This window comes from Mycobacterium shunyiense, from assembly GCF_058270075.1.
The window spans coordinates 441,440-890,063 of sequence record NZ_JBZDPU010000040.1; the positions used below are offsets into that span (position 1 = coordinate 441,440).

Genomic DNA, 448,624 nt, shown 5'->3' on the forward strand with positions numbered 1-448,624 from the left:
CGCCACGGCGTTACCCGTGATCAAGCCGGCTCAGTCGTCCCAGCCGTGCCCGTGCCCATGGCCATGGCCGCGGCCATGCCAGCCGTTGTCCCAGCCGTTCCAACGGCCCCAGCCGGGACCCTCGACACAAGCCTGCACGTAGCCATACGGACCGGTCGCGCAGATCTCAGGGCCTGCCGAAGCCGGAGCGGCTGCCGCCATCGCCACGCCAACCGGAATGGCCAGCGTGCCCAGCCCGATAGCCGCGACCTTCTTCAATTTCGAACGCATATTTCTCGCCTCCGGGTTTGTTAGCTGTGTACGAGCTCAAGACCCCCGTCTGTAGATAACATTAGTGCATCTCACGATGTTCCTGGGAATCGCCTGGCACCTCCTCGTGCAGCGGATTTGCTCACAAGAAACTCTTCCCGGTCAGGGCATTGAATTCATTTGCCAAGGAAAACGGGGCCCGCCGGCATCTCTTCGGAGTGTTGCCAGCCAGTGGCTGTGACACGCGTGTCGCGTGATGCGTTCGATGGTGTCTACGAGTTTTGCCGGCACAGGCGGTCTCCATTCCAGGACCGGATCGACGGGAGAGGATCGGTATGGGGGCGCTGGACGGCAGGACGGCTTTGATCACCGGGGGAGCGCGTGGGCAGGGGCGTGCGCATGCACTCACGCTCGCTCGCGAAGGCGCCGACATCGTGGTGTGCGACGTCGTCGCGACCTCCTCGATCGGCGCTGGTGAAATCGTTGGTGCACGAGGTGGCCGAATACGGCATCACGGTCAACGCGGTGCTGCCGTCCGGCGTGAACACCCCGATGATCCACAACCCGGCGACCTACAAGGTGATCCGACCGGAGCTGGAAAGCCCCGGCCTCGACGATGTCGAGGAGATGTTCACCCAGGGTTGGCCCCGCCCCGGTCTACTTGAGCCGCGAGAAGTCGCCCGATGCCGTGCTGTACCTGGTGTCCGATCGGGCTGGCTGCAGACCGGTGCGTCGATGATTCTTCCCAACGGGCCGAATTAGCCCGCGGCGCAATGTGATCTGATGCCGGCGGGGCCGCTCAGCCCCGCCGGCATCGGTGCCGGTCTCAGCAGCCGCAGCTGCAGGAGGCCTGGGCTTCGGCACTGGCCTCACCGGCATCCGCTGCCGCAGACCCGGGTCGCCAGTCGAACGGGAAGTGCTTGCTCGAGGCGCCGGTGCGCTCGTGCGACCACTCGAAGCCCACGGCGTGGTCTTCCTTGACCACACCCCAGGTGGCCACCTGGCCCGGGCCGACCTCGGCGCCCGGCGCATTGACGGTGGTCACCCGGCGGTTCGGGTCTGCTGTCGGGCCGGTCAGGGCCTCCACCTTCAGATCCACCTTGCCGGGGATCTCAGCGCGCCAATAGGCGAGATCCTCGGCGGCCTCGAAGTTGATCGGGGCGTATTCGATGCCTCGCATCTCGGAGATCAGGCTGGCGAACTCCGCCGGCCAACCGCCTTCCTTGCCGGTGAAGATCCGCTCGAGCGCGTCGCGCTGGGCGGCATCGCCCTTCTCGTCGATGTAGAACATCAACTTCATCGTCGCGTTCGGGTCGCCGATCCACATGTTGCCTGCGAACTCACCGAGGGCAATCACGCTGAGGCCCGCCAGGTCGGTGTCGCCGTAGTGTCCTTCGCGGACATGCCACACCAGGTTGAACAAGCAATCTCCGTGCGTGGGCTCCTGGGCGAAGCTGCACGGGCAAGGCAACTTGCAGCTGCACACGTCGAACCATTCTCCGCGCAAATGCCAATCGACCTGTGTCGACGAAGTGGTCATCGATTCCGCTCCTTCCGTTGAATACCCCCTGGGGGTATCTGACACGGTGAACGTAGCACCGGTGAAGACTGGAGCGCAAGTACCCCCTAGGGGTATCCTTTCGGCATGTTCACCAGGATGTGCATCGGTGTACTGGCGGTTGTTGCTACCGTGTCGCTGGCATCGTGCGGCGCAACGGCCGAGGCGCCGTCGGCCGCACCTGCCAGCACAGGGACGGCAGCCGTCACCCTCCACCGACTGGTCAGCCCCGACGAATTCGCCACTGCCATAGCCGAATCCGATCGGGTGACGATCAACGTGCACGTGCCCTTCGAAGGGGACATCGCCGGCACGGACCTGTCGATTCCGTTCGATCGGATCGTCGAGCAGGCTGACCGGCTGCCCGCCGATCGCCGGGCCCCGATCGCGATCTACTGCCGAACCGGCCCCATGAGCGCGACAGCCGCCGAGGCGCTGAGGTCGCTCGGCTACACCGACGTCGTCGAACTCCAGGGTGGAATGAAGGCCTGGCAGGCCAGCGGTCGACCGCTGGTAGGGACCTGAGCGTGAGCGGTTGACCTAGCGGTGCATCGGTCTGTGGACAGGGTCAGCAGACGGCGCAGGATCCACACCACCCGCGCCAGCGATGCGACGGCCGCGCCGATGATGATCGCCTGCAGCCACCACCAACCGGCATCGAGATTGGCGTCGGTCATCAACCCGACGATCGCCGCGACGAACAAGGCGAACAGGGTGGGCAGCGCCGAGATGAATGCGGTACCCACCCGGCGTTTCTCGTTGGCGGCTAAGAGCTTGTCCACGGTGGTCATCGGCGCTCGCAACAGGTTCACCAGGACGCCGACCACGATCACGGCCAGCGGCGAGCCCGCCCACTGATGACGAAGCCAGTTGTGCTGCAGCCTTTCCCGCAAGCTGAACTGCACGACCGGGCGCCTATTCGCGTTCATCGCCGGGGATCGCTGTGAAGGTGTCGGCATAGGGGCCCGGGTGTCTGGAACCTCGGCCACCGCCGAAAACAGGTACTCGCGGTTGCGAGTCAGCGACTGTGACAACAGCTCTCGCGCATAGGTGGTCGAGCGGTCCGGATCGTTCAAGCGGTCGGCATCGACCTGGGTCTTCTCCACGAACCTGTCTTCGAGTAGGTCGACCGATTGTGGGCTGCCGCTGATCAGCCGACGACGTGCGCGCTCTCGAACCCCGACAGTGCGCCCGACCCCCGCAGGGTGTCGACCAGTTCGCGGATCCTCCGGCGGATCGCATCCTTCTGTTTTCGGTGCCCCGATGCCGACCGCCATCTCGAGCTTGTGTTCCAGATAGTCGCTCTGGCCCTGACGTTACTGGCGGCCGCCGACAAGATCGGGGGACTCGCGAAGTATCACGACGACCCTGCCGACGGCCCGGGTGCCGCCGATCGGCGCTCGGAGCGAGATCGAGTCATCCCATGATCGCGGCGAACTCGACTCTGATCTGATCTGCCAGCTTCGCCCACGGAACAGTGACTGCCTTGAGTCCTCTGCCGAACTGGAACTCCGGGAAATGGATCTCGATCCCCGTAGTGGTAGGCCTCCAGGCCTTGAAGTTGACCTCGACGGGTGCGAACTGCCCTTGGCGTTTCCAGTCGCGGACATGTTCGGGCGGTGCCACGGCGGCGACTGCTTCGGCGACTCCGTCGCCGAGCCGGGCAAGGCCGGAGGTCTTGTCGACGAACAGGTTGTCCCACGTGATGGGGACACCGCTTCGGCTGTCACAGACAACGCTGGAGACCGACCGCATCGGCATGTTCGGTTCGTCTGTGTCGTACTCGCTGGTGAAGATTTCAGACACGGCGGCAGGGGAGAAGTACAACGTTCCGTTGGCATCGTAGGTCCACGGCCGCCGAGTCGATCCGTCCCACGTGGCCTGCTGGACCAGGCGGTTCGCTTCATTGTCGAGGTGATCATTGATGCTCGCGGCGACCGCGGCATCGCCGCCCTCGACGTGTTGATAGTGAACTGTCCAGGTGCCCAACCCATCTGGACTCCGCCCTGTGATCACCGTGGCCGAGGCCGAAAGGTTGTCGGCGCGAGCCGCAGGTACCGCCAGACCGGCGGTCACCGCCGTGAGGGCGACCGCGGCGAGGCTCAACAGGATCCTTGGACGGCGCACGAACAGCACGTCTGGCCTCGCTACTTGAGCTCGACGTTGCTGGCCAGCCAGCGACCGTCGAGCAGTTCCATCGTCATCGCCACTCGGCTACGGTCCATCCGGGGTTGAGGACTCGCGGTGTTGGTGATCCATTGGTCGACGAACAGCACCACGTCGACGCGGTCCTTGGCTGCGGACTTGACGGCAGAATCGATAACCGTGCCTTTGCTCATCGCCTTGTTGTCGATGAGAACCTGCCGGAGCTGACTGGCCGACTGGCTGTACATGTCTTTGAACTGACCGGTGGAACTGCTGACCACTTCGTTGAAATTCTCGTCGACCTTGTTGGTGTCGATGCTGGTCAATACCACCGCGAAGTGCTGGGCCGAAGACAGCGCCTCACGACCGGCGTTGTCGATGTCGCGCTGCTGTTTGAGCTGCCAACCGAAGAAGCCCAAAAGTCCGAGACCCGCGACGGCCAACAGAACGACAGCACCGCGGCCGAGATGGCGCACCCACCGTTTGCGCACAGGCTGATCGGCGTGCGGTTGCGGGCCGGCGCCGGTGAGATCGGGGTCCTCGGCCTCCGCTGTTTCGTCCGGCTCCGATTCGGCAGTGCTTTCGGTGGCGGCCCGGTCTTCTTCCGGGAGCACCTCGGCGACGTCGGTCGCAGGCGTGAACGTCTCGTCGGCGGGATCCTCGCCGGTATCGGGAGGACCGTCGGAATCGGCGATCCTGTCGAAGACGTCCTTGGAATTCCGTCCAAACAGCTTGGTCGCCATCTTCATCTCCTTCGATCGATCGGTATGGGCAGCCGTGGCGCTCAGCCGGGCGGCTTCGGTCCGGGCCAGCCGGGCGGTACCGGCCAGTCCGGCGGATCAGGTGGCAACTGAATCGGGAAGGGCGCGCCCCCGAACGGGGTGGGTATGAGGCTGTTGGCCGGCGGTGTCGGCATGGTTTGCGCGAGCGGGTCGTATTCCGGTGGCGGGCCGGCAGTGTCGTCATCCGGCGGTCTTGGCGCATTGCGAGCACCGCGGACCAGCACCGAGGGATCGGGGTTCTTGCAGTAGGTGTACAGGAACGGCTCGGGATAGTTCGGCAGGAACGGTGGTGGCCGCGGCAGATCGTAGTCGCAACCGTAGCGAGGGTAGATGTCCACGATGACCCACGCGCCGCCGTCGTGAACGACTTTGGTGATGGCCCCCAGGGCGGATCCCCCGCGCTGCGAGTTCACGATTTCGTTCAAGGCGGGCACGCGAGCAGAGGCGATCTGGGCGACGGTCGTGAGATTGCCGAGCAGTTGGACCATAGTGTCGGAGTTGTCGGCGATGACGCCGTCAACGGCGTTCAGCGGTGCACCACCTCGGTCCACCAGAGTGCGGAATCCTCCGTCCATCGTGTTCACACCGCGCAGGATTCGATCCAGGTTCTTCGATGTGATGTCCAGGCTCGGTGCGGCATCGGCCAGTGTGGTCAATACGGTTCGGCTGTTGCGAAGAACGCTCGTGGTCTGGGGCAGCACCGAACCGACAGTCGAAAGCAGGAAGGCCCCGCCGTCGAGTAGCGCGGCGAGTTTCTGCGGCCCCTGTTGTGTGACGCGCAGTTCATCGGTGATGGCGCGCAGCTTCTCGGGGTCCAGTTGGGCCAGCAGCCCATCGGCATCTCCGAGCAGATGTGCCAACGACACCGGTGTCGATGTGCGATCATCGGTGATGACGCTGCCGTCGACGAGGTCCGGCCCGCCCGCTTGTTCCGCCTGGAAATTGAGGTATTGCTCTCCGGCAGGCGACAGCGCTGAAACGTTGACTCTGCTTCCCTGTGGAATCCTTGTGCCACCGTCTATTTCGGCGGTGGCGATCACGCCGTTGTCGGTGAAGTTGACCGAGGTGACCTGGCCGACGGGCACGCCACGCAGGGTGACGTCCTGATTGGGCAGCAACCCGCCGGATTCACGCAGAAGCACCGTGACCGCGAACGACGACCTGGCCGGGTTGATGTCGAGCGACCCGACGAACACGTAGCCGCTTGCGATCACCAATGCCAGCACGAGACCCGCTACCGCCGCCGCGACGCGGTGACGAGACACCGCCCGTACGCTGTCCACGGTCAGCCGCGCCAACCGTTCCACTGGACTGGGTGTGCCTGCCATCAGCGGGGCTCGTGCTGGGGGCCGTAGATCTTGCTCAACAGCAGGTTCCATTCGTATCTGAGACTGCCGACCATGGCGTGCCAGTCGGTGCCGTCGGCGCCGTGGAACATCGGATCGCCCGGGTAGTTCATGTCTGGTAGCGCACCGAACGCGAGTTGACGGACATCGGCTACAGCGTGGATGTTCGAGCCGCTGGTCATTTTCGCCAACACCGGAATGACTCGAATCCAGGCATTCGCATTGACGTTGGGATCCACCACCACGTCGTTCAGCGCCACCGACAGCGCATTGAGGTCAGCGATCATGCTGCGCGTGTCTGTCCCTTGAAGGGACGGAAACCGGTTCAACTGGTTGGTGATCCGAGCGACCCCGTCGGTCAGGTCGGCCAAAGTCGCGGTGTTGTCTCGGATCACCGCAGTCGCAGGCACCGCGGCTTGGATCGTTTCGTCGATTGAGTGCTGCCGCGCGGTCACCGTCGCGGCCAGGTCCGAGGTATTGCGCATGGCTGTGTCGATCTCGGCCGACCGCGCGTTGAGCCGAGAGATCAGCGTGTTCGACTCATCCAGTAGTGCAGCGACTTTGGCGCCACGTCCACCGACCGCGTCACCGGTTCCGTTCACGACGGTCACCAACCGGCGGATGGCGCCGCCATTGACGAGCAAGGCGGCTGAACTGAGCGCATCTTCGATGGTCGCCGCCGAGGTGGTGGAGCGCAACCCGATAGTGTCACCGTCGCGCAACCGCTGGGCTTCTGCGGCCTGCGTGGGGTTGGGGCGGATCGCGACGAAGATGTCGCCGAGCGGTGTCGCAGAACGCAGCTCGACCCTGGAGTCGGAATACACCGGTGCGTCGGCGTTGATCCGCATGACAACCCGGGCGGTGAAGTCCTGTGCCCTGATGGATTCGACCTCGCCGATATCGGCACCATTGAGTTTGACCTTGGCCTTCGTGGGCAGGTTCATCGCGTTGTCGAACTCGGCGGTGACCGTGATCGCCTGGCCGACCTGGCCCGGCGCGGGCAGCGGCAGACTTTGGAGGCCGGCCCCGCAGCCCGCGAGGATCAAGGTCGATGAGAGTGCCGTCGCGGTCAGGCAGTGGCGGCGAAACATCGTGGTGGTCAGTGTCATTGCGGCACCCCTGCCATGTTCTGGAGCAACCCGGCCATGCTGTCCACAAATAGGCCTGCCCCGAATCCCGGTGCGGCATCGGCGATTGTGCCGGTGTTGCAGCCCAGATCCTTGATCCCGGCGAGGTTGCAGGCATCCTTGGCCATCTGGCCATTGAGGAAGAACTTGTCGATCATGGCGTGTATTCGTAGAGCACCGGCGTTCTGATCGACGGCGTTGTAGATGTTGGTGCCGAGCATCGGCAGGACATCGATGATCTCGGCCAGCTCGCGACGATAATCGTTGACCGCCCCCATGAGGCTTTGGAAGTCGGTGGCGGTGGTCTTCAGCCCGTCTCGGTTTTTCTCCAGCAGCGACGCGGCTTGCGCGAGTATGTCGTTGAGCTGGCTGCCGGCATTACCGCTGCCCAAGTTCTCGTCGGCCACGATGGTGCTCAGTTCGCGGATGTTCGTTCCGAATTCACGGATGGCGGTGTCGTTGTCTCTGGCGGCTTGCGTCAATGTCGCCAAGCTGGCGGCGATCGACTGGATGTTCTCCTTGGTGGCGGCGCCGTTGTCCGAGCCGACACGCAGGGCCGCAGATAGTTGGTCGAGTGCCGACTTGATGTCTTGGCCGCTGCCGGACGCGATCTTGGCGCCGATCCCGACGAGGTCGGCCATCGGCCCTTGTCCCTGCCCGTCGCCTTTCAGGGCCACAGAGAGCTTGTCGGCCATGGCCAGCGTACGGTCGAACTCCACTGGTGTCCTGGTCCGGGGCAAGCCGAGGACATCGCCGTCACCGAGCCGGGGGCCCGACTGGTAGGCCGGGGTGAGCTCGACGTGGCGATCGGTCAGGACCGAGGTCGAGATGGTGACCGCCTGAACGTCGGCAGGTACCGCGACATCGCGGTCGATCGCGAGTTTCACCTCGACAAAGGCATCTTTCGGAGTCACGCTGGTGACCTTCCCGATCGGCATGCCGAGTACCGCGACGGCGTTGCCGGGATACAGCCCCACCGCATCCTCGAACTGTGCGGTGACGGTAATCGGAGTTCGGTCTTTGTCGGGAAACAAGAGCACGGCGGCAGCGACGATGGCGCTGACCGCAGCGCCGACCGCGAGCAGTTTTGTGATGGTGCGCTTGGTCATCGGGGCAACCTCGCTGGATCAGGGGGCGGCCACCCAGGGAACGGATCAGGGGCCGGAGCACAGTTGGTGAAGTACTGAGCGAGGCTGAACTGCTTGGCGCGCTGACTGATCGCGCACATCCACGAGTCGACCAGGATCCCCGCAGGCAGATTGACGTCCAGCGCGGTTCCGCTGCCGCTGACGTTGGCCATGTTCCGGAACGCAACCGGGGCGGACTGCAGGAATGCGCGCAGCATGGCGTCGTTCTTGGCAGCCATGTCACCGAACTTCTGGAGATTGACGAGCATGGTGTCGATCGACGGCTGGTCGTTCAGAATGCTCTTGATCGTGTTGATCAACTCGGTTGCCGCGGCGAACATGCGGTGTACCGCTTCGCGGCGAGTCGCAATTTCACTCAACAGATCCCGGCCCTGCAGAACCAGGGCGCCCAGGTTGGCTTGTTGGTCGCGCACCATTGCGGTGACGCTGTCGACGTTGCGGAGCAGGGAACCGATCTGGTCACGACGCGTGGACACAATGTGGGCCAGGGACTGGATGTTGGCCAGTGCTTGAGGCAGCGCCTCGGGGACGCCGTCGAGGCCTTGGCTCAACGTCGACATGGCATCGGCCACGCGGTCGGCGTCTACTTGTTCGAATGTGGTGGTTGCGCCCGCGAGCGCTTCCTGCAAGTTGTACGGCACTGCTGTGTTCGCCAGGGAGATCGTGCGGTTCTCGATGTGGCCGGCACCAGCCGGCGACAGTTCGAGATAGCGGCGTCCCAGCAGTGTGGTGAGCTTGATCGCCACGTGCGTCTGTTCGCCCAGGCGCACATGGTCGTGCACCCGGAACGTGACCACGACATGATCGCCGGCCAATTCGATTCCGGTGACCTGACCGACGCCGATTCCGGCGATGGTGACCTGGTCGCCGGGGCTGATCTGTGCTGCTTGGGCGAACTCTGCACGGTATGTCGTCTGCCCCGCCGAGAGTTTGCCGATTCCGAAGACCGCGGCCACCGCCAGCGCAATCACGACGATGGTCGCGGTGCCGAGGCGAATCTTGTTGTATTCCTCGACAGGTCGTTTGAAGCGTTGGAGCATGGTGGCGGTCACTTACTGCAGATCGGTGAGTGTTGGACGATGTTTCCCGGCGACGCGAGCTTGACGACACCGGGAATGACTCGACCCAGGGACGCGAAGATCGTGGCGTTGACGTCGCAGATGAGACCGTCGACGTAAGCACCGCTCTGTGTTGCGCGGGCCAGTCCTTTCCAGATCAGGATCAGGTTGGCGGTGTACATCGAGAAGCGGTCCCGACCCGGGCCGGTCACGTGCGCGAGGAATCCCGGGTCCCGCTGGATGAGTTGTTGGAGGTCGGGGTAGATGGCATTGGCGATCTCCGCCAGTCGTCCCATGGCGGCGTTGATCGAGCCCGCCGAGGACACCAAGCCTTCACGTCTGCCGGCGAGTGTGCTGATGGCGTCGCGTGATTGACTGATGACGGTCTGTAGATTGCTGTTCTGCTTCGCCAGGACGGTGGTCACGTCGTTGAGGTTGTGGATGACGTCGCCGAGGACCGCGTCCGGTCCGGCAAGGGTTTGCGCGAGGGCCGAGGTTTGGGTGATCAAGGTCAGCGCTGAACCGGAATTGCCTTGTAGCGCTTCGACGATTCCGTTGGTCAGGTTGTCCACCTGTTGGGGGCTCAACAACGTGAACAGTGGTTCGAACCCGTTGAGCAGGTTGGAGATATCGAATGAGGGCCGGGTTTTCTCCACGGGAATCCGGCCCCCGTCGGGCAGTGGGGTGTGGTGTTGAGCGGTTCCCGGTGACAATCCGACGTAGCGCTGGCCGATGATGTTCTGGTAGGTGACTGTCGCGGTGGTGTCGTCGTAAAGCGTGTGGTCACTGGCTACTCGGAACGTCACTCGCGCCAGGGTGTCATCGAGGTCGATATGGTCCACCCGCCCGACCCGGACTCCGGCGATGCGTACGTCGTCGCCGGTCTTCAGGCCGGAAACATCGGTGAACATCGCCGAATAGCTGTTGGTGGCCCCCGTGATCTCGCGGCGCAGTGTCACGTAGACCAGCCAGGTTGCCACGGTCGCGGCGATCAGGAACAGGCTCAGCATGATCGATGATCTGCGGTATTGCATCACGGCCCTTCCTGAGCGGGTGCCAGGTGCACGGCAGACCCGCGAACCAGTGGCGCGAACAAGAGCTCGGTGGCGACATTTGTGTTGCCGCCCAACAGGTAGCCCAACTGATTCTTCTCCTGACGACTTCCGACCGGCCCGATGTTGCCGCCGATGATCGCCGCCTGGGGGACGGCGCCGGAGTCAGGAGGAGGGGCCTCCGCCTGCAGTGGCGGGGGCAGCGGCGGAGGAGGTGCCTGCGAACTGTCGGGCGGAACGGCGCCAGGGGGCTCGCCGGGTTGTGCCGGCCCGTCCGGGCGAGGCGCATCCGGGGGAAGTACCGAGCCGCGAGGCGGCGCGTAGTTGGGCCGATTCTCGTTCACGCCGGGGGGAAGCGGAAGCCCCACCGAACCCAACGCCGGAGTCAACGCCGGGGCCGTCGGCACTTCGGGGGCGGTGAAGCAGCTCGGGCCGAGCATGTCTCCGTATCGTGGGCAGTCGGCGCGGACGTAGGTTCGGCTGGGGGTGAGGGCGACCACCGCCTTTGCCTGGATCTGGTTGGTCTCCCAGTTCCACCCGCCGTCCACGAAGGTGGTGACCAGCTCTTGCGCGTTCATGAGGATGGAGTGGATGGTGCCGCCGTGATCGGCGAGGGTACCCAGGACGGGGGTCAACTTGGTGGTGATGTTGATCAGCCGGTCAGATTGATTGTCGAACGCGTCACCGACGTTGTGGATGGTTCCGCTTGCGGCAGAAAGGAAGTTGGTCAACTGCACTTGCTTTTCGGCCAGTGTGCGCATCGGTCGCACGGCGACGTCGAGAGAGTCGAGCAGTTCGGGGGCCGTCGTTCGCAAACCGGTTGTCGCCGCGGTGAGTGCCGAGATCGTGGACGGTCCCGGTTCGTCCGAAACAACGGTATTCAGCTGTGTCACAATCTCATTGAGATCGTGAGCGGCGGCCTGCAGGCGGTCACCGCGGCCGCTGGTGGCATCACCCAACGTGGTGAGCCAGCCGACACTGTTGTCGTTGGGTTCCCGGCCGATCGCGGCCAGCACCTGCCGGAATTTCTCCACCGTCGTCTGGAACAGCACGGTAGGCAGGGTTTGATCTTCGTGAATGACGGCGCCGCCACGCAATGGCCGAGATTTCGTCCCGTTGTCGACCAATTGCACCGACGACACGGCGAACACGTTGGACGGCACTACGCGTGCGGTGACCGTGTCCGGGATTCCGGAGGCATACTGCGGCTTCAGGTTCAGTCTGACGATGTTGGGATGCCCGGATTGTGCCGGGGTGACTCCCGAGACAAATCCGACGAGGACACCGCGGAACTTGACGTCCGACTTGGTCGGCAAGCCGTCGCCGACATTGACCAATTCCGCGCTCACCCTGACGAACGGATCAAGTGCGCCACGGGATTTCGCGATCAACAGCGATACCGTCGTCGCTGCGATTGCCACGAACACCATGCCCACCACGGCGAGTCTCGCGGTGGATGGGCCACGGCCTTCGGCGTCGAACGAGTTCGGCATTTAGCCCCCGAACCTCGCGCCGGCATCGACGCCCCACATCGCCATGGTCAGCAACGCGTTCAAGATGACGATCACGGTGATCGTCGCGCGCATCGCGTGACCGGCTGCCACCCCCACTCCTTCGGGGCCGCCTGAGGCGAAATACCCGTAATAGCACTGGGTAGCCGAGCCGACGAAGATGAACACGACCGCCTTGATCAGGGCGTAAACGACGTCGCGGCTGCTACTGAACAATTCGAAATAGTGTTGGTAGGTTCCGGGAGAAGTGCCGGCGATCACCGCCACCACACCGCGGGCGGACAGGTATGCGGTGGCCAGGCACACCATGAACAGCGGAATGCTGGCCGCCATGGCCGCCAGGACACGAGTGGTCACCAGATACGGAACAGGTCTGATCGCCAGTGCGTCCATGGCATCGATCTCTTCGGCGATGCGCATGGCGCCCAACTGTGCGGTGAACCGGCACCCGGCCTGGGTCGTGAAGGCCAGAGCGATCATGATCGGCACCAGTTCGCGAGTCGAACCCCAGGAAGACAGCAGACCGGTCGCCGGCCCGAGTCCGAGGAGATTCAAAGCGTTGTATCCCTCAACCGCCAGAAGTGCGCCGGCGGTGATGCCCAGGACCACGGCGACACCCACGGTGCCGCCGCCGACCACGATAGATCCGTTGCCCCAACTGATATCGGAGAGATTTCGGAAGAATTCGCGGCGGTACCGGCCGAGGGTCAGGGGGATCGCCAGCAGAATCTGGCCGAAGAAGTGCAGCATGTGCCCGGCCCGGGCCAGGGGGCGAATGACTGTGTCGGCAGCCTGCACTGCGGGGCCGACAAGCGGCGGGCGAAATGATGCGGCGACGGCCATGTCTAGAGGCTGGCTTTCGGGAACAGCAGGAGATAGAACTGGCTCATCGCAACGTTGACGATCATCAAGAGCAGGATCGCTTCGACAACCGCGGCGTTCACTGAGTTCGCCACGCCGGCCGGTCCACCAGAGGTGGCCAGTCCCTTGTGACAGCTGATGACTGCCACGATCGCTCCGAACACGATTGCCTTGCTCAGCGCCAGAACGAGGTCTCCCTCGGTGGCAAACGATGCGAACGTTGCCACAAATGAACCGGGCGTGCCGTTCTGCATGTAGATGTTGAACAGGTAGCCGACGAAGAAACCGGCGCAGGTGGCCAGACCGGTCAACGCGATACCGACGACGATCACCGCCGCGAACCGGGGCACGACCAGACGCTGGATGGCCGAGACCCCCATGACTTCCATCGCGGCGATCTCCTCACGCATGGTGCGGGATCCCAGATCGGCGCTGACTGCGGAGCCGACGGCGGCGGCGAGCAGTATCGCCGCCACCAGCGGGGCGCCCTGGCGGATCACCACGAGCCCGTTGGCCGCACCAGACAACGACTCAGCACCCACCTGTCCGGCAAGCACCCCGAACTGAATCGACAACGTGACACCGACCGGGATCGTCACCAGAAGGGTTGGCACCAGCGAAGTGCCGGCCATGAAAGCCGCTTGCCGGACGAACTCTTTGAACGGGAATCGACCGGCGAACACGTCGAGAATGAAGAACTGCAGCGTACGGACGCCCAGTGCGGTCTGCCCCCCGACCGTTTCGAGCGCTTGTAACGGGTGTGATCGGATATAACGGCGTACTCCCGCCCCGATCTCGCCGATCGCCGATCGCTCGCCCGGTTCGGTGAGCACGCCGGGTGAAGTCGTCATGACAGCCCATCTCGATCGGTGCCCAGCGGTACCCGGGCGCCGGGCCTCGCGGGAGGCCGCATGATCAACCGCGGGTTCGACGGCACCATCTGAAGTCTTTCCCCTCCCCGGAGTCGGATTCTCAGCTTCGTTAGCTCGCGATGGTGACGTCAACGCACCCTCGCCAAGTTGAAATGACGTCAGCGCCGGATGGAAGGTGCGTAGCTTCGTGAGGGATGGCGCCACCAGCAGTGATATTTGAGAAAAATCGCGGACGATCTCTCACGCTGCGAGAGTGAGATTGCACCCCGGTCGTCGCGGCCGCACCAGGTTCGGACAGGGGCCGTGACGCTCAACAGAGGACCGGGAGATTCGCTTGTCATCGCACCTCGAGGCGGAGGTGCTCCAATCGGCGGACGAGGATGCTGGGCAGCCAATCGCCGACGTCAACGGCGCCGATCCAGCTCGTGTGTTCGAGCAAGTGGCCCAACACGATCCGTGCCTCGAGCCGGGCGAGCGCGGCCCCGATGCAGAAGTGGGCACCCTTGCCGAAAGTGACGTGTCCCTTGGCGCCGGCGCGATCGAGCAGAAACTCGTTGGGCGCCTCGAACTGCGCTGGGTCACGATTGGCCGCGCCCCACAGCAAGAGGAGGTGCGAGTTGGCCGGAAGTGCCACCCCACCCAACGAGGTGTCCCGCCAGACGTGGCGGTAATGGCCTCGGAATGGTGGTTCGTAGCGAAGTGTCTCTTCGATGAAGGCCGACAACAAAAGGGGGTTGTCCCGGAGTTGCCGCTGAACGTCGGGCTGGTTCGCCAGCACCCAGACCGCGCTGCCTAACAACGAGGCCGTGGATTCGCCACCGGCGCTGAACAGAGTGAGCATGATGCCCAGTGCCACGATCTGGTCGAGTTCACCGGACGCGTAACGCTGAGCCATATCGGTGATCAGGCCGGGCTGGGGGTCGACGGCCGCCTTCTCGAAATACTCCATCACGTACCCGGACAGTTCGAGCACCGCCGCCCCGGCGGCCTCGATCTGTGTCGAGCTGACCACGCCGTCGAGCAATGTCGTTGTGGCGTAGCCCAATCGGATGAGGTTGTCTACGTCGACGTCGGGCAGTCCCAACAGTTCTGCCACCACCATCATCGGCAGCCGGTTGGCGATCGCACTCATCCACTCGATCTGGCCATCGCGCAGGTTTTCGTTCCACAGCCGGGCAGCGGTCTGGGTGGCGAATCGCTCGATGATCCGAACCCGCCGTGCCGACAGGTGCGGCAGCAGGATCTTGCGGTGCACGGCGTGCACCGGATCATCTGCGGTGGCCAGCGCGTGCATGGACCCGCCGGGCTCACCCATGGGAAAGGGTGTCACCGTCCCGTCGTCGTGGTAGACCATGGTCGCGGTGAGGTTGGAAGAGAAGTCCTCGACCCTGGTGACAGCCTCGACTACGGCGTCCCAACCGCACACCACGAAGAACGCGGAATCGCCCACGCGGTGCACGGGCGCTTCATCACGCATGCGGTCATAGACCGGATAGGGGTTCTGGATCGCCTCCGCGCCGAAGAAGCTGGCCGGGTTGTCGAGTACGGTCACCGGCTCAGGCTGTTCCGGGGCCACGCGGCCGGTCAAGGTGCCGATGCGAGGTTGATTACGGGACGGCGCCCGCGGTGCCGCCCTGATTCTCAGTACGGTCGTCTCACCAGGGATGTTTCAGCGAACGCGCCGCCATGGTCTCTCAGGCTGAGAACGGCGTCCTAACAATGCAATCGGACGGGCAGGTGGACCGGTCCACGCAGCGAGCTGTTGGTCGACCAGATCGTCGGGGCCGTGGCGGAGATCCGTGACACGCGATTGACCAGTTCCCGAAGGACCGCGACGGCTTCCATGCGCGCCAGCGGTGCACCCAGGCACATGTGGGCACCGTAACCAAACGCGACGTGCGCTCGCGGATTGCGATCAGCGCGGTACGTATCGGGGTCGTCGAAAGCCGACGGATCCCGGTTTGCAGCGCCGAACGACAACAACAGTCGCGCCCCCGACGGGATGGTGACCTCACCGACTCGGTACGGAGCGCGGGTGTACCGGTACAAGTTCTGGACCGGGCTGCCGTAGCGGAGCTGTTCCTCCACGGCCATCGGGATGAGATCGGGTTCAGCGCGGATCATGTCGTACTGGTCCGGGTAGCGTGCGAACGTATCGAAAAGTCCGCCGAGCAGGTTGGTGGTCGTTTCGTTGCCGGCTATCAACAGCAAGATCGCGATGTAGAAGAGCTGATCGTCGGTCAACGTACCGTCAGTGTTGTGCTCGAGAAGCCGCCCCAGAACCGTGTCAGATCCTTTGAGTTCGCCCGTCGCCAGGTGGTCGAGGAAGTAGCGACGCAAGGCCATCGCAGCCCGCAATGACTTGGCCGTATTGAGCACACCGGCCGGCGTGGGAGTGAAGTCGATGAGTTTGACACTGTCCTCCGACCAACGCCGGAAGTCGTCGATGTCGCGCTCGGGGACTCCGAGAATAGCTGCGATCAGGCGTAACGGCATCGGGATCGCCAGGCGTGCAACGACATCGCTGCCCGGTTCGGCAATCAGGGTGTCGACGAGTTCGGCGGCGAGATCGTTGATTGTCCTCTGCCAACTGTCGAGGGCCCGCTTGGTGAACGCCGGTTGCACCTGCTTGCGCAGTCGGTTGTGTTCTTCACCGTCGGTGACCACCACGAGGTCGGCAGCCATCCGGATCCGGGTCACCCCATGGCTGCTCGTGACCTGCTCGGTGTCACGCAATGCGGCGCGGACATCCTCTAGACGGTGCAGGATCCAGGTGGCGCGACGAGGGCTGTAGTGCACTCGGTCACTGCTGTGCAACTGTGCGTAGGCCTCGAACGGCTGTGCGGCAGTGGCGGGGTCGAGGGGGTCATAGTCGGTGTTGACCGCTCCAGCCCAGCCGCGGTAGCCCAGTCGTCGGGTGCGCACGGCGGCAGACAGGTTCATCTGGATGGCGGACGTCAGCGGTTTGAACATTGTCGTTGCGTCGCGTGTTGCGGGCGTCATGACACACGGGGACCTTCCTGAAGGGCGAACTGGCGGGGATGTACGGGGTGCAGTGCTCGAGGACGAGAGCCGATCACGACGATCGAAAGGCGTCGGCCAGACTGAGGCACTGTTTGGCGAAGAACGCTTGTGCGACAGCAGTTTTCGGGGCCACCTCATCGAATCCGTGAAACGCTCCGTTGACCACGACGAACTCGCAGGGCACGCCGGCGGCGCGCAGGTCTTCCGCGTATGCGGCGTTCTCGTCGCAGAACAGATCGAGTGACCCGACACCGATCCACGCTGGTGGCAGGCCACCAAGGTCTGGACGTCGTCCAGGTACGGCAATCGCTGGATCCGCATCGCCGAGGTAGGCCGTCCAGCTGAATCGGTTCGATGTGGTGTTCCAGAAGCGAAAGTGGTGCGCATTCGGATGGATCCGGTCGGACGTGCGGTCGTCGAGCATCGGATAGGCCAGCAACTGCCGCACCACGGCGACCCGATCGGAGTTGCGCAACCGGAACGCCAGGGCGGCCGCGAGGCCGGCGCCCGAACTCTGACCGCCGATCGCGATCCGTCCTGGATCAACCCCGGGTAACGCGAGGAGGTGGCTGAGCGCGTCATGGCAGTCCTGCAGCGCCGCCGGATACGGATGCTCGGGCGCGAGACGGTACTCGACGGAGGCCACGGTGATATCGAGTGCATCCGCGAACGCTCGACACAACCGGTCACCGAGGCTGGCGCGGCCCGCGACATATCCACCGCCGTGCATCCACAGCAGGGCCGGCCGCGCGCTGGACCTCTCGTCCCCTCGAAAAATGCGCACGTTCACCCCATCCCCGAGCGATACGACATCGATGCCCGTAACCCGGGACTTTCGCAGCGCCATCAGCCGGCGCACCGCCTTGAGAGCAGTGGCAGTCCCGGCATTGCCCCGCGGAGCGATCCGCGCCAGCGCCTTGAGCTCGGGATGAAAGTCGTCTCGGGCGCCTATCGCGGGTACCGCGCCGGCCCGGCTGAATTGCATGAACACAGGCTCGGTGTCGCGCGGTTCGACCGTCAATAGTGTGCCGCCAGGTTGCGAAGCGGGCTTGTCCGAAACAGGATCCCGGTTTCGCAGGACAGTGGCCGGAGCTGGCCCTAGCCTGAGAGAGAAAAGGAATCTTCTCTCAGGATGAGAGAGTGAATCGCCGGAATGTCGAGCTGTGGGGGCTACACGATGACGCGACAGGACTGGCTTGTCGGTACGGACCGTCGATCCGAAGCGGTGGAACGGATCTTCGCCGCGGCCGCCGAACTCGTTTCCCAACAGGGTTTCGAGGCGTTCACCATCGACGCGCTGTCGGCGAAGGTGCATTGCTCGCCTGCCACCATCTATCGGCACGCCGGCGGTAAGGCGGCGATCCTCGAAGGGGTGGTGCGGCGACTGTCGGCGCGCATCGTGCGACACGTGTCCGAGGCGATCGACGGATTGCAGGGTTCGGAACGGATCGTCACCGCCCTGATCGTCGCGCTCGACCATATCCGGTCCGAGCCGCTCGGCCCGTTGATGATGGGGGCGATCCGACCTGATCAGAACAACGGTTGGCTGACCGGATCGCCTCTGGTGGAAGAACTTGCCGAGCGCATGATCGGTCGATCCGATCCGCTGGCAGCCCAGTGGCTGATTCGCGTCACCCTGGCGCTGTGGTATTTCCCGGTCAAAGACCGAGAGTCCGAATACGAGATCGCCGCGCGCTTCGTAGGCCCGAGCTTCATCGTCGAAGGCGAGACCGCAGTCCGGCCGGAAAACGTTGCAGCCCAGTAGCCTTCAAGCGATTCATGCGGCGGCGAAGTAGAGGCCCAACAGGAGCCCGAAGAGGCCGACCAGCCATCCGTGGGTCGTCACCTTGAGCCACGTGGGCGCCCGCCGGACCTCCATGAAGTGCCAGATCACCAGCTGTGCTTTGAATGCGGCAATCAGTAGCACGATTGCGGTGACCGTGGCGCTGAGGTGGTGCGCCTGGCCACCGTCACGAGCGGTCAGCCACGATGCCACGGTCACCACCGTGAGCAGCGCCCAGACCAAGGTCAGTGGGTTGCGAAGATAGGCCGTCACACCGATCACCTCATCAAGTAGAGCAACGCGAAGAGAACGAGCCACAGCACATCGACCATGTGCCAATACGTCGCGCCGGTTTCCACGAAACCGATTCGGGGCGTTGCTGTCCCGCGCAGGGAGTGGATGACGAAGCTGAGTATCACCAGCCCGAGAAGCACGTGGCACAGGTGCATTCCCGTCATCACGAAGTAGTACATGAAGAACAGGTTTGTCCCCGGGGTCATGCCGGCCGTGATCTCCGGAATGTACTCGAACATCTTCAGCAATGGGAAGGCCGCACCGCAGGCCAGTCCCAGACAGAGCAGCCGGTAGGCGTCAGCGGTCTTCCCGGCGCGGGCCGCCGAAGTGCCCAGCGCGACGAAGAGCGAACTTGTCAGCAGTACAACGGTATTGACGATGCCGATATCGAGGTTCAGCTTTGATTGGCTTTGCAGGAATGTGCTGTGATCTTGGCCGCGGAAATACATGTAGGCCACGAAGTAGATGCCGAAGATGATCAGGTCGCCGATTACGAAGAACCACATGCTCGGATCGCCGGGCAGGCGCCCCCGGACCGCATTGTGCGGGTCGGCGGTTTGGGTGCCGAAATGCTCTGAGACTTCGGTCATCTACTCGCCTCCGGCAGAGCATCGGCCGTGACCTGTTGCGGGTCGATCAGCCAAGAGTTTTCGAGTTCGTCGTCGGGCTGGTTCTTGATCGCGCGGTAGATGCAGACGTAGACGATGAATTGCCATGGTACGAACAGCGCCATCCCGAACCAGAACGTCATGATTCCGTTCCAGGCGAACGGACCCGAACTGGCGATCCACACGGGTGCGGCGACCAGCTCTGACACGTACTGCCAAACGGTGTAGTAGCCCAGCCATTTCGGCAGGATGTGGTTCTCGTCCAGGATGATGGCCAGCCCGAAGGCCATCCACATGACGCAAAAGCAACCCAGCGAGCCGATGAATGCCAAGTAGCCGAAATCGTAGAGCATCGCCAGGACCGCCGGATCGTAGCCGGGGCGAAAAGCTCCGAGTCCGAAGCAGAACAACGGGAAGAGCATGCCGACGATCGTGCCGGTGGTCGCACCCATCATGAGGGTGTACCGAAATGCCGGGCTGACCGACATCCGCTTGATCTGGATGAGGTAACACGCATTGGATACAGGCCCCAGGCCGAACGTCAACGTCAGGATGGCGCACGCGATCAGCAAGTTGGGAGACTGCATGAATTCGACAATCTGCGATCGCGGGCTGCTCGGCGATCGTGGCGGCATCATCCCGCTCAACGGCACGAAGACCAGACCGAACAGGGTGAAGAAGATCGGGACCGACCAGAACGCGATCCACTGATCCAGCTTCTTGCTCTCGAGCCACGAGGAACGCCGGGGCCCGCACTGGGATGTCGTGGCCAACCTCTGGGTCATGCCAGGGCCTCGCGCTCTGCGCCTTGGCGCTGGACCACACCCAGCAGAACGATGAACATCACGACGACATACACGGCAAAAACGCTGAGCCGCAGGGTGAACGAGAGGGCACCGTTCCATGTGAGCGGCCCTGACTTGTGCAGGATCGCGAACGCGCTCGGCACCAGCAGAACAGCGGTCGCGATGTTGAAGTGCGCCACCCAGCGAGGAAAGATCGGTTCGGGCCGCGCATCCAGGTAAATACTGGTGGCCAGGCAGAGGTTCTGCACGATGATCGTGCCGACCGGCGCGACGAAGAAAAACCACGCCATGTCGTTGAGCAGACTGATCAGCTGAGGATCGCGTTCGGGTCGAAATGCCGCCATGGCCCAGCAGTAGTCGGCGAGGATGAAGGCTGTGAGACCCACTCCGACACAGATGATGTAGGCGTAGGTGAAGACACTGCTCGACGTGGCGGTCCGGGAGATCTGCACGGCCGTCACCGCGAAGAGCGGAACCAGCGAGCAGGCAATGAGATTGCACAGGACCGCAACGCCGAGTATCCCCGTGACATTCTCGGCGAAGAACGTCGCAACCTGTTCGGGTGTCAGTGTCGGCGACAACGGCGGGGAGAACACGGGAAACAACAGGAACGCCAGCACGAACAGCGCCGCCGCCGGCACTGTGGTCCACAGCAGGATCCGTTGACCCTTGGTGTTCATCGCTACAGATGTTGTTCTCGCCATGGTCCTGCCTGTCCGGATTGCTACACCTCGGTCGACCGATCGGCGACCTTTGTCGTCAGGTATGTCACGAGCTTGCGACTACACCGGTGTCCCTAGGTGTAGCACTCTCACTGACAGATGACAATGAAAATGCAGATTTGCGGTTCGGGTGCGTGATATGGATCCACCTTCAATACCCATGTGACCTGGGTAAATGTGTTCAGCTCGGCCTGAACTCCGTGCCTCACCGCTTGCCGCTTCGGCCCAGATCTCAATGACAATGATCAGTAAATGAGGTCTCGTACTGCACAATGGACGGGTGCGAGACAGTGCGACGCAGCGCGAGGCCCAGCGTCGGCAGACGCGTGCCCGGCTGCTCGACGCCGCCATCGTCGAGTTTCAGCGTGCCGGTACCAACGCGGCCGACATCAATGCGATCGTCAAGGCCGCCGGCGTCGCGCGCAGCACCTTCTATTTCCATTTTCCGACCAAGGAGCACGTGCTTCTTGAGTTGATCCGAAGGGATGAGGCGAGCCTCGCCGACGAACTGGGCCGGTTCCTCGACGCTCCCCATGACCTGGCTTCGGTGTTGAAGACGATCGTCAGCTTGGTGATGGCGCTCGAAAGTCGCTGGGGCTCAGCCCTGTTCCACGACGTCATCGGCCTGTACCTGTCACCCACCCGGCCTGAACGGGAACAGTGGACCAGCCACCCGATCTTCTTGCTGCTGGCCGCCGAAATCGAGCGTGCGCGTATCCGCGGGGAACTCTACGACGACGTCGACGCCCATCACAGCGCAGCGTTCTTCCTCTTGGGTGTCTATGCACTGCTCACCACCGTCGGGGAATCCCGGTCCGAACGCGACGTGGCACTGGAGAAGTTCGTGACCAGCACCCTACGTAGCTTGCAGCCAGGGCGGGCCTGATAGGGCTCTCGGTTGAATCGATAACCCCACCGCAACCCGGCGATGGCCGGTCGCACCCACCCAGCACAGCTCATCAGGCGCCCCGCAGTAAACACCAGCTGCGATAGACCCGATGCCACCGATTGGCCGTCGGCCAACTACCATGAGGCGTCCCTATGGGTTTTTCCGACGCCTATTTCGATAGGTCCCGGCCCCCGTAGCTCAGGGGATAGAGCACGGCTCTCCTAAAGCCGGTGTCGCAGGTTCGAATCCTGCCGGGGGCACTCAGTTCGTTGTATGACCTCGGGTGATGCTTGACGCTTCGTCTCCGGTTGATGGGTGACAGTGTTTCGGCTGATGCCTTACACCTACTTCGGTTGATCCTTGCCCCGGTGCGGGGGAGTTGGCCGTTTTTCCACTGAACCCGCGGGATCCGCGGGAGGGAACGGGGCGAGCAGGAACTCGTCGACGAATCTGGCGAAGGTGTCGTCGACGAAGGCGGGGTCGGGGGCGGTGAAGTACTCGATGATGAAGCCTTGGAAGGCTGCCAGTGCGATGCGTGAACGGGTTTCGGCGACGTGTGCGGGCATCCCCAGCGCCTGCAGGCGGGCCTTGGAGTTGCGGGTCAGCAAGGACAGGGTGTCCCAGGTGTATTCGCGATAGGGACTGTCGACCGCACACGCGGCGCCGAAGACCTGCAGCACCACACGCAGGCTCTGATGGCGTTCCCCGCGGGTGCACTCGTACCAGTCCTCGAAGCACCATGCGCGGTGCGCCGCGATCGACTCCGGGAGATCCAAGTCCTCGGTCCGGGGTATCGCCGCCCGCTGCTGCCGGTTCAGGACTTCGAGGATGAGTTGCTCTTTGCCGCCGAAGTAGTAGACGAGCATGCGAGCACTGGTTCCCATCTGGGAAGCGAGCTCACGCAGCGAGGTGTCGACGACCCCGGTGCGCGCCAAGATCGCGCCCGCGGTGGCCAGTAGTTCTTCGCGTTTGGCGTGGTCGAACGGCCGCGGCACACTTGACTGTAACAGTTGCTTCGGTTACTGATGATGCGGTGCGCGCAGACACGACGATCGGGGTGGCCCGATGAGCTTGGTGCGCGACACCACCTCCCTCGCCGGTGGTGCACCTGCTGAGGATGCGGTGACGCGATCGGGCCGGCCGATGCGAGCGACCCGTCTCGTGGCGGTCATCGCGGGCCTGGTGGGCTTTGTCGCCAGCGTGCTCATTCCCGTATTGCCGGTCGTGCAGACCACGGCGACGCTGACCTGGCCTCAGGACGGGCAGCTGAACAGTGTTACCGCGCCACTGATCTCGTTGACACCGGTGTCGTTGACGGCATCGGTGCCGTGCACGGTGATTCGCGCGATGCCGACCGCGGCCGAGCTGGTCCTGGGGACGGCCCCGGCAGCCGGCAAGGAGGCGATGCTCAACGGGCTGTTCGTCAGGGCCACCGCGCAGCGCGTCGACGTGATCGCACGCAATGTCGTCGTCCTCAGCGTGCCGCGCATCCGAATGACCGACCCGGCTTGTCAACGGCTGGACGTGTCCTCCTCGGTGGAGGGCACCTTCGCCACGGTCAGCGGCTTGACCGATCCCGACACCGGCACGACGCTGCGCGGCGGGTATCCCGACCCGAACCTTCGGCCCCAGATCGTCGGGGTGTTCACCGACCTGAGCGGTGCGGCGCCGTCGGGGCTGTCGGTATCGGCCACGATCGACACCCGCTTCACCAGCTCTCCGTCACCGCTGAAAACGGCGGCGATGCTCGCCGGAATTCTGGGCACTGTCGTGGGCCTGCTGGCCTTGTGGCGCCTTGACCGCCTCGACGGGCGGCGCGCGCACCGGCTCGTTCCGGCTCGCTGGCGCTACTTCAACGCGGTGGACGCGACGGTGATCGCGGTATCGCTGTTCTGGTTCGTCGCCGGCGCAGGTTCCTCCGATGACGGTTATCAGTTCGGCATGGCCAACACCGCCAGCCATGCCGGCTACATGGCGAACTATTTCCGCTGGTTCGGCAGTCCCGAGGACCCGTTCGGTTGGTACTACGAGCTGATCGCCGCCATGACCCATGTCAGCCACGCCAGCCTGTGGTTGCGACTGCCGGATCTGATCTGCGCGTTGGTGTGTTGGCTGCTGCTCTCCCGTGAGGTGTTGCCCCGACTCGGTCCGGCGGTGACAGGCAACCGCGCGGCGGCGTGGGCGGCAGCATTGGTGTTCATCGCGGCGTGGATGCCGTTCAACAACGGGCTGCGGCCTGAAGGGCAGATCGCCACCGGCGCCCTGATCACCTACGTGCTCGTCGAGCGCGCGATCATCACCCGCCGCGCCACCCCCGTAGGCCTGGCCATCGTGGTAGCCGCATTCACACTCGGCATCCAGCCCACAGGCATCATCGCTGTTGCCGTCCTGCTGGCGGGTGGGCGCCCGATCCTGCGCATCATCGTCGCCCGCGCGAAAACGGTTGGGATCTGGCCGGTCCTGTTGCCGCTGGCAGCGGCGGGGGTCGTGGTGCTGACCGTGATCTTCGCCGACCAGACCATCGCCGCGGTGCGTGAGGCCACTGCCGTACGCACGGCCATCGGACCCGCGCAGCCCTGGTATACCGAGAATCTGCGCTATTTCTATCTGGTCCTGCCGACCACCGACGCTGCCGTGTCGCGTCGTTTCGGAATCCTGATCACGATGGCGTGTCTGTTCCCGTCGATACTGATGTTGTTGCGACGCAAGCGGATTCCTGGGATCGCCACCGGCCCGGTGTGGCGGCTGATGGGCGTCATCTTCGCGACCCTGTTTCTGCTGACGTTCGCCCCGACGAAGTGGATTCACCATTTCGGGTTGTTCGCCGCCGTCGGCGCCGCCATGGCCGCAGTGGCCACCGTGCTGCTCGGACCGACAGTGCTGCGATCGGCGCGCAACCGGATGGCCTTCGTGGCGACCGTGTTCTTTGTTCTCGCTGTGTGTTTCGCGTCGACCAACGGCTACTGGTACGTCTCCAGCTACGGCGTGCCGTTCAACGACAGCAGTCCGCACTGGGGACCGGTCACCGCCAGCGCGGTCCTTTTCGCACTGTGCCTGCTGACCGCCGGCTATGCCGGTTGGCTGCACTTGGCTGCACCGGTGCGGCCCGAATCTCGGCTGACCCGGCTGGTGACGGCCGCACCCGTGCCGGTGGCGGCGGGGTTCATGGTGGTGGTGTCGGCCGGCTCGATGCTGACCGGAGCGATCAAGGAATACCCCAGCTACTCCAACGGGTGGGCCAATCTGCGCGAGCTGGCCGGTGGGTGCGGGCTGGCCGACGACGTGTTCGTCGAACCGGATCCCAACACCGGATTCTTGACCCCGGCAGCCGGACGCTACGGGCCCCTGGGTCCGCTGGGAGGCAGTGAAGCGATCGGCTTCACCGCCGACGGAGTGCCTGAACACACACTGGCTGAAGCGATCTGGCAGAGCCAATCCAAGTCCGGAACCGATGATGACTGGGAGACACCCACGACGTTGCCCTACGGTCTGGACCCTGCCCGGGTGCCGCTCGCGGGAAGTTTCACCGCCGGGCCTCAACAAGTCAGCACATTGACTTCGGCGTGGTATCAGCTTCCGCCCGCAGACCGGGAACATCCGCTCGTGGTGATCACCGCGGCCGGCACGATCACCGGCAACAGCGTGCTGTCCGGACACACCGCCGCCCAAACCGTCGCACTCGAATACGGCACTCCGGGACCCGACGGGGCACCCGTACCGGGTGGTCGGCTCACCCCGTACGACATCGGCCCGCAACCCGCCTGGCGCAACTTGCGCTTCCCCCGCACCGAGATCCCCACCGATGCCCGTTTCGTCCGGGTGATCGCCGAAGACCGTTCGCTCAATGTTGGTGACTGGGTGGCCGTCACGCCACCTCGCATGCCCGAATTACGTTCGGTGCAGGAGTATCTGGGCTCCACAGAGCCGGTGCTGCTGGACTGGGCCGTGGGATTGGTATTCCCCTGTCAGCAGCCCATGCTGCATGCGAACGGCGTCACTCAAGTTCCCAAATACCGGATCTCCCCGGACTATCCGGCCAAGATCGAGATGCCCGACACCTGGCAGAGCGGAGACAATGGCGGCCCGCTGGGCATCACCGATCTCCTGCTGCGTGCCCATGTCATGCCCACCTACCTGTCGCGGGACTGGGGACGCGACTGGGGTTCCCTGCGTCGGTTCGTTCCTGTCGTCGATGCTCCCGAGGCGCGCCTCGACCTCGGTTCCGCCACCCGCAGCGGTTTGTGGAACCCGGCCCCGATCCGCATCAGCCCGTAGCGAGCGCCAGGTGAGGCATCCAGGTGTGCTGCCAAGCCGCCTCATACGATCGAAGAATGGGGCGTCGGGTACAGCTCGCGGTGGTGTGCTGGGTCGTATTGATCGCAGGTGGATGCGCGCCGCAACCTGACGTGACCGCGACCGATGACGACAACGGTGGCCACGTCCAGCTCCGAACCGGGCAGCTCTTCGACATCGTGCTCGCAGACGACTACGACGTGACCGGCTGTCAGTGGCGCGAAGAGCGCAACACCGGCCCCGAGACGGTGGAGTTTCTCGGCGCTCGCTACGAGCCGGCCCGAAAGCCGCCCGCCGGCAACGGGAATGGCACCAACACCGAAAGGTACCGCGCGCAGCAGACCGGAACCGCGCGCATCAGCCTCGTCGAATCCGACAACGCCGGCAAGGTGTGCCGGCGTTACGCGCTGAACGTCACGGTGGGTCCGACGAGCATCACGGACAGCTTGGTCACCGCCACCAAGGCCGGTTTTCCCGTGGTGGCAGCCCTGGCGGTCGTGATGTTGACGCTCGGGTTGGTCGGCCGCCTGGTCTACCTGCTGTTCCGGCGCAGGCGCGAGTGACCGCGCCCGGCACCGGTGTTCAGCACATCGGGAATGACGAACACTTGGGCCCCTTGGTCTTCGGCTGTTCTGGCGCCTGACGTGGACCAGAATCAGATCGCGGAGCCTGGCGTTCCTGCGGTGCCTGCCGCTCGGGCTTCTGACGAGCGGGTGCCTCGCGTTGGGGCGGCGCCTCGCGGACAGGTACCTGCTGGACGGGCGCCTCCCGGGCGGGCGGTTGCCAGACCGGAGCCTCCCGTTCGGGAGCCTGATACCTGGGGGCCGGTTCTTCCTTGGGAGCCGGAGCAGGGGCCGGAGCCTGGGGCGCGGGCTCCTGCCACACCGGTGCCTCGCGAACAGGCGCCTGTGTCTTCGGGGCCGGTGCCTCGGACTCGGGAACCTTGACCTGATCACGTTGCGCCGGAGCCTCTTCCGGTGCATTCCGCTGCTGCGGAGGCTCCTGTTGGCGCGGTGCCTCCGCAGGTGTGGGCGCCTCCGCCGCCGGCACCTGCGGATCTGGAGCGGCCTCGCGCGGCGCCGGGGCCTCGCGGGGACGATCCGGCGCCGGGCTGGGTGGGCTGGCCGGTTCAGGCTGGTCCGGCGACGCTTCAGCCGGGTTCGGCCGGCCGGCCCGTGGCGGCGTGAGCGGCAGGCCCGAGGAAATATCTGGTTCGGTTTCCGGCGCAGGTGCGGTCTCTGGCTTTGGATCCGATTTGTCGATCGTCGGCGGGATGTAAGCGGGTGCCGGCGAAAGCTCGGGAGCTTTGAATGTGGGTGACACCTTCGACGGCGGCGCTGCCGGTGCGGGGGCCGCCAAGGCAGGCGGAGCGGTTGATTCCGGCGGTTCAGACGACGATCGGTGGTTTTCCTTGGGCATATCGGATCGTTGGCCGAGTCCCGACGGCAGCTGCCACCCGACAAAGGAATTGGTCCGCGGGGTGAGGTCCCTGGCGAAGTTGCGCGGGGACTTGTCCGCGAGGTCTTTCATCAGATGCCCGGAGGTACGGGTCGCCTTGTCGTTGGAGATGAACTGTGTCAGTGAGGCATTGAGGTTCACCACCGGGGCCGAGACGTGGATGTTGACCGTTGTGTTCACCCTGATCGCCGGTGGCGCCCAATCGCGGTTGCGCGGGTGGTGCCAGTCCCGGTTCATGTTCCAGTTCTGATACCGGTGCGGGTTGAATCCGTGGGCCCGGTCCCACTGCGCGCGGCGATACACCGGGTTGTAGATCCGGAACTTCCACTCGTAGTACTGCTGGTAGGGATGGTGATGGTCGTACCATCGCTGGTTGCGCGGGTCGCGTGGGCGGTCGCGGTGTTGACCCCATTCGTTGCGGCCATTGCGGTCCCAGCCGTGGCGGTCGTAGCCCGCCCAGTTGTAGCCGGCCCAGTTGTAGCCCCAGCGGTCGTATCCCCACCGGTCGTAGCCCCAACGGTCATATCCCCACCGGTCATAACCGATGAAGTCGTAACCGTATTGGTTGTAGCCACCGAGGTCGTAGTTGTACCAACCGCCCGGGTTGTAGCCGTAGAGCTGACCCCAGGATTGGTCGTAGTAGCCCAGGTTTCCGAGGTTGGGCGTCGACGGCGGATCGATGGGCTGCGGCCAATCGGCCATCGGGGAATCCGGAACACCGGGCGGCGCCGGGACGTAGTCGTCGGACGCGTCATATCCCCAGGTCGGTGCGGACGCGCTGGTCAGTGCCACAGCGTCCTGCTGCGGGTCGGCCGGGACGGCCGCCGGAGGCTCTGGAGGCGGGGCGGGCAACGGCGCGAGTCGAAGCACCGAATCGGGTGTGTACTGCAGAAGTTGTTGTGTCAGTTGAAGATAGAGATTCTGCAGACTGGTGCGCTCAGGTGACGGCGACAGGTAGTCAAGGTCCTGCTTGGCTTGATTGAGCGCGGTGCGGGCGTCGGTCAGCTGATCGGCGGTGGGTTGCTCCCCGCTGCCGAGAATGTCCTGAGCCTTCTTCAGGTCAGCTACGACAGCGGTCAGGGCGACGTCTTGGGCGTGTCCCGGAAATACCGTCCGCGTGACGCCCCACAGGGAACCACCGGGTGAGGTCTCGTACGCCGCGCCGAGTAGACCCGCCACGAGCACACCGGCCATGGCGGCGGCGACGGTGGCCTTGCCTCGGCGAGAACGGGGCACGAACCTTCGCCATCTCGGCACAGGCTCGGCATACTCCACAACATTCTCGGGGACCAGTCGGGGCCCGAGGATCGTCATGTCGAACTCCTCAACTACGGCCGATGGCCGTGATCGCGCCGCTCCCGACCGCGCGGATCCAGATGTCCCGGAGCTCACGTACTGCCCGGTACTTAATGCTTACCACAACTGCTAAGTGCAACTAAATTCTATTTATTCCCACCGCGGACGCCGGCGTCGCGCCGGAATTCTCATCAACGCATAGCTGTCGCACAGGGATTCACAGGAAGGCGGTATACCCGGCTATTGCTCGCCGGTCTCCACGACAGCCTTGATCCGCTCGAGAGTCTTGCGCATGTCGCGGATGTTCCGGCGTGTGCGGAGCTGTCCGCCGAGCATCGAGAACACGGTGGTGAAGGCTCCCGGCGTCATCCGGAAGGATTCGGTGACATCGGTCTCGGTTCCGGCCGGTTCCAGCCGGTAGTGCCAGTTGTTCACCGCTCGGTCGCCCACCAGGACGGCGAAGCCGAACTCCCGCCCGGGGTCGCAGGCCGTCACCTCGCACGTCGTCCAGTAGAGCGGGCCGATCTCGTTTCGTTTGACGTGTCCCCGGAACCGCGCCCCGAGGGCGGGGCCGGTGGCACCGCCGAGCCATTCGGCTTCCATCACCTCGGGCGAGAACTTCCCGGTGTTGCGTACGTCGGCGATGAGATTCCAGATGCGGTCCGCCGGCGCGGACATGCGTACGGTTGCTGAGCCTTCCATGGACATGGCGTCCGCCTCCTCGGGGCAGTGGCGTCAACGTAACACCGGCGCGGACGGGGACTACGGGTTTTCCGGGGTTCGTGGCCCCTGGCGGCCGTGTGATCGTCGAGAGGTGAGTGCTTCCCGAGACACCCTACGCATCGGTGCTCGCCCGGGTGTCGGCGATCTCGCGCATCTGGTCGACCAGCCGTCCTGCCACCTGGGCGGCGAGCCACAGCGCCATCTGGTCGTCGTCGGACAACCCCGCCAACAGTTCGGCGATGCGTTGCTTGCGCAGAACCGCCCGCTCTTCCCACAGGCGTTGGCCGCCCTCGCTGACCTTGACGAGGCAGGCCCGCCCGTCGTCGGGGTCGCTGCACCGCTCCAGCAGGCCTTGCTGTTCGAGGCGCTGGACCAGTTGGGTCATGCCCGACTGGCTCGCGCCCTCGGCCTCGGCGAGTGCGGTGACCCGCATCGGACCCTCGCGGTTGAGTCGGACGAGGACGAGCGTCGCGCTCGCGCTCAAGCCTTTGCGATCGGCGAGATGCCGCCACATGAGGTCGGCGCTCGCCACGAGCATCGACGAGACGGCTTCCACGTTGCTGCCGAACGGTGCGTTGCTCACGGCTCATTTATATCAGTCATGGGAAGTAATGGGCCGAAAGCGGTGCGACTGGATGCCGGTGACGCGGACGCCGGGGTGGGGCGGTCATCTGCGGTTGCGCACGGATCAGTGCGTGGTAAATCGCGTACATCGCCTTCGTTGCTTGGCTGCCAATCTGCTGTGAATGCCCGGCGGTCGCGAGCGAACAGCTTGAGAAGTGCATCCTGTATGCGATATATCTGTCGGTCATGATCGGGGAGCAGCCTGCGGACGGCCGCAGACGACGAAACCGAACGCTTCTGCAGAACGGATGGCTTCCGGTCGTCACGGTCATCGCGTTGGGCGTGGGAGCGTTGGGCGTCTGGAAGGTGCACCAGATGTCGGAACCCGGACCGGTGCCCACCGTCCTCGCCGCGCAGGCGCCCGAGCAGTTCACGCCCAAGCAGCTCACCTACGAGGTGTTCGGTTCCGTCGGTGACGGCGGGATGCTGAGCTATGTCGACATCGACGGGCATCCGCACAAGGTCGATGTCACGGAGCTGCCCTGGACGCACACCGAGACGTCGACCCTCACCGTGGTCTCCGGCAGCATCTCCGTGCAGGTCAATGGCGGCGAGGTTGGGTGCCGAATGTTGGTCAACGGCGTTGTGCGCGATGAACAATCGTCCACCCATGCCGAAGCCGACGTCACCTGCCGGGTCAAGTCCGCATGAGCACTCATCGGGCGAACCGCCCATTCGTCGCGCGGACCGTGCGGGTCCTGGCAGTGCCGATCATCGTGTTCTGGGCGCTGCTGGCCGTCACCACCAACACCTTCATCCCGCAGGTCGAGCACGTCGCCGAACAGCTGGCGGGCTCGATGATCCCGAGCTACGCGCCGTCACAGGTCGCGATGCTCCGGATCGGGGAGAAGTTTCAGGAATCCACCTCCACCAGCCTCACCATGCTGGTGTTCGAGGCCGACCGCCCCCTCGACGACGGTGATCACCGGTACTACGACGACCTGATGAACCGGCTGAAGCAGGATCCGGAGCACGTGCAGTACGTGATGGACCTGTGGGGCAAACCGATCACCGCGGCCGGGGCCCAAAGTGTCGACGGCAAGGCGACTTTCGTGCTGTTGCGGTTGGCCGGGAACATCGGCCAGCTCCAGGCGAACGAGTCGGTGAACGCGGTCAGGGACATCATCGCCGGCGACACCCCGCCGCCGGGGCTCAAGGTCTACGTGAGCGGTGCCGCCCCGCTGGCATCGGACACGCTGACCATCGCCAACTCGAGCCTCAACAACATCACGATCCTCACGATCATCCTGATCGTGATCATGCTGCTGGTGGTCTACCGGTCGTTGGCCAATGTGCTGGTGCCGCTGGTCAGCGTGCTGATCGAAATGCTTGTCGCCAAGGGCGTCATCGCGACGCTCGGACACTTCGGCGTCATCCCGCTGTCGTCGTTCGCGGTGAACATCGTGGTGGCACTGACATTGGGGGCGGGAACCGACTACGGCATCTTCCTGATGGGGCGGTATCAAGAGGCCCGCCAGGACGGCGAGAGCCGCGAAGACGCCTTCTACACCGCCTATCGCAGCGTCGCGCCGATCATCATCGGCTCCGGGCTGACGATCGCCGGTGCGTGCTACTGCCTGAGCCTGGCCCGGCTGGACTACTTCCACACGATGGGACCAGCAGTCGCCATCAGCATGCTGTTCACCATCGCCGCGGCGCTGACACTCGCACCGGCACTGCTCACGCTCGGCAGTCTGTTCGGATTGTTCGATCCCAAGCGCATGTCCAAGGGGCATCTGTACCGGCGGATCGCGACGAGCGTCGTGCGATGGCCCAAACCCGTCTTCGTCGCAAGCACCGCCGTCGTGATGATCGGTGCGGTTTTCGTGCCCACGTTCAAGGTCAGCTACGACGATCGTGCCTACCAACCTGCCGATGGCGCAGCCAATCTCGGCTTCGAGGCCTCCGATCGGCACTTCTCGCAGAGCAAGCTGTTCAGCGAGATGCTGATGGTCGAAAGTGACCACGACATGCGCAACTCGGCCGACTTCATCTCATTGGACCGGGTCGCCAAGAGCCTGATCCGGCTCCCCGGTGTCGCCATGGTGCAGAGCATCACCCGGCCATTGGGCCGGCCGCTTGAGCACGCCACGATTCCCTACCTGTTCACCACCCAGGGCAGTGGCAGCGGTCAGCAACTGCCATTTACCGAGCGGCAGAACGAGAACACCGACAAACAGGCCGAGATCCAGGCGCGTTCTGTCGAGGTGCTGCAGAAGGTGATCGGGCTGACCCAGCAGATGGCCGACGAACTGCATTCCACGGTGCTCACTTTGGAGAACCTCAAACAGGTCACCGACGACATGAACGCCGGGATCTCCAACCTCGACGATTTCCTGCGACCCTTGAAGAACTACTTCTATTGGGAGCCGCACTGTTTCGACATACCGGCGTGCTGGGCGATGCGCTCGCTGTTCGACTCGCTCGACGGGATCGACAGCCTCGACGCCCAGATCGCCGACGCCGTCACGTCGTTCGAGGCCATCGACCGGTTGCTGCCGCAGATGATCTCGCAGCTGGAGCGGATGATGGCTGACAGCCGGTCCCTGCTGGGAGTCATCACCAACAACTACGGTCCGGCGCATCTGCAGTCCACCCAGACCGACCAGACGTACTACGACCTGATCAACGTGGGCAACGACTTCGACCAATCCCGCAGCGACGACTTCTTCTACATCCCCAGGGAAGCGTTCGACAATGAGGACGTCAAGACCGGCATGCAATTGATGATGTCGCCGGACGGCAAGGCCGCCCGGTTCATCGTCACCCATGAGGGAAATGCCATGGGGCCGGAAGGGATCGACCACGTCGAACAGTTCCCCGACGCGATCAAGGCGGCGCTCAAAGAAACCTCTCTGGCGGGCTCCAAGATCTACATCGGCGGCGCGGGGTCGAACAACAAGGACATCAAGGCCTATGCAGCGTCCGATCTGCTCATCGTGGCGATCGCTGCGTTCGTGCTGATCTTCCTCATCATGCTGTATCTGACCCGGAGCCTGGTCGCGGCCATGGTCATTCCCGGCACGGTGGCGTTCTCGTACGCGGGCGCTTTCGGACTGTCGATCCTGGTGTGGCAGCACCTGATCGGTCTGCACCTGCACTGGCTGGTGTTGCCGCTGACCTTCATCATCCTGGTTGCGGTCGGCTCGGACTACAACCTGCTGCTGATCTCCCGGGTCAAGGAGGAGTCGGGTGCGGGGCTGAACACCGGGCTGATCCGCGCCCTGGGCAGCACCGGCGGCGTGGTGACCTCGGCCGGCCTGGTGTTCGCGTTCACCATGCTGGCCATGCTGATCAGCGATCTGCGCACCATCGGTCAGGTGGGCTCGACGGTGTGTATCGGCCTGCTGCTCGACACGCTCGTCGTGCGCTCGTTCGTGGTGCCGTGTCTGCTGCGTTTCCTCGGTCCGTGGTTCTGGTGGCCGACCTTCATCCGGCAGCGACCGCTACGACAGCGGCAACCAGTGCCGCAACGGCAGCGGGCGGAGGCCTGACATGACGACGTCGACTCTGTACGGCATCCTGTCGATCGTTTCCTTTGCGCTGATCTGGGTGTTCGCCGTCGTGGCCTTCGTCTTCACCCGGCGGATGAGAGGCCACTCCCACGTCACGTCGAAGCTCGCCGTCGGCACCCTGTCCGCCACGTTGCGCAAGGTTCGTAAACGCGAGGCGCTCTCGGACGAGGAACTGGCTCTCGCGCGACAGGTCCTCGCCGACCGTGGCAGCATCCTGGCGCTCGCGGTGCCCGCCACGCTGTTCTGCATCGGATGCTTCTGTGTCTTCGGCAGCCTCGAACAGCTGCACGGACGTACCCCGTCGGAGCGCACATTTCTCGGCGTCTTCCCGATGCTCACCTCGACCAACATGGCGATGCAGATCCTCAGAAGTGCGCGCCTGAAGCAGCGACTTCCGTGATCGAGCCGTCCGGTGCGCTCAGGCCTCGTGCTCCCGCCCGAGTGCGTCGAGCAGGCAGTTGACGGCCAGTTTGCCCAGCGCATCGGAGGCCAGCGGGCTGTCGCCGGTGAGCAGGCGGCGGTCTTGATGCACGGTGCCGGCCATGTCGTCGTTGACGATGGTCAGTCCCTGCTTGGCGAGGAGGTCGGCGACGAGCCACTGCAGGCGCCCCGGAAGATAGCCGATATCGATGTTGGGGCCTTCGTCGAGCGAGTCGGGGAACACGCACACCGAGTACCCGGCGAACGGTGACTGTGCTTTGTCGAGGCCGGCGGCCAGCAGCGCCGCCGGGCCGTGGCACAGGGTGATGATGAATCGGCCGTGGTCCAGGGCCCAGTTCAGTGTCTGCCCTACCGTTTCGCTGCCTGGTAACCCGACGACGGCGCCGTGCCCGCCGGGAATGAAGACCGCGAGATAATGGGAGGCCGGATGCAGATCCGCGGCCACTTCGGACAACTTGAGGGGCTGCTTGAGCTTGGGTTTGAGGGCCTCATAGGTCGATGCCACGGCCTGGTCCTCGTGGGGCATCGCCCACAGTTCCAGCTTGGCCGGATACCCGGTGATGGTCGCGACGTCGACGTCGAATCCGGTCTCCATCAGATGGTGCAGCGGCAGCAGCATCTCCACCGGATGGTTGCCGGTGGAGAACATCTTTCCGTTCTGGCACAACACATATCGTTCTTCGGCGGCGATCATGAGTATCTTCCACCGACCCTCGGTGTAGGCACCCGCATGTTCCACGCCGGCGAAATCGGTCTTGGCCGACGTGTATTGGCTCAGTGAGTAGGGCGACGGGAAGAACGCGTTGTCCTCGGCCCGGTCAGGTGTGGGCGCCCTGCTGAGGTCGTCGGTGGCTTGTGACATTTCGTTCACCACTTCCTTTTCCCGAACTCGTGCGGTGAGGTCAGTGATACCCGGCGCCCGCCCACCTCATGCGTGTCAGCGCAATGGCAGCTCGGCGAAGATCGGCGTGGTCGGGGCGGTCGAGCCTGCACCCGGTTCGACGGTGAAGGCCAAGGCCGATGCGTCGCCGAGGTCTGGCAGCACCGCAGTGGTCGACGGCGCGACAGCAGCGGAGTCCATGGTGCCGGCCGAGGTTGCCGCACCCTCGCGCAACAGCCACATCTGATAGACGGTGCCCGATTGCGGAGGCGTGACACCGTTCATCACCAGCACCCCGGCGTTGCGCTCGCGGGAGAACACCACGGTGGCGGTGCCGCCGGTGGGGATGTCTCCGGAGACGGTCCGGACGTCGGGGGCGGCGAAGATCTGCTCGGCGGTGGTCGGCTGGGGGCCCGGACGCAGGGCGATGCCGATACCGACGCCGGCCAGGGCGATGACGACGGCTGCCGCGGCCGCCAGGGCGGTGTTGCGCCAGCTTGCCGCAGGTCGTCGACGTAGCTCGGGCACCGAGACGCGGGCCAGCACCTGCTCGCGCACATGCGGTGGTGGTTCCAGAGCGGTGGCCCCTGCCAGTCGGGCCATGGTTTCCCGCACCTCCCGCACCTCGGTCGTGAACTGGGCCGCGACCTCGGGAGAAGCAGCAGCCAGCCGCTGTTCGATGTCGGCGCGCTCGCTGTCGGACACCGAGTGCAGCGCATACGGGGTCGCCAACTCGAGCAGTTCGGAGTCAAAGGGTTCGGTCATGCGGCCCCCAGGCAATTGCGCAGGCCGCGGAGGGCGTCGCGCATCCGGGATTTGATGGTGGCGAGGTTGGCCGCCAGCCGTTGCGAGACCTGGCTATAGGTCAGGCCGTCGTAGTAGGCGAGGTGGATGCACTCGCGTTGGGCATCGGTCAGCGCGGACAGGCATTCGGCCACCCGCCGCTGTTCGTCCTGGGTGATCACCGAGTCGGCGACGTGATCAGCAGGCGGCTCCACGCTGGTCGCGCCGTAGCGCGATTCGCGCTGGCTGGCGGCTTGTTCGGCCCGCACCCTGTCCACTGCCCGGCGGTGGGCGAGCGTCATCAGCCAGGCCATCGGGGATCCGGCCGCCGGGTCGTAGCTGTCTGCGGTGCGCCACACCTGGAGGTAGATGTCCTGGGTGGTTTCCTCGCTGTATCCCGGATCCCGCAGAACCCGCGTGACCAGGCCGAACACCCTCGACCGCGTATGGTCGTACAGCTCGGCGAAGGCGTCGACGTCGTGTCGGGCCACCCGCCGTAGCAGCGCGTCGAGTTCGGCGGTCACCCACAGCAGCCTAGCGACCGGGGTCTGCGCCGTCATGTTTATCCAGATCTCGGCGGGCGCGGTATGAAAAATGAAGTGCGCGAGCGGTATTCGTCGAAGCCTGGTCGGCCTGCCATATGTTTCTCGGCCAATCGGGCACCTGTCGCGTACACCAGGAAGTACGTCATCAGCGCCGGGGAGAGGACTGTCGTGAGCGACAGCCAGCCGCAGATGGTCACCAGCCACAGTCCCCACCACACGCAGCTGTCGCCGAAGTAGTTCGGATGGCGGGTCCAGGCCCACAATCCGCGGTCCATGATCACGCCCCGGTGGGCCGGATCGGATTTGAACCTGCGCAGTTGATGGTCGCCGACCGCCTCGAACGCCAGTCCGACGGCCCAGATCAGGACGCCGGCAATCAGGACCGGTCGTAGGGCGGCCGGGGTGGGTCCCAAGGTCGAGGACAGCTGCACCGGCAGTGAAACGAACCAGGTTGCCGCCCCCTGGATCACGAACACCTTGCGCAGCACGTGGCCGGCCGAATAGTCGCCGCCCAGCAGCTCCTGATAGCGCGGGTCTTCCCCCTTGCCTGCCGACTTGAGCACCATGTGCCAGGACAGTCGGCCTGCCCACAGCGTGATGAGCACCAACAGCAGGATGCGCCGGAAGAGGTCGCCGCTACCGAGCACGGCGCTGACGGCGGCGACCACGATGAACCCGATGCCCCAGGCCACGTCGACGACGTTGTACCGCCCGAGGTTTCGGCCGATGACGAACGTCGCCCCGTGTACGACGGCGAGGGCGGCCAGTGATACCGCGGTGACGATGAGCAGGTTCACCGGTGTCCTCCTGTCGGGGCGAATGTCCACTGGTACACGTCGAGATAGCCCGAGGCGAAACCCGCTTCGGAGTACGCCAGGTACAGCTCCCACATGCGGGCGAAGACCTCGTCGAAACCGAGTGCGGTCACCGCGTCACGGCGTGCGACGAAACGTTCCCGCCACAGTCGCAGGGTCTCGGCGTAGTGCGGCCGGAGTGACATCACGTCGACGGTGCGCAGCCGGGTGTGCCGTTCGGTGAGACCGATGATCGCTTCGGTCGACGGCAGCAGCCCGCCGGGGAAGATGTACTTCTGGATCCAGGTGTGCGTGCCGCGCGAGGCCAGCATGCGATCATGCGGCATGGTGATCGCCTGGATCGCCACGCGTCCTCCGGGAGTGACGAGCCGGTCCAGTGCGCGAAAATAGGTGGGCCAGAACTGATATCCCACCGCCTCGATCATCTCGACCGACACCACCGCGTCGTAGCAGCCCTCGACGTCGCGGTAGTCGAGCAGCTCGATACCGACCCGGTCCGACAGGCCCGCCGCCGCCACCCGTTGCCGGGCCAGCCGCTGTTGCTCGGCCGACAGGGTGACCGAGCGCACCTGGGCGCCGCGCTCGGCGGCACGGATGCAGAGTTCTCCCCAGCCGGTGCCGATCTCCAGTACTCGGCTGCCCGGTCCGACGCCCGCGGTGTCGAGTAGTCGGTCGATCTTGCGGTGCTGGGCGTCTGCCAGCCCGGCCGTCGTCCCCGGGAGTTGGGTGAACAGCGCGCTGGAGTACGTCATCGTCTCGTCGAGAAACTCCGAGAACAACTCGTTCGACAGGTCGTAGTGGGCGGAGATGTTGCGCCGGGACTGAGCAGGGTTGTTGTGGGCAGAGCGCGGAGGACGGGGCAGCGTCACAGTCCGGAACCGTTGTAGCGCAGCGGGAACCAGGTCTCCCATGGACCTGCCGAACTCGGTGAGCAACCCGACGAGATCGGTGGAGTGCCACTCACCGGCCATGTACGACTCGCCGAACCCGATCAGGCCGTGGCGGCCGATCCGGCGGGCCAGGGCCTCGGGATGTTCGATGACCATCGTGGGCAGGGTCGGATCGGCCGCGCCGATCACGGTCCCGCCGGGAAACGCCAGCCGGACCGGCAATGTCGCGGCGGCGCGGCGTAGCAGTTGATCGGCCACCGCGCCCGAGATCGCGGCGACCGGCCCGCGCGGTGGACGTGCCACGTCCGGCCAGCGGGTGGGATCGATGGCGGGGAACGCTCCGGTCCGCGTGTTCACAATGACCTTCCTCGGTTCTGGGACCTTCCTGGGTTCTGCGACCTTCCTGGGTTCTGGGTAACGAACTCGACGACCTCGCCGGTGGGGCGGGGAACCACCGGCACCCGGCGCAGCCACAACTTGATCCCTTCAACGCGGATGGCGAGGGCACCGGCCAGCGGTGCCACCGGTGCGCTCAGTTGCAGGCGCAGGATCTCCCACGTGGTCGCCGGCCTGCGGTCGCCACGGAGGGTGGCGACGAAGGCCGGATGTCCTTCGCGGTGCAGCGAAATCGTCACGTCGAGTTGCTCCCCGGGTTCTGGAGCCAGGACCCGGTAGTGGCCCTCGACGGCGTTGAACGGTGAGACGTACATGCGCTTGGACACGCGTGCGAGCTGTCCGGCCGGAAGCAGGTAGGCATGCCGCCCGCCGTAGGTGTTGTGGACTTCGGCGACCACGCAACGTACTGTGCCGGCGGCATCGTGGCACCAGTACAGGCTCAGGGGATTGAACACGTATCCGAGCACGCGGGCCTGTAGTAGAGCGGTCACCCTGCCGCCGTCGAGGTCCACGTCGCGCGACACGAGGAATGCGTCCACCCGTTGGCGCAGTGTGTCTTTCGGTTCACCAGCGAAATGGTCGTCGACCTCGAAGCGGGCGAAGGGTCGCAGCCACCGTGGCAGTCGCGGCATCCGGTCGAGATCGACGTACCAGCTGTATCCGCGGTAGCTGAAGCGATGGTGCACGGGAGCGCGGCGCACGTGGGTGATCCTGGTGCGGTACAGCGCGGGAGTCAGCATGCCAGCGGCTCCGCAACCGGCCCACCGGCCCAACGGGCGCCCAGTCGCTCCGCGGCCCGCAGTCCCGATGCGGCGCCGTCCTCATGGAAACCCCAGCCGTGGTACGCCCCGGCGAAGACGACACGGTCGTCGTCGAGCTCAGGCAGGAGTTGTTGTGCGGCCACGGATTCGGTGGTGTAGGCGGGATGTTCGTAGACCATCTCGGCGATGACCTTCGACGGGTCCACCCGATGAGCGCCGCCCAGGGTCACCAGATACCGCCGGGAGCCACCCAGCCTCATCAGCCTGGTGATGTCGTAGCTGACGGTGACTGCGTGGTCTTCGGGGTCGATCAGGTAGTTCCACGAAGCGCGGGCTCTCGGCAGGCGGGGCAGTATCGACTCGTCGGTGTGCAGTTGAGCCTGGTTGAGGCTGTAGGGGATGGCGCCGAGGATGAGCCGTTCGTGCTCGCTGGGGTGGTCGAGCATCAGCAGCGCCTGGCTCGGGTGAGTGGCGATGACGACGGCATCGAACCGCCGTGGCGACTGCCCGCCGACGGTGACCAGTACGCCCTCGGCGACTCGCCGTACGGATCGCACGCGCGCGCCGGTGATCGCCTCGGGCAGCCGGGACACGACGGCGTCGACGTAGTTGACCGACCCGCCGACCACCGTGCGCCACGTCGGGGAACCGAACACCGACAGCATCCCGTGGTGCTGCAGGAAGACGAACAGGTACCGCGCCGGGTAGCGCAGTGCCTCACCGGGCGGGCATGACCACACGGCGGCGACCAGCGGGGTCATGAAACGGTCGGTGAAGTACCGGGAGAACCCGTGCCGGTGCAGGAACTCCTCGACGGTTACTTCGTCACCGGTCGCCGTGCGTCGCAGCAATTGCGTTGCCAGCCGGTGAAATCGGGTGATCTCGCCCAGCATCAGCAGATAGCGCGGCCGGCCCACAATGGACCAGCTGGGGAACAATCCGGCCAGGCCGCGCGCCCCGGCGTACTCCAACCCGGTGCCGTCGTCGCGTACGGACATCGACATGTCGGTGTCCTGCGTACGGATCCCGAGTTCGTCGAACAACCGGCACAGAGTGGGATACGTGCGGTCGTTGTGCACCAGGAAGGCCGTGTCGAGCGCGACGGTGCGGCCGTCTTCGACGACGTGCTGGGTGTGGGCATGCCCGCCGAAGCGGGCATCGGCTTCCAGCAGGGTGACGCGGTCCCGTGCGGACAGGACATACGCGGCCGTGAGGCCGGCGACACCGCTGCCTATCACCGCGACGGCACGTCCGCGAGGATGAATGATTTCCACACCCGGTATTCGGAGCCGGTCCGGGCGCGGATGGGAAGAACTTCTACCGGAGTTCGGCGATCACCTTGCCGAACGCCTCTGCGTGAGCGATCTGCACGATGACGTAGGTGATCCCGTACTTCTCGCGCAGACCGCGAATGTGGTCGGCCATGGCACTGACCGAGCCGGACAGCACGCCGGGGTGGCGGAGAAGTTCTTCGTCACTGAGCCCCGGGAGGAAATGGCGGGGGACGTTGAGGATGGGCATCTCGCTGCCGGGCGCGGGCATGGCGGTGACCGCGATGTTGAGCTCCAGCTGGCCGAAGCGGTCACCGGCGGCGTTGCGCAGGAACGAGATTCGGTCAGCCAAGGGATCTCCACCGACCTGATCACCACCGGTGAGGCCGATGATGTCGGCGGTCTGGGCGGCCACCGTCAGCAGCCGATCGCCGTTGCCCGCGATGAGGATCGGTATATCGGAGGCGTGTTCTTTCAGGTACTCGGTGGTGTGGCGCAGATGATCGATGCGCTCGCGGGCGATGGGGAACGGCAGTTCGGCGGCCTCGAACTCCTCGCGCACGTAGCCGGCGCCGAGGCCGAGGTCGAACCTTCCGCCGGACAGATCCCGCAGCGCGGTGGCGTCGCGCGCCAGCAGCGCCGGCTTGTAGAACCCGGCATTGAGCACGAACGTTCCGACGCGCAGCGTGCTCGTCGCCGCGGCGATCGCGGTCAGGGTGGGGAACGGGGCAGGCGCGCCGAGATGGTCGGGGACGTTCAGCACGTCGAAGCCGAGGTCTTCGGCACGCCGGGCCTCGTCGGCAATCTGAGACTGGGACTCGGCGACGCGCAGGCTGACGCCGAAGCGGAAATCGTTGGGCATCACCCGATCTTAAGCACGGTCCGTGCAGGTTTGGAGGCGTCTGCGGCGGGCAATTCTGAGCCGTGACAAGTCACCCGACGGTGGGCGTGGAGGAAGAGTTCCTGCTCATCGACTCGCAGAGCGGCGAACCGATCGCCCGGAACAAGCAGGTCGCCGCCAGCGCCGCCGAGCACGGGGTCGACCTGCAACTGGAGCTGACCAGCTGCCAGGTCGAGACGACCACGGACGTGATGGCCACCAGCAGCGCGCTGCGCTCCGAGCTCGGCAGGCTGCGCCGGACTGCCGCCCAGGCCGCCGCGGCGAACGGTGCGCAGTTGCTGGCCGTCGCGCTACCGCCGACTGTGCCGCACAAGTTCCCGGTGACACCGACCGCGCGCTACCGAAGGATCGCCCACCGGTTCGGCATGATCGCTCACGAACAGGGCATCTGTGGCTGCCACGTCCATGTCGCGGTGCCGGACCGGGACGCGGCGATTCATGTCAGCAACTGGCTCCGGCCGTGGCTGCATGTGCTGTTGGCGCTGACCGCCAACTCGGCGATCTATCGAAACACCGACAGCGGCTATGCCAGCTTCCGCAGCGTGCTGTGGTCGCGGTGGCCGAGTTCGGGACCTCCGCCGCATTTCGATTCCGTCGCGCACTATGACGCCGCGGTCGCGATGCTGGAGCGGGCCGGCGCTGCGTTGGATGACGGCATGATCTATTGGGATGTCCGGCCGTCGGCGAATTTCCCGACCGTGGAGGTGCGGGTGTCCGATGTGCCTGCGACGGTGGCCGAGACGGTGTTGCTCGCCACGTTGATCCGTGCCGGGGCGATGACGGCGTTGCGCGGCTACGACGAAGGCGAATCAATTCCGTGCCTGGCGGACAGCCAGATCCGCGCGGCGCATTGGAAAGCCGCCCACGACGGCCTGGACGGAGACGGCATCGATCTGCTGGGAGATCAGTCGACGGTCCCGGTTCGGGATCTGCTCGGTCGATTCGTCGAGACGGTGCGGCCGGCCCTGGTGGCGCTGGGCGACCACGAGATGGTGCGAGGCGAACTCGCCCGCGTCGTGGCCGAAGGCAACGGCGCGATCCGGCAGCGTCGCGCCTGGCGGAAGCGAAATGAAATCACTGATGTGATCGGCGAATTGGCGGCCGCCGTGACCAGCGACTAGCTCGCCCAGCGGCGCAGGAAATCCACCCAGGGGTCGGGGAGCTCGTGGTGCACCGCGCCGGCCAGGATGCGTTCCAGATATCCCGGCCGCGGCGGTCCGGGTTCGACGCGGTGATCGATGTAGACCCAGGCGGGTTCGGGGCCGTCCGCCGTGTGCACGGTCAGGCGGTCGCGGCGATAGCGCACCGGCACCCCCTCGGCGCTGTCGAGCGCGGCGAGGTCATGGTCGGTGACCTGCCACAGGACACCGTGTACCTGTGCTGTGCCGAGCGGTGCGATGGTGGCCACGCCGCGCTGGTTGATCAGCCAGTTGTGGCCGTCCAGGTGGGCCGGGGCGGGATCGATCGCGCCCGGACAGCGCCGGGCCATCTGTGTCACGCACAGATTGGAGCCGTAGGCGAAGTACGGGTGAAGCATTCAGCCCTTCACGGTCAGATAGATCAGCACCACGTTGAGCACACTAATCAATCCCGCAACACCCCAGCCCAGCGCCGTGGTGAGGCGGTGGTTGACGTCCTCACCCATCAGATTCGCCCGACTGGTCAACCGCACCAGCGGGATGAGGGCCATCGGTATGCCGAAGGAGAGCACGACCTGCGAGAGGACCAGGGCCCGGCTGGGGTCCACGCCGATGGCCAGGATGACCAGCGCCGGGATCAGGGTGACCAACCGGCGCAGCAGCAACGGGTAGGAGCGACGCAGCAACCCCTGCATGATCATCGCGCCCGCGTACGCACCGACGGAGGTGGACGCCAGGCCCGAGGCCAGCAGCCCGATGGCGAACAGCAGCGCCACCGTCGGGCCCAGGGTGTCGCGGACCGCGGCATGGGCACCCTCGATGGAGTCGGTGTCGTCGCGTCCCTGCAGGTTGGTGGCTGCGACCAGCAGCATGGCCAGGTTCACCGCGCCGGCCAGCAGCATCGCCAGCCCGACGTCGTAGCGGGTTATCCGCAGCAGGCGTCGCCGTACGGCGCCCGGCTGGAGGTGACCGTGACGATCGCGGGCCAGGCCGGAGTGCAGGTAGACCGCGTGCGGCATCACCGTGGCACCGAGCATCGCGGTGGCCAGCAGCAGGCTTTCGGCGCCCTGGAACCGGGGAATCAGACCGGCGGCGACCTCAGCAGGTGGAGGAGTCTCGACGAACAGGCTGGTGAGAAATCCGATGGCGATGATCATCAGCAGTCCGGTGATCACCCGCTCGAAGACCCGTTGACCCTGTCGGTTCTGCACGCTCAGCAGCAGCAGCGACACCAGCCCGGTGATGATTCCGCCGAGGAGCAGCGGCAGGTCGAACAACAGGTGCAGCGCGATCGCCCCGCCGACCACCTCGGCGAGATCGGTTGCCACAGCCACCAATTCGGCCTGTATCCAGTAGGCAATCCGGGTCGGGGTGCGGCTGTTGTCGGCGACCACCTCGGGCAGCGAGCGTCCGGTGACCAGGCCCAACTTGGCCGAGAGGTACTGCACCAGGCCGGCCATCGCGTTGGCCACGACGATCACCCAGACCAGCAGGTAGCCGAACTGCGCACCCGCGCTGACATTGGCGGCGACGTTGCCCGGATCGACGTAGGCGATCGCAGCGACGAATGCCGGTCCGAGCAGCGACCAGCTCGGGATGGTGCGCGTCTTCGTGTCCTCTAGCAACGGCCTACCTTCTATCCGGGTATACGAATAGAAAAGTTAGGGTACCCGAAAATTCGCGCGATAGTCAGCGGCGGGGGTCGGGCATCGCCGTCACCAGCCGACGCCGAAGCCGCCGAACCCGAACACCGGGCCGTACCAGGGGCCGTAGTTGTTCAAGGCGGGCGGCGAGGTCACGATCGCGGTGCTGCCGTTGGTCTGGCATTGCGTGGTGTTGGGCGACGTGGTGGTGCATTTCGGTGCGGCCGAGCCCGCCGGGGCCGTGAGAATCGCCAAACCTGGCACCGCCAGCAACGCCACCAGACACCGCGAGATGTTGTTCATGACGAGCTCCGATCGATGGAGCAAGTCTACGTCCGAACGGCGCTGTCAGCGCTGGTCAGAGGACAAAAAAGTCGTCATCCCAGGGGAACATCCCGTATCCGGGCTGCGGCGGCGTCGAGTCGATCTGAACGTTGCCCTCGGACGCGCACTCAGTGGTCTGCCCACCCTCGACCGAACTGCCGCCGGTCACCTCGCACTGGGGCAGCAGGCGCGGCTCGCTGGGGGCGCTGGGTTCGGCCGAGGCCAGCGGGGCCAAGGCGATCGCCGCGGAAGCACCGCCAACCATGAGGCAACCGGTCAACGTGGTGAGGCGAATCTTCATGGCAACGGTCCTTCCAAGGTGGGTCTACCCGGCAGCGTACAGACCCTTACCCGTGATCAACGGCAGATCGAGAGTGGTTCGGATACCCGGCTTGGCGTCCACCACGGCCGGGATCGCGTTGACCACCCGGGCCGCCGTGGCAACCAGGCCCGCATGGTTGTGATCGCCGTTTGGGCTGCTCAGGCAGAGGTCCAGCGTGTAGGACGGTTCACCGGTCACCACGACCCGGTACGAGCCGCCCTCCTGCGCGGGCTGGGGCCAATCGGGGCACAAATCGTCGCGCAGCCGTGTCACATGCTCCAGCACCACGGCCGCCTTGCCGTCGCGCATACCGCGCACCTCGAAACGCAATGCGGCGGTGGTCCCCTCGGGGATCCGCCCGGCCGCGATGTCGAAGTCCTCCGGCGCCGGAACCCGCGTGTGCTCTTCGGTGACCGCGTCGAGTTCGATGCCGAGCCCCGCGGCCAGCTGCCGGACCACTGAACCCCAGGCCAGGGTCAGCACGCCTGGTTGCAGCAGCATCGGAGTCTCGTCGATCGGCTTGCCGAAGCCCATCACGTCGAACATCACCGCCGGGCTGTCGTACGTCGCGTAGTCGACGATCTCCATGCACCGGATCTGCTCGATCTGCTGACAGGTACCGGCAAGGGCAAGGGGCAGAAGGTCGTTGGCGAAACCGGGATCGATGCCGTTGACGAAGATGCTGGCCCCGCCGGCCTCGGCAGCGGTGGCGATGGGTTCGATCAACTCGGCCGGCAGCACCTCCCACGGGTACTGGAGAAAGACCGCGGAGCTGGCGACGACATTGACCCCGGCCGACAGGATGCGCCGGTAGTCCTCAAGGGCCTCGGGCAGCCGGTTGTCGGCAAGCGCGGTGTAGACCACGCATTCCGGCTTGTCGGCCAGGATCGCGTCGAGGTCGTCCGTGGCCAGGACGCCCGTCGAAACATCAAGGCCGGCAAGCTCTCCGGCGTCCTTACCGGCTTTGGCCGACGAGGACACCCACACCCCGGTGAGTTCATAGTCCGGGTTGGTGACGAGCTGGGCCAGGGCATGCTTGCCGACGTTGCCGGTGCCTATCGCCGCTACACGGATGGTCATTGCTCTCCTCAGAGGTCGGGGATGGGGAGGTCGAGATTGGGCATGTTCAGGCCGCCGTCGACCTCCAGAATCTTGCCGGTCAGATAGCCACCGGCGGGGGAGGACAGGTACACCGCGGCGGCGGCGATGTCGGCCGGATCGCCGAGCCGGCGGAGCGGGGTGGCCTGCTCCATCGGCCCGCGCAGCGCGTCGTTGGAGGCGACGATGTCGAGGGCCGAGGTGAGGATCGAACCGGGCGCGATGGCGTTGACGCGGATGCGGGGGCTCAGGTCCAGCGCGGACAGTCGGGTGTAGTGCGCCAGTGCGGCCTTCGCGGTGCCGTAGGCGGCGAACCCACGACCGGCCAGGCGCCCCACCGTGGAGGTGATGTTGATGATGCTGCCGCCGCCCGAGTGCTCGAGCATCAGCGGAACCGCCGCGCAGGTCAGCGCGTGCGCGGTCGACACGTTGAAGGTGAAGGCGTCGCGCAGGTCCTTGGTGGAGGTGTTCATCAAGGGTGCCGGCATGGTGCCGCCGACGTTGTTGACGACGATGTCTAGTTTCCCGAACACGTCCACCGCAGCGGCCGCGAGCTCGGCGGTGGCCTCGGGGTGGGCCAGGTCGGCCGCGACTACGTGGGCCCGCCGCCCGGTCGCGGCGATCTGGGCGGCAACCTCGTCGAGTTGGGTCTGCGTACGGGCCGCGATGACCACGTCCGCACCGGCTTCCGCGAATGCCAGGGCAGTGGCTGCGCCCAATCCGCGGCCGGCTCCGGTGACGATCGCAACCTTGTCGTCGAGTCGGAATCTGTCCAGAATCACGTGTACTCCAATCGCTTGCTCGGCGTCACGCTAGCAGGGGGAGCGGGCGCATGTGAGAGGTTTCTGAAACACGTTCTAGTTGTCCCGTGGTACCCGCCTTCGGGTCGCGCAGTGTGCGCAAAGCCCTCCGCGGTGGCGCTGCCGGGCGCACAATTGAGGGGTCAGCTCAAGGTGGGAGCCGCGATGACCCAGCAGCGATATGACTTCTTCGGCGACTTGTTCGCGCGGTACTTCAGCCCCGCGATCGATCGGTACCCATCCACGGCGGGCACCCTTGTCCACCGCCTACTGGCGTGTACCGACGACGTGCAGGACCGATTGGCCCAGGCGCGCCTCGCGGCCGCCGCGTGGGGTGAGGAGGAGATGGGCCACCCAGGCCACGTGCACGCGACGTCCGAGTTGTTCGTCTTCACCCAGTGCGGTCTGATGTACGGCGCGCGTTTCGCCGATGCTCGTCACGGCCTGTATTACCTGGCCACTCCGGACCCGATGTTCGACGCCTTCGTCGACCAGATCGAGCACACATCGCTGCGCCCGGGCGCGGTGGTCGCCGTCGATCGTCGCTGCAGCCACGATCTCGAATCGGCCCACCCCATGGATGCCGCGTTGCGCCGCATCCTCGATGAACACGAGGCCTTGCGCGTCGACGTCACTGTGTGATGCCGCTTCCGGCGGGTTGATGTTAACGCCGTGTTTCGGTGGTGTTCGGTGCGTATTAACCCGTATGTGTTCGGTATGAGTCTGTCGGACAAGGGATTTCGCCGATTTACGGTTTAGCACACCTCACCGAAACCGAAGGGCGGGCTGAACCCAGTGAAACGGAACTTGAAGGGCTTGTGTGTTGCCGGTGCCGCGCTGTGTGGACTGGGGACGGCGTTGGCCGCGCCGGCTGCGGCCGCGCCCACCGAGTCGACGGCGAGCCAAACCATCAGTGACCTCGAAAGTCAGGGCTACCGGGTGATCTTGAGCAAGGTCGGCACCAAAGCCATCGACGACTGCACGGTCAGCGCGGTGCGCCAGGGCCGCTCGGTCACCGGCCCGCAAGTGCCGGCCGGAGCGGCGAGCATCACGTCGTTCAACCCGGGACAGAATCTGCAGTACACGACGGTGTACGTGGATCTGGACTGCAGGCGCTGAGCTACTTCTTGGCGGCAGCCTTCTTGGCCGCTGTTTTCTTCGCCGGTGCCTTCTTGGCGGCAGCTTTCTTCGCGGGCGCCTTCTTGGCGGGTTCTTTCGCGGCGCTGCCCCTGGCCTTCACGCTGGCCTCGAGTTTGGCCAGCAGGTCGGACACATCCTCGGTCTCGTCGAGCTCGGTCGGCTGTTCCTCGACAGAAAATGCTTCTCCGCCTTCGAGTTTGGCCTGAACCAGTTCGTGTAGCTGTTCCTGATAGTCGTCGCGGAACTGGTCCGGCTTGAAGTCGTCGGTCATCGACTCCACGACCTGCCCGGCCATCTTCAACTCGGCCGGCTTGATCTCGACTTCCTTGTCCAGCACCGGGAAGTCGGGATCGCGGATCTCGTCGGGCCACAGCAGGGTGTGGATCATCATCACGTTGCGCTTGCTGAAGTCCTTGACCCGTAACGCCGCCAGCCGGGTCTTGTTGCGTAACGAGAAGTGCACGATGGCCACGCGTTCGGTCTCGGCGAGGGTCTTGGCCAACAGCACGTAGGACTTGGACGACTTGGAGTCGGGCTCCAGGAAATAGCTCTTGTCGTACATCAACGGGTCGAGTTGGTCGGCCGGGATGAACTCGACCACTTCGATCTCACGGCTGCGTTCTTCGGGCAGTGTGGCGATGTCCTCGTCGGTGATCACCACCATCTGCCCGTCGTCGGATTCGAACGCCTTGTTGATGTCGCGGAACTCGACGACCTCGCCACACACTTCGCAGACCCGCTTGTAGCGGATGCGCCCGTTGTCCTTGGCGTGGACCTGGTGGAACTTGATGTCGTGGTCCTCGGTCGCGCTGTAGACCTTGACCGGCACGTTCACCAGGCCGAAGGCGATCGAACCCTTCCAGATGGATCGCATTTGCCCAGTATGGCTTGATCCGGCGGTCTGTGCGAAGAACCGCCGGATCGGTGCGCCGTGTCAGATGCCCTTGACCAGGCGGCAGACCGACTCGGGCGGGTTGACATCGGCGCTCACCCACGCGGCCGGAACCGGATCGCCGGCCACCGTGCGCAGGGGCACCACACCGGCCCATCCGCCGGGCTGGGACGATTCCTCCACCTGCGCCGGCGGGGCGTCGCGCACCTTGACCGTCCAGCCGTCGGGCGTGATCGGCAGGGCGACTGCGAGCGTCGCGACGAGCTCCTTCTTCGTGCTGGCACGCACCTCCGAACTGCGGCCCGGGATCAGCGAATCGCTCAGCAGATCCAGCGCGTACGCCGCCTCCCGTGGGTCGATGACCGTCAGATTTCCGCGAACCACGGCCGACCGGTAGTTCGCGGTGGAATCGAAAAGGGTGTCCGCCACCACGATTCCGTCGAGAAGCGTGACGCAGAACGCGGCGGGTGCTCCGGCCGCGACATGCCGCAGCGCACCCGCGCCTGTCGAGCCGTGCAGGAGGATCCGGTCACCGTCGCGGGCGTAGAGCATGGGCACCACCCACGGCTGCCCGTCCAGCACTGTCGCGAGCGTGCCCACCGAGGCGGCGTCGAGGACCGAGTCCAGGTCGGGCCGGTCGGTGCGGGCGCGTTCGCGTTCTCTCCTGATCTGGTTCACGGAACGAATTCTGCGGGCATTGCGGCATGGCCAGAAGGTCCAGAACTGCTGAATCTATGCAGACCACTATTGTGGCTCGTATGGCGCGCCACGCTCCCGAGCTGCACTTGGCCTTGCAGCTCCCTGCCGACGAGTCCCCGCTGCGACAGCGCATCGCGGCGGCGGTCATCGAGCAGATCAGGCTGGGCCGGCTCGGGCCCGGCGACGCGCTGCCCTCGACCCGCAGTCTGGCCGCCGAACTCGCGGTGGCCCGCTCGTCGGTGGTCGACGCGTACGACGAGCTCGCCGCGGCCGGGTACACCACCGCCCAGCTCGGATCGGGTACACGGATCGCTGCCGGGGCAGATGTCGCAGCCCACGCCGGTGCGGCCTCCCATGTCACCGCAAGCGGTGTCGTGCCCGCGGTGCGGCGTGCCCCACGGGAACAGGCACCGATGTGGGACCTCATGCCCGGCCACCCTGACCCGGGCCTGATCTCGACCACCGACTGGCGCCGCGCCTGGCGGGCCGCCGCTGTTGCGCCCATATCGCCGGCGGCCGCGGGGCCGCACGGGCACGTCGAGCTGCGCCACGCCTTGGCGGGGCATCTGCGTCGCACCCGCGGAATCGTCGCCGACCCGAGCGAGCTGATCATCGTGCCCGGCGTGGCCTCGGCCTTGCGCACCGTCACCGCGGCAGCGGGGCTGGCCGGCCGCGATGTCGCGGTCGAGGAACCCGGTTATGACGAGGCGCGGCGGGTCTTCGAAATGTCCGGCGCCCGAACGCGTGCCGTGGCGGTCGACGGTGACGGTCTCGACCCGGCATCACTGCGCGATTCCGATGCGGCGGTGTATTGCACCCCGGCACACCAGTATCCGCTCGGGGCACGGCTACCGGTGCCGCGCCGCGCCCGGCTGGTGCAGTGGGCGGACCGGACCGGCAGCCTGCTCATCGAGGACGACTACGACGGGGAGTTCCGCTACGACGTATCCGCGTTGCCCGCGTTGCGGGGCATCGACGGCGGGCGCGATCGTGTGGCCTACATCGGGACGGCGTCGAAGGTTCTCACGCCCGCACTGCGGGTGGCCTGGCTGCTGCCACCGCCGAGGCTGCACGACGGTGTCGTCGACGCACTGGAAGCCAGCGGTGAATCCGTCTGTACCGTAACCGCTCTCGCATTGGCCCGGTTCATCGAGTCGGGTGCGCTGACTCGGCACCTCGCCAGGGCGGCGCGCACGTACTCGGCGCGGCGGTCGGCGCTAGTCAATGCGCTCCGACGGCGCTGCGCCGGCATCCGACTGGAGGGCGTCGAGGCGGGTTTGCACCTGGTGGTGCGGCTGCCCGACGAGGCCGACGACTTCACGGTCGCTGCGACGCTGCGTGACCGGGGTGTCGCCGTATCGCCGCTGTCAGGTTTCTTCCTGGGCTTCTCGCACGTTGCCGCCGCCCGCGGCCTGGTGTGCGGATACTCCCGTCTGCCCGAGACCCAGGCCGACGTCGTGGCCGAGATCATCGCGGCCGCGATCCGTCGGCCGTGAGCGCGCTCAGGACTGCGCTGCGGCGTCTCGCGCCGCTCGATCCGGCAGGTCGGCACCGGGCCGGGCCACCGTCAACGCCGCCGACAACGCAGCGGACCTCAGGACACCCTCGAGCGCCTCGGTGCTGATCCGGGACAGGTCGCGGCGGCGGTCCGCGCCGAGCAGCCCCAACGACCACACCGCGTCGAGCAGGCCGGTCATGAAGGCGTCGCCGGCCCCGACGGTGTCCACCACCTGTACCGATCGCGCCGGGACCGACACCGAACCGGCCCGGCACACGGCAAACGCGCCACGCTCGCCCGACGTCACCGTGACGATGGATGGGCCGACCTCGAGCCAGGCCCGCGCGATCTGCTCCGGGGAGTGCCGGGGGTCCAGCCAGCGCAGATCTTCCTCGGACGTCTTGACGATGTCGACGCGTTCGACCAGCCGGTCGATGCGCCCCCGCGCGATGTCGTCGTCGCGGATCACATCCGGGCGGACATTCGGATCGAAAGTGAGGGTCGCCGACATCCGATAGGCATCGAGCAGTGCGGCGGTGGCGCGGCACCCCGGTTCCAGCACAGTCGCGATCGAACCGGTGTGAACCAGCAGCGGGGTTGCCACCTCGGGAGTGCCCGCCAGTTGCCAGTCGATGTCGAACTGGTAGTGGGCCGATCCTGCGGCGCTCAGCGTGGCCATTGCCGTGGGTGTCCGGCTCGCGCCGGTGCTACCCGAAACAAGTTGTACCCCAGCGCTTTCCACGTACTCGACGATGCGTTTGCCGTGGTCGTCGGGGGCGATGTGGGTGAGGAAGTCGACGCCGCGGCCAAGCCGGCCGAGACCGACGGCAACATTGAGTGGGCTGCCGCCGACGTACTCTCCGACGACGCTGCCATCTCGTTCGACGATGTCGATCAGTGCCTCGCCGATGACCAGAGCCCGGCTCATGGCTCCATGGTAGGTGGGTTCGGCTACAGCCGTCCGGCGATGAACCCCGCCGCCTGGTCCGGGTACGGCGGAAGCTCGTATGCGCTGTGAGCCGCGCGGAGACGCCCACCCTGGACACAGATCGGATCGCCCGGGCTGCACAGGTCGATGGCCCGACCCGCGAATAGCCCGGTACCGGACAGCGGAGTGCCGAACCGGTTGCCGGGATTGCCGAACACCGCCACCGCGGCGACGCGGTCGGCGCTGTAGGGCGGCAACGCGGGAGCCGAGCCGATCATGCCGATCCGGTCACCGATCGGCGGTACACCCGCCAACATCGAGACGGCGGCTGCGCCCTGCGAGAAACCACCGAGCACCACCTGGGTGCCGGGACATTGGTCGGCAAGCCAGGCGATGTGTCCGGCGGCGTCGTTCGCTCCTTCTGCGGTGGTCAGGAAGTTGAGCCCGGCCGGATAGTTCACCCCGTACACGCCGAGGCTGCGCGGCGCGATCCTCGGCGCGAGTTGGTCGACGAGCGCCTGACCCACCCGACCGATGCCGGGTGCCTCACCGGTGCCGCGGGCGAAGACCACCTCGACATCCGAGCACGGGTCGGCCGATGCCGCGGGTACCGGGCTGATGAGGCCGGCCGTCGCAATCGATACAGCGATGGCCGACCGGAGGACTGCGGTGTTCAGCGACATCAGCCCATGTTCACATTTTGGCGGCACATCAGTTCGGTTCATCGCCGAACTGCTTCGAGACGCTGTCGCACAACTTCCAGGTCCCATCCTCTTTGAGGAAATACAGCGCTCCCTTCAGAGGTGGATCGGACCGGGTGAATTGGGCCTGTGCGACGTCCCCACGAACGGTCACGTCGGTGATGTCGATCGGCTTCTTCCGCGAAGGATCAGGCGACTGGGGGCCCAGTGGGTCCCAGGTATCGAGCTGCAGGAGCTCGTCAGCCTCCTCCGCGCACATCATGTCCAAAACCTTGCGCTGATCGTCGGTGTCGACCGCCTCGGCGAAACTGATTGCTCTGGAACGGATCTCCCGCTCCGTCGAATTCGGTCCGCCTGCGAGCGTGAAGTACGCCAACACCACTCCGGCGACGAGCAACGTGGCCACCACGGTCGAGACGATCCACCATCCGGTGCGGGACTTCTTGACCGGCGGTTGGGCAGCCGACACGTACGGCGGTTGTGGGTAAGGCGCACCGGGCGGTTGAGGTGGCGGCCATTGCGGCGGTTGAGGTGGCGGCCATTGGGGCGGCTGAAACGGCGGCCAGGGCGGGGGCTGTGGCGGAGGCGTCGTCATTGCTCGTCCCAGCGACGCATCAGGAGCTCGTCGAGTTCCGCGCCGAATTCGCCGGGCGGATCGAAATTGCCTTCATAGGCGAGGGTCACCTTCCCGGGGAGGCGGCTGTTCACGCAGTAATACAGCTGCCCCGAATCCTTCGTGAACCACATCATCTGCGAGGGTTGGGACTCGATCTCGTCAAAACTCTCGCTCGGAAACCAGTCATATCCTTCCAAGCTCTCCCAGGCATCCGGGCGCTTGATTCCATAAGACTCCCAATCCTGGGCGGTAAATCCCGGATGTACCTCGCGCAGAAACGTCTGTACGGCAGCGGGAAAGCAATCGAAGAATTCTGTCGTGGGCTGTCCGAGGACAGCCGGATCCCAGCCGAGCCACAGTGCTGGAAAGCCATCTCTGGCTTGTCCCGCCACGTAAATGAGGACGTTTTCGGCCAAGCCGTCTGATTGTCGGCGAAAGACCCTGACATCGGAGAGTTCGTCCTGAAATCGTCGGGCGAAGCCGGGAAGTAGGTCGATGAAATCCGAGCCCCACAAGGACAGGGCGCGACGACATCTGTCCGATGAGGTGTCGGCGGATGCGATCGGTCGCCATTTCTGCGGTATCGCCGCCAGTTCTGGTGATTCTGCCCCGACCGGGGTCCAGGTGGCATTCCCTCCGCCGACCTCGGCGAGGATATCGCCGACTGCATATTCTGCCACTGTGACCTCCTAAGGGCTCTGGCTCGCCAGGAGCGCATTTATCAGGTTCTGCATGTCGGTCATCTTTTGCGTTTGCAGCGCTATCTGTTCGTCCACCCAGGCGGAGTCGGCTTTCGGCAGGAGCCGGAGAGGACTGCCCGAACTCTTGCCCGAATTTGGGCCGGTACCCATCCATTGCAGATTTGCCGGAGTGGTCGCAACGATCATCATGTTGCGGGCATTCAGGTCTTTGAAGCCGGGCATCTGGATGAGGGCGGCCAGTGGAACAATGTGGTCGGCCGAAACCTTTGGTGTCTTGCCGTCTGCGTGGAACCCATATGTTTCGTTCGGGTACGCCCGATTTGTATCTGTTCCACCCGGTCGAGGCGTCCCATTGAGGGGCATGTCGCCGATCTGTTTTGCCGAGGGTGGGTTGTCTTTGCGGATTTCCTTGTGCAACCCGGAAAGTTCTTTGGGTACCAAGTGGCGCGCTCGATCCATGTCTTTGACTCCGGGCAGGGGGCCCGGGTTCCATCCGGATCGCGCGACACCTTGTCGTTGGTTTTCGACCTCGCGTATCTTCGCCGGGCTGGGTGATGCGAACGCCGGGCCGCCCGGATTCCCATCGTTTATCAGGCGGACGGCCTCGACGCATCCGCGATCGCGTTGCTGAAGCACCGCCCGCTCGGCGTTCAGTGCCTCGGCTTCAGCGTTGTAAGCGTCGACGGCTGCGTGGTCGTAAAGATTGGGCTTGAAACTGTTGTGCTGACTTCTGCGCTGATCATGGCTGGCTTCGGCAGCGACGAGATCCGGACAGACATCCATCTTCGTCGTAGTGGCGTGCGCCGCCGGTGCTGCGATCAGGGCGTTCGCGAAGACCAGGATCGTGAGGATCAGGGCTACAACGGAACTGCGTCGATTCATCTCGGCCTTCCCCCAAGGTCGCATTCGCGCCCGAACATCACGTTCCGTACGGCACGTCGATCGGGATCATTGTATGACCGTTGATACCGGGTGGTGGCCGCGAAACAGGTGACCTCTGAAGGATGACTGATAGGCATTTGCTACTGGATATCCGCGTATAGGTTGGGAACATGGAGCGCTATGAACGGGTTCGGCTGACGAACCCAGACAAGGTGCTCTATCCCGCCACCGGCACCACCAAAGCCGAGGTGTTCGACTATTACCTCAGCATCGCCGAGGTGATGCTTCCCCACATGGCCGGCCGCCCGGTGACCCGAAAGCGTTGGCCGAACGGGGTGGCAGCGGCGTCGTTCTTCGAAAAGCAGCTGGCGTCTTCGGCACCGAGCTGGCTGGAGCGCGGCAGCATCGCGCACAAGTCGGGTACCACCACCTACCCGATCATCAACACCCGCGAGGGGCTGGCCTGGATCGCCCAGCAGGCCTCGCTGGAAGTGCATGTGCCGCAATGGCGGTTCTCCGCCGACGGGAGCCAGGGACCGGCCACGCGCATCGTGTTCGACCTTGATCCGGGCGAAGGCGTCACCATGCCGCAGCTGTGCGACGTGGCCCAGGCGGTGCGCGAACTCATGGGTGATATCGGGCTGACGACGTATCCGCTGACCAGCGGCAGCAAGGGTCTGCACCTGTATGTGCCTCTGGCCGAGCCGATCAGCTCCCGTGGTGCCTCGGTCCTGGCCAAGCGGGTGGCCCAACAACTCGAGCAGTCGATGCCGAAGCTGGTCACCGCCACCATGACCCGCAGTGTGCGGGCGCAGAAGATATTCCTGGACTGGAGCCAGAACAACGGGGCCAAGACCACGATCGCTCCGTACTCGCTGCGCGGGCGTGAGCACCCGACCGTCGCCGCGCCTCGCACTTGGGACGAGATCGGCGACCCGGATCTGCGCCACCTGCGATTCGATGAGGTGTTGCAACGGGTTTCCGATGACGGTGACCTGCTGGCCGGGCTCGACGAGGATGCACCCCGGATCGACAAACTCACCACCTACCGCAGCATGCGCGATGCGGGTAAGACGCCCGAGCCGGTGCCGGCGGGATCGCCCACGACCGGCAACAACGACGCCTTCGTCATCCAGGAACACCATGCAAGGCGGTTGCACTACGACTTCCGCCTGGAGCGAGACGGGGTGCTGGTCAGCTGGGCGGTGCCCAAGAACCTGCCCGAGACCACGTCGGTGAATCACCTTGCCGTCCATACCGAAGACCATCCGATGGAATACCTGACGTTTCACGGCGAGATTCCCAAAGGCGAGTATGGCGGCGGCAAGGTTATCGTCTGGGACACCGGTACGTACGAGACGGAGAAGTTCCGCGATCATTCCCCCGACGGCCCGGATCAAGGCGGGGAAGTGATCGTCACGTTGCACGGCGAGAAGATCCAGGGCCGGTACGCGCTGATCCAGACCGAGGGCAAGAACTGGCTGGCGCACCGGATGAAGGACCAGAAGTCGGCCATGCCCGAACCGAAGGACTTCGCGCCGATGCTGGCCACCGAGGGTTCGGTCGCCAAACTCAAGGCCGGCCAGTGGGCATTCGAGGGCAAATGGGACGGCTACCGGCTGCTGGTGGACGCCGATCACGGTCGCCTGCAACTGCGTTCCCGTCGCGGACGTGACGTCACCGGCGAGTACCCGCAATTGGAAGCGCTGGCCGCCGATCTCGCCGACCACCACGTGGTGCTCGACGGCGAGGTGGTGGCGCTTGACGACTCCGGGGTGCCCAGCTTCGGCGAGATGCAGAACCGGGCCCGCTCCACCCGCGTCGAGTTCTGGGCCTTCGACGTCCTGTGGCTCGACGGCCGGTCCCTGCTGCGCGCCAAGTATTCCGACCGTCGAAAGGTGTTGGAGGCGTTGGCTGCCGGCGGCGGCCTGATCGTGCCCGAGCCGCTGCCCGGCGACGGTCCCGAGGCCATGGAACATGCCCGTGAGCACCGGTTCGAAGGTGTGGTGGCCAAGAAGCGGGACTCCACCTATCAGCCGGGCCGTCGGTCGGCCTCCTGGATCAAGGACAAGATCTGGAACACCCAGGAGGTGGTGATCGGTGGTTGGCGCCAGGGGGAGGGGGGCCGCAGCAGCGGGATCGGGGCGCTGCTGCTCGGCGTCCCCGGCCCCGACGGCCTGCAGTTCGCGGGCCGCGTCGGCACCGGGTTCACCGAGAAGGAACTGAGCAAGCTGAAAGGCATGCTGGCCCCGCTGCACACCGACGAGTCGCCGTTCGACAAACCGCTGCCGAAGCTCGATGCCAGAGGAGTGACGTTCGTGCGGCCCGACCTGGTCGGCGAGGTGCGTTACAGCGAGCGCACCAGCGACCGCCGGCTGCGCCAGCCCAGCTGGCGTGGGCTGCGGCCCGACAAGACGCCGGACGAGGTGGTCTGGGAATGATGTGGCGACTCTCTTCGCGTCATCGAGCCAGCGATTCAAACGCATCGGCGGTTGTGCGATCGGCGGGAAAGAGCAACTCGATGGCCAATTCGGAAATCGTGACCTCGAACGGCATGTCGAAGGTGCCGAACATGCCGAAGAACGACCACTCGCCGCCGTCGGGTGCCCGGACTCTGACTGGGCCGAGATTCTGCGCGAAGTCGGATTCACTTGCCGCACTGTGGTCTTCGTCCGGCATATACGTCTCGAACTCCTCCAGCAGCTGCACGAGCTGTCGGTCGGCGGTGACGGCGAGCTGGCGCTGAATGCGATCGCGAAAGTAGGCCATGACGTCGCGGGCATTGATGATCTGCGGAACCAACTCCAGTGCGACGCGGAGGACGTTGACCGGCGGGTTCAGCAGGGCAGGGTCGATGGTCGCGATGAGTGGCTGTATGGCGGCGTTTGCGGCGACGAGGTTCCAATTGCGGTCGAAGACGACTGCCGGATACGGCTCATGACTTTTCAGGATCCGCTCCAACGCCTCGCGGATCGGGGCGAGTTCAGGTGCGCCGAACGCATGCTCGGGAAATGCCGGAGCGTGCCCCGCGGCAAGCAGCAGCTGGTTGCGTTCGCGGAACGGTAGTTCGAGCCGTTCTCCAAGCCGCAGCAGCATGTCTCGCCCGGGTTTGGAGCGGCCGGTCTCGACGAAGCTCAGATGACGCGCCGACACGCCCGCGTCGAGTGCCAGCTCCAGCTGGGTCAGCCGACGCCGTTGCCGCCATTCCCGCAGCAGCGGCCCGACCTGAGGAGTGAGGCTGGTGATCGCCATTCGCACCGACTGTAGCCGGATGAGGTGCGCTGCTCCATTACCTCCAGGTAATCGACAGCACGACCTCTGACCTCGACGATCACTGGAATGACTGTTGGGAGGACGAAATGACCAATTTGCTCCGACGGCTGGTCTGCGGCGCTGCCGGCGCCTTGATGGTCGTCGCATTGTTGTTGCCGTGGACCCAGGTTCAGGACGCCGATCGCATTGCGTGGGGGTTGTGGAAGCTCACTTTTCCGCTCTGCGTGGCCTTGGCCGCGTGCGCGTTGACCACCGCGATCACCGGCGGACGGATCGGCCTGAACAGGCCGGATGTCTCGATCATCGGCGCGACTGACGGTCTTGGGGTTATCACCACACTGACGTTGGCCTGGCTGCTGTTTGGTGACTTCCCGGCTCACGCCGGCCGGCAGCCGGCTCTCGTCCTGGCGTTGGTGTCGGCGGCCGCAGCCGCCTTGGCCGCCGCTGACTACGGCCCGCTGCGGGGAGCGCCTCTGTTTCCGCGAATGGTCGAGGAGCGCGGCAGTGATCACCGCTCCAGCAGACCTTCTGTATCTCGTCGATGACGGCGTACCTGCATCTCCGTCAGCTGTGTGGGGAGTCAGTGAACCAGATCGCCCGAACCGTCGAGCGCTTCCCGAAGTCCCCGGGTCGCGAGCTCGTCGGCCAACTCGTTGTCGGCGATCCCTGAGTGCCCCTTCACCCAGAACCACTCGACCTGGTGCTGGGCGCACGCGGCCTGCAGTCGCTGCCAGAGGTCGACGTTCTTCACCGGCTGCTTGGCTGCGGTCAGCCAGCCATTCCGTTGCCAGCCGAGCACCCACTTGGTGATGCCGTTGCGGACATAGGTGCTGTCGGTGTGCAGATGCACCACCACGGGCCTCGTCAGCGCCTCGAGCGCCATGATGGGAGCCATCAGCTCCATCCGGTTGTTGCTGGTGGTTCCGGGCTCCCCGCCGTACATTTCGCGAACGTGCTCGCGGTGGCGCAGCACTGCACCCCAGCCGCCGGGGCCCGGGTTCGGCCGGCACCCGCCGTCGGTGTGGACGACAACGACGTTGTCACTCATCTGTCCGGCGTCGGTCATGCGCTGAGGATAGGTAACCGCGTCGGGCGACCGGCGCCCCGACACACGTCAAGCCGGCAGAGTCGTCGAGATCACCGCCGTGTGCACGGATATGTCGAGGTCGCGGTGCCGCAGCGTGGCGATCCGGCGTCCGGGCTGGACTGCGTCCTTGACGGGCCCGATGCGGTCGCCGAAGAACGCCGCCGTCGCGTCGATGTCGGCCACGGTGTACGTGATTCCCCACAACGTCGAGGGTCCGTCAGACGCGGTCTCCGGTGAACCGACGACCTCCAGGATCACCTCGCCGAGTCGGAAGAAGACCTGGCGCATGGGCCGCCCGCCGAGCTCGGTGTCCCGCTCGCGGCGCGGTTGTTCGCCGATGGCGGCCATCGAGGCGACCGTCCGGCCCAGGTCGGGGGACAGCAACACGATGTGGTCGATCGCGGCGACACCGTTCGCGTGAGTGGCGGAATCAGCGGTGGCGGTCATCGACCGCGCCGTCGGGATGCCGTCGAGGTCTTCGAAGGTGCCGTCGGCCGGGAGGCCGCGCAACGACCACCCGACAATGCCGGCGCCGCGGTCACGCCCGACCAGTCGGATGCGCACCCCGCCGACCCGGCAGACCGGGCCTGCGTCTCCGCCGGGATCGACACGGAATCCCGCCTGCGTCCAGGCATCCGGCGAGTCAGCGACTTCGAGTTCGTCGACGGTGACGGTCATGGACGTCGAATCTATCCGGCGTGCGGTTACTTGCGTGGCGGGCGTAGGGCTTTCATCGCCAGGCGCATGACGGGCTCCGGTAGGTGGTCCTTCGCAGAAAGTGCGGCGCCGGCCGCTCGGGTCCGCAGCGGTGTGCCGCGGCCGAACCACCGGTTCAACGGCCCGCCGGACGGCTCCAGGTCGACGTGCAGTGGCGGCTTGCCGTCGGCGGCGCCGAGAGCGTGCGCGATGACGATGCGCTGGATCTCGCTGGTGCCCTCGAAGATCGTGTACAGCTTGGCATCCCGGTACCACTTCTCGACGGGATGATCCGTGACGTAGCCCCAGCCGCCCATCGTCTGGATGGCCTGCTCGGTGGTGCGGACTGCCACCTCGCTGGCGGCCAGCTTCGACATCGAGCCCTCGCCGCGGTCGAACCGCACCCCGGTCGCGGCCATCCAGGACGCCCGCCACGTGAGCAACCGGGCGGCATCGATCCGGGTGGCCAGGTCGGCGAGTGGAAACGCGATGCCCTGGTTGTCGATGATGGGAGCGCCGAAGGCGACCCGGCGGTTCGCATATTCGGTGACGTATTCCAGTGCGGCCCTGGCGATTCCGAGGGCCTGTGCAGCCACCATCGGCCGGGTCTGTTCGAAGGTCCCCAGGGTGGCCGACCCGGAATTCTGACCGCCTGCGACGACTTCGCGGGCTCGGGCCAACTTGTGCTCGAGTTTGTCCTGACCGCCGAGCAGGTGGTCGGCAGGAACTCGGACACCGTCGAACTTGAGCTCCGCGGTGTGTGAGGCCCGGCAGCCGAGCTTGTCGAGTTTGCGCACCGTTTCCAGCCCCGGCGTGCCGCCCTCCACGATGAACAACGCTTGCCCCTTGTGGCCGAGCTCTTTGTCGACGACTGCGTTGACCACGTGCACATTGGCGATGCCGCCGTTGCCGATCCACATCTTGTGGCCGTTGATGATCCAGTCCGCGTCTGGTCCGGATCCGCTACGGACGGCGTAGGTGCGCAGGTTGCGCACATCGCTGCCGCCCTCGGGTTCGGAGATCGCCAAGGCTGCCAGCTTGAGGTCCCCTGGGGTGCCGAAGCACTCGGGAGCCCACCGCAACATCTGCTCCGGCGAGGCGGCCTGGCCGATGGCCGACAATGCCAGGGCCGGCATGACGATGGCCAACCCGATCCCTGCGCAGCCCCAGAACAGCTCCTCCATGAACATCGGCAGGGACAGTCCGGTCGGGTCGCCGATCAGGTCGCGATAGAACAGTGGGCTGTAGAAGCCCTGAGCCGCCGCTTCTTCCAGCACCGGCCATGGAAACTCCTGCCGACGGTCGTAGTCCGCGGCGACCGGACGTACCACCTGTTCGGCGAATTCGTGGGTGCGTCGAGCCAGGTCATGCTGCGCCGCGGTGGGGGTGATGTCGAATGCCACGCGGGTGGGATACCCCGCTGTGGATGCCGTCGAACTCGTAGACCTCAGTCGGACGGCTGGCCGGCGTCGGCTATCCGCCGCCGGGCCTCGGCCGGCGAGATGCGCAACCGCCTGGCCAGCACGGCGGCCGGATCGAACCGCGGTGGCGACGCGGTGTTGGTGGCGACCATCCGCCCGAGGAGCCGTTGTTGAGCGGTGGCCAGCCGTTTCTCACCGGCGTCGAGCCGACTCAAGACCTCGTGCAGCTCTGCGCGGGTCAGGGCATGCACCGACAGCGCGTCGATCTCTTTGCAGGCGGCATTCAGATGTTCGAGGGCATCGCCGACGATCGTCCGCTCGATGTCCCTCTCGGAAACCAGTATCGAACTCATGTTCGGTACCGTACGCCGGCACACCGACAAGTCCGGCGGGCGCTCGGACCCGGCCCAAAACAATCGGCCGCACAACACTGTGCGGCCGACTGCGGATATGGAATTATCACCGGATTGATTAATTCCGGTTTGGCGTCACAACAAATGCATGCCCGGTTTTATTCCCGACTCAGCAGGCGACGTCGACGTATGCCGTCTTTGAAATTACGGTGGTATTGATCGAGCTTCCGCCCCTTGAGTCGTTGGTGGCGATGGTCTGCCCCTGGCGCACGCCGAGCACGGTGCAGTTGGCCAGTGGTGCCGCGCCGGTGCGGTTGACGATGACGTGATAGCCGCTGGTCTGGAGGCTTTTCACGGTCTGTTCGGCCGACTGTGCGGTCGGGGCGGCGGCGGCGACGCCCCCTAGGAATGCTCCCGCGGCCAGCGCGCCCGCGGCTAATGTGGCGATGGTATATGACTTCATTTCCCAACCCTCCGTTGCAGGCCGCACCGGAAGTCCCACTACTACCGGTTGCTGCCTAATACGTCTAATTGGGAATTGGGTTCGAAAATTCCAGAATTCTCAGCTGGATATTGGATATTTCTCAGGATCGGGGCGGGATGCTCGACCGGGTCGCTGTGTCGGATCTCCGACTGCGAAGAACTGCTCAGGTGGGCCCGACCTGTGCCATCGTTGAAGGATGAGTAGTGACGGGTACAGCGTCGACGACGACGACCAGTTGACTCAGGAGGACACCCTGATCGACCGGGGTGTGGACGATCTGCTCGACGAGGGTTACTCCCCGCCGGACCGTTGGCGGGAACCGCGTGACCACGAGACTCTTGATGAGCTGCTGGCCGAGGAAGAGCCCGATCCCGCGATGCAACTAGACGATTCCGAGGTTCCCGACGAGCAGGCCGGCGACGACGAGGTCGGGGATCGGCGGTCCGGCCGGCTGGTCGCCCCTGATGCCGGCTTCGGCGAGGACGACGAGGCGGAGTTGCTCGGGACTGAGGTCGGCATCGATGGTGGCGCGGCCTCTGCCGAAGAAGCCGCGGTTCACATCATCCCGCCGTCATCATCGGGTAGCGGTCCGTTGTTGTAACGCCACCGACACGGTGAACACCAGCAGGCCGCCGACGGCCAGCGCCGCGCCTGCGGCCGCGGGAGCGGTGTAACCGAAACCGGCCGCGATCACCAGGCCGCCCACCCACGCGCCAGTGGCATTGCCGACGTTCAGCGCGGAGTGGTTGAGTGCGGCGGCCAGTGCCTGCGCATCGTGGGCGACGTCCATCAGCCGGGTCTGCAGGGCGGGGCCGACGGCGGAGCCGGCCACCCCGACACCGAACAACAGCGGCAACGCCGTCCACGGGCTGTGCGACCCGAGCGAGAACGCGGCCAGCAATACCGCCAGTGAGCCCAGCGCCAGGTACAGCGCACGGACCACCGAGATGTCGGCCAGTCGGCCGCCGATCAGGTTTCCGACCACCATGCCGAGGCCGAACACCATGAGCGCCACGGGAACCAGCGACCGCGGCAGTCCGGTCACGTCGGTCATCGTGGTGCTGATGTAGGTGTAGACCGCGAACATGCCGCCGAAGCCGATCATTCCGACGAGCACCGCCAGCCACACCTGCGGTCGGCGCAGCGCTCCGAGTTCGGTCAGCGGACTGGTGACGTGCATGGCCCGGAGCTGCTCGGGCAGCCAAGCCCACTGGGCGGCCAGCGTGACCAGCCCGACTCCGACCACCAGACCGAACGCGCTGCGCCAGCCCAGGGCCTGGCCGAGCCAGGAGGCCAAGGGCACGCCCAGCACCGTCGCGACGGTCAGCCCGCACAGCACATAGGCCACGGCCTTGGCCCGGTTCTGCGGACCCATCAGATGCGCGGCGGCCAGCGCGGCGATCCCGAAGAACGCGCCGTGCGGCAGACCGGTCACGAACCGGGCGGTGACCAAGGTCGCGTACGTCGGGGCCAGCATGCTGGCCACGTTGCCGAGGGTGAAGACGGCCATCAGGGTGAGCAGCAGCGCCTTGCGCGGCCACCGTGCGGTGAGCGCGGCGATGACGGGCGCGCCGACGACCACGCCCAACGCGTAGGCGGAGATGACGTGGCCCGCGGTGGGCTCGGTGATGCCGAAGCCCGTCGCGATATCGGGTAGGAGGCCCATCGCGACGAATTCGGTGGTGCCGATCCCGAAGCCGCCGAGGGCCAGGGCGAACACTGCGAGCATGCGCACCGTGGGGTCGGGAGCGACGATGGAGCGCGCACGTTCGAGAGAGGTCGTCATTCGCAGGCTTTCCGAGTCTTCTGAGTTTTTTCCGGTGGTGGCCGGACTGAGCTCTCGGACAGCGTTGGCGAGAACGGCGGGTGCAACGCTAACGGCGCGCCCGCTGTTCCCTCAACCTGTTCTCTCGACCCGCGTCAAAAATCTTGACGATCGCCCAAACAACATCCGACCTGCAGAGGCCCGCGGGCAGCGCAGATCAAACCTTGGCGATGACGTTCTCGGAGAACTTCTCAAGGTGGCGGATCTTGCGGTCCAGTGGCTCGGGGTCGTCGCCCTTGATGTAGGGCAGGCGGAAGCCCACGATCACGTCGGTGACGCCTTTGTCCTCGAGCCGTTTGATGCCGTCGGGTGTGTACGCGTCAGCCGAGATCACGTGGACCTCAAACGGTCCGGTCTGACCTTCCTCCGCACGGATCTCCTTGAGTCGTTTCAGGAGGACATCGAGATCGTCGGTGCCGCCGCCGTGCATCCAGCCGTCGTTGCGGGCCGCCCGGCGCAGCGCCGCCTCGGCGTGCCCGCCGACCAGGATGGACACCGGCTTCGACGGTGCCGGGGTCATCTTGGTCTTGGGGATGTCGTAGAACTCGCCGTGGTACTCGAAGTAGTCGCCACTGGTCAGTCCCCGGATGATGTCGATGCACTCGTCCATGCGCTTGCCGCGCCGAGCGAACGGCACGCCCATCAACTCGTAATCCTCGGGCCACGGGCTGGTGCCGACCCCGAGGCCCAGCCGGTTGTCGAACAGCGCGTTCAGTGAGCCGACCTGCTTGGCCACCAGGGCCGGCGGGCGGATCGGCAGCTTGAGGACGAAGAAGTTGAACTTGAGCGTGGTGGTGGCCGCGCACAAGGCCGAGGCCATCACGAAGGCCTCGATGAACGGCTTGCCGTCGAGGAACTCCCGGTTGCCGTCGGGGGTGTACGGGTACTTCGAATCGGACTCGAAGGGATAGGCGACGCTGTCGGCAATGGTCATGGCGTGGTAGCCGGCCGCCTCGGCCGCCTGGGCCAGCGGGATGTAGTAGGTGGGATCGGTCATGGCTTCGGCATAGGTGAACCGCATGCCGTACACACTAGAACGTGTTCTAGTTTTGTGGGGCCGATCGGCAGGCATGATGACCTGGTGCCCGCTTGGCTGACCCGCAACGTCCGAGTGTTGTCGGCGGTGTCCTTTCTGCAGGACGCTGCAAGCGAGCTTCTCTATCCGCTGCTGCCGATCTATCTGACGGCCGTACTCGGTGCCCCACCTGCGGTGGTCGGCGCGGTGGAGGGCGCCGCCGAAGGCGCGGCCGCGATGACCAAGCTGGCCGCGGGCCCGCTCGGCGACCGCTACTCGAAGCGGCCCTTGATCGCCGCCGGCTACGGCATGGCTGCCCTGGGCAAGGTCATGGTCGCGGCGGCGAGTGCGTGGTCCGGTGTGCTCGCGGGCCGCGTGGTGGACCGGCTCGGCAAAGGGATCCGCGGGGCGCCGCGGGATGCCCTGCTGGTCGTCGATGTCGACGACGCTGCCCGTGGTCGGGTGTTCGGGTTCCACCGGGCCATGGACACCATGGGCGCTGTCGTCGGTCCGCTGCTTGGGTTGGCCGGCTACGAACTGCTCGACCATCAGATCGCGCCACTGCTGTGGGTTGCGGTGGTGCCCGCGGTGCTCAGCGTCGCCCTGGTGTTCCTGGTGTCCGAAAAAGCGAGAGGGAAACGGACCGAGCCGCGCCCGCAGCGTCAGCCGGTGTTCGCCCGCGTGCGCGATCTGCCCGGGCGGTACTGGCGGGTGACGGCCGTGCTGGTGGCGTTCGGCCTGGTGAATTTCCCCGACGCCCTTTTGTTGTTGCGGCTCAACGAGATCGGCTTTTCTGTCGTCGAGGTGATCCTGGCGTACGTCACCTACAACGCGGTGTACGCCATCTCCAGTTTCCCGGCCGGGCTGCTGGCCGACCGGATCGGTCGACTGCCGGTGTTCGGCCTCGGTCTGGTGTTCTTCGCGATCGGCTATCCCGGGCTGGGACTGACCACCGATCCGCTGCTGGCCTGGCTGCTGATCGGGGCTTACGGCTTGTTCACCGGGTGTACCGACGGGGTCAGCAAAGCCTGGGTCTCCTCCCTGGTCGGCGCTGACCTCCAGGGCAGCGCACAGGGAGTTTTCCAGGGGCTCAGCGGTTTTGCCGTGCTGGGCGCCGGGGTGTGGGCCGGGCTTCTCTGGACCGTGGTTCCAGGTCAGCCCGGCCAGCTGCCACTGCTGATCTCCGGGATCTGTGGTGCAGTGTTCGCCGTCGGGTTGCTCGGCCGCTCGGCGATTACCCGGCGGCGCTGACTCCGGACTCGTCGGCGCCGTCCAGTTCGAAGGGTGGTTCGCCCACACCGGCAATGGAGTGCGTGCCCTGCGAGGTGCGCTCGGTGATGCGGGCATCGACCGTTCGGGTGCCGATGGTGAGCCGCACCTGCCCGGGAGTGACAGTGCTCGGGGCATCGAGAATCGTTCCCTGCCAGTGGTAGCGGCCGTCGATCGGATCGAGGTGACCGGCCAGGCGAACGTTCACCCGGCGATCGCCGTCGCCGGTGTCGAGAATGGCGAGCCCGTCGAACACCTCTTCGGTGACGCCATCTTCGGAACCTGCGTCAGATCTGCCCGGTCCGGTGAGGCCACGCGGGGCCCTCGCCGGCAGGAACCCCGAGCGCCGCCACATCCGCCGTCCGATGCGGCCCATCAACCCGACCTCTTCGAGGAAGGCGGCCAGCGGGGCGAATCCGGAGATCTGCACCTCACGGCGGTGTGCGCTGGCCCGAGCCATGCGACGGGCCGCGCGGGCGTTGAGGCCCACGCGTGCGTACTGGACCTTGTTGGTGAACAGGTAGCGGAAGAAGAATCCGCCGACCCCGTTGAGGTTGGCCACCCACACCCGCTGGTACCAGCGCATCGAGGGGGTGCGCCCGCGCAGGCCGTCACGCGCGAACTGGATGTGGCGGGCCTCCTCGGCGACGTGAATGCGCATGAGGCGCTGCACCATCGGCTGCAACTCGGGGTCATCCATCATCTGCCGCTGCAGGGAGTCGAAGATCTCCTCGCCGATCAGCGCGGCCACCCACAGCACCGAGCCGCGGAAGAAGAACGGCAGAGAGTTGATGATCATGCGCTGGTACAGCCGTGGTCGCACCGGCTTGGCGCCGATCTTGTCGATGGCCTTTCCGAACATCACCATGTGACGGGTTTCGTCGCCGAGTTCGGTGAGCTCGTAGTGCGTGGAATTCGAGGTTGGATCTTGGTGCATCATCTTGCGCAGCAGCGCCTGGTTGAGGATGTTCTCGAACCAGATGCCCGCCGAGAGCGTGTTGGCCAGTTCCTCGCGTGACAGCTCGATCTGTTCTGCGCGAGACATGCTGTCCCACAATGGGGTTCCGTACAGCGACACGATCCGCGGCGGCAGGAAGAACTTGTCCGGATCGATCGGCGCCTGCCAGTCGATGTCCACCACCGGCGCGTACGACTTGCGAACCGAACCCTTGAGCAGGCGTTCGGAGAACGCGTCCCGCCGCGCAGCGTTGGCCGAGCCTCCGCCGGGTCTGACCGAAGTTGTCACCGTTGACGTTCCCTTCGTTTGTGGTCCCCCTCTTCCCGACGGTAGGTACCGACAATGCGTGATGTCAATACCCCGGGTACCGGATACTTGGGGTACCCGGTTCTTGTTCGGTTAACCTTCGACGGTGCGTCGCATCCATGTCATCGGTATCGGGGCCGGTGATCCGGACTTCGTCACCGCACAGGCCATTTCCGCGCTCAACGACACCCAGGTGTTCTTCGCGATGGACAAGGGTCCGCGTAGAGGCTCGCCGACCGATGACCTGGTCGCCGTGCGCAAACAGATCTGCGACCGGTTCATCGAGAAACCCGATGGTTACCGCTTCGTCGAACTGGTCGACCCGCCGCGCGCCGCGGCCGGCGACGCGCCGGGCTACCGCCAGGTCGTGGCGGACTGGCATGCCGAGCGGGCCAGGATCTGGGCGAAGGCCATCGAATCCGAACTCGGGCCCGACGGCACCGGGGCCTTCCTGGCCTGGGGAGATCCGTCGCTGTACGACAGCACCCTGCGGATCCTGGAAAAAGTGGCCGAGCACCTCGACATCCAATACGACGTGGTCCCGGGCATCACCGCAATCCAGGTGCTGACCGCACGGCACCGTATTCCGCTCAACGACGTCGGCGAACCGGTGCTGATCACCACCGGACGTCAGTTGCGTGAGCACGGGCTGACCGGTAGCGCTGTGGTGATGCTCGACGCGGACTGTTCTTTTCAGCAGTGCCCGCCGCAGACCCGCATCTGGTGGGGCGCCTATCTGGGCACACCCGATGAGTTGCTCTACGCGGGAACGGTCGGGGAGATCGGCGACGAAATCGTTGCTGCGCGTACCGAAGCCAGAACCCGCCACGGCTGGATCATGGACACATACCTGCTGCGCTCGGCAGACTAGACCGCCATGAGCTCATTTCTCCTGCGCGCCGCGATAACCGGATTCGCGCTCTGGGTGGTCACTCTCGTCGTGCCGGGGATCTACTTCATCGGCGGTGACTCGACCATCGCCAGGGTCGGCATCATCTTCGTCGTCGCGGTGATCTTCGGTCTGGTCAACGCGTTCGTCAAGCCGATCGTGCAGATCCTGTCGATTCCGCTCTACATCCTCACGCTCGGCCTGATCCACATCGTGATCAATGCGCTGATGCTGTGGATCACCTCGTGGATCACCGACAACACCACGGGTTGGGGTCTGCACATCGACCAGTTCTGGTGGACCGCCATCTGGGCCGCGATCGTGCTGTCGCTGGTGAGCTGGCTGCTGTCGTTCGTCAAGGCTCTCGCGTAACGCTTTCGCGTAAGGCTGTGGCCTGCTCGGTCAGCGCCGCCGCGGTGTCTGCCGCCGCCTCGGCGCCGGCCTCGGTCGCGCCGTCGTGCTCGGCACCCCAGCAGGCCGCCAGGGTGCGGTAGGCGAGTTGTTCGGTGGCCACGACCGTCGGCCACATGCGTTCGGCGCCAAGGCGTTGCGCGGCCGAACCGCCGATGCCGGCGTCATAGGCCGGGAGCAGCCCCATGGCCCGCAGTTGCAGATCGCGCCGCTCGGTGCGGGCCGCCGCGGAGGTGGCGTCGCCGGCTGCCAGGTGAGGCAGGGTCGCGGTGACCGCGTCGAGCGTGGCGTTGACGGCACTGCGCAGACCGGTCGGATGGCGAAGACGCTGGGTCGCCCAATAGACCGCGAGGGCCACCGCGCAACCGATCAGGGTGTCGCTACCGCGGGTCAGCAGCAGTTCGCCGAGGTTGTCCACGGGTTGGCCGCCCGAGGCGATGGTGAGCGCGGCGGGGGTGATGAACACGACGGCCAGCGTGTAGTTGCGCATCACGTACATCTCGATGGTGAACTGCAGCGCCCCGATCACCAGCACCAGCCACAGGCCCTGTGGGTGCAACGCGAGGATCGCCCCGGCCACACCGAGTCCGAGCCACGTGCCGAGCGTCCGTTCGACCCCGCGGGCCACGGTGCGTTGCCAGTCGAAGCCCTGGTGCAGCATCAGTACCGCGGCCGCCATTGCCCAGTAGGCGTGGGTCATCGTGAGCGCCTGCGAGATCAGCACCGCGATGACGCCCGAGATCGCGACCGCGATGCCGACGCGCACTGCCAGTTGCAGTGACACCGAACCCGGCGTCAGGGCCCGGCTCAGTAATTGCACGACGCTGGGCCTGCCGAGTGGAATTCCCTCGGCGCCATGCTCATCGGTGATCGCATCGGCAGGCACGGTAGCCAGATGGCGGGCCAGGGCGGCACCGTCGAACGCCAGCGGTTCACCCGAGTCCGAGGCACGCATGGCCTCCGCGAACAGCACGTGCAGGCGGCGGTTGACCACTCGCAACCGATAGAGCGCCTGGTCCGGTTTCGGTTGCACCGGTTGATAACTGACCAGCGTGACCCATGCGGTGTGCAGCAGGAGGGCCGCTTTATGTCTTGCCTCGGCGCCAGGGTTCTCGATGTAGGCCGCGACGGCAGCGGCAGCCGCCGCCACCGCGGCCTTCTCCGGTCCGCGGGGACGAACCAGCGCGCCGCTCATGTGCACCAGCCAGGCGAATGCCCCGCCCGCGAGGGCCAGCGTCGCGTGATGAGCCGGGGTGAGGTGCAGCGTGGCCGGGGTGCCGGTGCCGGCCGCACAGGCCAGTACCACCATGTAGGCGCCGGGCGGTCCGACGCTCAGGGCATGGCAGACCAAGGTGGCCACCGCGGCGATCATCGTCACCGTGAGCACGCCCAGCCAGGGTGTCGACGACGCCCAGTCACCGAGAGCCACCGCGGCCGCGAAGCTCACCGCAACGACCGCCAGGAACCCGCCCCGATTCAGGTAGGGGCGCCCGCTGCCGTACAGCGAGGTGAATCCGCCGATGGTGGCGATCAATCCGGCGGTTGTGTCACCGGCCAGCCAGCCCACCAGAACCGGTACCGCCATGCAGATTCCGGCGCGCAGCGCGAACGGCCACCGGCGCGGCACGCTGTTGATCACGAAGACGTGCCGCAGCGGGTTGGTCGCTCGGGGAGCAGGCCGATTGGACATGTCTACAGCATGCTCGGCGTTTCGCTGACACACTGGAGCCATGCCTGAACTGCCCGAAGTCGAGGCGCTGGCCGATCATTTGCGTCGGCATGCGACGGACCGGGTGGTCACCCGGATCGACGTGGCCGCGTTGTCGGTGCTCAAGACGTTCGACCCGCCGACGACGGCATTGCACGGCCAGACCGTGACCGGGGCGAACCGCTGGGGCAAGTACCTCGGTATCGAATTAGGCGCGGAGTTGGGTCCTTTTCACCTCATCACGCACCTGTCGCGGGCGGGGTGGTTGCGGTGGTCCGACAAGCTGTCACCGACCCCGCTGAAGCCGTCGGGAAAGGGCCCGATCGCCCTGCGCGTGCATCTGGGTGACGGGTTGGGTTTCGACCTGACCGAGGCCGGCACCCAGAAGCGGTTGGCGGTCTGGATCGTCGGCGATCCTCTCGACGTACCGCAGATCGCCTCACTCGGACCGGACGCGCTGTCACTGGATTCAGCCGGGTTGGCCGGTGCGCTGGCCGGGCAGAGTGGGCGGATCAAGACGGTGATCACCGATCAGAAGGTGATCGCCGGGATCGGCAATGCCTACAGCGACGAGATCCTGCACGTGGCCAAGCTGTCGCCGTTCGCCACCGCGGCCAAGCTGACCGATGCCCAACTCGGCGCGCTGCACGACGCCATGATCTCGGTACTCACGGATGCGGTGACGCGGTCGGTGGGGCAGCAGGCCGCGACGCTCAAAGGGGAGAAGCGCTCTGGCCTGCGCGTGCACGCCCGCACCGGGCTGCCGTGCCCGGTGTGCGGGGACACCGTGCGGGAGGTGTCTTTCGCCGACAAGTCGTTCCAGTACTGCCCGACATGTCAGACCGGCGGCAAGGTGCTGGCCGATCGCCGGATGTCACGACTGTTGAAGTAGTCCGCGTTTTTGACAGTTGTCTAACTCGGTTATCCTGCAGCGATGACCCGTCAGAAGATCCTCATCACCGGTGCCAGCTCTGGACTGGGCGCGGGCATGGCCCGGCAATTCGCGGCCAAGGGCCGGGACCTGGCGCTGTGTGCCCGTCGCACCGAGCGGCTCGATGAGCTCAAAGCCGAACTGGCCGACCGGCACCCCTACGTCAAGGTGGCCGTCGCTGCGCTGGACGTCAACGACCATGAAGCCGTGCCAAGGGTGTTCGGCGAGCTGTCCGAGGAACTCGGCGGAATCGACCGCGTGATCGTCAACGCGGGGATCGGCAAGGGTTGGCCGCTGGGCGAGGGCAAGCCATGGGCGAACAAGGCCACCATCGAGACCAACCTGATCGCCGGTCTGGTGCAGATCGAGACAGCGCTGGAGATGTTCAAGAAGTCCGGCAGCGGTCATCTCGTGTTGATCTCGTCCGTCCTGGGCAACACCGGTGTGCCCGGTGGCAAGGCCGCCTACTGCGCCTCGAAGGCCGGCATGACCTCGCTGGGCGAGTCGCTGCGCGCCGAGTACGACAAGGGCCCGATCCGGGTGACTGTGATCGAGCCCGGCTACATCGAGTCGGAGATGACCGCCAAGTCGGCGACCACGATGCTCATGGTCGACAACGAGACCGGGGTACGGGCGATGGTCGAGGCCATCGAAAAGGAGAAGGGCCGGGCCGTGGTCCCGCGCTGGCCGTGGGCGCCGCTGACCCAGGTGATGAGGCTGTTGCCACCGAAGTACACCAAGCGGTTCGCCTAGCCACAGGCATCACTCCCGTCGCAGATTCCCGAGGAATGTCGATGTGCCCGACTGTCCGCGACTTCTCAGCGACAATCGCCACCTGAACAACATCGGTATCGCCATCCACATTGTCGCTGGCGGTTTTCGGCACTCCAGCACCACTGGACTCACTGAGTTCGTCAGTCCAGTGCCCGCCTGTTAGCGACACTGTCGCTGATAGCCGGGCAGCCCGAAGTCTGATGCTGAAGTGGCTGTAGTTGGCTGGAGTGACAAAAGTACTAATCGGCCGTGGGGTCAGAGTGACCCAAGGTATCTATGAGGCGATTGTCGCTGAAAAGTCGCGGACAGGCGGGCAGGTCTATACGGCCCTCCCCTCCGCCGGCACGCCTACCCGCCGCGGCCTTCAGTCGGTGGGCTCTGGACGGGGCGGGGTTTCAGCACCGGGTGAACTTGGGTAGTTAGCCTTTATGACCACAAAGTTGATTGCCTCGATGCTCTTTGCAGGCGCTGCGGCAGGTGCTGTCGCCTTTGGCCCCGTGGCCATGGCTGAGCCTGCTCCGCCGCCTTGTGTCAATGCCGACGGCACCGCGTGCTCCGACATTGGCACCGCCGGGCCTGGCGGCGCCACCGGCCAAATTCCGGGTGGTCCCGGTGGCACGGCAGGCCCGGGTGGCGCCAGCGGCTCGATTCCCTACGGCCCCGGCGGCTCGGCGGGTCCCGGTGGCGCGACGGGTGAGATTCCCTACGGCCCGGGCGGAACGGCGGGGCCCGGTGGGGCTACCGGCTCCATCCCCGGCGGTCCCGGTGGCACAGCCGGTCCCGGCGGCGCCAGCGGTTGCATCCCGAACGTGGGCTGCGCGACGGTCCCGGGGATGCCCTAACGGGGATCGCTTCGGTCGGGGACGCTCCTAAGCCGAGCGCCCGCGCTCGACGCGATACCGGCGCACCAGCGCATCGGTCGACGAGTCCGACTGAGTGTCAGGTGATTCCGACTCGGTGATCACCGGCAACAGCGCCTTCGCCTGCGTCTTGCCCAGTTCGACGCCCCACTGATCGAAGGAATCGATACCCCACACAACTCCCTCGGTGAACACCTGGTGTTCGTAGAGGGCGATGAGCTGACCCACGACCGACGGCGTCAACCTGGTTGCCAGGATTGACGTCGTCGGTCGGTTTCCGGGCATCACCTTGTGCGGCACCACCGCAGCCGGTGTCCCTTCTGCCGCAATCGCTTCGGCCGTCTTGCCGAATGCCAGCACCTGGGTCTGGGCGAAGAAGTTGCTCATCAGCAGGTCGTGCATGCTGCCGGTGCCGTCGGCTGTGGGCAGGTCGTCGGTCGGTTGAGAGAAGCCGATGAAATCGGCCGGTACCAAGCGGGTGCCCTGGTGCAGCAGCTGATAGAAGGCGTGCTGGCCGTTCGTTCCCGGCTCGCCCCAGAAGATCTCACCGGTGTCGGTGGTGACGGCGGTGCCGTCGGCGCGCACCGATTTGCCGTTGGACTCCATGGTCAACTGTTGCAGATATGCCGCGAACCGCGACAAGTCGTTGGAGTAGGGCAGCACCGCGCGTGATTGTGCGCCAAAGAAATTCGAGTACCACAGGCCGATCAGCCCCAGCAGTGCCGGAGCATTCTCGGCCAGCGGGGCGGTACGGAAGTGCTCGTCGACCAGGTGGAATCCGGCGAGGAATTCGGCGAACCGCTCGCGGCCGATCACGGCCATCACGGACAACCCGATCGCCGAGTCCACCGAATACCGGCCACCCACCCAGTCCCAGAAGCCGAACATGTTGTCGGTGTCGATGCCGAACTCCTGCACCAGCTTCGCGTTGGTGGACACCGCGACGAAATGCTTGGCGACGGCTTCCTGTCCGGCACCGCCGCCCAGTCCTTCGACCAGCCATCGGCGGGCGGCGGTGGCATTGGTCAGCGTCTCGAGTGTGGAGAACGTCTTAGAGGCCACGATGAAAAGCGTTGTGGCCGGGTCCAGATCGGCCAGCGTCGCGACCAGGTCGGCAGGGTCGACGTTGGACACGAAGCGGGCACTGATGCCTGCGTCGGCGTAGTGGCGCAGCGCGTCGTACACCATCACCGGCCCCAGGTCTGAACCGCCGATGCCGATGTTGACCACGGTCTTGATGCGCTCGCCGGTGGCGCCGGTCCACTCGCCGCTGCGCAGCCGGTCCGTGAAATCGCCCATCCGATCCAAAACAGAGTGCACCTCGGTCACCACGTCCTGGCCGTCAACCGTCAAGGCCGCATCGGCAGGCAACCGCAGTGCGGTGTGCAGCACCGCGCGGTCCTCGGAGGTGTTGATGTGCTCCCCGGCGAACATCGCCGCGCGGCGGGCCTCCAGTCCGGCGGCGCGCGCCAGGTCAGCCAGCAATTCCAGAGTGCGGCGGGTGACGCGGTGCTTGCTGTAGTCGATGTAGAGATCGCCGACCGTCAACACCAGTTCGGTTCCGCGGGCCGGATCCTCGGCGAAAAGCTCCGTCAGATGAATGTCGCGGATCTCGTCGTAGTGCTTCGACAATGCCTGCCATGCGGGGGTTGCGGTGATGTCAGCACTCATTCTGCTGACCTTAGTGCGGTGCTTGATTCGAAGGTGTACATGATGGATGTATGGCCATTGAAGACTTGATTTCATCCGTGCCCACGGGTCTGTGGATCGGTGGTGAAGAACGCCAGGCCGCCTCGACGTTCAATGTGCTCGACCCGAGCGACGATCAGGTGTTGGCCACGGTGGCCGACGCGACCGCCGCCGATGCGGTCGCCGCGCTGGACGCCGCATGTGCGGTGCAGGCCGAATGGGCAGCCACCGCGCCGCGCAAGCGAGGCGAGATCCTGCGCTCGGTGTTCGAGAAGATCACCGAACGCGCCGACGACATCGCCGCGCTGATGACCCTGGAGATGGGCAAGGTCGTCGCCGAGAGCAAGGGCGAGGTCGCCTACGGCGCCGAGTTCTTCCGCTGGTTCTCCGAGGAGGCGGTGCGCATCGCCGGCCGCTTCACCCCGGCGCCTGCGGGTACCGGGCGAATCCTCGTCACCAAGCAGGCCGTCGGCCCGTGTTACGCGATCACACCGTGGAACTTCCCGCTGGCCATGGGCACCCGCAAGATGGGGCCTGCCTTCGCCGCGGGCTGCACCATGATCGTCAAGCCCGCGCAGGAAACCCCGCTGACGATGCTGCTGCTGGCCAAGCTGATGGATGAGGCCGGCCTGCCCAAGGGCGTGCTCTCGGTGTTGCCGACCAGCGATCCGGGTGCGGTGACCACCGCACTGATCGACGACGGCCGGCTGCGCAAGCTCACCTTCACCGGATCGACCGGGGTGGGCAAGGCACTGGTGAAGCAATCCGCCGACAAGCTCCTGCGCACGTCGATGGAGTTGGGCGGCAATGCCCCGTTCATCGTGTTCGACGACGCCGACGTCGACGCGGCGGTGGACGGCGCGATCCTGGCCAAGATGCGCAACGGCGGCGAGGCCTGCACCGCCGCCAACCGTTTTCACGTCGCGAACTCGGTGCGCGAGGAGTTCACCGACAAGCTCGTCAAGCGGATGAGCGAGTTCACCCTCGGCAAGGGCATCGACCCCGCGTCCACGTTGGGTCCACTGATCAACTCCAAGCAGGTCGCCACCGTCACCGAACTCGTCTCCGACGCGGTGTCGAAAGGTGCGACGGTCGCCGTCGGCGGCGTCGCCCCCGGCGGCCCGGGCAACTTCTACCCGGCCACGGTGCTGGCCGATGTGCCCGCCGACGCCCGCATCCTCAAGGAGGAGATCTTCGGTCCCGTCGCCCCGATCACGGGCTTCGACACCGAGGACGAAGGTGTGGCCGCCGCGAACAACACCCAATACGGCTTGGCTGCTTACGTTTACACGCAGTCACTGGACCGTGCGCTGCGGGTGGCCGAGGGCATCGAATCCGGCATGGTCGGAATCAACCGCGGTGTCATCTCCGATGCGGCTGCCCCGTTCGGCGGCATCAAGGAATCCGGCTTCGGCCGTGAGGGCGGCATCGAGGGCATCGAGGAATACCTCGACACGAAATATATTGCGCTAACCCGTTAGCGCCTCGTCGCGCCTTCCCGATTCGGCGCCCGATGCCCCCTAAACTCTGGGGCTCGGACGCCACGACGGGAGGGCATGACGTGACTGCGGCGCCGGTCCGTGCTGCCAGTCGGCGTCGGCGTGCCTCCATCCGCCGAGACATCCCGGCACTCGACGGCATCCGCGCGATCGCGGTGGCCCTGGTGCTGGCCGGTCACGGCGGGGTGCCGGGTGTGGCCGGAGGTTTCATCGGCGTCGACGTCTTCTTCGTGCTCAGCGGATTCCTGATCACCTCGCTCTTGCTCGACGAGTTCCGCCGCACCGAGCGCATCGATCTCAAAGGCTTCTGGATCCGCCGGGCCAAGCGCCTGCTGCCGGCGATGGTGCTGATGACCTTGGCCGTCGTGATCGCCCGGCCGTTGTTCCCCTCCGAAGCGGTGACCTCGCTCCGAGAGGATGCGGTCGGTGCGTTCTTCTGGATGGCCAACTGGGTGTTCGTCGCCGCGGACACCGACTACTTCAGCCAGGGCGCCACGCCCTCGCCGTTGCAGCACACCTGGTCGCTGGCGGTCGAGGAGCAGTACTACCTGCTGTGGCCATTGCTCGTGCTGGCCGCTGCGCTGCTGGTGCGCCGCCGCTCGACGGGCGCTGTCCGCGCGGTGGTGTTCGTCCTCTCCGTCCTCGGCATGGCCGGCTCGGCGGCAGCGGCGATCTGGTTGTCCGGCGACGCCGGTGAGCTCAACCGCGTGTACTTCGGCACCGACACCCGGGCGCAGGCGCTGCTGATCGGTGCGGCTGCCGCGGCGCTGCTGGTGCGGGACTGGTCGGCGCTGACGGTGTCGGGCACGCTGATCCGGACCCGATGGCGGCGATGGGTCGCCTGGACGTTGCCGGTGATCGGAATCGCGGTGCTGGCGCTGGCCGCGCACCTCGCGACCGGCAGTGCCGACGAGTTCCATCACGGGCTGCTGATCGCGGTGGCCGTGGGTGCGGTGCTCGTCGTCGCCCCCGTCGCGTTGGACCAGGACGGTTACGTCGCGCGGGCGTTGGCCTGGTTCCCGCTGGTCACCCTCGGCGTCATCTCTTACGGCGTCTACCTGTGGCACTGGCCGATCTTTCTGATCCTCAACGGCGAACGCACCGGGCTTTCCGGCTGGTCGCTGCTGGCGTTGCGGTGTGCGGTGACGATCGCGGTGTCATGGGTGTCGTGGTGGGCGATCGAACAGCCGGTCCGGCACTGGCGCCCACAGCACGTCCCGATGCTGCGGCTGGCGGCGGCGACGGTGGCCACCGCGGCGGTGGTGACGATGACATTCGTCCCGGTCGGTGTTCCGACCCGCCCCGCCGGCCCGGACGTGATGGCTGCGGCCGCCTCGGAGCAGGACATCGGCGCCGAGCGGGCCGTCCCGGTGGGACCACCGCCGGCGCTGCCGCCCGGCACGCAAACCGTTGCGGTGTTCGGCGACTCGGTGGCCTGGACTCTGATGCGCTATCTGCCTGCCACGCCTGGTTTTCATTTCAGCGACTACACCACCATCGGCTGCGGCATCGCCCGCGGCGGACCGTACCGGTCGGCCGGGGAGACGCTGAACCAGAAGCCGGAGTGTGACTCCTGGCCGGAACGCTGGGCGCAGCGGATCGCACACGACCGCCCGCAGACCGTGCTGCTGATGATCGGGCGCTGGGAGGTTGTGGACCGCACCTGGAAGGGCCGGTGGACGCACGTCGGCAACGACGCCTACGACGCCTACCTCAAAGGTGAGTTGCAGCGCGCGCTGGACATCCTGAGCTCGACCGGCGCCCGTGTCGTGGTGACGACGGCGCCCTACAACCGACGCGGCGAACGGTCGGACGGGACGCTATATCCCGAGGATCAGCCGGGCCGGGTGCAGGCCTGGAACACCATGCTGCGCAATGTGGTCGGGCAACGGCCCAACGTGTCGGTGCTGGATTTCAACGCCAAGCTCAACCCGGACGGCAAGTACACCGCGAAGATCGACGGGGTGCGGATGCGCAGCGACGGTGTGCACCCGACCTCGGAGGCCGTGCAGTGGCTGACGCCGTGGCTGCTCGACTCGCTGAAGGCGCCTGCCAAACCGGCGGGACGCTAGTCGATCTAGCGAGGGCAGGAGTCGTACTGCTCGCGGACGCGCTCCTGCAGCGCCTTTTCCTCTGGCGACAAATTGTCCCCGTAGGGTGTACTCGGATATCCGCAAGCGCCCACGTGCACTGTTCCGTCGGGCGCCGCGGGAAGGAAGATCTGGCCGACCTGCCAGCTCAACATCAATGGTGAGTCAGGTCCGGCGCCGAGCCGGCTGATGGCATCCTTCATCGCCGGTTCGACCGCCTGGACGTCGGTGACCGCGACATTGAGTTCGGTGATGACACCGGAACTGACCGTCACCGCGCCCACCTGAAGGGGAAGCGAGTCGAGCTGAGAGCTGACGCGGCGTTCTTCATCAGGTGAGAACGGGAAATAGATGCGCCAGCGCTGCACGCTGCTCGATGCGCCCGGGTAGATCTCGGCCAGACCAATGCCGCCCAGGCTTTCCCGAATCATGCCGAGTGTGCCCGGCAACGGCGATTCGCGTGAGACATAGAGGTTGCCGTCCGGGATATCGTCGCGTGTCCACTTCATCACCGCAGTTGGGCCCACCGCCGGGGTGAGTCGACGTAGCCGCTCGACATCGTCGACGAACTGACCGGCATCGAGATTCGCGACCGTGCCGCTGACGAGAATCAAGGGTTTTTCAGCGACACGGATATTGACGGTCTCGAGATCCTCATCGGGATTGTTCTTGAGCGTGTCGACGACCGCGCGGATCTGCCCGGGCGTCGCGCTTGCCATCGTCACAAAGAGATTCGGCAGCGTGACGGTGGCCAGTTCCGCGTCGTTTGTCGCAAAGCCCGCGCTGGTGACGCCGGGCATGGCGGCGATGGTGTCCTTCAGCCTCTCGGCGCCGTTGTCTTTGCCGGGGCCGAAGAAGCATCCGCTGAGTAGACCGGCGACGAGCAGGACAATCATGGCCGTCCTCTTCGTCATCTTGGTACTCCCGGGGTTCGGCCCTCGGTCGGGTAGGGGGTCGGATTGCCAGGTGCCCGGCCTTCGGGATTGCCCCCGAACTCGCCTTTCGGCAAGCTCGGGTCATTACTCCAGGTCAGGCCTGCGCCGTCCTTGGTCACGATCACACTGTCGCCGTTGTCCACTGTCGTTTGGACGAGATCGGCGAGCTCCTCAGTTGTCGCATTCGCATGAGTCATCCCGATCTGGCGGCCGATCTCGTTGTTGTATAGATCCATCGCCTCGCGCGGTGCCGGTTCACCCGGTCGGCGTTCATGAGCGGTGGCGAACTTGCGGGTCCACTCCTCACCGAACCGCTGCGTCATCAGTGCATTCCAATACGTGTGTCTGAACGCGTCGGTGTGATTGTCAGTGGTGGCGTCAGGGGCAGGGGGAGGATACCTGCGGATTGCCTCTTGTTCCGCGGCCTCCTTCATATCGAAGAAGTCCATGACCGCCTGAGGTCCTTGGGTCGCACCCAGTTCAAGGAGGAGCTGGTATTCGCCGAACGTGAGCCCGGCATACCCTGCGCGTTTGTCGCCAATCAACTTCCCGAGCTGGTCGATCATCCACTGCGGTAGCTTCCGATCGTCTTTGACCTGGTATTCGCGCAGGATGTCTTCGAGCTTCTTGCGGGGATCCTCCTCCATAGTCGATCCGGCGCTCTCGCCCGCTCCGAGCTTCTGGTACTCGTTGGCGATTTCGGTGATGTCCTTGCCGATGTCCGAGAGATCGGCCGTGGTGCGACCCACGACTTCGGCGATCTGGCCCATGCCGGCGGCGACGATCGGCAGGAGCATCGTCTCGCGGAGCGGACCCGGCGGCACCGAGTTGGCCAAGCTGACCACCTGGTCATGCACCGAGACCAGATTCTCGCGTCCGCGCTTGACAGCGTAGGCGGACGCGTCGATCTGGGAGCCGAGACGTTGATCGAGGGCGGCGAATGCCCTCATCTTCGCGACGTTCTTGTTGTTGGCGTCCTCGTATGCCTCGGACGCGGTACCCCTCCACGCATCCCCGGGCATGGTTCCCGCCGTGTCCCTCGCGACGGCATCGACGGCTGCGCTGCCTTCGAACAAGGGGGCGCCGGACTGCAGAGGTGTGTCGTCACCGAAGTTCGACCGTGCAGTTTGGTACGTCGTCAGAAAAGCTTCGAGCACGCTCATCGATGCCGCCCCCCGGTTGTCACCCACCAATTATCGGGGCGACTACGGCAGCGTCTTGACAGCAATTTGTCAGGCTCGCCCGAACCGGTGAGCCGGGTGCGGGGGTCTAGTGACCCAGGCGGCCGCGTCCGAGCTGCAGCAGCAGGATGGCCAGGTCCTTGCCCTCGGGGCCGAGCACGCTGTAGCGCTCGATGACCTGCATCTCGCGGCTGTGCACCAGGCGGGTGCCGCCGGAGGCCATTCGGGCCTTGCCGATCAGTTTGGAAACCTCGGCGCGTCGCTGGACGGCGGCAAGGATGGTCGCGTCGAGTTCGTCGATCTCGCGGCGCAGGTCATCGATCTCAGGCACAGGCTGATCGTCCCAGTCGGCCCGTGCCAGCGCAAAACTGTCCCCGCTCGGCGGTAAGTTTGAACGCAAGATGACCACTTCCCCCGTCGCCTCGCCAGTTGCTGCAGATGTTGATCAACTTCTTGATGGCTTGAACCCTCAGCAGCGCCAGGCAGTGCTGCACCAAGGGTCGCCGCTGTTGATCGTTGCCGGTGCTGGGTCGGGTAAGACGGCGGTGTTGACCAGGCGTATCGCTTATCTGCTGGCGGCCCGTGACGTCGGGGTCGGGCAGATCCTGGCGATCACGTTCACCAACAAGGCCGCGGCCGAGATGCGCGAGCGCGTGGTCCAGCTGGTGGGCCCCAGAGCCAGGAACATGTGGGTTTCGACGTTCCACTCCACCTGCGTGCGGATCCTGCGCAATCAGGCGTCACTGCTGCCGGGACTGAACTCCAACTTCTCGATCTACGACTCGGACGATTCCCGTCGCCTGCTGATGATGATCGGCAAGGACATGGGGCTGGACACCAAGCGGTACTCGCCGCGGCTGCTGGCCAACGGCATCTCGAACCTGAAGAACGAGCTGATCGGACCCGAGCAGGCCGCGGCCGAGGCGTCGGAGGCGGCCGAGGAGATGGCCGGCATCATCGCGCAGGTCTACGGCGAGTACCAGCGTCGGCTGCGCGCGGCCAATGCGCTGGACTTCGACGATCTGATCGGGGAGACGGTCGGGATCCTGCAGGCCTTCCCGCAGATCGCCCAGTACTACCGGCGCCGGTTCCGCCACGTCCTGGTCGACGAGTACCAGGACACCAACCACGCGCAGTACGTGTTGGTGCGTGAGCTGGTCGGGCACCACCTCGACGAGAAGGACGGGGTGGCCCCGTCGGAACTGTGTGTCGTCGGTGACGCCGACCAGTCCATCTACGCGTTCCGCGGCGCGACGATCCGCAACATCGAGGACTTCGAGCGCGACTACCCGGACGCGACCACGATCCTGCTCGAGCAGAACTACCGCTCCACCCAGACCATCCTGAATGCGGCCAACTCGGTGATCGCCCGCAACACGGGCCGCCGCGAGAAGCGGCTGTGGACCGAGGAGGGCGAGGGTGAGCTGATCGTCGGCTATGTCGCCGACAACGAGCACGACGAGGCCCGCTTCGTGGCCGAGGAGATCGACTCGCTGACCGACAGTGAGGGCCTCAAGTATTCGGACGTCGCGGTGTTCTACCGGACCAACAACTCCTCGCGAGCGCTGGAGGAAGTGTTCATCCGCGCCGGCATCCCGTACAAGGTCGTCGGCGGCGTGCGGTTCTACGAACGCCGCGAGATCCGAGACATCGTCGCCTACCTACGGGTGCTCGACAATCCGGGTGACGCGGTGAGCATGCGTCGCATCCTCAACACCCCCCGCCGTGGCATCGGCGACCGGGCCGAGGCGTGCGTCGCGGTCTACGCCGAGAACACCGGCGCAAACTTCAACGATGCGTTGCAGGCGGCCGCCGAGGGGCGGGTGCCGATGCTCAACAGCCGCTCGGAGAAGGCCATCGCGAGCTTCGTGGAGATGCTGGACCAGCTGCGGGCCAAGCTCGACGACGAGCTGGGAGATCTGGTGGAGGCCGTGCTGGAGCGCACCGGCTACCGCCGCGAACTGGAGGCCTCCAGTGATCCGCAGGATCTGGCCCGGCTGGACAACCTCAACGAATTGGTCAGCGTCGCACACGAGTTCAGCACGGATCTGGCCAATGCCCGGGCACTGGCCGAGCAGGGTGAGGGCGAGCCGGTCGACGAGGACATCCCCGACACCGGTGTGCTGGCCCAGTTCCTGGAGCGGGTCTCGTTGGTGGCCGACGCCGACGAGATTCCCGAAGACGGTGCAGGTGTGGTCACGATGATGACGCTGCACACCGCCAAGGGGCTGGAATTCCCGGCGGTGTTCGTCACGGGCTGGGAGGACGGCATGTTCCCGCACATGCGGGCTCTCGGCGATCCCAACGAGCTGTCCGAGGAACGTCGGTTGGCCTACGTCGGCATCACCCGGGCCCGCAAGCGGCTGTACCTCTCGCGGGCCAAGGTGCGTTCGTCGTGGGGGCAGCCGATGCTGAACCCGGAATCTCGTTTCCTGCGGGAGATTCCCGAAGACCTGATCAACTGGCGACGCATCGAGCAGCCGTCGTCGATGAGTGCGCCGGTCGGCAACGCCGGCCGCTACGGCACCCCGCGTCCTTCCCCGTCACGGCCCGCGCCGGCGCGGAACCGTCCGATCATCACGTTGGAGCCCGGCGATCGGGTCACCCACGACAAGTACGGGTTGGGCCGCGTCGAGGAAGTCACGGGCGTGGGCGATCTGGCGATGTCTCTGATCGACTTCGGCAGTGGGGGTCGGGTCAAGCTCATGCACAATCACGCGCCGGTGCAGAAGCTCTGACGCTTCCCAACCCGTTGACTCTGCGCTGACGGCGTAGGTCTGTCGTACTTTTGCGCCGTGCTCGCAGAATCAACGAGGACTGCGTGCCGAAGGTGCCGAGCCGACGAGCAAGGCCGCCGCGGCGGCGGTGAAGACAGACGCACTGAACGGTGTCTCGTATCCGGCGAAGACGAACATCGAGACACCGAAGATGAGCAACGTTGCCGCACTGGCGAAAGCGGCCCACCGCAGGGCAACTCCCAGCAGTAGCCACACGGCGAGGACGACTTCGACGACCGTCGCACCCCACGCGACGATGTCGACCAGCGCTCCGGTGAGGTAAGGCGCCAGGACATGCACGTAGGCCGTGAAGGACTCGAAGTTCCCCCAGCCGACATTGGGCGTGCCCGGCGGTCCCCACAGACCGAACCGGTCGGCAACGGCGGACAGGAACGAGGTGGCCAATGCCAGGCGGGCGAACAGGATTGCTCCCCGGAGCAATAGTTTGTTCTCGGGCGGCGCCGTATCGGTGTCATCAGGAGTGACGTCGTCAGGCATGTCCCTGATGATGCCAGGGGCCGTCGGCCAACACCGCCGGGGCGCTGAGCCGCGGCTCGGCCAGAGGTGGAACGGAGGTCAACACCGGATTCTGGTCCAGCCGGGAGCCGGGGGAGCGGCCCCGACCCCAGCCCACCATCTCGCGGTAGCCGCCGAGCAGGCCTGCCTCGGCGACGGCGGATTCCGTCGCGTGCGGGCTGTCGGCGCCGACAGGCGCCGACACCGGCGAGACATAGAGCGCATCGGTGGGGCAGTAAGCCTCGCACATGAAGCAGGTCTGGCAATCGGACTGGCGGGCGATGACGGGCACGCCGTCGGGGCCACGGTCAAAGACGTCGGTGGGACACACCTTCACGCAGACGTCGCATTTGATGCACGCGGTGGTGCTGACGATCTCGATCACGCCACGGCCTCCGAGGAGATGAGCTGCGGGGCAACGGGATCAGGGGTGGTCCAGACGTCATCGAGACCGCCGACCAGGATGCGGTGCTCGAAGCGGCGATTCGATTCGGGCAGATCCTCACGCCGGTGCAGGCCGCGGGTCTCGGGCCGGGCCAGAGATGCGGCAGTGATCCAGCGCGCGGCTGCCACCATGGCGACCGCCTGGCGCTGCTTGTAGACCGCACGTGCCGGAACCGGGGCGAGACCGTCGGCGATGTCACGCCAGAGGGTCTCCAGTGCTCTGGCCGATTGGCGAAGCCGCTCAGCTGATTTCAGGTAGCTGCGCTGTGGCGGCAGGACATGCGACTGTGCCGCCGCGACCACCTCGTCGATGGTCGGCGCACCGGAGCGTGACCGCCCCGTGGGCGGTATCGCCGCAGCCGGTTCGACCCGTCGGGTGCGGCTGAACTCCGCAGCACCCCGGCCGGCGAAGGTGCCCGACGCGATTGCCCAGGAGCCGTTGCGACTGCCGCCGCCCGACAGCGAGCCGGTGATGAGCTCGCGGGTCGCGGCGTCCCCTGCCGCGTACAGTCCGGGAACCGTTGTCGCGCAATCCGGCCCGACCAGCCGCAGTCCACCGGTGCCACGCACCGAGCCCTCGTAGACCATTCGGACCGGGTACGCCGTCGTGAACGGGTCGATGCCGGCCTTGTCCAACGGCAGGAAGTAGTTCGGCTGAGCATCGCGCATGGTCTGCCGGATGTGTTCGGGGGCCCGATCCAGTCGGGCGAACACCCGCTCGCCGCGGGTGAGTGCCCGCTGCGCGTCCTGACGCCCACTCAGCCCACGTTGGGTGGTGAAGGGCCGGCCGTGTTCATCATAGAAGCTCCCCCACTGCAGCATTCGGCCCTTGGTGTGCACACCCCATTCGGGCGCCAGCGCGTAGGCCGTGCAGAACTCCATGCCGGACAGGTGCGCGCCGTGTTCGGCCGCCATCAGGAGACCCTCGCCGGTATCGACGTTGGTCCCGAAGGTGCCGGACAGGAAGGCCGTTCCGCCGGTGGCCAGCACGACGGCACCCGCGGTGACCTGCCACGGCCGGCCGCCGTCCTGCCTGGCGATGCCGGTGGCACCGGTGACGACACCGTCGCGGTCGGCGGTCAGGCCCAGCGCCGGGTGATGGTCGAGGATCAGCACGCCGCTGCGGTGGGCCTTGCGGCGCATCCGGCGCATGTACTCCGGGCCCTGCAGACTGCTGCGCATCTCGCGACCGTCGGCGCCCACCGGGAACGGATAGCCCCACTCGGAGAGCTGCTCGAGCCGGTCCCACGAGGTGGCCAATACCCGGAACATCCACTCGGAGTCCGTGATCCGGCCGGCGGCCAGCTCACGCTCGCGTACCGAATCCTCGCGCCGAGGGCCGGGACCGATGGCCCACAGGTTGTTGCCACCGGCGGCGGTGGCTCCGCTGGTGCCGCAGTAGCCCTTGTCCACCAGGATGACCCGGGCACCGGATTCGGTGGCCGAGATGGCGGCCCAGGTGGCGGCGGGGCCGCCGCCGATCACCAGGACATCGGTGACCAGCGCATCGGGGTCAACGGGAGCGGTCATGGCCTACTTCCTCTCGGACACCGAGTTCGGCCAACAGCACATGGCGCAATTCGTCGAACCCGTCGTCGCTGCGGGTGCGGGGGAAGGACAGTCCGACACGGCGGTCCAGCGATACCCGCCCGTCCGAGAGGACCACCACCCGGTCGGCCAGCAGGATCGCCTCGTCGACGTCATGGGTGACGTGCAGGACCGCCATGTGTCTGCGGGACCACAATTCGTGTAGCAGCCCGTACATCTTGAGCCGGGTCAACGCGTCGAGCGCGCCGAACGGCTCGTCGAGCAGCAACAGGTCGGGTTCGCGGACCAGCGCGCGGGCCAGTGAAACCCGTTGCGCCTCACCGCCGGACAAGGACAACGGCCAGCTGCCTGCTTTCGCGGTGAGGCCCACCTCTTCGAGTGCGGACCGCCCGCGCGCCGCCCGGCTGGGGGCATCGGGTCCGGCGTCGGGCAATGCGAAGGTCACGTTGGCCAGGGCACGCCGCCATGGCAGCAGCCGCGGGTTCTGGAACACCACCGCCCGTGAGCGAGGCACCTTCACCGAGCCCGTGACCTGATCGTCGAGGCCGGCCAGCACCCGCAGCAGTGTGCTCTTCCCGGACCCGGACCGGCCCAGCATCGCGACGAATTCACCGTCGTCGATCTGTAATTCGAGGTTGTCGAGCACCTGCTGATCACCGAAGGCGCGCCGCAGGCCGTGCACCTCGACGACCGGTGAACTCATGCCGGCGCTCCCAGACCCTCGAAACCGTTGCGCCAGGACAGCAGGAGCCGTTCAAGTACCCGCACCAGCGTGTAGGACAGCAGTCCCGCGACTGCATAGATGACGATCACCAGCAGCGACACATCGAACTGCAGGTTGGTCTGGGCCCGCGACATCAGGTAGCCGATGCCCTGGGTGGTGTTGATCATCTCGGCGAAGATCAGGCTGAGCCACGCGCTGGACAGCCCGAGCCGCAGGCCGACCAGGAAATTCGGCATCGCACCGGGCAGGATCACCTGGGTGATCAAGGTGTGCCGTGGCGCTTCCAAGGTTTGGGCCATCTCGACGAGTTGCCGGTCCACACCGCGGATTCCGGAATAGGTGTTGATGTAGATCGCAATCGCCACCCCGGTGGTGATCAGCACGATCTTGGGGCCCTCGCCGATGCCCATCCAGATGATCAGCAATGGGGTCAGCGCGAAATTCGGTACCGCCTTGAGGATCTGCATGGTCCAGTCGAGCAGGTCCTCGCCGGTACGGGTGAGCCCGGCCAGGATCGCGAGCGCGACCCCGATGAGGATGCCGAGCACCGTGCCGGTCAGCACCCGGACCGCCGACGTGCCGACGTGGGTGGCGAGTTGGCCGTCGCCGAGCAGGCGCCACGCGGTGGCCGCCACCTCGGTCGGAGGTGGGAAGAGGTCGGTATTGAGGAGCCCCGTCATCGAGCCGACGGTCCAGATCGCGAGGATGAGTGCCGGGCTCACCAGCCGGCGAACCGGTCGAGGTAGGCGTGCCCACAGGCCTTTTCGTCGGCCACGGCCACCGACGACCTCGATGAGTTCCGGACGGGTGGTCGGGGCCTGGACGACGGTCGCTGCGGTCATGACTTGGCCCCGGCCCATTCCCGGACCGAGTATTCGTGGTCGAACGATCCGTCGGCGTTGAGGAACTGGTAGGCGGCCTCGAGCTGGTCCACGCCGACCTGGGGGAACGGTTCGGTGTTGAACTCCTCGGCGCGGGTGGACTTCTGGACGAACTTCAGGTCGGTGTCGTCGGTCTGCGCGACCCAGGCCAGGTAGTCGTCGAAGTTCTCGGTGATGTCGCGGTTGACGCTGGTGACGGCCTGTTGCCAGGAGCCGATGAACTCGGGGTGGGCGTCGGTGAACGAGCGCAGGGCGATGTTGGTGCCGGTGCTGCCGAAGCCGTGCCGCGACAGGCTGTCGATGATCGGGAAGCCCTTGGATTCGAGCTCGGCCGCGCTGGCGCCGGTCACGACTGCCGCGTCGATCTTCCCGGAACTCAGTCCGGCGATGGACTCGGGGGTGGGAACGTCCCTGACGTGGATCTGGCCGGTCAGCCCTGCGGCATCGATGAGTTGTCGGGCGGCCCGGTCACGGATCGTGCCCTGCGGGGCGGTGATGTCCCTGCCGACCAGGCCCTTGATCTCCGTGGGTCCGCCCTTGGCGCCCACCAACCAGGCGTCGCCGTTCACCGAATCCAGGGACAGCAGCACCACTTTCGGGTCGCGACTCCGGGCCCGCAGGCCCGGGTTGTCTCCGATGGCCGCCACGTCGATGGCTCCGGCGAACAGGGCGGAGGCGACATCGCTACCGGACTGGAAGAACGAGTACTCGATCTTGCCGACCCCGGCGGATTTGAGTTGGTCGGTGAGGATGCCCTGCTTGTCGCCCCAGCCCAGCGAGCCCGCGGGCGTACCGGTCACCGAGGTGGCCCCGACCCGCAGCGTGTAGCCGTCGGCGTTGTCGCCGTTGGCACTGCAGGAGACGGCGGTGGCGAGGATGGCGAGCGCAAAAGCGGTGCGCAACAGGCGGTTGAACATGGGAGCGGGCCTCCGAGGGTCAAGGCGTGAGCACACGCGAATCCGCCCCAGTAGACGCCCGGCTCGATTTCGGGTCGACGGTTTGGCTCAGCTTGACTGGAAGAACCCTGTGAGCGGGTGATTGACCGCTCAGCGAACGGCACAGTACGGTGGAACAACTATTTGGTACCACGTGGATGGGGATATGGATCGGTGACGACGCAACAGGCTGTGGAGCTGTACTACGACCCGTTCGACAACGACATCGACGACGATCCCTACCCCATCTGGAAGCGGATGCGCAGCGAGGCGCCGCTCTACTACAACGAGAAGTACAACTTCTATGCGCTGAGCCGCTGGGACGACGTGGCCCGCGAACTGCCCAACTGGCAGGCCTACCGGTCCGGGCGGGGCACGACGGCCGACATCCTGTTCAGCGGCATCGAGGTTCCACCGGGCATCCTGTTGTTCGAGGACCCCCCGCTGCACGATCTTCATCGTCGACTGCTGTCGAAAGTCTTCACGCCACGCCGCATGCTGGCCGTCGAGGACCTGGTGCGCGACTTCTGCGCGAAGGCGCTGGATCCCCTTCGCGGGCAGGACGGACTGGACTTCGTCGCCGACCTCGGGGCGTTCATGCCGATGCGGACCATCGGCTATCTGCTGGGTATTCCGGAGGAAGGTCAGGAGCAGATCCGCGCCAGCACCGACAAGAACATCGCACTCTCCGACGCGACCACCGATGTCAGTGCGACGGTGTTCGTGGAGTCCCTGGCGATGTTCTCGGAGTACATCGACTGGCGGGCCACCCATCCTTCCGACGACCTGATGACCGAGCTGCTCAACGCCGAGATCGACGAACCCGACGGCACCCGGCGCAAGCTGGAACGCACCGAGGTGCTGGCGTACACCGCGATGATCGCCGGCGCGGGCGGCGAAACCACTGCTCGGCTCATCGGTTTCATGGGGCAGCTGCTCGGTGAACATCCCGACCAACGGCGCGAGCTGGTGGCCGACCCGAGCCTCATCCCGGGTGCGGTGGAGGAGACGTTGCGCTTCGAACCGCCGTCACCGGTGCAGGCCCGGTACGTCGCCCAGGATGTCGAGCACTACGGACAGGCCATCCCTGAGGGCTCGTACATGTTGCTGCTCAACGGATCGGCCAATCGTGACGAGTCGAAGTTCACCGATCCCGACCGGTTCGACATCCACCGCACCGGCGGACACCTGAGCTTCGGGCAGGGCCTGCATTTCTGTCTGGGGTCGGCACTGGCCCGGCTGGAGGCCCGGGTGGCCTTCGAGGAGGTGCTCAAGCGGTGGCCAGACTGGGAAGTGGACTACCCCAACGCTTTCCGCGCCCACACGTCCAGCGTTCGCGGATGGGCGCGGCTGCCGGTCAAGTTCTAGAGGGTCGTGGTGCCGCCGCCGCCAGTACCGCGGTCACCACCGGCACAGTGAGCGTGAGCACCACCACCGACGCCGAACGCGGGGCGAAGATCGGTGTCAGATCGGTGGCTCCGATCTCGAAGAAGAGCCGATCCAGATCAGTCCAGCCGAAGATGCCTTGCGCCACCGTGAGAATGCAACCGGCGATCACGGCGTACCGGCCGGCGGTGGCACCGAAGGAGATCAGCACTGCACCGAGAATCAGCGTCAGTGCCGCGACTGCCGCGGCGATCGGTGGTTCCACCATCGCCAGCGCCCATGTCGCGCTCGGCGAAGTCGGCAGCAGGTCCGTCAAGTTCGAGACATAATGCAAGCTGTCGTCGAACTGCCTTGTGACCAGCCACAGCTGGTAGGCGGCCATCGCTACAGCCAGTGCCGCAACGAGCAGGTTGGCCCACCGGCTGGGCTGGGGTGTGACGACCTCTGGACCGCCTGCAGTGCAACGAGATTCGCTCGACACGAAGGGTGCGACGATCAGCGTGGCGATGGCCAGGGCAAACCACACCCAACGATGCACCCCGAGCATGCTCTGACCGGACGACATGGCCCATACACCCAACTCGATCAGCGACAGCACGATCACCGTCGCGCTGGCCGCGATCACCACGACCCGTCCCCGCGGGTTGCGCCGTTCCAGCAGCACTGCACCGGCGAACAGCGCCACCGTCACCGCACCCAGCGCGACAAGGTTGAAGATCGAGTGGCAGAAGCGAAGCGGGTTGAAGCTGAAACCGTAGCCGATGGCGTACCAGGCCACGATCAGCGCACGCAGTGTCGCGACGATTCCCAGGACACCACTGACACAGGTCAGGGCAATCGCGGTCAACGCAGTGGGGCGCATCGCGCAAACCTAACAGCGGTCACCGTGCGGACCGGGCGCCTATCGGCGCGCGCTCCAGCGTCCGGTCGCGGGCAACACGGTGAACAGGATGGCGGCCAGCGGAAGGGCCGGCATCGCGTAGACGACGGGATGCAGTCGGGCCCCGGCGATGAACAGACTGCCGAAGATCAGCAGGCCGATGACCGCACCGACGACGACCAGGAGACGGCCCATCCGGCGCCGCAGCAACAATGCGATGAGCCCGCCGATGGTTGCTGCAGCCGAGATCGCCGCCAGGAAACCGATGGCGACGCAGAACAATCGGTCGGTGCGCCACCACCCTGCGATCAGGTCCGTGGCGATCACGCCGGTGGCCCAGCCGCTGAGGATGGCCAACGTGGCCGCCACGATCGCCGTGCGCGGATTGGCACCCGCCGGGGTGCGCGGGACGATCACGGGCCGGGCGCGGGGCACATAGCTCGTGCTGGCGTCGTCGTCCGCGCGGCCGATCAGGCTGGTCTGGGGCTCCGCGCTGCCCGCGGTGGGAACGGCACCGGTGGGATGACGCCGGATGATGCTTGTGTGGGGATCGTCGGCCACGGGTACGGGCCGGGAAACCGGGTCCTGCGGCTGACGCCGGATGATGCGGGTGCGGTCGTCGTCCTCGTCAGGGTGATCGGCTGGTATCTGACCGTCGTCGCTCACTCAGCCAACATAGCTGCCGAGGCTGAGGCCTCGCTTTGACAGCCACGGCACCGGATCGATGCGGCTGGTGCCGTTCTGCAGCACCTCGAAATGCAGGTGGGGGCCGGTGGAATAGCCCCGGTTTCCGACGGTGGCGATCTGGTCGCCGGCCATCACCCGGTCGCCCACGCTGACGAGCCACGTGTTGATGTGACCGTAGAGCGTGACGGTGCCGTCGGCGTGGCGGAGTTTGACCCACGCGCCGTAGCCGGCGGTCGGGCCCGAGGCGATGACGACGCCGTCGGAGACCGCCACGATCGGGGTGCCGATCGGGCTCGCGAGGTCGATGCCGGCGTGCAGCACGCCCCAGCGGTAGCCGAAGTTCGAGGTCCAGACGTAACCCTTGGTGGGCATGACGAACAGTGGGCGCGACAGCCGGGCCTCGCGCTCGGCGCGTTCCTGGGCGAAGGCGGCGGCCTTCGTGATCTCTTCGGCGTGCACCGAGGTGTCGGCGGTCGAGGAGACCGAGACGATCTGCATGCCGTCCACCGAGCCGGTGACGGAGGCGCCTTCGATGTGGCTGCCCTCGGAGGCCAGGATCGTGTCGTCGGCGTTGGTCTCGGTGGGATTACTGAGCGAGTAGGCGCCGGCGGCGGTGGCACCCGCGGCCATGGCGGCGATCATCAGGCGGCTCTTGACGGCGCCGGCGTGCTCCTTGCGGTGGGCACCGCGGCGGCCGGACAGGTTGATCACGTCGGTGGCGGCGACGCCGTCGCTCACGTCGGTGTGGCTGTCGCGGTACGCGTAACGGGAGCCGCGCTCGGTGCCGGCCTCGGGACGGAAGCGGGAGGGGACGGCGAGGCGGACGGGCACCAGGTCGTCGGTGTCGTTTAGATCGTCGAGCTCCGGGGCATAGATGATGTTGGATTCGTGATCGTCCGATCCGTGATCATCCTGGCCGGGAGGGGCATCGAACGCTTCGAAAGCGCTGAAGGGGATGACGTCGGTGATCTCCGCAGCATCCAGTTCGTCAGGGGAAACCCGGCGCCTGCGGCGGCGCGCGTCCGTCGGCACTCCTCGCGGAGCTGCGGACGAACGATGCTGCGGCAAGACTCGAGAATCCTTCTTCGTCGTGACCTGAACGTTATCTGGACCAGAGGCACGTTAACCAAATCCCAATGATGGTGGCAACTTATGGGTCTATTCCGCGTCGGAATGTGATCCGTATCACCTCCCATGGGCGGTGAGATCTACCACATGAGCCGGAGGCGATGCTAGCCCATCACTCGGTGATGGATAAAGTGCCTGCGGGCCCGTCAGAGGTATGCGGACCGGGCAGCTTCGAAGCGCGCTAGAAGCCAAGCAGACAGACAACGCCTATCTAGGAAGCACATGGATCTCTTCGAATATCAGGCAAAAGAGCTGTTCGCCAAGCACAACGTCCCCACGACCCCGGGCCGCGTGACCGACTCGGCCGAGGACGCCAAGGCGATCGCCACCGAAATCGGCAAGCCCGTGATGATCAAGGCACAGGTGAAGGTCGGCGGCCGCGGTAAGGCCGGCGGCGTGAAGTACGCAGCCACCCCTGAGGACGCCCTCGAGCACGCGACCAACATCCTCGGTCTCGACATCAAGGGTCACGTCGTCAAAAAGTTGCTGGTGGCCGAGGCGAGCGACATCGCCGAGGAGTACTACATCTCCTTCCTGCTCGACCGTTCCAACCGGACCTACCTGGCCATGTGCTCGGTCGAGGGCGGCATGGAGATCGAGGAAGTCGCCGCGACCAAGCCCGAGCGGCTGGCCAAGGTTCCCGTCGACGCCGTCAAGGGTGTCGATCTGGCCTTCGCGCGCTCGATCGCCGAGCAGGGTCACCTGCCCGCCGAGGTGCTCGACGCCGCGGCCGTGACCATCCAGAAGCTGTGGGAGGTGTTCGTCGGCGAGGACACCACCCTGGTTGAGGTCAACCCGCTGGTGCGTACGCCCGACGACCAGATCCTGGCCCTGGACGGCAAGGTCACCCTGGACGCCAACGCCGACTTCCGTCAGCCCGGCCACGCCGAGTTCGAGGACAAGGACGCGACCGATCCCCTGGAGCTCAAGGCCAAGGAGAACGACCTCAACTACGTCAAGCTCGACGGCGAGGTGGGCATCATCGGTAACGGTGCCGGTCTGGTCATGTCGACGCTGGACGTGGTCGCCTACGCGGGCGAGAAGCACGGCGGCGTGAAGCCGGCCAACTTCCTCGACATCGGCGGCGGCGCGTCGGCCGAGGTCATGGCCAACGGCCTCGACGTCATCCTGAACGACAGCCAGGTCAAGAGCGTGTTCGTCAACGTGTTCGGCGGCATCACCGCCTGTGACGCGGTGGCCAACGGCATCGTCAAGGCGCTGCAGATCCTCGGTGACGAGGCCAACAAGCCGCTCGTCGTCCGCCTGGACGGCAACAACGTCGAAGAGGGCCGGCGCATTCTGGCCGAGGCCAACCATCCCCTGGTTGTCCAGGCCGAGACCATGGACGCAGGCGCCGACAAGGCCGCCGAGCTGGCGAACAAGTAAGGGACTGCTGCAATGTCGATCTTTTTGAACAAGGACTCCAAGGTCATCGTCCAGGGCATCACCGGCGGCGAGGGCACCAAGCACACCGCCCTGATGCTCAAGGCCGGCACCCAGGTTGTCGGCGGCGTGAACGCCCGCAAGGCCGGAACCACCGTGTCCCACAAGGACAAAGACGGCAACGACGTCGAGCTGCCCGTGTTCGCCTCGGTCGCCGAGGCCATGAAGGAGACCGGCGCTGACGTGTCGATCGCCTTCGTGCCGCCGGCGTTCTCCAAGGACGCCATCATCGAGGCCATCGACGCCGAGATTCCGCTGCTGGTGGTCATCACCGAGGGAATTCCGGTGCAGGACAGCGCCTACGCGTGGGCCTACAACGTCGACAAGGGCGAGAAGACCCGCATCATCGGTCCGAACTGCCCCGGCATCATCACCCCCGGCGAGTCGCTGGTCGGCATCACGCCGAACAACATCACCGGCAAGGGCCCGATCGGGCTGGTGTCGAAGTCCGGCACGCTGACCTACCAGATGATGTACGAGCTGCGCGATCTCGGCTTCTCGACCGCCATCGGCATCGGTGGCGACCCGGTCATCGGCACCACCCACATCGACGCCATCGAGGCGTTCGAGAAGGATCCCGAGACCAAGCTGATCGTGATGATCGGTGAGATCGGTGGCGACGCAGAAGAGAAGGCCGCGGCCTACATCAAGGCGAACGTGACCAAGCCGGTCGTCGGCTACGTCGCGGGCTTCACCGCTCCCGAGGGCAAGACGATGGGCCACGCCGGCGCCATCGTGTCCGACGGTGCGGGCACCGCCGCCGGCAAGCAGGAGGCCCTGGAGGCCGCGGGCGTGAAGGTCGGCAAGACGCCGTCCGAGACCGCCGCCAAGGCGCGCGAGCTGCTCGCAAACCTGTAAGTCTTTGCAACGGAAAGGCCCCCGCTACGGCGGGGGCCTTTTCTTTTGGCGCGAGCGTGCGCTCGGCGTGCCGGCTAGACGCGCCCGCCCAGGTGCTCGGCGAGGAAGCGTTCGACGGCGTGGTACATGTCGATCTGGTTGTCGGGGTTGAGGAATCCGTGGCCTTCGTCCTCCTTGACCATGTATTCGACCTCGACCCCACGCTTGCGCAGCGCCTCGACCAGGTTGTCGGACTCGGCCTGCACTACACGAGAGTCGTTGGCGCCCTGGACAACCAGCAGCGGCGTGCGAATCTGATCGACCTTGGTGATGGGGGAGCGGGCCAGCATGTCGGCCTCCTGCTCAGGATCGTTGTGATTCCCGACGTAGAGGTGCCAGTTGTTGGCCAGGAACGGCCGGGCCACATTCGGCAGCGTTCGCATGAAGTTGGCCAGGCTGGAGATCCCGACGTAATCGACCGCCGCGGCGAAGACGTCCGGAGTGAACGTCACGCCGACCAGCGCAGCGTAACCGCCGTACGAGCCACCGAAGATCGCCACCTTGTCGCGGTCGGCATAACCCTGCTTGACAGCCCAGTCCACCGCGTCGATGAGATCGTCGTGCATCTTGCCGGCGAACTCACCGATCGCAGCCTTGGTGAACGCCTTGCCGTAGCCTGTCGAGCCGCGAAAGTTGACCTGTAGCACCGCATATCCGCGGTTGGCCAGCATCTGCACGTCTGGCTGGAAGCCCCAGCAATCCCGAGACCACGGGCCGCCGTGCACCAGCAGGACCAACGGCAGATCGGTCGGCTCGACTCCGACGGGCAAGGTCAGATACGAGTGCAGATCCAGCCCATCGCGTGCGGTTATGGTCACCGGCGTCATCGGTGCTAGTGAATCTGAATTCAGATTCGGATACGGCCGGAACAGTAGCCGACTCTCGCCGGTGGAGTGGTCGTAGAAGTAGGTCGCCCACGGGTGGCGGTCATGGGTGAAACTGGCCACCCATCGCTGGCCGCTGTCGTCGGAGGAGATGCCCCCGAGGTCGCCATCGGACAGTTTGGTCAGATTCTCCAGTACCGCAGCGAAATTCGGGTCGAGAGCATGAATCACCTGGCGTTCCCCGTAGTAGCGGGCGCCGATCAGTTCGCCCGTGCGCTCGCTCAGGATGAACGGCGACGGTAACACCATCTGGTTGCCCAGGTCGAACGTAGGGTGGCTGTCCATCTCGGTCTCTGAACCGGTGGCCACGTCGATGCGGGCCAGCCGGGTCCTGTCGGTACCCTCATTTGATCCGAGCCAGATGCCGGTGCCGTCCGGGGAGATGGCGACCGGGAAGATACCCAGCGGGTAATCGGTGCCGTCGTAGACCTTGATGGGTCGCAATGATGCTGTGGCCGAGTCCCATTGCGATATCTCGACGTCGCCGTCGGCCGTCAACGTGTTGGTGAACAGGTCACCGTTGGGGGCGCACAGCCACATGATGACATTGCCGGGGTTCTCGGCGAGAAGGGTGAGTTCTCCTGTCGCGATGTCGAGTTCGTACGCATCGACCAGTTCGGGATTGCGGTTGTTGGTCTGCACGATCGCTTTTCCGGGTCGGCCCTTGGTGAGGTCGAAGCTCGCCCTGGCTCCCGGAAACGGTGTGAGATCCACTGCGGCGGTGTCGGGGTTATCCAGGTCGATCCGGTAGACGTGGAAATTCTCGTCGCCGCCGTTGTCCTGCATGTAGAGCAGCCATCGTGGATCGTCGGTCCATTGGTAGATGTAGACGCTGCGGATTTCATCCGCGGTGACACAGCGTGGCGGAGTGTCACCGTCGAGGTCTTGGATCCATACGTTGAGGCGGTTCTTCCACGGCGCCAGATAGGCGATCTTGGTTCCGTCGGGCGAGATCCTGGCAGCTGTGCGCTCGGGCGGGCTGAAGAATTCCTCCACCGAGATGAGTTCGGGCAACGCCATGACGTTCCTTTCGCGGGTGTGGACAAGCTCTTTCGAGATGGGTTAGGACGCGACAGGGCCGCCGAGGCGCCCGTTGGTGGCGTCGCGGATCGCCCGGTCGATCAGCGAGAGTGCCTGCTCCTCGGTGACCGTTTTCCCCTCGACGATCACTGCTACGCTGACGTCCTCATCGACAACGCGGAACGCCCCGGTGACGGCGGCGGCGCAGAGTCGCACGGTGAGATCATCGGCGGGCAGGTTCAATCGGTCGGCGATCACCGGGATGAAGCCCTGCTCCATCCGGTCATGCACCATGAGGTAGGCAGTGCGCAGTGCCGGTTCCGATGGTGTCATGGTGGCGATCCGCATCGCGCTGATCTCATCGGCTATGTCCTGGGGCGCCAGCGGATGTGAAATCCCGTCGGCGGCAAGATGTTCGGCCAACGACAGGTCGTGCGGCCAGCGGTTCAAGATGGCGATGAACCGGTCGGCCGACTTGGCCAGTACTGGTTCGACGCAGCTCTCCTTCGCGCGGAAGTAGCGCCAGATCGTGCGCGTCGACAGCCCTGCCGCCGCGGCGATGTCGTCACCGCTGGTGGCGGCGACGCCTTGCTCCCAGAACAGCTTGCAGGCATGTCGTGACACCTCGAGGCGGGCCTGTTCCTGCTTTTCGCCCATCGACTCACCTTCCAGAACTTGTCACTTAGTGACAGCTCCAATGTGTCACTAAGTGACAGCGTCGTCAAGGTGTGCAGTTCAGGGTGGGTTTTGTTTCGCCGTTTTCTACGGCAGGGTTGTGCTTGCGCACGGAAAACAACCAGGACGTCGACATCGACGACACGTTGCCCGAGCTACTGTCGCCCGGCCGCCAGCAGGCCCGCCGAGGCGAACTTCAAACCGCTGCGAAGCTCGTCGAGCTGGATCGGGTCCTCGCTCTCGATGTAGCGCGTCGTAGTGGCCACGGCCATGTTGAAGAACAGCCACGCCAATGCCCGTGGGCTCAGCTCGTGGCGGTACTGGTCCCGGTAGTGCGCCATGTGCAGGGTGGTCATCGCCAGCAGCGTCGCGTTCAGGCCGGAGGCGTTTTCCAAGGTGCGGGCATAGTCCGGCCGGTCGGCGACGTAGCGGATCAACTTCCGGTTGGCGATCGTGAAGTCGATCAGGATGTCGATCGACGCCTGCATCGCATCTTGTGGCTGCTCGAGGGTGACCGACCGGAGCATGTCCTCGATCAGCGGCGCCTGCTCGGCGGCGAGCTGCTCGATTGCGGCATGGATGAGCTCTTCTTTGTTGGCGAAGTACTGGTAGATCGATCCCTTGCTGACGCCGGCCCGCGCCGCGACGGCGTTGGTGGTGATCTGATCGGGGTCGGTCTTCTTCAGCATCTTCACCGTCGTCGCGATGATTTTTGCGACCATCTCACGAGAACGCTCCTGCTGGGGCAGCTTGCGCTGCGCTGAAGTGCGGGTTTCCATTTCTGCCTCTGAGTTCAAATGCGACTTGAATGCGACCTGATGGTCAGATTACCGTCGGCTCACGCTCAAGGAGGTGCGCTGCATATGACCGCCACTACGGACGCCGTCAACCCGGTCGTCGACGAATCCGTTGACATCGAACTGGTTCCGCTCGACTCGCTGACCGGTGTGCACACCGGCCGGTGGACGTTCCTGATCGTCGACGGGGCGGCGTTCATGATGCAGGCGATGCATCCCGTCATCGCAGAGATCACCGGCCGCTATTCGGCTGCGTTCCACGGCGATCCGGGTGGGCGGGCGATTCGCAGCGTCGACTCGGTGCTGCGGTGGACCTATGGCGGCACCGAGGCGGTCGCCGAGGGGAACCGGGTGCGCGCTCTGCACCAGCCCATCACGATGAAGAGCGCCGAGACCGGGAAGCAGATCAGCGCGCTCAATCCCGAGGCATATCAATGGGTGATCGCCACCGGCTACATCGTCAACGCCGAAGGCGGGGGCAAGCTGCTGATCGGACGCGACTTCACCGACGATGAAAAGGACGAGCTGCTGCGGGACAACCGCCGACTCGCGCGACTGCTACACGTGCCGATGGGCGGCTATCCGACGACGCGTGCCGAGATGGCCGACTACTACGAGGCGATGATCGACAAGTTGGAGGGCACGCCCCAGGCCTTGCAACTGATCGAGGAGATGCAGACCGGCAACGTCGAGCTGCCGCCGTCGGTGCCGAAGCTGTTGCATCCCTTGGTGCGTCGGGCGCTGCGCCCGGCGCTGCGGTTCAACTACCTGTCTGTTGTCGGGCTGCTCGAGCCCCGGCTGCGGGCCAAGCTCGGTGTCACGTGGAGCGACGACGAAGAGCGTCAACTTCAGCGCATCTACACCGTCATCCGCGCTGCCTACCGCATCCTGCCCGATCGGCTCACCTACTTTCCGCTGGCCTATCACGCGCGGAAACACCATGAGTGCCTTGAGAAGATGAAGCAGCGCCAGCAGAAGTCCTTCGCCTACAACCTTTCGGGCGTCGACGGCACGCGCTGACGTCGACCGCTTCAGAACGTCCAGCTGCCAGAGGTCTGCAGGACGAACCCGTGATTGGTATTCGGGATGATGCAGGCGGTGAGGTTGCCCTTGTCGACCACACAGGTAGTGCCGGTGAGTGAGTCGATCAGTTTTTCGCCGGGGTTGAGCGTCTTGTCCCGCGTCGGTTCGCATGCCCCGTCGGCCGCACTGAAGGCAAACATCGGGTCGCCGGTTCTTTCCCCGTGGACCGACGAGCAGGCGCCGTTCAAGTCCGCGGGCAGTCCGGGCATGTTCCCGGTGCACCACGAAGCGGGACCGATCGCGCAGTTGAGACCGTCGGGCGTTCTGAAGAACAAGTACACATTCGCCCAGCGCTCCGGATAGGAAAACGGCCGACCGAATTGTGCGGCATCGACCGCCTTGAACTTTCTGAGGTCGGGAAACCCAGGCGGTTGAGCGCCGGCCTCGGGCGCAGGAAGGCCGAGGCAGGCCGCCGTGGCCGTGCGCGCAGCGAGAAGGCGCTTTCGGCTGGTCACGGAATTACCGTAACGCGCCTGATGACGGTCGATATGCACCGATTTCCCTCTCGAATCAGCAATCGGTTAGCCTCACGAATTAACACCCGTCAAGGAGATTGTCATGGTCGATCCGCGCACCCCTGTCATCGTCGGCGTCGGGCAGTTCACCGAACGCATCGACCTCGACGGCTATCGCGGGATGTCCTCGGTCGAGCTGGCCACCGAGGCGGCCAGGGCAGCGCTGCACGATTGCGGCGCCGACGCCGCTGCCGTGGCGCAGGCCATCGACACCGTGGCGGGCACGCGGCAGTTCGAGATCTCCGGTCCGCAGTCGCCGACCGTGGGTCTGTCCAACAACTACCCGCGCTCCGTCGCGCGCAACGTCGGCGCCGAGCCGGCCCGGGCGATCCTCGAGGTGATCGGCGGCCAGAGCCCGCAGCATCTCGTCACCGAGTTTGCCGGCGCCATCGCGGCGGGCGAGGCCGAGGCGGTGCTGCTGTTCGGTTCGGAGAACACCTCGACGCTGCGGCACTTCTCCAAGCGCGACGACAAGCCGGACCACTCGGAGACGATCGAGGGCCAGCTCGAGGACCGCGGCTACGGTTACGACGGCATCTTCGACGAGTACACGATCAAGCACGGTCTGATCGGCGCCCCGGTGCAGTACGGCCTGCTCGAGAATGCCCGCCGGGCACGGGTGGGACTGTCTGTGGCGGACTACCGGCAGGCGATGGCAGAACTGTTCGCGCCGTTCTCCAAGGTGGCAGCCAAGAACCCCTATTCGTCTGCGCCGGTGGAGCGTTCGGCCGAGGAGCTGGCCACCGTCACCGAGAGCAACCGGATGATCTGCGATCCGTATCCGCGCATGATGGTGGCGCGCGACCAGGTCAACCAGGGTGCTGCGGTCCTGCTGATGTCGGTCGCGACCGCCCAGAAACTCGGTGTGCCAGAAGAGAAGTGGGTGTACCTGCGCGGTCACGCCGACATGAAGGAAATCAAGCTGCTCGAGCGCGCCGAACTCGGCTACAGCGAGGCCGCGGTGATCGCCGTGAACGAGGCTTTGCGGATCGCCGGTATCGGACTCGACGACGTCGCGGCCTTCGATCTCTACAGCTGCTTCCCGTTCCCGGTGTTCAACATCTGCGACGGCACCGGCCTGGCCCCCGACGACGAACGTGGCCTGACGCTCACCGGTGGCCTGCCCTTCTTCGGCGGCCCGGGCAACAACTACTCGATGCACGGCATCGCCGAGGCCGTCAACGAAATGCGCGACAAGCCAGGTCAATTCGCGCTTATCGGTGGCAACGGCGGTATCGCGAGCAAGTATTCGGTCGGCATCTACTCCACCGAGCCCGCCGACTGGGTGGCCGACGGCAGCGCCGCCCTGCAAGACGAGTTCGATGCGCAGGAGCGCGTCGCCATCACCGAAATGGCCGACGGCCCGGCGACCATCGAGACGTACACCGTCCGCTACGACTGGACGCCGCGCACCGGCATCATCATCGGGCGTCTGGATTCCGACGGCAGCCGCTTCCTGGCGACGGCGACCGACGAGGCGCTGGTGCAGTTGCTCTCCGAGGGCGAGCCGCTCGGGGTGAAGATCATGGTCCAGTCCGGCGAGAAGCGGAACACCGCGACGCTGGCGTAAGGCGCGCACCCGCGTCGGACCAACGCGAAATCAACGCCATGGTCGTTCCCCTCGAACTTTTACGACCATGGCGTTGATTAGGGCGCTAACGGGACAGAGCTAGACGAGCGTCGCCAACTTGCCCGCGAGCCGCTCGACGTATGCCGATACCTCGGCCTCGGACTTGTCCGGCAGCCCGAACAGCACTTCGGTGACGCCCAGTTCGCGCCAGTGTGCGAGCTTCTCGGGGTCCGGCTTGAAGTCCAGCGCCACGATCTGCGGTGCACCGTCTCGCCCGGCGGCGGCCCAGGTGTCCTGCAGCAGCTTGACGGGCTCGTCGATGTTGAAGTCGCGTGGCGTGGTGATCCAGCCGTCGGCCGACTTGGCGATCCACTTGAAGTTCTTCTCGTTGCCGGCCGCACCGACCAGGACCGGGATGTGCGACTGCACGGGCTTGGGCCAGGCCCACGACGGCCCGAAGTTCACGAATTCGCCTTCGTAGGAGGCCTCTTCCTGGGTCCACAGTGCGCGCATGGCTTCCAGGTATTCGCGCAGCATGGTGCGGCGCCGGCCCGGGGGAACGTTGTGGTCGGTGAGTTCGTCGGTGTTCCAACCGAATCCGACGCCCAGTGACACGCGTCCGCCGGACAGGTGGTCCAGGGTGGCGATGGATTTGGCCAGCGTGATCGGGTCGTGCTCGACGGGCAGCGCGACGGCCGTCGACAACCGCACCCGCGAGGTCACCGCGCACGCGGTGCCCAGCGATACCCATGGATCGAGGGTGCGCATGTAGCGGTCGTCGGGCAGAGACTCGTCACCGGTGGTCGGGTGAGCGGCCTCCCGCTTGATGGGGATGTGGGTGTGCTCGGGGACGTAGAACGTCGTGAAGCCGTGATCGTCGGCGAGTTTGGCGGCCTTGGCCGGGGCGATGCCGCGGTCACTGGTGAAGAGAACAAGCCCATAGTCCATGACCAGAATTAGAACGTGTTTCAGTCTCAGTAGCAAGACGGTGCGTCTCGTGGGGCGGTGGGGCGAAGAGAAAACTTCACCGCGAGCGATACCCGCGACGTGCGCCGATGCGTTTGCTGGGATCACCGGCATGACGACCGAACGCATCGCCGACCACGTCAAGTTCGCCTACTGGGTGCCCAACGTCAGTGGCGGCCTGGTCACCAGCGATATCGAGCAGCGCACCGACTGGAACTACGAGTACAACAAGAAACTCGCGCAGACCGCGGAGGTCAACGGCTTCGAGTACGCGCTGTCGCAGGTTCGCTACGAGGCCAGCTACGGCGCGGAGTACCAGCACGAATCCACCAGCTTCAGTCTCGCCCTGTTGCTGGCCACCCAGAAGCTCAAGGTCATCGCCGCAGTTCATCCGGGTCTCTGGCAGCCGGCGGTGTTGGCCAAGCTCGGTGCCACCGCGGACCACCTCAGCAATGGCCGCTTCGCCGTCAACGTCGTCTCCGGCTGGTTCAAGGACGAGTTCACCCACCTGGGTGAACCCTGGCTCGAACACGACGAGCGCTACCGGCGCAGCGCGGAATTCCTGCAGGTTCTCCGCAAGATCTGGACCGAGGACGACGTCGATTTCCGCGGCGACTTCTACCGGATCCACGATTTCACGCTCAAGCCCAAGCCGCTCAACACCCCCGAGCGTCCCAACCCCGAGCTGTTCCAGGGCGGCAACTCGACCGCGGCCCGTCGTAACGGCGGCTATCACGCCGACTGGTACTTCTCCAACGGCAAAGACTTCGACGGCCTCACCGAACAGCTCGTCGAGGTACGCGATCACGCGCGCAACGCAGATAGAGAGGTGAAGTTCGGTCTCAACGGGTTCATCATCGCCCGCGACACAGAGAAAGAGGCGAAGGAAGTCCTCCGCGAAATCGTGGCCAAGGCCAACAAGCCCGCGGTCGAAGGCTTCCGCAGTGCGGTGCAACAGGCCGGCAACTCCACGGGTGACAAGAAGGGTATGTGGGCCGATTCCAGTTTCGAAGATCTGGTGCAGTACAACGACGGCTTCCGCACCCAGCTGATCGGCACACCTGAGCAGATCGCCGAACGCATCGCCGCCTACCGCAAACGTGGCGTGGACCTGATCCTCGGCGGGTTCCTGCATTTCCAAGAGGAAATCGAGTACTTCGGTGCCAACGTGCTGCCGCTGGTTCGCGAAATCGAGGCAGCCGAAACAGATTCCGCTGACGCACCCGTCCTGGTATCAGCTTGAGACCGCGCTGACACCACGCACGCGCGCCCGGCACCCAGGCGGGTGCGCTAGCGTGGAAGATCGAATCGCTCACGTGGTCGGTATTCATGCCTGCGTGAACACACGTCGCGAAGCTTGATAGCACAGGAGAGGTCATGACCTACCCGCCCAGTAATCCCGGATACCCGCCGCCGAACCCGCAGTCGGGTTCGCAGTTCGACGCCACCCAGCAGTTCGCCAAGGCGGTCCCCGCACCGGCTCCGGCAGCCCCGGCAGCGGCCCCGGCCGCCGCGCAACCCGGCGAGAACAAGCTGCCCGAGATCCTGCTGGCAGTCGTGGCCATCGCCGGCCTGCTCATCTACTTTGTGAGCTTCGCCCTCGATGCCTCGACCTCGCAGGGAATGGTCGTGCTCGTCGCGCTGCCACTGTTGGCAGGTCTTTTGGCCGGTGTCAGCCTGCTGCCCAAGCAGAACAAGTACACGGGAGTGGTCGCAGCCATCGCGACGATTCCGTTCTTGTTCGTGATCGGCGCCGTGGTGTCCAGCGGTGGATCGGCCGACTGGACCATCTGGGTTCTCCTGGTCCTCACTCTGGTCCAGGCCGGTGCCGCCATCGCCGCGCTCCTGTTCGAAGCGGGCATCATCACGCCCCCGGCGCCCAAGCCGCAGTTCGACCAGCAGCCGCAGTACGGCCAGTACGGTGGCCCGTCGCAGTACTACGGTCAGCAGCACCAGCCGCAGCACGGTGGCCAGCCCTACCAGCAGGCTCAGCCGCAGCAGCCCGGATATCCCTCGCAGTACGGCGGCTACTCCGGCGGCCCGAACACCGGTGGCTACCCCGTGCAGTCCCCGCAGGGCCAGCAGGGTCAGCAGCCGAGCGGTCCGCCGACGCCTCCGACCGGCTACCCCACCTACGGCCAGCCACAGCAGTCGGGCTCCTCGGCGCCCTCCGGCGCTCCGGCACAGCAGCCGCCTTCACAGCAATCTGGCCCTGCGCCGTCGTAAGCTGATCGGCGCGTGCGCTTCCCGCGCACGCGCCGATCATTGCGAGGAGCAGCCCACCAAGTGAGTAACCGGCCAGTCGGCACCCGCCAGGCGCGTGAGTTGCTCCGGGTCGCGTTCGGGCCGTCCGTCGTCGCGCTGGTGGTCATCGCCGCGGTTGTGTTGTTGCAACTACTGATCGCCAACAGCGATATGACGGGCGCGCTCGGTGCGATCGCCAGCATGTGGCTGGGCGTGCACCAGGTGCCAGTCTCCATCGGCGGCCGCGAGCTGGGTGTGATGCCGCTGCTGCCGGTGATGGCGATGGTCTGGGGCACCGCGCGCACGACCGCCGCGGCCACCGCCCCGAATTCCTCCTGGTTCGTCACCCGCTGGGTCGTCGCCTCGGCATTGGGCGGGCCCATTCTGATCGCGGCCCTCCTGCTGGCCGTCATTCATGACGCCGCCTCGGTCATCGGCGAACTACAGACCCCCAATGCCCTGCGGGCTTTCTGCAGCGTGCTGCTGGTGCACGTGATCGGTGCGCTGATCGGCGTCGGGTCCAAAGTGGGCCGACGTACGTTGGCCGTCCTGCCGCTGCCGGATTGGCTGCCCGACGCGATCCGGGCCGCCGTCGCCGGCGTCCTCGCCCTGTTCGGGCTTTCCGGTGCGGTGACTGCGGTGTCCCTGGTGGTGCATTGGGGCACGATGCACGATCTGTTCGCGATCACCGACAGCCTTTTCGGCCAGCTCAGCCTCACGCTGTTGTCGATCCTCTATATCCCCAACGTGATCGTGGGAGCCTCGGCCATCGCGGTCGGATCCAGCGCCCATGTCGGGTTGGCCGCCTTCAGCTCGTTCACCGTGTTCGGCGGCGACATTCCCGCGGTGCCGGTGCTGGCCGCGGTGCCCACGCCGCCGCTGGGCCCGATCTGGGTGGCGCTCCTGATCGTGGGAGCGGCGTCGGCCGTGGCGGTGGGTCAGCAGTGTGCACGACGGCCGCTCCCGATCGGGGCGGCCACCGGGAAGTTACTGGTGGCCTCGGCTCTGGCCGCGGTGACGATGGCGCTGGCCGGTTTCGCCGGTGGCGGTCGGCTGGGCAATTTCGGTTCCGTTGGGGTGGATCAGGCGACGTTCGCGCCTGCGGTGTTCCTGTGGTTCGTCGGGATCGGTGGACTGACGGTGGCGATGTCCGGTGGACTGACCCGCAAGCCCCGACCGGTGGCCCCGCCCAAGCCGGAGCCCGAGCCGGTATCCCCGCAGCCCGAACCAGAGGTTGAGGAAGAGCCTGAAACCGACGTCGTCGACGAGGACGTCGTCGCCTACGACGAGCCAGACCCGGAACCGGAGCTCGAACCCGACGAGCCGCTGGTGTCCTGGTCGGCCGAGGAGACGCAGGCCGACGAGCCCGCGCCCGAGTACGTCGATCGGTATGTCGAGTACGACGACGTGCAGGAAACCGTCCACGAACCCAGCCCCCGGCGTTATGAAGACCTCGATGACGATCCCGAGGACCACTTCATCGTCGACGACATCCCCGACGACCCAGCGACCGGCGATCAGCCGCGCCGTGCGGGCGACTAGGCTGCTGCGCGTGCAGCAACCGTTACAAGTGCCTCCGAGTGCACCGGCACGGCTGGTAGTGCTGGCTTCGGGGACCGGGTCGTTGCTCGCCTCGCTACTGGCCGCCGCCGTCGACGACTATCCGGCGCGCGTCGTCGCAGTCGGCACCGACCGCAAATGTGCCGCGCTGGACATCGCGGCCGCGGCAGGGGTGCCGTCGTACACCGTGCGACTTGGCGATCATCCAGACCGCGGCGCCTGGGATACCGCGCTCACCGAGGCCACCGCCGAGCACCAGCCGGACCTGGTGGTCTCGGCCGGGTTCATGAAAATCTTGGGCGGCCAGTTCCTTTCCCGTTTCCCCGGCCGCGTCGTCAATACCCACCCCGCACTGCTGCCCGCGTTCCCCGGGGCGCATGCGGTGCCCGAGGCGTTGGCGTACGGCGTGCGGGTGACGGGCTGCACGGTGCATCTCGTGGACTCCGGCATGGATACCGGGCCGATTCTGGCCCAGCAGGCCATCGAGGTGATCGATGATGACACCGAAGAGACTTTGCATGAGCGCATCAAGGTGGTCGAACGTCGACTGCTGGTGGATGTGTTGGCCGCGCTGGCAACCCGCGGCGTGACCTGGACTGGACGAAAGGCGACCATCGGATGTTGAGGATGACAGCGTGAGCGAGAAGAAACCGATCCGGCGAGCGCTGATCAGTGTCTACGACAAGACCGGGCTGGCCGATCTGGCCCGCGGCCTGCACGAGGCGGGCGTGGCCATCGTCTCCACCGGGTCGACCGCCAAAACCATTGCCGCCGCCGGTGTTCCGGTGACCCCAGTCGAAGATGTCACCGGCTTCCCCGAGGTGCTCGACGGCCGCGTCAAGACCCTGCACCCGCGCGTGCACGCCGGCCTGCTGGCCGACACCCGCAAGCCCGAACACGTTGCGGCCCTGGCCGAGCTCGAGGTCGAGGCGTTCGAGCTCGTGGTGGTGAACCTCTACCCGTTCACCGAGACCGTGGAGTCCGGGGCGTCGGTGGACGAATGTGTCGAGCAGATCGACATCGGCGGGCCGTCCATGGTTCGCGCGGCCGCCAAGAACCACCCGAGCGTGGCCGTGGTCGTGGATCCGCTGGGCTATGACGGCGTGCTGGCCGCGGTCCGCGCGGGCGGTTTCACCCTCGACGAGCGGAAGAAGCTGGCGTCGTTGGCCTTCCGGCACACCGCCGAGTACGACGTGGCCGTTGCCGGCTGGATGGGGTCGACGCTGGCGCCCGCGGAAGATTCGGTGCCTGCGTCCTTGCCCCAGTGGTTCGGGGGTACCTGGCACCGCAGCGCGGTCCTGCGCTACGGCGAGAACCCGCATCAGCAGGCCGCGGTGTACCGCGACGACTCCGCGTGGCCCGGACTGGCCCAGGCCGAGCAGCTGCACGGCAAGGAGATGTCCTACAACAACTACACCGACGCCGATGCGGCGTGGCGGGCGGCGTTCGACCACGAAGAGATCTGCGTGGCGATCATCAAGCACGCCAACCCGTGTGGCATCGCGATCTCCTCGGAATCCGTCGCCGACGCGCATCGCAAGGCCCACGAGTGCGATCCGCTGAGCGCGTTCGGCGGCGTCATCGCCTCCAACACCGAGGTCAGTGTCGAGATGGCCGAGACCGTCGCCGACATCTTCACCGAGGTCATCATCGCCCCGGCCTATGAGGCCGGCGCAGTGGAAATCCTGGCGCGCAAGAAGAACATCCGCATCCTGGTGGCTTCCGAGCCTCTGGTCGGCGGCATCGAGCTGCGCCAGATCAGCGGCGGCGTCCTGCTTCAGCAGCGCGATGCACTCGACGCCGAAGGCGATGATCCCGCCAACTGGACCCTGGCCACCGGTGAGCCGGCCGATCCGCAGACGCTGAGCGATCTGGTCTTCGCCTGGCGGGCCTGCCGCGCGGTGAAGTCCAACGCGATCGTGATCGCCAAGGACGGCGCCACCGTGGGTGTCGGTATGGGACAGGTGAATCGCGTCGACGCCGCCGGACTGGCAGTGCAGCGTGCGGGCGACCGCGTGCCCGGTTCGGTCGGTGCCTCCGATGCCTTCTTCCCGTTCCCCGACGGCTTGGAGACGCTGACCAACGCTGGCGTCAAGGCTGTCGTGCACCCGGGTGGATCGGTGCGTGACGCCGAGGTGACCGCCGCCGCCGAGGCGGCGGGCATCACGCTCTACCTCACCGGTGCAAGGCATTTCGCGCACTAGTTTGGGGTCTCTTCGGACTGCCGCACCGCCTTTTTGCCGCCGCCCTTCGCACTGCCGCACCGCCGTTTTCTACACCAGGGCTGTAGATCGCGTGGTCTAGCGACCCTGGCGTAGAAAACGGTGCATGGCTGCCACGAGGGTGTGCGCCAATTTCTACCTCTGGGCTGTGACGGGTTCACGATCGCGACCCTGGTGTAGAGAACGGCGTCGCGCCGCACTATCCACAGCGCGCGGTTCATCCACAGAATCGACTGAGGCGTACGTGGGCACCGTCAATCCGTCGGTCACGCTGCCGACCATCGGTGCCCATGAACGCGCCATTCATCGGATCCGAAGCACTGGCAGCCGGCGTCCTCACGCGAGGGCAGCTGCGATGGCGTTACACCTCGGCGCACCCACGCGTGTATCTGTCGAAGAATGCTGTCGCAACGCTGGCAGACAACACCATGGCCGCGTGGTTGTGGACTGGCCGTCGCGGGATCATCGCCGGCCGCGCGGCGGCAGCGCTTCATGGGGCGCAATGGGTCGACGACGACGCTCCTGTAGAACTGATCGCCGAGCATGGGCGTCGCAGGCGCGGCGTCATCGTGCGCGAGGAACGTATCAGGCCCGATGAGATCTGCCGGATTGGCGAGTTCAGCGTCACCACACCGCTCCGCACGGCGCTTGATCTCGCGCGTTTTCTTCCTCGCGAGGACGCGGTCGCCCACCTCGACGCGCTGGCCATCGCCACGGGCGTCGAAGCGGCGCCGGTGCTCGAACTGGCAGCCCGATATCGCAGTCTGCGTGGAATACGAAGTGCCCGAACGGCCCTCGACCTGATGGACCCCGGTGGTCAATCTCCGAAGGAGACTTGGCTGCGGCTGCTCCTGATCGATGCGGGGTTTCGACGACCCCGCACTCAGATCCGGGTGACCGATGGTTTCGCCGAGGCGTTCATCGACATGGGTTATGACGACGTCAAAGTCGGCCTCGACTACTTGGGCAAGCACCACGCCACGGACCGGCCCCGCTATGTGCACGACATTGGGCGCAACGCGCTCATCGAACGTGAAGGGTGGATCAACATCCACGTCGTGGCCGAACACAGCAAAGCATTCATCCTGTACCGCGTGCGAGAGGCCTTTGCGCGGCGCGACGCTTCGCCGTTTTCTACGTGAGGGTCGCTAGACCACAAGGTCTGCAGCCCAGGCGTAGAAAACGGCGCGGACGTCTGGCCGGGCAGTTCACGGTTTTCTACACCAGGGTTGCTGGACCGTGAGATCAACAGCCCACACGTAGAAAACGGCGCGATGGCGGGGCGCACTGCGCAGGCGAGGTGCAGGCGCGCCATGGCGAGGCGCGGCGTCGCATTCGAGCCGCCAAACGGCAGCCCTTACGCGCTCGCCTCGTCCTCGACCTCAGCGGTCGCGTACGCGATGAACGACGTGATCTCATCGACGGCGTGCCGCGCGTCGGGGTTGATGTCGAAGCTCAGCTGGAACATGTGCATAGCCCTGTCCCACACCTGGACCCACGCCGGAACACCGGCGGCCTGCAGCTTGTCGGCCAGGGCGAAGGCGTCGTTGAGCAGCATCTCGTGAGTGCCCACCTGGAGCAGGAACGGGCCGAGCCCGTGCAGGTCCGCCTCAGGCGGCATCACCGGCGTGGGCCGGGTGCCGTTGACCGTGGCGAACACGTCGTAGATGAACTTCACGGTCATGAACGGGAACATCACGTCGCGATGCTCTTGCAGCGCACGGTATTTCAGGTCCATGTCGGACGAGGTCAGCGGTGAGAGCAGGACCTGCCCGGCGGGAACCGGCAGCCCGGCGTCGCGGGCCGCCAGGGCGGTGTCGGCGGCCATCAGTCCGCCGGCCGAGTCCCCGGCCAGGACAATTCGATTGGGTGCGAACCCGAGCGACAGCGCCAGGCGGTAGCCGTCGAGCCCGTCGGCCACGGCGTCCTCGATGTCGGCCTGCGGGGCCAGGCGGTAGCCGACGTTGAGCACGCGCGCCCCGGTGGCCGCGGAAAGCTTCGACACGAAGCGGCGGTGCGAGTTGAGGCCGAGGGTCACCAGCGCCGAGCCGTGCAGGTAGACGATCACCCGGTCGGAGTCGCGGGCCTCGGGGGCGATCACCCATTCGGCCGGGCAGTTGGGCAGCGCCACCGGTGTCACCTCGGTGCCGGGCAGCGGCTTGATGAACCGCAGCGGCCGGTCGATGACGTCGAGGTGTGCACGCTGCAGCACCGCAGGGGCGACGCGGTTGATGCCCATTCCGATCAGGGTCAGCAGACCCAGCAATGGGCGGACGAAGATCGCGGTGGTCCAGCCGAGTGCTCTGGACTGCAAGGATGCGGGGCCGAAGTGCACGGTGGCCGGCCGGCTACGCCAATCGAGCGAATTCACGGTACCTAGGGTACCGGGTACCTGAAATCGCTCGGATCAGGGCAGGGTGACGGTGGCCTGGGCTTCGATCGCCTTGTTGACGTCGGTCAACGCGCTCCTGTCGCGTTCCAGCGCGTCGGCGTTGATCTGCAGCACGTACACCGCGCCGGGCGCCTGGATCACGATGGTGGTCTGGGTGATCGCTCGCCGCTGTTCGGCCTTCGCGTACGAGCCGGCCAGGTGGACCGAGGGGAATCCGCTGATCTCCCCGCGCGTCACGTCACCATTCGCCTTGTACTCCGCCAGGTTCTGCAGTTCGTTGGGGGCGAACTCGAGCAGCTTGTCGGGATCGACGTCACCGGTCAGCTTGGAGATCAGCGAGATGACCGACGGCGGATCCGGCGGGTTTGTCGGGTCGTTGACCATCGCCGAGTACGCCCAGGCCGGTGTGCGGGTGCCTGCGTCGATCCAGCCGGGCGGAGTCGGCCAGTTGAACACCGGTGCGCCCGGATCGCCGCGGTGGACCGGCGTTTCGACGAGGCCACTCTGCTTGATGTAGTCGGCAATGGTGAAGGCGTGTGCGGGTGCCTTGGGGGCGGTTGTGGTCTTCTCGCCGGAGGCATCGGTGGCGGTCGCGGACGTGGTGTCGCCGCCTGGGATGTCTTCTTCGCCTCCGGAGGTGACGGCGAAGACGATGCCACCGATGAGCAGGACCACCCCGGCGATCGCGGCCGCAGCCAGGACGACATTGCGCCGGTTGGTCGACTTCTTCGGGATCGGGGTGTGCGGCAACGGCGGCGGCCCGAAGTTGGTCTGCGGCGGCCCCACCGGCCCGGGCGGTCCCGACGGCCCGCTGAGGCCCTGCATGCCGACCGGCGTATTGCTCGCGACGGGTTGGCGCGAGGAGTTTTCGTTGCCTGCCCACGACGAGGTGAACACCGGCGGTTCTGACGGCGGTGCCTGCCGCGGGTTCGACGGCGAGAGTGGCGTCGGCGAGACGGGCGCCGGCGGCGGGTTCACCGGCTTCGGGATGATCAGGGGCGTGGTGGGCGGCGCCGGCTCGTGGGCCGGAGTCGGCGTACGCACCTCGGGGGTGGTTCCGGTGGCCGCCTCGGCCAGCGCGACGGCGAAGTCGTGGCAGGTGTCGTAACGGTCCTTGGCGTCCTTGGACAGCGCCTTGGCCATCACCGAATCGAACACGGCCAGTTCGGGTTTCGTGTCAGCCAGCTTCGGTGGCGGGGAGTTCAGGTGGTGGCTGATCACCACGGCAGGGTTGCTGTGCGCGAACGGCGGAGTACCGGTGAACAGGCGGTACGCCGTAGCGGCGAGCGAGTACTGGTCGGCCCGGCCGTCGAGGGGCTGTCCCATCAACTGTTCGGGCGCGGTGTAGGACATCGAGCCCACGGTGATGTTGGTCGAGGTGAGCCCGTTGACCTCGTCGGCGCGCCGTGCGATGCCGAAGTCGGTCAGCATGATGCGGCGCTTGGAACCCTGTTTGCTGGTCAGCAGGATGTTGGCGGGTTTCACGTCGCGGTGCAGCAGCTTGCGCTGGTGCGCGTAGTCCAGTGCGTCGCCGACGGCGGTGACGACCTCGATGACATCTTCGGCCGGCATGCCCTTGGGGTACTGGTCGTGCAGAAGCTTGGCCGCGTCGTGCCCGTCGACGAAATCCATCGAGATCCACAACCGGCCCTCGAATTCGCCGCGGTCGTGCACGCCCACGATGTGCGGATGCCACAGCGTGGCCGCCATGTCCGCCTCGCGGATGAACCGCTGCCGGAATTCGTTGTCGGAGCTGACACTGATGGGCAGCACTTTGAGAGCGTCCTCGCGGGGTAACCGCGGGTGGGACGCCAAATAGACCTCGCCCATGCCACCAGTGCCCACCAACCGCACGATGGTGAACCCTGCGAATTCCTGACCGCTAGCCAACGGCATGGAGCGCAGACTACCGGTAGCAACGCTCACGCAACGACTATGCCGGGGGAGTGGCTTCCACGCGCCGGATGCTAGTTCTGCCGGGTGGCGATGTGCGCGGGCGGGTTCAGTCGTAGCGTGGAGTGGTGAGCCAACCCAAAAACGATGGTCGCCGGCAGCCCGGCTCCGGCGATCTGCCCCGTACCGTCGGCGAGCTGCGCGCCTCCGGCCACCGTGAACGGGGCGTCAAAGCCGAAATTCGCGAGAACCTGCTGTCCGCACTTGCCGATCGCCGGGACCCTTGGTCTGGGATTCTCGGCTTTCAAGACACGGTGATCCCGCAGTTGGAGCGGGCGTTGATCGCCGGACACGACGTGGTGCTGCTCGGTGAGCGCGGCCAGGGCAAGACGCGGCTGCTGCGGGCGTTAACGGGGCTGCTCGATGAATGGACGCCGGTGATCGCCGGGTCCGAATTGGGTGAGCACCCCTTCAGCCCGATCACGCCCGAGTCGATCCGCCGAGCCGCCGATTCCGGCGAGGACCTTCCGATCGAGTGGCGGCACCGCAGTGAGCGCTACACCGAGAAGCTGGCCACTCCGGACACCAGCGTGGCCGACCTCGTGGGCGACATCGATCCGATCAAGGTGGCCGAGGGGCGCAGCCTGGGTGACCCGGAAACGATCGCCTACGGGCTGATCCCACGGGCCCACCGCGGCATCGTGGCCGTCAACGAGCTGCCCGATCTGGCCGAGCGGATTCAGGTGTCGATGCTCAACGTGATGGAGGAGCGCGACATTCAGGTCCGCGGCTACACGTTGCGGTTGCCGCTCGACGTTCTCGTCGTCGCGAGCGCCAACCCCGAGGACTACACGAACCGCGGCCGGATCATCACCCCGCTCAAGGACCGGTTCGGCGCCGAGATCCGTACGCACTACCCGTTGGAGATCGACGACGAGGTCGGGGTGATCCGCCAGGAGGCCCAGTTGGCCGCCGAGGTCCCGGATTACCTGCTCGGCGTGCTGGCCCGGTTCGCCCGCAATCTGCGTGAATCGAGTTCGATCGACCAACGGTCCGGTGTGTCGGCCCGCTTCGCGATCGCCGCTGCCGAGACGGTGGCGGCCTCGGCGCGGCACCGCTCCGCGATTCTCGGCGAGGACGATCCGGTGGCACGGGTGGTCGATCTGGCCACCGTGATCGACGTGCTGCGCGGCAAGTTGGAGTTCGAGACGGGCGAGGAGGGACGTGAGCAGGCGGTGCTGGAGCACCTGCTGCGACGTGCCACCGCCGATACCGCGCAGCGGCTGCTGGGCGGTATCGACGTCGCCCCGTTGGTGGCTGCGGTCGAGGAGGGCTCGCCGGTGACCACCGGGGAGCGGGTGTCGGCCAAGGACGTCCTGGCTGCGCTGCCCGATCTGGCCGTGGTCGACGCGCTCGCCTCCCGGCTGGGTGCGGTGTCGGTCGGTCAGCGCGCCGCGGCCATCGAATTGGCTTTGGAGGCGCTGTATCTGGCCAAGCGGGTGGACAAGGTGACGGGGGAGGGCGAGACGGTCTATGGCTGATCCCGGTCGGGGACACGGGCACACCTCGCGCTATTCGCGATACACCGGTGGCCCGGATCCGCTGGCACCACCGATCGATCTGCGCGACGTGCTCGAGCAGATCGGTCAGAGCGTCATGGAGGGCAGCTCGCCGCGCCGCGCGCTCTCGGAGCTGATGCGTCGCGGCACCGAGGGTATGCGCGGCACCGACCGCCTGGCGGCTGAGGCCAATCGGAAACGCCGGGAGTTGTTGCAGCGGCACAACCTTGACGGGACGCTGCAGGAGATCAAGAAGCTGCTCGACGAAGCCGTGCTCGCCGAGCGCAAGGAGTTGGCCCGCGCGCTCGACGATGATGCACGGTTCGGCGAATTGCAGATGGAGGCACTTTCCCCGTCACCGGCCAAGGCGGTACAGGAACTTGCCGACTATGACTGGCGCAGCCCTGAGGCGCGGCAGAAGTACGAGCAGATCAAGGATCTGCTGGGCCGCGAGATGCTGGATCAGCGTTTCGCCGGAATGAAGGAGGCGTTGGAGAACGCCACCGACGAGGACCGGCAGCGGGTCAACGACATGCTCGACGACCTCAACGACCTGCTGGACAAGCAAGCCCGCGGTGAAGATACCCCGCAGGACTTCCAGAACTTCATGGACAAGCACGGCGAGTTCTTCCCCGAAGGGCCGCAGAACATCGATGAACTACTGGACTCGTTGGCCAAGCGGGCCGCGGCCGCGCAGCGGTTCCGCAACAGCCTGTCGGCCGAGCAGCGTGCCGAGCTGGATGCCCTGTCGCAGCAGGCTTTCGGTTCGCCGTCATTGATGAATGCGCTCAATCGGCTCGACTCACACCTGCAGGCCGCCCGGCCGGGTGAGGACTGGAGCGGTTCGGAGCGGTTCTCGGGAGGCGATCCGCTTGGCATGGGTGAGGGTGCCCAGGCGCTGTCCGACATCGCCGAGTTGGAGCAGTTGGCCGACGCGTTGTCGCAGAGTTACGCCGGGGCGTCTATGGACGACGTCGACCTTGAGGCGTTGGCCCGTCAGCTCGGCGACGACGCCGCGATCGACGCCCGCACCCTGTCCGAACTGGAGAAGGCCCTGGTCAACCAGGGCTTCATCGACCGAGGTTCCGACGGGCAGTGGCGTCTTTCACCCAAGGCCATGCGTCAGCTCGGCCAGACCGCGTTGCGTGATGTGGCGCAACAACTTTCGGGTCGACACGGCGAGCGGGACACCCGACGCGCCGGGGCAGCGGGGGAGTTGACCGGGGCCACCCGCCCCTGGCAGTTCGGCGACACCGAACCGTGGAACGTCACCCGCACGGTCACCAATGCGGTGCTGCGCCAGGCCGGTACCGGAATCGCCGAGCGACCGATTCGGTTCGCGGTCGAGGACGTCGAGATCTCCGAGACCGAGACCCGCACCCAGGCGTGTGTGGCGCTGCTGGTGGACACCTCGTTCTCGATGGTGATGGAGAACCGCTGGCTACCGATGAAGCGCACCGCGCTGGCGCTCAACCATCTGGTGAGCACCCGGTTCCGCTCGGATGAGTTGCAGATCATCGCCTTCGGCCGGTACGCCCGCACGGTGACCGCGGGCGAGCTGACCGGGTTGGAGGGCGTGTACGAGCAGGGCACCAATCTGCACCACGCGCTGGCCCTGGCGACGCGGCATCTGCGTCGTCACCCCAATGCGCAACCGGTCGTGCTGGTGGTGACCGACGGCGAGCCGACTGCCCATCTGGAAGATTTCGGGGACGGGCACGGCTCTGAGGTCTTCTTCGACTACCCCCCACACCCCCGCACCATCGCCCACACCGTGCGGGGTTTCGACGAGGTGGCCCGGCTCGGTGCTCAGGTGACGATCTTCCGGTTGGGCTCCGACCCCGGGCTCGCCCGGTTCATCGACCAGGTGGCCCGTCGCGTGCAGGGCCGGGTCGTGGTGCCCGATCTCGACGGGCTGGGTGCCGCGGTGGTCGGCGACTACCTGCACTCGCGTCGGCGCTAGTTTGCGACACAGTCGGCGCGCCGCGGGCTCGCGTAGTCTCTGGGGGCGATGGGGGTCATGAAGCGCGGTGCGGGTGTGGTCGTGTTGGCGGCCGGACTGATTCTCAGCGGGTGCACGCAGATGACCGACGGCACCGCGAAGGCCGGCTTCGCACCACCCGGAGCGCCCTCGGGAGCATCCGGTTACAAGGCCCAAACCTGCGAGCAGTTGCACTCGGACGCCTGGATCGAAGTTCCCGGGACCGGGCCCGACGAGCCGCGGGTGCGTGTCGCGCAACCACCGGGCTGGGTGCCGGTGCCTGAGTTCGCCAAGGGCCCGGTCAAACTGGTGCTGCGTAATGAATCCCTCACCGACGGTGTGACGAATCCAGCCATCTCGGTGTCGATCGGAGATGCGACGGACGGGGACCGGCCGCCCAAGGACCTGCTGAGTGACACGATCAAGGGCTTCCAATCCATCGGCGCGCAGAACATCACCCAGGTGCCGTCCGAGATTTGTGGTTTCCCGGCGCTGATGGTCAACTACACGACCCCGCCCGACGACAAGATCAGCAAGACCAGCTACGTGACGTCCGTGTCGGTGATGGTGCCGCTCGGAGCGAAGGTCTGGAACATCGTGGCGTTGGCGCAGAGCACGGCGCCCAACAATCCCACCTTCATGGCCGACGCGCAGGTGATGTTGGCGGGATTGCGGATTGCGATGCCGCGCTGACCGGCATTTGTCGACGTCGGAGTGTGCGCGAAACTCTTTATTCATTGCGTTGGCAATAAGCGGCGCGGCTTCGGTTGGCGGCGGGACACTTCGGCAATGCAACTTTTGCGTAGCGCAACGCTATTCGACATTTCTTGATCGGTGCTTTCAATTCATTGCAAAGGCAATCAAACGGTGAAGGTCGATTCATTCGGCGTACCTTCGCCAGAGCTGTGACGACGCTGCGAGTGGAATTCACATCGATTTGACCTGGGCATACATGCGGGTTCGGGTCGCGCCGGGCAGTTGTCTGCGCCTGGGGGCGGTGGAAATCGGCGACCGGGTAAAGGCGGTTTTGTGTCGCTACATTCGCCCGGCGCTTGCCAGCCGTAGTTAACGGATTCGCGAATGATTTTCCTGTCGTTATCGGTTGCGGGAGTGAATGTGGAGACTTAGCATTCTCAGGAGTTTCTAAGTTGCCGTCGGCGGATCTCCAAGTCGGCCGTACCGTCCTCTAGTTAAGGGGTCCACCGCATGGCTGTACGTCCGCTCGTCACCACTGGTGCCGCACTTCTCAGCGCAGCTGCAGTCGTCGCCGCGACTCCGGCATTGTTCGTGCCCCGAGACCACGTCACGGTCGCCGCGCCGACCGCAGCCCTGGAACCGACGAAGCTGACGCAGGACCAGATCAATCTGCTTGCGCTGTCGCTGCAGGGTGCCTGGCAGTCCTTCACTCAGGGGTACGGCGGTATCTACATCCCCGGCCAGGTTCCCGAGATCGATCCGGTCACCGGTGAGATCGTCACCGATGCCGACGGCAACCCGGTGATGGTCGATGCGCCTGGTGACTGCACCGCCGCCGGAGCCGTGTGCCAGAAGGGCTTCACCGGACTGGCGTACTACCTCAGCGACAACATCCTGCCGCTCGGCGACGTGGACAACATCTTCTTCGAGGGCGGCTTCACCGAGCTGGCGCACGTGGCCATCCGCACCGTGGCCGTCGCCATCGATTCGGTTGACCCGACCGGCCGGCTGGATCTGACCAAGCGTGTCGACGACTTCTTCGAAGGTGGCGCAACGCAACTCATCGGCAACCTGTTGCTCGACAACCTGCCGCAGGACGGCTATGCCTACGGTCTGACCAACTCGTTCTTCTTCGGGTATGGCGACAACAGCGGCATCTACGCGGCGTTCACCTATGTCGTGGATGCGATCGCCCAGGGCACGCCCACTCCCACTCCGAATCTGATCAATCCGCTCGACTCCGGCCCTTCCCTGCTCTCGACCGAGGAGGAGAGCAACAGCGACACCATGCTGCTGGCCAAGAAGGAGACCGGCACGTCCGTCACCAGCCTGCCGGGGCCGGCATCGCTGCTGAACCTGTCGACGCAGTCGCCGTTCAAGAAGCTGTTCAAGTCGCCCTTCCAGGCCCCCTCCGAGGACGAGACGAACCTCGTCAACACCCTCGACACCACCGATCCGGGCGCGGTCAAGGACACCGAGAACCCGGTCGAGGGTGGGACCGTTCCGTTGGGCGCCGAGATTCCGAAGCTTGATCTTCCGAAGTTCGAGCTTCCCAAGGCGCCGGAATTCAAGGTGCCCGAATTCAAGACGCCGGAATTCAAGACGCCGGACCTGACGGTCCCAGAGGTCAAGACGCCGGACGCCACGGTGCCCGAGATCAAGGCGCCGGAACTCAAGCCCGACCTCCCCAAGATCAACGTCAAGGACAAAGAAGTCACCGGCGAAGACGGCACCAACACCGGCGTTGACACCCGGACCGGTAACAAGGTCGCGCCGCCCATCCTCTTCGGTGACGGCAAGCCGAAGGGCGAATCCAACGGCAGCAAGTTCCTGAAGAAACTGGGCGAGGCCGTCAAGAACGCCACCGACGCCGGCAAGGACAACGGAACCGACGGCGGCGACAAGTAGTCATGCGGCCAGAAAACTGAGTGCGATCTCAGTTTCTTCTCAGGTCCGACGGCCGCCGGTGAAGTTCGCTCAGGTCCGTGAGCTGGGCATATTGACTGCCGTGTAAGGCGAAGTGCGTCCGACATTTGTCGGCAGCGAACTCAACCCGGAAATGCCGGCGTATTCAATGGCGCCCGTCATTGCTTTTCGCGACGGGACACTGCCAGTTTTCGGCCGGGATTTCCGGCACACCGACAGCCGAGGTTCGTGCCGGCCGGGAACGAGCCGTGACCCCGGCCGTGCCCGCACCGGATGAAGGTGCGTCGGCGCCGGGGTCATGCGCGCTGACCTAGGGAGATGAGTGGGCTGCTGCCAGCTGGCCGAGGCGGGTGTGAGAGTGTGCCCGGCCGCTGCCTTCGGTGTTCGCACCACGGATTCCGTATGCGGCCACCCGCCCTTTTGTGCCAGATGTGCGTATCGGCGACGGTATCCGAAATTAGCTGAAAGTGAATCGATCGGGAATGCCGTGTTAGGCGCCGAAATATTTGTCGGTGCCGTCCCGCAAAATCGACGCTGCGACAGTGCGCCGGCGACTCCTGCCTCGCGTCGGGAGAGGTTGCGGGAGGTGGTGACGGGAATTACCCTTCTCAAGGACTTTTAAGGTAGTACGCAGACACCAGGACGGATTCTCAGGAATCCGTCCTGCGCTTGAGATAAGGGGCCACACCCACATGGCAGTCCGTCCGCTCGTCACCACTGGTGTGGCCCTGCTCAGCGCCGGTGCGCTGGTGGCCGGGACCCCCGCGCTGTTCGTTCCTCGTGACGAGATCACGGTTGCCGCCTCAACTGCGGAAGCCACGGTCCACCGGACCATGACGGCCGAGCAGATCAACCTGGTGGCGCTTTCGCTGGAAGCGGCCTTGGGATCCTTCCTGGATGGTTACGGCGGCTACTACTACCAGGGCTATGTTCCCGCCCCGACGCCCGGCTACATCCTCAACGAGGACGGGACTCTGCTCCTGGACCCGGATGAGGACACTCCGGCGGACACCGCACTGGTCGGGCCGGACGGAAAGCCCCTTTACAAAGATGCGGCGCACACGATCCCCGCAACCGTCGGCGACATGGGCGACGGCGTCCAGTTCTACAACGCCTTGGGCAACAAGGTCAACGAAAACTTCTACGACCCGGGCAACTGCTCCGCAACCGGCGCGGTCTGCCATGACGGCTTCACCGGCCTGGCGTACTACCTCAGCGACAACATCCTGCCCCTCGATGTTTTCGACAACATCTTCTTCGAGGCGGGTGCCACCGAGTTCGCCTATCTCGGTTCAGTGGTCGCCGCCTCGATCGTCGATGCGTTCGACCCGACGCAACGCCTCCAGCTGTCGAAGCGGGTCGATGAGTTCTTCACCGGTGGGGCCACCATGGTCGTCGGCAGCATTCTGAACGACAACCTTCCGGATGGCAGTTTCGCGCAGGATCTGAGCAACTCGTTCTTCTTCGGGTACGGCGACGATACGGGCATCACCGCCGCCGTCAACTACATCGTCGACACCGTGAGGGCGGTGCTCACTCCCGAGGAGCCATCTGAAGAGGCCGGCACCTTGAGCCTCCTGTCGACGCAAGAAGAGACCACGTCGAAGGTGGAAGCCGGGCCAGGTTCGGTGACGTCCACGACCCTGCCGAACCTCAGCAAGCTGCTGAGCCTGCCGACGGACGTCGAGTCGCCGTTCAAGAAGCTGGTGGAGAAGCTCGAGGCGCCCGATGAGTCCAAGCTCGTCAAGACTCTCGACCTCAAGACCGAGGACGTCACGGTCGACGAGACGGCTGAGGACGGCACCGAGGCAGCCACACCCGTCGTCGAGGTCTCGAAGCCCGAGGCTCCGAAGTTCGAGCTGCCGAAACTGGATCTGGGCCTGAACCTGACGCCCAAGACCACGGTCAACGAGGCTGCGGAAGTCAAAGAGACTGCGGCACAAGAAGAGTCCGAGGAGAAGGCGAGCTCGGAGGAGAAGGCCGGCACTGCGGACTCGGCGGACACCGGTGCCACCGGTGCCACCGGCAAGACTGCGAACAAGTTCGCTCCGAAATCGCGCACCACCGAGCGCAAGAAGTCGGCCGGCGAGAAGTTCGTCGAGAACGCCACGAAGAATCTGGAGAAGGCGTTCAAGCCCACCACCAAGGCCGGTGCCGACAAGCAGGAGACTGCCAAGGGTGCCACCGCCAAGGGTGCTTCCGACAGCGATTCCGGAGCCAAGGCCGGCAACACGCATGCCGATGCCAAGAGCGCCAAGGACAGCAAAGACAGCAAGGACAGCAAGGACAGCAAGGGTCACAAGGACAAGTAACGCCTGAACTGTCACGCAACGGCCCCCTCCAAATCGGAGGGGGCCGTTGCGTTTTCACGTACTTGGATGGTCGCTGTGGACGGGCTGTGAATTCTCGTGATCATGTGCCGAACAGCAAATGAACAACGGCGCCAGTACCTATCGCACCTGGTCGCGGTGCCTTAGGTTCGCTGGCGGGCCAGTGGCAATGTCAGCTTCTTGGCCCCAATCTAGCTGCGGCGCAACGCCACTCACGAGAGGTAACAGGCATGGCAAAACATCGGAAGTTGTCCGAGCGGTCGGTTCGGACGCGGACGTTGGTCGGGGGTGTCATCGCGGGCGGTGCGTTGGCGGTGGCTTTGCCGACCGGGCTGGCATCCGCTGACTCCAGCAAGTCGGGCGACGCGGTTGGCCGCCCCGCTTTCGACAACCCCGCGCCGGGAGTCCGGGCGGCCCAGGCCGTCGGCGACAAGGTCTTCAACCAGACCCCCGGTGTCAACAAGACGCTCGACGACAGCCCGCTGGGCGAGGCGTACCACATCAACTTCGGCACCGGGAATTACGCCGATCCCAGCAAGGGCACCAACGGCGTGATCCAGGGCGAGCTGAACGTCAATGCCGGCAAGTACTACTACAACCAGACGCAGAAGTACTCGAATCAGTACCTGGGCAACAAGTTCCTCCCCGACGAGAAGGACCTGCCGGGCACCCTGCCCAAGGCCATCGCCGGCGACGGGCCCACCGCCAAGGTGTCGAGCGCCAAGCCTTCCAATTCGAACAAGGCTCTGACGTGCGTCGCCGCTGCGAGCTGCAACCACTGATCCCAGTTCACACAGACGGGCGGGCCTTCGGGCCCGCCCGTTTTGCGTCGGTAGCGGCCGTCAGGGCCTAATCAACCTGGTTACGGCGCTTCTTGCGCTTCACGCTCACGCTGCCCCACAGGGAGAACCCGCGGATGTGTACGCGTGGCGCCCCGGATGTGCCGGCCCCGTCGACGCCGTGATCGAAGTTCCCCATCACGCCCACACCTTCGACATCCACATTCACCTCAGGTGGCACCAGGATGGTCTGCCCGCCGAAGATCGAATAGGTGCGGACGTCGACGTCGGGTGCGGTGAAGTCGGCGTAGCGCAGGTCCACCACTCCACCGCCGAAGAGGGCGAACGTCGTCAGCTTCTTGGGAACGTTCCACCGGCCACGGCGCTCGAACCCGCTCATGATCGCCAGCAGCAGCGTCGAGGGGGCGGGGCGACACTGGCTGGCCGAACAGTTCACCGCGCCCGGAAGATCGCGGCTGAGCCGGGCCAGGTCGTCGTAGGTCTCCGCGGCGTAGGCCTTTGCTAGCCGGTCCTCGTATTCGTCCATCGGCAGCCGGCCCGCGGCGGCAGCATCGGTGAGCAGCTGCGCCACCTGGATGCGGTCGGTGTCGGCAGCCCGCATCGACCTGTCCTGCGGCGCTGAAGTGCTCATCGCTGTCGAGCCTACGACTATCGCTGTCACATGCAAGACCAGTAGCCAAACTGTGTCGCCAGGGGCGCGGGAGTGGCTGCCGCGCGACGCCGGTGATCTACCGGTCGCTACCCAGGTACTCCTCGAACGAAACGCCTTTGACTGCATTTTCCGGGGTCAGATTGGCCCCCGACCTGTAACCGGCGACGATCCGCCCGGGGATGGTGAGTCTGGCCACGCGACGAAGGCTGTTGTGTGCTGACAGATACATCTGTCCCAATTCTGGGTGACTGTGGACGCTGGGTCCGCCGATGTCGGACACCCTCCCCGCGGGCTCGGAATCGATCAACGCGACCAGTCTGGCGGCCACATCGCGGGTGTCTATCGGCTGGAATCGGACATCACGCAACGCCCACAAAACGGGCGAAAATCGCTGTGCCGAGAACGTCTTTTCGATTAGCTCGTGGAACTGCGTCGCGCGCAGGATCGAGTGCCCGACACCCGACGTCTCGAGCGCCTGCTCGACCCTGAGTTTGGTCTTGTAATAAGGAAGCGGGATGTCCTCGATCCCGACGATCGAGATGTAGACGAGGTGCCCGACGCCCTTGCGTCGTGCGGCCTCGATCAGATTCCGGGCCGCCCGGACGTCCTTACTGCCGGTGGGTTGCGTGGCGCAATGGACGACGGCGTCCACGCCGTCGAGTGCGGCGTCCAACCCGCCGGGGGACAGCAGGTCGGCCTGGTGCCAGTGCACACCCGTGTAGCCGACCCGTTCCCGACGGCTCAACGCGCGGACGTGATGACCGGCATCGATGGCCTCCGGCACCACATGGTGGCCGAGACTGCCGGTCGCCCCGGTGACGAGCACAGTGCGTGGCATGTGGGCCACGCTACCGACGCGTCACCGCGGCTGTCAGCGATTACCGCGGGTGCGTCTTACGCTGCGGCGTGCTTCGGGGCCTTCTTCGCCTGCTTCTTCGACTCCTTGACTTTCGCCTTGGCGTCGTCGGCTGTCTTGTCGATCTTCTTCGCGGTCTCCTTGCCGGCCTTCTCCACCTTGTCGGCGGTGTCCTCCGCGGCTTGACGCACCTTGGCGACCGTTTCCTTCACCGACTTCTTGAGCGGATTGTTCGCGTCGGTGGCGTGGCGGGACTTGGCCTTTGTCTTGGCCGATTCGGAGAGTTTCGTGACGCGCTTGGAGAGCGCGGAGTCCTTCGACGAATCCTGTTCCAGACCAAGGTCGTTGAGCGCGTCCCTGAGGGGCGTCGGCTTGGCGCCGGCGGCCGTGTCGGTCGCTTCGACGCTCAGCGTCTTCAACTGCGCGCCGGCCGACGGGAGCGCATTGACGGACTGGGTGCCCGCCTTCTTGTCGGTCGTGGAGCCGTTGACCTTCAACATGTTGTCGATGGCGGTTTCCATCTGAGCGTTCATGTCATCGAGGGCATGGGTGACCGGGGCCAGACCCTTCTCGACGGCATCGAACATCGGGTCGGCGCCCTTCTGCACGGCCTCCAAGGCGTCAGAAAGGGCCTTGGCGACTGCCACCGACGCGGCGTTCTTCACGAGCGGCTCCAAGTTCGCGCCCGGCAGTTTCGCGACCCACGCGTCCGGGTTCAGGGCGTTGTCCTGGATGCCGTCGATCAGCGCGTCGAACACAATTTGGTTGGCCGCCAGCTGTTGTGTCGGAGTGAGCGGGGAGTGCCAGAAGTATGCCTGCTCACCGGCTTCGTTGAACGTGCGTTCCAGATCCGCCGGGTTGACGTCCTGGTAGCCCATGTTCACCAGCTTGCGCAGGGCAGGCTCGATGCTGTCGGTCAGCGGCGTCGGGATGTCAACACCCGGAACGAGGTTGAGCAGATGCGGTGCCATCCGGAACGGCTCCAGCAACGGCAGATTGCCCGAGTCATACGTGATGTAGGTGGCGTTGCCTGGGAAGTCGAGGACGTTCACGTTGAAGAGTTTCAGCAAGTCGCCGAGGACAGGGATCATCTGCAGACCCTGGCCGCCGGTCGGGTCGATCATTACCTTCACGCCGTCACCGATGCCGGTGATCAGCCTCGGCAGCACATGGTTGCCGATGTTGTTGCCCTCGTCGGGCAGCAGGTAGGTGAGGAACACCCCGGCCGCGAGCGAGTTCGCCCAGGCCAGCGGGCTCAGCGTGGTGGGCACATCCGACAGCGGGTTGTAGGCCCAGGTGATGTCGAGGATCGAGGTGTTGAGCACCTTGGTCTGGTCGGCATTGGTGTAGCTGCCCGCGTCCGGCGTGGTGAGGTCCACTCCGAACAGGTTGGTGAGAGGCGTTGCCAGCGCGAACAATCCGCCACCAGGTCGACTGACGTTGTTGACGAAGATCAGCCACTGCCCCGTCACCCCGACGCCCCATTCCGGGTCATCGGACTGCACCGCGTTGATCATGTCGCGGTAGGCCATCGATGTGGTGAGGCCGCCCAGACTCTCCGACAGGATGATGTCGCGGCGCTGATTCAGGACGGGTGCGTGTTTGGCGATCCAGTTGATGAACGCATTGTTATCGCCGAGCCCGAACATCTTGGAGAGCCCGGTGAAGGTGTAGTCCAGGTCGTTCACGGCGTTGTACACGTCGTCGGGCATCGGGCCCTTGACGCCGGCCTCGATGGGCGAAATTGCGTCCAGGAGATCCAGCAATCCGATGACGGTCTCGGCCAGTGCGGTGTTGCCGGTCAGTCCTCCGGCTGTCCTGATCACGTTCTCCGGCGTGATCCCCAAAAGTTGAGCGGTCCAGAAGATCGGACCGACGCCGTAGATCCCGACGATGTCGGGGATCTTTCCGATGTCGGAGTTTGATGCGGCGGTCAGCTCGACCTCGGCCTGCACACTGCGGTCGTGGGCCGCGAGCGCTTCCGGCGCGGACGACGCCACACCGGCGGTCAGCGCTGCTGTGGTGGCAACGACGGCGGCCGCGGTGGCTGCGGCTTTGGCCGTGTGCAGACGGAGAGGGGTGGGCTGTGACATCAAAGCGCGCCGCCTTCGATATGTGATCTGGCTGACAAATGCTTGCACACTGTAACAACACATATTTGCCTGGTGGCAAATTTGCCAAGATGACGCCCGCGCGGGCAGTTGGAGGATGGCGGCGCTGCGGAATCCGTCGTCGCCCGACGCGCATCGCCGATGCGGCAGGATATTTCACCCGCGGGCACGCGCAGGGCGTGGCGGACTCGGAACCCGCGAGTTCCGGTCGACGGCATTGCGGTCAGTGCAGCGTGGGGCAGAATTGAATGCAACTTTTGGAGGCGCCAGACACCCGCCAGAACACGGCGTGAGGGCATTCGGTACTGGGGTCAAGGGCCTCGATCGCCGGTTGGGCGCTCCGACCTGAACGGTTGGGTACGCAGGAGGCGGCTGTTAGGGCCGCCGAAAAGGTTGTCGTTCAGTAATATTCGAGGTTCGGAGAACACTTGCGTTTCTCGAAGCGGGCGCATTGACCTATCGGTGCGCGCTTTCGCCCGCTCCGGAGTGAGCGGGTCCAGGGCCGCGGCCGGCCCTGGACCCTTAACTGCAATCAGCTCAGGCGGGCGCTGCTTGTTGAGCGCCTGCGGGGATCAGGCCGAGCTGCTGCAGCATGCCGAGGGTGTCCCAGGTAACCCAGCTTTCGGCGATCTTGCCGTCTTCGATCCGGTCGACATCCGTCAAGTTGATCCGACTGTGCTTGCCGGTGGCGGGCCGACCCATGATCTCGCCGGTGTTGTCACCCTGCGCCTCGATCATCGTGCAGACGTAGTCGCCCTCGGCGAGTTGCATCTTGATGTCAAACCGCATGTTGGAGAACGACTTCCGATACATGCCCATGAGGCTTCTCATGTGCTCGGGACCCCGCTGATCGCCGAACGGATCCTGCGTGTCGTGGAAGGCGGCAGTCGGAGCGACGAGATCGTCGAGCTCGCTGAGGTCGCCGGAGGCAAATACCTCCCATATGCGTCGGGAAATCGCCTTGTTCTGATCATCGGCCATGATTCCGGCCTTTCAGGGGGTCACCGCACGGCAGATAACGTCCGCACAGGAAACGGTAGAACTGCGGCCGCAGATCCGACAGATACGCCTCGGGGTGTGCTGCCACTGGCAATTATCGGCCGCCCCGTCTGCATGTGCTGACCTGCGCTGTCCCCGATGCCGCCACTGCCGGATGGCGTCGCTTCCGGTCGGTGCGGTTTCCGTCGACCGGGTCAGTTCTCGGGCTCGACAGTGAGCACGATCTTGCCGGTGGTGCGACCATCACCGATCACCTTCAGCGCCTGTGCCGCTTCGGATAACGGGTACTGCGCGCCGACATGTACCCGTAGCCGTCCGTCCGCCACGAGTCCGGCAATGGATTGCAGGCCGGCCGCGTCGGGTTCGACGAGGTAGTCGTAGGCGTGGACATTCAACTCGTGGGCCCGGTCGAACAGGCCGGGTGTCCAGGCGGCTTGGGCACTGACCAGGACGCCACCCGGGCGGAGGCAGCGCAAGGCGTCACGGCCGGCCGCGCCGCCGAACATCTGGATCACGATGTCCACGTCGTTGACGACTTCGTGGACCGGAGTCGTGGTGTAGTCCACCGCTTCGTCGGCGCCCAGACCGCGGATGAAGTCGTGTTTGGCGGTGCGGGCGGTGCCGATCACATACGCGCCGTGTGCCTTGGCGATCTGCACCGCGAGGTGGCCCACGCCGCCGGCGGCGGCGGAGATCAGCACGCGCCGGCCGGGAGTCAGTCGGGCCACGTCGATGAGCATCTGCCATGCGGTGAGCCCGGCCAGCGGCAGTGAGGCAGCTTCGGCGAAGCTCAGTCCAGTTGGGATGGGGGCGAAGTGGCGGGACGGCGCGGCCACGAACTCCGCGTAGCCGCCCGCCTGCCGGGGAAACCACGGCATGCCGAATACTCGGTCGCCGACGTGGAATCGGGTGACGCCGTAGCCCACCTCTTCGACCACGCCAGCCACGTCCCACCCGTGGATGAAGGGCAGGTCCAGCACGCGGTTGTAGGCCAGGCCTCCGCTTGTGTAGTAGTCCACCGGGTTGACTCCCGCAGCGTGAACCCGGACCTTCACCTCTGTGGGCGCCGGACGAGGTTCCGGCACCTCAACCAGGCGCACGGAGTCGGGGCCGTCCCATTCGTGCTGCATGATGGCGCGCATGAATGTCTCCTCGGTTCAGCGACGGGGTGATGGAACGGAGGGCGCCACGGCCCGGGTATCGAATACGACAGTGGTTTCGGCACTTCGGGTTCCGTGTAACCGGAACCGGTCGACGCCTGGCCATCGCCGCAGTTCGCCGCCGATCGTCCCGCGGCCTTCCCAGGCGAGCATGAGAAGGCCGTCGCGGTGGGCATAGTCGACCACCGACAACGTCAGATCGGGGATCAGTTGGACGGCGGCGCCCAGTCGGTCGGCGTACGCGCCACGGCCGCGGAGTGGTTCGGTGGCGCCTGGCCAGTTGAGGATCACCTCGTCGGTGACGAGATCGTGAACCCCACTGGCGTCGCCGGGGGCTGCCCAGAACTGGGTCCAACCCCCGACGAACGTCTCGATCTCTGACTCGGCGGCCGGAACGCCTACTTGCCGGTGCAGGACCCGAGTGTCGAAATACCCGGTGTCACTGGCCAGTTGGCCGTCGCGGAACGTGCAGACGAAGGTGACCGGAACGTCGATGCGGCTACCCGCCACAGTGGGTAGACCGAGAAGCTCGTCGCCGACCGTCCCGGTCATCCTGCCCCACGCCACCGCGGTGTCCTCGGCGAAAGCCGCGCCGTCGAACTGCCCCTGATAGTCGGGGATCGACCGGAACACCGCCTCGTAGAACGTCCGCAGTTGGTCGTGGCCCGAAACCTTTTGAGTGATACCGGAATCCCGGTAGCTGCCATCGGGTGCGTACGCGGCGATGATCGCGTCCACATCATGTCGGTTCTTGGCCTCGGTATAGGTGCGCAAGGAATCCCGCAGTACGTCGATCTGATCAGTGTTCATCGAATCGTCCTCTCACTGGTGGGGTCTGCTGCCCTCAAGTCCGCTGCGCGGGCCGACGCCGTGAAACTTGCATACCTCGAGTATTAACATACGTCGAGTATGTACCTCAAGTATGAATCGTGTAGATTGGCGGCATGCCCGGACCGCGCACCCAGGCCGAACGCACACGCGCAACCGTCGACCAGATCCTGGTGGTGGCGCGCGAGCGGTTTGCCGCCGACGGTTACGACAACACGTTCGTCGATAACGTCGCCGAACGCGCCGGCATGACCAAAGGCGCGCTCTACCACCATTTCGAGGGCAAGCGCGGCCTGTTCGCGGCGGTCTTCGAAAACGAACAGCGCGCGATAGGTGAAGCGGTCAACCACGCGGCCAGGGGCGCCAAGGGCAGCTGGCAGCGATTCCTTCGCGGCTGTCGCGGGTTCTTCGATGCGGTACTCGACCCCGGCGTTCAACGCATCACCTTGATCGACGCGCCCGCCGTTCTCGGCTGGGAATCCATGCGGGACCTCGAAGACGAACACGTCACGTCGCTGCTGCGGCTGGGGCTGAGCCAGGTGATCGCCGACGGTCACCTGCCCGAGCAGCGCGTGGAACCCCTCGCGCATCTCCTTCACGGCGCGATGTGCGAGGCGGCGATGACCGTCGCTCGCTCCGCGGACCCCGAGCGAGAAAGCCGGGATTCGATTGCCGCACTTGAGAGATTGCTCAACGGCATCGCCGCACACGACAAGTGACCCGAAGAGAATGACTGAGAGTTCTGCCCCGCCGGCTTATCTGCGGCTGCTGGTCAGGGCTGTCACGCCACTGGTCAAGACCGTGCTGCGGAGTCCGGCGCAAGGCTGTCTGAGCGACACGATGATGATCCTCACCGTGACGGGCCGTCGGACCGGTCGAAGCTACGAGATCCCGGTCAGCTACGTCGCTGACGGCGCCGTCCTCACTTGTATCACGGGAATCGACAACGCCTGGTGGAAGAACCTACGCGGCGGTGCCGATGTCGCCGTGTTGTTGCAGCGGAGCCGCTTTCGCGGATACGCCGAGGCGTCGACCGGCGTCGCCAACATTCCGCTAATAGAGAGTTTCCTGGCGGCCAGGCCGCGGGATGCGCGGTTTCACCACGTGCGGCGGAGCAGGCACGGAAAGTTCGACGCGGATGACCTCACGCGAGCGGCACAAACGCGCGTGGTCATCCGCGTCCAACTCTGGCCGGACTGCTGAATCTCAGCCGATCCAATTCGGGGGGCGCTTCTGCAGGAACGCCATCATGCCTTCGCGGGCCTCATCGGAGACGAACAGCTGCGCCGACTGCCGTGTCAGCGCTTCGGCATCCGCGTCGAACTGACGCAGGATCGAAGCTGTGGTCAACGCCTTCGACGCAGCCAACCCCTGAGGGGAACCCTTTGCGATCTCGGCGGTCAGCGCGGCCACGGCCGCCTCGACGTCGTCTGCGGCCTGCGTGATCAGACCGATCTCGGCCGCCTCGGTCGGGCCGAACTTCTCGCCGGTGACGAAGTAGCGGCCCGCCGAGCGCGGTGACATCTTCGGCAACAGCGTCAGCGAGATGATCGAGGGCGCAACGCCGATACGCGCCTCGGTCAACGCGAACGTGCTCTTCGGGCCGGCCACGACGAGATCGCACGCGCCGATCAAGCCCATCCCGCCGGCGCGCACATGGCCGTCGATCGCGCTGATCACCGGAACCGGAAGCTCCAGGATGGTCCGCAGCGTCCGGGTCATCTCCCGGGCCCGGTCCACCGCAATCTCACCGGGGTCCTGACCAGCGGCCTCGCTGAGATCAGCTCCTGCACAGAACGTTCCGCCGGTGTGATCGAGGACCACCACCCGGACGCCGGGCTCATCGGCGGCGTCCGCCAGGCCCTGGTGCAACTGCTCCACCAGGGCCGTCGACAACGCATTGCGGTTGTGCGGGGAATCGAGCGTCAGACGCGCAACGGCGCCGTGAACCCGGTAGTGGACTAAAGAAGTCATCGTCAGTACGGCCTCGTCAGTAGGAGCGCGGCAGACCGAGCGATGTCTGGGCGACGAAGTTCAGGATCATCTCCCGGCTCACTGGGGCGATGCGGGCCAACCGCGACGCGGTGACGGCTGCGGCGATGCCGTACTCCTTGGTCAGGCCGTTGCCGCCGAGGGACTGTACGGCCTGATCCACCGCACGCACCGAGGCCTCGCCTGCGGCGTACTTGGCCATGTTGGCGGCTTCCGCAGCGCCGAAGTCATCACCGGCGTCGTACAGAGTGGCGGCCTTCTGCATCATCAGCTTGGCCAGTTCGACCTCGATGTGGGTCTGCGCCAGTGGGTGCGACAGGCCCTGATGTGAGCCGATCGGAACCTTCCAGACCTGGCGGGTCTTCAGATAGTCGGTCGCCTTGGCGATGGCCAGCCGGCCGGTGCCGACAGCCATGGCCGAACCCATGATCCGCTCGGGATTCAGGCCCGCGAACAATTGGGCGATCGCGGCGTCCTCCGAACCGACCAGTGCATCGGCCGGCAGTCGCACGTCGTCGAAGAACACCTGGAACTGGCTCTCCGGACTGATGATCTCCATGTCGATCGCAGTCCAGCTCAGGCCCGGGGTATCCGTCGGAATGACGAACAGTGCGGGCTTGAGATTGCCGGTCTTGTGGTCCTCGGTGCGGCCGACGACGAGCACGGCCTGGGCCTGGTCGATGCCGGAGATGAACGTCTTCTGGCCCTTGAGGATCCAATCGCTGCCGTCGCGGCGGGCGGTGGTGGTGATCCGGTGGCTGTTGGATCCCGCATCAGGCTCGGTGATCGCGAAGGCCATCGTGATCGACCCGTCCGCGATGCCGGGGATCCAGCGCTTCTTCTGTTCCTCGGTACCGAACTTGGAGATGATCGTGCCGTTGATGGCGGGGGAGACCACCATCATCAGCAGCGCCGAACCACCGGCCGCCATCTCCTCCATCACCAGGGACAGTTCGTACATGCCGGCCCCGCCGCCGCCATACTCCTCGGGCAGGTTCACCCCGATGAAGCCGAGTTTGCCTGCCTCATTCCACAATTCGGTGGTGTGCTCACCGGCGCGGGCCTTCTCCAGGTAGTAGTCCTGCCCGTAGTTGGCGACCATCGCAGCCACCGCCTGGCGCAGGGCCTTCTGTTCCTCGGTTTCGATGAAGCTCATGACTGTTCTCCTTCAGGGTTCTCTACTCGGGCAAGGATGGCGCCGACCTCGACCTGCTGGCCTGCGGCGACATTGAGTTCGGCCAGCACCCCGTCCTCGGGGGCGGCGATGGTGTGCTCCATCTTCATGGCCTCGAGCCAGATCAGGGGCTGTCCGGCGGTGACGGTATCGCCGACGGCGGCGCCGACCCGCACCACCGAACCGGGCATCGGTGCCAGCAGTGAGCCGTGCGCGACCGCGTCGTCCGGATCGGGGAAGCGGGGCGCCGCGGTGAGCTGGACCGGACCCAGCGGTGAGTCGACGAACACCTGATCGCCATAGGTCGCCACATCGAACGTGCGGTCGACCCCGTTCACGGATAGCACCACGCGGTCCGGCGTCGCAGACAGGAGCGAAACGCCCTCGTCGTCGGGCAACTCAATCCCGGTGCGGGTGAACCGGTAGCGCACCGGAACGTCGTCACCCGCGGCATCGCGGTACGTGCGCGACTGATAGCCCGACGCCAGGTTGCGCCAGCCGCTCGGTGCCGCACCGAAAACCTTGGCGCTGCTGCGGTTGTGCGCGGCGTCGGACAGGGCGGCGGCGAGCGCCGATAGCGTCACCACACCACCGTCGGCCAGTGGGGCGGCCAGAGTATCGAGGCCGTGCGTGTCGAAGAACGCCGTGTCGGTGGCCCCATCCAGGAATGCCGGATGCCGCAGCACGTTCGCCAGCAGATCGCGATTGGTGCGCAGTCCGTGAATCCGGGTGCGGGCCAACGCATCGGCCAGCACGGTGGCGGCCTGGCGGCGGGTCGGGGCGTACGAGATGACCTTGGCCAACATGGGATCGTAGAAGATCGACACCACTGAGCCGTCCTCGATGCCGGTGTCGACGCGGACCTGCCCGGGTACGTCGAACCGGTGCACGGTGCCGGCCTGGGGCTGCCAGCCCTTGGCCGGATCCTCGGCGTAGAGCCGGGCCTCGATGGAAGACCCGCGTGAGGCGGGGGGTTCGGCGTCGAGGCGGCCGCCGTCGGCGACCAGGATCTGCAGCTTGACGAGATCCAGCCCGGTGGTGGCCTCGGTGACCGGATGTTCCACCTGCAGTCGGGTGTTCATCTCCAGGAAGAAGAAGTCGCCCTTCTCGTCCGCCATGAACTCGACGGTGCCGGCGCCGGCGTAGCCGATCGCCTCGGCGGCCAGTCTGGCCGCGTCGAAGAGCTTCTCCCGCATTCCCGGGGTGCGCTCGACGAGGGGAGAGGGCGCCTCCTCGATGACCTTCTGGTGACGACGCTGGATCGAGCACTCGCGCTCGCCGACCGACCACACGGTGCCGTGCGAATCGGCCAGCACCTGCACCTCGACGTGGTGTCCGGCGGCCAGGTAGCGCTCACAGAACACCGTCGGGTCACTGAACGCCGACTGCGCCTCACGCTGGGCCGCGGCCACTTCGCTTGGCAGATCGGACAGTTCACGCACCACGCGCATGCCGCGGCCGCCACCGCCGGCGGAGGCCTTCACCAACACAGGCAGCTGATCGGCCGTCACGGTGGACGGGTCGAGTTCGGCCAGCACGGGCACACCGGCCGCGGCCATCATCTTCTTGGCCTCGATCTTGGACCCCATGGCCTGCACGGCGTTCACCGGCGGCCCGATCCAGGTCAGCCCGGCGTCGATCACCGCGGCTGCGAAATCGGGGTTCTCGGAGAGGAACCCGTAGCCGGGGTGGACGGCGTCGGCGCCGGAAGCCTTGGCCGCGGCGATGATCTGAGCGGAATCGAGGTAGCCGTTGTTGCCCTCCAGGCGTACCCGGGCGTCGGCCTCGGCGACGTGGGGCGAGCCGGCGTCGGGATCGGTGTACACCGCGACGGTCCCGATGCCCAGGCGGCGGCAGGTCTCGAAGACCCGGCGGGCGATCTCGCCGCGGTTCGCGACCAGAACTCTCGTAATCATTGTCACCGAACCTGAGCTTGTGGTCGAAGAATCGTCGAAATCTCGCACATAAGCTCAGTTTCGACACGCAAGATAGGCATAAGCTCTCACATCCTGAAGACGCCGAAGTTCGACGTCCCCTCGATCGGGGCATTGGCGATGGCGCTCAGGCACATTCCCAGCACCGTGCGGGTGTCGCGAGGATCGATCACCCCGTCGTCGTAGAGCCGGCCGGACAGGAACATCGGCAGCGACTCCGCCTCGATCTGGGCCTCGACCGCTGCCCGCAGCGCGGCGTCAGCGGCCTCGTCGACCGCCTGACCGCGGGCCTCGGCAGCGGCGCGGCTGACGATCGAGAGCACGCCGGCCAGCTGCGTGCCGCCCATCACCGCGGACTTGGACGATGGCCAGGCGAACAGGAACCGCGGGTCATACGCACGCCCGCACATGCCGTAGTGGCCCGCGCCGTAGGAGGCGCCGAGCAGCAGTGAGATGTGCGGCACCGTCGAATTGGACACCGCGTTGATCATCATCGAGCCGTGCTTGATCATGCCCCCCTCTTCGTACTGCTTACCCACCATGTAGCCGGTGGTGTTGTGCAGGAACAGAAGTGGGGTGTCGGAACGGTTGGCCAGCTGGATGAACTGGGTTGCCTTCTGCGACTCTTCGCTGAACAGCACCCCGCGGGCGTTGGCCAGGATGCCGATCGGGTAGCCGTACAGCGTGGCCCACCCCGTCACCAGTGACGAACCGTACAACGGCTTGAACTCGTCGAAGTCCGAACCGTCGACGATGCGGGCGATCACATCGCGCGGATCGAACGGGATGCGCAGATCGGCGGGCACGATGCCGATGAGTTCCTCCGGGTCGAACTTCGGCTCGACGACCGGTGCGGGAACGGGTCCCTTCTTGCGCCAGTTCAGCCGGGCCACGATGCGCCGGCCGATCCGGATCGCGTCGAGCTCATCGTTGGCAAGGTAGTCACCCAGACCCGAAGTGCGGGCGTGCATCTCGGCACCGCCCAGCGACTCGTCGTCGGACTCCTCGCCCGTGGCCATCTTCACCAGCGGCGGCCCGGCCAGGAACACCTTGGAGCGTTCCTTGATCATCACGACGTGATCCGACATGCCCGGCACGTAGGCGCCGCCGGCCGTCGAGTTGCCGAACACCAGCGCGACGGTCGGGATGCCGGCCGCTGACAGCCGGGTCAGATCGCGGAACATCTGCCCGCCCGGGATGAAGATCTCCTTCTGCGTCGGCAGATCGGCGCCACCGGACTCCACGAGGGAGACCACCGGCAGCCGGTTCTCCATCGCGATCTGGTTGGCGCGCAGGATCTTCTTGAGCGTCCACGGATTGCTGGTGCCGCCCTTGACCGTCGGATCGTTCGCGACGATCAGGCACTCGACGCCCTCGACGGCACCGATGCCGCAGACGACGCTGGCGCCCACGGTGAAATCACTGCCCCAGGCGGCCAGTGGGCTCAGCTCGAGGAACGGTGCGTCCGGGTCCAGCAGCAGTTCGACGCGCTCGCGGGCAGTGAGCTTGCCACGGCCGTGATGGCGGTCGACGTACTTGGGACCGCCACCGGCCAGGGCCTTGGCGTGCTCGGTGTCGAGTTCGGTGAGCTTGGTCGCCATCGCTTCGGCGGCCTCGGTGAACCCGGGGGAGCGGGGATCGATCGTTGATTTCAGTGTCGTCACGACTGGAACCCCAATGTCTTTGCGGCCAAGGAGGTCAGGATCTCGGTGGTGCCACCGCCGATACCCAGGATGCGCATGTCGCGGTACTGACGTTCGACCTCGGATTCGGCCATATAGCCCATCCCGCCGAACAACTGGACGGCCTGGTTGGCGACCCATTCCCCGGTCTCCACAGCGGTGTTCTTGGCGAAGCACACTTCGGTGATCAGATTCTCTTCACCCGCGAGCTGCCGCTCGACCACATGGCGCGTATACACCCGGGCCACGTCGATCCGGCGGGCCATCTCGGCCAGCGTGTTCTGCACCGACTGCCGGGAGATCAGTGGCTTGCCGAAGGTCTCGCGGTTACGGCACCACTCGACGGTCAGATCCAGGCAGCGCTGGGCACTGGCGTACGCCTGGACGGCCAGGCCGACCCGCTCGGACACGAATGCCGCGGCGATCTGGAAGAAGCCGGAGTTCTCCGCGCCGATCAGGTTGGCTACCGGCACCCGGACATCGGTGTAGGACAGCTCGGCGGTATCGCTTGAGCGCCAACCCATCTTGTCGAGTTTGCGGCTGACCTCAAAGCCCGGGGTGGGCTTGTCGACCACGATCAGCGAGACGCCCGCAGCACCAGGGCCGCCGGTGCGCGAGGCGGTGACGACGTAGTCGGCGCGTACGCCCGAGGTGATGTAGGTCTTGGCGCCGTTGAGGATGTAGTCGTCGCCGTCTCGAACTGCGCGGGTGGTGAGGTGCCCGACATCGGAGCCGCCGCCGGGTTCGGTGATGGCCAACGACCCGATGAGATCCCCACGCAGCGTCGGCTTCACATACGTCTCGATCAGCCGCTCGTCACCCGAGGCGATCATGTGCGGCACCGCGATGCCGCAGGTGAACAGCGAGGCGAACACGCCGCCGGGCGAGCCGACGTAATGCATTTCCTCGCAGATGATCACCGCGTCGGCTCCGTCGCCGCCGCCACCGCCGACAGACTCGGGGAAATTGGCTCCGAGCAGTCCGGCCTCGCCGGCCTTGCGGTGCAGCTCGCGCGGGAGTTCGCCGGTGCGTTCCCACTCGGCGGCGTGGGGCAGCACCTCACGCTCGGCGAAACTGCGCACCGTCTTGCGCAGCGATTCGCGTTCGGGGGTATTCCAGATGCCGGTCACAGCAACCTTTCCGGGATATCGAGATGACGGCTGCGCAACCATTCGCCCAGCCCTTTGGCCTGTGGATCGAACCGGGCCTGATATGCGACGCCCTGGCCGAGAATGCCTTCGATCACAAAGTTCACGGCCCGCAGATTGGGCAGCAGATGCCGGGTGACCGGAAGCTCGGCTGTCTCGGGCAGCAATTCACGAAGCCGCTCGACCGTCAGGGCGTGGGCCAGCCAGCGCCACTGCTCGTCGGTCCGCACCCAGACGCCCACGTTGGCCGACCCGCCCTTGTCGCCGCTGCGGGCGCCGGCGATCGTGCCGAGTGCGGCGCGTCGGGTGGGGCCTTCGGGGAGCTCCTCGGGCAGGGCCGGGTCGGAAACCGGTGACAGCGAGAGTGTTTCGGCTGCCGGAGCGATACCGATCCGGGTGCCGTCGGCATGCACGGCGATGTGCGGCACCTCGGTGGCGTCGACATAACCGGGTACGAACACGCCGTATATCTGACCGTCGCCCGGCGGCGCCGTGGTGGTGAATCCCGGGTAGCTCGCCAGCGCGAGTTCCACGCCCGCCGCGGAAAATTGGCGGCCGACAAGGTTGGGGTCGGGGTCGCGGACCACACAGTGCAACAAAGCGCTGGCGGCTTCCTCGGTGTCGGCGTCCGGATGGTCGGTGCGGGCCAGGTTCCACTCCAGCTCGGCGGGACGGACTTTGATGCCGGCCTCCAACTGGCTGCGGATGAGCGCCGCCTTGGCTTCGATGTCCAGGCCGGTCAGCACGAAGGTGGCGGCGTTGCGGAACCCGCCGATGCTGTTGCACGACACCTTCAGCGTCGGCGGCGGGGCTTCGCCCGTCACTCCGGAGATGCCGACGCGGTCGGGACCGTCCTGGCTCAACTGCACCGAGTCCACCCGAAGCGTCACATCGGGATTGGCGTAACGCGCCCCGGTGATCTCGTAGAGCAGCTGCGCGGTCACCGTGCCGACGCTGACCTGCCCGCCGGTGCCGGCGTGTTTGGTGATCACCGACGAGCCGTCCGCGGAGATCTCGGCGATGGGGAAACCGGGCCGGGCCAGATCTGGGATTTCGGAGAAGAACGAGTAATTGCCACCGGTGGCCTGAGTGCCGCACTCGATCACGTGACCGGCGGCCACCGCCCCGGCGAGTGCGTCGTAATCGGTGGTCTTCCAACCGAAGTGCGCGGCCGCGGGCCCGACGATCACCGACGCGTCCGTCACGCGGCCGGTGACGACGACGTCGGCACCGGAATCGAGGCAGTCGACGATGCCCCACGCGCCCAGGTAGGCGTTCGCCGCGAGGGGAGTGCCGAGCCCGAGTTCGGAAGCGCGGCCCACGAGGTCGTCGCCCTCGACGTGGGCGACGTTGACGTCGAGACCCAGCCGTTCGGCCAGGGCCCGGATGGCGACGGCCAGCCCCGCGGGGTTCAGCCCGCCGGCGTTGGCCACGATCTTCACGCCCTTCTCCAGTGCCAGCCCCAGTGACTGCTCGAGCTGAGTGAGGAAGGTCTTGGCGTAGCCGCGCTCGGGATTCTTGGCCCGGTCGCGGGCCAGGATCAGCATGGTGAGCTCGGCGAGATAATCGCCGGTCAGATAGTCCAGCTCCCCACCGGCGAGCATGTCGTGCATGGCCGACAGCCGGTCGCCGTAAAACCCCGAACAGTTGCCGATCCGTACTACTGGTGGCACACGTACTCCCGTCAACGCTGAAAGGGACCAACCAACCGGTAGGTTAGCGGGTACCGCCGGTACCACGTCAAGGGGTGTCCGGCCCGGGATCCACCCACCAGATTGCATCCAGGGACGGAATCAGGCGGCGATTTGTCCCTGAATGCAATCTGGATGCCAGCCGCGGCTGCGCAGCGCCTGCTCGACCCGCGCGAGGACGTCGACGATGTTGTCCTCGGCGATCACGCGGATGACGATCCAGCCCATGGCCTCCAGCTTCCGTAGGGTCTTCTGGTCCTGCACATAACGCCTGCGGTCCGACTGGTGGAAGATGCCGTCGTAATTGACCCCGACCATGAACCGCTCCCAGCCCATGTCCAACTTTGCGACGATGCGGCCGCGTCCTTGGATCACCACGATCTGGGTCTGGTCGGGCGGCAGTCCGGCGTCGGTCAATTGCAGGCGCAGCCAAGTCTCGCGCGGTGAATCGGCGCCGGAATCGACCAGTGGCAACGCCACTTTGAGGACCCGGATCCCACGGATCCGCGGGTAGCGGTCGATGAGCGGGGTGACGTCGTCGGCGGTGACCTGGAGAGTCCACGCCAAAGCGTCGATGCGGGCGACGGCGTCATCGCGTGGGAGGTGACGGCCCAGGTCGAACGCCGTCCGCACCGGTGTGGTCACCGGCAGTCCGACCACTCGTTTGATCTCGTCGTCGGCGAGCGTCTCGTTGCGCACGATCAATCCGCTGGGTGGGCGGCCGTTGCGCCAGATGAGTTCGATCGGGATGTCGGCATCGACGTAGGAGGCCCCGTGCAGCGCGGATGCGGCGACCCCCGCGATCACCGCCCGGCGCCTCGACCACAGCCAGGCGCCAATGGTTCGGTCACGCAGCGTGGGTTCGGCTGGTGCATACACGTCGGGAAAAATCCGTTGGTAGTGATGCCTGAGGCCGTTGCGCGTCACGAGCCCCTCGGCCAACGCTTCGCTGCCCATGAACACCCTGGCCATTGCCGTCATTGCGGCATGCTCGCACCCCGCACCGACATGCCATCGAGATTGATGTCAGGGACGGAATCGGCCGGATTTTTGTCCCTGACATCAATCTCGGCGGAAGGGGCGGATGGGGCGCGGAGCCCTCGGCGTAACGGCCGCGGAGCGCTTGGGGCAGGGCCGTGGAGCTGCGTTTTGGAGGAGCGCCAGGTCAACCGTTACTCTGTACCTAATCGTCGCCGCCGGTGAGCTCATTTCGATTCGCGCGGCAACAACCCAGAGCAAGGAGATGCACGTCATGGCTGTGCCCAAGCGCAGAATGTCGCGCGCGAACACCCGTAGCCGGCGCGCGCAGTGGAAGGCCGAGGCCACCGGTCTCGTCGGCGTCAGTGTCGCCGGTCAGCAGCACAAGGTGCCGCGCCGTCTGCTCAAGGCCGCCCGTCTCGGCCTGGTCGACCTCGACAAGCGCTAGAACCGCAGAGACTTCTTCAAAAAGCGCTATCGCTCGCGATAGCGCTTTTTGTCGTGTCCAGGGGCTGTACGCGCCACGAAAACGCTCGGAGAATTTGCGGCGCGCCTCTCAGCCCACTCTCAGACAGCGGGTTGAAACTGGGCCTGTGCGCATACTTGTCGTGGACGACGATCGCGCTGTGCGCGAATCCCTGCGCCGGTCGCTTTCTTTCAACGGATATTCGGTCGAGCTCGCCCAGGATGGGGTAGAAGCGCTCGAGGCGATTTCCAATGACCGGCCCGACGCTGTGGTTTTGGACGTGATGATGCCCCGGCTGGACGGGCTGGAGGTGTGCCGGCAGCTCCGTAGCACCGGTGACGACCTGCCGATCCTGGTGCTGACGGCCCGTGACTCGGTCTCTGAGCGGGTCGCCGGGCTGGACGCCGGTGCGGATGACTACCTGCCCAAGCCGTTTGCGCTCGAGGAGCTGCTGGCGCGGATGCGGGCGTTGCTGCGCCGGACCGTCAGCGACGACGGCGCCGATTCGCAGAAGATGTCTTTCTCGGATCTGACCCTGGACCCGGTGACCCGCGAGGTGACCCGCGGCCAGCGTCAGATCAGCCTCACCCGCACCGAGTTCTCGCTGCTGGAAATGCTCATCGCCAACCCGCGCCGGGTGCTCACCCGCAGCCGCATCCTCGAAGAGGTCTGGGGCTTTGACTTCCCGACCTCCGGCAATGCGCTTGAGGTCTACATCGGCTACCTGCGGCGCAAGACCGAGGCCGAAGGTGAGATTCGACTGATCCACACCGTGCGCGGCGTCGGCTACGTGCTGCGCGAAACACCCCCCTGATTTGATGGCGCTCAACGACAACGACGGTCGCACCACCCCCTTGAACATCGGGCGGCCTGCCGCCGTCCTCCGAAACACCAGCTCACTGTCACTGCGCTGGCGCGTGATGATGCTGGCGATGTCGATGGTGGCCATGGTGGTCGTGCTGATGGCCGTCGCCGTCTACGCGGTGGTGTCCCGTGCGCTCTACGACGATCTCGACAACCAGCTGCACAGCCGCGCCCGGCTGCTCATCGAGAGCGGATCGCTGGCAGCCGACCCAGGCAAGGCGATCGAGGGCACCGCGTACTCCGATGTCAACGCGATGCTGGTGATCCCGGGCCGATCCATCTACACCGCCAATCAGCAGGGCCAGATGCTGCCACTGGGCACGGCCGAGAAGGACGTCATCTCGGGCGAGCTGCTGATGTCCCTGCGCACCGCCAACCACCAGCGGGTGCTCGCGGTGCACCTGGCCAACGGCAGCTCCCTGCTGATCTCGAAGAGCCTGGCGCCCACTGTCCAAGTGCTGCGACGCCTGGGCACGGTGCTGCTCATCGTCGGAGGTGTCGGCGTGGCAGTGGCGGCCATGGCCGGTGGAGCCGTGGCCCGAGCCGGGCTCAGACCGGTGGGCAGACTCACCGAAGCCGCGGAGCGGGTCGCCCGTACCGACGACCTGCGGCCCATCCCGGTGGTCGGCAGCGACGAGCTCGCCCGGCTCACCGAGGCGTTCAACATGATGTTGCGGGCGTTGGCCGAATCGCGGGAACGCCAGTCCAGGCTGGTCTCCGACGCCGGGCATGAGCTGAGAACCCCGCTGACCTCGCTGCGCACCAACGTCGAACTGTTGATGGCCTCGCAGGCGCCCGGGGCGCCGCCGCTGCCCAGGGACGAGATGGATGGGTTGCAGCAGGACGTGATCGCCCAGATCGAGGAGCTCTCCACCCTCGTCGGCGACCTCGTCGACCTCACCCGCGACGACGCGGGCGGCATCACCCCCGAACCGGTCGACATGTCCGAGGTCGTCGACCGCAGCCTGGAGCGGGTCCGGCGGCGTCGCAATGACATCGACTTCGACGTCGATGTCATCGGCTGGCAGGTATTCGGCGATGCGCCCGGACTCGGCCGCGCCGTGCTCAACCTGCTCGACAACGCCGCCAAGTGGAGTCCGGCCGGCGGGGCGGTCGGCGTCCGGTTGCGCCAGATCGATCCGACACATGCCGAGCTGGTGGTCTCCGATCATGGGCCCGGTATCCCTCCGCAGGAACGCGCGCTGGTGTTCGAGCGGTTCTACCGATCCGATGCGGCCAGGGCGATGCCGGGATCCGGCCTCGGATTGGCTATCGTCCAGCAGGTGGTGCTCAAGCACGGCGGTGCCCTGCACATCGACGACACCGTGCCGGGTGGCACCCCGCCGGGGGCGTCGTTTCACATGGTGCTGCCAGGGCAGCCGATCTCGAATGCCGATGCGACACACGTGCACCCGGCCGGTGGCGGGCACACCGTCGGCGCGGAGAAAAAGTGAGACAGTTGAGGTGGTCGGGGGACCAGTCATGGATGGACCAGAAATCTCTAAGTGGATTCTCAGCCCATCTGGGCAACCTGAGTGACCACCACTTCGTTTGACGAAGTGACGGATACGAGGGTTGGACATACGGGTCGGACCGGATCGGCGTGACTGGCCGGCGGACCTTTTACAAGAGAAGAGCACGCAGCACAATGACGAACCACCCGAGGTACCCCCAGCAGCCGGAGCAGCATCCCGGCGGCGCCCCCGGATACGCCGGTGCGCGTCCTGATCCTTACCAGTCACAGCCCTACGACTGGCGCTACGCGCGTCAACAGCCGTCGCAGCAGCAGCAACAACTGCCGCCCCCGCAGCAGTCGCACCAGACGCAGCAACACCAGACACCGCAACACCAGCCGCAGCCGCAGGCCTACCGTGCGCCGTACGACCCGTACCGGATTCCGGTCGGCCCGCAGCCCGTCCCCGCGAAAAAGCGGTCCAAGAACGGCCTCGTGGCCGGCGCGCTCGCCGTGGCCGTGGTGTCGGCAGGCATCGGTGGCGGTGTCGCAACCTTCGTACACGACGACCATCCGCGTCTGGGCACGCAAGGCCTCGGCGCCGCACCGACCGTCCCCGCCGCGGCCCTGCCGCCGGGTTCGGTGGAGCAGGTGGCGGCCAAGGTGGTGCCGAGTGTGGTCAAGCTCGAGACCGACCTGGGTCGCGCTTCCGAGGAGGGCTCCGGCATCATCCTCACCGCCGACGGCCTGATCCTCACCAACAACCACGTCGTGCAGGCCGCCAAGCCGGGCGGGCCCGGCCCCGCGCCGGTACCGGGCGGGGCGCCGGCGCCGCCCGGCGCGCAGACCAAGGTGACCTTCTCCGACGGGACCACCAAGTCGTTCACCGTCGTGGGTACCGACCCGAGCAGCGACATCGCGGTGGTACGCGCACAGGACGTCTCGGGCCTCACCCCCATCACGCTCGGCTCCTCGGCCAACCTCCGGGTGGGTCAGGATGTGGTGGCGGTCGGTTCACCGCTCGGACTCGAAGGCACGGTCACCACCGGCATCGTCAGTGCGCTGAACCGCCCGGTCGCCGCCGGCGGCGACGCCCGCAACCAGAACACCGTGCTCGACGCCATCCAGACCGACGCTGCGATCAACCCGGGTAACTCCGGTGGCGCTCTGGTCAACATGAACGGCGAACTGGTCGGGATCAACTCGGCGATCGCCACCATGGGCGGGGATTCGCCGCAGGCGCAGAGCGGGTCGATCGGCCTCGGCTTCGCGATCCCGGTGGACCAGGCCAAGCGGATCGCCGACGAGCTGATCCAGAACGGCACGGCCTCGCACGCGTCGCTGGGTGTGCAGGTCAGCAATGACACCACCAGTGACGGCGCCAAGATCGTCGAGGTCACCAACGGTGGAGCAGCCGCAGCAGCGGGTCTTCCCAGCGGTGTGGTGGTCACGAAGGTCGACGAACGGGTCATCGGCAGCGCTGACGCGCTTGTCGCCGCCGTGCGGTCCAAGGCCCCCGGCGACAAGGTCACGCTGACCTTCCTCGACCAGGGCGGCAAGCCGCAGACCATCGAGGTCACCCTCGGCAGGGCCGAGCAGTGACCACACTTACCGGGCCCGGCGGGATGGCCACACTGCGTCTGGCTACACCGTTGTCTGCCGCCGGATATACGGTTGCAGGCATGGAACAGCCAGGGGAGTTGGTGGGCCGGGCGCTCGTCGTCGTCGTCGATGATCGCACCGCACACGGCGAGGAAGACCACAGCGGTCCGTTGGTCACAGAGTTGTTGGGTGAGGCCGGTTTCGTCGTCGACGGGGTCGTGGTGGTGGCCGCGGATGAAGTCGAGATCCGCAACGCGCTGAACACCGCGGTCATCGGCGGCGTCGATCTGGTGGTGTCGGTCGGTGGTACGGGGGTGACACCGCGCGACGTGACGCCAGAAGCCACCCTCGACATCCTCGACCGCGAGCTGCTGGGCATCGCCGAGGCGCTGCGGGCATCGGGCCTCTCCGCGGGCATCGTCGATGCGGGGCTGTCGCGCGGGCTGTGCGGAGTCTCGGGCAGCACGCTGGTGGTGAATATCGCCGGGTCCCGTGCAGCGGTGCGTGACGGTATGGCCACCCTCGGGCCGCTGGCTGCGCAGGTGATCGGCCAGTTATCAAGTTTGGAGATCTGAACGCAAGCGGAAACGGCGGCCATCGGCCGCCGTTTCCGTTTGTTGGCGAATGTCGCGCCCAGCGTTCATGCTGGTTAAGGGCAGGTTAACGGGCGTTGCACACCGCTCGACTTGGAATGTGATCTTCGTCACAAGGGGGAATCCTGATGCCGGAAGCGAACAAAATGTCCCGCCACGCAGTTAACAAGATCTTCGGTGAGGCCCTCCCGGAGATCGCTCCCGAGGAACGCGACATCGCTTCGCCGGACGACGATGCCGACCGCGACCGGTGGCTGCAGAACAACATTCCGCCTCATCATGGATGAATAGATGAGCGGCTTGTAAGGCAGGAAAACCCTGTAAGGCAGTGTGGTCTGGACCTCAGGTTGTTACCAAGGCGAACGGCGTCACAGCATTGCCCCGCGGGCCAACTTGCAGCACCGCGACCCTGTGCGACATCTCCCAGCCGGCATTCAGCAAATTTTGATCGATTGAACGTATGCGGCCCCGCGGATATGTGCTTGCGTTGCCGCTCGGATGCCCTCCCGTTATGTTCCTCGTGTCAACGATGAGCATTAAGTAAGAGCGACGTGTGGAGTTCCTAATCCACATCACATGTTGGTCTTGCGCGGCGGTACGGTCTGCGGGGGCCGGGACGCCTCCACAAACGGTGGGCCCTCCGGGAGCGCCGGCGACATAGCTAGGGAGAACATGAAGGCATTCAGTCGGGTGCTGGTCGCGATGGTTGCAGCCATCGCGGCGCTGTTTACGAGCACCGGCATTTCTCATGCGGGTCTGGACAATGAACTGAGCCTGGTCGATGGTCAGGATCGGACCCTGACGGTTCAGCAGTGGGACACCTTCCTCAATGGTGTGTTCCCGCTGGATCGCAACCGGCTGACCCGTGAGTGGTTCCATTCCGGCCGCGCCAAGTACACCGTGGCCGGCCCGGGTGCCGAGGACTTCGAGGGCACCTTGGAGCTGGGCTACCAGATCGGCTTCCCCTGGTCACTGGGCGTCGGGATCAACTTCTCCTACACGACCCCCAACATCCTGATCGACGATGGTGACATCACCGGCCCGCCCTTCGGCCTGGAGTCCGTCATCACCCCGAACCTGTTCCCGGGTGTGTCGATCAGCGCGGACCTGGGCAACGGCCCCGGTATCCAGGAAGTCGCGACCTTCTCGGTGGACGTCAAGGGTCCGGCCGGCGGGGTGGCGGTGTCCAACGCGCACGGCACCGTGACCGGTGCGGCCGGTGGTGTGCTGCTGCGTCCGTTCGCCCGCCTGATCGCCTCGACCGGTGACAGCGTCACCACCTACGGCGAGCCTTGGAACATGAACTGAGCACATGAACGTCCAGTTCTAGGCCTCAACAAAGCAGCCCCTGGAGAAATCCAGGGGCTGCTTTTGTGTTCGGGTGTCTACTTGTCGCGGTCGGCGCTCGTGTACTTGGCGGTGTCGGGGCTCGGGCCGGTGCCGGGGCCGGTAACGTGCTTGCCGCCGGAGCCATTCTCGGCCAGCAGGTCGCGGATCTCGGTCAGGATGCTCAACTCGGTGTCCTGCGCCTGTTCGACCTCGCCGCGCTCGCGCAACTTCTTGTACGGCAGAACGATGACGAAGTAGATCACCGCGGCCACCAGGATGAAGTTGATGGCGGCAGACAGGACGGCATTGAAGTCGATGAACGTCTCGGGATCGCCGCCCAGCGAGATTTTGAGAACCCCGTACTCCTTGCCGGGGCCGGCGCCGATGCGGTCGATCAGCGGCTGAACGACCTTTTCGGTGAAGGCGGTGACCAAGCCGGTGAAGGCGGCGCCGATGACCACAGCAACCGCAAGATCGATGACATTACCGCGGGAGAGAAACTCTTTGAAGCCCTTCAACATGCGGGGACCCTTCCTGCAGTGTGGGTTGTTAAATGGGACAAGCAAACAGTAACGGAGTTGGCTGAGCGGCTGGGTGATTGTGGGACAACAACTTCGACTCGTGTGAACTGCCTTGTCCGGCAAGGGAACCCGAGCTCAGTGAATGGTCAGTGTCAGTGCCTGCACCAGGCTGGTGGCCGCCACTTCATTGGCCGGGCGGGCCGGTAGAGCTACCAGCGCCACCCGGTCGCCGCCCGCACCGGCTCCGCGGACCTTCTCCGAAACGAGCACCACCACGGCTCCGGCGGCCACCACGACCGGCCGGGCCGGCCCCTTGTCGTCCTGATCGGCGGTCACCGTCAGCACATCGACGACGTCGCCGGGGCGGATCAGATCCAGCAGCGCGGTGTCGTTGAGTTTCACCGGCACGATGCGGGCATCCGGGCCCGCTGCCGTCTCGGCCAATCGTGATCCGAGCAGCCGGACATCGGTGATCACCTCGCCGCGACGGGCCGGCGCGGTCAGCGTCGCGCCGATCATCGGTGCCACGTCACGCTGGGCGCCGTCGGGCACCGTCGCCGTACTACGCCGCTCCAGCCGCACGTCGGTGGCGGTCAACGCGACGCCAGGGGACAGGTCGTGCGCTGCCACCGCGACCTCGATGTAGTCGCCGTGCGGGTCGGAGCGTAACGCGGCAATGGCCGCCAGAATCACCAGACCGGCCGCCGCGGCGCGGCGGGCAGCCACGGTTCGGGTCCAATCAGGCCGCGCAGCAGTCAGCCGACGCCACGGTGGCGGGTTGAGTGATGCGGCCATGGCGCCACGGTAAGCGCGCGACGGCCGGGTGGGAACGGCGTCTTCGCCGCCCTGTGGATAACTCGGAGGCTAGCTTGACGCGGCCGCGGCGGGGGCGGCGCTGGAGCTGCTCGACGAACTCGAGGACGAAGAGCTCGATGAGGACGACGACGAGTCCGAGGACGTGCTCGACGACGAGCTGTCCGCGCTCTTGCCGGACGAACCGTTGGACGAGCTCTTGCCCGACTCGCGGTTGTCGGTGCGGTAGAAGCCGCTGCCCTTGAACACCACGCCGACCGAACCGAAGAGCTTGCGCAGCTTGCCGGAGCACTTGGGGCAGGTGGTCAACGCATCGTCGCTGAAGGCCTGCACCGCGTCGAACCGATTGCCGCACTCAGTGCACGCGTAGGAATAGGTAGGCACGAAAACCCTCCGAGTTGGTCAAACTTGTTAGCACTCTACCGGCTCAAGTGCTAGAACCGCTACGTGGGCCATGTCATTCCCGCGGGCCGCCGGCGCCGGCGCACCGGAAGATTAGCGGTCCTGCTCGTGGTGGCGGTAATCCTGGCGGTGCTCGCCGTGCTCGTGCTGGCCCGCATGAAGGCCGCCACGCCGGTCGACGGCTCCGCCGCGGCCTCGGCACCGCCCCCGACGACAGGCCTGGCGCCGGCGCCGATGCAGCGGACGCCCGGTTACGACCGGGCCCGCACGCTGTTGGCGGGGTTGCCGGTTAAGGGCTGGGACCGCGACACCGATTACGCCCGGTACCGCTTCGGTGAGGCCTGGAGCGACGACGTCAACGTCGAGTTCGGCCGCAACGGGTGCAACACCCGCGACGACATCCTGCGCCGCGATCTGGCTCGACTGACCGTCCGGCCCGGCACGTGCTATGCCGCCACCGGTGTCCTGCACGACCCCTACACCGGCGTCGAGATCGCGTTCACCCGCGGCCCCGACACCTCCAGCACCGTGCAGATCGACCACCTCGTATCCCTGTCGGACGCTTGGTACAAGGGGGCGCGGTCCTGGGACCCGCAGCGGCGCAAGGACTTCGCCAACGATCCGCGCAACCTGATCGCGGTCGGCGCACAACCCAACTTCGACAAGGCCTTCCGCGACGCGGCCGGATGGCTCCCACCCAACGTGGCGTTCCGCTGTGAGTTCGTGGCCCGCCAGGTCGAGGTGAAATCCGCCTATCAGCTGTGGGTCTCGGCCAAGGAGCAGCGCGCCATGGCAGTGGTGCTCGACAGCTGCTAGCCGCGCCGGTAGCTCGGCGCGATCATCACCGGCACCGGCGAGCGGCGCAGGATCTTGCCCGCCGCCGAGCCGAGGAACACCTGGGCCGTCGGGGCGGCCGCACCCGAACCCAGCACCAGCATGTCTCCGGTGTCCCATCCGATGCTCTGTACCGCGGCATTCCAATCGTGGCCCGCGCCCACCACCACGTCGACGTCGGGAACGGCCATGCGGTCACGAATAGCCTTGAGCTGTTTGGTGATCTCGGCGATGGTTCGCCGGGACCACTGCTGCACCACCAACTCCTCGGCCGACGATTCGATGGTTCCGGCGAACGCTGCGGTGTTGCGGACCGTGAACGAGACGATGCGCAGCTTGGCCTGCCATGACGCCGCGAGTTCGGCCGTGGCCGGGATCAGTCCGTTGACGTCGGCCTCCCCGCCGTAGGCCGCGGTGAGCCGGGTGATGCGGCCGTCATTCTGGGCATACCCGCGTGGTGCGAACGCCACCGGCACCCGCGCGGTGTGCACCAGACGTTCGGTGACACTGCCCAACGCCACCCGGCCGAGCATGCCCGATGAGGACGAGCCGACGCACACCATGGTCGCCCGGTGGGCGTCGGCAAGCTCGATCAAACCGGTTGGGATCGAGGTGGATTCGTGCACGACCGGGGTGACGTCGAGATCGATGGGCAGGACGGCGACCGCGCGCTGCAACGCCTGGGTGGCCTGCCCGCGCACATAGGCCAAATACTCGCCCTCGACCATGTCGTCGCGCGCCGCCCATGACCGTTCCACCACTGCCGCGGCGATCACCTGCTCGCCCGTCGTGCGGGCGATCTGGATCGCCAGGTTCAGCGGTGCGCTGCTGTGCCGGCTCGCGCTGAACGCAGCCAGGATGGTCACGACGCGTGCTCCTGGGTACGGGCTCGCGACACCACATGGGTTACCGGGATCTGGTAGTCGGCGCGGGCCCGGTCGACGACCTCGAACCGGTGCCACACCGAATCCTCCGGCGGCAGCGTCGAAATCACGATCTGGTCGGGCCGGAACGCCTCGACGGCGTGGGCCAGGGCCCGCAGCGGACGATAGTCACCCAACTCACCGTCGGCCTGCAGCTCTTCCGAGCGCAGCGTGCTGAGCGTCTGATCGAGGCGACGCTGGGCCGCGCGGGTGGTGGCCTCGGAGATGTCGAGCGGCCCGTGGGTGGCGGCCACCCCGGTGTCGATCGGGCTGGCCGGCACCACCACCTGATAGACGGCGTCGCGGTCCGCGCCGATGCGCCGCAACTCGTCGAGCAGTTCGTTGGATTCGACGGTCTCGTTGGCCAGCACCAACACTCGGTGTGGATGGGCGGCTCCGTCCGCCGGGGCCACGCCGGCCACCTCGGGCCGGTGTCCGATGAACCACCGGTTGGCCAGGAACAGCAGGATCACCACCACCCACGACGCCACGCTCAACGTCAGGGCCTTCCGGTTGTCCCCGCCCTGCACATACATCTGGATCAGGATGCCGAAGATGGCTGCGGCGGTGAGGATCGACAGCACTGGGAACAGCCACATCTTCACCTTGAGCTGGTCTGGTGAGGTGCGATAGCGCAGCACGATCTGCGAGATGCAGATGAGCAGGTAGACGAACAGGATCACGGCGCCACTGGAATTCAGCAGGAACGCGAAGATGGTGTCCGGCCAGAACGCCGCAGCGATCACGCACAGGAAGCCGATGACAGACGAGGTCAGGATTGCCGGGGCCGGGACGCCGCGTCGGGTCACCGCGACCAACTGCGGCGGTGCCTCGCGCCGGGCGGCCAGCACGAAAAGCATGCGCGATGCGGTGTACATCCCAGAGTTCAGACAGCTGAGCACCGCGGTGAGGACCACCGCATTCATGATGTGATCGGCGTAGGGGATACCCATCTCGGTGAACACCGAGACGAACGGCGACGCGACGTTGCCCGCGGCGTCCTTCTTGAAGTGATCCCACGGCAGGATCGTCGTGATCAGGAATGAGGAGCCGACGAAGAAGATCGCGATACGCATGATGACCGAGTTGGCGGCCTTGGCCACGGCGCGCTCGGGATCGGCGGACTCGGCGGCGGCGATGGTGGCGATCTCCGCACCGACCATCGAGAAGATCACCGTCACCACACCGACGGTGACGGCCATTGCGCCCATGGGGAAGAACCCGCCGTGAGAGGTCAGATTCGAGAAGTCCATGTCCTTGTTCGGCCACAGTCCGAAGACGAAGAGCGCGCCCAATCCGATGAACGCCAGGATCGCCGCCACCTTGATGCCGGCGAACCAGTACTCGAATTCACCGAAGGACGACACCGAGAACAGATTGGTGGCCGTCATCGCGATCAACAGGAGCAGTGCGGTCAGCCAGATGGGGACATCCACCCAGAATTGGATGATCTTGGCGCCCGCGATCGCTTCGAAGCCGACGACGATCACCCAGAAGTACCAGTAGAGCCAGCCGACCGAGAACCCCGCCCAGTTGCCCAGCGAGTTGCGCGCGTAATCGGCGAATGATCCGGTCGACGGGTTGGCCACCGCCATCTCGGCCAGCATCCGCATCACCATGATGACCAGGACCCCGGCCAGCGCATAGGTGATGAACGAGCCGGGTCCAGTAGCGCCGATCACCACCCCGGAGCCGACGAACAGGCCGGCGCCGATCACGCCGCCGATGGCGATCATCGTCAACTGACGCTGACTGAGTGCCTTCTTCAATGCGGGTGTTTCACCCATTTGCGTACCGACTCCTCCGTGGTATGTGACTCAGGTCACAAGCGACCAGAAGGAAACGCTATGCCCGGCGGCCGATCGATGGAGCCGAAATTGGGCCGAAACTGTAGGAAACCCAGGCGGCCGGTTCAGACAGTTGTCGAATCGGGCCGGTACAGCCCGGCAAGCCGGGCCAGTCGCAGGCTCAGCATCAGTTCGAAACGGGTCTCGCCGTCGCTGAGGTCGCTGCCGACGGCCTCGGTCAGCTTCTCCAACCGGTAGTACAGCGTGGACCGGTGCAGATACATGTCCTCGGAAGTGCGCCGCACGTCGCCGCCGTTGGCCAGGTAGGTCTCGAGCGTGCGAAGGAGGTCGTCGCGACCCTGTTCGATCAGGCTGACGATGCCGGGGTGGACCAGCTCGCCGAGCCGGTCCCGGTCGTAGGCCTGGCCCAGCAGCGCCAGTGTGCGCCACGAACCGAGTGCGGACCAGTCGGCAACCTGGGTGCTGCTCGCGCCGACGCCCGCGAGCGTCAGTGCCAGGCTCGCGTGTCGAAACCCAAGGGCCGCTTGTGTTATCGGCAGAGCGACGCCGGAGGTGCCGATGGCCAGGTGCGTTCCGTAGCTGGCCCGGACGGCACCGGCCACAGTTTCGGCCGCCGCGGCAGATCCGGTGCGCGATACCGCGACGATCGTGGTCGGCGATCCGGCGAGGGTGTACCACCGGTGCGTTCGGTCGGTGGCCGTCAACCGCAGGCGCAGCGCCATACTCCGATCGACCGGATTGCCCGCGCCGTCGAGGGTGGGCTCGAACCGGAAAATCTGAACCACGTCGTCCGGCTCGACCATCGCCCTGGCATGCAGCTCACGGACGACTGCCTGGGCGAGCGCAGGTTCGTCGGCGGCAAGCAACCGCATCAAAAGGCCCTGCTGCGCAGACTCTTCGGCGCGCAGTGCCGCGTTGCGGCGGTCGAGGATGGCCAGCAGGTCGGCGCCGGCTCGTTCGGCCAGCCGTTGACCGTCCTCGGACAATGACCCTTCAGGGGCGATGATCCACAGGTAGCCGAACCGCTCGGACGCCGAGCGCACCGGCACACAGAACCGCGGCATCAAGTTGTGTTGCGGAAATGCTGGGATCCACACCGCCGAGTCGGCCGAACCGATTCCGAATTCGAACAGCGCCGCTTTGACCTCGGCGCGGGTCTCACGTTGCAACACGCTGTGGACCCGCACGTCGTCGAGTTCGCCGAGTTGACGGCTGTGCGTGATCGGGGTCAGCTCCTCGTCGTCCAGGAGCACTGCCCGATCCAGGGTCTGGGCCAGGACGTCGACGATCAGCTGCATGCGGACACTGAAGTCGGCGCTCACCGGATCGGACACCCTGATGATTCTGGACCGCTCAGCTGTGCAACGTCACCATTCCGCCCGACGGCGTCAACGCGTGCGTCATGCGCACGTCGTGCGGGTCGGCGGGCAGCTCGTCGAGCAATTCGTCGTCCCGTACCACCGCGACCAGTCGTGCATGCGGTGAGGCGTAGATCAGGCTGCGATCGTAGAAGCCGGCGCCCCGGCCCAGTCGGTTGCCGTGGCGGTCGACGGCCAGTGCGGGCACCAGTACCACCGCCGCGTCGGCGATCGATCCGGCGGGCAACCACGGCGGCGCGGGCTCGCGGAGACCGAACTCGGCTGCCACCAACGTGCCGGGTACATACTCACCCCACTGCATCGGCATTGCGCGGCCGTCCCCGTCGTTGCGGGCAACCGGAAGCAGTACGCGCACACCGAGTTCCAACAGGGTGTCCAACATGGCCGCAGACCCCGGTTCGGAGCCGACCGGAACGTAGGCGCACACCGTTTGCCCGGGACGGACCAGTGCGGGCAGCCAGTGGCAAATTGCCTGCGCCTCGCGGTTGCGGCAGTCGTCGGTCGCGGCCCGTCTTGCACGGAGAACGCCAGCTCGCAACTCGGTCTTGGTCGGCGGGGTCACGCCCTCCACCATTTCAGAACGGGCGTTAGTGTGTGAACGATGAGCACCTCTCCCAAGGCGCCTGAAGTGCCGATTCCCTACACGGCCGTGGTCCCCGCGGCCGGTCTGGGCACGCGCTTCCTGCCCGCGACCAAGACGGTCCCGAAGGAACTGCTGCCTGTGGTCGACACCCCCGGCATCGAGCTGGTCGCGGCGGAGGCGGCCGAGGCCGGCGCCGAGCGGCTGATCATCATCACCTCCGAGGGCAAAGACGGTGTCGTCGCGCACTTCGTCGAGGACCTGGTGCTTGAGGGCACGCTGGAGGCCCGCGGCAAGAAGACCATGCTGGAGAAGGTCCGGCGGGCTCCCGCGTTGATCAAGGTCGAGTCGGTGGTGCAGGCGGAGCCGCTCGGGCTGGGGCATGCCATCGGTTGCGTCGAGAGTGCGCTGGCTCCCGACGAGGACGCGATTGCGGTGCTGCTACCCGACGATCTGGTGTTGCCGACGGGCGTGTTGGAGACCATGTCGAAGGTGCGGGCCAAGCGCGGCGGCACGGTCCTGTGCGCCATCGAGGTCCCTGAAGACAAGATCAGCGCCTACGGCGTCTTCGACGTCGAGACGGTGCCCGATGCGGCCAACCCGAACGTGCTGCGCGTCAAGGGCATGGTGGAAAAGCCCAAGTCCGAAGACGCGCCGTCGCCGTACGCCGCGGCCGGCCGCTACCTACTGGACCGGGCGATCTTCGATGCGCTACGTCGGGTTTCGCGCGGTGTGGGTGGCGAGATCCAGCTGACCGACGCCATCGCGCTGCTGATCGAAGAGGGCCATCCGGTGCACGTGGTCGTGCACCGCGGAGCCCGACACGACCTGGGAAATCCCGGCGGCTACCTGAAGGCTGCGGTTGACTTTGCGTTGGAACGTGACGACTACGGCCCCGAATTGCGGAGCTGGTTGGTCGAACGGTTGGGTCTGGCCGGACAGGAGGGCTAGCAACGCGTCGGGCCCTACGCCGCGCGTTGTCCGGCAGTCGGGGCCCGTAGATAGGAAGGCGTGTTGTGCGTTCGGTCGAGGAACAGCAGGCTCGGGTAGCGGCTGCCGCGGTGGCGCCCCGGCCGGTGCGAGTGGCCATCGCCGAGTCACAAGGTCTGATGTGTGCCGAAGAGGTCGTGACAGAACGGCCCATGCCGGGATTCGATCAGGCCGCGATCGACGGCTATGCGGTCCGCAGCGTGGACGTGTTGTCGGTGGGCGACGGTGCCGGTGAGATCAGCTTGCCGGTGATGGGCTCGATCGAGGCGGGGGCGCGGACCCCGAGCCGCTTGCAGCCCCGGCAGGCTGCCCGGGTGCAGACCGGTGCGCCGATGCCGACGCTGGCCGACGCGGTGCTCCCGTTGCGGTGGACCGACGGTGGAGAGAGCCGCGTCCGGATCCTGCGCAGTGTGCGTTCGGGCGCCTACGTCCGGCGCACCGGAGACGACGTGCAACCCGGTGATGTCGCGGTGCGGGCCGGCACCATCATCGGTCCGGCCCAGGTGGGCCTGTTGGCCGCGGTCGGACGGGACCGGGTGCTGGTGCACCCGCGGCCCAGGCTGTCGGTGATGTGCGTGGGCGGCGAACTCGTCGACGTGTCCCGCAGCCCGGGAACCGGGCAGGTGTACGACGTGAACTCGTATGCTCTCGCCGCGGCGGGCCGGGATGCGGGCGCGGAGGTCAACCGCGTCGGCATCATCAGCACCGACCCGCGGGAACTCCGGGAAACCGTTGAGGGCCAAGTCAATCGCAATGAGATCGTGGTGATCGCCGGGGCGGTGGGCGGTGCCGCCGCCGAATCGGTGCGCAGTGTGCTCACCGAACTCGGCGAGATGGAGGTGTCCCGGATCGCGATGCATCCCGGGTCGGTGCAGGGCTTCGGGCAGCTCGGCCGGGACCGCGTTCCGGTCTTCCTGCTGCCCGCCAACCCGGTCAGCGCGCTGGTGGTGTTCGAGGTGATGGTCCGCCCGCTGATCCGGCTCTCACTGGGCAAGCGCCAGCCCATGCGACGCGTGGTGCAGGCCCGCACGCTGGCACCGATCAGCTCGGTGGCCGGGCGCACGGGATACCTGCGCGGGCAGTTGATGCGGGACCAGGACACCGGCGAGTACCTGGTGCAGGCACTCGGCGGGGCGCCCGGGGCGTCGACGCATCTGCTGGCCACCCTCGCCGAGGCGAACTGTCTCGTGGTGATTCCGAGCGAGGTGGATGAGGTCCGGACCGGCGAAACCGTGGATGTGGCATTCCTGGCCCAGCGCGGCTGATAAGACTTCATTCGATGAATGACGGTGTGACGAATCGACTGTGCGGATGAGCCTGCTGCGGTCCAGTGCCTTTCACCCGGGTTGGCCCGGGCCGATCGGTCCGCTGCGGGTGCAGGCGGGCGTGGTGCGGCTACGCCCGGTGCGGCTGCGCGACGCGGCGGTGTGGAGCCGGATCCGGTTGGCTGACCAGGCCCACCTGGAGCCCTGGGAGCCGGTAAGTGGCGTGGATTGGCATGTCCGCCATGGGGTTTCGTCGTGGCCTGCGATCTGCTCGGGTTTGCGCGGTGAGGCCCGGCGCGGGCGGATGCTGCCGTATGTGATCGAGCTCGACGGCGAGTTCGCCGGCCAGCTCACGATCGGCAATGTCACCCATGGCGCGCTGCGATCGGCCTGGATCGGCTACTGGGTGGCCAGTGACAAGACCGGCGGCGGGGTGGCGACCGGAGCGCTGGCGCTAGGTCTCGACCACTGCTTCGCCGGGGTGCAGTTGCACCGGGTCGAGGCCACGGTGCGGCCCGAGAACGCCGCAAGCCGGGCCGTGTTGGCACGCGTGGGGTTCCGCGAGGAGGGCCTGTTGCGTCGCTATCTCGAGGTCGACGGTGCCTGGCGGGACCACCTTCTGGTGGCGGTCACGTTGGAGGAGCTGAAACATTCGGCGTCTCAAGCCCTTGTGTCGGCCGGGCGGGCCAGTTGGTGCTGAGCCGTCCGGGTCGGCCCGGATTGCGGCGCGCCGTGTCGAAACTGCGCCCAGGGTCGTGATTTCGCCGGATTCACAGCCCTGGAAGCCATCTCGGCGAATTCGGGTTCTTGAGCTGTTACCAATGTGACACGTGTGACTAGTGGTGCTTGTATCGAATGAATTACAGGTGTGTAATTGTGTCGGCGCGCCATCCATGGATGCGCTGGTCACAGACCTAGCCTGAAGGGGAAAGGAGCAGGCGTCATGCCAAGCATCCCCCAGTCACTGCTGTGGATTTCCCTTGTCGTTCTCTGGCTTTTCGTTTTGGTCCCGATGTTGATCAGCAAGCGCGACTCGGTGCGTCGCACCAGTGACGTCGCCCTGGCGACACGAGTTCTCAACAGTGGCCGCAACGCACAACGCTTACGACGCGGCCCGGCCGCCGGGCATCACAGCGATCCGCACTGGAAACACACGGCCGACCACCTCGACGAGAACCTCGATGACGACTTCGAGGAAGACGAAGAGCCGGCCGAAGTGCGCGTGCACGCCACCGTGCAGCGCACCGTGGTGGTGGCCGCCGTGAGCGTCGAGACCCCCGAACCCGACTATCTGGATGTCGACGTCGTCGACGAGGACTCCGGTGCACTGCCGGTCGGTGCGATGGCCGAGGCTGCCGAACCCGTCGCCGAATCCGAGGAAGTCGCCGAGCCCGAACTCGAGCTGGAATTCGAGACGCAGCCTGAAGCGGAAGCCGAGCCGGAACCAGCACCGGAGCCCGAAGCGGAGCCTGAGCCCGTCGCGGTCGAGGAGCCGGCCGCGGAGTTCGACGCCGTCGAATCCGAGGCCCAGACCGAGCGCATCGCAGTGGATCTCGATGAGAACCAGGAGCCCGAGGGCGCGCCGGATCCCGTCGGCGCCGACGATGAAGAAGAACTTGCCGACGAGTACGAGTACGTCGACGACTCATCGGGCCTGGAACCCGAGGCCGAGGACGAACCGGTCGGCGAGGAATCGGCAGAGACCCCCGTCGGATCGCCGAGTGCGCCCCGCCAGCGCCGGTTCGAGTCCAAGACCGCCGCGGAGGTCAGTGCCCGCAAGTTCCGGTTCCGCAAGCGCGTGCTCGCGGTGCTGGCGGCCACGATGCTGTTCTCGGCGGGCGCTGCCTTCCTGGTGACGCCGTCGGCCTGGTGGGTGTGTGGCGGTGCCGGCACGGTCACCGTGCTGTACCTGGCCTATCTGCGCCGCCAGACGCGTATCGAGGAACAGTTGCGGCGTCGTCGTGCACAACGGATGGCGCGGTCCCGGCTGGGCGTGGAGAGCACCGACGACCACAAGCTCGACGTGGTGCCGGCCCGCTTGCGTAGGCCCGGCGCAGTGGTGCTCGACATCGACGACGAGGATCCGATCTTCGAGCACCTGGCCTACGCGTCGTATGGGTCGATGTCGCGCGAATACGATCTACCGCGGGCTTCCGGCCAGTAGGCCGGCCGGTTTCCGGTTCCGGGCCGACGGCTGGTAGCCTTTCGTTCCGGTATCAGGGGCTATAGCGCAGTTGGTAGCGCGTCTCGTTCGCATCGAGAAGGTCAGGGGTTCGATTCCCCTTAGCTCCACCAAAGAGTTCTTACTCGAACCGACGCCCGAAAGGATGTCGGCAAGGGAAAGAGCTAATCCAGAGTAAAAATAACGACGTTGTGCTCGATCCGAGGCTCCCGCAAGGGGGCCTCGTTTCGTTGTGCGGGCAATCGATGCTGTTAGCGCACTCGCTTTGGTCTTGTTCGTGAGGTCGAGCGCTGCATGGAAATCCGCAAACGGCGGCTTCAGGTCACTTGCTTGGACCCCTTGATCATCGACGTAGAACCTCTGGTAGTAGGTCTCGTTGATGTTGCGACGCGTGGCATCGTTTCCGTTGTTGTACGACTTCTCCGGGTCAGACATCAGATCAAGGGCGTTAAGCAGCACGCCGGCCCCAATGGCGAGCTCGGCGTCGGTGTTGGCCAGGCTGGCTTGGGCGGCGTTTCGTTCGGCTTGGATCTTCCGCAGTCTGGCCATGACCTTGGCCTTGGGAAGCGCGTCGTCTGCTAGGAGGTCTACGAGTCTGTCCTCCCTGGCTTCCAGGTCCTTGAGTTTGCGGTTCAAAGCGGTGTGCAATTCGGCAACGCTGGTCTGTTCGCTTGAGAGTGCATCCTTGAGTAACTGCCGAACGTCGGTGACAAAAGTGGCAGGCAGGTTCAAGGTCGCGTAGTGGTCGATGATCGCCTGTTCCACCTTCTCCGCTTGGAGGTATGGCAAGTCGCACACACCGTCTTGGCGCCCACGGCACAGGAAGTAGCCGTAGCGAGTGCCGGAGCGGTTTGTGGCCTCCGTATAGATGAGTCGTGAAGTGCGCTCGTTTCTTTCGCAGCGGTCGCAGAACAAGATGCCCTTGAGGTAGTGCTGCAAGACCCTGTCGCGCTGGCCGCTCTTGCTGCGAAACTCGAGCACTTCTCGCACCCGATCAAACAATGCTTGGTCGACGATCGGTTCGTGCCGTCCTTGGTAGATCTCGCCCTTGTAGACGACGCAACCAACGTAATAGGGGTCGCGCAGCATGCGATGCAGCCACTTGAATGTGACAGGCCGCTCGGGGAGTTTCCCGGCGGCGCGTGCAGTCAGTCCGAGGTCGGCCATGGTCGCTTCGAGGCGTTCGAGCCCATAGTCGCCTGTTGCATACAGTTCAAATGCGCGGCGAACCAGAGGTGCTCGCTTCGGGTCGACCTGCACGGTGTTGACCAGTCGGCCTTCATGTTCCACGCGGACGTTCAGATAGCCTAGTGGTGCTTTGCCGGTGGTTCCGCCGTTGGCTGCCTTGTGCTGCAGCTTGATTCGAATATCTTCGCCGCTGAGCTTGTTCTGGACGTCGTTGAAGATGTCGGTGACGGCTTCCATGGCATCGGCGTAGACGCCATCGCCGAAATCCTCGCGGGCGGAAACCAGCCTGACGTTGAGCTTGTCCAAGACGCGCTTGGTGATCGCGGCGTCGATGTAGTTGCGGAAGGCGCGAGAGCGCGCGTAGACGACCACGTAGCGCACTTCGGGGTTCTCACGTAGGAACGTCAGCATTTCCTGAAAAGCTTGGCGTTTTTCGATCGTTGATGCGGAGACGCCCGGTTCAACGAACTCGCGGACGACATCAGCGCCCAGATTGTTGGCCTTGCGGTTGCTGACTTCGCGTTGCGTGGCAATGGAGTTGCCGTCCGGGTCGATGTCGACGGCGGTGTCCAGTTGCTTCTTGCTCGACACGCGAAGGTAGAGCACGGCTTTCGCTGCCCCGTCGATCTGGTCAAGCGCGGGACCGGTGGTGAGGTCGGCCGTCATGTCAGGACTCCTTCGGCGGACCCAAATGGTGCATGTGAGGATGGGCCGTGTGTCGTTGGTCGGCTATCGGATTGGCTGTGTGACCGTGGCTGTCGGCGAGCGCGTAGACGTATCCCGTTCTGGTGACGTAGTGCTCGATGTCCTCGATGGCCGTCTCGGACAGGTCATCGAACTTGGCGCGCAGATAGGTACCGAAATCCGGCAGGTCGTCGCCGGTGAGCCAGCCGATGGTGGTGAACAGTTCCAACGGGTTGATGCCGAGGACCCTGCCGATCGCGATTATGCTCTCTACGCGTGGTTTGGCGATCATGCCCTGCTCGATCCGCCACGCGGTGCCTGGATCGACTTCAGCTCGGCGGGCAACTTCATTGACACTTAAGCGGAGTTCTTCACGCTTGTCTTTAAGAAGTTTGATGAGTTTAACGGTTTGTTCCGGTGTCATGAGAATTGCGCCCCTTTGTACCCTTAATTGTACAATGAAATATTGAATAAAATCAATATGGAAACGTATTCTTATGACGCAATAATTTGGAGATTCGTCCGTGATTATTTCAATTCTGAAATGGGCGATGGAGCGGTTGTTGGGGTAGCTGCTACAGGTTGGTGCGGAAGATCCACACGCCCCCGTTCGGGTCGTCGACGGTCGCGATGTCGCCGGACAGGTGCATGTCGCGGGCGATGGCGGCGTAGTCGATGCGCACGTAATCCCGCAAGTGCTCGGGAAGCTTGTCCAGCTCTCGCGTGTGGCCCAGGTCGTCGGCCATCTGCTCGACGTAATCGGTGATGGAGCCGTAGTGGCCGAGGTAGGCCTCATGAAAGCTGTCGATGTCGAAGCTGGCCGGTTCCCCCTCGAACACGTCAGCCCAAGCGGAATAGGCATAGCCGTGTTCGGCGATGCCTTTGGCAATGAGGGAAACGAGTTCAATGGAATCGAACTCGTTGACTTTCCAGCGGCCGAATTGTTCGTAGTCGTGGATGGCCCACTCTTCGGCGTTTGGTTCGTGGGAACTAGCCAGGATGGCGTTGATGTCGGCCTGGATGTCTTCGGGGTCGCGGGCGGCGTCGATCCACGCGCCATGCAGGATGCCGTTGTTGTAGTCAGCGAGGCTGGCGACGTAGATGGCTGGTGACCGTTTCGGTTCGGGCTCAGCCTGCTGCGAAGCTTCCGGCCCTGGGGTGGGTTCTGTTGGTTCGTGGTGTTTTTCATTCATTCTCACCTCCCTTCTGTTTCTCAATGGTTGTGTGGGGCCGGACGGGAAGCAGAGAGCGTGATTGGCTCGATCTGCTTCCCGCCGGCCCCGTGGTGCGCCGTAGGTGTTACTGACGCCCGTGTCCTATAGAGGGCACGGTCAGGTTTCCGATGGGGTTTCACCTCCCCTTGCGCTCCGGCGTGGCCGGGTAGTGCTGGGTTCGCCGCCGTCGGCGAACAGGGTGGCGATGGCCTGCTGGCGGGCTGCGGCTTCGCGCTCGATTTCGGCGCGGGCCTCAGCCGCCTTGCTGACCAGTTCCGGATCGTCCTTGGCGCGAGCGATGCGCTCGGCGATGGCGATCTGGATTTCATCGGTGATGGTGCCGTCGCGCAGTTGGGCGATGAAGCTCAGCTGGGCGTGGACATCCGGCTTGAGTTTGATGCCAAGGGTTTTGACGCCTCGGGTCAACTCCTCGGGTGCGGACATAGCAACCTCCTCGGTGCTGTGCGGCCGGTAAACGCTTGGTGCGCTTACAGATACGGCCGCATGACGCCGACGAGGCAGCCGCTGGCTCATGCGGCTGCTCTTTCGGGTGGAGCGGTGCGCGGATCGGACCGGGCTGCGGCAATGCGTGTTCTGGCGACGTCTGCGAACTCAGGATTGAGTTCAATGCCCACCCAATGCCTGCCCAACTTCTCGGCAGCGACGGCGGTGGTGCCGCTCCCCATGAACGGGTCGAGCACCACACCTGGTTCGCTGGGCTGCCCGCATGCGCAGGTGGGCGCAAGTGCCGCGCGGGTGGCAACTCGCCCGAGTGGGCGGATGAGCCGTTGCTGCCATGGCAGGCGGCAGCGGGTGCAGCGGGCTTCGGGACAGCCGGCGGCGATCATGCGTTCGGCCAGTGCCAGCGGGAAAATCGCGTGGTGCGCGCTGCGGTAGCCACCGGGCGTGATTGTCCAGACGTCGCCTGGATTCTTGCCCAGCGGATGCCCCGGTTGTCCTAGGGCTTTGAGCGCGGCGAGGCCGGTCGCTGCCATGCCGTTGGGGCCGCGCCAGGCTTCGCGCGAGGCTGCCTGCTTCGATGCTTTGCCGTTCGTTGACGGTGCGGAGCGGTGCGGCACCCGGATGGCGTCGAGGTCGAAGAAGTACTTTTGTTGCTTGGCGAGGACATAGATGACCTCGTAGGTGCAGTTGAGTCGATCCGGGACGCTGGTCGGGACGGGGTTGGGCTTGACCCAGACGATCTTGTTGCGGATGACCCAGCCATTCGCCTGGAGCTGCAGCGCCAGCCGCTCAGGAGCCATCAGCAGGCTCTTGCTGGCAGCCCCCTGCTTCGGGTGTCCGGAGTATGTGTCGCCGAGGTTGAGCCAGTAGGTGCCGGTGGGAACCAGTACGCGATGAACTTGGGCACTGATTGCTGCCAGAGTGTCGACCCACTGATTCACGTGACGTTCCAGCCCGATCTGACCATCGGTGCCGTAGTTGCGCAGCGAGTAGTACGGCGGACTGGTGATCACACAGTCGACCGAGGCGTCGGGCAGCTTGGCGAGGCGTTGCAACGCATCTCCGACAATGATCCGGTTGCGGCGCACACTGCTTGGGCCGCTCATTGGGCGCCTCCGGTCTGCATCATTGCGAGCGCATCCTCAGGTGCCAAGATGCGAAATAATGCGGATGTCAGTCTGTGGTCGGTGGCGATGGCGTCGGTGAGGGCCTGACGGCGATGTTCGGCTTTTGCCGGGTTGGGGTGGGTCACCGACCAGATCACGAGCGGGAATGATCCGTGGCGGTCCTGCTCGATGCCGGTCTGTCGGTATGCCTCGTACTCATGGCATTTCCTGAGCAGTGTCGGGATGCTCTCGGTGCCCAGGTCGACTTCGATGAACCAGGCATGCACCAGGTCGGTGCCGGTAGCGGTTTCGGCGTAGAGGTCAGGTTTGAGCGTTCGGCGGGCAGCTCCCACGCCGACGAAGTTGCGCCACGCGGCTGGCTCCACCGCACTGTCGACCAGTTCGATGTCGCCGTTGCGATCCGCGACGATGAGCGCGACATGCAGATCGGCGATGGCTAGCCGATGGTTTAGGAACCGCGCGGAGGGTTCGTGGATTCGGCGGGCGCGTTGTCCAGCACGGTGATGCAGGATGCGGTCGCCGGCGGTGTCGACGAAATACGTCAGTCCTTCTGATCCTGCTTTGATCCCACCCACCTTTCGTTCGAGCACACCGATGGCTCGGAGATCTCGCAGGCGACCCAACGTGCGACGCGCGATGCGGCTGCGGGCAGTTGCCGCGATACCGGCGAAATGGAGCGCTTCGATGTGCCGGGTGGCGAGGAACTGATGCTGTTCGATTGACAGCAGCACGGCGTGATCGCGGGAGCTGATGGTGTCGGCAACGTCGGTGACGACTGATCGGGTGATGTGTCGACGTTGACGATGCTGGTTGTTGGTTGTGGTGCCCCGTGGGGCACCATCATTCGCTGACACTTCTGGGTCGGATCTGCGACCTGCCAGGGGCGGCGTACCAGCGGTCTCCGACCCGATCGGAGCAGCGATCGGAGCGCTCTGCCCGGCGATCTGAGGTGGCTGCGGGACGTTCATGGCTGCCTCCTGCGCTGGCGAGGGGCGCCGATGTCGGTATCGCTGCCATCGCCAGCGGCGCCCTGAACAAGCCCGGCGAAGCTGGCTTCGATATCGGAGAGGGGCTGGCCGTAACGTTCACAGCTGAGCCGGCGGATCGTGGCTGGATTGCTGGACGGGGCCGGGGCGGGTTTGGTGCTGCCGGAGGCCCAGGGCTGCACGGTGTTGTCTCGGACCAGGCTGGCGTAGACGTGGTGAGCTGGCAGACGGGTGAAGTCCTCGACGGCGAGCACGGATTGGCCTGCGGTCATTACTTTGGCGTCACCGGCTTGCAGCTGGAAGCAGATACGGGAGCGGGCGTTGTTGCGGAAGGCGTCGAGCATCGCTGGCTGCAGCTGCTTCTCGTATTGGTGCGCGAGATGAAAACCAGCGCCGAGGCTGCGGGCGGTCGCCAGCGCGTCGCCGAGATCGGTGGGCAGGCGCAAGTAGTCCTGCACCTCGTCGATGTACACCATGACGGGATCGCGGGTGCTTTCTGGCGTGCCCGCGCGTTCGCGGATGGCTTGCCAGAGTTCGGCGACCACCAGGGCGCCGAGCAGTTGGGCGTTCTCCGGCCCGATGACGCCCTTCTGCAGTGGCACCAAAAGCACTTTCTTCTCGCGCAGGACTTGGCGAACGTTGAACTTCGGGTGTTGTTGAGCCAGGACATCGCGCAGCGGTTTGCTCAGTAGCGGTCGCAGCTTGTTGCTTAACGGTGCGATGGTGGCGGCGGTTGCTTCGGGAGACAAGCTGTCGAACCACTGCCAGAACGGTCCGGCGGCGAACGGATCCTGAGCCATGATGTTTCGGGTCAGGCGACGGCGGAATCCCGGATTGGTCAGCAAGAGCGGGAGCATCACCAGCGTGGCGTCTTCGCGGCGGGCGAGCAGATCCAGGCAGTTGCGCAGGATGTCAGCGGAGCGCGGACCGAGGCTGTCACCCCAGATGGCTTTGAAGGTGCCGAACAGGCTGTCAGCGACGACCTCGGGGGAGCGGCCGCGGCGGTGGGCGGCGTCGAGCGGGTTGATACCGACCGGAGCCGCGTCGAACGGATCGAGCACCACGATGTCACCGCGCCGCTTCTCGGGGATGCGAGCCAACAGATCGGAAATGAGATCTTTCGGCTCGATGACCACGACTGGCCGGTCGGCTTCGAGGTCTTGCAGGATCAGGTTGAGCAACAGTGTGCTCTTACCCACCCCGTTCGGGCCGATGACCCAGGTGTGCCTCAGCGCATCGATGGTGTCGTAGCCGATGGTGCTGTCCGTGCCCGGTGCCGAGGCGTCGGCCACGACACGTTGCCCTGATTGCAGTGCGGCACTGGGCCGCACCAGCCGGGGGTGCAGCGGCGGCTGGCCTGGAAAGTGTTCCTCGTGGTCGGCGATCGGCCAGCCGGACAGGCGGGCAATCTCGGTGACGGTCAGGCGCTGCGCTGGGGTGAAAACGGACCACGACGCTCGCGGCGCATTCATACGATCGGGCTTCTCGCGGCGCAGCGTGACGCGCACGTCGGGAGACTCAGTGGTACCGATAGCAGCAGCCAGTCCCAGTAGCAATGATCGGCGGCGTTCGGCGGTCGGAGCATGGACGCCGAGGCGGACCGCTGCGGCAAAGGCGTGTTGACCGAGTTTGTGCGCCAAGGCTTGCCGTGCGCCGGGGCGTGTATCGGTGGTGATGCCGTGGAGCAGTTTGGACACGACTTGCTGGTTGTCGCGCTTGGGTGCGGCCGGCACGACTTTGGGGTGCTGGCGGGGTCCGAGCACGATTTGGATGGTGAGGCGCTCACCTTTCCCGACGGCGGTCAAGGCGTGCAGGATGGAGCGATGTGATGCCACCGCGTCGACAGGCTCAAGCTGACGGACGTTGGTGCTCAACTGGATTCGGCGCGCGGCTACGACGGCCTCGCGATCGTCAGTCTGAAAGCCGGTGACGATGGAGCCACCGACTAGCTGCTCGACGGCACGGCGGACGGCCGCTTTATGCCGGAGCTGACTGCCGATCAGATATTCCACGCCGGTCACGTCGGCGCGCGCTTCCAGGATGAGTTGCGGGGCGTGGGTTTGCGCTGCCCAGTGGCGCAGGAGCCCGAACGCGGTCGCTTCAGAGAGCGGCTGCGGCCAGAACAACTGCTGCCAGACCAGCGAACCCGCCGACACGGTGGCATCACCGTGGTTAGGCACGGGCGGCCTCCCCATTGTCGGCCGTGGATTGCGGCGTCGATTCGGCCGCGCGGTCATTCATGGCGTCGCGGGCTTCGGCTTTCGCTTCGGCGTCGCGTAGCGCTATCGCGATGACGGCGCGGCTGAGTTTGCGCAGATCGGGTGGATCACGGCGCACGCTGCGCACGGTGATGTGCCGCTCGAGTTTTGGAGTGCCGCGCGAACCGCGGCGGTAATTGGTTCTTCCTGTTTTAGACATAGGTATCCTCCAATCGGAATTCTTGTTTAATGGATTTCGGCCATTGATTTGGTTCAATGCCGTGACCACATTATCTATTGAATTAAATCAATAGTCAATACATTTGCGTTGCAGCGCAACATGTTTGACTATCTGTCAATAGAGGTAAATTGACAATATTTTACCAATTATTTCGTATTGTTTTAATTACAACGATCACCCCAATAATTGCCGCGATGAGGGTCAGAATGCCGATAACCACGATTAGCATCGGCAGCATGGATTCGATCAGCGCAACGGAGCAGTACAGCGCGATGATCGCCAGCAGGATGCCGACACACCAGCCGACGATGCGGTTGATCCACCCACCCGGATCGGTGCTCATGGCTTCCTGCGATGGTCGGCGAGGTTCCGCCAGGATTGCCCGGCAGCGTTGTTCATGGCCCGCCGCGCTTCGTGGAACTCTTCGTCCACAGCGAGCAGCGCAGGCAATCGGCGACGCGAGCGCGCGGGAGCCCCACGCACCCACACGGCGAGCACACAGAAGCCGACGAAGGCCAGTAGAACGAGGATTCCTGTCATTGCGGTGCGCCAGCCTCGAACCTGCGCAGCAATTCGCGAAGGCAAGCATCTTCACCGGCGAGTTCGTCGGCGTACCTGCCCAGTTCGCGCTGAACGGACGCCGCGTGGGTGGTGACCTCGACAGAGACTTCGTCACCACCGATCCCACCCAGTTCATGTGCGCCAGGGCCAGGACGCGACCTGCGTCGCAGCCGGATCGCGACCAGCGTCCCGGATAGGGCCGCTCCCACGACGAAACCGGCGGCCCCGCACAGCACCGCGACCATCACAGCGGGAACTCCGACCCGAACTTGCTTTGGATACGGCCGGCCTTGTCGATGAAGCCGACCTCGATCCGGGTCAGGACTGCATCCAGCACCGGATCACCGTTGGCCAAGTGCTTGCGGTAGCTGTCGATGTCGACTGCCCGCTCCATGATTCGCCCGGCCAATGCCGCCTCGGCGTCGATCCTCAGACCGGTGAAGCCGGTCTCGTTGACGAGCTTGGTGACGGCCTTCGTGTGATTGCGGTCATCGCGCGACGGGATGAGACGCGAGCCGGGATTTGCCCAGCGTTCCAGCTCGTTGTGCATGGTTACTCCTTATGGTTGCTGATTGAGGGTTTCTCGCCGGGCTCGGAATGAACCCGATGACACAACCGTAGGAAGTCAGTGCAGCGGCAGTCGTGCACAAAAAGTGCAATCGGGAGGCAGGTCGATCAGGGTGGCCGCAAAGCAGAAGGGTGACTACCCCGATATCTACGACGAACTCACCCGCATCCGCCGAACTGCTGACGCGGGGCTGACACCTCACGTGGTCGCGGCGTCACCAACGCTGTGCCGATTGCTCGGAAACGGTGACCCGTTCCTTGCCACTGGCGAGCTCCGGGACCGCCTCTCGACCGCAGCCGCTCGGGGCGATCGCGCCATCTTGGCCTTCTGCCACAGTCTTGCGCCCGGCAGAGACGCCACTGAACGACTGATCGAAGCCGGCAACAGACTGGCCGTCGAGTACCGGCGCGCCCGTGACCTCAGCGACCTGGGCGCTCTCAAGATCGCCCAAATCATCGGCAGCGATCAGGAATGGCAAGTTCCGTTCATGGGATGCAGCCTGACGATCCGTCGATGGGACGTGACGATCGAGGGATACGTCCTGGTTGCCCGCGGCTTCCGGGACTATCGCCATCCCCGGTTCATGTTCGATCAAGACGATGTCGAACTCACGCATCGATACGCCGACGAGGGGGACTGGGAGCGACATAGCTACGGCCCCATCACATTTCACCTCAGTCAGGAGCGCCACAGCGTTCAGATGCGGCGCCTCGGAACACCCAAGATCCGAGTCAACGCCTACGTCCAATCCGACAATCCAGACATACGCATCGGCTCAACCCTTGCACTGCTGGACTACGTTGCCAGCTTCACACTGCATCGCTCGGATCGGACGGATGAGTGAGCTAGTTTCTGCGGCCAGGACCTCGTTGATGAACCCAACAATTTGGCGATTATCAGTCGCGGGTGAGAACGCCATGGCGAGTCGCGATTGCTTCGCGGGTTGCCGACCGAACCGCACGATGCCGCGATTATCGCACCACTAAGTAGACTAGTTGATTTCATTATGGTCGAGGTCAAAGAATCGGTCTATAGTTCAATCTATCGACGGAGTCGGTTGGAATGATCGTGGTTGTGATCGTGTCGGGCTTTGCGTGATCCGTGATTATCGATGGCCAAAGCCAAATTGCTAGGCACGCCAACACATTGAATGCAATCATGAAATAGTTCAGCGGAGTCAACCCGCAGACTGTCCAACAGGCATAGGTGCCAGCGCGCCAACGCTTCAGCAACCACGGAACGAGCGGAGTCAGAACCAAGCCTAAACAACCGACTAGCGCGCGGATCTCACTGGGCAGTCCTGGCGCTAGCATCGCCGCACCCATGATCGTAGCGAGAGACGCTACGGACTGCGATGCGTCGATATCTTTCGAGCGCTCTGCGCGCTCAGCTTGAACCGCTGCGCTAGCGCCATGTGGAGCCGTCACTGCCACGCCAACTGCGGCTCCGATCTGCAAGATGATGCCAATAATGAATGGCACGTATGCACCCATGGTCAGCAACGGAAATGGAGAGGGTACGGTTCGTCGGTACCTCCGACCGACTGCTCATCTTCATACAGGCCGCGAACCTCAACGATGATCTGCAAAGCGTGGCCGTTGCTTGGCGGGCATACATCCAGGTGCGATAGCCAATGACTTCTCGGAACGCCTCGTTCTCTCGGGTTGAGATCGACCCTGAGTGGCCACTCTGTCGTCGGGTTTTCATTTGGATACGTGATTTGCGCGTCGGTTGTCACGCTCCGTATGACAATCCGTCGTCCAAGCAGGCTGTAGTTGGTGCTTTCGAACTGGTGTAAGCCAAGGATATCCGGCCTGCCTGCGCGGAACGACCGTGTCTTGTCGACGCGAGTCTTGAGCTTAACGTCTGCCCTTTGCCTCTCAGGAGTGATAAGTGGAACTGAAGCAAAGCCGCGAGCCATGCGAATGCACCTCCCTGGGGAGACATTGATCGTCTCGGAATAGCCTACGCGATCGCGCGATGTCCGAGTGAGCGAATTATTGGATCCCTGAGCTCGGTAGCTGCTCGCCGTACGTTTTCCGAAGCTGTCAATCTCATGAGTTCGTGAACTGTGGCCCACCGAACTTCGTCGGCGCTATAGCAGAACTCCACGTATGACCGCTTGCCGTCTCGGAGCTTGACATGCGGTTCGCGCCAGGAAACCTGCGCTTCCCCGTGAGTTGCGACAATGAAGTGGACATCTTGGGGCTTATTCACCGCGATGTTTTCGGCATCGTGACTGCTGAGTTCTTTAGCGTTTTCCGCGTAGATGATAAAGCCGTCGTCTTCTGTGGACGGTTCACCAAGAGTCTTGCGAACGTGTTCGATGATTCTATCGACACCGAGCTTCGACGACCAGATGACCACACCGGCGTCGGGACCAGTTTCGACCTGTACGTACTCGTCGTCAGCGAGCTCATAAATCGAACCCGAGAGCTCGCGGCTGTTTGGGATCATTTGAATCTCGCGCTTCACAAAATCCTCCACTCTGAAAGGCCGTGACCAGACTTCGTCAATTTTGAGTACTGGCCAGCTAGTTCCGGGGATCTGCCGACGTGCCTTGTTTCGGACCGAGCGGAATTCGTTGCGAAGATCAGCGACGGTGATGGAAGAATCGAAGAAACTAACAGTGACGAGGTGCTTGATATCATCGACTTTGCCCATGAAACACGGGTCGAGTCGGTGGCCGAGCACTTGATCACCCCAGGCGTGGAGACCGAGGTCATTTGCGACAATGCGCTGATCTGCTCGCTTGCCGGCCAGCCCTCGTGAGAGCGATACCAGCACGTCGCCTCGGCTCTTTGGATCCAGTCGATCAGGCAGGGGCGTAGTAAGGCGAATTTGTTTGCTGCCTCGCCCTGTCGGCGGCGCAATCCGTTGGAGCATTGGCGGATGCTAACAAACATTCCAGGCGGACACCCCAGGGTTCGTTCTCGCATCTTTTGACGCGCATTTTCCGACCAGCCTGACTTTGGGATCGGCGGAGCATCAGTGTTGCTGTTAGTGATACACATGGCGTAAGCCTATTGTAACAATTATGTAACAAATGGCAATGGGTGCAGCGCGTGAGCGCGGTGGCGCGTCGCGCAATCGACGATCCATGCGGTAATCGTCTCAAGTGTCAGTGCGTTCACCGTGTTGACACGCGGGACGGGGGCTTGGTGAGTAGCGTCCTCGGTGACCACGAGCCGATCGTCTTGTTTGTTAACTCGAAGAGAACCCCGACAGTGCTTGAGGCTGCGGTGAGCCCTCTGGAGTGGTCCAGTCGGGCTGTGCCCGTGTCGTAGAGATCAACTGGACCACCAAACGGGTCCTCCTCAATGCCTACACGACCAACAGCATCATCGACTTGCCCTCCTGAGCGCATTTCAATCGCTCGCACTCCCGTAGCTCTTGCGGGGCGCGCACCAAGTCCGGTTGCGCCAATATTGTTACTGTGCAATATAATCCAAGCCTGTCCTTCGTCAGGGCATTGTTGCCACATGTGTTGATCGGCCCGTCGAATCGGGCGTAGGGTCAGACCCCCTCCAACGCCCGTCAATCACGACGGACGCGAAACACCTTGGCGCAAAGGAACTTCGATGATAGATGTCGATGAGGCTATAGCCGATCTGGATTTCACGCCCTGTATCCGGTGCGACTGCGGACTTCCCGTGCCGCACCCGGCGAGATACACCGTCATCGCGAGCTGCGGATGCATCTACGTGATCTGTGAAGCTGCGACGTGGCAGGCAGTGACTCGTGTCGACGAGCCGACGTTCTGTGATGTGTGCCTGCGAATCGACGTATTCGTCCGTCATGCTGCGGCGATCGAGTGGAGCTGCAGCCGTGTCCGCCCGTAGCCTCCCCTCGCACGTGTCCCAGCTGATCCTGCCTGACTACCGTGCCCGGCCCGAGGCAGTTCTCTATGCCGCCTTCACCCAGCCGCAGCTTGACGGCACGCAACCGTACGTCGCTCGGCGCGTCGTTCGCACTAGCGTGAGTCTTGATGTCGCGGCTATCGTCCCAGAGGGCTTCGAAGTGAGCCGCCGCGTGTCCACGAGCAGCAGCGAGTACCTATTCGCACATGACGACAGGGCCTCGATCCTGCTTGAACATTGTGGCGGCCAAGCGGTCGAGATCTATGTCAGCGCTGACGAGTGCGAGCACGCAGCATTACTTCTCCGGCAGGTCATGTCACGCATACCCGAGACGAAGCTGTCGAAAGATGCTGTCGGCGTGACTGTCTGGCATCTCAATAGCCGTGGCCCGTCACCGAGCCTCAAGAACATCTGCGTGCCCGCCTGGTCGGAGATCCGAAGCAACTATCCGACCGCAGTCGCCGGGCCTCTTGATTCTCTCTTCGCGACCGAACGGCCCTACGACTGCGGCAAGCTCATCCTGTGGCACGGCGAACCAGGCACCGGCAAGACGACGGCGCTGCGCTCGCTGATTCGCCAGTGGAAGGACTGGTGCTCAGTCGACTACATCGCTGATCCTGAACAGCTCTTTGCCAGCACTGGCTATCTGCTTGAAGTAATCGGCAAAGCCAAGCCCAGCGCACAACACGACCGGGGCACGGCACGATGGCGCCTGCTGATCGCCGAGGATAGCGACGAGTTCCTGCGCGTTTCAGCGCGCAAGGAAGCCGGCGCCGCCCTCGGTCGGCTGCTCAACTTCACCGACGGCATTCTCGGTCAGGGCTCGAACACACTCATCTTGCTGACGACCAATGAACGCATGGATCGGCTGCACCCGGCCGTGGTACGGCCGGGGCGCTGCCTGGCACAGATCGAATTCACGCGCTTCTCACCTGCTGAGGCCGGGCGATGGCTACCCGAGGACTTTGCCCGACTGTCTGAACCGAAGACCCTGGCCGAGCTGATCGAGTACCGCGACGCGGCGAAACGGATCAGCACCGGCATCGCTCCGGTAACGAATATCGGGACGTACTTGTAGCTGTCACCGCCGACTGCGGAGTGGCCGCAGCCCGGGTTAGGAAGCGCGACGGTAGCGAGGTTGCGTCATCATCGGGAGTGTGTCCTCGGATCGACGCCGCTCGGAGTCGTTAGGTTAAGTCCACGACGGGAGCGCCCGGCGCGTTCTTCTTGATCGACTCGATTCCGTTCTGAGCACCGGCCTTTGACTCGTACGCTTCGCCGGTGGCGATGATCTCGCCGTTCCCAGCCTTCAATCGGAACCGAAACTTCCCGGCCGCGTCCTTGTACAGTTCGAACTTGCCCGCCACCTGTCGCTCCTCACCATGATCATCGGTTAGTGCGTAGCGACGCTATCAATGCAGACCTATCCGCGTCACGCTTCTGGAGCGGAGGGGGGTGTGGCGGAGACTGCAGGACAGTGAGCGATCCTTCCTGCGTCGTCATGCCAACCGATCCGTGGTGAGCTCTGACTCAGAGCGAAGGGCCGCCGTAGCGCGTTGGGGGCGGCGTGCCTTTTAATCACGCGAGCATCGAGGTCACCCTCGGCCACTCAGCCCTGTTGATCTTGTTCGAATCGCGGCGAGCTTTGAACGGCGGCGTCACCGTCCGACGGATCGGGCCGCGCGCTCTGACATGCAGCCTTGAGGGACTTAGCCCGGGTTCGTGCGGCCGACGCTCAGGCCTTCGGTGGGGGGTCCCTACTTTCAGGTTTAGCGACCGTCTCAGGGTGTCTCAGCAACGCCTATGCCGGGTGCCAACAGCTTGCGTTGTGGCTATCGATGCACGTAGCTGTCAGTTAGTAGGACATCACGTTGATCATTTGCCCACCTGGAAAACGACCCTGCGACTCACCTACAGATCGTTTGATGTCAACGCTGGCAGATTGCGGTTGACGGAGGTGTTGCCTACAGTCTCGATCATTGGATCGCAGATAGCTGAGCGCTTTCGTGCGACGATTGCTGATCGGGGGATCACATGAGGAACAGTCACCGCTGGACGACAGGTGCAGGAAATTTTCTGCACGATAGCCAGCAAAGTATGTGGCTGAGCTGGCCGACGCGGCTTCTTGCGGTGGTGTGTGCGATCGCGGTGGTGATGACCGGGCTGCACTGGGCCGCCCCACAGAACGACCGGACTCGCGCCACGACGTCGCCGACTGCGGTCGCCGAGGCCGCCTCAGCGGCGTTCGCGGGCACTGATCTTGCATCGGATGCCACGCTGAGTGCGCAGCAGCGTTCGGCAGGTATTCCCACCGAACCGGTGGCGGGCTGGGATCTGCCGACTGCCGATGGGCGCAGTGTGCAGCTGGTGCTGCCTGGCGGTCTGGGCCCAGCCGAGGTCACTGCTGCCGGCCAGGTGGTCTATCCCGATCGTGGTTCCGGGTTCGACGTGATCGCCGAAAATCAAGGCGCAGGTGGGCGCACCATCACCCGCATCCCGCAACCCGTCAGCAGCACCGCGAAAGGCAGCGAGGCGCCAGGGCTGCCGATCGTGCCGATGTTCGTACGCACCCCCGCCGATACGGTGATGCTGGCCCATACCAACGGCATGCTCACCATCAACCAAGCCGGCCCGTCTGCACAGACGATCGCCACCATCGCCACCCCACAAGCCCGCGACAGTTCTGGCGTATCGGTTCCGAGCGCCTTTGTGACCCAGCAACTGCGACCCGGCCTGTACCTGCTGGCCCAGGTGATCCAGCCCGACGCGGCCACCGCGTGGCCGGTGTACGCCGACCCGTGCTTTTCCTGCATGGTCGACAGCGCCGTCTCAGGGGTGACGAAATTGGCCGATGCCACCGTCTCCGGCGCCAAGACTGTCGGAACGTTCGTCAAAAATAATCCGCTGGAGTCCGCCCAGATCGTCGGTGGCACACTGCTGATGGCCACCGGCGCAGGCACCGGTTTTGGCGCGAGTCTGGTCTTCAGCGGCGCCACCGGGCTGGTTCAAAAAGCAGCGGCAGCCAACCCCACTAACACCACCCTGCAAGCGCTCGGCGACGCCATGGAAGTCGCCGGCTACATCAGCCCGGCCCGCAGTCTGCAAAAAGGTGCCACCGAGATCGCCGAACGCGGTGTTCAACGCATTGGTGACGACCTCGCCGCCAACACCGCGAAAAACATGGGCGACGCCGCCAAACCCAAAGCAGTCACCCCCACACCACCATCGCAACTGGCCAACGACATCGCCAGCGCCGTCACACCAAAACCGGGCAGCGGCACACCCGCTGCGCCCAACGCACCCCCGGCCACTGCGGGCGACCCGCCAACCAACACCCCTCCACCGGCCAAGCTCCCGTACGACCAAGGGCCCGTACGACCAAGGGCCCAATGGGCCTCGCACGTTGCCCAAGGGATGCCAGCTCGACTGTGGTGACGTGACGAAAACCCCTGTGGGTGTCTATGACCAGGCGGAGATGCCAGGTCGGGACGGGATGACCGGCCACTATGACGCCAATCTCACGACCCATGCTCGCGGCAAAGCCCCAGACACCTTCGATAAAGTTGACCGTAAGCAGGCACTGCAGAATCGGCGTGACGCGCTACGAGGATTCCCCGGAGGACCTGCAGGTACAGTCCGGCACGAATGGCCACCAGCTTCGTCGGCTCAAGGTGGCACCGGAGCAGACCGAAGTTACCAACCTAGCGAAGAGTCAGACATCGAGCTAAACATTTTCAATGCTCTGGCCAAGAAGGAAAAAGTTAAACCCGGTGACCAGTTCGCGATGGTCTACCGTGGCGATGACGGAAAGACCCGATGCGTCAAGTGTGCGCTAGCACGCCGCGACCAGCAACAACAGCAGAAAGCCTCCGCTGAGTCAGCTCGCAGCCAAGCCATCAGCGCCGCCCGGCAGAACAACAAATCCGTTGGTCAGTCCACAGTCAGCAATAATCTCCAAGATTCGAGTGAATCGCCGTCTGACAAGCGACCCGGGGGCAACAAGAAGAACAACAGCTCCAAAAAGAACGACAAGAAAAAGCAGAAAAAGCAGAAAAAGAAGGACAAGAAGAGCAAACAGAATCACAAGCGCCCCAAGTAGTGAGGACTGCGAATCCATGTCAGACAACGAACTAGCTCTGGACGTCATGGTTTTCCCTGAATACGGCTGCGTGGAGATCAGCGATGCAGCCAGCTACGGCTCCGTCAACCCACCGACCGGGAACCGCCGCGAGGGCCCTACCAGCTCCACCGAGCACGGAGTATTCGTCTACACCATGACGATGGACGCCGCGATCGACCGCGATCAAGACGTCAGGGTCCGAGTGCTGCGCGGCGAGGATCCCGCCGGGCTGGGCACCCTGGTGTTCGACCACACCATCACGATCACCGAACCCGCCCAACTAGCCGTCAACGGACCACTCGCAGACACAGCAGGCGAAGACGGCGGTGTCGTCACGCTCGACCACACCGGTCCGATGCGGATCCAAATCTACGTTCAGCCCCCCGACGCGGCCGAAGAAGTCAACGTCCTCATCCCAGATTGTTGATATGTCGCGAAGCCATGTGCTCGGCGCAACGAAAGTCTGGGGTGCTGGCGAAGCCCGGCATTGTGCAGGATCCGGCCACGACACGGTGGCGGCTCCTGATCGCCGAGGATAGCGACGAATTCTTGCGCGTTTCGGCCCGCAGAAAGCCGGCGCCGCACTCGGCCGGCTACTCAACGCTCTTCAGTAGTCACCACGAAGATTCTCGCGTGCGCCGTCAAGCCCGTCCGATTTGCCCGCGAAAGTAGGTCTGTTCGGGTCGGAGTTCCAAAGTTGTCTATCCGTCAAGCACGGTGCTGATGAGGTTGCGGATCTGCTGGGTGTATTCATCGTGTGTATCGCCGAACGCGGTGGCCATGCGGGTGAGCCGTTCGTGGTAGGCCGTGGCGCGTTCAGCGCGGGCGATTGTCTCGGTCTCGCGCTGCACGAGCAGGTCGGGTTCGGCATCGTTCAACGGTTCCCAGTCGGCGGTGTCGGTGAGCGTCCAGTCCTCCGCGATCTGGAAGCCTTCCGATTCCACCCGCGCGGCGAATCTCAGCAGCGGTCCACGTCGGGCCAGGACTGCTTCAGACCCCTCTTTTCTCACCTCGCCGAGGGCATGGGCGGTGTTCAGGATCGCCGCGACGGCGTCGGCCACGGCGGGCATTTCATTGATCAGGCGCAACGTGATGGCCTCATCGTCGGGGTACTGCTCAGCGATGACCTGCGTGCGGCGGATGAGTTCATCGCACACCTCGACCACCGCGGCCCCGAACTCTCCTGCGCTCGTCAGCTTCACCGCTGCGTCCTGCCTCATCGCGTGCAGCAGCTGCAACGCCGCATGGGGAGTTTTCACGCGGGTCATGTTCTCACGGGCTGTGAGCGTTATAACGGGTCTGGAACATTGGGTCCCGACCAGCGTCAGCCAATGAAACGAACCCGCCGGAGTCTGCAGCAGAAATTGCTGCAGCTTGTGGGGTTGCGAGCCTGGTAGATTTTGTCAGCAAACGAGCGCGTATCGAGCTTGTGGGTTTGGGGGATTGGCGATGTCGAACGAGCTGAAGGTTGATTTGCCGTCTGTGCAGGCGGCCGCTGAGAAGATTGAGGCTGCGGCCGAGGGGCTGCGGGCCGCCCATGGCGCGGTTCATGACCGCATCACTGCTGCTAAGAGTGGGTGGATCGGGACCAGCGGACCAGCACTGGCAACCGTTACCGGCAAATGGGAAGACGAATCCGCGGCACGCTACACCGAGCTGATCGGGCACGCCGAAGGTTATCGGTCGGCAGCGGCCAGCTATGGCGCCACCGATAACAACGAGGCTTCTGATGTCCAAGCCGCCGCTGCGGCGATGAAGCTGTAACAGTCATGACCCTGTCGATGGCTGATGTCGATCAGTGGCAGCCTGACCAGATCGATGAGGTTGGCAACGCCCTGGCCGAACGCGCACGCACCGGCGGACAGACCGCCCAAGAGTTGCGCGGTCTGCATGACATGGCGAAATGGCAAGGTGACGCGGGCGACGCCGCTAAACAAGCTATAGAGAAGTCAGCAACCCACCTGGAGACCTCGGCACAAAATGACTTCCTGACCTCCATGGCCACCAAGAAGGCCGCCCAGGACGTGAGGTCGGTCAAAAACGACCTCAAAGCCATCGTCGACTACGCCGCACAGCAGCCGGCCGTCCCAATCAACTTGGACACCAACACCGTCACCAAGCCCGACACCACCGGCTGGGACGACGACGACATCAAAACTCTGAACGACAAGATCGCTGAACTTGAGGACCGGATCGTGGCGATGCTTGCCACCGCGACCGAAACCGACAGTGATCTGGGGCGCGTCATGCAGGCTGCGGCCGGTGGCGATCCGCAGACCCCGGCCGAGCAAGGCTCCGGTGACGGGCATTCGGTGCGCGACGGACAGCTGACGCCCGAAGAGTTGGCTCGCTTGAAGGAAAACACGGCATTGACGCCCGAGCAGCTGCACTCGCTGGCACGGGGCGATCTGGTGCTGCCAGCCAGTCAACTGGAGTATCTGAATTCGATGGCCCGCTCGATGGACGGCATGAACATTCAGCAGACCCGCGCCATGATGGACAACCTGGACAAGACTAATCCCGGTGCCAGCCGCGATCTGATGAACGCGATGCAAATGCTGTCCGACCCGAAGGTCAAAGCCGCTGGGGCTGACTGGAAGGGCGGACTGGATCGGTTGCCCGACGGGATCAAGAACGTGGCAGAGAAGCTGCCCTCAGATCGGGGCAATATTCATGTGGGTGATCGCCAGGACCTCGCGGCGGTCATGATGAAGGGCAGCCCGGAATTTATGCAGGGCTCCGATCTGGACCGGGCGGTGTTGAAGCAAACCGAACAGCTACTCCAGGGCGCGCCTGCCGGGACCTATAAGCAAGGGTGGGAGCATTCAGCCGATCTTGCACTCAAGCCCTTGCTGGAAGCGGCCGGACGAGATCACTGGGCCGTGCATGATCTGGTTGCCGGGGCGGACGGCAAGTCGCCCAACAATGAGTTCATCAGCAACGCCCTTCGCCATCACTGGGATGACGGTGGTGCGGCGGCGGCAACCGTTGCCCAGGGATTGGCCCCGGTCGCCATGGACAATACCCAACTCGAGGCCGCCACGAGGGCTGGTGAAACGGTTTTCGCCTTCGACAAATACATCGTCGATCATCACGACCAATTCACCAATATGCAGGATCTGGCATCCACGCTTCCAGGGCAGACACCGACGGTTGAGGCCAATCAGACCTTTGGCAAAGCCCATCCAGAACTCGTAAAGGCGCTTGCCGAGGCGAATGCGCCGTTCCTGGATGACATGATGAAACATGACGTCAACAACACCCACGGATTCGGCGACTTGGAAGCCGCAACGGATGCCAAAGGCGGTGATGCCAACATGCCTGGGATCAAAGACCTTCTGAGTACCCTCAATTCCGATCCGGTCGCCGGTTCAACGATCAAAGGTGCAGTGGAAGGGCATCATCTCGGGTTCCAGCAGGACTACATCAACTCCCTGGCCAATCACGACATACCCGATGTCGACGCGCTGCGGGCTGACGGTCGGCTTCAAGGACTAAACGATGTGGCAGTGAGCGACAGTAACGCACAACAAGCCGCGAACGAATACGCCCAAGCCCAACTGGAGTATGAGCAGAAGGAAGCACGATGGGAGGCCATCACGACGATCGGCGGCTCCGTCCCCCACGTCAGCGATGCCCTCGACGCCGTCGGCAAAGTGCCTGGAGCGGAAAGCCTGTTGGAAGATATGTTCGGTGCAGGTGATGCACCAACAGCCCCCGAGCGTCAACACATTCCTCTTCAAGAACCGGGACCGAATCAATACCGTATCGCCGAACAATTATACGGAAATGATTACGGCGACAAAAACCTCTTCCCGAACGGATTCCCCTCCTACGACGACTATGCAGCTACGGATAGTCATGGCGTTGATGCGCGAAACAAGGTGACCGAATATCTCGGCGATGACACCAGACTGGATCTCAATGAATACGACAAGGCATACCGCGATGCCCGCCCGAATTTCTCAAACTAGGTTGGCCAGTAGTTGAATACCTGCATGATCGTACGAATGGCCAGGACAACATTAGCCGCCGCCGCGGCTGCGGTATGCGTACTCGCAGGATGTTCCGACCACGAGAAACCGCCCCCTACCCCTGCGGCCGCGAAGACCATGTTCCCGAACTGGCCGAACGAACTGAACGGCTTCCGATTCCGATGGACAGCACAACCCGGCATCGACCTGCTCGCCGGCCCCGCAATTCCGGCACGCGCCTACCTTGAGTCCTTTTGGATCGGGATTATGACGAAGTCCACGGCGAACACCTACCAAGGCTTTCAGCGGGCTGTCCCGGAACTTCCTAATCCCCGGTCTGGCTATGACGAACAGGTGCGATGGGGGGAATTACCATATGAGTTGAAATGGATGATACCTGGGAGTGACAGATACCTCAGTTTGGGTGACGGACCATTCTTCGGCAACCAGTACTTTCACGTTTTAGAACTCTCCCCACTCGCAGACGGCTACCTCGCCTACGTGTGCGACGGTATATACAACATTTTCCACCCCACGGTAGGGCAACCTGGGAGATATTCTTCGGTCATGGATTCTCCAGCGGATAGAACCGTGCAAAAACGCGAAGAGGGTGCAGTAACCCTCTGGCGGATCGAATTCAAAAACAGCGACGGCGGGATTGGAAGCATGCAACCCCAAGCCGGGACGAACCCCGCACCGATCGGTGATGTGTTCGGACACTGGAAAATTACCGGTGCCTCACTGGACAACTACTGGGGCCACATCGGAAAAACCACCCACACCCCACAAGATCCCGAGTATCTCCAGATGCGACAGCAGTGCCGCGACGCCATGCCCCATAACGTTGAGCAGCGCGCACAGATCCTCATGAGTGTGCTCGACACCCCACCCCAAGCAGAGCCCGCCGTACCCGGATGGCCCGACAATCCAACCTAGTCGCGGAGTCTGATGCCGGACGCCAGGCGTGGGCACAGTGCCGCTCGAGGCGCCGACTTTGCACGACCGTAAACCGGTTGCCGCAGCGAGAAGGAAAACACGGGAGAAATATGCCAACCGCCAGCGATATGTGTCTCGACGTCGCGCGGCCAGGGGGAGATGCTCGACTGTGCGTTGACAGCTTCAGGTGCCCACCGCTTGTTCATGATTGTGGTTGACAGCTGCGGGTGCTCGCGCGCATGGTCGGTGGTGATGCGAGAAGTCCGAGAAGATGCGGTTCTAGCCGAGATCGCCGACAGGTTGATCCGGGAGTTCTCTACGGTCGAGGCTGCCGACGTGGATTCAGCTGTCACACTCGCCCACGGCCGGTCCGATGCCGGCCCGATCCGCGATTTCATCCCGTTGTTTGTTGAGAAGCGGGTACGTCGCGACATTTCAGAGGGCGGACTCGTCAGCAGGTCCTGATTCCTGATTGAGTCGCCCCCAGTCGCTTAAGGCTGGGGGCGACGCTCATGATGTCACCCGAGGTCGTCGAGCAGGATGTTGATATCTGTTGCGTCGCTGGCGGGGGCTCCGGGAATCGTGGTGCGTGCGTAGATGTGGAGCCGGGACCAGTCCTGTCTCCAACTCCGTCGTGACGTGGCCAGCCAAAAGAAGATCGCATGACCGCCAGGCCAATGCTGATCATCACCTGGGACGACCCAGCACCGGATGCGGGCCAGCGGGTCACAAGAAACCAGAGCTCGAGTTGTCAGTCGGTGTTCGTACGCTGCGCTGAAGAAGACCGACTCACGACGTCTCTGGGAGAGGAAGACGATGATTGAACTTGCGCGTACCCGTTACGCCGTTGGGCGAGTTCCCGCGTGTGCGATGGCGGTCGTCGCAGGAACTGCGTGTGCGATGTACAGCGTGGTTTTTGCCAGCATGCTTGCTCGGCTGATTCTCTGGCACCCCTCGGGATGGAAAGACACATTGTCAGAGATTGGCGCCAATCTCACGCTGATCTATGTCGGAGTGGGCGCCTGCATATGTGCGGCGCTATACGTCGCCGACAAGCAACCAGTGATGAACTCCAGCCCGCATCAGAGCAGATTGCATTCCGTCTGGCGCAGCGAGCCGGTGGTGTTGCTCCGTTCCGGGCCCGTATGGCTCACAGCTCTGGTGGCAGTGTCCTGGGTAGTGGGGGCGCGCTGGGTTGTGCCAAGCCAGAGCCGGATCTTGTATGCGCTTTACATACTCGTCGTAGCCGGGGTGATGACATGGCACGCTTGCGTGCTGTACCAGCTCGCGCGGCACATGCACCGCGAAGCAACAACTCGGGTCCACGGAAGATTGGACAAGAAGCGAGGTTGGGACTGGAGCCGCTACGCCAGCTCTGACCGCGATACCTTTCGGGAGCGGTTCGGTTCATGGACGTTTCCGGCCGATATTGGCCACCCTGCCGAAGCCGATGACTGCGCTCGACGCGCACGGTCCCGTCAGGGATTCTTGATGATAATCACTGCTTGTGTTGTCGCGGTGCTTGCGGCACTAGTCAGCCAGCCGCTAGCGGCCCACCTGGTGTCGACGGCTCGTGGCCTTTCAGACCCGACCCAGCCCCCGGCAAACACTGACGGGTGGGAGCAACTGAAATTCGCCGGACTCGCCCTCACCGTATGCATCCCCGTGCTGCTGCAGCATCGCGCTGCTGCATATCCCGAACTCGCCAAACTGTACGACGAACGCGCAAACGAAATCCGTGCACGCAAATCGCGGCGCCGCGTCGTCCCAGCTCGACGGCGACTCAACCACCACAGCCAGCGCTTGCGGACGACAGCAGGAGTCCGCAGACAACATCTGCGCAGGACCGAAGCGACTCGCGTTCGCCTAGCCAATTCGGCCACGAATCCGACGAAAAGCTTTACTGCAGAAAGTCTTTCAGCCTAGCTGATAGTCAGGACTGCCCTCACGGGCACGCATTAACGGCGGCGGCCCTGGCCGAAGTAGCCTCAATGCGCTTCGCACCTCAGGCGGATCCCCTAGCGGTTGGCGAGTTCAGCTCTTCCACGGTCCGTTCGGCCGGTGGTCGAGTACACGGGCGATGAACTTTCCGCGTGATTGCCCCGGGGCGGTGAACGCCTCCCAGACCGGCAGGGGACAAGCCTGGTACGACCAGATCGTCCCGTCGGGAAACTGGACGAGGATGGTCTCCGAGTCGGGTATGTAGGCCTCGGCGATAATCCGGGAAGACGTCGCTACTGTTCTCCACTGGATCATGCGCTGTCTCCCAAAGATGCGGATCTTCTTTGGACAGTTTCGCAGACGCGATGGTCCGGTCGCACGATACGTACCCAGGGCCTGAGGGCACAGGCAGGTCGAACAAGACTGTGGCGACGCGCACCTCGCCGACCGCGCCCGGCAGGCTGCTATCGAGTCTCGCTAGGGTTCCCGCTGCCCGCATGGGAGGTGACATTGCCCGTTGTCGCTGTGTGCCTAGCTGGTTCAATCTTCGCGGGCGAGATTGGTGAGATAGTCATCGGTGAAGTCGGTGGTGATTTTGACCCAGAGCGGCATGTGGTCGGAGATCTGCCAGGTGCGCCACTTCTGGTAGAAGGCCTCGTCCTCGGCCTGGCCATCGCCGGGCTCGGGGTTCTTGTTTTTGATTGGCCGCCAGTCATTTTCGTAGATTGTGACGTCTTCATCGCGGAAGACATGCTCGAACGGCCGGACGACGCCGCCGCCGGTGACTTTGAAGCGTTTGTCTTTGACCCGCACGGCGATCTGGTCGTAGTAGTGGTCGCCTTCGCGGCGTACGGCGTCGCCGTCGATCGCGTCGGGAACTTTGAATCCCTTGCTCTTGAGCGCTTGCATGGTTTCGTGCTCGGGACTGACCACGTTGAAGTCGCCGAGCAGGATGTAGTTTTCGATCTGGGTGGGGGAGACTCGCCCGTTGTGCTGCTCGGTGGCCTTTTTAACCTCGCGGACCTCTTTGTCTTGTCGTTTGGCGAAAAACTCCACTAGACGTTGGATCTCTTGGATGCGCCGATCCAGAGCTTCCCCGGACTCGGAGCCGTAGAAGATGTGGACGGTGCAGAGGCTGAACTTGAACCAGCCTGCCTGGAAGGCCACGAGGAACGGGGAGCGCGCGAACTGCCGACCTCGATCGATAGATGGCGCGTCTTTGGGTTTGAGTGCGGCCGTGTCACGCGACACGATGGTCTGCCCTTCGGGCAGTACGACTGCGCCTGCGATCTTGCGGAAGAACACTTTGTCCCGGTCCCAGAGAAACGCCATGCGCTCGTTGTTGCCGCTGGCGCCTTCGGTGCCGTCGGTGACCATGTAATCCCACCCGCCACCGAGAATGCTCATTACTTCCCGCAGTGGCCCCAGATCCCGATTGACTTCCTGAACAGCCACCAGATCGAAGCTGCTGATGACTTCGGCCAGGTAGTAGATCGATTCGGGCTTGCGGGGGCCGAAGCCGAACTTGTTGCTGTCAAAGTCGCGGATGTTCCAGGTAGCCAAGAGCAATGAGTCGTCCGAGCGCTGCGCGCGCACGGACGCTAACCCCTCACGCAAGGCGCGCAGCCTCTCGGCGCAGCGCCGCAGACCCGCCTCGTCCTTGCCGAACTTGCGTCGCATCCCTGCATAAATATTGGACATCGCAAATAACCTCCCCCTTGACCCGGCGAGCAACGAATACCAATTGGTCAATTCGCACCGCGCACGCCATTTACATGAGAACCTACGCCAGTAGCAGCTTGTCAAACTCGGGAACGAAAAGAACTTCCGACATCGCTTTGGCGTCCGCCAGGAGGAAATTCCACGGCGGCCGAACGAAGGGAGAACAATTCGTAAATCGGAGACAACTGGCTACCGTTTCGTGGTTTGTGTTGGGTGATCGAGGGGGATTGTGATGAATCAGCCAGCAGCTGACCCGCAGGGCGGCAAGAGGATCGTGATCTGCCTGGATGGCACTGCCAACCAAGTTGGCGCGGGCAATCCAACCAACGTCGCCAAGCTGTTCGCGATGCTCAACAAGGACAACCCGCAAGCTCAACTCGCCTACTACGACCCAGGTGTAGGCACACTCGCCCCAGCTGCGGCGTTGACCCCGATACGTCGCACCGCCTCACTGTTGTACATGCGGGCTGTCGGGTCGGGACTCAAAACCAACGTCACCGAGGCTTACCAGTACTTGATGCAGCACTGGCGTCCCGGCGACGAAATCTACGTCTTCGGCTTCAGCCGCGGGGCCTACACAGCCAGGGCTCTGGCCGGCATGCTGCTCCGCCCCGGACTGGTGCGGCCGGGATCGGAGAACCTCATCCCGTACGCCGTCGAAAAGTACGCCATTAATCGCGATTTCAAAGACGACGAATACGCCCAATGGGCGCGGTTCGCCGAAGCGTTCTGCTGGAGGACCGACAACGAGCCACTCTTTTCCGAAATCAAGCAAAACAATCCGGGACAGGTGTGGCGATATGCTGTCCCGATTGCCTACATGGGGCTATGGGACACCGTGAAAGCCGCCGGTTTTCTACGGTTCGGCGATCTCCGCTGGCCGTACACACGAACGGTGCCCAACGTCGCACGCATCCGGCATGCAGTGTCGATCGACGAGCGACGCCGTCCCTACCGTGAGTACCTCATCGAGAAGCACCCGCGCGGACTCGAGGAGCAGTGGTTCGCCGGTGTGCACGCGGATGTCGGCGGCACCTTTGAGCCTGACCACAAATTGGCATCCATAGCGCTGAAATGGGTCACCGATGGCGCACTTCCCGATCTCGACATCGCCCCTGACCGTTACGCCCAGTACTGCACTGTCGATGAAGATTTCGCCATGGGTGCTATTCACAACAACGGTCGGCTGTGGATCCTCGCCGGAAGACGCAAACGACCGATACCCGAAACCGGAGTCCTGCACCCCAGTGTGTACCACCGCATGCGACGAGATCCGAGGTACCTGGCGGACCGCCCCAGATCTGCGGCGCCGAGTCTCGGCGAACCGGGAGACTGGACCACTCCGGCAATCTGAGGATGAGTCGTTTCCGACTATTGGTGTTAGGGACACGAAAGCCCTGTTCTGGCGCGGCGTTCTTATCTCGGATAGAGCCACACTCGGCGCCGTCAGTCCGACGTTTCAGCGCCGCTCTGCTGAGCAGGCAACTCTTCGGGTGTTTGCGTGAGCTTCATCGATAGCCGAGGGAACCCGGAATAACCCACCTCAGTTTCCAGGGATCTCATCAGCTCGTTCGTGCGTGCCAGTGCACTCGATTTCTTCAGTTTGATGTTCTTCGTCAAGTACTTGAAGATGAATGGACCGGCCTTGCGAGTCGATAAGCCGGGGTAGCATTTTGTGGTCTTATCGTCGAGGTTCTCGATGACAAGCGTGTATGTCTCAAGGTCGAACGACTTCCACTGCCCGGATGCAAAATGCGATATGGCGCTATGCTTCACGCCGTCGTCCTTGTAGCTGTGGCTGACTCTCAGGGTCCCGCCGCGCAGCAGCGCCACCTCGACAGGCGTGTCGATCACACAACCATCGGTGAACTCGATCCTTGTCGCGCGTCCCAGCTTCCCCATTTCACTCCCATCTCAGATCTGTTGCCGCGTCCTGGCGACGGGCTCGCCGAGCTTACTCACACAAGCCTCATCCCCGAAAATCCTTTGGGTAGAGGCGATCCTGAACGCATGAGCGGTGATATTGGGGGTGCGTTGGTTTACGACCAGATGCGGAGTTCGAGCTGGATGGTCGACAACGCGTCGAGCATGCGCTGACCTTCCTTGTCTTGACTCACTGCTCGCATCAGTTGCCATGAGATGCCTTCGGCGTAACAGCCGGCGTGCAGGTGCGCGACGAAGTCCATGGAGTACGGCGGTGCAAGTTCGATGGGTGGGGCCGACTCATCAGGCATGGAATGATTATCGCCGTCGCGATCAGTGCTTCTGTGCATCAATTTCAACGTCGGGCCAGACTGCGCCACACCCGTCCTACAGCGCGGGTAGCAGGTCAGAATCCATGCTCTACACCATCGTTCCACCTAAGTGACGTACTCGAACTGCCGCGACGTTGTGGCATCTCGGACGAGATGGGCCGACCGATCCGGGTGAAGGAAAGGATGCGCGAATTGGTTTGACGTTGTCAGATAGGCAGATGGAGATTGGCGACGAGTACATCTACCGCCTGAAGGTCTATAGCCCATCTGAGCGAGTCAAGATTCTCGGGATTGAGAAGCGAAAGCAGACGACCCGCGTAGATGTCGAGTTCTTAGACGGGGAACGCGCGGGCGTTCGAGACAATATTCCGGCCACGCGTTTGCACGGACTGTGGAGCGGTGTCGCGGAGTACGACGAGCGCATGGCCAACTGGCAGCGACTCGACCGCGACGGCCTTGATGAGACTGAAGAGTGGGCTGGCGCTGAGGTGTTCGAGGCGCTCATCCCCTCCGAGGTTGCAACGCATTACGACTCTTTCGTCCGTAATGGCGCGACGGTGCGGGATCGCGACGAGCTGGAGCACTTGATGCACCGGCCTATGCACGACGTCCTCGATCAGGTTGAGTGGTTTGAGCACGGCGACGTGCTGGAGCTGTCGCCGCGCGGCACGCTTCTCATCGCCGAGTACGTGTGTGCAGCTAATCCAGCACCCATCCTGGAGCGAATCATGGCGGAAGAAGCAGAGATTCGAGAGCACTGCAAGCGGGGCCGCGAGTACGAAGCAATCGATGGTTCGGGCAAGCAGACGTCTCCGCCTGAGCGCGAATACGAGATGTTTCGCAGGGTCTACCGGCCCTTGCACGAATTGCTTCGTGGCTGGTGCGGTCACCGGTCAGTGACGTTCGTGGAGCGTCTAACTGCCGCGGAGGCCGAAGTGCGTCGACTCGATGTTCTCATCGCAAGGATGGTTGACGCTCTCCGCGTGCATCACGAGTTCGATGCTGAGCACTTCGAGCGAGAACATAACGAGGAACGCATTCGACCCGAAACCATACGGCCAGTGGTAGATCGGCCTTTGGCGCCGTGGGAGATTCCTGTGCGTGAGATTCGAGTCAGAGGGCGACGTTGGTGGTGAGATGGCGGTACAGCGAGTGAAAGCGCGTATAGTCGCCGCTGTTTGAATCTTCCCGTGAATCGCTGACAGGAGTAACGAACATGGCCGAGCGGATCGTGCGCCAGCTGATCGACGATATCGACGGCAGCGACATTACTGATGGGAACGGCGAGCGGGTGGAATTCTCGCTGCGCGGAGTCGACTATCACATCGACTTGTCTGCTGCGAATATCGCCAAGCTCGACAAGGCGTTGAAGCCGTTTATGGCTGCAGCGACGAGGGTCCGCGGGGGAAGAGGCCGTCGGCCGAAAAACGTTGCTAGTGAAGGTGTTGCCAGTAACGGTGCTTCAGCTTCTAAAGAGCAGCTGGCTGCGATTCGTCAGTGGGCTCGGAAGAACGGCTACGAAGTGTCAGACCGCGGCAGAATCAAGGCCGAGGTGGTTGAGGCATTCGAAGCTGCACATTAGCGCTCCGGCGGTGTGGCGATGGTGTCGATCGATGAGTGGTGCCACAACTACATCAAGAGATTCGCCGATGGATGGTGAACAACTTCTGGTCACCAGTGTCGGAGTTTTCATTGGCAGAGATCGAACGACTAGGCGGACCAAGTACTGCTGACGACTATTGGAAGCATCGCGATGGTGAGGTGTACCTTCCCGCGGAAGCGGTGAAGTGGATTGCGGGCTCGTCAGATTTCAAGCGCTTGAGTATGCCGAAGGAGCCGGATCCTCGCGCGGCCTACTTCCAGCGCGGGTGGCCGAGTCGCCAACCGTAACTGCCGGTGACAGTCGGATCGGTTGCGGCATCTCTGTAAGCCTCTGGGTGTGGGCACCTGCCTACTCCGTCGCGATGATCGCAGCGACTCGTGCGTAGGCGGCAGATTGCTTGTTGATGCGTGCTTGCCGTTCGGCTGGATCCGGTGTCCAGAGTGCTTGTCGACCCGGATGAATGCTCTCGACCGCTTCGACGTTCCGGTCTTGTTGGAGCGTTGGCGAGAGTTTGAGCACGCGTCGCCACACATCGACAGCATGGGTGCCTTGCAGGAGAACGACCCGGCATTGCGGTAGAAGATTGATCAGCTTCCGAAGCACGTCAGCGCCGGCGTTAAGTTCACTCGCATTAGGAGCACGGTTGACGTACCAAGGATATGCGTTCCACGGCAACACTTTCCGGGGTGAGATTCCGTGTCTTTCAAAGAGTTCCAGCTGGCGCTCGGCAGTCGGATCATCATTCTCAATACAAAGGAATCCCGATCCGCTACCGACCTGAGTCTTGGGTCCAGGATCACGGAGTACTGAGAGCGCCAGCGCGTCGGTACCACCGTGAATTGGTGCGACCTCGGGCAACCAGAGGTTGTTCGCAGGGTCCTGCAAGCTGGCAACAAACTGGTTAATCGGTGCGATGTGTGGGTCGAGACGATGATTTTCCTGATGCATACGGAAGGCCTCATCTGCCATTCGCCTGGTCACGATCGAAGCATAAGGCAGCAGACCGACACGTCGTTGCAGCCACGTTCCGATTGAAGGTGGCAGGCGCGAACGCGGGGAACAAGCGCTCGGCCAACGCTCGCATGGGTGCATGCACTTACGATCGTGTTGGCGGGATTGGTTTCCCGCGAATCGGGGGGTGGGGGCTATGGAAGTCGTTCTCTTTTTCGCTGTCGCAGGCTTTTTGGCGTGGCTGTTTCTGCTCAGACCACGGCCGGAACTTGACGCGGCGGCCGCTCAATCGTGGGCGTCGTTTCACGACTGCGCCAGTGACAGCGGGCTGCAGATGCTCTATATCGAGGATGTGTATCAGCACGCCGCTCGGGGCAGCAAGGCGTACGTGTCAATCTACGGCGACTCATCGGGTATCAGACGCGACGCGTGGTTCTGGTGGGAACACGTTCATAAGGGTTCAGTTGTGGCCGTCCGGCCAACTGTCGGGTGGGGTCCGCATAGCGGGCGTGAGAATGTGCTCTACATCGGGACAGAGGCCAGTCACCAGAGCGGCGTCTACGGCGCCGTAGACGCGAGAACGCTCGCCCGCGCCCACCGTCACGGCTACCGGCAGCAACAGGTGAACCAAGACCCTAGGCTTGATGGTCGCTGGTAAGTCAGCTTCTCGCGACCTCTGGCGATGACCCGGACCGCTCGATCAAGGCGGGGCGTGGTGGGGGTCGGCTTCATCGAGGTCCATGGTGTGGACTGCAGGACTTAAGCGCGCATCTGGGCGCCGGGTCCACTCCCTTGCTGCGCACGGATGTACTTAACTGCGTCGCGTTAGGGCATTTCGCCTAGTAGCCACTTTGATACCGAGTCCGGTGAGGATCTGTCAAAGGGACTCCAAAATATGCTCCGGCGTGTCATTTCAGTTCTTCGGCATGGCCTTGGCGAGGATACTGGCCAGCTCCGCGCGTACGGCATCGCTTAGATCCTCGTTTGCAATGAGGCCGACATCGTCAATGTTTTCAAGTTCGCCAGCCTCAGAGAAGCTGAGGTAGTCGGCATAGCCGAGAATCTCGGCTGCCGCTGAGCGACTGAGTCCAACTTCTTGTAACTGGATCGCCTGCGTATCTGACGTCCCATACTCAACCAGGGAGGCGACGTTCACGCCCGCGTCGTGACGACCTCGGGCGGCGAGACTGAGATCGTAGAAGTTTTGAAGATAAGACATGATTCGAAAGCGGAGGCCGCCATCGAGATCGCGGAGGGTCCATTCAATGACCAGGTTAATGTGCTTTGCGGAAGATACATCGAATGTCTCAACCACCAAGCTCGCTGCTTGCGAGTAGTCGCGATACGAGATCTCGCCTCGGCCTCGATAGAAGCCGATCGCCTTCCCAATGACTTGACTCAGGGCGTCTCCTCGCACCCAACTCTGCATCAGTATCGCCCAGTACAGCAGTCGCCGATCGATACCATCCGGGGTCGACATACCCGACAACAACGGGTCAACGCCCCGTGACTCTACCTGTGGCCAATTGTAAAGAACACTAAGTCGGCGCAGCACGTCATGGAATGTGTCGACGCTGTCGATCTCCGAGTGCGGTGACAGTAAAACATCAACATTACCGCTGTTGAGACCGAGCCAAATTTGGTTCTGATATTCCGGCAAGATGCTCGGTGATCGCCTCAAGACGTCCGCCGGCACCTCAATCGACGCCGTCGCTCGTCTCAACAGATCACGGCCGTCACTAATCTTGTCCAGGAAGATCCCACGCAGCGGCGTCTGCTGCTGATCGATCTGGTGAAGCATCAGGATCGCTGCATACTGCTGAACGCTGCGACGCTCATCAGCAGAGGGCTTACCGGGCAGATCCTGGCCCCGCAGAATACGGGCGATGTCGGTGTATTCCTTCTTTCGTTGGGCGTTCGGCCTCACCAGGAAGCTGTCGACATTCGTCGGTTCAACACGCGCCAGTAGCCCTTGAGTCTTCTCGCCCCACCGCGAGGCTTGCTCGCGGACGCAGATTACGTTGCCGGAAAAATCGTAGGTGAGCCGTCCCGCGCGTCCGACTAGATTTTCGAAGTCCAGTTTTGAGAAGTCTCGATTGCCGTGCTTGTCGCTGAGGATAAAGATATTCTTGGCGGGCAGGTTCACGCCTTCAAGCAAGGTTGATGTGCACACGACATACTGCAAAGGGGAGTCCGGATCAGCAAAGGCGTGTTCAACTTTCTCACGCACCTCTTGTGGCATCTTGCCATGGTGAAAGGCGACGCCACTCTCCAGCGTTTGACTGAGGTAGTACTGTCGGTGCACGTATTCACCGATGTATTTCCTCAACGCTTCGAGCTTGGGATCATCGACCCGTCGCAGTTTCATCGCTAGGCGTAGCGCGAAGTCGGCCGATTTCATCGACCCGTTTACATATATTATCGACTTTCGATCCCCGCTGAGTGTAGTTATGAGGTCGACAGCCTCGGAAGCCTCGGGATCTTTCGATAGCGAACGCGACGTCTGGTCCAGGTTTGAGAAATAATACTGTTGCCTGTCGATAAGGTCAATGAAGAATCGTTGCTGGGAGACGGTTCGCTCCGTTGTCGCCATCGCCCCGTCGATTGCCTTGCCGAAGAGTTCGAGAAACAACTCTGGATTCTTGATGCTCGGCGCGGCAAATATAAGCTTCGTTGCGAATCGACGCATCGTCTCCACGATAGCGTGGTAATAGAGCGAGCTACGCGCATCGTTCTTGGCGACCACCTTCTGAGCCTCATCGATCACGAGATATTCGATCTCCCGGACTGGATCTGCGAGATACCGCAACAAACGCTCCGGAGTGAGGACAAAAATCGTCCTACGGTATCGCCTGCGGAGAAAGAGCGGCAAAGATGGATACGTCGCCACGTTTACTTCTGGAACGTTTGCAAGAAGGCCACGAAGATCTGTCGCCGTTTGACCAATGAGCGCCTTGGTTGGCACGAGAATGACAACGCACTGGTCGTCCATCTTGTCTTCACGGACAATGTTGTACAGCGCATCCTTCAGGACGAATGACTTCCCCAGGGATGTTGGTCCTGAGAAGCTGAAGAAATCGGCTCCCCGCAGACGCTCAGCGATCGCGTACTGGGCGTCCGTTAGAACGGAATCTCCCTGGTTGGAGCGGTGAAGTACTTCTTTCGCAGCGCGTAGGCCACCTCTGGAGAGTGGGAGCGCGAATCGGGTGCCGGCACCCTTCTGAAGAGTACGGATACCTGGAAAGTTTCCGAGCTGGACCAGAACGGCTTCGGAGACCGCCTGGACGCGATCCGCCATCGGCTCCGACAGACCTACGAAGTCATCGTACTCCCGTAGTAGTGCGATGGTTACGTACGCTGTTTCACGATGCAGCGAGTTGTCCGAATTCGACAAAATATCCGCGTATCGCAGAAGGTTGTTCAGTGATCTATCCGACATAACGTCGGTTCGTCCAGATTTCAGAAATCTATTCGCGACGAGTTCCTCTAGCCGATGAAAGTTCGCCCGGAAGTCTTCACGTTCAATGATCAAGTTACTTAATGATTCGGCGGCGCTCGGCATGGTCATGTCTTTGCGCCGCGTCCACTCAGGCGCTCTGCTAGCTTTATTCGTATGTTCTCGATGCCCAAAATTTGACCATTCACATTCCGTTTCAAAAACGGAACTGCGTAGATATGGAAACAATATCCGCCAAGGCCGCGATTAGTAATCTCGGCCTTGATCGTGTCCAATTCATCCGTGATCGCCCGTTCAGCGAGCGTTCGAAGATGTGCCTCGATCTCTTCAGCAGTCTTCTCGATGAATGGGAAGGCGGTAACGTCCAGTTCGTAGCCGATGAAAATGCCGAAGGCATTCGCCTTCTCAACCGCCTTGTCGCCGTCTGCCGGAGGTAGCAATATGGCAGCCAACGCTTCAACCTGCGACGGTTCCAATGCCTCCTTAAGTAACTCTGATTCCACCAGCCAGACATCAACCTCGAACCCTGCTGCATGCGCTTCGCCGATGGACGCAAAGGCGGCCTTAATGCCGACGTGTGCACTCGTGCCTGGTTTACCTTTGGGGTCGCCGTACATTTTCGACTCACCAAAGATCAATTGGTACTTGCCGTCTGATACATTAAGGAGGTGGACTCCATCTGAACCGTGGATATAGTGATCGGTGGAGGTCTTTAACTCCATCTTGGAAAGTATCTTCGGTGCGCCCAAGTGTGCCTCCAAAAAGGAATAGAGTAGCAGTTCACCACCTTCGCCGGCCTTCGGATCTGGAGTCTTGAACTGGGATTTCACTTTGTCGACCCATTCCACCATGCGGCTCGGGTCAGTAAGCGCCTTGTCCATTTTTTGCCGAGAAAGCACGTAGGTCATGCTGATGTTGGAAAGCATGGTGAACAGAGGGTCGATGGCAAAATCGCCCGCATCGATTCGCAGTACATGCAAGTGGACGATGTTCTTGGCACCCACGTTGTGCGCGACGGGGTCATAGAAGAGCGACAGAAAGCGGCGGGGATCCATCAACGATATAGGCAGCGCACTTTGACCGCTCCGTTGCGTTTCGTCCACCCATGCCCCCGAACTTTCGGCCATATTTCATTGGGATTGGCGCAGTGTAGCAATGGGCTGGGGCGTAGCGGGCGACAGGAGGACGCGAGCCCCTCCATCTCTATCCTTGGGGGCTCTTCATGATTAAGGGTGTAGTCGTGGTCTGAATACGCATGTTTCCAACAGAGACCGCGCGATGTAGTTGGTGAGGTTCCGAAATGTCAGGGGCGGAGCCGCGCAGGTGTTCGAGGCGGGCCGCCATCGAAACGGCTCGTGAGCAAATTGGCGGGTCACGGTGTCGCGTACCGCGCCCTTCTCTCCAGGCGACGACTCGTGGTGTCGCCGTCGCGGATCCGGCACTCCAACACCGCATGGTCGGTTTCCAGGCGCTGGCCGATCAACCTCCAGCCCCAAGCACATCGAGGCGGCGGAAAGTGGTCAGGTCGGCGCAAGCGAAGTCCGCACCACGTGTAGCGTCGTGCACATCGAGGTCTTCCTGGTGGGCAGCGAGAGAACTCCCATCTCCAGAAGACCTCAACCCTTGCCCCGGTTACGACGCGCCGACCCGCGCTACGCCCTCAACTGCCAAGATCCGGATTTTCTCGTCATAGAGCAGCGGCGGCAGCAGAACCCGAAGAGCGTCGAGTGGTACTACGACAGGCGTCCGTGGCTCGACCGAGACAAGGGCAAGAGTGCCTAGCAGCGTTTGCGGCCGTGTGTGTCTCGCGTCGTCACGTCGCGCTTGAGGGCGCTCGGCGGATCGTGTCGGCGTCAGCGCCAAGTTGCATGCCGATCTTCACTGGGTCTAAGCCTTCGACGCCGAAGGCTTGTTATCACTGCGGGCATCTATCGTGATGATGGATTCTTCTTTTTCGAGACCGAGCTCGGCAAGTACTCTGGCGAGCTTTGCCTGGTCGCCCTCGGTGTAACAGATGATGACTTTGACCGATTTGTTCGTTCGATTCGCTACCTCGTAGATAGTGACTTGCTTCTCAAGATTCCGCTTCAAGCTACTGCTACTTGCCAGTTTGAACTCGATAAGCGACTTGTCTTTCGCGCCAAAGCTGACCTTGAAGTCAACCGGCCCGCGGCCGTTATTGGGCTCCCGATTTACATCGAAGTCGGTACTCATCCACAGAAGGCCGAAGAATAACTGGACTTCTGACTCTCGCGAGAAGGGCTCACCCTTCCCGCGATTGATGACTTTGTAGCCGTCTTGGTTCTCGACATATTGTTTGAACAGTAGGGCCTTTGCGTGGGATTCTTCATAACTCGTCCACGGCTGCTCGTAGAATTTCGTCTTCTGCTCAAGGTCGGGGATAACCGCACGGACCTGCGCGACGAGGGCGCGGCGGGTGTCCTCCATCTTTTCGAGGCTGATGGCTTGCGCCTGATCGCCATTGTCCTCTTTGTATTTGATGTATAGGTCGATAAGTTCACGGAACTTTTCAATCGTCGCCTGCGCGGCTGCTTTTCTTTCCTTGGGCGTGGGTTTCTCGCTGAGCCGCGACCTGAAGTACTCCTGCACTTGCGCACGCAGTTGGTCGTCATCGATCGCTTCTGGTAGATGGTCGAACGATCGGACCATATCTCCATGGTTGATCCAGGTGTCATCACGTGTCAGCATGTCGGCAGGAGTAAGGACCACGTAATCGTTCTCCAGCTTCGGCAAATAGTAGGTCCGCGTCTCCCAGGTTTTTGTTCCGTAATTGAACCGCGCTCGCGTAACCGGAACGTTGGCACAGTATTTCGGATCAATGTGCGCACGGGCGAACTTTTCCGTGTAGGTTAGTAGGTAGTCCTTGATCAAGTTTGTGGTGAAGTCGCTGATATTATCTTTGCCCACGCCAGACTTGATGAGCGTGAGTTTCTCTAAATGGGATCCTTGAGTAACATCTTCTGCTCCGAAATTCGACAGAATCGTGCCGAGTGACCCATGAAGAGCGACGGCGAACTCCCGGCCAAGCCCACTGCCACCGTTGCCGAACTGCGTGTAGCCGAGCCAGTTTTGGCGCACCTCCTTGAAGGTGTACCAAGCCTTTATCAGGCCTGGAGCTAGGCCGGGTTTTGCCTCGTCGCGCAGAAAGATGAGGTAGTTTATGATATCCGCGTGGAGCGTCTGATATTCAGGCTTGTCGCTGTTGAATAAGAGAAATGGATCGATAAACAGTGGCAGGTCTGTTACGACACTGATGTTGAACGCGCCATACTCTTCAAGGTCGCTGGGGTCGACCTCAAAATAGTCTGAGAAATATAGCTCCATAATAGTAACTTACTATACGTTAAACACACTCCGCGTGGAATCGGTTTGCATGGCTTCGTGTTGCATTGCCCGCAGGAAGGTGCGGGCTACTCTTAGGCATGCTTTGACGAGTAAGCTCGAACGAGAACGCGTTCATATCGCTAAAGAGAACAGCACATCACCTGTGCTGCGCGGTGTTAAAAAGGATTCGCCGGATCCGGAACTGTACGCGCGAACGATCTTGGGCGTCGCCATGGAGCAACAAGGCTTAACGCCATCCTGGGCGCGGCCGGAGCTGGATTCCCTGTTGTTTGAGCGCGGCCCGGACAGTCGTGTGCGAGACGCCAAACCGGGCACCCAGCCAGGCAAGTGAGCGGCCAGCAGCATAGAGCGCGGCCGCCTCGGTGGCTTGCTCTGTAGTCAGACCCTGGCGGCGGATGGTGATGCCCTGCTCGCGGAGGGCAGTAGCGATGCGGGTTTTGGAGATGCCGTAACGCGCGCCGATCTGCTGGGTGGTCTCGCCCGCTTCGTACGAGGTGACGATGTCAGTGATGTCCTGGGTGGCAAGGAAGCGCTTTGAGCGGCGTTTCGGGCCGTCCAGGCGTAGAAGAGGTGGTCGTGTTGGTGATGAGTCGATGCGTTTCCGCAGGTCAGCCCACTTCTTACAGAGGTGACCTCTGTTCGAGTACGTTCCTATTACCTCCAATTCGCTCGAACATACATTCGACCATTTGTCTGTAATAACAGAGGTCGGTGAGTCGTTCTTCGCAGCTTTTTTGGTGTTATCGGTACACCCTCCTTTTTGCCTCACTGACGCCCGTACTGCCCTTCACCTCTGTTAAAAGGTTCGAGTAAGGCATACTAGGTATCCGAATCGGTACATGTTTTTGTCGCTCTCAGTACAACAGTGCGACCCCTGTTTCGACGTACCGATGGTGTTGTCGGAAATGCAAAGCTGCACACATGTCCGGTGAATTCGACCTCTATTGAGGGTAATCAATGATAAAATGGTCAGAGGCGTGAGATTACGTGTTTGCGATTCTTTCACCCATGATGTGGGGCTGTAGCTCATCGGTAGAGCAGGCGGCTCATAACCACTTGGTAGATGGTTCGACCCCATCCAGCCCCACCAGATCTTAAGCATTACTGATAGTCATAATAGAAATAGTCGGCACAACTTGTGCCGACTATTTTCGAGATTCGATGCCCACCCGTTTAGGAGAACTCTGCGCCCTGTACCCAGTAGGATTCGAACTCGCCGTTCAGGCGTTCTGCATGTTCACTCTTGGATATCTCAGAGTGGTTGCCGGACAAGACCGTACCGACATCGGGTACGTTCCGGGCGGTGTCCTCACCAATCACCCAACGATCGTGGGTGGACCTGACTAGCGACGAGTCGATAAACCGCCACTCAAACGATACTCCCTTGCCCTGCAGCTCTTGTTGCAGCGCTTGGTACTTCTTGCGTGTCTTACTGCTGGAGTTGCCTTCGAGCTGAAGTGACAGGACACGAATATCTGAGACTCTGTTTCCGTCCGCAGCGTCAGCAATTATCTCCAAGCCGCCCGGTTGAAAGTGTTTATCAATCCAATAAATATGACCTACACATTCGCGGAGAACCCGCGTAAGCCAAAGTGCGTTCGAGAACGGCGTGTCCTGGCTGATGAAAACACTGGCAGGGACAACCCCTTCGCTGATTGGTGGGTCCAGGACCTCAAGCTGGCCGCGCTTGTACGAAATCACGCCGAATAGATCGAGAACGGTAAGGAGGCTGCCGAGTTTTCGATCAGTCAGACCTTCGCCGTAGTGTTGAGCGCGCAAGGCGGACTCGGCGTTGCGCTTACCGACGTTCGGTACACCAAAGAGTGCCTGGCAGATCACCAACACTTCGGTGTTCTGCAATAGTGCTCCGTGCATCACATCATGGGCAGCGGTCGCGTTGGGTGCGACAAATACGGCATTAAATAGATCCTTACCCCGGGCGGTAAGTTCGCCGTCGTCGTCGACAAGATCAAGACTCTGTAGAAAGCCATCACCGAGGTCGACGCCGCCGCGGTGTTCACCGAGCTGGCGGATGTCGATCTCATACTTGTCCCAGGTCTTAGTCGGTAGTGCCATCGCTGCTACTACCGTCGTCGTCAGCTTCGTCAACGCCCAACAACTTCACCAGGTCTTCTACGGCCGTCACAACCTTGCCAATCTCGGCGTACGTGGAGGCAGCCAGCGCCCTGTCAGAGCTGATGGAGAAGCTAACTTCGCCGTTCTTGACGAGCCACGTCTGATCGATCACAGGAGTACCAACACGGCGTTTCGTCTTGCCGGGGTCTGGATTCTTGGCCGGCTCCTCGACACCAATATCTTGTGCCTGCTCCTCGGGCTCATCCGAAGGTGCCGTCGTAGCAATTGCGAGAACTTTGACTTTGTCCGTCCCGACTCGCTCAGCGAGACCAACTGCGGCCGCGCTTTCTACGAACGATTTTGTGAACTTATCTTTCGATCCGATCGAGACGCCGTGACTCGTCACTGCCTTGTTCCCGAGTTGCGCGATGCTCAGTTCGCTGCCCTTGGCGAGATCGTCGTAGATCGTCATGAACAACTTCGAGCCACGGAAGGCGTCCAGCATGGCTGCCTGAGCTTTCTCTGGCGACTCGGGGTGCGCGATCTGCAAAGCACGGTCCGTCAATGCGATGGCTTCCGTTCCTTGCGCAACGATCAGCCCCCACTCCCGGAGAGCGGCTGCCTTCTGCTTCCACGGTCCGCTGTTGGCGGTCTGGTGTCCCGCGTAGGCCGCGAGTGCTGATGCGGTGTGCTGCTTACCGTATGCCCCGGCGTCCCGGATGATTTTCGCTGCTTCAGGCAGGGAAAGTACGGGGAATCCCTTGCCCCTGTTCGAGGCCTTCGCAGCCTCCGTTGGTTTGTTCGTCTCGGCTGGTTCTGCCATGTCTTACCTCCTATTCTTTGCTGGTTCTACGTCGAGTATAGCATGAACTATTATTTCTTGAACAGTACTAGCTGTACTCTCGTACTAGCGTAAGCGCTACGGATCTCGAACGGGTAAGGAGGGTTGCGTGGGCCTACAGATTGAGGCTTGCCTTTTTCTCTCGTAATCGCCCTCATTGCAAGGGAAATCATCAAACCGACTGTGGTTTGAGACACTGTCTCGTTAGCGCATACTGCGAGTACTATGCCTCGAATTACACATTTGTATTACTCTGCCCGACGAGAACAACTGTGTGAGATCTGGACGTCTCACGAATGGGAGTTCTCGTTGCTCACACCACAAGAACAGTGGGACCTCCACAAGTACTACGTCATAAACCAAGACATGACCGACGCCGAGCTGCGGCTACATCGGCGCATCGTTGGTCAGGTCGATCCGTCGCTACCGCAGCGCGCTGGCCGGGCATATGCCAAGTTGCAGCGAGGAGACTGGTCGCAGGCAGGGTCCGTCACTGTGACGAAGAAACGCGTGATCACGGTTCGATCTGTCGTGAAGCCAAAGCCAGGTCCAAAGCAGTATGCGCGGGCACTCATTCAACTGGCTGCGCAACAACAAGGTTTAACCGAACCCCGGACGGGGCCGGAGCTGGACGCCCTGCTGGCGAAGTTTGGCAGCGATGGCGGTGTGGGAGACACCAAAGTGAGTAGCAAGCCACGCCAGTGATTTGCCGCTGACATAAAGCTCGGCGGCTTCCCTCGCATGCTCGTCGGTCAGGCCTTGGCGGCGGATGGTGATGCCCTGCTCGCGGAGGACGGTAGCGACGCGGGTTTTGGAGATGCCGTAACGCGTGCCAATCTGCTGGGTGGTCTCGCCTGCTTCGTACCGCGTCGCAATGTCGGCGATGTCTTGGGCGGTCAGGACACGTTTGGAGCGGCGTTCTGGGCCGCGTCTCGACAGTGGCGCTGGTCGAGGTGATGACTCGGCAATCCGTTCTCGCAGGTCACACCACTTTCTTGACAGGTGAGCAAGGTTCGAGTTTCTTCCTATTGCCTCCACTCTCAAATGGCAGGTCAGGCAACTGATCTGCCATTTCTGGTTTGTGGGCGGCCCACAGTAACGCCTCCGCGTCCGTCCCCGTCGCCCTTTGAAGATCAATCCGACCTTCACCCGTGCTGCGGCGCACTAAGCGGACATAATTCAGAAGATCGTATGGTCATCGCATGGTCTAGGTATTTGATGGACTGCCTGTACAGGGATAATGCTCCAGATTGTTGACGCTCAGATGCTGTTGGTCATACGGTTGTGGCAAATATGTCGGTTAGGGCCCGATATGGGCCTCGCGGAAGGTGGGAACGTCGATGAACGTCAACAGCGTGGCTCCCAACGTCTTCGACGCGGGGCTGCCGACCCTCAGTTACAGCCTCACCGCCACTCCGCACGACATCCTCGAAGATGTCCGAGCGGCGCAGGCACGCGCGCCTATCGCCATCGGGCCCCTCGGTCCGGAAATCCTGTCCTACGAACTGGCTCGCGACATACTGCGTGACAACAGGTTCCGCCTCCCGCCCGGTATCACTCTGGCGGTCCAGGGCATCACATCTGGTCCCTTGTTCGACAAGATGGTGGGCAGCCTCCTGGGCCTGGACGGTGCACCACATGTGCGGTTGCGCAAGCTGGTTTCCAAGGCGTTCACTCCCCGCGCGACATCACGCCTTCAAGACACGATCCACGACGTGGTGAACGGGCTGATCGATCGAGTGGTCGACGCCGGGCAGTGCGACGTCGTGACCGACATCGCGCGTCCCTATCCCACCCCGATCATGTGCGCGCTGATCGGTGCGCCTCGCGCGGACTGGCATTTGTTCGCGGACTGGACCGAGGAGGTCTTCAAAGCCCTCAACTTTCAGCCGGACGCCAATTTCGACGAGTCCACGATCATGCGTGCATGGTGCGAACTCGACGACTACGTCGACGGCATGGTTGCCGCCCGCCGGGACAATCTGACCGACGATCTGCTGTCCGAGCTGATTCGCGCCGAAAGTGACGGCGACCGGCTGAATCTCGACGAACTCCGCATGCTGGTGGCCGGGTTCCTGATGGCGGGAACGGACACAACGCGAAACCAGCTGGCGGCATCGGTTCAGGTGCTCTGCGAGCATCCGGACCAATGGGCGAAGCTGCGCGACCATCCGGAACTTGCGATGCAGGCGGTCGAGGAGAGCATGCGCCACTCGCCAGCGGCCTGTATCGTGCCGCGAGCCGCCGTCGAGGATGTCGAGTTCGGTGGCTATCTGTTCCCGGCGGGCACCTTCGTACTCGCGAACACCTTTGCCGCCAATCGAGATCCGGCCATCTATGACGATGCTGACCGCTTCGACATCGCGCGCAACGACGTTCCCGCAATTCTGACGTTCGGCGGTGGCGCGCACTATTGCCTGGGGGCGAACCTCGCGCGCCGGGAACTGGCGGAAGCACTCACAGTCCTCACCCGCCGCCTCACCACCCCCCATCGTGTCGGGCCGGCTCCGTGGAAATCGGTGCTCGGAATGACCGGTCCCACAACTCTTCCGATTGAATTCACCAGCGACAGGCTGGTGGCGGCGAATGCGTAGTCGTGGCTGGGCGGGTTCGACGCCCTCATCGGACGAGGAAGCTATCTCGCGCATCCTGACTGCGGTAGATCAGGAGATTGCCGAGCATGGAGCCGGGATACGTCTCGCCGACGTCGCCCGCCGACTCGGTGTCACTCGCCAGACGGTGTACCGCTACTTTCCCAACGCCGACGCGCTGCTCATCGCCAGTGCAATGCGTGCGGTCAACGGATTCATCGACCAGGTCGCGGATCAGGTCAGCGGCGTCGGCGACCCGGTCATCGCAGTGGTCGAAAGCGTGTCATTTGGAATCGAGACCCTCGCCGGCGATCCGCAGCTGGAGAATCTACTGACCCGTCGAGAGGGCGGCGAACCCGTCACCTCGCTGACTTCCGACACGGCAATCACCTTCTGCTTGTCCGTCTTTCACCGACTCGATGTCGATTGGAGACTTCACGGCTTCGACGAGACCGCCCTGCGCGAACTTGCCGAGATGACTCTGCGCACAGTGCAATCCATGCTGACAGATCCCGGTCAGGTGCCGCGCGGGGGAGTTGCATTACGCCGCTTCGTTGCTCGCTGGCTGGGCCCGGCAATCCTCTATCCACGATGGATGTCGCTGCCGGTCTACGCACACGAGCGTTAGCGCCGCACCCGCGCCCGCAGGTTGATCGGCAGGTCATCGGCCGGCATCGGCCCGGTACCCCAGGTCAGCTGGGGCCGGTAATCGTCAGGCACGTTCCACTCGAACCGGCGCAGCATCTGATGCATGGTGGTCTTGACGGTCATGTCGGCGAACTGCTGGCCGATGCACTTGTGTGCTCCGCCGCCGAACGGCGCGAACACGTAGCGGCTCACCGCGGCACGAGATGCGGCGTTGTCCACGAACCGCTCCGGGTTGAAGGTGTCCGGATCGGGCCACCAGTCGGAAAGACGCATGGAGGCATAGACATTGATGGCCACCTGGGTTTTGCGTGGGACGAAGTGGCCGAGGATCTCGGTATCGCGAACCGTTTGGCGGAAGAGTGCGCCGGCCGGCGCGTACATCCGCAGGATCTCCTTGAAGGCGGCGTCGAGCAGGGGATAGGCATCGAGGTCGAGAACGGTCGGGGTATCGTTCGGGTGAGCGAGCGCCTCTTCGCGAAGCGCGTCCTGCCACTGCCGGTTTCGGCCCAGTTCATAGGTCAGCATGGACAGCGCGATGGCGGTGGTGTCGTGTGCGGCCATCAGCAGGAAGATCATGTGGTTCACGATGTCGGCCTGGGTGAACCGGGCGCCGTCCTCGTCCTCGCTGCGGCACAACATCGAGAACAGATCGGTGCCGTCGCCGCGCTGGCGGTCGGGAACCTGTTCAGCGAAGTAGCGCTCGAGCCGCTCCCTGGCCCGCAACCCCCGGGCCCACACACCGCCGGGCACGTCCGCCCGCACCAGTGCCTGCCCGCCGCGGACCGTGTCGTGGAAGTCGGCTGACAGTTGGTCGGACTCGGGGCCGAGGTGAGTGCCGACGAACACCTCGGCGGCCTGCTCGAGCAGCAGATGCTTGATGGACGGGTAGAACGGGAGGTTTTGTGTCGACGGCCAATTCCGCAATGTGCGATCGATACTGGGCCGCATCAGTTCCAGGTAGCCGTCCAGCGCGCTGCGGGTGAAGGCCTGCTGCATGATGCGGCGGTGATCGCGGTGTTCGTCGAAGTCGAGCAACATGATTCCGCGGTGGAAGAACGGTCCGATGACCGGCGCCCAGCCGCGGGTGCTGGAGAACACCTTGTCCCGGTTGATCCATGCGGTTTCCAAGGCGTCAGGGCCCATGAGGCCGACGACGCGAAAGCCGACGCCGCCGGCCCACGACACCGGTCCGTAGCGCTCGTACCGATCCCGGGCGAAGGACAGCGGGTCGGCCAGGGAACTCAACACGTGGCCGAGGAACGGGAAACCGTAGTTGCCCATGACCGGCTTGAGATTCGATCCCGGTGGCGGTGTGGCGAGTGGGCGGTCACCGCTCGGAAATCTGGAGGTGACGGCAGCGCCGAAGGCTTGGACGCGGTGCTTATTCACCGGGGAGGTGAGACAGGCAGCCAAGATCGTCATCGGTTGATTCGGTTCAGGTAGTCGCGGCGACGGTCCGCATCGAAATGCCCGGGTGGCTCGTTTCGGGTGGCAAGTCGTTTGAACAGTTGCATCACCGGCTCCGGCGTGGCCTCCTCCAGCAACCCGAACGGCGACAACCATTTCGGGACGGTGACTTCGCGTCCGGGGCTTCGTGCGCTGTCGGCGATGACGGTTCCGATCTGCTCGGGTTGGCGGGTGGGAAGAAGATCAAGTGTGACTCCTGCTGTCAGGTCGGTGTGGACTGCCGTAGGCATGACCGTAGTGACGGTGACGTCGGTGTGGGCGATTTCGGCGCGGACGGCCCGCGACAATGCCGCCACCGCATACTTGGTCGCGCAGTAGACCGACATTCCAGGAGTCGTCACCTTGGCCGCCATCGACGCGACATTCACGATGTGGCCGTGATCGCGCTCGAGCATGCCTGGAAGGAATTCGTGCATGCCGTTGACGACGCCGGTCAGATTGACCGCGATCTCACGGTGGTAGGCGAGCAGGTTCTGTTCGACGAACGGACCCATGTGCTGGATGCCGGCGTTGTTCACCAACATCGCCACCGGTCCGTCAGCGCGGGCAGCGCTGTGAAACGCCGCCACACTCGCAGCGTCCGTGACGTCGAGATGTGCGGCGTTGGCCCCGATCTCATGTGCGGTGCGGGTGGCTGCATCGGCGTCGACGTCACCTATCCACACCCTCGCGCCCCGCTCGACCAGAGCCACCGCGGTGGCTCGACCGATGCCGCGGGCGCCCCCGGTGATGCATACGACGGCTCCGGCGAGATCGATCACCGGCCGGCGCTTTCGTCGCTGAACTCACGCAATGCGAAGTATGCGATGAGCCGGACTTCCCCGCTGTGCATTCTGAGCAGGGCGCGCCCGAGATAGAGGCCGGGCAGCAGTTCCACGATTTCGTCGCGGGTCCGCTTGATCGGGAACGTGCGAACGCTCGGGTTTCGAAACTCGGCCGGGCTGTAGTCCAGCGCGCGCACTTTGATGTAAGGCGGTATGGCCGCAGTGTCGATTTTGTGAGTGAATTCGAATCCCACCATCTCGGATCCGGCCCGGCGGAGTCCGCGATACAGGGGTGCTATCACCCGCATCGCGTACTTGGACAATGGGGCGAGGCGGTTGAAGCCGGTGGCGGTGTCGAACGTCTTTCCGCGCCAGGTCGGTTCGATCTTCAGTAGCGGATTGGCCAGATACGCCTCGGGGATGCCGAACAGGTTGCCGACGATCAGCCCTTCCAGCGCGCCGTGTGGCCCTTCGGGGGCCTGCCCGCGTTCGAAGAGTGCGGCGAGTTGGTCACGCCGTCCGGTCTTTCCGAGGTCCTCCAGGTAGTCCCAGCCCTGGCGGGATGCCAGGACGGGTGAGGTCAGCGATAGCTCGCGCAAGTCGTTCAATACCGACCCCTTGATGGCGTCCGGTGTGCGGTTGGCGTCGTGCGCTGTTGTGTCTGCGGTGGCCATGAGCGCCTCTCTCGAGCATCTGGTACAGAATCGTGCCTAATATCTGGTACCGAACCGTGCCAGAATGTGGAGGTGGTGTCAACGACCGATCGCGCCTACGGAGGCCAATCAGCTGAAGTCCGCCGCCGGCAACGGCGCGAGCGCCTGCTGGATGCGGCGATCGATGTGATGGCGCGTAATGAATGGCGGGGCGTAACGGTCGAGAAGATCTGTGCCGCAGCCAGTCTCAACAAGCGGTACTTCTACGAGAGCTTCACCGATATCGACGGCTTGTCGGCCGCGGTCGTCGATGACATCGCCGACGAGGTACGCAGCGCCACCGTGGCAGCAGCGGATGCGGCCGCGCAGCAGCCACTGGAGGTCCAGGCCCTGGCGAGTGTGGCTGCTGCGGTGCGGGCACTCGTGGACGACCCGCGTCGCGCGCGTGTCCTACTCGGGGGTGTCGCGGCGTCGCTCGAGCTCGATGCGCACCGCACGACGGTCATGCACCGGCTGACCGACGTACTGATAGATCACGGACGCACCGTGCACGGGGTCGAGTTGGAAGCCGATCCGCTGGCGCAGGTTGCACCGGCGTTCATCGTCGGCGGGACTGCCGATGCCATCCTGGCGTTCGTCAACGGCGACGTGCATCTGACCCTCGACGATTTCATCGCGCAACTCGCCACGCTGTGGCTGGTCACCGGCAACGGGGCGGCGCAGGTGGCACGTGGCCGGATTTCGCCGACCTAGTGCCAGGTGTCACCTCTGCGGCCCTGTGACGAAAGTGCAGCTTTTCGGGCAGGATTCGCGACTTTCGTGTCGACAACCTACACGTTCGTCACAGGGCCGCCGATCACGTGACGTGTTTGTCGAACGACTCGATCGGAACCTCGGGATGCACACCGAAGTAGTTGGTAGCGTGACCGCACACCGGCACGGCGTCAAGCGGTTCGGTCACGCTCACCTACAACGTCTTCGAAGTCACCGCCGCACCGGGACTGCCACTCGTGGGATACACCGCCGCACCGAATTCGCCGTCCGCGCAAGCGATGAGCATCATGGCGAGTTGGAGCGTGCCTAGTCCGACGCAAAAGACACACCCGTGAGCTCCTGGGACACCGTCCACAGCCGGGCGGAGTTCGCGCTGTCGCGCAGAGGCTTCCAGAGTTTCTGCGCTCCGGGAGGACCGCCGACGTGCCCCGGCCACTGGGGCCCGTAGAACGCGCCGTCCTTCGCCTGGGCTGACGCCGCGGCCAGCAGCGCAGGCAGCTTCGCGCTCTCCACGGTGCCCACGATGAGACCTCGCGCAGAGAGCCCGCGGATCAGCTGCACCCCCAAGGTGTCCTTGGCGCGCCCGACTTCCGGGCGTGCCGCCAGCAGGCTGGTCGGCGCGATACCGGGATGAGCGATATTGCTGGTGATCCCCCAACCCGCGGCGGCGCTGCGACGGCTGAGCTCAAGCCCGAACAGCCCGACCGCGATCTTGGACTGCCGGTAGGCCGCCATGCCGTCATAGGAATGATCCCAGTTCAAGTCATCCCAGTTGATGGCGCCGCTGCGGGCGGCGACGCTGGTCTGTGACGTCACCCGGGCGCGCCCGGCTCTGAGTAGTGGCAAGAGCTGGGCGGTGAGCGCGAAGTGACCCAGATGGTTGGTGCCGAACTGCAATTCGAATCCGTCGGAGGTCGTCTGCCGGTCAGGCGGCGTCATCACGCCGGCGTTGTTGACGAGCACGTGGATGGGAGTGCCTTCCGCGCACAGTTTCTGGCCGAGCTCGGCCACCGAGGCCAAGGAGGACAGGTCGAGGTCCTCCAGCGACAGCTTCGCCTGCGGATGCTGTTCGCGGATGGCGGCGACGGCGGTCTCGCCCTTGCGGGTGTTCCGGACCGGCATGATCACCTCGGCGCCTGCAGCGGCGAGTTGTGCTGCGATGCCGAGGCCGATGCCGTCGCTCGCGCCGGTCACCACGGCTCGCTTACCGGACAGGTCGTCGAGTGTGATGTCGTATTCGATTGGCATGTGTTCGAGAGTGCCCACCGGACTCCGCCGTATCCACGGTCTGACGATCCGTGGTTAAGCGGCCGGGTCCGGGAGAAAATGACAGCCATGATCGATCGTGCCGCACTGGCGGAATTCCTCGTCGGCCGGCGTGGGGCGTTGCAGCCGGAGGACGTCGGACTCCCGCGTGGACTACGCCGCCGTACCCAGGGGTTGCGTCGGGAGGAAGTCGCCGCGCTGTGTCACATGTCGACGGACTACTACTCGCGCCTGGAACAGGAACGCGGCCCACAGCCCTCGGAGCAGATGATCGCCTCGATAGCGCAAGGGCTGCACCTGTCCCTTGACGAGCGCGACCACCTCTTCCGTCTGGCCGGACATCAACCGCCGGTCCGTGGGGCGAGCAGCGATCACATCAGCCCGGGGATGCTGCGGATCTTCGACCGGCTCACCGACACCCCGGCCGAGATCGTCACCGAGCTGGGGGAGACGCTAAGGCAGACGCCGCTCGGTGTGGCCCTCGTCGGCGACCTGTGCCGACACACAGGTCCCTCCCGCAGTATCGGGTACCGGTGGTTCACCGATCCGTACGTGCGTGACATCTACCCGCGCGAAGATCATGAGTTCTACTCGCGGATGTATGTCTCCGGCCTTCGAGGAGTGCTTGCGCTGCGTGGGCCGGGGTCCACGGCCGCACGTTTCGCCGAGCTGCTGACCGCGCAGAGCGAGGAGTTCCGGGTTCTCTGGGATCGACACGAGGTCGGCATCAGACCGCGAGAAGTCAAGCGCTATCAGCATCCTGACGTCGGCAGCCTTGAGCTCAATTGCCAGATCCTGCTGGACCCCGATCAGTGCCACTCACTCCTGGTCTACACCGCAGCACCGGGCAGCGAGAGCTACGAGAAGCTGCAGTTGCTCTCGGTGATCGCCGCCCCGCCGGCATAGTTCGTCCACTCAGTCGAGTAGTCGACCCACCCTGGTTAGGATGGGCGAGTGGAGCATCAGCCCGCAGGTTCCAGTCGCGTGGAACGTCGTCGTGACCGGCGCAAGGCTGAGATCGTCAAGACTGCCACCCGAATCCTCACCGACTCCGGCTACCAGGGCATGAGTTTGGAAGATGTCGCCGAGCAGACCGACATCGCCAAGGCCACGCTCTACCACTACTTTTCGTCCAAGGATGCGCTGGTGGCCGCCGCGCTGGAGACCCTGACCCAGGAAGTGCTGCAGCGGTTGGCCGCGCGCGAAGAGGCGCTCGGAGAGGTAGGTGCCCGCGAACACCTGGCGGCCGTGATCGATGAACAGATCCGCATCCTCACCGAGACCGCGCCCGAGGTGGCCGCGGTGTTCTCCTGGCCGCGAGGGTGGCCGCAGGTCTTCGATGAGCCGATGAAAGACATGCGGCGCCGCCACGACGCGGTGTTCCGCCGGGTGGTGGAACGCGGTGTCGCCGACGGTGAATTCACTTGTCCCGAAGTCAATGTCGCGTTGCAGTGCCTGCACGGCGTCCTGAATCAATCCTCGGTGTGGATCGGACCCGGACTGCACGACGACGATCGCGGTGAACTGCGTGCCGCGATCGTCGACCGTGCTCTGTGCCTGTTCTACTGACGTCAGGACTGCGCCGACGGGAACTGTGGCGCGCGCTTCTCGCGCAACGCGGTGTAGCCCTCCACCACGTCCGGACCGAGGAAAGTCAGCATCTCGTAGGCCGCGGACTGGTCGAAGATCGGGCCGGCGTTGCGCAGCCAGTTGTTGAGTGCCCGCTTGGTCAGCCGGATCGCCTGTTGGGCGCCGGTGGCCAGATTGTCGGCGATCCGCAGCGCCTCGTCCAGAACCTCCTCGCGTGGAAGGGCTTTGGCGACCATCCCGATTCGCTCGGCCTCGACGCCGCCGATCATCTCGCCGGTCATCAGGTAGTACTTGGCCTTCGCGGTCCCGGCCAGGAGCGGCCAGATGATGGCGGCATGGTCGCCCGCGGCCACGCCGAGTTTGACGTGTCCGTCGCCGATTCGGGCGTCCTCGGCGATGATCGCGACGTCGGCGAGCAGGGCCGCCACCGCGCCGGCGCCGACGGCGACACCGTTGATCGCGGACACGATCGGTTTGTCGCAGTTGATCATGTTGTAGACGAGGTCGCTCATCTCGGACAGCATGTGTGACACCCGGTCGTAGTCACCGGCCATCCGCTCGACCATGGCCAGATCGCCGCCTGCGCTGAAGGCCTTGCCTGCGCCGGTGATCACCGCGACCCGGGTCTGTGGATCGGCGGCCACGTCTTTCCAGATGTTGGCCAGCTCGGTGTGCATGCCCTCGTCGGCCGCGTTGTACTTCTCCGGCCGGTCCAGCGTGATCAGCAGGACGCCGTTTTCTCGACGGGTCAGTGTCAGCTGTTGGTAATCAGAGAAATCCATGCGGGTAGTCCCTTCCGTCTGCACACACTGCAGCGTGCGTCATATTCAACCGAAGCTACGGTTTTTCGACCAAGTAAGTCAATTGTCGACCCGATGGTTGATTTTCTGTGTCGGTGCCCCGATAGTGGCCATAGAGTCCACATCACCGCAGATATCACCGCAGATCGAGAGGCCAGATAGTGCGATTCGACAACAAAGTCGCCGTTGTCACGGGTGCCGCCTCGGGCATCGGCCGGGCGATCGCGATAGATCTGGCGGCGGACGGCGCCACCGTCGCCGCCGTCGACCGCAACGAGGCGGGCCTGGCGCAGACCGTGCAGGCGTGTGCCGGCGCCACCGCCCACGTGGTCGATCTGGCGGATCCGGCGGCGGTGAGCACACTGCGCGACGAGGTGTCGGCGGCGCACGGACTGCCGGGTGTCATCGTCAATGCCGCGGGCTTCGACCGCGTCGAGCCGTTCATGTCCAACGACGATGCGCTCTGGCAGTCGTTGGTCGCGGTGAACTTCCTCGGACCGGTCCGCCTCACCCACGCGTTCCTCGAACCGATCCTCGCCAAGGGAGAAACGGCAAAGATCGTCAACATTGCCAGCGATGCAGGGCGGGTGGGCAGTCTGGGGGAGACCGTCTACGCCGGCACCAAGGGTGGGGTCATCGCATTCACCAAGTCACTGGCGCGTGAGATGGCGCGCCACCAGATCAACGTCAACTGTGTTTGCCCTGGACCGACCGACACCCCGCTGTTCGATTCGCTTCCCGACAAGGTCCGGGACGGACTGATCAAGGCCATCCCGTTCCGTCGGCTCGCCGAACCCGAGGAGGTCGCCAAGGCGGTGGCCTTCTTCGCTTCTGACGATGCCAGCTTCATCACTGGCCAAGTCCTTAGTGTCAGTGGAGGCTTGACGATGGCCGGTTGATGACCAACGGGTGACCGGCACACGCCGAACCCGCTCTTGGTCGACGCCCATTCGCAATGGCATACTTGCTCAGCCCCTGGGCTCAACCCAGCCGATTCGGTTAGCCTCGGGGAGCAGATTGGCCAGTTGGGGGATTGCTATGGCAAACGATCTGAGAGTGGACCCGGGGGCGCTGAGGGCGGGGGCCACTAGCAGCGAGATGATCGCTGCCGAATTGAGGCTGACTCCTGCCCGTCCGGATGCCGGGGGCTACCCCAGCAGTACCGGTGTCGTCGCGATGGACGGGGCGGTGAGCACAGCGCGGACCTCCCAGTCGAGTCGCGTGAGTGCGCAGGCCGGGGACCTGTCTGCGGCCGCGCAGCGGTACGACGCGGTCGATGAGCAACACGCCGGGGGTCTGGCGGAGTTGATGTGAATGATCCGTCCGGCACCGGTCCTACTGGTGGAGACCTGACTCGTTCTCAGCTGGAAGCTTGGGACACAACGTATCTGGCGGAAGCTGCGGCCCGCTGGCGTCAATCGGCCGCCGAGTCGGAAGCGCTGTTCGAGTGGCACCGGCAGAACGTGCACGCCCCCGGTGGTGCCGAGTGGTCCGGCGACGCCAGTGAAGCCGCGGGGGAGCGGGTCAGCGCGGACACCGTCGTGGTCCGCAGGCAGGGCGACATTCAGCGGGAGGCCTCCGAGATCGCCGAGAACGGCTGCCGGGACATCCGCCTGGCAGTGGGGCAGGTGCTCGACGCCATCACCGCGGCCGAGGACGACGGTTTCCAGGTATCGGAGGATCTGAAGGTGCGCGACACTCGGCGCATCGACGTGGCCACCATGGCGACGCGGTACACCGCATCGCGAGAGCACGCCGAGGACATCCGGTGGTACTGCGAGCGGCTCATGCAGGCCGAGATCTATCTGGGGCAGCGGCTCGAGGGCAAGGCCCTCGAGCTCGCCGCCGTCCGGTTCTCGGTGTAACCGAACGCTCGTCCGCTACAGCTGCGCCCAGATCGACTTGGTCTTGAGGTAGCCGTCGATGCCCTCGTAGCCGAACTCCTTGCCGACTCCGGACTGCTTGAAACCGCCGAACGGCACGTTGTGGTCGAACGTCAGCTGACAGTTCAACCCCACCATGCCGGCCTGCAGGCGCCTGCCCACGCTGTGTGCACGGGCCAGGTTGGTGGTCCATACGGTGGCGGCCAGGCCGTAGTCGGTGTCGTTGGCCATCGCGATGGCTTCGTCGTCATCGTCGAACGGAAGGATCGTGACGACCGGTCCGAAGATCTCTTCCTTGTACAGTCGGCTGGTGGCCGGGTCGACATTGGTTAGCACCGTGGGTTTGACGAAGTAACCCTTGCGGTCGAGTCGGTAACCGCCGGAAACGATCTCGACACCGTCACGCTTGCCCTGGTCGATGTAGCCCAGCACCCGGTCGAGCTGCTTCTGGCTGACCAGCGGGCTGATCATGGCGCCCTCATCCTTGGGGCCGCCCAGGACGAGGTTCTCGCCGATCATCGAGATGCCTTGAACAACACGCTCATACACGCTGCGCTGCACGAAGATTCGTGATCCGCACACGCAGCCCTGCCCGGAATGCACGAAGATGCCCATCGAGGCCATCATGATCGCCATGTCGAGGTCGGCGTCCTCGTAGATCAGCACCGGTGATTTTCCGCCCAGCTCCAGGGTGACCTTCTTCAAGTTGTCCGCCGAGTCCCGCATGATCTGCTTGCCGACCTCGGTGGAGCCGGTGAAGGCGACCTTCTCGACATCGGGGTGCGCGGTGATCGCGGCGCCCGCGGTGGCGCCGTAACCGATCACGAAGTTGGCCACCCCGTCGGGGACGCCGGCCTCGCCGATGAGCCGCTCCAGCAAGACGGCCGACAACGGGGTCTCCTCGGCCGGCTTGACGACACTGGAGCAGCCGGCGGCGAGAGCCGGGGCGATCTTGGCGCAGGCATTGAACAGCGGGCCGTTCCACGGATAGATCAGGCCCACCACGCCGTACGGCTCCTTGGTGGTGTACGCGTGCAGGTTCGAGTAATTGCTGTTGACGCCACCCTCCATCTGCACCTGGTAGCTGCTGCCGTTGAGCTTGGTGCACCAGCCCGCGTAGTAGCGGAAGAACTCGGCGCAGGTGGAGACGATCATCTCGGCCTGCATCGGCGGCATGCCGGCGTCCAGCGATTCCAGCTCGGCGAATTCCTTGGCGTGCTCGTCGATGAGATCGCCCAGCTGCCACAGCACCTTGGCGCGCTGGCGGGCCGGAATGTCGGTCCAAACCCCGGATTGGTAGGCCGATTTCGCAGCGGCGACGGCCTCGTTGACCGCTTCCGGCCCGCAGTCCCGGAACTCGGTGATCTGCTCCTCGGTCGCCGGATCGATGACCGGAATCGTCTCGCCGGTACCCGGTCGGTCGCGGAGGTCGTCCAGAACTGTCTGCAGCGCCATGTGGTTCCCCTTCGTCAGCTGTCGTGAATGCTGAGCACGTGCTTAGCATTTGAGGATGTGTCGGTCAAGACCCGCACCTGCGGGCCCAATGGCGCGATTGCGTGGTATTTGCGGTTGTTGGAGGCTCGAGGTGTCGATACGCTGACGCGATGCCAGAGATCCGGGTCCGTGAGGCCGCCGAACTGCTCGGGGTCAGCGACGACACGGTGCGTCGCTGGATCGACGACGGATCCCTGCCTTCCCACCTCGACGGCTCCGGCCGCAAGGTGATCGACGGGGCGGCTTTGGCGGCGTTCGCGCGGGCCAACGCCGCTGCGGCGCCAAAGGATCCGCTCGGCATAGGCAGCTCGGCACGCAACCGCTTCACCGGGCTGGTCACCAATGTCATCGCCGACGAGGTGATGGCCCAGGTCGAGATGCAGTGTGGACCGTTCACCGTGGTGTCGCTGATGAGCAGCCAGTCGGTGCGTGAACTCGAGTTGGCCCCCGGCAGTGTCGCCGTCGCCGTGGTCAAGGCCACGACCGTGATCGTGGAAACCCCGAAAGGAAAGTCATGACCGGAACCCGGATGTTCGCCCTGGCACTTACCGGGGTGGCAGCAATGGCCCTGATCGGTGGCTGCAGTTCGGCCACGCAATCGGCCCCGGCTCCCCCCTCCGGCGCCGGCGGCGGTTCGATCACCGTGTTCGCCGCCGCGTCGCTGAAATCCGCGTTCACCGAGATCGGCGAGCAGTTCAAAACCGACAACCCGGGGAGCTCCGTGGAGTTCTCGTTCGCCGGATCCTCGGACCTGGTCACCCAGCTCACCCAGGGTGCCGACGCCGACGTGTTCGCCTCGGCCGACACCCGGAACATGGACAAGGCGGTGAGCGCGGACCTCGTCGAGGGAGGCCCGGTCAACTTCGCGACCAATACTCTCACCATCGCCGTCGCTCCGGGAAACCCCAAGGGCATCAAGACTTTCGCCGACCTGGCCAAGCCGGATACCAGCGTCGTGGTGTGCGCACCGCCCGTGCCGTGCGGCGGTGCCACCGAAAAGGTTGAGAAGGCCACCGGCGTCACGCTGTCCCCGGTGAGTGAGGAGACCTCGGTCACCGACGTGCTCGGCAAGGTGACCAGCGGGCAGGCCGACGCCGGCCTGGTCTATGTCACCGACGCCGCCGGAGCCGGGGACAAGGTGAGCAGCATCGCATTCCCCGAGGCCGCCCAGGCGGTCAACACCTATCCGATCGCCGCGCTCAAGCAGTCCAAGCACGCTGACCTGGCACACCGCTTCGTCGACCTGGTCACGGGTGAGGCCGGTCAAAAGGCTCTCGCCAAGGCCGGATTCGCCAAGCCCTGACTGAGCCTGCGGTGGCGTCGTAGCCTTGGGGGCGTGGCCGATCTGAGCGAGATCAGTGCTGACGACCTGGCGGCGCTGGAATTCTTCGCCGGATGCCGGCCGTCCGTCCTGGCACCGCTGACCGCCCTGCTGCGGCCGTTGTCGGCCGCGCCGGGCCAGGTGCTGATCCGGCAGGGGGATCCGGCGCTGACGTTCATGCTGATCGCCTCCGGGCGGTCCCGGGTGGTCCATGACGGGCCCGACGGTCAGGCCGTCGTCGCCGATCTGGAGCCCGGTCTGATCATCGGCGAGATCGCGCTACTGCGCGATGCGTCGCGCACCGCCACCGTGACGGCACTCGAACCGGTCACGGGCTGGGTGGGTGACCGCGACGCGTTCGAAGTCATCCTGCACCTACCCGGCATGTTCGACCGCATGGTGCGCATCGCGCGCCAACGGTTGGCCGCGTTCATCACACCGATCCCGGTACAGATGCGCACCGGCGACTGGTTCTATCTGCGGCCGGTACTGCCCGGCGACGTCGAACGCACCCTGAACGGGCCGGTCGAGTTCTCCAGTGAGACCCTCTACCGGCGTTTCCAGTCCGTGCGCAAGCCGACCAAGGCGCTGCTGGAGTACCTCTTCGAGGTCGACTACGCCGACCATTTCGTCTGGGTGATGACCGAGGGTGCGTTGGGTCCTGTCGTCGCAGACGCCCGCGTGGTCCGCGAAGGGCACGATGCGACGACGGCCGAGGTGGCGTTCACCGTCGGCGACGACTATCAGGGCCGCGGCATCGGCACGTTTCTGATGGATGCCCTGGTGGTTTCCGCCGATTACCTTGGGATAAAACGTTTTACCGCCCGGGTGTTGAGCGACAACTACGCGATGCGACGCATCCTGGACCGGCTCGGCGCGGTATGGGAGCGTGAGGATCTCGGGGTGGTGCTCACCGACGTGGCGGTGCCCGCTGTCGACACGATCGGCCTGGAACCTGAACTGGCGGCCAAGATCCGGGATGCGACCCGACAGGTGATCCGGGCGGTGAGTCAGTGAGTGAGGCGCTGCCGGCGCGTAGCCGCAGGCCACCATTGAATAAAGACACGCGCGTGTGCATCTCGCTGGCGGCCCGGCCCAGCAACATCGGCACCCGGTTCCACAACTATCTCTACGACCAACTCGGACTGGACTACCTCTACAAGGCTTTCACCACAACCGATATCGCCGCGGCGATTGGTGGCGTGCGGGCCTTGGGCATTCGAGGTTGTTCGGTGTCGATGCCGTTCAAGAAGGACGTCATCGACCTTGTCGACGAGGTCGAACCGTCGGCGCGGGCCATCGATGCGGTCAACACGATCGTCAACGACCTGTCGGTGCCCGGGGGCCGTCTCGTCGCCTCCAACACCGACTACCTGGCGGTGCAGGAACTCGTCGAGCGGTTGAACCCGGATGACGCGGTGTTGATCCGGGGCAGTGGCGGCATGGCCAAGGCGGTTGGTGCGGCCTTGCGGGACAAAGGTTTTCGGAACGGGACGGTGGTCGCGCGCAATCCCGAAACGGGGCGCGCACTGGCCGACGCGCTGGGCTACGGCTACGCGCCCGAGGTGGGCACCCTGACGGCACCCATCCTGGTCAACGTCACCCCGATCGGGATGGCAGACGGACCCGACGAACACCGTAGTGCGTTCGAACCGGCCACCATCGCGGCGGCGGGCGCAGTCGTCGACGTCGTGGCGATGCCTGCCGAGACGCCGTTGATCACCGCGGCCCGGGCGGCCGGCGTGCCGGTCATCACCGGCGCCGAAGTGATCGCGCTCCAGGCCGCCGAACAATTCGAGCGGTACACGGGAGTGCGGCCGACGCGTGAGCAGATGGCTGCGGCGTCGGCCTTCTCCCGGCAGGTGACTACGGCGTGATGACCGTCTGCTCGTCGATCGCCGAGGTGGCGTCCATCAACGGACCCATCTGATCCTCGGTGCCATCGGCATTGAACTGCAGGACGAACAGCCCGTCGGATCCAGGAATCACCACCGTCTTCTGAGCGATCAGGCGGGTGGCGCCGTCCTTCACGTAGGTGGCACCGATCTGGTACGAATCGAATCCGCTCAGTTGGCCCGCGGACCCGTCGCCCTGGTTCTCGTAACCCGGCAGGTTCCTGATCTCGTTCGGTGCGTACTCCAGGATCTTGGCCGGGTCGACGTCGCCGGTCAGCTTGGACATCAGCGCGATGATGGACGGCGGATCTGCTTCGAACGCCGGATCGGTGGATACGATTGCGGCCCAGGCCCATTCGGGAGCCGACGAGGTTGCATCCGTCCAGCCTTCGGGAATCGGAAGCTCCAACGTGGGTGTGCCCGGATCACCTTGGTGGACCGGGGTTTCGGTGATGTTGTTGTCGCGGATGTAGTCCACGATCGTGTACTGGTGCCCGGTCGGGCTGTCCTTGTCATCGGCTTTGGTCTTGGTTGGGGCGGCGCTGGATTCACTGGTCCCGGTGGCACCGGGGGCCTCGGTCGCGGTGCCCGACACTGTCTTGCTGGCGCAGCCGGCGAGTGCGACCCCGAGTGCGACAGCAGCGATGGCGATTCCACCGGCCCGCATTGAGGTGGTCATCGGTCTCCAATCGGTTGGACGCCCCGGCGAGGCGCAACTGATCTGCACGATAAACGCTTTCCTGGGCATCAGCTGGCAGAAGCCCCAGTCCTGGGCCGCCATCTTTTGCACAGTGAAATGTTCGACGGAGTGACCGGCTGGGCGGCCCTCAGCAATTTGCGGACAGATACACCGTCCGCTGCAGAATCTGCGCCGGCCGGACCGACGAGACGGTGCACCGATCGAGAGCAGCCGTACCGACCCGGTAGATGATGACGTCGAAACCCTGTCGTTCCAGTTCGTCGGCGGTGTCCTGCGCGGACCCTACCCCCGACGGCGAGGCGGGGGCCGCGGCGGGGAAACCCAGGGCCAGGGCAGACAGAGCGCTGCCGGCCAGCACAGCTCCAGTCAGTGCGTACACCTGTTCTGCCCCTCATGATCGTGGATGTCCTACAGGCGACAACTACTCGCGCGACGGTTAAATTCCGCTGTATCGCAACACTTGTCGTGTTTTCAGGCCCGAAAAACGAGTTGACAAAGGGCGCTGCGACCGTCCTCGACAGCAAACCCGGTGCTGTGGTATCAAAACGCCGTGCGCCTTTTCGCCGTCCCGACGGTTCTCCTGGTGTGCACCCTGGCCTGTGGGGTGGCATGCGGGCCGCGGCCGGCGCCGCAACCGACGTCGAGAACTTCGTCGCCTCAGACCACCGGTGCCGCCACCGTGAACCCGGCCCGCATCGACCGGGTGCGCCAAGAGCTGCCGTCCGGCTACGAAGTGGTGGCCATCGACCCACGGGCGACCCCGGTGTCGCTGTGGGGATTCGGGCCGGACTGGACCGCCGCCCCGGCGCGGTGCGCAGCGGCAGCCGCCCCTGACACCGAACCCGGCCGGGGTTGGTCGGCCTCGGGGCCCGGGGGCATCGTGTACGCGGCCGTTGCGAAAGAAAAAGCGGGGCATCCCGGCGCGGACGCGCCCGATCCCGACGCCGAAGGAACGTGCGAACAGTGGAGCGTGTCGGGCGGACATTCCACCGGTATCGTCACGCCCGTTGCTGCTCCGGGGATCGAGGGCGCGGTGACCGCGGGGATGTCCACCGCCGTCACCACCGTCGTCGAAGGCGGCACCGAAACCAGATCTCACGCCGACACTTTCACCGCCGATCTGCATTCCGAGGGTGCTGACTACCACGTGTTCATCACCGTCGTCACGGATCCCGGCTCGCCCAATCCTGCGCTCGATACCGCGTTCACCTCCGATCTCCTGGTGAAATCGGTTTCGGCGTTACGCGGCTGAGCCGGTCGCCCCGGCTATCTGGGCGAGCCCAGGTATGTTGTCCAGCGATGGAGAACCGCAACGTCTTACTCGCCGCCGCGGGCGTCCTTGCCTGCGCCACCGGATTGGTCGCGTGCGGTCAATCGGACCAGTCGACGTCCGCCAATGCGGACATCGCCAACATCGCCAAGGTGCGCTCCAGCTTCGGGCCGGAGTTCAAGGTCACCGACGTCGCCCCGGCCGGAATCGACCCCAAGAAGCTCGCGCCGCACAAAATGCCGCCCGGGGTCAAGATCGAACCTGCCGATTGCGCGAAGTTCGCCGAGGGACAGTCCCTGCCGGACGAGCTGAAGGGCAACGTGGCGGCCACCACGGCCGAAGGTGAGGGTAACCGGTTCATCGTGATGGCGCTGGAGACCTCGGAGCCGGTGCCGCTGAACGATCCCGGCGATGCGTGCAAGCAGGTGAAATTTCTGGGCCCCGGGATCCGCGGGCAGGTGGACGTGGTCGAGGCCCCGAAGATCGACGGGGCTCGCACGACGGGGACGCACCGCATCGTGCAGACCGCGATGGGCGGCCAGGCCCGCACCGGCGAGTTGTACAACTACGTCGCCAGTTTCGACACGTTCATGGTGATCGTCACGGCCAACCCCCTGGTGGTCCCGGACAAGCCGGTGGCACCGGTGGACGACAAGCGGGCCCGTGAGCTGCTCAGCGCCGCGGTCGCCGCGGTACGGGGCTAGCCCGGCGCTTCAACGCACGTCCTGCGGGCGGAACTGGATGCTGATGCGCGGCCCGACGAGGCTGGTGGTCTTGGGTATCGAATGCTCCCAGGTGCGTTGACACGACCCGCCCATCACCAGCAGGTCGCCGTGGCGGTGCTGTAAGCGCAGGGCGTGCCCGCCGCCGCGTGGGCGCAGTGCGAAAACCCTTGTCGCGCCGAGCCCGACGATGGCCACCATGGTGTCCTCGGTGCGGCTGCGGCCGATGGTGTCGCCGTGCCAGGCGACGCTGTCGTTGCCGTCGCGGTACAGGCACAGGCCCGCGGTGGTGAACGGTTCCCCGAGCTCGCCGCCGAAGGTGTCGTTGAGCCTGCGCCGGATCTGCTTGAGCCGGGGATGCGGCACCGGTTCGTCGATTAGATGGTGGAAGCTGACCAGGCGCGGAACCGCCACCACGCGGTCGTACATCTCGCGTTCCTCGGATCGCCAGGGAATCCCGTCCATCAACTCCTCGAACAGTGAATCGGCGTCGGGCAACCAGCCCGAGCGCAGTTCCACCCAGGCGTCGTTGCCGAGTCGACGCCGTTCAGCGTGCTCGAACAGTGAGCCTTGCAACGCCAGCTCCATGCGCGCGAGTGTATCGCACAGACGTTCGATTGCGTTAGAGGCGGGAGGCGCCCGGGCCCTGCTCGGCGAGGACGTCCCCCGGGTTGGTCAGCAGGCAGGTCTTGAGGCTCAGGCAGCCGCAGCCGATACAGCCGGTCAGGTTGTCGCGCAACCGTTGTAGATGCACGATGCGGTCATCGAGGTCCTGGCGCCAGCCGGCCGAGAGCTTGGCCCAGTCCTTGCTGGTCGGCACCCGGTCGGCGGGCAAGCCGGCCAGCGCCTCGCGGATGCGCGCCAGCGGAATGCCGAGGCGTTGGGACATCCGGATGAACGCCACGCGGCGCAGCGTCTCGCGTGCGTAGCGGCGCTGGTTCCCCGAGGTGCGGCGGCTGGCGATCAGCCCCTCGCGCTCATAGAAGTGCAGTGCCGACACCGCCACGCCGCTGCGCTGCGACATCTCGCCAGGAGTTAACTCGTGCGTCTCCATACACCTCAACCATAGTTGAGTTAACGTCATGGTGTGGAAACTGCGGCGTTCGGTTCCAATTCCGAGGTCGGCACACTGCGCGCCGTGATCCTGCACCGGCCGGGGCCGGAGTTGCAGCGGCTCACCCCGCGCAACAACGATGCCCTCCTGTTCGACGGCCTGCCGTGGGTGGCCAAGGCGCAGCGTGAGCATGACGCCTTCGCGGCAGTGCTGCGCTCGCGCGGCGTCGAGGTGTTGCTCCTGGCGGATCTGCTGACCGAAGCGCTCGACAGTGGCGCCGCCCGCATGCACGGCATCTCCGCCGCGGTCGACGCGCGGCGCCTGGGTGTGCCTCTGGCCCAGGAACTTTCGGCCTATCTACGTGGCCTGCCGCCGGCCGATCTGGCGCACATCCTGATGGCCGGAATGACCTTCAACGAGGTGCCCTTTCACGGTGCCGAACTGTCGCTGGTGCGCCTCATGCACCACGGCGGAGACTTCGTGATCGAGCCGCTGCCCAACCTGCTGTTCACCCGGGATTCGTCGTTCTGGATCGGCCCGCGGGTGGCCATCACCTCGCTCGCGCTGCCGGCCCGGGTGCGCGAAACCTCGCTGACCGATCTGATCTACGCCCACCATCCGCGTTTCCTCGGCGTCCGGCGGGCCTACGAGTCGCGCTCGGCGCCCGTCGAAGGCGGCGACGTGCTGCTGCTCGGGCCCGGTGTGGTGGCGGTCGGCGTGGGGGAGCGGACGACGCCGGCCGGCGCCGAGGCGTTGGCGCGCAGCCTGTTCGACGACGACCTCGCCCACACCGTGCTCGCGGTGCCGATTCGCCAGGAGCGCGCCCAGATGCACCTGGACACCGTGTGCACCATGGTCGATGTCGACGCGGTGGTGATGTACCCCAACATCGTGGACTCGTTGTCGGCGTTCACCATTCACCGCACCGAAGCCGGGATCCGGATCGACGACGAAGTGCCGTTCGTGCAGGCCGCCGCGGCTGCGATGAGAATCGAGCAACTGCGGGTGATCGATACGGGGCTCGACCCGGTGACGGCCGAACGCGAGCAGTGGGACGACGGCAACAACACCCTGGCTCTGGCGCCGGGTGTGGTGGTCGCCTACGAACGCAATGCCGAAACCAATGCCCGGCTGGCGGATTCGGGCATCGAGGTGTTGCCGATCGAGGCTTCGGAGCTGGGTACGGGCCGCGGCGGGCCGCGCTGTATGTCCTGCCCGGCAGCGCGGGACCTGCTCTAGCTCGACCGGCGTGGGCGTGCTCCACGGTTTTCTAGCCCTTGCTCGCCGTTTTCGACGTGAGGGTCGTTGTGCGTGGGGTTTTGCAGCCCTCAAGTAGAAATCGGCGAAGGGCCCCGCCAAAACCGTGAACGGCGACAAGCCGGCGCAGGACCCGTCAACGCCCAACTACCGCCACGAGGGCAACCAGATCTCCAGATTCCAGGTCGACTGCGAAATCGGGATGCCCGTCAGGACCGGGTACAACCACGCGAAGTTCGCGATCACCAATGCCACGTAGAAGCACACCACCAGTAGGCCCAAGGTTCGGCGTTCGGGGTTCTGATTGGGTTTGTACAGGATGTCGCCGAGGATCAGCGCGATCGCCAGCACCAGGAATGGCGCCATCACCGTCGCGTAGAAGAAGTACATCTGCCGGTCGATGTCGAAGAACCAGGGCAGGAAACCCGCCGAGTATCCGACCAGGACCACGCCGTAGCGCCAGTCCCGTCGCACCACGGCCCGCCACAGGGCCCAGCCGAGCACCGGCACCGCGATGAACCACATCGCCGGAGTGCCCACCAGCATCACGGCCTTCACACACGACTGCGTGCCGCACCCGGCCACATCGTGGTTGTCGATCGCATAGAGCACCGGCCGCAACGACATCGGCCACGTCCAGGGCTTGGACTCCCACGGGTGGTGGTTGCCGTCTGCGTTGGTCAGCCCGGCGTGGAAATGGTAGGCGGCGTAGGTGTAATGCCACAGTGAGCGCAGCGCGTCGGGCAGCGGGATGATGCTGTTCTCGCCGATGGACTGGCCCGCCTCGTACCGGTTGATGCCGGTCTCGGAGGCGAACCACGGCCCGTACGACGCCAGGTATACCGCGAACGGGATCAGGCCGAACACATAAGCGGCCGGCCCCACATCGCGGCGCAGCATGCCGCGCCAGGGTGCCGGTACGTGGTACTGCTTGCGCGCGATCGCGTCGAGCACCAGCGTCATCACGCCGAAGAACGCCACGAAGTACAGCCCGGACCACTTCGTCGCACACGCCAGGCCGAGCAGCACGCCCGCACCGAACCGCCACCACCGCACGCCCAGCCGCGGACCCCACGGCGTCTCGGCGATCCGGCCTTCGATGAATGCGGTGTGCATGCGCCGGCGGACGTCGTCGCGGTCCACCATCAGGCAGGCGAACGCCGCCACCACGAACGTCACCAGGAACACGTCCAGCAGCGCCGTGCGGGCCGAGACGAAGCTGACCCCGTCGGCGATCAGCAGGAGTCCGGCGATACCGCCGACGAGGGTGGAGCGGCTGAGCCGGCGCCCGATCCGCACCACCAGCATCACGATCAGCACACCGCACAGCGCGCCGGAGAACCGCCAGCCGAGCCCGTTGTATCCGAACAGCGCCTCGCCGATCGCGATCAGCTGCTTGCCCACGGGCGGGTGCACCACGAGCCCGTAGCCGGGGTTGTCCTCGACGCCGTGGTTGTAGAGCATCTGCCAGGCCTGCGGCGCGTAGTGCTTCTCGTCGAACACCGGGGTGCCCGCGTCGGTCGGCGAGCCCAGGTTCAGGAACCGGCTTATCGCGGCCAGCCCGGTGATGACCGCCGTCATCAACCAGCCCTGCAGCCGGTCGGTCGGGCCGAAATCGGCAGGCGGGATCAGCGGCGCGGGGCTGATCAGGGGGACCGAGCGACCAGCCGTCGGCGTATCGGTGGCGGTGGCGGTCACGCAAGCGATCGTAGGCTGTCGGTCGTGACACCCGGCAAACTACTGATCGGCGCCACGCCGTTGGGCCTGCCCTCCGATGCCTCTGCGCGTCTCATCGCCGCGCTGACGACGGCTGACATCGTGGCGGCCGAAGATACCCGGCGCGCGCGTGCCCTGGCCCAGTCGCTTGGCGTGCAACCGTCCGGTCGGATCCTGAGCTTCTTCGACCAGAACGAGGCGAGCCGCGTGCCCGGCCTGGTCTCCGAGATCGCGGCGGGCGCGACGGTGCTGGTGGTCAGCGACGCCGGTATGCCGTTGATCAACGATCCCGGCTACCGACTGGTGGCGGCCTGCGCCGAGGCCGGGCTGCCGGTCTCGTGCCTGCCGGGTCCGTCTGCGGTGACGACGGCGCTGGCGGTGTCCGGGCTGGCCTCGGACCGGTTCTGTTTCGAGGGTTTCGCGCCGCGCAAACACGTGGCCCGGCTGGCCTGGCTGCAGACCCTGGCTGCCGAATCGCGCACCAGCGTGTTCTTCGAATCGCCGCGCAGGTTGGCCGAGACCCTGCGCGACGCCGTCGAGGTGCTGGGACCGGAGCGTCGTGCCGTGGTGTGCCGCGAGCTCACCAAGACGCATGAGGAGGTCCGCCGCGGCAGCCTGGCCGAGCTCGCGGAGTGGGCCGCCGACGGAGTGCTGGGGGAGATCACCGTCGTGTTGGCCGGGGGCACCCCGTCGGTGGAACTGTCCGACCTGGTGGCCGAGGTGGAGGAGCTGGTGGCCGACGGCATCCGGGTCAAGGACGCCTGCGCCCAGGTGATCGCTGCGAACCCGGGGGCGCCTTCACGGCGCGAGCTCTACGACGCTGTGCTGCGCGCCCGGGATTGAACGATCGAGGATGCTTTGTGCAGGCACTCCTCCCATTCCGCGTCGACGTCGGAATCGGCGGTGATGCCGCCGCCCACGCCGAGCACCGCCGAGCCGTCGGCGTTGAATTCCACGGTCCGGATCGCGACGTTCAGCTCGCATCCCGCCACTGGTGACGCCAATCCGACTGTGCCGCAATAGACTCCGCGACGCGCCGCTTCCCACTGCCGCAGCAGTTGGCGGGCCCGTAGCTTCGGTGTGCCGGTCACTGAGGCTGGGGGGAAGGTGGCGTCCAGCAGGGCGCTCATCGGCACCTGCGTGGGTAGCTCGGCGGTGACCGTCGAGACCAGGTGCCAGACGCCGGGCGCCGGATGTACCGCGAGCAGTTCGGGCACCGTCACGCTGCCGGTGGTCGCCACCCGTCCCAGGTCGTTGCGGACCAGGTCGACGATCATGACGTTCTCGGCGACATCCTTGACCGAGGCCAGCAGGGCGGCGGGGTCGGCCGAGGACGGCAGCGTGCCCTTGATCGGGCTGGAGGTCACCGCGGTGCCTGCCCGGCGCAGGAACAACTCCGGCGACAGCGACGCCACCGCACCCCAGTCGCCGGCCACATACGCGGCCCGTGCAGGCGCGGTCCGGGCCACCGCCTCGGTGAAGAAATCGATCGGCTCGCCGTCCATTCGGCCGGTGAACCTCGTGCACACACAGGCCTGATACACCTCGCCCGCCGCGATGGCGTCCAGGCAGGCCAGCACGCCACGGCGGTGATCATCGCGGTCGGGGGCCACCCAGCTCAGGGTGTAGCCTCCCGGCTGCGCCGGTTCCAGTGCTCGCAGCCAGGCGGGAAGCGCTGCGCCGCTGAGGCTTTCGAACCACCAAAGGCCCTCGGAGTCCTGGCGCAGCACGCAGTCCGACCAGCCGCCGGCGGCCACCGGGATCCGCGGTGGTGTGCCGTCGGCGCCGGGATCCGGGTAGGCGAGGTAGCCGAACCACCCGCCCCCGACCGCGTCCGACGGCCCCGAAGCGTCCTGTGCCACCGCGAAGGCGGTGTCGGGCGCAACCGATGTCACCGACACCGAGGGTGCGATCACCGCGCGTGACGAGAACCAGTTGCCGATCAGCGCGGCGGGTGGCGCCACGCCGGCGCGGGAGGCCGCCGCGGCGACACCGCGCAGCACCGCCGGGGCATCGCCCAGCGCGCCGAGCCGCTCGATCCGCATGGAGCTAGCTTGCTTCCTCCCGCGAGCAGACGCAAAATCGTGCGTTTCAAGGGGAAACAGTGCGAGTTGACGTCTGCTCGGCGGGAGTAGCGCGAGGGAGACTCAGCGACTGATCACCCGCGGGATGTCGACGCCGGTCAGTTTGTCCGGATTGCGCATCGCGTAGAAATGGGTGATCTTGCCGTCGGCGACCTCGACGGTGACCACGCCCTCGAAGCTGTCTTCGAGGTACAACTTGTACGCGGGGGCGTTGTTGTAGGTCGTCGGCTCGAAGCGGCCGCCCTGGTCGATGAACCGCATGAGGCCGACCACCAGCTTGGCCACCGACTGGGCGCCGGTCACCGGCCTGCGCGCGGCGCTGCGCTTGCCGTCGCTGTCGGCCGTCCACACCACATCGGGTGCGAGCAACTCCAACAACGTGTTGATGTCGCCGGTCGTGGCGGCGGCGAAGAACCGCTGGGTGATCTCTGTCGACACCTGCGGGTCGACCGGTTCGAACCGCTTACGCCGTGACTGCACATGGTTGCGGGCCCGGTGTGCCATCTGGCGCACCGATGCGCTGGATTTGCCGATCGCCGAGGCGATTTCGTCGTGACTGAATCCGAACACCTCGCGCAGCACGAACACTGCACGCTCGTCCGGGGTCAACGTCTCGAGCACCACCAGCATGGCCATCGAAACCGACTCGGCCAGCACCACATCGGCTGATGCGTCGCCGGCGACCCCGGCCGTCAACAGCAGCGGTTCGGGCAGCCACGGGCCCACGTACTCCTCGCGTCGCCGTGACTGGGCGCGAAGGGCATTGAGCGCCTGGCGGGTGACGAGCTGGGCCAGGAACGCCTTGGTATCGCGGACCGTGTCCAGATCCACCTCGGCCCAGCGCAGGTAACTCTCCTGCAGGACGTCATCGGATTCCGTTGCCGTCCCGAGGATCTCGTAGGCGATGGTGAACAACAGCGGCCGTAGCAGCGTGAACCGTTCGGCGTGTTCGTTCGAGTACGAGGTCGAGTTACCTGCGCCGGGCGTGTTCATCGGTTGTCCTTGCTCCTCGCGTCCGCGCCGACCAGTGTCTCCTGCTGTGCCTCGGCCAACTGCCGTGCTCGGTTGTCGCCCTTGAACCAGAAGTACGACCCCGGCTTCACACCCTCCTTGCGCAGGAACGTCAGCGTCGCCCGGCAGACCTGTTCTTTGAAGAAGGCGCCGGTCCGTCCGCCGATGAAGACGCGGCGCGGGCTGTCGTCCGAGTGGCACAGCTGCACTGTCCCGGCATTACGGCCGACGCTCACGCACTGTCCGGCGAAGGCCTGGTTGATCACCTTGGGCTCGGCGCCCGCGATGCGGGCCAGCACGGTGTTGGCCGACTGCACCCCCAACGGGCCTGCGGACTGGCAGCTCATCCGCAGCGGCACCCCCGACGGTGCGGCGGCGTCGCCGGCTGCCACGATGCGCGCGTCGTCGACGCTGGTCAAGGTCTCGTCGGTGAGCAACCGGCCCAGCTCGTCGGTACGCAGTCCGCTCGCCGCGGCCAGGCCGGGAACCCCGAACCCGGTGGTCCACACTGTCACCGCACTCGGCAGCCGATTACCGTCGGCCAGCGTGATGGCGTCGGCCTCGATCGCGGTCACCAGGACCTCGGGTCCGTCGATGATCGAGACGCCCAGCTTGGTGAGCGCCTTGACGATCGAGCGACGGGCGCCTGCGCCCACCGAGGCGCCGACCACGTCGGTGACGAGCGTGACCTTGCGGCCCGCCTCGGCCAGCTCGCTGGCCGCCTCGATGCCGGTCAGCCCGCCGCCGACCACGACCACCGGTGCCGACATCGGCACGTCCTGCAGCCGGGCGCGTAAGCGCTGGGCCTGCTCCAATTCCGAAAGCGGATAGGCGAATTCAGCAGCGCCGGGCACGGAGGCGGGCACCCCGCCGGTGCTTCCGACGGCGTAGACCAGGTAGTCGTAGTCGATGACGTTGCCGGACGTCAGCTGCACCTGGCGGATGTCGGCGTCGATGTGCTCGGCACCGTCGACCAGCAGCCGCACCCCGGCGCCCAACAGTGTGTCGTAGGCCGCGGTGGCATCGTGGTTTCCGGCCACCAGCTGGTGCAGCCGGATCCGTTCGACGAACTCGGGCCGCGGATTGACCAGCGTGACAGCCACGCCCGGTGTGCCCTGCAGTCGGTTGGCCGCCAGCACCCCGGCATACCCTCCGCCGATCACGACCACTCGGGTGTTCTGCGCAGTTGTTTCGGTCATGGGAGCGTCTCCTGTTCTCAAAGGCTTATGCCCTCAAGACACCGCGGGACGCGGATTTGTGACGGGACTTCGGGTGATGTGACCCACATCACCCTCGAGGTGTCGTCAGACGAGCCCCAACGCCAGCATCGCGTCGGCCACCCGGATGAAGCCGGCGATGTTGGCGCCGGCCACGTAATTGCCCGGCTGGCCGTACTCGTCGGCGGTGGTGAGGCAGCGATCGTGGATGCGGCGCATGATGTCGGCCAGCCGCTCCTCGGTGTCGTTGAAGGTCCACGAGTCCCGCGAGGCGTTCTGCTGCATCTCCAGCGCGCTGGTGGCCACACCACCCGCGTTGGCAGCCTTGCCCGGGGCGAACTTGATCCCGGCCTCTTCGAAGTACTTCACCGCGTCGGGCGTGCACGGCATGTTGGCGCCCTCGGCCACGATCTGGCAGCCGTTCTTGATCAGCATGGTCGCATCGTCGCCGGAGACCTCGTTCTGGGTGGCGCAGGGCAACGCGATGTCGCACGGCACCTCCCACACGCTGCGGTCCGTCACGACATGTGCGGCGCCGCCACGGGCCTCCGCGTAGTCCTCGATGCGGCCCCGACGCAGTTCCTTGACCTCTTTGAGCAGGTCGAGGTCGATGCCCTTGTCGTCGCGCACGTATCCGCTGGAGTCCGAGCAGGCCACCACGGTCCCGCCCAGCGAGTGCACCTTCTCGATGGCGTAGATCGCCACGTTGCCCGAGCCGGACACCACAACCTGCTTGCCGTCGAAGGACTGCCCGCTCGACCGCAGGATCTCGTCGACGAAGAAGACCGTGCCGTAACCGGTGGCCTCGGTGCGGACCTGCGACCCGCCCCAGGTCAGGCCCTTGCCGGTGAGCACGCCGGATTCGTAGCGGTTGGTGATCCGCTTGTACTGGCCGAACAGGTAACCGATTTCGCGCATGCCGACGCCGATGTCGCCGGCCGGGACGTCGGTGTACTCACCGATGTGGCGGTACAGCTCGGTCATGAAGGACTGACAGAAGCGCATCACCTCGGCGTCGGAGCGGCCCTTGGGGTCGAAGTCCGACCCGCCCTTGCCGCCGCCGATCGGCAGGCCGGTCAGCGAGTTCTTGAAGATCTGCTCGAAGCCCAGGAACTTCACGATGCCGAGGTAGACCGACGGGTGGAACCGCAGGCCGCCCTTGAAGGGACCGAGCGCCGAGTTGAATTCGACTCGGAAGCCGCGGTTGATCTGCGCGGTGCCGGAGTCGTCGAGCCAGGGCACCCGGAAGATGATCTGCCGCTCGGGCTCGCACAGCCGGCGGATGATGGCGCCGTCGGCGTAGTCGGGATGCTTGGCCACCACCGGGCCGAGGCTGGTCAGGACCTCGTAGACGGCCTGGTGGAACTCCTGCTCACCGGCGTTGCGTTGCGATACTTCCTCGTAGATCGCCTGCAGTTTCTCGTGTAGTACAGCCATCTCAGTCCATCTGGTAGCGGGGGAAAACCCCGGTGGGCGCGGGCAATTCGGTACCTGGCTTGAGCCGGGTCCCGATGGAGTCGAAGTCGCGTGCGTCGGTCGGCTGGCCCAGCAGGTCGAGCAGCTTGGCCATCGAGTCCGGCATCACCGGCTGCGTCAGCAGCGCCGCGATCCGCACCACCTCGAGCGTCGTGTAGAGCACCGTACCGAACCGTTGCTGGTCTGTTGGATCGTCGGACTTGCGCAGGACCCACGGCTCCTGGGCGGAGAAGTAGCGGTTCGCTGCGCCGAGTACCGACCAGATCGATTCAAGTGCGAGGTGCATCGCGGGCACATCGTAGTGCGTGCGCACCTGCTCGAGCAGGGCATCGGCGGCACTCAGGAGTGCGGTGTCGTCCTCGTTGAACGATCCGGGGTCGGGCACCACGCCGTCGAGGTTCTTGGCCACCATCGACAGCGAACGTTGCGCCAGGTTGCCCAGCTCGTTGGCCAGGTCGGCGTTGATCCGGCCGATGATGGCTTCCTCGCTGTAGCTGCCGTCCTGCCCGAAGGACACCTCACGAAGGAAGAAGAACCGCACCTGATCGAGGCCGAACGTGTCGATCAGATCGACTGGATCCACTACATTGCCGACCGACTTGCTCATCTTCTCGCCCTTGACGTTGATGAAGCCGTGCGCGAAGACCCGCTCGGGCAGCGCGATCCCGGCCGACATCAGGAACGCCGGCCAGTACACGCTGTGGAACCGGATGATGTCCTTGCCGATCATGTGCAACTTGGCCGGCCAGTACTTCTGAAAAGCGTCGGAGGCCACGTCCGGGAACCCGACGCCGGTGAGGTAGTTGGTCAGCGCATCCACCCACACGTACATCACGTGATCAGGGTGGTCGGGAACCGGCACACCCCAGTCGAACGTGGTCCGCGAGATCGACAGGTCCTTCAGTCCGCCCGAGACGAAGCTGACGATCTCGTTGCGGCGCACATCGGGCCCGATGAATTCGGGATGGGCCTCGTAGTGGGCCAGCAGGCGCTCGGCGTAGGCCGACAACCGGAAGAAGTAGGTCTGCTCCTCGGTCCAGGTGACGGGGGTGCCGGTCTCGATCGCGGTGCGGGTGCCGTCGGGACCCGCGGTCGTCTCGTCCTCGGCGAAGAATCGTTCATCGCGGATCGAGTACCAACCCGAGTAGGTGCCAAGGTAGATGTCGCCGGCCTCGTTCATACGGCGCCAGATCTCCTTGGACGCCTCGTAGTGGTCGGCGTCGGAGGTGCGGATGAACCGGTCGAAGGAGATGTTGAGCTTCTCCTGCAACCGCTGGAACACGTCGGAGTTGCGGTTGGCCAGCTCGGCGGCCGAGATGCCCTCGGCAGCGGCGGTATCGGCCATCTTCTGGCCGTGCACGTCGGTGCCGGTCAGGTAGCGCACATCGAAGCCGTCGAGTCGCTTGAACCGGGCGATCGCATCGGTGGCGATGTACTCGTAGGCGTGCCCGATGTGCGGCGCGCCGTTCGGGTAGGCGATGGCCGTAGTTATGTAGAAAGGCTCACTCATTTGGACCCCACCTTATTGTGTTGCGGTGGGATCCAAACGCTCAGCCAGGGAGAAGCCGCCGGCTCCGGAGCCGTTGGCTCCGCTGGTCGACGCACATACCCACCTCGACGCGTGCGGCGCGCAGACCGCGCAGGATGTCCGGGCGATCATGGATCGCGCGGCCGCGGTCGGAGTGGGCCAGGCGGTCACCATCGCCGACGATCTGGACTCGGCGCGCTGGGTGACCACGGCCGTCGAAGCTGATGAGCGGGTTTTCGGCGCGGTGGCGTTGCACCCCACCCGGGCCAATGCGCTCGACGACGCGGCCAGGGCCGAGGTGGAGCGGCTGGCGGCCCATCCGCGGGTGGTCGCGGTGGGCGAGACGGGGATGGACCTGTACTGGCCGGGCCGGCTGGACGGCTGCGCGACGCCCGCCGAGCAGCGCGAGGGCTTCGCGTGGCACATCGACCTGGCCAAGCGCACCGGCAAGCCGTTGATGATCCACAACCGGGATGCCGACGCCGAGGTGCTCGACGTACTACGCGCCGAGGGAGCGCCCGAGACAGTGATCTTCCACTGTTTTTCGTCAGGACCGGAGATGGCTCACACCTGCGTCGAGGCCGGCTGGGTATTGAGCCTTTCGGGCACTGTCAGCTTCCGTAATGCCGCTGAGCTGCGGGAAGCCGCTCGGGTGATCCCGCCGGGCCAGCTGTTGGTGGAGACCGACGCGCCGTTTCTGACCCCGCATCCGTTCCGTGGAGCACCGAACGAGCCGTACTGCCTCCCATACACTGTGCGGGCACTCGCAGAGTTGCTGGACCGACCTGCCGAAGAGGTCGCGTCCGAGACCGCAGCCACTGCGGCGCGGGTGTACGGACTTAACGGGGAGTCGCCGGCTCTAGTTGCCGAGTGAACCCCTTTTCGTTACCGTCTTGTGATCAAACCTCAACCGCCGGCGGTGATCTATGCCGTCCGTACCGGGGAGAAATGCGAGAACCGTGGACGCGCTCAACAAAATTCATGAATCCCGATCTCCGCTGCTGCGAGGCGTGGTGGGGGCCCTGCTGGTCACGCTGACCGCCGCCGGGGGCTACGCCGTCGGATCGCACAAGACCGTGACGCTGAGCGTCGACGGTGCGCCGATGACCGTGACGACGATGAAGTCGCGGGTGATCGATGTGGTCGAGGAGAACGGGTTCTCGGTCGGCGATCGGGATGATCTCTACCCCTCGGCCGACGAGTCCGTGCACCAGGCCGACACCATCGTTCTGCGCCGTAGCCGACCGCTGGAGTTGTCGTTGGACGGCAATGACAGCAAGCAGGTGTGGACCACTGCCTCGACCGTCGATGAGGCCCTGGCGCAGCTGAAGATGACCGACAAGGCACCAGCCGCGGCCTCCCGTGGCAGCAGGGTTCCGCTGGGCGGCATGGCGCTGCCCGTGGTGAGCGCCAAGACCGTCCGGATCGATGACGGCGGCAACGTGCAGACCGTGCATCTGGCCGCCCCGAACGTGGCCGGTCTGTTGGCCGCGGCGGGGGCCCCGCTGGAGCAGAACGACACCGTCGTTCCGGCCGCATCGACCCCGGTCACCGAGGGTATGCAGGTTCAGGTGACCCGCATGCGCATCGAGAAGGTCACCGAGCGGGTGGCGTTGGAACCGGGTCATCAGCGCATCGAAGACGCCTCCATGAACATGAGCCGGCAGGTCGTCGAGGAGCCCGGCGCCCCGGGCACCCAGGACGTGACCTACGCCGTGGCCAAGGTGAACGGCGTGGAGACCGGCAGACTGCCAGTAGCCAATGTCGTGATCAACCCGGCTCGTGACGGTGTGCTGCGCGTCGGAGCAAAGCCTGGCACCGAAGTTCCGCCGGTCACCAACGGCGCTGCCTGGGACGCCCTTTCGCAGTGCGAAGCGGGAGGTAACTGGGCCATTAACACAGGTAACGGATTTTTTGGTGGGGTCCAATTCGACCAGAACACCTGGGAGCGACAGGGTGGTCTGAGGTATGCTCCGAGGGCCGATCTGGCGACTAGAGAAGAGCAGATTGCGATTGCTACGGTGACGCAGGCCCGGCAGGGTTGGGGAGCTTGGCCAGTGTGTAGTGGGAGGATTGGGGCGCGCTGACTATTCGACTGCTCGGGCGGACCGAGATACGACGCTTGGCGAAAGAAATCGACTTTCGACCACGCAAGGCCTTTGGCCAGAACTTCGTTCATGATGCCAACACCGTTCGGCGCATCGTGTCGGCCTCCGGGATTCACCGGAACGACCATGTGCTCGAAGTCGGACCCGGTCTCGGGTCGCTGACACTGCCCCTGTTGGACCGTGGGGCCAGGGTGACCGCAGTGGAGATCGATCCGGTGCTGGCCAAGCAATTGCCGGCCACCATCGCCGATCATTCCCACAGCGAGATCAACCGGCTCACGGTGATCAACCAGGACATCCTGACGCTGATGCCGTCTGATCTGGCCGAGCAGCCGACGGCGCTCGTGGCGAATCTGCCGTACAACGTGGCGGTGCCCGCACTGCTGCACCTGTTGGCCGAGTTCCCGTCGATCCGGACGGTGATGGTCATGGTGCAGGCCGAGGTGGCCGAGCGTCTGGCGGCCGAGCCCGGCGGCAAGGACTACGGCGTGCCCAGTGCCAAGGCGCGTTTCTACGGAAACGTGCGCAGGCACGGGATGGTCTCGCCGACGGTGTTCTGGCCGATCCCGCGGGTGTACTCCGGACTGGTCCGCATCGACCGGTACGAGACATCGCCGTGGCCGACGGACGCCGAGTTCCGCGATGAGGTGTTCCAGCTCATCGACATCGGATTCGCGCAGCGGCGCAAGACCTCTCGCAACGCGTTCGCGGACTGGGCGGGTTCGGGCAATGAGTCGGCAGAGCGGCTGCTCGCCGCCAGCATCGATCCGTCGCGCCGTGGCGAGACGCTCGGCATCGCCGACTTCGTCCGACTGCTGCAGCGGGCCAAGGAAGCCGAGGGTGAGGCCGCAGCTCAGATCGAGGCGGCCGCCGAGGTTGAGGCGGCACGGCAAGGCTGAGGACCGCCGAATGTGAAGAAGATCGCGAGATTGTCGGACAATCTCGCGATCGTCTTCACATCGGGGACCTGAGGGCCTCGGCGATCAGGCTGACGAACTCCGAACATGAGGGGTGTCTGCGCTCGGGGTCCTTCGCGAGTGCCCTGGCGATGATCGGGTCGGCCGACGGTGGAATCCAGTTGCACCGCTGCGATATTCGTGGTGGTCGGCTGTACATCTGATGATCGATCAGGGCTATCGCGGTATCTGCGGAGAACGGCGGTGCTCCGGTCAGCAGCTCAACTGTGGTGCACGCCAGCGCGTACTGATCCGTCGCCGCCGAAGGTGTCCGGCCGCTGAGGAGCTCGGGTGCCGAATAGGGCAGTGACGCTTGGATATCCGGGTGTGGTCGGGCTGCCTGGCGGGTGATGCGCCGGGCCGGGTCGAGGCTCATCCGGCCGTGCCGGTCGTGGGCCAACTTGGCAGCCACGTCCGCGGCCATCGAGTGGGCCACTCCGAAATCGATCAGTACCGCTCTCGAAAATGGTTGATCGACAAGGATGTTGGCGGGTTTGACGTCGCAGTGCACGATTCCGTGCCGGTGGGCGTGATCGAGTGCCCCGGCGATCTGGGCCAACGCGGTAAGCCGCTCCGGCGTGCCGGACAGGTTGCTCACCGTGCCGCCGTCGAGGAGTTCCATCGCCAGCCAGCCCGGGCCTGCCGCGTACACCGTGACGATGTTGGGGTGGGTGAGCTGCCTGGCGAAGTCGAACTCGCGCTGCAGCCGGGCCAGATGGGCGGGTTGGCGGTGCCGATCATCGAGAACCTTGAGCGCGACGGTGGAACCGTCGGGATCGCGGGCCAGGTATACGACGGCTGAGCCGCCGCTCCCCACGACTTTCACCGCGGTGTAGCCCGCGATGATCACCTCGGCTGAGGGCACCGTCTCAGCTTAGGTTCACCGACAACCACGGGTGAGCGGCGATAGTGTCGTGGCCGTGTCAGCATCCGATGGCAGTACCGCGTCCGAGTGGGTCCCCACCGGGTCGGTGACCGTGCGTGTACCCGGCAAGGTGAATCTGCACCTGGCGGTCGGGGATGTGCGCGACGACGGCTACCACGACCTCACCACGGTGTTCCATGCCGTGTCGCTGCTGGACGAGGTGACGGTGCGCAATGCCGACATGCTGTCGCTGACGGTGGCCGGCGAGGGCGTGGAGTCGGTGCCCACCGACGAGCGCAATCTGGCCTGGCGCGCCGCCGAGTTGCTGGCCGAACACGTGGGCCGGTCCCCTGATGTGGCGATCAGCATCGACAAGTCGATCCCGGTGGCCGGTGGCATGGCAGGAGGCAGCGCCGACGCGGCCGCGGTGCTGGTGGCGATGAACACGCTGTGGGAGCTCGGGGTGCCCAGGCGCGATCTGCACGCCCTGGCGGCCCGGTTGGGCAGTGATGTCCCGTTCGCGCTGCACGGCGGCACTGCGCTCGGCACCGGCCGTGGCGAGGAGCTGGCCACGGTGCTGGCCCGCAGCACCTTCCACTGGGTGCTGGCCTTCGCGCACAAGGGTCTGTCCACCCCGAAGGTGTTCGGCGAGCTGGATCGGCTGCGCGCAGACACCTCGACGGGCGGCCCGCCGCGGGCCGAGGAGCCCGAGCCTGTCCTGGCTGCGCTGGCTTCCGGTGATCCGGCCGAACTTGCCGCGCTGTTGGGCAACGACCTGCAGCCGGCCGCCCTGAGCCTGTACCCGGAGCTGCGCCGGACGCTGCGTGCCGGGGTGGAGGCCGGTGCCCTCGCCGGCATCGTGTCCGGCTCGGGCCCGACGTGTGCGTTCCTGTGTCCGTCGTCGACGTCGGCGGTGGACGTGGGGACTGAACTTGCCGGGGCCGGGGTGTGCCGGACGGTGCGGGTGGCCAGCGGCCCCGTCAGCGGTGCCCGCGTCGTTCCGGAGCCGTCGACGTCGGCCTGACGGACGTGTCTGGCAGGCGGGCTGCCTGGCCGTCGTCGCTGTTTTCGACGCCAGGGCTGCGAACTTTGCGCCGGAACAACCCGTCGAGTAGAAATCGACGGAGTACCCGTCGACGTCGGTCTGAAACTGTGACGCAGACCTCAATTATCGCGAGGGTTTGGCAGTTACTTAAGGGTCTCTTAAGATGAGCGGCGGTGAATGCTAGCGATCTCGCATCGGATGCGACTTGTGCTCCCGCCGTCCATGACGGTGGGGGGTCGCCCAGACGTACACCCGGATCTGGGGCATCACCTTTTCGAGACATAACTGCTCCCCAATCGTGTGCGCGCGCCTACCCAAAAGCGGTGCACAGCGGGCGGAGCATGGATAACCGGGCAACTGCACCTGGCGCACTGTCGTCGGTGTGGGGGCCGCGGAACCCAAGGAGGTCGTCGTGAGCAGATTCACCGAGAAGATGTTCCGCAATGCTCGTGAGAGCAAGCGCGGAATGGTCACTGGTGAGCCGCATGAGCCGGTTCGCCACACCTGGGGTGAGGTTCACGAGCGGGCCCGGCGGATCGCAGGCGGTCTGGCCGCCGCGGGTATCGGTCACGGCGACGCCGTGGGCGTGCTGGCCGGCTTCCCCGTCGAGATCGCGCCGACCGCGCAGGGCGTCTGGATGCGCGGCGCGAGCCTGACCATGCTGCACCAGCCGACCCCGCGCACCGACCTGGCGGTGTGGGCCGAGGACACCATGAACGTGATCGGCATGATCGAGGCCGACGCCGTCATCGTCTCCGAGCCGTTCCTGGTCGCCATCCCGGTGCTTGAAGAAAAGGGCATCAAGGTCGTCAAGATCGCCGACCTGCTGGCTGCCGACCCGATCGATCCGGTGGAGACCGGCGAGGACGATCTGGCGCTGATGCAGCTGACGTCTGGCTCGACAGGGTCTCCTAAGGCAGTCCAGATCACGCACCGCAACATCCACTCCAACGCCGAGGCGATGTTCATCGGTGCGGAGTACGACGTCGACAAGGACGTCATGGTGAGCTGGTTGCCCTGCTTCCACGACATGGGCATGGTCGGCTTCCTGACCATCCCGATGTACTTCGGCGCCGAGCTCGTCAAGGTCACGCCGATGGACTTCCTGCGCGACACGCTGCTGTGGGCGAAGCTCATCACCAAGTACAAGGGCACCATGACCGCGGCGCCCAACTTCGCTTATGCGTTGTTCGCCAAGCGGTTGCGCCGTCAGGCCAAGCCGGGCGAGTACGACCTGTCCACCCTGCGGTTCGCGCTCTCGGGCGCCGAGCCCGTGGAGCCGGCCGACGTCGAGGACCTGCTCGACGCGGGCAAGCCGTTCGGGCTGCCGTCCTCGGCGATCCTGCCGGCCTACGGCATGGCCGAGACCTGCCTGGCCGTGTCGTTCTCCCCGTGCAACGCGGGTCTGGTGGTCGACGAGGTCGACGCCGACCTGCTGGCCGCGTTGCGCCGCGCCGTGCCCGCCACCAAGGGCAACACCCGCCGGCTGGCCTCACTCGGCCCGCTGCTCAAGGACCTCGAGGCCCGTGTCGTCGACGAGCACGGCGACGTGATGCCCGCTCGCGGTGTCGGCGTCATCGAGCTGCGCGGCGAGTCGTTGACCCCCGGCTACATCACCATGGGCGGCTTCCTGCCGGCTCAGGACGAGCACGGTTGGTACGACACCGGAGACCTCGGCTACATCACCGAGGAGGGCAACGTCATCGTGTGCGGTCGCGTCAAGGACGTGATCATCATGGCCGGGCGCAACATCTACCCGACGGACATCGAACGTGCGGCCGGGCGGGTGGAAGGTGTGCGCCCGGGCTGCGCCGTGGCGGTGCGTCTGGATGCCGGTCACTCGCGCGAGACCTTCGCCGTCGCCGTGGAGTCCAACGCCTGGCAGGATCCGGCCGAGGTGCGCCGGATCGAGCATCAGGTGGCACACGAGGTGGTGTCCGAGGTCGACATGCGTCCGCGCAACGTCGTGGTGCTCGGTCCCGGCAGCATCCCGAAGACCCCGTCGGGCAAGCTGCGTCGGGCCAACTCGGTCTCGCTCGTCACCGGCTAGCTGCAGCACTTCGTACCAAAACCGTCCCGTTTCGATGGAAACGGGGCGGTTTGTGTTCTGCCGCAACACGACGCGTACTGGCTCATTCGTCGTGGAATGACACGCAGTCATTTGTTGGACGGCCGGTGAACTGTGCGTGACCTGTGTATTCTGACGCCGAAACTAATTTGACGAGAGGACCGGCATGGTCAAATCCCGATGGGTTTCGGCGATCCTAGGCGCAGGCGTTGTCGCCGCCGGGATTACCGCGGGCACCGCCTGGGCGGGTGGTCCCGGAGGTTACGTCGAAGACCCCGAAGACATGTTTGCGGCAGTGGGCACTGGCGAATTCGTCGACACCTTGGCTGGTTTCACCGCTACCGGTGATACCGCCGAGGAGGCCTCCGCGGCAGTGATCGCGGCATGCACGAATGCCGGCGGTGTGGAATGCACTGCCGACGAGGTGACCAACGACAACCTGTGCATCGTGTCCGTCGCCAGTCCCAGCAATCACGCGGTAGCCGGCGGAGCCGGCGCGACGGTGGAGGCTGCCCGCCAGGACGCATTCAACAAGGCGGCTGCCAACAACACCCCGCTCGATGCAGATTCCTTTGTTGTCGTATCGGCCTGCCCCTGATGAGCGAGCGGATGTCGGCCCATGTGGCGCATGACCATTCTGGTATCGCGATCGTAGCCCGGAAGGGGAAGGACATGATGACAGGTCGCGGGAAGTTTGCCTTTCTGATGGCGGGTTTGGTTGCGGTGTCAGTATTTTCGGCACCGATGGCTTCGGCTAGGCCGACCTGCCAGGAGACCGCCACCAAGACCATCTGCACGACCAACGGCAGCACATCGATCAAGGCGAGGCCCGGAACAACGGCGCCGCCCGCCAACATCCCGGTGTTCCCGTGGCTCGGAATGCCGGGGGCACGCCGCTAGGTAACCCCGTAGTACCGACCCCCGAGCGGGCGTGCCTCTGGTGGCGCGCCCGCTCGCGGCGTTTATGGAGTCGACGCGTGCACCGTGCGCTCAGCCGTATCGGCGAGCCGGTTCTGCCGAATTACGTAGCCGCGCAACATCAACAGCATCGCGGCCGGTGCCGCCATCATCGACATCACTTCGAGCATGTCCGACATCAGCTGGCCTGCTTGGTGTTTGCAGCGTGGTCGGTGCCGATCCGGTTGTAGACCTGCCACCAGATCAGCTCGTGATCGACCGCGGCGAGCTCACCGCGGTCGCGGCGTTCATCGGCTTGCAGGAGTGTCGCGGCGAGCACGACCAGGCGCTCCCGGGCACTCTGCGGTCCTGGATCGTCGTAGCCGGCCATCGTCGTGGCGCACAGTGTCCGCACCCGGTGGAAGGCGCTGCCGGACAGGCCGAGTGTGATGGCGCCGGTGGCGCAGTAGACCGCGGTGGCCACACCGAACGCAGGCCAGGGTGACATCTGCCCGCTCAGCCAGAGCTCGCACAGCAACCACACGAGCATTCCCCATAGTGGCCAGCCGCGGGCGAGTCGGACCAACCGGCGCTCTGCGGTGCTCAGGCCCGGCGGGTAGACCACCAGCCGGTAGTAGGTGATGCCGAAACGGCCGGGCCGGATCTGCACGCAACCCCATACCCGGGAGCCGTCGAGCAGTGGGGTCAGTAGCCGAATGCCGTCCATATCTCGGGTGTACCCGCTGCGCACGCGCTCGGACCGAGCCCAAACGGTTTCTTTACGGCGCGACGACGGATCCTTGCACTCTGGGTATAGTTATCTATACTCAGCTGCATGGAGCCGAAGCTTTCACCCCGCCTGGCCGATCACCCGACTGTGCGCGCGGTGCGCGCCCGCGCCGACGCAGTGGTGCCCGACGTGATCGACGCGGACTGGCTGCGGCAACTGTGTCTGGACGCCGGAGCCGACGACGTTGCCTTCGCCGCGGTGGATGATCCCGCTCTGGCCTCCGAGCGCGAACATGTCGAGGCTGCGCTGCCCGGGGTGCGCAGCTACATCTCGCTGGTGGTCAAGATGAACCGCGACAACGTCCGGTCGTCCACTCGCAGCGTGGCCAACCAGGAGTTCCACCGCAGCGGCGAGATCATCAACGAGGCCGCTCACCGGATCACCCGGGTACTCGAAGACGTCGGCCATCGCGCGGTGAACCCATCGGCCACCTTCCCGATGGAGATGGACAGATACCCGGGGCGGATCTGGGTGGTGGCACACAAACCCGTCGCGGTCGCCTCGGGGTTGGGAGTGATGGGCATCCATCGCAACGTCATCCACCCCAGGTTCGGAAACTTCATCCTGTTGGCCACCATTCTGGTGGGCTCACCGATCAACAGTTACGGTGAGCCGCTGGATTATTCGCCGTGCCTGGAATGCAAGCTGTGTGTGGCGGCCTGCCCGGTCGGCGCCATCGGGAAGGACGGCGAGTTCGACTTCGCCGCCTGCTCGGTGCACAACTATCGCGAGTTCATGGGTGGGTTCACCGACTGGGCGCAAACCATCGCCGACAGTGCCGACGCCGCCGACTTCCGCTCCCGGGTCAGTGATTCGGAGAACGCATCGATGTGGCAGAGCCTGTCCTTCAAAGCCAATTACAAGGCGGCCTACTGCCTGGCGGTCTGCCCAGCGGGGGAGGACGTGATCGAACCCTACCTCGACGACCGCAAGGAGTTCATGGACCGCGTGCTCAAACCTCTGCAGGAGAAACGGGAAACGCTGTACGTGCTGCCGAACTCGGCAGCCAAGGCTCACGCCGAGAAACGGTTTCCGCACAAGACCGTGCAGGTGGTCGCCAGTGGAATCCGCGCGCTCGACGGCAGTTGAAATCCGCCTGAGCGCAACACCAGACGTCGCTGGACCGTGGCGCTAATCTGTCGCGACGATGGCGAAGCAGGGTGAGTTCCGGCTCTGGGCGTTCGGCGACGCTCACGTGGGCACCGACAACCAGTTCGATCGGGAGAGCCTGGCCGACGCCATCCGGCAGTCGGAATACGGTGGCGCCGAGGGCGGTCCGCCGTTCGACTGGGACATCGCGGTAGACGTCGGAGACATGTCCGGCGCGCATCACAGCCTGCCCGATGACGCCGAGGGGCGGGAGGTCCGCAGGCAGCTGTCGGTGATGCGCAAGCACCGGCGCGAGGACGTGTACTCGGTGTGCGGGAATCACGATCGCAGTGGTCTTTCCGAACCCGACGCCTGGTGGTGGCAGAAATGGATCGATCCGCTGGGTGCGCACACCGCACATTCCGGGGTCGACGCCACGGCCCGGCCCTATCTCGTCAGCGGGACCTGGGAGCGGTACTCGTTTCGGGTGGGCAACCTGCTGTTCCTGATGCTGAGCGACCGCAACGAGCCGTCGCAGACGGTCGGTCGGGGCACGCTCGGGGGTAATCCCGGCGGAGTGGTGTCCGCCGAGACGTTCGAGTGGTGGGCGAACATGGTTGAGCAGAACCGTGGTTCGATCATCGTCACGGTGCACCACTACGTCCTCAAGGACACCACGGTGGCATCGGGGGAGTGGGAGGGGGTGCGCCGGGATTCGGATGGGAAGCTCCATGAGCACTACCATCGGCCGTTCCTGGAGGGGACGCCGCAAGGCGCGTCCTACCTGTACTGGGTTGGCGGCAAGCCGGATTCCGGGGCCTTCGAGCGGTATCTCACCGAACATCCGGGGGCGGTAGCGCTGTGGCTGGCGGGGCATACCCACACCAATCCCGATGACTCGTATGGCGGCAAAACCCATGTCGAGCAGGCCTGGGGTGGAACCTATTTCATGAATGTGGCGTCACTGAGCCGCCATCACATGCCGATCACGACCCTGCCGATCAGCCGGCTGCTGACATTTCGTCCGGGTAGCCACGAGGTGAGGGCGCAGTGTTATCTGCACACCGACCAGCATGCGGCGCAGGGCTGGTATGCACCGGCCGAGCGCACGCTCACTCTGGATAGGCCGTTCCGTTGGTAGCCGGTGCAGTCCGTCCGCGAGCAGACGCAAAATTGCCCATTTTCGTGTGAAAAAGGGCAAGTTTGCGTCTGCTCGCGCGAGGAAGCGCGCAGCGAATCACCAGGCGTGAACGGTGTTCTGGGCGGGCTCCAGGCCCTGGGCGATCAACAGCTCGGTGGCATCGGCGGCCTGCTCGCAGATCGTCGGCAGTTCGGTGCGTTCGGCGGCAGTGAAGGCCTCCAGCACGAACGCCGCCGGATCCTTACGGCCCGGCGGGCGGCCCACTCCGATGCGGACCCGCTGAAAGTCCTTGCTGCCCAATGCCGACGCCACCGACCGTAATCCGTTGTGGCCGCCTTCGCCGCCTCCGACCTTGAGCCGGATCCGGCCGAAGTCGATGTCGAGTTCGTCGTGGATGACCACGATGCGGCCGGGCGGCACCGAGTAGAACTTGGCCAACGGCCCGACCTGACGGCCGGACTCGTTCATGTAGCACCGAGGTTTGGCCAGTACCACCGGGGCTCCTGCGAGCCTGCCGGTGATCACCTCGGCGCCGGACTTCTTGTGCACCTTGAAGGCCGAGCCGATGCGGGCGGCCAGTACATCGGCCACCATGAACCCGACATTGTGCCGGGTCTTGGCGTAGGCGGGCCCGGGATTACCCAGGCCCACCACCAGCAGCGGCTCGGCCATCGAAAGGGGTACTTACTCGGCGGCTTCGGCAGCCTCGGCGGCCGGCTCCTCGGCCGGGGCCTCGGCGGCAGCCTCGCCGGCGCCCTCGGACTCGAGGTCCTCAGCGCTCGGGGCCTCGACGACGTTGACCACGAGCAGCTCGGGATCCGACACCAGCGAAACGCCGGCGGGCAGCTCGATCTGGCCGGCCAGGATCTGGGTGCCGGTCTCGACGCCCTCGATCGACACGGTCAGGTGCTCGGGGATCGACAGGGCCTCGGCCTCGATCTCGATGGTGTTGGTGTCCTGGGTGACCAGGGCGCCCGGGACGGCGTCGCCCTCGATGGTGACGGTGACCTCGACGGTGACCTTCTCGCCACGGCGCACGACGAGCAGGTCGGCGTGCTGGATGTTGCGGCGGATCGGGTGGATGTCCAGCGCCTTGGTCAGGGCCAGCTGCTCCTTGCCCTCGATGTCGAGGGTGAGCACGGCGTTGGTGCCCGAGTGGCGCAGCACGGCGGCGAACTCGCGGGCGTTGATCTCCAGGTGCTGGGGGTCGGTGCCGTGGCCGTACAGAACGGTGGGCACGTTGCCGTCGCGGCGGGCCTGGCGTGAGGCGCCCTTGCCGGTGCGGGTGCGCACCGTCGCGGTCAGCTTGTTGGGGATGTTCTTGGCGGCGGTCTTGGCCATGATGTTGCTCCTCTAAATTGCGGTACTGCGGTCAGATCGTCAGCACGGCAAGGGTCGCAACACTTGAAGAAGTTCCCGCCGATAACGGTGGCCCCAAAGGTCCACCCTCGCCGTGACGCCAGGTCAGGGTAGCAAAGACGGGGCCGCCACCAAAAATCCGAGCTGGGCCTTACAGCGGGTATGCCGTGTCGGTGAGCTGCTCGGACAGGTCCCACAGCCCTTTCTGGGTGTCCACCCGCCGGGCCAGCGGGCTGCGCCCCACCGGTTGGCTGGGGCCGAACTGGCCGAACCGCGGCCCGATGAAGCTGTCGCCGGGAACATCCTGGGACACCGCATAGAGCGTCTGGCGGGCGCCGAACGACGGCTCGCTGGCGAATACCCGGTTGGCGACGGCCATCATGCGGGCACCGAACTTGTTGCCGCTCTGGCCCTGCAGGTTGGTGGCCGAATAGCCGGGGTGAGCGGCCAGTGCGCGCACCTGCGATCCCGACACGGTCAGGCGGCGCTGCAACTCGGAGGTGAACATCAGGTTGGCCAGTTTGGACTGCCCGTAGGCCAGCCAGGCCGAGTACGGCCGGGACTTCCAGTTGAGATCCCGCAGATTGACCTGCCCGAAAAGGTGCATCAGCGACGACACCGTGACCACGCGGTCGGTGATCTTGGGCAGCAGCAGATTGGTCAGCGCGAAATGCCCGAGGTGATTGGTGCCGATCTGGCTCTCGAAGCCGTCGACGGTCCGGCTCAGCGGGACCGCCATGATGCCGGCATTGTTGACCAGCACGTCGACGCTTTCGACAGTGTCGGCGAACTCGCGGACCGAGGCCAGGTTCTGCAGGTCGAGTTTGCGCACCTCCACCTGCCCGCCGGTCATCGTCTCGGCGGCCGCGGTGCCCTTTTCCAGGTTGCGGACGGCAACGGTCACCTTGGCGCCGACGCGGGCCAGCTCACGGGCGGTGACGAGCCCCAGCCCGCTGTTGGCGCCGGTGACGATCACCCTGCGGCCGGAGAACGAGGGCAGGTCGGCGCTGGTCCATCCACTCATGCTGACCACCCTACGGGCGGCCCGATCACTTCTTCGCGATGTTGAAGCCCGCGATGATCGATTCGATGTCCGGTCCCTGTGCCGCAGCTTCGTCGGCGTAGGTGGTGACGGTCAGCTGGATGAGGTACCGCTGCGGGGGCTGTAACCCATCGTTGGCGATGATGACGCGGTTGTAGCTCTGCATGCGCTTGCCGTTGAGGTCGTAGCTGCCCTCGATCATCGCCGACGGGAAGCCCTTCCAGTCTGCGTCGGAAGCATTGAGCTGCTTGAAGTTCTCCGACAACTGGGCATCGGCGTACCCGTGGTCTTTGAGAGCCTTGGGCACATCGAAATCACCGTGCAAGGTGAACGCCAGCATCATCGCGGTGGGGTAGGTGTTGCCCTTGGCGATCATCCGGGTGCCCGGGGCCAGGTTCGGATTGTTGTAGGGATGCCAGCCCGGGGGGCTCGGCATGGTCACCGTCAGATGCGGGATCTTCTCGGGTGCGATGGGCTCACCGACCACGCCGGAGTCTTCCAGGTACTGCCACAGCGGCACCGGCTGGTTGTCGGCGGGGGCAGCGGGGGTCGTCGAGCTCGTGGTCCAGATCGACTTGTAATCAGGCGTTTCGGCGCCGCAACCGGTGACGAGCACCGCCAGCGCGCCGGCCGTGGCGAGCAGCCGCTTCACAGAATCTCGCGCACCGAATCGATCGGCCGGGCCAGCCGGGTGCCGTTGTCGGTGACGACGAACGGGCGCTCGATCAGGATCGGGTTCTGGGCCATCGCATCGAGCAGTTCGTCGTCGGACGCATCGGCCAAACCCAGTTCGGCGTACAGGGATTCACGTTTGCGCACCGCGGTGCGCACGTCGATCCCCGCAGCTTTGATCAGCGCGGCGATCTCGTCACGCGTCGGCGGCGTCTTCAGGTACTGCACCACCTCGGGCTCGATCCCGTTCTCGCGCAACAGATCCAGCGTCTTACGAGAGGTGGAGCACTTGGGGTTGTGGTAGATCCGTGCCGGCACGCTAGGCCGACCCGTCGAACAGTCCGGTGACCGAACCGTTGTCGAACACCGCGCGGATGGTGCTGGCCAGCAGCGGGGCGATGGACAGCACGGTCAGCTGCGGGAACTGCTTGTCCTCGGTGATCGGCAGCGTGTTGGTGACGATCACCTCGCGGGCACCGCAGTCAGCCAGGCGCTGGGCGGCCGGATCGGAGAGCACGCCGTGAGTCGCGGCGATGATGACGTCTTTGGCGCCGTCCTCGCGGAGCAGCTTGACCGCGCCGGCGATGGTGCCGCCGGTGTCGATCATGTCGTCGGTGAGGATGCAGGTCCGCCCCTTGACGTCACCGACGACCCGGTTGGCCTTGACCTGGTTGGGCACCAGCGGGTCACGGGTCTTGTGGATGAAGGCCAGCGGGACGCCGCCCAGGGAGTCGGCCCACTTCTCGGCGACACGCACGCGGCCCGAGTCGGGAGAGACGACCACCATGTCGGTGCCGGCGTACTTGTCGGCGATGTAGCCGCACAGCAGTGACTGACCGCGCATGTGGTCGACGGGACCGTCGAAAAAGCCCTGGATCTGATCGGTGTGCAGGTCGACCGAGACGATGCGGTCGGCACCTGCGGTCTTGAGCAGGTCGGCGACCAGGCGGGCCGAGATGGGCTCGCGGCCGCGGTGCTTCTTGTCCTGCCGTGCGTAGGGATAGAACGGCAGGATCGCGGTGATGCGCTTGGCGCTGCCGCGCTTGAGCGCGTCGATCATGATGAGCTGTTCCATGAGCCACTGGTTCAGCGGTGCGGGGTGGCTCTGCAGGACGAACGCGTCGCAACCACGCACAGATTCATCGAACCGGACGAAGATCTCGCCGTTGGCGAAGTCCCGCGCGGTTTGCGCGGTCACCTCGACCCCGAGCTCCTTGGCCACCTGCTCCGCCAGCTCCGGATGCGCGCGCCCCGAGAACAGCATCAGGTTTTTTCGATTGTCGGTCCAGTCCGTGGCCACTTCGCTGCCTTCGCGGTTGGGGATCGATACGGAGCAATCGTACGTAGCGTTTCTGGTAGTTCGTAGCCGGGTTACCAGATTGCCAACACGAAACTTCCCAACGGCACCGAGCTGGGTGGGGAGCAAGGCGTCCGCGGGCGACCGCCTATGCCTCGGATTGCTGCTCGATAGTGACTGCGATCCGAGGCGCAGATGTGCTCAGTCTTCGGCGGCGCGGGCCTTGCGGGCGGCTTCGGCAGCGGCCGAGCCCGGGCGCTTGCGCTCGACCCAGCCCTCGATGGTGCGCTGGGCGTTGTCCGACACCGCCAACGCGCCGGGTGGGACGTCGTCGCGGAGCACGGTGCCGGCGCCGGTGTAGGCACCGTCGCCGACGGAGACCGGCGCGATGAACATCGTGTCGGAGCCGGTGCGCACATGGGAGCCGATGGTGGTCCGGTGCTTGTTCTCGCCGTCGTAGTTGACGAAGACGCTGGACGCCCCGATGTTGCTGTGGTCGCCGATGTCCGCATCGCCGACGTAGGTCAGGTGCGGCACTTTGGTGCCCGTGCCGATGGTCGAGTTCTTCGACTCGACGAACGCGCCGAGCTTCGATTCGGCTCCGAGGATCGTGCCTGGGCGCAGATAGGCGAAGGGGCCGACGGTTGCGCCCGCGCCGATCACGGCGAGCTGGGCGTGCGTGCGCACGACCGATGCGCCGTCGCCCACCTCGACGTCGGTCAGGGTGGAGTCCGGGCCGATCTCGCAGCCGGCGCCGATCTCGGTCGTCCCCAGGAGCTGGGTGCCGGGGCGGACGACGGTGTCGCGGCCGATGGTCACGTCGACGTCGATCCACGTGGTGGCGGGGTCGACGATCGTCACGCCGGCGCGCTGGTGGCCGGCCACGATGCGGCGGTTGAGTTCGGCGCCCAGATCGGAGAGCTGCACCCGGTCGTTGACGCCGGCGACGAGGGCGCTGTCGTCGACGTGCATGGCCCGTACCGTCCGGCCGTCCTGGCGCACGATCGCGATGACGTCCGTCAGGTACAGCTCCTGCTGCGCGTTGTTCGAGCTCAACCGGCTCAGCGCCGAGCGCAGGTCGGCGATGTCGAATGCGTACACCCCGGCGTTGATCTCCCGGATGGCCCGTTGCGACTCGGTGGCGTCGGCCTGCTCGACGATGCCGATGACCTCGTTGTCCTGGGTGCGCAGGATGCGACCGTAGCCGGTGGGGTCGGGCACGGTGGTGGTCACCACGGTGGCGGCGGCGGTCGCGGCGCTGTGGGTTTCGATGAGCCCGGCCAGGGTGTCGGCATCGAGTAGTGGGACGTCGCCGGAGGTCACCACGACCGTGCCGGCAAATTCGTCGGGCAGTGAGCTGAGGCCGCAGGCGACGGCGTGACCGGTGCCCAGTTGCTGGTCCTGGATGGCGACGTCGATGGTGCGGCCCAGCTTGTCGGCCAGTTCGCCGACCGCGGGGGCGATGCGCTCCCGGTCGTGGCCGAGAACGACGACAAGATGCTGGGCGGCGGCGTTGGCCACGGTGTGGACCGCGTGGCTCAGCATGCTGCGGCCGGCCAGGGTGTGCAGCACCTTGGGGGTGTCCGAGCGCATTCGGGTCCCGGCACCTGCTGCCAGTACGACGACTGCGGCTTCGGTGGTCGACACCATCATCCCCTTCTCTGCCGGGCGACCTCCCCCGCAAGCGGGAGGTGCCCCCAGCATCCGTGCTGGCACGCCGCCAACTGTGTAATTTTGCGGTCGCTCGCCGGGATCGTGAGCTCCGTCGCCAGGACTCGAACCTGAACTATCTGAACCAAAATCAGAGGTGCTGCCGATTACACCACGACGGAATGTTCGGAAGAGACTCTAGTCGAACGGTCTAGCCTGATATGCGTGGCAGCACCCGACAAGGAAGTCAGGGCCCCCCGGGCCCGGATGACCGGCAGTGAACGGCGACAACAGCTCATTGAGATCGCCAAGTCGCTCTTTGCCGAGCGGGGCTATGAGGGGACGTCGATCGAGGAGATCGCCCAGCGCGCCAATGTCTCCAAGCCCGTAGTTTACGAGCACTTCGGTGGCAAGGAAGGTCTGTATGCCGTCGTCGTCGACCGGGAGATGTCGGCCCTGCTGGACGGGATCACCTCGTCGCTGACCAACAACCGGTCGCGGACGCGGGTCGAGCGGGTGGCGCTGGCGCTGCTGACCTATGTCGAGGAGCGCACCGACGGTTTTCGCATCCTGATCCGGGACTCGCCGGCGGCGATCACCTCGGGTACGTACTCGACGCTGCTCAACGATGCGGTCAACCAGGTGTCCTCGATTCTGGCCGGGGATTTCTCCCGTCGGGGGCTCGACCCGGACCTGGCGCCGCTGTACGCCCAGGCGCTGGTCGGTTCGGTATCGATGACCGCGCAGTGGTGGCTCGACGTCCGCGAGCCGAAGAAAGAAGTGGTGGCCGCGCATGTGGTCAACCTGATGTGGAACGGGCTGACGCATCTGGAGTCCGACCCGATCCTGCACGAGGAGTAGGTCAGCGGTTCGCTCGTACAAACTGCAACCTTGAGGTTGCAGCAACGGGTACTTATGTGCAACTCTTGGGTTGCAGCAATTCCGCCAAGAGAGGAACCCTGACATGACCACGGACTTCGACCGCATCGAGCGCGAGATCGCCATCGACGCACCGGCGCAACGCGTTTGGGAACTGGTGAGCGAACCCGGTTGGTACATCAACGAAGAACGGATCACCGAACATCAGATCGATCGTGACGGCGACGTCGCGATCGTCACCGACCCCACACACGGGAAGTTCGCCTTGCGAACCGTCACACTCGATGAGCCGCATTATGCAGCCTTCCGGTGGCACATCGACGCCGATGACCTCGACAGCTCATCCACCCTCGTCGAATTCTGGATCACCCCGGCACCATCCGGCGTGGTGCTCCGGGTTGTCGAGAGTGGGTTCGCCTCGCTCAACGAGCCCGAGGCCGACCGCCGCTCCCGGTTCGACGACCACAGCGGCGGCTGGCCGCTTGAGCTCGCCCTCGCCCAGAAGTACCTGGTGGGGGCCGCCGCCGATGCCTGAGAACGCCTCGCCGGTCGAGGTTTTCGCTGCGCTTGCCGATGACAGTCGGTGGCAGGTTCTGGTTGCCCTGGGGCGCCGGCCCGCGTCGGCGTCAGGGCTGGCAGACGAGCTCCCGATCAGCCGCCAGGCCATCGCCAAACACCTGAGAGTGCTCACCGATGTCGGCCTGGTGGTGGCCACCCGGGTCGGGAGGGAGATCAGGTACGAGACGGTGGGGGCTCGGCTCAGTGAGGTGGCGCGGCGGCTCGACGGCATCGCGGCGGGCTGGGAACGCCGGCTTGCCAGGATCAAAGACGTTGTCGAGCAGGATGGTTCAATGTAGCTGCCGGGTCTTCGCGCGAGCGCTCATCCCAAGTCCCGCGATAGCAGATCCGCCGTCGTCTCCCGGCGTACCAGCATCCGCGCGGCGCCGTCGCGCACCGATACCACCGGAGGCCGCCCGACCATGTTGTAGGTCGAGGCCATGCTGTGTTGGTAGGCGCCGGTGCAGGCCACGGCCAGCAGGTCACCGGCATGGATGTCCGCGGGCAGTTCCACATCGCGCACGATCTCGTCGCCCGACTCGCAATGGCGGCCCACCACCGTGGCCACCATCGTCGGTCCCAGCGGGTGGCGATTCGCCAGGGCCACAGTGTATTTCGCGCCATACAGGGCGACCCGCGGGTTGTCGCTCATGCCACCGTCCACCGCGACGAACGTGCGGCCGCCCGGCTGGGTCTTCACCCCGTGAACCCGGTACAGCGTCACCCCCGCTCGCGCACTGATGGCCCGGCCGGGCTCGACGACCAGACGTGGCCGCGGAAAGCGTTCGGCCGCGCACGCCCCGGTCAGCTCGTCGTCGACGACGGCGGCGAACGCGCCGATGTCGAGGGCCGCTTCCCCGCGGACGTACGGAACCCCGTGGCCGCCACCGATGTTGAGCTCCGTCAGCACCAGGCCGTGTTCGGCACGGATGTCTGCCATGGCGCCGATCAGGCGCCGCACCGCCACTCCGAAGGGGGCGGGATCGGTGATCTGCGAACCGATATGGCAGTGCAGGCCAACCAGATCGAGATTCGGGGTGGCCAGAATGCGGGCAGCGGCGCGGGCAGCCCGACGGTCGGCCAGAGCGAAGCCGAACTTCTGATCGGTCACGCCCGTGGTGACCGCCCGGTGCCCGTGGATGTCGATGTCGGGGGTGACCCGGATCAGTACCGGCTGGGGCCGGCGCACCAACCCGGCCAGGTAGGTGATCTCCATCGGCGAGTCGATCACGATCCGGCCCACCCCGACGTCGATGGCATCGCGCAGCTCGTCACACGACTTCGCGTTGCCGTGCATCACGATGCGCGCCGGGTCGACCCCGCCGGCCAGGGCTGTCGCGAGTTCGGCCGCAGAGCAGACATCCACTCCGAGGCCCTCCTCGGCGGCCCAGCGAGCGACGGCCGTGGTCAACAATGACTTGCCGGCGTAGACCACCTCGGTCTGACCGAGGGCGGCGCGGTAGCGTCGGGCACGGGTGCGGAAATCGGTTTCGTCCAGAACATAGGCCGGAGTGCGGTACTCGTCGGCGATGTCGGCCAGCGCCACCCGGCCCACAGTGATCCGACCCAACTCGTCGACACCCGTCGTCAGTGGCCAGATGTTCGGGTCGAGCCGCGGTCGGGTGGTGTCGCGAAGTGAGGGCAGGATGTCCAGCAGGGTCATGACTCCACCGTGGGCCGTGGCGGCGGACCTGTCAGCAAGCTTGACGTTTCCTTGACGTCACCGGGGCCGATCCTGACGTGTTCAGGCCCTGCCGAAGGACTTCGTCTCCGTCGCCGTCGCGATGAACCCGTTGCCTTTGACGGGATCGGCCATCCGGCAGGCGAGCAGGATGTCGTCGGTGTGCACGCACGTGGCATTGCCCGCGTCGAAGCGTTGGCCGGCCGGGAGCATCGGTACTTCGTCCGCGGTGAGGCCGTCGACCGGGCTGAGCGGCTCTGCGGTACGGGTGAAGCTCATCGGTATCGCGCCGTTGGTCGTGCCGTAACTGAACAGGTGCGCCAGGTTGGCATCGTTGGGCGCTCCGACGAAGGGGCCACGGCAATCCAGTGCGTACATCGCGCGGTGCTGGGTGGTCATGCAGGCGAAGCCGTCGGGGGTGCGAAATCCCTGGACCGGAAATCCCTGGCCTTCACGCAGGACATACTGCGTCGGATCGACGGCGGGGTAGGCGGCGAAGTCGGGGACCCCGTCCGGTCCGAGGTGCGTCGGTACTGCCTCGTGCGTGGATTCCGACGAGTGCCGGCCGGTCAGCCAGATGATCGCGAGCGCCACCGTCAGCACGACCGCGAGCGCCGCCGCCCACCGCTTCATCGGTCCATGATCTCCCCGGACAGAGCGGGACGGAGCCGAATTCCCGGCCCCGTAGAATGGCGTCATCATGACCGCACCGGGGCACAACCATGTCCAGACCCCGATCGCGGGTCTCGTCGAGCTGGCATTAACCGATCCGTCTCTGCAGGACGTCCTTCGCCGCGCCGCCGACCGGCCCGCTGATCTCGCGCTCGTCGGGCCAGCCAGCGCCCGCGTGCTGGTGGCTGCCGGGCTGGCCCAGCAGGGCCCGTTGCTGGTGGTGGCTGCCACTGGGCGCGAGGCCGACGATCTGACCGCCGAGTTGCGAGGCGTCGTCGGCGATGCCGTCGCACTGTTCCCCTCCTGGGAGACGCTGCCGCACGAGCGGTTGTCCCCGGGGGTCGAGACCGTCGCTGCCCGATTGTTGCTGTTGCGCCGGCTGGCTCGTCCCGAGGACGAGACGCTGGGGCCGCCGCTGCGGGTGGTGGTCACCACCACGCGTTCGCTGCTGCAGCCGATGGCCCCCGACGTGGTGGATACCGAGCCGGTCACGCTCACCGTCGGTGCGGAGGCCGAGTTCGAGGCCGTCGTCGCCCGCCTGGTCGACCTGGCCTACACCCGCGTCGACATGGTCGGCAAACGCGGGGAGTTCGCCGTGCGCGGTGGCATCCTCGACATCTTCGCGCCCACTGCCGAGCATCCGGTCCGTGTCGAGTTCTGGGGCGACGAGATCTCCGAGATGCGGATGTTCTCGATCGCCGACCAGCGTTCGATCCCCGAGATCCCGGTGCACAACGTCGTCGCAGTGCCATGCCGCGAACTGCTGATGACGCCGGATGTGCGCCGCCGTGCTGCGGTGCTTTCTCAAGAACACCCCACCCACGAGAACAGCGTGCCGGGCAGCGTGCCCGACATGCTGGCCAAGCTCGCCGAAGGCATCCCGGTCGACGGGATGGAGGCCCTGCTGCCGTTGCTGCATCCGGTGCAGCCGACGACGCTGACGCACCACCTCCCCGAGGGTGCCCCGGTGCTGTTGTGCGACCCGGAGAAGGTGCGGACCCGGGCCGCGGACCTGATCAAGACGGGCCAGGAATTCCTGGAGGCGTCGTGGTCGACGGCAGCCGTCGGCGGGGATGCCCCCATCGACCTCGAGGCGCTGGGTGCGTCCGGGTTCGTTCCGTTCGAGCAGGCCCGTGAGGATTCCGTGGCCGGCGGTCATCCGTGGTGGACGCTGAGCCAGCTGCCCGACGGCAAGGCCACCGAACTCGACCTGCGGCCGTCTCCATCGGCCCGCAGCCAGCAGAGCCTTGAAGAGATCTTCGCGATGCTGCGCGCCCACGTGGCCACCGGTGGCTACGCCGCGGTGGTCACCCCGGGCGCCGGTACGGCGCACCGCGTGGTGGAGCAGCTCGGCGATTCCGACACGCCTGCAGGCATGTTGGAACCGGGGACGGCACCCAAGGCCGGTGTGGTCGGGGTGCTCAAGGGGCCGTTGCACGACGGTGTGATCCTGCCCGGAGCCAACCTCGTCATCATCACCGAGACCGATCTGACCGGTAATCGGGTGACGGCCTCAGAAGGCAAAAAGCTTGCGGCCAAACGACGTAACGTCGTCGATCCGCTGGCGCTGACCGCCGGCGATCTGGTGGTGCACGATCAGCACGGCATCGGCAAGTTCGTCGAGATGACCGAGCGGGTGGTCGGCGGAGCGCGTCGTGAGTACCTGGTGCTGGAGTACGCGTCATCCAAACGAGGTGGCGGATCGGACCGGCTGTACGTGCCGATGGATTCGCTGGATCAGCTGTCGCGCTACGTCGGCGGTGAAGCGCCGTCGTTGTCGAAGCTCGGCGGCAGCGATTGGGCCAATACGAAAACCAAGGCTCGCAAGGCGGTTCGGGAGATCGCCAGTGAGCTCGTCGCGCTGTACGCCAAGCGGCAGTCCGCGCCCGGGTATGCGTTCGGTCCGGACACTCCATGGCAGAACGAGATGGAGGATGCGTTCGGCTTCACCGAGACCATCGACCAGATGACCGCGATCACCGAGGTCAAATCCGATATGGAGAAACCGGTTCCGATGGACCGGGTGATCTGTGGCGATGTGGGTTACGGCAAGACCGAGATCGCGGTGCGGGCGGCGTTCAAGGCCGTGCAGGACGGCAAGCAGGTTGCTGTGCTGGTGCCCACGACATTGTTGGCCGATCAGCATCTGCAGACCTTCACCAACCGGATGGCGGGTTTTCCGGTGACGGTCAAGGGATTGTCGCGGTTCACCGATCCGGCGGAATCGCGGGCCACCATGGAGGGAATGAAGGACGGTTCGGTCGACGTCGTGATCGGCACGCACCGGCTGCTTCAGACCGGGGTGACCTGGAAAGACTTGGGCCTCATCATTGTTGACGAGGAACAGCGCTTCGGCGTCGAACACAAAGAGCACATCAAGTCGATGCGTACACACGTCGACGTGCTCACGATGAGCGCCACCCCGATCCCACGCACCCTGGAGATGAGCCTGGCCGGCATCCGGGAGATGTCGACAATCCTGACCCCGCCCGAAGAGCGCTATCCGGTGCTGACCTATGTCGGCCCGCACGACGACAAGCAGGTGGCCGCGGCGCTGCGTCGTGAGCTGCTGCGGGATGGTCAGGCGTTCTACATCCACAACCGGGTGCGCACCATCGACCAGGCCGCGGCGCGGATTCGTCAGATGGTGCCCGAAGCCAGGGTCGTCGTCGCGCATGGACAGATGAACGAGGAGACCCTGGAGAAGACCGTCGAGGGCTTCTGGAACCGCGAGTACGACATTCTGGTCTGCACCACGATCGTCGAGACCGGCCTGGACATCTCCAACGCCAACACGCTGATCGTCGAACGGGCCGACACCTTCGGGTTGTCACAGCTGCATCAGCTGCGTGGCCGGGTGGGGCGAAGCCGCGAACGCGGATACGCCTACATGCTCTACCCGCCCAATTCACCGCTGACCGAGACCGCCTACGACCGGTTGGCCACTATCGCGCAGAACAACGAGCTGGGTGCGGGCATGGCGGTGGCCATGAAGGACCTGGAGATCCGCGGCGCGGGCAACGTGCTCGGCGCCGAGCAGTCCGGCCACGTGGCCGGGGTGGGCTTCGATCTGTATGTGCGACTGGTGGGCGAGGCTGTCGAGGCCTACCGAGCTGCTGCCGACGGGAAAACCGTTGCCACAGCGGAGGAGCCAAAGGAAGTGCGGGTCGATCTGCCGGTCGACGCTCACCTGCCGCCCGAGTACATCGGCAGTGATCGGCTGCGACTGGAGGGCTACCGGCGGCTCGCGGCGGCGACGGATGAGGACGCGGTGAAGGCCGTGGTCGACGAGCTCGTCGACCGTTACGGCCCGTTGCCCGAGCCGGTGAAGCGGCTGGTGGCGGTAGCCCGGTTGCGGCTGCTGTGCCGTGAGTACGGCATCACCGAGATCGGTGCGGTGTCGGCATCGACGATCAAACTGTCGCCGCTGGTCCTTCCCGATTCCGCGCAGTTGCGGCTCAAGCGGATGTACCCGGGTGCGCACTATCGGGCCACCACCTCGGTGGTTCAGGTGCCGATCCCGCGTGAGACCGACGGCATCGGCTCCCCGCGGATACGTGACCTCGACATTGTCCGCATGGTGGCCGGCCTGGTGTTGGTGCTCCACGGGCAGACCGAGGGCAGCATCGACATCACCGCGGGCCTGTAATTTTTTTCTCGCATCTTATTGCCTGGTCGCGGCGCCTTTCTGGCGTCTGCGCCTCACCGTATCCGCGAAGCGCTGTTAACGCACCGACACGGGGATCCGACATATATGCGGGGGGTCAAGGTATTGCGTAGTCGTCTGCAGAGAAGGCGGCGAGATCGTCGGCCATAGGGCGGTCATGCAATTTCCCAAACCGAACATCACGCGATTGACGTCTATTGGCGACAGATCGCGGTGAGGCAAGGCGAAGGAGTGACCATGAACTTCAAGAAGTTCGCAGTAACCACAACGATGGCCGGAGCACTGGGATTGGGCGCGTTTGGCCTGGGTACAGGCCTGGCGCAGGCCGTTCCGAACGTGCCCACGCCGCCTCCGGTTCCCGGTCCGGCGGTGCCCAATGTGGGCACGCCGAATGTGTATGTGCCGGGTGTCAACGTTCCTGATGTGAACGTTCCGAGCGTTAATGCTCCTGATGTGAATGTTCCAAGCGTGAATGTTCCCGATGTAAATGTGCCGACGGTGAATGTTCCCGATGTAAATGTGCCGGCGGTGAATGTTCCTGATGTGAACGTTCCGAGCGTGAATGTTCCTGATGTGAATGTTCCAAGCGTGAATGTTCCCGATGTGAACGTTCCGACCGTCAGGTTTCCCGAGGTAGATAATTTCTTCGGGCAGCCGAACGGAAACATCGCGCCGGGTCAGTTGACGAACTCACCGACCATCAACGGTGTTGCGAATCCGTTCTTCGGAATCGCGCCTGGTCAGCTCAAGACGCTGCCCACAGTGAATGGAGTCGCCAACCCGTTCTACGACGAGACGCCGGGCCACTGGGTGATCCCGGAGGGCCAGTTCCCGCCGGAGTCGTAAACCACGGCCTGTGACATGATGGCCGCCTTGCCTTCGGGCAGGGCGGCCATCCCGTGTGGCTGCCGCCCGGTGCGGGCGAATCGCCGCGTTGGCCGTGCTCACGACGTACGTCGAAGTCGGGCACAGTGTTGGTATAACCGAGATCAGCAAATCTCGTCGAAATGGAAGGGGTGGGGCTCGATGACCGTCGTATTGGTCGACCCGCGCCGCCCTTCGCTGATCCCTGTCGACGCGATCGATCTGCTCACCGGCGATGTGCAGTACACCGAGGAAATGCCCGTCAAGGTGCCGTGGTCGCTGCCGGCGGCGCGACCGGCCTATGACGGTGAAGATGCTCCCGTTCTGCTGTCCTCCGACCCGGAGCATCCCGCGGTCAAGGCCCGTTTGGCGGCCGGGGACCGGTTGATCGCCGCCCCGCGGGCGCAGGCCGGGGAGCGGCTCGTGGACGCCGTCGCGATGATGGACAAGCTGCGTACCGACGGGCCGTGGGAAAGCGAGCAGACCCACGACTCCTTGCGTCGCTATCTCCTGGAGGAGACTTACGAGCTCTTCGACGCGGTGCGCGGCGGCAATGCCGACGAGCTGCGCGAGGAACTCGGCGATGTGCTGCTGCAGGTGTTGTTCCACGCCCGCATCGCCGAGGATGCGCCCGTTCACCCGTTCAACATCGACGATGTCGCCGATTCGCTGGTGCGCAAGCTCGGCAACCGGGTCCCGGCAGTCCTTGCCGGAGAATCGATTTCCCTGGATGAGCAGCTGGCTCAGTGGGAGCAGCGCAAGGCACAGGAACAGAAGGTGAAAGCCCGCGGGTCGTCGATGGATGACGTGCCCACGGGGCAACCAGCTCTGGCACTGGCGCAGAAAGTGCTGGCCCGGGTGGCCCAGGCTGGGCTGCCCGGCGACCTGGTGCCGGTTGCGCTGACCTCGGTGGTGGTTTCTGCGGATGCCGATGCCGAGAATGATTTGCGCAGCGCGGTTTTGGGGTTCATGGATACCGTGCGGGTGGTGGAGTCCGATGTCGCGGCGGGTCGCCGTGGCGAGGACGTTCCCGAGGAACTCGACGTGACACCGCTGGGGTCGATCACCGAGGACGAGTGGCGGACCTACTGGCCGCGGGCGGTTGTCGAGCCTGAGCCCGAGCCTGATGCGGACGGCGAGCTCGGGGACGATGACGAGGATGCCGCTCCAGTCGAGGACGTCGCGGACACCGAGGAAGCTGACGCCGACGCGGATGATTCGGACTCTGAGGGCGACGCGGCCGACGACGCAGCTGAAGAGGGCGCTTCAGTCTCCGAGGGCGACGAGGCCGACGAGGGCGATCACCCTTAGCGATTGACGCCGCCCTCGTTTGTAACGTCAGGGCGGTTTCCGGCCGGTTTCTCCGCCACCACGTTACAAACGCGGGTCGCGGCGGACCGTTCTGGGCTGTTTCAACGGAGGTTCGGCCACTGCGAAGTTTGGCCCGTCCATCCTGACGGCGTGCCAGCAGCTTGCCACCTCGGGGCCCCGTTACCGTGGGGCCATGACGATGCTGCGGACCGCCACCACCGTCCTCGCGCTGGTCGTGGGAATGGTGGTTGCACCGCAGGCCCTTGCGGACTGCGCGGCCACGGGATGTGATCTGCGCTCGCGCATCGCGGCGGCAGATTCCTACCTGGCGTCGCGGCCGGGCACCGTCGGCTATGTCCTACGTGATCGCGCCGCAGGCACACGGTACGCCAATCCCAATGCGAACCAGATGATCTGGACCGCCTCGACCATCAAGCTGGCCATGGTCGTCGATCTGCTGACCCGGGAGCGTGCCGGAGCACTGCGGATGTCGGGCAATGACCGGCAGCTCATGGTGAACATGCTGCGCAACTCCGACAACGACGCGGCCGATGCGCTGTGGACCCGGTACGGCGGCGCGGACCACAAGGCGTTCAACGCCGGCTTCCCGCGCTACGGCATGACGGATCTACGGCCGCAACCGGGGTTCGGTGACATGTTCCCCTACTGGGGCTTCCAGAAGTCGACCGCCAATGATCTCGACCGGTTGATGAACTACACACTGACCCAACTGAATCCGTCCGATGCGGCCGCGGTGGTGGCCGAGATGCGACGGGTCGGCGGGGAGCAACAGTGGGGCGTCTGGGGTGCGGGGCCGTCGATGAGCCCCGGCAACAAGAACGGGTGGTCGCAGGAACAGGGCGGCTGGGTCATCAACTCGGTCGGCTTCGCCGGGCCCGATCAGCGCTACACGTTGGCGATCATGAACGGGCTCAACGGGCAGGGCGGCTACGACGACGGCGTCGCAACCACCACCCGGCTCAGCCAGATCCTGCTCGGCGCGTGACCGCGCCGCGCGGCCTCTCTATTCGGCCAGCGCCTGGTCGAACAGCGAGGTCAGATCGTCATAGCTGTGTGGCTGGATGCGCTCGCCGTTGAGAAAGAACGTCGGCGTGCCCTGCACGCCCAGGGCGCGGCCGTCGGCCACATCGAGTTGGACGCGGGCGGCGGTGGCCGGGTCGCTGTAGGACTTGTCGAATGCGGTCATGTCGAGACCGAGTTCTGCTGCGAAGCCCCGGAATACCTCGTCCGCCGGATCCTGCTTTTCGCCCCATTGATCTTGGGCGTCGTACATCTTCTTGTACATCGCCTCGAGCTTGTCCTGCTGGGCGGCGGCCTCGACGGCGCGTGCCGCTCGTTCGGCGTTGTAGTGAGCGCTGAGCGGGAAGTACCGGATGACGAAGTTCACCCGGTCGCCGTACTCAGCCCGCAGTTGCTCTATGGAGGGATACACCGCGCGACAACCTTCGCATTCGAAGTCGAGGAACTCCACAAATGTCACGTCGCTGTCGGGAACGGAGTTCAGCCGATGGCTGTTCTCACGGACCACTTGGCCGGATCCGACGGCGGCCACCGGTGGCGGGCCGCCGCGATCACGAGTCGACTGATACACGAAGACGCCGATGGCCAGCACCGCGATTGCCAGTGCGGTGAGCAGTATTCGGGTGTTGCGCGTCATCGGGTCAGTGCCTCACTCGAACAGCGTCGAACCCCAGTACCCCGAGCTGTCACCGTCACGCAGCCCGGGCGGGCAGGCGAAGATGGCTGTACCGGTGTGGGTGATGTACTCGTTGAGCAGATCCTTGCGGGACAACTCGCGCTGCATCGGGATGAATTGCTTCTCGGGGCTGCGCACGAACGCGATGAAGAACAGGCCCGCGTCCAGGTGGCCGAAACCGTCCGAACCGTCGGTGAAGTTGTAACCGCGACGCAGGATCTCGATGCCGCCGAGGTGCTCGGCCGAGGCCAACCGAACGTGTGCATCCTTGTCGATCTTCGGATCGCCCTTGCCGTCAGTGATCTCGAAATTGAGCTCGTCGAATTCCTGCTGCAACCCGTTGGGGGCGCCGCTGCCCTTCTGCCGGCCGATCACCCGTTCCTGCTCCAGAAGTGTGGTGCGATCCCAGTTCTCGATGCGCATCCGGATCCGTCGGGTGATCAGGTAGCTGCCGCCGGTGAGCCAGGCCGGCCCGTCACCCTCGCCCACCCAGACGTTCTTGTCGAGCAGATCGGTCTGATCGGACTTGAGGTTGTTCGTTCCGTCCTTGAACCCGAACAGGTTTCGTGGGGTGGCCTGGTCCCGGGTGGTCGACGAGGTACGGCCGAACCCCAGCTGTGAGTACCGCACCGCGACCGTGCCGAACCCGACGCGGGCCAGGTTGCGGATCGCATGCACCGCGACCTGGGGATCGTTGGCGCACGCCTGGACGCAGATGTCGCCCCCGCTACGGGCCGGATCCATGGTTTCGTTGGGGAACTTCGGCAGATCCTTGAGTTCGGCGGGCTGCTTGTCGGCGATGCCGAAGCGGTCCTTACCGTCCTTGCGGAAGAACGACGGCCCGAACCCGATCGTCAGGGTCAGCTGTGAGGCCGGAAGTCCCAGTGCCTCACCGGTATCCGAGGGTGGCGCATACGGATTGCCGTCCACGGCGCCGCCGTCTTCGGTCTCCTCACCGCGCGTCATCCGCTCGGCCATCTGCGTCCACTGCTTTAGCAGTGCAACGACGTCCTCGCGGTTGTCGGTGGTGACATCAAAGGAGCAGAAGTGCATCCGGTCCTGCGCCTCGGTGATGATGCCTGCCTGCCGGTCACCTCGAAACGGGACCGGCCCCTGCAGGACACCGTGCGGGACGCTGGCCGCCGAAGCGCGGCCGGCCAGCGCACCTGCGCCGGCCGCACCGACTACCGCGGCGGTGACTCCGGCCGCACCGAACAGCTTGCGCCGGGAGAATCCGGCGGACTGCTCGGCATCCGGGGTGGATTCCGGAGAATCACTGCTTGGCGATGACACCCTGTACCTGGCTCACTTCTTTGCTCAGCGCGTCGATGGCGCGCGACAGTTCCTGACGTTGCGGCTCGGTCACCTTGTCGTAGGAGACGAAGCCGTCGCCGTCACGATACTTCTCCAGCAACTTCTCGACGTCGGCGAAGCGGGCGTCCACCCGCTTGCCCAGCTCGGCGTCGCGCTCGTCGAGGATCGGCCGCACCGAGGCCACCGCGGTCTGCGAACCTTCGACGTTGGCCCGGAAGTCCCACAGATCGGTGTGGCTGAAGATGTCCTCTTCGCCGCTGATCTTGCTCATGGCGATCTCGTCGAGCAGACCCTGTGCACCACCGGCGATCTGGGTGGAGTCGATGGTCCAGTCCGGTGCCTTGACCCCGGCCTGGAGTTCCTTGACGTCGGCGATCAGCTGATCGCCGAGGGCGTTGGCGTCCGGTTGCAGGCCGGTGACCCACAGCTGCTTCTCCAGCGCGTGGAAGCCGGTCCACTTCTGCCCGGGCTCGAGGTCGGCCTCACGCAGGTCGACTCGCGGATCGAGGTCATTGGGGAAGGATTCGGCGACCGGCTCGATGCGCTCCCAGTAGACGCGCGAGGTCGGGTAGTGCGCCTTGGCCTTTTCGACGTCCTTGGCCTTGACCGCGGCGACAAATTCCTCTGTCGCCGGAACCAGGGCGTCGACCTGGCTGATCACGTAGCGCTTGTAGTTGTCGGCGGCGTCCTTGAACTTGCCCTCGGTATCGACCTGCACGGCCTCACCGGTGACCTCGAAGTTGCCGCGGATGCCCTCGCCGACCATGCCGGGCCGGCACGAGGTCTGGTACGTGCCGGGCTGGGTGAGTTGAACGATCAGCTGCCGCCGGAGTCCGGGGGAGATGTTCTCCACCTCGCCCATGACTCGCTCGCCCTCGCCGTAGACGTAGAACTCGGTGACCTTGTCGCCGGTGTTGGTGACCTCGAAGGTGCTGGGCCCGGTGGTCGCCGTCGTCCCGGACAACTTGCACTCGGTGTCGGAGGCGTCGACGGTGATCGTGCCCGCCTTGGCGTCGTCGCCGCTGGTGGTCTCCTTGGCCTGGCAGGCGCTCATCGAAATGCCGGCCAGCACCGCGGCGGTGGCCGCGAATCCGGTCTTGACGACAGGGGTCATCTTCACTTGGTCGACCTTTCGGGTGCGGTGGAGGTCTCCGGCTCGACGGTCGACTCGGAGGACGGCTCGGAAGTGGTTGAGGCGCCGGACGCGGCGCTGTGGGCGCGCAGCGGCTTCAGGAACAGCGCCAGCACCACCACGATGTAGGCCACCCACGCACCGAACTGCAGCACGGTCGGTGTGGGGTCGATGTTGAAGACGCCCTGGATGATCTCGCCGTACCAGGCCGACCAGTCGAACGCACCGCTCATGTCGAAGGCCTTGGCACTGAGCCCGGGGATCCAGCCGACGGTCTGCAGCGCCTTGATGCCGTAGGCCAGGATTCCGGCGGCCACCACGATCAGGAAGATACCGGTGTATTTGAAGAACTTGGCGAGGTTGATCCGGACGGCCCCGGCGTACATGCCGTAGGCGATCGCGGCGGCGATCAGCACACCGATGATCAGACCCATCAGCGGCCACAGCGTCTCGGCTTCGGCGTAGCCGACCATGAACAGCGCGGTCTCGACCCCTTCACGCCCCACCGCCAGGAAGGCCAGCAGTGCCACCGCCAGGCCGCCGGTCTCCAGCGCCTGCGACATGTCGCCGCGCAGCTGGCCCGACATCGAGGCCGACGCCTTCTTCATCCACAGCACCATGGTGGTGACGATGACGACGGCGATCAGTGAGGCGATGCCGGCGATGGCTTCGGCGCCCAGTCCGCTGATGGTGTTCTCACCGAACTGGATCACGAGGAAGACGGTGACGGTCATGGCAATCGCGGCGCCGACTCCCAGCCACACCCATTTGAGCGCGTCGCGGCGTTCGGATTTGACCAGAAACGCCACCAGGATCGAGACCACGATGGCGGCTTCGAGGCCTTCCCGCAAACCGATCAGGCCACTGCCGAATACCTGCGATGTGACGTTGGAGGCGGCCAGCGTGCTGGTCGGAACGTCCGAGATGACAGTCATCAAATCGTCCTCGTTCGACCGGGGTGAAAGCACCGTGAAAAATGTAGCCTTGCCTTGCCATAGCAAGGCGTGGCTCACCTTAGCAGGGGGGTCTGTGGGACCGGCTGACTTCACCTGCCGTTCTTCCGGCACGCCCCCGTCGCCCGACGCGTCCACGGTCGCGCATGCGACGATGGCCAATCAGACCGAGCGGGGTTGAGGGAGTCCGGTGTCGCCAGTGCGTTGGCTGCGGGCTGTCGCCGTTATTGCTGCGACAGCGCTGCTGTTGGCATCCAGCTGTTCGTGGCATCTGGGGACCCCAATTCCCGAAGGTGTGCCACCGCCGGCCGGGGATGCGGTGCCTGCGATCGATACCTATGCCAAGGGCCGACCGGCCGATCAGCTCCACGAATGGGCGGCGCAGCGAGCGCCCGCGATGGGCATGCCCGTCAACGCCCTGGAGGCCTACGCCTACGCCGCGCGCGTCGCCCAGGTGGAGAACCCCAACTGCAAGGTGGCCTGGACCACCTTGGCCGGCATCGGCATGGTCGAGAGTCACCACGGCACCTACCGCGGCGCGATGATCGCCCGCAACGGCGACGTCACGCCGCCGATCCGCGGCGTCCAGTTGGATGGGACGGCCGGCAACCTGCGCATTCCTGACACCGACAAGGGCAAGCTCGATGGGGATCCGCTGATGGACCGGGCCATGGGGCCGATGCAGTTCATCCCGGAGACCTGGGGTCATTTCGGGGTGGACGCCAACAACGACGGGGTCGTGAGCCCGGATAACTTCGATGACGCCGCGCTCTCGGCCGCCGGCCTGCTGTGCTGGTATGGCAAGGACCTGTCCACGCCGCGGGGCTGGATGACGGCGCTGAAGGCCTACAACAACTCCGACCAGTACGCCCGGATGGTCCGTGACTGGGCGACGGCGTATGCCGGTGGCCACGGCTTGTGACGCGCGTGGGTGACCCGCGTGACAAGCCCAAACACGCCGTCGCGCCCGCCACGATCTAGTCTCATCCCTACACGCCGGACTCAATAAGGAGAAGCCAGTGCCCATCATCGAGCAGGTTGGAGCCCGCGAGATCCTCGACTCCCGTGGCAACCCGACGGTCGAGGTCGAGGTGGCCCTGACCGACGGCACGTTCGCTCGGGCGGCAGTGCCGTCGGGCGCGTCGACCGGTGAGCACGAAGCGGTGGAGCTGCGCGACGGCGGCTCCCGCTACGGCGGTAAGGGCGTCGAGAAGGCGGTTGAGGCCGTTCTCGACGAGATCGCCCCGGCGATCATCGGCCTGGCCGCCGACGATCAGCGTCTCGTCGACCAGGCGCTGCTGGATCTGGACGGCACCCCGGACAAGTCGCGTCTCGGCGCCAACGCGATCCTCGGCGTCTCGCTGGCGGTGGCCAAGGCCGCGGCCGACAGCGCCGCGCTGCCGCTGTTCCGCTACCTCGGTGGTCCGAACGCGCACATCCTTCCGGTGCCGATGATGAACATCCTCAACGGCGGCGCTCACGCCGATACCGGGGTGGACGTCCAGGAGTTCATGGTCGCCCCGATCGGCGCTCCCTCCTTCAAGGAGTCGCTGCGCTGGGGTACCGAGGTCTACCACTCGCTCAAGTCCGTGCTCAAGAAGCAGGGCCTGTCCACCGGTCTCGGCGATGAGGGCGGCTTCGCCCCCGACGTCGCGGGCACCAAGGCCGCCCTGGACCTGATCGCCACGGCCATCGAGGCCACCGGGTTCAAGCTGGGCAGCGATGTGGCACTCGCGCTGGACGTCGCCGCCACCGAGTTCTACACGGACGGCACGGGTTACGCCTTCGAAAAGGAAACCCGCACCGCCGAGCAGATGGCGGAGTTCTACGCCGGCCTGCTCGACTCCTACCCGCTGGTCTCGATCGAGGACCCCCTGTCCGAGGACGATTGGGACGGTTGGGTGGCGCTGACCTCGGCCATCGGTGACAAGATCCAGCTGGTCGGCGACGACCTCTTCGTCACCAACCCGGAACGCCTCGAGGATGGCATCGAACGCGGCGCCGCCAACGCGCTGCTGGTGAAGGTCAACCAGATCGGCACGCTCACCGAAACGCTGGATGCCGTTGCGCTGGCACACAACAGCGGTTACCGCACCATGATGAGCCACCGCTCCGGTGAGACCGAGGACACCACCATCGCCGACCTCGCGGTCGCGGTGGGAAGCGGTCAGATCAAGACCGGTGCCCCGGCCCGCAGCGAGCGGGTGGCCAAGTACAACCAGTTGCTGCGTATCGAGGAGGCGCTGGGCGACGCTGCGCGCTTCGCGGGCGATCTCGCGTTCCCTCGGTTCGAGGCCAAGTAACGCAGGCGCCTGCGCCCCCACACGTCGATGCCTGAAGCGAAGCGGCCAGACCCGAAGCGACGGTCCCCAGCCTCCCGACCCGGCAAGCCGGGTAAGGCTGGGGAGTCGAATCGGCCGCGCGCTTCACAGCCCCGGCGCCGGGCGACCGAGTCCCGACCGGCACAGGCGGAACCGGTTGCCGACGAGACGGTCACCAAAGCCATTGCGGTGCAGGCGCAGCAGCAGGCCGAGCTGCAGTCAGAACAGCGGTTCGGGTCGACGGCGCGCCGAGCGGCGATCCTCGCCGCGGTGGTGTGTGTGCTGACGCTGACCATCGCGGGTCCGGTTCGCACCTATTTCGCCCAGCGCACCGAGATGAAACAACTCAAGGCCAGCGAGGAGCAGTTGCGCGCCAAGATCGCCGACTTGGAACAACAGAAGGTCAAACTGGCCGACCCGGTGTACATCGCGGCCCAGGCCAGGGAGCGGCTCGGCTTCGTCATGCCCGGCGACACTCCATATCAGGTGCAACTGCCGCCCGGAGCCATCGCGGCGGGCGAACCGGGCGAGCCTGTGCTGCCGGGATCTGCCGTGCCCGTGGGGCAGCCGTGGTACACCTCGCTGTGGCACACGATTGCCGATGAGCCCCATGGGGTTTCCCCGACCATCGGTGGACCACCGCCGGCACCGGGTGGACCACCACCACCCCCCGTTCCGCCACCAGCCGAGCCGTCCAGAGGTCCCAATGGTTGATCCCGCCGACATCGAGGCTGTGACACGGCAATTGGGCCGCGAGCCACGCGGCGTTCTTGAGGTCGCCTACCGCTGCCCCAACGGCGAACCCGGCGTGGTCAAGACCGCGCCGAAACTGCCCGACGGCACGCCATTCCCGACGCTGTACTACCTGACGCATCCGGCGCTGACTGCGGCCGCGAGCCGGCTGGAATCCTCCGGGCTGATGCGGGAGATGACCGAACGCCTGCAAGAGGATGAGGCCCTGGCCGCCGCGTATCGCCGGGCGCACGAGTCGTATCTGGCCGAGCGGGACGAGATCGAATCGCTGGGCACCACGTTCACCGGCGGCGGCATGCCCGACCGCGTGAAGTGCCTCCATGTGGTGATGGCCCATTCGTTGGCAAAAGGTCCCGGTGTCAACCCCTTTGGCGACGAAGCGCTCGCAGTGCTCGCGGTCGAGCCGGCGATGGCAGGAATCTTGGATCGAGAGGTGTGGGTTTGAGTCGGGTCGGCGCAATTGACGGCCCGCGCCGGGTCGGCGCAATTGACTGTGGCACCAACTCGATCCGCCTGTTGATCGCCGATCTGGTGGACGGCAAGCTTCACGATGTGCACCGTGAGATGCGGGTCGTACGGCTGGGGCAGGGCGTCGACGCCACCGGACAGTTCGCTCCGGAAGCCTTGGCGCGCACCGAATCCGCGCTTGCTGACTATGTGGCGCTGATGATCGAGCATTCGGTGACCGCGGTACGCATGGTCGCCACGTCGGCCGCGCGGGACGCCGGTAACCGTGACGAGTTCTTCGCGATGACCGCACGTCTGCTGGGCAAGGTGGTCCCGGGATCGGTGGCCGAGGTGATCACCGGTACCGAGGAGGCCGAGCTGTCGTTCCGTGGTGCGGTCGGTGAACTCGACCCTGCCGCAGGACCTTTCGTCGTGGTCGATTTAGGTGGCGGCTCCACCGAACTGGTGCTGGGCGAGACGGCCGTACAGGCGAGCTTTTCTGCCGACATCGGTTGTGTGCGGCTCACCGAACGGTGCCTGCACTCCGACCCCCCCACCGCGGACCAGGTGGAGCAGGCGCGGCTGGTGGCTCGTGACGGCCTGGCCGAGGCGCTTGCGGTGGTGCCGGTCGACGGTGCTCACACATGGGTGGGTGTGGCCGGGACGATGACCACGCTCTCGGCGCTGGCGCAGCGGATGACCGAATACGATCCCGAGGCAATTCACTTGTCCCGCATAGGTTTCGATGATCTGCTCGGAGTTTGTGAGCGGTTGATCGGAATGACCAAGGCCGAACGCCTCGCGCTCGGGCCGATGCATGCCGGCCGCGCTGACGTGATCGGTGGTGGTGCGATCATCGTCGAGGAGTTGGCGGCCGTTCTCAGCGATCGGGCCGGTATCGGTGAACTGGTGGTCAGCGAGCACGACATTCTCGACGGCATCGCGCTGTCGATCGCCTGACCTTTTCCCGCACTGATGGCGCTTCTTACGTTTCGAAAGCGCTTCTCCGCGCGCAGATTTCTACACCTGGGTTGTGATCCCACGCGATCGGCAGCCCTGGTGTAGAAAACCGCGGCGGGGCGCGGCGGGTGGTCGAACGGGCCACGCGGCGGCGCCTCATCGTTTTCTACCGTGGGGTCGTTGGACCACGCGATCGGCAGCCCTGGTGTAGACGGTATGAGGGGCTGGGGCCTCGCGCACATGTGAACGTGGGTTGCCGACAGGGTGGTCCTGGCCGGTAGAGCCACAAGATGTGGGAGGCCCCAGTGATACGTCAGCGTACGAGTGTTGGGTTGGATGTGCACGCGCGTTCGGTGTTCGGATGTGCTTTGGATGCCGATACCGGTGAGGTGTTCGAGCGCCGGTTGACCCCGGATACCGGGGAGATCCTGGACTGGTTGAGATCCTTGCCGGGCCGTGTCGCGGTGACCTATGAGGCCGGCCCGACCGGATTCGGATTGGCCAGGGTTTTGATCGCAGCCGGGATCGCGTGTTTGGTCGCGGCGCCCTCGAAGTTGATCCGTCCGGCCGGGGATCGGGTGAAGACCGATGCGCGGGACGCGGCGCATCTGGCCCGATTGTTGCACCTGGGACAGATCGTGGAAGTAGCCATCCCGACGGTGACCCAGGAAGCTGCCCGCGATCTGGTTCGTGCCCGTGAGGACTGTCGTGGTGATTTGATGACGGCCCGACATCGGCTGTCGAAACTGCTTTTACGGCAAGGAATCGTCTACAGCGGCGGGAGGGCCTGGACCGGCAAGCACGAGCTGTGGCTTCGTGCCCAACACTTCGACACCCCCGGGTTGGCGCTGGCCTATGACAGTGCCTTCGACGCGATGCTGGCATGCCGGGATCGGCGCGACCGTCTCGATGCGGCGATCGAGGCGATGGCCGCCGATTCGGAGTTCACCCCGGTGGTGACCCGGTTGTGTTGCCTGCGTGGCGTCGCGACGTTGACCGCGTTCGGGTTGGCCACCGAGGTCGGCGACTGGCACCGGCTGACCGGTCGCAGCATCGGGGCTTACCTCGGGTTGGTGCCCTCGGAGTACTCCTCGGGGACATCGCGGGCGCAAGGTGGGATCACCAAGACCGGTAACAGCCATGCCCGACGCCTGCTGGTCGAGGCTGCTTGGCAGCACCGCAGCCGCTACTGCCCGGGCACCGTGATGCGTCGACGCTGGGATGCCGCGCCGGCGAGCGCACGCGCGCGTGGCCACGCGGGCAATCAGCGCCTGCACCGCCGCTGGGCACGGTTTGATGACCGCAAGAAACCCGCGGTAGTCGCCAACACGGCGATCGCCCGAGAACTGGCCGGCTGGTGCTGGTCACTGGCAGTCCTGACGGACTGACCTTCCACAACTGTCCAGGTGGGTAGCTGAGGTTTGTCGACAAGCGTCTTGGAGTGACCCGCGGGTTTTCTACGAGCAATAGTGTTGTCTTGCAACACTATTACGCCCGCAATTGGTAGAGAAGCGGACCACTCCGACTCGAAAGTCCCGTCCTGCGGTAACCGAACCCGCGTATATCAGACTTGGCACGCGTCGATACGACACGCTCGACAACCCTCCACGCCCGACCTGGTCAACGAAGCGGCGGCCACGGCGACGGTCATGGCCGCCGCTTCACCCTGCCCCTTGACAAACCGATCTCCATATCAGAAAACGGCGGCGGGGCGCGGCGCAGCGGCCAGCGCAACACCCCACACATAAAACAACGGCCGAACGCGGTTGCCCGCGTCCGGCCGTCGCCTTGACTACCTAGATCAGGATGCAGTCCCGTGGTTGCTCGCCGGGGCGACCGCGGGGGCCGGGGCGGGCGTGATGACCGGCTGGGTGCCGGCCGGAACCAGCGCGGGCTCGGTGGCGGGAGCAGCCGGAGCGGCCGGAGCGCCCGGTGCCGGAGCAGCCGGAGCAGGAGCGCCCGGAGCAGCGGCGGGCGCACCCTCGGCGGGCACACCTTCTGCTGGCGAGATCGCGGTGGCGGCGTTACCCGCACCGGTGGCGGCCGGTGCACCCTCGGCGACCGGGGTGCCGTGAGCGACCGGGGTCGACTCGGTGCCCGGGGCCGGAGCGGCCGGAACCGCTTCGGTGCCGGCCGGGGTGGCGGCCGGAGCGCCCGGAGTGCCCGGAGCGGCGGGGGCTGCGGCCGGTGCACCCGGAGCGCCCGGGGTCGCGGCCGGCGAGAGCGCGGTAGCAGCGTTGCCTGCACCGGTGCCGGCGGGCGTAGCCGGAACGGCGGCGGGCGCGGGAGCCGGGGAGGCGGCGGCCGGAGCAGCATTCGGAGCACCGGCAGCCGGAGCTGCGGCAGGTGCCGGGGCGGCGGCCGGAGCGGCGGCAGGAGCCGGACGCTTCGGGGCGCCGGCGGCCGGGGCCGCGGCGGGCGTAGCGGTCTTGTCCCACGCCAGCACGTCATGGCCACCGGCGTTGTAGACGACGGACGTCGGCTGGTCGCCGGTGACGTCGAAGTAGATCTTGCCGCTGGTCTTCTGGCCCTGGGCGAGGGTGGCCGGGTTGACGCCCTGGGTGCTTGGCACCTGGAACAGCGCGCGGTAGTTCTGGCCGTCGGCGGCGCGGACGTTGAAGTTGGAGACGATCGGCGTCACCGAGCCCTGGAGGGCCTCGTTGGTCGCAGTGACCTCCCACAGGGTGCCGCGCGGGGTGTAGTTGATGGTGTCAGTGCTGGGCTTCAGGTCGGTCACAGTCCAGACCTGGGTACCGCCGTCCAGCTTGCCCTGGCCGCCGAGCGCAGCGGTGGTGACAGCACTGTCCTCGGCGTCGGCGAGCGCCATCGGGGCGCTGGCGACGATCGCCGCGGCGGCGATGGCCGCTCCGGCAAAGGCCGTACTGATGTTCGTCTTCTTCAAGGCGTTCACTCCTGACTGGTCCAAAGAAAGGTGGCAGGCCCCCCGGCAGTGGGACACCCACTTCATGCGAAGTTATCAGCTTAAGAGGACGGTTAGGAACAGTAGTTCACAGTTTCTGCCATCGGTGCCTGGCAGAAAGCGTCGTTGACCTGGTCCCGAACGCTGCTGGTCGGAACCGAATGTGACGATGACCAGCCGTTTTTCCCGCTCATCGAATCTCGATGAGCGGTAGTGCCCGGCCTACTGACAGGGACAGCCGTTGACGCCCCAGCGCAGGCCAGGCTTGCACGGCGCAGAACGGCGCGCACTGGTGTTGGGCAGTGTCCGACTGGCCGGAGCGGGTGCCGACGTGGACACAGCACTGGGTCAGCCGCTCCTCGATCATCGTGGACATGTCCATGAACGGTTTGACGGTCAGGCGCACCACGCGCTCGCCAAGCAGCTTGCGGATCTTGCGGCGGCGGCCCGGCAGTGCCGAGGACGCCAATGTCAGCAGTGTTCCCATACCCAGGTCGCAGCCCTCGCAGATGGCGCGCCAGACGTCACCGATTTGAGGGTGCGACAGGGACGACTGTTCCGAGAGCAGCCCGAGCAGTGACTCCTGAACGGCCATGCGCAGCTCGCGGGGGAGTTCGGCGTCGGCGATCCGATTGGACACCAGGCCCAGCTTGTCCTTGAGACTCTCGGTGCCGATCAGGGATACCAGCGAGCGCCACCGGTCGTTGTCGTCACGGACCAGATAGCCGACCGAGCAGCAGTGCGGGTGCGAGCAGGGCAGAGCGGTCAGGTCGCGCCAGGTGACGGCGCCGCCGGTCTGGGGTCCCAGCCGCTTGAGCACCCCGGTGTGGGTCAGTCGGTGCATGGGGTCGATCGCCCCTGACCGCCCGGAGCCGAACTGCGGCTGAATGGTGAGCCCACCGACGTACGGGGTGTCCAGGGCCAGCCGGACCATGTCGCCGATCTCGTCGTCGTTTACGCCCAGTGCAGTCGTCATCACCAGGGTTGTGAAGATCTCCCGCTCGGAGAGCCGTTGTAGGGCTTGGCTTTTGGTGCGACGAAGGTCGCCACCGCGGTGGTGGCGGTGGGCCTGCTCGGACAAACCGTCGTACTGCAGGTACACCTCGACGCGTTCGCGGTGCGCGGTGAGCAGATCCAGCAACGCGTCGTCGTTGGCGATGCGCACCCCGTTGCTGTTGATCAGGATTCGGGTGATCGGACGGGCCACCAGCTCATCGAGCAGTTCGGCGAGGTTCGGGTGCAGAGTGGGTTCACCGCCGCTGAGCATCAGGACGTCGATGCGGCCGTTCTCGCGGGCCAGCCGCTGATCGACGTTGGCGAGGACGTCAGCGGTGGGCACCACATGCCGCAGATCGGGCGAACTGTCGGTGAAACAGGTGGGGCAGCGCAGGTTGCAGGTCTCCGCGATGTCCTGCAGCAGGATGCAGGTGTGCTGGGTCTGCATCTCGGGCAGGCCACGCAGGTAGGCCGACGGGATCGGGTCGAAGTTCCCGGCGACGTCGGGGATGTGGGCCTTGGTCGGGGCGGTCCACTCCTCGAGGTAGGACAGGATCTCGGGGTCCTCGTCGTACAGGGTGCGTACCAACCCGTGTGTGCGGCAGCCGCGTTCGAGCCAGATATGCCCGTCGCGCTCGACCAGGATGCCGGCCAGGCGCACGACGTCGGCCAGCGGGCGCTCGGGTGCCTCGCTGTGGCAGTGCGGGCAGAACGCGGTGACGTAGCGGTGCAGGCGGTCGCCGCGCAAACCCATCCCGGTGCTCACCGGGCGTACAGCTCCGGGTTGACGCCGGTGCAGAAGCCTGCGGTGAATAGTGACATCAGGGCCCAGCCCACCATCAGTCCGATGCCGAGGCCCCTTGCCGTCGGATTCTTGGACATCAACATCAGGAACCCGCCGCCGAAGGCGACGGCGGCCAAGAACACTGCGGCCCCGCCGAGGACCAGGTTGGCGCTGCCGCCGGCGCTGTCGGTCGCGCCGGCGCCCATGAAGGCGACGAATCCGATCACCAGGTTGAGCGCGGCATAGATAAACGGACCGAGAATCACCATGAGGACGGAGATGCGCTGCGGGGGTTTCGGCGGTGGGCCGTACGAATAGGCGGTCGGGTACGGATATCCGGGGTAGCCCTGAGGCGGAGGTGGTGGCGGAGCGGGCTCGCCGTGATAGGCCGGTGGGATCCCTTGTGGTTCAAAGCTTTGGGGGCCGAAGGTAGGCGGTCCGGAAGGCGGTGGAACGAAGCCCTCGGGAGGCGTGTCATCGGGAGGATCGGGCGGTGTCGTCATGCGGGCACCTCCTCAGTGCGGGCTGGGTTGCGATAGTACCCGCGGCGGTAGCCGTACCACAGGCGAAATCCCAGGATCAGCAGCGATGGCAGCAGGAACCATTGCGGGCGGGTCAGATCCAGCCACACCGTCCCGTTGGCCCGGACGAACTCGACGAGGAAGCGGAACACCGCGTAGGCCGCGACGTACAGCACGAACAGCTCACCGGGCCTGCCGATCCGGGGACGCAGCCACAGCAACACGGCGAATGCGGTGAGCTGGAAGGCGATCTCGTACAGAAACGACGGATGCATCGCCAGGCCGGCCAGACATCCGGGACATTCAGGGGTGTCGGCCGGGGCGTGGATTCCCCACGGCAGCGTGGTGGGCCGTCCGGGCGCTTCGGTGAGGTGGCAGCCGATGCGGCCGATTGCCATGCCGAGCGCGACTGCGGGTGCGAACAGGTCGCCGGTCTTCCCGCGGTAACCGCCGAGACGCTTGGCGATCAGCACGCCGAGGTAGGCCCCGAGCAGTCCGCCGAGGATGCTGCGCGAGCCGAACTGCCAGGCCTGCGCCAGGGTCGGATTGGCGCTGAAGTCCAGGTGACGGATCCACCCGGTCAACCTCATCCCGATCGCACCACCGATCAGCGCGCCGGCCGCGGCGACCACGGACTGCTCGTTGACCGCGCCGCGCCGGCGGGCCTCGGTGACGAACACGAGCAGGGCGGCGAACACCCCGAGGGCGACGAACAGGTTGTGCACCCCGACGGTGACGGGCCCCAGGTGCCACTGCGCAGTCACCTGCCGAACCTAACCCGCGACCGCTTCACCCGGCCAGCGACAGTCCGGCGGCGACGGCGAATCCCAGCACGGCCGCCAGGCCGGCGTTTTCGCCGGCTTTCTCGGTGGCCTCCGGAATCATCGAGCCCACCAGCATGACCAGCAGTGCACCGGCGGCGAATCCGTTGATCCCGCCTTGCAATTGGGCGCCGGCGACATCCTGCAGCTGGTAGCCGCCCACGGTGGCCAGCGCGCACAGTGCGGCGATCGCGGCCCATCCGCCCACGATCCGGCGGGCCGGTTCTCCGGCGGATCGCATGTCGCTGGCCGACCCGATGGATTCGGGCAGGTTCGACACGAAGATGGAGACCACCAGCGCCAGGCTGACACCGGCCCCGGTGGCGATACCGATGCCGAGCGCGGCCTGTTCGGGAATGCCGTCGAGTAGGGCGCCCAGCAGCAGGGGCAACCCGGCGGTCTGGGTTCCCTTGCGGCCCATCCGATCTACTGCTTTGTCCGCGAGGTAGAACACCACGGCCCCGAGGGCCAGGCCGAGCGCCACGGCCCAGCCGCCGCTGGCTCGGAAGCCTTCCTCGGCGAGCTCGAAGGAGATGCTGGAGATGAGTGCCCCGGCTCCGAAACCGAGCACGAGGCCGACGAGACGTCGATTCCAGTCGCGGACGACACCGGCGACCGCGCCGATGAGCAATGAGGATGCGGCGACCAGGCCCCAGGTCAACGCGGTGAGCACAGCCGCAGCATAAGACAGCGATGGCTCAGAACCGGGGATGCAGGAGTGGTGAGAAATGTGGCGAAGCGCGAAATCGCACGACCGATCGGTGCGATCGATGAGGTGATGGCCCGATGATCAGGCGGCGTAGGGGCTACGGGTGGTGACCTGTCGCCGGTTGCCCGGACGACAGGCCACCGACGGCGTCAGCGCCGTGCGTTGCAGTTCGGGGGGTTTCCGCAGTGGTGGCCACCGTCGCAGGCATTACAGCGACAGGTGCAGGATCCCTTGGTTGCCATGCGCATCGTCGTTCAACTCCTCACTGTTCGGGTGCCGCCGGTATGACCGGCAGCAAACTCCCGAGTATGGGCGGACATCAACATATAACGACTTCACAATAGTTCGCTCCACGGTGAAAATAAAGGATTCCCTAAACTGCGCGGCTTTTTGCGCGACGGTTATTTCGGCTGCGGACACGCCGGTGAACAGTGCGTGAAACTCTTTGGCTGCGGCGGCTTTAGGGGCTCAGGCGGAGGTGTCGCGGGCGCCGAGCCGGAGGTGCTCGATGTGGTAGATGGCCTCGTCGAGCAGTAGGGCGACGTGGTTGTCGTAGAGCCGGTACACGATGTTGCGACCGGACCTGTCACCGGTGACGAGGCCTAGCGCCCGCAATAACCGGAGTTGATTGGAAACCGCGGGTTGCTCCATGCCGACTGCGGCGGACAGTTCGGTGACCGAGCACGGCGATTCCCGGAGTCGGGTCAGGATCAGCAATCGGTTGGGGGAGGCCAGGGCCTGCAGCGTCTCGGCGACTTTGGTCGCGGAGGCGGCGTCGAGGGACGCTGCCGGCGTCGCGTGCCCCTCAACTCCGTGGCCCATGGCACTCATTCAAGCATGCGGAACAAACATGGTTGATACATTTCAATCTTTACATGTATAAATGTATGCGCTGTAGGGGCCGAGCACGAACGAGAGGTGTCGTCGATGACCGCTCTGTCGACCGACCGGTCGCCGCTGTCCGGCGCCGACGCGGGGCCCGCAGGTTCACGCGGTGTCGGTGCATGGATGTGGTCCCTGGATTCGGTGCGTTGGGCGGCCGCAGCCCTTGTGCTGATGCTGTGCGGCGTGCTCGCGCAAGCGGCGAATGCTCCGCAACCGCTGTGGTGGACCCTGTATCTGGCGTGTTATCTCGCCGGCGGCTGGCAGTCGGCGGTATCCGGTGTGCAGGCGCTGCGTGCCCGCACGCTCGATGTCGACCTGCTGATGATCCTCGCGGCGATCGGTGCGGCAGCCATCGGGCAGGTGTTCGACGGCGCGCTTCTGATCGTCATCTTCGCGACGTCGGGCGCGCTGGAGGACGTGGCCACCGCACGCACCGAACGTTCGGTGCGTGGTCTACTCGACCTGGCTCCGGCCGACGCGACCGTCCTCGACGAGGACGGCACCCATCGCGTCGTCGCCGCAGGTTCTCTGCGCCTCGGTGACCGAATCCTCATCCGGCCCGGGGAACGAATCTCGGCTGACGGCACCGTGTTCGGTGGATCCTCGGACGTCGACCAGTCCTCGATCACCGGTGAACCGTTGCCGGTCGCCAAACAGGTGGGCGACGACGTCTTCGCCGGGACGCTCAACACCACCGGGGCCATGCAGGTCACCGTCACCCGCGACCCTTCGAGCACGGTGATGGCGCGCATCGTCGCGGCGGTCGCCGAGGCTTCGGCAACCAAGGCCACCACGCAGCTGTTCATCGAGAAGATCGAACAACGCTATTCGGTGCTGGTGGTGGCTGCCACCCTGGCGCTGTTCGCGGTGCCGTTGGTGTTGGGTGCGGATCTGCGCTCAACTCTGCTGCGCGCCATGACGTTCATGATCGTGGCGTCGCCGTGTGCTGTGGTGCTCGCGACCATGCCGCCGCTGTTGTGCTCGATCGCCAATGCCAGCCGGCACGGAGTGCTGGTGAAGTCCGCGGTCGCCATGGAACGACTGGCCGATACCGACGTCGTCGTGCTCGACAAGACCGGGACCTTGACCACGGGAGCCCCGCGTGTCGTGCAGATCGTGGGGCTGCCCGGTGGCGACAGCGGCGACGTCCTCGCAACTGCCGCTGCCGCAGAGCAATTCAGCGAGCATCCCATCGGACGCGCCATCGTCGCCGAGGCGGTGATACGAGGCATCCGGATTCCGGAGGCCACCGATTTCACCGCCCGCGCGGGTCGTGGTGTCCGGGCGGTCGTCGATGGGCGCACCGTCGAGGTCCTGAGTCCGGCGACGTATCGAGGCCCAGCGGTCCCGGACGTGGCCGAGATCGAGGCCACCGGGGCGACTGCTGTCGTCGTCACGGTCGACGGGGAGGCGAGCGGGGTGGTGGGTCTGCAGGATCGGGTGCGCCCGGGTGCCGCGGATGCGGTCCGGAAGCTGCACGCGCTCACCGGATGTCAGCCGGTTCTGCTCACCGGTGACAACCAGGTGGCGGCGTCGCGGCTCGCCGAGCAGCTGGGCATCGAGGATGTGCGGGGTGGTCTGCTGCCCGACGACAAGGCCGCTGCGGTCCGGGAGTTGGAATCCGGTGGACGGCGCGTGCTGATGGTGGGCGACGGGATCAACGATGCACCGGCCATGGCGTCCGCCCATTCCTCGATGGCGATGGGTCGCAGCGGTGCCGATCTGACGGTCGACACGGCTGACGTGGTCACGGTCGGCGACGACCTGTCGACGATCGGCGCGGTGGTCGCGTTGGCCCGGCGGGCCCGGCGCCTGGTGATCGCCAACCTGGTGATCGCCGCCACCGTCATCACAGTCCTGGTGACCTGGGACCTGTTCGGGCACTTGCCGTTACCGCTCGGGGTGGCCGGTCACGAGGGATCGACCATGCTCGTCGCCCTCAACGGGCTGCGACTGTTGAGCAGCCGCGCGTGGCGCCGACTTCCCTAGCGCGAGCAGACGTGAAAGTACCCGGGTAACCCCATTTCCGGGTACCGCAACGTCTGCTCGCGGAAGAAACTAGGGCCGCAGCACGTTCTTGAGCGCGTCGAGCACCGCGGGATCCTCGATGGTGGAGGGCACCGGCTCGTCGAGCCCGTCGGCGATACCGCGCATGGTCTTCCGCAGGATCTTGCCCGAGCGGGTCTTCGGCAGCGCCGCCACCACGTCGACCTTCTTGAAAACCGCCACCGCGCCGATGTTGTCCCGCACCCGGTCGACCAGCTCCTGGGTGATCCCCTCGGTCGAGGCCCCGGTCTTGAGCACCACGAACCCGCGTGGCACCTGGCCCTTGAGCTCGTCGGCGACTCCGATCACCGCGCATTCGGCCACCGACGGATGGTCGGCGAGTACGGCCTCGATCGATCCGGTGGACAGGCGGTGCCCGGCCACGTTGATCACGTCGTCGGTGCGGCCCATCACGAATAGATAGCCGTCGGAGTCGATGTAGCCCCCGTCGCCGGTGAGGTAGTAGCCGGTGAACGCCGACAGATACGACGCGACGTAGCGGTGGTCGTCGCCCCACAGTGTGGGCAACGTGCCGGGCGGGAGCGGCAGCTTGACGCAGATCGCGCCTTCCTCTCCGGCCTCGCACCGGGTGCCGTCGGAACGCAGGATCTGCACGTCGTAGCCGGGCATCGGCACCGTGGCCGAACCGGCCTTGATGGGCAGGGGTTCGACGCCCATCGGGTCGGCCGCGATCGCCCATCCGGTCTCGGTCTGCCACCAGTGGTCGACCACCGGGATGCCGAGTTTGTCGGCGGCCCAGTGATAGGTGTCGGGGTCGAGGCGCTCGCCGGCCTGGAACAGGTACTTGAGCCCGGACAGGTCGTAATCGGCCAGTCGCGTGGCGTCGGGGTCTTCCTTCTTGATGGCGCGGATCGCGGTCGGGGCGGTGAAGAGCGCCTTGACGCCGTACTCGGCGGCCACCCGCCAGAACGCCCCGGCATCGGGGGTGCCGATCGGTTTGCCTTCGTAGAGAACGGTTGTCGCGCCCAGGAGCAGTGGGGCGTACACGATGTAGGAGTGCCCGACCACCCAGCCGACGTCGGAGGCCGCCCAGAAGACGTCGCCGGGTGCCACGTCGTAGATGTTGCGCATGCTCCACAGCAGGGCCACCGCATGGCCGCCGTTGTCACGGACGATGCCTTTGGGCTTGCCGGTCGTGCCCGAGGTGTAGAGCACGTACAGCGGATCGGTGGCGGCGACCGGCACCGGATCGACCGGTGCAGCGTCGGCCGCCAGCTGCTGCCAGTCGTGATCGCGCCCGTCGACCAATTCGCACGGACTCTGCTCGCGCTGCAGGATGACGCAGGCCCTGGGCTTGTGCTCGGCGATGTCGAGCGCGGCATCCAGCATCGGCTTGTACTCGATGATGCGGGTCGGCTCGATGCCGCAGGATGCGCTGACCACGACCACGGGACGGGCGTCGTCGATGCGGGTGGCCAGCTCGTGGGCGGCGAACCCGCCGAACACCACCGAGTGCACCGCGCCGAGGCGGGCACAGGCCAGCATCGCGATGACCGCCTCGGGGACCATCGGCATGTAGATCACCACGAGGTCGCCCTTGTTCACCCCGAGCTCACGCAGGGCACCGGCGAACCGGGCGGTGTCGTCGCGCAGCTCGCGGTAGGTGTAGGTGGCCTTGGTGCCGGTGACAGGGGAGTCGTAGATCAGTGCGGCCTGTTCGCCGCGCTCGGCGACGTGGCGGTCCAGGGCGTTGGCGCAGGTGTTGAGCTCGGCGTCGGGGAACCAGCGGTAGAACGGCGGGTTGGTGTCGTCGAGTACGCGCTGCGGCTCGGAAGTCCAGGTCACCGCCTTGGCAGCGTCGGCCCAGAACGTGGCCGGGTCGTTGAGGCTGGCCTCGAAAAGGCTGCGGAAACGGGCGCGAGTACCGGACATACCGCAAACCGTAATCTGCGTCACTTGCAACGGCCGTGCAACCCTGCGAATGAGCGACAAGCGGTGCCATTTTGTCTGCGACCGGCAGGCGCGTTTGACTCTGGCGCTGCCGGGTAGCCCAGCGTCGAAGCCGTGCTGCACCGGTTGATCGCCGGAGCGACGGACGGCACTGACACCGAAAGGAGCGTGCGTCGTGGAATCTTCCCCGGTCGCTTCGGACAGCCACCTGGTCGTCAAACGCGACACGACGGCCACTCGACAACAGGTATGGGACGTCATCGCCGACGGCTGGACGTATTCACAGTGGGTGGTTGGGAACACGCGCATGCGCGCTGTCGACTCCTCCTGGCCGGCCCCCGGCAGCCGCATTCACCACACCATCGGCATCTGGCCGGTGGTGGTCGACGACGAGACGGAGGTCGAATCCTGTGCGCCGACCCGCGAGTTGGTGCTGCTCGCCAAGACCAGGCCGTTCGGAAAAGCCCGGATCGTATTGCGGCTCACCGATACCGAAACCGGGTCGCGTATCGAGATGGCCGAGGTCCCGGCCGGTGGACCATTGAACCTGATTCCGCGGCGGCTGGCTCTGCTGGCCGCCTACCCCCGGAATCGCGAATGCACTGAGCGATTGGCGGCGTTGGCCGAGCGTCGCGTCGAGCCGAAATAAGCCACGCCATCCTGCCGCTCACCGCGAGGAGGCCAATGGTCGGGTGGCCCGATACTCACACAGATGCCGACGGGCCGGGTCAGGATTGCGGCGACGCTGGTGCCATGAGCGGCTACTCCTGGAAGCGGTAGCCCATCCCGGCCTCGGTCAGCAGGTGCACCGGATGCGACGGATCGTCTTCGAGCTTGCGGCGCAGCTGCGCGAGGTACACCCGTAGGTAATGGGTCTCCTTGGCGTAGGCCGGACCCCACACCTCACGCAACAGTTCCTCGCGGCCCACCAACTTGCCGCGGTTGCGCACCAGCATCTCCAGCATGCCCCACTCGGTGGGGGTGAGATGTACTTCGTGATTGTTCTTCGTCACCTTCTTGGCGGCGAGATCCACCGTGAACGACGAGGTTTCAATGACGGGCTCATCGGTTTCGGAAGCCGCCGCCCCGCGCCGCACGGCCGCCCGAAGTCGGGCCAGGAACTCGTCCATGCCGAACGGTTTGGTGACGTAGTCGTCGGCGCCGGCATCGAGCGCCTCGACCTTGTCGGACGAGTCGGTGCGGGCCGAGAGCACGATCACCGGTGCCGAGAGCCAACCGCGAAGGCCGGCCAGGACCTCGATGCCTGACATGTCGGGTAGACCGAGGTCGAGCACGATCACGTCGGGCCGGTGATCGGCGGCGGCGCGTAGTCCCTGTCCGCCGTCGGTGGCGGTGTCGACTTCGTAGCCGCGCACCGACAGGTTGATCCGCAGTGCGCGCAGGATCTGCGGTTCGTCGTCGATCACCAGGACGCGGGTCTTGGGGGCGGTGGTGGATGTCATGCGGATTCGTCCTTTGGCGGTGCGGCAAGGTCGATTTCGACGGTCAGGCCGCCGCCGGGGGTGTCGGTCGCCGAGATGGTGCCGCCCATGGCTTCGACGAAGCCGCGCGCGACGGACAGCCCCAAGCCGACGCCGATGGTGGTGTTGTGGTCGCCGAGTCGTTGGAACGGCGCGAAGAGCTGTTCCTCGGCGCCGCGCGGCATGCCGGGCCCTTCGTCGATCACCGCGATCAGTACCCGGTCGGCCACCTGCCCGGCGCTGACCCGGATGGGGCCGTCGGGCGCATACCGAAGGGCGTTGTCGATCAGGTTGGCCAGCACCCGCTCCAGCAGCCCGGCGTCGGCCATCGCGACGGCATCGCCGACCTCGACCTTCACCCGGTCCAGGCCCTCGCGGGTGAATCCGGTGGCGCCCTTGCTGATTCCGAGCAGCGCCCGTTGCACGTTCTCCTCCAGATACACCCGGCGCAGCTCGGGGCGAACCACGCCGGCCGACAGCCGGGAGGAGTCCAGCAAGTTGCCCACGAGCGCGGTGAGCGCGTCCACGGATTCCTCGATGGTGGCCAGCAGTTCGGCGGTGTCCTCGGCGGAGAAGTCGATGTCCTCGCTGCGCAGGCTCGACGCCGCCGCCTTGGCCGCGGCCAATGGGGTGCGCAGGTCGTGGCTGACCGCCGAGAGCAGCGACCGGCGCAGTTCATCGGCCTGCGCGATGGCGGCGGCCTTGCCGGCCTCCTCGGTGAGCTCGCGTTGCTTGACCAGCCCGGCAGCCTGTTTCGCGACGGCGCTGAGCACGCGGCGATCACGGGCGGCGAGTTTCCGTCCGGCCATCAACAACCAGAATTCGTCGTCTCCGACTTCGATCGCGGTGTCGGCGGTGTCCACCTCGGCACACGGCTTGGTGCCGACGCACGCGACGATCTCCGCGGTTCCGTTCTGTTCGCGCAGCAGGCTCACTGCCCGTTGGGAGTACGTCTCACGCAGGCGTTCCAGCAGGGTGGTGAGGTCGGCGCCGCGCAGCACCGACCCGGCGAACAGAGTCAGCAATTCGGCTTCCTGCGAGGCCTTCCTGGCTTCGCGGGCCCGGCTCGCCGCCCCGTCGACCAGAGCCGCTACCGCCACTGCGACCAGCAGCAGCACGACGACGGTGACCGCGCTGTCGGGTTCGGAGATGGTGAACGTGTGCCGCGGCGCCACCAGGAAGTAGTTCAACAGCAGCCCGGACAGCAGGGCCGACAGCCCCGCGGGCGCGACACCACCCAGAAGCGCGACGACCAGCACACCGATGAAGAACAGCGCGCTCTCACCGCTGACCCCGAGAATCGGATCCAGTACCCCGACGATCAGCAGGCAGATCGCGGACGGAACCACCAGGGCCGCAAGCCAGGATGCGACGTGGCGTTGCCGGGGTGTTGCGGTTGCCCAGCCGAACCCGCGACGGGCCTGGTCGTGGGTCACCATGTGGACATCGATCTTGCCCGACTGCTGCACCACAGCGGGCCCGATGCCCTCCTCGAAGATCCGGGCCCATCGGGACCGCCGCGAGGTGCCGAGCACCAACTGGGTGGCGTTGCGTTCGCGGGCGAAATCCAGCAGTGCCGCGGGTACGTCGTCGCCGACGACGGTGTGCACGGTGGCGCCCAGGCTGGCAGCCAGCTCGCGGACCTTCCCCATCTGCGGCGCCGAGACACCCGAAAGCCCGTCTCCGCGAACGACGTGGACCACCATCAGCTCGGCGCTGGACTTCGAGGCGATGCGGGAGGCCCGGCGCACCAGGGTTTCGGACTCGGCACCGCCGGTGACGGCGACGACGACGCGTTCGCGGGCCTCCCAGGTGTCGGTGATCTTGTTGTCGGCGCGGTACTTGGCCAGCGCGGCGTCGACCTGATCGGCCAGCCAGAGCAGGGCCAATTCCCTCAGCGCGGTGAGATTTCCGCGCCGGAAGTAGTTTGACAGGGCGGCGTCGACACGTTCGGGCGCGTACACGTTGCCGTGGGACAGCCTGCGCCGCAGTGCCTCCGGGGTGATGTCGACGAGCTCGATCTGGTCGGCCGCCCGGACGATCTCGTCGGGAACCTTCTCCTGCTGCTCGATTCCGGTGATTTGGGTGACCACGTCGTTGAGGCTTTCCAGGTGCTGCACATTGACCGTCGAGATCACGGTGATCCCGGCGGCCAGCAGTTCCTCGACGTCCTGCCAGCGTTTGGGGTTCTTGCTCCCCGGGGTGTTGGTGTGGGCGAGTTCGTCGACCAGCACCACCTGCGGGTTGCGGGCCAGCACCGCGGCCACGTCGAGTTCGGGAAAGGTGCCTCCCCGATACTCGACGTAGCGCGGCGGGATGATCTCGATGCCGTCGATCAGATCGGCGGTTTTCTTGCGCCCGTGGGTCTCGACCACCGCGGCGACGACGTCGGTGCCGCGTTCGAGACGGCGGTGCGCCTCGCCGAGCATCGCGAAAGTCTTCCCCACGCCGGGCGCCGCACCCAGATATATGCGCAGCTCACCGCGTTTGGTGGGACTGGACGCCGACGTACTCACAAGACCATCATCCTCGCGCCTACAGCGCGTCGAGGGCGATGTTGAGTTCGAGCACGTTGACCCGCGGTTCGCCGAAGAAGCCCAGGGTGCGCCCGTCGGTGTGCTGGGCCACCATCGCCCGCACCAGATCGGGGTTGAGACCGCGGACCCTGGCCACCCGGTTCACCTGCAGATCGGCGTAGGCCACCGAGATGTTCGGGTCCAGGCCGCTGCCGCTGGCGGTGACGGCATCGGCCGGTACCGCGGGGTCGGCGGGCGCGCTGCCACGGATCGGCACGATCAGGCCGAGGCTGTAGTCCTCACCGACTTTGGCGCATTCCACCCGGACACCCTCGTAGGTGTTGACGAACGGGGTCTTCGTCGTATCGCAGGGCTCGTTGACGCTGACCACCTTCGTCGGGTGAACGACGTTTCCGCGGGCATCCCGCGGTCCGATCACCGACAACACCGCGCCGACACCGTCTCCGGTGCAGAACGGGCGAGCGCCGTCGACACCGTCGAGCTTGCCGATGGCTGAACTGCGCGTGCACACCTGGGTGAGCAGGCTGGGCTTGTCGGGTTGATCGACAACGCTTTCCGGGCCGAGGTTGCTCGCGCTGGTGGCCATCGGGTCGTACCCGTCGCCGGCCATCGAGGGCCGGCTCTGGAAGTACCGGGGCAGCGGGTTGCCGTCGGTGTCGGTGAAGGACTGACCGATCAGGCTGCTGCCCACCGGTTTTCCGCTCGCCTCGATCAGCGACCCGTCGGCTTTGTCGCGCAGGCCGGGGATCTGGGCCACCAGCCAGATGAAGACCGGATAGCCGATCCCCAGGATCACGGTGAGTACCAACAGCGCCCGCAGGGCCGCGGCATGTTGACGAACCAGGTTGGAGATTTTCATGTCACATTCCCGGGAAGAGTTGGACGACGAGGTCGATCAGCTTGATGCCGATGAACGGCGCGATGACGCCGCCGAGGCCGTACACGTACAGATTGCGGCTCAACAGCTTGGACGCACTGCTCGGGGTGTAGCGGACACCCTTGAGCGCCAAAGGGATCAGCGCCACGATGATGATCGCGTTGAAGATCACCGCGGACAGGATCGCCGACTGCGGGCTGTGCAGCCGCATGATGTTCAGCAGGTCCAGGCCGGGGAACAGGGCCACGAACAACGCCGGGATGATCGCGAAGTACTTGGCGATGTCGTTGGCGATGGAGAACGTGGTCAGTGCCCCGCGGGTGATCAGCAGCTGCTTGCCGATCTCGACGATCTCGATGAGCTTGGTCGGGTCGGAGTCGAGATCCACCATGTTGCCGGCCTCTTTTGCCGCCGAGGTCCCGCTGTTCATCGCGACGCCGACGTCGGCCTGGGCCAGGGCGGGGGCGTCGTTGGTGCCGTCGCCGGTCATCGCGACGAGCTTGCCGCCGGCCTGCTCCTTCTTGATCAGCGCCATCTTGTCCTCGGGCGTGGCCTCGGCAAGGAAGTCGTCGACACCGGCCTCGTCGGCAATGGCCTTGGCCGTCAACGGATTGTCGCCGGTGATCATCACGGTGCGGATGCCCATGCGGCGCATCTCGTCGAAGCGTTCCCGCATGCCCTGCTTGACGACGTCCTTGAGATGGATGACGCCCAGCACTTGGGCTTTTCCGTCGACCACGTGACCGACGGCCAGCGGGGTGCCACCGGCGGCGGAGATCCCGTCGACGATGTCGCCGAGTTGGGTCGGGACCTTGCCGCCTTCGGAGCGAATCCATTCGGCGACCGCACCTGTGGCGCCCTTGCGCAGGCGATGGTCACCGGACAGGTCGACGCCCGACATCCGGGTGTTGGCACTGAATTCGACCCAGTGCGCCTTGTCGAGCTCACCGGGGGTGCGGCCGCGTAAACCGAATTCCTGCTTGGCGAACACCACGATCGAACGGCCTTCAGGGGTTTCGTCGGCGAGGCTGGACAGCTGTGCCGCGTCGGCGAGTTGCTCGGGTGTGACGCCGGACAGTGGCACGAACGCGGCGGCCTGGCGGTTGCCGAGGGTGATGGTGCCGGTCTTGTCGAGCAGCAGGGTGTTGACGTCACCGGCGGCCTCGACGGCGCGGCCGGACATGGCCAGCACGTTGCGCTGCACGAGTCGGTCCATGCCGGCGATGCCGATCGCCGAGAGCAGCGCGCCGATGGTGGTCGGGATCAGGCACACCAGCAGCGACACCATGACGATGCCCGAGATGCCACTCCCGTTGAGTGCCAGGGTGTCTGCGACGCCGGGGTTGTTGGCCTTGGAGAAGATGGCCAGTGGCTGCAGGGTGGCGACGGCGAAGACGAAGATGATCGTCAGCGAGGCCAGCAGGATGTTGAGCGCGACCTCGTTGGGGGTCTTCTGCCGGTTGGCGCCCTCGACGAGGTTGATCATCCGGTCGATGAAGCTCTCGCCGGGCTTCTGGGTGATCTGGACGACGATGCGGTCGGACAGCACCGTGGTGCCGCCGGTGACGGCGCTCCGATCGCCGCCGGACTCGCGGATGACGGGTGCCGATTCACCGGTGATCGCCGATTCGTCCACCGAGGCAATGCCTTCCACGACACCGCCGTCGCCGGGAATCACCTGCCCGGCCTCGACCACCACGACGTCGCCCTGCTGCAGCAGCGGTGCGGCGACCTCTTCTTCGGCGCCAGAGGCGGTCAGGCGCCGCGCCATCGTGGAGGTCTTGGTCTTGCGCAGCGACTCGGCCTGGGCCTTGCCGCGCCCCTCGGCGACGGCCTCGGCCAGATTGGCGAAGATCACCGTGAGCCACAGCCAGACCACGATCAAGCCGGCGAACCAGGACGGGTTGAGGACCGCCAGGATCGTGCTCCAGACAGCGCCGATCTCGACGATGAACATCACCGGGTTGCGCCACAGCGTGCGTGGGTCGAGCTTGCGCAGCGCGTCGGGCGTCGATTTCCACAGCATCTTCGGGTCGAGCAGGCCGCCCTGGATTCGCGTCTTCTTTGTCACGCTGGAGTGGCTCCCGGCCGCGGGCGCCACTCTGGCGTGACGCTCGGCAACGGGGGATGGGTTAACGCTTGGCATATCAGTGAATTCCTTCAGCAAGGGGCCCGAGCGCGAGCATGGGCAAGAAGGTGAGGGCGACCAGAATCAGGGTGACGCCGGCGACCATGCCGACGAACTGGGGTCGATGGGTGGGTAGGGTGCCGACGGATTCGGGTGTCTTGCCCTGGCGGGCCAGCGATCCGGCCAGTGCCAGCACGAAGATGATCGGCAGGAAGCGGCCGAACACCATCGCCAGGCCGAGCGCGGTGTTGTACCACTCGGTGTTGACGCTGATGCCCGCGAACGCGGAACCGTTGTTGTTGGCAGCCGACGTGAAGGCGTACAGCACTTCCGACAGGCCGTGCGGTCCGGTGTTCAGCATGCCCGCCCGTTGGCCCGGCATGGCCATGGCCACCGCCGTCCCGGTCAACACGAGCAACGGTGTGATCAGGAAATACGTTGCGGCGAGCTTGATCTCCCGCGGGGTGATCTTCTTGCCCAGATATTCCGGGGTGCGGCCGACCATCAGGCCCGCGACGAACACCGTGAGTATCGCCAGGACCAACATGCCGTACAGGCCGGAGCCGACGCCGCCGGGAGCCACCTCACCGAGCTGCATGTTGAACATCGTGATCATGCCGCCGAGGCTGGTGTACGAGTCGTGGAAGGAGTCCACGGCGCCGGTCGACGTCAGTGTGGTCGCGTCCGCGAACACCGCCGAGTTGGCGATACCGAATCTCTGCTCGACACCTTCCATCGCTGCACCCGCAGCGGTGGGGACGGTGCCGTGGGCCTGCAGCTGGAACAGCATCATCAGGCTGACGCTGATCGTCGCGATCACCGCCATCGCCGAGGCGATCGCCAGACCTTGTTTGGGGCTGCCGACCATCCGGCCGAAGGTGCGCGGCAACGAGAACGGGATCATCAGGATCAGGAAGATCTCCACCCAGTTGGTCCACGTGGTGGGGTTCTCGAACGGGTGCGCCGAGTTGGCGTTGAAGAAGCCGCCGCCGTTGGTGCCGAGCAGTTTGATGACTTCCTGGCTGGCGACCGGGCCACCCGGGATGGTCTGGGTGCCGCCGACGAGGGTGTTGACGACCTCGGTGTGCAGCGCGAAGTTCTGAATGGCGCCGCCGCCGACCAGGATCAGCGCGCCGACGATCGAAATCGGCAGCAGGATACGGAGATTGCCGCGCACCAGGTCGACCCAGAAGTTGCCGAGCTCGCCCGTATTACGCCGGACCAGACCCCGGACGAAGGCCATCGCGACGGCCATGCCGACCGCGGCGGACACGAAGTTCTGCACCGCCAGGCCGGCCATCTGCGCCAGGTGGCCCTGGGTCGATTCACCGGAATAGGCCTGCCAGTTCGTGTTGGTGACGAAGCTGACGGCGGTGTTCCAGGCCAGCGCCGGTGTCATCGGAGTGCCCGGATCGTTGAGATGCAGCGGCAGCTTGCCCTGCACCAGCTGCAAGACGAACAGGAACAGGATGCTGATCGCGGAGAACGCCAGCACGCTGCGTGCATACGCCCCCCAGGTCTGCTCGGCCTTCGGATCGGCGCCGATCAGGCGGTAGATGACGCGCTCCACGCGCGAATGCTTGTCCGACGTGTACACGCGGTACATGTAGTCGCCGAGCGGCACGTGGACCGCCGCCACCGCGGCGATGAGGACGACGAGGAAGACGATCCCCGCGGTTGTAGTAGTCACTAGAACCTTTCCGGAAACAACAGCGCCGCGAAGAGGAACAGCGCGATCAGAATGGCCAGGCCCAGGCCGACGACGTTTTCGTAGCTCACAGTCCCTCGACCAACTTCTGCACCAGACCCAGCAGCGCAAAGATCGCCACTGTCAGCGCCAAATAGAGCAGGACAGACATGCCGTCTCCGTTCGAAGACACGTTTACGGGCCTCCGGATTTCGGTGGCCTGTCCCAGGATCTGCCCAGGCAGATGCCACGAACGGGGCCTTGACGCTTTCTTTACGGCCGCGGCGCAGTCCTTAACGGACTTCGTTCACGAAGACCCGGATTCTCAGGGCCTGGCGTCAACGCGGCGTCAAAGTTCCCACTGTGCCTGTCAAGGGCCCGCAAAGACGCTGGTGCGCTCGCAGGTGGCGGCGGAGTCTCGAGCTGTACGCCCGTGGCAACCGGCCGGGGCGCCTTGCAGAAGAGGTTTCAGTGACGCTGCCGATCGGACTTCGTTCATTGGGTGTGGTCGAGCTATCTCTACCCGCAACAGCTTTGGCCGACTCTCGAGTTGCCAAGCGGGCGCGTGATCACGGACTCGCCGTCGAGGTCCGCACCGGTGCAGACCTGATCACCGCGATCGGTGTGGGAATCCACCCGATGTTTCTCATCGTCTACGCCGACCGGATGACCGCCGACGAATTGGTGTTCTGCACAGCCAATCTCGGGGTGGGACGGATCGTCGTGACGACGACCGACCAGGTCGACCTGCTCGTGTCGGCCACCGTGGCACACCGCAGGCAACGGGTGCTGGTGGGGATGACGCGGGTGGCCGATGACAAGGTGGTCGACGCGGTGGTGGCGGGCCGACGTCTGGATCTCGTCGGGCTCGCGTGTGAAATCGGCTCCGGCGAGGACGCTTTCGTCAGTTATCCGGCCGCGATGGGTGACATGCTGGCGGAGATGGCCCAGATCCGGCGTGCGCACAGCATCGTGCTGACCCGGGTCGCGATCTCCGGGGACGGATTCGCCGTCGACGAGACACCGGGCGGGTTGTCGGAGCTGGCCGAGCTGATCGACCAGACCCTCGACGACGCCTGTGCGACGTTGCGTTTTCCACGACCGGTCGCCATGGTGACGGCCCAGCCTGCGGGAACGAGGCGGCAACCCTGTACAGCGGACCTGCATCGGACATAAATTGAGCCGTGGGCCCAAAACGGCCCCAGGGCCGGCACCACGTCCAGTCAGCGCCGCAAGCGTCGCTGAAGGTGCTCGTTGTCGGTGCCGGGGTCGGGGGTATCTCCATCGCCCGCGGATTGCTGCGCGACGGGCATGACGTCACGGTGTTCGAGCAGCGCCCCGAGGTGCGGGCCGGCGGTGGTGCCGTCACCATCTGGTCGAACGGCGAATCGGTGCTGCGGCAGCTCGGCGTCGACATGGACGGTGCCGGCCAGGAGTTGGCCACCGTTCGGGTGGTGACCTCGACGGGGCGCCCGATGACCACCCTCGACGTGGCCGCGATCGTGAGCCGGATGGGTGCGCCGGTCCGGATGGTCCCGCGTCGGATTCTGCTCGAACGGCTGCTGGAAGGGTTTCCGGCTGAACGGATTCGGTGCAACACGCAGGTGGTCGGCGTCGCGAACGACAGCCACGGTGTTCGCCTCGATTTCGCCGACGGCAGTTGCGCGGAAGGCGATCTGGTGATCGGCGCGGACGGCCTGCACTCGAAGATCCGCGAGATCGTGGGCGCACCGCACGCGGAGCCGACGGGCTGGTGCAGCTGGCAAGGGCTGGCCGCGCTTCCGGATGAGGCTGATCGGCACGTCGCCTTCGTCATCGTCGGCGAGCGCGGGAACCTCGGCCTCTGGCCGGCCGGAGACACCGAGGTGCAGTGGTGGTTCGACCTGCCATGGTCGCCGGACTTCGTCAGGCCGGAGAACCCGATCGAGGTGATCCGCGGCAATTTCACCGGATGGTCCGAACTGGTCGACCGGGTACTTGCGGCATTGACCGACGAGGATCTGGCGCGTTCGCCCTATCCGCATTTCCGGCATCCGATTCCCCGGCCCGGCCATGGTGTGTTGACGTTGTTGGGCGATGCGGCCCACACGATGCCGCCGACGCTCGCGCAAGGGACCAACCAGGCACTGCTCGACACGATGGTGCTGTGCAAGGCGGTTTCGGATTTCCAGCACGGCGCCCACGGCGATCTCTCCGATGCTCTGCGCTGGTACGAGAACACTCGCCGCCGTCGGGTCGCCGCGGTGTCCCGGGTCGCCTCGCTGCAGGTGTCGCACGGCGAGGCCGTGCTGCGGCCCGCCGCGATGGTGCCGAACCGGATGATGACCTGGGTGTTGGCGACGTTCCTGCGGGTGGTGAGTCACCGCCGGATGGCCGCGGGAATCGACCGGGACCTGGCCGCGACGACGATCACCGGCAGGGATGAACATGCCTGCTGAGGTGGTACACGTGCGCGGCGCGATCGATGCGCCGTCGAGCCGGCTGTGGCTGGTCAAATGGTGCGTCCTGGCGGTGCCGCACTATCCGATCCTGATCGGCCTCTACCTGGTGTACCCGCTGGTGACGCTTGCCGCGGGTGTCACGATCCTGTTCACCGGCCGGTACCCGCGGCCCCTGTTCGACTTCAATGTCGGCGTGCTGCGGTGGTCGTGGCGGGTGATGAACTACCGCTTCCCGATGAACACCACCGACCAATATCCACCGTTCACCCTCAAAGCTGATCCCGACTATCCCGGCGATCTCGAGGTTTCCTATCCCGAGCAGCTGTCCCGAGGGGCGGTGCTGGTCAAGTGGTGGCTGCTGGCGCTGCCGCAGATCATCATGTGCTGGGCGATGGAAGCGCCGCTGCAAGTACTGTGCGTCATCTCCGCGGTGCGGCTGTTGGCCCGGGGGACGGTGTCGGAAGACATGTTCGATCTTCTGATGGGGATGGTCCGGTGGCGTTACCGTGTGGCCGTGTACGTGTCGTTGATGAGCGACGAATATCCACCCTTCCGATTGGATCTGGGCAGTAAGTATTGAAGCACCGTAATCCGTTGTTCCCGTACGTGTATCGGCTCGGTATGCCGATATTCGACAGGCTGTTCTACCGCCGTTACCGGCGGTCGGCGATGAGCCATGCGACGGGGCGGTTGTTGATGGTCGGCGTCGGGCCGGGGACCGATCTGCTGTTCCTCCCGGGGGCGGTGACGTCGGTCGCCGCGGTGGAGCCGGAGCCGGCGATGCGGCGGATGGCGCGTGCCCTGGCCCGGCGGCACGGCGTCGAGGTGGATGTCGTCGACGGGGCGGGGGAGTCGATTCCGTTTCCGGACAACAGTTTCGATTCGGTCCATGTCGGCCTGGTGTTGTGTTCGGTCGACGACGTGGCGGCCACACTCGGTGAGATCCGGCGCGTACTGGCGCCCGATGGCCGGTTGGTGGTGCTGGAGCATGTCCGCGGCGAGGGCCTGATGGGGCGCTTCCAGGACCTGATCGCCAGGCCGTGGGCGTGGCTGTCATCGGGGTGCGAACCGAACCGCCGCACCGTCGACGCCATCGCAGCGGCCGGGTTCGACACCGGTGGGCTGCGCAGTACCCGGCGGACGCTGGTGCCGCCGCCGTGCACACCACATCTGCAGGGGGTCGCGACTATTCGACGCTGACGGCCTCGATGATGTTGAGCCGCGCGGCCCGTCGCGCCGGTGGCAGCGAGCCCAGCAGGCTGATCGCCAGCGCACCGAGGGTGAACACCAGCGCCATCGGACTCGGCCGGAACGTGACGTTGAAGTTCATGATGTCGCCGCTGACGAGGCTGAACAGCCACTGATCGACGAGCCCGACGAGCAGCCCCAGGATGCCGCCCACGATGCCGATGGCGGCTGCCTCGGCCAGCACCATGGCCAGCGTGTAGCGGCGGCTGGATCCCATCGCCCGCAGCACCCCGATCTCGCGGCGCCGTTCGAGCACCGACAGGGTCAGGGTGTTCAACAGCGCGACGGCGGCGACGAACACCACGATGATCCACACCGCATTGGCGATCAGCATGCTCTGGTGCAGCGGTGCTTCGAGACCGGCCAGGGCGGTGCGGCCGTCGTAGGCGTGATTCGGCGCGGGGACGACGTGACTCACGTTGGCCAGCAGGCGATCGGGATCGGTTCCCTTGACGGCGGTGACCTGTAACGTCGTCGACCCCGGTCGGTCGAACCAGGTGCGCATCTGGTCCAGCCCCATCCCGACCGTGCCGATCACCGTCGAGAAGTAGGGCACCAGGGCCAGTACCTTCGCCTGTTGGGGGCCGTGCGGTGTCTGCAGCTGCAGGTCGTCGCCGACGCGGACATCGAGCGTCTTGCCCAGATTCTGGGAGAGCACCACACCACGACCGGCGAGCACGTCGTTGCGGGTCTGGTCGTCGAGGGCACGGAAGAGGGCGTCGTGGCTGCCGGGGGCGAAACCGTCGAGCATGACGCGGGTACCGCCGACGACGGCGAAGCCCAGGGCACCTTCGGTGACGTTCGCGACTCCGGGCACCTCGGTGACGTTCTGGGTAAGACCCTGCGGCAGAAGGCCGGTGGCGTACTCGTCGGGCGGGTTGGCACTCACCCAGACGTCCACGTCGGCGACCGGGGCGAAGACATCGCGGGCCGAGCGGATCATGTCGTTGTTCGTGCCGGTGATCACCACGGTCGTCACGACGGCGATCAGCACCGTCATCACCGTGGCCCACACGCGCCGTGGTGCCCGCTCGACGGTCGCCGCACCCAGTGCACCGGCCGATCCGAACAGGCGCGCCACGGCGGCCGTGGCTGTGACGATGGGGCCGGCGAGCGCGAAGCCGAGCGCGATCTGCGCGGTGAACAGTGCCGCGATCGCCACGAACGCCACCGAACCCGGTTGGTAGAACACGATCAGGACCGACGCGGCCAGCACCGCTATCGCCGCGAGGCCGGTGACGATGCGCAGCCAGCGCGGCACGTTGTCCGCCGCCGATACTCCGACCGGGGCCAGCGCCTCGATCGGCGAGACCTTGTACACCTGCCGCGCCGCCATCGCCGACGCCGCCACACTCGTGAGCGCCGTGGCGGCGATGGCCATCGGGATCGCGTAGCCGGGCAGCCAGTACTCGATGCGCGCTTCAAGGCCCTGGGTCATGGTCGGTGGCAGCCGGCCGATTGCCAGGCGACCCAACACAATTCCCAGCAGTGAGCCGATGCTGCCGCCGATCAGCCCGAGGATCGTGGCCTCGGCCAGCATGTCGCGGACGATGGTCGCGCGTCGGCCGCCGATGGCCCGCAGCATAGAGATGACCGGGCGGCGTTGGGCTATCGCCATCGTCATCGTGGTGTAGATCAGGAACGCTCCGACCACCAGCGCGACCGCCGCACCCATCAACGCCATGTAGTTCATCAACTTGACGCCGTCACCGGCGCGGGCCGCCCGCGAACTCGGGGCGGCGACCAGGGCCCGACCGTTCACTGCCGCGGTGACCTGATCTCGCACCGTGGCGAGGTCAGCGCCCGGTGTCGTGGTGATCAGGATCGAGTCGAGCTGGCCCAGTCTGCCGGTGACCTTCTGCGCCAGGGGGAGTGGGGCCAGCACGTAGTGGCCGCCGTTGAGATCGGCGAGCTGCTTGCCCTCAAGGACTTCGGAGACCGTCACTGAGCCCGAGCCCAGTTGGAACGTCTCGCCCTTCGCGTGCCCGACGGCAGGCCCGACGCGGACACCCTCGGCTGCGGTGGGGGCTTGAACTTGGACACCGACCGCATCTTTGAGGGCGCCTTCCAGCGCGCGACTGCGGTCGTCGGCACCGAACAGCAGGACCGGTTCGGTCGCGGTGGGCGCGGTCATGCGGATCATGGGGGCGGCGGTCGCGACGCCGGGGACCTTGGCGACGTCAGCTGCTACCGATTCGGGAAACCCCGCGTCGGTGACACCCGAAACCTCGAGGGCGGCGATACCGGCGACGCCGTCCGCCAGTCGGTTGACCGATCCGGTGATCGACCCGAAGATGCCGAGGATCGCCACGAGATACATTGCCGACACGGCCATTACGGCGATGGAGGCGAGGGTGCGCCGCCGGTGCACGATCAGTTCGCGCAGGCTGAACACTCGGAGCCGACTTGCTGCGGCTGCGAGTCTGGTGATGAGCGCTCGCGCGAAGAACATCAGACCGAGCCCGGCACCACCGACATCTCGTCGGAGCCGAGCCGGCCGTCCTGCAGTGTGATCACCCGGTCGGTCGCGGCTGCGGCCTCGGCGTTGTGGGTCACCATCACCACCAGCCGGCCCAGGCCCTCCTCGTGGGCGACCTCGCCGAGCAGGGTCAGGATCGCCGCACCCGTCGTGGAGTCGAGATTGCCCGTCGGTTCGTCGGCGAGGATCAGCGGCGGGTCCATCATCATGGCCCGGGCCACCGCGACGCGCTGCATCTGTCCGCCGGACAGCTCGGATGGGCGGTGCTCGGTCCGGTTGCCCAGGCCGACGCGGTCCAGCAGCTCCACGGCCTGTGGTTTGACCTTGCCGAGCCGGACCCCGTCGAGCAGTTTGGGGACGGCCACGTTCTCCCAGGCTGACAGGGTGGGCAGGAGGTTGAAGAACTGGAACACGAACCCCACCCGGTGGTGGCGGAAGGCCGACTGCTGCTCGTCGCCCAGGCGCCCGATCTCTTCGCCGTCGAAGGTGATCGAGCCGGAATCGGGGGAGTCCAACGCGCCCAGCAGGTGCAGCAACGTGCTCTTACCTGCACCGGAGGGGCCGATGATCGACACGAACTGCCCGCCGTTGAGGTGCAAGGTGATCTCGTCGAGGGCACGCACCGTCTGGCCGCCGACCTTGTACTCGCGCACGACGTCGCGCAGTTCGATGGCCAGTTCGGGCATCGCAGCCTCCCGGGAGTCGGGATATGCGCAGCCTACGCCCGGTGGTGGGATCGCCGAACCTGAACTTATGTGCGAGATCTTGGCCGAAACTCGCACACAACTTCAGACTCGCGGCGCCAACGTGGCGACCAACCGAGCCTTCTGGTCGCTCGCCGGGATGATGCGGGGATTGGTCAGCAGGTAGCGCCGACCACGATGGACCACTTCAGCGGCGCCCGCAGCCCGGACATTGCGCACCCAATCCGAGTGCTCGCCGTAGTTCAGCACGACCCTGACCGACTTGTTGTCAACGAACGCCATGACCGGGGTCCGGTACAGCTTGCCCGACTTGCGGCCGGTGTGCTCGATGACGGCCATGTAGGGCAGCCACGGCGCCCACAGCCGTTGCAGCGGATTGGTGACGTACTTGTTGAAGCGGGCGATCACCCGCATCGCCCGTGGCCCCAGTGTTGCCGCGATCCGTTCGGCAACTACGGCAATCGAATTCGCGATACTGCTCGGCATATGCGGCCCCCTCGCTGTCCCACCCCTGGGACACATTCAACCAAACCTGCGCAACCCCTCCTGCGCAGGTCGTGGCTGAGGACTCGGCTCAGCGTTCCGCGGGAATATGCGGGTGTTTGCCCCGGTTGCAGCGGCTCATGGCTGAAATCATGCGCCGGTGGGAGATGGGCGGGATTGGTCGCGACGCGCTCCAGTTGCGGGAGGTGGACGTTCCTCAGCCCGGTCCCGACGAAGTTCTGATCAAGGTGGCTGCGGTTTCCTTGAACCATCGCGACAAGATGGTGATCGAAACCGGCCGCGGGCTGCCGCTGGAATTCCCCTTCACGCCGGGGTCCGATCTCGCCGGGGCAGTCATCGCGGCCGGAGACTCGGTGACCCGGTTCAGCGTGGGTGACCAGGTGATCTCGGTATTCACCCCGGACTGGCTCGACGGCGCCCGGGCAGGTGATGCGCGGACGCCCTCGTACTGGACGCTCGGCGGGTTCTACCCCGGAGTGCTCGCCGAATATGTAGCGATGCCGCAGGATTGGGTGGTCCGCGCTCCGCGGAGCCTGTCACCGGCAGAGGCCAGCACGCTGCCGGTGGCCGGGCTCACGGCGTGGTTCGGGCTGGTGGAACGCGGCCATGTGCGGGCCGGCGACGTGGTGCTGGTCGAAGGCACCGGCGGCGTCGCCTTGTTCGGAGTACAGATCGCGAAGATGCACGGCGCCGAGGTCATCGTGTCGGGCAGTGCGGACAAACTGGACCGAGTCTTAGAGTTGGGCGCCGACCATGTCGTAGATCGGCGCAGCGCGGACTGGGCCGAGAGCATCCTCGCGCTGACGGGCGACCGCGGTGTGGATCACGTGCTGGAGCTTGTCGGCGGCAGGCATCTCGGTAAGGCGGCGCAAGTCGTCGCGGTCGGTGGCCACATCCATCTCATCGGGGCGCTCGACGGGTTCGAAGCATCCACGCCGGTGATGCCAATCCTGATGAAGGACATCACAATTCACGGGATCGGCACTGGGCATCGGCGCGCACTCAGCGACCTGGTCAGCGCCATCGACAGTACGGAGACGAAACCCGTAATCGGTGCGCGCTATCCATTCCACGAGCTATCGGCGGCGCTGGACCATCTCGATCGCGGTCCGTTCGGCAAGATCGTCGTCGAGCTGGGGTGATCGCCGCTTCGGGTACTCGGGGCGGTCTGATGAGGGCGAACCGACCTGAAATATGCTCTCCTGCGACGCCCCCATAGCCCAATTGGCAGAGGCAGCGGACTTAAAATCCGCCAAGTGTCGGTTCGAGTCCGACTGGGGGCACCGATATCGCTGCGGATGAACCGCCTGTGTAACGGCCAGGCCGACCGAGCCGTGGCCAGTCACGACCTGGATCAACACCTAGACTCCGAGAATGCGCGTCCCTCGGCGAATCGCACGTTTCAACAAGCATGTGACCAATCCGCTGGCTCGCGCGATCACACCGTGGCTTCCGAGCCTCGGGACGCTCGAGCATGTCGGGCGGAAGTCGGGCAAGCGGTATCGAACGCCCCTTTTGGTGTTCAAGACCCACGACGGCTACGCCATCCTCGTCGGCTACGGCGAGCAGACGGATTGGTTGAAGAACGTACTGGCCGGCGGACCAACGGTGCTGCACAAGCGGGGACGGGCCATACCGCTCACCAACCCACGGGTGGTGAGCAAGGCCGGAGCCGCGGCCCTCGTTACACCCAGTTCCCGGCCGCTCTACAGAGCATTTCCCTACAACGAGGCAGCTCTGCTGTTGACAATTGCGGGTGCCGCGCGCTGACCGGATCGCAGTCTGAACTGGCCGCCCACCCCAGGTAAGCGGATCTCTGCTGTGGGTTCGCTGTGCGGTCACAAGTGCGGGCCTGAAATCCGCTGACGGCGGGTATGCCTCCGCAATGATCCGGTTCGGCGCCGTAGCGGCATTGTCGGTGTTGGCAGCGGTCTTGGCTGCGGTGGCAGTGTTCGGGTCGTGGGGCTGGTGGATCCTGGCCGCCGTGACGATGTTGCTCGCAGTGGTCGGCTGGTATGACCTGATCCAGCGGCGGCACTCTGTGCTGCGCAACTATCCCGTCGTGGGGCATATGCGTTACCTGCTGGAGGCACTGCGCCCCGAGCTGCAGCAGTACTTCATCGAGCGCAACTTCGACGGACGTCCGTTCGATCGGGACGTGCGGTCGCTGATCTACGAACGGGCCAAGGGCACCGCCGCCGAGCTGTCCTACGGCACGGAGCGCGACATCCACGTCGAGGGCTACGAGTACCTGGTGCACTCGACGGCACCGATCGAGGATCCTCTGGAACCGTTCCGGGTACGCATCGGCGGCCCGGACTGCCGGCACCCCTACGACATGGCGTTGATGAACATCTCGTCGATGAGCTTCGGTGCTCTGTCGGGTAATGCATTACGCGCGTTGAACAATGGTGCCAAACTCGGCGGTTTCGCTCACGACACCGGTGAAGGCGGACTGACGCCCTATCATCTGGGCGGCGCCGACGTGGTGTGGGAAATCGGTTCCGGCTACTTCGGCACCCGTACGCGTGACGGTGCCTTCGATCCGGATCAGTTCGCCGACAAGGTCGCCCATAACGCCGTCAAGTGCGTCTCGATCAAGTTGAGTCAGGGCGCCAAGCCGGGCGTGGGCGGAGTATTGCCGGCCGCCAAGGTCAGCGAGGAGATCGCCCGCTATCGCGGCGTGCCGGCGGGGCAGAAATGCGTCAGCCCGGCAGCGCATTCGACGTTTCACACCCCACGGGAACTGATCGGCTTCATCGCCCGGCTGCGTGAACTGGCCGACGGAAAACCGGTGGGGTTCAAGCTGTGCGTCGGCTCGCGAGTCGACATTCTGGCGATCTGCAAGGCGATGCTCGCCGAGGGGATCACCCCGGACTTCATCATTGTCGACGGCGCCGAGGGCGGGACTGCGGCCGCACCTCTGGAATACGAAGACCATGTCGGCTTGCCGCTCACGGACGGCCTGATGACGGTCCACAACGCACTCGTCGGCACCGGGCTGCGTGACGTCATCCGGGTGGGCGCCAGCGGCAAGGTGGCCACCGGCACCGACATCGTCAAGCGCTTGATCCAAGGCGCCGACTACACCAATGCGGCCCGCTCGATGATGATGGCCACCGGCTGCATCCAGTCTCAGCGCTGCCACACGAACCACTGCCCGGTCGGGGTGGCCACTCAGGACCCGCGGCGGGCACGTGCGCTCGACGTCGCCGACAAGAGCCAACGGGTGTACCGGTATCAGCGTGCGACGGTGGCGCAGGCGATGCGCCTGATGGCGTCGATGGGCATCACTGACCCGGCCCAGCTTTCGCCTCACCTGCTGCGGAAACGCGTGTCCGCGACCGAACAGCGGTCCTACGCCGAGTTGTTCGAGTGGCTGCCCGCCAAAGTGCTCCTGAGTGAACCGCCGGAGAGCTGGCGGGCGGACTGGGAAGCCGCGGAGCCGGATTCATTCGCACCTGTCGGGACACAACGTATTTGATATCTGCTGGAAGGATTGCCATGCCTACCGTTGCTTCCGCCCTTGTATCGGCCCTCGCTGAACTGGGGGTCCGGCAGATTTGGGGGGTAGTCGGTGACGCGCTCAACCCGATCACGAATGCCATCCGTACCCAGGAAGAACTGGAATGGATCGGCGTCCGACACGAAGAGGTCGCCGCGTTCGCCGCGGGCGCACAGGCCCAACTGACCGGCTCGCTCGGTGTCTGCATGGGGACAGTGGGCCCGGGTTCGCTGCATCTGCTCAACGGCCTCTACGACGCCAAGAAGTCCCACGCCCCAGTGCTTGCTGTCTGCGGCCAGGTGCCCACCTCGGAGATGTGGAGCAGTTTCTTCCAGGAGATCGACAACGACGCGGTATTCGCCGACGTCGCGGTCTTTCACGCCACGGTCACCGCGCCGGCTCAGTTTCCGTTTCTGCTGGAGCAGGCGGTCAACTCGGCGCTGGCGCGTCGCGGCGTCGCCGTACTGACGGTGCCCGGTGACATCGGTGACCAGGAGACCGGCGACTATCTGGCGTCTTTCGCGTTTCCACGCGCCGGCCAGGTCGCGGCGCCAGACGATGTTGACGCGGCAGCCTCACTCCTAAACGCCCCGGGCAACGTCGCCATGTTGGTGGGATGCGGAGGCCGTGACGCCCGCGAGGAGGTGCTGTCGGTCGCCTCCACCCTGGGTGCACCGATGGTGCTCACGATGAAAGGAAAGGAGGGGCTGGAAGGCGAGAACCCTTACCAGATCGGCCAGTCCGGGCTGATCGGTAACCCTGCAGCCCATCTGGCCTTGCATCAAGCCGACACCCTCCTGTTGGTGGGTACCGATTTCCCTTACCGGGACTGGTTGCCCCAGGACAAGAAAGTCGTGCAACTCGACCACAGGCCCGAACACATCGGCCGACGATTGCCGGTCAGCGCCGCGTTGGTGGGCGATGCGAAAGGGACTCTGGCCCAGCTGCTTCCGAAGCTGCAGCGCCGGGAGGGCACGAAGTTCCTGGATCATCACCGTGCCGAATTCGATACGTGGCGGGCTGCGCAACGCCGGCTGGCCGAACCCGACCACGACCGCAAACTGCTGGGGAGAATTCGTAAGCACCTCGACAACCCCGATGAGTTGATCCGGCCCGAACTGGTCGCAGCCGCCGTCGACGAGGCCGCCGCCGACGATGCAATCTTCACCACCGACACGGGCATGTCGGCGGTCTGGCTGTCGCGTTTCGTCGAGATGCGCCGAGGACGAAGGCTTCTGGGCTCTTTCAACCTCGGATCGATGGCCAACGCGATGCCGCAGGCTCTTGGTGCCGCGGCGCTGGACCGCCGCCGACAGGTCATTGCATTCTGCGGCGACGGGGGACTGATGATGCTGCTAGGTGACCTGCGTACCGCGGTCACCTATTCACTGCCCGCGACATTCGTCGTCTTCAACAACAACCGACTGGGCATGGTGAAACTCGAACAGGAGCAGAGCGGATTGCCCGAGCACGGTACCCAGCTGGACAACCCCGACATCGCCGCAGTCGCCACCGCGATGGGTCTACACGCTCAGCTCGTCACTCGTCCGGATGACGTCGCCGCGGCAGTCGCCACCGCGCTGGCCCATGAAGGCCCGGCACTACTGGACATCCGGACGAATCCCGACGAGATATCGGTGCCGCCCAAGCCGACCGTCGAACAAGGCTGGGGGTTCGCCATCGCCAAGATCAAGGAGACGCTCAACAGCCGCGAATGAGGCCGGTTCGAGTCCGACCGCCACAACACCAACGGCCACCCGCACACACGGGTGGCCGCTGGGCTTGCAGACAGGCTCAGCCCTTGTCGAGCAACCGCTCGATGTTGTTGACGCCGGCCGGGGTGATGCCGGACTTCTCGTCACTGGCGAGCACGATGAACCCGGGGCCTTGGTGGTTCTTGGTGATCAGCACCGTCTCGTTGCCCATCCCGAAGCTGGGGTCCTGCTTCTTGATCGGCGCGACGATCTGGCTGTTCAGCGTGGCGAAGAAGTTCTGGTCGATGTTGTCGGTGTTCCAGGCGCGGTAGCCGTGGGCGCTCTTCTCGATCGGGCCCGCCTGGGTGTGGCCCCGCACCCCGATCGCCGAGGTCTTCCAGGCCTTCTCATCCTTGGTGACCTTGTGGTTCTTGACGGCCTGGTCGATGTCGGCGCGGGCGGTGGGGTCGAGCAGGGTCACGTGGATGTGCAGCTGATCCTGGCCGCGGTTGTCGGCGGAGTTGATGCCCAACGCCCAGTCCGGGGCCTGACCCTGATTGCCCGGCGGCAGAATGCTGACCTGCTCGAAGGCGTCCTTGAAGTAGTGGGGAGCGCCGGCGTCCGTCAGGTTGTCGCATTCGATGCCGGTCTCGCGTGCCGTCGGGATCACCAGCAGGTCGGTCAGCTGGGCGGGGTGGTGGCCTTGCCGGACCGCGTAGCCGCGGGACTTGTCGCCGCCGGGGAACACCACGTCGATCGCGCCGTCCTTGTGTGCCGGCGTGGCGTACCTGACGTCCTTCCAGAGGTCCACCTTGTCGTTCACGTTTCCGCATGGACCGAAGTCCGGGACCTTTGCGCCGGCGGTCGGCGCGACGGCGAGTCCCATCACCGGCACGGCCGCCGCTGCGGCGATGAGTGCGACGCGGCGAACGAGGCCGATGCGGTTGGTGGTGTTGTTCGTGGTGGTCATGTGGTGTTCCCCTCGGTGGGTGTTGGTGTGTTGAAAACACCATCCCGTCTGCGCGACGCCGAGTCTGTCCGCTGGTCAGACCATGAATCGCCGGAATTCTGGGTCCACCGATCGGGGGAACGCCCCTACGATCGGTGGGTATGACGGCGTTACCCAGACCGCCCATGACGTGACGGCACCCGCGCCGTTCGGTATGCGCCCCGGGTCCGAGATGTGGCCGAGCTGTCCACTCCCTGACGGGGATGTGGGCTCGGTCTTCCGCGACCGTGGGGCGGCAACGCGCTATGAAGTGGGTTTTCACGCGGGCCCCGTTGTTCTCTCCGCTTGACCGCCGACGTCAGCGCTCGGGGATGCCGATCAACTCGGGCGGCAACGGCGCAGGACCGGTGATGTCGGGGCGCGCCTTGGGGAGAGTGGGGTGGCCGTCGGCGTGCTGGGTGATGGTCACGCCCAGGGTCATCGGACCGTTGCTCGAAATGTCGTTGTAGCTCAGGGCCTTTGCTGCCCCCGTGGTGGCGAGACCGGCAAGTGCCATCGCGGCAAGGGCCGTCATGATCCGAACCTTGGGTTGTGACATGGCTTGTGAACCTCCGTACTCCACGTCGAGACCGCATGCAGGACGGATCCCGTGTGCCTCTCGGCGACTCATTACTCAATCGATCAACGCGGCATGTCTGTGGTGAAGTCACACCCCGGCTGTCTGTCACGCCCTACCCGGTGGCCAATGGCGCCTGAACTACGTTGTGCACCTCTCTTATTGAAGTGCCAGTCGAATTGACGAACTCCTGTCAGTGTGATCCACCGTGATGGGATTGCGCTGGATACGGCGCGGCCAAATGCTTTTGGTGGGCGGCGTACTCACCGGGTCGGATGTGCCCGGCCGAAATCTGTTTCGCAGCGCAGTCGATCGGGTCGGGGGCGTCGGCAGGCGCCCGGGCGCTGCTGTGATGTCTACGACTGCCAACCCAGCGCAGCTGACACCGACACGGTGGTTGCGTAACGCAGCGCGTCGCGTCGGGAAAGCTGCCCGAGGGTTGACAGACTCCGGGTGTCGTTCTGATTCGGTCGACCTCAACAACGTGAACGGTGTCAACGGTGTAGCCCGCTCCGGAGTGCGTGCCCGGAAAAGCGGTCAACTGGTCAGTGCTGGCCGCGCGGGTGTTCTTGATCGTAGGTGCGCACGGTGATCTCCCGTTGACGCACACTGTGGTCGGCCACGGGTGGGTGCCCCCTCTGCTGGACATGATTGAGCCAGTTCAGGTTATCGATGCTGTTCGGGGCAGGGACTGCCCTGGTGGCTGCGGTTGCGCTAGGGGGCGACGTCACCATTCCGCCCGCGACCAGCACTCCCACAACCGCTGTCGCACAGCCTAATAGCTTATTCATTTTCTCTCCTATTATTCGGTTAACTCCTCGGCGGCGATCGTGAGCAGCACACCTTCGAGTTCAGGTGAATGCGTGCCGGTTATGCGTGCGTAAAAAATGCAACACATCTGAGCGCCGATGATTTTGGCCTTAGTGGCCGTTCTTCCGACAAAGAGCTCGTCGACAGTTGCCTGCCAGAGCTCAATCCAGCGTTGGAAGTCAGTGTCCTGCAACTCATGTAGTGCATTGAGCCGCAGGTGTACCTGAAGTGAGTTTTCCTGGTATCGCGCGGTATGGAACAGCTTGGTGTCCCAGTAGTCGGCAATTTTCGGTAGGTGGTCCTCCAGTTCACCGAACCGGAGCTCCAAAAAATATTTGAACAGTATTTTGTCCGAGAGAGCCCGGGTGTAGAAGACGCGGACCAGTTGCTCGATGTCGGCGCGGTTGACGAGTTGCCGGCGGGAGTCTGTGTGCATGGCACCGTGGACGGGAATGCCGGCGCTCTGCCATATGCTGAGGCTGCTCATTCTCCGCGCTACCGTCAGAAGGCTCTGAGTAACGTAGCCCGGGCCTTCACGTGCAACTTTTCGAAGGTCGAATCGCGTAACTGCCGCATCCGCACGATCATCTTGAGCCCCAGCCGCTCCAGTTGGTCCTCAGTGAGGAGAATCGGGGGAGGCGGGGGGATGAGATCGCGCTCTTCTTCGATGGCGTGTGCCAGTAGAACCGTCATAAAGCTCTCCCACTCCTGTTGGTAATCAGGAGAATCTGACGAGGTTCGGAGAGCGACGGCGAGCTGGTCATAGATCTGCCGGTGCTCAGCGTGTGCGATCGCGATGAGCGTGCTGGCGGCCTCGAGAGCCGGGTAGTAGATGTCGTCCTCGATGCGCATGTGGATGTCGAACTCGATGAGGAGCCGGTCGATACAGACCTGGCGCTCTGCGGTCCCCGGCGTTGCCGCCAGCATTTCCTCGCCGAGGTGGTGCAGCAGTTCGTGGTGCTCGATCAGCACGTCGTAGGCGTTCACAGGGTGGCCTCGCTGTTGTCGTCGGTGAGGTACGCCTCGGCCAAGCAGGCCTCGATGACCACGGACTCGTCGTCGACGGGCTGCTCGGAAGTGGCACGTACCTCGATCACGCCGTCCCGGGTCCTGACCTGGTAACAGGGCAGCGGAGCCGAGGCGGGCCCGCGCACGACTTCACCGGACTCCGGATCGAATTGCGAACCGTGCCAAGGGCATACGATCTTTCCGCGGTCCACCCAGCCATCGGCCATGGGGGCGGCCAGGTGCGGGCAGAATTCTCCGACCGCGCGGATGCCGTCTTCGGAGCGGAACAGCACGACTCCCACATTGTCCACCTCGACCCGGTGCAGACCCTGGTCCGGCAGGGAATCCTGGGCAAGTGCCGGCACCCACTGCGCGGACTCCAATTGAGGACCGGACTGGTCGGTGCCCACTCCGGACGCGAACACCAGGTGGCCACCAAGGACTCCGCTGCTCATGGAGATCGCGTAACCGACAGCGCTGATAAGTGATGCGCGCAGGTGATGCTTCCGTCGACGTTCGGTCCACGAGAGCGCGTACATCGCCGTGGCAGTGAGGTTGAGCAGGCCGTGCACCAGGCCGATTCGGCGATCCTGTTCGTGCGTGTGCTGCCAGTCGGTGGCACCGGTCACCGCCGCCCCGAGGTTGGCCAGGATTCCCAGTGCCAAGGTGTGCTGAGCCATGTGTGACGCGTCGATCGCGTTCGCCCGTCGTCCGATGGTGACCTGGTATGCGTCCAGGGCGACGGTGGCGCCCAGTACACCGCTGGACAGTGACGCCAGTGGGGGATGGACGGGATGGCCCAGCCACACGCCGTTGAGTGCGTTAGTAACCTGGTTGCGGGCACCGCCGAATGCGTTGAACCCGAAGGTTAGTACGTTCTCAAGGCGGTAGCTGGGACGATCGAGCCGAGTTTGATCTCCGAGCCAGTCCAACAACTGTGTTCTGCGGCGACTTATAGGGCGTCGAGCGCCCGGGTGACGAGCTGACATCAATCGTTCTCCTGTTCTGTGAAAGCTGTTGGCTGCGAAGCGGTCTCAGAACGGCAGGTTCGGCTGGCCGCCGTCCGTACCGCCCGGGAACTGCGATGCGTTTGTGCCCCAAGGCACAAACGGGTTGGTGCCGTTGGGGACCCACGGATTGGTTCCGCCGGTGACGCAGTAGATGGCGCCCTCGCAGTCGCCGTTGGGCAGGCTGTCCGTGGCGGGTGCGTGTGCATGGAACCCGGTGAAAAGCGACGCTGCGGCCGCTGCCGATACCGCGGCTGTACAAACTCGAATCAACGTTATTTGCTCGAAGGCCATCTGAGTGCTTTCTGATGTTCACGAAGTGGTTACCCTTGCGAACCTAACAGTCTTTGTCATAGGACAAAATATGGGAGTGATCACACAGGTTGTCCATAGGAAACGTCCAGGTCATTCCCAGCTTGTTCGGGGTCAACGGATCCGCGACTGATGCGTCGGAGTGCTTCGCGGGGCGACATACCCTCGGTCGTCGTGGCCGGGATGGCCGAATGGCAGCGCGGTCACGGTGCTCGGGCAGGGTTGCTGGAGGGAGGCCGGGCGGTGGGGCAGGCGTTCGCCGAGCGCTATGGGGGCCAATTGCTCTGCCGAAGGCGGGCATTCCTGTCGTGGCCCGAAGTATGTCAATGGTCGTACCGGGTGGCCCGCTGCGACGCTGCCTGCGAGCCTTGCCAGATAGGGTGCATCATGTGAGTGCTATTAGGGGCACGACTGCGAATGCGATCGCCGAGAGTATCCGCGATTTGGTGCTCCGAGGGGACTTCGAACCGGGTTTCGTGCTGCCACCGATTCGCGTCTTGGCCTCCGACCTCGACGTCAACCGCAACACCGTGGCAGCCGCGTACCGGCAGTTGGTGGCGGCCGGAGTGGCCGAAGGTCAGGGGCGTCTGGGTACCACCATTGCCAAGATCCCAGAACTCGATACCGAGTATCCGCTGGAGCCGAGCCTGGTCGACCTGGCCAGCGGCAACCCAGATCCGGATTTGCTGCCAGACCTACGGCAGGTGCTCAACCGGATGGATTACCGCCCGGTGCTCTACGGAGCACCACCCATCAGCGCTGGTTTGCTGAAAGTCGGGTCCGCGATGTTCGAGGGCGACGTCTCCGGGGCTGAAATCGCGGTGACCCACGGTGCGGTCGACGCGGTGGAGCGCGTGCTCAACAGTTGCTTGACCCGCGGCGATGCCGTGGCCATCGAAGACCCGTGCTTCCTGTCCAGCATCGGAACCGTGCGCCTCAACGGTTATCGGCGGGCCCCGGTCTTCCTCGACGAGCATGGGATGACGGCCGAGGGTCTGCGCGTCGCACTCGCCGAGCGCCGAGCGCGGGCGGTGATCCTGACCCCTAGGGCGCACAACCCGACAGGCGCAAGCCTCACCGCGGTTCGCGCCGCGGAATTACGGGAGGTCTTGGCCGACTATCCGGAAGTCCTTGTGATAGAAGACGACTACTTGTCGATCGTGTCCTCGTCGCGGTACCACCGGGCCACCCCGGACAGTACAAAACACTGGGCGCTGATCCGTTCGCTCGCCAAACCGCTCGGCCCGGATCTGCGACTGGCAGTGGTGGCCTCCGACGCCCAGACCGCACAAATCCTCGGCGCACGACTGCGCGCAGGCAAGACGTGGGTGAGCCATGTGTTGCAGGATGCTGCCGCCTATCTGTTGGCTGATCCCGAGGTGCTGGCCGGGGTCGAACGAGCTCGGCGTGCGTACGCCAAACGCAGCGCGATGCTGGTAAAAGCACTTGCAGCAGAAGGTATTACGGCGGCAGGTAAGCCTGATGGTCTCAACATGTGGATCGATCTTCCCAACGCCGAGAGCGTTGACGAGGTGGTCACACGGCTGGCGCGAGCCAACTGGGCGGTGCAGTCCAGTCAGCTTTTCGCAGTGGACCCGTACCGGCCCCGGCATGGCATCCGAGTCACGTCGGCGACGATCGACCGGCAGCTGGCAGAGCAGTTTGCTGCCAAACTCGCCGAGATCTTCGAGGCACTCGGAATCTCACGCTAGACCGTCGCGGCATGCGCGGGTCGTGATGACGACACGCTTCACATCGGTCACCCCGAACCCCTCATACATGGTGGTTCACCGATCGGGGGAACGGCCCTACGATCGGTGGGTATGACCAGTAAGCCTGCATTGATTCTGGCGTTCGCGGCATTCGCCGCAGCTGTCCCCGTGGTTGCGTCTGCGTCGGCCCAAGCCGCACCGTGTCCCGATGTCGAGGTGGTGTTCGCCCGCGGCACCAACGAGCCCCCGGGCCTGGGCAGTGTCGGTGGTCCGTTCGTCGACGACCTGCGTGCGCGGGTGGCGCCGCGCACCGTCGACGGAACCGCCGTCGATTACCCGGCGACCAACGACTTCAACACCAGCACCCCGGCCGGCACTGACGCGGCGCGGTCCCTCATCGAGTCCGTCGCCGCCAGCTGTCCGAATACGAAGATGGTGCTCGGTGGCTACTCGCAGGGCGCGGCGGTCATCGAAAAGGCCACCAACGAGGCGTCTCCTCAGGTCGCCGACCATGTCGCGGCCACCGCACTGTTCGGTACACCGCTCACCAGCTTCTCGGGACTTCTGGCCGCCGGGCAGACGCTGCCGATGCTGGCACCGCAGTACACGGCCAACTCCATCGCCCAGTGCAACGAGGGCGATCCGATCTGCTGGGAAGGCGGCTGGGACATGGGTGCCCACGTGTCCTATGTGCAGTCCGGAAAGGTCGCGCAGGCAGCCGATTTCGCGGCCGGCAAGGTCTAGCCGAACCGCCCAACCTGAGCTTGTGTGCGAGATTGTGGCCGAAACTCGCACACAACTTCAGACTCGCGGGCTGATGCTCGGCTCAGTTGAGCCGGCGGACGTTCTGGGCGCTCACGGTGGAGCCATCCCACCGCAGATCGGCAGCCATCTTGATGGTGGGACAGCACTCGCCATCGTTGGGTCCGTTGGCCAGCCAGTTCACGTGCGCGACACCATCACTGATCGACAGGTCGGTCACAACCTCGCGGCTGTGCGTGAGGTCGCCCAGGTTCACCCCACCCAACAGCGTCGGCCCGGCCGTGTAGAGCTGCACGGTCTCTGGCCACGGCACCCCACCGGCGCTGCAGTCGGTCACCATGGCGGCATCGGTGTTGGCGCCGCCGGTGAGGTTGCCGAACGCGACCTTGTAGCTCCGGTCCGGCTCGTCGTTTCTCTGGGCGATTCTCACCGAACCGGGATGCGAATCCTGCGGCGGTAGTTGCCCGTTCACCAGGTTGCCCGGGTCGTGCTGGCACAGCGCGGGCACCGGTGCGGACAGCAAGTCCTGCAGCGTGACCGACCTGCCGGCGGCCGGGGCCGCGGGAGACGGGTCGGCGCAGCCTGTCACCGACGCGAACACGCCGGCCACCAGTACGCCGACCACACCCGTCAGCCTGATCATCGAGTTTCCGATCTTCATGTGTTCCACCTCAAAGCGTCTTCCAGGTCAGCGCACGCCGCATTTTGGCGCCGGGCTGGGTCGTCAAGACTGCGCGCAGTTTTGACGACCCAGTGCGCCAGGTAGTCCGGTGCCAGCCGATTGACGTCCCGGGCGTCGCTATCTTGCACGCTCATCTGTCAAGGGTCCTGCAGGGAACGAGAGATGCGTAGCGTAGTCGGCTACGCAATTCTCGGGTCCCGCATTCCGGTCGCACCCGCGCTACAGCCGGTCCATACTGCACAAATGCGTGCCCGGGCCGGTATCGCGGCGCCGACGGCTGCGATCGCACTGTTGACGGGATGTACGTCGGGGGTCGGTCTGTCCGACGTGAAGATCGTGATCGACGGTGATGCCCACACCCTGGCCGCGCAGGTCACCTGCACCCGGTTCCCCGACGGCAACCTGCTGATCTATGCCTCGCCGTCGGCGACGAATCACCGACAGAGTGTGCGGCTCATGCTGGCGACGACACACCGCCTGGTCGTCACGGCAGCGGGCTTCCATATCCCCGAAAGCAGTGGATTCACCAAGGACTCGCAGGAGATGACGGCCATCAAGGTCGACGACGTCTACACGGTCAGCGGACGTATGCCTGCCGAGGAAGGGCACGGGTGGCGCCAGGTCAAGATCGAGATAGCCTGCCCCGGGTACCAACAGCCGAAAGGCCGACCTGACACCGTGCCCGCGATCGGAAGCCCCTGACCAGACATGGTCGGTAATCATCTGCATCGCGTGGCCTCACAGGCGATACTGCGTCTATAGCGAACGATCAGGGGAGATTGGAAGTGGATTCGCGCGTCGGTACGACGTTCGGCAAGTACTCGATCACACGCCTGTTGGGCAAGGGCGGGATGGGGGAGGTGTACGAGGCCTTCGATGCGGACAAGAACCGGACCGTGGCCTTGAAGATCCTTGCCGATCAGTACTCCAACGACGCCATCTTCCGTACCCGGTTCCAGCGGGAATCGCATGCGGCGGCCGTCTTGCAGGAACCGCACGTCATCCCCATTCATGACTGGGGCGAGATCGACGGCAGCCTCTACATCGACATGCGGTTGGTGCAGGGTGCGACGCTGTCGGATCTGATCTCCGACGGTCCGCTGGAACCGGCGCGCGCGGTGGCTATCATCAACCAGATCGCGGCTGCCCTGGACGCTGCGCACGCGGCGGGGTTGATCCACCGCGACATCAAGCCGCAGAACATCATCGTCACGCCGGCCGATTTCGCCTACCTAGTCGACTTCGGTATCGCCGAGAGCGAGGGCGACAGCCGGCTGACCACCGAGGGATCGCGCATCGGCACGATGAATTACATGGCGCCCGAACGGTTCACGGGGCAGACGGTGACGCCGGCGGTCGACTCGTACTCGCTGGCGTGCGTGCTGTACGAGTCGTTGACCGGTTATCCTCCGTTCCCCGGCGACAACCTCGAAAATCTGCTCGCAGCACACATTTCCGCACCGCCTCCGCGCCCCAGCGTCACGAATCCCGCGGTGCCCTCCACTCTCGACGATGTGGTGGCTCGGGGCATGGCCAAGGACCCCGACGACCGGTACGGGTCCGCGGGTGCATTGGGCCGGGCAGCCCAACGTGCGCTGCAGGCCGGCTCGGCGCCGACGACCCTGCCGCACCAGGCGCCGACGCTCGCCGCCCCCACGTTCAGTCCACCGCCGGTCCAACATGAGGAGCCCGCCCATTCCGAGCCCCGCCGGCGTGGCTGGGTGCTGCCGACCGTCATCGCCGTGGCGGCCGCGCTGATCCTCGGCGGCCTCGGCGTTGTGATCGGCATGCTTGCCACCGACGTCGGCCAGCCCTCGGACACACCGCCTTCCGCGTATGGCAAGGATCCGGGGCAGGACGGAGGTCCGCTGCCGCCGCTGGTTACCGGTCCCGATCAGAGCAGCTTGCACCAGACCTGCGACGACGGTTTCGCAGCCACCACCGCTAGCGGGTTCGGTAGCCGCGCGGGACGCGGAACACCGGAAACCTCATGCCTTTTCACCAACAGTGTGCTGACGTCGTACTGGGCCGAATACGGCAACGCGAGCCCGCTGCCGCGCGCGGTGTCGGCCCCCGGTGCCGTGGACTGCGGCAGGGTGCCCGGTGCACTGTGCGACGGCTCCAATTTCCTTATGCACTGCCAGCAGTCCTCGGGCGAGAACTGGATCACCTGCACGGGCGGCAAGAACGCCCGCGTCTACCTCTGGTGAGCCGGGCAGTCACCGGCGGGCAATGCGGCCAGCCGTTGTCGCAGCCAGTTGGCCATCGTGGTGAGTGCGGCGGTGCCGTCCTCGAATTTCCCCGAGTGCGGTAACGCGGCCAGCGCCACCGCCACTGTTCCGGTCGGGGTGGTCAGCACCCCGATCTGACGCACCAGGTAACCGCCCGTGGGTGACGGGCCCCAGCCGCCCTTGAACCGGCTGCCCCCGATCGTGCCGAGACCCCACCGCTGATCGGGCTCGACCCGGCCCATCAGGTCGAACACCGGAGCATTCGCCTTGTCGCACACGGCCACCGAGGTAAACCGTGCCTGGTCGGCCAGCGGCCAGTCGGTCTGTCCCGACGCGCTGAACTCGGGCCGAATGCGTTGCGATTGGACGATCGTCGGGTCACCGGCCTGCCGCAGCACCGCCTCGACTTTGTCGGCAGCTTCGGCCGGGGTGCCCAGGCTCTCCCAGATCGTCTCGGCGGCGGCATTGTCGGATTGGGTGATGGCCGCGGTCATCGCTTCGGTGATCTGTGGCGGCACCTGGGCGTGCAGCGCGGCGATGATCAGCGGCACCTTGATCGTCGACCAGGCGGGGCCGCTCTGCCAGTCGCCCAACGACATTGGTACCTGCCCGGGACCGACGCCACTCAGCGCGATCCCCGCCGTGGCGTGCAGTCCGGTCTCCAACTGGGTGAACTCCGCGGCCAGTGACGCGGTGGGGGCAGAGCGGCCCGTGTTCGGGCGCCGGGTGAGGTGTGTGCCGACGATGACCCCTGCGACAAGGGCAAGCGTCGCGAAGACGGCGATGAGAGCCCATAACCGACCGCTGCGCATCGATGTCACGGTGCAGCGCTTTGAAGTTCGAAGGTGAACTCGCGGCCGCCGATGCGGATGTGGTCGCCATCGCCGACGGTGGCGCTGGGATGGATGTGTTCCTGCCGCACCTGCACACCATTGGCCGACTGCAGGTCGGTGATGACGAAACTGCTTCCGGTGTCGATGATCACGGCATGGTGGCGGCTGATCTCGGCATCGTCGAGCACGATGTCGTTGTCGGGTAGCCGACCGATGCGGGTGACGTTCGGCTTCAACGGGTATCGGCGTCCGTCGGCATCGTGCAGCGCGGCGGCCGACGCACCACGGCCGACGGCGGTGCGTCCGGCGCTGACGGTGCGCGCAGCGGTGGCCATGGCGACCTGCCGGATGTCGAGGCGCTCCTGACGCAGGATCCGCGCATGCAGAGCGCTGAGCGTGGGCCCGGGGTCGATGCCGAGTTCGTCGGCCAGCACTAATTTGACGCGCCGATAGGCTTCCAGCGCATCGGACTGCCGCTCCGCTTGGTAGTAGGCGGTGATCAGTTGAGCCCATACGGGTTCGCGGTACGGATGCCTGGCGACGAGGTCTTCGAGATCGGCGATGACGGTTGCGGCGCGTCCGCAGGCGATCTCGGCCTCGGCACGGCTGGTGTGCACCACCACGTGGTCCTCGGTCAGGGCCGCGGCGAAGGTGTCGGCGAATCGGAATCCGCGGAGATCCTCGAGGACGTCGCCACGCCATTGCGCCAGCGCTGCGGCCAGGTGCGTGCCGGCTGACTCGAACCGCCCTGCCGCAGCGGCGGTTATCCCCGCGGACTTCTCGGCGATGAACCGGTCCAGATCGCACCTGCCGGCAGCTACGTTGAGCCGATAACCGGGAGCCGCTTTGACGAGCGTGGCATGCGTATCCCGGTCGGAGCCGCGGAGCAGCCGGCGCAAGTTGGAGACGTGCGTGTGGATGGTGGCGCGGGCCGCGGGCACCGGTTCGCCGTCCCAGACGGCGTCGATCAGCGATTCGGTGCTGATCGCCCGATTGCGGTTGATGAGCAGGAATGCCAACACCGCACGCTGTTTGGGCGTGCCCAGCGCAACACTCGCGTCGTCCACGGTGACCTGCAGCGGCCCCAGCAGGCCGAACCCGAGCACAGTGTCGCTCATCGCCTGCCTTCCCGGTGTTCGGCGCGGTCCGCATCCCATTGTGACGCCGGGCGGCGCTACCGCAAGGATCCGTTGAGAATCCTGCAAGGTGTCGGCGTCATCGTTCCGGCATGACCACGATTTCGCACCTCCCGGCTCGGTACGACGACGCTGCCGGACTGGATTCGCTGCTCGACGACTTGGCCGGCGTCGCGGCCAGGGGCGAGGTCCCGGGGCCGGACCTGTTGGCCCGGGTCACCGGTGTGCGCACGGCGCTGGCCGCCATGGCGGCCGACCCGAACGACGGTGAGCCCTACTCCCGGACGATCTTTCGCGTCGATGACGAGGTCGAGATCATGCTGGCCCGGTGGCGACCCGGGCAGCGCTGCGCACCCCACGACCACGGCGGGGCAGGGGGTTTCGTCATCGTCCTGCAAGGCCGGTTCGAGGAGCGGCGCTTCGACTGGGACGGTCCACGGTTGTCCGTCATCAGCAGCACCGAGCACCACACCTGCGAGGTCACGAGCATCACCAGCGAGGTGATCCACGATATGGCCGGCTTGGATGGGGGATTGACCCTGCACTTCTACAGTCCGCCCGCGACCAGCATGCGGGTGTTCGATCTGGATCGCTCCGAGATGTTGGAGTTGGTCGGCAACTATGGAGCCTGGATTCCGCAAGAGCCGCACCCACGCGTCCCGTTCGCCCAGATATCCCCCGAAACACTGGCGCCCCCGGTGATCTGGGTGGCCCACACCACGCACTACCGGGGCGGATCGGCAGAGTTCGCGGTGGCCGCGGCGACCATGGCGCGTGAGCTGGCCGCCGCCCATCCCGATGCCGAGATCATCATGTCGGGCCTGCATCACAAGGCCGACTTCACCGCGCAGCTCACCCGACTGACCGAGGCAGGCCGCGTCATCGACCAGTTGCACCTCATCAGCCATTCCGGAATGTACGGCCCGATGTTCGGATCGACCGACTGGCCCGAGCAGTTCTCACCGCACGAATGGCGTTCGATGACAATCCCGTTCACCGAAACGGGCCGCGCCTACTTTCATGCCTGCCGCACCGCACGCTGGTTCGCGCCGTTCTTCGCCAACGTGTTCGGCGTACCCGCGTTCGGAAACCGCAACTACACCACGGTGTCGACGCGCAAGGACCGGTTCTCCTGGGCGGGAGGCCGTCCCGTAACCCGCCCCGACCTCTACCTGATCGACGTGCCGGGACGGAAGTCGCACGGGCCACTGGGCGCCGCCCGCAAGTACCTCGGAGCCGCAGCGCAGCCACCGGTGCTCAGCCTGCCCGAACCCGCCGGTTCCGTCGGCTCGTACGATCCGGTGGCCGAACTCTATGACCGTGCGTACGCCGACATCAGGGTGCGCGGCACCGAGTGGCGGTGGGTGTCCGAACGCGCCGCACACGCCCGGGCTGAGCTCGGGCGGGGGCTACGGGTACTTGAAATCGGCTGCGGCACTGGCGCGTTGTTGCGTGCATTGGACGACGAGGACGTCCTCGACTTCGGCATCGGCGTGGACATCTCCTCGGGCATGCTTGCCCAGGCGCGCAACCGTGGCCGGCATCGCTCCCGGCTGCGGTTCACCGCTGTCGATGGTCCGCAGCTCGACCTCCCCGACGATCACATCGACGTGGTGATCTGCTTTCTGTCGTTCCGATATCTCGATTGGGATCCGGTGATGGCCGAGATCCGCCGGGTACTGGCGCCAGGCGGACAGCTCTGGGTGGTCGACATGGTGGAGCACCCGATGCGGGTTCGCGAACTCCCGGTGCTGGCCCGGTCGGCGCTCGAGCACGTGCGCACCCGTCGGGCCCGACCGCAGTTCGCCGCCGATCTGACCGCGCTGGCCAGCCATCCGGCATGGCGGGAGATGTTGCGGCACAATCCGATCCGCGCCGAACACGAGTACCGCTGGTACTTCGCCAGCCGGTTCCCCGGCACCCAGCTGCGGCTGCTGACCGCGACGCCGTCACAACGGGTGATGGCCTTCGACTCCGGACCCCTCGACAAGGGGCTCACGGCCCCGCTCACCTACCCATGACGCCGCCTGTGTGCCTCGGCATCGTCGACTGGGGAATCGGTGGCATCGGGCTGGTGCGTGAACTGGACCGGCATGTGCCCGGATTGCCGGTGCTGTACTGGTCGGACGCCGGAGTCACGCCCTACGGCCGGATGCGCAGCCCGGACCTGACGGCCCGGCTCGGCGCCGTGGTCTCCGAGCTCGCTCGCCGCGGGGCCACCGAAGTAGTGCTGGCCTGCAATGCGGCGAGCACGGTGGCTCCGCGCCTGAGCCGGGCGCCGGTTCCGGTGGAGGGCATCATCGGTCACGGCCTGGCGTCGGTGCCCGACCACGTCCGAGGACCCGTCGGTGTCGTCGGCGGGCGCCGCACCATCGCCAGCGGCTGTTACCGGCGCGGGCTGGCCCGGCCCGGTCGCGAGGTGCTGTCCCGGGTGGCGCAACCGTTGTCGGCCCACATCGAGGCGGGCCGCAGCGGCTCACCGGGATTCGTCGCCGACCTGCGCCGGATCGTGGCCCCGCTGCAGCGAGCCCAGGCCGTGGTCTTGGCGTGCACCCACTACCCGGCCGCGAGCGACTGGTTCGCCGACGCCTTGCCCGACGCCACGCTGATCGACCCGGTCGAGCGGCTGGCCGCCGCGATCGCCGCGCGCCATCCCCCCGCACAGACGGGCCCAGTAGCCGCAAGGACCTATCTGACCAGCGGTGACGCCGAAGCCATGCGGCGAGGTGCGGCGCTCGCCTGGGGAGTGGAACTCGTCGCCGAATCGGCCGCCACCGCCGACGAACTCAGCACAAGATTCCATTGAGAATTCTGCAAGACGGTCCCCGCATGCTCGACGCCATGAGCACACAAACGCGTCACCTCATCCCGTTCGTCACCGCGGCGGCCGCCCTCATCGCCCTTCCCACCACCGCGAACGCCTGCCCGCCACCACCCAAGTTCGTCACCCCGTCGGGCAACATCTGGTGCCTGGTCCCGAACGGCTTCGACGGCAGCAACGGCGTCGTCTGCGAGATCCGGGACCACACCTACACCCCGCCGGCCAAGCCCGCGGACTGCCATCTGGACTGGGGCGACCGCGTCAGCCTGAAACCGGGCAGCACTCCCGAGGTGCACTGCCACGGCGACACCATCTTCGACAACGGAATGCCCACGCTGGCCTACGGTCAGACGCGCTCGGCCGGACCGATGAAGTGCGAGTCGCAACCCGCGGGTGTCACCTGCACCGACACCGGCACCGGACACTTTTTCCGGATGTCGCGTGATTCGCTCGAACTCGGCTAGGGCTCTCGAGGCGATCTCGCCGAATCCCGTCCGACGGAGCGCCGACCCCCGCTAGCGTGACAAAGGTCGAGTTCGATGTAACGGGGGGACTAATGACGCGTGTCGCAGCGTGGGTGGGTGCTGGAGTTTTCACAGCCGGACTATCGGCGGCCGTACTCGCCGGCGCAGGGACAGCACACGCCGACGATGACGGCGGGTCAAAGCGCGATGCGAAGCCGGCGGCCACACACAACGCGTCCAACCAGAAAACGCAGAAACCGAAACCACGCGCGGTGAAGCCGCGGCCGACAGCGGCGCTATCGACGGCGGCCACAGACACCCAGCGCACGACCAAACAGCGCAGGGTTGAAACTCAACGGCCCATCCGCCAGCTCGCCGATTCAGTCCAGGCCAAGGTGCGCAACGAGATTCGGCAGGCGACCCGCGGCGAGCGGAACCCGGTGAGCGTCGTGGGCGGCCCCGACGCTGAAGCGCCTTCGAGCGACGTCGAGGTGCGGGTCCGGCCGCCGATAAGCATCAGGTCCGCCATTGCCGCGCAACGTGAGCGCCTCCATCCGTCGGTGGAGGGTGCCGCACCGGCAACCCAACAACGCGATATCCAGGTCACGAGGACGCTGCGGGACGTCTTGAAGTCGGCCATCCCGGAACAGTCCAAAACCGAAGGCGTAGTCGACCTCGCCGCGGCCACCCCGGCCCACGGTGATCCCATCGAGGCGATCCACGATGTGATTCGCAGCCTCGGCGCCCTGACGCTCAATCCCGAACCGCAGAACTATCCCAAGCCGCTGTCGGTGATCACCGGTGTCGTGTTCGATACCGTCGCCGCGTTGGAACGAATCGTCGGTGGCGACCCGGTGGTCCCGCCGGGCCTGCGTGACTCGGTCGAGGTCAGCACCTCCACCCTGGTGATCTCCGAAGGCCATGAAGTCGAATCCAACTGGTATTTCCCCACATCCGCCAACGGTGAGCCACCAACCCGGTTGATCTACCTGCAGCACGGCTTCCTGGCCAACGGGCCGCTCTACAGCTACACCGCCTCCTATCTGGCCCAGTCGACCAACAGCATCGTCGTCACCACCACGTTCACGTCGAACCCCTTCGAGGCCGACGGCATGTGGCTCGGTGGAGACAATCTGCACGAGGCGGTCGCCCAGCTGTTCCTCGATCCTGACCGCACCGCCCTCAACGCCAGCATGGACACGGCGGAGCTGAAGGCCGGCCGGCCGGAGAATCTCGATGTGCCGACGCAGTTCGTCCTCGTCGGACACTCGTTGGGCGGCGGGTTCGCCCCTGGGGTCGCCGGGTACTACGCCGAAGGTTTGACCCGCCGGCGCGATCAGGGGCTGGATGCGCCCAACGACCTTGCCGGCGTGGTGATCTACGACGCGGTGCCGATGGGCTCGATCATTCCCGACGCCATGGAGCGGCTCGACCAACTGGAGACGAACGGGACCGCTGACCCGAGTGACGACGACCCGAACGACTACATCCCGATCTACGAGATCGGTGCGCCGCTGAACTTCCTGAACGTGTTCAGCGACGTCAACGACCAGCTCACGGAAGCCCGACCCGGGCAGTTCACCGGCGTGGTGCTCGAAGGCGGCGTACATATGGACCCGATGCAGGGCGGCAACCCGTTGATTCAGGCCACCGCTTACCTCATCGCCGGGTTCCCGCAGCCGCAGAACCCGCTGGCCGTGCGTGAGCTGTCCGCCGGGTGGATCAACGACATGTTCGACGAGAAGATCGACCCCACCACCGGGACGTGCCACACCGACTGCGCCGGGCAGTACGGCGACGGCGATGACTCGTTCACCATCTCCACCGACAAGGGCGACGCCGTGGCGGTGCTGATCGGCACGCAAAAAGCCACTGATCTCACGTCACTGCACGCCATCAGCGCCACTGACTTCATCTCCGCGATCCCCGCCGGCGTACTCAACGGCCTACAGACGACTTGTGATCTGTTCACCGGGGACAAATGTTCGGTGTAGCCGACCTTGCGTAGTCGTTCGTAGCGTTCGCCGGGTGGAACCATGGGGTTCATGAGCGTCGTTGCGGCACACCGAACTCTGCTGCGTCGTCTGTTGCCCGACGACCATCCCGACGACCTTTCGGTACGCCAAGGGCAATTCCACATCGTCGTCATCGGAGCGGATTGTGTCGTTTGTCTTCCTCGCACCCGCGCTGCAGCTGACCGGCTGCCCGGGCGGGCGACCTCACTACGCACACTCGCCGCCCTCGGGCTCGGTTTCCGCACACCTGAACCGCTCCTCCAGAGCGGTGCGGATGAGACGCCATTCCTACTGCTCAGCAGAATTCCCGGGGAACCGCTTGAAAACGACGCGCTCGAAGATGACCGGGTGGTCGAAGCCGTGGCGGGGGAGTACGCCACGTTGCTGTCGGCTCTGGCCCGAGCAGGAACCAACGAGACAGTCCGAGCAGAGCTCCCTGAGGCCCCGGAAGGCCGATGGCGCGAATTCGCCGAGAGCGTACGCGCGGAGCTGTTCGGGCTCATGTCCGGCGACGGGCGCCTACGGGCTGAGCGAGAACTCGCAGCACTCGACGACCTTCCCCATCTCACCCAAGCAGTCGTACACGGTGACCTCGGTGCTGAGAATGTGTTGTGGGAGTGGCGGGATGGCGTGCCACACCTTTCTGGAGTCATCGACTGGGACGAGGTAACCCTCGGTGACCAGGCCGAGGACTTCGCAGCGATCAGCGCCGGCTACGGTCGCGAGTTTCTTGAGCGAGTACTCGCCCTACGCAGTTGGTCAAGCCGTGCGCTCGCCGATCGAATTGCCCCCATCCGCGAGACATTCGCTCTGCAACAAGCCCTCTACGCAATCCGCGACGGCGACGAGGAAGAACTTGTTGACGGTCTTGCCGGCTACCGCTGAGGTGAACAACGGGTCTAGCTCAGCGTGATCGACGTAGTGTTCAAGCATGACCGAAGCCCTGCCCAAGACTGCCCTGGAACTCCGGTCGCTGGTGACCGATAACGGCACGCTCGAGTTGTCGCTGCACGAGGTTGCGGTGCCCACTCCGGCGCAGGACGAAGTGGTGGTCCGGGTCGAAGCCTCGCCGATCAACCCGTCGGATCTGGGTCTGCTGATTCCCAGCGCCGCCGACATGTCGGCGGCCACGGTCGCGGGCACGCCGGACCGGCCCGTCGTCACCGCGCCTCTGCGCGACGGGGCACTGGCCGGGATGGCGGCACGCGTCGGCATCTCGCTTCCGGTGGGCAACGAAGGCGCGGGCACGGTGGTGGCGGCGGGGGAGTCGGCGCAGGCACAAGCGCTACTCGGTAAGACGGTCGGGATCGCCGGTGGCGCGATGTACGCGCAGTACCGGGTGGTCAAGGCCGAGGCGTGCTTGGTTCTTCCTGAGGGGGCCAGCGCCAAAGACGGTGCGTCGTCGTTTGTCAACCCGCTGACGGCGCTGGGCATGCTGGAAACCATGCGCCGCGAAGGGCATTCGGCTCTGGTGCACACGGCCGCGGCGTCGAACCTCGGCCAGATGCTCGTCAAGGCGTGCCTGGCTGACGGGGTGCCGCTGGTCAACGTCGTCCGCAAGGCCGAACAGGAAGAGATCCTGCGCGGCCTCGGCGCGGTCCATGTCTGCAACTCGTCGTCGCCGTCGTTCGAGACGGATCTCGTCGAGGCGCTCAAGGCGACGTCGGCGACGCTGGCGTTCGATGCCACCGGCGGTGGCACGTTGGCGAGCCAGATTCTCAACGGCATGGAGCGGGCCGCCAACGCGACTGCCGCGCAGTACTCCCGCTACGGGTCGAGCGTTCACAAGCAGGTGTACATCTACGGCAGCCTCGACACCGGCCCCACCGTGCTGACCCGAAACTTCGGGATGGCCTGGGGCGTCGGGGGTTGGCTGCTCACTCCGTTCCTCGCCGGCGCCGGCCCGGAGACCATCGCCCGGCTGCGCGCCCGCGTCGCCGCGGAACTGACCACGACGTTCGCGAGCGCGTACACCCAAGAGGTCTCACTGGCCGGAATGCTCAAACCCGAGGCGTTCAACAGCTACCTGCAGAAGGCCACCGGCGAGAAATACTTGGTGACCCCTCAAGCCTGAGCGCCCAACTGTTCGTCGAGCCAGTCGAACATGACCTGGTTCGCGCGCGATGCGGCACCCATATGGCAGTGCTCACCCGCACCGTCGGCCTCGTAGAGCGTCACCAGGGTGGTCTTCGCGTTGAGCATCGCCTCGGCCGCCCGCGCCGGCTCACCCTTGAAGAACTGGTCGTTCTCGGCGTCGAGCACCAGGACCGGGGAGGTGATGCGGTCGGCCACCTCGGCGATCGTGTAGGCCTTGAAGGCCCGGGCCAGCTCGGCCGGTGAGTCGATTCCCAAGGACCACAGCCCGTTTCGCACCGCCCAGCGGGTCTGGGTGTTGACGGCCATCAGCAGTCCGAGCACCGCCTCGGCGGCCTCGTCATTGCCCTCATCGACCCACTTGGACAGGAACGGCGGCATCATGTTGGTCAAGGCCGAGTGGAAGTCGTAGACACCGTCGTTGAGGATGACGGCGGCGAGCCTGTTCTCGAAGGCCGCTGCGCGGGCCACCAGATAACCGCCGAGGCTGTAGCCGAAGACACCGATCGCCTCCGGCGCGATCTCAGGCCGAGTGAGGGCGAAGTCGACCACCGGGGTCAGCACGGCCTCCCAGTCGGACCGGAACGTCAGGCCCTGCTCACGCAATGTGGCGCCCTGACCGGGTCCGTCGAATGCCAGCACGTTGTACCCGCGCACCAGGGCCCCGGCCGCGAGTGCGACGTAGGACTCTTCGAGGGTGGAGTCGTACCCACCATTGAAGATGACAGTGGGGCGGGGGATTCCGGAGTCGTCGACGCGGTAGAGGTACCCGGGGAGCGTGGTGTCCTGGTACGGGATGGCGATGCGTTCGAAACCGAAGCCGAACAATGACATTGACTCCAGGAACGTCTCGCGCGAGCGGTTGAACAGTTCCTTGGCCTCGGAATCATGGGAGGGATTCTCGCGGAGGTAGAACTCGGCGGTGCGGTAGTAGTTCGACGCCCGCAGCAGCGCCTCACGCGCGCTGACCGTATGCTCCGCGGCCAGCGATTGGCGGCCGAGGGCCTCGACCCGCTGCGCGGTCGCCTTCCATTCACGATGCCAGGCGGCCTCGTCACCCTCGGGGATGGCTCGGGCGGTCACCAGGATCTCGCCCAGATCCGCGCCGCCGGCATTGGCGTACCCGGCTGCGCGAAGCGTTTCGAACGAGAACGATTCGTCGTCGAACAGGAACTTCATGGCTTCTCCTTAACGAAACGGAACTGCATCGTCTCGATTAGGCTAGATCGTGATTAAACGGAACGCAACCGTTCCGTCTCGTAGAATCGGCTCGTGGCCACAGCAGCGCGCCGGACCTCCGGCGGTCCCGTCCTTCTCGACGATGTGACCGCCGCGATCGAGTCCGCGTTCTTCGAGGAACTGGCCGCCGTCGGCTACGGCCGGCTGTCCGTCGACGCCGTCGCCAAGCGGGCCGGAGTCGGCAAGGCCGCCATCTACCGCCGCTGGAAATCGAAGCAGGACCTGGCCGTCGACCTGGTGACCAAGGTGGCCGTTGCAGCGATCGATGTCCCCGACACCGGCACCCTTCGAGGCGACATCCGGGCCTACCTGCGGAACGGACGCGAGGCGCTCACGCATCGGCTGGCCCGCACCATCATCCCGGACCTGCTCGCCGAGGCCGCCCGCGATCCCGACTATTCAGCCACGATCGCCGGCCAGATCCGAGAACCCCGGCGTCTCAAGGCCGCTCAGCTTTTTGAGCGAGGCCGGCAGCGCGGCGAGATCGCCGACGACGCCGACATCGATGTTGCGCTCGACATGATCGGGGGAGCCCTGTACTGGCGCCAGTCGGTCATGCAGGTCGACGCCGACGACGACTACCTGGACCGGTTGACCGAAGCCATCATGACTCTGGTCGGTACCGATACCTGAGCGCGGTCACAGGGTCTGGATGCAGAATCAGCGAAGCATCTGAGTTCATCCAACTCTGACAGGACGGTCGACCTTCGTGCCCACCACCGCTCACCCTTTGCGGCCGGCGATCGTCGTCGGTGCGCTGGGCGTCGTGTTCGGCGACATCGGCACCAGCCCGATCTACACCATTCAGACGGTGTTCAATCCGACGGATCCACACCCGGTACCGCTGGACGACGCCAACGTCTACGGCGTCGTGTCGCTGGTCTTCTGGTCGGTGATGCTGATCGTCACCCTGACCTACGTGACCCTCGTGATGCGCGCCGACAACCACGGTGAGGGCGGCATCATGGCGCTGATCACGCTGCTACGCCGCGGCACCGGGACTCGAGGTCGGCGCACCACATGGTTTCTGGCGGCGCTCGGATTGTTCGGGGCCGCACTGTTCTTCGGTGACTCGATGATCACCCCCGCGATATCGGTCTTGTCGGCGGTGGAGGGGCTCAAGGTCATCGAACCGGGCCTCGAAGCGTGGGTGGTGCCGATCACCGCGGTGATCATCGTCGGGCTCTTTCTCGTTCAACGGCAGGGCACCGCGGTCGTCGGTCGATTCTTCGGGCCGGTGATGATCGCCTGGTTCACCGCGATCGGAGCCTGTGGGGTCGCCGGTATTGCAGCCAACCCCGGAATCCTGGCTGCGCTGTCCCCTTGGTACGCAATCACTTTTCTGGCGGGCCACTTTCACATCGCCTTTTTCGCGCTCGCCGCGATCGTGCTGTCGGTGACCGGTGCGGAAGCGCTCTATGCCGACATGGGCCACTTCGGGCGACGGGCGATCACCGTCGGCTGGCTGGGTCTGGTGTTGCCGGCCTGCGTGCTGAGCTACTTCGGGCAGGGCGCGTTGATCCTGGCCGACGAGACCAAGTCCAGCGCACCGTTTTTCCTCCTCACACCGCAATGGGCGCAGATCCCGATGGTGGTGTTGGCGACGGCGGCGACCGTCATCGCGTCGCAGGCGGTCATCACCGGAGCGTTCTCGGTGGTCTCGCAGGCAGTGCAGCTCGGGTACCTGCCGCGGCTGCGCATCGCGCACACCTCGGCGTCGACGATCGGCCAGATCTATGTGCCGTGGATCAACTGGATGCTGATGGTGGCGGTGTTGACCCTCGTCTTCGCGTTCGAATCGTCTGCGGCCCTGGCCTTTGCATTCGGCATGGCGGTGAGTGGCACGATCACCATCACCACTTTGCTCTTCCTGTATCTGGCCCGGCAGCAGTGGCGATGGCCGTTGTGGGTGCTGGTACTCGGTGGCGGCGCCTTGCTGGTGGTCGATCTGCTGTTCTTCGCCGCCAACCTCACAAAGTTGGTCCACGGCGCCTGGCTGCCGCTCGTCATCGCGGTCGTCGCCTTCACCGTCATGACCACCTGGCAGCGCGGTAGGGCATTGGTGACCGCCTCACGCCTCGAAATCGAAGGACCACTGCGCCCGTTCGTCGACGAGATCGCCCACCAACAGCCACCTTTGACCCGCATGCCCGGGACGGCGGTGTTCCTCAACCGCGGTGAGGACACGGTGCCGCTGGCCATGCGCGCGAACGTCGACCACAACCACGTCGTGCACGACCACGTCCTGATCGCCTCTGTGGAGACCGAACCCGTTCCGCGCGTGCCGGACGAGAACCGCGTTTCGGTCGATGATCTCGGCTACCGCGACGACGGCATTCTGCACGTCACGATCCACGCCGGTTACATGGAACGGCCGGATGTTCCCGCCGCACTGAAACTGGTGCCCGCATCGGAAACCGAGGGCGGCGTCGACCTCGACAACGCCTCGTACTTCCTGTCGCATCTCGAACTGGTCGCGGGCCCCGACCGCAACATGGCGCCTTGGCGCAAAAGGATTTTCATCGCCACCGCGCTTCTGACGGCTGATGCCGCAGGCTATTTCAACCTGCCTGCGGACCGCACCGTGATCATCGGTTCACGGATGGAGGTTTAGCCGGCCTCGGCGTTGATCCCGCCGAGGGCGGACTCTCACCGGTCGGTGATGTCGGCGTACTCCGAATGCTTGTCGATGAACTCGGCCACCATCCAGCAGGTGGGCACGATGCGCAGCCCCGCGGCACGCGTCGAACGTAAGGCTTCGGCGATGAGGATCGTCGCCAGTCCGCGGCCGCGGTACTGCGGGTCGACCTCGGTGTGCGGAAAGATTCGCTGCCCGTCACGGTCGTGGAAATCGGCGAGCCCGACCGTCCTGCCATCGACGTCGATGGTGAAGCGGTCAGCGTGTTCGGTCACGCTGGTCACAGCACCCGTGCGGTCGAGTTGGGTCCCCGAGCTCATCTGCCCTCCGTTCGCCGTTACCTCACGATAGCCGCGGTGGCGTCGCCGTTGGATCTCGGCATTTGCTGAAAGCGCGGTATCGCCGGTGTTACGTTCGGGACATGAATCCAAAGCTGATCAAACGCACAGGTGCGCTAGCTGCAGCTTTCGCCATCACCGGCGCGACGGCCATTGCGTGCTCGCAGGAAGCAAAAGACCAGACCAAGGACGCCTTGTCCAGCGCGACGAGTGCCGCGTCGTCGGCCGTCGATGCCGGCACGAGCAAGGCCAAGGAGGGCGCCAGCTCCGCTTCGAGCGCGGTCTCGTCGGCTGTCGAAGGCGCGCCCAGCACCGTGAATGCGCCCGGTGTCGGCGAGGTGGTACTCGACGCTCCCATCGCCGAGGAGTACTCCGATGCCGGCGGCGAAGCCAAGCTGGGGCTACCGACAGCGCAACCGGAGAAGGTGGGCGATGGCACCGTGCAGGCATTCGCCAACGGCACCATCTTCTCGTCACCGTCGACCGGCGCGCACGTGGTGCAGGGCGAGATCCTGCGGGTCTACACCGCAAACGGTGGTCCGGCGGGCAAGCTGGGCTTCCCCACCGGCGACGAGGACGAGACCGGCGGTGGACCGGATGTCGCCAACGGCGGTTGGGTCACCGAATTTCAGCACGGCACCATCAGCTGGCTGAACAAGGGTGACGGCACGTTCGCGGAGACCATCACGCCCAAGTAGCGGTTGCGCTACCGCGGCTACCAGACGCGGACGTAGTCCACGAGCATGTCGGCCGGGTAGGTGCCGCCGCTGGGGTCTTCTCCGCCCGAACCTGCCACCGCAAGGTTCAAGACGACGAACATCGTGTAACCGGGCTGGCTGAACGGCCAGTCCGGCAGCTGGCTCGCCGAGACCTCGAAGTAGGGCTTCGCGCCTTCGGTGTAGTCCTGCCAGAACCGGGCGCCGTTCGCGTCCCACTGGGTGCGCCACGTGTGCCAGCCGGTGTCGACAGCGATGTTGTGGGTCTCCCACTCGCCGCCGTTCGACTTGGCATGGACGGTGGTGGCCGACGGCCACTTGCCGTTGCCGTACCACTCGACGATGTCGAGTTCACCCTCGCCCAGGGTGCCCAGCCAGAAGGCCGGCCAGGCGCCCGCGGTCAGGCAGTTGAACTTGATCCGGGCTTCCCACGTATGCCCGGGGCCGCCCTCCCACACGCTCGCCAGCTTGGCGCCGTAGTAGGTGTCGCCTTCCTTCGTGGCGCGGATGACGAGATTCCCTTTGCCGTCGAGGAAGGCGTTCTTGCGGTCATCGCGGTACTGCCCGATACGGCCGGGCACCTCCCAGTAGGTGGGGTCCTTGATGGTCTCCCGGGCCTTCGCGATGGTCCACTTCGACGTATTCGGCGACGAGCCGGCAGCCCCGTCGAACTCGTCCGCGAACACGTAGTTCACCGTGGCCTGTGGCGCTGACGGCGCGGGAACAGGTGGTGTCAGGGGCTTGGTCGGGAGGGCCTGGGCTTGCGGGGCGGGTATTGCCGCTGCCATCACGCCCAGACCTGACAACATCATCATTTTTCGGCGATCCAAGTTGGCCATGGTGGACCACCCTAGCCGTGCTGCGTGCGTGAGTGCGGAATCAAGGGTTTTGCCGGGGGAAGTTCACTTCAGAAGATTTCCATAGGAAACGCTTCATCCCTGCTCAGTCAGCGCGGGCACAGTGGGTTGCATGACACTGATCGATTCTTTGCGCCGGGCCACACGGGGGCGCAGTGCGCTGACCGCCGGGCTGGTACTCGCCGGAGCGTTCGTCGCGCTCCTGCTCAGTGTCGCCACCAGCGGAGAGTGGGCCGCGGTGCTGGCCTCACTGGCCGGCTTCGCGACGGCCATCACGGTGATCGCGGCCGTGGCGACGAGTTGGGAACACGTCGTCGTCAACGCCCGCAGCGCCGGGTTGGTCGAATCCGAGGTCGAATCCCGGTAACCCGCGGCTGGTTTGCCAGCTAAGGCGATCGCTGCTCAACCGCGCCGGTTCGAGTCGCCGCACTGCCAATTCTGCTGTGCCCAAGTCACGTTCGTGTGAGATGCTCTCCGCGTCAATTTTGGGCACCGGGTCGGGGCGACTTCAGGGGAGTGCGATCGTGAGACTTGTCATGGGCTTTATTCCGGCGATGGTTCTTGCCGGAACCGCTGTCGGTTTCGCGAGCCCGGCTTTCGCCGAGGAACTCAACGGCACCTATCGCTATGACCACGATGGCCCGTCGACGTGGAGCACCTGGACCGTGACGTCGTGTGGCCAGGGTTGCGCCGACGTGGCGGCCACCGGCGGCGCGACCTGGGCGCCATACGGCGGGCAGGCCCACCTGGACGGCGGACGCTGGACGATGGTGAGCCCCTGGACCGACGCGGGGACCTGTGAGGGCGCCCCGCTGACCGCCTCACGCACGCTTTCCTGGGACGACGAGACACTCACCGGTACCGGCTACGCCACCTGGGAGGCCAGCGATTGCGGCCCGGCCGAGCGCAGCGAGCGGTTCTCGTTCACGCTGACCAAGCAGTCGTAGAACGGACTCCTACGCGTCGACCGTGAATGACCACCTCGCTCTGCGATAGTCGTGGATTGTGGGTGGTCAGAAAATGCACTACTGGCGACGGTCGTTCTGGGCACTCGTAGGTGTTGCGGTCCTGGGTTTCGGGTCGGCCGTGTTGCGCGTCGCCCAGGTCGGTGTGGATCCCTACACCGCGGCCAACATCGGCATCAGCAACACGATCGGTCTCGACCTCGGCACGTACCAGCTCATCAGCAACGCCGTGCTGTTGATCCCGGTCTTCTTCTTCGGCCGCATGTACATCGGGATCGGCTCGATCATCAACATGGTCATGACCGGGTACTTCATTCAGTGGTTCTCGGCCCTGTTGAGCCCACTGGTTCCCGCCGATCCCGGACGCGTGCTGCAGACCGGGATGTTCCTCGTCGGCATCACGCTGTTCGCCGCCGGTGCATCGATGTACATGACCGCAGCGCTGGGCAACGCCCCGTACGACGCGATCGCCCCGATCATCGTCGACCACACCCGCCTGCCGTACCGGGTGGTGCGGGTGGCCCAGGACCTCGCGTTCGTCGGATTGGCCTTGGCGTTCCACGGGCAGGTTGGCATCGGGACCGTGATGACCGCGTTCTTCGCGGGTCCGCTGATCGACTTCTTCACCGAGAAGGTCAACAAGCCGCTGATGAAGAAGGACCTGGCAGCGCTCGAGGCATTCCAGCAGCGCGTGAAGACCACCCGCTGGCATTTCTGACGGTGACCGCGTTTGTCCTGCCCCGTCAAAATCTTTGACGGATCCGCGCCGGACCTGCCGTGCAGACAGGCGCGCTCCGGCGCCACTGACCTAGTATGCCCAGGTGGGAGCAGGATCCTGGCCGGCGCACATTCCGGTGGCGACCGTCGGACGGCCTGCCACCGCACGCGCCGGTGTTCCCCGTCCAGAAATCACCCGCTTGCTGCAGGACCGCACCGGTCTGGTGTTGGTCACCGCACCGGCGGGATACGGCAAGACCACTGCGGTGGCGCAGTGGGACGACGCCGACGAACGCCCGTTCGCATGGGCGCGGCTCGACAATCTCGACAACGACCCCGCGCATCTGCTGTTGCATCTCGCCACAGCGCTGAACCAGGTCAAGCCGATCGATCCGGCGGTGCTGCAGTACCTGCAGGGCGCAGGACGGGCCGAGACCCAATTGGCGTCGGCATTCGTCCAGGCACTCGAAACCGCGGGGCCCGTCGTTCTGGTGCTCGACGACGTCCACGAGTTGTCGGCGAGCGCCGCGGTCGACACCCTGCGCGCCGTGGTGGACCTTGCCCCGAGTTCGACGACGTTGGTGCTGGTCGGCCGGCAGGCTCCGGCACTCGATCTGGCCCGCCGCCGGCTGCAGGGCTACGTCGTCGACATCGGAATTCCGGAGCTGAAGCTGTCCGGATCCGAAGGCGCCGCTGCTTTCGCGGCCCTCGGTTCCGGGATGGACGAGGCCACGATCGCACGCGTTCTCGACAAATGTGAGGGCTGGGCGGCCGGGGTGGTGATGGCGGCCCTGGCGCTGCGCGATGGCGCCCCCGCCGAGGCGGTGACCGGCCGGCACCGGCTGGTGGCCGACTATCTGGTGGAGGAAGTGCTCAGCCAGCTCGAACCCGACACCGTCACGTTTCTGACGGAATCGGCCATCCTGGACCGCTTTTGCGCCGGCGAGCTCGACGCGCTGCTGGGCCGAAGCGATTCCGCTGCGATGCTTGAGGCAATTACCGGATCGGGCAACCTGTTTCTGGTTCCCCTTGACTCCCAAGGCATCTGGTACCGCTATCATCAGCTTTTCGGTGACCTGTTGCGCGCGCGCCTACGTGACCGGGATCCGGACCGGTTCCGGGAGTTGGCGGCGCGCGCGTCCGATCGGCTGGCTCAGGCCGGTGACGTCGACGGAGCGCTGGCGCAGGCCCTGGCCGCCGGCGACCGCGCCAAGGCCGCAGCACTGGTGGGGATCGACGCGGTGCGGTTGGGTTTCGACGGCCGGGTCGGTGTTCTGGCCCGCCGGCTCAGCCTGATCGACGAGCGGACCTTCACCGACTACCCGGACGCTGCGATCGCGCGGGCCTGGCTCGGCGTGATGACCGGGGACGCCGAGTTGATCCAGCGGTCCCTGTTGACCGCCGCGGCGGCCGACTCCGGTGGGCCGCTCGCCGACGGCACACCGTCGGTCGAGGTGGCTGCCGCGCTGATCGGCTCGCTGCTCGGAGTCGGTGGAGTAGGCGAGGTGATTCGCCATGCCGAAACAGTCTGCGGCGCAGGTGATCACCTGGTCAACCCGTGGTGGGGCGCGGCCACCACGATGAAGGGTGCCGCGCTGTCCATGCTCGGTGACCCCGGGGAGGCGCGGGCCACACTGGAATCGGCACTGCCGGTAATCGAAGATCTCCCCGGATTCCAGGCCGCCGTGCTGGCGCATCTCGCCGCATTGGACCTCGGTGACGGAGACCTGTCGGCCGCAGTTTCCCACACCAACGCCGCGCGCATGATCGTCGACTCACGCGACTTGTCCGACATGGTGCCGATGGTGGTGGTCTACGCGGTCGACTCATTGGTGCGCGCCCGGCGCGGTGACGCGGCCGGAGCACGATCGGCCGTCCGCGCGACCGAGCGGCTCCTCGACCGGCTGGGCGATCTGTCCGCCCGCACCGCCCTGACGGCCCATGTGTTGGTCGCCGGTGCGGCCGTCGAGGTCGACGACACCGAGCTGTGCGACCGGCACCTGGGCGAGGCGCAACGCGCATACCGGCGTGAACCCGAGGCCGTCGGCATCGGGCAATGGCTGGACCGCATCCAGGCCTTGTCGGCGACCCGGGCGGCCCGTGGTGCTCGGCCGGCGCTGACGACGGCCGAGCTCAGGCTGCTGCCGTACCTCGCCACCCATCTGTCGCTGCAGCGCATCGCAGGTGAGCTGTCCCTGGGCCGTGAAACCCTGAAGAGCCAGGCGAAGTCGATCTACCGCAAGCTCGGCGTCTCGTCCCGCGCTGCCGCGGTGACCGAGGCCGACCGGCTCGGGTTGCTCAGCGAGACCGTGCGAGCCGCCGCGAGAACGGCAACAGCATCAGGAACTCCACGATCAACACCACGGTGATCATCACGACCACCTTCGGATCGTCGAAGTTCTGCCCGGCCACCACGAACGCCGCGGCGGCGTTGCGCTGAGCGGTACCCAGCGCCAGGACATCCCGAGCCCCGCGGCCGCCCAGCAGCCAACCGACGCCGGCGCAGATCACCGTGTACACGACGGCGGCCAAGATGCCGAAGGTGCCGAAAACCGATAGCACGCTGTTGAAATGGGCGGCGATGGTGAGCACGATCACCAGAACCATGCTGATGGTGGACACCTTGCCGACCACGGACCGGAGGCGGGCGGCCGCCCCCGGACCGCGGGCCCGCAGCAGTAGGCCCGCGGCCAGCGGGATGAGCATCAGCACCACAAGCGACGCCGCGATCTGGGCAGGGTTGACCGCGGTGCCTGCGACGAAGATCGGCAGGACCAGTGGCACGAACCCCACGGTGATGACCATCAACAGCACCATCAGGCCCACCGCGAAGGCCATGTCGGCCTTCGCGAACTCGGCGAGCTTGATCAGGAACGGTGCGCCCGCCGCGAGCCCGCACAACAGCAACCCGATCCCGAGCGGCTCGTCCAGATCAAACACCCGCCACAGCCCGAACGCGGCCAGCGGCGCCAGCACGAAGTTCGCCGCCAGCGACAGCGCAACCAGGCGAATGTTCTTGAGCGGCGCGAGGATCTGACTGACGGTCAGGCTCAGACCGACGGCCAGGGTGCTCGACACGACGAAGAAGACGACAGCGATATTCGAGCCCTGCAACAGCAGATCTGTCACCTTCACTGCGGTCAGGCCATCGTCACGAGGTTGCGCCAGAAGGACTTCAGGCTGTCACTCGCGCCGAACAGGGTGGTGAAATGGGTTGAGTCGACCAGCACGATGTCGCCGGCGCGGTCACCGGACGGCGGCATGTGGATCAATGCGTTGAACTCCGTGTTGCCCGCCAAGGTGAACGGGTGGGGCCGGGTCTGGTCGATCAACTGCCGGCCGAGCACTCGGAGGTCCGGCCCCTCGGGAGCCGTCAGCTCGTAGTGCGGCAAGTGGGGATGCAAGGCCAGCGTCGTGACGTCGCGCAGCAAGCCGGCCGAATCCAGATCGCGGAAACCAGTAAGCGGCACAATCTGTTTGGTGCCCTCGACCGTGGCGGGACGCAGGCCCCAGGTGTTGTGCACCGGGATGTTCAGCCCGGTCAGCAGCGACCGGGCGTAGCCGCTGAACCGCTGGACGCGCGGCGTCAGCGGGTCACCGTGGTGCAGATACTCCATCTGCTGCTGCTCTTTGTCGTCGGTGAACCCGACGTCGTGGTGCGGCGCGAGCATCAGGCACTTGCCTTCCTGACGCAACCACTGCTGTATCGCCGCGATCTCCTCTGGCAAGGCATCCTCCTCGCCGAGCAGGTGGTCGAGGCCGAAGATCATCAGGGTGTCGGTGTCGTCGAGGATGCGTTCATCGATGGGCAACCGGTACCCGGCCTGGTCGACCCGCTGGAACACCGCCACCGGATGTCCGGTCGCCTCACCGGCCACCTCCTGGAAATTCAGGGACGACCGGTGGAACAGTTCCAGCGTTCCGTCGATGCCCTGCAGGAAGTCGCGCGGGTCGTACTCGGGTCCGGCGTAGGCGGGCCAGGTCGCCAGACGAACCTCGGTCATGGTGGAGAACCGGTTGTACAGCAGTGCCGAATCGCGCTGCGCCTCCCACGGGTAGCTCCACGACCAGTAGATCGACACCCGCCGTTTGCCGTTGTGCGGGCGGGTGATGTGCGCCTGGTTATAGGTGCGGGCGGGCGTGGTCATGCTGACTCCTTCATTCTTGGGGTCTCAAGGTTTGAGAGGTAACGCAGCGCGCTCAGGCCGGGCAGAAAGAAGTAGGCCCCGCCGCGCAGCGTGGTGAACGCGGGTAACCCCTTGTGCACCTTCCGGATCGGACGCTTCGGAATCGTGAAGTCCAGCGTGCCGTCCTGGACGCCGCAGATGGGGTCGTGTTCGTTGCCGAGATCTTTGAATGCCGCGTCGTTGATCCAGACGTTCTGCGCGAACTCGAACTGGCGCACCAGGCTGGCGCAGATCAGGAACATCCCGACCCCGCGTTCGACTCCGTCGTCGGCAACACCTTCGGGGAGTGCCGGTCCGTAGGTGCCGCTGCGCCGGATCAGCCTTCGCCGATTGGGATTCGGCTCGGTATCGCGTGGGTTGAGCCGGCGGGCGTGGGAGCCGAGCGGGCAGGCGTAGCCGTGTGGATCCATCTCGCCGTAGTCGAAGTCGTTGTTGCGCATCGGATCCGCACCGAGTTCCCGGTCGTCGTGCTCAGGTGCCAGGACCAGCGGCGCGCCGCTGCGCCACCGCCCCATGAACTTCGCGGCCAGCAACTCCTCGCCGTCGGCGTCCTCGGCGTTCTGCTTCAGGTAGTCCCGGAAGATCCCGACGTGTTCCTCCAGGCGGCGGTACGCCAGGTAGCTGCCGTTGCGTGAAAGCACCTCGGGTGTGGGCTGGTTCGCGACCAACCCCTCCTCGTCCTGATAGCCGAGGAGGAACTCGCCGGGTGCCAGATACCCACCTGCACCGGGTATCAACTCCTCGCCCGAACCCCTCATCTGCGGCTGCGACACCGGATCGCGGTACCCGAAGTGATCGTGGTCGTACTCGAACGGAGCGGTGGCGGCCAGATCCAGATGCGACATTGACCGCACCCCGGGGCAGCGGGCCAGCAGGGCGTCGTGTTCGCCCACGCACCGCACGCGTTCCGCCGCGTCCCGGGCGAACAGGATGACGATGGCATGCAGATCGTCGTCGGCGAGCCCGCCCAGCCAGTGTTCAGGTGCGGCGGCACCGGTGTCCCCGAGGATGTCCGCCCGCGACGCCATCCCTTCGCGGAACTCGCCCGGGAACGATGCCAGCGACTCCTCGTCCAGACCCAACGCGCGCAACCCATTCCAGGTGAAGGCCAGGTTGACCCAACGTTTGAAGACGTTGACCGTCTCACGAACATCGGTGGCCGACTGCACGAGCGGCACCATTTCGGACAGCCAGGCCCGCCCCGCTTCGGGGGTGTCGAAGGACAGGAACTCATACCGGCCGGTCAAATGCGGTGTCCCGGTCAGCATGATGTGCTGGATGTCGTCGAATTCGAGGTCGGTCATTGCATCCATGGTCACTGCATCTGATCCAACATGTCCGCGAACGCGGCCTTGAGTCGCAACGCCTTCTTGACCTCGTCGGAGGTGGCGTACGGGTACTCGCCGTACTCGAGGAAGCTGGGCACCTGGTGGTCGCGGACGTACATGATGAAGGCCTCCGGATTGGTTTTCCAGTCCGCCGGAAAGCCCTCCAGATGGGTGAATGCAGTGGTGATGCCGGTCGAGCTGAACAGCTTGACGGCGTCCTCGGTGTACTTGTCGAAGTCGGTATCGAAGATGCCCATGTACTGGAAATGCAGACCCGACCCGACATCGAACAGATTCCACCGCAGATAGTGAAGCTTCAGTGGGGCCAGCACGCCCGGCTGCGCGGCGACGGCCGCCTCGATGCTCTTGCCGTGGGCGCGGATGGCGTCTTCGTGTTCGGGGCCGTCCTTCACCTTCGCGATGATGTTGAAGCCGTAGCACGCGGGAGTGCGGGGGAAGACCGGGCCGTACCGCCCGCGGGTCAGTTCGAAGTAGCCCTCCTTGGGAAGGGCGAGAGCAGCGGGCTGGGTCCAGTCGTTGTTTCCGTTGTGCGCCATGGCAACGAGATTATGAGCGCGCTGACCGCACGTCGTCCCCCGATTCGGGGGAAAACCGCCTGTCAGGGAGCATTGGTGCTGATGTTTGCGTCACATGGACGCGACCGGCAATCGGGGTGGCCCGGTGCCGCCTTCTCGTGCCTGCGCCTCATATGAGTGCGGGTTTGACGCGTCAGGCCAGTCGCTCGACTTCGACGAAGATGATCGGATCGCGGTCGCCGCGGTTCTCGACGGTGTGCTCGGAGCCTGCGGGACGTGAATAGCTCTGCCCGGCTACGAGTTCTGCGACGATCTCGGAGCCGTCGGCAGTGACGACATGCATGGTGCCGGTGACCACGGGAACGACCACATACTCGTAATCGTGCCGGTGCATCGGTATCGCGCCGCCCGGGTCGATCGTCCACTTGGTGACGCGGAACCACTCATTGTCGAGCTGGATCTCACCGTGGGACCCGGTCGTCATGATCCTCCTTGCCGCCGTCCGCTTCGGAATCTCACCGCCCAGGCTGGTGCCGGCTGTCAGAAGTCGGGCGTGCTCACGTCTTCGAGCCCCTGCTTGGGGCCCGTCGGAGCGACCGGCGCAGTAGGAATCGCCTGGATTCCTGACGAACCACATTCCGTGCCGCTCACCCCGGGCGGGCACAGGTTGTTGCCGCTCGGTGAGTTCGGCACCAGATAGGGGACACAATTCTGGGTATAGGTGTCGTTGTCCTCGCCGTTCGGGCAGGCCGCCAGCACGGCCGACGGGGCGGGCAGGGCGGCGACCGCAGTCGCCGCCACCATCGCGATGCCGCAGCAGGCGGAGATGATCAGGTGTCGCATAGGGATCAAGGCTGTCATGTCATTCGCTTTCAGTCGATGACCGCAGTGGCCTTGTGCACGGTAATCGGCGCGGCCAACTGCTGCTCGTCGCAGATCCGTTGCAGTTTCTTCAGGGTCTCGGCCAGGCCCAGACCGGTCCGCCGGCCCGGGGTGAATGTCGCGGGCAGGTGCTGCATGCCCTGGATGACGCCGATGGTCTCGTAGTGGACGGCGCCCGCCGGGTCGCATCGGTAGTCCGGCATCCGGTCGAGCACCCCGGTCAACATCGACTTGAACACCGTCCGCGCCACATTCGAGCCGATGCAGCGATGTACGCCCAAGCCGAAACTGAAGTGGCGGTTACCCGTTCGGTCCATCATGAGCTCGTTCGGGTTCTCGAAGACACGTGGGTCGCGGTTGGCCATCGCCCAGGACAACCACAGCCGCTCACCTTCCTTGAGCGGCACGCCGTCTACTTCGATGTCCTCGGAGACCGTGCGGCCGTCCCCCGGGGCAGGGGTGAAGAACCGCAGGAACTCCTCGGTCGCCGGGTCGAGCAGAAAAGCGCGGTCCCGGCTCAACCGCTCCCGCTGATCGGGGTGCTCGGAAAGCCACTCGAGCGAGTGCGCGGTCAGCGCCGTCGTGGTGTCGAAACCTCCGCCGATCAGGAGCATGAGCATGCCCAGAATCTCCGAATCGGGAGCCGGCTCGCCGTCGATGCGCATCTGGACCATCGCGTCGATCAGTCCGGGACGTGGATCCTCGCGGATCACCGCGACGTGCCCCATCATGTGTACCGCTGAAGCCACTGACAGGTCGAAGACGCGCTGGGCGTCGGGGGAGTCGGCCCGGGTGTACACCGATGCATGTGCGGGTTCGCAGTAGATCTCCCATTCGGCGAGCGGGACGCCCAACAGTCCGAGCGTCAACACAGCCGGCACGATGTTCGCCAGATCGTCGACGAAATCGATACTGCCGTCTTCGATCTTCTCGTCCAGACACGCCCTGACGAGTTCGTCGACGACCGGTTTCCACCGCGCGACCGCGGCCGGTGACAGGTAGCCGTTGAGCGGTGTCCGGTAGGAACGGTGTTCGGGATCATCCATCTCCAGCATGCCGCCGCGGAACTGCGTGCTCACCTCGCCGCGCGGAATGTTGATGCCCCGATAGCCTTTTCGTTCCCCGACGACGTCGTTGTCATTCGAGATGTGTGGGCAGCGGGCCAGTTCGAAGACCTGGCTGCTGCCGGCGGCCACCCAATGTCCGCCGTATGTGTCGGTCCAGGCGAGCGGACAGGAGCCCAGCATCTCCGACGTTATCGGCTCGAACTGGTCGCGGTACTGCGGGGTGTGCCGGTCGAAGTGGTAGCTGTGCTCGCTATGTCGAGCTTCTGCCGTCGCGCCCTCGGTCATCTGCGCCTCCAACGTCGTTGTCGGTCTGCAGGTCTGAGGATAGGAACTACGCGCGCCGGTGTGGGCGGTTCTGGCAGATCACGGCGTCAGATTCAGGACGGCCTTGCCGTATTCGAGGTCCGCGGGCACCGAGATGTGGTCGTGAAAGACGCGCCAGACGCCGTCGACGCAACGCAGACATGCCGTCCATCGCACCCACATGTCGGTGTCACGGCCACTGGCGAGGGTGCCGCGGACGTGGTTGAGGCTGTGCACGAACGCGATGTCGCCCTCGGTGGTGACGGTCAGCTCGTGCACGTCGTAGCCGATCGGCCCGGTGTACGCGGTGAAGACCTCCTGCCAGGCCCGTCGCTTGTTGTCGTCACCCGCGTAGCGCAGCGGTGCCCCGAGATCGAAAGACACGACATCGGGCGCGTAGAGAGCCGTGAGCGTGTCCAGATCGCGCGCACGGATCGCATTCACACCTTCGGCGATGCGCTGGCGAATGGCGGCTTCAGTCACGAATGTCACGGTAGGCCACCATCGCCATCGGGCACCGGAAAATCAGTCGGCGGGGCCGAGTCCGAGTTCGCCGAGGAGGACTCGAACGCGTCGTTCGATGTCGTCACGGATCGGACGGACGGCTTCGACTCCGAGGCCGGCCGGGTCGGCCAGGTCCCAGTTCTCGTAGCGCTTGCCCGGGAAGTACGGGCAGGTGTCTCCGCACCCCATCGTGACCACGACGTCGCTCGCCTCGACGATGTCGTCGGTCCATCGCTGCGGCTGTTCGTGCGCGATATCGATACCGACCTCGGCCATGGCGGCGATCGCGGCAGGATTCACCTCGTCAGCCGGCTCCGAGCCGCCCGAGAACACGGACGCTCGGTCTCCGGCGAGGTGGGTGAAGTAGCCCATCGCCATCTGGGACCGGCCTGCGTTGTGGGTGCACAGGAACAACACGCTGGGGCGGTCGCGCTCGGTCATCGAGTTCTCCTCACAGGACGGTCGTCTCCTGCGGTTGCGAACCGGCGCCGCAATCCCAGTGACACGTAGACCAGCGCCACGAGGACGGGCACTTCGATCAGGGGGCCGACGACACCTGCCAGGGCCTGGCCGGAGGTGGCACCGTACGTCGCGATCGCCACCGCGATGGCCAGTTCGAAGTTGTTGCCTGCGGCCGTGAACGCCAGGGTGGTGGTGCGCTCGTAGCCCAGCCCCAGCGCAGCGCCCAGTGCGTATCCGCCGCCCCACATGATCGCGAAGTACGCCAGCAGCGGCAGCGCGATGCGGGCGACGTCCCAGGGGCGAGTGGCGATCTGGTCACCCTGAAGCGCGAACAGCACCACGATGGTGAACAGCAGTCCGTACAGGGCCCACGGGCCGATACGCGGCAGGAACGTCGTTTCGTACCAGTCCCTGCCTTTCGCGGATTCACCGATTCGACGTGACAGGTACCCGGCCAGCAGTGGGATGCCAAGGAAGATCAGCACCGATTTGGCGATCTGCCACGGCGATGTGTCGATACTCGTCTGTTCCAACCCGAGCCAGCCCGGCAGCACCGACAGGTAGAACCAGCCGAGTACGGCGAACATGAGCACCTGGAACATCGAATTGAGGGCGACCAGTACCGCGGCGGCCTCACGGTCGCCGCAGGCCAGGTCGTTCCAGATGATGACCATCGCGATGCACCGGGCCAGTCCGACGATGATCAGGCCCGTCCGGTACTCAGGTAGATCCGGCAGAAAGAGCCACGCCAGCGCGAACATCAGGGCGGGACCCAGCACCCAGTTGAGGACCAGCGAGCTGATCAACAGCTTGCGATCACCGGTCACCCGGTCCAGTCGGTCGTAGCGCACCTTGGCCAGGACCGGGTACATCATGATCAGCAGGCCCAGGGCGATCGGCAGTGAAATGCCGTCGATCTGAACGTGATTCAGGGCAGTGTTGACGCCGGGGACGAGTCTGCCCAGCAGCAGACCTCCCGCCATCGCCACGCCGATCCATACCGGCAGCAGTCGGTCCAGCGTGGAAAGTCGCGAAGTGACAGCCTGGTTCACGATGTGCAGCAGGTGCCGCCGGCCTCGGGGCTGTTGAGGGCGGGGGAGTTCGCGCCGAAGGACTCTGAGTCGGCGAGAACGGTGTAGACCTCCCACTTTTCGCCGGCAGGCCCCGTCACCCAGACCTTGTCCTGCGTGGCGAAGCAGCAGGTCGTGCCGATCTCCTCCTCGGTGAACAGGCCTTCGTTCGTCAGGCGCGCGATCTCGGCGTGCACCTGGTCGCTGGACTCGACTTCGACGCCGAGGTGGTTGAGTGTCCCGCCGTGACCGGGGTTTTCGATGAGTACCAACTTCAGCGGGGGTGCGGCGATCGCGAAGTTGGCGTAGCCCGGCTTGACCTTCGCCGGCGCGGTGTCGAAGAGCTTCGAGTAGAACGTGATCGCCTCGTCGAGATCATCGACGTTCAAGGCGAGTTGTGCGCGGGACATGGCAGCCTCCGGACCTCTGTGGCATATGTCGAACTATCGGGCAGCATCGATAATGCCACCTCTTCGACATATGTCAATGTCCTCTGGCAGAATCGATCCATGCCCAAGGCGTTGCCGGTGGTCGACACCACCGAACCGGTCTGCTGCACACCTGTGGCTGCGGGACCGATCGATGACGGCGGAGCGCTGGAGATTGCCTTACGGCTGAAAGCGCTGGCCGACCCGGTGCGGGTCAAGCTCGTGTCGCTGTTGTTCAGCGCCGAGGCCGGAGAAGTCTGCGGGTGTGATCTCGCGGCTGCGGTCGGCCTGGCCGAATCCACCGTCAGCCACCATCTGTCCCAATTGCGGCGGGCGGGCATGGTGGAGTCAGAACGGCGCGGTATGAACGTCTACCACCGCCCGCGCCGGGACTCGCTCGTCGCGCTGTGTTCCGTGCTCGACCCCAACTGCTGTCGTTAGGGCACGTGCGGCCGTCAGGCCGCCGTCCGGCTCTGCGTCAGACGCACTCGACGCAGAGCTGCTGCTCGCCCTTCTGCAGCGCCAACCGGTTGCGGTGCTGCACCAGGAAGCAGCTGGAACAGGTGAACTCGTCAGCTTGCTTCGGGACGACGCGCACGCTCAGCTCCTCGCCGGAGATGTCGGCGTCGGGCAGGTCGAACGAATCGACCACCTCGTCCTCGTCGATGACCGCCGTGTCGGCCGCGGTGCGCCGCGTGGCCAGCTGCTCCAGCGACTCCTCGGCGGGCTCGTCGGTCTCCTTGACGCGCGGGGCGTCGTAATCGGTAGCCATGAATGATCCTCCTAAGTTCAAGACCAATGTTTCTCGCCAACGCCACAGCGGGACTCCTTGTTCCCCGGGCGAACAGCCTGTAAACGTCGGATGCACGTTAGCGGTTCAATCCGCCGGGGTCTGCATCGGTGGACGTGATGCTGAGTACAGTCGTCGGCGTGCATGACGATGTCAGAGGTTCGGACGCCGAGATCTTCGATGACGCTGAGCTTGATGAGTACCTCGATGACGACGATGCCGGTCTGGAGGATCTGGACTCCAACGGCCAGGTGATCTCGATCCGTCGCGCCGATGGCGAGGAGCTCCTCACCATCGTCGCCCAGGACGACGAGTGGAATGTCGACCTGCAGCCGGGGGGCTCCGTACAGAGCGCGTTCCTCGGTTCGCGACGGGACACCCCGGTGTGGATCAATGCCCTCGACGGCCAGATCGAGCGCGACGACGACGGCACCTACGTCATCCGCATCGACTGACCTTCGAACGCTTTGCGCTCGTAGTGAGCGCAACCGTGGTGCTGCCACACCCCATCGCCGATGGTGACGGGGTGTCCACTCTGCGTGTAGTGAAGCTCGGAGCCCATATCGGGGCCCGCATCGACGGAATCGACGTCAACGGCAACCTCGACGCCGCCACGGTGTCCGCGATCAACGATGCCCTCCTTGAACACAAGGTCATCTTCTTCCGCGGCCAACACCACCTCGACGACGACGGACAGTGGGCGTTCGCGCGGTTGCTCGGCACCCCGACCCGCGCGCATCCGACGGTCACCTCGCGCGGCGACCGGATCCTGCCGATCGACTCGCGGTATGACAAAGCGAACAGCTGGCACACCGATGTGACCTTCGTCGACCGCATACCGAAGGCCTCGTTGCTGCGGGCGGTCACGCTCCCGGAGTACGGCGGCACCACGACGTGGGCGTCGACCGAGGTCGCCTACGACCGGCTGCCCGGGCCGTTGCGAGCGCTGGTCGAGAACCTGTGGGCCGTGCACACCAACCAGTACGACTACACGGCCGGCGATCAGGTCGACCACGAGGGCCAGCCCGTTGTGGCCGACGGTCACCGTCAGTACCGCGAAGAGTTCGAATCCGAGTATTACGAGACCGAGCATCCCGTGGTGCGGGTCCATCCCGAGACGGGCAGGCACGTGCTGTTGCTGGGGCACTTCATCAAACAGTTCGTGGGTCTCAGTCCCGCCGAGTCGGCCACCCTCTTCCAACTGCTCCAGAACCGGGTCATCAAGCTGGAGAACACGATTCGATGGAACTGGGAGTTGGGGGACCTGGCGATCTGGGACAACCGGGCCACCCAGCACTACGCGGTGGCCGACTACGACGACCAATTCCGCCGGCTCAGCCGGATCACCCTGGCCGGCGACATCCCCGTCGATATCCACGGACGGCACAGCCGGGTGATCGCCGGCGACGCGTCGCGATACTCCGAGGTCATCAGGCCGGTCGCACTGGCCGGGTGAGCGGGCCCGCCGGTCAGAGCCGGTCCATCTCCCGCGCCATCAGACTGTTCTCCAGATAGCTGTAGTGCGACGGGTAGTGCGGGCGGGCGCGGTGCGTCCGCCAGTGGTCCGTCACCGAGGCCACCGCACGCGACATCATCGTGATGACGTTGTGGTGCGGATGGGCGCCGGCTGCCGCGGCCGTACTGAACAGCACCTGCTGTTCGGTGATCAGCACCGGCTCGTGCGTGTGCCGGCGCGTCGGGGTGTGTGCTGAGGCTTCGCGTCGGACGGCGGAAACCGAATGGAAAACGCTCATGTCGAAACTTCCTCTGAACCGAGCGTCTTGCTCTCCAACGCTCTCATGAAGGCAACGTACGACTGACCGGAGTCATTCCTCACGCGTAGTCCACTACCTCAATAAGGAGCATCTGCAGCTGAACGTCCTTTTACAGAGCGGGTTCTCGCGGCGCAGGGATGGACAGCTCGGATGATTTGTAAAGCCCACCACGCGGGTTGCCATCAGCCGATGGCGTGAATGAGACGTTGCCCGCGCAACTATCCTCGTGCACAGGACAATTCGGCGACCGGTGTGCTCCTGTGGCTCACACACCCGCCCCAGCGAGACCGCGACCGGTGGTGACATCAGCTGCGCGCGTCGTCCAGGGCGGCACGCAGCCCGGCCGTGCGACTCCATCGAGTCGCCGAACCGTGCCCCGGTAAATCCCGCCCTAATCGCAGTGACGGCGATAGCGTGAGAACTCGTCGTTTCCACACCTGGATAGGAGACTGGGCGATGAGAGCCGAATCCGCGTCGGGCGAGGGCATCGCCGGAGTCATCCGGTCCCCGCACCGGCTGCTGGCCGCCGTCGTGGCGTTGCTGGTCGGGCTGGTCGGGGCCGCGATGCTGGCCCCGGCCCGTGCCGCCGCCGAAGGCGAGACCTATATCGTCGCCACCGACATCACGTTCGCGCCGTTCGAATTCCAGGACGTGGACGGGAAATTCGTCGGCATCGACATCGATCTCATCAACGAGATCGCGGCCGATCAGAAGTTCAACATCACGATCAAACCGCTGGGCTTCGACGCCGCACTGCAGGCCGTCCAGGCCAATCAGGCCGACGGCGTGATCGCGGGCATGTCGATCACCGACGAACGCAAGAAGGTCTTCGACTTCTCCGACCCGTACTTCGAGTCCGGGGTGCAGATGGCCGTGCTGGCCGGCAACGACGACATCAAGTCCTACGCCGATCTCAAGGGCAAGCGGGTCGCAGTCAAGAACGGCACCCAGGGCGCCGAGTTCGCCGAGTCGATCAAGGACAAGTACGGCTTCCAGATCGTCTCCTTCGCCGATTCCGCGTCGATGTTCGAGGAAGTCAAGACGGGTAACTCGGTGGCGGTATTCGAGGACTACCCGGTGCTCGCCTACGGCATTCAACAGGGCAACGGTTTCAAGACCGTGACGCCGAAGGAGAAGGGTTCCAGCTACGGCTTCGCGGTGAACAAGGGCCGCAACGCCGAACTGCTGACGAAGTTCAACGCGGGTCTCAAGGAACTCAAGGATTCCGGCCGTTACGACGAGATCGTCGAGAAGTACCTCGGCGAGGGCGCCGCCGAGGCCGACAACTCGTTCTTCGGATTGATCAAGAGCACCTTCCCGTTCCTGATGGCCGGTCTGAAGATGACGCTCATCCTGACGGTGGTGTCCATCGCCATCGCGCTGGTGCTCGGCATCATCTTCGGTCTCTTCCGGGTGTCACGGTCGATAGTGCTGCGGGCCATCGGCACCACCTACGTCGACATCTTCCGCGGCACACCGCTTCTGGTGCAGGCATTCTTCATCTATTTCGGCATCCCGACCGCGCTGGGATTCCAGATGACGGCGCTGACCGCGGGCATCATCACGCTCTCGCTCAACGCCGGCGCCTACATGACCGAGATCGTGCGCGGCGGAATCCAGTCGGTGGACAAGGGCCAGATGGAGGCGGCCCGCAGCCTGGGCATCGGGTACCTGCCGACGATGCGAAAAGTCATTCTGCCGCAGGCCATTCGCACCATGATCCCGTCGTACGTCAACCAGTTCGTGATCACCCTCAAGGACACCTCGATCCTGTCGGTCATCGGCATCGCCGAGCTGACCCAGACCGGACGGCTGATCATCGCCCGCAACTACCAGTCGTTCACGATGTGGCTGATCATCGGCATCATCTACTTCATCGTCATCATGGCGCTGACGAAACTTTCCGACCGGCTCGAGAAACGGATGGTGAAATGACCCAACTGGTACCGGAAGCCGCGGCCGCCGAGCCGGAGGGCACCGTCAAGATCCGTATCGAGGGGTTGAAGAAGTCGTTCGGTGACCTGGTGGTGCTCGACGGCATCGACACCACGATCAGCAAGGGTGAGGTGGTTTGCGTCATCGGCCCGTCCGGATCGGGCAAATCCACCTTCCTGCGGTGCCTCAACAAGCTCGAGGACATCACCGCCGGCAAGGTCACGGTCGACGATTTCGACCTCACCGACCGCAGGGTGGACCTCGACAAGGTCCGTCAGCACATCGGCATGGTGTTCCAGCACTTCAACCTTTTCCCGCACATGACCGTGATCGACAACGTGACACTGGCGCCGCTGCTGACCAAGAAGATGGACAAGGCCGCCGCCGAGAAACGGGCCATGGAGTTGTTGACCCAGGTGGGGCTCGCCGAGAAGGCCAAGGTCAAGCCGGCCACGTTGTCGGGTGGTCAGAAGCAGCGCGTCGCGATCGCCCGCGCCCTGGCGATGAACCCGTCGATCATGTTGTTCGACGAGGCCACCAGCGCGCTGGACCCTGAGATGGTCGGCGACGTGCTGCAGGTGCTGCGTGACCTGGCCGAGGGTGGCATGACGATGGTGGTGGTGACGCACGAGATGGGTTTCGCCCGCGAGGTGGCCTCCCGGGTGATCTTCATGGCCGACGGCAACATCGTCGAGGACGACTCGCCGTCCGAGGTGTTCGACAACCCGAAACATCCTCGGCTTCAGGAGTTCTTGTCGAAGGTGCTGTAGCTCAGCCGACGAACAGCCCGTCGACCAGTGCCCGGGCCACCACGCCCGCGTCGCGCCGGGCCGCGGCCGGATCGTCGGCGGTCGCGATCAGCAGGGCCGCCTCGTCCAGCGCCCCGATGATCATCGACGCCAGGGTTTCGACGGGAAGGTCGGGGAGTTCACCGGCCTCGACGGCGCTGCGGATGCCGTCGCGCAGGGCGCCGAGGTAATTGCGGTTGTCGATCTCGCGCATCTGAGCGAATCCCAGTGCGGCCGGCGCCTGCAACACGCTGATTCGGGCCACGGTGGGGTCGAGGCAGCCGTCAAGGAACTCCTCGATGCCTGCCTCGAGTTGGCCGCGGCTGGTGGCATGGGCCAGCGCCGCGGGGAGCACCCGTTGTGCCAATTGGCCTTCCACATCCTCGTAGACCGCTCGGAACACCGCCTCCTTGGTGGGGAAGTGGTAGTACAGGGCGTTTCGGGTCACGGCCGCGACGCGCGCGATGTCCCCGGTGGAGACGGCCGCGTAGCCCCGTTCGACGAACAGTGAGCGCGCCGCGGCGACCAGCGCCGAGCGGGTGGCCTCACTGCGTTGTTCGCGGCCGTCGCGTCCATCTTCACTCACGGGGAAATTTTAACAAGCTGTATGTATTGATGTTCTGCCAATGATGTGTTTGCATACAGTCTGTATTGATTTATGTCCGATGCTCGCGGCGAGAGGACAGACAGATGGACACACTCAGCTCCCGGCGGACGGTCTCGTTGCCCTGTGGTCCGGTCGGCGTGCGCGAATGCGGTGACGGCCGCCCGGTCGTCCTGCTGCACGGACTTGTTGCCAACGGATTGGTCTGGCGTCACGTGGCTGACGGCCTCGGAGGCGGAATCCGTTGTATCGCGCCCGATCTGGCGCTCGGATCGCACACCCCGGCGTTGCCCGACGCCGATCTCACCCTGCCCGGGCTGGCCCGGACCGTCATCGACCTGCTCGACGCTCTGGAGATCCCGCAGGCAGTGCTCGTCGGCAACGGCTACGGCGGCGACATCGCCCAGGTGGCCGCCGCGTGCTACCCGCAGCGGGTCGAGGCCCTGGTGCTCGTCGCCACCAACGCCTTCGACTCCGATCCGTGGCCGGTGAAACTGCTGTCCCGGCTCGCCTCGCTGCCCGGTGCCGGACTGCTGCAGTCGGCATTGATCGGTCTGAAACCCGTGCAACGTCTCCGGATCACCTATGGCGGCGCGACCAAGCGTCCCATCCCGGCCGACATCATGGCCTCCTACCTGCAGCCGCTCCGCAGTGATCCTTTGGTGCGGAACGATTTCCGGCGTTTCCTCGGTGAGTTGTCGCCGGCGTACCTGGCGGAGTACTCGCCCCGGCTGGCCGACTACGATCGACCCGCGCTCGTGGTCTGGCCACGCGAGGAGCGTTATTTCCCCGCCGAAGGGGCCTCGCGTCTGGCGCAGACGCTGCCGCAGGCCGCACTCCAATTCATCGACGACTCCTATGCCTGGGTGCCAGAGGACAATCCGGCACCGCTGGTGGGTCTGCTCGATGAATTCTTCCGGCGCCTCGACCGTCGGGCCGAACCCGATCAGCCCGCCTCGACCACGTTGGACTGACCCGAATTGCTCACCTCGGGTTCCCCACTGCGGTAGGTGACGCGGTTTTCGAATCCTGACACGCCGATGGCGTCGGCGGACTCGACGGTGATGACGTTCTTGACACCGGACACCGTAAGGCCCACGCAGTGACCGGTGATCTCCAGTTCGTTCTCGATGCCGCTCACGATCACGGTGTTGTCCCGGCACTCGACGGTCCGATGCTCGTTGATGCCAGAGACGATCACCGTCTCTCCCGCCGGAACCTGCGTCGGCGCAACAGGGCCGGGAACCGGTACCCCGTTGATGCTGGTCTGCCGGATGGTGGTCGATTGGCTGTCCGAGTACGAGTCGGTGTCAGTCGTTTCTGTGTCGCCAGTGCCTGCGCCGGTATTGCTGAACATCACGGTGGCGGCGATACCCCCGGCGACCAGGATCACCGTCAGTGCGCCGAACAGGACGAAGAACGGGGTGGCGCTCGAAGTGCGTCGCGGTTGCGGCGGGGTGGGGTAGGGCTCGTAGCCCGGCCACGGAGCCGGGGGGCCCGGGGGTGGCGGCGGGTACGCGTTGGTCCACGGCTGGGTCGGCGGCGGACCGGAAGGGCGAACGGTCTTACCGGTGCCCAACTCGGACGCTTGGGCGGCATCAGCCAACGGGCGCTCGAGCTCCCGGATGCGGGCCTCGGGGTCGTCCTTCGGATCCATGCGCAGATGCTCGCACATCTGGCCGCCGATGCGGACGGAAAGCGTGGTCGCAACCAGACAGGTATGTTTGCCTGCCGTGCTGTGGGCGAACGTGCTGCCTGGATGCTGTGCAGGTGGTGTTCCTGTGGGCAAATATATTGACACATAACCTGTCTGACCGCTTCGGTGAGGGTGAGGAACTGTCGGTCCGCGCGCGTAGGCTTGGGGTCACCGATCGTTTGCTATGGAAGGAAAAGGAATCTCAGTGCCACAGACAGGACGATGGACCGGGGATCCGGTCTGGCTGGCCGACGTGCTCCGAGCCGAAGGTATCGACCTTGTCGAGTACCCCGGTTGGCGCACCCGGGGGCACGGCGATTTCAAAGACATCCGCGGGGTGATGGTGCATCACACCGGGTCGGACACCGCCACCGCTGCATCCATCGCCAATGGGCGTCCGGACCTTCCCGGACCGTTGTCGCAGTTGCACATCGCGCGCGACGGAACGGTGACGGTCGTGGCGCTCGGGGTGGCCTGGCATGCCGGTGTCGGCATGTATCCGTGGTTGCCGACGAACATGGGCAATTGGCACATGATCGGTATCGAGTGCGCCAACAGCGGTACCAGTCCGACGGCACCGCATCGCAAAAATTGGCCTGATGCACAGTATTTCGCTCTGGTGCGGTGCTGCGCCGCGATCAACCGCCGGTTGGCGCAGAGCTCTGAACGCACCATAGGGCACAAGGAATACGCCGGCCGCGCGCAAGGCAAGTGGGATCCGGGCGCCATCGACATGGACATCCTGCGCGCCGACATCCAGGCGCAGATCGGCGATGTCGGGAAGCCGGCACCGACGCCTCGACCGCCTGTGCCCGTGGGGCAGTACACCGATGTGCTGCTGTATCGGCCCATGGAGGGGCCCGAGGTTGCCGCATTGCAGCGCAGGCTCAGGTCCGCCTACGCGGCATATGCGGGGGATCTCGAGGTCGACGGAGTCTTCGGCCCGCAGACCGAGGCCGCGGTCAAGGAGTTCCAACGGCGTACCCGCGGGCTGAAGGTCGACGGCATCGTCGGCCCCGCCACCGCAGCTGCGTTACGGCTCTGACCCCTGCGCGCAAACTTACTCACCCGCGTTCCTGACGAAGGTGTTGTCTTAGGCTAACCAAACTTCTATGGTTAACCGGATACTTCTCCTTCAAATTAAGGAACCGCTGATGAAGCGCCTGATCTGCCTGCTTGCCAGTGCTGTTGTTGTGCCCTTCTCAGTGGTGACAGCGCCCCTCGCCAGCGCCGAGGACTTCGCCATCACGGCGCCGGTGCCCGCGCTGGAGGAACTCAATGCCCAGATCCAGCTACTCGTGGCGAGTCAGGCGCCGGATCACGTCAAGGCCGCACAGCTGGAGGGCGGATCACGGGCGGTGATCGTGCCGAAGATGGTCTACCGGATCGGGATTTTTCGCGCCCCGAAAGGCTCGGCGGTGGTGACCGGGCCCGAGACCCACGACGGCAACAGTCACACCGCGGTGATCAACGGCAGTCGCGTCGGCCAGCCCACCCTGCAGATACCCGGCGAATGGCGCTATATCGACGGGCAGTGGAAGCTGGCGAGCAAGTCGATGTGCAACGGCATCTCGACCCTGGGCCTGCCCATTCCGTGCAATTTCCAGTGATCCGGAGATGATCGAGGTCCGCGGGTTGACCAAGGCGTTCGGGAACACGCCGGCGCTGACCGATGTCAGCGCTTCCTTCCCCGCCGGTACGGTCACCGGGCTGCTCGGCCTCAACGGTGCCGGAAAAACCACGCTGCTCCGTGTGATCGCGGGCATGGAGCGTGCCGACAGCGGCACAGTGACGTTGTGCGGGAATCCAATTGATCACTGCGCGGAACCGATGCGGATGCTCGGTGTGCACTTCGACCCGATGGCGATGGACCCGCGACACAGTGCCCAGCGCCACCTGTCGTGGCTGGCGGCGCTGGGCGACATCGCCCGCGGGCGCATCGACGACGTGCTGGCGCTGGTAGGGCTGACCGAACTCCGGCACCGACGCATCGCGCAGCTGTCGATGGGCGCGCGGCAGCGGCTGGCCATCGCCAGCGCTCTGTTGGCCGAACCGCGGGCGCTGATCTTCGACGAACCCGTCAATGGCCTGGACGTCCCCGGCATCGTCTGGCTGCGGGAGTTGTTGCGGCAGTTGGCTGCCGAAGGCCGGACCGTGGTGGTGGCCAGCCATCTGCTCGGTGAGGTGGCGTTGACCGCGGACCGGCTGCTCGTGATGGAACGGGGGCGGGTGGCCGCAGCGGGCAGCCTTGACGAGATCCTGCCCGCCGGTGCAGATCCGCGTCAGCACCTTGAGGCCCTGCTCCTGCGGATGGCCGCGGCATGAGCGGGACGGTGCTGCGCAGCATGCGCGCCGAGATGATCCGCACCGGCGGCCGCGGGCCGCTGTGGAGCGTCCTGGTGCCGGCGGCGGCGATCCTTCCCGCCGTGATCACATACCTGATCGCCTATGTCGCAGAACGATTCGCTCGCATCCCGGGCCAGAGCTATGTCCAGCAGGTGTCGACCACGAACGCCGCGTACTGGGTGATCACCGTGACCGTCGTGTTGGCCGCGTTGGCGGCAGCCCACGGCCAGGCCCACGAATTCCGCTATGGAGCACAACAATACGTGCGATTCGCACTGCCACGTGCATCGGTGGCCCTTGCCGGCAAGTGGTTGTTCTACGGACTACTCGGGGCCGTGGTGGCGGCAGCCATGGTGGTGCTGGTGCTGGTCACCCTGCCCTGGGTGTCGACTTCGGTCTACGGACAGGTCTCGCTGACCGATCCGCATGGCGTGCGTCTGCTGTGGACCGTGCCCGTCTACGCGTTCTTCGCGGCGGGTCTCGGGCTCGGAGTGGGTGCGGTGATCAGAACACCGGCCGCAGCCGTCGGAGTGATCCTGTTGTGGGTGTACGTCATCGAAACTGCCGTCGGCTACCTGCCCGGCGGCTATTCGCTGCAACGGTTCATGCCGTTTCTCAACGGGGTCTTCGCCACCGGGCAGGACATCGTCCTGAACCCGCCATGGGGACCCGACCTGGCCCTGGCGTACACGTGCGCCCTGTTTTCCGTTGTCCCGCTGTGCAGTACGTGGTGCATGGCCCGCAGAGGAGGAATCACGAGATGACCGGCAAGAACGATCTGCCGCTGGCGCAACGGTCCGATGCCGATCTGCCCGGGCACTGGCTGCTGGCCCGGCTCGGCAAGAGGGTGCTCCGGCCCGGAGGGCTGGAGCTGACCACCCGACTGCTCGCCGCGGCCCGAATCAGCGGCGCCGACGTCGTTGAACTCGGGCCAGGGCTTGGCCGGACCGCCACCGACATCGCCGCATGCGGGCCCCGCTCGTACGTCGGCGTCGACGACAGCTCGACCACCTCGGGCCCGCTGCAGAAAGTGGTGGCCGACACCGGCGGCCGGTTGGTGGCCGCCGACGCCGCCAGCACCGGACTGGACGCCGGTTCGGCCGATGTGGTCGTCGGCGAGGCCATGCTGACCATGCAGGGCGACAAGGCCAAACAGGCCATCGTCGACGAGGCCTTCCGGGTCCTGCGCACCGGTGGGCGCTACGCCATCCACGAACTGGGCCTGATGCCCGACCAACTCGCCGACGACATCAAGGACGACATCCGCCGCCAGATGGCCCGCGCCATCAAGGTCAACGCCCGGCCGCTGACCGTGGCCGAATGGACCGAGCTGCTGACCGGCGCGGGATTCGAGGTGGTCACTGTTGAGCGTGCCCCGATGGCGCTGCTGGAACCGCGCCGGGTGATCGCCGACGAAGGCCTGCTCGGAGCGCTGCGCATCGTCGGCAACGTGCTGACGCATCCGGCTGCCCGCAAGCGGGTTCTCCACATGCGCAAGACCTTCGCCCGCTACCGCGATCATCTGACCGCGGTGGCGATCGTCGCCACGGTGCCTGCCGCAGAATCGAAATGACTCCTGCCGCGGTGCCGGATGGGCGGCCCGCCGCCGTGCCGGACGGGCGGCCCGCCGCCGTGCATGATGTGGGCATGCCCCGGCACGGTCAACGCATCGAATCGGATCGGGCAGTCGGCCAGCAGCGGCAGCGGGTTCTCGACCTGCTGCGTGCCGCAGACAGCCCGGTGGACGCCCGACAGATCTCCGAGACACTGCGGATCCACGTCACCACCGCTCGGTTTCACCTCAGCACCCTCGAAGACCAGGGCATCATCCGCCGTGGCGGGGCGGCATCCGGCGGCGGGCGGGTCGGACGACCGCGGCTGACCTACGAGATCGCCCCACGACTCGACTACGCCGACATCGTCGCGCTGTTCGCGGCGCACCTCGGCGGCACTCCCGCCGAACGGGAAGTGCGGGCACTGCGAATCGGTGCCGATCTGGCCCGGCGAGTGCGCGTAGCGCGCCGGCGCAGTGAGACGTCGATCGCCGACCTGGTGGTGGCCACCCTGAGTGAGCTGGGATTTCAGGTCCGCTCAGTGCTCACCTCGTTCGGTGAGGTGTCCGTGGAGATCTGCACCTGCCCGCTGGCCGAGGTCGCGGTGGATTCGCCCGAGGTCGTGCGCGGCATCCAGCAGGGCCTGATCCAGGAAGTGATCGACTTGAACGCCGAGGTCATCGGCGGTCGATACGCGGCTTCGGTGCGGCCCGACGCCCGGCACGGATCGTGCGAAGTGAGTCTCGTCGTTCGGCCGGTGGCGGGGTAGTTGCTGCCGACAGCGAACTGCCCATGCGGCATGACTCATCTTTCACAGCAGTAACACATATCGGCCGTCACCGCAGCCTGCCCGGTGTTGACGCTCTGGAAAGTTTGCTGGCGTGTCGCAGTGTGATCTACCGCTCACTTTTGCCGGCGATGGTAAGAATTGCTATTGACGGTCCCGCTGCTCGTGAAATGTGCCACGTCTAACCGAGCCTGCGAAGTCGCTGGTAACAGGGTTTTAATCAAATGCGTCCAAAAGGTAACGAGTCGATAACGAAGAATTTCCTAAGCGCATTCTGAGAGAGAATTGGCCTGTGCGACTTATTCGCTGTGAAGTCGTCCGGGACCTGTCGGTTTCGTCGCTAGACTCAATGCAACCGCGCCACTCCCGGCGCAGATCGACCTGAAATCTAGAGCCGGTGACAGCCTTGCCGGCGGAGGTGCCGATAACGATGGCAAACAACTTCCTGCGCGCGCTGGTCACGGCGCTGCGCGCTGGCCACGATGATCGCGCCATCGACGATTCGACTGCTCGCAGCGTCGCATTCGACGGTGCGCTGGACGACATCGATGTGGCCGGACTGGCCGCAGTCGGACGCGGGCCGATCGGCGACATCGCAGTCGATCCCGAGCGTGACACCGTGGTGGTCACCAACACCGGCGCGCAGAGCCTGACCGTGATCAACCCTCACACCATGGGTGTCGTGGGCTCGGTCCGTCTCGCCGGAGACCCTTTTGCCGTCGTCGTCGCGGATGACCGTGCCTACGTCAGCGTCGCCACTCCCGGGCACGACGCGATCGCGGCGGTCGACACCATCACCGGTGCCGTGCTCAACGAGTACCCGCTGGCCTTCAGCGTCACCGCCCTGTCCATCAGCCCGGACGGCAAGCGGGTGTTCGCCGGCCGCGCGGGCCACGAGCGCATCGACATCGCGGTCATCGACACCACCGCCGAGCGCGTCGGCACCATCGACATCGCCACCGGCGCGGGTGTCAACCTCGACGCCCTACAGATCGACTCGACCGGCAAGCGCCTGTACGTGGCCACCTCGGACTTCCGTGGCAGCCGGTTGGTCGTCGTCAACACCGAGACCGCTCAGGCGCAGGCAACGGTCTGGATCGGCGCACCGATCCGTGACATCGCGATCGGCGACGGCGTTGCCTACGTGCTGACCTCTGACCTGGCGCATCGCGGTGTGGTGCACACCGTTGACCTGTCCGCCGGGACCGTGGTGGACGCCGTCGAGATCGGCGGGGCGCCGACCCAGTTGGTGCTGAGCCCTGACACCACCCGCGCGTACGTGGTCGACTATGACCGTGTGATCGTCTGGTGCACGCTGACCAGCGAGGTGCAGGGCAGCATCGACGTGCACGCCCAGCCTGCGGCGGTCGCCTTGCGCGACAACGGCACTCGGCTCTACATCGCCGACTACGCGGGCCAGGTCAACGTCTTCGACGTCGCCGAATCGCTGTACTCGCAGCTGGCGTCGACGGATGCAGTCGAGATGCACCACCTGCCCGCGCTGGCGCCGGCCGGGGTCTGATTCAACGCCACCTGTAGCGGGTGCGCGGCCGCCCGGCTTTGCCGTAATCCGTAGTGCGGGTGACGGTGCCTTCATCGGCCAGACGCTCGAGGTAGCGCCACGCCGTCACCCGTGACACTCCGACCCGCTTGGCCGCCTCGTCGGCGGTCAGGCCGTCGGGTTCGTCGCGCACAGCCACGGCAATACCTTCTGTGGTCTGCGGCGCCGCACCCTTTGCGGAAGATCTGACAGATTCGCTTGAGGCAACTCGCAATTCGGCCAACGCCCGGTCAACCTCGGCCTGGCTGGCGGCATCAGTCCCCGACGGCAGCGCCGAACGATAACGGCGATAGCGCTCCAGCCGATCGCGAAAGGCCGCGAAGGTGAACGGTTTGAGCAGGTAGGCCAGGGCGCCGTGGGCGACCGCGGCGCGCACCATCTCCAGATCGCGCTCGGAGGTGATCGCGATGATATCGGGTGCCGGCCGCAGCCCGGAAAGCCCGGATGCCAGCGAGATTCCGCTCGCGTCGGGCAATCCGAGATCCAGCAGTACCAGGTCCACCGGATGTTCCGAGGCCCCGGCCCCGGCTGCCGCCCGCATCGCGTCGCGGGCGGTGTGTGCCACCGCGGTCACCGAAAACCCTTCCAGACGACCGAGATAAGTCTGGTGGGCCTCAGCAATCAACGGATCGTCCTCGACGATGAGCACATTGATCATCGCGGCACCGTTGCCGTGACCACGGAGCCGTACGTGACGTCGGTTCGCAGCGTCCCGCCGTGTCGTTTGACCGTCTGCGCCACCAGAGCCAGGCCCAGCCCGTGGCCGGACGCATCCGATTTCGTCGAATATCCGCGCTGCATTGCCTTTTCGAAGGTGTCCGGATCCATCCCGTCTCCGCTGTCGGCGACCCGGATCAACAACTCGCGATCGTCCTGGCTCACCGTGACCTCGATCCACGGATCCTCACGGTCACACGCATCCATGGCATTGTCGATCAGGTTACCCAGCACCGTCACCATCTCCGGTCCGGAGAGTACGGTGTCGGCGGACAACTGGGTGTCCTCGGTGACGGTCAGCGTGATCCCACGTTCGTCCGCCTGAGCGGTCTTGCCGAGAAGCACTGCCACCAGAGCCGGTTCGCCCACGGCCTGCGACAATCGGTCCACCAGGCGTTGGGACAACTCCAACTCGCTGGTGGCGAACCGGACCGCCTCCTCGGGTCGGCCCATCTCCACCATGGTGACCACGGTGTGCAGCTTGTTCGCCGACTCGTGCGCCTGTGCCCGCAGCGAGTCGGTCAGGACCTGCAGCGAGCTGAGTTCACCCAGGGCGCCCTGGAGTTCGGTCCGGTCACGGATCGTGACGACCTCGGACATGACCCCCCGGTCGCTTCGGTCCTGCGCGCCGAATCCCGAACCGGCGACCAGTGCCCGGTTGACCACCAGCACCCGGTCCCCGGTGACGTGCAACTCGTCGCGCGCTCCAGGTGCGTTGGTGCGCAGAAACTCCGGCAGGTCCTGTGTCCGCACCGGCCCCGGCGCGAGCCCCAGTAGACGGCGGGCTTCGTCATTCACCAGCGCCACACCGTCACGATCGAGCACGATGAGTCCCTCGGACACTGAATGCAGGATCGCGTCGTGGTGGTCGTACATGACCCGCAACTCGTCGGGTCGCAGCCCCCGCGTCTGACGCAGCAGCCTGCGCCGGATGGCCAACACCCCGATCAGCGAAATCCCGAGTGCGGCAGCGGTTACCGCAACGATCACCGGGATCTGCGCACGCCAGCGCTGGCCCAGGGTCTGCTGGGTGATCCCGGCCGACACCATGCCCACGATGCGGCCGTCGCGACCACGCACCGGTGCGATCGCGCGCACCGACGGGCCAAGCGTCCCGGTGTAGACCTCGCTGAAGGTGTCGCCGCGGAGTGCGGGCTCGACCGTGCCCAGGTAATGGCCGCCGATCTGGCTGGGATCGGTGTGGGTGAACCGGATGCCGTCCGGCGCCATGATCGTGATGAACGCGATGCCCGTCTCCGTACGCACCGCCTCGGTGACCGGCTGCAAAACCTCTGTCGCAGTGCCGGATTCGATGGCCGCCGCAGTCGACGGTGAATCCGCCAGGGTGGTGGCGATGCCGATCACCTGCTGCCGGGCCGCGTCCTCACCGTCACGACGGGCATCGATAAGGGCCAGCGCCGTGCCGGCCAGCACCACCACTGCGACCACCAGGACCTGCAGGGCGATGGCCTGCCCCGCCAAGGAGCGCGGCCAGATTCGGCCCGACAGTCGTCGCCACCAACGCGTCACCGCACCTCCGATTGTGAAGGCAACAATCTTCCCAAAAAGTGGCGCGGATATCCGCTGGTAGCGAGTTCGCGCCGGCACTTCTGCCACCTTCGCGGCCGTCAATTCAGGGCTGCTGTTCGCGGGCGCGGAGTCGTAGAATCTGACCATAAGCAGGGGTCGAGGGTAGATCCAAGGGAGACCTGCGATGAGCGTGATTCATCGCTTGACAACCATCATCATGGCCGCGGTTGCGTCACTGGCAGTGGTGACGGCGATTTCCCCGGTGGTCGGCAATGCGACCGAGTGCGGGGCGGGCACCGTCTTCGACCCGCCGTCGAACACCTGCGTGGCGGCGCAGGTGCCGCCCCCTCCGCCGCCGCCACCCCCTCCACCCGCGTGGAACGGCGACATCACGCCCTACTTCTCGGTCGGTATCTGCGCACCGATCCCATTCGTCGCGCTCTGCGCGGGCATCTGAGCGATTGATCGACGGTCCGGTCCCCGAAGCCGCTCGCGTAGGGGACCGGACCGCTGCGTGAACGTAATGAACTAAAACGTGACCTGGCTCACCCTATGGTCGAAGGTGCTTGTAACAGCGCATTCGAAGTCAACTGGAGGTGGCACCGATGACCGTGTCCGTAGACCCGCAATCAGAGCCGGCGTCCCCGCCGCGTCGCGACCGCACTCACTGGCTCTACATTGCGGTCATCGCGGCCGTCGTCGTCGGCATCGTGGTCGGTCTCGTCGCACCTGAGGTCGGTAAGAGCGTCGGTGTACTCGGCACCATGTTCGTCAGCCTGATCAAGATGATGATCGGCCCCATCATCTTCTGCACGATCGTGTTGGGCATCGGCTCGGTGCGCAAGGCCGCGACCGTCGGGAAGGTCGGTGGGCTGGCCTTCGGCTACTTCCTGGTGATGTCCACGATCGCGCTGACCATCGGGCTGGTGGTCGGCAACCTGATCCACCCCGGCAGCGGCATGCACCTGACCGAAAGTTCGGCAGGAAAGGGCGCCGAACTCGCGGAGAAAGCTCACGAGTCCGGCGGACTGATGGACTTCGTCCAGGGCATCATCCCGGAGACGCTGTTCTCCTCGCTGACTGCCGGAAGCGTGCTTCAGGCGTTGTTCGTGGCGCTGCTGGTCGGATTCGCGCTGCAGGGCATGGGCAGCGCCGGGGAACCGATCCTGCGCGGCATCGAGCACCTGCAGAAGCTCGTGTTCAAGGTGCTGATCATGATCCTGTGGCTGGCGCCGATCGGTGCCTTCGGCGCGATCGCCAACGTCGTCGGACAGACCGGCTGGACAGCCGTCACGCAGCTGCTGACCCTGATGCTGGGCTTCTACGTGACCTGTGTGCTGTTCGTGTTCGGCGTGCTCGGTGTATTGCTGCGTGCGGTGTCTGGTGTGTCCATCTTCAAACTGGTCCGGTACCTGGCCCGCGAATATCTGCTGATCTTCTCGACATCGTCGTCGGAGTCGGCGCTGCCGCGCCTCATCGCCAAGATGGAGCACCTGGGCGTCGACCGCAGCACTGTCGGTGTCGTTGTGCCGACCGGGTATTCGTTCAATCTCGACGGCACCGCGATCTACCTGACCATGGCTGCGCTGTTCATCGCCGACGCGCTGAGCGCCCCGATGTCCGTCGGGCAGCAGATCGGCCTGCTGGTGTTCATGATCGTTGCGTCGAAGGGAGCCGCCGGTGTGACGGGTGCCGGACTGGCCACGCTGGCCGGCGGTCTGCAGGCGCACCGCCCGGATCTGCTCGACGGGGTCGGACTGATCGTCGGAATCGACCGCTTCATGTCCGAGGCCCGCGCGGTGACCAACTTCTCCGGTAACGCGGTGGCCACCCTGCTCGTCGGCTCGTGGACGCACACCGTGGACAAGGCCAAGGTCGATGCGGTGCTGCGTGGGGACGACCCGTTCGACGAGCTCACCATGGTCGATGACCACTCCGCGGCGGCCGCCGAACCTGCGCGCGTCTAGCCTCACGGCAAAAGGCCCGGCCGGTACATCCGGCCGGGCCTCTCGCGTTGAACCGGCGCCGAGCCTGGCCCGTAACAACGGGCAGGACATCACCGAAAAGGTGTATGCGACAAGAAAGAAGACACGACCATGCGAGCATCAATCATCATGCTCGCCGCGTCGGGGGCGGCAGTAAGCACGATTCTGGCGCCGGCAGTGCCGGCATATGCCGATTCCGCGGTCGAGACGATCGGTCTGCTGGAAGCCGAGGGCTTCTACGTCAACATCGACCGGGTGGGCAGTGCGCCACTGGACCGGTGCACCGTCACGAGCATCCGCAATCCACAGACCCAGACCAGGCTCATTCGGGTCGAACGGTTCGGCAAGAACGGCGCGAAGGATTTCGATCTCGTACCCGTGGTGGTGCGCCGAACCATCACGGTGTCACTGGACTGCTCCAGGTGAGCGTCAGCGCTGGCAGTTGAGCGACACCGACACGGTCCGGCTGGTGACCGACGGCACCAGGATCCGATCGCCGCCCAGCCCCGGCCCGACGTAGGGCACCAACTGGCTGACCTGTTGAGGGTTGCGCACGCTGGTGACCGTGCACTGGTCCAGCGGCGCGGTCCCGATCTTGTCGATGGTGACGGTGTAGCCCTCGGACTGCAGCCGGTTGATCGTGTCCTGCGCCGTCTCCTCGGCCGAGGCCACCGCGGACGACGCGCCCACCACGCCCAACACAGCCAGCCCGACTGCCGCCGGCAGCGACTTCGTGCGCATCGGACACGTCCTTCCGTTGTGGTCAGTCCATCTTCCCCTACATACATCGTTCGGGAAATTCGAAACGTTCCCGCCGGCGTCGATGAAAGACCGCATAGCATCGCGCCCGTGAAGAGCACGATGCAGAACTGGCCGTTGACGATCACCGCGATCCTGCGACACGCCTGCGGGGTCAATGGCGACCGGACGGTGACCACCGCGTGCGGCGAGGGTCGCTATCGCACGATCAACTACCGTGAGCTGGGCGGACAGGCGGCCCAACTGGCGCATGGTCTGCGCAGGCTCGGGATCGACGGAGACCAGCGCGTCGGCACCTTCATGTGGAACAACACCGAGCACCTCGCCGCCTACCTCGCCGTGCCCGCGATGGGCGCCGTGCTGCACACCCTGAACATCCGGTTGTCGGCCGAACAGATCGCCTACATCGCCAACGAGGCGGCCGATCAGGTCGTCATCGCCGACGCCTCCGTGGTGCCGCTGCTCGCCCCGGTCCTGCCCCTGCTGGAGACCGTGCACACCGTGGTCATGGTGGGCGAGGGCGACGTGGAGGCGTTGACGGGTGTGACGGTCGTGCGCTGGGATGATCTGCTGGCCGGGCAGCCAGAAGAATTCGACTGGCCGGAGATCGACGAAAACTCCGCGGCGGCAATGTGTTACACCAGCGGCACGACCGGAAATCCGAAAGGCGTGGTGTACAGCCACCGTTCGAGCTACCTGCATGCGCTGAACACCTGCACCGCCAATGCGCTCGACGTCAGCTGTGGTGACACCGTGCTGCCGATCGTCCCGATGTTCCACGCCAACGCGTGGGGCCTGCCGTATGCGGCACTCATGGCCGGCGCGAACGTGGTGATGCCCGACCGGTTCATGGACGGCGCCTCGTTGATCAATCTGATCGAAACGCAACGCCCGACCGTGGCCGGTGCGGTGCCGACCATCTGGAACGACGTCATGCACTGCCTGGAAAAGAATCCCGGACATGACATTTCGTCGCTGCGACTGGTCGCCTGCGGCGGTTCGGCCGTGCCGCTCTCCCTGATGAAGACCTTCCAGGAGACCTACGGCGTACACATCCAGCAGGCCTGGGGGATGACCGAGACCTCGCCGCTGGCCACGGTGGCCAAGCCGCTGCCCGGGGTGTCCGAGGAACGGCAGTGGGAGATGCGGGTCAGCCAGGGCAGGCCGATGTGCGGCGTGGAGGTGCGCGTCGTCGACGACGAGGGTGCCGCGCTGCCCAGCGACGGTTCCGCGGTCGGCGAACTGGAGGTACGGGGCCCGTGGATCACCGGGGCCTACTACCTGGGCCGTGACGCCGAGAAGTTCGACACCGGCTGGTTGCGCACCGGAGACGTCGGCGTCATCGATCCGCAGGGCTACGTGACGCTGACCGACCGCGCCAAGGACGTCATCAAGTCCGGCGGCGAGTGGATCTCCTCGGTGGAGTTGGAGAACCATCTCATCGCCCACCCCGCGGTGCTGGAGGCGGCCGTGGTCGGGGTGCCCGACGAGCGCTGGCAGGAACGCCCGCTGGCCGTCGTGGTGTTGAACGAGGGCGCTTCGGCGGAAGCGGCTGAACTGAGGGAGTTCCTGGCAGACAAGGTGGTTCGCTGGTGGCTGCCCGAGCGGTGGACATTCATCGAGCAGGTGCCGCGCACCAGCGTCGGCAAGTACGACAAGAAGACCATCCGGGCCCGTCACGCGGACGGTGCCTATGAAGTGGTCACGCTGTAGTTCTCCGTTGGTCCGTCGTCCCCGCCATTGTCACGCTGGAGTGGCTCTCGAGCCCGAGCGTCACGCTGGGGTGACTAACCGCGCTGGCCCGACCCCGCCCTGTCACGCCAGAGTGGCTGTCGACGTCCACAGCCACTCCAGCGTGACAACGGGGCGGGAGGGGCGACGGGGCGCGTCGGACGGGACCGCTAGGCCCGCACTGCGATGGTCGACAGCAGATCGGCGAGCCGGTCCGGTCGGTCGACCATCGAGAACGTGCGGCCGTCGTCGATGACCTCGAGGCGGGCCCCCGGGATGATCTTCGCGAGGCGTTCACCGTCGCCGAGTTCGAAGAACACGTCGTCGGCCGACCACGCGATGAGTGTCGGCTTGTCGAATTCGGGCAGCCGCTCGGCCACCTTCATGGTGACCTCGGTGCGCAACGAAAGCGTGAACTGCCGGAGATCCTCGGCGATCGCGGGATTCGACAGCGCGGTACGCACCCACTCGTGGGTGAGCGCGTCGATGTTCGAGTGCGCCAGCCCGGCGTATGCCCGCTTGCGCACGCCCGCGATCCGCACGGCCTGGGTGCCGACCCGGAACAGTGCCTTGGATTTCGCCGCCGCGATGAGCGGTTTGAGGATCGGCGGCGGAAAATGTTCGAACGCATCGCAACTCGTCAATACGAGAGCGCCGATTCGCTCCGGATGATGCACCGCGACCAGTTGCGTGACCACGCCGCCCGTGTCATTGCCGACCAGCACGACGTCGTCGAGATTTAGCGCGGTCAGGGTGTCGGCGACGATGTTCGCCACACCTGTGATGCTCCGGTCGGCGCCGGGCCGCAGCGGTTCGGGATGCGCGCCGAGCGGCCAGGTCGGGACGATGCAGCGGAGGCCCTGTGTGGCCAGTCGGGCGCTGACCTGCCGCCACAGCTGACCGCCCATCATGTAGCCGTGCACGAAGACAACCGGCCTACCGTCGGTTGGTCCGAATTCCTCGTAATGGATGGTTCCGGCGTTAATCTCAATGGTCGACATGGATGACTCCCAGCTCGATACACATTTACAAACAGCGTGTCCGTAACTTACCAACAGGGTGTATGGAAAACAAGAGACGTACCCAGGAAGAGCGTTCCGCGGCGACCCGCGAGGCGCTGATCGCTGCCGCCAGGAGACTGTGGGGCGAACGTGGGTATGCCGAGGTCGGCACGCCGGAGATCGCCACGGCCGCCGGGGTTACCCGTGGGGCGATGTATCACCAATTCGCTGACAAGGCAGCGCTTTTCCTCGCGGTGGTGGAGGTGGTGGAGCAGGACGTGATGGGCCGTCTGGCGGCCGAGGTGGCGGCATCGGGTGCGGCGACACCGGCCGACGCGATCCGGGCCGCGGTCGACGGCTGGCTGGAGGTGTCCGGTGATCCCGAGGTGCGGCAGTTGGTCTTGCTGGACGCCCCGAGTGTGCTGGGTTGGGCGGGCTTCCGCGACGTCGCGCAGCGCTACAGCCTCGGGATGACGGAGCAGCTGCTGGCCGAGGCGATCAAGGCAGGCCAGCTCGCCAAGCAGCCGGTGCGGGCGCTGGCTCATGTGCTGATCGGTGCGCTCGACGAGGCGGCCATGGCCATCGCCACCGCCGAGGATCAGAAAAAGGCCCGCCGCGAGATCAGGCAGGTGTTGCGCCGTCTGGTCGACGCGATGTTCACCCCCTGAGCGCCGAAACGGCATTCCAGCAGGAAAAGTCCGAGTATGGACCTGCTGGAATGCCGTTTCGCGGGGGAGCGGGAGGAGCCCTAGCGCTCGGCGCGTTGGTAGGCCGTCACGACGGCGGCGCCGCCGAGGCCGATGTTGTGTTGCAGGGCCGCGTTGACTCCGTCGACCTGACGCTTGTCGGCAGTGCCGCGCAACTGCCAGGTCAGCTCGGAGCACTGGGCCAGGCCCGTCGCACCCAGCGGGTGACCCTTGGAGATCAGCCCGCCGGACGGGTTGACGACCCAGCGACCGCCGTAGGTGGTGTCGTTGTTGTCGATCAGCCGTGGGGCCTCACCCTCACCGCACAAGCCCAGGGCCTCGTACAGCAGCAGCTCGTTGGCGGAGAAGCAGTCATGCAGCTCGATGACCTGGAAGTCCTCGGGCCCGAGACCGGACTGCGCGTAAACCTGCTGTGCGGCTTGGACATTCATGTCGTAGCCAATGATATTGGCGGCGCTGCCGTCGAAGGTCGAAGCGAAGTCGGTGGTCATCGCCTGCCCGACGATCTCGACGGCCTGGCCGGCCAGGCCGTGCTTGTCGACGAATGCCTCGCTGGCCACGATCGCCGCGCCCGACCCGTCGGAGGTGGGGGAGCACTGCAGCTTGGTCAGCGGATCGGAGATCATCTTGGCGCCCAGGATGTCGTCGAGGGTGTACTCGTCCTGGAACTGCGCATACGGGTTGTTCACCGAATGCTTGTGGTTCTTGTAGCCGATCTTCGCGAAATGCTCGGCGGTGGTGCCGTACTTCTTCATGTGCTCACGGCCGGCGGCGCCGAACATCCACGGTGCGACGGGGAAGGCGAACTCGTCGATCTCGGCCAGCGCCTTGACGTGCTTGCCCAGCGGGGACTCGCGGTCCTGCGCACCCGCCTGAAGCGAGCCGGGCTGCATCTTCTCGAAGCCCAGCGCCATGGTGCATTCGGCCAGGCCGCCGCGAATTGCCTGTGCGGCAAGATAAAGCGCAGTCGAGCCGGTGGAACAGTTGTTGTTGACGTTGACGATCGGGATGCCGGTCATGCCGAGCTCGTAGAGCGCGCGCTGGCCCGAGGTCGAATCACCCGAGCAGTACCCGACGTAGCCCTGCTGCACCTGGTCGTAGGAGATGCCGGCATCCTCGAGCGCCTTCGTGCCCGACTCGCGCGCCATGTCGGGGTAATCCCAACCCTCGCGCCGACCTGGTTTCTCGAACTTCGTCATCCCCACACCGACGACGAACACTTTGTTAGCCATGCAACGGAACATACTTCATCGCGAAACCGGGTCAACCGTCTTCAACTGGAGCTGTCGCAGCCGCACCACCAGCGCTGCCCCGGCCAGCACGGAGAACACCCCGAGCTGCCACCAGTTGGCCGGATTGCCGCCGTCGCGGTCCAAGAAATGATTGACCGCGTGCAGGGTGTTGGCCACCAGGAATCCCGTCAACACCACGGCGATCACGTCGCGCCACCAGAGCGCGAACAGCATGGTCACCGCGATGCCGATCTGGAAGACGCCGGCATCGTGCAGGAAGTGGACGTGGTTGGGCCAGTTCGCCCATTGGGCGAACGACGCTGGGTCGATACGCATCCACACCCCGGTCACCAGCATGCTCAACGCCGCGAGGACCACGACGATCTGAATGAATTTCATCTGCATCACCATCAGACGGCACAGCCCGCCGGGATGTGACAGTCACGTTTGGCCGGGCTGTCTCGTCCACGGAGCATGACCTACCTCGCGGACCATTCCCTGCTGCTGACCGTGCCGGCATTTCTCCCCGCGGTCCTGGTGGTGCTCGCCGTCTCGTACGCCGCGCGGCGGGGACGTACTTCCGCTGACGACGAGGGTGGTGTAGACCAGTAGAACGTGTTCTAGTTTCGCCGAGGAGGGGTCTTGACGCTCAAAGTCGTGCAGTGGGCAACCGGTGGCGTCGGCGTGGCCGCGATCAACGGCGTGCTGGAACACCCTGACCTGGAGCTGGTCGGCTGTTGGGTGCACTCGGACGCCAAGAACGGCAAGGATGTCGGCGAGCTCATCGGCACCGAGCCGATCGGGATCACCGCGACCAACAGCACCGAGGAGATCCTGGCACTCGACGCGGACGCGGTGATCTACTCGCCGCTGATCCCGAACCCCGACGAGGTGGCCGCGCTGCTGCGCTCGGGCAAGAACGTGATCACCCCGGTCGGCTGGCTGTACCCGAGCGAGAAGCAGGCCGCACCGATGCGGGCCGCGGCACTGGAAGGCAATGCCACGCTGCACGGCACCGGCATCGCGCCCGGCGGGATCAGCGAGAAGTTCCCGCTGGTGTTCTCGGCGATGGCGACGGGGGTGAACTTCGTTCGTGCCGAAGAGTTCTCCGACCTGCGCACCTATGACGCGCCCGACGTGGTGCGTCATGTCATGGGATTCGGCGGTACCCCCGACACCGCGCTGAGCGGGCCGATGCAGAAGATGCTCGACGGCGGCTTCATCCAGGCCGTCAAGATGGTCGTCGACCAGATCGGGTTCAAGATCGATCCACGGATCCGCGCCACCCAGGAGATCGCGGTGGCCACCGCGCCCATCGATTCGCCGATCGGCGTGATCGAACCCGGCCAGGTGGCAGGCCGCAAGTTCCACTGGGAGGCTCTCGTCGACGGCGAACCCGTCGTGCGGGTCACTGTGAACTGGCTGATGGGGGAGGAAAACCTCGACCCCGCATGGAATTTCGGGCCGGCTGGGCAGCGCTACGAGATGGAGGTCCGCGGCAACCCGGACTTCACCGTCATCATCAAGGGCTTCCAGTCCGAGGCCGGTGAGGAGGGCCCAGAGTCCGGCGTCGTCGCGACCGCCGCGCACTGCGTCAACTCGGTGCCCGCGGTGTGCGAGGCCGAGCCCGGCGTCGTCACCTACCCCGATCTGCCGCTTATCACGGGTAAGGCCCGCCGAACCTGAGCTTGTGTGCGAGATTTTCGCGAAAACTCGCACATGTCTTCAGATTCGGCGCGTAGCCCCTCAGGGCCGCACCAGGATCCGGATCGGATTGCCCTCCTGGCGCTCCAGCTTGTCGATGCCGAGGGCAATATCCTCCAGCGACACGATCTCGCTGATCGAGCGGGAGAGGTCCAGACGGCCCAGCGACACCAGCGTCGCCAACGTGGAGATGTCGACGTTCTGATAGCCCAGGTGGCCGAGCACCTGCTTCTGAGTAAGGCCGAACAACGACGTCGGACCGATCGTCGGCTCCTGGGCACTCATCCCGACCGCGACCAGTCGGCCGCCGACGGTCAGTTGGCTCAGCGCCTGCTCGAACGTCGACTTGAGTCCCACCGCGTCGAACGCCACGTCCAGACCACGGCCGCCGGTGACGTCGGCGATCTTCTCGCCCAGTCGCTCGTCGGCGGCGTCGAACGCATAATCGGCGCCGAGCTCCAGCGCGCGCTCCAGCACCTCGGGCTTGATATCGATGGCCACCACCGGCACCGCGCCCACCAACCGCGCCAGCTGAGCGATGTGCGTACCGACACCACCCAGTCCCCACACCCCGACCGACTCGCCGATCCCGACCTTGCCGGTGCGCACCACAGCGCCGTACGGCGTCGACACCGCGTCGGCGAGGATCGCGGCCTGCTCCAGTGGCACGTTGTCCGGAACTCGCGTCAGCCCGACCGCCTGCGCCAACGTGTATTCGGCCCATGCCCCGTCATAAGCGAAGGCCATCAACCGGATTCGCATGCAATTGGCGATGTCGCCGCGAGCGCAGTTCGGACATTCCATGCAGGGCCGGCCCGCCGCCACGATGACGCGGTCGCCCTCGGCCCAACCGGTGACGCCGGGGCCGAGCCGGGCGATGGTGCCCGACGCCTCGTGGCCCTGCGTCACCACCGGGGCCTGCGCCGGGAAGGTGCCGTTGATCAGGCTCAGGTCGGAATGGCAGATCCCGCAGAACGCCACCTTGACCAGAACCTCGCCCGGCCCCGGTTCCGGGATCGGAACATCCTCCACCACAACTCTTTTGGTGTCAGCGTAGAAGCGCTCGGCCCGCATGGTCGGCCCAAGATCGGATGTCATGGCGTCCCCTTCTTCTACCCGGCTACTATCGGAAATCATGGCACTTCATCGGGTGGGCTGAGGGCATGTGCCGATTGTTCGGTCTGCACGCCGGGCGCCGGCTCGTGCCGGCGACCTTCTGGCTACTGGACGCGCCCGACAACCTTGCCGAGCAGAGCAGGCACAACCCCGACGGTACCGGCCTGGGCGTATTCGGGGCCGACGGCGTCGGAGTCTTGCACAAGGAGCCCGTCGCGGCCTGGCAGGATTCCGAATTCGCCACGGAGGCGCACGATGTCACCGCTACGACGTTCATCGCGCACGTCCGTTACGCGTCGACCGGGGCGCTCGACGTTGCGAACACCCATCCCTTCCTCCAGGATGGCCGGATCTTCGCGCACAACGGCGTCGTCGAAGGATTGCCGGCCCTCGATGAGCGGCTGAAAGAACTGGGAGCCGCAGACCTGGTCAAAGGCCAGACCGACTCCGAACGCGTCTTCGCGCTCATCACCGCAGCCGTCCGGGCGAACGACGGTGACGTCGGCGCGGGCGTCGTCGAGGCCATCGGCTGGCTGGCCGACAACGTGCCGATCTACGCCGTCAACCTCCTGCTCAGCACGGCAACCGACATGTGGGCCCTGCGCTACCCCGATACCCACGACCTGTACGTGCTCGACCGCAGAAACCCGGCACAGCGCCGTCTCCGCCTGCGCAGCGCTCGGATCCGTGCCGAATCCGAGCACCTGACCTCCCAGCCATCGGTGGTGTTCGCCAGCGAACCGATGGACGGTGAGGACTGGCAGCTCATCGCCCCCGGCGAGTTGGTTCATGTCGACGCGGACCTGCGGATCGACCGGCAGCCGGCATTTCCGGACCCGCCGCGTTACGTGCTGCACCGCGACGACCTGTCCGAGAAGGCGGCCGCGTCGCAGCACGCGTAGCTGCCCCTCGAGGAGCCCTGGCACACTCGACTGTCGTGACTTCCAAACGCGCACTGGTCCTCGCCGGTGGCGGTATCGCAGGCATCGCCTGGGAAACCGGCATCCTGCAGGGCATCGCCGACGAATCCCCCGAAACAGCCGATGCATTGCTGGCCGCCGATGTGCTGGTCGGAACGTCGGCGGGTTCGACGGTGTCCGCGCAGATCAGCAGCGGGCTGCCTCTGGAGGAGCTGTTCGAGCGCCAGATCGGCGCGGAATCGGCCGAACTCGATCCCGGCGTGAGTATCGACACCGTCACCGACCTGTTCGTCAAGGCCGTGCTGACACCCAACACCACCAAGGCGCAGAAGCTGCAGCAGATCGGTGCCGTTGCACTGAGCGCCGCGACGGTCGATCCGGCCGTGCGGCGCAAGGTCATCGAAGCGCGCCTCCCGTCGCATGACTGGCCCTCTCGGGTGCTGCGGATCTCGGCCGTCGACATCGATACCGGCGAACTGGTGACGCTGGACCGGGACTCGGGAGTGTCGCTGGTCGACGCGGTGGAGGCCAGTTGCGCGGTGCCCGCGGTGTGGCCGATCGTGACGATAGCCGGCCGCCGGTTCATGGACGGCGGCATCGGCAGTGCGGTCAACATGGTGCTGGCCGCCGACTGCGACACCGTGGTGGCCCTGGTGCCGCAGGGCCGCTCGACACCGTCGCCATTCGGGACCGGCGCCGCGCAGGAGATCGACCTTTTCGCCGGACGATCGCTCGGGATCTTCGCCGACGACGAGTCCCTGGCCGCCTTCGGGGAGAACCCGCTCGACCCCGCCTGCCGGGTGCCCTCAGCACAGGCCGGACGGGCACAGGGACGGCGTCTGGCGGCCGAGGTCGCGAAGTTCCTCGCGGGCTGATCAGCCGTCGAGTGCGCGCGCGGTCAACTCGCGGCCGACATCGATGACCTCTGCGGCGCGGTGGAACTCCAGGCTGCGGCACACCGTGCGCGGCACCTCGATGAGCAGGTCGGGCGGATAGGCCGCCAACGTGTGCCGGGCCAGCGCGGCCTGGGCGATGTCGACGGCACGGTTCAGCACCTCGAAGCTGCCGAGACGCGGAACCTCGACCGGATCGGGGGCTTCGACAGGGGCGCTGGTGTCTTCGGCGGCGACAGGTTCGACAGCATCGGCCGCCTCATCGGACTCAACACCGTCCTCGGGTGGAAGCGAGGCCCCGAAACGGCTCAGCACCGCGCGGGCGGTCGGCCGGTCCAACACCGACCGCACCGAGGCAGTATCCAGCACAGCTGAAGTGCTGCGCATCATGCGGTTGAGCCACTCGGCGGTGGGACGTCGCTCCGGGTCATCGGGGGTGGCCGCGGCGGTGCCCGGGTCGCCACCGGACAGGCTGACCGCGATCGTCAGGTCGGCGTTGACCGCGGCGATCGGCGCCATCGGAAGAGGGTCGAGGATGCCGCCATCCCCGAGCAGACGACCGTTGAGGACGTGCGGCGCGATCACGCCGGGGATGGCGATCGATGCCCGGATCGCCGAATCCACCGGGCCGCGTTGCAGCCACACCGACTTGCCCGCGATGAGATCGGTGGCAACCGCGGTGTAGGGGATCGGCAGATCCTCGATGGTGGCCTCGCCGAGGATGTCGCGGACCGCGTCGAGGATCTTCTCGGCACGCAGGATGCCGGACGCGGTGATCGACGGGTCCAGCAGCCGCAACACCGCCCGCTGGGTCAAAGTCCGTGCCCAGTCGGAGAAATCGTCGAGCTTTCCCGCCGCGTGCAGGCCGCCGACCAGCGCGCCCATCGATGATCCGGACACCCCGATGACCTCGTAACCACGATCGCAGAGCTCGTTGATCACTCCGATGTGCGCGTAGCCACGGGCACCACCACTGCCGAGGGCCAGAGCAACACGCATATGACCATTCTGAAGCACCTGAGGGGGATGGTCACCACCTCGACCCGGATCCGCGGCGCCGCTACCGAAAGTCTTAGAACATGGTTTGAGACGAGTTCTGGCTGCGCCGTACGCAGGCGATGCCAATTAACATCAGTACGAGGATATTTCGGCCTGTCCTGTGCCGCTGAGCGGGCAGGGTGGCCATATTCGTGGGCTGGCATGGTTGCACAGTCAGTCATTTTGAAGATGTGCAGATCGGCACTGCTGGGCCAGGCCCCGGATGCCTACCGTTCTGGCATCAGGTCAACCGACAACAGGAGAAGGCGTGACCACGATCGAACACACTGCGGCCGACCCCGCCCAGCTGGCCACCCCGGGAAATCCGTTCGACGACGCGCGTGCTCAGTTGCACGACGCTGTCACGATCCTCGGCTACGACGACGGCACGTACGAGCTGCTGGCCAACCCGCGACGTGAGCTCACCGTGGCCGTACCGCTGCATCGGGACTCCGGTGAGATGGAGCTCCTCATCGGACATCGGGTGCAACACAACGTCTCTCGCGGTCCGGCGAAAGGCGGATTGCGCTATTCCCCCGACGTGACACTCGACGAAGTCCGTGCCCTGGCGATGTGGATGACGTGGAAGTGTGCGCTGCTCGACGTGCCCTATGGCGGCGCGAAAGGCGGCATCCGCATCGATCCGCGTCAGTACAGCCGCTCGGAACTGGAGCGGGTCACCCGTCGCTACACCAGTGAGATCAGTCCGCTGATCGGGCCGGACCATGACATCCCCGCACCCGATGTCGGCACCGACGAGCAGACCATGGCCTGGATGATGGATACCTATTCCGTCCAGAAGGGGCACACTGTTCTCGGTGTCAGCACCGGAAAACCGGTGAGCCTCGGCGGTTCTCTGGGCCGCGCCACGGCGACGTCGCGCGGGGTCGTTCATGTCGCGCTGGCCGCCCTGCGGTCTCGAGGCATCCGCGCCGACGGTGCCACCGCGGCGGTGCAGGGCTTCGGGAAGGTTGGCCGGCACGCAGCACGCTTTCTGGCGGATGCGGGCATGCGCGTGGTCGCCGTATCCGACCAGTACGGCGCCATCAGAGCAGATTCCGGCCTCGACATCGCCTCGCTGGCCAGCCATGTCGACGCGACCGGTTCGGTGATCGGTTTTGCGGACGCCGACGCGACCACCAACGAGGATCTGCTCGGCGCCGACGTCGACCTGTTGGTTCCGGCTGCGGTCGAAGGGGTCATCCATGCGGGTAATGCAGCGCAGATCAAGGCCTCGATCGTCGTCGAAGGCGCCAACGGTCCCACGACGCCGGAGGCCGACCGGCTACTCGATGAGGCTGGAACACTGGTGGTTCCCGATATCCTGGCCAATGCCGGCGGCGTCATCGTGTCGTATTTCGAGTGGGTGCAAGCCAATCAGGCCTATTGGTGGGGCGCCGACGAAGTCGAGGCCCGACTGGCCGAACGCATGCTGACCGCCTGGGAGCACGTCAGCGTCCACGCCGAGAAACTGCGCCTACCACTTCGAGCCGCCGCGACCTGCCTGGCGGTCGAACGTGTTGCCCAGGCCGGACAACTGCGCGGGCTCTACCCGTAGCGCCGATTCGGCCAGACCTCCCGCCACGCGGAATGCATCCGTGGCAGGGTTGACCCGTGGCTGCGCCAACATTCGCGCGAAAACTGGGCCGTCCCAAGCCTCGTGACGTTATCGCGGGCCTGGTAACAGGTCTGTTCTCCATTCCGGAAGGCATGGCCTACGCCAGCATCGGCGGTTTCAACCCGGTCACCGGCATCTATGCCGGTGTCATGCCCGGCATCATCGGATCACTGTTCGCCCGCACGGTGCTGATGGTGACGACGTTGACCAGTGCGATCGCCCTGACGTCGCGCAGTGTGCTCAAGGAAGCCGGCCTCGACCCGACAGACCCGGCGAATGTCGCCGCACTGGCCCTCGTGGTCGGTGTCGTGATGCTGCTGTTCGGTCTCCTACGGTTCGGCTCGATCATGAACTTCGTCTCCAACGCGGTGATGACAGGCTTCTCCACCGGCATTGCCCTGCAGATCATCGCCGGCGTCCTCGGCGACGCCACGGGGTACAAACCCGACAGCGGCAACACCATCGGCAAGTTCATCGACTCGCTCGCGCACATCGGGCTGTGGCACCCTGCGGCCGTTGGCGTAGCGCTGGGCACCGTGGCGGTATGGGCGGTGTTCCACTTCATCAAGCCGCTCGAATCCTTCGCGACGTTGCTCGCGCTCGTGGTGGTGACCGCGGTGGTGGCCGTTGCGCACATCGACGTCGAAACCGTCGGCGACATCGCATCGATCGCGAATGCGCTTCCGCCCGTGACCGTTCCGAACTTCGCCGCCATGCCCGAACTGATCGTCGGCGGCGTGGCCGTGGCACTCGTCGCGCTGGCCCAGGCCGCCGGAATCTCGGCGGCGGTGCCGAACCCGGATGGCAGCCGCACCAACATGAACGGGGATTTCCTGGCCCAGGGCGCGGCCAATGTGGCCGGCGGGCTGTTCGGCGCGCTGCCTGCCGGCGGCTCACTGTCGCGGACCGGGGTGGCGACCTCGGCGGGGGCCCAGACCCGGTGGGCCGGCATCTTCGCCGGGCTGTGGCTGGCCGTGCTGGTGCTGGTCGCGGGGTCGGCCGCCGAGATCATCCCGATGCCGGTGATCGGCGGGCTGATCCTGGTGATCGGCGCCGAACTGGTGGTCGGCCGGCTGCCCGACATCAAGCTGGTGCTGCGGGTCGCCCCGTTGTCGGCGGTGGCGATGCTGGTGACGTTCGCGGCCACCACCCAGCTGCCGCTGCACACCGCGATCCTGATCGGCGTGATCACCTCGTTGGTGCTCTACTGCGCCAAGGCGGCCGAGACCGCGCAGCTGATGGCACTGACTCCGGACCCGGACGGCGGCTGGCAGCAGTCACCCGTACCCGAGCAGTGCGCGAGCAACGACGTCACCGTGCTGCACTACGCCGGGGTCGGGCTCTTCGCCGAAGTGGCCCGCATCGACGAAACCTGGCCGCGCGCCGAAGGCACCACCAATGCCGTCGTGGTGCTCAGCCTGCGGGCGCTGCCCGACGTGCCGTCGTCGGTGACGATCAAAGCCTTGCGGCGCTGGGCCGGCCAGCTGACGGCCAACAACGGCAAGCTCATCATCTCCGGGGTCAACCCCGGCACTGCCGAGGTGCTGCGGCGCGGGGGACTCGACGACCTGCTGGGCGATGACGGCATCGTCCCGGCCGACGACCGGATCTTCGGTGCGCTCGACACCGCCGTCGAGCGCGGCCGCGCCTGGGTGGCTGCCCAGGGTAGTCAGGGGGATTTACCGCAGCGTGATTCGAACTGACGATGCCTAGCTGCAGAGCTCGTCGGCCGCCGCCTGCGCCGCGACGATCACCGCGGCCTGACGGCCCGGCTCCAGCTCAGGCCACGCCACGTTGTAGGTGCCCGGACCAGGTGCGGCTCCCGGAGCCTGCAGGCTCGCCAGGTAGGGCTCGATCTGTGCCTTGAGGTCCCCGCCCTTGCCCTCCATCCAGATCTTGGCGGCGTGACAGGCCTGGAAATACTCCTCTTCGGTGGACTGGGCGTCGGCGCCGACCGCCGTCGTGACCCCGCCGGGGGACGTCGCGATCTCGCCGGGCTTGACCGTCGGGGCCGCTGCCTCGGTGGTTGCGGTGGCTTGCGACGACGGTGCCGCCGACTCCCCGGACTGATCCTTGTCGGCCTGTGTCGAGCATCCGATGAGCAGGCTCAGACCGGCGGCTGCGACGGTTCCGGCGGTCAAGCGGGTGGTCCACGTGTAACGGCGCATCCCGCCAATCTATGCAACACTGGCGGCCATGACGGAAGGGACCGGATTCCAGGAGTGTTGTCGGGCTCGCTAGCGCGCCTGTCTGCCCTGTTCCGCCGTCATTCTTGGAGTTTCTCTGATGCTGTCCACGCTCGCGCCCGTTCCTGCCGTCTCGGCGCCCACCCGGCTGCGATTGCCCGACCTGCTGCACACCACCGACCGCGCTGCCGACGATGTGCTGTCCGGCCGCTACGACCGGTTGCTGCGCGGGCTGCCGAAGGACGACCGCTGGTACACCCGCTTGTCGGGTGACGACGAAGTCGAGGTCTGGCTGATCAGCTGGGTGCCTGACAAATCGACCGAAATGCACGACCACGGCGGCTCGCTGGGGGCGCTGACCGTGGTGTCCGGTGCGCTGCGCGAAACCCGTTGGGATGGTGAGCTGCTCCGGAGGCGTCGTCTCACCGCCGGCGATCAGGCGGCGTTCCCGCTGGGGTGGGTGCATGACGTGGTGCATGCACCGGCGGCGATTTCCGGACCGACGCTGAGTGTGCACGCCTACTCGCCGCCGCTGACGGCGATGTCCTACTACGAGGTGACGCCGCAGAACACGTTGCGTCGCAACCGTACCGAGCTCACCGACGCGCCGGAGTGAATGCCATGAGCCGTATCGACACCGTGCTGGAGCAGGCCCGTACCCGGCTGCACCGGCTGCCCGCTGCCGACCTTTCCGAGGCGCTCGACGCCGGCGCCGTCCTGGTCGACATCCGTCCGGCCGCCCAGCGTGCCGCCGAGGGGTCGGTACCCGGGGCGCTGATCATCGAACGCAACGTGCTCGAGTGGCGCTGCGACCCGACCAGTCACGCGCGGATACCGGAGGCCGTCGACGACGACGTCTACTGGGTGATCCTGTGCTCGGAGGGCTATACGTCAAGCCTGGCCGCGGCCGCGCTCGTCGACCTCGGACTGCATCGTTCGACCGACGTCGTCGGCGGCTATCACGCGTTGGTCGCGGCCGGCCAGGTGTAAACGCCTGGCGCTCAGGCGTTCTCGTTGCTGCTCAGCATGGGCCGCAGTTTCGCGGTCATCTCCGGTGTCCACCCCGGCGGCTGCAGGATCGCCGCCCAGGCGTCGGCCACATTCTGGACGTATACGTGCCCGTGGCCGTCGGGAACGTCGACGGCCACTGCCATGTCCGCCGAGACCTGAAGGAACGTCACCACCGGAATCCATTCCATCCGGCGGGACACGTCGTACCCACGGGGCTCACGCAGCCAGTCCGGCTTGGCGAACAGCAGGTCGGGCGTCCACCACGAGATCGGGTCGGACGCGTGTTGCAGGTACACCGCGCGCGGGTGACCCCACGGCGCATCGGGCCGGTTCAGATTCTCGGCCTTCGCAACGAACCGGGCGTTCTCGCCGTTGTCATAGATCGGCAACCACTCCGGCGAACCGGCGTCGCGGTCGCGGGTCAGCGTCGTCCAGATCGTGTTCTTGAACGTCGGGCCGGAGAACAGCGCGCCGTCGGTCCGGGCGACGAGATTGTTCAGCGACAGGAACGGTGCCTCACCGCCGAACGATCCGAGGCTCTCCCCGAACACCACCAGCTTGGGGCGCTTGTTCTCGGGCATCGCCCGAACCAGGGCGTCGACCGCCTCGAACAACGCCTGCCCGGCCTGCCGTGCGTTCTCCTGGTCGACCAGGAACGACAACCAACTCGGCAGGAACGAGTACTGCATCGACACGATCGCGGTGTTGCCGTTGTACATGTACTCCAGGGCAGAGGCCTCGGCCTCGTTGATCCAGCCGGTGCCCGTCGTGGTCGCCACGGCGACCACCGCCCGGTCCAGGCCGCCGGTGCGCTGCAACTCTCGGGCCGCCAGGGCCGCGGTGGCCTTGATGCCGTCAGCGGAATGCAGACCCGCATAGGCGCGGATGGGTTCGATCGCGGGCTTGCCGGTGAACCGCGAAAGTTGTTGCACCGTAGGGCCTGCCGAGACAAACACCCGCCCCTGATGGCCGAGCGACTCCCAATCGGCCAATGACTGCGGGCCGCCTGAGCGCAGGGGCGACATCGGGGCGGCGAAGTCAGGATCGCTCTCGTCGTTGACCGCCGCGAAGGTCCGGTTGATGGTGTCCATCGCCACCCGGACCACGACACCGTTCAGCAGCGCGATGCTCAACGCCAGCAGCAACGCCACCACGACAACGGCCGAAACTCGTGGCGGCAGAAAGCGATCCAGCTTGAGATCCAGGAACCGCACCAGCTTACGGATCAACTGTCCGATCTCGACGAACGCGAACAGGACCACGAGCGACAGCACCGCGGTCAGCGGGTGATCCCAGAATGTCAGCCGGGGCACCCCCATGAAGTCGCGGATCTCGTCCTGCCAGACGTGGAAGTAGACGATCATCAGGATCTGGCCGACGATGCCGACGGTCAGCAGGGACAACCATGCCCACTTCGGTGCCCGCGGGCTGGTTTCCGCCGAACGCATGTAGCGGACCAGCCACACCCCGAACACGCCCAGCCCATAACCGGTGGCGCCGGCCGCGCCGCTGACCAGACCCTGGAACAGCGGGCCACGGGGCAGCAGCGACGGAGTCAGCGAGAACCAGACGAAGACCAGACCGACCGCCGTCCCGAAGAACGTGTAATGACGCGCCCACCAGACAGGTTTGTCTGCCTCACCTGACTGGACTTCGGGTGCGTCGGCCTCGGGTTCGGCGGTCTCGGTCACCCGTCGACCTTAGCGATGGGTGAAGTTGGCGGCGCGCTTCTCCGAGAACGCTGCCATGCCTTCCTTCTGGTCTGCGGTGGCGAACGCCGAGTGGAACAGCCTGCGCTCGTAGAGCAGACCCTCGGCCAGGCTCACCTCGAAGGCGCGGTTGACCGCTTCCTTGGCCATCCGGGAGGCCGACAGGGACATCCCGGCGATGGTCGCGGCCACGGCCAGGGCCTCGTCGATCAGCGAGTCCGCCGGCACCAGGCGGGAAACCAGGCCGGCCCGCTCGGCCTCGACGGCGTCGATGGTCCGGCCGGTCAGGATCAGGTCCATCGCCTTGGCCTTGCCGATCGCCCGCGTCAGCCGCTGGCTGCCACCCATGCCCGGCAGCACACCCAGCTTGATCTCGGGCTGACCGAACTTCGCCGAATCCGCGGCGATCAGGATGTCGCACATCATCGCCAGCTCGCAGCCGCCGCCGAGTGCGTAACCGGCGACCGCGGCGATCGTCGGGGTGCGGGTGGCTGCGAACTTCGACCAGAGCTCGAAGAAGTCGGCCGAATACACGTCGGCGAACGACAGCTCGGCCATCTCCTTGATGTCCGCGCCGGCGGCGAACGCCTTCTCGTTGCCGGTGACGATGATGGCGCCGACACTGGGGTCGCGGTCGAGTTCGGCTGCGGCCGTGGTCACTTCGGTCATCACCTCGGTGTTGAGCGCGTTGAGCGCCTTCGGCCGGTTCAGCGTGATGGTGGCGACCCGGTCGGTACGGGTCACCAGGATCGTCTCGAACTCACTCATTGGTTGTCCTCCTGGAAGGTCAGATCGGGGTCGGCCGGAACGAAATACGCTTCGACGTCGGCGGTGGTGACCGCTGCGATCGAGGCGGGGGACCATTGCGGGTTGCGGTCCTTGTCGACGAGCTGAGCGCGGATGCCCTCGACGAAGTCATGCGATTTCACCGACGCGCACGAGGTCCGGTACTCCTGCTGCAGCACGTCCTCCAGTGTCTCCAGCTTGGCGGCCCGGCGCACCGCTTCCAGCGTGACGGCCAGGGAAACGGGGGAGCGGGTCTCGATGAGGTTGGCGGCATCTTCGGCGGCGGTGCCGCCAATGTGGCCGGCCGGCCCTGCGCTGTGGCCGCGCAGCGCGGTGAGGATGTCGGCCACGGTGTCGCCGGCGTAGCACTCGTCGATCCAGCCGCGCTGCTCGACCAGCGGGCTGGCGGGCGGTTCGACGGCGTAGGCCGCGAGGGCCTTCTCCACGCCGTCGCTGACCACGGCCGCGGTGAACTCGGCGACCTGGTCGTGCGGCACATAGTGATCGGCGAAGCCCATGGCGATCGCGTCGGCCCCGGAGAACGGGGACCCGGTGAGCGCGGCGTGCAGCCCGAGGGCGCCCGGGGCGCGCGAGAGCAGATAGGTCCCGCCCACATCAGGGATGAAGCCGATGCCGACCTCGGGCATCGCCATCTTCGTGGTGTCAGTCGCGACGCGGATGTTGCCGTGGGATGCGACGCCGACGCCACCGCCCATGACGATGCCGTCCATCACCGCCACATACGGCTTCGGGTAACGGCCGATATAGGCGTTGAGCAGGTATTCGTCGTACCAGAACTGTCGCGCGGCCTCGCCGCCCTCACGGGCGCTGTGATAGAGCGCCACCACGTCACCGCCTGCGCACAGGCCGCGTTCGCCGGCGCCGGTCAGCAGAACTGTGTGAACCGCATCGTCGTTCTCCCACGCATGCAGCGCTTCGGAGATGCCCGCGACCATCGCATCGTTGAGCGAGTTGATCGCCTTGGGCCGGTTCAGCGTGAGGATCCCGACGCCGTTGCGGACACTTACTAGGACGTCCTCGTTTTCTGTCACGAGATGCAATCTAGTTCGGTCCCCCAGTTGTGGTGCGCTACGGGTAGGGTTTGCCCCAAGATCAAACCTGTCAGTTTCCTGGGAGTCATTTCGCCTCCACGGGAACCCGCCCGGAACATTGATCGTTGAGCTACTAGTTCGTACTCGAACACATCTCATCAGAGAGGACCCGACGGTGCGCGAAACCAGCAACCCGGTATTCCGCAGCCTGCCCAAGACGCAGGGCGGATACGCACAATTCGGTACCGGAGCCAGCGGCTTCGGTGCACAGCAGGTGCATGCGCAGCCCTACGCGCAGGAGTACCTGGAACAGCCGCAGACCGGCGTTTCCCGTCCGCTGACCATCGATGACGTCGTCACCAAGACCGGCATCACGCTGGCCGTCGTGTCGGCCGTCGCGGTCGTGTCCTACTTCCTAGTGGCCGGAAACACGGCCCTGATGATGCCGTTCACCCTGATCGGCGGCCTCGGCGGTCTGGTGATGGTGCTCATCGCCACCTTCGGTCGTAAGCAGGACAACCCGGCCATCGTGCTGACCTACGCGGCGCTGGAGGGTCTGTTCCTCGGCGCGGCGTCGTTCCTGTTCGCCAACCTGGTGTCCAGCGGTGGACCGAGCATGATCTTCCAGGCCGTGGTGGCCTCGATCGGTGTGTTCATCGGCATGCTCGTGGTCTACAAGACCGGCGCCATCCGCGTGACGCCCAAGTTCACCCGGATGATCGTCGCCGCGATGTTCGGTGTCCTTGCGCTGATTCTGGTGAACTTCGTACTCGCGATGTTCGGTGTGGGCGGCGGCGAAGGCCTGGGCCTGCGTTCCGGCGGCGGCCTGTCCATCGCGTTCTCGCTGTTCGTGATCGCCCTGGCGGCGTTCAGCTTCCTGATCGACTTCGACGCTGCTGACCAGATGATCCGCGCCGGTGCTCCGGAGAAGGCCGCATGGGGCATCGCCCTGGGCTTGACCGTCACCCTGGTCTGGCTGTACATCGAGATCCTCCGGTTGCTGTCGTACTTCAACAACGACTAGCAACCCTGCCCCGAGAAAGGCGTCCGCGATTGCGGGCGCCTTTTTCTTTTGTGCTGTGGTCAGGTTGGGTCTGCGCTGAGGGCGTTGGCTTCTCGCACTTTTGCGCCGTGGATGCAGAGTGAATTGTGTGCCTGGTCGTGGCGGGCTTGACTCTGCGCTGAGGGCGTTCGCTACTCGCACTTTTGCGCCGTGGGCGCAGAGTGAACCAGCACTGGGTCAACCAGCGCGGGTTATCCCCACAGCGAGCTTCATGCACAAGGTCAGGCCATCGCGTGGCCTGGGCTGAGGCGGGTGTCGGCAGCTCAAACCAGCCTGGCGCCATGGATATCGGCAGCGATCCCTTCATCGGCAGCGAGGCTCTGGCAGGTGGCGCACTGAACCGCCATGAATTGCGCCGCTACTACCGGCCGCTGATGCCAAATGTGTACCTGGACAAACGGATTGCTCCGAATCTGCGGCGCCGAACGCAGGCAGCATGGTTGTGGTCACATCGAGAAGCGGTGGTCGCGGGGCTTACGGCATCCGCCTGGCATAGGGCCAAGTGGATCGATGACGACATTCCCGTCGAGTTGATCTGGGCGAACGCGCGGGCGCCGAAACGGGTGATCACCCGTGCTGACCTGCTGCTACCGGGGGAGTCGCAACGGCGCGACGGGCTGAACGTGACCACGCCGGAGCGGACGGCCTTCGACATAGGCCGGCGCGGAACCCTGAGGGAGGCGGTGGCTCGGCTCGACGCGCTGGGCAATGCGACGGGGCTGAAAGCAGCTGATGTGTTGGCGCTGGCGGATTGTCATGCCCATGTACGTGGTCTACGTCAGCTCGAGACGGCCCTGGACCTCTACGACCCAGGGGCACAGTCGCCGCAGGAAACCTGGCTTCGGTTGATGATCATCAACGAGGGATATCCGCGGCCGCAGACGCAGATTCCGGTGCTCGGTCAGAATGGCCGACCGCGCTACTACCTCGACATGGGCTGGGAGGAGCACATGCTCGCGTTGGAGTACGACGGGATCCAGCATGCCGATGCGCTCGGCTACGACATCGTCCGTCACGAGTACATCAGCCAGGCCGGCTGGACCACGATCCGAGTGGCGGCGGGCCATCGTCGGCCGGAAATCATGTGGCGGCTGCGCCGTGCATGGGATCAGGTTGCGCCGCCATTGGCTCTGCGGTGAGGGCGCGAGCTACTCGCACTTTTGCGCCCTCAGCGCAGAGCCAAAGCTGAACTAGGAGAGACGCTCCACGACCATCGCCATACCCTGGCCGCCACCGACACACATGGACTCGATGCCGAAGGTCTTGTCGTGGGTCGACAGGTTGTTCAGCAGCGTGGCGGTGATGCGGGCACCGGTCATGCCGAACGGGTGGCCCAGCGCGATCGCGCCGCCCGAGACGTTCAGCTTGTCCTCGTCGATGCCGAGCTCACGAGCCGAACCGAGCACCTGCACGGCGAACGCCTCGTTGATCTCGACCAGGTCGATGTCCGAGATCTTCTTGCCGGCCTTGGCCAGCGCCTTCTTGATGGCCTCGATCGGGCCCAGGCCCATGATCTCCGGCGACAGGCCGGACACCCCGGTGGAGACGATGCGGGCCAGCGGGGTCAGGCCCAGTTGCTTGGCCTTGGTGTCGCTCATGATGACGACCGCGGCCGCGCCGTCGTTCAGCGGACACGCATTGCCCGCGGTGATGGTGCCGTTGGGCCGGAACACCGGCTTGAGCTGGCTGATCTTCTCGTAGGTGGTGCCGGCGCGCGGGCCGTCATCGGTGGAAACCACGGTGCCGTCGGGCAGCGTGACGGGAACGATCTCGCGCTCGAAGAACCCGCTCTTGATGGCCTCCTCCGCGCGGTTCTGCGAACGCACGCCCCAGTGATCCTGGTCCTCACGGCTGATGCCGGTGAAGGTGGCGACGTTCTCGGCGGTCTGGCCCATGGCGATGTAGACGTCCGGGATCAGGCCGTCTTCGCGCGGGTCATGCCACTTGATGTCGCCCTCGGCCTGCGTGAGCGTACGGGCCTGGGCCTCTTCGAACAGCGCGTTCTTCGAGTTCGGGGCGCCGTCGGCGGCACCGACGCCGAAGCGCGACACCGTCTCGACACCGGCGGAGATGAACACGTCACCCTCGCCGGCCTTGATGGCGTGGAAGGCCATCCGGGTGGTCTGCAGCGACGACGAGCAGTACCGGTTGACGGTGGTGCCGGGTAGGAAGTCGTAGCCGAGCTCGACGGCCACGGCGCGGGCGATGTTGTAGCCGGCCTCACCGGCGGGCTGGGCGCAGCCCATCATCAGGTCGTCGATGTCGCGGGGATCCAGCGAGGGCACCTTGTCCAGAACGGCCTTCACCATCTGCGCGGCGAGGTCGTCGGGGCGCATGGTGGCCAGCGACCCCTTGACGGCGCGGCCGATAGGCGAGCGGGCGGTGGCAACGATGACGGCTTCAGGCATGACGGCTCCTGCTGATCGAATGGCTTAGAAAACTCAGTTGAAACTAGCCCGCGTGCACCACGATGGGTGCGGGCACCCCGGTTGAGCGGCGCCAAAGCCTGCTGACACCGCCCAGGCGGGTCAACAGTGTCCTCGTGTCGGCGGCTCCCGATTCCAGCGCCTCGTCGCCGTCCCAGTCGCCGAGAGCAGTGCACACCGCCGGCAGCAACTGCTTGGCGGCCAGTGCGTACCCGGCTGCCGACGGATGGAACATGTCCTCGGAGAACAGCAGGTCAGGGGCCTTGTAAAACTCCGGAGCCAGCAGATCCGAGAACGGCACCGGAACGCCGCCGGCGGCGCGTACCGCAGCGGCCTGGGCGCGGGCCAGTCGCAGGCCTTGACGGCGGGCGAACGCGCGCAGTGGCTGGGGGATCGCGCTGATCACCCCGAAGTCGGGGCAGGTGCCGACCACGACGACGGCACCTGCCGCGCGTAGCCGGCGCACCGCGTCGCCGACCCGGCGGGCCGACGGACCGATGCCGTTGGGTTTGGTGATGTCGTTGGCGCCGATCATGATCACGGCGGCATCCGGCGGTGGGCCCGCGACGAACATGGCGTCGATCTGACCGGACAGCCCCTTCGAGGTGGCGCCGACGATTGCCTTGGTGCTCAAGCGAATCCGCTTGTCGAATTGCTCCGCCACGCCGCGGGCGATCAGCACCCCGGGCACTTCGTCGGGCACCCGGCAGCCGTATCCGGTGGCGGTGGAGTCGCCGAAGATCATCAGATGCAGGTCGAAGGGGACTCCGCGTTCCCATTTCTCGACGGGCCCGCCGCCGGGCAGATACACGCCGTCCGCGCGGGGAGGGATGTCCCAGGACTTGGGGATGACCTGACGCGCCTGGTTGGCCTGCCCGCTCAACAGGTTGCGGGCTCCGATATAGGCCGATCCCGTAGAAGCCAGCGTCGCCGCAGCGGCAAGGGCGATGGTCGACCGGCGCGGGACGCGCACGTGAGGAGCACTTCGGCTTGGACCCACCAGATCAGTTTAGGCGGATGAGACAGGTTGTCCGCGTGGCGGCGCAGCGTGCCGATCACAGTGCTGTATCAAGTCCGGTATCAATTCAGTTTATTTGACTGTTGAACTGTTTACGGATGTCAAGCTAAGTTACCCGGGTTGTCTGAGTGACGAAGCTCACCTAGCACTACAAAGACGTAGGAAGTGGTGACGATGACTGCACCGAGCAAGGTATCCAGGTCGCATCATGCTGGCATAAGCCCAGCTAGGGCCCACCGCGGGCGTAGGTTCCCGATCAGTGACGGCGCGCCCGTCGAGGTGGTCGAGGACGGACCGAGCCTGGCGGGCCGATTGGCTTCGCTGGCGGCCACGCTGACAATCAAGCCGACCTTGGCGATTGGTAGCCATGTGCCGCATCTGCCGTGGCCATTCGGGTTGGTCAATTTCGCCGCCCGGCTGATCCGGCCGGTGCCCGGGACCATCAAGGCCACCATCGCGCTGCCCCACTGCACCGCGCAGCTGGTGCGGGCCGATGGCGTACTTCCCGCCGACGGGAAGCGCAGCGTAATTCTGTACCTGCACGGCGGTGCGTTCCTCGCCTGCGGGGCCAACACGCACTCGGGGATCGTCACGGCGCTGTCGGAGTACGCCGACAGCCCGGTGCTCGTGGTCGATTACCGGATGGTTCCCAAGCACTCGGTGGGCACCGCGATCGGAGATTGTTACGACGCCTACCAGTGGCTGCGGCTACGTGGATATGAGCCGGACCAGATCGTCCTGGCCGGCGACTCGGCGGGCGGCTACCTGTCGTTGGCACTGGCCGAGCGCCTGGTCGACGAGGGCGAGATGCCTGCCGCGTTGGTGACCATGTCGCCGCTGTTCGAGATCGACAACGAGTCACGGGCCAACCACCCGAACATCCACACCGACGCGATGTTCCCCGCCAAGGCGTTCGACGCCCTCGTGGAGCTCATCGAGCGCGCCGCCGGGCGCAAGGGCGAAGAAGTCTACGAACCCCTCGACCACATCGAGCCCGGTCTGCCGCGCACGCTGATCCACGCATCAGGCTCGGAGGCTCTGCTCAGCGATGCGCGAAAGGCCGCGCACATGCTGGCCGCTGCCGGGGTTCCCGTCGAGCTGCGGATCTGGCCCGGTCAGATGCACGTTTTCCAGCTCGCGTCGCCGATGGTGTCCGAAGCGAAGCGCTCGTTGCGCCAGATCGGCGAATACATTCGAGAGGCCACCTGGTAAGCGTTTCGCGGGCCTGAGACCATTGACGTATGCGCATCGCCAGGCACATCAGTGAGCTCATCGGCAATACCCCGCTGGTAGAGCTGAACTCCGTTGTCCCCGAAGGCTCGGGCAAGGTCCTGGCCAAGATCGAGTACCTGAACCCCGGCGGCAGCTCCAAAGACCGCATCGCGGCCAAGATGATCGACGCCGCCGAGGCCAGCGGCGAGCTCAAGCCGGGCGGCACCATCGTCGAACCCACGTCCGGCAACACCGGCGTCGGGCTGGCGATAGTCGCCCAGACCCGCGGCTACAAGTGCATCTTCGTCTGCCCCGACAAGGTCAGCGAGGACAAGCAGAATGTGTTGCGCGCCTATGGCGCCGAGGTCGTGGTGTGCCCGACGGCGGTGCCACCGGATCATCCGGACAGCTACTACAGCGTCTCCAACCGCCTCGTCGAGGAGATCGACGGCGCCTGGAAACCCGACCAGTACTCCAACCCGATGGGGCCGGAGAGCCACTACGAGACGACCGGTCCGGAGATCTGGGCCGATACCGACGGCACCGTGACGCACTTCGTGGCCGGGGTCGGTACCGGCGGCACGATCACCGGCACGGGCCGCTACCTCAAAGAGGTGTCGGACGGCAAGGTTCAGGTGATCGGTGCCGATCCGGAGGGCTCGGTGTACTCCGGCGGGACCGGGCGGCCCTATCTGGTGGAAGGCGTCGGTGAGGACTTCTGGCCGTCCGCCTACGATCCGTCGGTTCCCGACGGGATCATCGCCGTCTCCGACGCCGACTCGTTCGACATGACCCGGCGGCTGGCCCGCGAAGAGGCGCTGCTGGTCGGTGGATCCTGCGGTATGGCGGTCGTCGCCGCACTCGAGGTGGCCCGCACGGCCGGACCAGACTCGGTTGTCGTGGTGCTGCTGCCCGACGGTGGACGCGGTTACCTCTCAAAGATTTTCAACGACGCGTGGATGTCGTCGTACGGATTCCTCCGCAACCGGCTCGACGGTTCGATCGAGCAGTCGACGGTCGGCGATGTCCTTCGCGGCAAATCCGGGGCGCTGCCCGACCTGGTACACACGCACCCTTCCGAGACGGTGCGCGATGCGATCGGCATCCTGCGCGAATACGGCGTCTCGCAGATGCCGGTGGTCGGGGCCGAACCTCCCGTGATGGCGGGCGAGGTGGCCGGCAGCGTGTCCGAGCGGGAGCTGCTGTCGGCGGTGTTCGAGGGCCGGGCGAAGCTGGCCGACGCAGTGGCCGAACACATGAGCCCGCCGTTGCCGTTGATCGGCGCGGGAGAGTTGGTCTCCACGGCGGCGAAATCGCTGCGGGACTGCGACGCGGTGATGGTCGTCGAGGAGGGCAAGCCCGTCGGTGTGATCACCCGCCACGATCTGCTCGGGTTCCTGTCCGAGGGCAGCGGCAGGCACTAGTCAGGGCGAATTGCGCGCCTTCGCGTGGAATGCCTTGTCTTCAGCGACTTCTCAGCTAGGGTGAGTTCGCCTCGGGCTAGCAAACTCAGACAGCATCACTGCCCGCGGTGAGAACCGGCCCACTGTGCCCGGCGAATACGCTCGTGTTGTTCTGCCAAAGGGCGTTGGCGATGCGTAATCTGCCTGTGGAGCAGTCTGTCTGTATAGGTGCTGGCAGAACGTAGCGTCCGCCCGCGGAGCGCTATCCGAGATGAGGAGAGCTTTCGACGTGACCGATCAACCGCCCCCGCCCGGGAACTACCCGCCGCCGCCGGAGGGTGGCTATCCGCCTCCGCCCCAGCACGGCGGTTTCGCACCGCCGCCTCCGCCGCAGGGTGGTGCCTATCCGCCGCCGCCTCCGCCGCAGGGTGGCGGCTACCCGCCCCCGCCACCGCCGCAGCAGGGTGGCTATCCGCCCCCGCCGCAAAGCGGTGGTTACCCGCCCCCGCCGCCTCAGGGTGGTGGCTATCCACCGCCTCCCGGCGGCTACCCGCCTCCGGGCGGTTACCCATCGCCGGGCGGTTACCCGCCGCCCAGTTACGGGGCCCCTGGCTACCCGCCCGCGGGCGCACCCGGATTCGGCGGTGCGCCGTACAGCGTCGGTGACGCCTTCTCGTGGGCCTGGAACAAGTTCCTCAAGCATCCGGCCGAGCTGATCGTGCCGACGGTGGTGTACGCCTTGATCGCTGGCGCCGTCTACGGCGTCTTCTACGGCATCGCCTATGCGATGTCGCCGGACTCGACCAGTAGCTACGAGTCCTATCAAGATGGCTTCAGCTACTCGGCCTCGAGCGACTTCGGGACCGGGGGCAGCATCGTCATGTTCATCGGCTCGATCGTGCTCTTGGTAGTCAGCGGCTGGATCGCAGCGGGGTACACCGCCGGTCTGCTCGACATCGCCAACGGCCAGCCGGTCACCATCGGTTCGTTCTTCAAACCGCGCAACGTCGGCAACGTGATCCTCGCGACCGTGATCGTCGGTGTGATCTCGTTCCTGGTCAACCTGGTGCTGTTTGCTCCCACATTCCTACTGGGCGCATGGGCGTTCGTGGCCTTTCCGTTGTCGTTCGTCGCTTCGATAGTCCTCGCCGTCCTGTTTCTGTTCACCACGGTCGCAGCGGTGGACCGCAATCTCAGCGGCGTCGATGCGGTCAAGGCGAGCTTCGACCTCGCGAAGGCCAATTTCGGCACGGTGCTGCTGACGGCGCTCGTGATGGGTGTCATCGCCTTCATCGGCGCGATTCCCTGCGGCCTCGGCCTCATCGTGGCGGTTCCGTTGATCCTCCTCATCGAGGTGTACGCCTGGCGTCGGCTCAGCGGTGGCCCGGTGGCACCGCTGACCCCATAGGCAGAACAACCGACCTCAGCGCCCACGGCGCGTACGGCAGAAATGCCTGCGCCGTGGGCGCTTTGGCGCATGACATCATTTGCGCATGACATTTCAGCCGCCGCCCGGCCCCGGATACATCGCCGGCCCCAATACCCCGGGAATGAATCCGTACCCGAGCCCGTACCCCAGTGCGGCGCAGGGCAGTCCGTACAGTGCCGGGCCCACCGGCTATCCGCCGGCCGGCCCGTCGCCCTACCCGGCACCGGGACCGTCGTCGCAGTGGAACTACGGCCAGCCGGCGACGAATCCGAATGCCTACACGCCCTGGCTGGACCGGGTGCTGGCCTCGGTGATCGATCAGATTCCGTTCCTGGTGATTTTTTTCGTGGGATACGGCGTCTTCATGGGTATCGCGGCGGCGGTCGCGTCGTCGGTGGATTCATCCGGTGAGCCGTCCGGCGGTGCCGTCGCATTCCTGGTCCTGGGAATGTTCGTGCTGTTTGCGGTGACGTTGGCCTTTCCGGTGTGGAACTTCGGGTACCGCCAGGGCAAGACCGGGCAGAGCCTCGGGAAGCAGGTCATGAAGTTCAAGGTGGTCAGCGAGAAGACCGGCCAGCCGATCGGTTTCGGCATGTCGCTGGTGCGCCAGCTCGCCCATGTCCTCGACAGCTTCTTCTACATCGGCTACCTGATGCCGTTGTGGGACGGCAAGCGTCAGACCATCGCCGACAAGGCGCTCACGACGGTGTGTGTCCCTGCCCCGGTGTCTGCTCCACCTCCTTCTCCGACGGCGTTTCCCGGCCCGCAGGGCGGTCCCAACCCCTACGCGTACCCGCCCCGATAGGCTCGACACGTTATGAGTGAACAGCGCAGGTGGCACGGTCTGGCCACAAAAGCCATCCACGCCGGTTACCGACCCGACCCGGGCACCGGAGCCGTCAACACCCCGATCTACGCCAGCTCGACCTTCGCCCAGGACGGCGTCGGCGGTCTGCGCGGCGGATTCGAATACGCCCGCACCGGCAACCCGACCCGGCAGGCTCTGGAAGCGGCGCTGGCGGCGGTCGAGGAAGCCGCCTACGGGCGGGCCTTCGCTTCGGGCATGGCCGCCACGGACTGTGCGCTGCGCGCGGTGCTGCGGCCGGGCGACCACGTGGTCATTCCCGACGATGCCTACGGCGGCACGTTCCGCCTCATCGACAAGGTGTTCTCGCAGTGGAACGTCACCCACACCCCGGTCCCGCTGAGCGATCTGGACGCTGTGCGTTCGGCCCTCACCCCGCGGACCCGGCTGATCTGGGTCGAGACACCCACCAACCCGCTGTTGAGCGTGGCCGACATCCCCGGAATCGTCCAGCTCGCGTCGTCCTCCGGGGTCAAGGTGTTGGTGGACAACACGTTTGCCTCGCCTGCGCTGCAGCAGCCGCTGCTGCTCGGGGCCGACATCGTGCTCCACTCGACCACCAAGTACATCGGTGGGCACTCGGATGTGGTGGGCGGCGCGCTGCTGACCAACGACGAGGAACTCGACGCGGCATTCGCATTCCTGCAGAACGGTGCCGGTGCGGTGCCTGGGCCATTCGACGCGTACCTGACCATGCGCGGGCTCAAGACGCTGGTGCTGCGCATGCGTCAGCACAGTGAAAACGCTGCACTGATAGCCGAATTCCTCGACGGGCACCCAGCCGTCGAGACCGTGCTCTACCCAGGCCTGGCCAGCCACCCCAACCACGATGTGGCGGCGCGGCAGATGTCGGGCTTCGGTGGCATGGTGAGCCTGCAGCTACGTGGTGGGCCCCGAGCGGCACGTGAATTGTGCTCGCGCACTGAGCTTTTCATTCTCGCCGAGTCGCTCGGCGGCGTGGAGTCGCTGATCGAGTACCCAGGGGCCATGACGCATGCGTCGACCGCGGGCTCGCAGCTGGAGGTGCCTGACAACCTGGTGCGGCTGTCGGTGGGAATCGAGCATGCCGCCGATCTGCTGGCCGATCTTGAGCAGGCCCTCGGCAAGTAACGCCGCGGTTAGGACATCAGGGCCGGACGTAACGCCGACGTCGTCACTGCCAGATTCATCTCCGGCAGTGCCGACGCGGTCTCGTCCACCCAGATGCCCGTCGCGATTTCGGTGGACCGGGCATGCACCCAGCGCCAGCCCCGGTCGTTGAGGCTGAGGATCGCGCCCAGGCCGTCGACCGCATGCAACAGGCAGATGATCGCGGCGATCGCGGGTACCGGGTTGTGCCCGTCGAACAGCGCCGCCAGCAGCGCTGCCCGCGCCTGGCTGACCCGCTCCCGGCTGGTCAACGGCCAGCAGTACGCCGGCTTACCCGGGAAGCCTTTACCGGGCATGCGGACCCGGCGGACCAGACCCATCCGTTCGAGATGCTGTTCCAGGTTGGTCTGGGAGTGCCTGCTCAGCTTGGCCAGTGCGGTGTCGGCCGGAAGCGGCCGGCGTTGCAGAAGTTCGAATGCCGGGTCACCGACCGGATCGGCGGGCCAATCGCCGGCCAGCGCGACCAGGTGGCCGGCCTCGATCGGTTCATCCGCCATGGCAGGGCGGATCCGGCAGGCATACGCCAGATCCAGCAGTACGGCCGCGCTGAGTACTTTCTCCCTGCGATGCCGATCAAGTGCGGGTTGCGCGGCTGCGTTGTCCAGCAACAGCAAGAACAGGTCTTCGGCGATTTGCGCCATTTCCCCGACTGTACTGCTTGCCCCGTGCCGACCCGTCAGTCGTGATAGGGCTCGGCGCTGACAAGCGTGACCTTGACGGTGTTGCCGTTCGGCACGGTGTAGGTGCGCGACTCGCCGACCTTGGCGTCGATCAGTGCACTGCCCAGCGGAGAGTTGGGGGAGTACACCTCGAGCTTGCCGTCGCTGATGCCCTCCTGGCGGGTGGCGATCAGGAACGTCTCGGTGTCCTTCTTGTCGTCGTCGTAGTACACCTTGACGACCGAACCGGGCAGCGCGACACCCGACTGCTTGGGTGCCTCACCGACCTTGGCGTTGTTGAGCAGCTCCTGCAGCTGGCGGATGCGGGCCTCCTGCTGGCCCTGCTCCTCGCGGGCGGCGTGGTAGCCACCGTTCTCGCGCAGGTCGCCCTCTTCGCGACGGTCGTTGATCTCGGCGGCGATCACCGGCCGGTTGGCGATCAGCTGATCGAGCTCCGCCTTCAACCGGTCGAATGCGTCCTGAGTGAGCCAGGTGACCTGTGTATCGGTCATGTTCTTGTGCTCCTTCTGTCTTGCTTGCCCTCGCGGCGCTCTTGCGCCTTCCCTCGCGTACGAAGTCCGTCGTTTCCGGGCCGGGGCATGCGCATGTATTGCCGCGGACGTACGCACCTAACTGAGTGCTAATGCAGCAATACACGGCCCCAGCGAGGAACCGTGTATCGCACAATCGTACCACCGAGTAGCCGGCGAATCTTCATGTAATGGCTGTTCGACGTTTGTTGCGAACGTCAAATTCAGGGCGCTACCAGGTAGGACGGCACATCCGTCCCGCAACCGTAGACATCGCCGATCACGGGGGGTCGGCTGGATTTCACTTCGGCCGTCACCTGCACCACCCGCTGATCGGACGGACCCACCAGGATTTCGCGTCGCCCGGTTTCGCTCCCGTCGATCGAGCGGGCCCGAACGATGCACACCACCGGCGTCGACGGATCAGGCCGGGTCACCCCTATCGTCACCGACACAGTCTGGTTGTCGATCAGCTCGTAGGCCGAGAGCTCGCCTTTCACCTCGCCGGTGCCCAACCGCTGGAAGGCCACGACCGCCAGGATCACACCGGCCACCACCACCACGCCGACCAGCGCGAACGTGATCCATCGCCGGGTCCGGCGGGACAATTGGCGGGATCCGTAGCGGGCGGCGGGGCGTTCGATCATCAGAACTGGAACTATAGGGCCAGACGAAACCGTCACCGCAGCCCAGGGACCGGGCTGAAGGTTTGGGTACAGGGATTAGGTAAGAGGACGCCGTAGTTAGATGAAAGCGAAATGAGTGAACTGCGGTTGATGGCGGTGCATGCCCACCCGGATGACGAGTCCAGCAAGGGTGCGGCTACCACCGCGCGCTATGCGGCCGAAGGTGTGCGCGTCATGGTCGTGACGCTCACCGGCGGCGAGCGCGGAGACATACTCAATCCGGCGATGGACCTGCCCGAGGTGCACGGCCGGATCAGCGAGGTGCGCCGTGACGAGATGGCCAAGGCCGCCGAGATCCTCGGCGTCGAGCACCACTGGCTGGGATTCGTCGACTCGGGCCTGCCCGAGGGCGATCCGTTGCCGCCGCTTCCGGACGGCTGTTTCGCGCGTGTGCCGCTTGCCGAGCCGGTCAGCCGCCTGGTCCGGGTGATCCGCGAGTTCCAGCCGCACGTGCTGACCACCTACGACGAGAACGGCGGCTACCCCCACCCCGACCACATCCGGTGCCACGAGGTCTCGGTGGCGGCCTACGAGGCGGCCGCCGACTACCGGCTGTACCCCGATGCCGGGGCCCCGTGGAACGTCTCGAAGCTGTACTACAACCACGGCTTCCTGCGTGAGCGCATGCAGCTGCTGCAGGACGAGTTCGCCAAGTACGGTCGGCAGGGTCCCTTCGGCAAATGGCTGGAACACTGGGACCCGGACCACGACCCGTTCGCCAACCGGGTCACCACCCGTGTTGAATGCTCGGAGTACTTCAGTCAGCGCGACGACGCGCTGCGCGCGCACGCGACCCAGATCGACCCGAAAGGCGATTTCTTCCATGCGCCGATCGAGTGGCAGCAGCGGCTCTGGCCGACTGAGGAGTTCGAGTTGGCGCGGTCGCGTGTCCCGGTGAATCTGCCGGAAGACGACCTGTTCACCGGGATTGAGAAATGATCGACACTTTGACCGCAGTGATCACACTGCTCGCCGACGAGCCGCGAAATACCGGGCCGGAGTTCGGTAAGGCAACTCCGCTCGGCTTGCTCGTCACGGTCGCGCTGCTGATCGGCACCTTCGCGCTGGTCTGGTCGATGAACCGCCACCTGCGCAAGCTGCCCGAGTCCTTCGACCGGGAACACCCCGAACCCGACCAGGCCGCCGACGAGGGCACTGCCGACGGTGCCGGTGACGGCGACCCGGTCGAGAACATCGCCGATGACCACCAGAGTCAGCCGCGTGAGCCGGGTAGCGGGTAACACGCTCGGCGGGTCCACCAGCCCGTACCTTCGCCAGCACGCCGACAACCCGGTGCACTGGCGAGAATGGACGCCCGAGGCGCTCGCAGAAGCGGCCTCCCGGGACGTCCCCATCCTGCTGTCCATCGGATACGCGGCCTGCCATTGGTGCCATGTGATGGCGCATGAGTCGTTCGAAGATGCAGAGGTCGCAGCGGCCGCGAACGACGGGTTCGTCTGCATCAAGGTCGACCGCGAAGAACGTCCCGACCTGGACGCGGTCTACATGAACGCCACCGTCGCCCTGACCGGGCAGGGCGGCTGGCCCATGACCTGCTTCCTCACCCCGGATGGTCGGCCGTTCTTCGGCGGCACCTACTACCCGAAGCTCGGGTTTCTGCAGCTGTTGGACGCCGTCGCCGAAACCTGGCGGGACCGGCGCGACGAGGTCGAGCGCGCCTCCGATCAGATCGCCACCGAGCTGCGCTCGATGTCGGCCGGGTTGCCCGGCGGTGGGGCGCCGGTGGGGCCCGAGTTGTGCGATCACGCGGTGGCCGCCGTGCTGAATGACGAGGACGTGTTTCACGGCGGCTTTGGCGGTGCGCCCAAGTTCCCGCCCTCGGCCCTGTTGGAAGGGCTGCTGCGCCACCACGAACGCACGGGGTCGGTGGCGGCGTTGTCGGCTGTCGAGCGCACGTGCGCGGCGATGGCCCGCGGTGGCATCTACGACCAGCTGGCCGGAGGATTCGCCCGCTACAGTGTCGACCCGCACTGGGTGGTGCCGCACTTCGAGAAGATGCTGTACGACAATGCGCTGCTGTTGCGGGCCTATGCGCATCTGGCCCGGCGGACCGATGATCCGTTGGCGCGCAGGGTGACTGCCGAGACAGCTGGGTTCCTCATCGCGTATCTGGGTGCCGGTGCCATGTTCACCTCCTCGCTCGACGCCGACGCCGGTGGCCGCGAAGGGCTGACCTACGTGTGGACGCCGGCCGAACTGCGCTCCGTCCTCGGTGAGGACGACGGAGCTTGGGCGGCTTCACTTTTCGGGGTCACCGAGCGTGGCACCTTTGAACACGGCGCCTCGGTGCTGCAACTGCACCGCGATCCGGACGAAACTGCCCGCTTCGAGTCGGTGCGCACGACGCTGTTGGCGGCCCGCGCGTCGCGTCCTCAGCCGGCCCGCGACGACAAGGTGGTGACCGCCTGGAACGGCCTGGCCATCACCGCGCTGGCCGAAGCCTCGGTGGCGCTCGAAAGCCCTGAATTGCTTTCTGCGGCAGTCGAATGTGCGAGCCGGCTGCTGGATCTGCACGTGGTGAACGGCCGATTACGCCGGGCCAGCCTTGGGGGTGTCGTCGGGGAGAGTGCGGCGATCCTGGAGGATCACGCGGCGCTGGCCACCGCATTGCTGACCCTGCATCAACTCACCGGATTCGGACTGGACGAGGCAGTGCGGCTCCTGGATGTCGCACTCGAACATTTCGCCGACCCCGATCAGCCGGGCCGCTGGTTCGACACCGCCGACGACGCCGAACAGCTGATGGTGCGTCCCGCCGACCCGATCGACGGCGCGACACCGTCGGGCGCGTCGCTGATCGCCGAGGCCCTGCAGTCGGCGGGATACCTGACCGGCTCGCAGCGCTATGTCGATGCGGCGCAAGCGACTTTGTCTTCGGCCACGCCGATCCTGGCCCGCGCGGCCCGCTCCGGCGGGCACTGGCTGGCCGTGGCCGAAGCCCAGGTACGCGGGCCGATCCAGATCGCGGTGGCCGGGGATCCGTCGTCGCCGCTGTTGTACGCTGCGCGCCGGTTGGCGCCCGGTGGGGCGCTGGTGGTCGGCGGTGCCCCAGGGACCGCCGACTCGTCGCCGTTGCTTCGAGGACGCGACCGGGTGGACGGCGCCGACGCCGCGTACGTGTGCCGTGGGACGGTCTGCGACCTGCCCGTCACCACGGTCGAAGCTCTGGCTGTCTCGCTGGGCGGTCAACCGCCGGACGGCGGAAGTGGCGCCGTGTAGCCTCGCGGCCATGAGCCACGATGCTGCAGCCCTGGAGTCCTTCGTCAAGCGCTATCTCGACACCGTTGCGGGCGGGTCCGCTGCCGAGGTCGCCGCGCTGTACACCGATGACGCGACGCTGGAGGATCCGGTGGGCAGCGGTGAAGTGCACATCGGTCGTCAGGCGATCGAGGGCTTCTACAAGAACCTGACCGCGGCGGGAGCCGAGATCACGACCGAGCTGCTCAAGTTCCGTCCCGGCGGACACGAGGCGGCCTTCCTGTTCGCGATCGTCGTCGGCGGGGCGATGCGTATCGAGCCCATGGAGGTCATGACGTTCGACGCCGAGGGCAAGATCACCGGCATGAAGGCCTACTGGTCGGCGGCTGACATCACGCAGCTTTAGCAGTGTCTGCGGAGCCCCGCACCGCTTCGGTGGTGCGGGGCTTTTTCGTGGGCTCAGAAGACCGCGAACCACATGGCGATGTAGTGGCAGATCGCCGCTACCGCCGTGCAGGCGTGGAAGAACTCGTGATGGCCGAATGTCGTCGGCCACGGGTTGGGCCACTTGAGCGCGTAGAGCACGCCGCCGATGCTGTACAGCGCGCCGCCGACGATCAGCAGCACCACCGCGGCCACGCCGGCACCGTTCATGATCGGCCCGATGAACCAGGCCGCGACCCAGCCCAACAGGATGTAGAGCGGCACGCCCAGCCAGCGTGGTGCCGACGGCCAGAACATCTTGAGCAGCACGCCGGCGATCGCCCCACCCCAGACGATCCAGAACAGCACCATGCCTTTGGATTCGGGCAGTGCCAGCAATGCGAACGGGGTGTAGCTGCCCGCGATGAAGATGAAGATCATCGAGTGGTCGGCGCGTTTCATCCATTTGCGCGCGTTCGGCGACTTCCACGTCACCCGGTGATACGTACCGCTCACGGCGAACATCGCCACGATCGTGAACGTGTAGAGCAGCGTGGCCAGACCTGCGCGGGTGGACTCCAGCGACCACGACACCGAAACCAGGGCCGCCCCGGCGATGAACGCGATGACCGCCGAATACACATGGATCCAGCCCCGTGCGCGCGGCCTACCGAGGAACTGGGCGACGCCTTCGGCCACCGCTTCCGGAAGATCTTCAGCCGGCCGGTTCAGCGCGGCCGCAGAGCGGTAGGGCTTGGTGCTACCCGTCGGCGCAGTCATGTCACCTCCATTGAGAACCGTGGTGTACCCCGACGCTCACAGTAGTCTGGACTCTCGTGGACATCATTCCCCCGCGGCTCAAGGAACCGGCCTATCGGCTCTACGAGATGCGGTTGCGTCAGGAACTGGCGCAGTCCAGATCCGAACTGCCACGCCATATCGCGGTGCTGTGTGACGGGAATCGCCGCTGGGCGCGTGACGCAGGTTACGACGATGTCAGCATCGGCTACCGGATGGGTGCCGCCAAGATCGCCGAGATGCTGCGCTGGTGTCAGGCCGCAGGCATCGAGATGACGACGGTCTATCTGCTCTCGACCGAGAATCTGCAGCGCGATCCGGAAGAGCTGTCGGCCCTGCTCGAGATCATCACCGATGTGGTCGAGGAGATCTGCGCCCCGACGAACACCTGGACGGTGCGTACCGTCGGTGACCTGGAGTTGTTGGGGGAGGAACCGGCCCGGCGACTGCGCGAGGCCGTAGAAAGCACGGCATCGAACGCGCCCGGTTCATTCCATGTGAACGTCGCCGTCGCCTACGGCGGCCGCCAGGAGATCGTCGACGCCGTGCGCTCGCTGCTGTCGAAGGAACTGGCCAATGGAGCCACCGCCGAGCAACTTGTCGAAGCTGTCACCGTCGAGGGCATCTCGGAGAACCTCTACACATCGGGCCAACCCGACCCGGACCTCGTCATCCGCACCTCAGGTGAGCAACGGCTCAGCGGATTCCTGTTGTGGCAGAGCGCATATTCGGAGATGTGGTTCACCGAGGCGTATTGGCCGGCCTTCCGGCGCGTCGACTTCCTGCGGGCCCTGCGCGATTACACCGCCCGCCACCGCAGATTCGGCAAGTAGTGCCAAACTGAACCTATGGCTGCGCTGTCGGCAGTGGTTTTCACGCTCAGCTGGTGGCTGGGTCTCTACCTGCTCGCCCGCGACCCGCGTAAGCCCGTCCTGGTTCTCGCCGCGCTCGGGCTGACCAGCTTCGCTCTCGTGGTCGCGCTCGACGCGGTCCGGTTGGTTACCGGCTCGGAAATGCTCAGCCGCATCGAGATCTACCTGGTGGCGTTGCCCGGCATCGCCTGGTTCGCGGTCATGGTGGAACTCGCGCGCCCGGCCGACACGTTCCGATCCCGGGCCGGTGAGATCGCGGCGATCTTCGCCGTGGCCGTCCTGGCCTTCGCCGGGGCGGGGTTGGCAGGCAGCGTCGACGGGCCGTTGCGGACCGGCCACTGGGTGATGTTCGCGGTGATCTCGCTGTCCTCGCTGGGCGCCATGGTCAAGGCCGTCCTCGGCGGCGCCAAGCCCGGGTCGGTGGTGGGGTTCATCATCGTCGCGACGCTGTTCTTCGCCCTCGGCAACGCGATCCTGGTGATCCCGCTCGGGTTGGTGCCGAGCTGGCTCGCGCTGGCATCGACCGGATTCGACGTCGCCCTGCTCGGCGTCGCGGTCGCGATCTGGGATGCCTTCGACGAGGGCCAGGCGCTACGCGCGGACATGCGCCGCTCGATCATCGGCACGTTGGTGATCGCAGTTCCGTTCGCCGCCCAGGCCCTGATCGGCATGGTCGTGCTCGACGCCGGGACCGGCCGCACCGTCATGACCATCCTGCTGTTCACCAGCCTGGCCGTCGCCGTCGCGGTGGAGGTGCTGGCCGATCCGCTGGCCGGCCTGCTCGACCGGCTCGCCTTCTCCAGGTCTCCGGACCTGCGCGCCGATCGTGAAGCCCTGCGCCAGACGGAGGCCGCGCTCCCGCTGCGATCTCCTCACCCGTTGGGCGGTATCGACGACGACGCCTTCGCCCGGCTCACCCGACGCGCACTCGGCCATTACGGCGATCTGTCCAAGCTGGTCGCCAGCCCGCTGACGTCTCTGCCCGCCATCGACGACCGTCTGGCTCGACGCGGGGCACCGGATCAGCCGCTGGAACGCGCCAACGAACTCAAGGCGCTGTTGGCCGATCGCATCGCCGCGCTCAAGCCGCGCGACAGCGGCGACTTCGGCACCACCGAGCAGTGGCGCCACTACAACTCGCTCTACTTCCCATATGTCGTCGGGGTCCGCGCCTATGCGCAGAACGCCACCGCCGCCGGGCTCGACCCGGTGGCTCGGCAGGCCTGGCAGTGGTTGGTCACCGAGGTGCCGCAGCGCTCCCTGCACAACTGGCAGAACGCGGCGGCACGCGTGATCGCGGCGGATCTGCGCGGCGATCTGGTCGCTGCCAACGACTGACGCCCGCACCGCGCTGACCTGGGCTTGGCAGTGCTTGGCAGTGTTTGGTGTCGATCTGGCAGCGGTTGGTGAGCAGTGTCGGAGGTGTTCCACCAATCGACACCCTCATCGCCGAGGAGCCCGACATGACCGCCACCCTGAACCAACCATTGGCCGACCCCACCGCCGGATCGGCCATCCACGATTCCCTGCTGCGGTTCGCCTTGCGCGCCGATGCCACCGTCTGCGCCGGCGTCGGACTGCTGGTGGCCATGGCTGCCGATCAGCTGGCCCGCATCGCGGGCGTGTCGGCAACCGCCGGCTGGTTCGTCGGCGCGGCGCTGGTCGGCTACGGCGCCCTGCTGTACGTGCTCGCCGCCGCCCCGCGCGTGCGGCGGGTGGGCATCGGCGTCCTCGCCGGCAACGTGGCCTTCGCAATCACCACGGTCGTCGCCATCGTGGCGGGCTGGTTGGCGTTGACCGGTGCCGGAATCGAACTGGTTCTCGGATTTGTCGGTGCTACCGCAGTACTGGCGTGGCTGCAATACCGCGGAGTGCGCCGTCTGGCGTGACTCCCTCCCGAGCCGGTGCGGGGTGCCCGCCGGAAGAGGTTACGGCGTGTATCCCCGCACCGTGCTCCACCGCTCGAAGTGAATGCACGACAAGTAATCACCATCAGAGAAGGAGAATCATGTCCGCCATCACCTCCGCCGGATACGCAGGCACGACGAAGGCAACCGATTCGCTACTGCGGCTGGCCATGCGGCTCGACGCAGTCCTCGTCGGTATCAGCGGGATCGCTCTGCTGGCTGCGGCCGGATATTTCGCCGATCTCACCGGGCTGCCGAAATCCGTCGAGTACGGCGTCGGCATCTTCTCGGTGGTCTACGGAATCGCCGTGTTCGCCCTCGCCGGCATCGAACGGGTGCGCCCCGCCGGTATCGGCACCGTGATCGCCAACGCGGCCTGCACCGTCATCGCTCTGGTGGCCGTCTTCACGATGGCGCTGACCACCGCGGGCGTCGTGGTCGTCATCGGCGCCGGCCTCTACACGCTGGCGATGGCCGAGCTGCAGTACGTCGGGGTCCGGCGGATCCCGGCCTGACCGTAAGCCGGTACAGCGCCCAGAGCCCAGGCTCTGGGCGCTGTCTGTCACCGATAATGGCCGGGTGGACTTGAAGTGGGCGACAGAGCACACCGAGCGGCTTCGAGCGGTACGGGTTGGCTGGGACGGGACCGAGGTAGGCGCACCATGTTTTGCGCCGGACTGGGAGACCGAACCCCACGATATCGATCTGCTGCGCATCGCCACCGGGTTCGGTGCTTGTGCCACAGGCGAATACGGATATCAGCGGCCGCCGGCCGACCATGAATACTCGTTCTTTGTCCAAGAACTGCCGGAGTCGGGTGAGTTCGACTTCACCGATCAGCACCGCACCCTGCTGGCGCAGATGCGTTGGGAACTGTCCGATCCCTACTTCGACGAGGAGGTGCCCGGTTGTGATCCCAAGCGGCCGTACGGCGATTTCACCTTCTACCAGCTGGAGATGGCGCTCCACCTGGGGCTGATCCCCCCGAAGAAGCCGGAGGGGGAGGACCCGATGACCCCCGAGTTGGTCAACGCGATGACGGACCTGCACCAGCGGATGCAGCCCGCGCTCCAGGTGTTTCTGCACCACTTCGTGATTCCCGACGGGCAACGATTCGTCGGCAACGACTGGGGCGGCTGGGAACGCGCCTGAGCCATCCACCCTTCGAAACTCGGGTAGCGCACTACTCATGGCGCGGCGACCGCACGCGCCCACACTGAGCTCAAACGGCGCTACCCGGGAGATTCGCGATGCCAGAAGATTGTGACGTTTGCATTGTCGGTGCCGGCCTGTGCGGCATGAACGCGCTGTTCGTGGCCAGCACGTACCTCAGACCCGATCAGAAGATCATCCTGATCGACCGTCGTCCCCGGGTCGGTGGAATGTGGGTGGACACGTATCCGTATGTGCGGCTGCACCAGCCCCATCCGATGTTCACTGCAGGCAACATCAAATGGACCCTTGGCCGTGAGCCCTCCTATCTGGCCACCAAACCCGAGGTGCTCGATCATTTCGGCTACTGCCTGCAGCAGATCAAGCAACGGGTGCGGGTCGAGGAACGCTACGGCTGGGATTTCCAGTCCGCTGATGCCGGCGGTGGTGCCGTACAGGTCACCTGCCGCGACGCGGACGGGCAACTGCACACCATCCAAGCCGAGCGATTGATCAAGGCGTACGGCGTGCGGGTGACTCCCAACGACGCACTGGAGTTGTCCAGCGATCGGGTGCAGTCGGTGTCACCGGACTCGTGTGATGTCCGCTCCGGGGACATACACGAAAGCGATACCCCGGTGTGGGTGATCGGCAGCGGCAAGACCGCCATGGACACCGCGCACGCGTTGATCACGTCGAGTCCAGGGCGCGAGGTGAATATGGTGGCGGGCTCGGGCACCTTCTTCTCCAGCCGGGATCGGTTTTTCCCTGCCGGTGCCCGGCGCTGGTCGGGCGGGGTTTCGTTGACCAAGATGTCCATCGACATGACCCGGCTCTATGACGGCACCAACGAGGACGACGTCGCCCGGTGGTACCGGTCGAACTACGGCACCTCTCCGACCCCGCAGGCCACCCATTTCATGGCGGGGGTCCTGTCGGAGGCGGAGAACGCCGCCATTGTCGCGGGCCTGAACGATGTGGTGATGGACCATCTGGTCGATGTGGTCGACACCAACGGTTCGGCCGATCTGGTGTTGCGTAGCGGGGCCAGGAAAACCGTCGCACCGGGCAGCTGGATCGTGAACTGCACCGGGTATCTCTCCAAAGGTGAGCATCCGTACGAGCCGTATGTTTCCGGTGACGGCTCCATCTTGTCGATTCAAATACGTTCGGCCACCATGCATCTGACGTCATTCGCGGGCTATTTCGCGACGCACCTGATGTTTTTAGGCAAGCTGAACACGGTGCCGCTCTACGAACTCGACCTGCAGGACTTGGCGCAGAAGTCCAAAACAGCGGTGCTGTATGCGATGTTCACCCTGGCTCAGCACAACCTGAGTCTCATCTCGGATGCGGTGCCGGTCAAGGTGTTCCGTGAGTGCGGCCTGGATTACAACCGCTGGTATCCGATGCCGCGCCAGCTCTCGGCCACTGCCCGTTTCATGGCGACCCATCACCGGGACCGCGAGCATCTGCGTCGCACCCTGGACACCGTGCGGGAGCGCTTCGACGTGCGCTGCGGGCCGCTGGTCGCAACGCCGGCCGGGACCGGCTAGAGCTTCCGCAGTCGCAGCCGGTTGATCGAATGGTCGGCGTCCTTGCGCAGCACCAGGGTGGCGCGCGGCCGGGTCGGCAGGATGTTTTCGATCAGGTTGGGCCGGTTGATGGAATGCCAGATGTCGCGGGCCGCGAACACAGCCTGCTCGTCGGTCAGGGTCGAGTAGTGGTGGAAGTGCGATGCCGGGTCGGCGAACGCCGTCGAGCGCATCGTCAGGAACCGCGAGATGTACCACTTCTCGATGTCCTCGATGCGCGCGTCGACATACACCGAGAAATCGAACAGGTCCGAGATCATCAGGGCCGGACCGGTCTGCAGGACGTTGAGGCCTTCGAGGATGAGGATGTCCGGATGCCGGACCACCTGCTTCTCACTGGGCACGATGTCGTAGAGCAGGTGTGAGTACACCGGCGCGCAGACTTCGTCGGCACCGGATTTCACCGCGGTGACGAACCTCATCAAGGCGCGTCGGTCATAGCTTTCCGGGAAACCTTTGCGGTGCATGAGGTTCCGCCGGTGAAGCTCTTTGTTCGGGTAGAGAAACCCGTCGGTCGTCACCAGGTCCACGCGGGGGTGGTGGCCCCAGCGGGCCAACAGGGCCTGCAGCACACGGGCCGTGGTCGACTTCCCGACCGCGACACTGCCGGCGACGCCGATGACGAACGGCACCGGTCGGTCCGGATTCTGCTGTGGCTCACCGAGGAACTCCGCGGTCGCGGCGAACAGTCGCTGGCGGGCGGCGACCTGAAGATGGATCAACCGGGCCAGCGGCAGGTAGACCTCTTCGACCTCGAGAATGTCGAGTTTCTCGCCCATACCCCGCAGGCGCAGCAGTTCGTCCTCGGTGAGTTTCAGCGGTGTCGACATGCGCAGTGCACGCCATTGACTTCGGTCGAACTCCACATAGGGGCTCGGCTCGCTCGGCCGCGGCATCCGATCAGTCTTACATCTACGGTTGGGGGCATGGCTAACGGGATCGAGAAAAAGACGGGCTCCGGAACCGGCACAGTGACGGACTCGGCCACTCTCATTCGCGAGTACCTGCTCCTCGGACTGCGTTTCGACCGGGTCGAGGAGGGTTACGTCGATTCGTTCACCGGCGACCCGCAGCTGCGTCGTGTGGTCGAGAACGAGCCTGCGCCCGACCCGGCCGACCTCGCTCGTCAGGCGGACCGGCTGCTGGCCCAGATCCCCGACGACCTCGACCGCGACCGTGCCGAATACATTGCCGCGCACCTGAGGGCGCTCAACTGTGCGGGCCGCAAGTTCGCCGGTGAGCAGGTCGGCTTTGTCGACGAGGTGCAGGCCTATTTCGACGTCCGGATCAGCAAGGGCGATCCGGAGAAATACCGGCAGGCCCACGTCCAGCTCGACGAGGCCCTCGGTGGCACCGGCCCACTGGCCGAGCGGATCCAGGCGCACCGCACCGGAGACGAGATCCCTCCGGCCCGGCTGGAGGAGTGCATCCACGCGTTCTCCTCGGCACTGCGCGACAAGGTGCGCGCCGCGTATCCGCTGCCCGAGGCGGAGACCATCACGTACGAGGTGGTCACCGACAAGCCGTGGTCGGGGTTCAACTACTACCTGGGCGACTACAAGTCCACCGTCGCGGTCAATGCCGATCTGAAACAACAGATGGCCAACCTGCCCCGACTGGTGGCCCATGAGTCATACCCGGGCCATCACACCGAGCACTGCCGCAAAGAATCAGGGCTGGTCGCGCGGGACGGTGAACTCGAACAGACGATCTTCCTCGTCAACACCCCGCAATGCCTGATGGCCGAGGGCCTGGCAGATCTGGCATTGCACGCCATTGTCGGGCCGGGTTGGGGCGCATGGGCGGCCGATATCTATGCCGATCTGGGCCTTCGGTTCGACGGGGAGCGTGCCGAGTCGATCTCGGAGGCGGTGGCGGGGCTGGCCGACGTGCGCCAGGACGCTGCGCTGATGCTGCACGACGAGCATCGCGACGTCGACGAGGTGGTGGAGTTCCTCAAGCGCTGGCTGCTGGTCGACGACGATCGGGCCAGGCAGTCGCTGCGGTTCCTGTCCTCGCCGCTGTGGCGGGCCTACACCAGCACCTACATCGAGGGGTACCGGTTGTTGCGCGGCTGGTTGGACGACCGCCCCGCCGGGGTGACGTTGACGGAGCGGTTCGGCCGGCTGCTCGATGAGCCGCTGATCCCGTCAACCTTGCGCGCTTAGGGCCTCCGCCGGCCGGACAGCAAATTGGTCACCCCGATTTCAACGCCTCGACCGTGGGCGTCTGGCGTTTGCCAAAAGGTGTCCTGCGTTGCGTTGCTTCACCGATATGACGGTGGTCTCAAGTGCTTGATTGTCTTAGTTACCGATCGGTAACATTGTTGCCATAGGGCCTGGTGGCACTACCGGGTCGGGCAAAGGAAATGACCATGGCGGCAAGGGAAAGACTGGACAAGGCCAAGCGCATGGCCGGCGTGATCGTGGCGGCCGGCGCGGTGGCGCTCGCCGGGATCCTCGGCTCGGGTGCGGTGGCCAATGCCGCCGGACCTGTCACGAAGGTCGGCAGCGATCCGGTGGCGCCGGTCAGCCCCGGGGGCAAAAAGGCTCCGTTCACCAAGGTCGGTAGCGATCCGGTGACGTCCGTCATCTCGGGCATTGCCGACGCCGCCACCTCTGGCGGCTCTGGAGTCGGGATTCCTCCCCTAGTCAGCCCGTGGCCCGGCGGGGCGTGGGCCGGCCACGATTGGAGCAAGGGATACCCCGGTGGTGGTTTGGCCAACGGCAAGGGCGGCGGCGCTGCCATCCACGGCAAGGCCGGCGGCGCCTGGAATCACCGCTGACAACCGCGAAACCGGGCGAAACGATGGTCCGCCCGGTTTTCGGCGTGGTGCCAGTCGTCGGCGCCGTAATCTGCAAAATTTGCTGATGCGATCTCTGCCGTTCAGGCCCAGTCACCGCGAACCTGTTGCGCCTGCGGTGGGTGCGTTTCCCGAAAAATGCAGTTGAAAAGACAAATACTGACCTTGATTCGCTGATTGTCAGGCCCTGGGTTCGGCGGTCGCGATGCCTTGATCGGGCTCGCCGCCCAAGCGTAAAATATTTGCTGAGCATCGTGCGACGTACCGGGCGGCAGCAAGGGGTCGACATGACTACAACGAGCACGAAACCGAACCGGGTCAAGCGCATGGCCGGTGTGGTGGTGGCGGCAGCCGCGATGGGCCTGGCCGGACCTGCGATGGTGGCCAATGCCGATCCCGTCGTGGTCTTGAACGGCGAGACGGTGGCCCCGCCGAAGCCTCCTCTGGTGAGCCCGTGGCCCGGCGGCGCGTGGGCCGGCTGGGACTGGAGCAAGGGCTGGCCCGGTGGTGCCTGGGCCGGTCACGACTGGAGCAAGGGGTGGCCGGGTGGTGGTTATGCCAACGGCAAGGCCGGTGGCGCGTGGAACCACACCGCCGACTGATCTGACCGCCGACGCCTCCAGCGATGAGCTGCTCCTCGCGTAAACATTGCGGGCCTAGGCTCGGAGGGTGTCTGAGTTTCGGCTGTACGTCCCCGCGTTGGCCATGCCGCTCAACATGCTCTTGCTGGCGTGGATGGTGATCGGCCGGGGACTGTTCGTGCAGCTCGGGTGGATGGTGGTGTTCGGCGTCCTCGCCGCACCGTGGCTGGCACTCTGCCTGGTATTCACGAGCAGGTTGATGCGGAAGCAGCCGGAGGGGGAGCTCACCTCCGGGCAGGCCTGGGCCCAGGTCATCCTGTGGGCGTCGATGTTCGTGTCCGGGCTCGCCTGTGTCGACGGCGGAGACAGCCCCGGCGCATTCCCGTCGGTCCTGATGAAGCTGGTCGGTGACGGACCGCGAATGGAAACCCTCAGCAACCTGCTGTGGGCCGGATCGGTGATCGTCGGGGTTGCCGCCTGGTTCGTGTTGCTCACCAAGCTCACCCGGGGCATCGCTGTCCCGCCGCCGACTCAGCCGCCCTATCCGTATCCCGGATACCCGTCGGCCCATCCCTACCCCGGATACCCACCGGGCCAACCCGGCCCGGGACCGTCGAGCTGACCCGCTCCGACTAGGCTGAATGCCATGGCAGCAGACCCGTCCTTCACCTTGCCCGCGGCTTCCGGCGCCGATTACGCCGATACTTCAAGCGCCGCGTACCAGGCCGCATTGCAGGTCATCGAGTCCGTCGAGCCCCGGGTCGCCGCAGCCACCCGCAAAGAGCTTGCCGATCAACGGGATTCGCTCAAGCTGATCGCCAGTGAGAACTACGCCTCCCCGGCGGTGCTGCTGACCATGGGCACCTGGTTCTCCGACAAGTACGCCGAGGGCACCGTCGGGCACCGCTTCTACGCGGGCTGCCAGAACGTCGACACCGTCGAGGCCCTGGCCGCCGAGCATGCCCGCGAACTGTTCGGCGCCCCGTACGCCTACGTCCAGCCGCACTCGGGCATCGATGCGAATCTGGTTGCCTACTGGGCCATCCTGGCCACAAAGGTGGAGGCCCCAGGCCTGGCCGAACTCGGCGCCAAGCACGTCAACGACCTTTCCGAAGCGGACTGGGAGACCCTGCGCAACAAGCTGGGTAACCAGCGTCTGCTCGGCATGTCCCTGGATGCCGGTGGGCACCTGACCCACGGCTTCCGGCCCAACATCTCCGGCAAGATGTTCCATCAGCACAGCTACGGGACCAACCCCGAGACGGGTTTCCTGGACTATGACGCCGTGGCCGCCGCAGCCCGCGAGTTCAAGCCGCTGGTGCTGGTCGCCGGCTACTCGGCCTACCCACGCCGGGTGAACTTCGCCAAGATGCGCGAGATCGCCGACGAGGTCGGCGCCACCCTGATGGTCGACATGGCGCACTTCGCCGGCCTGGTGGCCGGCAAGGTGTTCACCGGTGACGAGAACCCGGTGCCGCACGCCCACGTCACCACGACCACCACCCACAAGTCGCTGCGCGGCCCGCGCGGCGGCATGGTGCTGGCCACCGAGGAATTCGCCCCCGCAGTCGACAAGGGCTGCCCGATGGTGCTCGGCGGCCCGCTGAGCCATGTCATGGCGGCCAAGGCCGTCGCCCTGGCCGAGGCACGCCAGCCGGCGTTCCAGACCTACGCCCAGCAGGTCGCTGACAACGCCCAGGCGCTGGCCGACGGCTTCGTGAAGCGCGACGCGGGCCTGGTCACCGGTGGCACCGACAATCACCTGGTGCTGCTCGACGTGCGTTCGTTCGGCCTGACCGGCCGTCAGGCCGAGTCCGCTCTGCTGGACGCCGGCGTCGTCACCAACCGCAACGCCATCCCGGCCGACCCGAACGGCGCCTGGTACACCAGCGGCGTCCGGCTGGGCACCCCGGCGCTGACCAGCCGCGGATTCGGCGCCGACGACTTCGACCGGGTGGCCGAGCTGATCGTCGACGTGCTGTCCAACACGCAGGCCGAGGGCACCTCGAAGGCCAAGTACAAGTTGGCCGACGGCACCGCCGAGCGCGTGCACGCGGCCTCGGCCGAGCTGCTCGACGCCAACCCGCTGTACCCGGGCCTCACTCTCTGAGTCGGCGCGGGCGACATCACACGTGGCCCGGGTTTTAGAAACCTGTAAACCTCGGTTACAGTTACCTCATGGCACAGAAACCTGTAGCTAATGCGTTGACCTTGGAGCTCGAGCCCGTTGTCGAAGCCGAGCTGCGTCGCCACCTGGATACCGAGGACCTCTGGTACGCACACGATTACGTGCCGTTCGACCAGGGCGAGAACTTCGCGTTCCTCGGTGGTCAGGACTGGGATCCCTCGCAGGTGACACTGCCCAAGACCGTCACCGACGCCTTGGAGATCCTGCTGATCACCAAGGACAACCTGTCGGGCTATCACCGTGAACTGGTCGAGCACTTCATTCTCGAGGACAAGTGGGGCCGCTTCCTGGGTCGCTGGACCGCTGAGGAGCACCTGCACGCCGTGGCGCTGCGTAACTACCTCGTCGTCACCCGCGAGATCGATCCGACGGCCAACGAAGACGTCCGCGTCGAGCACGTGATGAAGGGTTACCGCGCCGACAGCTACAGCCAGATCGAGACGCTGGTGTTCATGGCGTTCTTCGAGCGTGCCCACGCGGTGTACACCCGCAACCTGCGCGCTCAGATCACCGAGCCGGTGCTGGGTTCGATGGTCGACCGCATCGTCCTCGACGAGGAGCGCCACGAGCTGTTCTTTGCCAACCTCGTGTCGCACCTGCTGGGCACCCATCGCGACGAGACCGTGGCGGCCATCGCCGCGCGCGCCCGTGAGCTCGACGTGATCGGCGCGGACATCGACGCCTACCAGGACAAGGTGGCGGTGGTGGCCGAGGCCGGAATCTTCGACAAGGCCGCTCTGGCCCAGGTCATCTCCGACCGGATCACCGCGTGGGGACTGGCCGACGAGGCAACGCTCCAGGAGTTCATCAAGGCGTAACTCGCCGGGCGTTATTCACGCGGCGCGCCAGCCAGCAACCCCGCCACGGCGGGAGTAGCGTCGAATCCGATGGCTAGCGACATGCTCTGCTGTCCGGACGGTACCGATCGGTTTGATCACGAGAGGACCGGCTCCGGTCCTGGTGCCGCAGTGTCCACCGAGCAACTCGTGTGGGGCCGCGCGGGTTCTAGGAGCGCCACGTGACTGATCTGCCTGTCCGTACCTATGTGCTCGACACATCCGTGTTGCTGTCCGATCCCTGGGCATGCACCCGGTTCGCCGAGCATGAAGTGGTGGTCCCGCTGGTCGTGATCAGCGAGCTGGAGGCCAAACGGCATCACCACGAGCTGGGCTGGTTCGCCCGGCAGGCACTGCGGATGTTCGATGATCTGCGGCTTGAGCACGGGAGGCTGGATCAGCCGATTCCCGTTGGGGCGCAAGGCGGCACGCTACAGGTCGAGTTGAACCACATCGACCAGTCCGTCTTGCCTTCGGGCTTCCGCACCGAAACCAACGACACCCGGATCCTGGCCTGCGCTGCGAATCTCGCAGCCGAGGGCAAGCATGTCACGCTGGTGAGCAAGGACATCCCGCTGCGCGTCAAGGCCGGCGCGGTGGGCCTGGCCGCCGACGAGTACCACGCCCAGGATGTCGTGGTGTCCGGGTGGACGGGCATGACCGAATTCGACGTCGCGGCCGAGGACATCGACACGTTGTTCTCCGACGGCGAGATCGATCTGGCCGATGCCCGGGATCTGCCCTGCCACACCGGTATTCGGTTGCTGGGCGGTAGCTCGTCGGCGCTCGGCCGGGTCAACGCCGAGAAACGGGTGCAGCTGGTGCGTGGTGATCGCGAAGTGTTCGGCCTCCGGGGAAGGTCAGCCGAACAACGCGTCGCCCTCGATCTGCTGCTCGACGAGTCTGTCGGCATCGTGTCGCTCGGTGGCAAAGCCGGCACCGGCAAATCCGCGCTGGCCCTGTGTGCCGGCCTGGAAGCGGTGCTGGAGCGCAGAACCCAGCGCAAGGTGGTGGTGTTCCGTCCGCTCTACGCCGTCGGCGGTCAGGATCTCGGCTACCTGCCGGGCAGCGAGAGCGAGAAGATGGGCCCGTGGGCGCAAGCCGTCTTCGACACCCTCGAAGGGCTCGCCAGCCCGGCGGTGCTCGAAGAGGTCCTCTCCCGCGGCATGCTGGAAGTGCTTCCGCTGACCCATATCCGGGGCCGTTCGCTGCACGATTCGTTTGTCATCGTCGACGAGGCCCAGTCATTGGAGCGCAACGTGCTGCTGACCGTGCTGTCGCGGCTGGGTGCGGGCTCGCGGGTGGTGCTCACCCACGATGTGGCCCAGCGCGACAATCTGCGGGTGGGCCGCCATGACGGTGTCGCAGCCGTCATCGAGAAGCTCAAGGGGCACCCGCTGTTCGCCCACATCACGCTGCAGCGCAGCGAGCGGTCGCCGATCGCTGCGCTGGTGACCGAGATGCTGGAGGAGTTCAGTCCGGGCGCGCTGCCCTGATTCCGAGTGATCTGTGGAGTCTCAGCCGTGCCAACCACGGCTGAGACTCCACAGATCGCCAGCCGGTAGGCTGCCGGGGTGGCGAGGCTCCCCAACAGTCAGGCATGGCGGTGGACTGTGGTCGGCGTGGTCGCCGCCGTCGTGGTCCTGGTGGTGGGGGCGCTCACCGGGCACATCCGCCGCGACGACCCCGACGACGTGGATTGCGCGACCGAGCGGTGCATCGCGCTGACGTTCGACGACGGGCCCGGCCCATACACCGACCGGCTGCTGCAGATCCTCAAGGACAACGACGCCAAGGCGACGTTCTTCGAGATCGGAAACAAGGTCGCCGCCAACCCCGAGGGTGCCAAGCGGGTGGTCGACGCCGGTATGGAGTTGGGCAGCCACACCTGGGAACACCCCAACATGACGACCATCCCGCCCGAAGAGATCCCGGCCCAGTTCAGCAAGGCCAGTGACGCCATCGAGGCCGCGACGGGCCAGCGGCCGAAGCTCGTGCGCACCGCGGGCGGGCTGGTCAACGACCAGGTGCTCGCCGAGGCCGGCAAGCAGGGGTTGGCTGACATCAACTGGGACGTCATCCCGTTCGACTGGGCCAACGACGCCAACATCGCCGCGACCCGCTACATGCTGATGACGCAGATCAAACCGGGTGCTGTCGTACTTTTTCACGACACCTACTCGTCCACCGTCGACCTGGTGGAGCAGTTCATCCCGGTGCTCAAGGCCAACGGCTACCACCTGGTGACCGTGAGCCACATGCTCGGTGAGCGCGAGCCGGGCACCAGTTACGGCAGCCGGGAGAACGGTCCGCCCGTGCCGCCTGCCGAGGCGCTCAAGGACATTCCGCCGGAGGAGATCCCGTCGCTGCCCGCGACGCCGTCGCCTCCGCCGATGCCGAACTTCCCGATCACCGACATCCCCGGTGCGAACTCGGGAGGCCCCAACAACGGGGCGTGAGACGCACATCGCGTCGGTTTGAGGACCAAAGACCCTAACCGACGGGCCTCGGCACGACGAGGCTTGAAGCATGGCCAAGACGATGTTCGATTCAGCGACCCTCACCCATGCGGTGCAGCTGGCATCGCGTGCGCCGTCATTGCACAACACCCAGCCGTGGCGGCTGGTGGCCGACGGCAGCGGGGTACATCTGCACCTGGACCCGAGTCGCGTGGTGACCGCGACCGATCGATCGTCGCGTGAGGCGGTCATCAGTTGCGGGGTGTTGCTGGATCATCTGCGGGTCGCGATGGCCGCGGCCGGCTGGGCCACCAGTGTCGACCGGTTCCCCAATCCGAACGACCTCGATCACCTGGCGACACTGCAGTTCTCGCCGATGGACTTCGTCACCGATGCACATCGCCGGCGGGCGGATGCGATTCTGGCCCGGCGAACCGACCGGCTGCCGATGGCCGGGTATGCGGACTGGGATTCCTTCGAGGTGCTGCTGCGGGCGAGGCTGGAGGACGGCCCGGTACACCTCGACGTGCTGGCCGAGGTGATGCGTGCCGACGTGGCCGAGGCGGCGGCGCTGACCGAGACGCTGCGTCTCTACGATTCGGCCTACCATTCCGAACTTGCCTGGTGGACAACTCCGTTCGCGACCGAGGACGGTATCCCGCAGAGCGCACTGATCTCGGCTGCGGAAAGTGAGCGGGTCGCCGTGGCGCGGACCTTCCCGGTCACCTCGCACAGCGACCGACGCCCCTCCGTCCACGACGATTCGGCCACCCTGGTGGTGCTGTCCACCGACGGGTACAGCCGGGCTGACGCCCTCGACACCGGCGAGGCGCTCTCGGCGCTGCTGCTGGAATGCACGATGACGGGACTGAGCACCTGCCCCGTGAGCCATGTGACCGAATTGCACGCCAGCCGCGACATCATCGGAACGCTGATCGACCGTGACGCCTGCCCGCAGGTGCTGGTCCGGATCGGCATCGCCCCGACCCTCAGCGATGCGCCACCGCCGACCCCGCGCCGCACCGTCGACACCTTCCTGACCTTCGAATAGGAGCTGACCATGACCGACACCCTGATCGCCCCTGCCCACGCCACCGCACCTGTTGCCGCTGGTGCGGCCGTCGTTGTCGAAGCCGACGGCCGCACCGCCAGCAACGATGCGCTGCACGTCGCGATCGAGGAGGCAGTGCGCCGTGGCGCAGCACTGCGGGTGGTGACCACCTGGGGAGCCCGGCATCGCGAGATGTACGACGCGACCGCCGTCGCCGAGCGTGACCGGTTGTCCGCGGCACAGCTCGAGCGCCGCCTGGCCCGTGCGCTGAAACGATCCCCGGACCTCGATGTGCAGAGCATCGACGGCTACAGCAACATTGCGGAATACCTGACGGCGCACCCAGAGTCGGCTCAGCTGCTCGTGCTGGGTGCCGACCACCCCGATTCGGCCGGGTTGCAGGCGGCGTTGGCGCACTCGGGTTGTGCCGTGCTCACTTGCGATCGGCGCCATCGGTTGTGAGACTCGGGGGATGATCAGAGTCTTTCTGGTCGACGACCATGAGGTGGTTCGCCGCGGGCTGATCGACCTGCTCAGCGCCGACCCTGAGCTCGACGTGATCGGCGAGGCCGACTCGGTGGCACAGGCCCTGGCCCGGGTTCCGGCACTGAAGCCCGACGTCGCGGTGCTCGATGTCCGTCTGCCCGACGGCAACGGCATCGAACTGTGCCGGGACCTGTTGTCGCGCATGCCCGATCTGCGCTGCCTGATGTTGACGTCGTTCACCTCCGACGAGGCCATGCTGGACGCCATCCTGGCCGGCGCCAGCGGCTACGTCGTCAAGGACATCAAGGGGATGGAACTGGCCCAGGCGATCAAGGACGTCGGGGCCGGGAAGTCGCTGCTGGACAATCGGGCCGCCACGGCGCTGATGGCGAAACTACGCGGCGACGCCGAGCGGTCCGACCCGTTGGCCGGGCTGACCCAGCAGGAGCGGGTCCTACTCGACCTGCTGGGGGAGGGGCTGACCAATCGGCAGATCGCGGCCCGGATGTTCCTTGCGGAGAAGACCGTCAAGAACTACGTGTCGCGGCTGCTGGCCAAGCTGGGCATGGAACGCCGCACTCAGGCGGCGGTGTTCGCCTCGAACCTGGATCGCCGAAATCACGAGTGATACCAGGGTCTTTGGTCCCTGAAGGATGGGGCTTTCGTCCATGGCGGTGCGCTCCGCACCGCAATAACGTCGTGTCATGAAAACCGGAATGTCAACGCGCAGTGAGCCGGTCGCGATTCTCTCCGAGCGCGAGAGCTGGGACCTGCTGGGTAGCGTGGCCCTGGGGCGGCTCGTCACTGCGGTAGACGACGAAGCGCACATCTTCCCGGTCAACTTCGTGGTGCAGAACCGCACGATCCTGTTCCGCACCGCGGCGGGGACGAAACTGATCAGTGCGGCAATCAACAATCAGGTGGTATTCGAAGCCGACGATCACAACTCGGCCGAAGGCTGGAGCGTGATCGTACGGGGCGTTGCACGTACTTTGCGTACTGACGAAGAGCTCGACGAAGCCGAGCGGGCGCAGTTACTGCCATGGACGGCGACGGCCAAGACGCACTATGTCCGGGTGTCACCCGTACGGGTCACCGGTCGCAGGTTCCGGTTCGGACCTGAGCCGGCTGCGCGGTGACACGTTGGACGAGCTTGGTGCGCTGCGGCCGGTAGTGCCAGCATGGTGGACGTGACTGGTCATGGTGCGCACCCCGACGATGAACAGCGAACTCCTCCGTTGCGGGACACCCTCTCGCAGTTGCGACTGCGCGAACTGCTCACCGAGGTCCAGGACCGGGTCGAGCAGATCATCACCGGCCGCGACCGGATCGACGGCCTGGTGGAGGCCATGCTCGCAGTGACCTCGGGCCTGGACCTCGAGCTAACCCTGAGCACCATCGTTCGGACCGCGATCGAGTTGGTCGACGCGCGCTATGGCGCACTGGGAGTACGCGGCGACGACCACGAGCTGACCGAGTTCGTCTATCAGGGCATCGACGACGAAACCCGCGCGCTGATCGGGCATCTGCCCGAAGGACGAGGTGTGCTCGGCGTGCTGATCGACGATCCGAAACCCATCCGGCTCAACGATATTCACCACCACCCCGCCTCAGTCGGATTCCCGCCCAACCATCCGCCGATGCGGACCTTTCTCGGCGTCCCGGTGCGCATCCGCGACGAGGTTTTCGGCAACCTATACCTCACCGAGAAGACCAATGGGCAGCCGTTCAGCGAGGACGACGAGGTGCTGGTGGAGGCCCTGGCCGCAGCCGCAGGAGTCGCGGTCGAGAACGCCCGGCTCTACCAGCTGTCCCGCGACCGGCAGGCCTGGATCGCGGCCACCCGGGACATCGGGACCGAACTACTCGGCGGCACCGACCCGGCCAGGGTGTTCCGGATGGTGGCCGACGAGGCGCTCAACCTGACCGGCGCCGACCGCATCGTGGTTGCGGTGCCCGGCAGCGACGTTCCCGCCGCCGAAGCCGACGCCCTCGTGGTCGCCGCGACGGCAGGGCGTCCGACCACGATCGACTCGATCCCGGTGGGCCCGCACGCAGCGGAGGGCGCGGTGGGCGCGGCGTTCCACGACGGCACCCCGCACCGGCTCGACCGCCTCGAGCTGGACGGCGCGGGTGGCCCGGCGCTGGTGTTGCCGCTGCGTGCCACCGACACCGTGGCGGGCGTGCTGGTGGCCGTGCGCGAAGACGGCGCCCAGAGCTTCACCGCCGAGCAACTGGACATGGCCGCCGCTTTCGCCGACCAGGCCGCGGTGGCCTGGCAGCTGGCCAGTTCCCAGCGCGACGTACGTGAGCTGGAGATCCTGGCCGATCGCGACCGGATCGCAAGGGACCTGCACGATCACGTGATCCAGCGCCTGTTCGCGGTCGGACTGTCCTTGCAGGGCACGATCCCGCGGGCGCATTCTGCCGAGGTGCAGCAGCGGCTCACCGATACCGTCGACGATCTGCAGGCGGTCATCCAGGAGATCCGGACCGCGATCTTCGACCTGCACGGTGCCCATGCCGGCACGACGCGGCTGCGCCAGCGGCTCGATGAGGTGATCGCCCAGTTCGCCGATGCGCCGATACACATCAGCACACGGTTCGTCGGCCCGCTGTCGGTGGTCGATGCGACTCTGGCCGATCATGCCGAGGCGGTGCTGCGTGAGGCGATCAGCAATGCGGTACGCCACTCGGGGGCAAGCGAACTCGCCGTTCTCGTCGAGGTGGCCGACGACCTGTCCATCGAGGTGTCGGACAACGGCTGCGGGATCGCCGCCGAGATCACCGAGAGCGGTCTGGGGAATCTGCGGGCCCGTGCGTTGAGTGCGGGCGGTCAGTTCACCATCACCGACCGGCCCGGTGGCGGAACCGTGTTGCGCTGGGCCGCACCACTTCCCGACTAGTTCCTTCGCCGAGCAGACACAAAACTGCCCCTCTTCAAGCGAAAAGAGGCAGTTTTGCGTCTGCTCGCGCAGAGAAACGTGAGGGTTACTCGCCGTCCTTCACCTTGGCCATGGCCAGCACGTCGAGGCGCTTGTCCAGCTCGGCCTCGCTCAGCTTGTCGCCGATCAGGCCGCGGTCGATCACGGTCTGGCGGATGGTCTTCTTCTCCTTCAGCGCCTGCTTGGCGACCTTGGCGGCCTCCTCGTAGCCGATCGCCGAGTTCAGCGGTGTCACGATGGAGGGGGAGGACTCGGCCAGGGTGCGCAGGTGCTCCTCGTTGGCCACCAGGCCGTCGATGCACTTCTCTGCGAACAGCCGAGACACGTTGGACAGCAGGGTGAACGACTCCAGCACGTTGCGCGCCATCATCGGGATGTAGACGTTCAGCTCGAAGGCACCCGACAGGCCGCCGACGGTGACGGCAGCGTCGTTGCCGATGACCTGTGCGGCCACCTGGGTAACCGCCTCGGGCAGAACAGGATTGACCTTGCCCGGCATGATGGAGCTGCCCGGCTGCAGGTCCGGCAGCTGGATCTCGCCCAGGCCGGTCAGCGGGCCCGAGCCCATCCAGCGGACGTCGTTGGCGATCTTGGTCAGCGAGGCGGCGATGGTCTTCAGCGCGCCGGACGCCTCGACCAGCCCGTCGCGAGCCGCCTGAGCCTCGAACGAGTCTGCGGCGGTGCGCAGTTCGGCCAGCCCGGTCTGGTTGACCAGCACCTCGACCACCTTGGGGCCGAAACCGTCGGGGGCGTTGAGGCCGGTGCCCACGGCGGTACCGCCGATGGCGAGCTCACCGAGACGGGGGAGCGTCGCCTTGACGCGTTCGATGCCGGCCTCGATCTGACGGGCGTAGCCGCCGAACTCCTGGCCCAGCGTCACCGGCACCGCGTCCATCAGGTGGGTGCGGCCGGACTTCACCACGGTCTTCCACTGCTTGGCCTTGGCGGCCAGCGACTCATGGAGTACCTCGAGCGCCGGAATCAGGTGGCGCACAGCGGCCTCGGTGGCGGCGATGTGGGTGGCCGTCGGGAACGTGTCATTGGAGCTCTGCGACATGTTCACGTCGTCGTTGGGGTGAACCGTCACGCCGTTGCGGGCGGCGATCGAGGCGATGACCTCGTTGGCGTTCATGTTCGAGCTGGTGCCCGAGCCGGTCTGGAACACGTCGATCGGGAACTGGTCGTCGTGCAGGCCGTCGGCGATTTCGCCGGCCGCGGCGATGATGGCATCGGCCTTCTCGGCGGCCAGCAGGCCCAGGTCCTTGTTGACCTGCGCGCACGCCGCCTTCAGCAGGCCGAGTGCCCGGATCTGGGTGCGCTCCAGCCCACGGAAGGAGATCGGGAAGTTCTCCACGGCGCGCTGGGTCTGCGCCCGCCATAGGGCGTTGACCGGCACCCGGACCTCGCCCATGGTGTCGTGCTCGATGCGGTACTCGACAGCTCCGTCGGTATCGGTGCTCATGTTGCCCTTTCTGGCGAGTTACGGGAGCGGGTAGGCGGCGGTCTTGTCGCCGGTGAAGTCGATGGCGGAATATTCGTTGAGTTTGGTCAGCCGGTGGTAGGCCTCGATCATCCGGACGGTGCCGGACTTGGACCGCATCACGATGGACTGGGTGGTGCACCCGCCCGGGTAGTACTGCACGCCCTTGAGCAGATCGCCGTCGGTGACGCCGGTGGCGCAGAAAAAGACGTTGTCACCCGAGACCAGGTCGTCGGTCGACAGCACCTGGTCCAGGTCGTAGCCGGCGTCGAGTGCCTTCTGGCGTTCGGCGTCGTCGGTGGGGGCCAGCTGGGCCTGGATCGCGCCGCCCATGCAGCGGATCGCGGCCGCGGCGATGATGCCCTCGGGGGTGCCACCGATGCCGGCCAGGATGTCGGTGCCGGAGTTGGGGCGGCAGGCCGAGATGGCGCCTGCGACGTCACCGTCGGTGATCAGTCGGATGCGGGCGCCGGCGGCGCGAGCGTCGTCGATCAGTTGGGCGTGGCGCGGACGGTCGAGGATGCACACGGTCAGATCGCTCACCGAGGCGCCGCGCACCTTGGCCACCCGGCGGATGTTCTCGCCGATCGGGGCGGTGATGTCGATCGCGTCGGCGCACTCGGGGCCGACGGCGATCTTGTTCATGTAGAACACCGCGGACGGGTCGAACATGGCACCGCGCTCGGCGACGGCGAGCACCGAGATGGCGTTGGGCATGCCCTTGCTCATCAGCGTGGTGCCGTCGACCGGGTCGACAGCGAAGTCGCACTCCGGCCCGTCGCCGTTGCCGACCTCTTCACCGTTGAAGAGCATCGGGGCTTCGTCTTTCTCGCCCTCGCCGATCACCACGACACCGCGCATCGACACCGAGTTGACCAGCTCACGCATGGCGTCGACAGCGGCCCCGTCGCCGCCTTCCTTGTCGCCGCGGCCGACCCAGCGGCCTGCCGCCATGGCGCCGGCCTCGGTCACCCGGACAAGCTCAAGGGCAAGGTTGCGATCCGGGGCTTCCCCCCGCGTGGGACTCATGGCCCAGATTGTCCCAGAACGTGGTCAGCGTTTGGGAGCTGGGATACTGACGAACATGTCCTCCGAGCCGACGTCTCAGCCAACCCCGGTCCCGAAGCCGGAAAAGTCGCGGTTGCTGCAGGACGGCCGGGACATGTTCTGGTCGATGGCGCCGCTGGTGGTGGCCTGCATCGTGCTCGCGGGGATGCTGGGGATGTGCTCGTTTCAGGCGGGTGGGCCCGGGGCCGGTCCGGCCCCCGAATTCGATGCGCCGGCCGCGCTGCAGGCCGACGCCGACACCTTGAAGATCCCGATCCGCCTGCCTCAGCTGCCCGAGGGCTGGCAGCCCAACTCCGGCAGTCGCCACGGCATCGACGGCGGTTTGACGCTGCCCGACGGCCAGCACGCCCGCGCGGTGTCCTCACGCATCGGTTATCTGGCCCCCACCGGCAAGTACCTGAGCCTTACCCAGAGCAATGCCGACGAGGCCGCCCTGGTGGCCTCGATCAAGCCGGACTCGTATGCGGCAGGTACCCAGGACGTCGACGGGGTGACCTGGGTGGTCTACGAGAGCAGCGACCCGGAACCGGTGTGGACGACAAAGCTGAGCGGACCGGCTCAGGTTGCGATCACCGGCGCCGGTGGTACTGATGAGTACCGTACGCTGGCGAGTGCGACGCAGAAGCAGTCGCCGCTGCCGATCAAGAGGCCGTGACGCACTAACGGATGGAGCCCGTGTTGTCGTCGCCAGTTGCAGATCTCACCGGGTGGACCGCTACCCCCTTCACCGCCGCCGATCAGACCTATGACGTCTACCGCAAGGGCGAAGGCCCCGGCGTGGTCCTGATCCCCGAGATTCCCGGCCTGCATCCCGGCGTACTCGCGCTGGGCAACCATCTGGTGGACAACGGCTTCACGGTGGCCGCGCCGTCGCTGTTCGGCACCCCCGGTGCCTCCGCCGTCCGCCCTGGCGCCATCCCGGTCATGCTGAAAGCCTGCGTGACAAAGGAATTTGCGGCATTCGCCACCAATGCCGACCGGCCCGTCGCGCATTACCTCCGGGCGCTGGCCCGCGATCTCAACGCCACTACCCCCGGTAAGGGCGTCGGCGTCATCGGGCAGTGCTTCACGGGCGGCTTTGCGCTCGCCGCGGCCGTCGACGACAGCGTGCTGGCCCCGGTGCTCAGTCAGCCGTCGGTGCCGATCGCCCTGACCGCGGCGCAGAAACGTGATCCGGGTATGTCGGAGGCCGAGCTCAAGATCGTCGAACAGCGCGTTGCCAATGACGGGCTGTGCGCACTGGCCCTTCGGTTCAGCCAGGACAAACTGGCGCCGGGGGAGCGGTTCGCCACCCTCAAGGCCCGCCTGGGGGACGCGTTCGAGGTGATCGAGATCAATTCGAAGAAGGGCAATCCCGACGGGTTGTCCGCATCGGCGCACTCGGTGCTCACCGATCAGGTGCGCGAGGTTGACGGGCATCCTGCATATGAGGCGCGCAAGAGGGTGGTCGCGTTCCTGACCGAGCGGCTGTGCTCGAATTAGGGAAATGCGTTTGACCGACTAGCTCTCGGCTTCGGCCGTGGCTTTGGATTCGGCTCGGGGTTCAGGTTTCTTTCCCCCGAGCCGTTTCTGTACCCAGTCCCACATCCGCCGCCACGGCCGCTGACCCGGCTCGTCGGGCTCGGTCGTTTCCAGCTCGACGCCCTTGAACACCGCCAGGTAGACGCTGACCGTGGTGACGATGATGATCATCAGCACCGGCCCGATCACCAGGCCGAAGAAGCCGAACATCGAGATGCCGGCGAACACCGCCAGCAGCATCAGTGCCGGATCCAACCGGGCGGCCTTGGGTACCAGCCACGGCCGCAGCACATTGTCGATGTTGGTGACCACCAGCAGGTGGAACACCACCACGAAGATGCCGCCGATGATGTTGCCGAAGAACATCATTCCGATGCCGAACGGAATGGTCACGATGCCGCCACCGAGCGGGATGACGGACAGGGCGGTCAGCAGGATCGCGAAGACGAAGAACCCGTTGTGGAAGCCGGCGATGTAGATCGAGATGGCACCGGCCACACCCTGGCAGAGCGCGATCACGAACTGCCCCTTGACCGTTCCCTTCACCATGGCGCCGGTCTTGGCCAGGTACAGATCGGTGATCTCTTCGCCGAGCGGGTTGAGCCGGCGGATCAGTGTGGCCATCTCGGCGTTGTTGACCAGCATCGAGATGAACACGTACAGGAAGATGATCGATCCGGTGATCGCGCCGACCATGCCGCCGACCGCGCCCTGCAGAATGCCCAGCAGCCATTCGCCGATGTGTTGAGAAAGCTTGACCACCGTGTCGCGCAAGGAATCCGCGGTCAGGTGGATGTCCAGGAACGGCACCCGGCCGAGCAGTGAGTTGACCAGTTGCAGGGCCCGGTCGCCGAGGGTGCTGACATCGGTGTCGGCGATCCACGTGCTGACTGTGTTGACGAGCTGGGTCACCTGCACGATGGCCATGAACACCACCAACGACACCGGGATGATCACCATCAGGATGGCGACCAACACCGTCAGCGTGGCCGAAAGGCCGGTGCCCAGGCGGCGCTGAAACCGTTGATAGAGCGGGGTGAACAGATAGGCGCCGACCGCGGCCATCACGATCAGGACGAAGAAGCCACGCAGGAAGTAGGCGCCCAGCAGCACGGCCAGCACCGTGACGACCGCCAGCGCCCGCTTCTGGGTGAGGCTGAACTCGTCTTTCATCGGGCCCCTTCCCGCCGTTGGGCTGACCCTATCGCCACGCTGGCGTGACGGTCGGCATTGAGCGTCACTCTGGCGTGACGCTGGAGCCTTCAGTCGAGCGGTGCGCGGCCTGGCCGGCGCGCTGTGCGGCGACGAACCGCATCGAGAGTCGCTGCATCAGACCCGGCGCGATGCGGGCGAACAGCCAGGAGGCATGGGCACGACGGGGTTTGACCAGGATGGCCTTGTTGCGCGCGATGGCACGCAGGGTGTCGGCGGCCAGCTGGTCGGCGTCGTAGGCGGTTTTGACGCCCTGGCCTTGCAGGAAGTAGTCGCGGCCGACGAAACCGCCGACCGCGCCCTTGTCCAGGATCGGCGTCTCCACCGCGGCCGGGCACACGGCCAGCACGCCCACGCCGTGGGCGGCGGCTTCCGATCGCAGGGCCATCGACAGCCCGACGACGGCGTGCTTGGTCATCACATAGCTGGTGAGCTGGCCCGCTGCGGCCAGACCTGCCATCGATGCGGTGTTGACGATGTGGCCGTGGCCCTGCCGGATCATCTGCGGATACGCCGCGGCGACACCGTGGACGACGCCGCGCACATTGATGTCGATGATGGCGTTCCACTGATCCAGCGTCAGCAGTTCGGTGTCCCCGCCCCAGACGATGCCGGCGTTGTTGAACATCAGGTCGAGTCGGCCGGCCCGGTCCACGACGCCGTCGACCGCGGCTTGCACCGCGGCCGCATCGGTGACGTCCAGACGTGCCGACCGGGCGCCGAGCGCAGCCGCAGTGTGGGCTGCGGCGTCCTCGTCGATGTCGGTGCAGAGCACCTCGGCGCCGGCGCCGGCCAACGCCCGGCACAGGGCCGCGCCGATTCCCGATCCGGCGCCGGTGACGATCGCCTGCTTGCCGGCGAGGCTCGTCACGCCTGGGCCAGCTTCATGACGTGTCCGAGGATGTCCGGGTAGCGCTTGAGGTGCGCGCCGCCGTTGAGATCGAGAACCTCGCCGGTCAGCCACGAGGCCTGAGGCGAACACAGGAACACGACGGCGGCCGCGATGTCCTCCGGGGTTCCGCTGCGGCCCAGCGCGGTGTTCTCGACGTACTCCTCGACCACACCGGGGATCATCGCCGCAGGATCGGTCAGTGGCGTCTTGACGAATCCTGGCGCGATCGCGTTGACCCGGATGCCGCGTGGTCCCATTTCCAGCGCGGCCACCTGCGTCAGCATCGACAATCCGGCCTTGGCGGCGCAGTAGGCGCTCATCCCGGCCGCGGGCTGGCGCCCGTTCAGCGATGAAATCGACACCAGGACACCGCCTTCGGGCAGGTTGCGCCCGGCGTGTTTGGCGACGATGAACCCGCCGTTGAGACAGACGTCGACGACCGAGCGGAAGTCTTCGACCGCCAGGTCGGTGATCAGTCCGACGTTGCTGAACCCCGCGCAGTTGAGCACGATGTCGACCGGTCCCGCGGCCTCGAACAGCTTCTCCACCGAGCTCTCGTCGGTGACGTCGGCATAGTGGCTCGTGTGCGGCGCACCGAGCTGAGTGGCACGGGCCGCCGCTCCGTCAGCGTCACGGTCGGCCACCACGATGCGGCAGCCGTCGGCGGCCAGGGCCTGGGCGCTGGCCCAGCCGATCCCCGAAGCTCCGCCGATGACGATCGCGACGCGTTCCGTCGTCATGCTGCTCATGTCGTCTCCTCGCGCGAGCGCTCGTCGGGCGCCTGATCCGGTCGGTGGTCGCCCCACTTCTTGTCGATGGCATTCCACGGGTCGGCCAACTTGCCCGGATAGTCCTTGTACGCGGACTTCGACCGCAGGAACGCACGGATCAGGGGTGCGGCCAGGCCGATCGGAAACCGCTTCAGCCCGGCGTTCGCCCTGGTGTCGGCCAAGATCTGCGGCCAGGAGTGGTGCTGGAACCCGAGCACCTCCTGCGAGCGGCTGGTGTCCATCCAGTCGGTGGCGAACCAGGCGGCGTCGTCGTCGGGGTTGCCGGGCCGGCCGATCGGCAGGCCGCCCTTGATTCCCATCGCGGCAGCCGCTTGCGAACCGACTGCGGACTGGATGTGGCGGTGCGTCTCGGCGTCGCCACCGATCAGCAGCACCTCGTGGTTGGCGGTCTCGGTCGGGACCGTGGTGGCCGCGACGAACGCCGCCGCCACATCACGCACGTCGACCGTCTGCAGCCGCCCGTCGGCTGGCAGCACGCTCTCGAACGAGATGAGGTCCACGTCGATGCCGAGGCTGAACTCTGAGCTCATGACCCCACCGAGACGCAGGATCAGCCAGTCCAGCTTCGAGGCCCGGACCAGGGCTTCCGCCTCGACCTTGTGCGCGCCGTAGATGTCGGACGGGTTGACCGGGGTATCCGGGGTCAGTACACCGTCGATGTGGTGCGGATTGCGGGCGCCATAGACCGCGATGCTGGAGGCCTGGACGAACCGCGGCGGCGTGGGCTGGGCTTCGGCGGCCTTCAGCAGCGATGCGGTGGCCTCGACGTTGACCTTCCGGGCCAGCCCGCGGCGCATGTAGCAGAACGGCGGGATGATGGCGGCGAGGTGGATGATCGCGGCCGGTGCGACCGCCGCCACCAATGCGTCGACGGCGTCGGCGTCGGTCAGGTCGGCCCAGCGCACCTCTACAGATGCAGGGAGCGCGGCGGCAGCCTTACGGTTGGCCGGCACGTCGAGATCGGTCGCGACCACTGTGCGTCCGCCTGCGGCCAGCGTCTTCACCACGGCCGAGCCCACCAAACCGAACGCGCCGGTAACCAAAACAGCGTCGGACATAGGCCTCCTCGCTAGAACGTGTTGCAACACTAGCGAACGCAGGTGTGGTGTGTGTCACCGCGATCCGGAACTTCATCGTGCGTTTATCGGCAGGCGTTCGCCCGGGTTTGCTCAGCAACCGGTGACCATCCGTCGTGCTGGGAGATGCCGCGGATCGGCGAATGTTGCTGCCGTTGCCTCATAAGCATCGGCCAGTGGCACTTTGCGGCGTTATGTGTGACTGGGGACACGCTGGCCACCCCACTGTGATGCATTTGCCCGAACAGTCGTCGTCGCCGGATTTGGAAATTTGCCCGAGAGGTATGCAAGGTGTGGCTGTAGGTATCGATCGAAAGTGAGCCAATCGCAGGCGTTTGTGATGTACTCGGTTGCACGCGTCAGTAATTGGGGAGGTGTGGGATGTCCGAAGATGTCGTGACGGGGGTTAACGACAGCGACTCCGGCGAAATTGCCGAAGAGGTTGCTGTGGGTTCCTCGGTGGTCGTGTATCCGGGAACTGACGACGAATTGCACGGCACTGTCGTCGAAGATTTCGCCGACCTTGCCGGGACCGCCGTCGAGGTCGCTGGGGAGCGAATTGTCGAACCGGCGCGCCGGTGGGCAGTCAACCTCGACGACGGCGGTCTGGTGTTCGTCGACGACGACAGCATTGCGCTCGCCGCGCAGGCTGCCTGAGTTTCAGGCAGTTCACCGCAGACTCAGCGGAAGCTGACGTAACCGCCGCACCAACAGGCTGGGCTGCCATTCGGCGTCCCCGGCTGGACTGATGGTGTCGGTGTCGGCGAGCAAAGCCGAGATCACGATGCGGGCTTCGAGGCGGGCGAGTGCGGCCCCGAGACAGAAGTGCCCGCCCTTGCCGAATGCCAAGTGATTCTTGATATTCGGCCGATCCAGCCGGAACTCTTTCGGATCCTCGAACACTGCCTCATCCCGGTTGGCCGCACCCCACAGCAGCAGTAGATGGCTGTCCGCAGGCAACGCGACGCCCGCGAGTTCGGCATCGGCCAGCACATGCCGGTAGTGGCCGCGGAACGGGGATTCGAACCGCAACACCTCCTCCAGGAACGGCGCGATCATCGCGGGATCCTGGCGCAGCTTTTCCGCCAGCTCGGGCTGACGGCTCAGTATCCCGACGGCGCTGCCGATCAACGATGCCGTCGATTCGCCTCCCGCGCCCACCAGTTGGATCAGCATGAACACCGCCGTGTCGCGGTCCACGCGCTCCGCCGCACAGTAGGTCGCCAGGTCGCCCAGCAGATTCTCGCTCGGATTTGCCGATGCTTCGACGAACCGTTCGGTCAGGTAGCCGCCGAGTTCGACGGCTGCGATCCCCGATGCCGTCAGCTGCTCGGCGTCGACGAGCCCGTCCAGGAGCTGGGTGCTGGCATACGCCCATGCCACGAGTTGGTCCACGTCTTCGATCGGTAAGCCCAGGAGTTGCGCGACTACCACCATGGGCAGCCGGTCGGCCACGGCCGACATCCAGTCGAACTCGCCGGCGGCCTCGGTGAGCAGGTCCGCGGCTGTGGCGGCGATGAAGGGCTCGAGCTCAGAGATCCGTTTCGCCGCCATCCGCGGCAGGACCAGTTTGCGGTGGGCGGCGTGCGCCGGTTCGTCAGCGGTGGCCAGTACGTGGATGGGGCCGCCCGGCTCGCCCATGCCGAACGCACTGACGGTGCCGTCGGCCTGGGACCACATGGTGGCGGTGAGGTTCGACGAGAAGTCGTGCGTGCGGGCGGTGGCCTCGAGGACGGCGTCGAAGGAGCTCACCACGAAGAACGGTGAGCCGCCGACCTGTGCCACCGGTGCGTGCGCCCGCAGGCGGTCGTACAGCGGATACGGATCCTGCAGGCAGGCGGGCTCGAACAGTTCGTGTGCCAGGAGCATTTGGCCAGGTTGGCTGGCTGTTCGAGGCCCGTCAACGGTGCCGGCACATGTTGATATCCGCCGACGGGGTGCCAGCTGCGGGGGCGTCTCAATCGCGCGCGGTGACCTGCGGGAGAGATGAGAACTTTGGGGAACTTTGTCGCAGAATGCGATAAATTGGCTGCTATGTCTCCCAGGCGTGAAGACTGGTTGGTCGGGGGCGACCGACGTGTCGAGGCTGCCGAACGCATCTATGCCGCCGCGGCCGAGATGGCGGCCCGGGACGGACTGGACGCGCTGGACATCGATGCGTTGGCGGCGCGGGTGCACTGCTCACGCGCGACGGTGTACCGGCATGCCGGGGGCAAGGCACAGATTCGCGACGCTGTGCTGGCCAGGTTGGCCATATCGATCGTGGGAGAGGTGCGTCGCGCGGTCGACGGCCTGACCGGAGCAGAACGGGTGCTGGTCGCTGTCACCGTTGCACTGCAACACATTCGGGCCGATCCGATGTTCGGCCTACTACTCAGCTCACTGCGCAGCGGGGGTGGGATGGCGGATCTGACACAGTCACCGGTCCCCGCCGCATTCGCCACCGAACTCACCGGACTCGGCGAGGACGACCCGGCGGCTGCGGCGTGGATCGTGCGGCTGGTGTTGTCGTTGTTGGTGTGGCCGGGGGTCGACGAGGCCGCTGAGCAAGAGATGTTGAGGCGCTTTGTGGCTCCGGCGTTCGGCTAAGGTTGTTTGACGCACCGAAAACCGATGTGGCTCATGCCGGTATCCACCATCTGAGGACGTCGGGCAGCCGGCCGGTAGCGCATGCAGTAGCTGTCGGCGCACAGGAACGAACCGCCCTTGATCACCTTGCGCCCGATCTGGAACTGGGGCTGATCGGGGTCATAGGTGTCTGCGGCACAGCATGGCGTGGTGGCCCGGTCCTCGCCGTACCAGTCGGTGGTCCACTCCCAGACGTTGCCTGCCATGTCGAACAGGCCGTAGCCGTTGGCTTCGAAGCTGCCGACCGGTTTCGTTGTGCCATAACCGGTGTCGGGCAGGTAGGGGAATTCGCCGTGCCAGTAGTTCGCGAGGCGCTGCCCGGGTTGCTCGGGCTGGTCGCCCCACGTGTACGCCGCACCGGGGATCCCGCCGCGGGCCGCGGTCTCCCACTGGGCCTCGCTCGGCAGTTCCAGCCCGGCCCAGTCCGCATAGGCCGCGGCATCGTCGAAGGCGATGTGCACCACGGGATGCTGCTCGCGTCCTGCCAGTGAGGAGCGCGGTCCGCGTGGGTGATTCCAGCACGCACCCGGCGTCCATGCCCACCATTGGCTGATGTGCCGCAAATCCACGGGGCCGGCAGTGCGCCGGAACACCATCGAGCCGGGGACGAGGTTCTCCGGTGGGGCGCCCGGGAAATCGTCGGGGTTCACCGGACGTTCGGCGACCGTGATGTAGCCGGTGGCCGAAACGAACTGCGCGAACTCGCTATTCGTCACCTGGTGGCGCTGGATCCAGTAGCCCGTGGTCGCAACCTCGCGTGCCGGCGCCTCTTCGGGGTAATGCGCGTCGGAGCCGAGAATCGTCGTCTGGGCCGGAATCCACACCAGATCGGCTGATGTCATGCGTCGACTCTGCGGTGAGGGCGAGGGGTACTCGCACTTTGGCACCCTGGACGCAGAGTCGACGACCTCGGTGCGTAATCAGTCAAAGACCGTCGTCCAATCGTCGCGCATGCTCGCCACCGTCCAGTCGCGGTCGGCGGCGAGCCCCAGCACCTTCTCGGCCCCTGCGGTGTAATCGAATTCGCGGTCGACATCATCGTGGCGCACCAGCATGCTCAACGACGGACCCGCGCCGCCGGCGGTGTACTCCAGCATCTGGATATCGCCGTTGGAGTTGCCGGCCGCGAAGATCGGCCGACGCCCGATGCGCCCCCAGATGCGCACCGCCTTCACCGGTCCGTCGTTCAGGAACTCGGGGGTGGCTGTCGTCCTGAGTTGACCACCGACGAAATCCAGCCCCACTGAACTGCCGATCACCCGCTCGGGCGGGATGCCGTACATCGATGCTGTCACCGGGCGCATGAAATCGCGGCCGCCGCCGGAGACGATGTAGTTGGTGAACCCGTTGGCCTCCAGGTAACGCAGCAACTCGACCATCGGCAGATAGCCGCACCTGGTGTACGGACGACTCAGCGTCGGGTGCTGCGCCTCGGCGAAGAACGCCTTGATCCGGTCGGCGTGGTCCTCGACAGACAGTCCGGCGTAGGCCGAGAGTATGCCTCCGGCAAGGATTTTGAGCGCGGAGTCATCGCCGTTGTAGTGCTTGGTGACGGCATCGCCGAACCAGGCCAGATCACCGGCGGCCGCAGCCTGATACGGCTGTGTGGCCGCCAGCGCCGGGTCGGCGGCGGCCTGCTCGGCCAGTCGGCGCACCAGGAAGTCCAGCTGGATGTACGCCGGCTTCTCACACCACAGCGTGCCGTCGTTGTCGAAAACGGCGACGCGCTCTTCGGGAGCCACCTGCTCGGTGACACGCCCCACGAAGTCGCCGATCGCCGACTTCGTAGGCCCATCGTTCCAGGATTTCAGTTCGGCCACGCTCAGCCGCCCCGCGTGGCCAGGAACTTCTCGAGCTCCTCCACGGCATGGTTGATCGTGAACGAGGCCGGCTCCTGACGCGGCGGGAACTCTTTGAAGGTTTCCAGGAACTGATTGACGATCGCCCCGGCGTAGAACATGAGGTACAGGCGATCGATCACCCAGTCCCAGTAGGTGTTTGACGTGACATCGGCGTGTTCGAAAGGGTCGGTGCGCAGGTTGAACAGCTTCGGGGCGCGCAGCTTGGTGAACGGTTCGAACCACACCTCCAGGGTTCCCTGGCAGCGCTGCTCCATGAACACGACTTTCCAGTTGTCCGCGCGGACACCCAGGACATCGCCGTCGTCGGAGAAGTAGATCATCCCGCGCCGGGGGGATTTGTCGACCTCGCCGGTGAGATAGGGCAGCAGGTTGTACCCGTCGATATGGACCTTGTATTCGGTTTCCCCGTCGGCGCCGGCCTTGTAGCCCTGTTTGAGCTTCTCCACGATGTCAGGATCGCCCGCGGCAGCGAGAAATGTGGGCAGCCAGTCATGGTGTTGCACAATCTCGTTCGAGACCGAACCGGGCGAGATCTTCCCCGTCCACCGGATCATCTCGGGAATGCGGAAGGCACCTTCCCAGTTGGTGTTCTTCTCGCTACGGAACGGAGTGGTCGCGCCGTCGGGCCAGCTGTTGGCGTGGGGTCCGTTGTCCGTGGAGTAGATGACGATGGTGTCCTCGGTGATACCGAGCTCGTCCACCAGGTCGAGTAATGTCCCGACGTGGCCGTCGTGATCGATCATCGTGTCGTGGTACCGCGACTGCCAGCGTCCGGCCTGCCCCTCGCTCTCCGGCTTGGTGTGGGTCCGGAAATGCATGTGGGTCATGTTCATCCATACGAAGAACGGTGTGTCTGATTCGTGCTGGCGCTTGATGAAATCCATACAGGCTGACGTGGTTTCATCGTCGACGGTCTCCATCCGCTTCTTCGTCAGCGGCCCGGTGTCCTCGATGCGCTGCTTGCCGACCGGTCCGTAGCGTGGGTCGACCTCGCCGGAATCCTCTTCGGTGGCCCAGGAGTGGATGACGCCGCGAGGCAACAGCGCCTTGCGGAGCAGAGGTGCTTCTTCCTCGGTGGGATAGTCCTCGTGCTCGGGCTCCTCCTCGGCGTTGAGATGGTACAAGTTGCCGAAGAACTCGTCGAACCCGTGCGCGGTCGGCAGGTACTTGTTCAGATCGCCCAGGTGGTTCTTGCCGAATTGTCCGGTCGCATAACCCAACGGTTTCAGCAACTCGGCGATGGTCGGGTCCTCCTTCTGAAGGCCCACGTCGACGCCGGGCATACCCACCTTGCTCATTCCGGTGCGGTAGACACTCTGGCCGGTGATGAACGAAGCCCGACCGGCCGTACAGCTTTGTTCACCGTACGAGTCGGTGAAAAGCATTCCCTCGTTTGCGATCCGGTCGATGTTGGGCGTCTGGTAGCCCATCATGCCGCGGCTGTAACAACTCAGGTTCCAGATCCCGATGTCGTCACCCCAGATGACCAGGATGTTGGGTTTGCCGTTGGGCATCTTCCGTCTGCTCCTTCGCTCAGTCTTTGGCCAGGAATGCGTGCAGCTTCTCGACGGCCTGGTCCACGCTGAAGCTGGCCGGTGGATGCCGCGGCGGGAACTCTTTGAACGTCTCAAGGAATTTCGTGGCCATTGCCGTCGCGTAGAACACGAAGTAGTCGTGTCGCAGGAACCACTCGTAGTAGGTGTTCGACGTGATGTCGGCGTATTCGTACGGGTCGGTGCGCAGGTTGAACAGTTTCGGTACTCGCAACGGGGTGAATGGTTCGGCCCAGATCCGCAACGTGCCTGGGCAGCGCTGTTCGGAGAAGACGATCTTCCAGTTCTCGAACCGCATGGCCACCAGGTCGGCGTCGTCGGAGAAGTAGAAGAATCCGCGCCGGGGACTCTCGTCCACCTCGCCGGTCAGGTAGGGCAGCAGGTTGTAGCCGTCGATGTGCACCTTGTACTCGGTTTCCCCGTCGGCGCCGGCCTTGTGGCCCTTCTTGAGCTTTTCCGCGATGTCGGGATCGCCGGCGGCGGCCAGCAGCGTGGGCAGCCAGTCGTGGTGCTGGATGATCTCGTTGGAAACCGTGCCCGCCTTGACCTTTCCGGGCCACCGGATCAGCTCCGGCACCCGGAAGGCGCCCTCCCAGTTGGTGTCCTTCTCACTGCGGAACGGAGTCGTGCCGGCATCGGGCCAGGTGTTGCGGTGCGGACCGTTGTCGGTGGAGTAGATGACGATGGTGTCGTCGGCGATCCCGAGCTCGTCGAGCACGTTGAGCACGGTGCCCACATTTCGGTCGTGGTCGATCATCGTGTCGTGGTAGGGCGACTGCCACAATCCGGCCTGCCCGCGACTTTCCGGCTTGGTGTGGGTGTAGAGGTGCATGTGGGTGAAGTTGCACCACACGAAGAACGGGTTGCCTGCGTCATGCTGGCGCTTGATGTAGTCGACGGTCGCGTCGGCGATGTCCTCGTCGATGGTCTCCATGCGCTTGGTGTTCAGGGGGCCGGTGTCCTCGATGGTCTGCTTGCCGACCGCGCCGTACTTCGGGTCATCGGGTTCGGTCGAGACCGTGTCGGTGGCCTTGCACTTCAAGACGCCACGCGGTTTGGCCAGGTTGTACAACCGCGGGTAGCGATCCTCGTGCGGATAGTCGAAGTTCTCCGGCTCTTCCTCGGCATTGAGGTGGTAGAGGTTGCCGAAGAATTCGTCGAAGCCGTGCACGGTGGGCAGGTACTTGTTGAGGTCACCGAAGTGGTTCTTGCCGAACTGCCCGGTGGCATAGCCCATCGGTTTGAGCAGTTCGGCGATCGTCGGATCCTCGGCGGCCCAGCCGATGTCGGCGCCAGGTATGCCGACCTTGCTCATACCGGTCCGGTAGACGCTTTGTCCACTGATGAAGGCTGCCCTGCCGGCGGTGCAACTTTGCTCACCGTAGGAGTCGGTGAATCGCATGCCCTCGTTGGCGAGGCGGTCGATGTTCGGTGTGCGGTAGCCCATCAGCCCGTCGCTGTAACAACTGAGGTTGCTGATGCCGATGTCGTCGCCCCAGATCACGAGAATGTTCGGCTTGCCGTTTGGCATGTTGGCTCCTCGCCTCGACAGATGCACCCCGACCCGTTTCCGACCTTAGGCGCTCTGTGACGTGCTCGCCGCGGCTTCGTCCGCCTGTCGCCGGATATTTACGCATTCGTCCAGCGTTGCGGTGGTAAGACCAAAGCCATGAGTGAGCCGACAGTCCGCGAGGCAGTGCGCACCCTGCACCCCGGTTACTTCGCGCTCGTCATGGGCACCGGAATCATGTCCATTGCAATGACTTACCACCGTGCGCATGCGGTTTCGGTGGTGCTGTTGTGGATCGCGGGCATCGCCTACGTGGTTCTGGTGACGCTGACGGTCATCCGTATCGTCGCCTTCCGCCGGGAGTTCATGGCCGATCTGACCGATCCGAGCCGCGGTTTCGCCATGTTCACGTTCGTGGCCGCGACCTGCGTGGTCGGGACGCGACTGGCCGCTGACGGCCATTACGGCTTGGCGTTCACACTCTTGGCGATCGGCTGGGTCGCCTGGATGGTGCTGGGCTATGTGGTGCCGTGGACGGCGGTTCTCGGTCAAGCCGTCCGGCCAGTGCTGCAGAGTGCCAACGGCACCTGGTTCATCTGGGTGGTGGCCAGCCAGTCCATCGCGGTGCTGGCCGCGGCGTTACAACCCGAAATAGCCGTGGGCCGTTCGGAATTGGCGTTGTTGGCGGTGTTCTCTTGGTCGGTCGGGATATTTCTCTACGGCGCGGCCGGCATCTTCGTGGCTGTCCGAATGCTGGTGTACCCGCTGCTGCCCACCGATCTCACGCCGCCGTACTGGGTGGCGATGGGGGCCACCGCCATCACCGTGGTGGCCGGGGCCCGGATCGTGGAGATGGCGGATGCGCCCATGGTCGCGGCCACGCGCGGCCTGATCGCGGGAACGTCGGTCTTCTTCTGGGCCTTCGGTACCTGGCTCATCCCGCCGCTGATCGCGGCCGGGATCTGGCGCCACTGGGTTCATCGCATTCCGTTGCGCTACGACGCCACCCTGTGGAGTGTGGTCTTCCCGCTCGGCATGTACGGCGTCGGTGGCCACTACCTCGGTCAGGCCGATCAGTTGCCGATCGTGGAGCGCATCGGATACATCGAGAGCTGGATCGCGCTGGCGGTGTGGGCGCTGGTGTTCGTGGCGATGCTCCGCCACCTCGTCCTCACGCTCTGGCTCGATCGCGACGCCACCCCTGGCGTGGACGCCGTATCCGGCGCACCCTTGGAGGTGGAGGGTGATTGACATGTACGACAAGGATCTGACCAACAAGTGGCTCGTCGAGATCGAGTTCTCCGAGGACGAGGTCCACACCCACGCGTCGGCCCGGGCGCAGGTGCGCGACGACACCATGTCCACCACCGGCGACGCCTACCGCAACCCGAAAGACCCCGGCGCACCGATGATCGGTGAGGAGATCGCTGCGGCCCGTGCCCTCATCGCCTTGGGCAGCGATCTCCTGCATGCCGCATCGGCACGCATCGAGCAGTCCACGCACCACCCGGTGCATCTGTACCGCTGAACGGGGCTGCCAGGGTGTCCGCCCGGGTGCGGCACACTCTTCGGCATGTCCGACCACTCTTTGCGCGGGGTCATGTCGGTGACCGCGCCGATCGGCCTGGCGTTCATTCCGCTGGGCATGGCTCTGGGGCTGCTGGTGGTCCACGCGGGCCTGGATTGGTGGTGGGCGCCGGCCTTCGCCGCGGTGATCTACGCCGGCTCCCTGGAATTCCTGATGGTGGGACTGGCGGCAACGGCGGCACCTCTCGGCACGGTCGCATTGACCACGTTCATCGTGAACAGTCGGCACGCGTTCTACGCGCTGTCGTTCCCGTTGGACCGCGTCAAGAGTCCCGTGGGCAAGCTCTACAGCACCTACGCGCTGTCGGACGAGGCGTACGCGGTGGCGGTGAGCCCGGCTGCCGAGCACTGGACGAGCCGGCCGATTCTGATGATGCAGGCCGCGTTGCAGGCGCTCTGGGTCACCGGCGCCGCGCTGGGCGGACTGATCGGTTCGGCACTGCCGGTCGAACGATTGCAGGGGCTGGATTTCGCCCTGACTGCGCTGTTCGTCGTGCTGGCCATCGACGCGTACCGGCAGCGGCCCGACCGGCTGACCGCACTGACGGCAGTGGGCTGCGCGGTGGTCGCCTGGCTGCTGGTGCCCGGCCAACTGCTGGTCTGCGCGTTCGCCGGCTTCACGGTGGTGCTGCTGGCCCGACTCGGCGTCGAACGGCGTCGTCATGCCTGACCACGCCGGCCACATCGCGCTGCTGGTGGCTGTCGCGGCCGGCATCACCTGGGCCTTGCGTGCCCTGCCTTTCGCGGTTCTCGCGCCGATGCGGCACAGCACCGTGGTGCGTTACCTCAGTACGCACATGCCGCTCGGGGTGATGGCCATGCTGGCGATCTATACCTTGCGGGGCCACACCGACGGCGGCACCCGGCAACTGCTGTGGCTGGGCATCGCGGTGGCGTCGACCGCAGCCCTGCACTGGGTGCGCGGCAGCGCGCTGTTGTCGATCCTGGCCGGTACGACGATCTATGTCGTGCTGATGTCGTTGTGGGCGTGAGAATTGTGGAAGCTGCTCAGCGAGCGGCCGCGGCGGCCGGCTCCTTCTTCGCCGACTCCATCTGGTGGAACATGTCGACGTAGTAGGGCATGCATTCGGCCATCGCCTGTTCGGTGGTGAACAACGGCTCGTAGCCAAGGTCGCGCTTGGCCTTGGCGATGGAGAAGTAGTTGTTGAGGTAAAGCCGTTCCACCGCAAGGGGTTCGATCAACGGCTCGGGCAGGGCGAACTTGAAGTGAAGCCACTGCCAGGCCATCATCACCTTGTGCACCAGGCGTCCTGACACATAGAACGTCGGCAGCGGACGGCCGCATGCCGCCAGGACGGGACGGGCGAACTCGAACATGTTGATGGGCTCGCCGTCGTTGATGAAATAGGCCTGACCGGGTGCGGTGCCGCCGGGGACCAGATGCTGGCCCGCCAGGATGAACCCGTGGATCAGGTTGTGCACGTATGAGTTGTCCAGCTTGATGTTCTTGTTGCCGACCAGCACCTTGACGTGTCCGGCGAGCACGTTCTCGAACACCTTGCGGAACATGGTCTGATCGCCGCGGCCCCAGATGCCGCTGGGCCGGATCGCGCAGGTGAGCATGCCGTGTTCGCCGTTCTGTGCCAGCACGAACTTCTCTGCCACGACCTTGGTTTCGGTGTAGAGGTCGTTGAACCGGGCGGTGTACGGCATGGTCTCGTCGCCGTTGACGATGTCTTGTCCGCCCATGACCACGCTGTTGGAGGCGGTGTAGACGAAGCGCTTGACGCCCGCCTCCTGGGCCGCGTGAACGAGGTTCTTGGTGCCCTCGACGTTGACGGCGAAGCTGCGCTGCCGGTACTCCTCGGTGACCGAGGCGCCGCCCATCAGGTCGATGATGGCCGCGGTGTGGATGACGGTGTCGATGTCCTTGACAGCCGCGGCCACGGTCTGCTTGTCGCAGATGTCGCCCTCGATGACCTCAAGACCGGCGTGATCGGCCAGCGGCGACGGCGCGCGGTCGAAGGAGCGCACCACGTATCCGCGGTCGAGCAGCTCGGTCACCAGATTGGCGCCGACGAAGCCGGAGCCTCCGGTCACCAGGACGCGGCCGAGTTCAGTGGTCAAAGATGCGTCACCCATGACGGGCAGCTTAACTGAAACAGGTTCCAGTTTCGAGCGCGATGCGCAAAAATAGTTGCTGGGTCAATCTTCTTCGGCCTCCCGCGCAGCCAGCGCCCGCTCGACGCGCTGGCGTGCTCCCGCTAAGTGCTCTTCGCACCGTTGTGCCAGCTTCTCGCCTCGCTCCCAGAGGTTGAGCGAAGCATCGAGATCGAGGCCACCCTGCTCCAACTGCTGCACGACGGCCATCAGCTCATCGCGGGCCTCTTCATAGCCCAACTCACTAATAGGCTTAATACTCACGATGCTCACACCCTCTACTCATTGCCGTCGCTCACGGCTGCACCCTCATTGCCGTCGCTCACGGCGGTGATCACTCCGTCCGACACCCGGACCCGCAGTCGGGTGCCTTCCGGCGAATCGGCCACTGAACGTAAAACTGTCGGTTCACCCGACGTCGGAACCGTCTGCACCACCGCATACCCGCGGGCCAGGGTGGCTGCCGGGCCGAGCGCGGTCAGCCGTGCAGACAGGTGGCCGATGGTATCGGCCTCCGCGGCGATCAGCCGCGTGATGTCACGTTGGGCGGTGGCCCTGGCCCGCGTGATCTCGTCGGCGCGTGCGGTGAGCGCCGCCAGGGGTTGCGCGAGGACCGGCCGGCTGCGCAGCTGCTCCAGGTGATGCTGTTCACGGTGCACCCAGTTGCGGAGTGCGCGGGCGCTGCGCCGGTGCAGATCGGTGATCAGCGCCTGTTCGGCGGCGGCGTCGGGAACGATCCGCTTGGCCGCGTCGGTCGGGGTGGCGGCGCGCAGGTCGGCGACGAGATCGGACAGGGGAGCGTCGGGTTCGTGGCCGATCGCGCTGACCACCGGGGTGCGGCAGGCGACGATGGCGCGACACAGCGTCTCGTCGGAGAACGGCAGCAGGTCCTCGACGCTGCCGCCGCCGCGTGCCAGGACGATGACATCGACGTCGGGATCGGCGTCCAGCGCCGCCAGCGCGTCCACGATCTGGGGAACGGCATTGGGTCCCTGGACGATCGTGTTGCGGATCGCGAAACGCACTGCGGGCCAACGGGTGGTGGCGACCGTCGTCACGTCCCGTTCGGCGGCTGACGCGCGTCCGGTGATCAGACCGATGGTGTTGGGCAGGAACGGGATCGGCCGTTTGAGGCGGGGGTCGAACAGTCCTTCGGCCTCCAGCAGCCGACGCAACCGCTCGATCCGGGCCAGCAGCTCACCGATACCGACCGCACGAATCTCGCTGACCCGCAACGAGAATGTGCCGCGACCGGTGTAGAAGTTGGGCTTGCCGCAGATGATCACCTGGGTGCCCTCGGACAGTTTGACCGGTGCATTGCGCACCAGATCGCGCGGGCAGGTGAGGGTCAGGGACATGTCGGCGGCCGGATCCCGCAGCACCATGAAGACGGTTTTGGAGTCCGGGCGGATCTTGAGCTCGGTCAGCTGCCCTTCGACCCACACCGTGCCGAGCCGGTCGATCCACTTGGCGACGCGGGTCGCCACGGCGCGGACCGGCCAGGGGTTTTCCGGTGACTGGCCCGGTTCGGTCACTTCGCGGTCGCGCGGGTGATCCTGTTGGCGAGCAACGTGACGAACGGTGCGCGGGCCCGGCCGGCCTCCTCATAGGCCAGGAGCGCTTCGAGATCGGCCACGCGCAACGAGGTCAACCGGGCGCGAAGCTGCGCCAGCGTCAGCGCGTCGTACCCGAGTTCGGCCGCGATGTCCGGCGCGGCCCCTGCGTCGGCGGCACGTGCGGACTTGCCGTTCGTCCCAGCTGCGGACTCGGGCTCCCCGGTGCTGTACAGCGCGAACCGGCCCTCGGTACGCCGGTCGCCGTCGGTGGTCTCCGCGTCGTCGACCGTCGCGCCGTCGAGGTCGGAGTCGAGATCCTCGTCGAAGGTGGCCCACTCGGGCTGCTCGTCCTTGGGCGGAAACAGTTGTTCGAGCGTTTCGTCGCCCTTGACCACGAGCTCGGCAAGGTTCTGCTGGACGTGCATGACGATGTTGGCCGCCTGGCTGGCCACCGTCATGGGGTAGGTCAGGATGGTTTGGGGCAGCTTGCGAGTTTCCTCGATCGCGGTCGCAGCCGCGCCCACCAGCAGCCGGACCCCGTACGGTGCAGTTCCCATGTGCACAGACTAGCCACAGCCACGGCTGGCTCCGTTGCATTGTCGCCCCGTACCCTGGAGACATGCCGCCGACAATCAACATGGGTATCCCGGGTGCCACGAGCTCAGTGAGGTCGGGTGGCGGTTCGCAAGCCTTTGGCAAGCGAGTCCTGCTGGCCGAACCGCGCGGATACTGCGCGGGTGTGGACCGGGCCGTCGAGACCGTCGAGCGCGCCCTTGAGAAGCACGGCGCACCGGTCTATGTGCGCCACGAGATCGTGCACAACGTGCACGTCGTCGAAACGCTCGCCAAGGCCGGCGCGGTGTTCGTCGACGAGACGGACGAGGTGCCCGAAGGGGCGATCGTGGTGTTCTCGGCGCACGGCGTCGCACCGACCGTGCACGTCGAGGCCGCCGCCCGCAACCTCAGGACGATCGACGCCACCTGCCCGCTCGTCACCAAGGTGCACAACGAGGCCAAGCGATTCGCCCGCGACGACTACGACATCCTGCTCGTCGGTCACACCGGTCATGAGGAGGTCGTCGGCACCGCGGGTGAGGCGCCCGACCACGTCCAGGTCGTCGACAATCCGGACGCGGTGGACCAGGTGACGGTGCGTGACCCGAACAAGGTCATCTGGCTGTCGCAGACCACGCTGAGCGTCGACGAGACGATGGAGACGGTGCGCCGGCTCCGCGAGAAGTTCCCGACGCTGCAGGATCCGCCGAGCGACGACATCTGCTACGCGACGCAGAACCGTCAGGTTGCCGTCAAGGCGATGGCGCCCGAATGTGAGCTCGTGATCGTGGTCGGCTCGCGTAACTCGTCGAACTCTGTGCGACTGGTCGAGGTGGCCCTCGGCGCCGGATCCGACGCCGCCCACTTGGTCGACTACGCCGAAGACATCGACCCGGCCTGGTTGGAGGGCGTCACCACGGTGGGCGTCACCTCCGGGGCATCGGTTCCCGAGGTGCTCGTGCGCGGTGTGCTCGAGCGGCTTGCCGAATACGGTTACGGCACTGTGCAGCCCGTGACCACCGCCAACGAGACGTTGGTGTTCGCCTTGCCGCGTGAGATCCGCCCGCCGCGTGCCTGATTCCGGGCAACCGGGGTGGCGGCTGAACCGCCTTCAGTCGTCGTACTCCCAGGAGTGACGTCCCCGGGGCGTCGAACCCTTGGTCGAGCGCGGTCGCGTCCGGTGCCCCACGCGGTGATCCTCGTCGTCGGCACCGCGGTACCGCACCCGCGACACCGGGTGGTGCGTCGAGCGCCCCGAGCCGTTGGGGGGCTGGTTCGGCTGCTCGAACGGTTCCTCGAACGGCTGATAGTCGTCGAATCGGCGACGCTGCCGCTGTGGGCGCTCACGCGGGGTCTCGAATGCGCCGGCCTCACGCCGCTCGGGCGGTGGCTGCTTGCGCGGTTCGCGCGGCTGGCTGCGTACCCGCCGGCGCGGCTCGCCTGCCCCGGGCTCGGCCGAGCGCGGCGGCCGGGGCCGCCGTGGCCGCTCGGGAATGGCGCCGTCGAGTTCGTTGCCGAGATCGCCGGTGGCCGTGCGGTCAGGGCGGGGGCGAGGCGGCGCAGTGCGTTTGGTCGGCCTGCGTTCGCCCCGGGGACGCCCGGCGCCTGCTCCGGCCGCCGCTGCCACCCCAGCGCCGGATTCGGCACCGGCGGGACGTCGCCGTGTCGGTCGTTCAGAGGGACGACGCCGCGGCGGGATATCCGAGGCGGGGTCGTGCTCGGCCGTCCGGTCCCGGCGCGTGGACGCCGTGGCGGGTTTGCGGAGAACCAGCCCGGAAAGTTTCGTTGTGACAGATGACACAATTCCCGCGACAGGCGATGCCGCGGCTGTTTTCGCCGTCCCGGAGCCGGCCGCTTCGTCCACGCCGGTGTCCTTGCGCGATGTCAGGCCGACGTACCACCGGCCGAGGCCGATCAGCAGCACTGTGGCCGAGAGGAACAGCATCAGCGGGAAGCGTTCGATCAGGGGATATCCGCAGTTGATGGCCAGGTCTTTGACGCCCTGCAGCTCGCCCCCGTGGAACAGGAAATAGGACCCGGGTACGGCGACGAACAGGATCAGCGGGGGCTGGATCACCGCGGTGAACAGCCCGGCCTGCTGAACGGCCAGAACGGCCAGGATGCAACCGAGGGAATAGCAGATCGCGAACACCGAACTGAGCTCCCGATTGCCTGCACCGGCATCGAAGGCAAAGCCGATCGCGGTAGCCGTGACCGCCAAAAGGACAGCTCCCCACCACGGCACACCAGCGAATCGCGGGTGTACAGAGCGATGGTCAGCCGGCACTGCCGACTGTGCGCGCTGTCCTGACACACGTTGACCGTACCGGCTCTATCTGGCCGCGTGCTGCCAGCTCGCGCTGGCGTGCCGGTCACACGGGCCTAGACTCTCTTCTCTGTGAGCCTGAACCTGGGAATCGTCGGTTTGCCGAACGTCGGAAAGTCGACTCTGTTCAATGCCCTGACGCGTAACGACGTGTTGGCGGCCAACTACCCGTTTGCGACCATCGAGCCCAATGAGGGCGTGGTGCCGTTGCCCGATCCCCGGCTCGACAAGCTCGCCGAGATCTTCGGCTCGGAGAAGACCGTGCCGGCTCCGGTGACGTTCGTGGACATCGCCGGGATCGTCAAGGGCGCGTCCGAAGGTGCGGGTCTCGGTAACAAGTTCCTCGCCAACATCCGTGAGTGCGATGCCATCTGCCAGGTGGTGCGGGTGTTCGCCGACGACGACGTGGTGCACGTCGACGGGCGGGTGGACCCCCGGTCGGACATCGAGGTGATCGAGACCGAGCTGATCCTGGCCGACATGCAGACGCTGGAGAAGGCGGTGCCGCGCCTCGAGAAGGAAGCCCGCAACAACAAGGAACGCAAGCCGGTGCTGGACGCGGCGGTCGCGGCGCAGGCCGTGTTCGACGACGGCAAGACTCTTTTTTCCGTGTCCTCGTCGGCCCAGGACTGGTCGATTCTTCGCGAGCTGAACCTGATGACCACCAAGCCGTTCCTGTATGTGTTCAACGCCGACGAGTCGGTGCTCACCGACGAGGCGAAGCAGGCCGAGCTGCGGGCGCTGGTGGCCCCGGCCGACGCGGTGTTCCTGGACGCCAAGATCGAATCGGAGCTGATCGAGCTCGACGACGAGTCCGCCCAAGAGCTGCTGGAGTCGATCGGGCAGACCGAGCGTGGCCTGGACGCGTTGGCCCGCGCCGGTTTCCACACCCTGCGACTGCAGACCTATCTGACGGCCGGGCCGAAAGAATCACGCGCCTGGACCATCCACCAGGGCGACACCGCGCCCAAGGCGGCCGGCGTGATCCACACCGACTTCGAGAAGGGGTTCATCAAGGCCGAGGTGGTCTCGTTCGACGATCTCGTCGAGGCCGGGTCGATGGCCGCGGCCAAGGCCGCCGGCAAGGTCCGCATGGAAGGCAAGGACTACGTGATGGCCGACGGGGACGTGGTGGAGTTCAGATTCAACGTCTAGTGCCGCTGACTCTGCGGCTATGGCGACGTGCTCTCGAAGTTTTGCGCCCTGACCGCAGAGTCAACGATGAGCAGGAGCGTCAGTCGTGCCACACGTCCCAGCAATCGTGCGGCCGGCGATCAAGTGCCAAGCCCGGCGCCGGCGAATGTTGATTGGTGAGATAACAGGCTGGAGTTCCCCTTGAACGGGTGATGCGCGGGATCAGCCGATGGATTCGACCCATCGAGTGCGGGATGGACCGGGGCTGAATGGATCGCCGAAATACTGGGTCTCGCGGACTACTTCGCCGTCCATGAATTCCATGATGCTCACCACGTAGGACGGCTGTCCGTCGTAGGTCAGGACCAGTTCGCTGATCCACAGATCACCGCCGCCGAGGATGCGGCGGACAGTGAAACGTTTCGCGTTCGGCTGAGCTTCACGCGAAGCCCGAATGCCGTCGCGGCCGCGGATTCGCTCACCTGATTGGGGATATTCGAGAACTGCGTCGGCCCGATAGATCCGATGTTCAGTGTCGAAATCGTTCACATCGGACGACGCCCAGTGCTCCTCAAGTGCGGTACGTACATCGTCGTCTGCCATGGCAACGACGTTATCGGGACGGGGTGGGCACCTATGTTGATCGGAGTACATTGACGGTTGTGAGTGGGGACTGGCGAGTCGATCGGGTCGATGAGATCCGGTCGCTGATCAAACAAGCCGAACCCGACGTCGTCGAGGAGATCAAGTGGCGCAAGCCCTCGAATCCTGATGGTGTGCCTGCGTTTTCGCTCGACGGCCTGATCTGCACACTGGAGATGTACAAGGGCAAAGTCAAGGTGAATTTCGCCAAAGGCTCGTCGGTGAACGACCCCGACCATTTGTTCAATGCGAGCCTCGAGGCGCCAGTCGGACGTTCCATCGATCTGCGCGAAGATGACGAGATGGATGCGGACGCATTCAAAGCGCTCATTCAAGAGGCAGTCAGAGTAAACCGCAGGTAGTGCGCTGAGACGATCAGTCCGCTACGTGGTTCTCGAAGTATTGGACCAAGCAGAACTCATGACCTTCGGGATCCAGCATGTTCAGCACCACGCCCTCGTCGTAGTCATGCCGGATGCCGGAGAAGCGTCCACCCAGTTCCTCGACCTGACGACGTCCGGGGCGATGTCATCGACCTCGACGTCCAGGTGGATGCGCACCTTTCCGGCTTTCGGTTCAGCTACACGCTGGAAGGTAAGGCGGGGAAACCGTCCCGCGCGTGAGCCCACCGTCGCCCAGGCCGGATCATCTCCGTGTTCGCTCGACGCGGGAATGCCGAGCACGGCGGCCCAAAAGATCGACATCCGAATGGGATCGGCGCAATCGATGGTTACTCCGGACCAACGGTTGGCCATCGTGTCTCCCGGTGTTCTCGGCACGGAATGCCGCGTTAGCGTTCGGTCGTACCTAGTTGATGATCTCGCCGCGGCCCTCGGCGTGGATCGCGGACAGCCGTTCCCGCCACATCTGCAGAGCCTCGGGTGTCAGTCGCGTCCAGTCGGTGATCTCGCCGACGATGCGGAGCGGCTCCCTGGTCCGGTAGGACCGGGTGGGGTTGCCAGGGAACTTCTTGTCGGTGACGTTCGGATCGTTCTCGAACTCGCCGGTCGGTTCCACGGCATAGACCCGCGGGATCCCTTCGCCCGCAGCGAGTTCGGCGGCGAGGCCTGCACCGTCGCGCAGCGCGGTGAAGTAGATGTGGTTCATCACGATTTCGGGCCGATAGTTGGACCGGAAACCGGCCGTGAGGTGATCGCCTACCCGCAGGTCTGCCTTGGTGCCGTGAAAGAACGGCCCGTCATCCGAAACCTCGTCCATCTCGACAGGTTACAAACAAGCCAGGGATGCCGAACGCTCTTCACATTCGGGGTTCGGCCGGCGGATCGAACGCGGCTGCGCGTGCATGGTGAACCGCGGTGACGATGGCCGCGGTCGCGGCCTCCACTCCCGCCGCAGTGTCGACGCGAAGAATCGCGTGGTCCCACGGCTCATAGGTCCGGTCCTCGACCTGTTGCCACGTCGGCACGGTCAATCCATCGATGTCTGAGGCACGGGCTTCGACGCGTTTGCGGTGCAGGTTCTGATCACTGCAGATCACCTCGACGTCGACGAGTGTGGCTCGCGCGGTCCGTGCGGCCTCAGCCCAGGCTTGTCTTGTGATGCCGAGCGGATTCACGCTGTCGGCCACGACGTCATGCCCAGCGCTCAGGAAATCGGAGGCAATCGCATTGGCGATCCGATAGCCGGCATCGGGGACAGTCTCCCAGCCGCCGGCCCGATCGATGAATCCCGATGCCGTCATGGCTGCTTCGATCGTGTCGAGTCGTACATGTACTGCACCGATTTCAGCGCTCACGTGCCGTGCCACGGTGGTCTTGCCGACGCCAGGAAGCCCCGACAGCACGACGAGAACCGGGGTGGTCTTCTCGGTGGTCACGGCACCTGATGCTACGTCCGGTTTGTCGGAGTGCGTGTCTAGCATGCTGCGGTACCGGCCGCCGAGCACGCCGGCGCAGTGACCGCAAATCCCCAGGAGTTGTTGACATGAAATTTCTTTCGACCCGCATCATCACGGCCGACGTTCAGCGGCTCGCATCGTTCTACGAGATGGTCACGGGGGTCAGCGCGGTATGGGGCAACGAACTCTTTGCCGAGATTCCGACGCCGGTGGGCACGTTGGCGATCGGCAGCGACAAGACCGTTCCACTGTTCGGGCAAGGATCTGCCGAGCCCGCGGCAAACCGAAGTGCGATCGTCGAATTCATAGTCGACGACGTGGACGCCGAGTACGGGCGGTTGGCCGGACAGTTGGACGACGTCGTCACCGAGCCCACGACGATGCCGTGGGGCAACCGCGCGCTGATGTTCCGGGATCCCGACGGCAACCTCGTCAACCTGTTCACGCCGGTCACCGACGCTGCTCGGGCCAAATTCGGGCTGTGACTCGGCGATGCCGACGTAGCATTTCGAGGTGAGCTTCGAGGTTCCGCCGGACGCCTATGCGCGATTCATGGGCCGGTACGCCGAGCCTCTTGCGAAGGTCTTTGCGGCGTTTTCCGGGGTGAACGCCGGCGACAACGTACTCGACGTCGGTTGTGGGCCGGGTGCACTGACGGCGCATCTGCTGTCGGTCGGAGCCCGGGTCTCGGCAATCGATCCGTCACCCCCGTTCGTCGTCGCGATCCGTGCGCGCTTCCCGGATGTCGACGTGCGCGAGGGCACGGCAGAGGAATTGCCCTATGGCGCGGCTGCCTTCGATGCGGCCCTCGCCCAGTTGGTGGTGCACTTCATGACGGATCCGGTGGTCGGCATCGGGCAGATGGCCCGCGTCACGCGGCGTGGCGGAATCGTCGCAGCATGCGTGTGGGACGGGCCGACCGGCGCACTGGCACCATTCTGGGAGGCCGTTCACCTGATCGAACCTGACGCCGAGGACGAAGCGCTACTTTCCGGTGCTCACCGAGGGCAGCTGACCGAGATATTCGAGGCCGCCGGACTGCGTGACGTGCAAGAGCGTCCGATTGCCGCCGATGTGGTGCATCCGACGTTCGAGGAGTGGTGGGAGCCATACACATTCGGTGTCGGCCCGGCTGGTGACTATGTTCAGAGCCTCGACGACGCCCATCGTGCTCGACTCGAATCGGTGGCGCGCGAACATCTCGGCAGTGGCCCCTTCACGGTTACCGCCACCGCGTGGGCCGCGCGCGGGACGGTCTGACCGGAACCGGTGACGCTCTAGCGGTCAGAACAGCTTGCGCGCCAGCTTCCAGGCCCGGTCGCTGTAGGGCGGGTACAGCATCTTGGACAGGTCAGGCCGGGCGGGTTTGGTGAGCACCGTCTTGGAATGGCTGAACTCCTGGAAGCCCCATCGCCCGTGGTAGGCGCCCATCCCGGAGTTGCCGACGCCACCGAACGGCAGTCGGGTGGTCGATGCCTGGAATGCCACGTGGTTGATCAGCATTCCGCCTGCCGACACCTCGGACACCACGCGATTGCGGACCGCGCGGGATCGGCTGAAGAGGTACGCGGCAAGAGGTTTCGGCCGAGAGTTCACGAAATCGATGGCGTCGTCAACGGAATCGACGGTCACCACCGGCAGGATCGGCCCGAAGATCTCCTCGGTCATCAGCGGTTCTGAAGGGGAGGGATCGAGGACCACGGTCGGCTCGACGGTGAGTGATGAGCGGTCGAGCCCGCCTCCGAAAGCGATCTCCCCGCGCGTTTCGATCAGGTACTCACTCAGTCGCTCAAGGTGGTCGAGGTTCAAGACGCGCATGCCTTTTGGCTGGTCCACCCGCTGACGAACCCAGGCATCGCACAGCCCGTCGACGAATCGCTCGGCGACGTCGCGGTGAGCGAGCACATAGTCAGGGGCGACGCATACCTGGCCGGAGTTGATGAGCTTGGTCCACGCGACCCGGGAGGCTGCGACATGGACGTCGCAGTCGTCGGCGAGGATCACCGGGCTCTTGCCGCCCAATTCCAGAGTGACGGGTGTCAGATGTCGCGCTGCCGCCGCGAGAATCTTGCGGCCGGTCTCGGCGCCACCGGTGAACAAGATGCGGTCGAATTCCTGTTTGAGCAACAGCTCGCTGGTCGAGCGTGCGCCTTCGACCACGGCGATGGCATCGTGATCGAGATAGCGCGGAACAAGCTCGGCCAGCAGTTGCGATGTTCGTGGTGCGAACTCAGAAGGCTTGATCAGTACGGTGTTTCCCGCCGAAATGGCGCCGATGGCGGGCCCGAGCGTCAGAAGGTAGGGCAGGTTCCAAGTCCCGATGATCAGGACGGTTCCGTAGGGTTCGTACTCGACCCAGCCCCGTCCCGGCAACTGGGGCAACTCGAGCATCCTCCGGTCGCGGCGCATCCAACGCTTGACATGCTTTGCGGCGTAACGGGCTTCGGCCACCGTGCCCGCGATATCGGTCAACCAGGATTCGAAGGGCGCGCGGCCGAGATCTGCCGACAGCGCATCGATGATCTCCGTCTCGTTGTCGGTCATCATCTGTGCGAGTCGGTTCAGCTGATCTGATCGCCATTGCGCCGATCGCGTCCGGCCGCTGTCGAAGGTGGCCCGCAGGGTCTTGATGATTCGACTGATGTAGACCTCGGTCGCCTCGTCATCGACCGCTGCGTCGTTGCCGTTCCTGGATGTTGTTCCCGTCATCGCTGCCCCCGGTGAGTGAATATGTATTCACATAGATTCTCGACAGTGTGTTCTATTTCCACTATCAGACCTGATAGAGACCCGTATCTATCAAGAATGGACATTAACATAATGCCGCGTGCGGGGGAACCGTGTGCAGGCCGGGCACCACTCTTGCCCGATTGATCCGGGCGGGCTCGTTGATCCGAGGAATCGACTGCCCGTCGGGCCATGTCGGTCTCAGTCGACGATTACCGAGACTTCGTCACCCAGTCGGTAGCCCACGGCCAGGGGCAATTGATCGCCGCTCCAGAACGAGCCGGGATCGAACCAGTTGTAATGCTTCTCGGTGGTCAGCAGGCCCATCTCCTCGTAGGTGATGGCCACGGTTTCGGCGCAGTAGGCGGTCTCCAGCCCGACCTGGCGGCTGCGCGCCTTCTTGCGGTCGGCTGACTCACGAACCTTCTTGTGCACAAAGGGAATTCCGCGGGTGAAGTCGCTGACGATCGGTACCCGCCCGCGCAGCCAGCGTCCGGTCAGTCGCGCGGTGGTGGGGAAGGCGGTGCCGTTCATCCGGGCGATCACCTTGAGCAGCTGGTCTTCCTGCTCGCGCGACGCGAAGGGGGTGAGCTGACGCAACCAGCAGCGTTGCCCGTAGCTGTGCGCCCATCGTTCGACGACTTCGCGGGCATCGTTGAGTTGCACCCCGCGGTGGTTGGTGCCGGTCCATACGTCGAGCATCTTGTCGCCGAGTTCGGCGTGCCAGATCAGCGGAGGCAGGTCATCGATGGCCACCGTCATCCCGACGTGGTTGACCGGGCTGTTGGTGAGGGTCTGGATCGCCCGGTCTGGTCCGGAGCCGCCGCGGAACAGCCAGATATCACCGGTCCGGGTCTCCTCGAGCGCCTTGGTCAACGACACGGTGTTCGCTTTCACAAGCGCAGCTTATGCACACTGGGTGCATGCGAAGCATGTGGAAGTGGGTGGGACTGGCCGGTGTCGCCGGGGTCGTGGCGGGCGGCGTCATGGTTGCGCGTGATCAGCGCCGCCGAAATGCGTACACCCCGCAGGATATTCGCGAGCGTCTGCACCAGCGATTGGCCGAGGCCGAGCACGGCGAGCCGAAGCGCTGAGTCCTACTGCATCAACTCGGCAATGTCGGTAGGGATCGGTGCGACCGGCTCGCGGCGCACGCCGTGGTGCGGTGACCACACCAGGTTCACCTGCAGCGCAGGGTCGAGATCGGGGTAGTCGGAACGGATGTGACAGCCCCGGGTCTCGCGTCGTTCCAGCGCGCACTCGAGCGTGGCACGGGCAGAAAGCACTGCAGACCGGAGGTCGAAGGCGTGTGCCAGGTCCGCGAAGCCGCTGATGTCGGTGTGCACACCCACGTCGGCCATGCGTGCCTCGATCTCCCCGAGCGCTGCCAATCCGGAGAGCAGGCCGGCCTCGTCTCGGACCACTCCGGCGTGCTCGGTCATCAGGTTGCGAACCGCACGCTGCAACCCGCGGATGTTCTCGCTGCCATCGGCGGCCAGCAGTCGGTCGACTCGCGCCTCAGCTTCACGGACCGCCGCCAGTGACCGACGCTGGGCGGTGAGCCGCGCCGAGTAGTCGGCTGCGGCTTGCCCGGTCAGCCGGCCGTAGACCATCACCGCGATCAAGGAGTTTCCGTCCAGCAGGCCTGCGCCGTGCAAGCCGGTGGTGGCTTCGCCGGTGACGAACAGCCCGTCGATCTCGGTGCCGTGATCCTGGGGCCGGTCAGCGATCCCGCCCAACGAGTAGTGCGCGGTCGGGGCCACCTCGATCGGGTCCCGGGTGACGTCGCGCCCCTGGAGCTCCAACACGGTCTGGTAGACCTGCGGCAGTCGGGTCATGACCTTCTCGGCAGGCAGATGCGACAGGTCCAGCCAGACCCCGCCGGGCCGGGTGCCGCGCCCCGCCTTGATCTCGGCGTAGGACGCCATCGCGACCCGGTCCCGACCGGCGCGCTCCAGGTGCTCGGGGTCGTAGCGGGTCATGAACCGTTCGCCGACGGTGTTCAGTAGTAAACCGCCCTCTTCGCACACCGAATCGCTGATCAGCGTCCCTGCCACGTTCTCGGGACCGAGTAAGCCGAACGGCCGGAACTGCACCAGCTCGGCGTCTCGCAACCGGGCGCCCGCCTCGACGGCGAGGCGAAACGAGTCGCCGGTGTTCTCGTCCCGGCGGGCCGATGTCCGGCGCCAGATCCGGGTGTGGCCACCTGTCGCCAGGACGACCGCGTCGGCGTGCACGAGATACCGTGCGCCGTCGACGAGATCGAAGCCGTAGGCGCCGAAGACCGCTCCGTCGTTCACCAGGATCTGAGTCACATAAACCGTCGGGAGGGTCGGGATCCCGAGCCGGACCGCGTGTTCGCGCAGGACGCGTTGCACCTCGCCGGCGTCGGCCTTGCGCCGGTACGGATGGGTCCCGGCGGCCCGGCCTGCGTCGGGTCGCTCGACGCGCATGCCGAAGCGCTCCAGGTCATGGATGCCTTGGGTGGCGCCCTGGGCGACCCGCTGCACGGTGCGAGGATCGGCCAGTAGGCGGCTTTCCAGCAGAGTGTCGGCCGCGTGTTGTTCCCAGCCGTCGGCGGTGTCCAGCGCCGCGTTGATCCCACTGAGGGTCAGACCGGTGTGATCGTCATCCGGTGTGTGCTTGCCCACTGCCGTGACCGCCACCCCGGCCTCGGCGAGTTCGATGGCCACTCGCAACCCGGCGGCCCCGACCCCCACCACCAGGACAGACGTGGCGAGCTGATGTTCGCGGGGTGACATGGAATCTCCTGGGACAGAAGGCCGGTTATAAGTACCGACCGGGCGGTGTCACGGTTTGTGACAATCCCGGTAGATTTCTCGCCAGCCGTGCACACCCGTGCCGCCCAGCCCTGCCAGGAGCCGTACGCATGAGTGCCAGCCCGTTGCCCAACCTGGTTGGCAGGCAACGCGAGTGCACCCAGCTGACCGACCTGCTCAGCGGGCTGCGCCGCGGTGAGTCCGGGGTAGCGGTGATCCGGGGCGAGGCCGGTATCGGGAAATCGGTGCTTTTGGAGTACGTGGCGGCCCAGGCCGCGGGGATGACCGTGACCACCGCCCGCGGGATCGAGGCGGACATGGAGCTGGCCTATGCCGGCCTGCACCAACTCTGCGCACCGTTTCTCAGCACGATCGATGCGCTGCCCGAGCCGCAGCGAGATGCGCTGCGGGTCGCCTTCGGATTGGCGGCGGGGGACCCGCCGGATCGGTTCCTGGTCGGCTTGGCGGTGTTGACCCTGCTCACCCGGGCCTCGGAGGCCAAGCCCGTACTGGTCATCGTCGACGACGCCCAGTGGCTGGATCAGGTGTCGGTGCTGACGTTGGAGTTCGTGGCACGCCGGCTGCTGGCCGAGGCGGTCGCGATGGTGTACTCCGTGCGCGATCCGGAGGGCCACGCGGTGCTCAGGGATCTACCCGAGCTGCGGCTCGGCGGGCTGGATCCAGCGGCGGCGAGCGAGCTGTTGGAGGGCGCCGTGGAGGGGCGGCTGGAGGAGCGGGTACGGGATCGGCTGGTAGCCGAGACCTCCGGCAATCCGCTGGCACTGCTCGAGCTCTACCGCGGCCGCAGTGCCGCCGAGCTCGCCTACGGCGTCGAGACGGGGACTGCGACAATTCGTGAATCGGTGTCGAGCCGCGTCGAACAGGACTTCGCCGACCGCATCCAGATGCTGCCTGCGCAGACCCGAACGCTGCTGTTGATCGCGGCAGCAGAGCCGATCGGGGAGGCGCGGCTACTGGTGCGCGCGGCGGACGCGATGAACATCGCGCCCGATGCCGCGCCCGCGAAGGCGGCCGGTCTGATCGAATTCGGTGAGTCCGTCCGGTTCCGCCACCCACTGGTGCGCTCGGCGGTGTACCGGCAGGCCGATCCCGAGCAGCGCCGGGCCGTGCACCGGGCGCTGGCGGCCGTCACCGACCCGGTACTCGATCCGGACCGGTGTGCCTGGCACGCGGCAGAGGCGGCCGACGGGCCCGACGAGGAGGTTGCGGCGGGTTTGGACCACGCGGCAGGCCGGGCGCGGCAGCGCGGTGGCATGGCGGCCGAGGCGGTTCTGCTGGAACGCGCCACCGAGTTGACCCCGGACCTCTGGCAGCGCGGGCGACGGGCGCTCGCCGCCGCCGAGGCCCATTTCTCGGCCGCCTCCCCGGATCGTGCCACCGAGTTGGCGACCATGGCCAGCTTGTGCCCGCTCGACCCGCTGGACCAGGCCCGGCTGGCGCGTCTGCGGGCCCGAATCCTGTTCGGCCGCAGTCGTAGTGACGAAGCTGCGCCGTTGCTGCTCGACGCCGCCGCGCAATTCGCGGCCGCCGGCTCACCGCTGGCCCGCGAGACGTACCTGGAGGCGATCAGCGCAACGGTCTTCGCCGGCCGGGTCCACGGCGCGGCCGGTGCCAAGGCCGCGGCAGTCGCCGCCCGGGCTTCCGGCGCTCCGCCGTCGAACTCCGCGGCCGCGGACCTGTTGCTCGACGGTGTTGCCACCCTGTTGGCCGACGGTTATGAGACCGGCGTGCCTGCGTTGCGCCGGGCCTTCGAGCCCTTCGCGCAGGAGGAACTGCACAGCCGCGAGGCGACGATGCGATGGCTGCTGCTGGTGCCGGTCGCGCTGGAATCGTTCATCCACTACGGGTGGGATCTGCCCGCGTGGGACTCCTTCGCCACCCGTGCCGTGCGGCTCGCGCGTGACATCGGTGCGCTCGGTGTCTTGCCGCCGGCGCTGATCTACCTGGGCGGCGTCTACATCCACCATGGCGACTTCGCCACGGCGGCCCGCATGATCGACGAGGCCGACGCGATCTCCGCGGCGACCGGACAAACCCCTCACGCCTATGCCTCGCTGGTGCTGGCCGCGTGGCGCGGTGAGGAAGAGGGCGCCGCGGGCCCGATCGCCGAGGCCAAAGCCCGTGCTGCCCAACACGGCGAGGTCTCCCTGCTAGGGGTCGCCGGCTACATCCAGGGATTGCTCTACAACGGCCTGGCCCGGTACGACGAGGCACTCGCGGTCGCCCAGGCGGGCGTCGAGCACGACGGCTACAACTTCACCGGCTTGTCGTTGGTCGAGCATGTCGAGGCCGCGGTGCGGTGCGGTGAGCTCGAGGCGGCTCGGTCATCGCTGGACCGTCTGGTCGAACTGACCCGCGCGGCCGGTTCCGGCTGGGCCCGTGGCATCAGCGCGCGCAGCCGCGCCCTGCTCACCGACGGCGACGAGGCGGACGCGCTGTACCGCACGGCCATCGAGGAACTTGCCCGCGACCGCGTGGTGGTCGAGGTGGCACGCACCCACCTGCTGTACGGCGAATGGTTGCGCCGGAACCGTCGGCGGGCACTGGCGCGGGAGCACCTCCGCACCGCACACCAGATGTTCGATGGCATGGGGGCCACGGCGTTCGCCGAACGGGCGCGGCGCGAACTGCTGGCCACCGGTGAGCACGTGCGAAGCCGGGAAACCGGGCCGACGACCAGTCTGACCCCGCAGGAGGCACAGATCGCCGCGTTGGCCGCCGCTGGAATGACCAACCCGAAGATCGGCGCGGAACTCTTCCTCAGCCCACACACCGTGGAATGGCACCTGCGCAAGGTGTACGCGAAGCTCGGCATCAGCTCCCGCCGCGAGCTGCCGGGTGCCCTGGCACCGTCGGGCTAGCCCCGGTACGTAGCCGGCCCGCGTAGTCCGTGGTGCACACCCCACGGACTCGACCACGCAGTTCCGTGGCGCGACGGAGGCCCCGTGGCATCCAGGGTGGAGGTATGTCGACACCGGATGAACTGGACCTGGCTCTCGACATCTTTCTCACACATCGCACGCGGCTGTTCGGTATCGCCTACCGAGTCACCGGCGAGGTGTGTGGTGCCGAAGACCTGGTCCAGGAGGCCTGGCTGCGGTGGCAGCGCACCGATCGCACGATCGTGGAAAACCCGGCCGCATTTCTGACCACCACCACGACCAACCTCGCGATCAACGTCATCCAGTCGGCCCGGTACCGCCACGAGGCACCGACCGCGTCGCCGTTGGACTACCTGATCGACACCGTCGACGACGAGCCCGTGTCGCGGACCGAACAGACCGCTCTGGTCGAGGAGCTGGTTGCCCTGCTGATGGCGAGGTTGACGCCGGCGGAGCTGGCCGCCTACGTGCTGCGCAAAGGCTTTGAATACGCCTACGTCGACATCGCAGCGCTCCTGCGGACGAGTGTGGCGAACACGCGGCAACTGGTCCGCCGGGCCCAGACCCGGCTCGTTACCGGTGAGCGTGCCTCAGCGGTCCTGATCGCCACGCACCGCCGGCTTGCCAACGCGTTCTTGCGGGCCGCGCGCACCGGCGACCGCCGAGATCTGGAGCGGCTCCTCACCGGCGAGTACGCCGGCTCACGGGCCGCATGAGGGCCGAAACCTCAGGCCGGTTGGCCTGGACCGTCGAGACACCTCGCGTCGAGGAGATGGAGCGGCTCGACGGAACCCGGGGACGGCTTGTCGGCCGGCGATGGGAGCGCACCACTCTCGACGACATGGTCACGGCGGTGGCGGGCGGTCGCAGTGCAGCACTGGTGCTGCGGGGCGAGGCAGGTATCGGCAAAACCGCGTTGCTCGACTACGTGGGCGACGATGCGCCCGGTTGCCAGGTGGTGCGCATCGCGGGGATCGAGGCGGAGTCGGAGCTGGCTTTCGGCGGGCTGCACCGGCTGTGCGAGCCGTTTCGGGAACATTTCGACCGGCTGCCTGTCCCACAGCGGTCGGCGCTCGAAACGGCGTTCGGGCTCAGCGCGGGCACTCCCGCGGACCGGTTCCTCGTCGGCCTGGCAGTCCTGAGCCTGTTGGCGGAGGCGGCGGCGCGGCAACCCGTGGTGTGTCTGATCGACGATGCGCAATGGTTGGATCGGATTTCCGCTCAGATCTTGTCGTTCGTCGGTCGCCGGCTGCTGGCCGAGCGGGTGGTGCTGCTCTTCGCGGTACGTGAGCCCGTCGTGGGGGATGCCCTGACGGATCTACCCGCGCTGCGGATCGAGGGCCTGGGCGATCACGACGCCCGGACTCTGCTGGCACGGGGCTGCCCGGGCCGCGTCGACGACCGGGTGCTCGATCGTATTCTGGCCGAGTCCCAGGGGAATCCGCTTGCACTCCTGGAACTTCCACGTGAGGTGACTGCTGCGCAGCTGGCCGTGGCTGCCGACGGGCTCGACGACCATTCGCTGGCCGGCCAGATCGAGCAGGGCTTCCGGCGCCGCCTTGGTTCGTTGTCATCCGAGGCCCAGCTTCTGGTGTTGCTCGCCGCGGCTGATCCGGTGGGAGATGTGGCGCTGCTGCGGCGCGCGGCCACACAGTTGGATATCGACATCGTCGCCGCGGGCGCCGAAGCACAGGCCGGGGACCTGCTCACGGTCGGCACCATGGTCCGATTCCGGCATCCACTGGTCCGTTCGGCGGCCTACCGTTCGGCGACGACATCGCAGCGGCGGCATGTGCACCGGGCGTTGGCGGAGGCGACCGACCCCGAACACGATCCCGATCGACGCACGTGGCACTTGGCAAGTGCCGCAGGGCACCCCGATGAGGAGGTGGCCTCCGCACTCGAGCTGGCCGCCACCCGCGCCCGCGCCCGCGGGGGTGCTGCCGCGGCGGCGGCATTCCTCGACCGGGCCGCAGAGCTGACCCCTGATCCGCATCGACGTGGCTCCCGCGCGTTGGCCGCTGCGCAGGCCAAGAGCGAAGCAGGTGAGTTCGGCGAGGCTCTTGAACTGCTCGACGACCTCGCGACGCTGCCGTTGAACAAGCGTGAGCATGCCCTGGCCGAACTGGTGCGCGGACGAAGTCTCTTCGCCTTCCGCAGTGCCAGCGCGGGCCTGCCCTCACTGCTCGCTGCTGCCAAACAACTTGAGCCAGTTGACCGTGGTCTCGCGACCGAGACCTACCGCGACGCGTTCTACGCCGCCCTCACCGCCGGCAGATTGCCCGATGAGGTCGGCGTGGAGCAGGTGGCGGCTGCGATCCTGGCGATGCGGCGGCCCACGGACCCGGCTTGCTCAGATCTGCTCCTGGAAGGCGTTTCCCGGATCACGGTTGCGGGTTACGCACGGGGGGCGCCGCTGGTTCATCGTGCCCTCGCGGCCTATCGAACAGGCGAATTCTCCCCAGCGGACGGGCTGGGCTGGCTGCCCTTGGCGTGCCGATTGGCGCACAACACTTGGGAATTCGACGCCTGGTCCACGCTGTCGGCCAGGCTGGTCGAGCTTGCTGTGGACGCCGGCGCACTTGCCGTCCTGCCGTCGGCGCTGCTGCTGCGGCTGTCGAACCGCGTCTATGCAGGTGACCTGGCGGCCTCCGACGCGCTGGTCGCTCAGGCGGCAACGTTGGGCGAGGTCACCGGAAGCAGCTTTTTCGCGCACTACGGCGCCGTGGTCGTCGAACCGTGGCGCGGTGACGAGACACGCACGCGGCAGGCCATCGACCTGATCACCTCCGACCCGTTGCTGCGCAGCGAGGGAAAGGCGCTGACGGCGACGGAATGGGCGGCCGCGGTGCTGTACAACGGGCTCGGCCGGTATGACGAGGCCCTCGCTGCGGCCCGCCGCGGGTCCGCCTACCCGCAGGAGCTTGGACTCTCAACCTGGTCGATGGTCGAGTTGGTCGAGGCGGCAGCAAGATTGGGCCTTCCGGCCGAGGCGGCCGAAGCGGTGCGACACATCGAAGACATTGCTGCGGTGAGTGGTACCGATTGGGTGCGCGGCACAGCGGCCTATGTCAGCGCGCTGGTGGCAGACGGCCCGGTCGCCGAGCAACGCTATCGCGATGCGATCGAGCTTCTCGAGCGTACGGGCGTCCGAATGCTCACTGCACGGGCCTATTTGGTGTATGGCGAGTGGCTGCGGAGCGAACAGCGACGGGGCGAAGCGCGGGAACGCCTCCGCCAGGCATACACCCTGCTGAGCGACTTGGGCGCCGACGGGTTCGCCGAGCGGGCCCGCCGGGAACTCGCCGCCGCGGGGGCAGCGACTTCGGCCAGGGCAACGGGCCGGCGGGTGGTCGACGCCGCATCGCTCACCGCGCAGGAGATGCAGATCGCCCGGCTCGCCGCCGACGGACTGACCAATTCGGAGATCGGCGCGCAACTGTTCATCAGCGCTCACACCGTCGAGTGGCACCTGCGAAAAGTGTTCGGCAAGTTGGGTATCCGTTCCCGTCGGCACATCGCGGCGAAGCTGGGGAAGTAGAGGCTGTCACAAAATCGGCTGCTGTTCGGTCGATATGTGTATGTGGCGGAAACCTTTTCACGATGCGGGCGCGCGTGTCCTGATCGGACGCGATGCCGAATGCCGGGTTCTGGAGGATCTGGTCACGGGAATGCGGAGCGGAGGCAGGGTGCTGGTGCTGCGCGGACAGCGCGGCGTCGGGAAGACCGAACTGCTGAACCACCTTCTCGAGCGGGTCGGGCACTATCGATCGGTACGGGTGACCGGAGTGTCGTTGGATATGGACCTCGACTTCGCCGGTCTACAGCAGTTGTGCCGACCGCTGCTCGGCCACCTCGCCGGGCTGCCGGAAGACCAACGCGACGCACTGGTGGTGGTTCTGGGACTCGGATCCGGTGCGCCGCCGACCGAAAAATTGGTGCAGTCAGCGGTTTTGAATTTGCTGACCGCCGCCTGCCGCGATGAACCGCTGGTCTGGGTTCTCGACGACGCACATTGGCTGGACCCTGCGACGCTGGCCGTTCTGGCCGCTGTGGCGAGGCGGTTGACCACCGAACGGGCCGGGCTGGTGTTCGCGACCCGTGACCTCGGGGTAGACGTGCTGAGCGGGTTGCCCGAGCGCATGATCGGCCCGTTGTCGGATGAGCATGCGCGAGACCTGCTGGGCACGGTGATGATGACCCGACTCGACCCGCGCGTCAGCGATCGGATCATCGCC

Annotated in this window: 445 protein-coding genes, 5 tRNA genes and 7 pseudogenes (1 of these 457 only partly in view); 217 read left to right on the top strand and 240 right to left on the bottom strand. The window is 65.6% G+C overall.

The genetic code is table 11. The annotated features are described in order from the left end of the window. Positions 1-30 precede the first annotated feature (30 nt). Complete coding sequence (locus AC4ELH_RS32650) at positions 31-270, bottom strand: hypothetical protein (protein WP_448441790.1); 240 nt, start codon at positions 268-270, stop codon at positions 31-33. Positions 271-584: 314 nt separating this feature from the next. Here AC4ELH_RS32650 and AC4ELH_RS32655 point away from each other — a divergent pair. Both AC4ELH_RS32655 and AC4ELH_RS32660 read left to right on the top strand, forming a co-directional pair. Continuing rightward, positions 585-695 (top strand): annotated as a pseudogene (locus AC4ELH_RS32655) (SDR family mycofactocin-dependent oxidoreductase); the annotation flags it as partial. After that, positions 649-1,011: an SDR family NAD(P)-dependent oxidoreductase gene (locus AC4ELH_RS32660; protein WP_448442414.1), complete on the top strand. Its 363-nt coding sequence runs from the start codon at positions 649-651 to the stop codon at positions 1,009-1,011. The pseudogene AC4ELH_RS32655 and the gene AC4ELH_RS32660, both read left to right, overlap by 47 nt. 64 nt (positions 1,012-1,075) lie before the next feature. Here AC4ELH_RS32660 and AC4ELH_RS32665 read toward each other — a convergent pair whose 3' ends face one another. Further along, entirely contained in the window at positions 1,076-1,789 is a 714-nt protein-coding gene (locus AC4ELH_RS32665; protein ID WP_448441792.1) for a DUF1326 domain-containing protein, read from the bottom strand. 105 nt (positions 1,790-1,894) lie between these two features. On the opposite strand from AC4ELH_RS32665, the gene AC4ELH_RS32670 reads away from it, so the two are divergent. Beyond that, positions 1,895-2,332, top strand: a complete 438-nt coding sequence (locus AC4ELH_RS32670) for a rhodanese-like domain-containing protein (RefSeq protein ID WP_448441794.1) — start codon at positions 1,895-1,897, stop codon at positions 2,330-2,332. Here AC4ELH_RS32670 and AC4ELH_RS32675 read toward each other — a convergent pair. The 14 genes from AC4ELH_RS32675 to AC4ELH_RS32740 all read right to left on the bottom strand — a co-directional run bounded on the left by AC4ELH_RS32675 (position 2,257) and on the right by AC4ELH_RS32740 (position 17,718). Continuing rightward, the gene (locus AC4ELH_RS32675) at positions 2,257-2,913 is read right to left on the bottom strand and encodes a hypothetical protein (RefSeq protein ID WP_448441796.1); all 657 of its coding nucleotides are present in this window, start codon (positions 2,911-2,913) and stop codon (positions 2,257-2,259) included. The genes AC4ELH_RS32670 and AC4ELH_RS32675 overlap by 76 nt on opposite strands. Positions 2,914-3,223: 310 nt before the next feature. Then, positions 3,224-3,934, bottom strand: a complete 711-nt coding sequence (locus AC4ELH_RS32680; RefSeq protein WP_448441798.1) for a DUF3298 domain-containing protein — start codon at positions 3,932-3,934, stop codon at positions 3,224-3,226. A gap of 20 nt (positions 3,935-3,954) precedes the next feature. Further along, on the bottom strand, positions 3,955-4,695 hold the full coding sequence (locus tag AC4ELH_RS32685; protein ID WP_498888976.1) for an Rv1363c family protein: 741 nt from the start codon (positions 4,693-4,695) through the stop codon (positions 3,955-3,957). Positions 4,696-4,736: 41 nt separating this feature from the next. After that, a complete protein-coding gene (locus tag AC4ELH_RS32690; protein WP_498888978.1) occupies positions 4,737-6,062 on the bottom strand; it encodes an MlaD family protein in 1,326 nt (441 codons plus the stop codon). Then, the gene (locus AC4ELH_RS32695; protein ID WP_498888980.1) at positions 6,062-7,189 is read right to left on the bottom strand and encodes an MlaD family protein; all 1,128 of its coding nucleotides are present in this window, start codon (positions 7,187-7,189) and stop codon (positions 6,062-6,064) included. Before AC4ELH_RS32695 ends, AC4ELH_RS32690 begins: the two co-directional genes overlap by 1 nt. Further along, entirely contained in the window at positions 7,186-8,316 is a 1,131-nt protein-coding gene (locus tag AC4ELH_RS32700; protein WP_448441806.1) for an MCE family protein, read from the bottom strand. Before AC4ELH_RS32700 ends, AC4ELH_RS32695 begins: the two co-directional genes overlap by 4 nt. Then, the gene (locus AC4ELH_RS32705) at positions 8,313-9,407 is read right to left on the bottom strand and encodes an MCE family protein (RefSeq protein ID WP_234793686.1); all 1,095 of its coding nucleotides are present in this window, start codon (positions 9,405-9,407) and stop codon (positions 8,313-8,315) included. Before AC4ELH_RS32705 ends, AC4ELH_RS32700 begins: the two co-directional genes overlap by 4 nt. After that, on the bottom strand, positions 9,404-10,447 hold the full coding sequence (locus AC4ELH_RS32710) for an MCE family protein (protein ID WP_498888982.1): 1,044 nt from the start codon (positions 10,445-10,447) through the stop codon (positions 9,404-9,406). The genes AC4ELH_RS32705 and AC4ELH_RS32710 overlap by 4 nt, the downstream gene beginning before the upstream one ends. Continuing rightward, the gene (locus tag AC4ELH_RS32715; RefSeq protein ID WP_498888984.1) at positions 10,447-11,958 is read right to left on the bottom strand and encodes an MlaD family protein; all 1,512 of its coding nucleotides are present in this window, start codon (positions 11,956-11,958) and stop codon (positions 10,447-10,449) included. Before AC4ELH_RS32715 ends, AC4ELH_RS32710 begins: the two co-directional genes overlap by 1 nt. Next, on the bottom strand, positions 11,959-12,819 hold the full coding sequence (locus AC4ELH_RS32720) for an ABC transporter permease (RefSeq protein ID WP_448441812.1): 861 nt from the start codon (positions 12,817-12,819) through the stop codon (positions 11,959-11,961). It abuts the gene before it with no gap. A 2-nt stretch (positions 12,820-12,821) separates the two neighbouring features. Next, positions 12,822-13,688 (bottom strand): MlaE family ABC transporter permease, encoded by an 867-nt coding sequence (locus AC4ELH_RS32725; protein ID WP_064936017.1) that lies wholly within the window; start codon positions 13,686-13,688, stop codon positions 12,822-12,824. A gap of 358 nt (positions 13,689-14,046) precedes the next feature. Beyond that, a complete protein-coding gene (locus AC4ELH_RS32730) occupies positions 14,047-15,261 on the bottom strand; it encodes a cytochrome P450 (protein WP_448441814.1) in 1,215 nt (404 codons plus the stop codon). A 161-nt stretch (positions 15,262-15,422) separates the two neighbouring features. Further along, positions 15,423-16,712 (bottom strand): cytochrome P450, encoded by a 1,290-nt coding sequence (locus AC4ELH_RS32735; RefSeq protein ID WP_448441816.1) that lies wholly within the window; start codon positions 16,710-16,712, stop codon positions 15,423-15,425. Between the two features lie 73 nt (positions 16,713-16,785). After that, the gene (locus AC4ELH_RS32740; RefSeq protein WP_075919424.1) at positions 16,786-17,718 is read right to left on the bottom strand and encodes an alpha/beta hydrolase; all 933 of its coding nucleotides are present in this window, start codon (positions 17,716-17,718) and stop codon (positions 16,786-16,788) included. A gap of 192 nt (positions 17,719-17,910) precedes the next feature. Between AC4ELH_RS32740 and AC4ELH_RS32745 the strand changes: the two genes are divergently transcribed. Continuing rightward, a complete protein-coding gene (locus AC4ELH_RS32745) occupies positions 17,911-18,498 on the top strand; it encodes a TetR/AcrR family transcriptional regulator (protein ID WP_448441819.1) in 588 nt (195 codons plus the stop codon). Positions 18,499-18,510: 12 nt separating this feature from the next. On the opposite strand, the gene AC4ELH_RS32750 is transcribed toward AC4ELH_RS32745, so the two are convergent. The 4 genes from AC4ELH_RS32750 to AC4ELH_RS32765 are packed head-to-tail and all read right to left on the bottom strand — an operon-like array spanning position 18,511 to position 20,904. Then, the gene (locus AC4ELH_RS32750; protein WP_064936168.1) at positions 18,511-18,789 is read right to left on the bottom strand and encodes a cytochrome C oxidase subunit IV family protein; all 279 of its coding nucleotides are present in this window, start codon (positions 18,787-18,789) and stop codon (positions 18,511-18,513) included. Positions 18,790-18,794: 5 nt separating this feature from the next. After that, positions 18,795-19,400: a cytochrome c oxidase subunit 3 family protein gene (locus tag AC4ELH_RS32755; RefSeq protein ID WP_448441821.1), complete on the bottom strand. Its 606-nt coding sequence runs from the start codon at positions 19,398-19,400 to the stop codon at positions 18,795-18,797. Continuing rightward, complete coding sequence (locus AC4ELH_RS32760) at positions 19,397-20,203, bottom strand: hypothetical protein (protein ID WP_448441823.1); 807 nt, start codon at positions 20,201-20,203, stop codon at positions 19,397-19,399. The genes AC4ELH_RS32755 and AC4ELH_RS32760 overlap by 4 nt, the downstream gene beginning before the upstream one ends. After that, complete coding sequence (locus tag AC4ELH_RS32765) at positions 20,200-20,904, bottom strand: hypothetical protein (protein WP_448441825.1); 705 nt, start codon at positions 20,902-20,904, stop codon at positions 20,200-20,202. The genes AC4ELH_RS32760 and AC4ELH_RS32765 overlap by 4 nt, the downstream gene beginning before the upstream one ends. Before the next feature lie 322 nt (positions 20,905-21,226). Between AC4ELH_RS32765 and AC4ELH_RS32770 the strand changes: the two genes are divergently transcribed. Both AC4ELH_RS32770 and AC4ELH_RS32775 read left to right on the top strand, forming a co-directional pair. After that, positions 21,227-21,832: a TetR/AcrR family transcriptional regulator gene (locus AC4ELH_RS32770; RefSeq protein ID WP_448441827.1), complete on the top strand. Its 606-nt coding sequence runs from the start codon at positions 21,227-21,229 to the stop codon at positions 21,830-21,832. 190 nt (positions 21,833-22,022) lie between these two features. Then, positions 22,023-22,095: transfer RNA gene (locus tag AC4ELH_RS32775), tRNA-Arg, on the top strand. An 84-nt stretch (positions 22,096-22,179) separates the two neighbouring features. Here AC4ELH_RS32775 and AC4ELH_RS32780 read toward each other — a convergent pair. Then, positions 22,180-22,830, bottom strand: coding sequence for a TetR/AcrR family transcriptional regulator (locus tag AC4ELH_RS32780; RefSeq protein ID WP_448441829.1), 651 nt, complete (start codon positions 22,828-22,830; stop codon positions 22,180-22,182). 70 nt (positions 22,831-22,900) lie between these two features. On the opposite strand from AC4ELH_RS32780, the gene AC4ELH_RS32785 reads away from it, so the two are divergent. Together AC4ELH_RS32785 and AC4ELH_RS32790 are read left to right on the top strand one after the other, a co-directional pair. Continuing rightward, positions 22,901-26,110 carry an arabinosyltransferase domain-containing protein gene (locus AC4ELH_RS32785; protein ID WP_448441831.1) on the top strand — a complete coding sequence of 1,070 codons (3,210 nt, stop codon included), beginning with the start codon at positions 22,901-22,903 and terminating at the stop codon, positions 26,108-26,110. A 56-nt stretch (positions 26,111-26,166) separates the two neighbouring features. Beyond that, positions 26,167-26,691: a hypothetical protein gene (locus tag AC4ELH_RS32790; RefSeq protein ID WP_448441833.1), complete on the top strand. Its 525-nt coding sequence runs from the start codon at positions 26,167-26,169 to the stop codon at positions 26,689-26,691. 19 nt (positions 26,692-26,710) lie between these two features. Here AC4ELH_RS32790 and AC4ELH_RS32795 read toward each other — a convergent pair whose 3' ends face one another. From AC4ELH_RS32795 to AC4ELH_RS32805, 3 genes are all read right to left on the bottom strand, one after another. Next, positions 26,711-28,900: an FIVAR domain-containing protein gene (locus AC4ELH_RS32795; RefSeq protein WP_498888991.1), complete on the bottom strand. Its 2,190-nt coding sequence runs from the start codon at positions 28,898-28,900 to the stop codon at positions 26,711-26,713. A gap of 222 nt (positions 28,901-29,122) precedes the next feature. Beyond that, the gene (locus tag AC4ELH_RS32800; protein WP_498889521.1) at positions 29,123-29,584 is read right to left on the bottom strand and encodes an SRPBCC family protein; all 462 of its coding nucleotides are present in this window, start codon (positions 29,582-29,584) and stop codon (positions 29,123-29,125) included. 133 nt (positions 29,585-29,717) lie between these two features. After that, positions 29,718-30,188: a MarR family transcriptional regulator gene (locus tag AC4ELH_RS32805; protein WP_498888994.1), complete on the bottom strand. Its 471-nt coding sequence runs from the start codon at positions 30,186-30,188 to the stop codon at positions 29,718-29,720. Between the two features lie 227 nt (positions 30,189-30,415). On the opposite strand from AC4ELH_RS32805, the gene AC4ELH_RS32810 reads away from it, so the two are divergent. The 3 genes from AC4ELH_RS32810 to AC4ELH_RS32820 are packed head-to-tail and all read left to right on the top strand — an operon-like array spanning position 30,416 to position 34,144. Further along, positions 30,416-30,880 (top strand): MmpS family transport accessory protein, encoded by a 465-nt coding sequence (locus AC4ELH_RS32810; RefSeq protein WP_236734611.1) that lies wholly within the window; start codon positions 30,416-30,418, stop codon positions 30,878-30,880. Then, entirely contained in the window at positions 30,877-33,723 is a 2,847-nt protein-coding gene (locus tag AC4ELH_RS32815) for an MMPL/RND family transporter (RefSeq protein WP_498888996.1), read from the top strand. Before AC4ELH_RS32810 ends, AC4ELH_RS32815 begins: the two co-directional genes overlap by 4 nt. A 1-nt stretch (position 33,724) precedes the next feature. Further along, on the top strand, positions 33,725-34,144 hold the full coding sequence (locus tag AC4ELH_RS32820; RefSeq protein WP_498888998.1) for a hypothetical protein: 420 nt from the start codon (positions 33,725-33,727) through the stop codon (positions 34,142-34,144). 18 nt (positions 34,145-34,162) lie between these two features. Here AC4ELH_RS32820 and hchA read toward each other — a convergent pair whose 3' ends face one another. The 8 genes from hchA to AC4ELH_RS32860 form a co-directional block, all read right to left on the bottom strand. Further along, the gene (gene hchA, locus AC4ELH_RS32825) at positions 34,163-35,047 is read right to left on the bottom strand and encodes a glyoxalase III HchA (protein ID WP_498889000.1); all 885 of its coding nucleotides are present in this window, start codon (positions 35,045-35,047) and stop codon (positions 34,163-34,165) included. Between the two features lie 75 nt (positions 35,048-35,122). Continuing rightward, a complete protein-coding gene (locus tag AC4ELH_RS32830; protein ID WP_448441844.1) occupies positions 35,123-35,830 on the bottom strand; it encodes an anti-sigma factor in 708 nt (235 codons plus the stop codon). Continuing rightward, positions 35,827-36,408 (bottom strand): sigma-70 family RNA polymerase sigma factor, encoded by a 582-nt coding sequence (locus AC4ELH_RS32835; protein ID WP_498889002.1) that lies wholly within the window; start codon positions 36,406-36,408, stop codon positions 35,827-35,829. The genes AC4ELH_RS32830 and AC4ELH_RS32835 overlap by 4 nt, the downstream gene beginning before the upstream one ends. A gap of 2 nt (positions 36,409-36,410) precedes the next feature. Continuing rightward, complete coding sequence (locus AC4ELH_RS32840; protein WP_498889523.1) at positions 36,411-37,178, bottom strand: DUF1295 domain-containing protein; 768 nt, start codon at positions 37,176-37,178, stop codon at positions 36,411-36,413. A gap of 8 nt (positions 37,179-37,186) precedes the next feature. Then, positions 37,187-38,455, bottom strand: a complete 1,269-nt coding sequence (locus AC4ELH_RS32845) for a class I SAM-dependent methyltransferase (protein ID WP_064959038.1) — start codon at positions 38,453-38,455, stop codon at positions 37,187-37,189. Next, positions 38,452-39,234: a DUF1365 domain-containing protein gene (locus AC4ELH_RS32850; RefSeq protein ID WP_498889004.1), complete on the bottom strand. Its 783-nt coding sequence runs from the start codon at positions 39,232-39,234 to the stop codon at positions 38,452-38,454. The genes AC4ELH_RS32845 and AC4ELH_RS32850 overlap by 4 nt, the downstream gene beginning before the upstream one ends. Next, entirely contained in the window at positions 39,228-40,529 is a 1,302-nt protein-coding gene (locus AC4ELH_RS32855) for an NAD(P)/FAD-dependent oxidoreductase (RefSeq protein WP_498889006.1), read from the bottom strand. The genes AC4ELH_RS32850 and AC4ELH_RS32855 overlap by 7 nt, the downstream gene beginning before the upstream one ends. 43 nt (positions 40,530-40,572) lie before the next feature. Next, the gene (locus tag AC4ELH_RS32860; protein WP_498889008.1) at positions 40,573-41,388 is read right to left on the bottom strand and encodes an LLM class F420-dependent oxidoreductase; all 816 of its coding nucleotides are present in this window, start codon (positions 41,386-41,388) and stop codon (positions 40,573-40,575) included. Positions 41,389-41,450: 62 nt separating this feature from the next. On the opposite strand from AC4ELH_RS32860, the gene AC4ELH_RS32865 reads away from it, so the two are divergent. Then, positions 41,451-42,548 carry a glutamate--cysteine ligase 2 gene (locus AC4ELH_RS32865; RefSeq protein WP_498889010.1) on the top strand — a complete coding sequence of 366 codons (1,098 nt, stop codon included), beginning with the start codon at positions 41,451-41,453 and terminating at the stop codon, positions 42,546-42,548. 5 nt (positions 42,549-42,553) lie between these two features. On the opposite strand, the pseudogene AC4ELH_RS32870 reads toward AC4ELH_RS32865, so the two are convergent. The 6 genes and pseudogenes from AC4ELH_RS32870 to AC4ELH_RS32895 form a co-directional block, all read right to left on the bottom strand. Then, positions 42,554-42,964: pseudogene (locus tag AC4ELH_RS32870) on the bottom strand (gamma-glutamylcyclotransferase family protein); the annotation flags it as partial. After that, complete coding sequence (locus tag AC4ELH_RS32875) at positions 42,965-44,191, bottom strand: Nramp family divalent metal transporter (RefSeq protein ID WP_064887352.1); 1,227 nt, start codon at positions 44,189-44,191, stop codon at positions 42,965-42,967. It abuts the pseudogene before it with no gap. A 90-nt stretch (positions 44,192-44,281) separates the two neighbouring features. Beyond that, positions 44,282-44,512 carry a hypothetical protein gene (locus AC4ELH_RS32880; RefSeq protein ID WP_064887353.1) on the bottom strand — a complete coding sequence of 77 codons (231 nt, stop codon included), beginning with the start codon at positions 44,510-44,512 and terminating at the stop codon, positions 44,282-44,284. 55 nt (positions 44,513-44,567) lie between these two features. Continuing rightward, entirely contained in the window at positions 44,568-44,834 is a 267-nt protein-coding gene (locus AC4ELH_RS32885) for a hypothetical protein (protein WP_003881781.1), read from the bottom strand. Positions 44,835-44,858: 24 nt separating this feature from the next. Continuing rightward, entirely contained in the window at positions 44,859-45,935 is a 1,077-nt protein-coding gene (locus AC4ELH_RS32890) for an NAD(P)H-dependent amine dehydrogenase family protein (protein ID WP_448441858.1), read from the bottom strand. 8 nt (positions 45,936-45,943) lie between these two features. Beyond that, a complete protein-coding gene (locus tag AC4ELH_RS32895) occupies positions 45,944-46,735 on the bottom strand; it encodes an SDR family oxidoreductase (RefSeq protein WP_064959046.1) in 792 nt (263 codons plus the stop codon). Between the two features lie 183 nt (positions 46,736-46,918). Here AC4ELH_RS32895 and AC4ELH_RS32900 point away from each other — a divergent pair, with 183 nt between their 5' ends. Together AC4ELH_RS32900 and AC4ELH_RS32905 are read left to right on the top strand one after the other, a co-directional pair. After that, entirely contained in the window at positions 46,919-47,395 is a 477-nt protein-coding gene (locus AC4ELH_RS32900; protein WP_498889014.1) for a glucose-6-phosphate dehydrogenase, read from the top strand. A 153-nt stretch (positions 47,396-47,548) separates the two neighbouring features. Continuing rightward, positions 47,549-47,872, top strand: coding sequence for a hypothetical protein (locus AC4ELH_RS32905; protein WP_055117308.1), 324 nt, complete (start codon positions 47,549-47,551; stop codon positions 47,870-47,872). Position 47,873: 1 nt separating this feature from the next. Here the strand turns inward: AC4ELH_RS32905 and ku are convergent, their stop codons facing one another. Both ku and AC4ELH_RS32915 read right to left on the bottom strand, forming a co-directional pair. Continuing rightward, a complete protein-coding gene (gene ku / locus AC4ELH_RS32910) occupies positions 47,874-48,767 on the bottom strand; it encodes a non-homologous end joining protein Ku (RefSeq protein WP_064887357.1) in 894 nt (297 codons plus the stop codon). Positions 48,768-48,827: 60 nt separating this feature from the next. Beyond that, complete coding sequence (locus AC4ELH_RS32915; protein ID WP_064887358.1) at positions 48,828-49,463, bottom strand: pyridoxamine 5'-phosphate oxidase family protein; 636 nt, start codon at positions 49,461-49,463, stop codon at positions 48,828-48,830. An 80-nt stretch (positions 49,464-49,543) separates the two neighbouring features. Here AC4ELH_RS32915 and pdxR point away from each other — a divergent pair, with 80 nt between their 5' ends. Then, on the top strand, positions 49,544-50,980 hold the full coding sequence (gene pdxR, locus AC4ELH_RS32920; protein ID WP_498889017.1) for a MocR-like pyridoxine biosynthesis transcription factor PdxR: 1,437 nt from the start codon (positions 49,544-49,546) through the stop codon (positions 50,978-50,980). A gap of 6 nt (positions 50,981-50,986) precedes the next feature. On the opposite strand, the gene AC4ELH_RS32925 is transcribed toward pdxR, so the two are convergent. The 5 genes from AC4ELH_RS32925 to AC4ELH_RS32945 form a co-directional block, all read right to left on the bottom strand. Beyond that, complete coding sequence (locus AC4ELH_RS32925; protein WP_064959049.1) at positions 50,987-51,910, bottom strand: carbohydrate kinase family protein; 924 nt, start codon at positions 51,908-51,910, stop codon at positions 50,987-50,989. Between the two features lie 23 nt (positions 51,911-51,933). Next, positions 51,934-52,593 (bottom strand): cutinase family protein, encoded by a 660-nt coding sequence (locus AC4ELH_RS32930; RefSeq protein ID WP_064887361.1) that lies wholly within the window; start codon positions 52,591-52,593, stop codon positions 51,934-51,936. Between the two features lie 28 nt (positions 52,594-52,621). Further along, positions 52,622-53,080: an Rv0361 family membrane protein gene (locus AC4ELH_RS32935; protein ID WP_498889020.1), complete on the bottom strand. Its 459-nt coding sequence runs from the start codon at positions 53,078-53,080 to the stop codon at positions 52,622-52,624. Between the two features lie 122 nt (positions 53,081-53,202). Continuing rightward, positions 53,203-53,907 (bottom strand): hypothetical protein, encoded by a 705-nt coding sequence (locus AC4ELH_RS32940; RefSeq protein WP_131812696.1) that lies wholly within the window; start codon positions 53,905-53,907, stop codon positions 53,203-53,205. Positions 53,908-53,916: 9 nt separating this feature from the next. After that, complete coding sequence (locus tag AC4ELH_RS32945) at positions 53,917-54,810, bottom strand: hypothetical protein (protein WP_448441872.1); 894 nt, start codon at positions 54,808-54,810, stop codon at positions 53,917-53,919. Between the two features lie 170 nt (positions 54,811-54,980). Between AC4ELH_RS32945 and AC4ELH_RS32950 the strand changes: the two genes are divergently transcribed. Next, on the top strand, positions 54,981-57,251 hold the full coding sequence (locus AC4ELH_RS32950) for an ATP-dependent DNA ligase (protein ID WP_498889022.1): 2,271 nt from the start codon (positions 54,981-54,983) through the stop codon (positions 57,249-57,251). Between the two features lie 19 nt (positions 57,252-57,270). On the opposite strand, the gene AC4ELH_RS32955 is transcribed toward AC4ELH_RS32950, so the two are convergent. Next, a complete protein-coding gene (locus tag AC4ELH_RS32955; protein ID WP_448441876.1) occupies positions 57,271-58,062 on the bottom strand; it encodes a helix-turn-helix domain-containing protein in 792 nt (263 codons plus the stop codon). Positions 58,063-58,169: 107 nt separating this feature from the next. Here AC4ELH_RS32955 and AC4ELH_RS32960 point away from each other — a divergent pair, with 107 nt between their 5' ends. Then, positions 58,170-58,628 (top strand): hypothetical protein, encoded by a 459-nt coding sequence (locus tag AC4ELH_RS32960; RefSeq protein WP_448441878.1) that lies wholly within the window; start codon positions 58,170-58,172, stop codon positions 58,626-58,628. 35 nt (positions 58,629-58,663) lie between these two features. Here AC4ELH_RS32960 and rnhA read toward each other — a convergent pair whose 3' ends face one another. From rnhA to AC4ELH_RS32985, 5 genes are all read right to left on the bottom strand, one after another. Continuing rightward, positions 58,664-59,131, bottom strand: a complete 468-nt coding sequence (gene rnhA / locus AC4ELH_RS32965; protein WP_055120690.1) for a ribonuclease HI — start codon at positions 59,129-59,131, stop codon at positions 58,664-58,666. A gap of 66 nt (positions 59,132-59,197) precedes the next feature. Then, positions 59,198-59,848 (bottom strand): glyoxalase, encoded by a 651-nt coding sequence (locus AC4ELH_RS32970; RefSeq protein WP_448441880.1) that lies wholly within the window; start codon positions 59,846-59,848, stop codon positions 59,198-59,200. 26 nt (positions 59,849-59,874) lie between these two features. Next, complete coding sequence (locus AC4ELH_RS32975; RefSeq protein ID WP_064887369.1) at positions 59,875-61,269, bottom strand: acyl-CoA dehydrogenase family protein; 1,395 nt, start codon at positions 61,267-61,269, stop codon at positions 59,875-59,877. Positions 61,270-61,313: 44 nt separating this feature from the next. Further along, complete coding sequence (locus AC4ELH_RS32980; protein ID WP_055117285.1) at positions 61,314-61,640, bottom strand: hypothetical protein; 327 nt, start codon at positions 61,638-61,640, stop codon at positions 61,314-61,316. A gap of 169 nt (positions 61,641-61,809) precedes the next feature. Next, positions 61,810-62,103 (bottom strand): hypothetical protein, encoded by a 294-nt coding sequence (locus AC4ELH_RS32985; protein WP_064887370.1) that lies wholly within the window; start codon positions 62,101-62,103, stop codon positions 61,810-61,812. Between the two features lie 217 nt (positions 62,104-62,320). On the opposite strand from AC4ELH_RS32985, the gene AC4ELH_RS32990 reads away from it, so the two are divergent. Continuing rightward, complete coding sequence (locus AC4ELH_RS32990) at positions 62,321-62,725, top strand: DUF5709 domain-containing protein (RefSeq protein ID WP_448441885.1); 405 nt, start codon at positions 62,321-62,323, stop codon at positions 62,723-62,725. Here the strand turns inward: AC4ELH_RS32990 and AC4ELH_RS32995 are convergent. Both AC4ELH_RS32995 and AC4ELH_RS33000 read right to left on the bottom strand, forming a co-directional pair. Beyond that, positions 62,699-63,910: an MFS transporter gene (locus tag AC4ELH_RS32995; RefSeq protein ID WP_064887372.1), complete on the bottom strand. Its 1,212-nt coding sequence runs from the start codon at positions 63,908-63,910 to the stop codon at positions 62,699-62,701. The two genes, AC4ELH_RS32990 and AC4ELH_RS32995, sit on opposite strands and share 27 nt — an antisense overlap. 196 nt (positions 63,911-64,106) lie before the next feature. Then, positions 64,107-64,970, bottom strand: coding sequence for an LLM class flavin-dependent oxidoreductase (locus tag AC4ELH_RS33000; protein ID WP_498889027.1), 864 nt, complete (start codon positions 64,968-64,970; stop codon positions 64,107-64,109). A gap of 60 nt (positions 64,971-65,030) precedes the next feature. Between AC4ELH_RS33000 and AC4ELH_RS33005 the strand changes: the two genes are divergently transcribed. Then, entirely contained in the window at positions 65,031-66,215 is a 1,185-nt protein-coding gene (locus AC4ELH_RS33005; RefSeq protein WP_498889029.1) for an MFS transporter, read from the top strand. Here the strand turns inward: AC4ELH_RS33005 and AC4ELH_RS33010 are convergent. Continuing rightward, complete coding sequence (locus tag AC4ELH_RS33010; protein ID WP_498889031.1) at positions 66,199-67,479, bottom strand: diiron oxygenase; 1,281 nt, start codon at positions 67,477-67,479, stop codon at positions 66,199-66,201. The two genes, AC4ELH_RS33005 and AC4ELH_RS33010, sit on opposite strands and share 17 nt — an antisense overlap. A gap of 124 nt (positions 67,480-67,603) precedes the next feature. Between AC4ELH_RS33010 and cobF the strand changes: the two genes are divergently transcribed. Both cobF and AC4ELH_RS33020 read left to right on the top strand, forming a co-directional pair. Then, the gene (gene cobF / locus AC4ELH_RS33015) at positions 67,604-68,368 is read left to right on the top strand and encodes a precorrin-6A synthase (deacetylating) (protein WP_064887374.1); all 765 of its coding nucleotides are present in this window, start codon (positions 67,604-67,606) and stop codon (positions 68,366-68,368) included. A gap of 6 nt (positions 68,369-68,374) precedes the next feature. Then, the gene (locus AC4ELH_RS33020; protein ID WP_055117268.1) at positions 68,375-68,758 is read left to right on the top strand and encodes a phage holin family protein; all 384 of its coding nucleotides are present in this window, start codon (positions 68,375-68,377) and stop codon (positions 68,756-68,758) included. On the opposite strand, the gene AC4ELH_RS33025 is transcribed toward AC4ELH_RS33020, so the two are convergent. Beyond that, on the bottom strand, positions 68,742-70,487 hold the full coding sequence (locus AC4ELH_RS33025; protein WP_498889034.1) for an FUSC family protein: 1,746 nt from the start codon (positions 70,485-70,487) through the stop codon (positions 68,742-68,744). The two genes, AC4ELH_RS33020 and AC4ELH_RS33025, sit on opposite strands and share 17 nt — an antisense overlap. A gap of 40 nt (positions 70,488-70,527) precedes the next feature. Here AC4ELH_RS33025 and AC4ELH_RS33030 point away from each other — a divergent pair. The 4 genes and pseudogenes from AC4ELH_RS33030 to AC4ELH_RS33045 form a co-directional block, all read left to right on the top strand. After that, positions 70,528-70,785, top strand: a pseudogene (locus AC4ELH_RS33030) (DNA-formamidopyrimidine glycosylase family protein); the annotation flags it as partial. Positions 70,786-70,908: 123 nt separating this feature from the next. Then, complete coding sequence (locus AC4ELH_RS33035) at positions 70,909-71,397, top strand: zinc finger domain-containing protein (protein ID WP_498889525.1); 489 nt, start codon at positions 70,909-70,911, stop codon at positions 71,395-71,397. A gap of 42 nt (positions 71,398-71,439) precedes the next feature. Beyond that, complete coding sequence (locus AC4ELH_RS33040) at positions 71,440-72,189, top strand: SDR family oxidoreductase (RefSeq protein WP_044520156.1); 750 nt, start codon at positions 71,440-71,442, stop codon at positions 72,187-72,189. 449 nt (positions 72,190-72,638) lie between these two features. Further along, complete coding sequence (locus AC4ELH_RS33045; RefSeq protein WP_236734927.1) at positions 72,639-73,052, top strand: hypothetical protein; 414 nt, start codon at positions 72,639-72,641, stop codon at positions 73,050-73,052. A gap of 27 nt (positions 73,053-73,079) precedes the next feature. Here AC4ELH_RS33045 and pgi read toward each other — a convergent pair whose 3' ends face one another. Beyond that, positions 73,080-74,741, bottom strand: coding sequence for a glucose-6-phosphate isomerase (gene pgi, locus AC4ELH_RS33050; RefSeq protein ID WP_498889037.1), 1,662 nt, complete (start codon positions 74,739-74,741; stop codon positions 73,080-73,082). A 50-nt stretch (positions 74,742-74,791) separates the two neighbouring features. Here pgi and AC4ELH_RS33055 point away from each other — a divergent pair, with 50 nt between their 5' ends. Beyond that, positions 74,792-76,240, top strand: a complete 1,449-nt coding sequence (locus AC4ELH_RS33055) for an NAD-dependent succinate-semialdehyde dehydrogenase (RefSeq protein WP_055117260.1) — start codon at positions 74,792-74,794, stop codon at positions 76,238-76,240. 32 nt (positions 76,241-76,272) lie between these two features. Beyond that, positions 76,273-78,330 (top strand): SGNH/GDSL hydrolase family protein, encoded by a 2,058-nt coding sequence (locus tag AC4ELH_RS33060; RefSeq protein ID WP_448441897.1) that lies wholly within the window; start codon positions 76,273-76,275, stop codon positions 78,328-78,330. 5 nt (positions 78,331-78,335) lie between these two features. Here AC4ELH_RS33060 and AC4ELH_RS33065 read toward each other — a convergent pair whose 3' ends face one another. The 3 genes from AC4ELH_RS33065 to AC4ELH_RS33075 all read right to left on the bottom strand — a co-directional run bounded on the left by AC4ELH_RS33065 (position 78,336) and on the right by AC4ELH_RS33075 (position 80,864). Further along, the gene (locus tag AC4ELH_RS33065) at positions 78,336-79,244 is read right to left on the bottom strand and encodes a hypothetical protein (RefSeq protein WP_448441899.1); all 909 of its coding nucleotides are present in this window, start codon (positions 79,242-79,244) and stop codon (positions 78,336-78,338) included. A gap of 14 nt (positions 79,245-79,258) precedes the next feature. Beyond that, on the bottom strand, positions 79,259-80,446 hold the full coding sequence (locus AC4ELH_RS33070; protein WP_448441901.1) for a DUF6973 domain-containing protein: 1,188 nt from the start codon (positions 80,444-80,446) through the stop codon (positions 79,259-79,261). Between the two features lie 106 nt (positions 80,447-80,552). Next, positions 80,553-80,864 carry a chorismate mutase gene (locus AC4ELH_RS33075; protein WP_413784957.1) on the bottom strand — a complete coding sequence of 104 codons (312 nt, stop codon included), beginning with the start codon at positions 80,862-80,864 and terminating at the stop codon, positions 80,553-80,555. A gap of 1 nt (position 80,865) precedes the next feature. Between AC4ELH_RS33075 and pcrA the strand changes: the two genes are divergently transcribed. Next, entirely contained in the window at positions 80,866-83,202 is a 2,337-nt protein-coding gene (gene pcrA, locus AC4ELH_RS33080; RefSeq protein WP_498889041.1) for a DNA helicase PcrA, read from the top strand. 69 nt (positions 83,203-83,271) lie between these two features. On the opposite strand, the gene AC4ELH_RS33085 is transcribed toward pcrA, so the two are convergent. The 6 genes from AC4ELH_RS33085 to AC4ELH_RS33110 are packed head-to-tail and all read right to left on the bottom strand — an operon-like array spanning position 83,272 to position 88,271. Further along, positions 83,272-83,739: a hypothetical protein gene (locus AC4ELH_RS33085; RefSeq protein WP_498889043.1), complete on the bottom strand. Its 468-nt coding sequence runs from the start codon at positions 83,737-83,739 to the stop codon at positions 83,272-83,274. Beyond that, positions 83,732-84,142, bottom strand: coding sequence for a 4Fe-4S dicluster domain-containing protein (locus tag AC4ELH_RS33090; RefSeq protein WP_498889045.1), 411 nt, complete (start codon positions 84,140-84,142; stop codon positions 83,732-83,734). Before AC4ELH_RS33090 ends, AC4ELH_RS33085 begins: the two co-directional genes overlap by 8 nt. Beyond that, a complete protein-coding gene (locus tag AC4ELH_RS33095; RefSeq protein WP_498889047.1) occupies positions 84,139-85,731 on the bottom strand; it encodes an FAD-binding protein in 1,593 nt (530 codons plus the stop codon). Before AC4ELH_RS33095 ends, AC4ELH_RS33090 begins: the two co-directional genes overlap by 4 nt. Continuing rightward, positions 85,715-86,452, bottom strand: coding sequence for an ABC transporter ATP-binding protein (locus tag AC4ELH_RS33100; protein WP_498889049.1), 738 nt, complete (start codon positions 86,450-86,452; stop codon positions 85,715-85,717). Before AC4ELH_RS33100 ends, AC4ELH_RS33095 begins: the two co-directional genes overlap by 17 nt. Then, positions 86,449-87,333: an ABC transporter permease gene (locus AC4ELH_RS33105; RefSeq protein ID WP_498889051.1), complete on the bottom strand. Its 885-nt coding sequence runs from the start codon at positions 87,331-87,333 to the stop codon at positions 86,449-86,451. The genes AC4ELH_RS33100 and AC4ELH_RS33105 overlap by 4 nt, the downstream gene beginning before the upstream one ends. Next, on the bottom strand, positions 87,312-88,271 hold the full coding sequence (locus AC4ELH_RS33110) for an ABC transporter substrate-binding protein (RefSeq protein WP_498889053.1): 960 nt from the start codon (positions 88,269-88,271) through the stop codon (positions 87,312-87,314). The genes AC4ELH_RS33105 and AC4ELH_RS33110 overlap by 22 nt, the downstream gene beginning before the upstream one ends. Positions 88,272-88,463: 192 nt before the next feature. On the opposite strand from AC4ELH_RS33110, the gene AC4ELH_RS33115 reads away from it, so the two are divergent. Continuing rightward, on the top strand, positions 88,464-89,657 hold the full coding sequence (locus AC4ELH_RS33115; protein ID WP_498889055.1) for a cytochrome P450: 1,194 nt from the start codon (positions 88,464-88,466) through the stop codon (positions 89,655-89,657). Here AC4ELH_RS33115 and AC4ELH_RS33120 read toward each other — a convergent pair. The 3 genes from AC4ELH_RS33120 to AC4ELH_RS33130 are packed head-to-tail and all read right to left on the bottom strand — an operon-like array spanning position 89,647 to position 92,310. After that, a complete protein-coding gene (locus AC4ELH_RS33120; RefSeq protein WP_498889057.1) occupies positions 89,647-90,537 on the bottom strand; it encodes a hypothetical protein in 891 nt (296 codons plus the stop codon). The two genes, AC4ELH_RS33115 and AC4ELH_RS33120, sit on opposite strands and share 11 nt — an antisense overlap. A gap of 39 nt (positions 90,538-90,576) precedes the next feature. Further along, positions 90,577-91,221, bottom strand: coding sequence for a hypothetical protein (locus AC4ELH_RS33125; protein WP_498889059.1), 645 nt, complete (start codon positions 91,219-91,221; stop codon positions 90,577-90,579). Further along, on the bottom strand, positions 91,222-92,310 hold the full coding sequence (locus AC4ELH_RS33130; RefSeq protein WP_498889061.1) for a M23 family metallopeptidase: 1,089 nt from the start codon (positions 92,308-92,310) through the stop codon (positions 91,222-91,224). A 282-nt stretch (positions 92,311-92,592) separates the two neighbouring features. On the opposite strand from AC4ELH_RS33130, the gene sucC reads away from it, so the two are divergent. After that, entirely contained in the window at positions 92,593-93,756 is a 1,164-nt protein-coding gene (gene sucC / locus AC4ELH_RS33135) for an ADP-forming succinate--CoA ligase subunit beta (RefSeq protein WP_498889063.1), read from the top strand. Between the two features lie 12 nt (positions 93,757-93,768). Next, entirely contained in the window at positions 93,769-94,671 is a 903-nt protein-coding gene (gene sucD / locus AC4ELH_RS33140) for a succinate--CoA ligase subunit alpha (RefSeq protein WP_044520139.1), read from the top strand. 74 nt (positions 94,672-94,745) lie between these two features. On the opposite strand, the gene AC4ELH_RS33145 is transcribed toward sucD, so the two are convergent. The 3 genes from AC4ELH_RS33145 to AC4ELH_RS33155 all read right to left on the bottom strand — a co-directional run bounded on the left by AC4ELH_RS33145 (position 94,746) and on the right by AC4ELH_RS33155 (position 98,011). Beyond that, positions 94,746-96,614, bottom strand: a complete 1,869-nt coding sequence (locus AC4ELH_RS33145) for a S9 family peptidase (RefSeq protein WP_498889066.1) — start codon at positions 96,612-96,614, stop codon at positions 94,746-94,748. Between the two features lie 42 nt (positions 96,615-96,656). After that, on the bottom strand, positions 96,657-97,271 hold the full coding sequence (locus AC4ELH_RS33150; protein ID WP_448441922.1) for a TetR/AcrR family transcriptional regulator: 615 nt from the start codon (positions 97,269-97,271) through the stop codon (positions 96,657-96,659). A gap of 173 nt (positions 97,272-97,444) precedes the next feature. Continuing rightward, positions 97,445-98,011: a TetR/AcrR family transcriptional regulator gene (locus AC4ELH_RS33155; protein ID WP_448442377.1), complete on the bottom strand. Its 567-nt coding sequence runs from the start codon at positions 98,009-98,011 to the stop codon at positions 97,445-97,447. A gap of 141 nt (positions 98,012-98,152) precedes the next feature. Between AC4ELH_RS33155 and AC4ELH_RS33160 the strand changes: the two genes are divergently transcribed. Further along, positions 98,153-99,106, top strand: coding sequence for an oxygenase MpaB family protein (locus tag AC4ELH_RS33160; RefSeq protein WP_448441924.1), 954 nt, complete (start codon positions 98,153-98,155; stop codon positions 99,104-99,106). Positions 99,107-99,117: 11 nt separating this feature from the next. Here the strand turns inward: AC4ELH_RS33160 and AC4ELH_RS33165 are convergent, their stop codons facing one another. After that, a complete protein-coding gene (locus AC4ELH_RS33165) occupies positions 99,118-99,624 on the bottom strand; it encodes a hypothetical protein (RefSeq protein ID WP_448457035.1) in 507 nt (168 codons plus the stop codon). Between the two features lie 103 nt (positions 99,625-99,727). On the opposite strand from AC4ELH_RS33165, the gene AC4ELH_RS33170 reads away from it, so the two are divergent. Continuing rightward, positions 99,728-101,254, top strand: a complete 1,527-nt coding sequence (locus tag AC4ELH_RS33170; RefSeq protein ID WP_448441928.1) for an acetyl-CoA acetyltransferase — start codon at positions 99,728-99,730, stop codon at positions 101,252-101,254. A 99-nt stretch (positions 101,255-101,353) separates the two neighbouring features. Here AC4ELH_RS33170 and AC4ELH_RS33175 read toward each other — a convergent pair whose 3' ends face one another. Continuing rightward, on the bottom strand, positions 101,354-102,202 hold the full coding sequence (locus AC4ELH_RS33175) for an LLM class F420-dependent oxidoreductase (protein ID WP_064959076.1): 849 nt from the start codon (positions 102,200-102,202) through the stop codon (positions 101,354-101,356). 130 nt (positions 102,203-102,332) lie between these two features. Between AC4ELH_RS33175 and sfnG the strand changes: the two genes are divergently transcribed. The 6 genes from sfnG to AC4ELH_RS33205 all read left to right on the top strand — a co-directional run bounded on the left by sfnG (position 102,333) and on the right by AC4ELH_RS33205 (position 109,388). Further along, entirely contained in the window at positions 102,333-103,463 is a 1,131-nt protein-coding gene (gene sfnG, locus AC4ELH_RS33180; protein ID WP_064959077.1) for a dimethylsulfone monooxygenase SfnG, read from the top strand. A 134-nt stretch (positions 103,464-103,597) separates the two neighbouring features. Then, positions 103,598-104,446: a DUF5336 domain-containing protein gene (locus AC4ELH_RS33185; protein WP_448441929.1), complete on the top strand. Its 849-nt coding sequence runs from the start codon at positions 103,598-103,600 to the stop codon at positions 104,444-104,446. Between the two features lie 60 nt (positions 104,447-104,506). After that, a complete protein-coding gene (locus tag AC4ELH_RS33190) occupies positions 104,507-106,006 on the top strand; it encodes a cell division protein PerM (RefSeq protein ID WP_498889072.1) in 1,500 nt (499 codons plus the stop codon). A 10-nt stretch (positions 106,007-106,016) separates the two neighbouring features. Next, positions 106,017-106,649, top strand: coding sequence for a phosphoribosylglycinamide formyltransferase (gene purN / locus AC4ELH_RS33195; protein ID WP_498889074.1), 633 nt, complete (start codon positions 106,017-106,019; stop codon positions 106,647-106,649). Positions 106,650-106,659: 10 nt separating this feature from the next. After that, positions 106,660-108,228, top strand: coding sequence for a bifunctional phosphoribosylaminoimidazolecarboxamide formyltransferase/IMP cyclohydrolase (purH, locus tag AC4ELH_RS33200; RefSeq protein WP_064882573.1), 1,569 nt, complete (start codon positions 106,660-106,662; stop codon positions 108,226-108,228). Between the two features lie 308 nt (positions 108,229-108,536). After that, entirely contained in the window at positions 108,537-109,388 is an 852-nt protein-coding gene (locus AC4ELH_RS33205) for a hypothetical protein (protein WP_498889528.1), read from the top strand. Positions 109,389-109,603: 215 nt separating this feature from the next. Here the strand turns inward: AC4ELH_RS33205 and AC4ELH_RS33210 are convergent, their stop codons facing one another. Together AC4ELH_RS33210 and AC4ELH_RS33215 are read right to left on the bottom strand one after the other, a co-directional pair. Then, positions 109,604-110,617, bottom strand: a complete 1,014-nt coding sequence (locus AC4ELH_RS33210) for an alpha/beta hydrolase (RefSeq protein ID WP_498889076.1) — start codon at positions 110,615-110,617, stop codon at positions 109,604-109,606. Positions 110,618-110,653: 36 nt separating this feature from the next. Then, positions 110,654-112,534 (bottom strand): LpqN/LpqT family lipoprotein, encoded by a 1,881-nt coding sequence (locus tag AC4ELH_RS33215; RefSeq protein WP_498889078.1) that lies wholly within the window; start codon positions 112,532-112,534, stop codon positions 110,654-110,656. A 125-nt stretch (positions 112,535-112,659) separates the two neighbouring features. On the opposite strand from AC4ELH_RS33215, the gene AC4ELH_RS33220 reads away from it, so the two are divergent. From AC4ELH_RS33220 to AC4ELH_RS33245, 6 genes are all read left to right on the top strand, one after another. After that, complete coding sequence (locus AC4ELH_RS33220) at positions 112,660-114,072, top strand: sigma 54-interacting transcriptional regulator (RefSeq protein WP_174554252.1); 1,413 nt, start codon at positions 112,660-112,662, stop codon at positions 114,070-114,072. Beyond that, positions 114,065-116,053 carry a vWA domain-containing protein gene (locus AC4ELH_RS33225; RefSeq protein WP_498889081.1) on the top strand — a complete coding sequence of 663 codons (1,989 nt, stop codon included), beginning with the start codon at positions 114,065-114,067 and terminating at the stop codon, positions 116,051-116,053. Before AC4ELH_RS33220 ends, AC4ELH_RS33225 begins: the two co-directional genes overlap by 8 nt. 57 nt (positions 116,054-116,110) lie before the next feature. Then, positions 116,111-116,764 (top strand): hypothetical protein, encoded by a 654-nt coding sequence (locus AC4ELH_RS33230; RefSeq protein WP_448441944.1) that lies wholly within the window; start codon positions 116,111-116,113, stop codon positions 116,762-116,764. A gap of 513 nt (positions 116,765-117,277) precedes the next feature. Then, positions 117,278-118,675 (top strand): hypothetical protein, encoded by a 1,398-nt coding sequence (locus AC4ELH_RS33235; RefSeq protein WP_498889083.1) that lies wholly within the window; start codon positions 117,278-117,280, stop codon positions 118,673-118,675. A gap of 710 nt (positions 118,676-119,385) precedes the next feature. Continuing rightward, positions 119,386-121,005, top strand: a complete 1,620-nt coding sequence (locus AC4ELH_RS33240) for a hypothetical protein (RefSeq protein ID WP_448441948.1) — start codon at positions 119,386-119,388, stop codon at positions 121,003-121,005. Between the two features lie 248 nt (positions 121,006-121,253). Then, the gene (locus AC4ELH_RS33245) at positions 121,254-121,805 is read left to right on the top strand and encodes a hypothetical protein (protein WP_064882586.1); all 552 of its coding nucleotides are present in this window, start codon (positions 121,254-121,256) and stop codon (positions 121,803-121,805) included. A gap of 67 nt (positions 121,806-121,872) precedes the next feature. Here AC4ELH_RS33245 and AC4ELH_RS33250 read toward each other — a convergent pair whose 3' ends face one another. The 6 genes from AC4ELH_RS33250 to AC4ELH_RS33275 all read right to left on the bottom strand — a co-directional run bounded on the left by AC4ELH_RS33250 (position 121,873) and on the right by AC4ELH_RS33275 (position 128,411). Further along, the gene (locus AC4ELH_RS33250; RefSeq protein WP_064882588.1) at positions 121,873-122,454 is read right to left on the bottom strand and encodes a DUF1707 SHOCT-like domain-containing protein; all 582 of its coding nucleotides are present in this window, start codon (positions 122,452-122,454) and stop codon (positions 121,873-121,875) included. Between the two features lie 97 nt (positions 122,455-122,551). Then, on the bottom strand, positions 122,552-123,313 hold the full coding sequence (locus AC4ELH_RS33255) for an SDR family oxidoreductase (RefSeq protein WP_064959087.1): 762 nt from the start codon (positions 123,311-123,313) through the stop codon (positions 122,552-122,554). 56 nt (positions 123,314-123,369) lie between these two features. Next, positions 123,370-125,424: an alpha/beta hydrolase family protein gene (locus AC4ELH_RS33260; RefSeq protein ID WP_498889086.1), complete on the bottom strand. Its 2,055-nt coding sequence runs from the start codon at positions 125,422-125,424 to the stop codon at positions 123,370-123,372. Between the two features lie 555 nt (positions 125,425-125,979). Then, positions 125,980-126,423, bottom strand: coding sequence for an ester cyclase (locus AC4ELH_RS33265; RefSeq protein WP_131811644.1), 444 nt, complete (start codon positions 126,421-126,423; stop codon positions 125,980-125,982). Positions 126,424-126,635: 212 nt separating this feature from the next. Continuing rightward, positions 126,636-127,583, bottom strand: coding sequence for an NADP-dependent oxidoreductase (locus tag AC4ELH_RS33270; protein ID WP_448441957.1), 948 nt, complete (start codon positions 127,581-127,583; stop codon positions 126,636-126,638). A gap of 15 nt (positions 127,584-127,598) precedes the next feature. After that, positions 127,599-128,411: a nuclear transport factor 2 family protein gene (locus AC4ELH_RS33275; protein ID WP_498889089.1), complete on the bottom strand. Its 813-nt coding sequence runs from the start codon at positions 128,409-128,411 to the stop codon at positions 127,599-127,601. A 134-nt stretch (positions 128,412-128,545) separates the two neighbouring features. On the opposite strand from AC4ELH_RS33275, the gene AC4ELH_RS33280 reads away from it, so the two are divergent. Next, positions 128,546-129,148 carry a TetR/AcrR family transcriptional regulator gene (locus tag AC4ELH_RS33280; protein ID WP_448441961.1) on the top strand — a complete coding sequence of 201 codons (603 nt, stop codon included), beginning with the start codon at positions 128,546-128,548 and terminating at the stop codon, positions 129,146-129,148. A gap of 10 nt (positions 129,149-129,158) precedes the next feature. Beyond that, the gene (locus AC4ELH_RS33285) at positions 129,159-129,632 is read left to right on the top strand and encodes a hypothetical protein (RefSeq protein WP_498889091.1); all 474 of its coding nucleotides are present in this window, start codon (positions 129,159-129,161) and stop codon (positions 129,630-129,632) included. A gap of 3 nt (positions 129,633-129,635) precedes the next feature. Here AC4ELH_RS33285 and AC4ELH_RS33290 read toward each other — a convergent pair whose 3' ends face one another. From AC4ELH_RS33290 to AC4ELH_RS33320, 7 genes are all read right to left on the bottom strand, one after another. Then, the gene (locus tag AC4ELH_RS33290) at positions 129,636-130,403 is read right to left on the bottom strand and encodes an enoyl-CoA hydratase family protein (RefSeq protein ID WP_448441965.1); all 768 of its coding nucleotides are present in this window, start codon (positions 130,401-130,403) and stop codon (positions 129,636-129,638) included. A gap of 16 nt (positions 130,404-130,419) precedes the next feature. Beyond that, positions 130,420-131,577, bottom strand: a complete 1,158-nt coding sequence (locus AC4ELH_RS33295; RefSeq protein WP_064882605.1) for an acyl-CoA dehydrogenase family protein — start codon at positions 131,575-131,577, stop codon at positions 130,420-130,422. Further along, complete coding sequence (locus AC4ELH_RS33300; protein WP_498889094.1) at positions 131,574-133,511, bottom strand: acetyl/propionyl/methylcrotonyl-CoA carboxylase subunit alpha; 1,938 nt, start codon at positions 133,509-133,511, stop codon at positions 131,574-131,576. The genes AC4ELH_RS33295 and AC4ELH_RS33300 overlap by 4 nt, the downstream gene beginning before the upstream one ends. Positions 133,512-133,597: 86 nt before the next feature. Further along, positions 133,598-135,193 (bottom strand): acyl-CoA carboxylase subunit beta, encoded by a 1,596-nt coding sequence (locus AC4ELH_RS33305; protein WP_498889096.1) that lies wholly within the window; start codon positions 135,191-135,193, stop codon positions 133,598-133,600. Beyond that, positions 135,190-136,332 carry an acyl-CoA dehydrogenase family protein gene (locus tag AC4ELH_RS33310; RefSeq protein ID WP_498889530.1) on the bottom strand — a complete coding sequence of 381 codons (1,143 nt, stop codon included), beginning with the start codon at positions 136,330-136,332 and terminating at the stop codon, positions 135,190-135,192. Before AC4ELH_RS33310 ends, AC4ELH_RS33305 begins: the two co-directional genes overlap by 4 nt. Positions 136,333-136,337: 5 nt before the next feature. Continuing rightward, complete coding sequence (locus AC4ELH_RS33315) at positions 136,338-138,032, bottom strand: acyclic terpene utilization AtuA family protein (RefSeq protein ID WP_498889098.1); 1,695 nt, start codon at positions 138,030-138,032, stop codon at positions 136,338-136,340. A 120-nt stretch (positions 138,033-138,152) separates the two neighbouring features. Next, a complete protein-coding gene (locus AC4ELH_RS33320; RefSeq protein WP_498889532.1) occupies positions 138,153-139,022 on the bottom strand; it encodes a putative endonuclease domain-containing protein in 870 nt (289 codons plus the stop codon). Between the two features lie 280 nt (positions 139,023-139,302). Here AC4ELH_RS33320 and rpmF point away from each other — a divergent pair, with 280 nt between their 5' ends. The 7 genes from rpmF (at position 139,303) to mspA (ending at position 145,314) form a co-directional block, all read left to right on the top strand. Continuing rightward, positions 139,303-139,476 (top strand): 50S ribosomal protein L32, encoded by a 174-nt coding sequence (rpmF, locus tag AC4ELH_RS33325; protein WP_044521728.1) that lies wholly within the window; start codon positions 139,303-139,305, stop codon positions 139,474-139,476. A gap of 145 nt (positions 139,477-139,621) precedes the next feature. Then, positions 139,622-140,308, top strand: coding sequence for a response regulator transcription factor (locus AC4ELH_RS33330; protein WP_055117058.1), 687 nt, complete (start codon positions 139,622-139,624; stop codon positions 140,306-140,308). 4 nt (positions 140,309-140,312) lie between these two features. Further along, the gene (locus tag AC4ELH_RS33335; RefSeq protein WP_448441973.1) at positions 140,313-141,812 is read left to right on the top strand and encodes a HAMP domain-containing sensor histidine kinase; all 1,500 of its coding nucleotides are present in this window, start codon (positions 140,313-140,315) and stop codon (positions 141,810-141,812) included. Between the two features lie 194 nt (positions 141,813-142,006). Then, on the top strand, positions 142,007-143,413 hold the full coding sequence (locus AC4ELH_RS33340; RefSeq protein WP_498889102.1) for a S1C family serine protease: 1,407 nt from the start codon (positions 142,007-142,009) through the stop codon (positions 143,411-143,413). 23 nt (positions 143,414-143,436) lie between these two features. Continuing rightward, the gene (locus tag AC4ELH_RS33345; protein ID WP_370693121.1) at positions 143,437-143,988 is read left to right on the top strand and encodes a MogA/MoaB family molybdenum cofactor biosynthesis protein; all 552 of its coding nucleotides are present in this window, start codon (positions 143,437-143,439) and stop codon (positions 143,986-143,988) included. A 146-nt stretch (positions 143,989-144,134) separates the two neighbouring features. After that, positions 144,135-144,293, top strand: coding sequence for a hypothetical protein (locus AC4ELH_RS33350; RefSeq protein WP_165609180.1), 159 nt, complete (start codon positions 144,135-144,137; stop codon positions 144,291-144,293). 385 nt (positions 144,294-144,678) lie between these two features. Further along, complete coding sequence (mspA, locus tag AC4ELH_RS33355) at positions 144,679-145,314, top strand: porin MspA (RefSeq protein ID WP_064959211.1); 636 nt, start codon at positions 144,679-144,681, stop codon at positions 145,312-145,314. Between the two features lie 77 nt (positions 145,315-145,391). Here mspA and mscL read toward each other — a convergent pair whose 3' ends face one another. From mscL to AC4ELH_RS33370, 3 genes are all read right to left on the bottom strand, one after another. After that, positions 145,392-145,856 carry a large-conductance mechanosensitive channel protein MscL gene (gene mscL, locus AC4ELH_RS33360; protein ID WP_064886108.1) on the bottom strand — a complete coding sequence of 155 codons (465 nt, stop codon included), beginning with the start codon at positions 145,854-145,856 and terminating at the stop codon, positions 145,392-145,394. A gap of 135 nt (positions 145,857-145,991) precedes the next feature. Next, positions 145,992-146,651 (bottom strand): SAF domain-containing protein, encoded by a 660-nt coding sequence (locus AC4ELH_RS33365; protein ID WP_448441976.1) that lies wholly within the window; start codon positions 146,649-146,651, stop codon positions 145,992-145,994. Positions 146,652-146,720: 69 nt separating this feature from the next. Continuing rightward, positions 146,721-147,053: an FmdB family zinc ribbon protein gene (locus AC4ELH_RS33370; protein ID WP_064886104.1), complete on the bottom strand. Its 333-nt coding sequence runs from the start codon at positions 147,051-147,053 to the stop codon at positions 146,721-146,723. A 63-nt stretch (positions 147,054-147,116) separates the two neighbouring features. Between AC4ELH_RS33370 and AC4ELH_RS33375 the strand changes: the two genes are divergently transcribed. After that, positions 147,117-147,887, top strand: coding sequence for an HNH endonuclease family protein (locus AC4ELH_RS33375; protein WP_498889106.1), 771 nt, complete (start codon positions 147,117-147,119; stop codon positions 147,885-147,887). On the opposite strand, the gene AC4ELH_RS33380 is transcribed toward AC4ELH_RS33375, so the two are convergent. The 4 genes from AC4ELH_RS33380 to AC4ELH_RS33395 form a co-directional block, all read right to left on the bottom strand. After that, complete coding sequence (locus tag AC4ELH_RS33380) at positions 147,884-148,771, bottom strand: universal stress protein (protein WP_463805522.1); 888 nt, start codon at positions 148,769-148,771, stop codon at positions 147,884-147,886. The two genes, AC4ELH_RS33375 and AC4ELH_RS33380, sit on opposite strands and share 4 nt — an antisense overlap. Then, entirely contained in the window at positions 148,768-150,615 is a 1,848-nt protein-coding gene (locus AC4ELH_RS33385) for an amino acid permease (protein ID WP_498889109.1), read from the bottom strand. The genes AC4ELH_RS33380 and AC4ELH_RS33385 overlap by 4 nt, the downstream gene beginning before the upstream one ends. Positions 150,616-150,740: 125 nt before the next feature. Beyond that, complete coding sequence (locus AC4ELH_RS33390; protein WP_498889111.1) at positions 150,741-151,970, bottom strand: PucR family transcriptional regulator; 1,230 nt, start codon at positions 151,968-151,970, stop codon at positions 150,741-150,743. Between the two features lie 19 nt (positions 151,971-151,989). Then, positions 151,990-152,589, bottom strand: coding sequence for a 5-formyltetrahydrofolate cyclo-ligase (locus AC4ELH_RS33395; protein ID WP_498889113.1), 600 nt, complete (start codon positions 152,587-152,589; stop codon positions 151,990-151,992). A 27-nt stretch (positions 152,590-152,616) separates the two neighbouring features. Between AC4ELH_RS33395 and AC4ELH_RS33400 the strand changes: the two genes are divergently transcribed. The 5 genes from AC4ELH_RS33400 to AC4ELH_RS33420 all read left to right on the top strand — a co-directional run bounded on the left by AC4ELH_RS33400 (position 152,617) and on the right by AC4ELH_RS33420 (position 157,145). After that, on the top strand, positions 152,617-153,546 hold the full coding sequence (locus AC4ELH_RS33400) for a UTP--glucose-1-phosphate uridylyltransferase (RefSeq protein WP_064886096.1): 930 nt from the start codon (positions 152,617-152,619) through the stop codon (positions 153,544-153,546). A gap of 65 nt (positions 153,547-153,611) precedes the next feature. Next, positions 153,612-154,850, top strand: a complete 1,239-nt coding sequence (gene glp, locus AC4ELH_RS33405; RefSeq protein WP_064886094.1) for a molybdotransferase-like divisome protein Glp — start codon at positions 153,612-153,614, stop codon at positions 154,848-154,850. A gap of 46 nt (positions 154,851-154,896) precedes the next feature. Further along, entirely contained in the window at positions 154,897-155,550 is a 654-nt protein-coding gene (locus AC4ELH_RS33410) for a GNAT family N-acetyltransferase (protein WP_498889116.1), read from the top strand. Between the two features lie 243 nt (positions 155,551-155,793). After that, positions 155,794-157,014 carry a divisome protein SepX/GlpR gene (sepX, locus tag AC4ELH_RS33415; RefSeq protein WP_498889118.1) on the top strand — a complete coding sequence of 407 codons (1,221 nt, stop codon included), beginning with the start codon at positions 155,794-155,796 and terminating at the stop codon, positions 157,012-157,014. A gap of 55 nt (positions 157,015-157,069) precedes the next feature. Next, positions 157,070-157,145, top strand: a tRNA-Ala gene (locus AC4ELH_RS33420). Between the two features lie 637 nt (positions 157,146-157,782). On the opposite strand, the pseudogene AC4ELH_RS33425 reads toward AC4ELH_RS33420, so the two are convergent. The 12 genes and pseudogenes from AC4ELH_RS33425 to AC4ELH_RS33480 all read right to left on the bottom strand — a co-directional run. Next, positions 157,783-158,886, bottom strand: a pseudogene (locus tag AC4ELH_RS33425) (recombinase family protein); the annotation flags it as partial. Between the two features lies 1 nt (position 158,887). After that, a complete protein-coding gene (locus AC4ELH_RS33430) occupies positions 158,888-159,328 on the bottom strand; it encodes a helix-turn-helix domain-containing protein (protein ID WP_498889120.1) in 441 nt (146 codons plus the stop codon). Between the two features lie 151 nt (positions 159,329-159,479). Continuing rightward, on the bottom strand, positions 159,480-160,097 hold the full coding sequence (locus AC4ELH_RS33435) for an antirestriction protein ArdA (protein ID WP_498889122.1): 618 nt from the start codon (positions 160,095-160,097) through the stop codon (positions 159,480-159,482). A 138-nt stretch (positions 160,098-160,235) separates the two neighbouring features. After that, positions 160,236-160,562 carry a hypothetical protein gene (locus AC4ELH_RS33440; RefSeq protein ID WP_498889124.1) on the bottom strand — a complete coding sequence of 109 codons (327 nt, stop codon included), beginning with the start codon at positions 160,560-160,562 and terminating at the stop codon, positions 160,236-160,238. 86 nt (positions 160,563-160,648) lie between these two features. Further along, the gene (locus AC4ELH_RS33445; protein ID WP_498889126.1) at positions 160,649-161,686 is read right to left on the bottom strand and encodes a DNA-methyltransferase; all 1,038 of its coding nucleotides are present in this window, start codon (positions 161,684-161,686) and stop codon (positions 160,649-160,651) included. Beyond that, on the bottom strand, positions 161,683-162,675 hold the full coding sequence (locus AC4ELH_RS33450; protein WP_498889128.1) for a replication-relaxation family protein: 993 nt from the start codon (positions 162,673-162,675) through the stop codon (positions 161,683-161,685). Before AC4ELH_RS33450 ends, AC4ELH_RS33445 begins: the two co-directional genes overlap by 4 nt. Then, complete coding sequence (locus AC4ELH_RS33455) at positions 162,672-164,888, bottom strand: type IV secretory system conjugative DNA transfer family protein (RefSeq protein ID WP_498889534.1); 2,217 nt, start codon at positions 164,886-164,888, stop codon at positions 162,672-162,674. Before AC4ELH_RS33455 ends, AC4ELH_RS33450 begins: the two co-directional genes overlap by 4 nt. Beyond that, positions 164,866-165,180: a hypothetical protein gene (locus AC4ELH_RS33460; protein ID WP_498889130.1), complete on the bottom strand. Its 315-nt coding sequence runs from the start codon at positions 165,178-165,180 to the stop codon at positions 164,866-164,868. Before AC4ELH_RS33460 ends, AC4ELH_RS33455 begins: the two co-directional genes overlap by 23 nt. A gap of 91 nt (positions 165,181-165,271) precedes the next feature. Next, complete coding sequence (locus AC4ELH_RS33465; protein WP_498889132.1) at positions 165,272-165,475, bottom strand: hypothetical protein; 204 nt, start codon at positions 165,473-165,475, stop codon at positions 165,272-165,274. Next, entirely contained in the window at positions 165,472-165,672 is a 201-nt protein-coding gene (locus tag AC4ELH_RS33470; RefSeq protein ID WP_498889134.1) for a hypothetical protein, read from the bottom strand. Before AC4ELH_RS33470 ends, AC4ELH_RS33465 begins: the two co-directional genes overlap by 4 nt. After that, complete coding sequence (locus AC4ELH_RS33475; protein WP_498889136.1) at positions 165,669-165,938, bottom strand: hypothetical protein; 270 nt, start codon at positions 165,936-165,938, stop codon at positions 165,669-165,671. Before AC4ELH_RS33475 ends, AC4ELH_RS33470 begins: the two co-directional genes overlap by 4 nt. Further along, positions 165,938-166,243 (bottom strand): hypothetical protein, encoded by a 306-nt coding sequence (locus tag AC4ELH_RS33480; RefSeq protein ID WP_498889138.1) that lies wholly within the window; start codon positions 166,241-166,243, stop codon positions 165,938-165,940. The genes AC4ELH_RS33475 and AC4ELH_RS33480 overlap by 1 nt, the downstream gene beginning before the upstream one ends. A 130-nt stretch (positions 166,244-166,373) precedes the next feature. Here AC4ELH_RS33480 and AC4ELH_RS33485 point away from each other — a divergent pair, with 130 nt between their 5' ends. Continuing rightward, positions 166,374-167,105: a hypothetical protein gene (locus AC4ELH_RS33485; protein WP_498889140.1), complete on the top strand. Its 732-nt coding sequence runs from the start codon at positions 166,374-166,376 to the stop codon at positions 167,103-167,105. A gap of 1,121 nt (positions 167,106-168,226) precedes the next feature. Here AC4ELH_RS33485 and AC4ELH_RS33490 read toward each other — a convergent pair. Beyond that, the gene (locus tag AC4ELH_RS33490; RefSeq protein ID WP_498889142.1) at positions 168,227-169,147 is read right to left on the bottom strand and encodes an uL30 family ribosomal protein; all 921 of its coding nucleotides are present in this window, start codon (positions 169,145-169,147) and stop codon (positions 168,227-168,229) included. A 969-nt stretch (positions 169,148-170,116) separates the two neighbouring features. On the opposite strand from AC4ELH_RS33490, the gene AC4ELH_RS33495 reads away from it, so the two are divergent. After that, complete coding sequence (locus AC4ELH_RS33495) at positions 170,117-171,199, top strand: DUF5925 domain-containing protein (RefSeq protein ID WP_498889144.1); 1,083 nt, start codon at positions 170,117-170,119, stop codon at positions 171,197-171,199. Positions 171,200-171,308: 109 nt separating this feature from the next. On the opposite strand, the gene AC4ELH_RS33500 is transcribed toward AC4ELH_RS33495, so the two are convergent. Next, the gene (locus tag AC4ELH_RS33500; protein WP_498889146.1) at positions 171,309-171,488 is read right to left on the bottom strand and encodes a YegP family protein; all 180 of its coding nucleotides are present in this window, start codon (positions 171,486-171,488) and stop codon (positions 171,309-171,311) included. Between the two features lie 730 nt (positions 171,489-172,218). On the opposite strand from AC4ELH_RS33500, the gene AC4ELH_RS33505 reads away from it, so the two are divergent. Genes AC4ELH_RS33505 through AC4ELH_RS33515 form a run of 3 tightly spaced genes read left to right on the top strand, consistent with a single transcriptional unit; the run spans position 172,219 to position 174,668 of the window. After that, complete coding sequence (locus AC4ELH_RS33505) at positions 172,219-173,556, top strand: HNH endonuclease (RefSeq protein ID WP_498889148.1); 1,338 nt, start codon at positions 172,219-172,221, stop codon at positions 173,554-173,556. A gap of 1 nt (position 173,557) precedes the next feature. Beyond that, positions 173,558-174,220, top strand: coding sequence for a NucA/NucB deoxyribonuclease domain-containing protein (locus tag AC4ELH_RS33510; RefSeq protein ID WP_498889150.1), 663 nt, complete (start codon positions 173,558-173,560; stop codon positions 174,218-174,220). A 16-nt stretch (positions 174,221-174,236) separates the two neighbouring features. Next, positions 174,237-174,668 carry a hypothetical protein gene (locus AC4ELH_RS33515; RefSeq protein WP_498889152.1) on the top strand — a complete coding sequence of 144 codons (432 nt, stop codon included), beginning with the start codon at positions 174,237-174,239 and terminating at the stop codon, positions 174,666-174,668. Positions 174,669-174,942: 274 nt separating this feature from the next. On the opposite strand, the gene AC4ELH_RS33520 is transcribed toward AC4ELH_RS33515, so the two are convergent. Beyond that, the gene (locus AC4ELH_RS33520) at positions 174,943-175,500 is read right to left on the bottom strand and encodes a hypothetical protein (protein WP_498889154.1); all 558 of its coding nucleotides are present in this window, start codon (positions 175,498-175,500) and stop codon (positions 174,943-174,945) included. Positions 175,501-175,690: 190 nt separating this feature from the next. Between AC4ELH_RS33520 and AC4ELH_RS33525 the strand changes: the two genes are divergently transcribed. The 5 genes from AC4ELH_RS33525 (at position 175,691) to AC4ELH_RS33545 (ending at position 181,077) form a co-directional block, all read left to right on the top strand. Continuing rightward, entirely contained in the window at positions 175,691-176,005 is a 315-nt protein-coding gene (locus AC4ELH_RS33525; protein WP_498889156.1) for a WXG100 family type VII secretion target, read from the top strand. A 5-nt stretch (positions 176,006-176,010) separates the two neighbouring features. Beyond that, positions 176,011-178,215, top strand: coding sequence for a TPR repeat domain-containing protein (locus AC4ELH_RS33530; RefSeq protein ID WP_498889158.1), 2,205 nt, complete (start codon positions 176,011-176,013; stop codon positions 178,213-178,215). A gap of 36 nt (positions 178,216-178,251) precedes the next feature. After that, on the top strand, positions 178,252-179,151 hold the full coding sequence (locus AC4ELH_RS33535; RefSeq protein WP_498889160.1) for a hypothetical protein: 900 nt from the start codon (positions 178,252-178,254) through the stop codon (positions 179,149-179,151). Between the two features lie 252 nt (positions 179,152-179,403). Continuing rightward, the gene (locus AC4ELH_RS33540; protein WP_498889162.1) at positions 179,404-179,616 is read left to right on the top strand and encodes a three-helix bundle dimerization domain-containing protein; all 213 of its coding nucleotides are present in this window, start codon (positions 179,404-179,406) and stop codon (positions 179,614-179,616) included. 444 nt (positions 179,617-180,060) lie between these two features. Continuing rightward, the gene (locus tag AC4ELH_RS33545; protein ID WP_498889164.1) at positions 180,061-181,077 is read left to right on the top strand and encodes a hypothetical protein; all 1,017 of its coding nucleotides are present in this window, start codon (positions 180,061-180,063) and stop codon (positions 181,075-181,077) included. A gap of 108 nt (positions 181,078-181,185) precedes the next feature. On the opposite strand, the gene AC4ELH_RS33550 is transcribed toward AC4ELH_RS33545, so the two are convergent. Together AC4ELH_RS33550 and AC4ELH_RS33555 are read right to left on the bottom strand one after the other, a co-directional pair. After that, positions 181,186-181,407 (bottom strand): KTSC domain-containing protein, encoded by a 222-nt coding sequence (locus AC4ELH_RS33550; RefSeq protein WP_498889166.1) that lies wholly within the window; start codon positions 181,405-181,407, stop codon positions 181,186-181,188. Positions 181,408-181,632: 225 nt separating this feature from the next. Continuing rightward, positions 181,633-182,793 (bottom strand): endonuclease/exonuclease/phosphatase family protein, encoded by a 1,161-nt coding sequence (locus AC4ELH_RS33555; protein WP_498889168.1) that lies wholly within the window; start codon positions 182,791-182,793, stop codon positions 181,633-181,635. A 253-nt stretch (positions 182,794-183,046) separates the two neighbouring features. On the opposite strand from AC4ELH_RS33555, the gene AC4ELH_RS33560 reads away from it, so the two are divergent. Continuing rightward, positions 183,047-184,168 carry a T6SS phospholipase effector Tle1-like catalytic domain-containing protein gene (locus AC4ELH_RS33560; RefSeq protein WP_498889170.1) on the top strand — a complete coding sequence of 374 codons (1,122 nt, stop codon included), beginning with the start codon at positions 183,047-183,049 and terminating at the stop codon, positions 184,166-184,168. A gap of 92 nt (positions 184,169-184,260) precedes the next feature. Here the strand turns inward: AC4ELH_RS33560 and AC4ELH_RS33565 are convergent, their stop codons facing one another. Then, positions 184,261-184,716 (bottom strand): hypothetical protein, encoded by a 456-nt coding sequence (locus AC4ELH_RS33565; RefSeq protein WP_498889172.1) that lies wholly within the window; start codon positions 184,714-184,716, stop codon positions 184,261-184,263. 137 nt (positions 184,717-184,853) lie between these two features. After that, complete coding sequence (locus AC4ELH_RS33570; RefSeq protein WP_498889174.1) at positions 184,854-185,048, bottom strand: RsmA family anti-sigma factor; 195 nt, start codon at positions 185,046-185,048, stop codon at positions 184,854-184,856. A gap of 239 nt (positions 185,049-185,287) precedes the next feature. On the opposite strand from AC4ELH_RS33570, the gene AC4ELH_RS33575 reads away from it, so the two are divergent. Together AC4ELH_RS33575 and AC4ELH_RS33580 are read left to right on the top strand one after the other, a co-directional pair. Then, positions 185,288-186,205: a hypothetical protein gene (locus AC4ELH_RS33575; RefSeq protein WP_498889176.1), complete on the top strand. Its 918-nt coding sequence runs from the start codon at positions 185,288-185,290 to the stop codon at positions 186,203-186,205. Between the two features lie 80 nt (positions 186,206-186,285). Continuing rightward, positions 186,286-186,651 carry a histone-like nucleoid-structuring protein Lsr2 gene (locus AC4ELH_RS33580; protein WP_498889178.1) on the top strand — a complete coding sequence of 122 codons (366 nt, stop codon included), beginning with the start codon at positions 186,286-186,288 and terminating at the stop codon, positions 186,649-186,651. Positions 186,652-187,020: 369 nt separating this feature from the next. On the opposite strand, the gene AC4ELH_RS33585 is transcribed toward AC4ELH_RS33580, so the two are convergent. Beyond that, positions 187,021-187,653 carry a uracil-DNA glycosylase gene (locus AC4ELH_RS33585; RefSeq protein WP_498889180.1) on the bottom strand — a complete coding sequence of 211 codons (633 nt, stop codon included), beginning with the start codon at positions 187,651-187,653 and terminating at the stop codon, positions 187,021-187,023. A 166-nt stretch (positions 187,654-187,819) separates the two neighbouring features. On the opposite strand from AC4ELH_RS33585, the gene AC4ELH_RS33590 reads away from it, so the two are divergent. Beyond that, positions 187,820-188,281: a hypothetical protein gene (locus tag AC4ELH_RS33590; protein WP_498889182.1), complete on the top strand. Its 462-nt coding sequence runs from the start codon at positions 187,820-187,822 to the stop codon at positions 188,279-188,281. Positions 188,282-188,536: 255 nt separating this feature from the next. Here the strand turns inward: AC4ELH_RS33590 and AC4ELH_RS33595 are convergent, their stop codons facing one another. The 3 genes and pseudogenes from AC4ELH_RS33595 to AC4ELH_RS33605 all read right to left on the bottom strand — a co-directional run. Then, the gene (locus AC4ELH_RS33595; RefSeq protein WP_498889184.1) at positions 188,537-191,185 is read right to left on the bottom strand and encodes a DEAD/DEAH box helicase; all 2,649 of its coding nucleotides are present in this window, start codon (positions 191,183-191,185) and stop codon (positions 188,537-188,539) included. A gap of 2 nt (positions 191,186-191,187) precedes the next feature. After that, complete coding sequence (locus tag AC4ELH_RS33600; RefSeq protein WP_498889186.1) at positions 191,188-192,207, bottom strand: HamA C-terminal domain-containing protein; 1,020 nt, start codon at positions 192,205-192,207, stop codon at positions 191,188-191,190. Positions 192,208-192,408: 201 nt separating this feature from the next. Continuing rightward, positions 192,409-192,646 (bottom strand): annotated as a pseudogene (locus AC4ELH_RS33605) (ISL3 family transposase); the annotation flags it as partial. Between AC4ELH_RS33605 and AC4ELH_RS33610 the strand changes: the two are divergent. Further along, the gene (locus AC4ELH_RS33610) at positions 192,641-192,862 is read left to right on the top strand and encodes a hypothetical protein (RefSeq protein WP_498889188.1); all 222 of its coding nucleotides are present in this window, start codon (positions 192,641-192,643) and stop codon (positions 192,860-192,862) included. The pseudogene AC4ELH_RS33605 and the gene AC4ELH_RS33610 overlap by 6 nt on opposite strands. Before the next feature lie 105 nt (positions 192,863-192,967). Here AC4ELH_RS33610 and AC4ELH_RS33615 read toward each other — a convergent pair whose 3' ends face one another. Next, positions 192,968-194,425 (bottom strand): DUF8370 family protein, encoded by a 1,458-nt coding sequence (locus AC4ELH_RS33615; protein WP_498889190.1) that lies wholly within the window; start codon positions 194,423-194,425, stop codon positions 192,968-192,970. Between the two features lie 247 nt (positions 194,426-194,672). Further along, positions 194,673-195,215, bottom strand: coding sequence for a hypothetical protein (locus AC4ELH_RS33620; RefSeq protein ID WP_498889192.1), 543 nt, complete (start codon positions 195,213-195,215; stop codon positions 194,673-194,675). Positions 195,216-195,461: 246 nt separating this feature from the next. Between AC4ELH_RS33620 and AC4ELH_RS33625 the strand changes: the two genes are divergently transcribed. Continuing rightward, positions 195,462-195,536, top strand: a tRNA-Ile gene (locus AC4ELH_RS33625). Between the two features lie 83 nt (positions 195,537-195,619). Here the strand turns inward: AC4ELH_RS33625 and AC4ELH_RS33630 are convergent. Then, positions 195,620-196,555, bottom strand: a complete 936-nt coding sequence (locus AC4ELH_RS33630) for a hypothetical protein (protein WP_498889194.1) — start codon at positions 196,553-196,555, stop codon at positions 195,620-195,622. Next, complete coding sequence (locus AC4ELH_RS33635) at positions 196,506-197,345, bottom strand: hypothetical protein (protein WP_498889196.1); 840 nt, start codon at positions 197,343-197,345, stop codon at positions 196,506-196,508. The genes AC4ELH_RS33630 and AC4ELH_RS33635 overlap by 50 nt, the downstream gene beginning before the upstream one ends. A 384-nt stretch (positions 197,346-197,729) precedes the next feature. Between AC4ELH_RS33635 and AC4ELH_RS33640 the strand changes: the two genes are divergently transcribed. From AC4ELH_RS33640 to AC4ELH_RS33650, 3 genes are all read left to right on the top strand, one after another. Continuing rightward, entirely contained in the window at positions 197,730-198,068 is a 339-nt protein-coding gene (locus AC4ELH_RS33640; protein ID WP_498889198.1) for a hypothetical protein, read from the top strand. A 635-nt stretch (positions 198,069-198,703) separates the two neighbouring features. Next, positions 198,704-199,957 (top strand): cytochrome P450, encoded by a 1,254-nt coding sequence (locus AC4ELH_RS33645; RefSeq protein ID WP_498889200.1) that lies wholly within the window; start codon positions 198,704-198,706, stop codon positions 199,955-199,957. Continuing rightward, the gene (locus AC4ELH_RS33650) at positions 199,950-200,582 is read left to right on the top strand and encodes a TetR/AcrR family transcriptional regulator (RefSeq protein WP_498889202.1); all 633 of its coding nucleotides are present in this window, start codon (positions 199,950-199,952) and stop codon (positions 200,580-200,582) included. The genes AC4ELH_RS33645 and AC4ELH_RS33650 overlap by 8 nt, the downstream gene beginning before the upstream one ends. Here the strand turns inward: AC4ELH_RS33650 and AC4ELH_RS33655 are convergent. Genes AC4ELH_RS33655 through AC4ELH_RS33665 form a run of 3 tightly spaced genes read right to left on the bottom strand, consistent with a single transcriptional unit; the run spans position 200,579 to position 203,507 of the window. Then, on the bottom strand, positions 200,579-202,024 hold the full coding sequence (locus AC4ELH_RS33655) for a cytochrome P450 (RefSeq protein WP_498889204.1): 1,446 nt from the start codon (positions 202,022-202,024) through the stop codon (positions 200,579-200,581). The two genes, AC4ELH_RS33650 and AC4ELH_RS33655, sit on opposite strands and share 4 nt — an antisense overlap. Further along, on the bottom strand, positions 202,021-202,830 hold the full coding sequence (locus AC4ELH_RS33660) for an SDR family NAD(P)-dependent oxidoreductase (RefSeq protein WP_498889206.1): 810 nt from the start codon (positions 202,828-202,830) through the stop codon (positions 202,021-202,023). The genes AC4ELH_RS33655 and AC4ELH_RS33660 overlap by 4 nt, the downstream gene beginning before the upstream one ends. Next, a complete protein-coding gene (locus AC4ELH_RS33665) occupies positions 202,827-203,507 on the bottom strand; it encodes a hypothetical protein (RefSeq protein ID WP_498889208.1) in 681 nt (226 codons plus the stop codon). Before AC4ELH_RS33665 ends, AC4ELH_RS33660 begins: the two co-directional genes overlap by 4 nt. 72 nt (positions 203,508-203,579) lie before the next feature. Between AC4ELH_RS33665 and AC4ELH_RS33670 the strand changes: the two genes are divergently transcribed. Continuing rightward, entirely contained in the window at positions 203,580-204,239 is a 660-nt protein-coding gene (locus AC4ELH_RS33670; protein ID WP_498889210.1) for a TetR/AcrR family transcriptional regulator, read from the top strand. Positions 204,240-204,566: 327 nt separating this feature from the next. Here AC4ELH_RS33670 and AC4ELH_RS33675 read toward each other — a convergent pair whose 3' ends face one another. Beyond that, positions 204,567-205,508, bottom strand: coding sequence for an SDR family oxidoreductase (locus AC4ELH_RS33675; RefSeq protein ID WP_498889212.1), 942 nt, complete (start codon positions 205,506-205,508; stop codon positions 204,567-204,569). A gap of 87 nt (positions 205,509-205,595) precedes the next feature. On the opposite strand from AC4ELH_RS33675, the gene AC4ELH_RS33680 reads away from it, so the two are divergent. Both AC4ELH_RS33680 and AC4ELH_RS33685 read left to right on the top strand, forming a co-directional pair. Beyond that, complete coding sequence (locus AC4ELH_RS33680; RefSeq protein WP_498889214.1) at positions 205,596-206,432, top strand: helix-turn-helix transcriptional regulator; 837 nt, start codon at positions 205,596-205,598, stop codon at positions 206,430-206,432. Between the two features lie 48 nt (positions 206,433-206,480). Further along, complete coding sequence (locus tag AC4ELH_RS33685) at positions 206,481-207,095, top strand: TetR/AcrR family transcriptional regulator (protein WP_498889216.1); 615 nt, start codon at positions 206,481-206,483, stop codon at positions 207,093-207,095. Between the two features lie 2 nt (positions 207,096-207,097). On the opposite strand, the gene AC4ELH_RS33690 is transcribed toward AC4ELH_RS33685, so the two are convergent. Further along, positions 207,098-207,898 (bottom strand): enoyl-CoA hydratase/isomerase family protein, encoded by an 801-nt coding sequence (locus tag AC4ELH_RS33690; RefSeq protein ID WP_064881236.1) that lies wholly within the window; start codon positions 207,896-207,898, stop codon positions 207,098-207,100. Positions 207,899-208,077: 179 nt separating this feature from the next. On the opposite strand from AC4ELH_RS33690, the gene AC4ELH_RS33695 reads away from it, so the two are divergent. From AC4ELH_RS33695 to AC4ELH_RS33705, 3 genes are all read left to right on the top strand, one after another. Further along, on the top strand, positions 208,078-208,815 hold the full coding sequence (locus AC4ELH_RS33695) for an SDR family NAD(P)-dependent oxidoreductase (protein WP_498889218.1): 738 nt from the start codon (positions 208,078-208,080) through the stop codon (positions 208,813-208,815). A gap of 139 nt (positions 208,816-208,954) precedes the next feature. Beyond that, the gene (locus AC4ELH_RS33700; RefSeq protein WP_064881240.1) at positions 208,955-209,230 is read left to right on the top strand and encodes a hypothetical protein; all 276 of its coding nucleotides are present in this window, start codon (positions 208,955-208,957) and stop codon (positions 209,228-209,230) included. Continuing rightward, positions 209,227-209,781 carry a hypothetical protein gene (locus AC4ELH_RS33705; RefSeq protein ID WP_055117017.1) on the top strand — a complete coding sequence of 185 codons (555 nt, stop codon included), beginning with the start codon at positions 209,227-209,229 and terminating at the stop codon, positions 209,779-209,781. Before AC4ELH_RS33700 ends, AC4ELH_RS33705 begins: the two co-directional genes overlap by 4 nt. Positions 209,782-209,796: 15 nt before the next feature. On the opposite strand, the gene AC4ELH_RS33710 is transcribed toward AC4ELH_RS33705, so the two are convergent. Beyond that, the gene (locus AC4ELH_RS33710) at positions 209,797-211,254 is read right to left on the bottom strand and encodes an aldehyde dehydrogenase family protein (RefSeq protein ID WP_448442016.1); all 1,458 of its coding nucleotides are present in this window, start codon (positions 211,252-211,254) and stop codon (positions 209,797-209,799) included. 149 nt (positions 211,255-211,403) lie between these two features. Here AC4ELH_RS33710 and AC4ELH_RS33715 point away from each other — a divergent pair, with 149 nt between their 5' ends. Genes AC4ELH_RS33715 through AC4ELH_RS33730 form a run of 4 tightly spaced genes read left to right on the top strand, consistent with a single transcriptional unit; the run spans position 211,404 to position 214,491 of the window. Further along, entirely contained in the window at positions 211,404-211,811 is a 408-nt protein-coding gene (locus AC4ELH_RS33715; protein ID WP_064881244.1) for a TOBE domain-containing protein, read from the top strand. Then, complete coding sequence (modA, locus tag AC4ELH_RS33720; RefSeq protein WP_448442018.1) at positions 211,808-212,596, top strand: molybdate ABC transporter substrate-binding protein; 789 nt, start codon at positions 211,808-211,810, stop codon at positions 212,594-212,596. Before AC4ELH_RS33715 ends, modA begins: the two co-directional genes overlap by 4 nt. A gap of 33 nt (positions 212,597-212,629) precedes the next feature. Next, complete coding sequence (pat, locus tag AC4ELH_RS33725; RefSeq protein WP_064881248.1) at positions 212,630-213,631, top strand: acetyltransferase Pat; 1,002 nt, start codon at positions 212,630-212,632, stop codon at positions 213,629-213,631. A gap of 8 nt (positions 213,632-213,639) precedes the next feature. Then, a complete protein-coding gene (locus tag AC4ELH_RS33730) occupies positions 213,640-214,491 on the top strand; it encodes a shikimate 5-dehydrogenase (RefSeq protein WP_498889536.1) in 852 nt (283 codons plus the stop codon). Here the strand turns inward: AC4ELH_RS33730 and lpqN are convergent. Together lpqN and AC4ELH_RS33740 are read right to left on the bottom strand one after the other, a co-directional pair. Then, entirely contained in the window at positions 214,481-215,188 is a 708-nt protein-coding gene (gene lpqN, locus AC4ELH_RS33735; RefSeq protein ID WP_064881252.1) for an envelope biogenesis lipoprotein LpqN, read from the bottom strand. The genes AC4ELH_RS33730 and lpqN overlap by 11 nt on opposite strands. A 148-nt stretch (positions 215,189-215,336) precedes the next feature. Continuing rightward, positions 215,337-215,588, bottom strand: coding sequence for a hypothetical protein (locus AC4ELH_RS33740; protein ID WP_498889223.1), 252 nt, complete (start codon positions 215,586-215,588; stop codon positions 215,337-215,339). 171 nt (positions 215,589-215,759) lie between these two features. Between AC4ELH_RS33740 and AC4ELH_RS33745 the strand changes: the two genes are divergently transcribed. Together AC4ELH_RS33745 and AC4ELH_RS33750 are read left to right on the top strand one after the other, a co-directional pair. Then, positions 215,760-216,461, top strand: coding sequence for a DUF5642 family protein (locus AC4ELH_RS33745; protein ID WP_498889225.1), 702 nt, complete (start codon positions 215,760-215,762; stop codon positions 216,459-216,461). A 47-nt stretch (positions 216,462-216,508) separates the two neighbouring features. Then, the gene (locus AC4ELH_RS33750) at positions 216,509-217,183 is read left to right on the top strand and encodes a DUF5642 family protein (RefSeq protein ID WP_498889227.1); all 675 of its coding nucleotides are present in this window, start codon (positions 216,509-216,511) and stop codon (positions 217,181-217,183) included. A 9-nt stretch (positions 217,184-217,192) separates the two neighbouring features. Here the strand turns inward: AC4ELH_RS33750 and AC4ELH_RS33755 are convergent, their stop codons facing one another. Together AC4ELH_RS33755 and soxR are read right to left on the bottom strand one after the other, a co-directional pair. Then, positions 217,193-217,789: an alpha-ketoglutarate-dependent dioxygenase AlkB gene (locus AC4ELH_RS33755; protein WP_064887076.1), complete on the bottom strand. Its 597-nt coding sequence runs from the start codon at positions 217,787-217,789 to the stop codon at positions 217,193-217,195. A 34-nt stretch (positions 217,790-217,823) separates the two neighbouring features. Next, positions 217,824-218,255: a redox-sensitive transcriptional activator SoxR gene (soxR, locus tag AC4ELH_RS33760; RefSeq protein WP_055116999.1), complete on the bottom strand. Its 432-nt coding sequence runs from the start codon at positions 218,253-218,255 to the stop codon at positions 217,824-217,826. Between the two features lie 33 nt (positions 218,256-218,288). On the opposite strand from soxR, the gene arcA reads away from it, so the two are divergent. Continuing rightward, on the top strand, positions 218,289-219,494 hold the full coding sequence (arcA, locus tag AC4ELH_RS33765) for an arginine deiminase (RefSeq protein WP_055116997.1): 1,206 nt from the start codon (positions 218,289-218,291) through the stop codon (positions 219,492-219,494). A 165-nt stretch (positions 219,495-219,659) separates the two neighbouring features. Here arcA and AC4ELH_RS33770 read toward each other — a convergent pair whose 3' ends face one another. Further along, positions 219,660-221,210, bottom strand: coding sequence for a dolichyl-phosphate-mannose--protein mannosyltransferase (locus AC4ELH_RS33770; protein ID WP_064887077.1), 1,551 nt, complete (start codon positions 221,208-221,210; stop codon positions 219,660-219,662). Between the two features lie 24 nt (positions 221,211-221,234). On the opposite strand from AC4ELH_RS33770, the gene rsmI reads away from it, so the two are divergent. Further along, positions 221,235-222,071, top strand: coding sequence for a 16S rRNA (cytidine(1402)-2'-O)-methyltransferase (rsmI, locus tag AC4ELH_RS33775; protein ID WP_498889231.1), 837 nt, complete (start codon positions 221,235-221,237; stop codon positions 222,069-222,071). Here the strand turns inward: rsmI and AC4ELH_RS33780 are convergent. The 5 genes from AC4ELH_RS33780 to metG form a co-directional block, all read right to left on the bottom strand. Continuing rightward, positions 222,041-223,273 (bottom strand): aminodeoxychorismate synthase component I, encoded by a 1,233-nt coding sequence (locus tag AC4ELH_RS33780; protein ID WP_448442029.1) that lies wholly within the window; start codon positions 223,271-223,273, stop codon positions 222,041-222,043. The two genes, rsmI and AC4ELH_RS33780, sit on opposite strands and share 31 nt — an antisense overlap. Positions 223,274-223,375: 102 nt before the next feature. Continuing rightward, positions 223,376-224,305: an RNA polymerase sigma factor SigJ gene (gene sigJ / locus AC4ELH_RS33785; RefSeq protein WP_498889233.1), complete on the bottom strand. Its 930-nt coding sequence runs from the start codon at positions 224,303-224,305 to the stop codon at positions 223,376-223,378. Then, positions 224,302-225,522, bottom strand: coding sequence for an NAD(P)/FAD-dependent oxidoreductase (locus tag AC4ELH_RS33790; RefSeq protein ID WP_448442033.1), 1,221 nt, complete (start codon positions 225,520-225,522; stop codon positions 224,302-224,304). The genes sigJ and AC4ELH_RS33790 overlap by 4 nt, the downstream gene beginning before the upstream one ends. Before the next feature lie 105 nt (positions 225,523-225,627). Continuing rightward, positions 225,628-226,977, bottom strand: a complete 1,350-nt coding sequence (gene gdhA, locus AC4ELH_RS33795) for an NADP-specific glutamate dehydrogenase (protein ID WP_064959738.1) — start codon at positions 226,975-226,977, stop codon at positions 225,628-225,630. A 1-nt stretch (position 226,978) separates the two neighbouring features. Further along, positions 226,979-228,526: a methionine--tRNA ligase gene (gene metG / locus AC4ELH_RS33800; RefSeq protein WP_448442035.1), complete on the bottom strand. Its 1,548-nt coding sequence runs from the start codon at positions 228,524-228,526 to the stop codon at positions 226,979-226,981. 25 nt (positions 228,527-228,551) lie between these two features. Between metG and AC4ELH_RS33805 the strand changes: the two genes are divergently transcribed. The 3 genes from AC4ELH_RS33805 to rsmA all read left to right on the top strand — a co-directional run bounded on the left by AC4ELH_RS33805 (position 228,552) and on the right by rsmA (position 231,551). Continuing rightward, the gene (locus tag AC4ELH_RS33805) at positions 228,552-229,418 is read left to right on the top strand and encodes a TatD family hydrolase (RefSeq protein ID WP_064887084.1); all 867 of its coding nucleotides are present in this window, start codon (positions 228,552-228,554) and stop codon (positions 229,416-229,418) included. An 85-nt stretch (positions 229,419-229,503) separates the two neighbouring features. After that, positions 229,504-230,631 (top strand): resuscitation-promoting factor, encoded by a 1,128-nt coding sequence (locus AC4ELH_RS33810; RefSeq protein ID WP_064887085.1) that lies wholly within the window; start codon positions 229,504-229,506, stop codon positions 230,629-230,631. Then, on the top strand, positions 230,628-231,551 hold the full coding sequence (gene rsmA / locus AC4ELH_RS33815) for a 16S rRNA (adenine(1518)-N(6)/adenine(1519)-N(6))-dimethyltransferase RsmA (protein WP_064959735.1): 924 nt from the start codon (positions 230,628-230,630) through the stop codon (positions 231,549-231,551). The genes AC4ELH_RS33810 and rsmA overlap by 4 nt, the downstream gene beginning before the upstream one ends. A gap of 55 nt (positions 231,552-231,606) precedes the next feature. On the opposite strand, the gene AC4ELH_RS33820 is transcribed toward rsmA, so the two are convergent. After that, the gene (locus AC4ELH_RS33820; RefSeq protein WP_448442037.1) at positions 231,607-232,473 is read right to left on the bottom strand and encodes a serine/threonine-protein kinase; all 867 of its coding nucleotides are present in this window, start codon (positions 232,471-232,473) and stop codon (positions 231,607-231,609) included. A gap of 55 nt (positions 232,474-232,528) precedes the next feature. Between AC4ELH_RS33820 and AC4ELH_RS33825 the strand changes: the two genes are divergently transcribed. The 4 genes from AC4ELH_RS33825 to AC4ELH_RS33840 all read left to right on the top strand — a co-directional run bounded on the left by AC4ELH_RS33825 (position 232,529) and on the right by AC4ELH_RS33840 (position 236,486). After that, positions 232,529-233,497 carry a 4-(cytidine 5'-diphospho)-2-C-methyl-D-erythritol kinase gene (locus AC4ELH_RS33825; RefSeq protein ID WP_064887119.1) on the top strand — a complete coding sequence of 323 codons (969 nt, stop codon included), beginning with the start codon at positions 232,529-232,531 and terminating at the stop codon, positions 233,495-233,497. Positions 233,498-233,930: 433 nt separating this feature from the next. Further along, positions 233,931-235,568 carry a fatty acyl-AMP ligase gene (locus AC4ELH_RS33830; RefSeq protein ID WP_064887120.1) on the top strand — a complete coding sequence of 546 codons (1,638 nt, stop codon included), beginning with the start codon at positions 233,931-233,933 and terminating at the stop codon, positions 235,566-235,568. Positions 235,569-235,752: 184 nt separating this feature from the next. Beyond that, positions 235,753-236,184 carry a DUF4189 domain-containing protein gene (locus tag AC4ELH_RS33835; RefSeq protein WP_064887088.1) on the top strand — a complete coding sequence of 144 codons (432 nt, stop codon included), beginning with the start codon at positions 235,753-235,755 and terminating at the stop codon, positions 236,182-236,184. After that, entirely contained in the window at positions 236,184-236,486 is a 303-nt protein-coding gene (locus tag AC4ELH_RS33840; RefSeq protein ID WP_254358791.1) for a hypothetical protein, read from the top strand. The genes AC4ELH_RS33835 and AC4ELH_RS33840 overlap by 1 nt, the downstream gene beginning before the upstream one ends. A gap of 62 nt (positions 236,487-236,548) precedes the next feature. On the opposite strand, the gene AC4ELH_RS33845 is transcribed toward AC4ELH_RS33840, so the two are convergent. Continuing rightward, entirely contained in the window at positions 236,549-236,683 is a 135-nt protein-coding gene (locus tag AC4ELH_RS33845) for a hypothetical protein (RefSeq protein ID WP_448442040.1), read from the bottom strand. Next, positions 236,683-237,210, bottom strand: a complete 528-nt coding sequence (locus AC4ELH_RS33850) for a DUF6611 family protein (protein ID WP_448442042.1) — start codon at positions 237,208-237,210, stop codon at positions 236,683-236,685. The genes AC4ELH_RS33845 and AC4ELH_RS33850 overlap by 1 nt, the downstream gene beginning before the upstream one ends. A gap of 108 nt (positions 237,211-237,318) precedes the next feature. On the opposite strand from AC4ELH_RS33850, the gene AC4ELH_RS33855 reads away from it, so the two are divergent. Further along, a complete protein-coding gene (locus tag AC4ELH_RS33855) occupies positions 237,319-238,362 on the top strand; it encodes a 4Fe-4S binding protein (protein WP_448442044.1) in 1,044 nt (347 codons plus the stop codon). 58 nt (positions 238,363-238,420) lie between these two features. Next, positions 238,421-239,503 (top strand): hypothetical protein, encoded by a 1,083-nt coding sequence (locus AC4ELH_RS33860; protein ID WP_448442046.1) that lies wholly within the window; start codon positions 238,421-238,423, stop codon positions 239,501-239,503. A 96-nt stretch (positions 239,504-239,599) separates the two neighbouring features. Here the strand turns inward: AC4ELH_RS33860 and pth are convergent, their stop codons facing one another. The 8 genes from pth to AC4ELH_RS33900 all read right to left on the bottom strand — a co-directional run bounded on the left by pth (position 239,600) and on the right by AC4ELH_RS33900 (position 245,705). Then, positions 239,600-240,175, bottom strand: coding sequence for an aminoacyl-tRNA hydrolase (gene pth / locus AC4ELH_RS33865; protein ID WP_064931770.1), 576 nt, complete (start codon positions 240,173-240,175; stop codon positions 239,600-239,602). Positions 240,176-240,187: 12 nt separating this feature from the next. After that, positions 240,188-240,844 (bottom strand): 50S ribosomal protein L25/general stress protein Ctc, encoded by a 657-nt coding sequence (locus AC4ELH_RS33870; protein ID WP_064959731.1) that lies wholly within the window; start codon positions 240,842-240,844, stop codon positions 240,188-240,190. Positions 240,845-241,013: 169 nt separating this feature from the next. Continuing rightward, positions 241,014-241,886: an oxidoreductase gene (locus AC4ELH_RS33875; RefSeq protein ID WP_448442048.1), complete on the bottom strand. Its 873-nt coding sequence runs from the start codon at positions 241,884-241,886 to the stop codon at positions 241,014-241,016. Positions 241,887-241,911: 25 nt separating this feature from the next. Further along, a complete protein-coding gene (locus AC4ELH_RS33880; RefSeq protein ID WP_498889240.1) occupies positions 241,912-242,556 on the bottom strand; it encodes an LpqN/LpqT family lipoprotein in 645 nt (214 codons plus the stop codon). Then, positions 242,553-242,894, bottom strand: a complete 342-nt coding sequence (arsC, locus tag AC4ELH_RS33885; RefSeq protein ID WP_064887096.1) for an arsenate reductase (glutaredoxin) — start codon at positions 242,892-242,894, stop codon at positions 242,553-242,555. Before arsC ends, AC4ELH_RS33880 begins: the two co-directional genes overlap by 4 nt. A gap of 1 nt (position 242,895) precedes the next feature. Beyond that, positions 242,896-243,876 (bottom strand): ribose-phosphate diphosphokinase, encoded by a 981-nt coding sequence (locus tag AC4ELH_RS33890; protein ID WP_448442051.1) that lies wholly within the window; start codon positions 243,874-243,876, stop codon positions 242,896-242,898. Positions 243,877-244,074: 198 nt separating this feature from the next. Further along, positions 244,075-245,523, bottom strand: a complete 1,449-nt coding sequence (gene glmU, locus AC4ELH_RS33895; protein ID WP_498889243.1) for a bifunctional UDP-N-acetylglucosamine diphosphorylase/glucosamine-1-phosphate N-acetyltransferase GlmU — start codon at positions 245,521-245,523, stop codon at positions 244,075-244,077. Between the two features lie 110 nt (positions 245,524-245,633). Beyond that, positions 245,634-245,705 (bottom strand) — tRNA-Gln (locus tag AC4ELH_RS33900). 85 nt (positions 245,706-245,790) lie between these two features. Between AC4ELH_RS33900 and AC4ELH_RS33905 the strand changes: the two genes are divergently transcribed. The 3 genes from AC4ELH_RS33905 (at position 245,791) to AC4ELH_RS33915 (ending at position 247,259) form a co-directional block, all read left to right on the top strand. Then, complete coding sequence (locus AC4ELH_RS33905) at positions 245,791-246,384, top strand: TetR/AcrR family transcriptional regulator (RefSeq protein ID WP_064887098.1); 594 nt, start codon at positions 245,791-245,793, stop codon at positions 246,382-246,384. Positions 246,385-246,487: 103 nt separating this feature from the next. After that, positions 246,488-246,937, top strand: a complete 450-nt coding sequence (locus AC4ELH_RS33910; RefSeq protein WP_498889245.1) for an SRPBCC domain-containing protein — start codon at positions 246,488-246,490, stop codon at positions 246,935-246,937. After that, positions 246,930-247,259: an ArsR/SmtB family transcription factor gene (locus tag AC4ELH_RS33915; RefSeq protein ID WP_498889247.1), complete on the top strand. Its 330-nt coding sequence runs from the start codon at positions 246,930-246,932 to the stop codon at positions 247,257-247,259. The genes AC4ELH_RS33910 and AC4ELH_RS33915 overlap by 8 nt, the downstream gene beginning before the upstream one ends. A gap of 23 nt (positions 247,260-247,282) precedes the next feature. On the opposite strand, the gene lysA is transcribed toward AC4ELH_RS33915, so the two are convergent. After that, positions 247,283-248,623, bottom strand: a complete 1,341-nt coding sequence (lysA, locus tag AC4ELH_RS33920) for a diaminopimelate decarboxylase (protein ID WP_498889249.1) — start codon at positions 248,621-248,623, stop codon at positions 247,283-247,285. A gap of 81 nt (positions 248,624-248,704) precedes the next feature. Further along, positions 248,705-249,274, bottom strand: a complete 570-nt coding sequence (locus AC4ELH_RS33925) for a hypothetical protein (RefSeq protein ID WP_498889251.1) — start codon at positions 249,272-249,274, stop codon at positions 248,705-248,707. Positions 249,275-249,341: 67 nt separating this feature from the next. Here AC4ELH_RS33925 and mfd point away from each other — a divergent pair, with 67 nt between their 5' ends. From mfd to AC4ELH_RS33945, 4 genes are all read left to right on the top strand, one after another. After that, positions 249,342-252,962, top strand: coding sequence for a transcription-repair coupling factor (gene mfd / locus AC4ELH_RS33930; protein WP_498889253.1), 3,621 nt, complete (start codon positions 249,342-249,344; stop codon positions 252,960-252,962). Between the two features lie 255 nt (positions 252,963-253,217). Next, positions 253,218-253,826, top strand: coding sequence for a hypothetical protein (locus AC4ELH_RS33935; RefSeq protein WP_498889255.1), 609 nt, complete (start codon positions 253,218-253,220; stop codon positions 253,824-253,826). Between the two features lie 180 nt (positions 253,827-254,006). Beyond that, complete coding sequence (locus AC4ELH_RS33940; RefSeq protein WP_498889257.1) at positions 254,007-255,155, top strand: nucleoside triphosphate pyrophosphohydrolase; 1,149 nt, start codon at positions 254,007-254,009, stop codon at positions 255,153-255,155. 193 nt (positions 255,156-255,348) lie between these two features. Next, entirely contained in the window at positions 255,349-256,161 is an 813-nt protein-coding gene (locus AC4ELH_RS33945; RefSeq protein ID WP_498889259.1) for a serine hydrolase, read from the top strand. Positions 256,162-256,179: 18 nt separating this feature from the next. Here the strand turns inward: AC4ELH_RS33945 and AC4ELH_RS33950 are convergent, their stop codons facing one another. From AC4ELH_RS33950 to efeU, 4 genes are read right to left on the bottom strand one after another with little or no spacing between them, the layout of a single operon-like run. After that, positions 256,180-256,833: a DsbA family protein gene (locus AC4ELH_RS33950; protein ID WP_498889261.1), complete on the bottom strand. Its 654-nt coding sequence runs from the start codon at positions 256,831-256,833 to the stop codon at positions 256,180-256,182. Between the two features lie 12 nt (positions 256,834-256,845). Next, positions 256,846-258,165: an iron uptake transporter deferrochelatase/peroxidase subunit gene (efeB, locus tag AC4ELH_RS33955; protein WP_498889263.1), complete on the bottom strand. Its 1,320-nt coding sequence runs from the start codon at positions 258,163-258,165 to the stop codon at positions 256,846-256,848. Next, the gene (efeO, locus tag AC4ELH_RS33960) at positions 258,146-259,306 is read right to left on the bottom strand and encodes an iron uptake system protein EfeO (protein WP_064887107.1); all 1,161 of its coding nucleotides are present in this window, start codon (positions 259,304-259,306) and stop codon (positions 258,146-258,148) included. The genes efeB and efeO overlap by 20 nt, the downstream gene beginning before the upstream one ends. Beyond that, positions 259,303-260,253 (bottom strand): iron uptake transporter permease EfeU, encoded by a 951-nt coding sequence (gene efeU / locus AC4ELH_RS33965; RefSeq protein ID WP_448442076.1) that lies wholly within the window; start codon positions 260,251-260,253, stop codon positions 259,303-259,305. Before efeU ends, efeO begins: the two co-directional genes overlap by 4 nt. A gap of 208 nt (positions 260,254-260,461) precedes the next feature. Between efeU and AC4ELH_RS33970 the strand changes: the two genes are divergently transcribed. From AC4ELH_RS33970 to AC4ELH_RS33995, 6 genes are all read left to right on the top strand, one after another. Continuing rightward, positions 260,462-261,193, top strand: coding sequence for a lytic transglycosylase domain-containing protein (locus tag AC4ELH_RS33970; RefSeq protein WP_448442078.1), 732 nt, complete (start codon positions 260,462-260,464; stop codon positions 261,191-261,193). Between the two features lie 97 nt (positions 261,194-261,290). Further along, entirely contained in the window at positions 261,291-262,574 is a 1,284-nt protein-coding gene (eno, locus tag AC4ELH_RS33975; RefSeq protein WP_064887110.1) for a phosphopyruvate hydratase, read from the top strand. 27 nt (positions 262,575-262,601) lie between these two features. Further along, positions 262,602-263,306, top strand: coding sequence for an FtsB family cell division protein (locus AC4ELH_RS33980; RefSeq protein ID WP_064887111.1), 705 nt, complete (start codon positions 262,602-262,604; stop codon positions 263,304-263,306). Beyond that, positions 263,299-263,790 carry a DUF501 domain-containing protein gene (locus tag AC4ELH_RS33985; protein WP_055116926.1) on the top strand — a complete coding sequence of 164 codons (492 nt, stop codon included), beginning with the start codon at positions 263,299-263,301 and terminating at the stop codon, positions 263,788-263,790. The genes AC4ELH_RS33980 and AC4ELH_RS33985 overlap by 8 nt, the downstream gene beginning before the upstream one ends. After that, the gene (locus tag AC4ELH_RS33990) at positions 263,787-264,752 is read left to right on the top strand and encodes a Ppx/GppA phosphatase family protein (protein ID WP_498889267.1); all 966 of its coding nucleotides are present in this window, start codon (positions 263,787-263,789) and stop codon (positions 264,750-264,752) included. The genes AC4ELH_RS33985 and AC4ELH_RS33990 overlap by 4 nt, the downstream gene beginning before the upstream one ends. Before the next feature lie 305 nt (positions 264,753-265,057). Beyond that, positions 265,058-266,140: an IS110 family RNA-guided transposase gene (locus AC4ELH_RS33995; protein WP_448457148.1), complete on the top strand. Its 1,083-nt coding sequence runs from the start codon at positions 265,058-265,060 to the stop codon at positions 266,138-266,140. A 413-nt stretch (positions 266,141-266,553) separates the two neighbouring features. Here the strand turns inward: AC4ELH_RS33995 and AC4ELH_RS34000 are convergent, their stop codons facing one another. From AC4ELH_RS34000 to AC4ELH_RS34025, 6 genes are all read right to left on the bottom strand, one after another. Next, entirely contained in the window at positions 266,554-267,654 is a 1,101-nt protein-coding gene (locus AC4ELH_RS34000) for an MPT63 family protein (protein WP_174554275.1), read from the bottom strand. A gap of 208 nt (positions 267,655-267,862) precedes the next feature. Next, positions 267,863-269,422, bottom strand: a complete 1,560-nt coding sequence (locus AC4ELH_RS34005; RefSeq protein WP_448442386.1) for a radical SAM protein — start codon at positions 269,420-269,422, stop codon at positions 267,863-267,865. Between the two features lie 8 nt (positions 269,423-269,430). Beyond that, positions 269,431-269,955 (bottom strand): hypothetical protein, encoded by a 525-nt coding sequence (locus tag AC4ELH_RS34010; protein ID WP_448442083.1) that lies wholly within the window; start codon positions 269,953-269,955, stop codon positions 269,431-269,433. Next, positions 269,952-270,737 (bottom strand): prolipoprotein diacylglyceryl transferase, encoded by a 786-nt coding sequence (locus AC4ELH_RS34015; protein ID WP_064959719.1) that lies wholly within the window; start codon positions 270,735-270,737, stop codon positions 269,952-269,954. Before AC4ELH_RS34015 ends, AC4ELH_RS34010 begins: the two co-directional genes overlap by 4 nt. Positions 270,738-270,762: 25 nt before the next feature. After that, on the bottom strand, positions 270,763-271,467 hold the full coding sequence (locus AC4ELH_RS34020; RefSeq protein ID WP_064887116.1) for a ZIP family metal transporter: 705 nt from the start codon (positions 271,465-271,467) through the stop codon (positions 270,763-270,765). A 504-nt stretch (positions 271,468-271,971) separates the two neighbouring features. Beyond that, positions 271,972-272,325 (bottom strand): ArsR/SmtB family transcription factor, encoded by a 354-nt coding sequence (locus AC4ELH_RS34025; protein ID WP_055120635.1) that lies wholly within the window; start codon positions 272,323-272,325, stop codon positions 271,972-271,974. Between the two features lie 105 nt (positions 272,326-272,430). Here AC4ELH_RS34025 and AC4ELH_RS34030 point away from each other — a divergent pair, with 105 nt between their 5' ends. Further along, positions 272,431-274,377, top strand: coding sequence for a heavy metal translocating P-type ATPase (locus AC4ELH_RS34030; protein WP_448442086.1), 1,947 nt, complete (start codon positions 272,431-272,433; stop codon positions 274,375-274,377). 69 nt (positions 274,378-274,446) lie between these two features. On the opposite strand, the gene AC4ELH_RS34035 is transcribed toward AC4ELH_RS34030, so the two are convergent. After that, on the bottom strand, positions 274,447-276,327 hold the full coding sequence (locus AC4ELH_RS34035) for a propionyl-CoA synthetase (protein WP_498889271.1): 1,881 nt from the start codon (positions 276,325-276,327) through the stop codon (positions 274,447-274,449). A gap of 193 nt (positions 276,328-276,520) precedes the next feature. Between AC4ELH_RS34035 and AC4ELH_RS34040 the strand changes: the two genes are divergently transcribed. Continuing rightward, entirely contained in the window at positions 276,521-276,994 is a 474-nt protein-coding gene (locus AC4ELH_RS34040) for an SRPBCC family protein (protein WP_498889273.1), read from the top strand. Positions 276,995-277,106: 112 nt separating this feature from the next. On the opposite strand, the gene AC4ELH_RS34045 is transcribed toward AC4ELH_RS34040, so the two are convergent. The 7 genes from AC4ELH_RS34045 to AC4ELH_RS34075 form a co-directional block, all read right to left on the bottom strand. Next, positions 277,107-277,808, bottom strand: a complete 702-nt coding sequence (locus AC4ELH_RS34045; RefSeq protein WP_454791718.1) for a response regulator — start codon at positions 277,806-277,808, stop codon at positions 277,107-277,109. Continuing rightward, positions 277,805-280,342 (bottom strand): DUF4118 domain-containing protein, encoded by a 2,538-nt coding sequence (locus AC4ELH_RS34050; protein ID WP_448442091.1) that lies wholly within the window; start codon positions 280,340-280,342, stop codon positions 277,805-277,807. The genes AC4ELH_RS34045 and AC4ELH_RS34050 overlap by 4 nt, the downstream gene beginning before the upstream one ends. 19 nt (positions 280,343-280,361) lie before the next feature. After that, positions 280,362-281,222 carry a potassium-transporting ATPase subunit C gene (locus AC4ELH_RS34055; protein ID WP_498889276.1) on the bottom strand — a complete coding sequence of 287 codons (861 nt, stop codon included), beginning with the start codon at positions 281,220-281,222 and terminating at the stop codon, positions 280,362-280,364. Position 281,223: 1 nt separating this feature from the next. Beyond that, positions 281,224-283,266, bottom strand: coding sequence for a potassium-transporting ATPase subunit KdpB (gene kdpB / locus AC4ELH_RS34060; RefSeq protein ID WP_498889540.1), 2,043 nt, complete (start codon positions 283,264-283,266; stop codon positions 281,224-281,226). Positions 283,267-283,387: 121 nt separating this feature from the next. Further along, positions 283,388-285,058, bottom strand: a complete 1,671-nt coding sequence (gene kdpA / locus AC4ELH_RS34065; protein WP_498889278.1) for a potassium-transporting ATPase subunit KdpA — start codon at positions 285,056-285,058, stop codon at positions 283,388-283,390. Next, positions 285,058-285,147 carry a potassium-transporting ATPase subunit F gene (locus AC4ELH_RS34070; RefSeq protein WP_019347277.1) on the bottom strand — a complete coding sequence of 30 codons (90 nt, stop codon included), beginning with the start codon at positions 285,145-285,147 and terminating at the stop codon, positions 285,058-285,060. The genes kdpA and AC4ELH_RS34070 overlap by 1 nt, the downstream gene beginning before the upstream one ends. Beyond that, the gene (locus AC4ELH_RS34075) at positions 285,144-285,248 is read right to left on the bottom strand and encodes a potassium-transporting ATPase (RefSeq protein WP_216622388.1); all 105 of its coding nucleotides are present in this window, start codon (positions 285,246-285,248) and stop codon (positions 285,144-285,146) included. Before AC4ELH_RS34075 ends, AC4ELH_RS34070 begins: the two co-directional genes overlap by 4 nt. A gap of 278 nt (positions 285,249-285,526) precedes the next feature. Between AC4ELH_RS34075 and AC4ELH_RS34080 the strand changes: the two genes are divergently transcribed. The 4 genes from AC4ELH_RS34080 (at position 285,527) to AC4ELH_RS34095 (ending at position 288,696) form a co-directional block, all read left to right on the top strand. Next, a complete protein-coding gene (locus tag AC4ELH_RS34080; RefSeq protein ID WP_064887291.1) occupies positions 285,527-286,231 on the top strand; it encodes a type III PLP-dependent enzyme domain-containing protein in 705 nt (234 codons plus the stop codon). 65 nt (positions 286,232-286,296) lie between these two features. After that, entirely contained in the window at positions 286,297-287,493 is a 1,197-nt protein-coding gene (locus AC4ELH_RS34085) for an FAD-dependent oxidoreductase (protein ID WP_498889542.1), read from the top strand. A 10-nt stretch (positions 287,494-287,503) separates the two neighbouring features. Continuing rightward, positions 287,504-288,076 carry a DUF4389 domain-containing protein gene (locus AC4ELH_RS34090; protein WP_064887297.1) on the top strand — a complete coding sequence of 191 codons (573 nt, stop codon included), beginning with the start codon at positions 287,504-287,506 and terminating at the stop codon, positions 288,074-288,076. Next, a complete protein-coding gene (locus AC4ELH_RS34095; RefSeq protein ID WP_448442097.1) occupies positions 288,073-288,696 on the top strand; it encodes a class I SAM-dependent methyltransferase in 624 nt (207 codons plus the stop codon). The genes AC4ELH_RS34090 and AC4ELH_RS34095 overlap by 4 nt, the downstream gene beginning before the upstream one ends. On the opposite strand, the gene AC4ELH_RS34100 is transcribed toward AC4ELH_RS34095, so the two are convergent. The 3 genes from AC4ELH_RS34100 to AC4ELH_RS34110 form a co-directional block, all read right to left on the bottom strand. After that, positions 288,683-291,196: an FtsX-like permease family protein gene (locus tag AC4ELH_RS34100; RefSeq protein WP_498889281.1), complete on the bottom strand. Its 2,514-nt coding sequence runs from the start codon at positions 291,194-291,196 to the stop codon at positions 288,683-288,685. The two genes, AC4ELH_RS34095 and AC4ELH_RS34100, sit on opposite strands and share 14 nt — an antisense overlap. Beyond that, a complete protein-coding gene (locus tag AC4ELH_RS34105) occupies positions 291,196-291,909 on the bottom strand; it encodes an ABC transporter ATP-binding protein (RefSeq protein WP_498889283.1) in 714 nt (237 codons plus the stop codon). The genes AC4ELH_RS34100 and AC4ELH_RS34105 overlap by 1 nt, the downstream gene beginning before the upstream one ends. Before the next feature lie 102 nt (positions 291,910-292,011). Continuing rightward, the gene (locus tag AC4ELH_RS34110; RefSeq protein WP_498889544.1) at positions 292,012-292,341 is read right to left on the bottom strand and encodes a nitroreductase family deazaflavin-dependent oxidoreductase; all 330 of its coding nucleotides are present in this window, start codon (positions 292,339-292,341) and stop codon (positions 292,012-292,014) included. A gap of 209 nt (positions 292,342-292,550) precedes the next feature. Between AC4ELH_RS34110 and AC4ELH_RS34115 the strand changes: the two genes are divergently transcribed. From AC4ELH_RS34115 to AC4ELH_RS34135, 5 genes are all read left to right on the top strand, one after another. Continuing rightward, positions 292,551-293,573, top strand: a complete 1,023-nt coding sequence (locus AC4ELH_RS34115; RefSeq protein WP_498889285.1) for a zinc-dependent alcohol dehydrogenase family protein — start codon at positions 292,551-292,553, stop codon at positions 293,571-293,573. A 67-nt stretch (positions 293,574-293,640) separates the two neighbouring features. Next, positions 293,641-293,714 (top strand) — tRNA-Leu (locus AC4ELH_RS34120). A 91-nt stretch (positions 293,715-293,805) separates the two neighbouring features. After that, entirely contained in the window at positions 293,806-294,201 is a 396-nt protein-coding gene (locus tag AC4ELH_RS34125) for a nitroreductase family deazaflavin-dependent oxidoreductase (RefSeq protein WP_498889287.1), read from the top strand. 115 nt (positions 294,202-294,316) lie between these two features. Then, positions 294,317-295,915 (top strand): FMN-binding glutamate synthase family protein, encoded by a 1,599-nt coding sequence (locus tag AC4ELH_RS34130; RefSeq protein ID WP_498889289.1) that lies wholly within the window; start codon positions 294,317-294,319, stop codon positions 295,913-295,915. Positions 295,916-295,935: 20 nt separating this feature from the next. Then, the gene (locus AC4ELH_RS34135) at positions 295,936-297,654 is read left to right on the top strand and encodes a thiamine pyrophosphate-dependent enzyme (protein WP_498889291.1); all 1,719 of its coding nucleotides are present in this window, start codon (positions 295,936-295,938) and stop codon (positions 297,652-297,654) included. 76 nt (positions 297,655-297,730) lie between these two features. On the opposite strand, the gene AC4ELH_RS34140 is transcribed toward AC4ELH_RS34135, so the two are convergent. From AC4ELH_RS34140 to AC4ELH_RS34165, 6 genes are all read right to left on the bottom strand, one after another. Further along, positions 297,731-298,600: a CDP-diacylglycerol diphosphatase gene (locus AC4ELH_RS34140; RefSeq protein ID WP_448442129.1), complete on the bottom strand. Its 870-nt coding sequence runs from the start codon at positions 298,598-298,600 to the stop codon at positions 297,731-297,733. A gap of 337 nt (positions 298,601-298,937) precedes the next feature. Next, a complete protein-coding gene (locus AC4ELH_RS34145; protein WP_498889293.1) occupies positions 298,938-299,153 on the bottom strand; it encodes a hypothetical protein in 216 nt (71 codons plus the stop codon). An 844-nt stretch (positions 299,154-299,997) separates the two neighbouring features. Next, a complete protein-coding gene (locus tag AC4ELH_RS34150) occupies positions 299,998-300,492 on the bottom strand; it encodes a group III truncated hemoglobin (RefSeq protein WP_498889295.1) in 495 nt (164 codons plus the stop codon). Between the two features lie 14 nt (positions 300,493-300,506). Next, positions 300,507-300,992 carry a hemerythrin domain-containing protein gene (locus tag AC4ELH_RS34155; RefSeq protein WP_498889297.1) on the bottom strand — a complete coding sequence of 162 codons (486 nt, stop codon included), beginning with the start codon at positions 300,990-300,992 and terminating at the stop codon, positions 300,507-300,509. Beyond that, a complete protein-coding gene (locus tag AC4ELH_RS34160) occupies positions 300,989-301,969 on the bottom strand; it encodes a Rieske (2Fe-2S) protein (RefSeq protein ID WP_498889546.1) in 981 nt (326 codons plus the stop codon). The genes AC4ELH_RS34155 and AC4ELH_RS34160 overlap by 4 nt, the downstream gene beginning before the upstream one ends. A 78-nt stretch (positions 301,970-302,047) precedes the next feature. After that, positions 302,048-302,314, bottom strand: a complete 267-nt coding sequence (locus tag AC4ELH_RS34165; RefSeq protein WP_498889299.1) for a hypothetical protein — start codon at positions 302,312-302,314, stop codon at positions 302,048-302,050. Positions 302,315-302,721: 407 nt separating this feature from the next. Here AC4ELH_RS34165 and AC4ELH_RS34170 point away from each other — a divergent pair, with 407 nt between their 5' ends. Together AC4ELH_RS34170 and AC4ELH_RS34175 are read left to right on the top strand one after the other, a co-directional pair. Further along, complete coding sequence (locus AC4ELH_RS34170; RefSeq protein ID WP_498889301.1) at positions 302,722-304,044, top strand: aminotransferase class I/II-fold pyridoxal phosphate-dependent enzyme; 1,323 nt, start codon at positions 302,722-302,724, stop codon at positions 304,042-304,044. Between the two features lie 111 nt (positions 304,045-304,155). Continuing rightward, entirely contained in the window at positions 304,156-304,788 is a 633-nt protein-coding gene (locus tag AC4ELH_RS34175) for a cutinase family protein (RefSeq protein WP_498889303.1), read from the top strand. Between the two features lie 82 nt (positions 304,789-304,870). Here the strand turns inward: AC4ELH_RS34175 and AC4ELH_RS34180 are convergent, their stop codons facing one another. After that, the gene (locus AC4ELH_RS34180; RefSeq protein WP_448442133.1) at positions 304,871-305,467 is read right to left on the bottom strand and encodes a hypothetical protein; all 597 of its coding nucleotides are present in this window, start codon (positions 305,465-305,467) and stop codon (positions 304,871-304,873) included. A gap of 264 nt (positions 305,468-305,731) precedes the next feature. Here AC4ELH_RS34180 and AC4ELH_RS34185 point away from each other — a divergent pair, with 264 nt between their 5' ends. Next, positions 305,732-306,190, top strand: a complete 459-nt coding sequence (locus AC4ELH_RS34185; RefSeq protein WP_448442135.1) for a lipoprotein LpqH — start codon at positions 305,732-305,734, stop codon at positions 306,188-306,190. 83 nt (positions 306,191-306,273) lie between these two features. Continuing rightward, on the top strand, positions 306,274-307,698 hold the full coding sequence (locus AC4ELH_RS34190) for a serine/threonine-protein kinase (RefSeq protein WP_448442137.1): 1,425 nt from the start codon (positions 306,274-306,276) through the stop codon (positions 307,696-307,698). Here the strand turns inward: AC4ELH_RS34190 and AC4ELH_RS34195 are convergent. Beyond that, positions 307,686-308,531 (bottom strand): serine hydrolase, encoded by an 846-nt coding sequence (locus tag AC4ELH_RS34195; protein ID WP_498889306.1) that lies wholly within the window; start codon positions 308,529-308,531, stop codon positions 307,686-307,688. The genes AC4ELH_RS34190 and AC4ELH_RS34195 overlap by 13 nt on opposite strands. Positions 308,532-308,536: 5 nt before the next feature. Beyond that, positions 308,537-309,670, bottom strand: a complete 1,134-nt coding sequence (locus AC4ELH_RS34200) for an AfsR/SARP family transcriptional regulator (RefSeq protein WP_498889308.1) — start codon at positions 309,668-309,670, stop codon at positions 308,537-308,539. A gap of 110 nt (positions 309,671-309,780) precedes the next feature. Between AC4ELH_RS34200 and AC4ELH_RS34205 the strand changes: the two genes are divergently transcribed. The 6 genes from AC4ELH_RS34205 (at position 309,781) to AC4ELH_RS34230 (ending at position 317,062) form a co-directional block, all read left to right on the top strand. Beyond that, positions 309,781-311,709 (top strand): methyltransferase domain-containing protein, encoded by a 1,929-nt coding sequence (locus AC4ELH_RS34205; protein WP_498889310.1) that lies wholly within the window; start codon positions 309,781-309,783, stop codon positions 311,707-311,709. After that, positions 311,706-312,494 carry a glutamate racemase gene (locus AC4ELH_RS34210; protein WP_498889312.1) on the top strand — a complete coding sequence of 263 codons (789 nt, stop codon included), beginning with the start codon at positions 311,706-311,708 and terminating at the stop codon, positions 312,492-312,494. Before AC4ELH_RS34205 ends, AC4ELH_RS34210 begins: the two co-directional genes overlap by 4 nt. A 35-nt stretch (positions 312,495-312,529) precedes the next feature. Continuing rightward, positions 312,530-312,973, top strand: a complete 444-nt coding sequence (locus AC4ELH_RS34215) for a DUF6636 domain-containing protein (RefSeq protein ID WP_498889314.1) — start codon at positions 312,530-312,532, stop codon at positions 312,971-312,973. A gap of 92 nt (positions 312,974-313,065) precedes the next feature. Continuing rightward, the gene (locus AC4ELH_RS34220) at positions 313,066-314,967 is read left to right on the top strand and encodes a hypothetical protein (RefSeq protein WP_498889316.1); all 1,902 of its coding nucleotides are present in this window, start codon (positions 313,066-313,068) and stop codon (positions 314,965-314,967) included. A gap of 51 nt (positions 314,968-315,018) precedes the next feature. Further along, entirely contained in the window at positions 315,019-315,873 is an 855-nt protein-coding gene (gene vph, locus AC4ELH_RS34225; RefSeq protein ID WP_498889318.1) for a viomycin phosphotransferase, read from the top strand. 46 nt (positions 315,874-315,919) lie between these two features. Beyond that, positions 315,920-317,062 (top strand): zinc-binding dehydrogenase, encoded by a 1,143-nt coding sequence (locus tag AC4ELH_RS34230; protein ID WP_463805463.1) that lies wholly within the window; start codon positions 315,920-315,922, stop codon positions 317,060-317,062. Here AC4ELH_RS34230 and AC4ELH_RS34235 read toward each other — a convergent pair. Further along, on the bottom strand, positions 317,053-318,261 hold the full coding sequence (locus tag AC4ELH_RS34235) for an alpha/beta hydrolase family protein (RefSeq protein WP_498889321.1): 1,209 nt from the start codon (positions 318,259-318,261) through the stop codon (positions 317,053-317,055). The two genes, AC4ELH_RS34230 and AC4ELH_RS34235, sit on opposite strands and share 10 nt — an antisense overlap. A 93-nt stretch (positions 318,262-318,354) precedes the next feature. Between AC4ELH_RS34235 and AC4ELH_RS34240 the strand changes: the two genes are divergently transcribed. Both AC4ELH_RS34240 and AC4ELH_RS34245 read left to right on the top strand, forming a co-directional pair. Beyond that, entirely contained in the window at positions 318,355-318,954 is a 600-nt protein-coding gene (locus AC4ELH_RS34240; protein WP_064879526.1) for a TetR/AcrR family transcriptional regulator, read from the top strand. 76 nt (positions 318,955-319,030) lie between these two features. Next, the gene (locus tag AC4ELH_RS34245) at positions 319,031-320,935 is read left to right on the top strand and encodes a potassium transporter Kup (protein ID WP_498889323.1); all 1,905 of its coding nucleotides are present in this window, start codon (positions 319,031-319,033) and stop codon (positions 320,933-320,935) included. Between the two features lie 35 nt (positions 320,936-320,970). Here the strand turns inward: AC4ELH_RS34245 and AC4ELH_RS34250 are convergent, their stop codons facing one another. Then, positions 320,971-321,279: a GNAT family N-acetyltransferase gene (locus AC4ELH_RS34250; protein WP_064959691.1), complete on the bottom strand. Its 309-nt coding sequence runs from the start codon at positions 321,277-321,279 to the stop codon at positions 320,971-320,973. A gap of 101 nt (positions 321,280-321,380) precedes the next feature. Between AC4ELH_RS34250 and AC4ELH_RS34255 the strand changes: the two genes are divergently transcribed. Beyond that, a complete protein-coding gene (locus AC4ELH_RS34255) occupies positions 321,381-321,995 on the top strand; it encodes an LGFP repeat-containing protein (RefSeq protein ID WP_448442161.1) in 615 nt (204 codons plus the stop codon). Between the two features lie 17 nt (positions 321,996-322,012). Here the strand turns inward: AC4ELH_RS34255 and AC4ELH_RS34260 are convergent, their stop codons facing one another. After that, positions 322,013-322,852: a glycoside hydrolase family 16 protein gene (locus AC4ELH_RS34260; protein ID WP_498889326.1), complete on the bottom strand. Its 840-nt coding sequence runs from the start codon at positions 322,850-322,852 to the stop codon at positions 322,013-322,015. A 130-nt stretch (positions 322,853-322,982) separates the two neighbouring features. On the opposite strand from AC4ELH_RS34260, the gene AC4ELH_RS34265 reads away from it, so the two are divergent. The 4 genes from AC4ELH_RS34265 (at position 322,983) to AC4ELH_RS34280 (ending at position 326,921) form a co-directional block, all read left to right on the top strand. Continuing rightward, positions 322,983-323,237 carry a hypothetical protein gene (locus AC4ELH_RS34265; RefSeq protein WP_498889328.1) on the top strand — a complete coding sequence of 85 codons (255 nt, stop codon included), beginning with the start codon at positions 322,983-322,985 and terminating at the stop codon, positions 323,235-323,237. Between the two features lie 157 nt (positions 323,238-323,394). Next, positions 323,395-323,817, top strand: coding sequence for a hypothetical protein (locus AC4ELH_RS34270; RefSeq protein ID WP_498889330.1), 423 nt, complete (start codon positions 323,395-323,397; stop codon positions 323,815-323,817). A 73-nt stretch (positions 323,818-323,890) separates the two neighbouring features. Next, complete coding sequence (locus AC4ELH_RS34275) at positions 323,891-324,553, top strand: YczE/YyaS/YitT family protein (RefSeq protein WP_064959689.1); 663 nt, start codon at positions 323,891-323,893, stop codon at positions 324,551-324,553. Positions 324,554-324,656: 103 nt separating this feature from the next. Next, on the top strand, positions 324,657-326,921 hold the full coding sequence (locus AC4ELH_RS34280; RefSeq protein ID WP_498889332.1) for a winged helix-turn-helix domain-containing protein: 2,265 nt from the start codon (positions 324,657-324,659) through the stop codon (positions 326,919-326,921). On the opposite strand, the gene AC4ELH_RS34285 is transcribed toward AC4ELH_RS34280, so the two are convergent. From AC4ELH_RS34285 to AC4ELH_RS34330, 10 genes and pseudogenes are all read right to left on the bottom strand, one after another. Further along, positions 326,851-327,687: a bile acid:sodium symporter family protein gene (locus tag AC4ELH_RS34285; RefSeq protein ID WP_448442169.1), complete on the bottom strand. Its 837-nt coding sequence runs from the start codon at positions 327,685-327,687 to the stop codon at positions 326,851-326,853. The two genes, AC4ELH_RS34280 and AC4ELH_RS34285, sit on opposite strands and share 71 nt — an antisense overlap. A 5-nt stretch (positions 327,688-327,692) precedes the next feature. Continuing rightward, positions 327,693-328,700: a hypothetical protein gene (locus AC4ELH_RS34290; RefSeq protein ID WP_064879507.1), complete on the bottom strand. Its 1,008-nt coding sequence runs from the start codon at positions 328,698-328,700 to the stop codon at positions 327,693-327,695. Then, the gene (locus tag AC4ELH_RS34295; RefSeq protein WP_448442172.1) at positions 328,697-330,043 is read right to left on the bottom strand and encodes a Dyp-type peroxidase; all 1,347 of its coding nucleotides are present in this window, start codon (positions 330,041-330,043) and stop codon (positions 328,697-328,699) included. Before AC4ELH_RS34295 ends, AC4ELH_RS34290 begins: the two co-directional genes overlap by 4 nt. An 11-nt stretch (positions 330,044-330,054) precedes the next feature. Beyond that, a complete protein-coding gene (locus tag AC4ELH_RS34300; RefSeq protein ID WP_448442174.1) occupies positions 330,055-330,624 on the bottom strand; it encodes a hypothetical protein in 570 nt (189 codons plus the stop codon). A 172-nt stretch (positions 330,625-330,796) separates the two neighbouring features. Beyond that, entirely contained in the window at positions 330,797-331,087 is a 291-nt protein-coding gene (locus AC4ELH_RS34305; RefSeq protein ID WP_448442176.1) for a cupin domain-containing protein, read from the bottom strand. A 56-nt stretch (positions 331,088-331,143) separates the two neighbouring features. Next, entirely contained in the window at positions 331,144-331,446 is a 303-nt protein-coding gene (locus AC4ELH_RS34310; protein ID WP_064879492.1) for a hypothetical protein, read from the bottom strand. Between the two features lie 29 nt (positions 331,447-331,475). After that, positions 331,476-332,837 carry a cytochrome P450 gene (locus AC4ELH_RS34315; RefSeq protein ID WP_448442178.1) on the bottom strand — a complete coding sequence of 454 codons (1,362 nt, stop codon included), beginning with the start codon at positions 332,835-332,837 and terminating at the stop codon, positions 331,476-331,478. 78 nt (positions 332,838-332,915) lie between these two features. Then, positions 332,916-333,338: a YybH family protein gene (locus tag AC4ELH_RS34320; protein WP_064879561.1), complete on the bottom strand. Its 423-nt coding sequence runs from the start codon at positions 333,336-333,338 to the stop codon at positions 332,916-332,918. A gap of 42 nt (positions 333,339-333,380) precedes the next feature. After that, positions 333,381-334,885, bottom strand: a pseudogene (gene arsB, locus AC4ELH_RS34325) (ACR3 family arsenite efflux transporter). After that, positions 334,870-335,301 carry an ArsI/CadI family heavy metal resistance metalloenzyme gene (locus AC4ELH_RS34330; protein WP_064879488.1) on the bottom strand — a complete coding sequence of 144 codons (432 nt, stop codon included), beginning with the start codon at positions 335,299-335,301 and terminating at the stop codon, positions 334,870-334,872. Before AC4ELH_RS34330 ends, arsB begins: the two are co-directional and overlap by 16 nt. A 99-nt stretch (positions 335,302-335,400) precedes the next feature. Here AC4ELH_RS34330 and AC4ELH_RS34335 point away from each other — a divergent pair, with 99 nt between their 5' ends. Next, entirely contained in the window at positions 335,401-335,760 is a 360-nt protein-coding gene (locus AC4ELH_RS34335; protein ID WP_064959683.1) for an Rv2640c family ArsR-like transcriptional regulator, read from the top strand. A gap of 37 nt (positions 335,761-335,797) precedes the next feature. Here the strand turns inward: AC4ELH_RS34335 and AC4ELH_RS34340 are convergent, their stop codons facing one another. Next, positions 335,798-336,091, bottom strand: coding sequence for a DUF4193 domain-containing protein (locus AC4ELH_RS34340; RefSeq protein WP_064879481.1), 294 nt, complete (start codon positions 336,089-336,091; stop codon positions 335,798-335,800). 158 nt (positions 336,092-336,249) lie between these two features. Between AC4ELH_RS34340 and AC4ELH_RS34345 the strand changes: the two genes are divergently transcribed. Further along, on the top strand, positions 336,250-336,564 hold the full coding sequence (locus tag AC4ELH_RS34345; RefSeq protein ID WP_236734649.1) for a hypothetical protein: 315 nt from the start codon (positions 336,250-336,252) through the stop codon (positions 336,562-336,564). 71 nt (positions 336,565-336,635) lie between these two features. Then, positions 336,636-337,565, top strand: coding sequence for a TauD/TfdA dioxygenase family protein (locus AC4ELH_RS34350; protein ID WP_448442399.1), 930 nt, complete (start codon positions 336,636-336,638; stop codon positions 337,563-337,565). 13 nt (positions 337,566-337,578) lie between these two features. Here the strand turns inward: AC4ELH_RS34350 and AC4ELH_RS34355 are convergent, their stop codons facing one another. After that, entirely contained in the window at positions 337,579-337,863 is a 285-nt protein-coding gene (locus tag AC4ELH_RS34355; protein WP_064879476.1) for a hypothetical protein, read from the bottom strand. Between the two features lie 585 nt (positions 337,864-338,448). Between AC4ELH_RS34355 and AC4ELH_RS34360 the strand changes: the two genes are divergently transcribed. Both AC4ELH_RS34360 and AC4ELH_RS34365 read left to right on the top strand, forming a co-directional pair. Beyond that, positions 338,449-339,819: an amino acid ABC transporter substrate-binding protein/permease gene (locus tag AC4ELH_RS34360; protein WP_498889549.1), complete on the top strand. Its 1,371-nt coding sequence runs from the start codon at positions 338,449-338,451 to the stop codon at positions 339,817-339,819. Next, a complete protein-coding gene (locus AC4ELH_RS34365) occupies positions 339,816-340,589 on the top strand; it encodes an amino acid ABC transporter ATP-binding protein (protein WP_498889339.1) in 774 nt (257 codons plus the stop codon). The genes AC4ELH_RS34360 and AC4ELH_RS34365 overlap by 4 nt, the downstream gene beginning before the upstream one ends. Before the next feature lies 1 nt (position 340,590). Here AC4ELH_RS34365 and AC4ELH_RS34370 read toward each other — a convergent pair whose 3' ends face one another. Further along, complete coding sequence (locus tag AC4ELH_RS34370) at positions 340,591-341,193, bottom strand: TetR/AcrR family transcriptional regulator (RefSeq protein ID WP_064959681.1); 603 nt, start codon at positions 341,191-341,193, stop codon at positions 340,591-340,593. Between the two features lie 104 nt (positions 341,194-341,297). Between AC4ELH_RS34370 and AC4ELH_RS34375 the strand changes: the two genes are divergently transcribed. After that, on the top strand, positions 341,298-342,185 hold the full coding sequence (locus AC4ELH_RS34375) for an alpha/beta fold hydrolase (RefSeq protein WP_448442189.1): 888 nt from the start codon (positions 341,298-341,300) through the stop codon (positions 342,183-342,185). On the opposite strand, the gene AC4ELH_RS34380 is transcribed toward AC4ELH_RS34375, so the two are convergent. After that, positions 342,158-342,868, bottom strand: coding sequence for a DUF3060 domain-containing protein (locus AC4ELH_RS34380; protein ID WP_448442191.1), 711 nt, complete (start codon positions 342,866-342,868; stop codon positions 342,158-342,160). The genes AC4ELH_RS34375 and AC4ELH_RS34380 overlap by 28 nt on opposite strands. 244 nt (positions 342,869-343,112) lie before the next feature. On the opposite strand from AC4ELH_RS34380, the gene AC4ELH_RS34385 reads away from it, so the two are divergent. The 7 genes from AC4ELH_RS34385 to AC4ELH_RS34415 all read left to right on the top strand — a co-directional run bounded on the left by AC4ELH_RS34385 (position 343,113) and on the right by AC4ELH_RS34415 (position 349,115). Beyond that, the gene (locus AC4ELH_RS34385) at positions 343,113-343,952 is read left to right on the top strand and encodes a peptidoglycan recognition protein family protein (RefSeq protein ID WP_448442193.1); all 840 of its coding nucleotides are present in this window, start codon (positions 343,113-343,115) and stop codon (positions 343,950-343,952) included. 109 nt (positions 343,953-344,061) lie between these two features. Next, positions 344,062-344,517, top strand: a complete 456-nt coding sequence (locus AC4ELH_RS34390) for an MTB12 C-terminal domain-containing protein (RefSeq protein ID WP_448442195.1) — start codon at positions 344,062-344,064, stop codon at positions 344,515-344,517. Positions 344,518-344,524: 7 nt separating this feature from the next. Then, on the top strand, positions 344,525-345,232 hold the full coding sequence (locus tag AC4ELH_RS34395) for an ABC transporter ATP-binding protein (protein ID WP_448442197.1): 708 nt from the start codon (positions 344,525-344,527) through the stop codon (positions 345,230-345,232). After that, a complete protein-coding gene (locus AC4ELH_RS34400) occupies positions 345,229-346,017 on the top strand; it encodes an ABC transporter permease (RefSeq protein WP_498889343.1) in 789 nt (262 codons plus the stop codon). The genes AC4ELH_RS34395 and AC4ELH_RS34400 overlap by 4 nt, the downstream gene beginning before the upstream one ends. Then, positions 346,014-346,826: a methyltransferase domain-containing protein gene (locus AC4ELH_RS34405; RefSeq protein ID WP_498889345.1), complete on the top strand. Its 813-nt coding sequence runs from the start codon at positions 346,014-346,016 to the stop codon at positions 346,824-346,826. The genes AC4ELH_RS34400 and AC4ELH_RS34405 overlap by 4 nt, the downstream gene beginning before the upstream one ends. A 74-nt stretch (positions 346,827-346,900) precedes the next feature. Next, positions 346,901-347,575, top strand: a complete 675-nt coding sequence (locus AC4ELH_RS34410) for an ArsR family transcriptional regulator (RefSeq protein WP_448442401.1) — start codon at positions 346,901-346,903, stop codon at positions 347,573-347,575. A 448-nt stretch (positions 347,576-348,023) separates the two neighbouring features. After that, on the top strand, positions 348,024-349,115 hold the full coding sequence (locus AC4ELH_RS34415; RefSeq protein WP_064887892.1) for an MmpL3/TtfA transport complex stabilizer: 1,092 nt from the start codon (positions 348,024-348,026) through the stop codon (positions 349,113-349,115). A gap of 1 nt (position 349,116) precedes the next feature. On the opposite strand, the gene AC4ELH_RS34420 is transcribed toward AC4ELH_RS34415, so the two are convergent. Both AC4ELH_RS34420 and AC4ELH_RS34425 read right to left on the bottom strand, forming a co-directional pair. Next, entirely contained in the window at positions 349,117-349,812 is a 696-nt protein-coding gene (locus AC4ELH_RS34420; RefSeq protein ID WP_498889347.1) for a response regulator, read from the bottom strand. Continuing rightward, the gene (locus tag AC4ELH_RS34425; protein ID WP_498889349.1) at positions 349,809-351,401 is read right to left on the bottom strand and encodes a sensor histidine kinase; all 1,593 of its coding nucleotides are present in this window, start codon (positions 351,399-351,401) and stop codon (positions 349,809-349,811) included. Before AC4ELH_RS34425 ends, AC4ELH_RS34420 begins: the two co-directional genes overlap by 4 nt. A gap of 184 nt (positions 351,402-351,585) precedes the next feature. Between AC4ELH_RS34425 and AC4ELH_RS34430 the strand changes: the two genes are divergently transcribed. The 3 genes from AC4ELH_RS34430 (at position 351,586) to AC4ELH_RS34440 (ending at position 353,812) form a co-directional block, all read left to right on the top strand. Next, positions 351,586-351,858, top strand: coding sequence for a hypothetical protein (locus AC4ELH_RS34430; RefSeq protein ID WP_448442209.1), 273 nt, complete (start codon positions 351,586-351,588; stop codon positions 351,856-351,858). 148 nt (positions 351,859-352,006) lie between these two features. Next, positions 352,007-353,368 carry a cation:dicarboxylate symporter family transporter gene (locus AC4ELH_RS34435; protein WP_064957237.1) on the top strand — a complete coding sequence of 454 codons (1,362 nt, stop codon included), beginning with the start codon at positions 352,007-352,009 and terminating at the stop codon, positions 353,366-353,368. A 129-nt stretch (positions 353,369-353,497) separates the two neighbouring features. Further along, positions 353,498-353,812 carry a hypothetical protein gene (locus tag AC4ELH_RS34440; RefSeq protein WP_498889352.1) on the top strand — a complete coding sequence of 105 codons (315 nt, stop codon included), beginning with the start codon at positions 353,498-353,500 and terminating at the stop codon, positions 353,810-353,812. Positions 353,813-353,815: 3 nt separating this feature from the next. On the opposite strand, the gene AC4ELH_RS34445 is transcribed toward AC4ELH_RS34440, so the two are convergent. After that, complete coding sequence (locus AC4ELH_RS34445; RefSeq protein WP_064887532.1) at positions 353,816-354,127, bottom strand: hypothetical protein; 312 nt, start codon at positions 354,125-354,127, stop codon at positions 353,816-353,818. A gap of 108 nt (positions 354,128-354,235) precedes the next feature. Between AC4ELH_RS34445 and AC4ELH_RS34450 the strand changes: the two genes are divergently transcribed. After that, entirely contained in the window at positions 354,236-355,858 is a 1,623-nt protein-coding gene (locus tag AC4ELH_RS34450; RefSeq protein ID WP_498889355.1) for a long-chain fatty acid--CoA ligase, read from the top strand. Positions 355,859-356,046: 188 nt separating this feature from the next. Here the strand turns inward: AC4ELH_RS34450 and AC4ELH_RS34455 are convergent, their stop codons facing one another. Next, the gene (locus AC4ELH_RS34455) at positions 356,047-356,877 is read right to left on the bottom strand and encodes an alpha/beta fold hydrolase (protein ID WP_498889357.1); all 831 of its coding nucleotides are present in this window, start codon (positions 356,875-356,877) and stop codon (positions 356,047-356,049) included. 62 nt (positions 356,878-356,939) lie between these two features. On the opposite strand from AC4ELH_RS34455, the gene AC4ELH_RS34460 reads away from it, so the two are divergent. After that, entirely contained in the window at positions 356,940-357,545 is a 606-nt protein-coding gene (locus tag AC4ELH_RS34460; protein WP_064960080.1) for a TetR/AcrR family transcriptional regulator, read from the top strand. A gap of 80 nt (positions 357,546-357,625) precedes the next feature. Here AC4ELH_RS34460 and AC4ELH_RS34465 read toward each other — a convergent pair whose 3' ends face one another. Together AC4ELH_RS34465 and AC4ELH_RS34470 are read right to left on the bottom strand one after the other, a co-directional pair. Beyond that, positions 357,626-358,816 (bottom strand): lipid-transfer protein, encoded by a 1,191-nt coding sequence (locus tag AC4ELH_RS34465; RefSeq protein WP_498889359.1) that lies wholly within the window; start codon positions 358,814-358,816, stop codon positions 357,626-357,628. A gap of 15 nt (positions 358,817-358,831) precedes the next feature. Beyond that, complete coding sequence (locus AC4ELH_RS34470; RefSeq protein WP_236734934.1) at positions 358,832-359,215, bottom strand: hypothetical protein; 384 nt, start codon at positions 359,213-359,215, stop codon at positions 358,832-358,834. 75 nt (positions 359,216-359,290) lie between these two features. Here AC4ELH_RS34470 and AC4ELH_RS34475 point away from each other — a divergent pair, with 75 nt between their 5' ends. Together AC4ELH_RS34475 and AC4ELH_RS34480 are read left to right on the top strand one after the other, a co-directional pair. Beyond that, positions 359,291-359,428: a hypothetical protein gene (locus AC4ELH_RS34475; protein ID WP_165609848.1), complete on the top strand. Its 138-nt coding sequence runs from the start codon at positions 359,291-359,293 to the stop codon at positions 359,426-359,428. 30 nt (positions 359,429-359,458) lie between these two features. Next, positions 359,459-360,502 (top strand): NAD(P)H-dependent amine dehydrogenase family protein, encoded by a 1,044-nt coding sequence (locus AC4ELH_RS34480; RefSeq protein ID WP_064960082.1) that lies wholly within the window; start codon positions 359,459-359,461, stop codon positions 360,500-360,502. A gap of 60 nt (positions 360,503-360,562) precedes the next feature. Here AC4ELH_RS34480 and AC4ELH_RS34485 read toward each other — a convergent pair whose 3' ends face one another. Beyond that, on the bottom strand, positions 360,563-361,618 hold the full coding sequence (locus AC4ELH_RS34485; RefSeq protein WP_055116794.1) for a zinc-binding dehydrogenase: 1,056 nt from the start codon (positions 361,616-361,618) through the stop codon (positions 360,563-360,565). 65 nt (positions 361,619-361,683) lie between these two features. Between AC4ELH_RS34485 and AC4ELH_RS34490 the strand changes: the two genes are divergently transcribed. Further along, positions 361,684-362,538 carry a class II glutamine amidotransferase gene (locus AC4ELH_RS34490; protein ID WP_463794823.1) on the top strand — a complete coding sequence of 285 codons (855 nt, stop codon included), beginning with the start codon at positions 361,684-361,686 and terminating at the stop codon, positions 362,536-362,538. A 35-nt stretch (positions 362,539-362,573) separates the two neighbouring features. Beyond that, on the top strand, positions 362,574-363,431 hold the full coding sequence (locus AC4ELH_RS34495) for a patatin-like phospholipase family protein (RefSeq protein WP_448442227.1): 858 nt from the start codon (positions 362,574-362,576) through the stop codon (positions 363,429-363,431). Here the strand turns inward: AC4ELH_RS34495 and AC4ELH_RS34500 are convergent, their stop codons facing one another. Beyond that, positions 363,432-364,448 (bottom strand): patatin-like phospholipase family protein, encoded by a 1,017-nt coding sequence (locus AC4ELH_RS34500; protein WP_064887550.1) that lies wholly within the window; start codon positions 364,446-364,448, stop codon positions 363,432-363,434. A 307-nt stretch (positions 364,449-364,755) separates the two neighbouring features. On the opposite strand from AC4ELH_RS34500, the gene AC4ELH_RS34505 reads away from it, so the two are divergent. After that, positions 364,756-366,045 (top strand): Glu/Leu/Phe/Val family dehydrogenase, encoded by a 1,290-nt coding sequence (locus AC4ELH_RS34505; RefSeq protein WP_448442229.1) that lies wholly within the window; start codon positions 364,756-364,758, stop codon positions 366,043-366,045. A gap of 56 nt (positions 366,046-366,101) precedes the next feature. Then, complete coding sequence (locus AC4ELH_RS34510) at positions 366,102-367,808, top strand: SulP family inorganic anion transporter (RefSeq protein ID WP_498889364.1); 1,707 nt, start codon at positions 366,102-366,104, stop codon at positions 367,806-367,808. Positions 367,809-367,814: 6 nt separating this feature from the next. On the opposite strand, the gene lpqV is transcribed toward AC4ELH_RS34510, so the two are convergent. Continuing rightward, positions 367,815-368,273 (bottom strand): lipoprotein LpqV, encoded by a 459-nt coding sequence (gene lpqV, locus AC4ELH_RS34515; RefSeq protein WP_448442233.1) that lies wholly within the window; start codon positions 368,271-368,273, stop codon positions 367,815-367,817. Positions 368,274-368,391: 118 nt separating this feature from the next. Here lpqV and AC4ELH_RS34520 point away from each other — a divergent pair, with 118 nt between their 5' ends. Together AC4ELH_RS34520 and AC4ELH_RS34525 are read left to right on the top strand one after the other, a co-directional pair. Beyond that, positions 368,392-368,907, top strand: a complete 516-nt coding sequence (locus AC4ELH_RS34520) for a cysteine dioxygenase (RefSeq protein WP_064887557.1) — start codon at positions 368,392-368,394, stop codon at positions 368,905-368,907. A gap of 5 nt (positions 368,908-368,912) precedes the next feature. Beyond that, entirely contained in the window at positions 368,913-369,281 is a 369-nt protein-coding gene (locus tag AC4ELH_RS34525; RefSeq protein ID WP_498889367.1) for a rhodanese-like domain-containing protein, read from the top strand. An 11-nt stretch (positions 369,282-369,292) separates the two neighbouring features. On the opposite strand, the gene AC4ELH_RS34530 is transcribed toward AC4ELH_RS34525, so the two are convergent. From AC4ELH_RS34530 to AC4ELH_RS34540, 3 genes are read right to left on the bottom strand one after another with little or no spacing between them, the layout of a single operon-like run. Further along, on the bottom strand, positions 369,293-370,993 hold the full coding sequence (locus AC4ELH_RS34530) for an alpha/beta hydrolase (RefSeq protein WP_498889369.1): 1,701 nt from the start codon (positions 370,991-370,993) through the stop codon (positions 369,293-369,295). Between the two features lie 9 nt (positions 370,994-371,002). Next, complete coding sequence (locus tag AC4ELH_RS34535; RefSeq protein WP_448442240.1) at positions 371,003-371,779, bottom strand: enoyl-CoA hydratase; 777 nt, start codon at positions 371,777-371,779, stop codon at positions 371,003-371,005. Beyond that, positions 371,776-372,849: an enoyl-CoA hydratase/isomerase family protein gene (locus AC4ELH_RS34540; protein ID WP_498889371.1), complete on the bottom strand. Its 1,074-nt coding sequence runs from the start codon at positions 372,847-372,849 to the stop codon at positions 371,776-371,778. Before AC4ELH_RS34540 ends, AC4ELH_RS34535 begins: the two co-directional genes overlap by 4 nt. Positions 372,850-373,024: 175 nt before the next feature. Here AC4ELH_RS34540 and AC4ELH_RS34545 point away from each other — a divergent pair, with 175 nt between their 5' ends. Next, entirely contained in the window at positions 373,025-373,873 is an 849-nt protein-coding gene (locus AC4ELH_RS34545; RefSeq protein WP_064887567.1) for a Bax inhibitor-1/YccA family protein, read from the top strand. A 320-nt stretch (positions 373,874-374,193) separates the two neighbouring features. After that, complete coding sequence (locus tag AC4ELH_RS34550) at positions 374,194-375,051, top strand: DUF559 domain-containing protein (RefSeq protein ID WP_498889373.1); 858 nt, start codon at positions 374,194-374,196, stop codon at positions 375,049-375,051. A 51-nt stretch (positions 375,052-375,102) separates the two neighbouring features. Here AC4ELH_RS34550 and AC4ELH_RS34555 read toward each other — a convergent pair whose 3' ends face one another. Then, positions 375,103-376,320: an acetyl-CoA C-acetyltransferase gene (locus AC4ELH_RS34555; protein WP_448442246.1), complete on the bottom strand. Its 1,218-nt coding sequence runs from the start codon at positions 376,318-376,320 to the stop codon at positions 375,103-375,105. A 43-nt stretch (positions 376,321-376,363) separates the two neighbouring features. After that, positions 376,364-377,311 carry an SGNH/GDSL hydrolase family protein gene (locus tag AC4ELH_RS34560; protein WP_448442248.1) on the bottom strand — a complete coding sequence of 316 codons (948 nt, stop codon included), beginning with the start codon at positions 377,309-377,311 and terminating at the stop codon, positions 376,364-376,366. Positions 377,312-377,530: 219 nt separating this feature from the next. On the opposite strand from AC4ELH_RS34560, the gene AC4ELH_RS34565 reads away from it, so the two are divergent. The 5 genes from AC4ELH_RS34565 to AC4ELH_RS34585 all read left to right on the top strand — a co-directional run bounded on the left by AC4ELH_RS34565 (position 377,531) and on the right by AC4ELH_RS34585 (position 383,375). Then, positions 377,531-378,568, top strand: a complete 1,038-nt coding sequence (locus AC4ELH_RS34565; protein WP_448442250.1) for an alpha/beta hydrolase — start codon at positions 377,531-377,533, stop codon at positions 378,566-378,568. A gap of 29 nt (positions 378,569-378,597) precedes the next feature. Continuing rightward, a complete protein-coding gene (locus AC4ELH_RS34570; RefSeq protein ID WP_064960092.1) occupies positions 378,598-379,992 on the top strand; it encodes a cystathionine beta-synthase in 1,395 nt (464 codons plus the stop codon). Between the two features lie 268 nt (positions 379,993-380,260). Further along, positions 380,261-381,379 (top strand): DUF2189 domain-containing protein, encoded by a 1,119-nt coding sequence (locus tag AC4ELH_RS34575; protein WP_448442253.1) that lies wholly within the window; start codon positions 380,261-380,263, stop codon positions 381,377-381,379. Between the two features lie 85 nt (positions 381,380-381,464). Further along, positions 381,465-382,205 carry an RDD family protein gene (locus AC4ELH_RS34580; protein ID WP_448442255.1) on the top strand — a complete coding sequence of 247 codons (741 nt, stop codon included), beginning with the start codon at positions 381,465-381,467 and terminating at the stop codon, positions 382,203-382,205. A gap of 12 nt (positions 382,206-382,217) precedes the next feature. Further along, on the top strand, positions 382,218-383,375 hold the full coding sequence (locus tag AC4ELH_RS34585; protein ID WP_064887581.1) for a cystathionine gamma-synthase: 1,158 nt from the start codon (positions 382,218-382,220) through the stop codon (positions 383,373-383,375). Positions 383,376-383,383: 8 nt separating this feature from the next. On the opposite strand, the gene AC4ELH_RS34590 is transcribed toward AC4ELH_RS34585, so the two are convergent. From AC4ELH_RS34590 to AC4ELH_RS34600, 3 genes are all read right to left on the bottom strand, one after another. Continuing rightward, on the bottom strand, positions 383,384-384,055 hold the full coding sequence (locus AC4ELH_RS34590) for a GOLPH3/VPS74 family protein (protein ID WP_064960095.1): 672 nt from the start codon (positions 384,053-384,055) through the stop codon (positions 383,384-383,386). 35 nt (positions 384,056-384,090) lie between these two features. Then, on the bottom strand, positions 384,091-384,585 hold the full coding sequence (gene greA, locus AC4ELH_RS34595; protein ID WP_055116762.1) for a transcription elongation factor GreA: 495 nt from the start codon (positions 384,583-384,585) through the stop codon (positions 384,091-384,093). Positions 384,586-384,827: 242 nt separating this feature from the next. Next, positions 384,828-385,250: a DUF4307 domain-containing protein gene (locus AC4ELH_RS34600; protein WP_064887585.1), complete on the bottom strand. Its 423-nt coding sequence runs from the start codon at positions 385,248-385,250 to the stop codon at positions 384,828-384,830. Between the two features lie 111 nt (positions 385,251-385,361). Here AC4ELH_RS34600 and mca point away from each other — a divergent pair, with 111 nt between their 5' ends. From mca to AC4ELH_RS34620, 4 genes are read left to right on the top strand one after another with little or no spacing between them, the layout of a single operon-like run. Then, positions 385,362-386,228, top strand: coding sequence for a mycothiol conjugate amidase Mca (mca, locus tag AC4ELH_RS34605; RefSeq protein WP_064960096.1), 867 nt, complete (start codon positions 385,362-385,364; stop codon positions 386,226-386,228). Then, the gene (locus AC4ELH_RS34610; RefSeq protein WP_064960097.1) at positions 386,225-386,530 is read left to right on the top strand and encodes a hypothetical protein; all 306 of its coding nucleotides are present in this window, start codon (positions 386,225-386,227) and stop codon (positions 386,528-386,530) included. The genes mca and AC4ELH_RS34610 overlap by 4 nt, the downstream gene beginning before the upstream one ends. Next, positions 386,490-388,529 carry a thioredoxin domain-containing protein gene (locus tag AC4ELH_RS34615; protein ID WP_498889379.1) on the top strand — a complete coding sequence of 680 codons (2,040 nt, stop codon included), beginning with the start codon at positions 386,490-386,492 and terminating at the stop codon, positions 388,527-388,529. The genes AC4ELH_RS34610 and AC4ELH_RS34615 overlap by 41 nt, the downstream gene beginning before the upstream one ends. 10 nt (positions 388,530-388,539) lie before the next feature. Next, complete coding sequence (locus AC4ELH_RS34620; protein WP_064887592.1) at positions 388,540-388,914, top strand: nuclear transport factor 2 family protein; 375 nt, start codon at positions 388,540-388,542, stop codon at positions 388,912-388,914. A 53-nt stretch (positions 388,915-388,967) separates the two neighbouring features. On the opposite strand, the gene trhA is transcribed toward AC4ELH_RS34620, so the two are convergent. After that, the gene (trhA, locus tag AC4ELH_RS34625; protein ID WP_064887594.1) at positions 388,968-389,711 is read right to left on the bottom strand and encodes a PAQR family membrane homeostasis protein TrhA; all 744 of its coding nucleotides are present in this window, start codon (positions 389,709-389,711) and stop codon (positions 388,968-388,970) included. A gap of 56 nt (positions 389,712-389,767) precedes the next feature. Between trhA and AC4ELH_RS34630 the strand changes: the two genes are divergently transcribed. From AC4ELH_RS34630 to AC4ELH_RS34655, 6 genes are all read left to right on the top strand, one after another. Further along, positions 389,768-390,562 (top strand): (2Z,6E)-farnesyl diphosphate synthase, encoded by a 795-nt coding sequence (locus AC4ELH_RS34630; RefSeq protein ID WP_064887596.1) that lies wholly within the window; start codon positions 389,768-389,770, stop codon positions 390,560-390,562. A gap of 15 nt (positions 390,563-390,577) precedes the next feature. Continuing rightward, on the top strand, positions 390,578-391,939 hold the full coding sequence (locus AC4ELH_RS34635) for a hypothetical protein (RefSeq protein ID WP_448442262.1): 1,362 nt from the start codon (positions 390,578-390,580) through the stop codon (positions 391,937-391,939). A 125-nt stretch (positions 391,940-392,064) separates the two neighbouring features. Beyond that, positions 392,065-392,490 (top strand): hypothetical protein, encoded by a 426-nt coding sequence (locus AC4ELH_RS34640; RefSeq protein ID WP_064887611.1) that lies wholly within the window; start codon positions 392,065-392,067, stop codon positions 392,488-392,490. A 119-nt stretch (positions 392,491-392,609) separates the two neighbouring features. Continuing rightward, positions 392,610-393,023 (top strand): hypothetical protein, encoded by a 414-nt coding sequence (locus AC4ELH_RS34645; RefSeq protein ID WP_064887599.1) that lies wholly within the window; start codon positions 392,610-392,612, stop codon positions 393,021-393,023. 64 nt (positions 393,024-393,087) lie between these two features. Beyond that, a complete protein-coding gene (locus AC4ELH_RS34650; RefSeq protein WP_498889383.1) occupies positions 393,088-393,660 on the top strand; it encodes a hypothetical protein in 573 nt (190 codons plus the stop codon). Positions 393,661-393,806: 146 nt separating this feature from the next. Then, positions 393,807-395,216: a potassium transporter gene (locus AC4ELH_RS34655; RefSeq protein ID WP_498889385.1), complete on the top strand. Its 1,410-nt coding sequence runs from the start codon at positions 393,807-393,809 to the stop codon at positions 395,214-395,216. Here AC4ELH_RS34655 and coaA read toward each other — a convergent pair. Further along, entirely contained in the window at positions 395,213-396,151 is a 939-nt protein-coding gene (gene coaA / locus AC4ELH_RS34660) for a type I pantothenate kinase (RefSeq protein ID WP_055116732.1), read from the bottom strand. The genes AC4ELH_RS34655 and coaA overlap by 4 nt on opposite strands. 30 nt (positions 396,152-396,181) lie before the next feature. Here coaA and AC4ELH_RS34665 point away from each other — a divergent pair, with 30 nt between their 5' ends. From AC4ELH_RS34665 to AC4ELH_RS34725, 13 genes are all read left to right on the top strand, one after another. Next, positions 396,182-397,423: a DUF885 domain-containing protein gene (locus AC4ELH_RS34665; protein ID WP_463794799.1), complete on the top strand. Its 1,242-nt coding sequence runs from the start codon at positions 396,182-396,184 to the stop codon at positions 397,421-397,423. Between the two features lie 206 nt (positions 397,424-397,629). Continuing rightward, complete coding sequence (locus tag AC4ELH_RS34670) at positions 397,630-398,040, top strand: hypothetical protein (RefSeq protein WP_498889388.1); 411 nt, start codon at positions 397,630-397,632, stop codon at positions 398,038-398,040. 305 nt (positions 398,041-398,345) lie between these two features. Next, positions 398,346-398,660 (top strand): hypothetical protein, encoded by a 315-nt coding sequence (locus AC4ELH_RS34675; RefSeq protein WP_131811649.1) that lies wholly within the window; start codon positions 398,346-398,348, stop codon positions 398,658-398,660. A 67-nt stretch (positions 398,661-398,727) separates the two neighbouring features. Then, a complete protein-coding gene (locus AC4ELH_RS34680; RefSeq protein ID WP_498889390.1) occupies positions 398,728-399,261 on the top strand; it encodes a hypothetical protein in 534 nt (177 codons plus the stop codon). 24 nt (positions 399,262-399,285) lie between these two features. After that, positions 399,286-400,749 (top strand): glycine hydroxymethyltransferase, encoded by a 1,464-nt coding sequence (locus AC4ELH_RS34685; RefSeq protein ID WP_498889392.1) that lies wholly within the window; start codon positions 399,286-399,288, stop codon positions 400,747-400,749. A 68-nt stretch (positions 400,750-400,817) separates the two neighbouring features. Next, positions 400,818-401,645 (top strand): acyl-ACP desaturase, encoded by an 828-nt coding sequence (locus tag AC4ELH_RS34690; RefSeq protein ID WP_064882850.1) that lies wholly within the window; start codon positions 400,818-400,820, stop codon positions 401,643-401,645. Positions 401,646-401,845: 200 nt separating this feature from the next. Then, positions 401,846-403,159, top strand: coding sequence for an RNA 5'-3' helicase PhoH2 (gene phoH2 / locus AC4ELH_RS34695; protein ID WP_064882852.1), 1,314 nt, complete (start codon positions 401,846-401,848; stop codon positions 403,157-403,159). A gap of 78 nt (positions 403,160-403,237) precedes the next feature. Continuing rightward, entirely contained in the window at positions 403,238-404,122 is an 885-nt protein-coding gene (locus AC4ELH_RS34700) for a polysaccharide deacetylase family protein (RefSeq protein ID WP_448442277.1), read from the top strand. Positions 404,123-404,192: 70 nt separating this feature from the next. Then, positions 404,193-405,173 carry an Acg family FMN-binding oxidoreductase gene (locus AC4ELH_RS34705; RefSeq protein ID WP_498889395.1) on the top strand — a complete coding sequence of 327 codons (981 nt, stop codon included), beginning with the start codon at positions 404,193-404,195 and terminating at the stop codon, positions 405,171-405,173. A gap of 9 nt (positions 405,174-405,182) precedes the next feature. Then, on the top strand, positions 405,183-405,635 hold the full coding sequence (locus tag AC4ELH_RS34710; protein ID WP_448442281.1) for a universal stress protein: 453 nt from the start codon (positions 405,183-405,185) through the stop codon (positions 405,633-405,635). A gap of 10 nt (positions 405,636-405,645) precedes the next feature. Further along, on the top strand, positions 405,646-406,287 hold the full coding sequence (dosR, locus tag AC4ELH_RS34715; RefSeq protein WP_498889398.1) for a hypoxia response regulator transcription factor DosR/DevR: 642 nt from the start codon (positions 405,646-405,648) through the stop codon (positions 406,285-406,287). A gap of 88 nt (positions 406,288-406,375) precedes the next feature. Further along, positions 406,376-406,798, top strand: a complete 423-nt coding sequence (locus AC4ELH_RS34720) for a pyridoxamine 5'-phosphate oxidase family protein (protein WP_498889552.1) — start codon at positions 406,376-406,378, stop codon at positions 406,796-406,798. A 42-nt stretch (positions 406,799-406,840) separates the two neighbouring features. Beyond that, complete coding sequence (locus AC4ELH_RS34725; RefSeq protein WP_498889400.1) at positions 406,841-408,565, top strand: sensor histidine kinase; 1,725 nt, start codon at positions 406,841-406,843, stop codon at positions 408,563-408,565. An 85-nt stretch (positions 408,566-408,650) separates the two neighbouring features. Here the strand turns inward: AC4ELH_RS34725 and AC4ELH_RS34730 are convergent, their stop codons facing one another. Both AC4ELH_RS34730 and glpX read right to left on the bottom strand, forming a co-directional pair. Next, a complete protein-coding gene (locus AC4ELH_RS34730) occupies positions 408,651-410,066 on the bottom strand; it encodes a class II fumarate hydratase (RefSeq protein ID WP_055116701.1) in 1,416 nt (471 codons plus the stop codon). A gap of 18 nt (positions 410,067-410,084) precedes the next feature. Beyond that, positions 410,085-411,113, bottom strand: coding sequence for a class II fructose-bisphosphatase (gene glpX, locus AC4ELH_RS34735; RefSeq protein WP_055116699.1), 1,029 nt, complete (start codon positions 411,111-411,113; stop codon positions 410,085-410,087). Positions 411,114-411,168: 55 nt separating this feature from the next. Here glpX and AC4ELH_RS34740 point away from each other — a divergent pair, with 55 nt between their 5' ends. Further along, positions 411,169-411,807 carry a DUF4245 domain-containing protein gene (locus tag AC4ELH_RS34740; RefSeq protein WP_064882866.1) on the top strand — a complete coding sequence of 213 codons (639 nt, stop codon included), beginning with the start codon at positions 411,169-411,171 and terminating at the stop codon, positions 411,805-411,807. Between the two features lie 23 nt (positions 411,808-411,830). Then, positions 411,831-412,634, top strand: coding sequence for a dienelactone hydrolase family protein (locus AC4ELH_RS34745; RefSeq protein ID WP_448442287.1), 804 nt, complete (start codon positions 411,831-411,833; stop codon positions 412,632-412,634). Between the two features lie 18 nt (positions 412,635-412,652). Here the strand turns inward: AC4ELH_RS34745 and AC4ELH_RS34750 are convergent, their stop codons facing one another. The 4 genes from AC4ELH_RS34750 to AC4ELH_RS34765 form a co-directional block, all read right to left on the bottom strand. After that, complete coding sequence (locus AC4ELH_RS34750) at positions 412,653-413,846, bottom strand: AI-2E family transporter (protein ID WP_448442289.1); 1,194 nt, start codon at positions 413,844-413,846, stop codon at positions 412,653-412,655. 64 nt (positions 413,847-413,910) lie between these two features. Next, positions 413,911-414,756, bottom strand: a complete 846-nt coding sequence (locus AC4ELH_RS34755; RefSeq protein WP_064960505.1) for an SDR family NAD(P)-dependent oxidoreductase — start codon at positions 414,754-414,756, stop codon at positions 413,911-413,913. Then, positions 414,753-415,517: an SDR family NAD(P)-dependent oxidoreductase gene (locus tag AC4ELH_RS34760; RefSeq protein ID WP_064882970.1), complete on the bottom strand. Its 765-nt coding sequence runs from the start codon at positions 415,515-415,517 to the stop codon at positions 414,753-414,755. Before AC4ELH_RS34760 ends, AC4ELH_RS34755 begins: the two co-directional genes overlap by 4 nt. A gap of 5 nt (positions 415,518-415,522) precedes the next feature. Then, complete coding sequence (locus tag AC4ELH_RS34765) at positions 415,523-416,626, bottom strand: cholesterol dehydrogenase/isomerase (protein ID WP_448442292.1); 1,104 nt, start codon at positions 416,624-416,626, stop codon at positions 415,523-415,525. A gap of 399 nt (positions 416,627-417,025) precedes the next feature. Here AC4ELH_RS34765 and AC4ELH_RS34770 point away from each other — a divergent pair, with 399 nt between their 5' ends. Next, positions 417,026-417,301: a hypothetical protein gene (locus AC4ELH_RS34770; RefSeq protein WP_236732109.1), complete on the top strand. Its 276-nt coding sequence runs from the start codon at positions 417,026-417,028 to the stop codon at positions 417,299-417,301. 12 nt (positions 417,302-417,313) lie between these two features. Here AC4ELH_RS34770 and AC4ELH_RS34775 read toward each other — a convergent pair whose 3' ends face one another. Continuing rightward, positions 417,314-418,513 carry a cytochrome P450 gene (locus AC4ELH_RS34775; protein WP_448442294.1) on the bottom strand — a complete coding sequence of 400 codons (1,200 nt, stop codon included), beginning with the start codon at positions 418,511-418,513 and terminating at the stop codon, positions 417,314-417,316. 165 nt (positions 418,514-418,678) lie between these two features. On the opposite strand from AC4ELH_RS34775, the gene AC4ELH_RS34780 reads away from it, so the two are divergent. Then, on the top strand, positions 418,679-419,233 hold the full coding sequence (locus tag AC4ELH_RS34780) for a TetR/AcrR family transcriptional regulator (RefSeq protein WP_448442296.1): 555 nt from the start codon (positions 418,679-418,681) through the stop codon (positions 419,231-419,233). Here the strand turns inward: AC4ELH_RS34780 and AC4ELH_RS34785 are convergent. The 4 genes from AC4ELH_RS34785 to AC4ELH_RS34800 are packed head-to-tail and all read right to left on the bottom strand — an operon-like array spanning position 419,230 to position 424,218. Then, positions 419,230-420,159 carry a formylglycine-generating enzyme family protein gene (locus AC4ELH_RS34785; RefSeq protein WP_498889406.1) on the bottom strand — a complete coding sequence of 310 codons (930 nt, stop codon included), beginning with the start codon at positions 420,157-420,159 and terminating at the stop codon, positions 419,230-419,232. The genes AC4ELH_RS34780 and AC4ELH_RS34785 overlap by 4 nt on opposite strands. 33 nt (positions 420,160-420,192) lie before the next feature. After that, positions 420,193-421,098 (bottom strand): HAD family hydrolase, encoded by a 906-nt coding sequence (locus tag AC4ELH_RS34790; RefSeq protein ID WP_448442404.1) that lies wholly within the window; start codon positions 421,096-421,098, stop codon positions 420,193-420,195. Continuing rightward, positions 421,095-422,648, bottom strand: a complete 1,554-nt coding sequence (locus AC4ELH_RS34795; RefSeq protein WP_448442300.1) for an arylsulfatase — start codon at positions 422,646-422,648, stop codon at positions 421,095-421,097. Before AC4ELH_RS34795 ends, AC4ELH_RS34790 begins: the two co-directional genes overlap by 4 nt. A 19-nt stretch (positions 422,649-422,667) precedes the next feature. Beyond that, a complete protein-coding gene (locus AC4ELH_RS34800) occupies positions 422,668-424,218 on the bottom strand; it encodes an arylsulfatase (RefSeq protein WP_064882882.1) in 1,551 nt (516 codons plus the stop codon). A gap of 138 nt (positions 424,219-424,356) precedes the next feature. Between AC4ELH_RS34800 and AC4ELH_RS34805 the strand changes: the two genes are divergently transcribed. From AC4ELH_RS34805 to AC4ELH_RS34820, 4 genes are read left to right on the top strand one after another with little or no spacing between them, the layout of a single operon-like run. Continuing rightward, a complete protein-coding gene (locus AC4ELH_RS34805; protein ID WP_448442302.1) occupies positions 424,357-425,448 on the top strand; it encodes a tellurite resistance/C4-dicarboxylate transporter family protein in 1,092 nt (363 codons plus the stop codon). 1 nt (position 425,449) lies between these two features. Next, positions 425,450-425,725, top strand: a complete 276-nt coding sequence (locus AC4ELH_RS34810) for a dsRBD fold-containing protein (RefSeq protein ID WP_055116674.1) — start codon at positions 425,450-425,452, stop codon at positions 425,723-425,725. A gap of 45 nt (positions 425,726-425,770) precedes the next feature. Beyond that, the gene (locus tag AC4ELH_RS34815) at positions 425,771-426,454 is read left to right on the top strand and encodes an AzlC family ABC transporter permease (RefSeq protein WP_064882886.1); all 684 of its coding nucleotides are present in this window, start codon (positions 425,771-425,773) and stop codon (positions 426,452-426,454) included. Next, positions 426,447-426,776 (top strand): branched-chain amino acid transporter permease, encoded by a 330-nt coding sequence (locus AC4ELH_RS34820; protein WP_064960514.1) that lies wholly within the window; start codon positions 426,447-426,449, stop codon positions 426,774-426,776. Before AC4ELH_RS34815 ends, AC4ELH_RS34820 begins: the two co-directional genes overlap by 8 nt. Positions 426,777-426,792: 16 nt before the next feature. Here the strand turns inward: AC4ELH_RS34820 and AC4ELH_RS34825 are convergent, their stop codons facing one another. The 4 genes from AC4ELH_RS34825 to AC4ELH_RS34840 all read right to left on the bottom strand — a co-directional run bounded on the left by AC4ELH_RS34825 (position 426,793) and on the right by AC4ELH_RS34840 (position 430,018). Beyond that, positions 426,793-427,887: a 3-beta-hydroxysteroid dehydrogenase gene (locus tag AC4ELH_RS34825; protein ID WP_064882891.1), complete on the bottom strand. Its 1,095-nt coding sequence runs from the start codon at positions 427,885-427,887 to the stop codon at positions 426,793-426,795. Positions 427,888-427,950: 63 nt separating this feature from the next. Next, on the bottom strand, positions 427,951-428,163 hold the full coding sequence (locus AC4ELH_RS34830; protein ID WP_448442406.1) for an exodeoxyribonuclease VII small subunit: 213 nt from the start codon (positions 428,161-428,163) through the stop codon (positions 427,951-427,953). Between the two features lie 20 nt (positions 428,164-428,183). Continuing rightward, on the bottom strand, positions 428,184-429,440 hold the full coding sequence (gene xseA / locus AC4ELH_RS34835) for an exodeoxyribonuclease VII large subunit (RefSeq protein ID WP_448442309.1): 1,257 nt from the start codon (positions 429,438-429,440) through the stop codon (positions 428,184-428,186). Then, positions 429,437-430,018 carry a lipid droplet-associated protein gene (locus AC4ELH_RS34840; RefSeq protein WP_498889411.1) on the bottom strand — a complete coding sequence of 194 codons (582 nt, stop codon included), beginning with the start codon at positions 430,016-430,018 and terminating at the stop codon, positions 429,437-429,439. The genes xseA and AC4ELH_RS34840 overlap by 4 nt, the downstream gene beginning before the upstream one ends. Positions 430,019-430,080: 62 nt before the next feature. Between AC4ELH_RS34840 and AC4ELH_RS34845 the strand changes: the two genes are divergently transcribed. Then, positions 430,081-431,094, top strand: a complete 1,014-nt coding sequence (locus AC4ELH_RS34845; RefSeq protein WP_064882897.1) for a 4-hydroxy-3-methylbut-2-enyl diphosphate reductase — start codon at positions 430,081-430,083, stop codon at positions 431,092-431,094. 33 nt (positions 431,095-431,127) lie between these two features. On the opposite strand, the gene AC4ELH_RS34850 is transcribed toward AC4ELH_RS34845, so the two are convergent. Continuing rightward, complete coding sequence (locus AC4ELH_RS34850) at positions 431,128-432,330, bottom strand: DUF6542 domain-containing protein (protein ID WP_448442312.1); 1,203 nt, start codon at positions 432,328-432,330, stop codon at positions 431,128-431,130. Positions 432,331-432,414: 84 nt separating this feature from the next. Here AC4ELH_RS34850 and ychF point away from each other — a divergent pair, with 84 nt between their 5' ends. After that, entirely contained in the window at positions 432,415-433,497 is a 1,083-nt protein-coding gene (gene ychF, locus AC4ELH_RS34855) for a redox-regulated ATPase YchF (protein WP_064882901.1), read from the top strand. A 201-nt stretch (positions 433,498-433,698) separates the two neighbouring features. Here the strand turns inward: ychF and AC4ELH_RS34860 are convergent, their stop codons facing one another. Next, entirely contained in the window at positions 433,699-434,079 is a 381-nt protein-coding gene (locus AC4ELH_RS34860) for a nuclear transport factor 2 family protein (protein ID WP_064882903.1), read from the bottom strand. Positions 434,080-434,138: 59 nt separating this feature from the next. Here AC4ELH_RS34860 and AC4ELH_RS34865 point away from each other — a divergent pair, with 59 nt between their 5' ends. Further along, positions 434,139-434,480, top strand: coding sequence for a DUF1801 domain-containing protein (locus AC4ELH_RS34865; RefSeq protein ID WP_064882905.1), 342 nt, complete (start codon positions 434,139-434,141; stop codon positions 434,478-434,480). A gap of 13 nt (positions 434,481-434,493) precedes the next feature. Here the strand turns inward: AC4ELH_RS34865 and AC4ELH_RS34870 are convergent. From AC4ELH_RS34870 to AC4ELH_RS34880, 3 genes and pseudogenes are all read right to left on the bottom strand, one after another. Further along, positions 434,494-434,873 (bottom strand): annotated as a pseudogene (locus AC4ELH_RS34870) (VOC family protein). A 52-nt stretch (positions 434,874-434,925) separates the two neighbouring features. Beyond that, positions 434,926-435,336 (bottom strand): NAD(+)--rifampin ADP-ribosyltransferase, encoded by a 411-nt coding sequence (arr, locus tag AC4ELH_RS34875; RefSeq protein ID WP_498889415.1) that lies wholly within the window; start codon positions 435,334-435,336, stop codon positions 434,926-434,928. A 40-nt stretch (positions 435,337-435,376) separates the two neighbouring features. Further along, complete coding sequence (locus AC4ELH_RS34880; protein WP_448442315.1) at positions 435,377-435,955, bottom strand: P-loop nucleotide/nucleoside kinase family protein; 579 nt, start codon at positions 435,953-435,955, stop codon at positions 435,377-435,379. Positions 435,956-436,062: 107 nt separating this feature from the next. On the opposite strand from AC4ELH_RS34880, the gene AC4ELH_RS34885 reads away from it, so the two are divergent. Further along, on the top strand, positions 436,063-436,461 hold the full coding sequence (locus AC4ELH_RS34885) for a VOC family protein (RefSeq protein ID WP_498889417.1): 399 nt from the start codon (positions 436,063-436,065) through the stop codon (positions 436,459-436,461). Positions 436,462-436,489: 28 nt separating this feature from the next. Continuing rightward, complete coding sequence (locus AC4ELH_RS34890; RefSeq protein ID WP_498889419.1) at positions 436,490-437,236, top strand: class I SAM-dependent methyltransferase; 747 nt, start codon at positions 436,490-436,492, stop codon at positions 437,234-437,236. A gap of 24 nt (positions 437,237-437,260) precedes the next feature. Here the strand turns inward: AC4ELH_RS34890 and AC4ELH_RS34895 are convergent, their stop codons facing one another. Continuing rightward, positions 437,261-438,685: an aldehyde dehydrogenase family protein gene (locus AC4ELH_RS34895; protein ID WP_498889421.1), complete on the bottom strand. Its 1,425-nt coding sequence runs from the start codon at positions 438,683-438,685 to the stop codon at positions 437,261-437,263. Positions 438,686-438,904: 219 nt separating this feature from the next. Then, positions 438,905-439,585, bottom strand: a complete 681-nt coding sequence (locus AC4ELH_RS34900) for a guanylate cyclase (protein ID WP_463795133.1) — start codon at positions 439,583-439,585, stop codon at positions 438,905-438,907. Positions 439,586-439,626: 41 nt separating this feature from the next. Here AC4ELH_RS34900 and AC4ELH_RS34905 point away from each other — a divergent pair, with 41 nt between their 5' ends. Then, positions 439,627-439,797: a hypothetical protein gene (locus AC4ELH_RS34905; protein WP_110917029.1), complete on the top strand. Its 171-nt coding sequence runs from the start codon at positions 439,627-439,629 to the stop codon at positions 439,795-439,797. A 3-nt stretch (positions 439,798-439,800) separates the two neighbouring features. Here the strand turns inward: AC4ELH_RS34905 and AC4ELH_RS34910 are convergent, their stop codons facing one another. Further along, the gene (locus tag AC4ELH_RS34910) at positions 439,801-441,465 is read right to left on the bottom strand and encodes an FAD-binding protein (protein WP_498889423.1); all 1,665 of its coding nucleotides are present in this window, start codon (positions 441,463-441,465) and stop codon (positions 439,801-439,803) included. A gap of 128 nt (positions 441,466-441,593) precedes the next feature. On the opposite strand from AC4ELH_RS34910, the gene AC4ELH_RS34915 reads away from it, so the two are divergent. The 4 genes from AC4ELH_RS34915 to AC4ELH_RS34930 form a co-directional block, all read left to right on the top strand. Then, positions 441,594-444,365 (top strand): helix-turn-helix transcriptional regulator, encoded by a 2,772-nt coding sequence (locus AC4ELH_RS34915; protein ID WP_498889425.1) that lies wholly within the window; start codon positions 441,594-441,596, stop codon positions 444,363-444,365. A 104-nt stretch (positions 444,366-444,469) separates the two neighbouring features. Then, positions 444,470-445,102, top strand: a complete 633-nt coding sequence (locus AC4ELH_RS34920) for a sigma-70 family RNA polymerase sigma factor (protein WP_064882923.1) — start codon at positions 444,470-444,472, stop codon at positions 445,100-445,102. Then, the gene (locus tag AC4ELH_RS34925; RefSeq protein WP_498889428.1) at positions 445,099-447,927 is read left to right on the top strand and encodes an ATP-binding protein; all 2,829 of its coding nucleotides are present in this window, start codon (positions 445,099-445,101) and stop codon (positions 447,925-447,927) included. The genes AC4ELH_RS34920 and AC4ELH_RS34925 overlap by 4 nt, the downstream gene beginning before the upstream one ends. Before the next feature lie 40 nt (positions 447,928-447,967). Next, positions 447,968-448,624: the start of an AAA family ATPase gene (locus AC4ELH_RS34930; RefSeq protein WP_498889430.1), read on the top strand. Its footprint extends 2,184 nt past the window's final position; only the first 657 of its 2,841 coding nucleotides appear in the window; it begins with the start codon at positions 447,968-447,970; the stop codon falls past the right edge of the window.

What these genes read in the sequence shown, in the direction of transcription:
- AC4ELH_RS32650 (WP_448441790.1), bottom strand. Translation starts at nt 270, where the DNA reads ATGCGTTCGAAATTGAAGAAGGTCGCGGCTATCGGGCTGGGCACGCTG.
- AC4ELH_RS32660 (WP_448442414.1), top strand. Translation starts at nt 649, where the DNA reads ATGCACTCACGCTCGCTCGCGAAGGCGCCGACATCGTGGTGTGCGACG.
- AC4ELH_RS32665 (WP_448441792.1), bottom strand. Translation starts at nt 1,789, where the DNA reads ATGACCACTTCGTCGACACAGGTCGATTGGCATTTGCGCGGAGAATGG.
- AC4ELH_RS32670 (WP_448441794.1), top strand. Translation starts at nt 1,895, where the DNA reads ATGTTCACCAGGATGTGCATCGGTGTACTGGCGGTTGTTGCTACCGTG.
- AC4ELH_RS32685 (WP_498888976.1), bottom strand. Translation starts at nt 4,695, where the DNA reads ATGGCGACCAAGCTGTTTGGACGGAATTCCAAGGACGTCTTCGACAGG.
- AC4ELH_RS32690 (WP_498888978.1), bottom strand. Translation starts at nt 6,062, where the DNA reads ATGGCAGGCACACCCAGTCCAGTGGAACGGTTGGCGCGGCTGACCGTG.
- AC4ELH_RS32695 (WP_498888980.1), bottom strand. Translation starts at nt 7,189, where the DNA reads ATGACACTGACCACCACGATGTTTCGCCGCCACTGCCTGACCGCGACG.
- AC4ELH_RS32700 (WP_448441806.1), bottom strand. Translation starts at nt 8,316, where the DNA reads ATGACCAAGCGCACCATCACAAAACTGCTCGCGGTCGGCGCTGCGGTC.
- AC4ELH_RS32710 (WP_498888982.1), bottom strand. Translation starts at nt 10,447, where the DNA reads ATGCAATACCGCAGATCATCGATCATGCTGAGCCTGTTCCTGATCGCC.
- AC4ELH_RS32715 (WP_498888984.1), bottom strand. Translation starts at nt 11,958, where the DNA reads ATGCCGAACTCGTTCGACGCCGAAGGCCGTGGCCCATCCACCGCGAGA.
- AC4ELH_RS32720 (WP_448441812.1), bottom strand. Translation starts at nt 12,819, where the DNA reads ATGGCCGTCGCCGCATCATTTCGCCCGCCGCTTGTCGGCCCCGCAGTG.
- AC4ELH_RS32725 (WP_064936017.1), bottom strand. Translation starts at nt 13,688, where the DNA reads ATGACGACTTCACCCGGCGTGCTCACCGAACCGGGCGAGCGATCGGCG.
- AC4ELH_RS32735 (WP_448441816.1), bottom strand. Translation starts at nt 16,712, where the DNA reads ATGACGCCCGCAACACGCGACGCAACGACAATGTTCAAACCGCTGACG.
- AC4ELH_RS32740 (WP_075919424.1), bottom strand. Translation starts at nt 17,718, where the DNA reads ATGCAATTCAGCCGGGCCGGCGCGGTACCCGCGATAGGCGCCCGAGAC.
- AC4ELH_RS32745 (WP_448441819.1), top strand. Translation starts at nt 17,911, where the DNA reads ATGACGCGACAGGACTGGCTTGTCGGTACGGACCGTCGATCCGAAGCG.
- AC4ELH_RS32755 (WP_448441821.1), bottom strand. Translation starts at nt 19,400, where the DNA reads ATGACCGAAGTCTCAGAGCATTTCGGCACCCAAACCGCCGACCCGCAC.
- AC4ELH_RS32760 (WP_448441823.1), bottom strand. Translation starts at nt 20,203, where the DNA reads ATGACCCAGAGGTTGGCCACGACATCCCAGTGCGGGCCCCGGCGTTCC.
- AC4ELH_RS32765 (WP_448441825.1), bottom strand. Translation starts at nt 20,904, where the DNA reads ATGAACACCAAGGGTCAACGGATCCTGCTGTGGACCACAGTGCCGGCG.
- AC4ELH_RS32785 (WP_448441831.1), top strand. Translation starts at nt 22,901, where the DNA reads ATGAGCTTGGTGCGCGACACCACCTCCCTCGCCGGTGGTGCACCTGCT.
- AC4ELH_RS32790 (WP_448441833.1), top strand. Translation starts at nt 26,167, where the DNA reads ATGGGGCGTCGGGTACAGCTCGCGGTGGTGTGCTGGGTCGTATTGATC.
- AC4ELH_RS32795 (WP_498888991.1), bottom strand. Translation starts at nt 28,900, where the DNA reads ATGACGATCCTCGGGCCCCGACTGGTCCCCGAGAATGTTGTGGAGTAT.
- AC4ELH_RS32800 (WP_498889521.1), bottom strand. Translation starts at nt 29,584, where the DNA reads ATGGAAGGCTCAGCAACCGTACGCATGTCCGCGCCGGCGGACCGCATC.
- AC4ELH_RS32810 (WP_236734611.1), top strand. Translation starts at nt 30,416, where the DNA reads ATGATCGGGGAGCAGCCTGCGGACGGCCGCAGACGACGAAACCGAACG.
- AC4ELH_RS32815 (WP_498888996.1), top strand. Translation starts at nt 30,877, where the DNA reads ATGAGCACTCATCGGGCGAACCGCCCATTCGTCGCGCGGACCGTGCGG.
- AC4ELH_RS32820 (WP_498888998.1), top strand. Translation starts at nt 33,725, where the DNA reads ATGACGACGTCGACTCTGTACGGCATCCTGTCGATCGTTTCCTTTGCG.
- hchA (WP_498889000.1), bottom strand. Translation starts at nt 35,047, where the DNA reads ATGTCACAAGCCACCGACGACCTCAGCAGGGCGCCCACACCTGACCGG.
- AC4ELH_RS32830 (WP_448441844.1), bottom strand. Translation starts at nt 35,830, where the DNA reads ATGACCGAACCCTTTGACTCCGAACTGCTCGAGTTGGCGACCCCGTAT.
- AC4ELH_RS32835 (WP_498889002.1), bottom strand. Translation starts at nt 36,408, where the DNA reads ATGACGGCGCAGACCCCGGTCGCTAGGCTGCTGTGGGTGACCGCCGAA.
- AC4ELH_RS32850 (WP_498889004.1), bottom strand. Translation starts at nt 39,234, where the DNA reads ATGCTGACTCCCGCGCTGTACCGCACCAGGATCACCCACGTGCGCCGC.
- AC4ELH_RS32860 (WP_498889008.1), bottom strand. Translation starts at nt 41,388, where the DNA reads ATGCCCAACGATTTCCGCTTCGGCGTCAGCCTGCGCGTCGCCGAGTCC.
- AC4ELH_RS32880 (WP_064887353.1), bottom strand. Translation starts at nt 44,512, where the DNA reads ATGAACAACATCTCGCGGTGTCTGGTGGCGTTGCTGGCGGTGCCAGGT.
- AC4ELH_RS32885 (WP_003881781.1), bottom strand. Translation starts at nt 44,834, where the DNA reads ATGAAGATTCGCCTCACCACGTTGACCGGTTGCCTCATGGTTGGCGGT.
- AC4ELH_RS32890 (WP_448441858.1), bottom strand. Translation starts at nt 45,935, where the DNA reads ATGACCATCCGTGTAGCGGCGATAGGCACCGGCAACGTCGGCAAGCAT.
- AC4ELH_RS32900 (WP_498889014.1), top strand. Translation starts at nt 46,919, where the DNA reads ATGACCCAGCAGCGATATGACTTCTTCGGCGACTTGTTCGCGCGGTAC.
- ku (WP_064887357.1), bottom strand. Translation starts at nt 48,767, where the DNA reads ATGCGATCCATCTGGAAGGGTTCGATCGCCTTCGGCCTGGTGAACGTG.
- pdxR (WP_498889017.1), top strand. Translation starts at nt 49,544, where the DNA reads ATGGCGCGCCACGCTCCCGAGCTGCACTTGGCCTTGCAGCTCCCTGCC.
- AC4ELH_RS32925 (WP_064959049.1), bottom strand. Translation starts at nt 51,910, where the DNA reads ATGAGCCGGGCTCTGGTCATCGGCGAGGCACTGATCGACATCGTCGAA.
- AC4ELH_RS32930 (WP_064887361.1), bottom strand. Translation starts at nt 52,593, where the DNA reads ATGTCGCTGAACACCGCAGTCCTCCGGTCGGCCATCGCTGTATCGATT.
- AC4ELH_RS32945 (WP_448441872.1), bottom strand. Translation starts at nt 54,810, where the DNA reads ATGAATCGACGCAGTTCCGTTGTAGCCCTGATCCTCACGATCCTGGTC.
- AC4ELH_RS32950 (WP_498889022.1), top strand. Translation starts at nt 54,981, where the DNA reads ATGGAGCGCTATGAACGGGTTCGGCTGACGAACCCAGACAAGGTGCTC.
- AC4ELH_RS32955 (WP_448441876.1), bottom strand. Translation starts at nt 58,062, where the DNA reads ATGGCGATCACCAGCCTCACTCCTCAGGTCGGGCCGCTGCTGCGGGAA.
- AC4ELH_RS32960 (WP_448441878.1), top strand. Translation starts at nt 58,170, where the DNA reads ATGACCAATTTGCTCCGACGGCTGGTCTGCGGCGCTGCCGGCGCCTTG.
- rnhA (WP_055120690.1), bottom strand. Translation starts at nt 59,131, where the DNA reads ATGAGTGACAACGTCGTTGTCGTCCACACCGACGGCGGGTGCCGGCCG.
- AC4ELH_RS32970 (WP_448441880.1), bottom strand. Translation starts at nt 59,848, where the DNA reads ATGACCGTCACCGTCGACGAACTCGAAGTCGCTGACTCGCCGGATGCC.
- AC4ELH_RS32980 (WP_055117285.1), bottom strand. Translation starts at nt 61,640, where the DNA reads ATGAGTTCGATACTGGTTTCCGAGAGGGACATCGAGCGGACGATCGTC.
- AC4ELH_RS32985 (WP_064887370.1), bottom strand. Translation starts at nt 62,103, where the DNA reads ATGAAGTCATATACCATCGCCACATTAGCCGCGGGCGCGCTGGCCGCG.
- AC4ELH_RS32990 (WP_448441885.1), top strand. Translation starts at nt 62,321, where the DNA reads ATGAGTAGTGACGGGTACAGCGTCGACGACGACGACCAGTTGACTCAG.
- AC4ELH_RS32995 (WP_064887372.1), bottom strand. Translation starts at nt 63,910, where the DNA reads ATGACGACCTCTCTCGAACGTGCGCGCTCCATCGTCGCTCCCGACCCC.
- AC4ELH_RS33000 (WP_498889027.1), bottom strand. Translation starts at nt 64,970, where the DNA reads ATGCGGTTCACCTATGCCGAAGCCATGACCGATCCCACCTACTACATC.
- AC4ELH_RS33020 (WP_055117268.1), top strand. Translation starts at nt 68,375, where the DNA reads ATGAGCTCATTTCTCCTGCGCGCCGCGATAACCGGATTCGCGCTCTGG.
- AC4ELH_RS33025 (WP_498889034.1), bottom strand. Translation starts at nt 70,487, where the DNA reads ATGTCCAATCGGCCTGCTCCCCGAGCGACCAACCCGCTGCGGCACGTC.
- AC4ELH_RS33040 (WP_044520156.1), top strand. Translation starts at nt 71,440, where the DNA reads ATGACCCGTCAGAAGATCCTCATCACCGGTGCCAGCTCTGGACTGGGC.
- AC4ELH_RS33045 (WP_236734927.1), top strand. Translation starts at nt 72,639, where the DNA reads ATGACCACAAAGTTGATTGCCTCGATGCTCTTTGCAGGCGCTGCGGCA.
- pgi (WP_498889037.1), bottom strand. Translation starts at nt 74,741, where the DNA reads ATGAGTGCTGACATCACCGCAACCCCCGCATGGCAGGCATTGTCGAAG.
- AC4ELH_RS33055 (WP_055117260.1), top strand. Translation starts at nt 74,792, where the DNA reads ATGGCCATTGAAGACTTGATTTCATCCGTGCCCACGGGTCTGTGGATC.
- AC4ELH_RS33060 (WP_448441897.1), top strand. Translation starts at nt 76,273, where the DNA reads ATGCCCCCTAAACTCTGGGGCTCGGACGCCACGACGGGAGGGCATGAC.
- AC4ELH_RS33065 (WP_448441899.1), bottom strand. Translation starts at nt 79,244, where the DNA reads ATGATTGTCCTGCTCGTCGCCGGTCTACTCAGCGGATGCTTCTTCGGC.
- AC4ELH_RS33070 (WP_448441901.1), bottom strand. Translation starts at nt 80,446, where the DNA reads ATGAGCGTGCTCGAAGCTTTTCTGACGACGTACCAAACTGCACGGTCG.
- pcrA (WP_498889041.1), top strand. Translation starts at nt 80,866, where the DNA reads ATGACCACTTCCCCCGTCGCCTCGCCAGTTGCTGCAGATGTTGATCAA.
- AC4ELH_RS33085 (WP_498889043.1), bottom strand. Translation starts at nt 83,739, where the DNA reads ATGCCTGACGACGTCACTCCTGATGACACCGATACGGCGCCGCCCGAG.
- AC4ELH_RS33095 (WP_498889047.1), bottom strand. Translation starts at nt 85,731, where the DNA reads ATGACCGCTCCCGTTGACCCCGATGCGCTGGTCACCGATGTCCTGGTG.
- AC4ELH_RS33100 (WP_498889049.1), bottom strand. Translation starts at nt 86,452, where the DNA reads ATGAGTTCACCGGTCGTCGAGGTGCACGGCCTGCGGCGCGCCTTCGGT.
- AC4ELH_RS33105 (WP_498889051.1), bottom strand. Translation starts at nt 87,333, where the DNA reads ATGGGCCGGGGCCAAGTCATGACCGCAGCGACCGTCGTCCAGGCCCCG.
- AC4ELH_RS33110 (WP_498889053.1), bottom strand. Translation starts at nt 88,271, where the DNA reads ATGTTCAACCGCCTGTTGCGCACCGCTTTTGCGCTCGCCATCCTCGCC.
- AC4ELH_RS33120 (WP_498889057.1), bottom strand. Translation starts at nt 90,537, where the DNA reads ATGCGCCCCACTGCGTTGACCGCGATTGCCCTGACCTGTGTCAGTGGT.
- sucC (WP_498889063.1), top strand. Translation starts at nt 92,593, where the DNA reads ATGGATCTCTTCGAATATCAGGCAAAAGAGCTGTTCGCCAAGCACAAC.
- sucD (WP_044520139.1), top strand. Translation starts at nt 93,769, where the DNA reads ATGTCGATCTTTTTGAACAAGGACTCCAAGGTCATCGTCCAGGGCATC.
- AC4ELH_RS33145 (WP_498889066.1), bottom strand. Translation starts at nt 96,614, where the DNA reads ATGGCGTTGCCCGAACTCATCTCGGTGGAGGAATTCTTCAGCCCGCCC.
- AC4ELH_RS33150 (WP_448441922.1), bottom strand. Translation starts at nt 97,271, where the DNA reads ATGGGCGAAAAGCAGGAACAGGCCCGCCTCGAGGTGTCACGACATGCC.
- AC4ELH_RS33155 (WP_448442377.1), bottom strand. Translation starts at nt 98,011, where the DNA reads ATGGTCGCAAAAATCATCGCGACGACGGTGAAGATGCTGAAGAAGACC.
- AC4ELH_RS33160 (WP_448441924.1), top strand. Translation starts at nt 98,153, where the DNA reads ATGACCGCCACTACGGACGCCGTCAACCCGGTCGTCGACGAATCCGTT.
- AC4ELH_RS33170 (WP_448441928.1), top strand. Translation starts at nt 99,728, where the DNA reads ATGGTCGATCCGCGCACCCCTGTCATCGTCGGCGTCGGGCAGTTCACC.
- AC4ELH_RS33175 (WP_064959076.1), bottom strand. Translation starts at nt 102,202, where the DNA reads ATGGACTATGGGCTTGTTCTCTTCACCAGTGACCGCGGCATCGCCCCG.
- sfnG (WP_064959077.1), top strand. Translation starts at nt 102,333, where the DNA reads ATGACGACCGAACGCATCGCCGACCACGTCAAGTTCGCCTACTGGGTG.
- AC4ELH_RS33185 (WP_448441929.1), top strand. Translation starts at nt 103,598, where the DNA reads ATGACCTACCCGCCCAGTAATCCCGGATACCCGCCGCCGAACCCGCAG.
- AC4ELH_RS33205 (WP_498889528.1), top strand. Translation starts at nt 108,537, where the DNA reads ATGAACGCGCCATTCATCGGATCCGAAGCACTGGCAGCCGGCGTCCTC.
- AC4ELH_RS33215 (WP_498889078.1), bottom strand. Translation starts at nt 112,534, where the DNA reads ATGCCGTTGGCTAGCGGTCAGGAATTCGCAGGGTTCACCATCGTGCGG.
- AC4ELH_RS33225 (WP_498889081.1), top strand. Translation starts at nt 114,065, where the DNA reads ATGGCTGATCCCGGTCGGGGACACGGGCACACCTCGCGCTATTCGCGA.
- AC4ELH_RS33230 (WP_448441944.1), top strand. Translation starts at nt 116,111, where the DNA reads ATGAAGCGCGGTGCGGGTGTGGTCGTGTTGGCGGCCGGACTGATTCTC.
- AC4ELH_RS33235 (WP_498889083.1), top strand. Translation starts at nt 117,278, where the DNA reads ATGGCTGTACGTCCGCTCGTCACCACTGGTGCCGCACTTCTCAGCGCA.
- AC4ELH_RS33240 (WP_448441948.1), top strand. Translation starts at nt 119,386, where the DNA reads ATGGCAGTCCGTCCGCTCGTCACCACTGGTGTGGCCCTGCTCAGCGCC.
- AC4ELH_RS33245 (WP_064882586.1), top strand. Translation starts at nt 121,254, where the DNA reads ATGGCAAAACATCGGAAGTTGTCCGAGCGGTCGGTTCGGACGCGGACG.
- AC4ELH_RS33250 (WP_064882588.1), bottom strand. Translation starts at nt 122,454, where the DNA reads ATGAGCACTTCAGCGCCGCAGGACAGGTCGATGCGGGCTGCCGACACC.
- AC4ELH_RS33255 (WP_064959087.1), bottom strand. Translation starts at nt 123,313, where the DNA reads ATGCCACGCACTGTGCTCGTCACCGGGGCGACCGGCAGTCTCGGCCAC.
- AC4ELH_RS33260 (WP_498889086.1), bottom strand. Translation starts at nt 125,424, where the DNA reads ATGTCACAGCCCACCCCTCTCCGTCTGCACACGGCCAAAGCCGCAGCC.
- AC4ELH_RS33265 (WP_131811644.1), bottom strand. Translation starts at nt 126,423, where the DNA reads ATGGCCGATGATCAGAACAAGGCGATTTCCCGACGCATATGGGAGGTA.
- AC4ELH_RS33270 (WP_448441957.1), bottom strand. Translation starts at nt 127,583, where the DNA reads ATGCGCGCCATCATGCAGCACGAATGGGACGGCCCCGACTCCGTGCGC.
- AC4ELH_RS33275 (WP_498889089.1), bottom strand. Translation starts at nt 128,411, where the DNA reads ATGAACACTGATCAGATCGACGTACTGCGGGATTCCTTGCGCACCTAT.
- AC4ELH_RS33280 (WP_448441961.1), top strand. Translation starts at nt 128,546, where the DNA reads ATGCCCGGACCGCGCACCCAGGCCGAACGCACACGCGCAACCGTCGAC.
- AC4ELH_RS33285 (WP_498889091.1), top strand. Translation starts at nt 129,159, where the DNA reads ATGACTGAGAGTTCTGCCCCGCCGGCTTATCTGCGGCTGCTGGTCAGG.
- AC4ELH_RS33290 (WP_448441965.1), bottom strand. Translation starts at nt 130,403, where the DNA reads ATGACTTCTTTAGTCCACTACCGGGTTCACGGCGCCGTTGCGCGTCTG.
- AC4ELH_RS33295 (WP_064882605.1), bottom strand. Translation starts at nt 131,577, where the DNA reads ATGAGCTTCATCGAAACCGAGGAACAGAAGGCCCTGCGCCAGGCGGTG.
- AC4ELH_RS33300 (WP_498889094.1), bottom strand. Translation starts at nt 133,511, where the DNA reads ATGATTACGAGAGTTCTGGTCGCGAACCGCGGCGAGATCGCCCGCCGG.
- AC4ELH_RS33320 (WP_498889532.1), bottom strand. Translation starts at nt 139,022, where the DNA reads ATGGCCAGGGTGTTCATGGGCAGCGAAGCGTTGGCCGAGGGGCTCGTG.
- rpmF (WP_044521728.1), top strand. Translation starts at nt 139,303, where the DNA reads ATGGCTGTGCCCAAGCGCAGAATGTCGCGCGCGAACACCCGTAGCCGG.
- AC4ELH_RS33335 (WP_448441973.1), top strand. Translation starts at nt 140,313, where the DNA reads ATGGCGCTCAACGACAACGACGGTCGCACCACCCCCTTGAACATCGGG.
- AC4ELH_RS33340 (WP_498889102.1), top strand. Translation starts at nt 142,007, where the DNA reads ATGACGAACCACCCGAGGTACCCCCAGCAGCCGGAGCAGCATCCCGGC.
- AC4ELH_RS33345 (WP_370693121.1), top strand. Translation starts at nt 143,437, where the DNA reads ATGGCCACACTGCGTCTGGCTACACCGTTGTCTGCCGCCGGATATACG.
- AC4ELH_RS33350 (WP_165609180.1), top strand. Translation starts at nt 144,135, where the DNA reads ATGCCGGAAGCGAACAAAATGTCCCGCCACGCAGTTAACAAGATCTTC.
- mspA (WP_064959211.1), top strand. Translation starts at nt 144,679, where the DNA reads ATGAAGGCATTCAGTCGGGTGCTGGTCGCGATGGTTGCAGCCATCGCG.
- mscL (WP_064886108.1), bottom strand. Translation starts at nt 145,856, where the DNA reads ATGTTGAAGGGCTTCAAAGAGTTTCTCTCCCGCGGTAATGTCATCGAT.
- AC4ELH_RS33365 (WP_448441976.1), bottom strand. Translation starts at nt 146,651, where the DNA reads ATGGCCGCATCACTCAACCCGCCACCGTGGCGTCGGCTGACTGCTGCG.
- AC4ELH_RS33385 (WP_498889109.1), bottom strand. Translation starts at nt 150,615, where the DNA reads ATGGGTGAAACACCCGCATTGAAGAAGGCACTCAGTCAGCGTCAGTTG.
- AC4ELH_RS33395 (WP_498889113.1), bottom strand. Translation starts at nt 152,589, where the DNA reads ATGGTGGAGGGCGTGACCCCGCCGACCAAGACCGAGTTGCGAGCTGGC.
- AC4ELH_RS33400 (WP_064886096.1), top strand. Translation starts at nt 152,617, where the DNA reads ATGAGCACCTCTCCCAAGGCGCCTGAAGTGCCGATTCCCTACACGGCC.
- AC4ELH_RS33410 (WP_498889116.1), top strand. Translation starts at nt 154,897, where the DNA reads ATGAGCCTGCTGCGGTCCAGTGCCTTTCACCCGGGTTGGCCCGGGCCG.
- sepX (WP_498889118.1), top strand. Translation starts at nt 155,794, where the DNA reads ATGCCAAGCATCCCCCAGTCACTGCTGTGGATTTCCCTTGTCGTTCTC.
- AC4ELH_RS33430 (WP_498889120.1), bottom strand. Translation starts at nt 159,328, where the DNA reads ATGACACCGGAACAAACCGTTAAACTCATCAAACTTCTTAAAGACAAG.
- AC4ELH_RS33435 (WP_498889122.1), bottom strand. Translation starts at nt 160,097, where the DNA reads ATGAATGAAAAACACCACGAACCAACAGAACCCACCCCAGGGCCGGAA.
- AC4ELH_RS33440 (WP_498889124.1), bottom strand. Translation starts at nt 160,562, where the DNA reads ATGTCCGCACCCGAGGAGTTGACCCGAGGCGTCAAAACCCTTGGCATC.
- AC4ELH_RS33445 (WP_498889126.1), bottom strand. Translation starts at nt 161,686, where the DNA reads ATGAGCGGCCCAAGCAGTGTGCGCCGCAACCGGATCATTGTCGGAGAT.
- AC4ELH_RS33450 (WP_498889128.1), bottom strand. Translation starts at nt 162,675, where the DNA reads ATGAACGTCCCGCAGCCACCTCAGATCGCCGGGCAGAGCGCTCCGATC.
- AC4ELH_RS33455 (WP_498889534.1), bottom strand. Translation starts at nt 164,888, where the DNA reads ATGGGGAGGCCGCCCGTGCCTAACCACGGTGATGCCACCGTGTCGGCG.
- AC4ELH_RS33465 (WP_498889132.1), bottom strand. Translation starts at nt 165,475, where the DNA reads ATGAGCACCGATCCGGGTGGGTGGATCAACCGCATCGTCGGCTGGTGT.
- AC4ELH_RS33470 (WP_498889134.1), bottom strand. Translation starts at nt 165,672, where the DNA reads ATGACAGGAATCCTCGTTCTACTGGCCTTCGTCGGCTTCTGTGTGCTC.
- AC4ELH_RS33475 (WP_498889136.1), bottom strand. Translation starts at nt 165,938, where the DNA reads ATGGTCGCGGTGCTGTGCGGGGCCGCCGGTTTCGTCGTGGGAGCGGCC.
- AC4ELH_RS33480 (WP_498889138.1), bottom strand. Translation starts at nt 166,243, where the DNA reads ATGCACAACGAGCTGGAACGCTGGGCAAATCCCGGCTCGCGTCTCATC.
- AC4ELH_RS33490 (WP_498889142.1), bottom strand. Translation starts at nt 169,147, where the DNA reads ATGCTCCAACGGATTGCGCCGCCGACAGGGCGAGGCAGCAAACAAATT.
- AC4ELH_RS33505 (WP_498889148.1), top strand. Translation starts at nt 172,219, where the DNA reads ATGTGGCTGAGCTGGCCGACGCGGCTTCTTGCGGTGGTGTGTGCGATC.
- AC4ELH_RS33515 (WP_498889152.1), top strand. Translation starts at nt 174,237, where the DNA reads ATGTCAGACAACGAACTAGCTCTGGACGTCATGGTTTTCCCTGAATAC.
- AC4ELH_RS33525 (WP_498889156.1), top strand. Translation starts at nt 175,691, where the DNA reads ATGTCGAACGAGCTGAAGGTTGATTTGCCGTCTGTGCAGGCGGCCGCT.
- AC4ELH_RS33530 (WP_498889158.1), top strand. Translation starts at nt 176,011, where the DNA reads ATGACCCTGTCGATGGCTGATGTCGATCAGTGGCAGCCTGACCAGATC.
- AC4ELH_RS33535 (WP_498889160.1), top strand. Translation starts at nt 178,252, where the DNA reads ATGGCCAGGACAACATTAGCCGCCGCCGCGGCTGCGGTATGCGTACTC.
- AC4ELH_RS33540 (WP_498889162.1), top strand. Translation starts at nt 179,404, where the DNA reads ATGCGAGAAGTCCGAGAAGATGCGGTTCTAGCCGAGATCGCCGACAGG.
- AC4ELH_RS33550 (WP_498889166.1), bottom strand. Translation starts at nt 181,407, where the DNA reads ATGATCCAGTGGAGAACAGTAGCGACGTCTTCCCGGATTATCGCCGAG.
- AC4ELH_RS33555 (WP_498889168.1), bottom strand. Translation starts at nt 182,793, where the DNA reads ATGTCCAATATTTATGCAGGGATGCGACGCAAGTTCGGCAAGGACGAG.
- AC4ELH_RS33560 (WP_498889170.1), top strand. Translation starts at nt 183,047, where the DNA reads ATGAATCAGCCAGCAGCTGACCCGCAGGGCGGCAAGAGGATCGTGATC.
- AC4ELH_RS33565 (WP_498889172.1), bottom strand. Translation starts at nt 184,716, where the DNA reads ATGGGGAAGCTGGGACGCGCGACAAGGATCGAGTTCACCGATGGTTGT.
- AC4ELH_RS33570 (WP_498889174.1), bottom strand. Translation starts at nt 185,048, where the DNA reads ATGCCTGATGAGTCGGCCCCACCCATCGAACTTGCACCGCCGTACTCC.
- AC4ELH_RS33575 (WP_498889176.1), top strand. Translation starts at nt 185,288, where the DNA reads ATGGAGATTGGCGACGAGTACATCTACCGCCTGAAGGTCTATAGCCCA.
- AC4ELH_RS33580 (WP_498889178.1), top strand. Translation starts at nt 186,286, where the DNA reads ATGGCCGAGCGGATCGTGCGCCAGCTGATCGACGATATCGACGGCAGC.
- AC4ELH_RS33590 (WP_498889182.1), top strand. Translation starts at nt 187,820, where the DNA reads ATGGAAGTCGTTCTCTTTTTCGCTGTCGCAGGCTTTTTGGCGTGGCTG.
- AC4ELH_RS33595 (WP_498889184.1), bottom strand. Translation starts at nt 191,185, where the DNA reads ATGCCGAGCGCCGCCGAATCATTAAGTAACTTGATCATTGAACGTGAA.
- AC4ELH_RS33600 (WP_498889186.1), bottom strand. Translation starts at nt 192,207, where the DNA reads ATGGCCGAAAGTTCGGGGGCATGGGTGGACGAAACGCAACGGAGCGGT.
- AC4ELH_RS33615 (WP_498889190.1), bottom strand. Translation starts at nt 194,425, where the DNA reads ATGGAGCTATATTTCTCAGACTATTTTGAGGTCGACCCCAGCGACCTT.
- AC4ELH_RS33635 (WP_498889196.1), bottom strand. Translation starts at nt 197,345, where the DNA reads ATGGCAGAACCAGCCGAGACGAACAAACCAACGGAGGCTGCGAAGGCC.
- AC4ELH_RS33640 (WP_498889198.1), top strand. Translation starts at nt 197,730, where the DNA reads ATGACCGACGCCGAGCTGCGGCTACATCGGCGCATCGTTGGTCAGGTC.
- AC4ELH_RS33645 (WP_498889200.1), top strand. Translation starts at nt 198,704, where the DNA reads ATGAACGTCAACAGCGTGGCTCCCAACGTCTTCGACGCGGGGCTGCCG.
- AC4ELH_RS33650 (WP_498889202.1), top strand. Translation starts at nt 199,950, where the DNA reads ATGCGTAGTCGTGGCTGGGCGGGTTCGACGCCCTCATCGGACGAGGAA.
- AC4ELH_RS33655 (WP_498889204.1), bottom strand. Translation starts at nt 202,024, where the DNA reads ATGACGATCTTGGCTGCCTGTCTCACCTCCCCGGTGAATAAGCACCGC.
- AC4ELH_RS33665 (WP_498889208.1), bottom strand. Translation starts at nt 203,507, where the DNA reads ATGGCCACCGCAGACACAACAGCGCACGACGCCAACCGCACACCGGAC.
- AC4ELH_RS33675 (WP_498889212.1), bottom strand. Translation starts at nt 205,508, where the DNA reads ATGCCAATCGAATACGACATCACACTCGACGACCTGTCCGGTAAGCGA.
- AC4ELH_RS33680 (WP_498889214.1), top strand. Translation starts at nt 205,596, where the DNA reads ATGATCGATCGTGCCGCACTGGCGGAATTCCTCGTCGGCCGGCGTGGG.
- AC4ELH_RS33690 (WP_064881236.1), bottom strand. Translation starts at nt 207,898, where the DNA reads ATGGATTTCTCTGATTACCAACAGCTGACACTGACCCGTCGAGAAAAC.
- AC4ELH_RS33700 (WP_064881240.1), top strand. Translation starts at nt 208,955, where the DNA reads ATGGCAAACGATCTGAGAGTGGACCCGGGGGCGCTGAGGGCGGGGGCC.
- AC4ELH_RS33710 (WP_448442016.1), bottom strand. Translation starts at nt 211,254, where the DNA reads ATGGCGCTGCAGACAGTTCTGGACGACCTCCGCGACCGACCGGGTACC.
- AC4ELH_RS33715 (WP_064881244.1), top strand. Translation starts at nt 211,404, where the DNA reads ATGCCAGAGATCCGGGTCCGTGAGGCCGCCGAACTGCTCGGGGTCAGC.
- modA (WP_448442018.1), top strand. Translation starts at nt 211,808, where the DNA reads ATGACCGGAACCCGGATGTTCGCCCTGGCACTTACCGGGGTGGCAGCA.
- lpqN (WP_064881252.1), bottom strand. Translation starts at nt 215,188, where the DNA reads ATGACCACCTCAATGCGGGCCGGTGGAATCGCCATCGCTGCTGTCGCA.
- AC4ELH_RS33750 (WP_498889227.1), top strand. Translation starts at nt 216,509, where the DNA reads ATGGAGAACCGCAACGTCTTACTCGCCGCCGCGGGCGTCCTTGCCTGC.
- AC4ELH_RS33755 (WP_064887076.1), bottom strand. Translation starts at nt 217,789, where the DNA reads ATGGAGCTGGCGTTGCAAGGCTCACTGTTCGAGCACGCTGAACGGCGT.
- soxR (WP_055116999.1), bottom strand. Translation starts at nt 218,255, where the DNA reads ATGGAGACGCACGAGTTAACTCCTGGCGAGATGTCGCAGCGCAGCGGC.
- AC4ELH_RS33780 (WP_448442029.1), bottom strand. Translation starts at nt 223,273, where the DNA reads ATGCGGATCGAGCGGCTCGGCGCGCTGGGCGATGCCCCGGCGGTGCTG.
- sigJ (WP_498889233.1), bottom strand. Translation starts at nt 224,305, where the DNA reads ATGAACACGCCCGGCGCAGGTAACTCGACCTCGTACTCGAACGAACAC.
- AC4ELH_RS33790 (WP_448442033.1), bottom strand. Translation starts at nt 225,522, where the DNA reads ATGACCGAAACAACTGCGCAGAACACCCGAGTGGTCGTGATCGGCGGA.
- gdhA (WP_064959738.1), bottom strand. Translation starts at nt 226,977, where the DNA reads ATGGCTGTACTACACGAGAAACTGCAGGCGATCTACGAGGAAGTATCG.
- metG (WP_448442035.1), bottom strand. Translation starts at nt 228,526, where the DNA reads ATGAGTGAGCCTTTCTACATAACTACGGCCATCGCCTACCCGAACGGC.
- AC4ELH_RS33835 (WP_064887088.1), top strand. Translation starts at nt 235,753, where the DNA reads ATGGTCAAATCCCGATGGGTTTCGGCGATCCTAGGCGCAGGCGTTGTC.
- AC4ELH_RS33840 (WP_254358791.1), top strand. Translation starts at nt 236,184, where the DNA reads ATGAGCGAGCGGATGTCGGCCCATGTGGCGCATGACCATTCTGGTATC.
- AC4ELH_RS33845 (WP_448442040.1), bottom strand. Translation starts at nt 236,683, where the DNA reads ATGTCGGACATGCTCGAAGTGATGTCGATGATGGCGGCACCGGCCGCG.
- AC4ELH_RS33850 (WP_448442042.1), bottom strand. Translation starts at nt 237,210, where the DNA reads ATGGACGGCATTCGGCTACTGACCCCACTGCTCGACGGCTCCCGGGTA.
- AC4ELH_RS33855 (WP_448442044.1), top strand. Translation starts at nt 237,319, where the DNA reads ATGGAGCCGAAGCTTTCACCCCGCCTGGCCGATCACCCGACTGTGCGC.
- AC4ELH_RS33860 (WP_448442046.1), top strand. Translation starts at nt 238,421, where the DNA reads ATGGCGAAGCAGGGTGAGTTCCGGCTCTGGGCGTTCGGCGACGCTCAC.
- pth (WP_064931770.1), bottom strand. Translation starts at nt 240,175, where the DNA reads ATGGCCGAGCCGCTGCTGGTGGTGGGCCTGGGTAATCCCGGGCCCGCC.
- AC4ELH_RS33870 (WP_064959731.1), bottom strand. Translation starts at nt 240,844, where the DNA reads ATGGCCAAGACCGCCGCCAAGAACATCCCCAACAAGCTGACCGCGACG.
- AC4ELH_RS33875 (WP_448442048.1), bottom strand. Translation starts at nt 241,886, where the DNA reads ATGAGTGGATGGACCAGCGCCGACCTGCCCTCGTTCTCCGGCCGCAGG.
- glmU (WP_498889243.1), bottom strand. Translation starts at nt 245,523, where the DNA reads ATGGTGTCGACCACCGAAGCCGCAGTCGTCGTACTGGCAGCAGGTGCC.
- AC4ELH_RS33905 (WP_064887098.1), top strand. Translation starts at nt 245,791, where the DNA reads ATGACCGGCAGTGAACGGCGACAACAGCTCATTGAGATCGCCAAGTCG.
- AC4ELH_RS33910 (WP_498889245.1), top strand. Translation starts at nt 246,488, where the DNA reads ATGACCACGGACTTCGACCGCATCGAGCGCGAGATCGCCATCGACGCA.
- AC4ELH_RS33915 (WP_498889247.1), top strand. Translation starts at nt 246,930, where the DNA reads ATGCCTGAGAACGCCTCGCCGGTCGAGGTTTTCGCTGCGCTTGCCGAT.
- lysA (WP_498889249.1), bottom strand. Translation starts at nt 248,623, where the DNA reads ATGACCCTGCTGGACATCCTGCCCTCACTTCGCGACACCACCCGACCG.
- AC4ELH_RS33925 (WP_498889251.1), bottom strand. Translation starts at nt 249,274, where the DNA reads ATGAAGCGGTGGGCGGCGGCGCTCGCGGTCGTGCTGACGGTGGCGCTC.
- mfd (WP_498889253.1), top strand. Translation starts at nt 249,342, where the DNA reads ATGACCGCACCGGGGCACAACCATGTCCAGACCCCGATCGCGGGTCTC.
- AC4ELH_RS33935 (WP_498889255.1), top strand. Translation starts at nt 253,218, where the DNA reads ATGAACTTCAAGAAGTTCGCAGTAACCACAACGATGGCCGGAGCACTG.
- AC4ELH_RS33940 (WP_498889257.1), top strand. Translation starts at nt 254,007, where the DNA reads ATGACCGTCGTATTGGTCGACCCGCGCCGCCCTTCGCTGATCCCTGTC.
- AC4ELH_RS33945 (WP_498889259.1), top strand. Translation starts at nt 255,349, where the DNA reads ATGACGATGCTGCGGACCGCCACCACCGTCCTCGCGCTGGTCGTGGGA.
- AC4ELH_RS33950 (WP_498889261.1), bottom strand. Translation starts at nt 256,833, where the DNA reads ATGACGCGCAACACCCGAATACTGCTCACCGCACTGGCAATCGCGGTG.
- efeU (WP_448442076.1), bottom strand. Translation starts at nt 260,253, where the DNA reads ATGACTGTCATCTCGGACGTTCCGACCAGCACGCTGGCCGCCTCCAAC.
- AC4ELH_RS33980 (WP_064887111.1), top strand. Translation starts at nt 262,602, where the DNA reads ATGCCTGAAGCGAAGCGGCCAGACCCGAAGCGACGGTCCCCAGCCTCC.
- AC4ELH_RS33985 (WP_055116926.1), top strand. Translation starts at nt 263,299, where the DNA reads ATGGTTGATCCCGCCGACATCGAGGCTGTGACACGGCAATTGGGCCGC.
- AC4ELH_RS34005 (WP_448442386.1), bottom strand. Translation starts at nt 269,422, where the DNA reads ATGGGTTTGCGCGGCGACCGCCTGCACCGCTACGTCACCGCGTTCTGC.
- AC4ELH_RS34010 (WP_448442083.1), bottom strand. Translation starts at nt 269,955, where the DNA reads ATGACGACACCGCCCGATCCTCCCGATGACACGCCTCCCGAGGGCTTC.
- AC4ELH_RS34025 (WP_055120635.1), bottom strand. Translation starts at nt 272,325, where the DNA reads ATGGGCCACGGAGTTGAGGGGCACGCGACGCCGGCAGCGTCCCTCGAC.
- AC4ELH_RS34030 (WP_448442086.1), top strand. Translation starts at nt 272,431, where the DNA reads ATGACCGCTCTGTCGACCGACCGGTCGCCGCTGTCCGGCGCCGACGCG.
- AC4ELH_RS34035 (WP_498889271.1), bottom strand. Translation starts at nt 276,327, where the DNA reads ATGTCCGGTACTCGCGCCCGTTTCCGCAGCCTTTTCGAGGCCAGCCTC.
- AC4ELH_RS34045 (WP_454791718.1), bottom strand. Translation starts at nt 277,808, where the DNA reads ATGACATCCACCACCGCCCCCAAGACCCGCGTCCTGGTGATCGACGAC.
- AC4ELH_RS34055 (WP_498889276.1), bottom strand. Translation starts at nt 281,222, where the DNA reads ATGAAAATCTCCAACCTGGTTCGTCAACATGCCGCGGCCCTGCGGGCG.
- kdpB (WP_498889540.1), bottom strand. Translation starts at nt 283,266, where the DNA reads ATGCTGTGGAAATCGACGCCCGACGCGCTGCGCAAGCTCGACCCACGC.
- AC4ELH_RS34100 (WP_498889281.1), bottom strand. Translation starts at nt 291,196, where the DNA reads ATGTTCTTCGCGCGAGCGCTCATCACCAGACTCGCAGCCGCAGCAAGT.
- AC4ELH_RS34105 (WP_498889283.1), bottom strand. Translation starts at nt 291,909, where the DNA reads ATGCCCGAACTGGCCATCGAACTGCGCGACGTCGTGCGCGAGTACAAG.
- AC4ELH_RS34110 (WP_498889544.1), bottom strand. Translation starts at nt 292,341, where the DNA reads ATGCGGGTGATCGCCCGCTTCAACAAGTACGTCACCAATCCGCTGCAA.
- AC4ELH_RS34115 (WP_498889285.1), top strand. Translation starts at nt 292,551, where the DNA reads ATGGCTGAAATCATGCGCCGGTGGGAGATGGGCGGGATTGGTCGCGAC.
- AC4ELH_RS34125 (WP_498889287.1), top strand. Translation starts at nt 293,806, where the DNA reads ATGCGCGTCCCTCGGCGAATCGCACGTTTCAACAAGCATGTGACCAAT.
- AC4ELH_RS34130 (WP_498889289.1), top strand. Translation starts at nt 294,317, where the DNA reads ATGATCCGGTTCGGCGCCGTAGCGGCATTGTCGGTGTTGGCAGCGGTC.
- AC4ELH_RS34135 (WP_498889291.1), top strand. Translation starts at nt 295,936, where the DNA reads ATGCCTACCGTTGCTTCCGCCCTTGTATCGGCCCTCGCTGAACTGGGG.
- AC4ELH_RS34140 (WP_448442129.1), bottom strand. Translation starts at nt 298,600, where the DNA reads ATGACCACCACGAACAACACCACCAACCGCATCGGCCTCGTTCGCCGC.
- AC4ELH_RS34145 (WP_498889293.1), bottom strand. Translation starts at nt 299,153, where the DNA reads ATGACGGCCCTTGCCGCGATGGCACTTGCCGGTCTCGCCACCACGGGG.
- AC4ELH_RS34150 (WP_498889295.1), bottom strand. Translation starts at nt 300,492, where the DNA reads ATGAGCAGCCTCAGCATATGGCAGAGCGCCGGCATTCCCGTCCACGGT.
- AC4ELH_RS34165 (WP_498889299.1), bottom strand. Translation starts at nt 302,314, where the DNA reads ATGGCCTTCGAGCAAATAACGTTGATTCGAGTTTGTACAGCCGCGGTA.
- AC4ELH_RS34175 (WP_498889303.1), top strand. Translation starts at nt 304,156, where the DNA reads ATGACCAGTAAGCCTGCATTGATTCTGGCGTTCGCGGCATTCGCCGCA.
- AC4ELH_RS34180 (WP_448442133.1), bottom strand. Translation starts at nt 305,467, where the DNA reads ATGAAGATCGGAAACTCGATGATCAGGCTGACGGGTGTGGTCGGCGTA.
- AC4ELH_RS34185 (WP_448442135.1), top strand. Translation starts at nt 305,732, where the DNA reads ATGCGTGCCCGGGCCGGTATCGCGGCGCCGACGGCTGCGATCGCACTG.
- AC4ELH_RS34195 (WP_498889306.1), bottom strand. Translation starts at nt 308,531, where the DNA reads ATGCGCAGCGGTCGGTTATGGGCTCTCATCGCCGTCTTCGCGACGCTT.
- AC4ELH_RS34200 (WP_498889308.1), bottom strand. Translation starts at nt 309,670, where the DNA reads ATGAGCGACACTGTGCTCGGGTTCGGCCTGCTGGGGCCGCTGCAGGTC.
- AC4ELH_RS34205 (WP_498889310.1), top strand. Translation starts at nt 309,781, where the DNA reads ATGACCACGATTTCGCACCTCCCGGCTCGGTACGACGACGCTGCCGGA.
- AC4ELH_RS34210 (WP_498889312.1), top strand. Translation starts at nt 311,706, where the DNA reads ATGACGCCGCCTGTGTGCCTCGGCATCGTCGACTGGGGAATCGGTGGC.
- AC4ELH_RS34215 (WP_498889314.1), top strand. Translation starts at nt 312,530, where the DNA reads ATGAGCACACAAACGCGTCACCTCATCCCGTTCGTCACCGCGGCGGCC.
- AC4ELH_RS34220 (WP_498889316.1), top strand. Translation starts at nt 313,066, where the DNA reads ATGACGCGTGTCGCAGCGTGGGTGGGTGCTGGAGTTTTCACAGCCGGA.
- vph (WP_498889318.1), top strand. Translation starts at nt 315,019, where the DNA reads ATGAGCGTCGTTGCGGCACACCGAACTCTGCTGCGTCGTCTGTTGCCC.
- AC4ELH_RS34230 (WP_463805463.1), top strand. Translation starts at nt 315,920, where the DNA reads ATGACCGAAGCCCTGCCCAAGACTGCCCTGGAACTCCGGTCGCTGGTG.
- AC4ELH_RS34235 (WP_498889321.1), bottom strand. Translation starts at nt 318,261, where the DNA reads ATGAAGTTCCTGTTCGACGACGAATCGTTCTCGTTCGAAACGCTTCGC.
- AC4ELH_RS34250 (WP_064959691.1), bottom strand. Translation starts at nt 321,279, where the DNA reads ATGAGCTCGGGGACCCAACTCGACCGCACGGGTGCTGTGACCAGCGTG.
- AC4ELH_RS34255 (WP_448442161.1), top strand. Translation starts at nt 321,381, where the DNA reads ATGAATCCAAAGCTGATCAAACGCACAGGTGCGCTAGCTGCAGCTTTC.
- AC4ELH_RS34260 (WP_498889326.1), bottom strand. Translation starts at nt 322,852, where the DNA reads ATGGCCAACTTGGATCGCCGAAAAATGATGATGTTGTCAGGTCTGGGC.
- AC4ELH_RS34265 (WP_498889328.1), top strand. Translation starts at nt 322,983, where the DNA reads ATGACACTGATCGATTCTTTGCGCCGGGCCACACGGGGGCGCAGTGCG.
- AC4ELH_RS34275 (WP_064959689.1), top strand. Translation starts at nt 323,891, where the DNA reads ATGCACTACTGGCGACGGTCGTTCTGGGCACTCGTAGGTGTTGCGGTC.
- AC4ELH_RS34290 (WP_064879507.1), bottom strand. Translation starts at nt 328,700, where the DNA reads ATGACCACGCCCGCCCGCACCTATAACCAGGCGCACATCACCCGCCCG.
- AC4ELH_RS34295 (WP_448442172.1), bottom strand. Translation starts at nt 330,043, where the DNA reads ATGACCGACCTCGAATTCGACGACATCCAGCACATCATGCTGACCGGG.
- AC4ELH_RS34300 (WP_448442174.1), bottom strand. Translation starts at nt 330,624, where the DNA reads ATGGCGCACAACGGAAACAACGACTGGACCCAGCCCGCTGCTCTCGCC.
- AC4ELH_RS34305 (WP_448442176.1), bottom strand. Translation starts at nt 331,087, where the DNA reads ATGACGACCGGGTCCCACGGTGAGATCCAGCTCGACAATGAGTGGTTC.
- AC4ELH_RS34310 (WP_064879492.1), bottom strand. Translation starts at nt 331,446, where the DNA reads ATGCGACACCTGATCATCTCCGCCTGCTGCGGCATCGCGATGGTGGCG.
- AC4ELH_RS34315 (WP_448442178.1), bottom strand. Translation starts at nt 332,837, where the DNA reads ATGACCGAGGGCGCGACGGCAGAAGCTCGACATAGCGAGCACAGCTAC.
- AC4ELH_RS34330 (WP_064879488.1), bottom strand. Translation starts at nt 335,301, where the DNA reads ATGTCCCGCGCACAACTCGCCTTGAACGTCGATGATCTCGACGAGGCG.
- AC4ELH_RS34335 (WP_064959683.1), top strand. Translation starts at nt 335,401, where the DNA reads ATGCCCAAGGCGTTGCCGGTGGTCGACACCACCGAACCGGTCTGCTGC.
- AC4ELH_RS34340 (WP_064879481.1), bottom strand. Translation starts at nt 336,091, where the DNA reads ATGGCTACCGATTACGACGCCCCGCGCGTCAAGGAGACCGACGAGCCC.
- AC4ELH_RS34355 (WP_064879476.1), bottom strand. Translation starts at nt 337,863, where the DNA reads ATGAGCGTTTTCCATTCGGTTTCCGCCGTCCGACGCGAAGCCTCAGCA.
- AC4ELH_RS34360 (WP_498889549.1), top strand. Translation starts at nt 338,449, where the DNA reads ATGCTGGCCCCGGCCCGTGCCGCCGCCGAAGGCGAGACCTATATCGTC.
- AC4ELH_RS34365 (WP_498889339.1), top strand. Translation starts at nt 339,816, where the DNA reads ATGACCCAACTGGTACCGGAAGCCGCGGCCGCCGAGCCGGAGGGCACC.
- AC4ELH_RS34375 (WP_448442189.1), top strand. Translation starts at nt 341,298, where the DNA reads ATGGACACACTCAGCTCCCGGCGGACGGTCTCGTTGCCCTGTGGTCCG.
- AC4ELH_RS34380 (WP_448442191.1), bottom strand. Translation starts at nt 342,868, where the DNA reads ATGGATCCGAAGGACGACCCCGAGGCCCGCATCCGGGAGCTCGAGCGC.
- AC4ELH_RS34390 (WP_448442195.1), top strand. Translation starts at nt 344,062, where the DNA reads ATGAAGCGCCTGATCTGCCTGCTTGCCAGTGCTGTTGTTGTGCCCTTC.
- AC4ELH_RS34395 (WP_448442197.1), top strand. Translation starts at nt 344,525, where the DNA reads ATGATCGAGGTCCGCGGGTTGACCAAGGCGTTCGGGAACACGCCGGCG.
- AC4ELH_RS34400 (WP_498889343.1), top strand. Translation starts at nt 345,229, where the DNA reads ATGAGCGGGACGGTGCTGCGCAGCATGCGCGCCGAGATGATCCGCACC.
- AC4ELH_RS34405 (WP_498889345.1), top strand. Translation starts at nt 346,014, where the DNA reads ATGACCGGCAAGAACGATCTGCCGCTGGCGCAACGGTCCGATGCCGAT.
- AC4ELH_RS34410 (WP_448442401.1), top strand. Translation starts at nt 346,901, where the DNA reads ATGCCCCGGCACGGTCAACGCATCGAATCGGATCGGGCAGTCGGCCAG.
- AC4ELH_RS34415 (WP_064887892.1), top strand. Translation starts at nt 348,024, where the DNA reads ATGGCAAACAACTTCCTGCGCGCGCTGGTCACGGCGCTGCGCGCTGGC.
- AC4ELH_RS34420 (WP_498889347.1), bottom strand. Translation starts at nt 349,812, where the DNA reads ATGATCAATGTGCTCATCGTCGAGGACGATCCGTTGATTGCTGAGGCC.
- AC4ELH_RS34430 (WP_448442209.1), top strand. Translation starts at nt 351,586, where the DNA reads ATGAGCGTGATTCATCGCTTGACAACCATCATCATGGCCGCGGTTGCG.
- AC4ELH_RS34435 (WP_064957237.1), top strand. Translation starts at nt 352,007, where the DNA reads ATGACCGTGTCCGTAGACCCGCAATCAGAGCCGGCGTCCCCGCCGCGT.
- AC4ELH_RS34440 (WP_498889352.1), top strand. Translation starts at nt 353,498, where the DNA reads ATGCGAGCATCAATCATCATGCTCGCCGCGTCGGGGGCGGCAGTAAGC.
- AC4ELH_RS34445 (WP_064887532.1), bottom strand. Translation starts at nt 354,127, where the DNA reads ATGCGCACGAAGTCGCTGCCGGCGGCAGTCGGGCTGGCTGTGTTGGGC.
- AC4ELH_RS34455 (WP_498889357.1), bottom strand. Translation starts at nt 356,877, where the DNA reads ATGTCGACCATTGAGATTAACGCCGGAACCATCCATTACGAGGAATTC.
- AC4ELH_RS34460 (WP_064960080.1), top strand. Translation starts at nt 356,940, where the DNA reads ATGGAAAACAAGAGACGTACCCAGGAAGAGCGTTCCGCGGCGACCCGC.
- AC4ELH_RS34465 (WP_498889359.1), bottom strand. Translation starts at nt 358,816, where the DNA reads ATGGCTAACAAAGTGTTCGTCGTCGGTGTGGGGATGACGAAGTTCGAG.
- AC4ELH_RS34470 (WP_236734934.1), bottom strand. Translation starts at nt 359,215, where the DNA reads ATGAAATTCATTCAGATCGTCGTGGTCCTCGCGGCGTTGAGCATGCTG.
- AC4ELH_RS34475 (WP_165609848.1), top strand. Translation starts at nt 359,291, where the DNA reads ATGACCTACCTCGCGGACCATTCCCTGCTGCTGACCGTGCCGGCATTT.
- AC4ELH_RS34485 (WP_055116794.1), bottom strand. Translation starts at nt 361,618, where the DNA reads ATGACATCCGATCTTGGGCCGACCATGCGGGCCGAGCGCTTCTACGCT.
- AC4ELH_RS34490 (WP_463794823.1), top strand. Translation starts at nt 361,684, where the DNA reads ATGTGCCGATTGTTCGGTCTGCACGCCGGGCGCCGGCTCGTGCCGGCG.
- AC4ELH_RS34500 (WP_064887550.1), bottom strand. Translation starts at nt 364,448, where the DNA reads ATGCGTGTTGCTCTGGCCCTCGGCAGTGGTGGTGCCCGTGGCTACGCG.
- lpqV (WP_448442233.1), bottom strand. Translation starts at nt 368,273, where the DNA reads ATGCGCCGTTACACGTGGACCACCCGCTTGACCGCCGGAACCGTCGCA.
- AC4ELH_RS34520 (WP_064887557.1), top strand. Translation starts at nt 368,392, where the DNA reads ATGCTGTCCACGCTCGCGCCCGTTCCTGCCGTCTCGGCGCCCACCCGG.
- AC4ELH_RS34525 (WP_498889367.1), top strand. Translation starts at nt 368,913, where the DNA reads ATGAGCCGTATCGACACCGTGCTGGAGCAGGCCCGTACCCGGCTGCAC.
- AC4ELH_RS34535 (WP_448442240.1), bottom strand. Translation starts at nt 371,779, where the DNA reads ATGAGTGAGTTCGAGACGATCCTGGTGACCCGTACCGACCGGGTCGCC.
- AC4ELH_RS34550 (WP_498889373.1), top strand. Translation starts at nt 374,194, where the DNA reads ATGGATATCGGCAGCGATCCCTTCATCGGCAGCGAGGCTCTGGCAGGT.
- AC4ELH_RS34555 (WP_448442246.1), bottom strand. Translation starts at nt 376,320, where the DNA reads ATGCCTGAAGCCGTCATCGTTGCCACCGCCCGCTCGCCTATCGGCCGC.
- AC4ELH_RS34565 (WP_448442250.1), top strand. Translation starts at nt 377,531, where the DNA reads ATGACTGCACCGAGCAAGGTATCCAGGTCGCATCATGCTGGCATAAGC.
- AC4ELH_RS34570 (WP_064960092.1), top strand. Translation starts at nt 378,598, where the DNA reads ATGCGCATCGCCAGGCACATCAGTGAGCTCATCGGCAATACCCCGCTG.
- AC4ELH_RS34580 (WP_448442255.1), top strand. Translation starts at nt 381,465, where the DNA reads ATGACATTTCAGCCGCCGCCCGGCCCCGGATACATCGCCGGCCCCAAT.
- AC4ELH_RS34585 (WP_064887581.1), top strand. Translation starts at nt 382,218, where the DNA reads ATGAGTGAACAGCGCAGGTGGCACGGTCTGGCCACAAAAGCCATCCAC.
- AC4ELH_RS34590 (WP_064960095.1), bottom strand. Translation starts at nt 384,055, where the DNA reads ATGGCGCAAATCGCCGAAGACCTGTTCTTGCTGTTGCTGGACAACGCA.
- greA (WP_055116762.1), bottom strand. Translation starts at nt 384,585, where the DNA reads ATGACCGATACACAGGTCACCTGGCTCACTCAGGACGCATTCGACCGG.
- AC4ELH_RS34600 (WP_064887585.1), bottom strand. Translation starts at nt 385,250, where the DNA reads ATGATCGAACGCCCCGCCGCCCGCTACGGATCCCGCCAATTGTCCCGC.
- mca (WP_064960096.1), top strand. Translation starts at nt 385,362, where the DNA reads ATGAGTGAACTGCGGTTGATGGCGGTGCATGCCCACCCGGATGACGAG.
- AC4ELH_RS34610 (WP_064960097.1), top strand. Translation starts at nt 386,225, where the DNA reads ATGATCGACACTTTGACCGCAGTGATCACACTGCTCGCCGACGAGCCG.
- AC4ELH_RS34615 (WP_498889379.1), top strand. Translation starts at nt 386,490, where the DNA reads ATGACCACCAGAGTCAGCCGCGTGAGCCGGGTAGCGGGTAACACGCTC.
- AC4ELH_RS34620 (WP_064887592.1), top strand. Translation starts at nt 388,540, where the DNA reads ATGAGCCACGATGCTGCAGCCCTGGAGTCCTTCGTCAAGCGCTATCTC.
- trhA (WP_064887594.1), bottom strand. Translation starts at nt 389,711, where the DNA reads ATGACTGCGCCGACGGGTAGCACCAAGCCCTACCGCTCTGCGGCCGCG.
- AC4ELH_RS34635 (WP_448442262.1), top strand. Translation starts at nt 390,578, where the DNA reads ATGGCTGCGCTGTCGGCAGTGGTTTTCACGCTCAGCTGGTGGCTGGGT.
- AC4ELH_RS34640 (WP_064887611.1), top strand. Translation starts at nt 392,065, where the DNA reads ATGACCGCCACCCTGAACCAACCATTGGCCGACCCCACCGCCGGATCG.
- AC4ELH_RS34645 (WP_064887599.1), top strand. Translation starts at nt 392,610, where the DNA reads ATGTCCGCCATCACCTCCGCCGGATACGCAGGCACGACGAAGGCAACC.
- AC4ELH_RS34655 (WP_498889385.1), top strand. Translation starts at nt 393,807, where the DNA reads ATGAACGCGCTGTTCGTGGCCAGCACGTACCTCAGACCCGATCAGAAG.
- coaA (WP_055116732.1), bottom strand. Translation starts at nt 396,151, where the DNA reads ATGCCGCGGCCGAGCGAGCCGAGCCCCTATGTGGAGTTCGACCGAAGT.
- AC4ELH_RS34665 (WP_463794799.1), top strand. Translation starts at nt 396,182, where the DNA reads ATGGCTAACGGGATCGAGAAAAAGACGGGCTCCGGAACCGGCACAGTG.
- AC4ELH_RS34670 (WP_498889388.1), top strand. Translation starts at nt 397,630, where the DNA reads ATGGCGGCAAGGGAAAGACTGGACAAGGCCAAGCGCATGGCCGGCGTG.
- AC4ELH_RS34675 (WP_131811649.1), top strand. Translation starts at nt 398,346, where the DNA reads ATGACTACAACGAGCACGAAACCGAACCGGGTCAAGCGCATGGCCGGT.
- AC4ELH_RS34685 (WP_498889392.1), top strand. Translation starts at nt 399,286, where the DNA reads ATGGCAGCAGACCCGTCCTTCACCTTGCCCGCGGCTTCCGGCGCCGAT.
- AC4ELH_RS34690 (WP_064882850.1), top strand. Translation starts at nt 400,818, where the DNA reads ATGGCACAGAAACCTGTAGCTAATGCGTTGACCTTGGAGCTCGAGCCC.
- AC4ELH_RS34705 (WP_498889395.1), top strand. Translation starts at nt 404,193, where the DNA reads ATGGCCAAGACGATGTTCGATTCAGCGACCCTCACCCATGCGGTGCAG.
- AC4ELH_RS34710 (WP_448442281.1), top strand. Translation starts at nt 405,183, where the DNA reads ATGACCGACACCCTGATCGCCCCTGCCCACGCCACCGCACCTGTTGCC.
- dosR (WP_498889398.1), top strand. Translation starts at nt 405,646, where the DNA reads ATGATCAGAGTCTTTCTGGTCGACGACCATGAGGTGGTTCGCCGCGGG.
- AC4ELH_RS34720 (WP_498889552.1), top strand. Translation starts at nt 406,376, where the DNA reads ATGTCAACGCGCAGTGAGCCGGTCGCGATTCTCTCCGAGCGCGAGAGC.
- AC4ELH_RS34725 (WP_498889400.1), top strand. Translation starts at nt 406,841, where the DNA reads ATGGTGGACGTGACTGGTCATGGTGCGCACCCCGACGATGAACAGCGA.
- AC4ELH_RS34730 (WP_055116701.1), bottom strand. Translation starts at nt 410,066, where the DNA reads ATGAGCACCGATACCGACGGAGCTGTCGAGTACCGCATCGAGCACGAC.
- glpX (WP_055116699.1), bottom strand. Translation starts at nt 411,113, where the DNA reads ATGAGTCCCACGCGGGGGGAAGCCCCGGATCGCAACCTTGCCCTTGAG.
- AC4ELH_RS34740 (WP_064882866.1), top strand. Translation starts at nt 411,169, where the DNA reads ATGTCCTCCGAGCCGACGTCTCAGCCAACCCCGGTCCCGAAGCCGGAA.
- AC4ELH_RS34750 (WP_448442289.1), bottom strand. Translation starts at nt 413,846, where the DNA reads ATGAAAGACGAGTTCAGCCTCACCCAGAAGCGGGCGCTGGCGGTCGTC.
- AC4ELH_RS34760 (WP_064882970.1), bottom strand. Translation starts at nt 415,517, where the DNA reads ATGACGACGGAACGCGTCGCGATCGTCATCGGCGGAGCTTCGGGGATC.
- AC4ELH_RS34765 (WP_448442292.1), bottom strand. Translation starts at nt 416,626, where the DNA reads ATGTCCGACGCTGTTTTGGTTACCGGCGCGTTCGGTTTGGTGGGCTCG.
- AC4ELH_RS34770 (WP_236732109.1), top strand. Translation starts at nt 417,026, where the DNA reads ATGTCCGAAGATGTCGTGACGGGGGTTAACGACAGCGACTCCGGCGAA.
- AC4ELH_RS34775 (WP_448442294.1), bottom strand. Translation starts at nt 418,513, where the DNA reads ATGCTCCTGGCACACGAACTGTTCGAGCCCGCCTGCCTGCAGGATCCG.
- AC4ELH_RS34780 (WP_448442296.1), top strand. Translation starts at nt 418,679, where the DNA reads ATGTCTCCCAGGCGTGAAGACTGGTTGGTCGGGGGCGACCGACGTGTC.
- AC4ELH_RS34795 (WP_448442300.1), bottom strand. Translation starts at nt 422,648, where the DNA reads ATGCCCAACGGCAAACCCAACATCCTGGTCATCTGGGGTGACGACATC.
- AC4ELH_RS34800 (WP_064882882.1), bottom strand. Translation starts at nt 424,218, where the DNA reads ATGCCAAACGGCAAGCCGAACATTCTCGTGATCTGGGGCGACGACATC.
- AC4ELH_RS34805 (WP_448442302.1), top strand. Translation starts at nt 424,357, where the DNA reads ATGAGTGAGCCGACAGTCCGCGAGGCAGTGCGCACCCTGCACCCCGGT.
- AC4ELH_RS34810 (WP_055116674.1), top strand. Translation starts at nt 425,450, where the DNA reads ATGTACGACAAGGATCTGACCAACAAGTGGCTCGTCGAGATCGAGTTC.
- AC4ELH_RS34815 (WP_064882886.1), top strand. Translation starts at nt 425,771, where the DNA reads ATGTCCGACCACTCTTTGCGCGGGGTCATGTCGGTGACCGCGCCGATC.
- AC4ELH_RS34820 (WP_064960514.1), top strand. Translation starts at nt 426,447, where the DNA reads ATGCCTGACCACGCCGGCCACATCGCGCTGCTGGTGGCTGTCGCGGCC.
- AC4ELH_RS34825 (WP_064882891.1), bottom strand. Translation starts at nt 427,887, where the DNA reads ATGGGTGACGCATCTTTGACCACTGAACTCGGCCGCGTCCTGGTGACC.
- AC4ELH_RS34840 (WP_498889411.1), bottom strand. Translation starts at nt 430,018, where the DNA reads ATGGGAACTGCACCGTACGGGGTCCGGCTGCTGGTGGGCGCGGCTGCG.
- AC4ELH_RS34845 (WP_064882897.1), top strand. Translation starts at nt 430,081, where the DNA reads ATGCCGCCGACAATCAACATGGGTATCCCGGGTGCCACGAGCTCAGTG.
- AC4ELH_RS34860 (WP_064882903.1), bottom strand. Translation starts at nt 434,079, where the DNA reads ATGGCAGACGACGATGTACGTACCGCACTTGAGGAGCACTGGGCGTCG.
- arr (WP_498889415.1), bottom strand. Translation starts at nt 435,336, where the DNA reads ATGGACGAGGTTTCGGATGACGGGCCGTTCTTTCACGGCACCAAGGCA.
- AC4ELH_RS34885 (WP_498889417.1), top strand. Translation starts at nt 436,063, where the DNA reads ATGAAATTTCTTTCGACCCGCATCATCACGGCCGACGTTCAGCGGCTC.
- AC4ELH_RS34895 (WP_498889421.1), bottom strand. Translation starts at nt 438,685, where the DNA reads ATGACGGGAACAACATCCAGGAACGGCAACGACGCAGCGGTCGATGAC.
- AC4ELH_RS34905 (WP_110917029.1), top strand. Translation starts at nt 439,627, where the DNA reads ATGCGAAGCATGTGGAAGTGGGTGGGACTGGCCGGTGTCGCCGGGGTC.
- AC4ELH_RS34910 (WP_498889423.1), bottom strand. Translation starts at nt 441,465, where the DNA reads ATGTCACCCCGCGAACATCAGCTCGCCACGTCTGTCCTGGTGGTGGGG.
- AC4ELH_RS34915 (WP_498889425.1), top strand. Translation starts at nt 441,594, where the DNA reads ATGAGTGCCAGCCCGTTGCCCAACCTGGTTGGCAGGCAACGCGAGTGC.
- AC4ELH_RS34920 (WP_064882923.1), top strand. Translation starts at nt 444,470, where the DNA reads ATGTCGACACCGGATGAACTGGACCTGGCTCTCGACATCTTTCTCACA.
- AC4ELH_RS34925 (WP_498889428.1), top strand. Translation starts at nt 445,099, where the DNA reads ATGAGGGCCGAAACCTCAGGCCGGTTGGCCTGGACCGTCGAGACACCT.